This window comes from Labilibaculum antarcticum, from assembly GCF_002356295.1.
Taxonomy (GTDB): domain Bacteria; phylum Bacteroidota; class Bacteroidia; order Bacteroidales; family Marinifilaceae; genus Labilibaculum; species Labilibaculum antarcticum.
In genome coordinates this window covers 1,903,158-2,364,530 of sequence record NZ_AP018042.1, presented here as the reverse complement: position 1 = coordinate 2,364,530, position 461,373 = coordinate 1,903,158, and the positions used below count along the sequence as shown (strand labels likewise).

Genomic DNA, 461,373 nt, shown 5'->3' with positions numbered 1-461,373 from the left:
ATTTACCATGTTTCTTATTCCGTTTGTAAGCTGCCTCCGCAATTTTCACAGAATTATCATTCCAGGTTATCCAGGTTCCGTCCATTAAACCACTATCATAAGAACGAACTTCTTGAATTTTTTCATTCTCAAAGAAAAGCGTAATCTTTCCATTTCGTTTTCCTTCAAACAAATTCATTTCTATCCGCTTATTACCGCTGTCGTAAAATTCGGTATATGTTCCGGTATACAGATCTCCCGAGGTATTGTAATACAATCCTTCAACTTCCTTAATCACCTGGGAAATAGAGTGATTTGTAATCAGACAAAATAAAATGCCTAAAACAATTGTTAACTTTCTACTCATCTATAAAAATTAATCCTGTTTAAGAACCAGGCGAATAACATTGTTTACACCATTCACATTCACATTTTTTAATTTATTGTCCTTATAAGAAATGTAACTTGATAAGATGTTGTAATTTCCTGGAACCACATTAGTAATTTTAAAATTTCCATCAAAATCTGTGTAAACTGTTTCGTTTGATCCTTCGAAACGGATAGCAACTCCTGTTAAAGCTTCGCCGGTTTCAGTATCCAAAACAACACCAGATAAACTTGTTGTTGTTATTGTTGCCATCTCAGCAACTTCCATTTCTTTATCGCCCACAGGCGTAACTACTTTTACAGCCTGACTTTCAAGTCCTAAAACAAGTAGAGTAACAAAAAGGAATACTAATTTTTTCATTTTTTTTTGATTTCAGTTTAAGAAGAACATTTAATCTTCAATATTTTTAATTAACTTAATTTTCTAATTTTAGAAGGTAATTAATAACAATCTTATTTACCATTCTCTTACACCAACAAATGTATGGCAGTATCATCTAAAAGAGATTAGACTAAGCTTATTAGACTATTAAGTATGAGTTAAATTTTTATTGAGAAAATATTACAAACCAAACTGTATGACTTTAAAAGACTCTATATCAATATGGTTTAATGACTTCGTTAATTTATTTTATCCCAGACTGTGCGAGGCTTGTGGCAATTACCTGTTTAAAAATGAAGAGACAATATGTACCAGGTGTTTGTTTCATTTGCCAAAAACTGATTTTCATCTAAATAAAAATAATCCTGTTTCAATACTATTCTGGGGCAGGGTAACTATTAATTATGCCGCTTCATATTATACTTTCAGCAAAGGGAGTCAATTTCAGAAATTGATTCATAAATTGAAATATCACAATAAACAAGACATTGGAATTGCATTGGGAAAACACTTTGGAGAAAGCTTGAAAAAGACAGATTTTTTTAAGGATATTGATGTTATTATTCCTGTTCCTCTTCATCCAAAGAAAGAAAAAATCAGAGGATACAATCAAGCCAAATTAGTAGCTGTCGGACTTGGCCAATCGATGCAGAAACCTATTGTTTCCGATAACTTAATTCGAAAGATTCATACCGAATCACAAACTAAAAAGAACAAATTAGAAAGATGGGAAAATGTAGATAATATATTTGAACTAGTGGAGCCATCGAGTCTAATTAACAAACACATTCTATTGGTAGATGATGTTGTAACCACGGGTTCCACCTTAGAATCGTGTGCTCATGCCTTATTAAAAGCCGAGGGGGCAAAAGTTAGTATCGCCACCCTGGCATATGCCTAGAAGGTGTTTAAAAATTTATTCTTTGGATTTTTGAACAACTTCTTAATCTACATCAACAAATTTATATCCTACCCCTTTTATGGTTTGGATAAAACGATCGCCGATTTTCTCTCGTAGTTTTCGAATGTGTACATCTATTGTGCGATCTCCCACAATAATTTTTTCGCCCCAAATAGCAGCATAAATATCATCACGGGTAAATACTTTTTCCGGGCGCGATACCAATAACAGTAACAATTCAAATTCTTTTCTTGGCAATGAAAACTCTTTTCCGTTTTGAATAACAAGATAACGTTCCCTATCAATTGATAAATTGCCAATCGTAATCAATCTGGTTGATGGATTAGAAGTATCATCGGAAATTCGTCCTGATCTCTTCAAAAGAGCATTTACCCTGCTAATAAATACCTTCGGCTTAATTGGTTTATTGATATAGTCATCAGCTCCTGCATCAAAACCCGCAATTTGTGAATAATCTTCTCCACGTGCAGTTAAGAAAGAAATCAATACATCCTGAAAATCTGGTATGGATCGAATTTTTTCACAAGTTTCAATTCCATCCATTTCTGGCATCATCACATCTAAAATAATTAAATGGGGATGAAATTTTTTCGCTTTTTCGATGGCTTCAACACCATTTCCTGCTGTGGCAACCTGAAAACCTTCTTTCTTTAGGTTATAACTCAAAAACTCAAGAATATCAGATTCATCGTCAACCAATAAAATCTTGTAATTGCTACTTTCCATTATACTTTTGGTTATTTAGTTTTGTTTATTTCGCTTTATCCAGTGTAAACGTAAAACTGGTTCCTTCCCCATATGTACTGCTCACATTTATACTTTGATTGTGAGCATCGATAATGTGTTTGACTATAGCTAGGCCCAATCCTGAACCTCCCATATTTCGGGATCGGCTTTTGTCTACTCTAAAAAAGCGTTCAAAAATTCGGGGAAGATTATCTGCTTCAATCCCGATACCGTTATCCCGAATTTCAACCAGAAACGTTTTATCCATACTCATTACTTCAATATGAGTAGTTCCTTTAGGTCGGCTATATTTAATCGAATTTACGAGTAAATTATTTAGTACCTGAAAAATTTCCTTTTTGTCTGCATAAACAAATTTAGAATTATCGTTTTGTTGTGCAAAAACAAGCTTGATATTATTCTTTTTGGCTCTCATTTCCTGCATTTCCAAAACTTCATTTATTAAATCAATAATATTGAACCGTTCAAAACACAATTTCAGTTCACCTGATTCAAGTTTTGAAATTACCTCAAGATCCTTCACAATTGTAATCATACGATTGATACTTTTCTCGGTTCGCTCCAAATAAGTCCTGTTAATTGATTCATCTTCCAAGCCACCATCTAATAAAGTAAGAACATAGCCTTGAATATTAAAGATTGGTGTCTTTAATTCATGAGAAACATTACCAATAAATTCTTTTCGGTATTTTTCTTGTTTCGTTAATTGTGAAACCAAGGATCCTCTGTTTTCGCTCCATTCCATGACTTCCATTTCCACTGCATGCAAAGCATCGGTGTTTTTAACTTTATCAGCCAATTCCTTATCGATTATCTGAGTATCATGAATCGTCTTATAAAGCATTCTAATTTTTGAATATAAAAATCGATTTACGAGATACTTACTAAAATAGTATACCAGGAATCCACTCACAATTGCAAACAGGAACAGATACAGAAAGTTAAAGGATAGAAAATAAGTGAGGCAATATATGACTACAATTAGTGCTACTACAAATAAGCTTAGATATATATTAACCTTGTTTGATTCAATCAATTTCATATGATTACAATTTGTTTTTTAGTTGCCATATGGAACTTACCATGCTATGATAATCATCTCCCTGTGTATCAAAATCACTTTGGCATGGACGTTTCATATTTACTTAAAATCTTGATGTTATTCTTATTCAATATATCGTTTAAAGTGAGTCGTCAAACTTATAAATACTGTACTAAATCAGTTTGATTGCGCACTTAAATTCCGATTGACAAATATTTAAATAAAAGTAGGATAATAATGGATATCTATGTTAAGTTTTCATTAATCTTATTATGAGTCAGGAGTTTAAATTTTAACGAAATCTTAATAATTAAGACATAAAATCATTTAAGACTTAAAATGTAAACTCATAAAAAAGAGGATGAATCCGAACTAATTTTGAACCATTTTTTATCAGAAAAAAAATAAAATTTGGAAAAAACCACTCCTGAAAATTATCGTAATATTTCCGCAAACTCATTGTAATAATACCGCAACAATAAAAAATACAACACTCGCCCATAGCCCCTTATAGTAAATTTACCCCATCGATTAAAATCACTACTTAACGGTCTCTTCATGTTTGATTTACATACGAACCAATCCCTAACCTAAAATTAACACGGGTAGCTGAATTTGATAATTTTTACTTAAAACGCACTTGTCGTTCTGATCATACTTCTTTCCTAACATCGCATTGTGATTTAGAAAGAAAAACGTATTGACTTATTTTTTTAAAAATGATTAAACAAGTATTCCTAGTTTTAGTACTAAGCATTTTATCAATTGGCGCGTTTGCGCAAAAGGGAAGTGCAACAGGAAATGTGAAAGATGGAAAAACCGGAGAAACATTAATTGGAGCCTCGGTATATGTAGACGGCACTACTATAGGAACCGTAACCGATTTTGATGGTAATTATACACTATCCAATATTCCGACAGGTATCGTAACTCTTACGTGTTCTTTTATCTCCTATGAAACCTTACCGAAAGAAAACATCACCATTAATGAGGGAAACTCGGTGAGTATCGATTTTGTATTGGGATCTTCTACAGTAGAATTAAACGATGTAAAAGTTTTCGCGAAAGCAAAACGGGAATCGGAAGTTATATTGCTGTTGGATCAGAAAAAATCTGCAGTAATTAAACAATCTATTGGAGCGCAGGAATTAGCCAACCAAGGTGTTTCCGATGCTGCAACAGCTGCCACAAAAATTACAGGAGTTACAAAGCAGGAAGGAAGCAAAGGTTTAAATGTTCGTGGATTGGGGGATCGTTACAACACAACAACATTAAACGGCTTGCCATTACCTTCCAATAATGCAGAATTTAAAAATATTGATTTGGAACTTTTTTCAACCGATATTATTGAGTTTGTAGATGTTCAGAAAGTGTCCTTGGCAAAGCTTTCTGGTGATTTTGCCGGAGCGAATATTAATATTGTTTCGAAAGTTCATAGCGGTGATTCATTTCTAAAAGCAGGAATTAAATCGGGATTCAACACTAGTATTTCTGATGCCGACAAGTTCTATTTAGGCGATGGTCCTGGAATGCTTGGTTTCGATGATTTTAGTTATTCTGATGATTTAAGCACTTACAATTTCGAAAGCAAGTGGAATCCAGAAGAAAAAACGCTTTACCCAGATCTGGAATTATCCTTATCGGGAGGTAAAACTTTCGAATTCGAAAATTCAAAATTGAATGCTTTCGCAACTCTTTCTTTCAAGAACGAATACAGTTACAGTGAATTATTGCAGCGAAAAGTAAATGGCAGTGATTATGTGCGTGTCAATTTGAATGGAGAACAATTCAAATACGAAACACAATCGACCGCAATGGTCAACTTAAATTACAAGTGGAAATCAAACAATATCTTCTTCAATTCTTTTCTATTAAATACCTCCGAACAATCATTAAAAAATTTACGGGGAAATATTATTGATTTGGCCGATGAAGGCGCCTACGTAAGAAGAGCAGGATACGAAAGAAATACGGTTCTTGTAAATCAATTGTTAGGAGTGCACAAAATCAACTCAAAAAAGGATTTAAATTGGGGAATTGCTTATAATAATGTTAAAAATATTGTGCCCGACCGAAGACACAATACCCTCGAGAACGGAACTGATACGGAGAAATTCTTTGCAACTAACGATGACGGGAACAACAATCGCTATTTCCACAAACTAACAGAAGATGAAATCGCTGCAAATTTTGACTTTACTTTGAAATTTGGCGAAGGTTTTGAAGACGAAGAATACAAAGGAAAGTTAACCGTTGGCTACAACGGCAAATACAAAACAAGAGCATTTGAATCCACTCAGTTTAATCATAAAATAATTGATAACCGATTAACAGATATCAGCGATATTGATTCTTATTTTAATAATGAAAATCAGCAGAATAATCTTTTTGATCTGCGTGTTCTATCCAACAATTTCGTAACGCTTTCAACCTACGATGGAGAACAAATTATTAATGCTGGTTTTGCCAGTTTGGAGTATAATTTTAGTCCAAAATTTCTTGCTCTTCTTGGTGTTCGTGTTGAGAATGTATTTCAAAAAATTAAATGGAATACTTCTTTAGGGAAAGACAAACAAGATTTTACAGAACTAAACGTTCTTCCAAATATTTCATTAAAATACTCTCTTACCAAGAGAGCTAATTTGAGATTTGCTAGTGGAATTACCTATACCCTTCCACAATTTAAGGAAACAGCTTATTTCCTTTTCGAAGGAATTACAGATGTTACAGTAGGAAATCCATATTTAACTCCATCAACCAATTACAACGGAGAATTAAAATGGGAATTTTTTCCAAAACCAAGTGAATTATTTTCAGTTGCTGCCTTCGGAAAATACATCGTTGACCCAATCAATAAATTTGTAAGAGCTTCAGCAGGTAACGAATTTACTTATGCCAATACGGGCGATTGGGCTTATCTGTATGGAATAGAATTCGAGGCTAAAAAAGATATTTTCAATCTGAGATCTGAGAATTCAAACAAAAAGCTATACGCTACAGCTAATGTTACCCTCATGAAAACTAAGCAAGAATTAAATACAGATAAAATTGTTGAGCAGACAGAGGGAAATTTCAATGCCAATTTCAACAAAAAAGAAGAAGAATTACAAGGAGCTGCTCCCTTTATCGCCAATGCAAATTTAAGCTATAAATACAGCTGGAAAGAAGGTCAAAACACAATTACATCAAGCTTGGTTTACGGATATGTATCCGACCGTTTAAATCTGATAGGTTATTCGAGTTTAGGAAATCAGGTCGACAAGGAGATCCATAATTTAGACTTTGTTATCAAATCCAAATTCAACAAATGGGGATTGAGTTTATCTGCTAAAAATCTTCTTGACAACAACATAGAAAGAATTCAGGAGAATGAAACCCAGGACTGGGTTGTAAAATCATACAAAAAAGGCATCAAACTAAGTGTAGGCTTATCCTACACGTTTTAAATAGAAACAAATTCCATTTTATAATTAAATTAAAAACAAAATGAAAAAATTATTGTTAGCGATGTTGGCAATCTCAGCGATTACCTTCTCAAGTTGTTCTAATGACGATGATGTAACACCAACTCCAAATCCAGAACCAACAGGAATGTTCGATTCTGAAGATTTTAAAGGTGAAATTAAAGATGGCGAAACCTATACAATGGATGCCACCAAAACCTACAAATTATCAGGTGCTTTTCTTGTTCAAACAGGTGGTACTTTAACAATTCCAGCTGGAACAAGAATTGAAGCTACTGCCACTACTGCAGCCGATGCTGATGTTCGTTACATTGCTGTTGCTCAAGGGGCAAAAATAAACGTGAATGGTACTGCTACTGCTCCGGTTGTAATGACCTGTGTAAAAAAGGAAAGTGAAGCTTGGGGTGGATTGGTTATTTGTGGTTATGCTCCAACTAACAAATCTGATGCAAGTGCTGGTGCTGAAGTTTCCGGTTTAACTTATGGTGGAGACAAACCAAACGATAACTCAGGTGTAGTTGAGTATTTACGTTTGGAATACACTGGCTATAAATATACGGATACAAAAGAATTCAACGGTCTTTCTCTGTTCGGTGTAGGTGCTGGAACTGTAATCGACTATGTTGTTTCTTTCAAAGGTGGTGATGATGGTATGGAGTTCTTTGGTGGAACTGTTAATGCTTCTCACCTGGTTTCTGTTGACAGTGAAGATGACGGTATCGATTTTGCTGACGGATGGTCAGGTACTGGTGAATACTGGGTGTCTATCAATTCTGCAAAATCAGGTATCGAAGGATCTAACAACGGTGATAACGGAGGTGCTACACCAATGACTGATGCTACTTTAAATAACCTTACTGTTTATGGAATGGGCGAAAAACCATTTTACATGAAAGAAGGTGCTGGTAAAATGAACATCAACAATATCGTAATTGGTGGTTTAATTGAGGATAAAGCTCAGGCTTTCTTTTATACTTCTTCGGATGACGCTGATGCTGCTGCAAGAATTAATGCTGGTGATATTGTAATTACCAACGCAAATTTTGTAGATATGAAAGCGGGTCAAAGCAAAGGTGTTGCAGGCTTAACCATTGGCGAAAATGTGGAAGCTAATGGTGCTGGTAATGGCGTAAACAAGCCAGACTGGATGCCAAATGCATTGAATACTGTTGATGCTACAACCACTGTTTTTGGTGATGCTGTAGTTGCAAATGTATCTTTCAAAGGTGATATCACAACCGATCTTGTATTGGATGCAAATAACATCTACATTTTAGATGGTGCTGTAATCGTTAAAAATGGTGCCAGCTTAACGATTCCTGCAGGAACAGTTATTATCGCTTCTGAAGTAACTCCAGAAAACACAGATGTACGTTACATTGCAGTTGAACAAGGTGCTAAAATTAATGTGAATGGTACTGCTGATGCTCCTGTTGTTATGACTTGTGCTAAGCAGGAAGCTGAAGCTTGGGGTGGATTGGTTATTTGTGGATATGCTCCTACCAACAAAGCTGATGCAAGTGCTGGTGCTGAGGTTTCCGGTTTAACTTATGGTGGCGATCTTGCTGATGACAATTCAGGAAGCCTTACTTACCTGCGTTTAGAATATACTGGCTATAAATATACCGATACCAAAGAATTCAACGGTCTTTCTCTTTTCGGTGTTGGATCTGGTACTACTATCGATTATGTAGTCTCTTTTAAAGGTGGTGATGACGGAATGGAATTCTTCGGTGGAACAGTAAATGCTTCTCACTTGGTATCTGTTGATAGCGAAGACGATGGAATCGATTTTGCTGACGGATGGAATGGAACCGGTGAGTACTGGATCTCTATCAATTCTACCAAATCAGGTATTGAAGGATCTAACAACGGTGATAACGGTGCTGCGACTCCAATGACTAATGCTACTTTAAACAACCTTACTGTTTATGGAATGGGCGAAAAACCATTTTATATGAAAGAAGGAGCTGGAAAGATGACAATCACCAACATTGTAATTGGTGGATTGGCTGCTGATAAAGGCCAAGCTTATTTTTACACTTCTTCAAGCGATGCTGACGCTGCTGCAAGAATTAATGCTGGTGATATTACAATTACCGATGTTAAATTTGTAGAGATGGGAACTGGTAACGATACTAAAGCTGTTGCTGGATTAAGCATTACAGAAAGTGCTAATGCAACAGGTGCAGGTGCTGGTACAGCAAAACCGACTTGGTTGTCAGATGCTTTAAACAAATCTTATAACGGGACTACTATTGTTGAATAGTTCACTATAAATACAGATAATCAGGAAAGGCAGATCTTTGGGGGATCTGCCTTTTACTTTTTAAACATCGGAAAAGCATTTGGAGTCGTTAAGAATTCATTTTGAGGCATTAAGAAGCTGTTTTATCTGACAAAGAGTCACTTATAACCATCAAGAATTCACTTTGGGGGTCCAAGAATCCGCTTTGTCTGACAAAGAGTCGCTTTTTAGCATTGGGAAGGCGATTTATACCTATAAGAAGGCCCTTTTTAGCATCGAGAAGTGTTTTTTAGCTATCTGGAAGGCACTTATTCCATTCCAAAGCCACTTTGCAACCAGGCGTCTAATCCTCCTTCCAGAGAACAAACAGAGATCTTATACTTTTCGTAGATTATTTTCCCCGCATCAATGCTTCTCTCCCCATACTTGCAATAAAGCAAGTACACTTTCGATGTCCCGAGAGAATCAATTAATCGATACAAGTCTTCCGAATTCTGAGCCAAACGAGCTCCTTTAATGTGTCCTTTTTTAAATTCCTTTTTACTGCTTACATCAATTAATTCCACATCAGGATTTAGCTGTAAAACCTGATTAAAATGATTGGGTGATAAAATCTGAACCGTATCGGTTTGTGAAAATACCGACGTGGTTCCAATTGTAAGAAAAAGAGCTATAAAAGTCAGTAATGATTTCATATAAAAAAGGATTGTTTATATTCTAGTAACGCATGTTTTACTATTCTATTATTCATCTTCTACCCAAAAAAAGTCCGACATAATATCGTTGGATACAAAAACGCCTTTATCATTTAAAATAATTCTGTTGTCTTCTTTTCGCATGTGATCTGATAAAAGATATTTTTCAGATTTTGATACGCAGTGTTGATAAAGCTTTTCTCCAAAATGATTACGTACCAATTCTAAATCCATTCCCCAATAAGTTCTGAGCGAAGTCAAGACAAACTCGTTATACCGATCGAATTCACTAAGTTCTTCCTTTTCAGAAAAACTCCCGCCTTCTTTTATTGCTTTTATGTATTTATAATTGTGAGCAATATTCCACTCTCTTTCTTCCAAATTGTATGAATGAGCCGATGGTCCAATTCCCAGGTATTTTTTCTGTTTCCAATAACTCGAATTGTGTTTGGAAATAAACCCTTCTTTCGAAAAATTGGAAATTTCATAATGAATAAAACCATGTTTTCGGGCTGCCTCAATCAAATAAGTAAACTGCGCAAAACTCTCTTCTTCATCCATCTCGACCAGCTGTCCTTTTTCCAGTTTTTTCGTAAAAATAGTATTCGGATCATACATTAAATGATAGGAGGATATGTGCTGAACATTCAAGTCAAAAACCAGATCTAAATTCTCCTTCCATTTCTCCATACTCAAGCCAGGAACACCATAAATTTGATCCACTGATATATTATCAAAACCGAAATCCTGTGCCCTGCGAATAGCATCAAATGCCTCTTTACCGGTATGTCTTCTGTTCATTAGAATCAAATCTTCATCATGAAATGATTGAATACCCACACTAAGTCTGTTTACCCCGGTTTTACACAGCTCCTTCAGATAGCTTTCGGTGAGATCATCAGGATTTGCTTCCAAGGTAATTTCCGCATCCAAATCAATGGTGAAATACTTCGCCACTTCATCAATTAACGATTCAATTTCCTTGGGTTGATACACTGAAGGTGTTCCTCCTCCAAAATAAATGGTATTTAAAGATGTATCTCCTAAATATCCTTTTCTAAGTTTTAATTCCTGCTTTAAGCATTCCAACATATCATCTTTTGCCTGCAATGAAATACTCTTGTGAAAAGCACAATAATGGCAAAGTTGTTTACAAAATGGAATGTGAAAATATACTCCCGACATATCAATCTATTTTTCTGCAAGGTAGATTCATTTCATAAAAATTCCTCTACGATGAGAAAATAATTAAAAAACTCACTAACTTTTGTTACTTAAAATTAAAGACCTATTTCACAGAAATGCAACACTTGCAATCCTAACACGTCTTTATAGTAACAAAGCTAAATTGAACCAATACCAAAAAATTATAATTATGAATCTAATTAAAAGAATAGTTTCTCCGGTATTAATTTTATTCATCGGTTTTTTAGCCATTCTACCTGCTCAGGCTGATGGAATAAAAGGCAATGGTAATGTTCAAACCGAGGAAAGAGAAGTTGGCAATTTCGAAACCATTAAAGTGAGTGGAGCTTTTACCATTTACCTTTCGCAGGATGATGATTACAGTTTAAAGGTTGTCGCAGATGAAAATCTTCTGGATATTATTAAATCCAAAGTAAAGGGTGATGTACTTTATATCTCTACAGAAAAAAGTATCTACAAATCGAAAGAAATGAAATTATACATCGGTTTTAAACATCTTAGCGGATTAAAAGCCAATGGTGCAATTTCCTTAAAAAGCGATCAAATGCTTCGTTTCGACGAGTTGGATATTGAAATAAACGGAGCATCTTCTGCCGATTTAGAACTTACAGCAAACCGATTAAGGATTGATAATAGTGGTGCTTCAAGTATTAAATTAGCTGGTAAATGCGACGAGGTTTCCATTGATATTTCGGGGGCAGGAAGTGTTAGTGCCTACGATTTAATTGTAAAACGAGGCAGTATTGATATTAGCGGAGTTGGAAGTGGTAAAGTTTGTGTTGAAGATGATCTTCGGGTAAGTATTTCAGGAATTGGCTCAGTTAAATACAAAGGAGAACCTAAAGTCACCAGTGATATTTCCTTTTTAGGAAGCTTAAAAAAGTACTAATTAGTAAACCACATACATATTAAAAAGAGATCAAAATGGTCTCTTTTTTTTATCTATCTTCTTCTACAATAATAGAAAGTATTCCATGTAAAAAATAAAAATCTAAAAAATGCGTATTACCTTTGGACTAAAATCTAAATAACATTATGAATACTAAATTATTTTGGAGAAATATTATCTGGGCAATGGTAATTTTCATTCTTTGCTCTATTCCTGGAAATGATCTTCCCAAAACCTCATTAATAGCAATACCTCACTTCGATAAAATTGTTCATTTCGGAATGTTCTTTGTGATGGGAATCTTTCTATTTGCCGAACTTAGTATTCAAACGAAATTAAAACGGATAACTATAACCGGAATCATTCTTCTATTAATAGCAATTTACGGAGGCCTTATCGAATTTCTTCAGCAATATTATTTTATAAATAGAAGTGGCGATTATTGGGATTTAACCGCTGATGTTTTAGGAGGAGTTTTTGCCACAATAATGTATTCTTGGTTAAAAAAACAAAAGGACTTACTGCTAAACAGTAAGCCCTTGAATAAAATATCTTTTTTAAAGAAAATATTATAAACTAATAAATTCTTCTGCTGTTCCCATTTCATCTATTAATTGACCAATAGTTTTACCGTTAAATAATTCATAAATGGTTTTCCGAATACTTCCAAACTGGTTATGAACCGGACAAGGGGATTGATTATTTGTAGGCGTTTTACAAGGTCTCATACCAATTAAACAATTCTCAAACATATCTAACCCATCAACAATTTCCACAATATTCATCAAAGTAATTTCAGATGGTTTTTTTCCCATTCCAAAACCACCATGTGGTCCTTTTGTCGAAGTAAGTAATTTTTGTTTGGCTAAACTTTGCAATATTTTACCCAAAAATGGGGTAGGAATTTCTAAATCTTCAGAAATCTTTTTGATTCCAATTTTTTTTCCTTCTGTGCCGTTCAGGGACAAATAAATTACTGAACGTATTGCATATTTACAGGTATTCGATAACATCTTTTCTCTTTAATTTTACTCTCACATTCATCTAATAATCAGCACAAATATAATCATATTTACTACTAATTAAGCATCTTTAATTCTTTAATTCCTTATTTAGATTTTGTTTATTAAAAAGTATAATGGGCTATTTTAAAGGGATTTTATCAATTCTATTTTGATGCCTACCACCCTCAAATTCAGTGGATAAAAATATTTTCGCAATTTTCTCAACCTCCTCATAGGAAATAAAACGAGCAGGAATTCCACACACATTTGCATTGTTATGCAATCTTGCCAATTCAGCTATTTCAGAATTCCAACACAAAGCAGCACGTATCTTTTGATGCTTGTTCGCAGTCATTGTAATGCCATTACCACTTCCACAAAGAGTAAATCCAAAATCAAATTCTTCTGCCGCAACAGCAGCAGCCAATGGATGCGCTGTATCAGGATAATCCATACTTGCCTCTGAATTGGTTCCAAAATCAGTTACCAAATAACCATTTTCTTTTAAAAATTCGCCCAGTTTATTCTTGAACTGATATCCCGCATGATCGGCAGCAATCGCAACTTTTATTTTTTTCATTTCTCTAAAATTTTCAAAAAAGCAGATTAATAAATTTTGAATTTTTAATCTATTCTTTATAATATGCTACAAATTATTCGTTATTTAAGGCTACAAAACTAAGTAAAATTACTCATTTGATACATAAATTCAGATTTTAAAATATTCTTAAAAAACCCCCTTTCAAAAAGACACAATCACTCTGATTGTCTAACACTTACACCAACTCATACTTGCTATTAACAATTTTGTTCACATTCAGTTAACATACTGTTGATTTTTCCTTACTAAATTTTACAATCTTTTCTTAGGATGATCCAATTTCATGATTGTATAGAAAAAAAAATAACTCATTCCAACTTTACTTTTCATTTACAGATTAACATCTCCCAACAGGTTATCAACAGACTGTTAATATAAATAACTTACTTTTTTATCAATACACAAGGTTATCAACAACATGTTAATAACCTTATTACTTCACTGGTAATCACACCTCATAAAATTAACAATAGCTGTTAATTTCCTGTTACTAGGATCATTTAATTAAAAAAATCAATAAAATAACGAAACTCTTACCAACAGTATTAACAGGATATTATAATCATCATATTCTTTTAAGAAATTTTAAAAAACAAATAATAATAATAGACTTGTTGATAAGCGTTAATTACTCTCTCTATTCAAGATTAAGAATTCAGTGAATAGTTTATCGAATTCTTATTTCTACAATGATTTTATTATCTTGCATACTATTGAAAAATGCATGAACAGAGTATGAGCTGGGAAAAAAAAAACTATTCCATTTTATTAGTTGAGGATAATAAGCTAAATCAAACCGTTGTTAAATTTACTTTAAGACGATATGGTTACTTGCTTGATGTGGCCAATAATGGAATTGAAGCTATCCAGAAGTTCAAAGAAGGCAAATATGACTTTATCTTGATGGATATCATGATGCCGGAAATGGATGGATTAGAAGCGACGAAAATCATACGTAGTTTGGTGAATGGACAAGACATTCCAATTATTGCCCTAACAGCAGATATCATGATTGCCAATGAAGAAAAGTGTCTTCAAAATGGCATGAATGGACACATCGCAAAACCTTTTGAAATTGATAATTTGTTTAAAATGCTCGAAAGTCTGAATCTTTAAATAAATTTGCAACTTCAATTTTATCTAAAAGGCTTTAATTCTGATTTAGATAAATTTCAAATGAAATTCGTAACTCTTTTTTGTATAAATCACTGCATCATTTAAAATGATGTAGTCAAATCTTGCTTCTAATGGAAGATCACCTGGATATCAGAGAAAATAATTTTTCAGAAAACGAAAAAGAATATGAAAAGAAGTTAAGACCTCTTGAATTTAATGACTTTCGTGGTCAAAAAAAGACGGTTGAAAACCTAAGTATATTTGTTAAAGCTGCAAAAATGCGTGAAGAGGCCTTGGATCATGTATTGCTTCATGGACCTCCTGGATTGGGAAAAACTACACTTTCAAATATTTTAGCGAATGAATTGGGAGTAGGATTAAAAATTACTTCGGGTCCGGTAATGGATAAACCAGGAGATCTTGCAGGGCTTTTAACCAATCTTGAAGTGAATGATGTGTTGTTTATTGACGAAATTCATCGTTTAAGTCCGATTGTAGAGGAGTATTTATACTCTGCTATGGAAGACTTCAAGATAGATATAATGATTGATAAGGGGCCCGCTGCGCGTTCCATCCAACTTGAATTAAATCCTTTTACTTTAATTGGTGCTACAACTCGTTCAGGTTTATTAACGGCACCTTTACGTGCACGTTTTGGAATTAATTGTCACTTAGAGTATTACGACCTTCCTGTTTTAACTAAAATTGTAGAGCGTTCTGCTAAAATACTAGATGTTGAAATTACTCAAGAAGCAGCTGGTGAAATTGCCTCAAGAAGCAGAGGAACTCCTAGAATTGTAAACGCACTTTTGCGAAGAGTTCGCGATTTTGCACAGGTAAAAGGAAATGGAAATATTGATTTAAGTATAACTCAATTTTCTTTGGAAGCATTGAGTATTGATAAACATGGTTTGGATGAGATGGATAATCGAATTCTAAATACGATGATTGACAAGTTTAATGGAGGTCCCGTAGGAATTTCAACTATTGCTACTGCTGTTGGAGAAGATAGCGGTACGATAGAGGAGGTTTACGAACCTTTTTTAATAAAAGAAGGGTTTATTAAACGTACTCCTCGCGGAAGAGAAGTTACTCCTTTGGCGTATTCACATTTGGGTAAAAGTAAATATAGTGATCCTGAACGTCTGTTTTAATATTGAAAATAAATGAATAAAATTTTACCAATTGTTTATACCGTTGCAACAATACTAATTATTGTTGGCGCATTATTTATACTGCAAGGGGAAGCTTATGGATTGGCTGTTTTAAGTCTGGGACTTCTTTTAAACGTAGTTTACCGATTTAGTACGCTAAATTATGCCAGTGTAAAAATTTTCAAGATAATGGATGTTCTGCGTTTGGCAAATATCTTGTTTATGATTGTGGCTTGTTTTGGATTTCTTACCGACTGGGATCAAAAATTTAATTTATTGATACTAACAATCGTATTGGATCTCCTACTTAATCTGAAAGAAATATCTTTTAAAACAAAATAAAAAAAGGAGCTTGTGACCAGCAAGCTCCTTTTATATTACCTAGTAATTTTTCTAAATAGCAATATTCTTTTTTATAGTAGATAAAGAATATATATCGTTAATATTAAGCTTTAAAATAGCTTCTATTTTTTCTTTAAGTAAAATGTTAGATTCCGAAAATTTAAGAGGAATTGTAAAGTAAAAAATGGAACCTTGCCCGAGATGCGAATCAATAAATAATTTGCCACCTAAAAGATTTACAATTTCTTTGCATAAACTTAAACCTAATCCGGCACCAGAATAAATTCGAGTGTAGGAATTATCCACCTGAGTGAATTTTTTAAATATTGTTTTTTGTTCTTCTACGCTAATCCCAGGACCAGTATCTTTTACATAGAAAAGAATATTATTTCTGTCCTGAATTGCACAACCAAAATCAATTTCTCCTTTATCAGTAAATTTAACTGCATTTTCGAGGAGGTATGTTAGAACCTTTGTTAATTTGTCAAGGTCTGTAAATATTTTAATTTCTTGAACATCTTCAGTAAAATTTAGGATTAAATTTTTCTGAGATTCGCTAATGTTTTGTCCGAATATAGAATACAATTGAATGAACAAAGAGTGAATAGAAAGTTCCGATTCATGGAAATTCATAGAGCCACTTTCCAATTGGGAGAGTTCAAGTATTCGGTTGAATAAATCTAATAATTCTTTACTGCTGGAATTAAGAATGCAGGTAAATTCATTGCGCTCAATTTTAGAAAGGGAATCATCACGCAATAATTCTGAAGCACCGATAATTGCATTCATGGGTGTTCGAATTTCGTGCGACATGTTTGCCAAAAAAGAATTTTTAAGCTCTTCTGCCTTGGCAGTTTTCGCTTTTTCTTCTGCAAGCAACTGTTCCAGTTCTTTATATGTAGGACGTTTCTCCATGCAAATGAATTTGGTCTTAATATTAGAGTCAATTAGTTTTATGTTTTTACACTACTAAAAACAAAACGTACTAATTTTATGAATAAAATATTTTATGGGAAATTTGGATTTGGTCAATAAGTTTATTTAAACGATGCAGTCATCAAGAGTACATGTATCTGTCATTTCGTTATAACCACCTTTGATATTTTTTAATTCTTCCTGAGATACTACTTCAAAATTTTTCATGTTATTTTGTCTTATTGGTCAATACTAGGTTTACTTGGGAAATTTGGATTTGGTCAATAAGTTTATTTAAACGATGCAGTCATCAAGAGTACATGTATCTGTCATTTCGTTATAACCACCTTTAATATTTTGTAATTCTTCCTGAGATACTACTTCAAAATTTTTCATTGCTATTTTGTCTTATTGGTCAATACTAGGTTTACTTGGGAAATTTGGATTTGGTCAATAAGTTTATTTAAACGATGCAGTCATCAAGAGTACATGTATCTGTCATTTCGTTATAACCACCTTTGATATTTTGTAATTCTTCCTGAGATACTACTTCAAAATTTTTCATGTTATTTTGTCTTATTGGTCAATACTAGGTTTACTTGGGAAATTTGGATTTGGTCAAAATAGGTTATTAAACGATGCAATCATCAAGAGTACATGTATCTGTCATTTCGTTATAACCACCTTTAATATTTTGTAATTCTTCCTGAGATACTACTTCAAAATTTTTCATGCTATTTTGTCTTATTGGTCAATACTAGGTTTACTTGGGAAATTTGGATTTGGTCAATAAGTTTATTTAAACGATGCAGTCATCAAGAGTACATGTATCTGTCATTTCGTTATAACCACCTTTGATATTTTGTAATTCTTCTTGGGATACTATTTCAAAGTTTTTCATTACTATCTGTTTTTGTTAGATTTGGATTGTTTAAGTTTTTTTGATTACACCCCTTTATTCCCCTTTTTTGAAAAAGGTAACCCTGAAAACAGAATTTTTTTAATAAAAAATAAAAAAAAGGTCTATATTTGGACTTCTGTAATCCTGTGTTTTCCTTGTAATTAATTGTTAATAAGAATATTATAAAACTCTACGCTAGCGTGAAAAATTTTCTAAAAAAAATTCTTATTTATCCTCTTTTTCCTCTTTTTCTTCTCTTTCTCTTTAGTGGGAGCACTAATTCTAAGTCTAATTCAGACTTAGAAAAGCATTTCCCAGTTGAAAAAGTGAACCCTGATTCATTACTGCAAGTGCAGTTTGATAGAGCGGTTGGATTTTTAAAGAAGGGTGAATTTGATTTTTCAATTCAATCTTTCGAGAATGCGATACTTACTATTAATAAGGGAGGTTTGTCTGATAAAAATTTGATTTATAGAACTTACGTAAACTTTGGTGTTTTACTGAATCGAGTTGGAGATAGAAAAAGGGCTATAGAGTTTTATAATGAAGCAGAGATTTTTACTATTGCTGAGTATAGTCAAAATTCAAATAAATTAATTCCAATTTACATTAACAAAGGAAATATTTATAATGATTATGAAGATTTAATTAAGGCGGAAAATTATTATAAGAAATCATTATCTCTGATTGATATAGTAAATGGTTCAAAATGGGAATCGCAATTATATCATAACCTAGGAGTAATATATTATAAAAAGAAACTCTATTCTGAAGCTCTGACGTATTTATTGAAAACATTAAATATAAAAACAAAGCAAAAAACAGGAAATACTTCAACTACAAGAAATATTATTGCTAATTGTTATAAAAAGTTAGGAAATTACGAAGAAGCTGATAGTTACTATCAAAAAAGTATTTCTGAAGTAAAAGAAATAAATGGGTTTCATTTCTATTTATTAGGCGATTATTATTTGAATTATGCTGTTTTTCAGGATCAAATTGGAAATAGTGATAAAGTTCTTTCTTATCTAAACCTTGCATATGATGTATATGTAAAAAACTTTGGAGGAAAGCATCCGGATACTGCCCATTGCTTGAAGAATTTTGGGGATTATTATTCTAAAAGAAATGATCATTTAAATGCTTTAAAGTATTATCAAAAGGCCTTAATTGCTGAAACGGATAATTTTAACAACAGCACTGTTTATATCAATCCTAGCATGGATGAATTGGATCCGCAGCTTTCCATTTTAGAAATTTTAAAACCCAAAGCAAATACTTTACAGGAATTATATAGCAAGACTAATAGTATTCCTGATTTGGATTACAGTTTACAGACCTATGATCTTTGTTTGGATATAATTGATAACATTCGAATTGCCTATCAGGACGAAGAGAGCAAATTTGCTTTGTCTAAAAACGAAAAAGATACGTATACCGAAGCTATCGAAATCGCTGTTGAATTGTATCAACTTACTAAAGATGTAAAGTACAAAGAAAAAGCTTTTCGATACGCTGAGCGATCAAAGTCGGCTAGTTTACTATCTTCCTTGAATGATGTAAATGCTAAAAATTTTGGGGGTATTTCTATCGAATTGCAGGAGCAGGAAAGAGATTTAAAACTGAATATTGCTAAATACCGTGAATTCGTTCATGATGAAAAAAGAAAGCAAACTCCAAATCGTGATTCAATTAGTGGATGGCAAAATGTACTTTTCAATTTAAATGAGGAATACAATCAAATGGTTTTGAATTTTGAGGAAGATTATCCGGAGTATTATTCCTTAAAGTATGATACCAAAACCATTACTATTGAGGACTTACAAAGTAGATTAGATGATAATGATGTGCTTATTGAATATTCCATATCCGATTCTGCCTTATTTTCGTTTATTATTTCCAAATCAAGTTTTGAATTAGAGCGACAAAAAATAGTAAAAGATACATTCGATTATCATCTTGAGGAAGTTCGTAATTGTTTAAAAACGAATGATTTTTCTAATAATAGTGCTGATTATTATAAAAGATATACAAGATCGGCTTATCAATTGTATCAGTATTTATTGAGTGGAAAAGATAGTCTGCTTTCAGGTAAAAATCTTCTTATAGTTCCTGATGATAAAATGGCTTACATTCCGTTTGGTGTTCTTTTAACTAAGGAAGCCGATTCTACAACAATGAATTATAGAAACCTGGAATATTTAATAAAAGAGAATACAATTACATATCACAATTCGGCTACTTTGGGTTTTAAAAATCATTCTACTAGTTATGGTGTTTTTTCTTCCAAATCGGTTTTGGCTTTTGCTCCTTCTTACGAAGGTGTGAATGATTCAATATTATTTACTGAAAGATCTTACCGCGATAAATTATATCCATTGCCTGGTGTTAAGGAAGAGGTTAATAATATTTCAAATGTGATTCATGGAGATTTGTTTGTTGATGATTTGGCCACCGAAGCTAATTTTAAAGCAAATGCAAGTAATTACGATGTATTACATCTGGCAATGCATACCATAATTGATGATGAAAATCCGATGTATTCCAAATTGGTTTTTACGCAAAATTCAGATACAATTGAAGACGGTCTTTTAAATACGCATGAAATTTATAACATGAATTTTAATGCAAGAATGGTTGTTTTGAGTGCATGTAACACGGGAGATGGTAAGTTGTTGAAAGGAGAAGGAGTAATGAGTTTGGCGCGAGGTTTCTTTTATGCCGGCTGTCCAAGTGTAATCATGACTTTGTGGACTGTAGAGGACAAGACAGGATCAAATTTAATGAGTAACTTCTATACTTTTTTATCTCAAGGCTTGCACAAAGATGATGCGCTCCGTCAAGCAAAATTGGAGTATTTAAAAACTGCCGATTCATTAAAATCCCATCCTTATTTTTGGTCGGGATATGTGACATTAGGTGATGTGGATCCATTATACGATGATAGCCTGGTAAATAAACTAATGTATTTTGCATTTGGATCTGTTGGAATCATTTTTCTACTACTATTCCGAAAGAAGTTAAGACGTAAATCAGTCGCCTAATATTATTAAACCCATTTTTTGTACGATAAAAAACATAAGCTTAGTGTATTTAAATTTATTAAGACTGCTTTTGTTTCTTATGTATCTTCAATTCTACTTCAGTATATAGAAGTTACGGAATATGAATAAACACTCTGTAAGGTCATACTTATCAGTTTGTGTTGTGATATTTTCTCGATCCTACTAGCTTTTTGCTAAGCTTTTAACATCATAAAAAATGCCACCCAATTTAATTGGATGGCTTACTTTATTTGGATGAATGATGAAGTGATCTATTCCAGTCTGTTGATTATTTCTAAAGCTTTCGTCTTATAGAAACTATTTCCCTGGGCAATTACATGGAATTGCTTAAGAGCTTTTTCTTTCTCATTGGTCATGAGGTAACAAAAACCAAGATACCATTCAGATTGCTCTATAAACAGGTTATTCTTATGCTTTAGCACTCTGGTGAAGTTCTTATTCGCTTTTGAATATTCATTAATTTCAATATTCGAGATACCTGAATAAAAATTACCGGTGATGTTCGTACTGTCTTTATCCAGTATTTTCTTGAATAAAGTTAATGCAGTTCGATAATCTTTAGTTTCATAACTTTTTAAAGCCGTTACCAATAGATTATCAATCATGACATCTGACGAACGAGTGTTGACAACAACATTGTAAGGCTTATAGTAATTGCTAAAAACTTTATCGTTTGAATAAGTAGATGGATTGTTTAGTATATACATTAAACTTCCCAAACCAATTACTAAGGCCAGAGATGCCGCTGTAATATTCCACTTAGTCAAAAATTTCAGCTTTCGCTTTTCAGCAGGATTGTGAGGGGTTTCAATCGCCTCTAATTTACTTCTAAGATCCATAACGTCTTGTTCTATTATGGCCTCATTAACCTCCGTGTGAAGGTCAAGCTCCATTTGAAGATCCAAGTCTTCGAGTAAGTCTTTCTCGAACTCCTTTAATTGGTTTTCTGTCAGATCACCGTCAAGAAAATCCTCGATACGGTCAAAATTCATGTCATCCATCATATACTTCTTTAAATTCATTATCACTTTTAATGCTTTCTATCAATGTTTGTTTGCACTGATATTTTTTCTTTTTTGCATACTTCTCACTCTTATATCCCATAATTTCGGATATTTCCTTTAAGGAAACTTTTTCAAGAGTTAATTGAAGCAATTGCTTGCAATCAGGACCAAGAAGTTTGAAGTGTTTCTGATACAGCCTATACCTTTCGGTTTGATCATAGGTCTCTGTTGCTTCATCCAATCTATTGTCCAAAATAGCTTCTGAACTAATTTCATTGCTATTTTTTCTTTTTTCAAGTTGCTTCAACCATAAAAGTCTGCAAACAGAATAGATATAAGTTTTAAAATTACAATTCAGAACCAGCGGTTCTTTTTTCATTTTACGGTAGATTACGATAATGGCCTCTTGAAAAAGATCTCTTGCATCTTCTTCGTTGCCGTTATTGTTTTCTATATAATTTCGAATACTTGGGAAGAATTTGCTGTAGATGTAATTTAATACATCATTATTGCTCATGCTGATTCCCTCAAGTATCGCTTCCGTAGTGTAATCCATATTTCCTATCCCTTTATTCCCTTATTGACTAAAAGGTAACCCTCAAAAAGTAAAAAAAAGTAAAAAAAGTGCACTTTTCTGTGTAAGTGACTGATCAAGTGATTAATAAAATTAAAATAAAAATGATGATTTTAAATAAAAATGATGATTTTTTAACATAAATCGACGCAATATACAATTTTCTTAGAAACTTAAATGTTTCTAAAAGTTTGACTTTTTAATCAATTTGAATTTATATACGGTAGATGTCATAAAAAGATTTATGAATGGACAATTTATGGTAAAAAAAAAGATCAGATTTTCATTAGAAAATCTGATCTTTTCGTGGGCGATATAGGATTCGAACCTATGACCCCTTGGGTGTAAACCAAGTGCTCTGAACCAACTGAGCTAATCGCCCGAATATTGGGAATAGTTTGCTTTTTATAGTGGGCGATATAGGATTCGAACCTATGACCCCTTGGGTGTAAACCAAGTGCTCTGAACCAACTGAGCTAATCGCCCTTGCCCTTAAAAGCGATGCAAATATAGGATGGAATTATTTTATCTCCAAGTAGAATAATTAAAAATGTGAAAATATATTTTTTAGAGGTGCCATTATGAACAGAAATCTTTACTTTTAACACTCATAAAAAATTGATACTATGGATAATAATTTAGAAAGCGACTGGAACAAAATTTTATATAAAATTTCTGAAGATTTTAATGTGGATGCCGATTTAAATGGAACTTTACTACTTATTGGGATACAGGAGCGAGGAAAAGGCTTTCAGGAGAAGTATGAAAAGGACGAAAAGATGGATCATATCAATTTAGCAACTTGTACTTTGTTGATGAAGTGGAATTACTATCAAATTGATGGGTATGATGAAAATCAATGGCCGGTTTTCAAAAAGAATAAAATGGTTCCCCCTTTTTCCAAGGAAAAGGAAGAGTTATTACTTAAATCTTCGATTGTAGAATATTTCAAAGAGAACGATTATTTAGAAACTGAAAATAAACGCTAGATACAAACATTAAAAAAACTGATCATTACCTATGAAAAATCTCATTTACATCTTTATTGTTTTTCTTTTTATATCCTGCCAGAAAAAATTGGAGCTGGGTAAAAAAGATAGAGTTGTTGAAGTCGAAACGGAATATGGAAATCTGAAAATTCGTTTATATGATGAAACGCCTGTTCATCGAGATAATTTTGTAAAATTAACTCATGATAAATTCTTTGACGGTACTCTATTTCATCGGGTGATAGATGGATTCATGATTCAAGGTGGGGATCCTGATTCAAAAAGTGCAAAATCAGGTGAGCGATTGGGCGAAGGCGGTCCGGGCTATCAGATACCTGCAGAAATTAAAAACGGTTTATTTCACAAGCGGGGGGTTTTGGCTGCCGCACGAGAAGGTGATGATGTGAATCCGGAAAAGAAATCAGCGGGTTCCCAATTTTATATTGTACAAGGAAAGGTTTACACTGTTGGTGAATTGGATACTTTACAAACGAAGCTGAACGGAAAACTAAGGAGTTCTATTTTCAAGAAGGTGCAAATGGAAAAAGCTGAATTTCTTTCCAAATGTCAAATGGAAGGGGAGTTGGAGAAGTTGACAGAGGCAATTGATCACATTAAATTTGAAGTTGATTCAATGTTTAATTTGGAGAAAATTGTTTTAAGTAAACAGCAAATTGAAGCCTATACTACTGTTGGTGGAATTCCTCATTTGGATGGAAATTACACGGTTTTTGGTGAAGTTATCGAGGGAATGGATTTAATTGATTCCATAGCAAGAGTTGAGAAAGATGATTTCGATCGCCCATTGAAAGACATATCAATGAAAATTAAAATTTTAAAATAAACCTGCTGTTTTAATGATAGAAGAAAGAGCTTTGCAATGAATGCAAAGCTTTTTTTGGTTTCAATCGCATGATATTTATCTTAGTGCAAATTTTAAAAGAAGGAAATCAATGAATTTCAGTAAGAAAGTATTTTTAGCAATTGTAATTATTCTAATCACTAAGCTAACATTTGGGCAAGCTACGAATTCGATTATTTTGATTGAAACCAATATGGGGAATATCAAATTGATGCTTTACAAAGAAACCCCAAAGCATCGGCAGAATTTTCTTCAATTGATAGAAAACGGTCATTTCGATGGAACGCTGTTTTACCGGGTGATAAAGGGTTTTGTGGCTCAGGGTGGCTCGCAGGATTCCAGAAATGCACCGGCAGGAAAGATGATTGGTTATGGTAGTTCGAACAGAACCATTGAATCAGAGTTTAATAAAAAGTTTTTTCATAAAAAGGGAGCTATTGCTGCACCTCGAAAGCCCGATAATGTGAATATTTTTAAAGAATCGGATATTTCTCAATTTTATATTGCTCACGGCAGAGTTTTTTCTGATGAGGAATTGACACTGATGGAGAAAGAAGTGAATGTTCCTTTGCGAAAGCGAATCGTTAAACGGTATTTAACTTTAGATAAAAGGGCCGTTTTGGATTCTTTGAAAAAAGCTGATAAAGTTGACGAGTTTAGAGCCATTGCCAAGACGATTAAGGGGTCTATTGAATTTGCATACAATAGTTCCAATTTAAAACTGGAATTTTCGGAGGCACGTCGGAAAGCCTACACAACGATTGGCGGTGTTCCGCATCTTGATGGGAATTATACTGTTTTTGGGGAAGTAGTAGAAGGATTGGATGTTTTGGATAAGATTGTTGATTTGGAAACAGATGAAAATGACCGACCGTTTCAGGATGTAAAAATGAAAGTGAAAATTCTGGAATACTAAATAATTTAGGAATCTTCAGTCTAAAATAGAATCCTCAGTAACAAGGAGAAAAAACTTTTTGTAACTTTGCCGACTATCGGATTTCAAAAGATTAAAAATATGTTAGACAAAATAAAGAATTTATTGGAGGAGTTGAATGGATTTTCGGCAACTACACTAGAGGAAGTTGAACAATTTAGAATCAAGCACCTTAGTAAAAAAGGTAGTATTGCTGTTTTGTTTGCAGATTTTAAGGATGTTCCAAACGAGCAGAAAAAAGCTGTCGGACAGGCTCTTAACGAGTTGAAGACAACTGCTTTGGATATAGTAAATTCTCTTAAAGATAGTTTCACCAATCTTGATTTTGGAAAGTCAGGTTTGGATTTGACTTTATCGGGAGATGCGGTTAAGTTGGGTTCCCGCCATCCGCTTTCTTTGGTGAAAAATGAAATTACCGAAATATTTTCTCGCCTGGGATTCACCATTTCCGAAGGTCCGGAGATTGAAGATGATTGGCATAACTTTTCGGCATTAAATTTTCCTGATGAGCATCCTGCACGTGATATGCAAGATACTTTCTTCATCGAAAAAAATCCGGATGTAATTTTGCGTACACATACCTCTTCGGTTCAGGCGCATGATATGTCTGAAATGGAATTGCCAATTCGTTGCTTAACGCCAGGTCGTGTTTTTCGTAACGAAGCTATTTCGGCACGAGCACATTGTATCTTTCACCAAATTGAATGTTTGTATATCGACGAGAACGTATCATTTGCCGATTTGAAGCAAACATTGACTTATTTCGCGAAAGAATTTTTTGGAGAGAAAACAGAAATTAGATTGCGACCATCATACTTCCCGTTTACAGAGCCATCGGCCGAGGTTGATGTTACTTGTTCACTTTGTGGCGGAAAGGGCTGTAATGTGTGCAAAGGAACCGGTTGGTTAGAGATTTTGGGTTGCGGTATGGTTGATCCGAATGTTTTGGAATTAAATGGAATTGATAATAAAAAATATACAGGCTTTGCATTGGGAATGGGAATTGAAAGAATCACCATGCTGAAATACGGCATTAAAGATCTGCGTTTGTTCTTCGAGAACGACATTCGCTTCCTGGAACAATTTTCTGCCGCAGGATTCTAGAAAACGGATAGAGTTTTTAGACTTGAGATAATCTTACACGATAAAAATAAAAAGTGCCCTTCATTCGGAGAGGCACTTTTTTATTTTTTGGACTATTGGACTATTGGACTATTCGAGACTCTTTTGTCTAGATAATCCGGGCTAAAGCCACGGGCAAAGAATAAATGAGCTTTTCAATAGTATGCTGCGGACTGTTTGACCTTTTGACTGTTGGACTCTTCGACTTTTCAAGTTTTCTTTTTTTATTAATCCCCGGACTAAAGCCACGGAGCAAAGAATAAACGAGTTTTTCAATAGAATACTACGGACTGTCTGACCTTTAGATTGTTGAACTCTTCCACTTTTCAAGTTTTCCTTTTTTATTAATCCCCGGTCTAAAGCCAGGGGGAAAAGAATAAATGAGCTTTTCTTTTGCAATTACACCTTAATTAGAAAACTAAGGACTGTTTGACCTTTCGACTATTGGACGCTTCGACTTTCCCAGACCTTTCAAGATGTTTTTTACTCTTCATGATAAATAATCTCGGAAGTAACAGGAATTACCTGCTTGTACATTGCGCTTACGCCGCATTGCGATTCTTCGGAAATTTTAACGGCCCGCTCCAATTTTTTATGAGGTAGATCCTTGCCAAAGAATTCATAGGTAATGTGCATATTTTTATAGTAAGTGGGCTGACTTTCGGTTAACTCACCTTCTACCGATACTTTAATATCTGTAATATCCAGCCTCATTTTCTTTACAATTAACGCCGTATCGATGCCCGTACACCCTGCTAATGCGGTTAGCATCAGCTTTTTTGGCCGAAGACCTTTATCCTCACCGCCAAATTCAATTCCAGCGTCGGTAATCATTTTATGACCATCCATATTTGTTTCGAAGGCAAGGTTTCCCAGCCATGATAGTTCTACTTTGTGCTTCATAATTGCTGTATTTTTGTCCTTTTAACTGTGCTATATGTATAACTAAATTTGTATATTTGACCTTATTACAAATCGAAAACGATTTGTAATAAAAGTAGGAAAAAGCCTTCGAACCAAATAATTTTTTAAACATTTAGTTGTGTGTGGAAGTTCGAGAAAAGGAATTGTTATTGAATTAGTAGTATTGATTTCAGTTTTAATTTGAATTTAATGAAGCAGAATCCAATTCTTCCAAATTGCAATCAGTTAGCCGAGAAGTTCGGTGAAAGATTTCAAAATCTGAAGGTAGAAGATAAGAATCTATTGTTTTGGGATGAAGATGTTCATTTTTATAAAAGAGGTAGTATTATCTATTCGGAAGGTGATTCGGCCAAAGGATGTTATTTTCTTTTTTCGGGTGTTTTAAAAGTTTTTAAAACAGGTTTGGAAGGGAAGGAACAAATTATTCGGTTTGCAAAAGAATGCGATTTAATCGGTTTTCGTTCTGTGTTGAGTAAAGAGCGTGCTTGCACTTCAGCAAAAGTGATAGAAGATGCAGTGGTTTGTTTTATACCCGGAAATGTATTGACAAAGTTGATACGGGAAAATTCAGAGTTTGCGATGGAATTAATGCAAATCACTTGCAAAGAACTGGGTGAAGCAAACGACTATATTACTGATATTGCTCAAAAAACCGTACGCGAACGCTTAGCCGAGATTTTAATTCAATTGGAAGTAACCTTTGGATTAAGCGCGGAGGGTACGCTTAAAATAGCTCTAACCCGCGAAGAACTTGCCAATATGGTAGGAACGGCAACCGAATCGGTAATTCGTTTGTTGTCGGAGTTTAAATCCGACAAGTTAATTGAACTTAACGGGCGTAAAATTAAAATTATAAACAGTAAAGCACTTAAAAAAGTGGGCGGTATCGTTTAAGCTCTGTTTTTAAAAAATATTTCAACCCCATCTGGTTTCCTGGATGGGGTTTTTTGTATTGTTTTTTCCAAAGCAATTAGTAACTGATTTCGAGTTTACCAATTAATAACGAGTACGTTCGAAGAACCAGATCAATTGTATAGAGTCTTTAATTATCAAATAGGTACTATTCGAATTTAAAATATTATCTACGAATATTATTAACACTGATCTTTTTATTTCTGTTAACCCATAACACTGTGTTCAATTAACATTAATGTGCATTTTTAATTTGGGTGAATCTGGGAATATATTTACTTTCATGGGGCACTTTACCATTAGATAATTAAAATGAAAAAATTCCAAAACAAATACCGAATCCCCTCGGCTCGTGCTGTGTGGTGGAATTATTCCAACGAAGGCAGCTATTTCGTGACCATCTGTAGTCATAACAGGCAGTGGTTTTTTGGTTCTATTACTGATCAGAAAATGGAATTATCTGAAATTGGCAAGCTGGCCCATCAATTTTGGTTCGGGATTCCCAATCATTTCCCATTTGTAAAATTGCACGCCTTTGTAGTGATGCCTAATCATGTGCATGGCATTATCGAAATATCGAATATTGCAGAAGAGACGTTGCATGCAACGTCTGTGCTAGATGGATCGGATTCCAAAAATAAAAAAATTGCGGCCATATCCCCTAAAAAAGGATCATTGGCCAGCATCCTCCGATCCTATAAATCGGCCGTAACAAAAGAAGCGAGAAAAATAGATCCTGATTTTGAATGGCAGGAACGTTTTCACGATCACATCATTCGCGATGAGCCGGAATACCACCGAATCGAAAATTACATCAATAATAATCCCCGGAAATGGGACGATGATAAATTTAATGAATAATTGCAAAATGCGTGATAGAGACGTTGCATGCAACGTCTGTAAAGGATGGATCGGATTCCAAAAATAAAAAAATGGCGGCCATATCCCCTAAAAAAAGGATCATTGGCTAGCATCCTCCGATCCTATAAATCGGCCGTAAGAAAAGAGGCGCGAAAAATAGATTCTGATTTTGAATGGCCGGAACGATTTCACGATCACATCATTCGCGATGATCAGGAATACCTTCGAATCGCAAATTATATCAATAATAATCCCCGGAAACGGGGTGAGTATAAAAACAAATTTTTTGAATTTACATTTTAGTGACTAATATAAATTCACTGTTTAGTCCGTTCCAACATTTTTCCCTATTTTTAGCTTCACGATAATAAATTGACTAATTACCATTCTGCCTTGAAGAAAAAATTCCCCCATTTCCGCCAATTGGATGCCATGGATTGTGGCCCGACTTGCCTGCGTATGATTGCCGCTCACTTTGGTAAGAATTTCAGCCTTCAATCTTTACGCGATAAATCGCACATTACCCGCGAAGGAGTTTCGATGATGGGCATTGCCGATGCGGCGGAAAGCATTGGCCTGCGAACCATGGGGGTGCGCATCAGCTACGAGCAGCTCCAAAACGACGCTGCACTGCCAGCTATTTGCCATTGGGGACAAAATCACTTTGTGGTGGTTCACAAAATAGAGGTAAAAAAGAAAAAAACAACGGTTCATGTTGCCGATCCGGCTTCCGGATTGTTGAAATTTACCAAAGAGGAATTTATTAAGTCGTGGGCAAGTACACAAAGTCAGGGAGAGCTAAAAGGATTGTGTTTGTTGGTTGAAACCACACCCGATTTTTACGCTCAGGGCGACGAGGATCTTTCCCATAAAAAGAGTTTTACTTTTTTGCTTCAATATCTGAGACCTTACAAGAAATTTTTGGTGCAGTTGGTATTGGGAATGTTGTTTGGCAGTATGCTGCAATTAATTTTTCCATTCCTTACCCAATCCATTGTCGATGTAGGTATCAATACGCAGAACCTGAGTTTTATCTATTTGGTGCTGATTGCCCAATTGGTACTATTCATTTCGCGAATGTCTGTGGAATTCATTCGAAGCTGGATACTCTTACACATATCAACCCGAATTAATATTTCATTGATCTCCGATTTCCTAATCAAGTTAATGAAATTGCCAATTGGCTTTTTCGATATCAAGATGATTGGAGATTTGCTGCAGCGGATACAAGATCATACCCGAATCGAAAATTTCCTCACATCATCAACCTTAAGCATCCTGTTTTCGATGGTTAACTTGGTGATTTTTGGAATTGTTTTGGCCATTTACGACATGCAAATCTTTTTTGTTTTTGTAGTTGGATCGCTTTTGTATATCATTTGGGTGAATCTTTTTCTGCGAAAGCGCCGAGAATTGGATGGAAAACGATTTGCTCAACTTTCGAACAATCAGAATTCATTGGTGCAGTTAATCACCGGAATGCAGGAAATTAAGCTGAACAACTGCGAGAAACAAAAGCGTTGGGAGTGGGAGCAAATACAAGCTGAATTGTTTAAAGTGAGAACCAAAGGTCTGGCTTTGAATCAGTATCAGGTTTCAGGTTCCATTTTCTTCAACGAAACTAAGAATATCATCATCACCTTTTTAGCGGCCAAGTCGGTACTCGATGGCGGCATGACTTTGGGTATGATGTTGGCGGTGTCGTACATTTTGGGTCAATTGAATTCCCCGCTTGATAATTTGGTGCAGTTTATTCATTCGTGGCAGGATGCTAAAATATCGCTCGAGCGATTGGGTGAAATTCACGAGATGAAGGAGGAAGAAATGCCAAATGAGGATCGCTTAACAGAGATTCCCGAAGAAAAGGCCATTGACATCGAAAAGGTATTCTTCCAATACGAAGGTCCACATTCCGAAATGGTTCTCGATGATGTTAATTTGAAGATAGAAGATGGAAAAACCACTGCAATTGTTGGTGCATCGGGTAGCGGAAAAACTACTTTAATTAAGCTGATGTTGGGATTTTATCCAACTACAAAAGGAAGGATTTCCTTGGGTGGAGTCACTCTCGAAAATTACAGTTCATCGATGTGGCGGCAGAATTGCGGTGTGGTTATGCAGGATGGTTTTATCTTTTCGGATACCATCGCTAAAAACGTTGCCGTTGGAGTTGAGAATATTGATAAAAAGAGATTGTTGTATGCCGTTCAGGTTGCCTGTATCGATATGTTCATTGAAAGTCTGCCATTGCGGTACAACACAAGAATTGGTGCCAACGGTCATGGCTTAAGTCAGGGGCAAAAGCAACGGATTTTAATTGCCAGGGCAGTCTATAAAAACCCAAAATTTTTGTTCTTCGATGAAGCGACCAATGCCTTGGATGCAAACAACGAAAAGGCAATCATGAATAATTTGGATGAATTTAATAAAGGAAGAACCGTTGTTGTTGTTGCCCATCGATTGAGTACAGTTCGAAGTGCCGATAAAATTATCGTTTTGGATAAGGGAAAAATTGTTGAGGAGGGAACTCACGAGAATCTTACAAAATTAAAGGGAGCCTATTATCAATTGGTGAAGAATCAGCTTGAGCTGGGAAACTAGAAATTAATTAATAATTGGGAATTAATAATTAAAAATTTAATATGAAACCGAACCCTGTTAATGATAAATCTTATCAATTTAGTGTTCGTATTATTAATTTATATAAATTTTTAAAGAGTAATAAGCATGAATATGTTCTTTCAAAGCAAATTTTAAGATGTGGGACATCGGTTGGTGCAAATATTGAAGAAGCTTTAGGCGGAATATCTAAAAAAGATTTTATTGCCAAATTACATATCTCATTTAAGGAAGCACGAGAAACACATTATTGGTTAAGATTATTAAAAGATACCGAATATATTGACGATAAAATGTTTGAATCTTTAATTCTGGATTGCGAAGAGATTTTAAAGCTTTTGTCGAAAATTATAGAAACGAGTAAAAGTAATTTGAGTCAGGATAAATAGATGAGAGCTTGAGAGTTCTGTTTTAATTATTAATTACTCATTATTAATTATTAATTGATGGATAGTAACATAGAATTACGATCAGATGAAGTAAAAGAGATTTTGGAACGAATGCCCAATTGGATCATTCGCAGTGGAACAACTCTTTTCTTTGTCGTTATTTTTGCTTTGGTAATTGGGAGTTGGTTTTTCCGTTATCCGGATATTATACAGTCCAAATTGGTTCTTACAACCTTGAATCCACCTGCCGAATTGGTTGCCAGATCGTCGGGACAGATTCAAAACCTGTATGTTGCAGATAATCAGGAAGTGAAAAAAGGAGATCTTTTGGCTATTATTGAGAATCCGGCCGTTAATGATGATGTTTTTGTTTTGAAAACGAAAATGAGTGAATTTCATGAACATCTAACAGGTGTTGATGGCATTAAATCCAATTTATTGGAAGGTAATTTTCGTTTGGGTGAAATACAATCGTACTACAATGGTTTCTTAAAATCGTATGTTGACTACCAACGTTTTTTCGATTTGGATTATTACGATCGAAAAATTGCCTCTTACCGTGATCAAATTAGTAAATACAACCTTTACTACGATCGACAATACCAACAAAAAGTAATTTCTGAAAGTGAATTGGCAATTTCAAAAAAGCAGTTTACCCGGGATTCATCCTTATTTACGCGAGGTGTAATCTCGCAATCAGACCTTCAAAATGCCCGTAAAAAATACTTGGAACAGAGTTATGCTTTTCAGGGTACCCGTTCTTCATTGGCTTCTACTCAGATTAGTATTTCTGAAGTGGATCAACAAATTATAGATTTGGAATTGAATAAGGAAAATGAGCGAAAGGAATTGCAGAATTTGCTCATTCAATCCTTCGATAACCTAAAAGCTCAAATCAACATTTGGGAACAAAAGTATGTATTAATTACTCCCATTAATGGAAAGGTTAGTTTCAATCGTTTTTACAGCTCCAATCAAAATGTGAAGACAGGAGAGAGGGTTTTTACTGTATTGCCTTCAGACTCTACTAAAATTATTGCCAGAGTTGAATTGGGAGTGCAGGGAGCCGGCAAGGTCAAAATTGGACAGAGGGTGAATATAAAACTTGATAATTATCCTTATCTTGAATACGGGATGCTGGAAGGAACCATTCGCTCCATATCGAAAGTACCTGAAGATCAGAAATACAGTTTGGATGTTGATTTTCCAAACGGCCTAATGACCAATTATGGTATTGAGTTGGATTTTGCACAGCAAATTGAAGGTCAGGCCGAAATAATTACAGAAGACTATCGCTTGTTGCAACGTATTTTTAATCCAATTCGATCGTTGATTAAGGAACGTCTGTAGTTTTATTAAATCACTTTTTATGCAAAGACTTGCTGTTGGAATAGACATCGGAGGAACGAACACAGTTTTTGGTTTGGTTGATAAAAATGGAAGTATCCTTATCGAGGATTCTATTTTTACCAAGCGATACCAATTATTTGATGTGTTTATTGATGAGTTGTGCAACAGGATAAACGGACTTACCAATAAATTAAATTGCGAGTTGATTGGAATTGGAGTGGGAGCTCCGAATGCAAATTATTTTGACCAATGCATCCAAAATGCTCCCAACTTACCCTGGAAAGGTAAATTTGAATTGGGTAAACTTCTCAATCAAAAAATTAATGTCCCTGTTTTCGTTACAAATGATGCCAATGCATCGGCTATGGCCGAAATGATGTTTGGTGCTGCTGTAGGAATGAAAAATTTTATGGTTTTAACTTTAGGAACAGGATTAGGATCTGGAATAGTTGTAAATGGTGAATTAGTATATGGTCATACTGGTTTTGCCGGTGAGATGGGACATATGATTGTTCGTCCGGAAGGCAGGCATTGCGGATGTGGAAGATTGGGTTGTTTGGAAACTTATGTATCGGCTACCGGAATTAAAAGAACTGTAAGTAAGCTTTTTGCAAAATATTGTTGTGTAAGTGATTTGAGAAATATACCATTCAATAATTTGAGTGCTAGAAGATTGGCTGCCGCAGCTTATGCCGGGGATCAAATTGCATTGGAAGCTTTTGAGTTTACAGGTAAGATTTTGGGAATTGCATTGGCAAATGTTGTTGCATTAAATAATCCTGAAGCTATATTTCTGGCAGGAGGTTTATCGAGAGCAGGTGATTTAGTTTTAAAGCCAACACAATACCATATGGAAGAAAATCTACTCTCTGTCTTTCAGGGAAAAACACAATTAAAAATTTCTTCAGTAAAAGGAAATTCGGGTGTTATGGGAGCCGCGGCTTTGGTATGGAAAGTTGTGGAATAATTAATAGATTTGATACCTTTGATCAAATTAATCTGCCTAGAAACACACATGAGAAAGCCACAGGTACTTCTTTTTCTTGGATTTATATTACTCACTAATTACGCTCTTGGTCAGAAATTGGTGAAACCGTTTCAAACTCATAATCAAAGTCCTCTGGTTCATTTTTTTGGGATTCCAACCAATCCAGGAGGTTCAATTCTCGAGAAAAATGCATTCTGGTTCGGTAACTATTTTAGCATTGCTAATAATGCTACAAGTGCTCAAATAAATGAAGAAGCCATATACCTGGATGGAGAAATGTACAGAAATGAGCTATTTCTAAGTTACGGTCTGTTTTCGAAGTTGGAAATTGGTATAGCTATTCCAGTGGTTAAACATTCCAGTGGGGTTATGGATTCTTTTATTAGTAATTGGCACGATGCTTTTAATTTACCTGGGAAGTCAAGGGATTTGATGCCATATTATAGTTTAAATTACTTTTTTATGGAAGAAAAAGAGATCGTTTTCCAAATGAGTGAAAGTAAACTTAGTTTTGGAGATGTTAGTATTTCTTTGGGAACACCCATTGTACAAAATCCAAATCACGATGTTTCTTTTCGTTCTTTCTTGAAGTTGCCAACCGGAAATAAAACAAATTTAGTGGGTAGTGGAACCAGCGATTTTGGATTTCAGATTACAGGAATGATTAATTCAACTCCTGAAAGGAAAGAGTTTTCCTTTTACTATTCGGGAGGTTACTTACGAATTGGCACAGGAGCATTGCTAGCAAATAAAGTAACTCGTAACGTTGGTTTTGGAAGTATTGGTTTGGCTTTTAATGCGAACGATAATTGGTATTTAAAGTCACAACTCGATTTTCATACGAGTCTGTACGAAAAGTCATATACCAAACAATTAGGAAAGGCATCTGCACAATTGGTTCTCGGACTGGATTATTTTGTTGCAAAAGATTTAGCTATATCCTTTGCCTTTGTGGAGGACATCATTGTTAATACAGCACCTGATTTTGTTCTGCAGGTAGGAGTATCATATCAGTTTTAATATATATAAATAATATAGTTATGAGTTTAATTGGCAATATTATATGGATAATTTTTGGAGGAATATTCATTTTCTTAGAATATATTATCTGTGGTTTTTTAATGTGTTTAACTATCGTTGGTATTCCTTTCGGATTGAAAATCATTCAGCTGTCAGTACTTGGATTGGCTCCGTTTGGTCAAAAAGTTGAGTACAACGAACACGCAGGGGGATGCTTAAGTATCTTATTGAATGTGATATGGATTGTAATCGGAGGAATATGGATTGCGATAACCCATTTGTTATTTGCATTGGTATTTGCAATCACAATAATTGGGATTCCATTTGCAGTGCAGCATGTTAAGTTGGCGGGTTTCGCTTTAACACCTTTTGGTAAAAGTATCCGATAGTTGCTTTGGAAAACACAAACTTCTATAAAAAAAGAATCCTGACCCAAAGGCCAGGATTTTCACAAAATACTTAAACAACAAACACTAACATAAACGTTCCTTAACGCGTATGGCAACAAAAGTGAAAAAAATAATCGGTATAAAAAAGTGTTTGAGTCGGTTACAAGACTTTAATTATCAAACACAGCCACCGAAAACGTTTGTGTAGCCTTATTTAGTTTTGATATAAATACCGGTTGGTCTTTTTTTTGATCGAAAATTAAAAATTGCTCCACGTGGAACATCTATGTATTCATTTTCAGACACTTTCAAAAAATGGAAAATAAAATTATCATATATTTGCCAACCATTAACACAATAATTCGCTCGATTTGAATCCACTTAAAAAACTTGCCGGTGAAACCGTGATATATGGCGCCAGTTCTATAATCGGCCGATTACTAAATTGGTTATTGGTACCATTGTATACGAATCTGTTTATCCCGGAACAGTATGGTATTGTCACTAATTTAATGTCATATGTAGCAATACTGTTAGTTGTATTGACTTATGGTATGGAGACGGGCTATTTTCGATTTGCCAGCAAGGAGAAGGAGAGCGATCTGACTTTCTCGACAAGTTTTATTTCCTTAATAGTCACAAGTGTATTGTTTTTGATTGCAATTGCAAGCTTCTTAAATCCTCTGTCACTTTATTTGGATATTCCGGCAAACAAGAGTTATATTATTTTATTGGCATTAACCTTGGCTTTCGATGCCATCACATCTTTACCATTTGCAAAATTACGTCAGGAGAACCGGGCTGTTCGTTATGCCGGTTTAAAACTGATCAACATAGGAGTCAATTTGGGGATCAATCTGTTCTTCTTACTATTATGTCCGTGGATTTACAATAATTTTCCTGAATTCCCAATTACAAAAATATGGAATCCTGAATTTGGAATTGGATATATTTTTCTGGCAATATTTGTCTCAAGCTTCATTAATTTACTTTTATTACTTCCGGATATTTTAAAGGTTCAATTTAGGCTTGATCGTAAATTGCTTTTTAAGATACTTGGTTATTCTTCACCTATTTTAATCGTAAGTATCTGCGGCACTCTGAATATCAATTTGGATAAAATGATTATGCCTGAGTTAATTCCTGAAGCTCAAAATCCATTTTATCAGACCGGAATATATGGTGCAAATTACAAGCTTGCTGTTATTATGACACTGTTTATACAGGCTTTCCGATATTCTTTTGAGCCTTTTTTCTTCTCGCAGGCAAAAGAGAAAAATTCAAAACAGGTGTATGCAGATGTGTTAAAATATTTCGTAATATTTGGTTTAATTATTTTCCTTAGCGTAATGTTTTATCTGGATATTGTGAAAATTCTGATTGATTCCAGTTACCATGAGGGGCTTAAAATTGTTCCATATGTACTTCTGGCAAATTTATTTTTTGGGATATTCTTCTCTTTATCCTTATGGTACAAACTAACGGATAATACGCGTTTTGGTGCTTACATTGCAATTATTGGCACAATAATCACCGTTGTTTTAAATATTCTTCTGGTCCCCAAGTTTGGATATATGGGAGCTGCTTATTCTGTTCTCGCCTGTTTTTTCACAATAACTGTAATATCCTACCTTGCTGGGCAAAAGTATTATCCGGTACAGTACGATTTAAAGAGAATTCTGTTTTATTTATTTCTTGCTTTGGTCGTTTTTATCGCTAGCACTTATATAGGTATCGAAAATCAATGGCTAAAAATGGCCGCTAAAACCCCATTACTATTGCTGTTTGGTGTTGTGGTTATTCAAAAAGAGCGATTGTGGGGTTCTTTGGGAAAACTGATTGGAGTAAGCAAGAGTAGAAAATAATCAAGACCTTTTCTCAACCTTTTATAAGAGTTTTGAAAAATGTATCTTAGCCACTCGAAAAAAAGTGTAATATTCTTCAAGCAATTGTCATTCATATGAAACGTCCATGCCAAAGCGATTTTGACATAAAGGAGATGATTATCTCAGCATGGTAAGTTCCATATGGCAAAAACATACAATTATAAACATATGAAAGTGAAAATCGTTAATAAATCAAAACACGATCTGCCTAAATATAGCACAGAATTATCTGCAGGTATGGATCTTAGAGCAAATCTAAACGAACCGGTATTTTTAAAATCTTTGGAACGTAAATTAATTAAAACCGGATTATTTATAGAGTTACCGGCAGGATTCGAAGCTCAAATTCGTCCGCGTTCGGGCATGGCCCTAAAAGAAGGGGTGACAGTATTAAATACACCAGGCACCATTGATGCAGATTACCGTGGAGAAATTGGAGTGATTCTTGCTAATCTTTCAAATACCCTTGTAGAGATTAAAGATGGAGATAGAATTTGCCAAATGGTTGTTGCTGCTCATGAAACAGTAAGTTGGGAGCCGGTTGAAGACTTGGAAGCATCAGAAAGAGGCGCAGGAGGATTTGGACACACGGGAAAATCTTAATGCGTTAAAAATTATTAATTTGGATCAAAACAAATTGCAAAACTGTACATTTGATCTTGTTTTTAGTTATTTTACAATTCACTACTACAATATATTATAACAAATGAAAATAATTGTTCCAATGGCAGGAATGGGGAAACGCATGCGTCCTCACACTTTAACCGTACCAAAACCTTTAATTCCAATTGCAGGAAAACCTATTGTTCAGCGTCTTGTTGAGGAAATTGCAAAAGTTTCGGATGAAGCGATTGATGAAATCGCTTTTATTATTGGTGATTTTGGCAAGGATGTTGAAGATATATTACGTGGTATTGCTGAAAATATTGGGGCTAAAGCGAGCATTTATCATCAGGAAGAAGCATTGGGTACAGCTCATGCAATTTATTGCGCGGCACCATCTTTATCGGGTAAGGTAGTAGTTGCTTTCGCAGATACATTGTTTAAAGCCGATTTTGTTTTGGATGCTGAAGCGGATAGTGTGATTTGGGTGCAGAAAGTAGAAGATCCCTCGGCCTTTGGAGTTGTTAAAATTGATGGCAAAAACAACATCACTGACTTTATTGAAAAGCCAAAAGACTTTGTTTCTGATTTAGCAATTATAGGTATTTATTACTTTAAAGATGGTGATAACCTAAGAGATGAATTGAAATACCTGATGGATAATGAAGTGGTTGTAAATGGTGAATATCAGCTTACAGATGCCCTGGAGAACATGAAGAATAAAGGGCTTTCATTTAAACCGGGTCAAGTAATTGAATGGATGGATTGTGGAAATAAGGATGCAACTATTCATACAAATCAAAGAATATTGGAATACCACAAAGGTGATGAATTGGTTTGTTCCTCTTCAACAGCAGAAAATTCCATTATAATATCTCCATGTTACATCGGAGAAAATGTGAAAATTAAAAATTCGGTAATTGGGCCTCATGTTTCGGTTGGTGCCAATACGACAGTTAGTAATACTTTGGTTCGCAACTCTATTATTCAGCGAAATTCAAATCTTGAAAACTTGAATCTTGAAAACTCCATGATAGGTAATTATGTTGATATACAAGGTGAAGTTTCGGAGTGGAATGTTGGAGATTTTGCGACCTTCTCAAAATAAAGACGGATGAAGGTGGGATGTAAATTTTGGATAGCAATTCTTTTTGCTTGTATGGCAACAACTCCTGTGATAACAGAAGGAGCTGTTTTAGTGCCTAAAAAAGATAAAATACAGAAAGAAGTAAAGTTGACAGAAGCACAAAAATTAGAGTTTGATTTTGCTTTTACCGAGGCGACAAAGGCTATTTTGCTTCAAGAGTTGGATAAAGGACTTTCTTTGTATGCAACATGTCTTAAAATTGATCCAACCAGTGCTGTGGTTCGATACGAATTGGCAAATATCTATATGAGTCAGGACGATTTTAGCAGTGCATTGGAACTTTCAAGAGGAGCCGTTGCATTGCAACCATTAAATATTTGGTATCAGATTCAACTGGCAAATATTTATCAGAAAAAGGGCATGATGGATCAGGCTTGTGCTGTGTATGATGATTTAATAGAATTGCATCCGGAACGGAAGGACTTTTACTATTTGCAGGCGGCTATTTTTGCTTCAGTTGAAAAATTCGACAAAGCGATTGAGGTATATGATCGTTTGGAGAAAAAAGAAGGGATTCAAGAAGGAGTTTCTTTGGAAAAGCAACGCCTGTATCTGGCTGCTGGAAATAAAAAAATGGCTTATGCTGAGATTCAAAAACTGATAAAAAAACATCCATATCGTGCTGATTTTTATGGGATACTTGCAGATTTATACCTGGCCGATAAAGAAGAAGGTAAAGCATTTGACCAGTATGAAAAAATATTGAAAATTGATCCGGATAATGGGTTGGTTCACTTTTATTTGGCTGATTTCTACCGACGTAAAGGGGAAATAGAAAAGAGTAATGTTTCTCTTGCCAAAGCATTCGGAAATTCTGAAATAGAGGCTGATCAAAAAATCCAATTTCTCATTTCGATTCTTATGAATGGAGATCAGGAGAGTATGTCTGATGAATATTTAAAAGGATTACTGGATAAATTAGTTGAAATTCACCCAGGTCAGGTTAGAGTGCATGCTCTTTATGCTGATTTTCTTAGAAAGAGAAAAGACAATGAAGGTGCACGATATCACTTAAGGAAAGTTCTGGAAGAAGAAAAGACCAATTATGTGGTTTGGGAAGAATTACTTTTGATTGACAATGAATTGCTGGATTTTGAAAGCATGTTGAAAGAAAGTTCGGAAGCATTAAAATATTTTCCAGATCAGCCACTTCTTTATATTTTTAAAGGTGTTGCGGCAGCTCAAAAAGAAGATTATAAAACAGCAATTCAAACATTGGAAGAGGGTTTTTCCTATATTGGTGATAATGTAAAGTTACGAGTTCAGTTTCAAACTTATCTTGGAGATTCCTACTATCAAATGGGTGAGGCCAAAAAAGCATTCAAATCATATGATGAGGTATTGTCGTTTGAGCCACAAAATGTGATTGTATTGAATAACTACAGTTACTATTTATCAGTGAGAGGTGAAGAGCTTGAAAAAGCTAAAAAAATGAGCTCACTTTGTGTTGATCTGGAGGCCGAAAATTCAACATATCTTGATACTCATGGATGGGTATTGTATCGATTGGGAGAGTTTAAAGAAGCCAAGACAATATTGGAGAAAGCACTGGAGTTTGGTGGCGGAGAATCTGCTGTAATTGTTGAGCACTACGGAGATATTCTTTTTCGATTGGGTGATTCTGACAAGGCTCTTGAAGAGTGGAAAAAAGCAATTGAAATAGGAGAAGGCTCGGAGTATTTGGCTGAAAAAGTTAAAACAGGCATTATTCCTGATGAGATAGAACAAAATGAGCAATAGAATATATTTAAAAACTACTTTGAGGGTTCTGGTAATCATTATTGCCCTTTTTCAGTTTTCTTGTAAATCTTTTTATAAGTTAGGGGTTGAGAAGGCAAAGACAATGTCGGATAATAAACTTTATAGTGGATTAATAGATAGTAGCCTAAATTATCAAACTTTATACGTAAAGCGATTTGCTGCTAATTTTTCTGTAGATGGAATCTCAAAAAGTTTTAAAGGTTCCATTAAAATAGAAAAAGACAGTATCATTTGGATTGATATTTCGGCCACAGTTGGCATACCAGTAGCTCGCATACTGATTACCCCCGATTCGGTAAAAATGATTGATCGTCTTAAAAAGACCTATCTTATTGATGGTTTTGATTTCTTTTCGGAAAAGCTAAATTTGGATTTGGATTTTGATTCATTTCAGAGTATTCTTACCAATTCAATTTTTAAGCTTGATAATGAGGAGAAAGAGAAGGCTTTTATTAGATCTTTCAATGGGAAAATAATTGGGAATAAGTATGTTTTCATATCAGAAAAAGCGAGGAAAATTGATCGGAAATTAAAAAAGGATAAGCTGGATAAGCTAGATAAGTATAATTATCAAAGAATTGATATCGAGCCCTTACTAATGAGAATTACTGATATCTTTGTGAAAGAGTTCGATACTTCCAGAGAAATATCAATTAAGTATCGTGACTTTACCGTTTTTCAGAACAGGAAGTTTCCTCAACGATTGAATTTTGAAGTTAAGGATCCAAAACATTTATTATCTTGTAACATTAAATTTAATAAGATAACATTTGATGAAAAGCTGAGGTTTTCGTTTACAATTCCTGATAAATACGATCGAATTTATCCATAAAACCACTATGGGAATAAGCAAAATTACAAAGGGTAAAATATTTTATTTAGTGATTGGTCTTCTGTTTTTATTTTCAGTAGATGCCCTGTCTCAGAATAATATTTCTACACTCAAGAAAAGGAAAGAGCAGAATGCTAAAGATATTGCTTATACCAATACTCTTCTAACTAATACGTTAAAGAACAAAAATGTTAGTCTTGGGCAATTAAATCTTCTGAATCAAAGGATAAAGGCCCGTCAGGCTTTGATCCAATCCATAGAAAATGAAATTTCATATATGGGATCCCAAATCAGCAAAACTAATGCTGATGTAAAGGGCTTAGAGGAAGATTTGAAGAAACTAAAGCAACAATATGCGAAGGTAGTTCAGTATGCATACAAGCAAAGAAATTCACACGAAAAATTGATGTTTTTGCTGTCCTCAAAGGATTTCAATCAAGCATATAAACGCTACAAATACTTACAGCAATTCTCTGAATATACTAGGAAACAAGGGAAGATGATTGCTGTTAAAAAAGATACTCTGGATGCAACTTTATTGCATTTAAAAGCTGCCAAGAATGAAAAAGTTATTTTATTGTCAGAAAAAACAAAGGAGAATACGAGTTTAGCGCAAGAGAAGTCTCAGCAATCTGAGATTGTTTCAAAATTGAAACAGCGAGAGAGACAACTTCGAGATGACTTGAATAAACAACAGCGTTATACTAGGAAACTCGAAAATGAAATTCAGAAAATCATTGAAAATCAGGCAAAGTTAGCGTCGAAAAAGAATAATGGTGGAGGAAAATACGGTTTAACACCCGAAGAAAAAATTCTCTCTGATTCATTTGATAAAAATAAAGGCAAATTGCCTTGGCCTACAAAAACAGGTTTTATTTCAGAGAAGTTTGGACAACACAAGCATGCCGTACTTAAGCATGTTAATGTTCGAAACGATGGTGTTAATATTACCACCGATACAAAAGCGGAGTGTCGCTCTATTTTTAAAGGCGAAGTCACTCATATTCTATCGATGCCAGGACTAAACAATGTGATAATTATTCGCCATGGTGAGTTTTTCTCAGTCTATTCAAATCTCTCGACGGTAGCAGTTAAAAAAGGAGATACCGTTACTTCCAAAGAAAAAATTGGTGTGGTTTACACCGATCAGGCGCAAAGCCAAACAGTTCTTAAATTCCAACTATGGAAAGGGAGCACAAAATTAGATCCTTCCTTGTGGTTGTATCGTAATTAACTCTTTTACGTAGTAGTTGGTATGAATTCTAGTCAGGAAATTTTTATCGGGAAATTAGATCGATTTATTCGAAAATACTATCAAAATCAACTCCTAAGGGGCTCGATTTTAAGTATTGTTCTGATATTGACCTATTTTCTGATTGTTTCGTATACAGAATACCTGCTTTATTTTTCAGTTCCGGTTCGGACATTTTTAGCTGCCTTTTCCATCTTGGTTTTTTCAGTAATGCTGATAAAACTGATTATTTTACCAACCATTGGATTATTTCAGATTGGGAAAAGAATCAGCTACCGGCAAGCAATTGAAATTATTACTCGATACTTTCCGGATCTTCAGGATCGATTGGTAAATACGCTTGAACTTACAGAGCTTTCGGCTAAAAGTGAATCAACTAAGGATTCTCTTTTAATGGCTAGTATTAGTCAAAGAATGGAATCTATTCGATTAATTCCTTTTCGAAAAGCAATATCATTTAAATCAAACATTTCTTACTTAAAATACATGCTAATTGTTCTCACAGCAATTATCGGCACCTATATTTTCTTGCCGGATATGTATTCCAGCAGTGCGAATCGTTTGGTCCATTTTAGAAAGGAATTTATTGCACCAGCCGACTTTAAATTTGTTTTAGACCAACAACACATGAAAGTTGTTAGAGGCTCTAATTTTTTATTAAAAGTACATACAGAAGGTAAATATGTGCCTTCAGATGTCTACCTGGTTTCTGAAGGGAACGAGTTTCTTTTAAAAAAGGAAGGAAACAATGGCTTTAGTTATCTTTTCAGGAATGTAAATAACGATGTATCTTTCTATTTAAAAGCAGGAAAGGTTGTTTCGTTAACCTATCAATTGGAGCTCTTGCTAAAGCCTGGGATTAAGTCTTTTGAGCTTTCGGTTAACTCTCCGTCTTATACAAAAATAGCAGAAAGAAAGGAGCAAAATTTGGGTGATATTAGTGTTCCCGAAGGAGCATCTCTGCAATGGACAATTGAAGGTGAAGACACCAATGAAGTTCAACTTATTTTTAGTTATACACTCAATCATTTGGATACAAAAAAGGATGGTGATGCATTCTCTTTTTCCAAAAAATTTTTCAAAAAGAATGCCTACAAAATTCTCCTAAGCAATCAGCATTTTGATAAACAGCTTTTTGCCAATTACACAGTTGATGTTATTCCTGATCTTTATCCGCAAATTCAAGTTTCAAGCATACAAGATTCAGTATTGACTACTGGATACTATTTCAAAGGGATTTTGAAGGATGATTATGGCTTTTCAAAATTGCGTTTTTGTTACCTTATTAATGATCAGTTACCAATTTACATTCCAATTACGATTAGTCGTCAACTCAGTTCGCAAGAATTTTATTTTGCTTTCGATTTTGCAACAGTAGATATAAGTGAAGGAATTCAGGTTCAATATTATTTTGAAGTTTTTGATAACGATGAGGTAAATAAACCGAAGATGACTCGTTCCGAACATTTTTCATTATTAATACCAGATTCGAAACAATTATACGATTTAAATACAAACATTCAGGATAGTATTTCTAATCGAATTGAAAAAGGAATTGATTTGAGTCAATCCATTCAAGAAGATATAAAACGTCTTCAAAAAAACTTTTTGGATGGAACCGGAGACAAATGGCAGCAACAACAAATGTTTCAACAAATAGAATCTAAAAAGAAAGAATTAGATGAATTGCTGAATACCATCAAAAATGAAAATCTGAAGAAAAATCAATTGATGAATTCTTTAGGAGAGAAAGATGCTTTGCTACTCGAAAAGCAAAAACAAATTGAAAAGCTTCTTGAGAATGTAATGGATGATGAATTGCAGAAATTATTTGAAGAATTTAACAAATTAGCCGAAGATTTTAAATCTGATGATTTAAACAAGCTTGGGAACCAATTAAACATGTCGTTCGAAGATTTCCAGAAGCAAATGGATCGCAACCTGAGTTTGCTGGAACGTTATGATATTGAGACTCGTATGAGTAAAATAATTGAAAGGATCGATAAAATAGCCGACAATCAAGAGGATATTAGTACCCTAGGGCGCAAGCAGGATGAAAAAATGAATTCTCAGCAGCTTAAGGACACGCAAAAATGGAAGGATTTAGAAAAAGATCTTGAAAATCTTCTTGAGAAAAATTCGGGCATTAGTGATCCGTATCAATTTCAAAATCCATCGGAAGATCTTCAGGAGATTTCTGAGATGATGGAAGAATCCGAAAATTTATTAGAAGAAGGAAAAAATGCGAAGGCTTCAAAAAATATGAAAGCCACTTCGAAGAAACAAAAAGCACTTGCCCAAAAATTGAATAATAATTTGTCTCAAAGTGTAGGTGCTCAACTTACCGTTGATATTGATAATTTGATTCGCTTACTGAATAACTTGATGGAATTTTCATTTCAACAGGAAGCCTTACTAACTGATTACAAAACGGTAGATTATCGAAATCCGCTATTTGTTAAAGTGATTGAGGAACAGGGAGAACTAAAGGAAGAGTATCTTTTAATACAGGATTCCTTACTTTCTCTTTCAGCTCACTCACCTCAGGTTGCGGCATTAATTGGAAATAGAATTTTTGATATTAGTAATTATCTCGATCAGGTTCTTGAAGAAGCGAACAACCGTAGAAAAATTCAAGCCAACATTACACAACAAAAAGTCTTAACTGAAGTTAATGAATTGTCATTGTTTCTTTCCGAGGCATTGAAACAGCTAATGGAGCAAATGGCAAATGCCATGCCTGGAGATCAAATAGGCGATAAAAAAGGAGGCAAGCCATCCTTCTCAGGTATGCGATCAGAGCAGCAGTCATTAAAGAAGATGCTCGAGGAGATGATTAATGAAATGAAATCAGGAAATGGCAAAAAAAGTTCATCAGAGAAGCTCGGCAAATTCTTACAAAAGCAGGAAATGTTTAAACAAAGTTTAAGCGAAATGATGCAAAAAGGAGGTGTAGGAGATGAAACAGAGAATATATTACGTGAAATAATGAAAATGATTGATCAAACGGAATTGGATCTATCAAATTTTTCTATAAATTCGAATACCGTTAATAGACAGAATAGAATAATTTCACGTTTATTAGAAGCTGAAAACGCCCATAGAGAAAAAGATTTTGACAAAAAAAGGGAAAGTAATTCAGGAAATATTATCAAATTGAGTAACCCTATAGAAATATTTGAGTATAAAAGAGTACGAACAGATTTTGAGGGACTTTTTGATGACTCTTATGTAAAGATGCTCGATTACTATAATAAATTGTATTTGGATTACATGATCAAAATTAATAATGACTAAATCAGAAAAATTGCTAGTCTTTCCGTCCGAATTAGAAAATATAAGTAGAGTTGAAAAACTCATAGATGAAATTTCATCATCTCATAACCTTAGTTCTGAAATCTACGGGAAAATTTCGGTTGCCATTATCGAGGCAGTGAATAATGCAATCTTGCATGGCAACCAGTTAGATATTAATAAAAAGGTGAAAATTGAATACAATATCGATGATGAGTCGATAAGCTTTATTGTGGGGGATGAAGGAAAAGGATTTGACTTTTCGAATATACCTGATCCAACTCTACCTGAGAATTTGGAAAAAACACATGGAAGAGGAATCTTTTTAATGAATCATTTAGCGGATGATATTGAATTCGCTAAAAATGGTGCAATAGTAGAAATGAAATTTATTTTTGGATAAAAATGGTGATTACTTACGATTCGTGTGAAACTAATATTCCCGCGATTGATCAGGAGCGTTTAAGCGAATGGATCAATCGCGTTGTTGTTACTAATGGTTACGAAATAGGGGAGATAAATTACTATTTTTGCTCCGACAATTACTTGCTTGAAATGAATCGTGAACACCTGAATCACGATTATTTTACGGATATTATTACTTTTGATTATACCGTTTCTGATATTGTATCAGGAGATTTATTTATTAGTATAGATACAGTTCTGGATAACGCAAAAGAATATGGATGCGATTACTTTCAGGAATTGCATCGTGTAATGATTCATGGAATCCTTCATTTAATGGAAATTGACGATAAAACTGATGAGGATCAGGAAATAATGACTCAAAAGGAAGACGAATCATTAGCATTACTTTCCAATATTGATTAAATTTGTAAAATTTTTTGAGTTTATTAATCTGAATACTAGATTTTCAGCCAGGGTTTAATCTTTGTATGTTGCTGGTTATCAGCTGTGTAGGCGAATGATTATTTTCACGGAAGAATATTAAAGAATAACGAATACAAATATCTTATAATATATGTTGCCTAAGTACGATGTTATAGTGGTTGGTGCCGGTCATGCCGGATGTGAGGCGGCGGTAGCTGCGGCAAATCTGGGATCTTCGGTTCTTTTGATTACCATGGATATGAATAAAATTGCTCAAATGTCATGTAATCCAGCTATTGGAGGAATTGCAAAAGGGCAAATTGTTCGTGAATTAGATGCCTTGGGAGGGTTTACAGGAATAGTTGCCGACCGTTCGTCCATTCAATTCCGAATGCTAAATCGCTCCAAAGGGCCTGCTATGTGGAGCCCAAGATCACAATGCGATAGAATGATTTTTTCTTCAGAATGGAGAAAAATTGTTGAAAATACAGATAATCTTGACATGTGGCAGGATGCCGTTGTTGGGATACTTATTGAAGAGGGGAAAGCTGTTGGGGTGACAACCAAATTAGGAATTGATATTCCAGCCAAATCAGTAATTCTTACTAATGGAACCTTTCTTAATGGATTAATACATGTTGGCAGCAAGCAAGAAAAAGGGGGGCGAACTTCAGAACCAGCCTCAGTAGGTATTAGTGAACAATTGAAAAGTGTCGGTTTTGAGGTAGGCAGAATGAAAACAGGAACGCCGGCCCGTTTAGATGGTCGAAGTATCGATTTTTCTCTAATGAAGAGGCAAGATGGGGAAGAAGGATTTTATCAGTTTTCTTATTTAACCGACCATGTTGATAGAACTCTTACTCAGAGACCCTGTTATATTACGTATACAAATCCAAAAGTTCATGATGAATTACGCAAAGGATTTGAGGAATCACCAATGTACAATGGAACGATTCAGAGTACAGGACCAAGATATTGTCCGAGTATAGAGTCTAAACTGTCAACTTTTGCAGAGAAACAAGAGCATTTGCTTTTTTTGGAGCCTGAAGGAGAGTACACTCATGAGTATTATGTCAATGGATTTTCATCCAGTCTACCTTGGGATGTTCAGTTAAAAGCGCTTCAGCAAGTTCCGGGTTTGGAAAAGGTGAAAATGTATCGTCCGGGATATGCAATTGAATATGATTATTTCGATCCCACTCAACTTTATCATACACTGGAAACCAAATTAGTTTCTAATTTATTTTTTGCCGGCCAGATTAATGGAACAACCGGTTATGAGGAAGCTGCAGCTCAAGGAATGATGGCAGGTATAAATGCAGGCTTGTCGGTACAAGAAAAGGACGCTTTTACACTAAATAGAGATGAAGCTTACATTGGAGTTCTAATTGACGATTTGGTAACAAAAGGTGTTGATGAGCCTTACCGAATGTTTACCTCTCGAGCAGAATATCGTATTTTATTAAGACAGGATGATGCCGATTTACGACTAAGTCCGAAGGCTTTTGAGTTGGGATTGGTTGGAGAAAAACGAATGAATTTGCTAAAAGAGAAGATTGAGTTTAGAGATAAATTGGTTACCTTTTGTAAAGAGTTTAGTTGCAAACCAAAATTTTTAAACCCAGTACTCGCGAAATTAGGAACAGCTCCATTAAAGCAAGGGGTGAAATTATATGATATTATTCTAAGACCTCAAGTTCAAATTTTGGATTTAGTGGAAGATGTATTACCGTTAAAAGAATTGATAGATTCAATTCCAAGCAGGCGAGAAGAAGTTATTGAAGCGGCGGAGGTTCTTATAAAATATTCAGGCTATATCAACAGAGAAAAGTTGATAGCAGAAAAACTAACACGCTTGGAAAATATAAATATAAAAGGTCGTTTTGAATACACAAGTTTACAATCAATTTCGACTGAAGCCAGACAAAAATTGGATAAAATACAACCGCAAACCATCGGTCAGGCATCTCGTATATCGGGTGTTTCACCTAGCGACATAAACGTTCTTTTAGTGCTCATGGGACGATAACGTTCCACGTGGAACTAAGGAGTATTTTAAAATAGTTTACTCCTTAAAATGCCCGAAATCGGCTTTTCACACTTGAGAAGGCTTATTTCGGGCATTTTTGAAGGCAATATTGAGCTATTCTATGAATTTAATAAGATCATTAAAATTGATAATATACAAGACATGACAAGTAATACATTTTCAATATCAGGTAAAGTGATAGATGTAATTTCACGAGAAATAATCAAAGCTGAAGTTGTGGTTGAAGAGGGGCGAATTACTTCCGTTACGCAAAGAGATTCTGTTCCGGATCATTATATTTTACCAGGACTTGTTGATGCACATATGCACATTGAAAGTTCGCTCTTGATACCAAGTCGATTTGCAAATTTAGCAGTTCGACAGGGTACATTGGGATTGGTGACAGACCCACACGAAATAGCAAATGTGTTGGGCGAGATTGGTGTCGATTTCATGATTAATGATGCTAAAAAAGTTCCGTTGGAAATTCGCTTCGGTGTTCCTTCGTGTGTTCCTGCAACTCCTCACGAAACTTCAGGTTTTGTTTTGGACAGTAATATTGTGGAAAGTTTACTGAAGAGAGAAGAGGTGGTTTGTCTTGCAGAGGTTATGGATTTTGTAGGGGTAATAAACGATGATCTTGAGGTACTCAAAAAAATAGTTGCCTGTAAAAAACTTGGGAAAAAAATAGATGGTCATGCTCCTGGATTAAAAGGGCAGGATCTGAAAAAATATGTGGCATCAGGTATTTCTGCAGATCATGAATGTTCTACTTTAGAGGAAGCTCTTGAAAAAATTTCATTAGGGATGATGATTCAAATACGAGAGGGAAGCGCCGCTAAAGATTTTGATGCACTTTGTTCTTTATTAGAAACTCATCCAGAAAAAATCATGCTGTGTACTGACGATCTACACCCGGATGATTTAATTGAAAAAGGGCATATAAATTACCTGATTAAAAAAGGACTGAAAAAAGGACTTGATTTATTTTCATTACTTCGGGCAGCAAGTTACAATCCAATTCATCACTACGGTTTAGATTTGGGTTTGCTTCAAGTTGGTCATTCGGCAGATTTTATTGTGATTGATAATCCTGAATCATTTATTGTAGAGCAAGCATTTAGAAAAGGAGTTTGCATTTATAAAGACAATGAGGTTTTGTTTGATGTAAGCAATGAAATTATCTTGAATAATTTTAGTCGCAAACCAATTCAGTTATCCGATTTAATTGTAAAAGCGGAAAATGGTTCATTGCGTGCAATGGTGGTGAAGGATGGTGATCTAATAACGGATTCCGTTTTGTGCAAACCGAAGGTTGTGGATAAAAATGTTGTTTCGGATGTAGATAATGATTTGTTGAAAATGGTTGTGATGAGTCGATACGATAATGGTAATCCGGTAATGGGTTTTGCAAAAGGCTTTGGTTATAAAAAAGGAGCCATTGCAGAGAGTATTGCTCATGATAGTCACAATATTATTGCTGTTGGCACGAGCGATGAAGAATTGTTACATGCAATTAATACCTTAATTGAAATGAAGGGTGGGATTGTTGCTGTAAATAATGGGGAAAGTGAATCGGTTCGATTAGAGGTTGCTGGTTTGATGTCGAACAAGACCGGGGAAGACTTAGTTAGGGAGTATGCCAAATTAAATGATTTTGCTTCGGCTCTTGGTTCAAATTTTGAATCACCATTTATGACACTTGCATTTATGTCTTTACTCGTTATTCCAAAACTTAAATTATCGGATAAAGGTCTGTTTGATGTAAAAGAATTTAAGGTGATTAATCTTTTTAAAGAAGAGTAAGCTATATTAGAGGAAAATTAGAATAGGTGATAAAAAACAAAAATACAGATCATTTAAAATCCTTGGTTTCGGCATTGCCGGAAGAGCCGGGAGTGTATCAGTTCTTTGACGAGAGCAATACTATTATATATGTAGGAAAAGCTAAGCGACTCAAACGAAGAGTTGCTTCCTATTTTAATAAAGTTCACGATTCGGCAAAAACCAATATAATGGTTCGCAAGATTGTGGACATCCGACACATTGTGGTGGAGTCGGAAGCTGATGCTTTGTTATTGGAAAATAACTTAATTAAAAAATATCAGCCTCGTTACAACGTTCTCTTAAAAGACGATAAAACATTTCCTTGGATTTGCATTAAAAAAGAAGAATTTCCAAGAGTACTTGTCACCCGATACTTGCTAAAAGATGGAGCCGAATACTTTGGTCCATATACAAGTGTTAGAATGGTGAGAGTTCTAATGGACATGATTAGTTCTTTGTATCAATTGCGGACTTGTAATTTAAAATTGAGTGAGGAGGGTGTAAGGGATCAAAAGTTTAAGCTTTGTTTAGAATTTCATATGGGAAATTGTAAAGCACCATGTGAAGGGAAGGAAAATCAAGAAGAATACAATTTGAAAATTGCAGAAATACGAAATATTCTAAAAGGAAATATTGGTACGGTAACTTCACACTTGAAGGAAAAAATGCAGGAATTGTCTGTTGATTTTAAATTTGAGGAAGCTCATATCATTAAAGAAAAGCTTGATTTACTATCAAAATATCAAAGTAGATCTACTATTGTAAATCCATCAATTAATAATGTTGATGTTTATTCTATTGTCGATGATGAGAACTTTGCTTACGTAAATTTCATAAAGGTTGTTAATGGGGCAATTATTCAAGCCCATACCATTGAGATGAAGAAAAAGCTGGATGAGAGTAAAGAGGATTTACTTTTATTGGCTATTACCGACATTCGACAAAAGATTTTCAGTACAGCAAAGGAAATACTGGTACCTATCGAACTTGATTTGGTGATAGAAAATGTTCGGTTTATTGTTCCTCAGCGGGGAGACAAAAAGAAATTGCTGGATTTATCAGAACGTAACGTCAAATATTACCGTCTGGAGAAGTTAAAGAAGGGGGATAAGTCAATAAAACAATCTCATGCCGATCGAATTGTTGAAACAATGAGAACCGATTTGCGATTGAAAGATGCGCCGGTTCATATTGAATGTTTCGATAACTCGAACATACAAGGAACTATTCCCGTTGCTTCCTGTGTTGTATTTAGGAATGCAAGACCTTATAAAAAAGACTATCGTCATTTTAATATAAAAACGGTAGAAGGAGCAAATGACTTTGCTTCTATGGAAGAAATAATTTATAGACGTTACAGAAGATTGCTTGATGAAAACAAAAGTTTACCACAGCTAATTGTTATTGATGGAGGCAAAGGACAGTTGGGTGCAGCTTTGAATAGTTTGGATAAATTGGAATTGCGTGGAAAGATTTCAGTAATCGGAATCGCTAAAAAATTGGAAGAAATTTATTTTCCGGGTGATCCTTTCCCCTTGTATCTGGATAAGAATTCAGAGACTCTTAAAACCATTCAGCACTTGCGAAATGAATCGCATCGCTTTGCAATTACCTTTCATAGGCAGAAGCGATCAAAGGCATTTATTGTTTCTGAATTGGATAAAATTGAGGGAATCGGACCAAAATCAGTTCAAAAATTAATTCAAAAGTTCAAGTCTGTTGAAAATGTGAGGAAGGCCTCTGTTGCTGAACTGGAAACTGAACTGGGTAATGCAAAAGCTTTAACAGTCCATAAATATTTTAATTAGATGTTATTGATTGAGGTGTTCGTAGAAATTTTAATAGTGCTGTAATTTCAATTTTACTGAAATATGATTCTTAAAAAAGAGCTGATAGGAGTTCTTTATCAGTAATTTCATGAAAGAATAGATTTAAGTCAAGTTCTTTAAGTGTCTTTCTAATAGTGGTTTTATCATGATATTTACCAATTAATTTAGTTTTAAAATGGGAAATCTGATTTTCTACAAGACAATTGCCAAATAATTCAAGATTTTTAATGATTCCTTTCTCTACCTTCATGCTAAGTTCTAGAATGCCACCTCCAGGGAAATTACTAAGTTTTTCAAAAATGTAATTGGGAGAGTAGCCATAGTTCCATTCCCAGTTATTGTATTTTTCTGCCATTAACGCCTCTATCTTCTCAATATCAATTGCTGATAGTTCAAATTTTTTGGCATCCAGGAACTTCGTTTTTAAATCTTCTAAGATTAATTGACCAAACTTCTCTAAACTCATTGAATCGGAAAGGTATTCTGAGATGTTGGTAACCTTACTTCTAATGGATCTAATGCCTCGATCCTTAAACTTGAGAGGATTAACCTTTAGTAGTTGGTTTAGTTGCTTTAAATCGCTCGAAAACAGCATTGTGCCATGCTGCATGACCTTGTTTTTGTAGATGTGAGAAGCATTGCCTGAAAACTTCTTTCCATCAATGGTTAAATCACTTTTTCCTTCGAACTTTGCATCTACGTTTAGCGCCTGAAGAGTATCAACAATCGGCTGACTGTATTTCTGAAAGTCAACCAATTTGCCTTTTTCCCCATTCTTAATAAAGCAATAATTTAGATTTCCTTCATCGTGAAAAACAGTACCTCCTCCAGACATTCTTCTTACAACCGGAATGTTTTCCTGTTCGGCTTTTTCCAAATTTATCTCAGCCAAAGTATTCTGATGTTTCCCAACAATTAGGGCAGGAGTGTTGGTGTATAAAAAGAAGAAATCGTCCTCGTAGTTTTTTAGCAAATACTCTTCGGTGGCAATGTTAAAGGACGGATTAGTAGATGAACTGATAAAATACAGCATGTTTTGTTTGTTAATTTTTCGATCCTACAAATATGATTATTTATTGGGGAATATTTTAATTTAGACTTAATTTTAATAGTGAATTTGTAAGGAAAATCAGCTTTAGCTATTTCATTGCCCTTACTTTTGTTGTGTTATATTTGAAAAGGCTAATAAATTACAATCTTAATAAACATATTGATATGCGTATTGTGATTCAACGGGTTACGCAAGCTACGGTGAGTGTAGATTCTAAAATAATAGGACAAATTTCGAAAGGACTTATGGTTTTGGTAGGGATTGAGACTGCCGATACTGAAGAGGACTCGGAATGGTTAAGTAAAAAAATATGCAATCTTCGAATTTTCGATGATGAAGAGGGCGTAATGAATAAATCATTGATGGATGTTGATGGAAACATTCTGGCAATAAGTCAGTTTACCTTGCATGCTAAAACTAAAAAGGGGAATAGACCCTCTTATATTTTGGCTGCAAAACCGGATATTTCGGTTCCCTTGTATGAGAATTTTGTGGCTTGTCTGGAGAAAGAATCCGGAAAGAAAGTTGAAACAGGAGAATTCGGTGCCGAAATGCAAGTCTCATTGGTAAACGATGGTCCGGTTACCATTGTAATGGATACTAAAAACAAAGAATAGATCATGAATCAGATAGGAATTAAGGAAGCCCAGGAGAAAGTTGATTGGTGGATTAAAAAGTATGGAGTTCGCTATTTTAATGAATTGACCAATATGGCAATTTTGACCGAAGAGGTAGGAGAGGTAGCTCGAATTATCTCTCGGAAATATGGAGAGCAATCTTTTAAGGAAAGTGATAAAGCGGTTGATTTGGCAGATGAAATGGCCGATGTCTTATGGGTTCTGATGTGCTTGGCAAATCAGACAGGAGTCGATTTAAACGAAGCTTTCCAGAAGAATATTGCAAAAAAAACGGAGCGGGATAAGGATCGCCATAAAGGAAATGATAAATTGAAGTAGCTTGATTTGATTCTCCCAGTTGATGGGTGATTAATTAACCGGGCAGGAATAGGGGATGAGTAAAAAAATATCTTAATTTTGAGTTCTTAAAGACAATATCCTTACTTTTAGAAGTTTGGATAATTGATGGAAAAATCAGCGAATAAAGATTCGCAACTGGTTATTAATCACTTACATACATTATGAAGAAAGACATTTTAGAAATCTTAAGATCATACGATCTTAAGATTAGCGATGCAGAAGTTAAAGCAAATGTCAAATCAATTTTGGACAAAGACTTTGAAGCTTTGTACACAATTGAAAATTTAAAGAAGAATTTTTCTTTTATAGATTTAACGACACTGAACTCAACAGACACGCACGCAAAGGCTAAAAGTTTTGCTGACAATGTAAATAACTTCCAGAATGATTTTGACATGCCAAATGTGGCTGCTATTTGTGTATATCCATACCAAGTGCCTACATTGAATGAAAACTTAAAAGCTGAGGGCGTTAGAATTGCTTCCGTAGCAGGTGTTTTCCCATCTTCTCAATCATACGTTGAAGTTAAAGCATTGGAATGTAAAATGGCTGTTGAAAAGGGAGCTGACGATATTGATATTGTGATATCAATTGGCGCTTTTTTAGAAGGACATTATCAAACTGTATTCGATGAAATTGTTATTCAGAAAGAAGCTTGTGGTAAAGCACATTTAAAAGTTATTCTTGAAACGGGAGAACTTAAAACGTCAGAAAACATTCGTACGGCATCTATTATAGCCATGGAAGCTGGTGCTGATTTTATTAAGACATCAACCGGTAAGGTTCCTGTTAACGCAACTTTAGAAGCCGCTTATGTCATGACTCAGGCAATTAAAGAGTATTTTGACAGGACAGGAAAGATGATTGGCTTTAAGCCCGCAGGTGGAATTTCAACAGGTAAAGATGCAATTGAGTTTTTTGCAATTTCAAAAAGTAACCTAGATGAAAATTGGTTAACTAATAAATACCTAAGAATAGGAGCCTCCAGCCTGGCAAATAACCTATTGAAAGAAATCCATTTTATCGAAACGGGTGAGCAAAAAGAAATAAAGTATTTTTAAAATACTGCATTTAATAAATGAAAGTCGGATTATTTCCGACTTTTTTTATTTACTTGCGGTAAAAATATTTAACATCACCTTTAATTGTTTATTCCTTCATGTACAATGAATCCCATGATCCGTTGAAGAATAAAGTTCAAGAACTCGAAAATGAAATAAAAAGATTACGTAAGCTAATTCCTCAGGAGTATCTTACAGATGAATACTTTCAGTCTAAATCTTTAAATAGTAAAGATTCACTTTCGGTAATTGATACGAATTTCACTTTAATTGATGTAAATGCAAAACGGCTAATAGGAACAGGTTTAAAACGATCTGAATTAATTGGTGAAAAATGTCATAAGATTTTTTATGGTTTAGATAAACCTTGTGATGAATGTGTTGTTCCCCAGATTATAAAAAGCAAAGAAGCAAATAGTTTCCTAAAGTCAAACCTAGATAATAACAAGATTAGGTTTGAAGAAAAACATCTTTCCCCTGTTTTAAACAAGAAAGGAAATGTTGAAAGAATTATTGTCCAAAGCAAAGACATTTCCAGTTACTACCATCTGGTAGATCGAATAGGACAAAGAGAAGAATTCTACAAAAATATTTTTGAGTCAGCCGGAGATGCTTTTTTGGTTCATGATGAAACAGGAAGATTAATAGAATTCAGTTCCCGACTAAGTGATTTGTTGGAATACACCAAAGAGGAATTGAGTAACTTAAATGTTAGCGATATTGATGATCCTAGTTATTCTATGCATTTTGATCAACGTCAGAAGTATATAGAAACGGAAGGTTCGGCGCTATTTGAGACCAGTTTGATTAGTAAATCAGGAGAAAGAATTCCGGTTGAAGTAAGTGCTAATTTAATCAGCTTTTCAAATACAAATATTTCATTTGTTGCCATAAGGGATATCAGGAAAAGGAAACTAGCTGAAAAAAAATTGTTGGAAAGTGAAGAGCGATTCCGAACTTTAGTTGAAAATGCTCCGGATTTAATCATGCGATTTGATGTGGATTACAAACATCTTTTTGTGAATTCAGCTTCATTCAACATTCTAAAAATGCAGCCGGAGGAATTTATTGGGAAAACTCACTTCGAAATGGGCTTTCCAAAAGATAAGTGTGAGTTTTGGGAACGTGAAATTGATTTAGTTTTCCAATTGAAGAAGCCACATAGTGCCGATTTTAGTATTTCATTTGAGGGTGAAGTTCATCATTTTGAATGGCAATTAATCCCGGAATTAAATTTGGCTGGAGAATGCGAAACCATACTTGCGATTGCTCGTGATATCACCGTTCGAAAAAGAAGTGAAAATGCATTCAAAGAGGCTATCAAGACGAAAGATAAATTCTTTTCAATTATAGCCCATGATTTAAAAAATCCATTTAATGCTTTACTGCCAATAGCTAAAAATCTGTATCAAAACTGTAGGGAAATGTCAGAAGATCAAATCTTTGAGGCTTCCACGATTATTCATTCTGCGGCTAAACAAGAGTACAACTTACTGAAAAATTTACTGGAGTGGGGAAGGTCGCAAATGGGGAAAATTGTAAATGCACCCAAGCAGATTAATCTCTTAGAGCTGGTGGAGTCGAATATTCAGCTTCATAAGACCAAAGCAGATCGGAAAAATATCCACGTAAGAATAAGCAAGGGGGCAAATACCATGGCTTTTGCCGATGAATACATGCTGGATACAGTAATTCGGAATTTATATTCCAATGCAATAAAATTCACTAATCCAGGAGGGAATATCCAAATTAGGATAGGTAGAAGTGGTTCAAAATCAATAATCTCTGTTGAAGATGATGGATTAGGCATTAGTGAGGCAAATCAGAAAAGACTGTTTCGACTTGATACGAATTACACAAGAGTTGGAACCTGTGAAGAGTCCGGGACAGGTTTAGGTTTACTGCTTTGTTATGAATTTGTAATCCAAAATAATGGAACAATATCCTTGGAAAGTTCGTCTGGTAAAGGAAGTATTTTCACTGTAGAACTTCCTTCAAACTAGATAAACTATTTATTTCTGCTAATCGTGTAATCAACTATGTTGACTAAGGCTTCCTTCGCTTCAGAGGAAGGAAACGCATTTAAAACATCCAATGCTTTTTGCTTGTATTCGAGCATTTTATCTCTTGTGTATTCAATACCACCTTTTTCTTTAACGAAAGCGATTAATTCGTTCACTTTTTCAGAGTTTTTATTGTGTTTACGAACAATTTTAAGTGCCCATCGACGCTCTTTTTCAGAAACTTCCCTTAAAACGTAAATCAAAGGGAGGGTTAATTTTTTTTCTTTAATGTCATTGCCCGTTGGCTTTCCAATACTGCCTTGTTTTTCGTAATCAAATAAATCATCTTTCATTTGAAAAGCAATGCCAAGGTATTCTCCAAATTTCTTAAGCTTTTGCTGATCTTCGTAATTTGCTTTTGCCGAAATTGCTCCCAATTGAGTACAAGAAGCCATTAAACTTGCCGTTTTCTTATAAATGATATCAAAATAAACCTCTTCCGTAATGTTTAATTTTCTTGATTTTTCCAATTGAAGCAATTCGCCTTCACTCATCTCTCTAACTGCATTAGAAACAACTTTAAGCTGTTCAAATTCGTTATTATCAAGAGCAATAAGCAGACCTTTCGATAGCAGAAAATCTCCAACTAAAACGGCAGCTTTCGTTTTCCACAAAGCATTAATCGAAAAAAAGCCTCTTCTTTCATAGGCTTCATCAACAATATCATCATGTATTAAAGTGGCAGTATGCAGTAATTGGGTTAGGGCCGCCGCAGTATAGGTCGAATCATTAATTTCTCCGGTAAGCTTAGCACTTAAAAAAACAAGAATAGGTCTTATTTCTTTTCCTTTACGTTTTATAATGTAACGGTTAATGATGTCGAGTAAACGAATCTTTGACTTCATTGAATCCTTAAAAAAGGACTCGAATTGTTCCATTTCTTTCTTGACTGGGGATTTTATATCCTTGATTGTTATTTTTCTCAGATTCATAGCAATCAAAGTTAATAATTTATCCTTTCCATAAAACTAGATATAATGAAAATTAATGGATCTGAAGTTCTACTATTTTATTAAGATTTTAACTAAATTATATACAAATCGATAAATTTAACTGCTTCAATATGTTTTGTCTAGCCTATTTAAGAATATATTTATATATTTGCATTTGATATGTTACGTGAATAATATTTGTGTATGAAAATTAGAGAATTAGAACCTGAAAAGCTTGAGCAAGCAGCAAACATGCTTAAAGCGATTGCTCATCCAATGAGAATTGCAATTTTAGGATATCTGGAGGATGGAAAAAAGCTTACAGTAACTGAGATTCATGAATTATTAAAGATTGAGCAATCAACGACTTCTCATCATTTGGGAATTTTAAAGGATAAAGGAGTTCTTTCTTCAAAAAGAGAAGGTAAGAACACATATTATTATTTAAAACATTGTAGCCTAAGTAATATTGTGGATTGTATTAGCAATTGTACTCAAGGATAAGAAATTTAAGAACCAGTTTAGTGCTGGTTTTTTTTATAGGATGTAAACAAATGACGAAAGTAAGATTAACCAAAGAGTTCTGTTTTGAAATGGCTCATGCCTTGTGGAACTATGATGGACTTTGTAAGAATATTCATGGTCATTCCTATATTTTATTTGTAACTGTAATTGGTGAACCGATTACCGATGCAAATAATTCTAAATTGGGTATGGTAATGGATTTTGGAGATTTAAAAAAGATTGTTTCGGAAGAAGTTGTTGATAAGTTGGATCATTCACTTGTGCTGAGTAAGGCAACGCCTAATTTGGAAAAATTGAATATTGAGCAGATGTTCGATCGCTATTTTATTACTGATTATCAGCCAACTTGTGAAAATATGATTGTTGATTTTGCAGAAAAAATTGGCAGGCGTCTGCCTGTAGATGTGAAGCTTCATTCTTTAAAATTGCATGAAACAGCGACATCATTTGCGGAGTGGTATGCAGAAGACAATTAAAAAAAACAAAAAATATATTTGAAAAGTCTGGAAGTAATTTCAGGCTTTTTTGCGTTTATAAAAGTAAGGAGTAAATCGAGAATTAGATGGATTGAAAATTGTTCCAAAGCGATTATCTTGTACTTTTGTTTGAATTCAATTAATATTTGAAAACTTATGCACTCATCAAGTACCAACTCTGGTAAAAAACTTTTTTTACTCGATGCTTTTGCCCTGATATATAGATCTTACTACGCGTTTATTAAAAATCCAAGATTTACTTCTACAGGAATTAATTCATCTGCAATGCTCGGATTTACCAACACCTTGGTTGAGGTTCTGGAAAAAGAGAAACCATCGCACATCGCTGTAGTTTTCGATCCGGTAGGACCCACTTTTCGTCATGAGATGTTTAAGGAGTACAAAGCACAGCGTCCTCCAATGCCCGAAGATCTGCGTAAATCGATTCCTTATATCAAATCAATTATTCAAGGTTTTAATATTCCTGAATTTGATGTGGCAGGTTTTGAGGCTGATGATGTAATAGGTACACTGGCTAAAAAAGCGGAAAAGGAAGGCTTCACTGTTTATATGATGACTCCCGATAAGGATTATGCGCAGTTGGTTAGCGATAAAATATTTATGTATAAGCCGAAAAGTAACGGCAATGATGTTGAAATTTGGGGAGTTCCTGAAATCAAAGCGAAATTTGGAGTTGAACACCCAGATCAGATTGTTGATTATTTAGGTTTAATGGGTGATGTTTCAGATAACATCCCTGGCTGTCCGGGAGTTGGTCCTAAATCAGCACAAAAATTACTTGAGCTTTATAAAAGTATCGATGGCTTGTATGAAAATACTCATGAGCTAAAAGGAAAACAAAAGGAACGAATTATTGAATCGGAAGAACAAGTTCGTTTTTCGAAAGTGTTGGCAAAAATTTCTTTGGATGTTCCAATAGATTTTGATGAAGAGAATTTTAAATTGATCGATTATGATGAAGTTAAGTTGAGAGCCATTTTTAAGGAATTGGAGCTTTTCACCTTAGCCGAACGGGTTTTTAAAAATCAAGGGAATCTTTTTAGCGCTGAGAGTGGAGAATCTGCTGGCAAGGATACGGTTCCAGATAAAGACGTGATTCTAAGAGATTTAAAAGGCTTGGCTTGCGACTTCTTTGTGCTTGACAATCAGGCTTCAAGAGCTGATTTGAAAGCGGAATTATGTGTTCAGGAACAGTTCTCGTTTAGAACAATTATCTCCGATTCTGACCCAAATACATCAAATCTGCTTGGATTGGCTTTTTCGTACCAAAAAGACAAATCATTTTTTGTTCCTTTTCCTCAAAATTTCGAAGACGCAAAAAAAGTTGCTCAAGAATTCAAATTTATTTTTGAAGATGAAAATATTTTAAAAATCGCACACAATTGCAAACGCGACATTTTAATTTTACGTTGGCATGGAGTTGATGTGAAAGGGCCACTTTTTGATACCATGATTGCTCATTACTTAATTCAACCTGAATTTAAGCATGAATTTGCATTTGTTGCTCACACGATTCTAGATTATAAGGTAATTGAGACTGAAGATAAAACAAAAGGTAAAAAAGCTCAGTTGAGTTTGATGTTGGAGCCGGAAGTAGTTACGCACGATCCGTTTTGTGAAGAAACAGTATTGAATCTCGAGTTGAAAGAAGTGCTTGAGAGCCGTATGAAAGAAAATAACTTGCTTGATCTTTTCTATAATATTGAAATGCCATTGTTGAGCATTTTGGCTGATATGGAATTTACAGGCGTAAGTATAGATGTGCCTACTCTTAATGATTATGCTTTGGTGTTGAATGAAGAGGTAGATGGCATCGAAAAAGAAATAAAGGACTTGGCCGGGGTCGATTTTAATGTAGCTTCACCCAAACAGTTGGGCGAAGTGCTTTTTGAAAAAATGGAGCTCGACAGCAAGGCTAAAAAAACAAAATCGGGTCAGTTTTCAACCTCCGAGGCTGTTCTTTCTAAATTAAAAGGGAAGCACGAAATCATTCAAAAGATCTTGGATTTCAGGTCGCTTAAAAAACTGATTTCTACTTATGTAGAGGCACTTCCAACCTACGTAAATGAAAAATCGGGCAAGATACATACATCCTTTAATCAGGCGGAAGCCGCAACAGGGCGACTAAGTTCCACCAATCCTAACTTACAGAATATTCCTATTCGCACCGAGCAGGGAAGATACATCCGAAAAGCATTTGTGCCATCATCCGAAAATCACACTTTTTTGTCTGCCGATTATTCGCAGGTAGAATTAAGATTGATGGCTCACATGAGTCAGGATCAGAACATGATTGATGCCTTTATTAATTCGGAAGATTTCCACGCAGCCACCGCAGCAAAAATTTACAAACTACCCATAGAAGAAGTTAGCAAGGAAATGCGAAGCAGAGCTAAAACAGCAAATTTTGGAATTATTTATGGAATTTCGGCCTGGGGACTGGCGGAACGATTAGATATGAGCAGAACAGAGGGAAAAGAGTTGATTACAGGCTACTTTGAATCGTATCCGGGAGTTAAGTTGTTTATGGATCAATGTGTAGAGAAAGCTCGTGAGGATGAGTTTGTAACCACCTTACTTTCTCGCCGAAGATATTTAAAAGATATTAATTCGAGCAATGCGATAGTTCGAAGTGTTGCCGAACGAAATGCGATTAATGCCCCAATTCAGGGATCTGCTGCCGATGTAATTAAAATTGCGATGATTAACATTGCCAAAAGAATGAAGTTGGAAGGAATGCAATCTAAAATGATTATCCAGGTACATGATGAATTGAACTTCGATTGTTTGTTGTCTGAATTGGATCAAATGAAGGCGATTTTAAAAGAAGAAATGGAAAATGCCATTCAGCTTTCAGTTCCACTTACCGTGGATATGGGAGTAGGGGAGAACTGGTTACAGGCGCATTAATTCACAATAGATAGAAATTTAAAAAGCTCATTCTTGCTACAAGAATGAGCTTTTTTTGTTACAAAATTTACTGCTATTATAGGGTTCACTATAATGTGATTCTTTAATCTAACGAAGCCTGTAATAAATTGCAGACGCTCGCCTAAGCCTTTCGAGAAGCTATTATAAAATGATAATGGACGTTTTTTCATTTGGTGGAGCCATTAACAAATAATAATGGCTAGCCTAAGCCTTTAGTGGAGTCATTAACAAATAATAATGAACGTATTATCATTTAGTGGAGCCTTTAACAAATAATAATGCCTTGCCTAAGCCCTTGGTGGAGCCATTAACAAATAATAACGACCTCCCTTAATTTGGATATTTTTCTGTAAAATGCCTATTTCTGTTGGGTTTTAAGGGTTTTGTCGCGAAATTATTGTTAATAAGATGGCTGGTTTGAGAGAAGCGAAATGAATGCCTGTTGTGATTGTATATTTCATGGCAAATACCATCAGTTACCCCTAGCTAGGGTTTACTGAAAAAGGGAGTAAGTAAATTTTGTCCGTTTTTTACGGATTCATCGTTCCTTTATCATTAATAAAGAGATTTTATTACAATCAGGTTTAAGTAGATCATATCCAATTAAATATCGGACGAACTTATCGAAAACAAGTTAAAGACTCCTTGGGAGTACACTAAATATTTACTGTCATGCAAATAAAAAGCTCATTCTTGCAACAAGAATGAGCTTTTTTTGTTACAAAATCGCCTGCTTTTCTAGTTTTTTTTCAATTAAAATACTGGCAACAAACCACAATAGGATAGAGAGGAGGTAAATAATGATTCCATAAAATGTGGGGATCATTGAAACTTTTATTCCGCCATAAATCACACTTGGAGAAATATTGCCAGCTTGTTCTATTACCGAAAACGCATTGAATAATCCAAGCAGCTGTCCAAGTATGCCAATTATCAGGGCAAATAAACCGATTGATTTTCCATACCCTACTTTTCGAAGTGTTTGTTCCAATATTGTATTTTTGGAAAATAGAACACCAATAAAATGATAAGCAATCCACGATACCATAGCAATAAGAAGTAGGCTAAGGATACCCATAAAGATAGGACCACCCATAAAAAACATGTCTTTCATATTTTTACTTTTTAAGATTAATACTAATACCTCCAAAGTAAGGTGATCAGTAGTTTTCAGGCAAGGTCGAATAGGGTTCTATACCTGTCGTTTATCGACTTTGTTTAGATATCTTTATTTTCTATGCTAAATTAGTTGAAAATTTCTCGAGCAAGCAAGTTTTATCTTGCCCTAAGCGAAGCAGTACTTAGTTCTATAAACAATAATCAAGTATTTACAAATGATTAAAAAATCGTCAAATCCATACTATCATATTTTTTACTGGATTTTTGTTCTTCTTATTTTAACGCTGGTTTTTGGATTGTCATGGGGAAACAATGTAGCCGCATTTTTCTTCATAAGTATGTTGTTACCAATTGTCCTTGGCACCTCGTATTTCTTTAATTATTTTCTTGTTCCGCGATATTACATGCAAAAGAAATATGTGAGGTTTGGTTTGTATTCATTTTATACGGCGGTGGTATCTATGTATTTGGAGACTATCGTACTGATGTTTTCTTTTATATATTTGGGGAATTTTAACTTTGGAAATCTTGGGCCAAATGCCTCAAATACATTTCTCTTGGCCGCCCTACTTTATTTAATGGTATTTATTGGCTCCTTTCTCTTAATGAGTCGGCAGATTAGGGAAAAACAGCAAGTTATTCAAGAGTTTCTGTTTGAAAAAGAAAAATTGAAACAAGCCTACCTGGAGATTATATCCAATCGGAAAACAATTAAAATTAAGTTTTCAGATATCAAATATATTGAGAGTTTAGCCGACTATGTACATATTCATACCAGTACTGAGAAAATTAAAACGAAAGAAAAAATCAGTAGTTTGGAAGATATATTGCCTGATAGTTTTTTACGGATTCATCGTTCATTTATCATTAATAAAGATTGGCTTAAGAGTTTTTCTTACGATCATATTTTAGTGGATGATATCCAATTAAATATCGGACGAACCTACAGAAAACAAGTTAAAGAATCTTTGGTAGTACAATAAATATAAAATGTCATGCAAATAAAAAGCTCATTTCTTCATGCGAAGAAATGAGCTTTTCTAATATCAATTTAGTTGTGGATTTTAAGTGTATTGCTTTTACTTATTTAAAGCATGCAAGCCGATACTACCATCTAAAATACCTAAGTATTCCGTTTTATTTTCAAGAACTTCAATGGCTTTTAAAAGAGTTGGATCTTCTTGTAAACTGTATTCGATACCCCCTTTTTGGTAGTAATACCGTTTAATAATTTCGTGAGCTAATAAATCACTAATCTCGTCTTTAAAACGAGTTAAATCGCGATCCAAATCAGGTGTAAGCTTTAATGCAAGTGCCTCAAATTCATCCTCTGATATGTCAAAGTATTTTTCTTCTTTTGCTGCTTTTTTTAACGCATCAAGAATTTCGGTACTTTCCGATTCGTACTTAAATTTCTGTTCCTTAATGAATTTAGTAAACTTATCAAACTCTTGATCTGAGATTTTGAATTCCTTTGAACCAGATATGTTATCATTTGTATTTGCATACAGAGTAGCGTAATCGAAGACCATAAAATTACGAATCAAGTTGATCGTTAAGCTACTGTATCTTTCCGACTCAATTTTTAGATCGGGAAGAACTCCTCCGCCATCAAAAACCGAACGACCATTTTTTGTATGAAACTCGGTGATTAGAGAATCTGCAATTTTTCCAACGCTGCCATCTTCATTTCTGTTGCTGTAATCAAGAGCTTGAATACATCTTCCGCTAGGAATGTAATACTTCGCCGTAGTTACCTTTAATTTTGCGTTATAGGTAAGATTTCTGGTTGTTTGAACTAAGCCTTTACCAAAGGTTCTTTGTCCAATTACAACGCCTCTGTCGAGATCCTGAATTGCGCCCGAAACAATTTCCGATGCCGATGCCGACCCTCTGTTTACCAAAACAGCAATTGGAATTTGGGCATCAAAAGGTGTTTTAGTTGCTTTGTAAGACTTGTCCCATTGTGAAACTTTCCCTTTAGTATTTACAATAGCTTCACCTTTCTCTACAAAAAGGTTAACAATTTCAATTGCCTGATCTAATAATCCACCCGGATTACTTCTTAAATCCAATACAATCGACTTTGCATTTTGTTCTTTTAGATCTTTTAAAGCCACTTTAATTTCTCCGGCAGCTTTATCTGTAAACTGGTTTAAAAGAATGTAGCCAATAGAATCAGAAACCATTCCATAGTAAGGAACTGCTTTTAACTGAATGTTTTCGCGCACCAGTTTTTTCTCCATGGTTTTGTCAGTACCCGGTCGTTTTATTTTAATTGTAAGAGGAACATTAGGTTGTCCTTTTAGCAGACTACTTACATCATCAGTAGTCTTTTTCAATACCGATATACCATTAATTTCAAGTAATACATCTCCAGCTTTTAAACCAGCTTTAAATGCAGGAAATCCCTCGTAAGGTTCAGCAATAATAACTTCGTCTTTGTGTTTGCTGATTAATGAACCAATACCGGCATATTCACCTGTTGTCATTAACTTGAAGTCTTCAATTTCAGCTTCGGAAATGTAAGTTGTGTAAGGATCAAGTGTAGTCAACATGGCATCCATGCTCTTTTTCACCAAGTCACCAGGATCAATTTCGTCTACATAAAATAGATTCAGCTCTCTAAATAAAGTATAGTAAATATTTAAGTTTTTGCTGATTTCAAAATTTCTTTCATCCCTGCTAAACCCCCAGAAAGCTGCACTACAAAAAAGTAAAACAGCAAGTAACCAGATGGCTCCCGATTTTTTTCGAAGCTTCATATGTTTTTGTTTAAAATGATATGTTAAATTAATTCTCCCCGCAGCCTAGCTTTTGCTATCCCCAACCCCACGAATTTACAAATTCAAAGAAGAAAAATAATATGTAGGTTGAAACAAATATAATTATTCCCTTTTTAAAACAATTGACTTTAACATTTGTTAACCCTACAGCACTCGAATTCAATGAGAAGAGGAAATAATAAATGTACGAATATGATTATACGGCAATTTATTAAGAATAGTTCTAAATACAAGAGGGGAATTGATTTTTTTATGAAAGCGTATCTATGGAACAGGATCGTGACCATGTCCACCCCAGGGATTGCATGAAAAGATTCTTTTAATCGCAAGGTAGCTTCCTTTAAAAGGACCGTGTTTTTTTAGAGCCTGAATGGCATATGAGGAGCAGGTGGGAGTGTACCTGCAGGCAGAAGGCGTTAAAGGTGAAATTACATATTGATAAAACCTAATTGGAAGTATCATGATGAACAGAATCGTCTTTTTCAGAAAGTTGAGAATGCTTTTCATATTCTTTCGGTAATCTTTTAAGGGCTTTAATCAACTTGTCTTCCATTTCGGAAGTTTTGAGTATCGTTTTTGGCAAATATACGATCATAAAAGCAAGTCTTACATTTATGATCTCTAATTCACTATAGAATTCTGTTTTGTTGAGTCGGTAAATCTCACGAATTCGTCTTTTTAACAAATTCCGGGTAACTGCTTTTTTAAAACTTCGTTTTGATACTGTTATGGCAACTTGTGCAGGATATTCGGAATTGAGATTCGCTTCTTTCCAGACAATTCGAAACGGGTAACAAATAAATCCTTTACCTTCTGAAAAAAGCTTTCCGATAAGGATTTTGTGAGTCAGTCTTTCCGCCTTTTTAAATGTGAAGCGATTCAATTCTTCCATAATTACAAAAATCGACAAAAAAAGGGGAATAATTTCCCCTTTCCTTGTTCTATTATATTTTCAAAGATATAATTTATTTATTCTCCTTGTTATATTTCTTAATGAACTGATCAAGAGCCATTGTCATAGACGGAGCTTGAGGCATTGGAGCTAGAATATCAAGTCGTAAGTTATTTAATGTAACAGCCTCTGATGTTGAAGGTCCAAATGCTGCAATTAGAGTATTGTTTTGTTTAAATTCAGGAAAATTCTGAAGCAAAGATGCAATTCCAGAAGGGCTGAAAAAAGCTAAAACATCATAATTAACATGAGCCAAATCAGACAAGTCGCTACTAACGGTACGATATAAAATTGCTTTTGAATATTTGATTTTATTCTTAGTAAGCAATTCAGGAATGGATTGTTTGTGAATGTCTGAAAGAGGAACCAAATACGTTTCTCCTTTGTGCTTCAATATTATTTCTATTAAATCTTCAAATCGTTTCTCGCCAAAGAAGATTTTTCTTTTACGATAAACAATGTATTTCTGAAGATAGAAAGCAGTTGATTCAGAGACACAAAAGTACTTCATGTCATCAGGTACGGTTATTCTTAGTTCTTGACAAATTCTAAAGAAATGATCAATTGCCGTACGATTTGTAAATATTACAGCAGTGTGATCCAGTACATTAATTCTTTCTTGTCTAAACTCCTTGGCTGAAATTCCTTCAACTTGAATAAATGGACGAAAATCAATTTTTAAATTATATTTTTCGGCCAAATCAAAATACGGGGACTTTTCAGTTTGTGGTTTTGGTTGTGAAACCAGGATCGTCTTGATTTTCAAAATAGTAGAGTTTAGTTCAACAATTTGTTAACCGACCTATACTAATAAATACAACAGTTTGTAAATCATTAGCAAGGGCAAAATTTCCAGAGCACAAAGGTACAAAATCATATAAAATATTGAAACATGTTGGCGAAATAATATTTTAACTCCTCTAATTAGTCGAAAAACATAAAAAATAAGAGTTAGAATTAAGCCGCCATTTAGTAACAAAGGTGTAGCGTGTTGCGCCATATATGGTACACTAAGCGTAATAGGTAACAGAATTACGCCCAGGTTTTTATTGTAGATAGAAACAGTGTGTAAATACTCTTTACTCTCCTTAATTCCGTTAAAAACGTACCCAATAAACCTAATAAAGATTAATTTACTGCTATACAAGGTCACTAAACCGGCAAAGCAGTATAGGAAAAACACAATATTGTTGTGAGTTTTGTTTAATGAGAGAATATAAACAAAATACTGAACAATAAACAAGGCTAAATTCACATAAAACAAGAGGTTGAGGAATATTGAACCTCGTAAATTTCTCATGTTTTTTTCTAAGAAAAGATTGGAAGAGGTTTGATAGTTGATCATTGAATCGAATACACGAAAAAGAAACTTGCTAAATGAGAATCTTAGCACCGCCAATAAAATTAATGCAAATAATAGCACGCCAGCCATCCAATCGCTATTATATGAGGCGATTTTTATTCCTTTTTCACCTCGGATAACTTGAACTGTGCTGTTTTTTATAGGTGCGGGTATAGAATCAGGAAACAAGATGCAATCAGACCAAGTGGGAATTAGTGGACTGATAAAGGCTCTAGTATCTTTATTTACTGTGATTTGCTTAGTGATTTGCAAAGTGCTGGAATCCTTAAATTCATTGCCTGATATTATCAATGAATCATGTAAAGGAGTCTTGTTCACAAGTGCATCGTGTGAATTAAATTGCGCCATGTATATCAGGAACTTGTTCGGTTGAATTTTTTACAAAGATAATTTTATTTTTCGTGGAGATATATCTCCTGCCAAAAAGAAATCCCGAAATTTTATCGGGATTTCATCTTATTTCAATTCTTCATATCCAATTAATTGTTTCTTACGTAGATTTTCTTTTTCAGAGGGATTTAATTTTTCATCACTTTTCATCACTTCTTTTTCCCATGAACCGTACATCGGATTGGGAAGTACAATAAAGCGCTCACCGAATTGTGCCTTCATCTGATCTACTTTTGAAAATCCAAAATCAGTAGACCGATCTTGCAAAAATTCATCAAAATCACCTAAGTTATCTCCCGCAAGAATCAAAATATCATGAGTTTCAAGAACTTTATTTCTGCGAATTGTTTTTATTCCTGTTTCCGATTTTAACAATACATGATTCTTATCAGCAAAGGGGAAGCCCAAATTTTTAAGGTTCTCGATTGTTTTAAGCAAAGCAGATGTGTCGCGATTGGATATATAAAAGGTTTCAACACCTTTGGATTCGGCATATTTCAAAAACTCCAGAGATCCAGGTGTTGGGGAGGCTTTTGCCATATCGGTCCATTCTTTCCAGGCCTTACTGGTAAGGCTTTTGCCAGTACGAATCGAGTTGGTTTCAAAAGGACTGTTGTCTAAAACGGTTTCGTCAATATCAACAACAACAGCTTTTGGTTTGGATTTATCACTATCGGCAGATAATTGTTTATCCAATGAAAGTTTAGCCATATTAAATGCCTGATAATACAATGCTCGGCACTCCGAAGCTCTTTGAAACCATAGCGTTGCCATCACCAAATGTTCATTCGGATTGTTTTTCTGTTTTTTTGAATCCAAATTTTGAGAACAGGACGAAATCAGGATAGAAAATGCGGACAAAGCAAAAAATATTTTTCTCATGTCAATTGATATTTTAATTTTAGTCATTTATTAAGAATAGGGTTTTGAGCTCTCCGGAGAAAAATATTACTTGTAGATGGACTTTAAATGGTTTCAAAATCGAAGATAATAAAAAAATGGCTGTAACTTTTATTTAGGGCTAAGCGTCTTAAATTTGATTGCTACTATATATGAACCTGAACGAATACAACATAAGCGTAGATCAGCATGCTGATGGGATGTTTCGTTTTATCCTCAAAAACATTAGAGATGAGGATAAAGCGAGGGATATTGTGCAGGATAGTTTCGAGAAATTGTGGCGAAATGTTGATAACGTAAATTTTATGAAAGTAAAATCTTATCTGTACACAACGGCTTATCATACTATGATAGATTTGATCAGACGAGAGAAACGAAAAGAAGATTTTGAGAATGTGGATGTTATGGATTATTCACATTCGGAGCATTATTCAGATTTAAGTGAAATTCTTGATGAGGCATTGAAAAGATTATCTGATGTACAACGATCGGTCATTTTATTGCGTGATTATGAAGGGTACTCTTATACGGAAATTGCAAAAATTACTGATTTAACTGAGTCGCAGGTGAAAGTTTACATTTATCGGGCTCGTAAGCATTTGAAAAATTACATTGGTAGTATTGAATCAATAATATAAAGGATTAGGAAATGAAGGAAATAACCCGACATAACTACGAGGAATTCTTCCTTGATTACTTGGAAGGGACATTAAGTTCCCTTCAAGGCATCGTTCTGGAAGATTTTCTGACCAAAAATCCAGATCTTAAAGCAGAGCTGGAGGAGATGGAATGTCCTGTTCTTTCGAAAGATACTATTTTAGCGGATTCCGAATCTCTAAAAGAAATCCCTTTTCGTGAAAGTTTTGATGATTTCTGCATTGCTCGTTTGGAAGGTGATTTACTCGTGGGTGATGAAAGTGCTTTTGATGCATTTCTGGATAAAAACGAATCCTTCAAAAAAGAGAGTGAAGTCTATAATAAAACCATATTACTTGCAGATACTAATCTTGTTTTTAGGGATAAAAACAAGTTGAAAAGAAGTTCTCGTAAAGTTGCTTTTTGGTGGTATTTTTCCAGAGTGGGAGTGGCGGCGTTAATTATTTTGGTTTTTTCTCTTTGGAGTATCTTGTATCAATTCAAAGGTGATTATTCCAATGAAGAGAAGATAACGGCTAAAGTTGAAACAGTAATTACGGAACGTAAAGAGATACCTGAAGGCAGCCTTCCTGTTGGAGTGCTTATAAAACCCGAACAGAAAGTTGTTCAAACAGAGGCGAAAACTTCATTGAAGGATGGGCAAAAAGAAATAATTGATACACCGGTGAATGAAGCTAAAATCCAAGATCTAGATGAAGTTGTAGAGCGAATTACGCCTTTAGACATTTCATTAAGTACTGAATTCGTTGCCATCGCTAATTCTGCTAATCCGGCAATGGAAATAGACATTCCAAAAGATAAGAAGACAGAGGTTAACCTACAAAATAATGGATTGGCACAGTTAGGAATGTCTTGGAAATCAAGTATCCCTGAAAAGAAAGCTCAAACATCAGTTTTATTTGCCATTGCCAAATATGGCGTGGATAAACTGAGTGAAATTGCAGGGAAAGATGTTCAATTTGAGCAGAAATACGATTCGAAAACAGAGAAAACACGTTTAGATTTTAATACCGCAGGTATTGGTTTTTCAAAAACAATTAAATAAGCCTGTAACTATTCCTCAATCACTTCGTCTTACCCTTAGAAATAAGATAAATATACAGTTATGAAAAAGATATTTTTACTATGCATGTCCATTGTGCTTGTATTCGGAGTTAACGCTCAGGAAGCTGTTGATACCCTAAAAACAGATAGCCTTAAAAAGAAAGTTTTGATTGAAGATTCTTGGTCGAACAAAAAAAAGAAATCAGAAACTAAAGATAAATTCAACACTAAATCATGGGAAACCCAAGCTGATACCACAAAGGTAAAGTTTATGAAAAAAGACTTAGTGAAGGTTGTTGAGGACGATAAAGGCATAAAAGCTAAAATAGGTAAGATTGGTAAAGTAGGTTTTGAAGAGGACAGAGACACTACGAAAATCCGATTGGGAGGCAAGCAAATCAATATAATTGATGGTTGGCATGGCACCCGAATTCGAATTCAGAAAGTACATCCTTGGGATGCAAATCAGGATAAATTTTTTATGGAAGAGGAGGGGGACTTTCGTGGGCATTGGGCTGGTTTCGAAATGGGTGTAAATGGTTTTGCCGATGAGGATTATAGTGGATATGCGGATCCGAACCAAGAGGGCTTTATGGATTTGGATATGGCCAAGTCACTTGCCGTTAACGTAAATTTTCTACAGTACGATATTAGTTTGCAAAAGGAAAGAAATACAATTGGTTTGGTAACTGGTATGGGATTGGAATGGAATAATTATCGTTTCGATCAAAATATAACATTAGGGAATGATGGCTCCGGAATGGTTCAACCAATTTCCTTCGATCCCCACTGGAGCATTAAAAAAAGCAAATTAACAAGTTTGTACCTTACCGTTCCCTTGCTGTTGGAATTTCAAATTCCAGTGAAATATAAATCAAGAAGGGTGCACATGTCTGCCGGAGTAGTGGGTGGATTACGTGTTGGTTCTCATACAAAAGTGAAGTATAGGTTGAATGGGAATACACACAAAGATAAAGATCACGATGATTTCAACTTGAAAACTCTTCGTTACGCAGCACATGCACGTATAGGTTATCGTTCTTTAAACTTTTTTGCGACCTATGGTTTAACTGATTTTTTCGAGAAAAATGACGGTCCGGAATTAGTTCCTTTTACAGTTGGAATTACTCTAGTGAGTTTTTGAACCTTACTAATCGATAAATATTATTATGCCGGATTTTAAAAGAGTCCGGTATTTTTATTGTCCATGCATTAGATATTTTGACGAAGATTGAATTATGTAGTATAAAGTATTATATTTATGGCATGAAAATAAAGTTCCAGCTATTAATTTATTTTTTTCCAATATTGATCAGCCTGCCTGCTTTTGCTGACTTTCAGACAAATCTGGATAGCTTAAATAATCGCTATACAAAAGTGTCTGGTCAGGAAAAATTGGAGACTTTACTGGAGTTGAGTCGGGCTTACTGGGATACCGAACCTGCAAAATCGATTGAGATGGGAGGTCGGGCTTTGGCAACAGCTCAAAGTCTCGAATACGATAAGGAGGTTGTTAAAGCAATGTATTATTTGGGGACGGCTTACTATGTTGATAATCAGTATGATAACTCCTTGGATTATTTATTGAAAGCATATCGCTTTGCAAAAAATCATGACTACGAAAAAGAGCTTGCTGATATAAGCCAAAAATTGGCTACCGTTTACTACCAATCCGGAAAAATTGGCAAAACATACGACTACACTCAGGAAGCCAATAAAATTTATGAGAAATTAAATGATAAAGTAGGCCTTGCCAGATGTTTCAATTCCTTTGGGGTTTACTATCAGGCGATCAGAAATTATGATAAAGCTATTGAGTATTTACAAAAAGGATTGGATCTTGGCAAAGAGATTTCGCACAGAGCTGTGGTTGGGGAACTTTTAAATGATATTGGAAGTTTATATACTGAAATGGGAGATACTCTAAAGGCAATTCGAACTTATCGTGAGGCAGTAGATTATTACAAAACGAATGGCCCAAATCATAAGACTGGGGTTTTTGAGCTGAATATGTGCGAATTATATCTTCATCATAATGATCTTACCAAAGCCAGGCATCATCTTGACAAAGGATACCTTATAGCTAAGCAGTTAAAATCGAAAAGGTTACTTCGGGATTATTACAAATATCTTTCTCTATACTATACAAAGCTTGGCGATTATAGAAGTTCAGTAAATGCTTATGAGAATCTTCAGGCATATCAGGATTCTATTTCCTCGGAACAATTGTCAAATAAAATTGATGATTTGGATTCAAGACATATTGAAGATATTAAAAATCAGGAAAATCAGATACTTCGTGCGGAAAATCAAACACAGCAGTTGGAAATAAACCGTCAATATACAATTGGTTTACTCATATTGCTTCTTTTACTGGTTGTGATATTTCTTCTCACGTTTCGATACCGAAATAATCTGAAAGACAATGAACTTTTATACCTAAGAAATCGTCTGGTAAGTCAGCACCAGGAAGAATTGATTGGAGCTATGAAAAGACTTAAGGTAAGTGAAGATAAGCTTAGAACCGCCAATGAAACTAAGGATAAAATGTTCTCCCTAATTGCTCATGATTTACGTGGTGCAATTGGAAACATCAGTAATGGATTGCGAATGATGCTTACCGATGAAGAATTGGATCTATCGGAAGAAGATAAGACCGAGTTTCTTCAATCTTTGTTTCATTCTGCTGATAATTCATTTGAATTGCTTGAAAATTTACTGTTTTGGGCGAAAAATCAAACATCTACCATATCTGCTAACTTGCAAATGGTTGATGCAAGCTCGATAATCAGCTCAAATATAAATTTATCAGCAGAGTTAGCCAAAATCAAATCCATTAGTCTAATAGCGACCGTCAATCCTTCAGTCGAAGTGTATATCGATTGGAACATGATCAATACTGTTGTTCGTAATCTGCTCTCAAATGCCATTAAATTTACCAATAAGGGAGGACTTATTGAAGTTAAATCGGAAATAGGAGAATACTTTGTTAAAATTTCTGTAATCGATAACGGTATTGGAATGATGCCAGAACAGATTGAGAATATTTACGAAGGTAAAACAACTGATGGCACTGCTAATGAGAAAGGTACAGGCTTGGGCATCACTTTGTGTAGAGATTTTTTAGTGAAAAATCATGGAGAAATGATGGTTGAAAGCGAAGTAGATAAAGGAAGTACGTTTTCTTTTATAATTCCTAGAAGGCCAATGAGTGATAAGAAATTTAGCGAATTTGTGAACAAAGAGACTTTAATTTCAGTGGTAAATAGCTAAATTTAGGTCAGATAATTCACATCTACTTAAACTAAATTCTACATAAATGAGATTATTATTGATTAGTAACTCCACAATGGCGGGAGAGGAATACTTAGACTATCCAAAAAATAACATTAAAGATTTTTTAGGCGATAAGCCGGTTAAAGCGTTATTCATTCCTTATGCAGGAGTAACTTTTTCTTTCGCCGATTACGAAGCCAAGGTAAAGGCTAAGTTGAATGAAGTGGGACATGATGTTGTTTCGATTCATCATTTTGAAGATCCGGTTAAAGCTGTTGAAGAAGCAGAAGCAATTATTGTGGGTGGTGGAAGTACTTGGAACCTGCTTCATTGGATTCATAAAAATAACCTCACTGAGGTAATCCGTAAGAAAGTGATTGGTGATAACACACCATTTATAGGGTGGAGTGCAGGCTCAAATTTGGCATGTCCAACAATTAAAACCACTAATGATATGCCAATTATCGATCCTCTGGGATTTGATGCGCTAAATTTAATTCCATTTCAGATTAATCCTCACTATTTGGATAAAAATCCCGATGGTCACGGAGGAGAGACTAGAGAAGATCGGATCAATGAATTTATGGTCGTTAATCCAGACTTGTATGTTGCTGGCTTACGCGAGGGAAGCATGTTCCTGGTCGAAAATGGAGAAATTGATTTGATTGGAAAACACAACTGTCGAATATTCAAAAATGGTGTTGAAGCATACGAATTGAGGCCAAACGATGATTTTAATTTCTTGTTGAAATAAATTTCAGAAAATATATTTAAAGCGGTTGAAATACTTTCAATCGCTTTTTTTAAATTTGAATTTTTACCTTTGTGCTCTTATAAATAAAAGCGCATTTTTCACAAAACCATTGTTAATGGATTTATTATCATCTAGTTATTTTGTTCTATTCCTAATTGTTGCAATTGGTTTTATTGTCGGAAATATTAAAATAAAAGGGATATCTCTTGATGTTTCTGCAGTCATTTTCGTTGCTCTGGTATTCGGGCATTACGGGATCACAATTCCAATTGATATCCAGAAAATAGGCTTAACAATATTTATTTTTACTATTGGAATTCAGGCTGGACCTGGTTTTTTTGAATCGTTTAAAAAGAATGGGAGAGAGTTGATTATACTTGCCTTAATTTTGGTGGGAAGTGCTTCGCTTATTACACTTCTGGTGGTTGTGTTTTTTCAAATTGATATGAATATTGCGATAGGTCTGCTTACTGGGTCATTAACCAGCACACCAGGTTTGGCTGCGGCAATTGAAAGTACTCAATCACCATTAGCTTCCATAGGCTATGGTATCGCTTATCCTTTTGGTGTAATTGCTGTGATTTTATTTGTACGATTGTATCCTAAGTTAGTTGGAGTTGATATTCAAAAAGAAGCCGCGAAATTGGAAGAAGAGGTTTTGCAACAACATCCCGAAATAGTGAATAAGAATCTGCTTGTTGAGAATGAAAATATTGTTGGGAAAAGCATCAAAGAGTTGAAGATTCGTTCAATGACTCAAGCCAATATTTCAAGAATAATGCACAATGGGGAAACCATCGTTCCTTTGCCTACAACAATTCTTGAGAAGGGAGATATTGTTAGAATAATAGGTGGTGAACAGGCGATTGAAAAGGCCAGGATTCTAATTGGGGAAGAAACAAGCGTGGAAATCCCGCTTAGCAGTGATTATGTGATTGAGTCCATTCTGGTTACCAACAAACAGGTGGTTAATAAAACACTAGGTCAATTAAATGTTTTAGCGAATTACAATGCGCGGGTTACTAGAATTAGAAGAGCTGGAATTAATATTGTCGCAAGCGACAAATCAGAAATTCGATTTGGAGATAAGTTAGTTGTGGCATGTGGAAAGGGAAATATTAATAATATTCGTCACCTGTTTGGTAACGATAGTAAAAAGTTGTCAGATACAGATTTCTTGCCCATTGCAGCAGGAATTGTACTTGGTGTTTTAGTGGGAAAATTAAAAATATCCTTTACGGATGATTTTACATTTAGCTTGGGATTAACTGGTGGTGTTTTAATCGTTGCTTTAGTTTTGAGTAGAATTGGCAAGACCGGTCCAATTTTATGGACCATGTCCGGATCATCCAATCAATTGTTACGTCAGTTAGGATTGCTGATGTTTCTTGCAGTTGTAGGAACAAGCGCAGGCTCACACTTAGTAGAAACATTCAAAGAGTCTGGATTTACATTATTTTCGCTGGGGATAGGAATCACATTATTGCCTATGATCATTACCACACTAATAGGGCATTTTGTTCTGAAAATGAATGTCCTGAATTTATTGGGAACGCTTACCGGAAGCATGACGAGTACACCCGGTTTGGCTGCTGTTGATGGTATGACTGATTCTGCAGCACCATCAATTGCATATGCAACCGTTTATCCTATTGCAATGGTGCTGTTAATGGTTTGTGTTCAGCTCTTAAGTATGTGGTAAAAAATAAAAATCCCGAAAAGGTAGTCTTCTCGGGATGCTTATATTTTTTCAGGATATTAAAAATCCACTTCAACAACAATAGGACAGTGGTCTGAGTGAATAACATCAGCAAGAATAGATCCTCCTTTTAATTGGTTTCTAAGCGGTTCACTCACCATGTGATAATCCAGCCTCCAACCTAAATTCTTTCCTCGGGAACCTGCTCTGTAGCTCCACCAACTGTATTTATCTGGTGACAGATCAAACTCTCTAAAACTGTCTATAAATCCACTCTCTATAAATTGACTTACCCATTCTCTTTCTTCAGGCAGAAAACCAGAAACCCCTTTTTTCTTTTCTGGCTTACTGATATCGATTTCTTTGTGGCAGATGTTGTAATCGCCACCAATAATTAAATTAGGTCTTTCTTTTTTTAACTCAGTAATGTATTCCTGAAAATAGGCCAGCCATTCCATTTTGTAATCTTGTCTTGGGCCACCTACGGTTCCCGATGGATGATATGTGCTAAAAACTGAAACATCGCCAAAATCGGCTCTAATCGATCTTCCTTCAACATCATATTTTGGATTGTCAACACCAATAACCACCTTGTCTGGTTTTTCTTTAGTCAGGATGCCAACTCCACTATATCCCTTTTTTTCTGCCGAAAACCAGTAACAATGATAGCCTAATTCCTCAAAAAGGTGGGTTTCTATCTGCTCCGGTTGTGCCTTAGTTTCCTGAATTAAAAGAATATCTGGATCTTCCTGCTTTAACCAGCCAATAAAATCTTTTCCTAAGGCAGCTCGAATTCCATTTACATTGTAACTTATAATTTTTCGCATAGCGTATATTTTTATTTGAAGAGAATAAAGATAAAGAAAGAAAAAAGCGGAAAGTGTAATTTTAGATAAGAGATTTGTTAAAAAATCAGAAAATGCAATTGCATTGCCTAAAATTGCCTGAAATCAACTACTTTTGTAATAAAAAGAAGAACATTGAAAGAAGGATTAATAATCAAGTCGACAGGAAGTTGGTATACCGTTAAATCCAACGATGGTGTAATTCATAATTGCCGTATAAAAGGGCGGTTTAGAATGGATGGAATTCGCACAACCAATCCAATATCAGTTGGGGATAAAGTGGATTTTCAAGAGGAAAATGAGGCGAATGTAATTGTGAAGATACATGATCGGAAGAATTACATCATCCGAAAATCATCCAACTTATCAAAACACAGTCAGATAATTGCTGCGAATATCGATCAGGCATTTTTGATTGTCACGGTTAATTATCCTTTAACAACTACAACTTTTATCGATCGTTTTTTAGCTGCAGCAGAGGCATATCGAATACCGGTCAATCTTATTTTTAATAAAATTGACAGATACCGCCCAAATGATCTGACGCGCTTGGGTGAATTGAAATTCACTTACGAAAAAATAGGCTACAAATGTTTCGAAATTTCGGCCAAACAGGGCACTCATTTGGATATCATCAGAGAAGCCTTAAAAGGTAAAATAAATTTACTGTCGGGACATTCAGGTGTTGGGAAATCGACTTTAATAAATGCGATACAGCCTGGTTTGGACTTAAAAACCGGCGAAATTTCTGAAGCTCACTCTCAAGGAAAACATACTACAACTTTCTCTGAAATGTTTGAATTGGATTTCGGTGGTTATATTATTGATACTCCAGGGATTAGAGGTTTTGGAACTATTGATATGGAAAAGGAAGAGATGTCACACTTTTTTCCTGAAATATTCAAGACTTCAGCGAATTGTCAATTCAATAATTGTACTCATGTGCATGAACCAAAATGTGCTGTAAAAGCCGCAGTTGAAATAGGAGAAATTTGCATCACCAGGTATGAAAGTTATTTGGGGATGATCATGGAGGATGAGAATAGCAAATACAGAATATAGCAACTTACAGATTCAGAATTTAAATGATGATTGCAGGGAGCTTAAGTTGTTTTTGTAACTTGCTTGGATGTTGGTAGTGTAGCTATTCATCTAAATAATTCTTAATTAATAACTCATCATTGAAAAAATGAAATCACACGAAATTGACTACAAGATATTCGGGGACGACATTCAATTAGTTGAAATTGAATTGGATTCCAACGAAACAGTTATTGCGGAGGCTGGAGCCATGTCTTACATGGAAGAAGGCATCACTTTTGAAACTAAAATGGGTGATGGTTCCGAACCAGAGAAGGGCATGTTCAGTAAGCTTGTGTCGGCAGGATCTCGCATGATAACTGGTGAATCTTTGTTTCTAACTCATTTTACCCATAAAGGATCAGGAAAGTCCAGAGTTGGATTTGCAGCACCATATCCAGGAACAATTATGCCTATCGATTTGAGTAAATCAGGAGGTTCATTAATTGTTCAGAAAGATGGGTTTTTATGTGCTGCTTTGGGAACGAAAGTGAGTATTGCCTTTAATAAAAAATTAGGAGCGGCACTATTTGGTGGCGAAGGATTCATTCTTCAGAAACTTCAAGGAGATGGTAAAGCCTTTGTTCATGCTGGAGGAACGGTTATTGAAAAAGTATTAGTTAATCAAACACTTCGCGTGGATACTGGTTGTGTTGTTGCATTTGAAGAGGGAATCGATTTTTCAGTTGAAAAGGCCGGAGGACTAAAATCAATGATCTTTGGCGGGGAAGGGATATTCTTAGCAACATTAAGAGGTACTGGGAAAGTTTGGTTACAATCTATGCCAATTCGTAAATTAGTGAAGGCAATTGCTCCCAGAGGCGATAATCGAAGAAAAGGTGCCAGCTCAATTCTTGGAGATTTTCTTGAAGGATAGTTGGACTAATAATTTAAACATACAAGCACGTAACTTACTACGTGCTATTTTTATTGATATAAAACGAAGAAATGGCTACAATACTTGATCCTAAAGAATTTCTTGAAATGGGTAAAACTTTACCCATGGTTGATGTTCGAACTGCTGCAGAATTTGATGCCGGACATATTCCCGGAGCTCGTAATCTTCCAATTTTCTCGAATGAGGAAAGAGTTGTTGTTGGAACTAAATACAAGAGGGCAGGCAAGGATTCAGCCGTTTTATTGGGCTTAGAATTGGTAGGGCCAAAATTGGCTCGATTTGTAGGAAAAGCAAAAAAAATTGCTCCAGAGAAAGAAATACTGATACATTGCTGGAGAGGCGGAATGCGAAGTGGAAGTATGGCTTGGCTGTTCGAGACTGCAGGATTCACCGTTTATCTGTTAAAAGGAGGATATAAGGCCTACAGGACATACAACCGGGAACGATTTGCCGATAAAGCGGAAATAATCATTTTGGGTGGAATGACCGGCAGTGGTAAAACGGAGGTTTTGCATGAAATGATGGGAATGGGACATCAGGTTCTTGATTTGGAAGGTGTTGCCAACCATAAAGGATCAGTATTTGGCGCTTTGGGACAAGCTAATCAGCCAACAAGTGAGAATTTTGAAAATGAATTAGCTCAAAAATGGTCTGAATTTGATTATTCTCGTCCCATTTGGATTGAAGATGAAAGCAACTCGGTTGGATCCGTGCGGATTAATGAGGTTTTGTTTCTTCGAATGAGAAATGCTGATGTGGTTAGTATGGATATTCCCAAAGAGGAGCGAATCAAGAGGTTGGTCAAAGAATATGCCTGTTTTGATATCGCTGTTTTAAAAGAACTGGTTTTAAAAATAGAGAAACGATTGGGTGGTTTGAATGTTAAGAATGCAATTGAAAGTCTTGATAATGGTGATTTTCACACTGTGGCAGATATTACATTAACCTACTACGACAAAGCGTATCTTCACGGTCAGCAAAAGCGAAAAGGGCAAACAATTTATTCGATAGCACTTGAAAAGGACGATCCTAAGGAAAATGCAAAAGCCATCCTTGAATTCTACTCAAACTTAAAGAAGTAATTTTATTTGGATAAGAAATCAAAAGATTTGTCGTTATCTTTATGTTGAAACCTTAGAACTCGAAAATCTTGGATATCTATCTAAAAAACCGTCATTGGAAATTATATTTTTTACTGATCGCCATAATAATTGTTTTATGCTCTATTCTGTACACCAATAATCTGGTGGGTAAGTTGGCTAACGAAGAGGGAAAAAAAATTGAATTGTGGGCTGAGGGAATGCGTAGTCTGCAATTAAATCCTGATCAGGATGTATCACTTATTAATCGTATTCTGGAACAAAATGAGACCATTCCGGTCATTCTTGTCGATGATAACGGAAACGTTGTTGATTACAGAAACATACCACTCCCTAAAAGGAATCAAGATGAGGTTTTAAAGGAAAAACTTCAAGATATGAAGGATGATAATCACTCAATAGAGATAGAGCTTGTAAATGGTAAAAACTACATCTATTTTGATGATTCGAATCTCTTAAAGCGATTGGCTTGGTATCCTTTTGTGCAATTAGGGGCAATTATCACTTTTATTTTGATAGCCTATTTGGCTTTTTCGTATTCAAAATCGGCCGAACAGAATCAGGTTTGGGTTGGAATGTCGAAAGAAACAGCTCATCAGTTAGGAACCCCAATTAGCTCTTTAATGGCTTGGATGGAGCTCATTAAATCTGGCGAAATTGATTCACAATTAGCTAAAGAAATGGCAAAAGACGTCGATCGGTTAGAAGTAATTGCCGAACGTTTTTCAAAAATTGGATCGAAACCTGTTTTAAAATTCACTAACATTTTTGATGTACTTGACAGTAGTGTCGGATACTTAAAAAAGAGAACTTCCGATAAAGTTGAATACAGTATAGAGCTTACAGATACTGACAATGGAATGGTTCCATTAAATAAAGAGTTGTTTTCGTGGGTAATTGAGAATTTGGCGAAGAATGCGGTTGATGCGATGGAAGGGAAGGGGAAATTAAATTTTTTGGTTTCAAGTAAAGCAAATCAATTGATTATTGATATCAGTGATACAGGAAAAGGGATAGCCAGAAATCAATTTAAAACCATTTTTAAGCCCGGATTTACCTCAAAAAAAAGAGGATGGGGGCTTGGATTATCTCTTTCTAAAAGGATTATTGAAAATTATCACCGCGGAAAAATATTTGTTGCTAGCTCAGAATTGGGTAGTGGTGCGGTTTTTAGGATTATTTTACCATTAAATTGAACCATTTGATTTTCAAATAGCTGTTTTTTTTTTGATACCATCAAAGAACTACCTATTTTTGCACCCCCGTTTTCAACGGAATTTCATCATTGAAACTGTAATTCAGTTTAATAATTGATTCAAATTGCAGAAAAAAGATGTTGAGATTTATGAAAACGTATGATTAATTTTTATACTTTTGCAAAGTTTTATTAGAATATAGTGGATTATCTAACAAAATATACGATTCCTTTCAAAGGATTGAATGATGGTAAACATGAATTTAATTTCACCATTGATCAGGAATTCTTTGAGCATTTTCAAAAAGAAGATGCATATCAAGTTGATGCTTCAGTGAAAGTAACGCTGGAGAAGAAAAGCTTGGTTATGACATTGATTATTGAATTGGATGGTAAAATGAAAGTGCCCTGTGATCGTTGTCTCGAGGAATTTAACATGAAGGTGAATGGAGAAAGTTCTGTTTACGTGAAATTTGGAGAGGAAAATGAGGAGTTGGCTGATGATGTTATTGTGATTTCAGGATCGGTAAATAAACTTGAAACAGCACAATACATCTATGAGTTGTTTGTACTGAGCTTACCTTTAAGCTTTGTTCATCCCGAAGATGAAGATGGAAACAGCACTTGTAATGAAGAAATGATTCAAAAATTGAATGACCATTCGGTGAAAGATGTACAAGACATTGATCCAAGATGGAATGATTTAAGAAAATTGATTGATAATAATTAGTTAAATAGGTTGAAAAATGGCACATCCAAAACACAGAACGTCGAAGCAGAGAAGAAATAAGAGAAGAACTCATATTAAAGCAACTCCAGCTACTTTAGCATCTTGCTCAAATTGTGGAGCAACTGTTAAATATCACACTGTTTGCCCTGAGTGCGGTTATTATAGAGGCAAATTGGCTATCGAAAAACAAGTTACAGCATAATCTGAGTTGAATTATTTAGATTAGACGCAATATGTGAATTTGCTCCTCAGGTGTTACTTGGGAGCAATTTTGCTTATTATACAGTTTTTTCACAAATTATGGAGCATCTAATTGTTTCAATCAACTTGTTGATTGGCGTTTAATTGTGTCTTTATTTCATTTGTTGTGAATTTATGTCTGTGTAAATGTAGAACGCCGGATCTATCTGATAAACACTAAGTAAGCTAGAAGAATGTCGAAAATTAATGCAGTAATAACTGGTGTTGGAGCTTATGTCCCAGACTATGTTCTTACCAATGAGGAATTGAGCACCATGGTTAATACAACCGATGAGTGGATCATGACTCGTATTGGTATTAAGGAAAGAAGAATTCTAAAAGGCGAAGGAAAAGGATCTTCAGATTTGGGAGCTAAAGCAGTTGAAGAGCTGTTGAAAAAAACCAATACTTCTCCTGAGGACGTTGATTTGTTGATTTGTGCAACAGTAACTCCTGACATGCAATTTCCTGCTACAGCTAATATTATTAGCGATAAAGTAGGAATTAATGACGCATTTAGTTTCGATTTAAATGCAGGTTGTTCAGGATTCTTATTCGCATTGGCTACTGGCTCAAAGTACATTCAATCAGGAATGTATAAGAAGGTTATAATTGTTGGTGCCGAGAAAATGTCATCAATTGTTGATTATACAGATCGTCAGACTTGTCCAATATTTGGTGATGGAGCAGCTGCAGTAATGCTGGAGCCTACCACAGAAAATTTTGGGATAATTGATGAGATGTTACATACTCAAGGTTTTGGTAGAAAACATTTGCATCAAAAAGCAGGTGGATCGTGCAAACCGGCAAGTTATGAAACAATTGATGCTGGTGAGCATTTCATCTACCAGGAAGGACAGCATGTATTTAAACACGCAGTTTCTAATATGGCAGATGTTTCCGTTGAAATGATGGAAAAACACAACATAACACCAGATGATTTAGCATGGTTGGTTCCACATCAGGCAAACAATCGTATTATCGAAGCCACAGCAAGAAGAATGGGCTTAGCAAAAGAGAAAGTAATGATCAATATTGAAAGATATGGTAATACGACTTCTGCTACAATTCCATTGTGTTTATGGGAGTGGGAAGACCAATTGCATAAAGGAGATAAGCTTATTCTTTCAGGATTTGGTGCTGGCTTTACCTGGGGTTCCATACTTTTGAAGTGGGGTTATGATCCAAAATAAAACAATAATTAAGTAATATATAATTAGGCCTCCAATTTGGAGGCCTTTTTTTGTTGGAATCGTTTTAAATGAATGGTTTTTATCATTCAAATTTTTATATTTGTATAGCCTGCAGAACACTATTGCAAGTTCTTTTCCTTGAATGGAAATACTATTTTTAATAAAAATGAGTTGTTTTAGTACTACTGACTGAATAGATCTTAAGAAAAATTTAAATGAATTAAATAATTTCTTGCTATTTTGTTGGTTGTAATAAAGGATTTTTAATTTCAACTAGAGTTTAACATGTTTCGTAAAAAAGATAAAATGAGCAAAAACAATGAAGTACAGCCAACTGCGGTAAATCTTATCTGCGATGGAACATCATTAACAGGTGATATTCAAGCAACTAGAGATATCCGAATTGATGGTTTTCTTAACGGTAAAATGGTAGTGAATGGAAAAGTTGTAGTTGGACATACGGGTAAAATTGAAGGAGATGTACAATGCAAAACAATTGATGTTTCGGGAAGAGTCGAAGGTAATATTGTTGCTTCCGAAATGGTTAATTTGAAAAATACGGCGGTTATTCATGGAAATATTACAACTGATAAAATTACTGTTGAGCCAGGAGCCAAATTTACAGGTTCATGTAAAATGGGCGATGTACCTCCTAAGGTCGATGTAGCACATAAAAAAGATGAAAAAAAGGAAAAAGGACCTCAGTAATTCCTTCGAAAAACGGAAAAAGCAAACCACTAGTATTGCAAAATATTCTGGTCTGGCATTTCAAATGATTGCAATTATTCTACTGGTATTATATGCTGGAATGAAGTTGGATGATTATCTGGAAAATGAATTTCCATTATTCACCATAATTGGAGCATTTGGAGGTGTTGTTTTATCCCTTTATTTTGCGTTAAAAGATTTGTTTAATAATAATTAAGCGCATTTAAATTCAGACATGGAAAAATCTATTAAAAAGTACATTCAAAATCTTGGAATGATTTCCTTATCGCTGTTGGTTATCTCTGTTCTATTATATTTGACTCTGTTAAAACCATGGTTTAATTATTTTTTTCCTTTTGTTATTTTGTATTTTTTCCTGCTTAGTTCCTTTCAGCACTATAGATTAGTTAAAACAGTTAAGGATAATCCGCGGGCTTTCAATACAAATTACATGGCTTGGTTTGGAATAAAACTATTCTTGCACCTTAGTTTCGTAATCATTTACGTTTTGCTGGATCGTCCACGGGCATTGAGTTTTGTCCTGTTTTTCGGGTTTTGCTATGTGGTATATACAGCTTACGATGTTGTAACTTTATCTAATACCTTAAGGTCTGGGAATGTTAAATGATATTAAAAAGCCTCAAGCGATTGTTTTTTTATTAAATTTGGATGTCAAAATTAAAAAAGGACAAGGTTTTAGTTGGGAAAGATAAATACTAAATGAATGAGGAATCATTCTTAAAAATACAGTTAATTCAAAAAGTTTTTGGATTGGCATTTTAACCAAACAGATTTGATGAATCCCAAATCAGTGAATATGGGGTTTTTTAAGCCAAATTAATTGGTATCTGTTATAAAGTAAGTTGTTTACGTATGAAAAATATTCATCGATTTCTGTTGATTTTCTTCTTAGTGGTAAGTGTTACACCGGTTTTTGCTTCCGGTGACGAGCATACAGAACATGCCTCTCAAGAGACACACTCCAAAGAAAAGTTTGATCCAGGAAGTTTTATAATGGGGCATATTGGTGATTCTTACGAATGGCATGTTTTTAGTTATGGTGATTTTCATGCAACATTACCTCTGCCGGTAATTGTATACTCGCAAAACTCAGGATTTAATATCTTTCTGTCTAATAATTTTCATGGGGATTCCGCTTACAAAGGGTTTTCAATTGCTAAGGAGGGTGAATACAGAGGGAAGGTGGTAGAAATGCTTAATGGACATGAAGTACGTCCATTTGATATCTCGATGACTAAAAATGTTGTATCGATGCTAATAAGTATGGCAATTCTGCTTTGGGTATTTATTTCTGTCGCAAAATCATATACGAACAGTAAAGGTAAAGCACCTAAAGGCATGCAATCACTGGTTGAACCTATCATTATATTCGTTCGTGATGAAGTTGCTAAACCTGCAATCGGAGAAAAAAAATATGAAAAATACCTGCCTTATCTGCTGTCTATTTTCTTTTTTATTTGGTTGAACAATCTAATGGGCATGGTTCCATTTTTCCCTGGGGGGGCAAATGTGACTGGAAATATTACCATAACATTGGTATTGGCACTGTTCACCTTTGTAATCACTACAATTAATGGAAACAAAGCATACTGGAAAGATATTTTCAACACACCAGGAGTACCATGGTGGTTGAAATTCCCGATACCATTGATGCCTTTGGTTGAGGTAATGGGAGTTTTTACAAAACCATTTGTTTTAATGGTTCGACTCTTTGCCAACATTACTGCAGGTCATATGATTGTTTTGGCTTTTGTGAGTCTTATTTTTATATTTGGACAAATAAGTCCGGGCTTAGGATACGGAACGTCAGTTGTTTCTGTCGCTTTTATTGTATTTATGAATATGCTTGAACTGTTGGTAGGATTGATTCAGGCCTATGTATTTACGCTTCTTTCTGCTCTTTATTTCGGTATGGCAACAGAAGAACATCACTAAAAATTTTCTACTCCCAGTTGGGAGCTTTAATAGTTTTTAATCAATTAATAAAAACGCTATGATTACATTATCAATTCTTCTTCAGGCTGCAGCTAGTTTGGGTATTGCCAAAATGGGTGCTGCTTTTGGAGCAGGTTTAGCTGCTATTGGTGCTGGTATAGGTATCGGTAAAATTGGGGGTAGTGCTCTTGAGAGTATTGCTCGTCAACCAGAAGCTTCTGGAGATATTCGTTCAAACATGATTGTTGCCGCTGCGCTTATTGAAGGTGCTGCTTTTTTCGCGATTATCATTTGTTTGTTGGCTATCGTATTGTAATAGAATTATCCGCAATTTGCCGTAAGAGATTGTCTGAGGCAAATTGTGGTATCTATTTGGATGTTAATATCACTTTAAGTGACTTAAAATAGAATAACATGGACTTGGTAACACCTGAATTAGGAACCTTTATATGGATGCTTTTATCATTTGGCATTGTTTTGCTTATCCTGGCAAAGTATGCCTGGAAACCAATTCTAAACGCCTTAAAGGAAAGAGAACAATCCATTAAGGATGCACTTAGTTCCGCTGAGCGTGCAAAAGAAGAAATGTCTGAATTACAGGCCGACAACGAAAGAATTCTTCAGGAAGCAAGAAAAGAGCGTGCGGCAATGCTAAAGGAAGCAAAAGAGATGGGCAGTAAACTGGTTAGTGAAGCCAAACAAAAAGCTACTCTCGAGGCTGATAAGGTAATAGAATCGGCTCGAATTAATATAGAAGGTGAGAAATCGGCTGCTTTGAACGAAATCAAGGCTCAGGTTGCAATTCTTTCTGTTGAAATTGCAGAGAAAATTCTTCGTCAGCAATTTGCTGATGATCAGCAACAAAAAGATTACTTCAAAAAGTTAATGGATGAAGTAAAGTTGAATTAGTAAATGGGTTAATGAGAGTACGAGAGTCTTGTTTGATCTCTTTTCTTATATCTCACATCTAATAATCTAAAAGAATATGAACGAAAGTAAAATCTCGGTTCGTTATGCCAAAGCTCTTTTCGAATTAGGAAAAGAGGAGAACTTAATAGAGTCCGTAATTAAAGATATTCAGCTGGTAGATGAGGTTTGTAAAACGATACCTGAATTTTGGCTTATGGTTGAAAGTCCGGTTGTTCAAACCTCTCACAAACGAGCTTCGGTTAAGCTTATATTTGCTGATAAAGTAAATCCGGTCAGTCTTAATTTTTTAGATTTAGTGGTACAAAATCGTCGTGAAATTTACCTAAAGGATATTTCCCGAAATTTTTTGGCATTATGTCGTAAAGACAAGGGGATTTTATCTGCAACGCTTACATCTGCATCTGCTATTGAGAAAGACGTCAATAGTCAATTGAGTGAGTTGCTTTCAAAATCTTTCAATGCAAAAATTGAATTACAGGAAGTGGTTGATAAAGAGATTATTGGTGGATTTGTGCTTCGGATTGAAGATCAGCAACTGGATGCTAGTGTTAGCAATCAGCTGAATCTAATTAAGCGTGAATTGCTTTCAAATCATATGAAATAGAATTTCAAAATCGGATTAAACTCTGACTAAATAAAAATTAAATATGGCTAGTATTAAACCTGCAGAAGTTTCGGCAATCCTAAAGCAGCAATTAAAAGGATTAAAAACCGAGGCAGAACTGGAAGAAGTCGGAACCGTATTGCAAGTTGGGGATGGTATCGCCCGCATTTACGGTTTATCGCATGTTGAATCCAATGAGTTGATCGAATTCCAAAATGGCGTTTTAGGTATTGTTTTGAACCTCGAAGAGGACAATGTCGGAGCTGTACTTTTAGGAGAATCTCAAGGTATTAAAGAAGGTGATGTTGTAAAACGCACCAAGCGTATTGCCTCCATCAATGTTGGTGAGGGAATGTTAGGACGTGTAATCAATACCATTGGTGAACCTCTTGATGGAAAAGGTGAAATAAAAGGTGTGACATACGAAATGCCATTGGAACGTAAAGCTCCTGGTGTACTTTATCGTCAGCCGGTAACTGAGCCTTTACAAACAGGATTGAAGTCGATTGATGCGATGATTCCGATTGGACGCGGACAGCGTGAGTTAATCATTGGTGACCGTCAGACTGGTAAAACAGCAATTGCTATTGACACCATCATCAATCAAAAAGAATTTTACGATAAAGGAGAGCCGGTTTACTGTATTTATGTAGCTATAGGACAGAAAGGTTCTACTGTAGCAAATATAGCCAGAACACTGGAGGAGCATGGAGCAATGGCTTATACCGTTATTGTGATGGCAACAGCAGCCGATCCGGCAGCATTGCAGTTTTACGCCCCTTTCGCAGGAGCTTCTATTGGTGAGTTCTTTCGCGATACCGGTCGTCCTGCATTGATTATTTTTGATGATTTATCGAAACAAGCGGTTTCGTACCGTGAGGTTTCTCTACTACTTCGTCGTCCACCAGGACGTGAAGCATATCCAGGTGATGTATTTTATCTGCACTCAAGATTATTAGAGCGTGCAGCTAAAATTATTAATTCTGATGACATTGCCCGTCAGATGAATGATTTACCTGAAAGTTTGAAAAATGCCAAGGATGAGAAAGGTGAATCAATTATTAGAGGCGGTGGTTCTTTAACTGCACTTCCAATTATTGAAACACAGGCTGGTGACGTATCGGCTTACATTCCAACCAATGTAATTTCTATTACCGATGGTCAGATTTTCTTGGAATCGGATCTTTTTAATGCTGGTTTTCGTCCTGCAATTAACGTGGGTATCTCGGTATCTCGTGTGGGTGGTAATGCTCAGATTAAATCGATGAAAAAAGTAGCTGGTACTTTGAAGCTGGATCAGGCTCAGTATCGTGAACTGGAGGCATTTTCCAAGTTTGGTTCTGATATGGATGCTGCAACCCGTGCCGTTTTGGATAAGGGTTCTAAAAATGTGGAAATTTTAAAACAAGGACAATATTCACCTTATACTGTTGATAAGCAGGTAGCTATTTTGTATTGCGGATCGCAAGGATTATTGCGTAATGTTCCCGTTGATAAGGTGAAAGAATTTGAAATTGATTTCCTTGATTTTATGGCAATGAAACACAAAGATGTTTTAGCTGATCTAGGAGCAGGAAAATATACTGATGAGGCACAGGCTACTTTGAAATCTGTTGCTGCTGAAGTGTCTGCTAAATATAAAAAGTAATTCAAAGGGACGAAGAAATTCGTCCCAACTCAATAAAAGAGTTGTAAATGGCTAATTTAAAAGAAATTCGTACCCGTATTTCGTCGGTTCAGAAAACCAAACAGGTTACTGCAGCGATGAAAATGGTTTCTGCTGCCAAATTAAAAAAGGCTCAGGATGCTATCGTGCAAATTCGTCCATTCGCCGATAAACTTCATGAGATTTTATCGAACTTAACTGGTAGTTTGACTGATTCTGATGATAATTTATATGGTGTAGAGAGAAAGCCTGAAAAGGTTTTATTGGTTGCGATAACTTCTAACAAGGGCTTGTGTGGTGGCTTTAATTCAAATGTAATTAAGCAGGTTGCTATTTTGGCTGGGACTACCTACGCCGAACAAAATCAGCGAGGTTCATTGCACATATTGGCAATTGGGAAACAAGGTTTTGGAATTCTTAGGAAGACTTACAATGTTGTTGGAGAATACAACGATGTGTACGATAATTTGAATTTTGAAAATGTTTCTGCTATTGCTTCTTTTGTTATGGAGGAGTTTGTAAAAGGGACATATGACAGAGTAGAATTAGTGTACAATCAGTTTAAAAATGCGGGGGTACAAATTTTAACAAGCGAACAATTTTTGCCTGTGATTCAACCAGAAGAGGAGATGAGTACTCAAACGGAGTATATTTTTGAACCAAATCAGGAAGAAATTTTGCAAGAGTTAGTGCCAAAATCTTTGAAAACGCAATTTTTTAAGGCTTTACTGGATTCTTTTGCATCGGAACACGGAGCGAGAATGACTGCAATGCATAAGGCAACGGATAATGCTACTGATTTAATTCAGGATCTTAACCTTACCTATAATAAAGCTCGTCAGAGTGCGATTACCAACGAAATTTTGGAGATTGTATCCGGAGCTAATGCTTTGGCTGACTAATGCCATTTTAAAGACCATATTTAAACGATTTATAATTGCTGCAAGCTCACCTTAGGGTGAGCTTTTTTTGTGCTGTAAAGTTTGTAAAAGGAATAATATTGGAAATTTAAAATTATTTCCTAAATTCGTATGTTCAAACATATGCACAAGATGGAATTAAAAATAGATCATAACAGTCCGCTTCCCTTACACGCACAGGTAGAGTCTCTTCTAAGGAAGATGATAGAACTGGAGGAATACAAAAATGGTGGTTTTTTACCTAAAGAGGTTGATTTGGCAAAACGTCTCGGAATTTCAAGGAATACCCTACGGCAAGCCACAAATAAATTGGAATACGAGGGGCTGCTGATCAGAAAAAAAGGAATAGGCACTAAGGTTGCTGAAAAAGGAATCACAACAAATCTGGATAATTGGCAAAGCTTCACTCAGGAAATGTCTGATAAAGGAGTCGATTTTGTAAACTTCTTAAGTGAGGCAAAATGGGTGAAGGCAGATAAAAAAATTGCTTCCTTTTTTAATATTCAAGAAGGAGATGAAATCCTTTGTTTATCAAGGCTAAGAGGGCATTTTGATGGTCCTTTTGTTTATTTTGAGAGTTATTTTCATCCAAGAATAGGTCTGACTGGTAATGAGGATTTCAAGAAGCCTTTGTATAGTATTTTGGAAAATGACTACAATGTTGTGCCGTCCATTTCTAAAGAAGAGATTAAGGCAAGGCTTGCTACCAAGATTACAGCCGATCGTTTACAAATTAAGCAAGGAGATCCAGTATTGGTAAGAGAACGTTACGTTTCTGATCCTGGCGATCGTCCGTTAGAATACAACATTGGTTTTTATATTGCCGAGAAATTCACCTATTCAATAACCATTACAAGATAGATTGAACATGAAAAAGCAAATTTCTATTGGAGTGGATGTTGGTGGCAGTCACATTAGTTGTGCGGCTTATGATCTGACAAATAAAAAGCTGATTACGGAAAGTATTTCACATACTACACTAAACAATCAGGGTAGTAAAGAGGAAATTGTTACTGCTTTTGGAAGGCTTTTACGTTTGTGCATTGCTAAAATTGAAGCTGAGAATTTGGTTGGAATTGGTATTGCCATGCCAGGACCTTTTGATTACGTAAATGGAATTGGATTGTTTACAGGATCGAATGCCAAATTTCAAAGCATAAACGAAGTGAATTTAAGATCTGAAATTCAAGAAAACCTCGGGTTGAAGAATATACCAATTCGTTTTATAAATGATGCTACTGCTTTTGCGATTGGAGAGTATTTTTTGGGTAAGCTACAAGGAGGGAAACAAACACTGGCAATCACTTTAGGAACGGGTCTAGGCTCTGCTTTCCTCTCTGGGGGAATTCCGGTTATTATGGGGGATACAGTTCCTGAAAACGGCTGTATTTGGCATTTGCCATTCGAAAATGGTATTGCTGATGATTATTTTTCTACCCGAGGACTGATCAATCGGTTTTTTGAGCGTTCAGGCAAAAGAGTGAATGGGGTAAAGGAGATTGCGGATCTGGCAAAGGAGAATATTGATGCGGAAGAATTATTTTATGATTTTGGTGAAAAAATGGCTCACTTTCTTAGCTCCTGGATTAAGAAATTTAAAGTTGAAACCATCGTTTTTGGAGGTAATATTTCAAAAGCATCTTATTTGTTTGATAATGCTATGAATGAGCAATTTAAAGAAGCGGGTTTACGTGTAAGAATTGAATATTCTGACTTACAGGAATCAGCGGCATTTATTGGAGGAGCTCAGTTGTTGAGTGAAGAATTTTGGGAATCCGTTAAGGAGCAATTAAAATACATGTAGAATATAAAATCCAATGGATATGAAATCGCAGAAATCAAAAATAGTATTACCCGTTTTACTGTCGTTCTTTGTTATCAGTTTTGTTGATTTGGTGGGTACCGGTGTCGATGAATTGAAACAAAATTCGAATACACCAGAATATCTTTTACAGCTAATTCCTTTTGTTGCCTTCATTTGGTTCTTTTTACTTTCTGTGCCAGCAGGAATATGGCAGGCCAAAATTGGAAAGAAAAGAGTATTAAATGTAGCCATATTAATCACTACAGTAGGTCTTTTTGTTCCGGTTCTTGGAAATACTTTACCCGTAATACTAGTGGCTTTTTCCTTATTAGGAATTGGAAATACCATTATGCAGGTTGCAGCCAATCCGTTGTTGGTGGATGTTGTTTCAGATAAAAAGGCATCTAGTTTTTTAAGTCTGTCGCAGTTCATTAAATCAGTAGGATCCATGATTGGTCCCTTTGTAGCTGCCGTTGTTGGTCCATTCTTGGCTAATTTATTTAATTATGAAGGAGCTGGAACCTGGCGTTTTGGTTTGTATCTTTTTGGGATTATATCACTTTCATCATTCTTTTGGTTATCAGTAACTAAAATTGAAGAAAAGGCTGTAAGTGAAGAAAAGGTTTCAATTTCATCCTGTTTCAAACTACTATCTAATCGGTATATCGCCTTAATGGTTTTGGGAATTTTTGCGGTTGTTGGTATTGATGTAGCTCTGAATTCCAATATTGGCACATTTCTTCATCTTAAACTTGGTGTTGGCGAAGAGATGGCTAAATATGGCAAATCAGTTTACTTTTTTGCAAAAATGGTAGGCACGTTTGCGGGAGCAATTATTTTAATGAAGTGGGACCCAAGAAAAATATTGCGCATATCCAGTATTGTTGCAATCCTTGCTGTTGTGGCTTTGGCCTTTACATCTAACGAAATATCAGCATGGATTTTTGTGGGAGTAATAAGTTTAGGAGTCTCAAATATTTTTCCTTTAATTTATTCTATCACTGTAGGTGATTATCCTCAACGTTCCAATGAAATATCAGGCTTGATGATGATGGCGATTTCAGGTGGTGCAATTTTTCCATTTTTAGTTGGTCTTTCAATGAATTATCATCTGAATGGTGGCCTTTGGCTGATCTCCGCCTTACTGATTTTCATCTTCTTCTTGGCCAGATTAAGTCCTAGTAAATAGTAATTTAAACTAAAAAGGATAAGAATAAATGTGCAAATCTGTATGTTCAAACATATCTACAAGTAAACAAATTGTTTTTCTTTTGTTGATTTTACTTTCAGCTTCATGTTCTAGTGAAAGTGATTTGATAAAATATGTGAATCCAAATATTGGAACAGTTCACAGCAGGTGGTTTTTTTACACACCTGCCGCTCTTCCTTTCGGGATGGCGAAACCAGCACCAACAACCAATGCACATTACGGAAATAAATGGGGTTGGGAGGCTGTTGGTTACGATGACAGACATGAATCTATTGAAGGATTTGCCAATGTTCATGAATTTCAACTAGGCGGTATTGTGTTAATGCCAACAAATGGGCGATTGATTACAACACCCGGAGAACTTGAAAATCCAGATTTAGGATACCGATCCGGATTTCAGAAAGAATCAGAAATAGCACAACCAGGATATTATAAAGTTGAATTGGCAGATTATGGAATAAAAGCTGAATTGACATCAACCAAAAGGCTTGCAATTCATCAATATACTTACCCTGCTAACCAAAAGGCGAATCTGATTTTTGATATTGGGAATCAGCAAGGAGAAAGCGGGATAGTCGTAAATGCCGAGGTAAAAAGAATTGATGGGTATACCGTTGAAGGTTGGGTGGAGACAGCTCCTGAATATGTAAAAAAGTATCAGAAAGGCGCTACTGTTTCGATGTATTTTGTTGCCAAAATTAACAAGGCAATAAAAGAGTTTGGAACCTTTCGAGGCGATACAATTTATGCAAATAAAGATCAAATTTCCGGTAAGGGAGCGGGATTGTATTTTTCATTTACTCCAACAAAGCAAGAAATTGTAGAAATTCAGGTGGCTTTGTCTTACACCTCGGTCGAAAATGCATACGAAAATTTGAAAGCAGAAAGTAAATCTTTTGCCAAAGCCAAAAAGGATGCTCAGCAGATTTGGAACACAGAATTGAATAAAATTCAGGTGAAAGGAGAGTCTGAAACAGATAAAACAAAATTCTACACGGGGCTTTACCATGCTTTATTGGGAAGAGGATTGGCGAATGATGTGAACGGAGCCTATCCTAAAAATGATGGAACAGTTGGACAACTCCCTTTGAATGAAGATGGAACGCCTCAATTTAATTTTTACAATACGGATGCATTTTGGGGAGCATTTTGGAACCTAACTCAACTTTGGACTTTGGTCTGGCCAGAATATTACAATGATTTTGTTCGAACCCATTTACAGATTTACAAGGATACAGGTTGGTTTTGTGATGGTTTAGCTAATAGCAGATATGTTTCTGGTGTGGGAACTAATTATGTAGGACTGATAATTGCCTCCGCCTACAATTGTGGAATTAGAAATTACGATACTGAATTGGCTTTTGAAGCTTGCTTGAAAAATGAATTGGGTTGGGAAGACAGACCACTTGGCTCAGGAAAAATGGACGTGAAAAGTTTTCTGGAGAAAGGATTTGTACCACATCAAGAGGAGTGGGGAGAAATTCCGGAGGCTAGTGCTTTTTCTGCATCGCACGTGTTGGAATATTCCTTTTCGGCACATGCTGTTGCGCAATTTGCAAAACAGATGAACAAGACAAGAGAGTACAATCAGTTGATGCAACTCTCAGGAAATTGGGAGAACATTTTCGATCCTTCAATTGGTTTTATTCGTCCTAAAACGTCGGATGGTGAGTTTGTTTCAAAGTTTGATCCCTTGGAGCCCTGGAGAGGTTTTCAGGAAGGAAATTCGTGGCAATACAGCTTTTATGTACCTCATGAGCCTCGAAGATTAGTAGAGAAGATTGGAAAAGAAAGTTTCAATCAACGATTGGATTCAATATTTCTAGAATCGCGGAAAAATGCTTTTGGTGGAGGAAAAGAAATTGATGCTTTTGCAGGAGTAAAAACCATTTACAATCATGGAAATCAGCCTAGTTTACACATTCCTTGGTTGTATAACTTCTCAGGGCAACCTGAAAAAACGCAATATTGGACAAGAACAATTTGTAATGAGTTTTACGGATCCGATCCTATTCATGGATATGGTTATGGACAGGATGAAGATCAGGGACAATTGGGATCTTGGTATGTGATGGCTTCCATTGGCTTGTTTGATGTAGCCGGATTAACTGGCGAAAATCCACACATGCAAATTGGTAGTCCTGCATTCGATGAGATAAAAATCAAGCTAAACCCAGATTACTATTCAGGCAAAGATATTGAGATTAAAGTCAATAATAATTCTCCTGAAAAATTGTTGGTGAAATCAGTAAAATTAAATGCAAAAAAACTGAATGAAATGGAAGTTTCTTTTCACGATTTGGTGAATGGCGCCAAGCTTGAATTTGAAAAGAAAGATACAAATGAATTGTACTAAATGATATAATATGAGAAGCTTACTAATTGTGTTTATGGCTGTATGCTTTTTTACAAGCTGTGATACTACTTCAGAAAAGAAAGAAGAATTCAAAAAATCAGTAGTGGAGAACACTGATTTTCAATTTGTAAAAAAGAAAGCTCTGGAAGTTGTAAAAACAGGCTTTAATGCTGGTGATGGATATGGCGAAGTATGGATTCGCGACTACAATACCTTCATTGAACTTTCTGCAGAAGTGTTTCCAACAGAAGTCTTGAAGGAAAATTTGAGAGTGTTTTTCCGTCTCCAAGGAAAGGATGGAAATATTATTGATGGATTTATTCCGAAAGAAAAAGCAGTAGATGTTGAAGGTGGATATACTTACATCTACAACGATTTGGAACCAACTTATTGCGGACATAAAAATACGGTTGAGACCGATCATGAGGCATCATTGGTACAAGCTGTTTACAAATACGTTCAAAAAACGGGAGACAAAGCTTTCCTAAATGAAATAATTGGAGAAAAAACAATTGCTGATCGAATGGAATGGGCCATGGATTTTCTGTTGAATCACCGTTGGAGTAAAGAACATGGTATGATTTGGGGAGCAACGACCTCCGACTGGGGAGATGTTCAGCATTGTCACCCTTGGGGCGTTTACATTACCGAGGATACGAAGTATTGTGTTGATATTTATGACAATGCCATGTTTTTAATTGCCATTGATAACTTATTGGAACTGGATCCTTCGAAAGAAGGAAAATGGAGAACCATTCGAAATGATCTTGCAAAAAATACGATGAAACATCTTTGGGATGAGAAGAATCAGAAGTTTATTCCTCATGTCTATTTAGACGGCTCACCTTTCCCAGATACCTTTATTGAAAATGAGATTTTCTATCATGGTGGAACTGCTGTGGCGATTGAAGCAGGTTTGTTGAGTAAAGAGCAAATAAAAGTATCACTTGATAAGATGATTGCCAATGTGAAAGCATCTGGAGCCGGCTCGATTGGACTGACGATGTATCCTCCATATCCGGAAGGATATTATGAGAACAAAGGAATGTATCCATACGGTTACCAAAACGGTGGCGATTGGACCTGGTTTGGAGCCAGAATGATTCAACAGTTGGTGAAATATGGTTTTGTTCAGGAAGCTTATGAACAGTTGCAACCAATGACAAATCGAGTGGTTGTGAACGATGGTTTTTACGAATGGTACACTGAAAAAAACGAACCAAAAGGATCGGGAACTTTCCGAGGTTCGGCAGGAGTGTTATACAAGGCAATTGAAATGTTAGAAGATGCAGTTGAAAAATAATAAGGTGATGGAGAATAGAAGAAAAACAGAACAATATTTACTTCCGCTACAAAGAAGTGAATCAGCAGTTGGCAAATATGACTTGTATCCGTCTTTGCAGATGGAAGATGGGAAGATTCATGTTGGAGTAGAGAAATTGGCGCAAGACTTAATCAATGAGAAAACCATTGTTATTGATGGTTATATAGGTGTTTTTTACGATCAGATCAAAGAAAAGATGAATACACAATTTACTGCCTTGGGAAAGAAGGTGAATTGGGTGAATGTTGCTTTAGCGATGAAAACGGAATTTGAAATTGATCAGATGATCGAACCATTTTTAGGTGGAGATGATCCAATTTTTGGATCAAAAGCGAGCATTGATCTTGTCGATTTCTTTGATCAGAAAAAGCTGGAAAGTTTACAACAAAATGCTGACGCAGATATTAATATCATTTATGGTTTGGGTGCTACCTTAGCCAATTGGGAAGGCAAATTAATTTACATTGATTTACCAAAAAATGAGCTGCAATTTAGAGCTCGAGCCGGAAGTATCACAAATTTGGGAGCAAGTAGCGCACTGGAAAGCAAACCAATGTACAAACGCTTCTATTTTGTCGATTGGATTGTTTTGAACAAGCACAAACAAGCGCTTCTTTCTAAAATTGATTTTGTTGCAGATGAACAACGTTTGGATGTAATTACCTGGATGAGGGGAGATGACTTGCGTGAAGGTCTGCGAAAAATGGCAAATAATATTTTCCGCGTTCGTCCTTGGTTCGAACCTGGAGCTTGGGGAGGACAATGGATAATGGATAAAATTGATGGTTTAAACAAAGAAGTTGTCAATTATGCATGGTCTTTTGAGTTGATTGTACCAGAAAACGGATTGTTGTTCGAGAGTAGCGGAAATTTATTGGAAGTATCTTTTGATTGCATCATGTTTCAGGAGGCAGAAGCCGTAATGGGAAGACATACAGTACAATATGGTTTTGAATTCCCTCTTAGGTTCGATTTTTTGGATACTTTCGATGGAGGAAATCTTTCCATTCAATGTCATCCACAGCCAGAATATATCAAAGAACATTTTGGCGAAAGCTTTACTCAGGAAGAGACTTATTACATTTTGGATGCTGGTAAAGATGCCAAATGCTATTTAGGATTTCAGGAAGATATTGATCCGAAGGCTTTTGAAGCTGATTTACAAGAGAGTTATCAGAACAAAAAGGAAATTGATATTACCAAACACGTGCAGATTCACAATTCGAATAAGCACGATTTGTTTTTGATTCCTCCAGGAACCATTCATGGGTCAGGAACTGAAAATTTGGTACTTGAAATTAGCACAACACCTTACATTTTCACGTTTAAGATGTACGATTGGTTGCGTGTCGATTTCGATGGTAAACCTCGTCCGATAAATGTGGAAAGAGGAATGGAAAATCTGGATTTTGATCGGAAAGGACAATATGTGAAAGACCAATTGATAGCTCATCCTTATTTGTTGAAGGAAGGAGCTGATTGGAAGCAATATCATTTGCCAACACACGAAAAACATACTTACGATGTACATCGTTACCATTTTACTACTGAAGTAGATATCGAAACAGAAAATCGATGCAACGTACTTTCCCTTGTGGAAGGAACAAGTATCATTGTTGAAACTCAGAATGGAATGAGACAGCGATTCAATTATGCTGAAACTTTTGTAATTCCGGCTGCAGCAGGATCTTATAAAATTATCAATGAATCGGAAGGTGAAATAATGCTTGTTAAAGCATTCATGAAGTAAATTATATAGACCTGACTGGTCCCTAATTCTTGCATAAAATGAAAAAAACTACACTTCTATTCTTTTTAACCCTCTTTGCAATCACTTCTTGCACACAGAAAAGTAAAGTGATCTGGGAAATTGGGCAGAATGACAATTCAGGATCAGAGTTTGCTTTGTCAGACAACGCTTATCAGGAATACATAGCGAATGATTTTGGCTGGGAGGACAAATATTTTCTGATTGGCACATCTGACGAAAAGAAAGATTGGCCATACATTATTCCAGGTATTAGTGATACTTGGGGAGGAACTTGGGGAACTGCAGGATGGCGCTCAAGTACATTAAACATACTTTTTGGTGTCGATGATTTGCCTCGTGCTGATGATTGGAAATTAACTGTTGATATTTCTGATTATAATTCCAAAGATTTGCCACTGTTTAAGCTAAGTGTAAATGGTAAATCGTGGAAATACAGACTTCCGGAAACCGAAAAGCTAAGTTCAATTGATTCCGTACCAAGTATTGCGTCTGAATATTTAATTGAGATTCCATTGCCTAATGATCTTATTGTAGAGGGCGGGAATAAAATAAGTCTGAGTACAATTGAAGGTTCCTGGTTGAAATTCGATCAGGTAAAACTGGAAGGGCCTGAAAGTGTTAATCTAGTTGAAAATGAGAAGCTTTATGTAAGAAGTGTAGAAGCATCTGATTATGAATTGACGGAAGGACAGGCGCTTTTGGTGGATGTTGAGCATTTATCAGGGAAACCGAAATTAAAAGTGTTGCTTGATGGAGATGAGATATTTACCGCGACTGTTGAAAAAGGAAGATATCAGTTTGAAGCACCTATGCCAGCAGTGAATCATCGCAAATCAAGCAAATATGAAGTTTGGGTTGCAGACCGATTAATTCAATCTGGAAAAGTAAAACGAGAAGCCCAAAAAGTGATTACTCCTGCTGGATATGTAGATACTAAAATAGGAACCGGTCATTCCCGTTGGATGATTGCTCCCGGACCGTGGATGCCATTTAGTATGGTGAAACTAAGTCCTGATAATCAGAACCCGAGTTGGCAGGCTGGTTATGAGCCTAATTTTGAATCAATCGGATGTTTTAGCCATATTCATGAGTGGACGGTTTCCGGCTTGGGAATTATGCCAACAAATGGACCCTTAAAAACGATGGTGGGAGATGAGAAAGATCCGGATAGTGGTTATCGTTCAAGAATTGATAAGTCAACTGAAGAAGCACCATTGGGATATTACAGTGTTGATTTGACCGATTACAACATCAAAGCTGAGTTAACGTCAACTACACGATGTGGTTTTCAGAGGTATACGTTTCCAGATTCTACTGGGTCGAGAATACTGATTGACTTGCAGATTCCTTGTGAATATACTTATCAAAACAAGGAGATAGAGCTAGTCAAAGTAAATGATTTCCGAATTGAAGGTTACAGTCATCAATTGACAGAGAATACTTGGGCAGGAGGAATCGATCAGGAATACACCATCTATTTTGTTCTCGAATTTGACAACCCAATTAGTGGAGGTGGTATTTGGGTAAATGATGAAATTCGTAAGTTGACTCATATCAAGTATCGGGGAGCAGAAGACTTAGGATGTTTTGTTGAATTTGACACCGATGTTGGAAAAACAGTTCAAGTTCGTTCAGGAATTTCATATGTGAGTGTCGCAAATGCTGCCGAGAATCTGAAGAAGGAAATCAGTGATCCCTTCGATTGGAATTTTAATGCGATAAGAGCATATCATGTATCCGAATGGGACAAATTATTGGGACGAGTAAAAATATCCAGTAACAACAGGCTTGAAAAAGTACGTTTTTACAATAACATGTATCGCTCCTTATGTAGTCGAAATACTTTTAGTGATGTAAATGGAGAATGGAGAGATGCAGATGAAAAAATCCAGAAACTGGAAGATCCATCATCACCAGCATTAGGTTGTGATGCATTTTGGAACACCTTCTGGAATTTAAATCAATTTTGGAATTTAGTAACACCCGAGTGGAGCAATCGTTGGGTAAAATCTCAATTGGCTATGTATGATTGCAATGGTTGGTTGGCAAAAGGGCCTGCGGCCATGGAATATGTTCCGGTAATGGTTGCTGAACATGAAATACCATTGATTGTTGGGGCTTACCAGATGGGAATTCGCGATTACGATGTTGAAAAAGCTTATGAAGCTGTGCGAAAGATGCAAACAACACCTGCACAAAAAGTTGGTGGTGGATTTGCGGGTAATCGCGATTTGGTGACTTACTTAAAACATGGCTATGTGCCTTACGATGAAGGTCGTTTTTCAAATTCTTTGGAATATTCCTACGACGACTGGACAGTTTCTCAGTTTGCAAAAGCATTGGGTAAAGAATCGGATTATCAGAAATTTCTGAAACGAGGATATTACTGGAAAAATATCATTGATCCTGATATAGGGTATGCAAGAATGAAGGATTCAAAAGGAAAATGGTTTACTGATTTTGATCCGTATAAATCGGGTGCCAATCATCATTATGTAGAAGGAAATGCGTGGCAGTTGACCTATTTCGTACCGCAAGATGTTCCTGCTTTGGCTGAAATGATAGGGAAAGAACGTTTTATTGAACGTTTGGACTGGGGATTTGAAGAGAGCGATAAAACCCGTTTCAATGGAATGAATGACCAGTATTGGAATTATCCGGTTATTCAGGGAAATCAGCAATCGATGCATTTTTCATTTCTTTTTAATTGGGTAGGTCAGCCGTGGCTCACGCAAAAATGGAGTCGGGCAATAATGGATCGTTACTATGGCTGCGGAATCTCGAATGCCTATTTGGGCGATGAGGATCAAGGACAAATGAGTGCCTGGTTTATCATGGCATCAATAGGACTGTTTCAAACAGATGGCGGATGCAGAGTTGATCCGGTTTACGAGATTGGAAGTCCGTTGTACGAAAAGATAGAGATTGATTTAGGAAAACAATTTGGGAGAGGCGAAAAGTTCGTGATAGAAGCTAAAAATACGTCTCGATTGAATAAATATGTACAGTCCGCTAAGCTAAATGGCAAGCCACTAAATGACTTTAAATTTCCGGCAAGTGAATTACTCAAAGGAGGCAAGTTAGAGTTGGAAATGGGAGCAGAGCCTAATAAGAATTGGGGAATCACAGAAAACTAGAATGCAAAAAAACTATAAGATATGAAACTGATAAAAACTCTTGAAATATCCCTTATCGCGATATTATTAACAAGTTTAACAGGTTTTGCTCAACCAAAGATTAGTCCGGCAGACCCTGAGTATTATGCCATGGATCGAGAAGATATTCGCTTTGAAGATTCGCAGATTTTATTGGTGAATTATCGGGGATTTGTGTCTCCACGCCAATACAGCCTTACTCAGTTTACAAACGTTCAATTTGAGCCATTTGAGGCTCATAAATATAATTTCAACCTGAATTTCTACGATAAAGGAACCGAACGCTTAATTGAAGATGATGTACCAACTAAGTGGAAATCATGGATTGATGATGGGAAAAGTTACGATCCTTTAGGTTCTAATTTCCGTCCAAACTCACCTTCAATAATGGTAACTCAGGACGAAAAGTGGCAACCGAATCAGTATTCCCGTTCAGCCACCTTTCATAAAGAATATAATAATACTTGGGTGAGTTTTTCAGCAAAAAGCTGGACGAATGTGTCCTTTAACGATGATGAGGTTTTTATAAAACTGGTCTTAAACAACCGGAATTCAAAAAATCTGGAAATGACTATTATACCAAATCAAGTTGCCGAAAATATCTATTGTCAATTTAAAGAAGGCGATACGAAAGCGAAGCAAATTGACGCATTCACAATTGGAAGTGAAGTGGCGCATGCAAGGGTTTCTTCATCAATACAAGAAACAAGTGAAAAAGGCTTTGAAATAAACATTGCTCCGGGAAAAACGGCGACCTTCTATTTTGCCGTGAAATTTTATAAGCCTGAAAATGGAGCTCCTGAGATTGTACAAAGTGACATATCTGAGAGAATGCAAGCGGCAGATAAAAAGACAAGAGAAATGTTGGCTTGGGCTTACGATCAGCTTCCACAGTTCTCTAGTGAAAATATGCAATTAGAGGAGTATTATTATCGTTGCTTACTATCAGTTTTGATGTGTCGTTACGAAAATCCAAATTATATTTCGGATGTATTTTGGGCCGTTGGAACCTGGCCTTTTACAATTAGTTGGGATAATTCTTACTCTTCGGACGTAATTGCAATGCTAGACCCTGAAAGTTTGAAAGGTGCTTTATTAACTGATTTTGAAAATGTCAAGTTAAAGAGAACCTATGTGGGTTGGAATGGAGCCTATTGGGATAATTTGTACATTCAGGAACCTTTCGCCCTTCAGATAATGTTGGAAGCCTATTTGCGTCACACAAACGATTATACAATTTTTAAAGATAAAGCAGCCGAAGCAACTGTTTGGGAGTGGATGCAAGGTTGGGTAGATGAGCTTCAAACAAAATACACCAACGACTTAGGGCTGATTGATGTAGGTTCGAGCACTGAGAAAATCATTGAAATTCGCACTGACGGATATAGTCATGTTGTTCCGATTGTGAATACTTTGACTATTGATTTGCTTTATACCATGGCAGATTGGGCTGAAAAACTTGGAGAAAAGAAGATCCAAGAGCAGTATTTTGCTGATGCTGAAAAACTTAAACTGCTTGTGAATAAGCATCTTTGGAATGAAGAACTTGGGTGGTTTGATAACTTGTATCCAGATGGATCAAAAGAAACAATATGGACCTATCATTTGTTTGATCTTTTAGCAACAGATTATTTGCCAGACCATCAAATGTATCGCTTGGTAAGTCATTTGCAGGAAGGTGAATTTTTAGGAAAATTTGGTGTTTATTCTATTGCCCGAAGAGATTCTGTACACTGGGATTTAATTGACTCCGACTGGGGTGGCGGAGGCCAATATGCAGGAATGCCGGGTCGGATTTCGCGCAATCTTTATCAAAAAGGGTTTGCCGGAAAAGGTTGGGATGTGTTAAAACGTAACATCAGGTATGTAGATTATTTTCCATACCTACCGCAGAATCCACGAATTGATGCACCAGAACAAGATCTGTCTTCAATGCCAGTTCAGATAGCTGCGGGAGCAGGAATAGAAGCGATTGTTTTTGGAACCTTTGGAGTGCAAATAGAGAGTGATAAACTAACTATAAAGCCTTTTAATAATGAGGATATTGGGGAGGCTACACTTAAAAACATCAAGTTTAAAGGACGACGTTTTGGTATTCTGTTGAAGCAAAAAACATTCTCTGTGTATGAGGATGATCAGTTGATTGATTCAAAATTTTATGGAGAGTCGGTAGTAATTAAAAGGAATATAGGCTCTTTTAAAATAAAGAATTAATAAATCAGTGTTTGAAAATTCAAACATTAATAAAAATTCCATGAACAAAATTTATTTGATGCTATTGGTAGCACTATTGTTTTTCGGATGTAAGAAGAATGATACGATGCCTGCATACAAAAATGCAAAACTAGACATTGAAACGCGCGTTTCTGATTTAGTTTCGCGAATGACTCTAGAAGAAAAAGTGATGCAATTAGATATGTACTCAGCTGGTGATTTATGCTATAATGGCCGATTATCTGTTGATATAGCAGAGAAGGCTTTAAATGGGATGAGTGTTGGATCTGTTCATGATTATTATCCTGAAACAGCAGAGGCTGCAAATGAACTTCAAAAATATATCATCGAAAATACACGCTTAGGAATTCCTGCTTTATTTATTGAAGAAGCTTTGCATGGTTATCAAGGAAGTAAATCTACTGCATTTCCTGTTCCAATGGGAATGGGTAGTATGTGGGATGTTGAGTTGATGGAGAAGATTGGAAATGCTGTAGGAGCCGAAACGCGTTCGGTTGGTGTTCATATGGTATTATCACCTGTTCTAGGAATAGGTAGGGAACCTCGCTGGGGAAGAGTTCAGGAAACTTATGGTGAAGATGCCTATTTGGCCGCTCGAAATGGTGTGGCTTATATAAACGGTTTACAAGGTGATGATTTAACTCAAGATGACGCTGTTGCTGCAGAACCAAAGCATTTTGGGATTCATAGTATACCCGAAGGAGGAAAAAACACAGCTCCGGTTTATATCGGCGAACGCGAAGCACGAAGCAACTTTTTATATGTGTTCGAAAAGGCTTTTGTGGAAGCTGGAGCATTAGGAGCCATGGCTGCTTATCATGAGTGGGATGGAATTCCCGCAGTTGCAGATCATTGGTTGTTGACGGAGGTACTTCGTGATGAATGGGGTTTTAAAGGAATGGTTTTATCAGATTTGGGAGCTATTGCCAAACAGACTAATTCACACGGTACTGCGGAAACACCTAAGGAAGCTATTACCAATTCAATACATGCCGGTTTGGATATGCAATTCTACGATTACAAACATGAAGTCTTTCAGCAAGCTATCATTGATGCTGTTAGTGACAAAACCTTGCAAATTGAGGATGTTAACAGAGCTGTATCAAGTGTATTGTATGTGAAATTTCGCTTGGGACTATTTGAAAATCCATACACTAATGTGGATTTAAAGGCAAACAGATATCATTCTAAAGAGAATCAGGAATTAGCACTGGAAGCCGCTCATAAATCAATTACGCTGCTCTACAACAAGAATAATATTTTGCCTTTAGGAAAAGAGGTGAAAAAGATTGCTGTGATTGGAGAAATGGCAGGCGAAGTTCATTTAGGAGGTTACGCGCCTAAAAATGTCGAAGGAGTTTCTATTGTTGATGCTTTTAAAAACACCGATTATGATGTTGAGTTTGTAGATTTAAATGTTCCGGCATTTAATATGGAGGTGATAGGTGAAAAGTTTTTAAGGACAGAATCAGGAGAAAAAGGTTTGACAGCAGCCTATTTTAATAATACTAATTGTTCTGGAAAACCTGCATTTACTAAAGTTGAAACGAACTTAGTAAAGTATTGGCATAACCTTAGTCCTGAAGCCGGTATAACCGCTGATAATTTTTCTGTTAGTTATAGTGGTTATCTTATTCCTGAATTAACTGGTTCCTATAAATTTGGTTTAATAGCTGATGATGTTGCAAGACTAACAATTGATGGAGAAGTAATAATCGACAATTGGGACAGAAGCACTATAAATCAATGGGGGCATAAGAAGATACGTTTTGAAAAAGGAAAGAAATATGAGATTAAACTTGAGTTTGCAGAATTTGAAGACTACGCTGGTTTTCAGTTGAAATGGGAAATTGAAGCTGATGTAAATGATAAAAACAACATGTATGCAAAGGCTGTTAAGGCCGCAAAACAAGCTGATGTGACAATATTGGTTTTAGGTGAAACTGAAGATGATTGCGGAGAAGGAAAGGATAAACTAAAGCTGGAATTAAATGATAATAGTAAAAAGTTATTGAATGACGTGGCTGCTTCTGGAACTCCTATTATTCTTGTTCTTCAAAATGGTCGACCTTTGGTACTAACTGAAGAAATAGAAAAAGTTGACGCCATTTTAGAAACCTGGTATGCAGGAGAATTAGGAGGACAGGCTACTGTTGATATTTTAACGGGTAAGGTGAATCCTTCTGGTAAATTACCAATTACTTTTCCTCGTTATACCGAGCAATTGCCTATTTATTACAATCATAAAAAATCAGCTTCAAGTTCATATGTCGATGGAACCAATAAGCCATTATTTGCCTTTGGTCATGGTCTAAGTTACAGTCAGTTTGAGTATTCTAATTTAAGCATTGAAAAATCAGAAATAAGTAAAACGGAAGAACAAACGGTAAAAGTTAAGGTCAAGAATACTTCAAAAAGGAAAGGAACAGAAGTGGTTCAATTGTATATTACTGATACCTTTAGCTCTGTCGCAACTCCAGTAATGCAACTGAGAGGATTTAAACGAGTTGAACTTGTGCCTGGTGAAGAAAAAGAAGTCGTATTCATTTTACTACCAGATGATTTAGCACTATGGAACCGTGAAATGAAACGCGTTGTGGAAACAGGAGAAATTCAAGTGAAAGTTGGAGCCGCATCTGATGATATTCGACTTAATTCATCATTCAGAGTGAAATAGATTCGAATTGAACAGAAGTACATATTAAAAATAATGAAAGCTCACCTTCGGTTGGGCTTTTATCAATTAGGAATATACCTATCTTTGTTGTCAATCATATTCAATAGCAACAAATTGCATTTTATGAAAGAAATTGAAGAAAAAGCTGTCCATTCATTTTACAATGGGATGAATTGCGCCCAGTCAGTAGTAACGGCTTATGCAGATTATCTGAAATTCGATCCAGATATGGCTCTAGCTGTATCTAATGGTTTTGGTGGTGGAATGGGAAAAATGCAAAAGACTTGCGGAGCAGTTACTGGATCTTTTATGGTATTGGGAATTTATAATTCTAAGAAACATCCCGGAAATATTGATGCCCGAAACGCAACGAATGAAATGATACAAAAGTTTACTGCTAATTTTACTGCTTTGTATGATTCGCTGGACTGTAAGGCTCTTTTAAATTGTGATTTTACAACTCAGGAAGGAGAGAAGGAATTTCTAGACTTGGATCTGAAAAAGAATATTTGTTCGAAGTGTATTACTGATTCGATTAAGCTAATTGAAGTGTTAACAGAAGAGTAACTTTGCGAAATATTAGACCTGCACATCTCATCGTAAACACTGAGTTTTTGAGTCCCTTTTAGGGGATTTCGAGGTGTATTAATAGTACAAAAAAATCCTCACCCAATGGGTGAGGATTTTTTGTGTCTAAAAGCCAATGGCTTATTTATTCTTTTATTTCGTTAAGTGCTTCACTTACGTTGATACAGTAATCACCAATTTTTTCACATTCAGAGAACATATCATTGTAAATAATACCAGCTTGATATTTGTATTTATGTTCTTCCACATTGTTTAAATGTTCAGTTTTAAGAAGATTTCTGTAATCATTTATTTCACGCTCAGTTTCCCAAGCCTTTTTGATTTTCACTTCAGTAAATTCCATTTTGGTGTTATCATGCATAATTTCAAGAGCATCATCAACCAATTTGAACATATTGTTGATATTATCTCTCAAGTTCTGAGGGAACCACGCTTTTTGTTCACGTTTCCTCTTCATCGCTTTAGCAAGGTTAAGAATTGAATCACCAACACTTTCAATATCACTTACCATTTTAAAATAGGCACGGACTCTTTCCGAGTTTTCAGAACTCAGTCTGGTTTCAGATACTTTGGCCAGGAAATTAGCAATTTCCACTTCCATTTCATCACTCTCATCTTCTCTTTTGTCAATTTTTTCGAAAAGTTTATTGAAAGTTTTATCATTGGTTTCGTTAAATGCCTGCTTGGTATAGCTAAACATTTTTTTAGTGCTTTTTACGTAGGTACTTATTTCTTTTTTAGCCAAGAATAAGGATGCTTCAGGAGTTGAAAGAGTTCCTGTTTTAATGAACTGAAGTTTGAATTCCTCTTCTACATCCTCCCGAATAGGAACCAGTTTGGTAACTACTTTTACGATGAAATTGGCAAACCAGATTAGGAAAACAACATTCAGAATGTTGAATACGGTATGAAATAATGACAAAGAAATAGGCACGGCTGCTGTGCTTGTAAATGGATCGCCGCCACCAAGAAGAGTCATGTTAACCCAGGCAATTCCTTTTAAGAAATAAGGCAACGAAATCAGCACCCAAATAACACCAATGGTATTAAAGATCAGATGGGCTCTTGCAGCCCTTTTAGCAGAAGTGTTGGCAATCATTGCGGCAATATTCGCGGTAATGGTAGTCCCAATATTCTCTCCCAATACCATAGCTGCGGCCATTTCGAAACTAATCCATCCACTATTACACATTACTAAAGTAAGTGCCATGGTAGCCGACGATGATTGAATTAAAATAGTAAGAAGAGTTCCAATGGACAAAAACAGCAAGGTAGAAGCAAACCCCATGTCCGTATAACTGGTCAGGAAATTTAGAATCTCAGGATTGTTTTTGATATCAGGCATTGAAGTTTTAAGAAATTGCAAGCCAATAAAAAGCAAAGCAAATCCCATGATTAATTCACCCCAATTCTTTTTTGTACGATTTTTTGAAAACAGAAATGGAAGACCCAAACCAATTAAAGGCAAAGATATTGCGCTCATACTAACTTTAAACCCCAAAAGGGAGATTAACCAGGCAGTAACCGTAGTACCGATATTGGCACCCATAATCACTCCTATCGATTCTACAAGCGATAACAATCCAGCATTAACAAAGCTAACTACCATTACCGTTGTTGCGGATGAAGACTGAATGAGTGCTGTGATTAATACACCGGTCATTACGCCCTTCAATCGATTGGAAGTCATTGCCGCGAGAATGGTTCGCATCTTGTCTCCGGCAACTTGTTGAAGAGCTTCACTCATCAACTTCATTCCATATAGGAATAAACCTAAAGATCCTATAAGCGTTAAAATATCGGCCAATCCGTAATCCATAACTTGATTTATTTTATTTGTTTTTCAATAGATTAGTACAGGTTCAGTCGGCAAAAATAGAAGATATTTAGAGAATCTCTAATTTTTTAACGTGTTAATTTAGTATTAATAAATAGTAAAAATAAGCATAAGAAAATATTGTAAAATAATATCAAAGTAAATTTTTATATATTTTTAACTCTTACAGATTGGTTTGATAGTAAGTTGATTATATGGCTCATTGCGCCAGAAAAGTTGTGTTTAGTATTTTATTTTTAATGAAATGGGTGAATAATTGAGATATAATCATCTAAGATGTTCTTGTGTTTGGTAATTAATTTATTAAAAATCAGCTGTTTTCATTGAATTTGCGTAATTTTATTCCTTAATTTCGCCAAAATATATGTTTTCGGATTCTGTACAATCATCATCTTTTGAAAAAATGATTATATGTCGTATTTTCGCCGGAATCTAAAATAAATCAGAGATCTCTTTAGCAGGATAATAGTATGTGGAATAGAATTGCAGGAATAATTCTCAGGAATAGAATTTTACTTTTGGTGATAATTGGGCTAGTCACAATTTTTATGGGTTATAAAGCTCAATTTGTGGAGATGTCCTATGAGTATTCTATACTTTTGCCGGATGATGATCCCGCATCTGTTGAATACGAACGTTTTAAAAATACATTCGGACAAGAAGGAAATGTCATGTTCTTCGCCGTTCAGGATCCGGATTTTTATGAGTTTGAGAAGTTTAACGATTGGATTGCCTTAGGAGATAGCCTGAAAGCTTTGGATGGAATTGATGCTGTTGTCTCCATTGCACATACTTACAATATCAATAAAAACAATGAAGCGAAGAGATTCGAATTTCAAACAATTTTTCCGAAGAAACTAAGTTCGCAAGTAGAATTAGATAGTCTTGCGGCTATTGCTGAATCATTGCCATTTTATCAGGGTAGCCTAATTAATAAGGAGACCAATACGTTTTTAATGGGAATCACGGTAAACGCTAGAATTATTAATTCGAAAGAGCGTGAGCCAATGGTTGTTAAGGTTCGTGAAATTACCGACCGGTTTACGGCCAAGTACAAATTAGACATGAAATACTCGGGACTTCCTTACATTAGGGTAGTTACCGCGCAAATGATTAAAAAGGAGATGAATATGTTCATTTATCTTTCCCTTTTAGTAACTGCGATCATTTTATTCATGTTCTTCCGCTCGTTCAAGGTAGTGTTCTTTTGTATGTTGGTTGTTGTTTTGAGTGTCATATGGGCAGTTGGATCAATGGTATTGTTCGATTACAAAATAACCTTGCTTACTGCGATGTTACCGCCATTACTGGTGGTGATAGGGATTCCAAATTCCGTTTTTCTCATCAATAAATACCACGGAGAATACATTCGTCACAACAACAAGATAAAAGCCTTGCAACGTGTTGTTTCAAAAATTGGGAACGCAACCTTCTTAACCAATCTAACTACAGCATCAGGTTTTGCTACTTTTATTGTGACTTCAAGTCAGATATTGAAGGAGTTTGGTGTAATTGCCGCCTTAAATATTATGGTGGTTTTTGTTCTGTCTTTACTTTTAATTCCAATCATTTTCAGCTTTTTAAATCCTCCTGATCAAAAGGCGACACGTCATTTGGATAATAGGATGACAGTTTGGTTTATTGATAAATTAGAGAAGATTGTATTGAATCGTCGGACCATAGTTTATACAGTAAGCATTGCCTTGCTTGTCTTAGGAGTTATTGGGATCAGTAAAATGAAGAGTACTGGTTATATGGTTGATGATCTGCCACATGACAACGTTATTTTTCAGGATTTAAAATTCTTCGAGAAAAACATGGATGGAATTATGCCATTGGAAGTGATGGTTGAGACTAAGAAAAAGGCGGGGATTTTAAAACTATCAACCTTAAGACGATTAAATACTCTTAACGATACTTTAAAATCATATCCTGAAATTTCTTCCTCTGTTTCGATTGTTGAGGCGGCAAAATTTGCCAATCAGGCGTACTTCAATGGCAAAGAAAAATACTATAAATTGCCCAATAGTCAGACTCAAAATGTGATTATGTCTTATTTGGCTAAATCCGATACCGGTGACGATTCGAAGTTGTTCAGCACGTTCGTAGATTCTACTCAGTCAATTACCCGAATGAGTTTCAGAATTAAGGACATTGGAACTACCCGGATGGAAAAACTGGAGAAAAAAATCCTGACACATGTAAATAATATCTTTCCTGAGGATCAATACACGGTTCATGTAACAGGATCCAGTATCATCTTTTTTAAAGGGAATAAATATCTGGTCAAGAATCTATTCATAAGTCTTACTTTGGCAATTTTTCTGATTGCCTCATTTATGGCTTGGATGTTCTCTTCCAAAAGAATGGTGGTGGTTGCCTTATTGCCTAATCTGTTACCTTTGATAATTACAGCGGCTTTAATGGGTTTTTTCGGAATTCCGATAAAAGCATCAACAATTCTGGTATTTAGCATTGCATTTGGTATTTCTGTTGACGATACAATTCACTATTTGGCAAAATACCGTCAAGAGTTGAAAGCGACTAATTGGAGCATTCGTTCTTCAGTGGTGCTTGCACTTCGTGAATCTGGTCAGAGCATGATGTATACATCCATTATTTTATTTTTTGGATTTGGTATTTTTGTTTTATCTGATTTTGGAGGAACGGTTTCTTTGGGGATATTAGTGTCGGTAACTTTGCTTTCGGCAATGCTTTCCAACTTGATTTTATTGCCATCTTTATTACTTACTCTTGAGAAGTTTATCACCAATCGTTCATTCAAAGAACCATTGCTTCAAATTTTTGATGAAGAAGAGGATATTGAGTTGGGTGATCTTAGAATTGCACCGTTAGAAAACAAAGAGGAAAAAGAAAGCCTTGTGAATTGATTTTTTTATATTTTAGTAAGCTGTTTAAAATACGTATTAAAATAGTTTTTAAATGATGTATAGTTTTAATGAACTTCAGGGAATCATTGAAAAAGAGATAGATGGCTTGGAGCTTTCCGCTCCTCCAGAAGGACTTTTTGAACCAATGAAATATATTTTGGACATTGGAGGGAAGCGACTTCGTCCGATTCTGGTGCTTCTGGCTGCTAATTTGTACATAGACGATCTTTCAAAAGTTTGTTTGCCCGCTATTGGAATAGAAATATTTCACAATTTTACGCTCTTGCACGATGATGTAATGGACAATGCTCCAATTCGCAGAAGCATGAAAACTGTGCACGAAAAATGGAACAGTAATGTAGCCATCCTTTCCGGAGATGCTATGTCTATTAAGGCCTATCAATTCATTGGGTCTTGCGAAGATAAATACTTGCGCGATGTGCTTACCGTTTTTAATCAAACGGCATTAGAAGTTTGCGAAGGTCAGCAGTTCGACATGGAATTTGAAGATAGAAATGATGTTGAAATTGAAGAGTACCTGAATATGATTCGATTGAAAACAGCAGTTCTGTTAGGTGGAAGTCTTAAAATGGGTGCTGTCATGGGAAATGCTAGCTCAACAGATGCCCAATTACTATATCGTTTTGGTGTGAATCTTGGAATGGCATTTCAATTACAAGACGATTTGTTAGATGTTTTTGGCGATGAGGCTGTTTTTGGAAAGAAAATTGGTGGTGATATTCTATCCAATAAGAAAACCTTTCTTTTAATTAAAGCCTTGGAAACCGCTTCAGGAGAGGTTGAAAAAGAATTAAAATTCTGGATAACTGCAAAAGATTTTAATCCGGAAGAAAAAATAAAAGCTGTAAGAGATATTTATGAGCGATTAAATGTTCGTGAATATTCACAGAAAAAGATAGAGAACTATTTTGCTTTATGCTTGGAATACTTGGATAGAGTGGATGTTGAGGCTGAAAAGAAAAAAGAGCTCTATTTTTTAGTAAAGGGTTTAGTAAATCGTTCCGTTTAAGAATGTTAAAATTTCGGATTAGATTCTCCTTTATTGACAAAAAATTTTAAATTTGTTGTCACGCGAGATTAATGATCCAAAAAAAATAATGTAAATGTCACAAAATACAGGCAAAATTGTACAGGTTATTGGACCTGTTATCGATGTAAGTTTTGATAAAGAAGGAAGCAAGCTTCCTGAAATTTACGATTCTTTAGAGGTCGTGATTGAAAATGGTAAAAATTTGGTTCTTGAGTGTCAGCAACATATTGGTGAGAATACTGTTCGTACCATTGCAATGGATTCAACCGATGGATTACGTCGTGGAATGGATGTAATTGCAACCGGTTCGCCTATTATGATGCCTCCTGGAGATAAAATTAAAGGTAGATTGCTTAATGTGATTGGGGAAACCATTGATGGGATTGGACCTGTAAGTAAAGAAGGTGGTAATGCTATTCACAGAACTCCGCCGGCATTTGATGAGTTAAGTACTGAATCGGTAGTTTTCTTTACTGGAATTAAAGTAATTGACCTTATTGAGCCATATGCAAAAGGTGGTAAAATTGGTTTGTTTGGAGGTGCTGGTGTTGGTAAAACAGTATTGATTCAGGAATTAATAAATAACATTGCCATTGGTCAAGAAGGTTTATCTGTATTTGCTGGTGTTGGTGAGCGTACTCGTGAAGGAAATGATTTGCTTCGGGAAATGATCGAATCAAAGGTTATTCAGTATGGAGACGCATTTGAAAAAAATATGGAAAAGGGAGGATGGGACCTTTCTTTAGTAGATAAAGAAGCTCTCGATAAATCTCAGGTTTCACTTGTTTTTGGCCAGATGAATGAACCACCAGGGGCACGTGCCCGTGTTGCTCTTTCTGGATTAACTGTTGCGGAAAGTTTACGTGACGGTGATGAAAAAACAGGTGGACGTGATATTCTTTTCTTCGTAGATAATATTTTCCGATTTACTCAGGCTGGTTCTGAGGTTTCGGCATTGCTTGGGCGTATGCCTTCGGCAGTAGGTTACCAGCCAACACTATCATCAGAGATGGGTGTGATGCAGGAGAGAATTGCTTCGACAAAAAGAGGTTCGATTACATCGGTACAGGCGGTTTACGTTCCTGCGGATGACTTGACAGACCCGGCTCCGGCAACAACTTTTGCTCACTTGGATGCAACCACTGTATTGAATCGTAAGATTGCGGAGTTAGGTATTTATCCAGCGGTAGATCCTTTGGATTCTACTTCTCGTATTCTTACCGTAGACGTTGTTGGTGAGGCTCACTATAAGTGTGCGCAAGATGTAAAAGAAATGCTTCAGCGTTACAAAGAATTGCAGGATATCATTGCAATTTTGGGTATGGAAGAGCTTTCAGAAGAGGATAAATTGATTGTACATCGCGCTCGTCGTGTACAAAGATTTTTATCACAACCATTCTATGTTGCCGAGCAGTTTACTGGTTTAAAAGGATGTTTGGTTTCTATTGAGGATACCATTAAAGGCTTTAATATGATTATGGATGGAGAGGTTGATCAATATCCTGAATCAGCATTTAACCTTGTTGGTACAATTGAAGACGCTATCAAAAAAGGAGAAAAATTGTTAGCCCAAGCTGAAGAAGAATAAGCTTAAAAATGCTTTAAGTACTTGTAACTTAGAATTTTTAATTATGCATTTGGAAATTGTTACGCCCGAAAAGAGTCTGTATACCGGAGAAGTTGAATTGGTTCAGCTACCAGGAAAAGACGGATCTTTTGAAATATTGAAAAACCATGCTCCAATTGTTTCTTCTCTAGGGAAAGGAACGATTAAACTGAAACCAGTTGGAGGAGATGAAATTTTCTTTGAAGTCAACGGAGGTGTTGTTGAATGTAAGAAAAATGTAATTTCAGTATTGGCAGATAAGTAGAATATAATTGCTGGATATACATACCAGGAAATAGAATAATAAGAAGCTCGGAAATCATTCCTGGCTTTTTTTTTGCAGTCGTCAGAATCAAGATGTGAGGAACAAATTTTCATAGATTTGGAATCTTCAAAATAGAATTGCTTATTTTTGCCTGTTGTAATCTCAAATCAATTATCTCTCATCTCATATCCGAAATATAAAATGCCAAAAAAATTCCTGATTATTCGTTTTTCTTCCATAGGTGATATTATTCAATGCATGACAGCTGTTGATGGTATTTTAAACCATTATCCGGATGCTGAAATACATTGGATTGCAAGAAAGGATATGTCTTCTTTTTTGGCTATGGATCAGCGTATTTACAAAGTATGGGGATTTGACAGAGGACAGGGTTTTAAGGGTCTTTTAAGGCAGGCGCGAGAACTTAAAAAGGAAAAGTTTGACTTTGTTTACGATGCTCACAGCAATATCCGATCTATTGTTTTAAAAACAGTTTTGGTGCCCCGATGGAAAAGATGGTTTGGCATGGGAGCTAAGTATACCATGCGAAGCAAAGAGCGAATCAAAAGAATTTTGCTCTTTAAATTTGGTATTGATCGCTTTCCAATGCCTTTTAAAGGAATGCTTTCGTATCGAAAACCACTTGAGAAATGGGGTTTAACTGATTATTCAAAAGTGAATGCCAATTGGTATTTTCCTGAGGAATTAAAGCAGAAAATGGAAGCAAATGTCTTTTCAAATCTGAAGGGTGAACCCTCTAAATTGGTCACCTTGGTTCCTTCTGCAGCTTGGATAATGAAACGTTGGCCGGTCTCTCACTGGCAAAAATTAGTGCAACAACTGCCAGATTATCACTTTATGATTTTGGCTGGTCCTGATGATGTTTTTTGTAACGAAATTGAGGCTGTTGCAACAGGAAGAGTACTGAACCTCAGTGGAAAAACAAATTTGCTGGAGTCCTGTTATTTGGTGCAGAAATCGAACTTGGTCATTTCCGGTGACACAGGTTTTTTGCATGCAGCAGATAAATTCAGTATTCCTGCTTTATCCTTAATGGGACCAACAGCATTTGGATTTACAACGGGAGAGCACATTAAAACCCTCGAGGTGGATATGAAATGCCGACCTTGTACAAAAGATGGCTCTGGAAGATGTTCTCAAAGGGTTTACCAGCAATGCATGGTCGATATTACTCCTGAATGGGTTGCTCAAGAAGTGATTCAGCGAATGTCCTGAATTATTTTAATCAATTAACAGATATTTAACGAGCTTATTTAGATCAATTTAAAATAAAATTATATATTTGTATCGCACGCGATATAAAACGGAATGGATTTTTTCGAAATGCAAAACAAACACAAACAAAAAAAATCGGCGAAATGAAAAGAATTGCTTTACTACTAATATTTGCAGCAGGTCTGCTATCAACCCAGACTATGGCACAAACAGAAAAAAAGAAAGCTTGTAAGAAAGAATGTTGTTCAAAAGAGAAATGTATGAAAGAAAACTTATATGGCTATAAAGTAGCCTCTTTAACCGGTGATGAAGTTGATTTGGGTCAGTACAAGGGAAAAGTTGTTTTGATTGTTAATACGGCAAGTAAATGCGGTTTAACGCCACAATACAAAGGTTTGGAAGCAATGTACCAGAAATACAAAGATCAAGGATTAGTTATCTTAGGATTTCCAAGCAATCAGTTTATGGAACAAGAACCGGGAACATCGGAAGAAATTGCTGCTTTTTGTGAGAAAAACTACGGAGTGAGCTTTCCAATGTTCGCGAAAATTGAAGTTCGTGGGGAAAATGCTCATCCACTTTATAAAATGCTAACTGAGGAAAAACCGTTTTTAGGTTTTGATGATTCAGAATCAGGACAAAAATTCAATGGTTTTATCAGTGAAAAGTTTCCTGAAATTTATGCTGGGAATGGGATCAAATGGAATTTCACCAAATTCATTATCGATAGAAATGGAAAAGTGGTCAAACGAATTGAGCCGAATATCGCACCAGAAGCCTTTGAGGACGAAATTAAAGGAATGTTATAATCTCGGTACTAATCGAATAATATGAAACGTCCATGCCAAAGCGATTTTGACACACAGAGAGATGATTATCTCAGCATGCTAATCCCGAAAGCTTTCGGGACCATATGACAAAAATTTAAAATTATAATCATATAAAAAGAGGCTCCATTTTAGAGCCTCTTTTTTATGTTTTAATTCAGATATAGAATGGCTTTTACTTGTTATTGAACCAAGCAACAAAGCGTTCAATTCCTTCTTCGAATTTGACTTTTGGATTGTAACCAATAAGTGCTTTTGCTCGCGAAATATCAGCATAGGTTTGATCCACATCACCCGCTTGCATGGGCAAATGATTGATCTGCGGTTCGCATTTTGCTTTTTTTGCGATGATATCAATCATTTCGCTAAGGAGAATAGGATAACTATTGCCTAAATTGATGGTTTCAAAAACATTTTCGTGTTCGAAAAGATATTTGCAGCTTTTTACAACTCCTTCTACTGTATCGCTAACGTAGGTATAATCGCGAGCCATTGTACCATCTCCAAACATTGGAATTTCCTGATCGTTTTGCATGAGTTTCAGAAATTTATGAATGGCTAAATCGGGACGCTGACGGGGACCAAAAACAGTAAAAAATCTCATGTTAATGATGTCCAAATCATATAAATGATGGTAGCTGTGATTTAAAACTTCGCACGATTTTTTAGAAAAAGCATAAGGAGAAATGGCACGATCGACATTATGAGTCTCCGAGAAAGGAACTTCTTTGTTATTGCCATAAATGGATGAGGAGGAAGCAAATGCAAATTTTTTAATTCCTTTTTTCCGCATGAAATCCAATACATTGCGGGTTGCAGAAATATTGCTGTCGATGTATCCTTGTGGATCTTCAATCGAAGGTCGAACTCCTGCCTTACCGGCCAAATGCACTACCAAATCAATATGATCTTCGATACAGTCCAGACTCGAATCAATTCGTAAATCCAGTTCGTGAAATGTAAAAGAGGAATTATGAATAAAACCACTCAGATTTTCTTCTTTAGTTTTTTTTGGGTAAAATGGATCGAAATTATCGATTCCAATAACTTTATACCCTAATTGTAATAATTTTTCTGAAAGATGTGATCCAATAAATCCGGCACATCCAGTAACTACTATTGATCTCATTTGAAATTTCTTTTTTGATCGTTTTCTTAGCGTATTGTTCAGTATCTATTTTTACCGTTCGGAGGTATGAATAAATTTTTCTCTTACTTTAGAATAAGCAGTCAAAATTAACCGTTTTATTTGCATATAAAAAAAATGATTCACTTAAAACAATCCATATTTAAGTAGTTTCCTAACAACCAAACAGATCGTAAGGACTTCTACTGAAGCGACTCCAATTATCCACCAAACGCTTTTGTAACCGATACTTTTAAGATTTTGGCCTACTTCAGGGCCTGATAATTTGTATTTTGAAATCCCCCATTTTGTAAGATGATAAACACCATAACCTATCAATAGTCCTAATAGCATTCCACCCAATATGTCTCCTGGAAAATGAACACCTAAATATATGCGAGTATAGATGATAAGTAAAGACCAGGTGAAGATAAAAAAGGTGTAAAGTCTATTCTTAAACAAGAGTGAGGAAAATATTGCAAACCCAAAGGAATTTGTTGCGTGTGAAGATACAAAGCCATATTTGCCTCCTCGATAATCACCAACAAAATTAATCATCCCTTGCAAACTCGGATCATGACTTGGTCGAAAGCGTTCAAATACATTTTTGAATAGTTGCGTGGAAATCTGATCGCACAAAGTGACTAAAACGACCAAACCAATAATCCACCACAAAGCTTCTTTACCTCTGAATTTATAAATCTGGTAAAGTAATATCAAGTAAAATGGAATCCAGAATTCTTTCCTTGTAAAAATCATCATGATCACATCCCAGAAGGGGGTATGAAAGCTGTTTAACCACAGCAACAGTTCTTTATCAATTTGAATGAGAGTTTCCATATGTAAAAAATAATGTAATTTAAATTGATTTTTTGAATCGAAGTACTTCTAATTCTTGCTATAGAATAAAAGCTATTTACTTGCGGACAATTTGGTTTAACTCCACTTTTAAATAGTTATTCGAAGATTGATTCACTTGTTCATTGGACATTAACGGTTTCTGATTTAACTTTCTTAAGTTAAAAAAAGCTAGCTCACGCCTACACTTTTTAAGGGGCGATTTGCCCCCCTTAAGTTTGTCTAAATGACTTTCCCAATGAGTTAGACACCTGTTGCCTGAAACTGTTCTTATTTAGGACTGATGATCGAAACATATTTTTGAAAATAGGTCTTGTTCCGGTGCCTTCCTTTGCTGTATCGGTTGTAGTCATAAAAATCAAGAACTTCGATGTTTACCTTTTCTTGTAAGTTTTTAGGCAGAATTTCAATCGGCGGAGTAGTTGAGAACACAACAAATGGTTGATGTTCGGGTAAGCTTGGCGATTCGGTTAAATTCCACTCGTGAACTTCACGTCCCACTTCCCAAACCAATTCAATTCGGAAGCCTTCTTCACCAGCGCTGTATAAATTTAAATCCTTAATCGCTTCAATGCTTCTAACGCCACGAATATCTTTAAAATCAGGATTGTTGTTTAGTATCGATTGAGTATTTGGAATGATAAATATTTCGGCTAAAATCATTAGGAACACCATTCCTACAACTAGATTTAGGGCATTTCTGTTTTTCCAGGCTTGCAGTAAGAGCACAAGTACGCTTTCGGAAAGGATGCTAAACAGAATGAACACGGAAAGAGAAATCTGATTGTCCTGATAAAAAAAGAAGTATATGACAATGGGCAAAGCGAAAGCCACTAAGGCAATTAAACCCAGATTCACTCCAAATAAAATATGATCCCATTTTTGAGCGGTTTTCTTTTTAAAAACCTGATGCAAGTGCTGAATGAATTGACCCGCCAGCAGGGCACTTGGAAGCAGAACAGGAAGCAGATATCTGTCTTTTTTCTCAGGTATAAGAGATAAAAGAACGACCGCTGATAGCGTCCATATGAGAGCAAATTTGTATTCTTTTTTCGCTTCAAATTGTTTAAAAGCGTAAGGGAAAAGCAATGCTGTTGCAATTACAAGTGTCCATATTCCTGATTGTATTGGAAAATTCCAATAGTAGTAAAACGGACGAACGTGTCGGTTCATCCACGAACCCGATTCCAGTTTCGCAATGGCGGAAGCTGCATCGGCATGAGCCAAAGAGATAAAAATGGGCCACCAAAAGCTAATGAGAGCAAAAATAAATAGTGCCAAGACTAGCGGTTTCCACTTTTTCAGAATTACTTTGCCATCGTAGACCCAGGCATAGGCAATTAGAAATGGAATTAAAACGGCAAAAAATGCTACCGGTCCTTTGCTTAAAAACGATAGTCCCCACAATACACCAATGCCAGTAAAATATTTCCAGTTGTTAGATTCTGTTTGCCAGGCTTTGTACAAGAGCCATATGGCACCAAGCATAAAACTATGGCAGTAGATATCCCAGGTTCCATTTCGGCCCATGAAAAGCACATAGAAACTGGTAGCCAGAATCAAACTATTGGTTAGGGCTGAAATACGGTTCTTGCTTTGTTCAAGGGTGAATAAATACATGAATAGGACCATAACTGAGGCCATTATTGCTGATGGAAATCGAAGGATGCTAAGATTTTCCAGGCCAAACCAAGCTCCAAACATTGCTGTAATCCATGTTGGTAGTGGTGGTTTAGCGATTCGTAATTCGCCATTCATGGTTGGCACCAGCCAGTTTCCTTTTTCAATCATCTCACGGGCAGTCACAAAGTTTCGTGCTTCCATGATATTCACAAAAAAGCTACTGTTGGCAAAGAAAAATGCAAAGTAGCAAACCAGAAACAAGAAAATCAGGTGAACTGATGTTTTATTTTCAAATAGATGACGTTGAATCATTTGTGTTTGAGTTTAGTGATCTAACTTGTGAGATTGTTTTCGGATCAGAACGATGTTTCTGCTGTAAACCAACATACCAAAACCCTGACCAAAGAATAGTACGGGATCCTTTCTGTAAACGGCATAAGATAAGATCATGATGGATCCAATGATGCTAATGACCCAAAAACCCAAAGGAAGTATCGATTCTCCTTTGCGTTCGGAGTAGATCCATTGATATACAAATCGGAAAGTGAAGATAATTTGCCCAGCTACACCCCAAATTAGAAGGAGGGCAGGAATGTCTTCGTTTTTAAATAATTGCTGATAGTGGAACTCCCAGTTTTTCAGCATAAAAAGTAAAACAACAATTGGAGTTACTACAGCAATTAGTCTGGTTAGTATTGGAAGGGTTTTCCAATTGTTTTGAATGTGCAGATTTCTGATGTAAATAGAGTAAGCAATAACCTGTCCCATAATAATCGCAAAATCTTCGCGCAGCAATCCATAGATAAAAAGCATCCAGGAAGCCAAAATACTGAGTTGCCAAAACAATACCGGAGATAATGTTTTTCCGGCCTTTTCAGACTTTATCCACTGCACAATTAATCGGGCAGAGAATAAAGCTTGTGCAATAAATCCAATGGTGTAAATATAAAGGCTGTCCATTAGCTACGAGAAGTAATTTCGTAATTAATGTAGCGTTTTTTCATCCAGCGATAAGCGAAACAATCTTTAAATGGACCCGCCAAACGATTAAAAAGATGGTATTTGGCTTCGCCGGCAATTCGAGGAAAATGGCGAACCGGAACTTGCTTAATTTCTCCTTCCTGTAACATGATTAGAGCAGGAATAAAACGGTGCATTCCTGTAAAGAAAGGCATCTTTTTGGCGTACTCAGTTTTCATTATTTTCAACGGACAACCAGTATCTTCGGCAGTATCTTTGGTCATGTAACGACGAAAGCCATTTGCAATTTTAGAGCTCATGTTTTTCACAAAGGTATCTTTGCGGTTTTGGCGAACACCTGTCACCAAAGCAAACTCATTGCGATGTTCCATTAATAAATCAAAATCGAATGGAGTCGTTTGAAGATCAGAGTCGATGTAGCCAACAAAAGGAGTCGTTGTATTATCAAAACCAGCTTTAATAGCTGTGCTTAATCCATGATTTTTACTCAATTCCAGATAAGAAAACTGATCAGAACCCTTACAGATTTCCTCAATCATTTTTTGACTGCCATCAGAAGAACCATCGTTTACAAACAGAACTTTTGATTTGTATTTTGAGCTTGCAAAATAGGCTGTGAATTCCTCTTTTACACGCACCATATTGTCTTCCTCGTTAAAAACAGGAACAATGATTGTTAATTCGAATTCTATTGCTTGTTGGTTCATTAACTTAGCTTTACTAAATTTTTACAGTATATGGATCTGGTCAATTATATAACCTTACAACCAAAACACGATATCGTGCAAAGATATAAATTGAATGCAATTTTTTTGTTGGAAATATGTAAAAATATAACTCCTTTATGCTTATTCGCTGATTACATTGCTAATCTATTGACTAATAATTTCAAAAGCTAGACATGGCATCCTGATCGTTAGCCGATTCGAAGTATTATTTCCTGTCTATTTTGTTATGTTTTTTTACTCACTAAAAGAATATTTTTCATGGTGAAAAAGATAACTGGCTGTTTGATAGTAAGTAATTGCATCTTTCAGTTCGTCTGAATTTATTGGTTCCGCATTCTGTTGTTCTCCGGATATTTTATATGATTCTGTCTGCTTTATAGGTAACTGAACCAGCAATTGATCATCTTGTAACAGACCAATTTTTTGATACGTACCAATTAATGCGCGGTTTGGGTTTTCAAAAAGAATATCCTTACCAAAGAACTTCGAAGTGTAATCCATATTCAAAAGTCCCATAATGGTTGGCGCAAAATCAATTTGTGAGGCCAGTGTATTGTTTTCGGATGGCTGAATAATATGTGGAGCATAAATAATTAATGGGATATGATACTTATTTACCGGAAGAGATGTTTTTCCTGCGCTTGAAGCACAATGGTCGGCAACAATCACAAAAATAGTGTTGTTGAACCATTCGTGATCTTTTGCCTCCCGAAGAAATTTAGCAATGGCAAAATCGGTATACTTAACAGCACCGTTTCTTCCTGTGTGTGATGGGATATCAATTTTTGAATCAGGATAGGTATAGGGACGGTGATTGGATGTTGTCATGATGAAGTTATGAAAAGGCTTTCCCTCTTTATAGCTGCTGTCGGCCACCTGACTGGCTTTTGCAAAGAGATCTTCATCGCAAACGCCCCAGGCATTTTCAAATGTCACTTCATTATCTGTGAAATCTTTCCGGTCCACAACATTGTATCCATTGTTTCCAAAGAAGTAGTTCATGTTATCAAAATAACCATATCCGGCATAAATAAAATTGGAATTGTAGCCTTTTGATTTTAAAACGCTGCCAAGGGTAAACAGGCCTTCGTTTTTAGGGCGCTTAACAATAGAGAATCCGGGTGTTGGTGGTAAGGAAAGGGTCATGGCTTCCATGCCGCGCACGGTACGGGTGCCTGTTGCATAAAAATTGGTGAATAGAAGCGATTTTTGAGCAATCGTGTCCATGTTGGGAGTGACATTGTCTTTACCGCCAAATTGTGTGAAGAATGATGCACTCAGACTTTCTACGGTAATCAACATTACATTGTACTTTTTATCGTTGCCCGGATAAGTAATTTTGCGGGTTACATCGAAAATATCATCGCTTGTAAATTCGCTGTTTGATGTTTTTATCAATTTTCGAAGATTGGTAAAAGCTTCCTTGTCATCTATTGACTGATAGAAGGATTTGTAATTTAATTCGTTGTTTCTAAAAGCAGAGAATATTTGATAAATTCCATTGTGAGCCAATTGATTGGAGTAAGAATTTCCGGTTATTTGCGCAGAACTTTTATTGATTGTATAAAATGCAAGAAGAGGAAACATGCATAAAATTAGGAAAGTAGTAAGACGCGAAACAAATCGGGATTTGGAAGTAAAGGTAGCATCAAACCGTTTTTTAATAAGAGCAAAAATTCCTGCCGAAACCAATAGCATTCCGGCAATGATTATTGGCATTGGATAGGATTCGCGAATGTTGGAAATAACTTCGTGGGTATAAACCAGATAATCAACAGCAATAAAATTGTAGCGCACGCTAAATTCTTCCCAGAAAAACCATTCTCCAATTCCCGAAAAAACAAGAATTCCAATGCTGAAAACGAAAAATGCGTAAGAAATCCACCGATGAATTCGGGAGTTAAATATTTTATCGGGAACGAGTAGTAAATAAAAGGTGAAAGGGATGATAAAGTAGGAGATGGTCACCAAATCGTAAAACAATCCTATGCTGTAAATCTCAATAAACCGAAGAAAGTTAAGATCTGTGTTTTGGAAATCGGTAATTAGCAGAACTGTTCGGATCAGAATCGAAAGAGCTATGAATATGAAACTAAATATGATAAGGCCACCAAAGCGACTTTGCAGAATGTTTTTGAACTTCATTTTTTATGAATTAAATGATAGTTCAAAACAACAACCTGATTCTAACAAAAAGCTAACAATTCTTTAAGTTGAATGTGAATAAATGTTTAAAATCCTTAAATGTGTATTCAATTTCAATTTTATAGTGATCGGCGATCTTTTTTACGATGGCCAAACCTATTCCTGTTGACCCAATGTTAGGGCTCTCCGTGTAAAAACGATTGAAGATCATACCGGGTTGGAGAATGGCAACTTCGCCCATGTTCGCGATCGTAAAATAATCTTTTGCAAGAAAAATAGATATTTGATCTCCATTCCTGCTGTGTTTTATCGAATTCACAAAAATATTCTGAATCAATAAATTGGCTAATCGTTTGTCTATTAGTATTTGGCAGTTATCTACAGCCGAAATACTAACATCAAGCTTTCTATCTTGAATCACATCTTGGAATGAATTCATCCAGTATTTGAAAATTTCATTCAAGGAGACCATTTCTTTTTCGTTGAATTGGCCATTGTCAATTTTGGCGAGTATAAGTAAAGCTTTGGTTATGCCGGAAAGTTTATCGGCAGAAAGATATATTTCCCGTATTGTTTCGATTGTTTTCTTGTTTAAATCTGAGTCTGAAAATAAGTTCTCGCATTTATTTCGGATAATAGCAAGAGGAGTTTGAAGTTCGTGGGCAGCATTCGCCGAGAATTCCTTTGTTGCCGTATAATCCTTTTCCAAGCGGCCCGACATCATCGAAAGAACCTCATTTAATTCATCAAACTCATTAATTCCTGTCTCAGCCAGATCTAATTTAGAAGGAGGAGTAAAAGAGTAGGTTTTTATTTTTTCGATGTTCGTGTTAAATGTTTTCCACAAGGAGATGTTTAATCGTCGCGTAAAAAGTAAAAGACCAACAAAAATCAGCAGTAAAACCAATGAAATAAGAGTTGTGTACAGAAGAAAAAGATCATCAAATTCCATTAGCATTTGCCGGGTTGTTATTTTGTAATGCTCCCCTTCAATGGATTTGTAGGTCGTCAATTCCCGGTAAGGCAACATTTCATCTTCATTTACATCATATAGTAAAGTGTCTTTTAGGATATCTTTTTTCACATCTAAATAGCCGATAGAAGAGACCATATCGGTTGGGTAAATGTTCCGGAAATCTCCATGTTTCTTTACTGTTTCTGTAATCCCCTTTGATTCCAAATACAATTGTTGATCAATTTCTTCTTTAATAATAAAATTGCTCATTGCAATAATTACAAAATCTGCAATTAGAAATACCAACAGGCCGTATTTAATATAGGATCTGTTTACTCTTGTAAGGAATTTCATTTTTTTACTGATTATCAAGTTTGTAACCAAAGCCATGAACGGTTTTAATGTAATTTTCCCCGGTATGGATTTTTATTTTTTTTCGTAAGCGATTGATATGGGTGTAAATAAAATCTGAATTATCCATAAATATGGAATTTTCGCCCCAAACATGCTCAAAAAGACTTTCTTTGGTGAGTACTTTGTTCTTATTTTCAATAAAATAGAGCAGAAGATCAAATTCTTTTCGGCTAAAATCTACTTGCTTGTCTCCAATATGAACTTGATTTAATTGAGGATCAATTTTAATTTCACCAAAAGTCAAAATTTGATCTTCAGATTGAGAATTTCTTCGCAGCAATGCATTTATCCGGGCATTTAATTCCGAGAGATGGAATGGTTTCACCAAATAATCGTCAGCTCCTAAGTTGAGACCATCAACCCGATCTTCCAGTTGATCGCGGGCCGAAATAATGATAACACCCGTTTGATCCCAGATTGATTTGATGAAAGAAATGCAATCCAGACCATCACCATCCGGAAGGCCCAGATCAAGCAATACAATGTGGAAAAATTTTTTCTCGAAGAGAGATTTCCCTGCTGCTATTGTTTGAACACAGGTAGATTGGAAATCATAATTTTTGAGGTACTCAGAAACAGTTTTTTGCAGTGTGAGGTCGTCTTCAATAATTAAGATTTCTTTTTTCATGACGATGAGGTAAGTGTTTAGCTGATCTTATTACAAACTTAAAAAAAAGGGGCGGGGAATTCTTAATTGATTTCGTTTATTTACTTTGTTGAACTCGTGAAAAGGCAAGATTTTGAAATTATTGGTAAATGTTTGTCTTTTACGTAAATTCGACCTTGTAAAACAGCTAAAAAACTGATCCATGAAGAGCCTTCGTAGTTATTTTGATATCATAATGAATTTTTTGAGTCGCGGGGTGTGGAACATGCGCTTAAAACAATTATCAGGATCTCGGTATTTTTTTATTCGGCAATTGCGGATTTACCTTTTAGCGATAAAAGGCTTTTACGAAGATAAATGTCAGTTAAGAGCTTCAGCCTTAACTTTTTATTCCATTCTATCAGTTGTGCCTGTTTTGGCAATGGGCTTTGGAATTGCCAAAGGTTTTGGTTTGGATAAGAGGTTGCAAACCGAGCTTATCGCCAACCTTTCAGGTCAGGAGGAAGTTCTGAATTGGCTGATTGAATTTGCAAATAAGATGCTGCTCAATACAAAAGGGACATTAATAGCCGGATTGGGATTTATTGTCTTGTTTTGGTCGGTATTAAAAGTTTTAGCCAATATCGAGGAATCGTTTAACGATGTTTGGCGAATAAAAAAAGGAAGAACATGGGGACGCAGGTTCAGTGATTATACTGCGATCATGATTTTTGCTCCAATTTTATTGATTGGTTCCAGCGGAGTAACCGTTTTCTTAAAGACCATGATCAAACAGGTAACTGCAGGCAATACCTTACTGGATGTAGTGGGTCCGTATTTATCCTTTCTGATTAATCTGGCTCCTTACTTTATGGTTTGGACTTTATTTACCATGTTGTACACCTTCATGCCGAATACGCATGTGAAATTCAGGTCGGGTTTGCTGGCAGGGATCATTGCAGGTAGTATTTATCAAATTTTTCAGGTGTTGTACATCGAATTTCAGGGTATGGTAACCACCTACAATGCGATTTACGGTAGTTTTGCTGCTTTGCCATTGTTTTTAATGTGGCTGCAAATGAGTTGGTTGGTTGTTTTATTTGGTGCCGAGATATCTTTTGCCGAACAGAATGTGGAAAATTACGAGTACGAAACAGAAACAACAGACATATCATACGATTACAAACGCTTGCTTAGCTTATACGTTTTGCATCTGATTATTCACAATTTTAAAAAGGATCAAATTGCCTTGCATTCACAAATTATTTCGCATCGATTGCAGATGCCTATTCGTTTGGTGCGTGAAATTCTTTTTGACCTTACAAATGCCGGATTGGTTGCCGAATTGGTGACTGACACCGATAAGCAAATGGCCTATCAACCAGCTTTCGATATTAATGCCATGTCGATAAACAAGGTAATTGATATTTTAGAGAATACGGGTTCTGATAAGATTCCCGTTTTACAAACCAAGACTTATATCGACCTAAAATCGATTTTGGAAGACTACCGGAAGTCGATTTCATCAGATCATAAAGAAACCCTTTTGAAGGATATTGATTTAGTTAAGGAGTTTACCACCATGTGAACTAAAGGATATCCCAGAGGACAAGAAGATAATACATGTGATTCATAACAAAAGTTTAACCACAAAGGAAAACTAAGGACATCACGAAGAACACAAAGAAAAACACGACTCCTGTTTCGTTTCTTGGTTTCTCCCTTGCTTTAGAAAGATGAGTTTATGCATGCCACGAAATTGTATTACAATTAGAGAAATAAATGTTTTTAGCATTTATCTCAAGCCGATGGGCTCAAACTTTTCTCCTTAGATGAGAAAAGTATGCAAAAGAATCAAGCCTCTCGGAAGCTGTGTGGTATTCCAATCAATCCAATTAGTCCGAATCGCGCCCGATCGGCAACTCCCGCTCTAAAAGACAAAACAATATCAAAACAAATGCTTTACCCGCAAAGCACACTAAGAACATCACGAAGAACACAAAGAAAAACACGACCACTATTTCCTTTCGGGATTTCACTTTTACGGGAGACGACTGAGCCTGAAGGGCTCGAACATCATAGCCTGGGGTAAAAGGAGCGGAGCGAATGTCGCCCCAGGTATTGGAATAAAATGTAATTGTCGCAGGTAAAAATTTGGATTAAGGATGAGTGTTAACATGCGACGAAATTGCAATGCGATTCGTAAAAAAGTTTAACCGCAAAGCACACCAAGGACATCACGAAGAACACAAAGGAAAAACAGGACTACCTATTTCCTTTCTGGAATTATCCCTGAGGCGACTGAGCCTGAAGGGCTCGAACATCATAGCCTGGGGTAAAATGAGCGAAGCGAATGTCGCCCCAGGTATTGGTCGTAAAGAGTAATTGTCGCACGTAAAAATCTGGATTAAGGATGAATGTTAACATGCGACGAAATTGCAATGCGTTTCATAAAAAAGTGTAACCACAAAGGAAAACCAAGGACATCACGAAGACACAAAGAAAAACAGGACTATGATTTCCTTTCGGGATTTCACTTTTACCGGAGACGACTGAGCCTGAAGGGCTCAAACATAAAAGCCTGGGGTAAAATGAGCGGAGCGAATGTCGCCCCAGGTATTGGAAGTAAAGTGTAATTGTCGCACGTAAAAATCTGGATTAAGGATGAATGTTAACATGCGAAGAAATTGCAATGCGATTCATAAAAAAGTTCAACCACAAAGGAAAACCAAGGACATCACGAAGAACACAAAGAAAAACAGGACTACGATTTCCTTTATGGATTTCTTCCTTGCTTTAGAATGCTGAGCCTGAAGGGCTCAAACATCATAGCCTGGGGTAAAATGAGCGAAGCGAATGTCGCCCCAGGTATTGGAAGTAAAGTGTAATTGTCGCACGTGAAAATCTGGATTAAGGATGAATGTTAATATGCGACGAAATTGCAATGCGATTCATAAAAAAGTTTAACCACAAAGTACACCAAGGACATCACGAAGAACACAAAGAAAAATACGACTGCTATTTCCTTTTGGGATTTCACTTTTACCGGAGACGACTGAGCCTGAAGGGCTCGAACATCATAGCCTGGGGTAAAATGAGCGGAGCGAATGTCGCCCCAGGTATTGGACGTAAGATGTAATTGTCGCACGTAAAAATCTGGATTAAGGATGAGTGTTAACATGCGACGAAATTGCAATGCGATTCATAAAAAAGTTCAACCACAAAGTACACGAAGTACATCACGAAGAACACAAAGAAAAACACGACTGCTATTTCCTTTCGGGATTTCACTTTTACTTTTATCGGAGACTCCCGAGCCTGAAGGGCTCAAACATCATAGCCTGGGGTAAAATGAGCGAAGCGAATGTCGCCCCAGGTATTGGTCGTAAAGTGTAATTGTCGCAGTTAAAAATTTTAATTAAGGATGAATGTTAACATGCGACGAAATCGCAATGCGATTCATAAAAAAGTTCAACCACAAAGGAAAACCAAGTACATCACGAAGAACACAAAGAAAAAAGACTCCTATTTAATTTCTTGCTTTCTCCCTTTTCGAGGGGATCCCAAAAGCTTTTGGAAGCGACAGGCAGAGGGCTATTTTAAAATTAGTTCTTCAACTTGCTGTATTGTTTGTATCAAATATTATCTTGCGACGATCACCCCAAGCGCCTAAGGGAGCTTAAATAAAAAAACAAATATATGATCTTCATTTTCGGAGCTAAAGATAAAGTAGTAGAACAGCAACAATGCCATAATCAGGAGCATTGTTACCATTGCAACAACACCACAAAATGGATATTGGAAAAGAATGCCACTTATGCCAGTTTGTTTTTTATATCTGTATTTCCAATGAAAACCCGATACATTCATTATTGTCCCATTTGCAAAAACGGAAATCAAATGAATGAAGATGAGTACAATTGGAAAAAAAATGGCCATTGATTTTTAGGCAGGGTATTCTTACATTTAACCACTAGAGTTTTACAAACTAAACTTAAAGTTGATGAAAAATATTCCTTTCTTATTGCTTGTATGTAGCTTCGTATTTGCATCATGCAATCTCACTACAAAAAAAGCAGAAACGTCTGTTTCTGAATCATCGGCACAAGCCGAATATCCTGAACTTGTTGAGTTTGAATCTCTCGATTCTGTAATGATTAGTGCTCACTTGTATCAGATTGATGATATATCACCCTTTATTTTACTTTGCCATCAGGCTCGGTTCAACAAATTTGAATATGCCGGTATTGCCGAACGATTAAACGAGATGGGTTTTAACTGTCTGGCAATTGATCAACGTTCGGGCGGACCCATTGGCAATACTCAGAACGCAACCCATTTAAGAGCTCTTAAAATGGGAAAGGGAGTCGATTATTTGGATGCCGAAATTGATGTACTTGCAGCCATCGACTATTTGACCGAAAGATACACTTCAAAAGTGATTTTGTGGGGATCATCCTATTCCTCAACACTGGCATTGTATATTGCTGTCGAACGAGAAGATGTGAGAGCGGTAATCTCTTTTAGTCCGGGTAATTATATGGCCGAAACCAAAGGATCATTAGTCGATAAATTAGAAAATTTCACAAAGCCCATGTTTCTAACCAGCTCAAACAGAGAGGCGAAAAATGTTAGTGAACTGCTCGCAAAGCATAAATTACTCGAAAAGCAAGTACAGTTTGTGCCCAAAGAAGCAGGACATCATGGTTCCCGTGCTTTGTGGATCAATCAGCAAGGAGGCGAAGAGTATTGGCTGGCCATTACTGATTTCTTAAATCAATTGAAATAGAAAATACTTACAATAGAATAATTGGGGAGTGCATTTGCGCTCCCTTTTTTTTATAGTTAATAAAAAGTGGAATTTATCCACACATAATTGGGTAGTCCCCAATTTAATGTCGGTCTGTTTAATAGCTGTTATTTTTACTTTCGGATTGTAGTTGTCAGGTATATAGTGTTTTGCGCTACTTTACGGAGTCGCATTTCATTTATGGCATAGTATTCTCATACTAGATTGTATAATTGTTTATTAATATTTCAAATAAAAAGTTATTAGTTATGAAAAGAATTTTGTTAGTATCAGCAGTAGCATTAATGTGTAGTATGAGTATTTCAAATTCAGTTTCGGCTGCAAATATAATTTCAGAGACAAGCCTTGTACAGGAAGATGTGAAATATGCAGAAGTAAAAGCCGAAGAACTTCCAACAGCAGTTCAGACTGCAATTGCAGAATCATATTCTGATTATGCATTGCTTAAATCATTTATCGGAAATGATGGATCGTACATGATTACCTTGTCAAATCCAGAGGGAAATATTGCTGTTTATTTTAATGCAGAAGGAGAATTCGTTAAACAAGAAGATCTTGCGGTTTAAATAATAAAGCCAATTAAGTAATTTACCCGGACATGTAATGCTTAAACCTCTATTGATATTGAAAAACAATATCGGTAGGGGTTATTTTTTTGGATAGTAAGTAACCGAGGAATTAAATTTCACACAACAAAAAAGTTCAACCACAAAGGAAAACCAAGGACATCACGAAAAACACAAAGGAAAACACGACTCCTGTTTCGTTTCTTGGTTTCTCCCTTGCTTGAGACTCCCGAGCCTGAAGGGCTCGAACATCATAGCCTGGGGTAAAATGAGCGAAGCGAATGTCGCCCCAGGTATTGGAAGTAAAGAGTAATTGTCGCAGGTAAAAATCTGGATTAAGGATGAGTTCATGCATGCGACGAAATTGCAATGCGATTCATAAAAAAGTGTAACCACAAAGGAAAACTAAGGACATCACGAAGAACACAAAGAAAAACACGATTCCTATTTCCTTTCTGGATTTCATTTTTACCGGAAACGACTGAGCCTGAAGGGCTCGAACATCATAGACTGGGGTAAAAGGAGCGGAGCGAGTGTCGCCCCAGGTATTGGACGTAAGATGTAATTGTCGCAGGTAAAAATTTGGATTAAGGATGAATTCATACATGCGACGAAATTGCAATGCGATTCATAAAAAAGTTTAACCACAAAGTAAACCAAAGGATATCACGAAGAACACAAAGAAAAACAGGATTCCTATTTCTTTTCGGGATTTCATTTTTACCGGAGACGACTGAGCCTGAAGGGCTCAAACATAAAAGCCTGGGGTAAAATGAGCGAAGCGATTGCCGCCCCAGGTATTGGACGTAAAGAGTAATTGTCGCACGTAAAAATCTGGATTAAGGATGAGTTCATACATGCGACGAAATTGCAATGCGATTCATAAAAAAGTGTAACCACAAAGTACACCAAGGACATCACGAAGAACACAAAGAAACAGGACTCCTATTTCCTTTCTGTATTTGACTCTTGCTTGAGACTCCCGAGCCTGAAGGGCTCAAACATCAGAGCCTGGGGTAAAATGAGCGGAGCGAATGTCGCCCCAGGTATTGGTCGTAAAGAGTAATTGTCGCACGTAAAAATCTGGATTAAGGATGTGTTCATACATGCGACGAAATTGCAATGCGATTCATAAAAAAGTTTAACCACAAAGTACACCAAAGGACATCACGAAGAACACAAAGAAAAATACGATTCCTATTTCCTTTCTGGAATTCTCCCTTGCTTGAGACTCCCGAGCCTGAAGGGCTCGAACATCATAGCCTGGGGTAAAATGAGCGGAGCGAGTGTCACCCCAGGTATTGGCCGATGAGGAAATGGCGCAGGCCGATTTGCGTAAGCAATACGAATTCAATTATTTGGATGCAGTAAAAATATTTGGAAAATCCTTTTCCGTTAGATTGTTTCCGAAGGCAATAAGCAAAAAAAAGGAAGTAATAGCAGAGGCTGTTCCCGAATAGTTCACGTAAAATTGGAGCAGTGCCCGCTCAAGGCATAAAAAGCAGACTGCTCTGCAAGGCAAACAAGAATTGATGAGTAAAAACCATTCTGCCCGCTGTGGCAGAGTGGTTTTTTTGCTTTGGAAGCACACTGCCCGGCGAAGCAGTGCTTGTTTGTGGCCTAAAAAGTGATCTGCTCTGCAGGGCAGTGCACTATTGTTGCCTTAAAAGCAGACTGCCGCACAGAGCAATGTAGTTCCGATGCCTTAGAAGTAAACTGCAATGCAGAGCAGTGAGGTTTTGAGCATTGGAAGCATACCGAACCCGATTTCACCAAGCTTGCAGCTCCTAAATGTGTAAGAAGATAGCTGTCATGCTCTATTTGAGTTTCGTGAAGCTTAGGCCAACAGGTTTTAAAACCGTGTAAGACTTCCGAGTAAATAATATATTGTACTATGCTCTTCGGGCTAAGGAATACCTAAGCTGCAAAATTAAGCTAACAGTAATAGCGTTTAACTTCAAGATATTATGATTCTCCTAGTGGCATGCTTTTAAATCCCTAATAAGTTCGGGCTTTCCGCCGGATTATTTTTTTATTGATTTTTTGTTTAGGATATGGTAAAATAGAGTGCGTAAATGTGTTTAACTGCTGTTTCTGTATCGATCAGGGAACCATTCCTCCAATGGGATGACTAAATTTACATGCGAAGCCTGTTTTTACACCAAATGATTTGTCTTCGAATTGAAGGCCGCCGAAGAGAAACGCTCAATTCTGCAGCAAAATGCCCAGCTCCGATCGGAAATCCGCCAATTTATATTTCACTTGCCCAATGCCGAAGAGGAATGGCTTATTTTAGCACTCAGCTGTACAACTCCGATGAATGCTAGTAGGTGTAAAACTATTTATGGTTGAATATCCAATGGCGGTCCGTTCAATTGGTAATACAAACTACTGCTACTGTTCTGAATTTTATAAATAGCACGCCATTAGTGATGATAATTTGCTAAGTTTAGCCTTGCAAATTGGTTACGGGTACACAACACACACTTATACCCTATGTTTCGTGCACCTTTCAATTCGATATAGTAAAAAGATGTGTAGCGGTGCACATATAAAAGAAGTTAGTGGCAATACAATGATATCATTCAGTAAAATTGAATTATGGAATTAACAAGTATCACCCAGATTAGAGAGTTAAAAAACACTCTTAAAGAGCAGATAGCTAAAATTGATAAATCGGTGCATAAAGATTCTATGTTTGGAAAAGAATCTGAGTATTCCTATCGTGGTTTACTGGGAGGTTTAGATTGCTTGTTGACAGATTTGACAACATTAACTAAAGCACCTAATCAATTTTTAAAATTATCTACCTATCAAGAACGACAAAACATACTAAGTTCTTTAAAAAATGTTCAGTCTTACATAAACTCTCCTACCCAATTTTGGCAGTATCTTGATAATTTGAAAGTTGCGATTAGACCTTTCCATGTAAGATATACGCAACAACGACTTTTGGATTTCGATGAAGAATTGTCTAAAGTTATTGTGCATAAACAGACATTGGAATCTGAGATTGAACAGTTCAAGGAAACTAAATCTAAAAATGAGGAACTTTTATCTAGTTTAACCGAGAAAAATGAAGAGCTATCTGTCTTGTTGGAAAACTTGAATGAAAAGATTATTGACACAGATGATAAGAACAGCGTAATCCTAGATCAAATATCGACTTTGAGTGCGAAGGTTAGTAAAGGGGATGAACTTATTGCTACTGCAACTCAAATTGTTGAGACTACAGAAGAACAATTGGAAGAAGCAAAAGGAAGTAGAGCAAAGATTCAAAAATTTGAAGATAGAGTCGAAAAAAGACAAGAACAATTAGATAGTATTTATGATAAGACTGAAGAATATAGACAACATATCAACGATTTTGAAAAAGAGCGAGAGGACTTAAATCAGAAAGCAAAAAACACAATAATTGAAGCTCAAAAGGCTTTGCAGTATAATACAGCTAGAGGTTTAAGTGCATCTTTTCAAGCACAACTTGATAAAATAGAGAAAAGCAAGTATGATCGGTGGTTATGGGGAGCAGCCATCTTCTTAGCGCTTACATTAGGTATTGGAGTATGGATTGTTCTTTCTGGTCACAATGATATAACAGCAACTATAGGTAGAGTTGTTTTAACTTCATTCACAATCACAGGCGCTATATTTTGTGCAAACCAATTTATTCGTCAAAAGAATGTTATAGAAGATTATTCGTATAAACTAGTACTTGCGAAATCAATTGTAGGATTCTCAGAACAATTAAATAATGGTCAAAGTAATTCAGATGAATATAAAGCTTACATTCAATTAGCATTATCTGAAATCCACCAAGATCCTCTTCGAAAAAGATCAAAGAATGAAAAAGATGTTGATGGAGGAGTTAAATCAGGAGTCGAAATGGTGTTAGATGTGACTCAAAAAATAATTGGATTAACTAAAAAATAATAAAATACAGGCGGTAAAAAAAGCTAAATTATCATGGGTGTTGATGAGCAGTTTGAAAGTTTAGAGCAACTAATAAAAATCAGCAAGCTTTGTAAATTTGACTTGCTCAAAAATATAAACAATTTTACTAGGCTTGCTTACTTAGCGCATTGATAAGGCAATTACTTTAAATCGCCCACGAAACAAAGCAAGACCGTTAGCGATAATTGGGTATGGTAAAGGGACATGGTTTACACTTTTTAAGTGGTAATTTGAAGGTTAACAAATTTACCGTTAGTCAGAATAAAAATAAACAAGAATGAAGAATCAATTCAAAGGGTACTATACACCAAATTCAGAAGAGCTAAATAGTGCTTGGAAGAGCAATGAAACAATTTTTGTATTTGATACAAATATATTTTTAAACTTGTATAGTTATGCTGAAAAAACAAGAGAAGACTTTTTTGAGGTTTTAGAAGAAATTCAAGACCAAATCTGGATACCATATCATGTAGGATTAGAGTATCAAAGAAGGAGGTTAGCTGTTATCCGTAACGAAAAAGCTGTTTTCAATAAGGTTGATGATAGCTTAACAAAAATTGAAAAAGTATTTAGTGGGGATATAAAGCAATTAAGCCTTGAAAGAAGGTTTCCAAAACTTAGTGAGAACACAGACAAACTTCAAAAAGACATATCTAAGTTAATAGCTAACTATAAAAAATCATTGAATCATTGGGATGACAAACAGCCTTGTGTTAGGTCTCATGATAATATCAGAGAAAAACTTAATGAATTATTTGAGAATAAAGTTGGTTTAAAACCTAAAGACCAAGAAGAAATTAACTTAATACAAAGTGAGGGAGAAGACAGGTACAAAAATGAAATTCCTCCTGGATATAAAGATTCAATTAAAGAAAAAGATGAGCAATCCTCGTTTACATACGATAACATTAAGTATGAAAGAAAATTTGGTGATCTAATATTATGGAAGCAGATAATAAAAAAAGCTAAGGAGGATACTATTAAGAATGTTATTTTTATTACTGATGATGCCAAAGAAGATTGGTGGTATATTATTAATTCTCGTGGAAAAAAACGAGTCGGTCCTCATGCAAATCTTCAATCAGAAATTTATAATACTTCAGATATAAATTTATTTCATATGTATAATACTTCGTCATTTTTAGAGGAGGGTAAACGAACTCTTGAATTAGTGATTAGTGACAGTTCAATTAATGAAATTGACAAACTTTATAAGTTCAAATTGTCTGAAAGATTACAGAATGAATTAATGAAGAGTGAAGCAGAGCAACTTGATAATTATAACGATATTATTTCTAAATTTAAATTAGGTAATAAAATCAAAACTGATGAAAAGGATCCGTTTTTATCATGGTATAAGAAAGAAGATAACTCTGTTGATTTAGATGAAAGAATTAAATTAAATAAATGGGATGATGAATTGTGGCAGAAATCTTATAAAAACATAGACAGTATAGAAGATAAAATATCAGAATCTGATCTTTTAAAGAAATTCTATGGTGCTAGTGATGAGGAATCAGATATAGAAAGATTTCGCAGGATAATGGAAATCATGAAAAAGAAAGGTAAATAGTTACTATCGGTAACACGCTAGTATAGATAATGTGGCGGTGACACTGTTACACGAGTTTCGTCAGTTTCGCAGCTCCGCCAAATCAGAGATTTGACTCTGTGAGGATCAGGAAGAGAAATTGATTTCTAATGCCACACTATCCATCTAGCAATTGTCAGCCCCTCTAAAAGTAACTTGATCTTACCAGACCAACTCCCTTAGCCCTACTTATCATGAGTAAAGAAGAAGATAAGACTAAAATTGAAAAACTATTGGAGACTCCATCCCATGGATATACTGACAATTTCTCGAAAAGAGAAATGTGGAAAGAGATTGCAAAAACCTACCATGGGGAGTTTAAAATAAAATCGGATTCCAGTCACGCACTTGAAATTCATAACATCACGATTCCTTATAAAAAGTGGCAAATCAACATTTCGGTTTCCGACTCGCGCCCCTTAAAATTCCGGGTCACTTTCGCTTCAAGAATGGACTTTGATTTGATGCTTAGCTGGGAGGATTTTATGGAAAGGATTCTAAAGAAGTTTGGCAAGCCCGAAATAGAGGTAGGCTCGGATGAATTCGACAAGCGCTACTTAATTAAAAGCAGCCAACCCAGGTTGGCAAGGCAGTTATTGGAGCCCAAATTCCAAAAATCCCTTTTAGAGTACAATGTCTATTCTCTCTCTTATGAAACGATAGTGGAATCGAAAAAAGCAGAATTGCTCACTGTAATTCAGCGAAGAGCGGGTAGCAAAGACTTTATTGTTGGATTAATCAACATGCATATATTTCTGATTGATAGCCTGGTGAATCTGAAGATCATTTCATAACAAATTCTGCCAAAAGAAAGCGGCACACATCCCTCTGCCATTTCAAAATATAAGGCTGATAACCACTTGCTTCAAGTGGATTTTCAAGTTCTGTTTTCCTGCGTATTTATTTTAGACTTCAAGTGTTGTGCGTACTTAAAACTGCTACATTTAATATCAATTTAATTTCAAAATGATCTTTACTTAAAATGGAATAGTTTTTAGCTAGATCAAGGCAAAAAAGTAAGAGATAGCCGCGTTACCTTGCATTTTTTTAACGAAGATATAGCTAAAAAGAAACATTTTAGAAGATTGGTTTTGATGTTAATTTGATACAATACTCAACTAAGCAGTTTACTAAGTTGTAGGCAAACTGCCATTGAAAACAATTTAAAAAAGAGAAGATGAATTTTACAATCAGACTTGAAAAAATAAAATCTGTTGAAAAGATTGAGGGATACTGGACAAAAGTAGATTACATCAATTTGCTCGAACTGTTCGATTATGCGGATGCAGAAAGCCTTCCGGAAGCGGACTTGTTGGAAATGCTGACCATGGCCATTTCAGATTTTGAGCCAAATGAAGCGGCTGAAATTCTTTTGAGATACAAGCTAAGCGACTTCTTAAAGGAAGGTCAAATTCAAAATCTATCGCATGAAATGCTGGAAGATAAGGTTTCGGAGGAATATTCTGATATTTCCCTGCATTATCCGCTATTCAGCATTAACCAATTTCTATACGAGACTTACAATGGCAAGTTCCCTAAAATACTTGCATCTGTTATCGACATCGAACTTATTTTTAAGAGCAAAATCGACATTACAAAAGAGATTGTTTTACGAACCATCAGTGATTTGTTATCAGAAAGAAGTTTGTTGAAACGATTGTTTGATGAGCAACTCGATTCGGAGAATGAATTGAAAGATGCCAACAGCATTATCTGGGAGTTAAAGCCCATGGGAGAGAATAGGTATCAGCTAATCACCTCTGATTATTGGCTCAACAAAGAAGACTTTGAAAATGATGAGTTCTCGGGTGTGCTAAGTGATGAGGAAATTACCCATTAGAATTGATCTGTTGAGCAGGGGACTGATTTTAATAGGCGAAGGGGAGCCCTTATGCAAAGGCAATCATAAAATTTGTATCTTTTGTTTACAAAATTGCTTGCCATGAGATACCTATTAGCCATTAGCCTATTGTTAGGAGCCCTTTCCTGCTCAAACACTACCGAAAGGGAACAATTGATCGATTCCGCGAAATTGACTCATCTAATCTCCCAAAAGGACAAAACCCTGGTGTACATTTGGACAACCTGGTGCAGTGGCTGTCGCAAGACTTTGGCTGAAACGCTTCCCCGCCTGCAGGAAAGTATCGATACCTCTGAATATCAGATACTCCTAATCGCAGCAAGTAAAAACAAAGCAGAAGTCGATTCTTTACTTTCCGCCGCTGCTTTGCAAGAGAATTCCTACCTACTCAATTTCACAGGTCCCGATAAAGGCGTGTTTCAAAATTTAGGCATTCAGTTCCTCTTGGAAAAAAGTTTTCCGAAGGATGAGATATTTACCCGGGCCATTCCGGTGTTCTTTTTGGTCGACAGAAATGGAACAGTTCTGAATAAAAAGCTTCCCCATTCTTACGATGAGGCTATTCGCCTGTTAAGTAAATAGTTGTGTTTGAATTAAAATGTTTACCCTTTCTTAAACTCATTATAAACAGTATAATTTAGGCCTGTTAAGCTATGCTTGCAGGATAAATTGTTTTACATTAGTCAATGTTTTATTAAATAAGGCCTGTTCGAAAGAGTAGGCTTTTAACTTTCACAAAATACAGACTAATGAAAATAAAATTACTCTTATTGGTGTGCCTTGTAGGGGCGCTCAATTTTTCCTGTTCGGATAGTGATGATACTATTGAACTGGTAGCTGGGAAGCTTAGTGTTACAGAAGCCAAAGCTGGCGATGAGCTTACTATTTCGGGTGTAGGATTTAGTACAGTAAAAGAAGAAAATCGGGTAAAGTTAAATGAACTGGTAATTCCTGTTGCAGAAGCTACGGCTTCTCAGCTTACGCTGATTCTTCCCAAAGAAGCAAAAACAGGAAATCTGACTGTTGCAGTCGATGAAAAAAGTATTGATTTTGGTGTTTTAAAGGTGTTGGAAGAGAAGATGTTTCTTATGAAATGCATTTATTATGATGGTGGTGATTTTATCGTGACTATTGATCCGGTAACGGGAGAAGAAACACCTTTTATGGAGTTACCTAAGATTGCAAATGATGTAGACATGATGTATAGTTCGTTATGTTATTTGAGCAAGACGAAAGAATTGTTGGTTGCAGTTCGTCCTGAATGGCCTGTGGATCAATACAAAATTCTTAAAATCAATGTTGAAACAAAGGAACTTATAGAATATGACTTTGGGGAAATTGATGAGCTTGAGAATCTGGATTTAATCTCGGATGGTATTAGTGAAGTTTATCTTGTGAAGAAATATGAATCCTCAATGGATTTAGGCTCATATTCAACGATTAATAAGCTGAATATGGATACAAAGGAACTGGAATTACTAGCTACGGTTGAAGGATATATGCTTTATGGTACTGCAATTTATGATGGTGGAAAGAAGATGCTGTTTCTAAATGGGGAAAGTTATGATGATGATTATAAATTGATGAGTTTGGATTTTTCAGAGAAAACGGTGAAAATGATTTCTTTAAACTATCCTAAACACTTTTGTCGTATTATTACTGCTGGTGATGATCAGGTTTTTGGTGTTAGTTCTGATAATAACAAGGAAAGTCTTTTGAAAATTGATCTTGAAAAAGGAACAGATGAATTATTTATTCAATTTGAGGATGGTGAAGAGTGGTATGCTAATGCTTGCTATTGTAAAACTGGAAATGAAATTGTTTTCTTTTTAGAATATGAAGGTGATGATATCGGTGGAACAGAAAGAATGTTCAAAGTAAATTTGAATAATAAGACTACAAGTGAAGTAATGTTCAAGGATAATCAGAATATCTGGTTAGGCTATCCATTTGCAATATACAATTGAAATCCAGATATGAGCTAAAGATATTTATGAAAGTATCTTTGGCTAATTGTTATTTACAGTGCGAATTTTTTCAAAAAATGAAAAAGACATTATTCTTATTATTGATTCTAGGATTTGGAGTAACAGCATTCTCACAAACTACAAATTGGAGAGCAAGTTATTACAGTAAAAATGAATTGGGAGTTGCTGCATTTACCAGCAGTAAATTTTATCCTGAAATAAGACTACAATCAAATGATGACTATTATAGTGTATCAGAGTATTCTTTATTTTTGCGAAATGATATTCCTTTTAGAGAGGATTTAAATATGAATTTATCGTGGGGAATAGGAGCTTCAATGTCTGATAGGGAATTTGCTTATTTTCGTTTGCCTGTATACTTGTGTAAAAACAATATTATAAGCGAAAATATAACTTTACTATTAGGGGTGGAGCTTAAAACAGATTTGGAGGATGACACAAAACTACTTCCTAAAATAGGTTTCAGTATCAACTTTTAGAAACAATAGATTGTAAAAAATGCCTTCTCAAGCGAGAAGGCATTTTAAATAGTTTCAAATCTAATATTTCTTATTCCTCGTACATGAATTTATCCGCGAAAGCGGGTTTCAAATCATCCAGCCAAAGTGCTTTTGGATCGTATTTGGCAAAGAATGGTTTTCCTACCCAGTCAGTATTTCTTGCCTGAATAAATTTCAAAACAAATATCTTTTCTCCGTTAATTTCGGTAATCCCCGAAATTTGTACTTTTCCCGGATCTGCCGACATGCTTGGTCCGCGAACTGTTCGGCAAACACCGCTTACCTGAATGTATGCCTCTCTGAAAATATGATAGGCATCTTCTAAACTCACGGCAAAATATTCCCGTGCTCCGGTATCCCGTGCAATAAACATGTAGTAAGGAATCATTCCCATATCCACTTGTTTTCTCCACATGCGTGCCCACATATCAGCATCATCATTCAAATGCTTCATTAGTGGCGATTGCGTGCGGATTACCGCTCCGGTTTTGCGTATATTTTTAACTGCTTCAGCCACAACATCGGTTTTCAGCTCGTTAATGTGATTGAAATGTGCCATAATAGATAGGTTCAAACCTCTATCGGTGATCTTTTCGAACACTTTTAACAGTTGTTGTGCATCTTCGTCAGTAGTATAACGATAGGGCCAATAACCTAAAGTTTTGGTTCCAATTCTAATGGTTCTTAAGTTTGGGATGTCTGCCTCAAAAATCGCATCGATGTATCGCTCAAATATTTTTGTTTTCATCACCATCGGATCACCACCTGTAAACAACAAATCAGTAATTTGAGGATTGGCTTTCAGGTATTCAATGACCAACTCAATCTGGTTCATTGCGAACTTCAATTCATTAATACCGGTGAATTGCGGCCATCTAAAACAGAAAGTACAATAAGCATGACAGGTTTGTCCCTGAGTTGGGAAAAACAACATGGTCTCGTTGTATTTGTGTTGAATTCCAACCAATTTCGTCCCGTTTAATTCAGGTACATTGTAAACCTGTCCTGCTGGGTTGGGGTTCAGTTCCATTCGGATCTGATTGGCTGCTATAGCGATATCTCTTTTTGGTGCTTCTTCTCTAATTAATTTTGCTATCCTGTTGTAATGCTCTTTCGAAAGCATATCTTTTTGTGGAAAAGTAAGGATGAAAATTGGATCTGTTTCAAAATGATCCCAATCAATTAATTCATTAACAACATAATTGTTTACTTTAAAGGGAAGGACCTCTCCAACCACTTCAATATCAAAAATTTGTTCTTCGCTTAATCTCTTTATTTGATGGATATTTTTAAAGGTTTTCAGCGTGTAAGCTCTATAGTTCATAGGCAAATCTATTTTTGATGTTTATTGCGACAAGCGCATAATGAGAACGATTGCTTTAATTGAGATTTCCTCAATTTAAAATTAGGCTATTGGATAAGGTAGCTACTAAATAGTTATAACTCAAAAAGAGAACTAGGCTACAAATGATATTTCTTATTTTAATTTAAGAAAAAAGGAATAATTCCCGTGTAAACTGTTAATTGTCAGCTGTAAAAGGAGACTATTTATTCCGGTGTTTCAAATAGCAGTGCGGCAAAAGTATAGTAATTAAACTTCTATAACAAGAAGCACTTTACGGATTACCTGTATTACGCTTAGTGATTTAACAATTTTGGCGCTTAATTTGTATTAATAGGATCGCTAATAAAAAAAAACTTTTGCTGATTATCAGAAAGAAGATGTTTTTGGCTAGAGATATCTGTTTAACAGGCAAAATTCAGTCTAAATAACAACTATTTTTATTTACACTGTTTTAGTACTGCATTTGAATGATTTCTTTTTGTAATTTAAAACAATTATGGAAAGTGAGTTTTGGGATTGTATTTTATTGTGATCCAAGGGTAAAGCGAAGGTTTTTCTGTGAGAAGAAGGGGTAAATTTGATTGGTAATTTGATAAAAAGATAGTTATGAAAATAAGCTTGTTGTCGTTGTTTATTTTGGGAATGTGTTTTCTGGAAGTAGGAGTGCAGGCACAGCCTGTTTCCAATCTTGAAATCAGCAAGATGATTGAAAATTTTAAGAAGGATCCCAAAGGCCCTTATCAGCAAATCATGTGGTTTTGTCCTGATGGATCGATGGTGCCGCCCAAACAGCGTTGTCCCGAACCCGGTGGCGTGCAACGTGCAAAATACAAGGATGCAGTCGTTCGTTTGGCCCAAACAAATCATGTGTTTTTAGGTCAGATTTTGTCGACTACCCCAAATGAGGATTTTTGGGATGCGTCGAATCATCAATCGCGTTTGAAACAATATTTGTTGGAGAAATATTTGCAGACTGCCGATGATGCCTGGGTGCTTCGCAGGGGGCAGTTTTACAGGGGAGCCATTCAGGCAGAAGATGAGAGTGCCTGGGGAATCAATTTTTTCAATTGGTTGCTGGCAGATAGCGAGGCTGTTAAAAGTCACTATTATTTAGTGCGGGAAGCTGTTCGAAGCATTCCTCACCTGCAGGAAACCAAAAGCCTTCAGAACATTCGCTCCTTGTCTTTACTAATTGCAGATACGGATGAAGAGTTTATGGATGCACGGATTAAAATTCATGGTCAGCCCGATCGCACGGATTTGGATCGTGTAAAAGGGTATAAAGAAAGAAAGTACAGCAAGTTGGATGCAGCTACAAAAGAGCAGGTTGACAAATTGATTCGCGAATTGGAATTGTATTATCAGCCGATAAATTTAAAAGATCTGGAGCAATATCTGGTAAAAGTGTCTGCGAACTCGAAGCTAAAGCAAAGTTTGCTCAATTTCACAAAGCAGCAGGCCAATACAAAAGGAGAGCTGCGGGTGAAAGCCACCAGTGATCTATTGTATCAAATTCGGGAAAACCTCTTGCAGGAAAGTCCATCGAATCGATTGGCCTTTCTGGATGTCTCGATTCAGTTGGAACACATTTTGTTTTATGAGCTAACCAGCTGGAAACCGCAAAGTTTGAAAGGGGTAATTGACCTGAATGAGATGCTTGCTAAGGCAGCAACTGCTTGCGGATACATCGAAATGTGGGAATGGCAGCAGGTGAAAAGTCAATTGCAGCTAACTGAAACTTCGGATATTTCGTTTGAAGCCCTGCAGAAAGTTCACGACACTGCGCGGGGAATTATCGAGTGGGGAACAGGCATGAACAGTGCTGTTTTTGAGGAGACCATCAAGCTGTTTGGCGGTTTTGAGCCTCTCACTTACCATTTTACCGACGATCGCATTCGTTCTTCGGTGCTGCTTCCCTTGGGGGCTTCGGTAAGCCGTTTGGGCGATTTTATGAATGTGATGTCCAATCAATCCAACGAGGTGATGGGCATCGCTAACCAGAGTCATTTCAGGGGTTTGAATCCGGGTTTTGCCAAGGGCGAATTGCTTGTTGTTGATGGGAATGTGGAAGATGTTGACGTATCGAAAGATAAAATATACTTGTTTAGCAAACCACCTGCTGATTTAAAACCCGTAGCGGGGATTGCAACAGTTTCGGAGGGAAATATGGTTTCGCACGTTCAACTTTTGGCCCGTAATCTGGGGATACCCAATGCGGTGCTTTCACAGCAAAACCTTTCCGATCTGAAAAAATATTCGGGGACATCCGTTTTTTACGTGGTTTCGCCCAAAGGAAAGGTGATCATTAAGCCTGAAAGCAAAATGAGTGATGAGGAGAAAAAATTATTCACAGCCAAAAAGAGAAGTGAGGAAAAAATCAGAATTCCGGTAGAACGGATAGACTTGAATCAAACCCGTTTGGTAAACCTTCGGAAGGTAAATGCCACCAAATCGGGAAAATTGTGCGGACCTAAGGCTGCTAATTTAGGACAGTTGAAGCAATTGTTCCCAGATCAGGTGGTGGAAGGTCTGGTGGTTCCTTTCGGGATATTCCGCAAGCATATGGATCAGCCAATGCCCGGAACCAGTGTTTCGTATTGGCAGTTTTTGAATCAAACCTTCCAAAATGCAAGAGAAAAACAAAATTCGGGAGTTTCAAAAACCGAATTGGATGAGTCCGTTTTGGCACACTTGGCTGCTCTTCGCGAAGCCATTAAAAATATGCCTTTGCTGCCTGATTTTAGGGAAGATCTGAAACAACAGTTTTTGGCTGTATTTGAGAAGCCGATGGGGAAAACTCCTGTCTTCCTGCGCAGCGATACCAATATGGAGGATTTGAAGGATTTTACCGGAGCAGGCCTTAACCTAACTCTTTTTAATGTGCTCGACAGTGAAAAAATTGTGCAGGGGATTAAAGATGTTTGGGCTTCACCCTATTCCGAAAGAAGTTACAAGTGGCGACAAAGCTATTTGCTGAATCCCGAGAATGTTTTCCCGTCCATACTGATTATTCCAAGCGTGGATGTTGATTATTCGGGGGTGTTAATCACAAAAGGAGTGCAGTCGGGTAATTCTGATGAGCTGACCATTGCTTTTAGCAGGGGCGCTGGGGGCGCGGTAGATGGACAAGCGGCTCAATCCTATGTTTTGGAAGCCAGTGGGACCAACAAATTGTTATCTCCGGCACGTGAACCGCAATACAACAGTTTACCCGAAACGGGAGGAACTTTAAAGGTAGGCTGTACCTTCGAAAAGTCGATTCTTTCGGAAGGCAATCTTCAGGAGATCCGTCTTTTTGCTAAAAAACTACAGGAAAAATTGAAAACAAGCGAAGGAGTCAACAGCAATGGTCCCTGGGATGTTGAGCTGGGCTTCAAAAATAACAAACTTTGGTTGTTTCAGGTGCGGCCTTTTGTAGAGAACAAACAAGCAAAAGCTTCTGATTACCTGCAATCCATTTCTCCTGAAATTCAATTAACAGAGTCCATTTCATTAACTACAATTATAAAATGATGAATCGTAAAAACTCAATGGTAATCCTTTTCCTTTTTTCATTCTTCATGGTATTTGCGGAAGGGAATGACAATCCGTATCCAATTGATGGATACAAAACGACAGGGATAAGACGTTTGGTTCGTCTGCAAAAAATTATTGATGGACAAATTAAGGATACAAAACCGATTCCCGGGGCACTAAAGTCCATAAATGATATCAAACTGAATCTGTTGGGAGAGCGGGGCGATAGTTTGGCTGAATTTCCTCAGTCCGATAAAAAGTTGCAGCAAAAGTTGAATGGCTTGTTTCCGAACCTTGATGAAAGTTATTCCGTGGCATTGCTCGATATCACAAATGGGAAAAAAATAAGATATGCATCTCGGCAGGATGCAAAGAGGTTTCAGCCGGGCAGTGTTGGTAAATTGGCAATCATAACCGGGCTGTTTAATGAGTTGGAGCGCCTTTATCCCAATTCGTATGAGGATAGAGTGAATTTACTCCGAACCCGTTCCGTTAGAGCCGGAACCTGGGGAAATTACGATGAGCATACCGTTCCCTTTTTTGATACCATCACCAATGTTCTTGTTAAGAGAACGGTTAAGGAATACGATGTTTTCTCGCTTTACGAGTGGGTTGATCACATGCTTTCGGTAAGTAATAATGGTGCGGCAAGCATCGTTTGGCGGGAGGCTTTGCTGATGCGTGCTTTTGGACAAGCTTATCCTGCTTTGACAGAAGAACAGGCTTCGGAGTATTTTAAAAGCACTCCCAAGTCTGTGATGCAAAAATTGGCTACGGCTGTGGTCAACGAGCCTTTGCAAAAAATCGGCATTAGTGAAGAGGAATGGCGATTGGGAAGTATGTTCACTCAGGGTGCAAAAAGAATTGTTCCGGGCGAGGGGGGAAGCATCGGAAGTCCGCGAGGCTTGATGAAATTTTTAATTGCTTTGGAGCGTGGCAAAATTGTTGATGTGCAGTCAAGTTTGGAGATCAAAAGGATGATGTACATGACGGATCGACGCATTCGCTATGGGTCATCCCCTCGATTGACCAATGCCGCTATCTATTTTAAATCGGGCAGTTTGTACCAATGCAAACCCGAGGAGGGTTTTACCTGCAAAAAATACATGGGGAATGTTCAAAATTACATGAACTCGGTTGTGATTGTGGAACAGCCAGATGGATCAACCTATATGGTGGTGCTGATGACAAATGTGCTGAAAAAGAATTCGAACCTGGATCACATGGGCTTGGCCAGCAGCATCGATGATTTGATTCGGAAGAAGTAAATCATCAATTAATCAGCCAACATAGCCTGCTGTGCTTTTTCAGCAAATGTGCGGATCTTTTTGTTTTCAGCATTCAGATAAGTCTGAACAAGTGGTAAAAACGTTTGATCACCAAGTTGTTCGAGCAAGTAGAATACGGCCAGTTTTAATTTTACATCAACCCCTTCGAGCAGAAGGCGGTAGCATTCAAATTCATCAGGCTCTTTTTCAGCAAATAAACCAGAAACGGGTTCAGCCATTGTATTTAAAATGGCTGTTTCCAGTACGGGAATCAGCATTTTTTTCAAACGGGCTTCCAGTAAATTATCCAAAAACTCAACGGCATTCATCCGCAAATCGTCCTTATCGCTTTGAATTCCTTTGTAAACGCTTAGTATATCTTCGGGTGGATATCGCAGCTCTAGCAAACGGAAAATTCGTTCCAGGCTTCCATCCAACCTGCGCCCCAATATATCAATTAAGCTTTTTCGGGCTTCGGAGATGGAGCTATTGGCCGGTTGATCTTCTATTCGACTTACAAATTTGGAATTTAAAACAATCAGACTGTTTTGGTAAAGAGTTGTTTCTTCAACAATACGGCTCATCACCAGCTTTTTATCAAAATACAGATGAGGAAAGCTTAGTTTGATGTTGTTTAGAGCTTTCAAGCTTTCCAAATGAACTAGATAGTCCTCATAATTGAGCAGGAAGAATAAAAACTCAATTGATTTTTGGCTGTTCACTTTTTGGGCAATTACTGGGAGTTTCCGAACCAATTCTATGGATATTTTTTCATCTCTGATTAGTTTGTAAAATACAGGAAAAACCTGACTGCTATAATTCGCCAAAGCGGTTTGTGCAGTGTTTAAAAATGCTCCCTTGTTTAAAAAACCCACCAAAACACTAATGAATTGAGGATGTCCGGCAATACCGGCAGCTTCAATGGCTTTGCTGACAATTTCCTCGTTTTTATTGGTAAACGCATTTTGCAAATAACTAAAGTAGCCTGTTGCACACGAAGCACCAATTACTTTAAGAATGTGCATGTGCAATTCCTTTTTCTTGTTCGGATCTTTTGTATCCGTCATTTGCTGAATTCGCTCCTGTAAACGATCTCCAAAAGAAAACCAGTTTTGAAGTTCCAGATTCCCCCGGGTTTCAATGGCCAGAGCGATCAGCGCTGATTCCCGAATTTTGCTGTCTTCATGTTCTAGGTAGGACTCTATCAATTTCACCCTATTTCCTGGGGCTAAAGCGATGAGGTATTCAAAAGCGTTGACCCGAACTTGTTGGTCATTATCATTCACTAAAAGAATCATATCGCCCGAAAGATTGTGATTCAAATAGTACCTAAGGCTGTTAATTGTCTCTGCTCTTACTTTTCCGGATTCATTGGAGAGTAGGTTTTTAAGCCGTAAATAAAACTCTTCTCTGGGGATCTCACGGGTTTTTTGAATAATGTATAGTAATTGACTTTCTTTTGTGCTTTCCAATTGCCTTTGCAGATTACTAATAACCGATTCGGCAGATTCGGTTTGTTTGCTTGCTTCCTTTCGGGTGATTTTATTACTTATTTTTAGTTTAAACGATTTCAGATATTCTTTTCTTACCTGCAAGGCAAAGTAGATCCAAACAGTAAGCAGACCAATAATCATTAAACTGATCCAATTGGTAGAAAGCTGCAATCCATTTACCAGAAAAAACAGCAACAAACCACCAATTCCAGAGGCTACACTATCTACTGTAACATCAATAAAGGATTTTGTTTTGCTTTTAATTTCGAGAGGAATGGGTAAAGCCAATAATTCGGTTGCTGATTTATTTAATGATTGCTTCAAGCTGCCATCACATAGTTTGATGAAAATAGCGGCTCCAAGTATTGGAAAAAACAGCATGCCTAAGGCCCCCAGAAAAATCGCTCCGGGAAGAATAAGTAAGGAGCTTCCTACACCAAAAACACCAACTATTCGTCGGGTAAGAAACAATTGAATGAAAAGTGATAAAAGATTGAAGTTGGAAAACCAGAACCCAAAGAATGCAGTCAATTGATCCGGATCAAGGATGGACATCGAGGCTATTGCACTAAATTGGTAGTCAACTAGTTTTGCGACAATTACACTAACGCCAATGATCCCGGCCATTAAGGTTAAATGCCGCGATTTTTTAATGAGTTGATAAGGATTTTCAGGCAGGATTTCTTCCTGTACCTTTTGCTGTTGCACACGTTGCTGCTCGCTATTTCTTTGGGCCCAAATCTTTTTGGTAAGCCAAATGGTAGGCAAGAGAACCATCATGCTTAAAAAAATTAGATTCTCACTTCCAATTATCGGAGCCATAATGGATGTGAGATAACCGCCAAAAATGCCTCCTGCAATTGCTCCGGCACCAATGAAACCAAAAACCCGTTTGGCTTCTCTCGCATTAAAAACAATATTGGCTAAGACCCAAAACTGTGATGATGATACTACGGCAAAGAGGGCTACCCACACATAAAACAGCAAAAGAACAAGCTGTACCAGAATGTTTAAACGAAGAAGGATACCAAATAGGAACAGGGTAATAACCGAAATCAGAAGAGTTCGGGTCATGATTTTATTGAATGGGTATTTGGATAACAGTCGGGAATACAACCATGAAATCGCTACAGCAAAAACTGATACGATGATGAAGGCAGTAGGTAGATAAGAATAGCCGAAAGTGGAAAGGAAGAGCGAATTTACAATTGGTTTAATGATCAAAAGAGTGGAAATGATCAGGAATATATTGATCTGCATTAAGATCACTCTTCGATATTCACCTACTCGAATATCGAATGATTTATTTAAAAAGTATTGAAAAGCTTCCTGAAAAACATTTCTGACTGAACTTTCAAAATTTTTCATTAGGTAGGTTTGGTGGTATAGATTGTTAGGTATAAAAGGTTTGGCTTTCTAATGTTTCTGTAATAGTATTTATTTAAGATAACAAAATTGAGAAAAAATGTTAAGTCCTTTCTCAATTTTATAAAAATTTTCAAGTGGCTGCAATTTAATTGCTCTTGTCCAGAACATTTTCAATTTCAAGTACTAATTGTCGCAGAATCCTTTCTCCATCGTCATCTTGCAGCAAACCCACCAAAATAAAGCGATCTTCTTTTCCCCAGACTAAAATGGAATCGGCATGATAATTTTTCCAGGTTCCTGATTTTCGAAATAATTTGGCATTTGGACGGACTTTTTCAATGGTATTTACAAATTTGTGATGAAGTTCCGGATCGACCATCATTTCCAGCATTTGACTTGAACGTTCAGGACTAACCAATTCACCATTAATGAGCATGTAATAAAAACGACATACCTGATTTGCAGTAGCAGCATGACTGATTCCTTTAAGAGGTTCGGGATATCGCGCCCCCGTTTTGGCATAACGTTTACCAACCCACAAACCACCACCCTGTTCTTCATCATAGAGTTTGTAGGCAGGATCCATCAGCACGTCCTTTATTTTTTCGTATCCCAACAAGTCAATTAGGCGTGTAGTTGCCTGGTTGTTCGATCGGCTCATCATCAATCTCATGTCGCTCATAATAGCTGGACTTTCGTCTAATTCCCCTTTTTCCAATGCATCTGATATTGCCAAAAGAACGGCAATCTTTGGCAAGCTGGCGGCATACATGATATTTTCTCCGTTCACGCTGGCAAAACGAATGTTGTTTAAATCGCGCAAATCGACCAAGCCAACTGCCATTTTTTTATTATCAATCAGCCGTTTCCATTTACTGTTCTTCTTAAGGCTAACTTCAAGGTTATCTTGTAATTGACTATTCTTTAATTCTACCAGGGGTACAAGTTTTTGGTCATCCGATTTTAAAGGTAAACTCACCCTTTCTTTTAAAACTTGTGCCGTAAGCGATTTGTTAGCACAAGCAAAACACAATACAAGCAATAGAACTGTTAGTACTCCCAAACGCGTTTTCATAGGTTTATAATTTTATATTTTTGCCATATGGAACTTACCATATAATCATCTTCCTGTGTGTCGAAAGCTTTATACATGGACGTTTCATATATTCAACTTTCCTTAGTAAACTGTAAATTTGTTAACGTTTCCCTAATAGTGCACTCTTGGCACTCTGGCATTATCGTATAATGCACTGTCTTACTATTATTTGTATTTTCGCCAGCTTTAAAATATGTTAGTGAGAGATACTCAAATGTACAAACATTTTTGACTTAATTTCATTTTTGATAAATAATTACAGAGAGTGTTAATGTTCAGTATTTCAGGTATTAACGGTGCTTTTTAACTTCACTTAACCTGAATTAACTCAAATTAACAGCTTCCTTTTCGTTTTTCAAATTCCGGTGTTTACTGATTTGTTCTTTTTTTACGAAAATGCTGACTTTGAAATGGACTTTTTAAGACCCTGATTTATTTTTTTACAAAAATATTAGTTTGGCTGATTATTTTGCAGGAATGGCTCATAAAGAGTACTTTTGCTGAGCATCAGAAAGAAAATGATTTTGTGTTGAAGTATCTATTCGACAGACTGATTACATTTTAAATAACGATTTTTTAAATGAATAGAAGTGAAATTGAATTAATGGCACCGGTTGGTTCGTATGAATCATTAATGGCAGCCATACAGGGAGGAGCCAATTCTATCTATTTTGGCATTGAGCAGTTGAATATGAGGTCAAGATCTTCGAATAATTTCACCATCGAAGATTTACACAATATTGCTTCTATTTGTAAGGAGAACAATATGAAATCTTACTTAACGGTGAATACTGTTTTGTTCGACCAGGATATTGAAGTAATGCACAAAATTGTTGATGCCGTTAAAGAGGGCGGTGTAACTGCAATTATTGCTGCCGATGTTTCTGCGATCATGTATGCCCGTTCAATCGACGTGGAAGTGCACATTTCTACACAGTGCAACATTACCAACATCGAGGCAGTGAAGTTCTATGCTACGTTCGCCGATGTGGTGGTTTTAGCCCGGGAATTAAACCTGAATCAGGTGGCTGCAATCTACAAGCAAATTGTTGATGAGGAGATTCGTGGTCCCAAAGGAGAGTTGATTCAAATTGAGATGTTTGCACACGGAGCCTTGTGCATGGCAGTATCAGGGAAATGCTATTTGAGTCTGCACGAGAAAAATTCATCGGCCAATCGGGGCGCGTGCATGCAAACTTGCCGAAAAGCGTATACGGTTACCGAAAAGGAATCGGGGAATCAGTTGGAGATTGATAATGAATACATCATGTCGCCAAAAGACTTGTGCACCATCGGTTTTCTGAATAAAATGCTGGATGCAGGAGTTCGTGTCTTGAAATTTGAAGGACGGGCCCGACCTGCCGAATATGTGAAAACGGTGGTTACAAACTACAGTCAAGCTGTTGATGCTTATTTGGAAGGCGCTTATACCCGCGATAAAATTGACCAATGGACGAGTAATCTGGCAACGGTTTTTAACCGTGGCTTTTGGGATGGTTATTACCTCGGTCAAAAGATAGGTGAGTGGAGTGAAGACTATGGTAACAGAGCAACCAAACGCAAGATGCTCATTGGAAAGGGAACCAATTATTTTGCCAAGATTAAAGTGGCCGAATTCTTATTGGAATCACAGGAATTAAAGGTTGGCGATGAGATTTTGATAACCGGACCAACAACGGGTGTGATTGAAACAACAGTAAAAGAGATTCGTGTTGATATGAAATCGGTTGAGAAAGCCGTAAAAGGAGATAGTTTCTCTATTTCAATGGATACAATGATTCGTCGATCGGATAAATTGTATAAAATTGTCGAGGTCACCAATGATCTAATTCAGTAGAAAATTAAGAGTCCAAAGGTCTAAAAGTCTAAAAGTTCAAAGTCAAAAGTCTAAGGTCGAAAAATATTGACGGGTCTGAAGACTCGAAATAATATCAAACATGAAAAATATAATACTTACTCTATTTGCCATTGTTGCCGCAACAACTCTTTTTGCGCAGGATCATGAAGGTTCTTTAGTGAAAAACGGTGATCAGGTACCCAATTTTGCTGTTCTTACTTTAGATGGAAAAGAATTTGTTACTAATGATTTAAAGGGCAAGGTAGTTCTGATTAACTTTTTTGCGACCTGGTGCGGTCCCTGCATGAAGGAATTGCCAGAGGTTGAAAGTCAGTTATGGCCTAAATTTAAGAATGAAAATTTTGCAATGGTTTCTATTGGGCGAGAGCACACAAAGGAACAATTAAGTGCATTCAACGAGAAAAAAGGCTTTACATTTCCAATTGCTCCCGATGCGAAACGTGAAGTGTATGCAAAATTTGCAAGTCAGTACATTCCTCGTAACTTTATTGTTGATAAAACAGGGAAAATTATATGGCAGGGAGTTGGCTTTAGTCAGAAGGAACTCGAGCATATGATGAAGGTGATTCAAGAGAATTTATAAATCGATAATTGAATGCAAAAGCAGGGGAATATCAGTAAAATGCGAACTGATCTTAAGGATGTAGTTGAGTATCAGTTACCAATAGGCGAAGAGATGGTTAATGTGAATCCTTTGGTGGGTAAAAAGTTAAGCTTTACCTATTTAGGACAAATTAATTGTATTCATTGTGGAAAGATAACCAAGACATCTTTTGCACAAGGATACTGCTATTCCTGTTTTACCACACTTCCGCAGACTGATGAAAGCATACTTCGTCCGGAATTGGATCTTTCCTATTTGGGGATTGCGCGTGACATGGAATGGGCAAAAAAGCACACACTTCAGCCTCATTTTGTATACTTGGCCTATTCGGGAAATCTGAAAGTTGGAGTTACACGCGAATCACAAGTGCCAACCCGATGGATGGACCAGGGAGCGAGCAAAGCAATAAAATTGGCGAAAACGCCTAACCGACATATCGCTGGAGTAATTGAAGTTGCTCTGAAAAAGCATTTTTCGGATAAAACCAATTGGCGGGCAATGTTGAAGTTGACCGATACTGAAGGTGTTGATTTGTTATCCGAAAAGAAAAAAGCTTCTCAATTATTACACCCTGAGTTACAACAATACATTTCCGATGAAGATCAGGTATTTGAGATGATCTATCCCATGAATTCGCAACCGGAAAAGGTTGTTAGTTTTGGATTTGAAAAGGAGAAAGAATACTCGGGAATTTTGAAAGGAATTAAAGGACAATATCTTATCTTTGAAGATGGAAAAGTTCTCAATATCCGAAAGCATAACGGCTACCTGGTTAGCTTGAACGTTGAGGAGTAAACGAATCATTGGCGACTGATCCCTAAAATAAACATAAACACAAACACAATACATATTCTTTACTAATCGTAAAATTCTTAATTAAAGATGGAAAAAATAGACTGGAAACAATTTGGTTTCGGTTATACTAAAACCGATTACAATGTTCGTTGTCACTTTCGTGATGGAAAATGGGGAGAATTAGAAACTTCTTCTTCAGATCAGGTAAATGTTCATATTGCAGCAACTGGATTGCATTACGGACAACAAGCATTTGAAGGTTTAAAGGCTTTTAGAGGTCCTGATGGAAAAGTTAGAGTATTTCGTATGAATGAAAATGCGAAACGCATGCAATCTTCGTCTCATGGAATTATGATGGCCGAAATGCCAATTGATTTGTTTGAGGAAGCTGTAATTAAAACGATTAAATTGAACGAGAGATGGATTCCACCATACGAATCGGGAGCCTCTTTATACATTCGTCCGGTACTTTTCGGAAATGGCCCACAAGTAGGTGTGAACCCAGCTCCTGAATATACTTTTGCCATATTCGTAATGCCAGTTGGACCTTACTTTAAAGAAGGATTTAAACCAACCGATTACGTAATCTATCGTGAATACGATCGTGCAGCTCCGCAAGGAACAGGAACGATTAAGGTAGGTGGTAACTATGCTTCTTCCTTAAGAGGGGGAACCCGTGCTCACAAGGAGGGATTTTCTGCCGTATTATTTTTGGATGCAAAAGAAAAAAAATACATCGACGAATGTGGCCCTGCTAACTTCTTCGGAATTAAGGACAATACTTACGTAACTCCAAAATCAAACTCAATTTTGCCATCAATCACCAACAAAAGTTTGTGTCAGATTGCTGAAGATATGGGAATGACAGTTGAGCGCAGGAAAGTGACCGTTGAAGAATTAGCTGATTTTACCGAGGCTGGTGCTTGTGGTACTGCAGCGGTAATTTCTCCAATTCGTAAAATTGTTGATGCCGATAACAAGGTGGACTATTTTTATGGCGATGAGGCAGGAAAGACCAGCTTCAAATTGTATGAAACACTTCGTGGAATTCAGTACGGAACTGTTGAAGACAAACACAACTGGAATACAATTATTGAATTTTAAGAATACGATTGGCTTTTAGCCCTTTGTTTAAATATATAAAGAGGAAATTCTATTTTGAATTTCCTCTTTTTTATTGAAGGATTTATCAGTTTGCTTAGTGCTTGTTTTCATACTAAAGAAGTTTTTCTACCACAGAGAACACAGAGGAGCACAGAGAATTTATTCTACAATTCGAAATAAGAACAAGAAGATTACAGTAGTCTGAATTGAAATTCAATAAACATCATTGTCGTTTTGTTTTCTCTGTGTGTCTCAGTGGTGTTTTTTTTTAATACACAGGATTAGTCATGATTTATCTGTTTTCATACTAAAGAAGTTTTTCTACCACAGAGAACACAGAGGAGCACAGAGAATTTATGCTACAATTTGAAATAAGAATCAGGAAGATTACAGTAGTCTTAGTTGAAATTCAATAAACATCATTGTCGTTTTGTTTCGTTTTCTCTGTGTGTCTCCGTGCACTCAGTGGTATTTTTTTAATATCACAGGACTAGTCATGATTTATCTGTTTTCATGCTAAAGAAGTTTTCCACCACAAATAATACAGAGGATTTATTCTACAATTTGAAATAGAAATCAAGAAGATTACAGTAGACTTCATTGAAATTCAATAAATATCCTTGTCGTTTTGTTTCGTTTTCTCTGTGTGTCTCCGTGCACTCAGTGGTATTTTTTTAATATCACAGGACTAGTCATGATTTATCTGTTTTCATGCTAAAGAAGTTTTCCACCACAAATAATACAGAGGATTTATTCTACAATTTGAAATAGAAATCAAGAAGATTACAGTAGGCTTACTTGAAATTCGATAAATATCCTTGTCGTTTTGTTTCGTTTTCACTGTGTGCCTTCGTGCACTCAGTGGTAATTCTTTTAAATATTTCAGGATTAGTCATGATTTATCAGTTTGCTTAGTGCCTGTTTTCATGCTAAAGAAGTTTTCCACCACAAATAATACAGAGGATTTATTCTACAATTTGAAATAGAAATCAAGAAGATTACAGTAGGCTTACTTGAAATTCAATAAACATCATTGTCATTTTGTTTTTCTCTGTGTACCTCCGTGCACTCAGTGGTATTTTTTTTAATATCACAGGACTAGTCATGATAAAAATACAAAGAGGGAGTTCTAATTTAGAACTCCCTCTTTTCTCATTGTAAGGTGAGAGTTAGGATTTATAACGAATATAAAAATATGTTTGATCCTTTTTAAGAGATCAAACGCTTACGCATTTACTTTGCGGTTCATCAGTATTTTAATAGATTCAGCCAAGCGCTGCACGCCTATTCTGTTCTGCTCTTCATCTACAAACGAGAAGTTAATTCTCATGGTGTTTTTTCCGCTTCCATCGCAGTGGAAAACCGATCCCAATACAAATGCAACATTCTTCTGAATTGCGATCTCAAAAAGATCTTCGGCATCCAAATCTTCCGGTAAGTTAAGAAAAAGAAACAAACCACCCTCAGGTTTTGTCCAGCTAACACCTTTAGGCATAAATTCTTCGAAAGAAGTAAGCATAACATCCCGCTTGTGGTGATACATCTTAATAATGCCTTTTAAATTCTTATCGAACAGACCTTTCTCCAAATATTTAGCGGCTATTTTCTGAACAAAGGGAGAAGTACATAAATCAGTTGATTGTTTTGCTTTCACAAATTTGTCGATAATGGCTTCATGAGCGATTACCCAGCCAAGTCTAAATCCGGGCACGAATATTTTAGAGAAAGTTCCGAGTGCAATTACCTGTCCCGAATTGTCGAGCTCGTACATCATTTTTTGGGCTTCTCCCTCGAATCGTAGCTCTCTATACGGACTATCTTCAATGAGCAGGATATTGTATTTTTTAGCAATCGCAATAATTTCAAGTCTTCGGAATTCAGGCATGGTGATGCCCGCAGGGTTTTGAAAGTCAGGAATTACATAAATGAACTTCGGTAGGTTTTTATCTTCAAGCATTCTTGCCAAAGTCTCTTCTAATAAATCAGAACGCATCCCATATTTATCAAATTTGATTCCTATCGGAATGCCTCCATAGCTTGAAAAAGCACCTAAACCACCCAAATAGCTAGGCAGTCCACAAATAAATTTATCCCCTCGGTTCAGAAATATTTTTCCCGCTAAATCAAGTCCTTGTTGCGATGAGGTTAGAATCACCAGATTTTCAGTAGAGATGTTTAATCCTTGCTTTTGGTATCTCTCCGTTAGAATTTCACGAAGTCTGGGATCTCCTTCGGTTGCTCCATACTGCAAGGCAGCACTTCCATCTTCCTCTAAAACTTCATTGCTGATTTGTTTTAATTCTTCAATAGGAAAAGTGTTGGGAGCAGGTAGCCCACCAGCAAAAGAGATTATTTCTGGTTTTTGCGTCAACTTTAGTAACTCTCTGATAACAGATCGTTTCATGCTTTTCGCACTATCAGAAAGAATGTTTTCTAGATTTGTAATCATTATTCCCCCTTTTTAATAAATGTTTTATTTTATGAAATACCAGTTGAGTACTTCACTTATAAATTTACATTATTTCAAGAGTAAAACCATGAAATTGAAAATGGAATTTGACTTTAGCTTTTAATTTAAATCAATATGAGCGAAAATATAATCAGGAACTTAAATTAATTCCCGAAGCTTATCAAGCTGTTTAATTTTGTTTACATCTCTCATATAACGAGCAGTTTCAGTAAAATATTGGTGATTTTCAATAAATTTTATCTGAAGACGGTTCCAATCATCAATACTCTTGATTTGTCCATGCTCTTTTAGTTCTCGGTATAAATTACCTGAAACAGGAATAAAGTCGGTACGACCCAGGTAATCCAAATCAGCGTCGCAAATGATCTTTTCCAGGTTTGTTAATGGCTTAGGTGGAAATTTAGTGTGCATGATCAGGTTGGAAATTTCAGCGATTTGTTGTTCCGAATAGAAATATTTGGGGAGTATGTGTTTCGCCATTTTCACACTGCACTCTTCGTGTTCGTTGTAGGAAAGAATAAAACCGCTATCATGAAATAAGGCTGCAGTTTTTATGATTAGCATTTCAGCATCCGAAATATCTTCCTTTCTACCGATGATTTCCACTTCGGTAATTACATCAATGGTGTGTTTTAGGTTGTGATAGTATAGGTTTTTAGGCAACTCATTCTCGAGTTTTGTTAGAATGGCTTCTTCCAGATCATCATAGCGGAGGGTTTGGAACTGCGTTAAGAAATGTTGATTGGGCACTAATCCTTTTAAATCGGTCGACATATTGGGTTTAAATCCCCGCACAAAGTACATGTCGATATTTCCTTTGTATTTTACGGGCATTCTGCCTCTGTATTCACAAATAAAGAAATCTTTAATCAGCATATAGGTCATGCCCGAAATATTAATTTCGCTAACCGATCCTGATGACTCCATTCTACTGGCCGTATTTACAGTATCGCCCCAAATATCGTAACTCACCTTTTTAGTGCCTACAACACCAGCAATTACAGGGCCTGTATGAACACCAATTCGCAATCCCCAAATGCCTTTTTTTCCCGCTTTCGAGTTTATTTTCATGCTTTTCATGTACTGCTGAATTTCCATAGCAGCAAGAATAACTTCAATTGGGTTTGTTCTGTTTTTGTTGGGAATACCGCCGGCACACATGTACGCATCACCAACAGTTTTAATTTTTTCGATATTGAATTTATCAACGATTGAATCGAAATGCATAAAAAACTTATCCAGCTCATCAATCAAATCTTCAGGATTCATCTGTTCCACAATTTTTGTAAATCCATGAATATCAGAAAATAAAACGGTGACCATGCGAAATCTTCTGGAGCTTACTTTTCCTGTAGATTGTAATTCTTCGGCTGTTTGTTGAGGTAAAAGATTGGAAAGAAGTTTTTCAGCTTTGTCCTTTTGCAGAATGATTTCTTGATTTTTATCGTAAAAATCACTTTCAATTTTTAGTTTCTCTCTTTTTAATTTCAATTTAAACCATAAATACATCAAGGCAACAAGAAATAATTGCATAATACCCAATACAATCATATTCTCAGAAATAAAACTTAATGCGTTTTCTCCTAGGGATATAAGCAATACTGATGTGTAATCAGCTGAGTATAATAACATTAATAGCTGAGAGTAATGAGTCATTAGTAACGTGTTAAAATTCAAGCTAAATAATGGTAATAAAAATAGCCAAGAATTTTTTAATAACAGTCTTAAGTTTAAAATAATACAGAATATTAACCGACTCAGCTAAAATTTGCTAGTCTAGCATAAAATGGCTAAATTGTAGCACGGTTATGTTAATACTATTAATAACTATCCTCTTTTTACTTTAAACTATGGAAAACACTAAGAGATCAATACTCGTTGCATGGGATTTTTCGACTGTTGCAGAGTACGCATTGGAACATGCTTTGATATTTGCTGAAAATGTAGATGCGAATGTTATTTTACTGCACATTGTCAAGAAAGGTTCACAACTTGATGAGGCAAAAGCTAAGATGGCTGAAGCTGTTGCAAAAGTCCAAAAAGAAACTGGGGTTCTCACCGAGGTGATTGTTCGTGAGGGTAGTATTTTTACATCTATTAATGATATTGCTAAAGAGATGAATTCTATGCTGGTGCTTATGGGTACTCATGGAATTAAAGGAATGCAAAAATTGACTGGCAGCTGGGCGCTGAAGGTGATCATCGGATCACGTGTCCCTTTTGTTGTAGTTCAGGCTCCTCCTGTTCAAAAGAAATATTCATCGGTAGTATTGCCTGTTGATTTTAAAAAGGAAAATAAAGAGAAATTGAGCTGGGCTGAATTTTTGGGCAAATTCTTTAAAGCAAAAATGAGAATTATTACGCCTAAAATCCCTGAAGGTCAGATGCTGCAAAGAACAAAAGCAAATCTTGTTTTTGCGAAGAAATATCTGGAAAACAGAGGCATCGATTATGAAATTGATACAGCTGACGGAGGGAATGATTTTGCCATGGAAACAGTTGATTTTGCTAAAAAGATTGAGGCAGACATTATCTTAATCATGACCACAAAGAATATTTCGTTTCAGGATTACATGTTGGGAGCACATGAGCAATTTGTGATTGCCAATTCAGCTCATATTCCTGTTATGTGTGTGAATCCACGAACAGATCTGGCTAAATATGGCAGTTTTTATTAAAGCATAAATTTGAAATTTATATATTTGAACAACGGTTGTATGGCCGTTGTTTTTTTTATATCCATAAATTGATAAAAAAGTAAATATGAAGCTTGTTTTTGCGACCAATAACCGAAATAAACTAAAGGAGTTACAAAACCTTTTAGGAGAAGAGATTGAACTGTTATGTCTGGCAGATATCAATTGTGAGGATGAGATTCCGGAAGATTACGAAACACTGGAAGAAAATGCAAGTCAAAAAGCTCAGTATATCTTCGATAAATTTAATGTCAATTGCTTTGCGGATGATACTGGATTGGAAATAGAAGCCTTGAATAATGAACCTGGTGTTTATTCTGCCAGATATGCCGGAGAAGAAAAGGATGCAAAAGCCAATATGAAAAAGGTTCTTGAGAATCTAAATGGTGTTGAAAACAGAAAATCAAGGTTTCGAACCGTAATCTCTTTAATCATTGATGGTAAGGAGAATCAGTTTGAAGGTATCGTTGAAGGAAATATCCTTGAAAAGGAGCGTGGGATTGATGGTTTTGGCTACGATCCAATTTTTGAACCAAAAGGATATGATATTTCATTTGCAGAAATGGATATGACTGAAAAAAACAAGATCAGCCACAGAGGTTTGGCCGTTCGGAAATTGGTAAATTATTTGCTAAGCCTTAAAGAATAAAGTCTGATATTTCAATTAAAAATACAAGAATACTTCCCTGCTAATATAGTATTGTATGAAGCTACAAATCCGATGCATTTTCACTTTTTTACTTCTAACATTTGCTTTGACTACTCAAAGTCAGATAAAGATTGGTGAATGGAGGGAGCATTTGCCATATCAGAAGGCAAATGCCTTGCTTGCTGGTGGCGAAAAATTGTATTGCTTAACTGAATCAGGCTTGTTTTCTTACTCGTTGAACGATAATGAAATAGTTGCTTTCAGTAAAACAAAGGGCTTGTCGGAATCGGAAATTTCCGCCATTGGCTGGGAAGAGGCTTCACGCAGTCTTTTGATTGGGTATGCAAGCGGGAATTTGGATGTTATATCTGATGGAGTAATTCAAAATATTCCGGACATCAAGAAATTCTCCCTGATCGAGAACAAGTCCATCAATTCCATTACTTGTACAAGTGAGTTTGCCTATTTGGGTACGGATTTTGGAATTGTGGTCATTAATTTGGATAAAATGGAAGTTGCTGACACCTATTTTATTGGCGCTGAGGGTGAGAAATTGGTAGTGAATGACATCAAAATAAGCTCAACTACAATTTGGGCCGCTACCAATCAGGGAATTTATTCAGCAGATTTATCTTCAAGTAATTTGGCGGATTATAATAACTGGGATCATCAGCTAAACATTCCTGTTTTTCAAAGAGAATGTGAACATTTGGAACTGATTGATGGTAATGTAATTGTAAGCCGGATTTTGTCTGAAACATCAAGCGAATTGTATCGGAACAGGAATGCCGTTTGGGCTAAATTCGCCGGAAATTTTTCAAGAATCTATTCCATTAGAAACAGTGAAAATCAATTGTGGGTAGTGCAAACCGATAAAACTCAACTGTTTACTGCAACAGGAATTGAAGACTCAGTTTTGCAGTCTTCAGGAATTTCTGCAATGCGTGATGCTTTGGAAGTAGCTGGAAGAACATTTATTGCTGATTACCAGACATCCTTGCGGGAGATTAGTGGAAGTGGTACCGATCAAATTAAACCCGACGGACCTTTACGTAAAAATATATCAAATGTATTCTCAGTTGCGGATCAAACATGGGCTGTTGCTGGCGGTGTAACAGCTGCTTTTGAGGGAATGGGCGAAGATGCGGAATTGTTTTTGTTTGAAAATCAGCAATGGACCAACTATTCAAAAGAAAACACATCAGCTTTCGAGAATCAATTTGATTTGCTTTCGATCACAGGCAATAAAAGAGATCAATCCCTTGTTTATGCGGCTAGTTGGGGAGATGGACTATTTGTTTTTGAAAAGAATGAATTTACAACCAATTGGAATTTTGAAAATTCACCGCTTGGTACGAAAGGAATTAGTGGCATGGATTCGGATGAGGATGGAAATTTATGGATATTGGATGCGAATTCTTCTGCTCCGGTAAAAGTTCATTCTCTTGCCGGTGAATGGACTTCTTTAAGCTATTCAACCCTTGCAAACCGTGTAAATATGCAAAAGATTGTCTGCCTTCAAAATGGAGACAAATGGGTTTTAAATGCTCCGGGACAAGCTCTTTTTGCATTTAATGAAAATCAGACCCTTTCCAATCAGGATGATGATGCTGTCGCTTCTTTTTTAGTTCGTGATGAGAACAATTCAACAATCAGTTCGAATATTTACGATCTGATTGAAGATGACAATGGAGATGTATGGTGCGGAACATCAAGTGGAGTTGCGGTTTATTCCAACCCGGGAAATATTTTTAGGACAGGCAGCTTTTATGCCTATCAGCCTATAATTACTATCGAAGGTTCCACTCAGTATTTGCTGGGAACGGAAGTTGTAAATGCCATTGCTTTGAATGGAGCCAATCAAAAATGGCTGGGAACGGCAAATTCAGGTGTTTTCCTGATTTCTGAGAATGGTGATGAGCAATTGTCTCATTTTACAAGTGAAAACAGTCCTTTGCCTTCCAATACAGTTCAGAAAATATCAGTAAATCCGGAAAATGGGGAGGTGTTTTTTGTGACCGATAAAGGAATGGTTTCTTATAAAGGAGAGGTAACTGCAGGAACAGAATCTTATAATGATCTCTATGTGTATCCGAATCCCGTTCGGGAAACCTATCACGGTGATGTTGTTGTGAGTGGTTTAATGGCCAAATCGACTGTGAAAATCACTGATATTAGTGGTAATTTGGTGATGGAAGGAAAATCAGAGGGCGGCCAGTTTATCTGGGATGGGAAAAACTTCAACAGATCGAGAGTGCATACTGGTGTTTACCTGATATTTTGCTCCAATTCTGATGGTTCTAAATCGAAGGTGATTAAATTACTATTCATTCATTAATAAAGTTCTGATGATCCACAAGACCAAAGGAGTCGTTTTGAATCAGATTAAGTATGGTGACACCAGCTTGATTGTTCAGGTGTATACCGAAAAGTTTGGTCGTCAGTCGTACATGGTGAAAGGAGGAAGATCCAAGAAGTCAGCCATGAAGAGTAATTTGTTTCGGCCATTTTTTCTTCTTGAAATGGAAGTTTATCATCGGGAAGGAAAGAATATTCAGTCGATAAAAGAGGTTCGGCTTTGTGAGAATTTAAACAACTTAGTTTTTGATGTGTACAAAAGCACAATGGTTTTTTTTCTAACAGAAGTGTGTTCAAAAGTACTTCGCGAGGAAGAGCGAAACCAGGAACTATTTGTGTTTCTGTACAATAGCATCCGCTATCTCGATCTCACAGAAGAATCCATCGGACGATTTCATTTGTATTTTTTAAGCAAACTAGGCCGTTTTTTGGGTTTTTCCCCACAACTCAATTGGTCTGATACAAATGCTTTTTTCGATATGGACAATGGTTTTTTTGTAGACGAAGAAAGAACACATGCACATTGTCTGGAAAAGGGCGTAAGCGGAAGGCTTTATTCCTTATTTAATACTTCAATTGATCTTATCAACAGTTTAAAAATGAGCAATGAAGAGCGGGATTGTCTTTTGCGTGCCATTTTGAATTTTTATGCGCTGCAAATTGATGGTTTTACCAATTTAAAATCCTTATCGGTGCTTCACGAACTGTTTCAGGAAGAGGAATAGTCTTTCTTTTTTTTATTTATTTGAATCATTTCTGCATTTGTTTTGCTGATTAGCAAGATTTAGATATTTTTGCATGTCTTTTAGCCCCATAGTTCAAGGGATAGAACAAGCGTTTCCTAAACACTAGATACAGGTTCGAGTCCTGTTGGGGCTACTAATAATATCCGTAAAATGCTAATTTGATGCACTTTACGGATTTATTATTTGTGCTTGTCCCCATTGTATCCCCCAAAACAATCAATTTTTGTGATTTGACTACTTTTTATGACTTGTAAAAGGGGAAAGAAAAGTTGGGAAAAAGAAAGTCCTAGCTCAGTGGCAAAGAATAATGCTTTGTATACAAATGTTGTGACTCAGAATATTTTTGAGAACAGAATGAGAGTCGTTTCGGATTGCAAATTCTATTTTGATCATAAGTAAAAACTGGGAGCCTTGCATTTCGGAATCATTTTTCTTTTCTTGTAGTCTTACTAACCAAAGACTACAAAATGAACGAACAAATTCGTCAAATAGCGAAGCGTTTACAAGGCTTAAGAGAAGCGCTTGAGTTCACTCTCGATGAAGCTGCAGATGTTTGCCATACCACTGTCGATAATTATTTGAAGTATGAAAGTGGAGCTGTTGATATTCCAGTAGGTGTGCTTCATAATATTTCTAAGCATTATAACATAGAGCTTACTGCATTGATTGCCGGAGAGGAGCCTCACGTATTTGAATATTCCATTACCCGAAAAGGTAAGGGTGTTGGCGTTCATAGCCGAGGAGCTTATCAGTACGAGTCGCTCGGGTCTAGTTTTGTAGGAAGAAAAGCAGAACCTTTTATGGTTACTGTTGAGCCAAGTGAGAAAGAGCGGGAGCCTAGTGCGCATGTTGGGCAAGAATTCATTCTAGTGCTTGAAGGTGAAATGGAGCTTCGTTTAAATGATAAAAAGATTCTATTGCATCAAGGGGATACAATTTACTTTAACTCAGAACTCTCTCATAATATGAGGGCGGTTAATAATATAAGATGCAAGTTTCTTGCAGTTATTCTTAAATAAAAATAAACAATGCAGTTGTATAAAAAATACCTCGTTCAGTCGGAATTTAATTCGACGGACGATTTTGTGACAAATTTCAAGATCAAGGAACCTGAGAATTTTAATTTTGCCTACGATATTGTGGACGAATATGCGAAGTTGGAACCTAATAAAGTGGCTATTGTATGGACGAATGATGAGGGAATACACGTAGATGTTACCTATGCGGAGCTAAAAAGAAAAAGCGATGAGGCAGCCTCCTATTTGCAACAAACAGGGATTGGGCATGGAGATAAAGTGATGTTGATTTTGATGCGTCGCCTGGAGTTTTGGTATGCGATTATTGCACTGCATAAATTGGGTGCTGTGGCTATTCCTGCTACTCATTTGTTAACCAAGAAAGATATTGTTTACCGATGCTCAGCGGCAAGTATTAAAGCCATTGTGGCAGTCAACGAACAACAAGTGATCGATCATGTTGATGAGGCAAGAAACGATTGTGAAACGCTGGAGCATTGCATCGCAATTGGATCGGATGTGCCCCAAAATTGGAAGAGCTGGGAAAATGGAATCGCGAAAGCGCCTTTATTTGCCGGACCCCAAAAGGCAAGCGCAATTGAAGATACCTCTCTCTTGTATTTTACATCCGGAACCACGGGAGAACCTAAAATGGTGGCTCATAACTTTGCTTATCCGCTGGGGCATATCATCACCGCGTCGTTTTGGCACAATGTAAAAGAAGATGGTGTGCACCTTACTGTTGCTGACACAGGCTGGGGAAAAGCTGTCTGGGGAAAACTCTACGGACAAATGATGGCTGGTTGTTCGGTGTTTATCTACGATCATAAAAAATTCACGCCAAGTGATCTGTTGGCCGTGATTTCTAAATACAAAGTAACATCCTTTTGTGCGCCGCCAACGATTTATAGATTTTTGATCAAAGAAGACATAGCTGCCTATGATCTTTCGTCTTTGGAATATTGCACCACAGCTGGCGAAGCACTTAGCCCGAAGGTTTTCGATACCTTCAAAGAATTAACGGGCATCATGCTCATGGAGGCCTTCGGACAGACCGAAACAACGGTTCAAATTGGTAGTTATCCTTGGATGACACCAAAACCAGGATCCATGGGAATGCCATCGCCAATGTATAAAGTTGGGCTTCATAAATCCGACGGAACTTTTTGTGAGGTTGGTGAACAGGGCGAGATTGTGATTGATATCAAAGACGGAAAGCCCATTGGATTATTTACTGAATACTATCGTGATCCAGAAAAAACATCGGAAGTGCTTTACGGTGGTTTTTACCATACCGGAGACATTGCATGGTGCGACGAAGATGGTTACTATTGGTTCGTTGGGCGTGTTGACGATGTAATTAAAAGTTCAGGCTACAGAATTGGACCCTTCGAGGTAGAAAGTGCATTGATGACTCACCCATCAGTGGTTGAGTGCGCCATTACCGGTGTGCCGGATGATGTGCGGGGACAAGTAGTGAAGGCTACAATCGTACTGAGCAAAGAATACGCACCTGGAAGCGAGGAGTTAATTAAGGAGATTCAAAATCACATGAAAAAAGTAACCGCTCCTTACAAATATCCTCGTATCATAGAGTTTGTTGAGGCTCTTCCAAAAACCATCAGTGGTAAAATTAGAAGGGTAGAGTTAAGAAATAAAAAGGCGTAACTGATACTTGCAGAGAATCAACTAACATTAATTACGGGGACAAACAAAGGGATGTTAAAGTGTTTTTTTGTTTTGTAATTGTATGATGTTTAGAGAGTAATATCATGATATTTAGGTCCTGTTGGGGCTGCCGATAAAATCCTTGTAAGTTTATACTTACGAGGATTTTTTGTTTTTAGATCGTAACATATCTTCAGGATTTTGTCAGTTTATGGATCTCAATTGGAAAATGAAGCTTTATTATATCTGGAGTATTTCAGTATGAGGATTCATAAGTTCTTAGTCTAAATGGCAGGTACACACGTTTGAATTAGTAATTTGTGTTTGCCTTTCTGAAAGAAATAACTATATTTAGATGTCACCAACCACCACCTTTAGCGACACCTTAAAAATCGGATTGTAACATGATCATGTATTAATTAAGCAATTTGTATGTTTCAAATCGACTTCCCTACAATTTTTATTAGCTATTTAATAACGAATATCATAAGCTTAGCGGTAATTGTTCTGCTGTTTTTGCAAGTGAAAAAGAGATTTCCAGGTACAACTTTTATACTGCTTTGCTTTGTCTTTAATGCATTAGGAACCATTTTGATATTTATGAGGGGTGTTGTTCCTGACTGGATTTCGATGACGGTTGCAAATACCTTAATTTTTTCATCAGGAGTGGTGATGTTAACTGGACTTCAACAATTTTGCGGGAAAAAAGGACTTCAAAGTTATAACTACATTATAATTTTGGTCTATTTCATTGTTCATTTCTATTTTGCTTATTTCAATCCTTTGCTGTTTGCAAGAATCCTCCTTTCATCCTTTGCTTTATTCTATATTTTTTCCCAAACGGCATTGTTCATGCTAAAGAAGACTCCTGTTAATATGCGTCAGATGGTAAGGGGAGTTGGTCTGATTTTTCTCATCTATAGCTTGATCTATGTTTGGCGGATCATTTATCTTTTAGTTGGAGATCATTCAATAAGCTCCTATTTTAATTCAAATGACTCTGAGACATGGTTTATCATAGTCAATCAAATTACTTTTCTATTCCTTGCTTACAACCTCATATTGATGTTTAATAAGCGACTGCTAACTGAAATCTCAACACAGGAAGAATTGTTTAAAGGACTCATAAAAAATTCATTTGACATGATTACTCTTGTTGATTCAAATGGAATTCAACATTATGTGAGTGAATCATGTGAGAAAATACTGGGTTTCAAAACCGATGAACTGATAAATGTGCCAGTTATAGAAAGCATGATTCATCCGGAAGATCAGAAGTTAGCGGCAAAAGGCTTTCGTGATATGATTGAAAATAAAACAAGCGGAGGAACTCAATACCGACATCGTCATAAAAATGGGAACTGGGTCTATCTGGAAGCTTTTGGGAACAATCAATTAGATAATCCTGCAATTAAATCTGTTATTCTTAACGTTCGTGATATCACAGAACGAAAACAGACTGAGCAAAGTATTAAAATGAATGAAATCCGTCTGCGGGAGCTGAATGCTACCAAAGACCGTTTTTTCTCTATTATTGGGCACGACTTGAAGAGTCCCTTTAATAGTGTGATTGGCTTCAGTGATCTTATTTTAGATCGCATTCAAGAACGTGATTACGAAGGGGTTGCGCGATACGCAGCTATTATACAAGATTCCTCAGAACGAGCAATGAATCTGCTCAAAAACCTCTTAGATTGGTCACAAGCACAAACAGGAAAAATTAAATTTGATCCGCAATGTATTGAATTGGTCAGTGTAATTAATGAAGTGTTGGAATTATCCAATGATACAGCTCATCAAAAATCCATTGCAATTTTTAAAAAATCACCTCAACATATTCCTGTTGTAGCTGATAAGGCTATGATAACTACCGTTTTGAGAAATCTAGTTGCGAATGCGATAAAATTCACTAATTCGGGAGGCGAATTAACCATTAGCACGGAACAAATGGAGAAGCAATTGATTGTTTCTGTTGCTGATAATGGAGTTGGGATGACACAAGAATATATTGACAAATTGTTCCGGATCGATTATTGCCATTCAAAAGAGGGAACAAACAAGGAATCGGGAACTGGCCTGGGTTTGTTGCTTTGTAAGGAGTTTATCGAAATGCACAAGGGTGATATTTGGATAGAAAGTGAGATCGGGAAGGGCAGTACATTCAAATTTTCCATACCACATTGTTATTCAGATGAATAAACCGGTGCTAACATCTGGTACATAAATGATAGCTATCTTGTTGAGAGATCAAGACACGGCTGTTTTTATTCCGTAAGGTCTTAAAAAACAATGCTACAATCAATCTCTAATTGTTGATAATCCATTTTTATTTGATTGGCAGTTTGCCTAAAATATTCCCCTTACACGCTTATGGCCAGTAGGTATATAAAAGCCAATTTTGATGAATTGTTTTTAAAAGAAACAGTTAAATGATTGTGATTCAAGTAATGTTGGGAAACATTTTTGTAGTTTTAAGCATTGCAAGATATATCTTAAAATACCTATTAAATATTGCCTTATGACTAATTCAGTAAAAAATGCAGCCAGAAAACTTGCGTTAAAAACACAAAAAATTATTGAAAGTAATACAGGATTTAAAATTACATATAATAAGTTTAAAGATGATCTCAACCTATATGTTCAACAATATGGTGAAGACAGTGTAAAAAAAAGAGCCTTTTATAATATTTGTGCAGGTGGACATGGTGGGTTCGGAGGCTATTTTTATCATCCGTTTTGGACTAACATAGACGTAGAGGCTCCAATACTACTTGATGGGTGGGAAAGATACAATCCCGAAAAGGATATCATGCACGATTTGTTGGATAAAACGCCACTTCCACTTGAGAGTGATTCTGCTGAGATAATTCAATCGCAATACACAATAGAACATTTAGATGACGAAGCTGCAGCTTACTTCTTTAAAGAGGCATACCGCTCGCTTAAACCTGGAGGCGTTTTTAAAGTGGTTGCGCCAAATTCAGAATTAGATTATAATGCGTATTTAAATAATGATAAAACCTATTATTCATGGGTAGATATTCAGAGCTCCGATAGACACCATCCTGTATATGGATATAAAACACGCTTGAATCAAGCGTCTTTTGAACAGGTTGCCTTAGTTCATTTTGCAGCCAATGCTTCAACAATTCATTCCGAAGATAATCCCCAACAAATTCAGGACGAGGAGTTCAATCACATAATGAACACCATGAAAATGGAAGATGCCTTAGATTATTGCTCTTCTAGATGTTCTGTTGAGATACAAAGAAAGTACCGTTCCAATCACATCAACTGGTGGAATCATGATAAATTGATCAAGGCATTAAAAACAGCTGGATTCAGCAAAGTTCAGATCATGGCTCCAGGGCAAAGTTCAGCCCGTGTTCTTCGAAATCGAAAATACTTTGATAATTTGTGGAATTTCGTGGCATTATTTGTCGAAGCAGTTAAATAAAAGTAGAATTCAAAAATATATTGACCAACTATTCCGGATCGATTATTGCCATTCAAAAGAGGGAACAAACAAGGAATCAGGAACTGGCCTGGGTTTGCTACTTTGTAGGGAATTTATCGAAATGCACAAAGGTGAGATTTGGATAGAAAGTGAGATTGGGAAGGGCAGTACATTCAAATTTTCCATACCACATTGTTAATCTCACATGGGTAATCCGGTGCTAATAAATAAAACCCTGAGCGGTCTGTAAGACCTAGCGATGAGTTCTATTTGTTGTGAATAGTAATAATCTTTTGTGCAGAGACATTCTACTTCTGCCATCTTGTATCACAAAACGTTTTCTCACTTTACATTTCTTTCAAACTGGATCCTGATTGTATCTTTTGCACGGGATATGATTTGTCTTACTGTAAATATGATTTTTTTTCATCGGGTTCGAAAGAGTTCGTGTTATGACTAGTTATGCCTTAAAAATGACGCTTTGCGACAAAAAAACCATATTTATTTCCAACATTCACCCTGTTTATCTACTATTCAATACTGTAAATAGCATAAGCCTGCAACTGTATGATGGAAAGTAGTAACGATTGAATTTGGGCCAATAAGTAAAAGGAAAGCAGTGATTATTTCATTATTTAATGCCCATTTCAGCGGAATTTTTTTTACGATTGAATCAACTTTCTATCATTGAGTTAACCTGTATCTGTATTTTTAGGCAATAGATATCCAATAATAACGCTTTTAAATGTATAATATTGTAATGTTCATCTATGAATACAGCATTTTTGTCAAAATGAAAAAAAATTGCTTTCTGATCCGGAACGAAAAGCAAATCTTCAAGAAATCAATAATTAAAAAAAATAAAATGAAAAATTTAACTAAAGTTTTTGCTATTGCAATCATGATGTTTGGATTTGCAACCAGCTCTTTTGCACAAGCCGAAAGAAGTGCAGCAGCTACAGCTTCTGCAACTATTGTACAACCAATTAGCATTCTTCAAACAGACGATATGAATTTCGGTAATGTTGCTGTACAGTCTACCGCTGGAACTGTTATCTTATCACCGTCAGCTGTTCGCTCAACTACTGGAGGTGTAACAATACCTACAGTGGGTTCTGGAGCCGAACAAGCTGCTGCTTTTACTGTAACAGGGGAAGGCGCTTATACTTATGTAATTACTTTGCCAACTGCTGATTATACAATTTCTGATGGCGCGGAGAATAATATGACCGTAAATGCTTTTACATGTAATGGTGTTGATACTGAAGGTGTATGGACTGGTACATTGGCATCCGGTACATTTGCTTTGACAGTTGGTGCTACTTTGAATGTAGATGCATCACAGCTTGCTGGAGTTTATACAAATGAAACAGGTTTCGAAGTAACAGTGAATTATAACTAGTAATATAATCATTAGGGGGAAACGCAGTGTTTCCCCCTAATGATTTATTAAGTGTATCTCATCTTTATCAAAGTTTCTTTTTTTAGCCATAAAAACTGGCTTGTTTCCTCAATAATAAAATTATGAGAGTAGTCGGATTCTTACAGACACAAATCACCTTAAAAAAGGCAATGTTTTTTTCTTTTTTAGGTTGCATTGTATTGTCCCTTTTTTCTTCAGGACAAGCGATGGCGCAAGGAAACCTGCTCATTACCCCACGCAGGGTGGTTTTTGAGGGGAATAAAAGAATGCAGGAATTGAATCTGGCCAATACGGGAAAGGATACTGCCACTTACAATATTTCATTCAAAGAAATCAGGATGACGGAAGGTGGGGGTTTTGAGGAAATCACTCAGCCAGATCCGGGTCAGAATTTTGCCAGTGACAACCTGCGTTTTTTTCCACGCAGGGTGACTCTTGCTCCCAATGAAGCTCAGCTTGTGAAAATGCAGCTGAGCAAAACCAACCAGTTGGTCACAGGGGAATTCCGTTCTCATATCTATTTTCGAGCTGTACCTCAAAAAAAGGCGCTTGGCGAGAAAGAAGACAGCCATGTTGCTACAGGACTCTCTGTCAGTTTGAAGCCTGTTTTTGGCATTACCATTCCGGTGATTATCCGCAGGGGAGAATCTACGGCTCAGGTGAGTCTTTCGAATTTGGAACTTGTTAGGGACGAAGATCAGACTTTCAAGCTAAAATTAAAATTTGACCGTACCGGGAACATGTCGGTTTATGGGGATATTCGGGTTGATTATATTTCACCGGAAGGGAAGTTAATTCAGGTAGGGCTTGTAAAAGGATTAGCCGTTTATTCGCCGACTGCCTCCCGAACTTTTTCAATGAAACTTGACAATCAGGCCGGAATTGATTATACAAAAGGGAAATTACATTTGGTGTACAGCAGGCAAAAAGCTGATAAGGGAGCTATGCTTTGCGAAGCAGAACTGAACCTGCACTAATCATTCCACACAAGAAAATCTTCATGATACTTGCCTTCAAACGTAGTCGCTTACTTACATTTATTTGCGGAGGCTTACTTTTTCTATTGAGTCACTTGTCCTTAGTAGCTCAGGAGCCAGCTGTTCCGTTCTCTGTTGTAACCATTCAAGACATTAGTTTTGGAGCCTTCTTTCAGGGGAGTTCAGGAGGAACTGTCACAGTTTCACCAGATGGTACACGACTGCTTAGTGGCGACATGATAGTGGCCAATGTTTCAGGATTTTCGTATTATCCTGCTATTTACGAACTAGAGGCTGAGCCCGGAACGCTGGTATTTATCCTAAAAGGATCTGACACAGGCATGTCTCGCAGTAATGGTGGTTCTATAAGTCTTCAGGTAGGTGACTCTGAACCCGGTTTCCCGATTATCGTCCCCCCTTCAGGTCGGATACAGGTTCGTATGGGCGGCATTCTGACTATGGAAAATCCTCAAGCCAATTCTTCGGGAGATTACAGTGGCTCACTCGAAGTCACTTTTATACAGGAATAAACACCGGTTTAAGCAGATATAATTCCCATGACAGCTAAGATTTTTCAAGCTCATCTTATCGAACAAGAGGAAAATCCGGCTTTTGCTTTATGGAGGCTTATCTGCTGCTTCTTGCTGCTATTTCCGCTCACTTCTTTTGGTCAGGAAGAGGGAGGATACGACGAGATTTCGGTTTACTTTAGTGTGCAAGGCGTAGGTGGAGCTGAGATTCCTGCAGCTATTTACGGGCAACAAGCCTACCTGTCACTTCCTGATGTTTTCGATTTTCTTAAGATTAAAAACATTCCCGCACCTCGATTCGATTCGGTAGAAGGCTTTATCATTAAGGAAGAGGCAACTTACATTGTAGATGTAAAAAATTACCAGATTCGATATCAGGACAAACGCTTTGATCTGAAGCCCACAGATTTGATTCGGACTGCAGGCAATTTATACCTGAAACTCGACTATTTCGGGAAAGTATTTGGCTTGGACTGCAAATTTCATTTCCGAAGCCTCTCGGTAAAAATGAAAACCGAACTCGACCTGCCTTTAATTCGTCTGCTCCGTATGGAAGCCATGCGTAAAAACAGAGCTGGACTGAAAGGCGAAATTAGCCCGGATACAATTATTAAGCGGGATTGCCCCTTGTTTAAATTGGGCATGGCTGATTGGTCCATTGTTTCTAAACAGGAATTAGAGGGAGCGAGTAGTGAAAACTTACATCTGGCCCTTGGATCGATGATTGCGGGAGGAGAAGCAAATTTAAACCTCTCTTATACCCCAAATTCAAATTTCTCTTTGAGTAAGCAATATTACCAATGGCACTTTGTTAATAATAAGCTCAGGCTTATGAGGCAAGTGAGAGCCGGTAAAATATCTAGTCAATCAATTTCATCCATAAGCGCCTCTGTTGTGGGTGTGCAGTTGACCAATACACCTACAACGCAACGGCGGTCTTTTGGTTCCTACACCTTGAGTGATTTTACAGAGCCCAACTGGCTTGTTGAACTTTATGTGAATAATAGAATGGTTGATTATGCAAAAGCGGATGCTTCTGGTTTCTATTCTTTCGAAGTGCCCTTGCTGTATGGGAATACTGAATTAAATCTCCGTTTTTATGGTCCCTGGGGAGAAGAGCGTACCAAAGAGGAGACGATTAGTATTCCTTTAAATTTTCTGCCACAAAATGAATTTGAATATAGCCTGCAGGCTGGCGTGCTTCAGGATGGTGATCATAGCCGGTTTACAAGGGGTAAATTCAATTATGGTGTAAGTCGGTCTTTTACATTTGGTGGTGGGGTGGAATACCTGTCCTCTCCAACTTCAGCAGGAAGTATTCCTTTTGCGAATATGTCGCTTAGGTTTGGTTCGGGTTTATTGTTTTCGGGTGAATATAACCATGGGGTAAGTTCTGTGGGCAGACTGAGTTACCTGGGGACTTCTAATTTGAATTTGGTTTTGGATTATACGCGCTATGTAAAAGATCAGATTGCGATTAATACGAATACGCTCGAAGAGCGAAAATTGAGTCTGTCTTTCCCAATCCGAACTCCGAACTTCTCAGCCTACTCACGTCTCGCCTTAAACCAGATAATTCACCCCTCGGGTAAAAGTACCAGAGCTGAGATCATGTTTTCAGGATCTGTTTTTGGAGCCAATACGAATTTGAAAACCAATGCGATATTTACAGATGGTTCTCAAGTTGGTGTTTCCAGTAATCTTTCAATGACTTTCAGGTTGCCATCTGCTTATACTTTTTCACCCCGTTTGCAATACAATTATTCTCAGAATGAGTTGGTATCCGTGAGCGCTGCCCTTCGGAAAAAGGTATTTAAAAAGGCTTATCTCGATATTTCATACAATTACAATTTGTCAAGTGAGAGCAGTATGGCACAAATTGGCTTGCGTTATGATTTTTCTTTTGGGAGTGCGTCTGTTTCAGCCCGTCGTAGTAATAACAAAACCAGTTTTTCTCAATCGGCCCGGGGAAGCCTTATGTATGATCGTTCAACCAAGTATTTAGGGACAAATAACCGAAATATGGTTGGTAAGGGAGGTATCATCTTTCTGCCTTTTCTAGATTATAACTGCAATGGTCATCACGATAAGGGGGAGCCAAAGGCCTGGGGGTTAAAACTCAGGGTTAAGGGCTGTTCCAGGGTGAAAATGGATCGCGATAGCATTATTCGTGTCGTTAATATGGAACCCTATAGAAACTACACGGTTCAGATTGACCCCAATAGTTTCAATAATATTGGATGGAAAATTGAAAAGAAAATTCTTAAGATTGAAGTAACACCTAATCATTTTAAGCGGGTTGAAGTTCCTGTTTCTGTTGTTGGGGAAGTGGCAGGGACGGTCTATCATCGCGAAGGTGAAAGCCAGAAAGGGATTGGACGTATTATAGTCAATTTTTACAACAGCGGCTCTACGCGCATTGCCCGCACCCTTACCGAGGTTGATGGTTATTTTAGCTATCTGGGTTTGCCAGCCGGTTCTTATACTGCCCGAATCGACAGTGCTCAATTGCGAAAATTAGACATGATGGCAATGCCTGATATTTTGCCATTTACGATTAAGGGTACAGTATACGGCGATTATGTCGATGGGCTTGAGTTGGTGCTTCAAAACATTGATCGGGATACATCTGCAACTGTAATGGCAGTTAAAGAAGAAAAAATGCTTGCCTCCAAACATAAAGATGTCAAAGAAAAAGCGGCTTGTTTGATACAAGTTGCTGAATGTAAACTTAAGAGTAAGGCTATTGCTGTTAGGGATCACATACGAAGTAAGTTTGGTAGTTCCGTTGTGATTGTTCACGAAGGTCTGAATTTCAAGATTTTTATATCAGGATTTGAAGATTGTGAAGAATCACGATTATTCCTTCCAAAACTTGCTTTAGAGGGCTATTCTGATGCCTTGCTAGTTTCTGTTAAGGAGTATGTACAAGCAATTAATCCGGAATCTTTTCAAACATCCGGAGATGAACTTATTAATAGAGGATTGTTTGCAGTTCAAGTCGGTGCGTTTGGGAAGCGATCCAATGCTTTGGCCTTACAGGCTCATCTGGATGCAATTTATAATCAAACGACTGCTGTTGAGTTTGAAGATGGATTCTATAAAGTACGGTTCATCTATTTTAACGGGCGTAAAAATGCAAGGAATTTCTTGTATAACTTATTGGGTAAAGGTTTTACTGATATTTATATTGTGCCTGTTTTCCGTAAGCTTTCTTTTTAAGTTTTCCGAAATTACAATTCATAATCAGGAGCTGCAAGTCGTGAATTATGGGTTGCTGGAAGATAAAGGGAAGCATGGAAAATACTTGAAGCATCAGCATCTGCTATTTTAGCCATCTAAAATCAAGCAGGGACAAAAACTTGAAAGACCAGAAGTCACGGGTAGCCAACTCTCCGTGTATTTCTGTTTGGGTTCTGGCTGGGCTGCTAAAATAACTAAGGAATTGCAGTAGGTCCATGACATGAGTAAAAGAAAATCCTCCCAAACCACCGTTTGGGAGAATATTTTTAGCGCCATATTCATCAACAAGAATCTTTACCGATTAAATTAAAACTTCTTCCCGATATAGAATACGTAGCCATAGTACGCCTTGTACTTGCTGTATAATTGCTTTTCATGCCTCTGGTTAGCAATAAAAGCTTCAGCTGTTGCATTGCCGGCATACTTCTTCAAAAACGCCTCCTGTGCAGCCACCTGAGGTGCATAGAAATGTTCTGTCCAGCAGTTTTCGGGCAGAATAAAAGAAGCGATGGGTATGTATCCCGCGTTTTGCAATTGAGCAAGCTTATTGGGTATCGTATCTATTCCAGGGTAGGCATCCATCCAAAATTCTTCAATTTCAGCAGGCCGCTCTTCAGTAAACCACGATGCTTCCGAAACAGCTATAAAACCACCTGGTTTCAGAAAAGCTCGCCATTCTCTCAGTCCACGTTCAAAACCGATATTATAAATTGCTCCTTCCGACCAGATGAGGTTTAATTCTTCATTCTGAAAGGGGGGCTTATCCATCGAAGCAACAAGGCCTTTTAGTTTATCCTGAAGCCTAAGTTCCTTGGCTTTTGACTTGAACAGCTCGATAAAACCGGGAAACAAGTCGATACCCGTAATAGTTCCCTGGGAATGCTGTGCCAGCACTCTGGTTTGACCGCCTGTACCACAACCAATATCGGCAATACGCGATTCCTTGTTCAGATTATCGATAAAGCTTAGTGCTTTAATCGTTATTTCAGGACTACCGGGACCTTGTCGTTCCAGGCTTGAGAAATATTCGCAGATTAAATTAATGTCAAAATCGTGAATTGATGTATTTTCTTTGCTCATGATGTTAGAATTTTTGTGCTCGAAATCAGGGCATAAGTCAATTTAAATGCTTTTTGCCAAGTTTCAAACTTTTATTAACAGGTAGACATGAAAATAAGTCCAACAAGATTATGTCTGACTTATACTTAAGGATAAGCTTGGGTATAAAATCAAAGCTTGTTTACTTTACCAGATCATTCTTGCTTGATGACATCAATTGGTTTTAGATCATGAAATAATAAGATTTTTCTGTTTAATAATTTGCTTAAAACAATAAATAAGCCGATTTAATCGGCTTGCTTACTTGGCAGGTTGATAAGGCAATTTCTTAGCTCCCGATAGCTAAGAAACAAAGCAAGGTCCGTTAGACTTTTGTTGTAGCCGATGCCCCTGCAATGGGGAAAAGTTGAATTTTTTCATTAAATTTATGAGTATCCAGTAAAACACTAAACGATTGAATATCCATTGCAAAGATTTCCCTTTAGCCAGAATGCTAAAAAAGACTGCGATATATAAATAGTTAGAGTTTTAAAAGAAATATCGCATTGAAGAATTTTAAAAAAGCCAAATGAAAAATCTAAAATTCACTACCCGGCTACTAATAGGTTTCATCACAATTATCTTCTTTAGTTCAATAATTGTAGCTCTGGCATTTATACAAATTCACAAAATAAGTACTGATGTAAAAGAAATTTACGCTCATCCCTTTATTGTTAGTAATGCGGTAAAAGCAATTGAAATAAATGTTAATGCCATACATCGCAGCATGAAAGATGTTGTATTGTCAGAAAATACTGAAGAGATGAATAAATATATTGAGCTTGTAAATCATTGCGATAGCTTAATTCATCAGGCATTTAAATTAGTAGAAGAAAGATATCTTGGTAATAAAAATGATGTGATAGATGCACATATTACCTATACGGATTGGAGTAAAATAAGAAGTAAAGTGATTGAGCTGGAGATAGCTGGGAAAAATAGTGATGCAGTAAAAGTAACGAAAGGAGAAGGTGCCGTTCATGTTAAGCTTATTCTTGACAAGACAAAAGTACTGTTAGAATTCGCCCAAAATAAAGCGGACGAAATATATAGTGATCATTTAAAAGAAATACGAAAAGGCACTTTATTACTATTGGCAATTACTTTTTTTTTTATTACTACTAAGTATCCTTATCTCTATTTTTTTAGCTAAAAGCATTTCGAACCCCATACAAAAATTCATTAAAGATGTAGCACCAATATTTAAAAGTGAACAATCACTCGTTAATGAATTTCAAACAAAAAGTGATGAGGAAATATTATTATTTACAGCGAAAGGATTAACAGCTGCTTATCATGAATTAGAGAAAGTTAATGCAGAACTTACTTTAAATATTGAAGAAAAAGCAAAACGGACATCAGAGTTAGTTATTGCGAAATTTCAAAACGAAGAAAAAGCAAAACAGGTAGATGAATTATTAATTGCGAACCAGAAAAAGAAAGAGCGTGCAGATGAATTAGCCATGTTGAACAAAGAACTTTTACTAACAAATGCCACCAAAGACAAGTTTTTCTCCATCATTGCCCACGACCTGAAAAGCCCCTTTAATTCTATTTTAGGATTTAGCAATTTATTGATGGATCTTGCCAGCAGAAAAGACTATGATAACATTGAGGAATATGCAGGAATAATAATGCAATCATCAACCCGTGCAATGGATTTGCTGTTAAATTTAACGGAATGGTCACGTTCGCAAACCGGCAGAATGGAATTCAATCCCGAATATATCGAAATGAATAGTCTCATCAATGAAACAGCCCTTTTGTTTGATGATATTGCAGGTCAAAAAAAAATTACCATTGTCAGAAATTTACCTGCTAATGTACCTGTTTTTGCAGATAAAGCGATGATAAGCACCGTATTAAGAAACCTGATTTCGAATGGCGTAAAATTTACTCATCCCGGTGGAAAAATCATCATTTCAGTAGTGGAAAACCAAAGCGAGCTTAAAGTTTTGGTAAGTGATAACGGAGTTGGAATACCAAAAGACAAGGTCCAAAAAATCTTCCACATCAATCAAAACTATACAACATTAGGCACCAATAAAGAAAAAGGGACGGGTTTGGGTTTACTACTCTGTAAAGAATTTGTCGAAAAACATGAGGGGAATATTTGGGTTGAAAGTGAAGAAGGCAAAGGCTCAATATTTTATTTTACTTTGCCCAATAAGCTTGAAACGAAAGAAAATAAATGATATCGGAAAGATTTCTACAGAAGAATATATTTAAACTAAATCATTTTAGCTCCAGAAGCTAATGTAAAGCTAAAGGAGTAGACGGTTCGGTTGGTATTTAACCGATGGGATACGCCTCTCTCGTCACCAGATACTTTGCAGGTGGAGCATAAACCAAGCGCTCTCATGATCCATAGTGAATGATCTGCCTTACTTCCCGAATTTTGGGACTAATGCTTCCAGAAGTCATCTCAGTGAAGCACATAAGGGACTTACAGCCTCTAAACTTTCTTTTAATAAGAAAGTTTCACTAAATTTAAGACTTAAGGCACACACAATATGTAGAAGTAAAGGCAGGGAAATTGGCCAAAATTAACATCAGTGCTAAAGGGATCATAAAATGAAATCAACACTAAAGGACAGCGATAGAAATCAGAATAATTATGCCCGCAGTTTAATCGAAGCCAGTTTAGATCCACTGGTAACCATCAGTGCGGAAGGAAAGATAATGGATGTGAACGAGGCATCCGTAAAAGTTACCGGTATTCCGCGTAAAAAGCTCATAGATACCGACTTCTCCAATTATTTTACTGATCCCAAAAAAGCCCGGGAAGGATATCTTCAGGTTTTTGAAAAAGGCTTTGTGGCCGATTATCCCTTAAGCATAAAACACAAAGACGGGCACTTAACGGATGTGCTTTACAATGCTTCCGTTTACAAAGACGATAAAGGAAATGTGCTCGGTGTTTTTGCGGCTGCCCGTGATGTTACGCAACAAAAACAATCTTCACAATATGCCCGTAGTTTAATCGAAGCCAGTTTAGATCCACTGGTAACCATTAGTGCGGAAGGAAAGATAATGGATGTGAACGAGGCATCCGTAAAAGTTACCGGTATTCCGCGTAAAAAGCTTATAGATACCGACTTCTCGAATTATTTTACTGATCCGAAAAAAGCCAGGGAAGGATATCTTCAGGTTTTTGAAAAAGGTTTTGTGGCCGATTATCCCTTAAGCATAAAACACAAAGACGGGCACTTAACGGATGTGCTTTACAATGCTTCCGTTTACAAAGACGATAAAGGAAATGTGCTCGGTGTTTTTGCGGCTGCCCGTGATGTTACGCAACAAAAACAATCTTCACAATATGCCCGCAGTTTAATCGAAGCCAGTTTAGATCCACTGGTAACCATCAGTGCGGAAGGAAAAATCACGGATGTGAACGAGGCATCCGTAAAAGTTACCGGTATTCCGCGTAAAAAGCTTATAGATACCGACTTCTCGAATTATTTTACTGATCCGAAAAAAGCCAGGGAAGGATATCTTCAGGTTTTTGAAAAAGGTTTTGTAGCCGATTATCCCTTAAGCATAAAACACAAAGACGGGCATTTAACGGATGTGCTTTACAATGCTTCGGTTTACAAAGACGATAAAGGAAATGTGCTCGGTGTTTTTGCGGCGGCACGTGATGTTACGGAACAAAAATGGGCCATTGAGCTAAGAAATGTCAATAAAGAACTGGCCTTTCAAAACGAGGAGAAAGAAAAGCGCGCTGCAGAGCTCGCTGTTGCGAACAAGGAGCTTGCCTTTCAAAACCGTGAAAAAGAAAAACGGGCCGACGAGTTATTTATGGCGAATAAAGAACTTGCTTTTCAAAACAAAGAGAAAGAAAAAAGGGCTGCTGAATTAAGCATTGCCAATAAAGAACTTGCGTTTCAAAACAAAGAGAAAGAAAAAAGGGCCGGGGAATTATTCATCGCCAATCAAAAACTGGTCATTGAAAATAGGGAGAAAGAAAAACGGGCTGATGAATTATTCTTTGCAAACAAGGAACTTGTTTATCAAAATGAAGAGAAAGAAAAGCGTGCCGCTGAATTAAGCATTGCCAATAAGGAACTTGTATTTCAAAACAAAGAGAAAGAGAAAAGGGCGGCAGAATTGATCATTGCCGATAAAGAAGTTGTTTTTCAACACGAAGAGAAGGAAAAACGGGCGGCAGAGCTAGTTATTTCTCACAAAGAATTTACATTTCAACAAGAAGAGAGTGAAGTACGATTTAAAACTATTTTTAATGAGGCTCCTATTGGCATTGCGCTAATTGATTCTTTAAGCGGGAAACTTTATAATGTTAATCTTATGTTTGCTAAAATTGTAGGGCGGACAAATAAACAAATGGCTAATATCGACTGGATGAGCATTACTCATCCAGATGATCTTCAGTTAGACTTGGACAATATGGCTAAACTGCTTGCCGGGGAAATAAGTGGATTTGAGATGGAAAAACGTTATATTCTTCCTGATGGATCATTCGTTTGGGTTGATATGACTATATCACCTATTTTGCATGATGATAAATCACATCCCCTACATTTGTGTATGATTAATAATATAACCGAACTCAAGCGAAAAGCAGCAGACTTAAGCCTTGCCAACGAGGAGCGCCGGAAAGTCAACGAGTATTTGGAGAATTTGATCAACTCTGCAAGTGCCCCAATTATTGTCTGGGACAGGAATTATAAAATCACAAGTTTCAACAAAGCTTTCGAAAATATCACAGGAAGAATAGAAAAGGAAGTTATTGGTGAATCGCTGGAAATTCTCTTTCCACCTGCTTCTGTCGATAATTCGATGTATCTTATCAAGAAAACACTTGAGGGCGAGCAGATGGAGGTCGACGAAATGAATATCGCTCACATCGATGGCTCGGTAAGAATAATTCTTTGGAATTCGGCCAATATAATGTCATCGGACGGAAAAACACCGATTGCTACCATAGCTCAGGGCAATGATATCACGTTGAGAAAACAAGCAGAAGCAAAAATCACAAAAATGAATAAAAATTTAGAGCAGAGAGTCATCGAACGAACCTTTCAACTTGAATCTGCAAATAAAGAACTGGAGGCGTTCAGCTATTCTGTTTCTCACGATTTACGTGCTCCACTGAGGCATATTGGCGGTTTTGTTGATTTACTGATGAAAAACAATTCAGATCAGCTAAATGATAATGGGTTAAGGTATTTGAACATCATTTCAGAATCATCCAAAGAAATGGGAAATCTGATTGATGCCTTACTAAGCTTTTCAAGACTGGGAAGGTCTGAATTGAAAGGAACCAAACTGAACACAAAAACCATGGTCAAGCGTGTATTAAAAACTTTTACCAAGGAATTGGCAGGAAGAAATATTGAGATAAAAATAGCAGATCTTCCGGATTCGTGGGGCGACGAAAATTTACTCAATCAGGTATGGATGAATTTAATTTCAAACGCTCTTAAATATTCACGAAAGCTTGATAAAGCCGTCATTGAAATTGGTGGTAAAATGGAGGATGATAAAACAATATTTTACGTAAAAGACAATGGTGTAGGATTTGATATGAAGTATGCAGATAAACTATTTGGAGTTTTTCAGCGCCTGCATAAAGCCAAAGATTTTGAAGGAATTGGCATTGGCCTGGCCAATGTGAACAGAATTGTTCTAAAACATGGAGGAAAGTGCTGGGCAGAAAGTGAAATTGACAAAGGCGCCACATTTTTCTTCAGCAATCCAATAAATAATAGCTGATGAACAGGAATAATAAAACGGGTTCTGATGAATCAGAACTTCATACAATTACCGGATAATAAAAGTAAAATCAAAAATAGATGAAAACAGAAATAAAAAGAATCCTGATAGTTGACGATAGTCCCGAAGATGTTGAACTTACTATCGCAGCTCTTTCTGAAAATAATCTGGCCAACGAAATTATTGTTGCCGAAGACGGTGAAGAAGCTTTGGATTATCTGTATAAGCGCGGTAAATTCTTAAACGAGCCTGGCTATCCAGCAGTTATTCTTTTGGACATAAAAATGCCCAAAATGAATGGAATTGAAGTGCTTAAGCACATTCGTGATGATTCCCAATTTAAATTAATCCCTGTAATTATGGTAACTTCCTCGAAGGAAGAAAAAGATCTGGTTGAGAGTTATAAATTAGGGGCAAATTCGTATGTGGTAAAGCCCGTTGATTATACTCAGTTTATGGAAGCCATTAAAATTTTGGGGCAGTATTGGGCGATTGTGAATCAACCTCCACCAATTAATTTGTAATTCAATTTTTTTGCATAAAAATATTTATACTTCCAATATGGATCATAAAATAAAAATACTGCATCTTGAAGATTCAATAAATGATTCTGAATTAATACACTCCATTATTGAAAATAGTGGAATCGAAAAAGATTATTATTGGGTAGACAATGAAAATGATTTTATTCATTTTTTAAAGACGAAAAAGATCGATATTATCCTGTCTGATTACAGCATGCCCGGTTATCAGGGAAACGAAGCCTTGAAAATTGCAAGTCAAGATTACGGTCACATACCCTTCATTTTTGTTTCAGGAACGATAGGCGAAGATAAGGCCATTGAAGCAATGAAAAACGGGGCAACAGATTATGTTCTCAAAGACAAACTTGAACGCCTGGTTCCTGCAATTAAAAGAGCCGTACGCGAATATGAGCTTGAGACAAAGCGAAAAAATGATGAACTGGAACTAAAAGGAAAAACCGATCTCATCGAAACCCAAAACGAAGAGAAAGAAAAACGAGCCAATGAATTACTCATAGCCAACAAGGAACTCCTCTTCCAAAACGAAGAGAAAGAGAAGCGTGCGTCAGAATTAGTCTTGGCAAACAAGGAGCTTGCCTTTCAAAACGAAGAAAAGGAAAAACGTGCCTCAGAATTAGTCTTGGCGAACAAGGAGCTTGCCTTTCAAAATGAAGAAAAGGAGAAACGTGCCTCAGAATTAGCCATTGCAAACAAGGAACTCCTCTTCCAAAACGAAGAGAAAGAGAAGCGTGCGGCAGAATTAGTCTTGGCGAACAAAGAACTAGCCTTTCAAAATGAAGAGAAAGAAAAACGTGCGGCAGAGTTGGTTATTGCCAAAGATCACGCCGAAGAAAGCGACAGATTAAAATCTGCATTTTTAGCCAATATGAGTCACGAAATAAGGACTCCGATGAATGGCATTCTTGGCTTTGCCGAATTGTTGAAAGGTTCCGGTCTTAAAGACGAAAAGCAACAAGAATATGTGAAAATTATAAAGAACAGTGGTAATCGTTTGCTCAATATCATTAACGATATTCTTGATATTTCAAAAATAGAATCGGGTTTTATGACTGTTTCAATTTCAGAGGTAAACATTAACGAGCAAATGGAATACGTGTATAAGCTCTTTAAACATTTAGCGAAAGATAAAGGAATAAGTCTCTCTTGTAAAAACAGGTTTCCCAAAGAAAAAACCTTTATTAATTCAGACAAAGAAAAACTTTATGCGATTCTGACTAATCTTCTAAAGAATGCAATTAAATACACCGATAAAGGCACAGTACAATTTGGATATGAGAAAAAGGAAAATGACGTAGAGTTTTACGTAACAGACACCGGCATTGGAATTCCTACATCGAGGTGTGAAGCTATATTTCAACGATTTACACAGGCTGATATTTCTGACAAAGAAGCACGTCAGGGTGCGGGCTTGGGCCTAGCCATTGCGAAAGAATTTGTGGTAATGCTTGGCGGAAATATTTGGGTTGAAAGTGAAGAAGGGAAAGGTTCAACATTTTATTTTACCCTCCCTTGTAAAACTGAAATTGAAAAACATTCGCTGGAGGAAAATAATTTGACATTTGAAATGTCGCTTACTACAAAGAAAAAATTGAAAATATTAATTGCTGAAGACGATGAAGAATCGGAAAGACTTCTCTCGATACTAATCGAAGAATTAGGTGGTGAACTAATTGAAGCTAGAACAGGTTTGGAGGCAGTTGAAATGTTTCGTAATAACCCCGATATTGATTTAATTCTGATGGATATTAGAATGCCCGAAATGAACGGTTATGAAGCAACGCGCCAAATCCGGCTATTCAACAAAGAGGTTATTATTATAGCACAGACTGCATTTGGACTATTAGGCGACAGAGACAAAGCAATTGAAGCGGGTTGCAATGACTATATTTCAAAACCCATTGCCGTAAACAAATTGTTGTCGTTAATAAAAAAGTATTGTAATAAGATCAACTAAATTTTTAAGCAGCAATACATAAGGCATATGGCGCTTGCAATGCATATGGTTTGGTGAATTATAGTATGATATTGAACTTGATTACTGATAAACAGACCTAGGTGTTTATTGAACGATTTGTCTTTCAAAGTCAGCACAAATTACATTCAAACCGTTAAACCCTATTATCGATGAATATTTAATTGGGTTCAGTTAGGGCTGTTCTGGAAATCCGCGTAAGTGCATTTCTTGTTTTTTAGATCACAAGCTCTCTCTAGGCTTGTGTCATTGTAAAGATTAAAAACCGGTTTCGATTAAATCTTTTTCAGGATGTATTTATATCGAATTTGGAAAAGGGTAGAACAAACTAGCAAGCCCACAGGAAACCCGAACCAAATACCCACAGCTCCAAATCCCCATTTAAAAGCAGATAGGTAACTAAATGGAATGGATATAAGGAAATAGGAGATAAAGGTGATGAGGGCAGGGATTCTGGCATCGGCAAAACCTCTTAATGTTCCTGCAAGTATAATTTGTATTCCATCTAAAACTTGGAAGATACTGCAAACAATAAGCATTTGTGCTGCCAGATTTATTACTGTGATATCCCTGGTAAACAGGAGGGGCAGCAGATGACGACCGCCAATAAATAGAATAACAATTACAGCAGAATAGAGGTACATTAAATTCATGGCTGTTTTAGTAGCTCTACTAATTCCCTCCTTATTATCTGCCCCTTTATAATGGCTCACACGTATGGTTGTGCCTGCTCCTAAGCCTTGATATATCATGAATCCTAAAGTAGATAGGGTGATGGCTATTTGGTGAGCAGCCAGGTCGACTTCAGTAAGCCAGCCCATCATAATGGCACACAATCCAAATGCACTGGCTTCCATTACAATTTGCCCGCCCAAAGGGATTCCTAGTTTTACTATTTGCACAAATCTGTCCCAACAGAAAGCACTTTGCTGGTATAGTTTCACAAACAGCTTGTATTTCCGATTTTTATAGAAGAGAACTATAAAAGCGAGAGCCATAAATATTCTAGCCAATAAGGTTCCAATACCTGCGCCAGTCAATCCCATTTCGGGAGCCCCAAATTTGCCATACATAAACACATAGTTACCCAGCGTGTTTATTACATTCGCCCAAAGCATAATCTTCATGGCCGTTTTAGTATCGCCTACACCTTCGGCAAATTGTTTGTAGCCATAAAATACCATCATCGGAATAACCGAGGTGATAAGTATGGCCAAATAATTTCTCGACGAGTCAATTATAGATTCTGGTTGCCCCATATACGGAATAAGCACATACAGAATAAGCAATAGCAATGCTAATGCCACGCCCATAAAGGCATTGGCGAGTATTCCATTTTTAATCCAGGCCCCAATCGAATCATAATCTTTTTCGCCCCAACTTTTACCAATTAATGGAGTTAAAGCAAAAGAATAGCCCATCCCAAATATCAAAACCAGACTAAATAAGGTATTTGTAAAGGATGCTGCAGCAAAAGGGATTGTACCCAATTGGCCAATCATTATATTGTCGATTAGTACTACTGTAATTTGTCCTGCCTGTGCTATAATCACAGGAATACTCAGCGAAAGTGTTTTTTTGTATTCACCGGCCTCTTGCTTCCAAAATTTCATAATGAGTCTAAAATTGACATGCATATTCCAATAAAGAAGCTCAACCACCAGCAATATTTGTGCGCCGATAGTCTGATTTCTTAGTATTGAAATACAGATGTTGTTAATAAATGAAATGGGAATAAAACGAGACCTTTTCCTACTGCCTGCATCCTTTGTTTTGTACTCTTTTCGAAACTTTCGTTTCGGATTTCAAGGCGGGAAATGTGGCAAAACAAAAACCGGGTGCAAGTGAAGTCGTTATATTTCTATATTCTGATTTTCTGCCTGCAAATATATTTCAGTCTAATGGCATTTTGCTTTACATTTGTTAAGTCCGAATCAAAAAATATTTTTATGAGAAATGCATTGTCTGCCATCGATAGGTATTATAAGCTATCCAACCAAAGCAAAAATCTTATCATTGATGAGATGGAAGCATTCCGCATGAAGAAAGGAGAGGTTTTAATACAGGAACATAGCCCGTCGCCCTATTTGTTTTTTATTGAAAAAGGCGCTGTAAAGAATCATTATATCGACGAAAAAGGAAACAAACAGGTGGTCTGGTTTGGTTTCGAAGGTGATATCTGTTTTTCTTTAAATTCATATATCAATATGTCGTACATGCACGAAACCACCGAGTTGATTGAAGACAGTCTGTTTTACAGGGTGAAAATCAGCCATGTGAAAGCTTTGTATTCGGATTATTGCGATTGGGCAAACTGGGGTCGTTGCTTTATCGAGAATGTTTTTGTAAAAACCGTAAAGGAATTGGACGAATATAAGGCCCTAAGCGCTAAAGAAAAATACCTCAGCTTAATAGGGAATAACCTGAATGTGAAAAAAAGAGTCCCCTTAAAAGATATCGCATCCTACTTGGGCGTATCACCCGTTACCATCAGCCGACTAAGAAAAGAATTGGAAAATGAGGAGCCCATTTCCCATTAAGTCCGGCAATTAAGATTGTGCGATCGTGCAACTGCTGCTTGTTTATTCCCTAAAACAGGCAGCCCTTAAATTCACTATTCAGATTATCTCATTAGTAAGATATCGACCTTCTTAAAATGTATTTTACGTGCATAAAGTAAGTTGTAAGGTTTTTACTGCATGAATTTTAGTTTAGATTTAATACTTTAGTAAGAATAATACTGCCTCTTTATAGATGATACTTAAAATGATTATCATAATAGGTGCACATTACTGCCCCATATGGGCAGATAAAACTCTTTTAGGTTGAGTGCCATAGGTAATAAACAGACACACCTTTAATAGAATGGGAGATTTAACAGATTTTTTAGAGCATTTTAATTTTTCTCAATCAGATTTTGAATCAACTGGTTTGGATTGGGACAATCTTGTTAAGATTAAAGAAGATTATGAGTTATTTCAAAAAGAACTCTCACCACATGCGAATTCTTTAATTGAAGCATTTCATCATGTTAAAACAATTCATTCTGTAAGGTTTCGGATAAAAAACCCAACTCATTTAATTGAAAAAATAATTCGCAAGAAAATTGAAGAACCTGAACGTGTAATTGATATAAATAATTACAGAACAGAAATAACGGATTTAATTGGATTAAGAGCACTGCATTTATTTAAGGAAGACTGGGTAAACATCCATCACTTTATTACAGCCAACTGGAATTTACAAATAAAGCCTATTGCATATTATCGCAAGGGCGATTCTTCAGAACACATTGAAGTGTTTAAAAAGTTTGGCTGCGAAGTTAAAGAGCATCCATTTGGCTATCGATCGGTACATTACCTGGTTGAAACAAGTCCGGATAAAACAACATATATCTCTGAAGTTCAGGTAAGAACTATATTCGAAGAGGGCTGGAGTGAAATTGACCATAAAATCAGGTACCCTTACTACAAAGACAATCAGCTTTTAAGTCAATTTCTTGTAATGTTTAATAGACTATCAGGAAATGCAGATGAAATGGGTTCATATGTACAATATCTTAAAAAAGAACTTGATAGCAGAGATAAAGAGTCTAAAGAGGCTGTTGAAAAGCAGATTTTAATAATTAATGATTTAAAGGAGAAAATAAAGGAATTGGAATTAAAACCACAGATAGCTAAACAGTTGGAAACCAATCTTAATGAAATATTAAAACTTCCGACACATAACATCAGTAATTTTGAATTAAAACTTCCGGATTTTTCAAAAATGGAAATGCTTGACTATTCAAAAATTGACTTATCCGGTTTCTCAAAAACCCAACTTCCTGAAACAGAATCGAAAACAAAACCCGTTAATAAGAAGAAGGGTAAATAAAGGTACGATCTCAAACTGAACATGTCTGTTTATTTATTGAAATAGCGAAGAGTATTTAACATCCTCAATATTCTTGCAATAGTTAGTCTTTTCATCATTCTAACATTCACAGCTTTTGATGAGGGATTTGAAATAAATGAAATAAGGAAGGAATCATTCAATTTAGAAATGATTTTTACGACAGGGATACTGCAGTTAGCAAGGCTTTAAAAGCTGAAAAACAGTAGTAATTACCAGAAGTTATATTTCTAATCGAATAGCATTACTTTTACAGGTTTTAAACTTGGAAAATTAAAGAGCGAATATGATTTATTTTGAAGAATTGATGAAAAAGGCTGAGAATATAGAAAATCCATTACCAAAAGTCTTAGCCATAGGAGGAAGTCCAAGGAAAGGAGGCAACACCGATATCATAATAAAACAAATTGTAGCTGGTCTTACTGCAGAACAAATCGATTGTGAAAATATTAATCTAGGCAGTATCGATTTTAAAGGTTGCATTGGCTGTGAAAAGTGCAGAAAGGATAAAGTGTGCACCATGATAAATGATGGAATGTCATTATTGTACCCTAGCATTTTGGAATCACAAGGATTGATTTTGGCATCTCCGGTTCACAATTACAACATAACCTCATGGATGAAAGCTTTTATAGATAGATTATACTGCTTTTATGAATTTGACAACAACACAAGACCACGTGATTGGAGTTCAAGACTTGCAAATCAAAAAAGGAAAGTAGTTATTGCTGCTATTTGTGAACAAAAGGATTTGGCAGATATGGGATTCGCTATAGAAGCAATGAGTAGACCTATAGAAGCTTTGGGCTTCGAAATTGTTGGAGTATTGCCTGTTTTTAAAGCCTTTGAAAAAGGAGCTGTAAAAAAACAAGAAGAGATAATGGATAAAGCATTCGACCTTGGTATAAAACTAGCACAAAGTTTAAAATAAAAACAACAATGCCACAATAGATGGCACAAGAAATGGCTGTAAGGTTTTGGAAACGAAGCCTTACAGCCATTTCACGTTTACTGTAATTTGAAAGCTTCATAAGTCAAAAGATTGCGGAATTATACCTTAACTGTTTTAAAATTTAAATGGTATAATATAAGAAGTTTGAATGATGTAAATTATTTAAAGAATTATGTAACACCTTCCGGTATAACTTGTGTAATTTTGGGGTGTAATTAATTAAATTTCAAGATATCATGAAATACTACATTGCAAAAACCACAGATTACACCTTCGACAAAGCAGTTGAAAAAGTAACAGAAGAACTTAAAAAAGAAGGGTTTGGTGTATTATCAGAAATTGACATCCACGAAAAATTAAAAGAAAAATTGAATGTTGATTTCAGAAAGTATAAAATACTTGGGGCATGCAATCCATTAAAAGCCTACGAAGCCCTTCAAGCCGAAGATAAAATTGGAACCATGCTTCCTTGCAATGTAATTGTTCAGGAACTGGAAAATGGGAAAGCCGAAGTCGCTGCGGTTAATCCAATTGCGTCGATGCAAGCTGTCGAAAATGACGCCTTAGCCGGCCTTGCCAAAGAAATCACCCAAAAACTGGAAAGAGTAATAAACGCATTGTAAAAGGCTGTTCCGCTTGTAGGGTCACATAGTGGCCTGTTACACCCCCTTTGTTATCCCTAATTTGTTGCCGATTGGTTATTCCCCCCGAAAAGATATTGTATTATCGGGGCGGAATACATGATTGGTTGACACTCACCTTGCTGCTTACCAAAGGCAAATAGCAAAAGAAGACATATAAAAAAGCCACGCGAAATGGTGTTTCCATTGGACAGAAAGTTAAATGATGGAGTAAGCTGAAAATCTTTTTGAGCAGGCTTACTATTTATTGGCTGCTTATATATAAAGGAGAGATTTTAGATTTCACCTTTGATTTTAATTTGTTTTTGTCCTCAATTCCAGCACTTTTTGCTATCCTTTTATCTGTCCTTTTTTTTTTTGCTTTTATTGTCAAGAAATAAGCAGAAATCTTGGTGAATGGTAAATTTGCAGAAATAGCAGATACCATCAAAAGTGAGATGATGTATTCTGAATGAAGCTGGTAAGCATCAAACAATAAAAAATGGAGGGAAAATTAGAGATATACAATCAATAATTTTAGATCAAAGTAATATCTTAAAATCACAAGCCTTTACGAATGAATTAAATGCAAATCAAATTTTTTTAACAAATGGAAAATATTTTTAATATAAACGAAATTGAATCACCTCTTTTGAAAAAAATGGTGAAGCACAGGAATATTATCGTCATTGTATTTATTTCATTGATGACTTTATTCAGTGCATTTTTTCAGGTTGAACCCGAAGAAGTAGGTGTCGTTACCCGCTTTGGTAAATATGTGAAAAAAGTTGAACCAGGGCTTAACATGAAAATACCTTTTATGGAACAGGTGTATAAAGTACCTGTTGAAAGACAACAAAAGCTGGAGTTTGGTTTCCGAACAGCACAGTCTGGTATTAATTCCCGATACAGCAGGTCTCGCGCCGCAGATGAGTCTTTAATGCTTACCGGCGATCTTAACCTTGCAGATGTGGAATGGGTTGTACAATACCGTATTAATGATGCTTACAATTATTTATTTAAGGTAAGGAATCCTCAAAATACATTGCGTGATGTTTCGGAAGCTGTACTCAGACAAATTGTTGGAGATCGAACTGTGAATGAAGTGCTTACTGTAGGGCGTACCGAAATAGCCACTAAAATGGTAGAGCTTGCCAACGTAATATGCAAGGACTATTCACTTGGAATTAAAATCGATCAGGTTGTACTGCAAGATGTTAATCCGCCCGAACCTGTAAAAGCCGCTTTTAATGCAGTAAACCAGGCACAGCAGGAAAGGGCGACCTTGATTAACCGGGCAAAATCGGAGTATAATAAGGTGATACCCAAAGCAAGTGGACAGGCAGAGGAAACAATACAACAAGCAGAGGGATTTGCTACCGAACGGGTGAATAATGCACTCGGCGAAGTGGCCCGTTTTAGTGCTATTTATACAGAATACATTAAAGCACCCGAAGTCACTAAAAGAAGAATTTATCTCGAAACAATGAGTTCTGTGTTACCAAAGTTGGGCAGTAAAATCATTATCGATGAAAAAGGAAACAATGTATTGCCTTTATTACAAATGAAATTAAACAAATAACACGTTGACATTATGAAGAAGAATAAATTTATATTTTTACTCGTCGCCTCGATAATAGTGCTCATAGCAGTATCCCAAAGTGTATATATTGTAAAAGAAACAGAACAGGTAGTCATTACCCAATTTGGAAAACCTGTGGGAGAAGCTCAGGTAGAACCGGGACTAAAGTTTAAAACACCCTTTATACAAAAAACCAATTATTTTGAAAAACGCTATATGGAGTGGGATGGGGAGCCAAACCAAGTGCCAACAAAAGATAAAAAATTTATATTTGTTGATACCTATGCACGTTGGCAGATCACAGATCCATTGCAGTTCTTTAAAAGGATGACCAATGAAAGGGGAGCACAATCCCGTTTGGATGATATTCTGGATGGTGAAACCAGGGATTACATCGCAGCCCATGACCTGGAAGAAGCTGTACGTTCTCACAACAGGGTTCCAGCTTCCTCAGGCGCAACAGGTGAAATGATATCAGATACGCTTGCCCAGATATCTGTCGGACGTCAGGAATTACAGCGTATGATTCTTTTATCTGCCAATGAGAAAGCCCAGGATCTTGGGATTGTTATACTCGACTTTCGTTTCAAACGAATTAATTATGTGCAGGAAGTTAGTGCGCAGGTTTACGAGCGTATGAAAAGTGAAAGGTTTCGCATAGCTGATAAATTCAGGTCTGAAGGTCAAGGTGAAGCTTCACGTATTAATGGAGAGAAAGAAAGAGAACTAAAAACAATTCAATCCGAAGCTTTCAGAAAAGCTGAAGAAATAAAGGGAAAGGCCGATGCCAAAGCTGCTGGAATATATGCTTCAGCATATAACCAATCAACTTCTTCCCGCGAATTATACGGTTTTTTAAAATCGATGGAAACTTTCGAAACAACATTCGACACAACTACAACTGTGATCTTATCTACTGACAACGAGCTCTTCAAATATTTAAAAAGTATGAAGTAAAGAATTATCGTGCCGCCATTTAAACTTGTATTACTACCAATTTTGAATGGCGGCACGAAATTAATTCGTGTTGTTATTTATGTCTGATATTATTGAGTTTTCAGCTTTGAACAATCAATAACTGCCACAACATTTATTATTTCCGTTGATGAATAAACCGGAAATAAGTGACCGCGTGTGATAGAAATAGTAAGGGAATTCAATGAAAAACTTAACAAGAGAGTAATATCTTTCAAAAATTAGTGAATGGATAGATCAAAAAATAAAATTGGATTATGGTCGGCAGTTGGATTAGGAGTTGGCTCAATGATTGGAGCCGGAATATTTGCACTTATGGGGCAAGCTGGTGCTATTGCAGGAAAAGCGGTTTATATCTCTTTTATTCTGGGCGGAATTGTTGCCGCAATTAGTGGATATTCTCTGGCTAAGTTAGGAGCACGTTTTCCTGCGGCCGGAGGTATAGTAGAATATTTAGTTCAGTCGTTTGGTGTTAACGTTTTTACCGGCGGGATGAGTGTCATGTTGTATCTGGTATCATTAATTTCCTTAGCTCTTCTTGGAAAAGCTTTTGGAAGTTATTCCGCTGCCTTATTAAATTTAAAAGGTTCGCTGATATACACTAATATATTTGCATTATCAATAATCGCGTTGCTTGGAATTGTCCAATATTTCGGCGTTAAAAAAGTCGTTAAATTTCAGAATGTAGCAGTCATAATAACCATTATTATACTAGTTACTTTTGCCATTGTGGGTTTAATCTATATAAAGCCTGAACTGATGGCACCTGCATTGTATCCTTCTTCCAATAAAATATTGTTTAGCATTGCTCTAACTTTCTTTTCATACGAAGGATTTAGAGTAATTACGAATACTGCTGAGGATATTGTTAATCCGGAAAAAAACTTGACTAAAGCCATTTTCATTTCAATTGGTATAACTATGGTTATTTATACTGCGCTGGCATTTGCTGTTTTTGGCAATCTCGAAATTGATCAAGTTCTTGAAGCTAAAGATTATGCACTTGCAGAAGCTGCCAGACCCGCGTTTGGAGTATTTGGTTTTACAATAATCTCGATAGCAGCCTTATTTGCCACTTCTTCTTCTATAAATGCCGTATTATTTGCTACCAATAATATTGCTTATCAAATGGCAAGAAATGGACAACTTCCAGATTTTTTCGCTAACCCGATTGGAAAAACCAGAGAAGGCCTTGTAATTAGTATCGTTTTAACTGTATTTTTAATATTATTTTTAGATCTACTCCAAATTGCGGCAATCGGATCCATTACTGTGTTATTTATTCATGCAATAACACATCTGGGTCATCTAAAGTTGCTAAATAAGACTAAAGCATCGAAGTTACTTGTTGTTTTAGCTCTAATAACTACACTAGGTGTTATTGTTTTATTTTTAATATATTCAATAAAGGATTCATACACTATTTTGATACTATCGGGGGGAGTATTAGCCCTGTCATTTTTAATAGAATTCTTAATAAGAGCAATTACTAAAAGGAAAGTGGATAAAACTAGTGAGGGGATTTTTGGTGAAATTTTTAGATAAAAATAAGATTCTTCAAATTGACATTTAACTCGAAATCTCGGGGACTTTCTGGAGATGTGAAAGATACCTTACAGGCGCTCTTGCCTCTGTTAGGAACGAAGGAAGATGCCACTTTTCTTGATCAGCAATTGTAATTTTATAAGGAAGTCAAAAATAAGTTACAGTTCGCCGTAAAGAATATCGGGAAACCCAATGAAATTCATATTGAATTTGTTATTTCTGTGATTAATGACCTGGCTGCCAAAGATGCTATTTTCACGGTAAATACAGGAATGTGTTGCGTATGGGCTACAGGCTATATTGATGGAACAGGCGAGTTAAAAATACTGGTTTCGTTCAATAATGGGTTCATGGTCAATGCAATGCCACAGGACATTGTTCAACAATGCATCGATTTTACAGCCTAGCGTTACATTTTATAAACTTAATGTTGGGTAAAACCATGAAACCCTCATGCGAGGGAGATAATTATTTTCAGTCGAGCTCGCACAAGAGGACATGCTTAAAACACAACCCCTTATCCAAATTATTGCGGGTTAAACAGATGTACACAAGAATATGGACTCAAGCATGAACAAAACATTCAATTAATCTAGCAAATAATATTCAAATGAATAACACCATATAAAATACCGAAAGTGCTCAAGAATTACCATGCCCAATAAATGTATAACATCCAAAGTGATACTTCTTATCAATGGAGATTAAATTCTAAGCCTATTATGGCAACAATTTAAAACTCACTCCTACAATCATATTCTAAGTTATCTAATTTACAGTCAAATACATTTGTATTATTTTAGAATGAGAATTGTGTAACTAACACACAAAATTATGTAATGGTTTCTTTTGTATTTAGCCTGACCTTTATGAGGTGATACTTTATTCATAATTGTATTTCCAGCAGCGGCAATAACATCTTAAATTCTGAACACAACTGAATTAAGAAGAAATTGGAATGAACAGAAAGTAAGCTCAAGAAGAAATTGACAACAGAGATATGAATTGGGTAAAGCTTTTGTAGTTGTAAATGATAAACAGACTAAAAAACAAATTATGGGAAATTTTCTTTATGTCATCGCAGTATTCTTGCTTATAGCATGGGCCATAGGCTTTCTTGCTTATAATTTAGGTGGTATTATTCACATTCTTCTAGTAATAGCACTCATTTCAGTTATTCTAAGGATTATTAGTGGTAGAAAAATCTTATAATCTTATAATCTTATAATCTTATAATTGATAAGAACATAGTGCAATTGAGCTCCTATAATCGTGTTGTGAAAAATCACATAAAATACTGAGTGTCACAATCGGCATTTTTTATAATTTTTTTAATGTGCTTTTTCAACATTAATCCACAGTGTTTTTTTTTATTTAAAACACTTTCGCAATATGAAACGTTCATGCCAAAGTGATTTTGACACATTAGGACGATGATTATTCCTGCATGGTAATCCCGAAAGTTTTCGGGACCATATGACAAAAACTTAAAATTATAAACATATGAAAACTCTTAAAATGGAAAAGGTTATGATCGCACTTGATTATGATCCAACAGCACAAAAAGTAGCTGAAATGGGTTTTGCTTTAGCAACTGCAATGAAAGCTGAAGTTATTCTGATGCATTCAATTACTGATATAAAATATTATTCATCAATGGCTTCTTCTCCAATTCTAGGATATTCCGGTGTGATGGCCATGAATCAAGTAAAAAAGGATACTGTTGATAATTTAATTACTGCTTCAAATCATTTCCTTGATAAAATGAAAGATCACTTGGGTGATAAGACTATAAAAACCATTGTTCAGGAGGGTGATTTTTCCGAATCAATAATAAATTCAGCAAAAAAGGAACATGCAGATATTATTGTAATGGGATCGCACAGCAAAAAAATGTTGGAAAATATACTAATGGGAAGTGTAGCTGAAAAAGTGTTGCAAGAAAGCGATATTCCTTTATTTATTGTTCCTACTAAAAAGCGGTAATAACCTATTTTGGCTTAAATAGAGAAATAAAATAAGTAACAAATTAATATTCAAAAATATGAAAAATTCAATTTTATTCGTGGCGGGCATCCTTTTACTGACTGTAACACTATTTTCCAGCTGCCAATCAACAGCAAAAAAAGTGAAAAATGCAGAAGAGGAAGTACAGGATGCCAAAATGGATTTGGCCGATTCGAAGAATGACTTATACGATATCAGGCTGGATACTATTAGTAACTATGAGCAATTCAAAATAGAAGCTGAAAAGATAATTATTGTTCAGGAGAATAATATTAAGGAAATTAAGGTCAGACTGGCAAGTGAAAAAAAGGAAATTAATACTGACTATAATAAATCGTTGGTTGAGTTGGAAAATAAAAACAACGAATTAAAAAATAAACTGGCAGGATATAAAGATGACGGACAGGAGAAATGGAATGATTTTAAAAATGAGTTTAACCATGATATGAATGAATTGGGTAAAGCTTTTAAAGATTTAACAGTTGAAAATATAGAATAAACATTCGATATTATTTAAATAATTCAAAGATCATGAAAAATCTACTTTATGTAATTGCTGGATTATTAATTATAATCTGGATAATTCTTTTTAAACCTTCATCAATTGTTCATTTATGGCTTGCATTTGCAGGCTTAATTGTTCTAATCAGAATAGTGTTCGATAAAAAATTATCAAATAAAAAATAAATTCAAATTATTTAATATGAAACGTCCATGCCAAAGTGATTTTGACACACAGGAGATGATTATTCCAGCATGGTAAGTTCCATATGACAAATAAAAAACGAATAAAAAACGAATAAAAAAACATATGAAAATCTCTAAGAAAAAACTGGGTGTTTGGATGGATCATACCATAGCTCACATAATAGAAATAAATAAAAATACAATTACATCAAAAACAATTGAATCCTTATCCTTACAAGGCGAAAATCAAAACTTTGGTAAGGATGAAAGTCTGAAGCATAATACTGAGAAAGGTGAGCTTTCAGAATTTTTTAAAAGGTTAAGAGAAGTTATAAAGGACTATTCAGAAGTAATATTATTTGGGCCGACCAATGCCAAAATAGAATTGCATAACTTATTAAAAGAAGATAGTCATTTTAATAATATTAAGATTGACACTGAAACAGCTGACAATTTAACGGAAAATCAGATGCATGCTTTCGTAAAAGAACATTTTGAAAATAATATTAATTGCATCTAATTTTTAGATACTTAATCAGTCGGTAAAAAAGAGCAACTGGAATTGCTCTGATTTTTGCTAGGGAGAAATGATTTTTACATTGGAAAAAAATGAATAGAAAGAAAATTAAATAATGGAGTAAGCCGAAAATCCTTTAGAGTAGGCTTTTTTTAATCACTTAAAAATTTGAATTATGAACAAAGAAGATTTCAAAAATAAAGCGAAAAAAAGCATTGATGATATTTACGCAAAGATCAACGAATTGGAAGCTAAACAAGACAAGGTGAAGGGAGATGTTAAAGCAGAGTATGAAGAACAACTTAACAACCTGAAGACTAAAAAAGAAGAACTTCAGGCTAAGCATGAAGCGCTTTTTAATGCTTCTGATGAAAAGTGGGACGAGGTAAAAAGTGCTTTTTCCTCTGCCGCAGATTCGTTTAAAGAGGGGTTTTCTAAAATTGCATCTCTGCTATAATGCAAGGGAAACCTTGAGGCCTAAATCCGCCGCGATTTAGTGCTAGATTCAAAATATGATGTGCTAATCGTCCGATACCAGCCCATCAAATAGATATTCAAGCAATAAAAAAACTTTTTGGTAGTTCAAGTAAGATTGATTTTCAAACAATAAAATAACAGCATGAGAAAAATTATTATTCTAATCCTTACTTTACTACCTCTTATCTCTTCAGCTCAAATTTCCTTTAACACAGGTAATCTACAGTTCGATTCAGATCTGAATACGATTAATGCCAATGCAAATTTAGATTTTGGAGCCTTTCAAACAGATTTAAGCATAGGCTATAACGTACCCGAAAAGGAAATAGAACACATGCGGGGCACTTTGAATATGGCTCCCGGCGAAATATACTTAGCACTCGAAATTTCTAAAGTTTCGAACCGCTCGGTCGATGATGTAATCTGTAATTATAGAAAGCATAAAAGTAGAGGATGGGGTTATATCGCTAAAGAATCAGGTGTAAGGCCAGGCTCCGCCAAGTTTCACCGATTAAAAAATCACTCTCATCATAAAAAGAATAAAGGCCATAAGCATTCTAAAAATCACGGAAAGCATAAGAAGAAGCATAAGAAGAGATAGTTTCTGAAATTGTTCTGCCATCAGACTTTGTTTCCTGTTTAAAGAACGGGCTGTAATACCGATTGGTGTTTCATAGGAGCCCTAAATTCGCAAGATCATCTACAGCTCAATTCTGTTGAGTTTGCATGAAAAATCCACGCAAGTACACACTTACGTGGATTTTTCGTTTTTACATCACAAGCTCTCTCCAGTCTCATCTTGCCTTGTAAAAACCTGATAATCTATCCCTTAAAAGGGATGATGTGTTCAGAAAGTAAACGGGACTATTTGACAGTATGAATTAGAAGTGGCATTCTACAGTTTACTTAACATTAAATATTTTCTTGATCCGGATATGTGAGATAAGGCCGGAAATTTTGAGAGCATCAATTTAGAGAAGGATGCATGCGTCGGTTGAAATGCATCAGAAAAACACTACTAATGTTGTTGTAATGATAACTTTTAGGGAGAGTAACAGTATAATAGAGTTTACAGAAATAAGATTCAGACATTTCAAAAAGAATCAGAGCTAATTCATCATCCTAAATCGACTATTATGAAAAAACTACTACTCATTGCTGTTACTTCTTTATTGTGTTTTGCCTGTGATAAAGATCCACAAGAGCTTCTTATTAAAACAACAGAAGTTTCCTTATATCCCGAGGATATAATACAGATTGATGCCATATCAGATTTCGATATTGCTTATCTCTCGACCAATACCTATTTAGCCGATGTATCAGCAATAGGACTGCTAACTGCCAATAAGGTTGGGAAAACCCTTGTCGAAGTATCAAGTAACGACTTTGTTATCGAAGTTCCTGTTGAAATTATGGGAAGGTACAATGTCTATCCCGATCCAATTCTCGACTGGGGCATATCACAAAGCGATCTAATCGAAATTGCGGGTGAGCCTGATAAATCTTATACGAGTTCTATTGAGTATAGTGACTATTCCGATCAAGCTCCTGCCATTGCCTATCTTTTTACTCCGGGCGATTCCTTAATGTGTGCAATGGTAATCGTGCTTGAAACTTCTTCAGACGATTTAACTGCATATATGGATGAACGCTTTGTATTCGATTCAGAGGAAGATGGACTATCCGTTTATCGCAATGCACATGAAGAAAAAGACGTAACATTGCTTATAGGTATTTTTAATGGCGGTGGAGGTTCCCCGATGGTTCTTTACATGGAATATGAATATTCTGAAACAAAGTCGAGACAGTCTGTTTCCATGGCTTTAAAAAATATACGAAAACAGCTTTAAGACCCTTGCCATTGCAGAACAAAAGTAAGTGCTCTAAGGGCAATGCTAAATAAGAGCTACATAAAAAATCCACGCAAGTACACACACTTTCGTGGATTTTTTAATTACATCACAAGCTCTCTCCGGTCTTGTTTTCCTTTAGCAAGATAGTCACCTCCTTAAAATATATTTTATGTGAAAAAAGGCAAGTTGGCAGGTTTGACAGTATGAATCTCAGTTAAAATTTAATATCTTCATAAGTCTCTTACTGTCATCTCATAGCTAACAGTTAAGATTATCACCATAAGATGTTTGTATTCGAGTATTTTGAATAGTTAAGCCGCCGTGGCGAGCAGTAAAAACTCAGTATTACCAACCTATATGGGTCGATAAATACACTTTTTTTTTAATTAATGGATAAAACTGATAGGTCGGAATACACCGAAAAAAGACGTAAAACAGAAGTAGGTATAACAATAAAATTCAATTAAGATGGTAAGAAGAATTGCAAGTTTATTTTTAGTCGGAGGGTTCCTGCTCTTATCAAGTTGTGCGAGTATTGTGAGTAAAAGTAGTTACCCAATCTCTATTAACAGTTCACCTTCAGAGGCGAGAATTGTAATAACCGACAAGAAAGGTGTTGAAGTCTACGCAGGAAATACACCTGCAACCATCAAATTAAGAGCAGGTTCAGGTTTTTTTGGGAAAGCACAGTATCAAGTAAAATTTACAAAAGATGGATATGATATCAAAACTGTTCCTGTAAATTTCAAATTAGATGGTTGGTATTTTGGGAATATACTTCTTGGTGGAGTTATTGGTATGTTAATTATTGACCCTGCAACAGGAGCAATGTATAAATTAGATACTGAATTCTTGAATGAAACTTTATCTAAATCAACTGCCAGTATAGATAAAACAGAATTAAAAGTTTATGGAATTAATGTAATTCCTTCTGCATGGACTAAACATTTGGTAATCGTTAGCAAATAAAAGCCCGTAATAAATAGAACTCTGAGCGGTTTGCAAAAGCCAGCGATGAGTACCTATCTACAATTAAGTACATTTCATGACCTTACGCCATATACGAACCGCAACACCCTATAATCGATGAATATTTAATTGGGTTCTATTAGCGCTACATAAAAAATCCACGCAAGTACACACTTTCGTGGATTTTTTATTTACATCACAAGCACTCTCCAGCCTTGTTTTCCCTATTAAAATACCGCCTACCTATTCTCTAAAATGTCTTATCACAATTACAAACCGCCGTCTGGGATCTACGACCGCAAGGGCTATCATCCCTCCAAGCCCGTCAGCGGTTTTTTTTACCCTGACGGCGCTTTTCTTGAATACAGTCAACTGCTTTCAATCCAAAACCACCCAAAAATCAGTGCGCGATTGCATCCTGTTTGTTAAGGTTTGGTCATGCCCCTACTTTATAAATAAGCTGCAAATTTTTTAAGCCCCTTCAGAGGTTTGGGGTATAAGGGAATTTCAAGGGGGATACAGAGCGGTGTTTTTTTAAAGTCTCCCTTTCAGGGGAGATATAGAGGGGTGTTTGTAAATAAACTGTCAGGCTATGACTAGATGCTTGGCACTCCTTTTTTTAAGCCCCTTCAGAGGTTTGGGGTTTAATGGGATTTTTTATTTACATCACAAGCACTCTCCAGCCTTTCTTTCCCTTAGCAAGATAGCCATCTCCTTAAAATATATTTTATGTGAATAAAGGCAAGTTGGCAGGTTTGACAGTATGCATCTTAGTTTAGATTTAATACTTTAGTAAGAATTTTAGTGTCGTTTTATAAACGGCGCTTAAGATTGTTATCATAACATATAATTGAAACTAATATTAACTAAAATGAAATCAAAGTTAATTTGTGTAGCATCATTAATATTTTTATTTGCTACATCATGTGATAAAGAAACTGTTAAACCGGAATCTATTACAATTACAGATTCAAAAATAGAATTAAATGTTGGTAAAAGTGACACGCTTGAATACATTGTAAATCCAACACAAGCAGAGGATTATTCAGTTAGTTGGACAAGTGAAGATGAAAATGTCGCAGAAGTGCTGCAAAATGGAATAATAGAAGCAAAAAAAATAGGAAGTACAAAAATTATTATAAGTACATCAAATAATAAAACGGCTTTCTGTATGGTTACTGTTGTTGCTACAACTATAAAAGAAGTTACGTTATCCGAAAGTAATATCAATTTAAAGCTTGGAGAGGCTTCAACCTTGAAATACAAAATTTCTCCCGAAGATGCTACTGATAAAAGTGTTTCATGGAAATCAAGTGATTTAAATATTGCGACTATTACAGACGGAGGAGTTGTAAAAGCTATTGCGCCTGGTAAAGCTACAATAACAGTAACAACGAATGATGGTTCCTTTACGGCTACATGTGAAGTTACCGTTGATCCTGTACTAGTTAGTTCTATTGAAATTTCACAGACTGATTTAATGATATTCATTGATGAGTCTACTGAGTTATCAGCAATAGTATATCCTGACAATGCTACTGATAAAAGTGTTTTATGGGAATCAAGTGATATAAATATTGCAACTATAACAGACGAAGGAGTTGTAAAAGCTCTTGGTATAGGTGAAGCAGAAATAAAGGTCACTTCAAATGATGGAGATTTTTCTGCTATTTGTAAAATTGAAGTTAAACCAATTCTTGTATCTGGTATTGTCGTTACATCAACTACACAACGATTTAATATTGGGGAGGAATTTGAATTAAAAGCCGTAGTATATCCTGAAAATGCAACTTATAGAAATATAGATTGGTCTTCAGATAATATTGATGTGGCAACAATATCTGATGCTGGTATTATTACCACTAAGGCACAGGGTAGTGCAACAATTAGCGCAATTAGTGACGATGGTCTTGTGAAAGAAGAATATTATATCGAAGTTGGTTATAAAATGATTGTAACTGTCGTAAATATTGATGGTGAAACTATTGGTGATTGTAACGTAGTAGCTTGGGATACAGATGTAGAAGTTAATATTAGCACAAGTCCCATTACAGGTGGGCGTTTTGAAATATTCTCAAACAAAGAAAGAATTGTGAACATATTGGTAGCTTCTGCTAGCTATAATGGTGTAATAATTTACGACACATCAATTAATGAAAATAAATTAGTTAATGTAAAATTGACAGACAATACACACAGTTCCATTATTAGCACTTCAGAAATATGTTATATACCGGGCCTCACAGGACGCCTTAATCCAGTATGTGACAATCTTGGGAGAACATATTTATATGCTGATAACATATCAATAAATGATGAAACATTACAACCTGTCGATTTTAATTCAACAGATAGCTTAAAACTTGAAGATGCATATGGTGTGATTATGTATGTATGGATTCCATTCATACATGATAGTGTATTCTTACTGAATTACAAAAAAAATGAATAGTAAAAAATTGCATCATAAAGTCTAGCCCCGCTCGTGCGCGATTGCATCCTGTTTGTTAAGGTTTGGTCATGCCCCTACTTTATAAATAAGCTGTAAATCTTTTTAATCCCCTTCAGGTTTGGTGATTGTTTTTTGAAACCCGACAGGTTTCTTACATCATGTAAATTAACCTGTTCGGTTTAATAAGAGTAGAGTATGACTTGATACTTGGCACTTCTTTTTTAAGCCCCTTCGGGAGTTTGGGCTTGTAACATATCGATTTATTTTACTTGCTGGATGATTGCGTAAGTGTGATAAATACCCCTCAAACTTCCGGTCTGATTCGTAATTGATGTATTGTGAAAACTAGTTATTTAATGGATATTGATTTGCTAGGCTCATGAATCAAATTAAAGTATATTCGCGATTCGGGAGATAAGTATTTTAGGGCATCCTTATAGCCTGTCCTTATTTTTTCGAAACAGCAACTATCAATATCGAACTAAATGAATAATTTCCTTCTAATACTAGTCACAATTGTCTGGGGTTCAACCTTTTTTATTATTAAAGATACGGTGGGTACCGTAAACGAATATTTCATCGTTTTTGGGAGAATGCTGCTGGCTGCAATCCCTATGCTGTTCTTTGTAATCCTTAAAAACAAAAAAAGTTTGCTAAACAAGCAAGCCATCATCAAAGGAAGCATTTTAGGCTTTTTGCTCACCGCTACCTATTTATCTCAAACTATTGGATTGAAATTTACCAGCAGCGGACACAGTGCCTTTGTTACTGGAGTAGCAGTTATTTTCGTCCCGATAATTTTGTTTGTTTTCTACAAAGCCAAATTTCATAAATCCGATCTTTTCTCCATTTTGATTGTTGTTGTTGGCCTGTTCTTATTGACCTACGATTTTGATACGAAATTTAATAAAGGCGATATCATTACTTTGATTACCGCTGTTGCTGCGGCTTTCCATATTGTTCTTTCGGGTAGGTTTGTGAAAAACACCGAAACATTATCATTAATTACCTATCAGTTTATTTCCGGCTCTGTGTTCAGTTTAATTGGATTGTTGGTAGTCGGTTTCGATATGGGGAGTCTTTCCTCCGAATCGCTTACCGCCATTGTCTATTTAGGAATTATTGGAACCTTGTTCTGTTACTTTGTGTCGGTTTGGGTTCAGAAATATGTCAGCTCTGTAAAAGTGGCACTCATTTTTTCTTTAGAACCTGTCTTTGGTGCTTTATTTGGTTATTGGGCTTTAAGCGAATTATTAAATGGCAAGGAAGCATTTGGAATGCTTTTAATCTTATTTGGGGTAGTTCTCTATCAAATTCTAGTAAGCAACAAGGAAAAAAAGGAACAGCTTTGTGTGCAGGAATAAATTCCATATCCATGCGAACATGCAACAAAAAGTGAGCCCCTCACAGTTCTACATCCTCATGCTCATACTTCTAAACTAAGCTGTAAATCTTTTTAAGCCCCTTTAGGGGTTTGGGGTTCCTCCTCCTGCTTATTGTAATTCATGTAGGAGAGCTGGCCGCTTACCTCTATCCTTGCAATACCCAATGATATATCAGAAGCGTTTTGTTATGATGAAATTAACGGTGATGTTGATAAAAAGAACGAGTAGGAACCTCATGTCAAAACAGAAGAAGAAAAGTAAAAAGGATGAAGAGAAAAAATCAAATAAAAATTCTGCTTTATATCGTTTTAATCTATTTGTAAAAAGTTGAGATTCATCGATTTTATGACAACACTATTAATTTTTTTACTAGGTTTGCTGCGCAACAAAAAATACCAGTAACAAACACTAAAAGGGGAAATTAATATGAGTAGTAAAATCATTAAAAATTCAAGAAACACGGAAAATGCACCCAAAAGCTCTGTGTCTACACAGACGGTAGCTTTTTCTCATTACAATAACATTTCAGCTCAATTACCTATCGATCCCAAAACGGGTAAAATTATAGGTAATGATGTAAAAGAGCAGGCAAAGCGGTGCTTAAACAACATTAAAGCAATTGTAGAAAGTATCGACCATGTTATGGACGATGTTGTTAAAATCACTGTATTTCTTAAGAATATCTCAGATCTAGAGGCTGTAAACGAAGTTTATACAACATTTTTCCAAGGCTCTCGTCCTACACAGACAATAGTCGCAGTTGCTGCACTACCTATGACTGACGCTTTGGTACAAATGGATGCACTTATTTCAAACGGTGAAGGTACAGCTCCACAAGCTCCTTGCGCTTTGGTAAAAGTTTCAAGAAACACGAAAAATGCACCCAAAAGTTCTGTATCTAAACAAACTGTAGCTTTTTCTCATTACAACAATCTTTCAGCTCAATTACCTATCGATCCAAAAACGGGAGAACTGGTAACTGGTGGTGTAAAAGAGCAGACAGAACAGTGTTTAAACAACATTAAAGCAATTTTAGAGAGTATTGATCATGTTATGAACGATGTGGTTAAAACAACTATTTTCCTTAAAAACATTTCGGATGTTGAAGCCGTAAACGAAGTTTGTGCAAAATTTTTCCCAAACTATGTTCCTGCTCGTACAGTAGTTAACGCTTTAGCTTTACCTATGGATGCTTTGGTACAAATTGATACTGCAGTGTCGCACGGAGATGGTACTCCTCCACAACTTCCTGAAGACACAAGTCTACTTGTGATAGAAGCAAACAATACGGAAAATGCACCAAAAGCATCCTACTCACACACTGTAGCTTTTTCTCATTACAATCATATTTCAGGTCAATTACCTATCGATCCAAAAACGGGTAAGATGGTAGCTGGTGGAGTAAAAGAGCAGGCTGAACAATGCTTAAAAAATATCAGGGCAATTGTGGAAAGTGTTGATCACGATATGGACGATACCGTTAAAATAAATATCGCCCTTAAAAATATCGAGGATATTGATGCTGTTAACGAAGTTTACACAACATTCTTTAAAGGCGATCTTCCTGCAAGAACAGTAGTTGGTGTTTCAGCTATTTCTATGGATGCTTTGGTACAAATTGATGCCGTTCTTTCGAACTGTGAAGGGACACCTCCTGCAAAGTAACAAGATTTTTTAGTTATTGATTTCATGTCTTAAAAGACAGCATCTCATAAACTGTGTAAGTACAAAAATAGCTCGGGTTCTGTCCAAGCTATTTTTTTGTATCATTTTTTAACACAGGAGAAGAATACGGCTGTAAAAATATCCGTAAAGAAACCCAGCTAAGTAGTTTGTTCCTGCTTATTGTAATTCATGCAGGATAGCAGGTCGCTCACCTCTATAGTTGCAATACCCGATGATATATCCGACATGGCATAAGGAATAATTAATTTATTCTTGTGCAGTAATCCTCCACACGAATAGATAACATTCGGTACATAACCTTCGCGTTCCTCTTCGTTGGGGGTGAGTAACGGCTCATCAAGTTGTGCAATTACTTTTGTCGGATCATCCAAATCGAGCAGAATAGCACCTATGGAATATTGACGCATAGGCCCCACGCCATGCGTAAGCACAAGCCAGCCTTCATTAATTTCTATGGGCGATCCGCAATTTCCTATTTGTATAAACTCCCATGGTTTTTGGGGTTCTTGAATAATTTTTGATTCATGCCAAAAATGCAGATGATCCGAAAACATGATGTGATTGTTTTCTCCGTCCTGGCGGGATAGCATTACATATTTGCCTTTTATTTTTCGTGGAAATAATGCCATGCCTTTGTTTTGCACAGCCTTACCGTTTAAAGTAATAACATTAAAACTGAGAAAATCCTTTGTCTCTATTAACTGCGGAAGAATACTAACCCCATTGTAAGCCGTGTAGGTGGCATAGTATATGCTTTCGTCATTTTCATTGTAAAACTTAACAAAGCGGGCATCCTCAATCCCTCTGTTTTCATTTTCCGAATAGGGAAATATCACCCGCTCCGAAACGGGGCAACTTTCATTAAACTGTATGTTGTAGTTCGAATTGGCCAGCCAAAATAAAGTAGTAATTACTTTATCGTTGCAGCTAAAGTCCGGATCCATGTGAAGTACACCGATACTCACTTTTAACTCCTGAAAAGTAAACCGGTCGGGTATTTGTTCCATTACCCGGAGGCTTGTTTCATCCCATGCATTCAAATCTTCTAATTTACGTCGAAACAGGTGACTGTCATAAAACGGGTTGTGGCGCATTTTCGACGTCTCAACAAACTCGCTTATCGCATCAAAATAAATTGAATCGTCTTTATTAATTACACCACTGCGAAAAACGATTGATGAAATATGTCCTTCGCCTGTTGCACGCAAACTCATTATAAAACGCAGACTGTCTTCGGGTAAATTACTTTGGTCTGGGTGAGGAATCATCGAAGGATTAAAAAGTGCAGCCGATTCAATGGAGTACTCCATGGTAAAATAGGCTCCAATGAGCACTTTTTTTATTTTACTGATGGTGATGTCGTGTGGTAAAAACTCCGAAACATTATCAAAGTGTTCTGTTATTTGCCGCTCAATATCTTTGTGTCTGTCATTAAATTTATCACAAATAGTATGCATTACTTTATCGGCTTCCTCTTCGCTAAGCTTCAAAACCCGGTCAATTACGTGATCGACACGCGATAAGCCACCACCTGGTATATGGGCACGGGTAATTACCCGCGACGAATCACGCATTAATAGTATTGATTTCCGACTAATAAATGTGCTGATATCTACTGCCTTTTTCATCTGAATATTGCCTTATTGGTTAGTGATTTTAATAAAATACGACTACCTCTCTAAAATTTTCCGATAAACATTTAAATAAGCCTCTATCATTTTTTCCTGAGTGAATTTCGATTCGGCCCATTCCCTGCAATACGCCCTGCTTACCCATTTAATCGAATCAACAGCAAGTACTGCTTCATCAACGGTATTCACCAAAAAGCCCGATTTACCGGTCTGTATTAATTCCGGCATCGATCCTCTGTTAAACGCGATTACCGGTGTTCCGCACAACATCGATTCTGCAACACTCAAGCCAAATGGTTCGTTAAAGCTTATCGGATGCAACAGAGCAAAAGCCTCACCCAAAAGTTTATCCCTTTCTTTGGGATTTGAATTGCCTACATACACAACAGCATCATCATCAATAAAAGGTTTTACCATCTTGTTAAAATAGTCCTGGTCTTGTATTAAACCCGATATAATCAGTTTCCTTCCCGCTTTCTTCGCTATTTCAATGCATTCAGAAGTCCCTTTTTCAGGATGAATCCGGCCAAAAAAAAGTAAATATTCCTTCGGATTTAGATTAAAAGTAAAGTCAGAAGATTTTATGCCGTTGTAAACAGTCGCGATGTAATCGAGCTCGCAGCTGCGGTCGGAATTACTAATAGAGACGTAAAAATTATTCTTGTTGTACTGTTTGTAGACAGGAATAATTTTCGGCGACGAAAACCCATGTATCGTTGTTAGCATGGGTGTTTTAATGAGTTTCGAGTAAGTAAGAGGCAAAAAATCATAGTTATTGTGTATCAGATCAAACCGATCGGCCTGCTCCATTAAATTACTAATGTGCAGGCATTCCCAAACTTTTGGTTCAATAGTACTGTTTTCGGCATAAGCAGTCTCCGATATAAATTCCAATTTCCCTTTTGTACTCGAATTTCCTGTTGCAAATAGCGTCACATCAATGCCTTTTTCAGCAAGCCCTTCGGCGATATTCGAAGCTACTTGTTCCCACGGGCCATATTTTGTTGGCGGCGTTCTCCATGCAATAGGCGATAAAACAGCTATCTTCATGAGCTTATAAGTTTATTGTGGATTGCGTAAACAACAAGCCACTGGTTCGTCTAAAACAGCGGTGCCTGCGCACATTACTTTGTCAGCACGCTCTCAATTAATTAAATTCTCTCACATTTTTTGTGGATGATCTTTTTTGTGCGAATAGTTCCCTGTTGAAATCTTTATGTGCCTGCAGAACAATTAGGTGTGAAATCACATAAGCCAGTGTACTTTCGGCCCCCTGATTGCGGTTAACACCATAACTTTCCAATCCATCGCAGCAACCATTTGTTTCAGAATCATACAAGCTTATTCGCAAATCATTCTCTCCATGAAACCACATGTACGATTTGAATAATTTATTCAGATATTCTATGTCTTTTTTTATTTTAAAAGCTTGCTTAAATAGTAATATCATTGCCATAGCATCAAGCGGTTGCTGAGCAAAAGTGGCTCGTTTCCCATCTTTTTCGTACCAGCCATCACTTCCAATTATCGATAAATATCCATTGCTAAAAGTTTTACTGATTAAAAATTCCATGGAACGGAAAGCCGTTTTGCGAATTCTATCGTCATTATGTATTTCGGTAGAATGCAAGAGCGCAAGCGGCAACATGGCATTGTCGTAGGTTAAGAAGGGTTCAAACCATCTCCAGTTATCCGAACTGTTTTCCTCATAACTTTCAACCAGTTTAACTGATAAACGGCTTAGCAGTTCAGTCATTGAATCGTCGGAAGGATTTCTTTGCAGATAGTAGCTGATTCCTATTATCGTATTGGCAATGCTTCTTACTGATTTTAGTTTTTCAAAAATAGGAACTGCTTTTAAAAACATCGATCGGCCCGATTCATAGTAGGACGCATTGGGGGAATTAGCAAGTAAGTACCCAAGAGCCCAAATGGTTCTTCCAAACGAATCTTCCGATCCTACTTCATCAAGAAAACTACGGTCGAAACTGAGGAAATTCCTAAATGTTCCGTTTTCGTTTTGCATGTATTGGATATAGCTCAAATAGATCGGGCAAAATTCGAGAGCCTTGTAATTATTTTTCACTTTAAAGGCCAGTAAAGCCATTAACAATGCTCTGGCGTTATCATCCAGGCAATAGCCATGTTTTAAATTAGGGATACCAAATTTCGCATGTTGCATAATTCCCGTATTATCAGTTAATCGGTTGATGTGCTTGAGCGAAAATGGGGGCATAACCAGAATGTCAAAGTATTGCCCTTTGTTTTCTATTTCATCTTGCAGTGTATTAAATACCTGTTTGTTATATTTAGCTCCTATTTCAGGCCATGTAAATTTTCTTCCATACTCATATGCTTTTTTCCGCATCGCATTTAAAGTCTCCGGCTCATCCAGCAGCTCAATCAAAATATCGCTTAGTTGGTTCGAGTTGTGGAAATCAAATAGTCGGCCCACTCCGTTGGCTAATAATTCGGTGGCGTGCCAGTATGGGGTCGAGATTACAGCACAACCTGCACCAACTGCATACGATAAGGTACCACTCGTAATCTGAGCTTCGTTATTGTAGGGTGTTATATAAATATCCGAAGCATATAAATATTTAAACAAATCTTCCTGAGGAACATACTCGTTTGGTATTATTACGTGATCCTCAAGGCTAAGACTTTTAACAAGTTGCCTTAGATATTGCAAATACTCATCACCCGAAGCGCGCATAACACTGGGATGAATTTTCCCTAGTACCAGGTAGATAACATTTGGATGCTTTTTAACGAGCTTCGGCATTGCTTTTATGGCTACCTCAATGCCTTTGTTTCTGCTCAAAAAGCCAAATGTTAGTATGACTTTTTTCTTCTCGAGTTTAAACTCTTTCTTTATTGTTTTCTGATCAAAATGGAAGTCTGGAACCCCATGTTCAATAAATGCAATTTTTTCTCTGGGAACATCATATATATCATTCAGAAAATCAATTGCTTTTAAATTCATCACAATAACCACATTAGCCATTTTGCATATGTCCTTTAAAATGGCTTTTTCGGTGTACGAAGGATTATTACTAATGGTATGAAGGGTAACTACCAAATGTATTTTTAGGCGGTGCAGCAAGGAGAGGATGTAAACACCACTTCGTCCGCCAAAAATCCCAAATTCATGCTGAAGAATACAAACATCCGCTCCGCTCTTGTTGATGTGTTTTGCTGCGGCTATATATTCATTTCTATTTTCTTGCTGAATAGTTAGTTTTACTTCTCTCGGATACAAATGTTTTTCATCCGAATTATTCATGGCAACAATAAATCCTTCGTTCTTATTCTGATTAATATCGCCCACCATGGAATGATACAGGTCACTTGTGAAGCTACCAATTCCACACTCCCGCGGGGGATATGTTCCGATGTAGGCAAATTTCATGATTCGTATGTTTAAATGGAATATAAAAACTGCTTTGTTAATTCACAATATCATCCTGTTTCTACAGGCGTTTATAAGAGTAGGTCACGATCCTATTAAAGATAGTGAAATATCATGAATGTTGAGGTGTTTTAGGTGGGTAAAAGAACATGTAACACGCACAGTTTAAGCTATATTAAACCCTCCATCCTCCAAATTAAACTTGAATCTAAATCGTCTAATAAAACAAAGAAAATAATATGTTGGTATCTTTTTTTTGCCTTGCTGCCACTTTGCATCTTTGCCTTGCAATTATGTCCTTAAATAGCATATAAGTTCTACACAACAAATATATGTGGAGCAGAACTTATTTACAGTTTTTTAAAATATATGTTTATTTAATTGTCTGGTGTATGCTTTTGCTAATGAGTGATATGTAATATTCAAAAGGATTGTTTTTGTTGTGGATATAAACACGTAATTGTCTTTTAATTTTATTTCAAGTACTTTTGTTGTGTAGAAACAATATTTGTATCTTACAACGTTTTTATCTGATTAAAATAATTTTTTGGTAAAATACAACATCGTTAATGTTGGTGTAAATATTTGTTTTTTAGTAGTATATATGCATTTAAAGTAAATAAAAGGAATATGGTAAATTATAAAACGTACACTTCAATTGAAAAACCTGATAGTATAGAAATGGAAGCTATCGTGAGCTTTTTGCATAAGCATTTAGATGAGTATGGCGATGACAAGGCAGATATTAAAAAGGCAATTATTTATGCCATGAAGGATGAACCAGTAGGGGGCGGTTTTGTTTTGGTTGCTAAGGACAATGATGAAATAGTTGGTTCTGTAGTAATCAACCGAACCGGAATGGAAGGTTATATTCCTGAGAATATTTTGGTGTACATAGCTGTACATGAATCTCAAAGGGGAAAAGGCCTTGGTAAAGGCTTAATGAACGAAGTGATTAAAATTAGCAAAGGAGATATTGCTTTGCATGTTGAACCAGAAAATCCTGCCCGATTTTTATACGAAAAAGTAGGCTTTAGCAGCAAGTATGTAGAAATGCGATTGAAAAAGTAAAGCAAGCCTTTTCAGGCGATTGATCTTTTTTAATTGAACAGCATTCTATAATATCTGCGTACATGAACGAGAAAATTATTGCACTTCGAAGAGAATTACATAGATATCCTGAAGTTTCAAATTGTGAGTATAAGACTACTGACCGTATCATAAACTTCATCGATGAGTACAAACCCGATGAGGTGATCAGACTTGGAGATAAAGGCGTATTATTTGTTTTCAAAGGAGCTGAACAGGGGGAAACCATGATGTTTAGATGCGAGTTGGATGCTCTTCCCATCAAAGAAATTTCAGGACTCGAATATGCTTCTGTGAATGAGGGAGTGTCTCATGTATGCGGACACGATGGGCACATGGCTATCGTAGCTGGCTTGGCTCAGAAAATATCAACTGATCGTCCAACTAAAGGAAAAGTAATTCTACTTTTTCAGCCAGCCGAAGAGGTGGAGCAGGGTGCATGTGATGTTATGGAAAATGTGAATTTCAAAAACAATGAGCCTGATTATCTGTTTGCGCTGCACAATATACCTGGACTTACTAAAAATAGAATAGTTCTCAAAAATGGAAGTTTTGCTTCCGGATCAAAAGGCATGACGGTTCAGCTTACCGGAAAAACATCTCATGCGGCCGAACCTCAGGATGGAATCAGTCCTGCTGATGCCATCTCTCAAATAATCAGCAAACTTCATGTTCTAAGGACAGATAAAACGCTGTTCAGTGATTTTATTTTACTAACCATCATCCACATTCAATTGGGAGAAATATCTTTTGGGACTTCTCCAGGTTATGCCGAAATAAGAATTACTCTGCGTGCTTTTGAAAATGAAGATTTAACATTGCTTACTTCTTTGTGTGAGAAAATAGTAAAGGAAGTTGCGAACCAGGAAAAATTGGCTTGTGAAATAAGCTATACCGAAGTGTTTCCAGCAACAATGAATAATAATGCTTGTGTTGGCATAGTAGAACAAGCTGCAAAACAGAATGGTTTGGATGTTGAGTACATTAAAACTCCCTATAAGTGGTCGGAAGACTTTGGCTACTATACGGAAAAGTTCAATGCTTGTTATTTTGGATTAGGTTCAGGATACGAGCAGCCTCAACTTCATAATCCCGATTTCGATTTTCCTGATGATATCATTGAAACTGGAATAAATCTATTCTATACCATTTACAAAAGTACTTTGCAGTCATGATTGACAATACAATAATATCACTAAGTGAAAAATCAATCCAAAATAACATCTCTTTTCTAAGATCTAAACTTGGTGATCAAGTAAAAATATCAGCTGTTGTGAAAGCCAATGCCTATGGACATGGAATCGAACAAATTGTTCCCGTATTTCAGAAATATGGCATTGAACATTATTCGGTGTTCTATTACAGCGAAGCCATTCGTGTTTACAATAGCCTTCCCAAACCAGCTTCTATAATGGTTATGGGCTGGTTGAACGAAAAGGATATCAAAGATGCAATCGAAAAAAATATTGAATTCTTTGTATTTAATATTGAGCGTCTGGAATCGGCTGTGAAATTTGCCACTGAATTGGGTTTAAAAGCCAAAATTCATCTCGAAATTGAAACAGGAATGAATCGTTCAGGATTAAATGGGCCTGAATTGAATGCTGCCATTGCTATTATCAAAGAGAACATCGAGCATCTCGAGCTAACAGGCTTCTGTACGCATCTGGCTGGAGCCGAAAGTGTTTCCAATCATTTCAGAATACAGAATCAGTTGCAAAAATATCAGGAAATGGCAACTGAATTGGAAGCAAATGATTTGAAACCAAAGTACAAACATGTCGCTAATTCTGCCGCAAGCATTGTTTATCCTGAAACAAGAATGGATATGGTAAGAGTTGGAATTATGCTTTATGGTTTTTGGTCGAGTACCGAAGTGTTCGTTCAATACATTAACAGTCAGGATGACATGGTCGATCCATTAAAAAGAATACTTGGATGGCAAAGTCAGGTAATGGCTGTCAAAGAAATTAAACGTGGAGAATTCATTGGATATGGAATTTCATATCTCGCTCAATCCAACATTAAAACGGCATTGGTTCCTGTTGGATATTCTTTTGGTTATAGTCGTTCATTGAGTAATAAAGGTCGTGTTATTATTCGTGGTCATCAATGCAGTGTGATTGGTGTTGTAAACATGAATATGATAATAATTGATGTGACTCATCTTAAAACTGTGGAAGTAGGAGATAAAGTTGTTTTGATTGGCAAACAGGGCAAATCAGAAATAAAGGTGAGCGCTTTTAGTGAAATCAGTGATGAACTAAATTATGAAATATTGGCGCATTTATCAGAAAGTATAACCCGTAAAATAATCAAATAAAACTTAGAAATTATGGCTTTTGTAACTTTAGATACTAAGAAGTTAAAATCAAATTTTGATTATCTCGATTCTCTTTTTAAAGAAAATGATATTGAATGGTCAATAGTGTCAAAAATGTTGTGCGGGAATAAGGAATTTTTAACCGAATTATTAAAATTTGATTTTAATCAGATTTGTGATTCTAGGGTTTCCAACTTAAAAGTGATCAAATCGATCAATCCTAAAATAGAAACCATTTATATAAAGCCTCCGGCAAAACGCTCTCTTTCGAGTGTGGTTAAGTATGCTGATATTAGTGTGAATACAGAGTTTGAGACCATTAAACTTTTATCAGAAGAAGCTAAAAAGCAGAAAAAAACTCACAAAATCATAATAATGATTGAGTTGGGCGAACTTCGCGAAGGAGTTTTGGGTGAAGATTTCATCGATTTTTATGAAAGCGTTTTTAGATTGGATAATATTCAGGTAATCGGAATTGGAGCGAATCTGTCTTGTTTGTACGGGGTTTTACCAAATCACGATAAATTAATTCAGTTGAGCTTATATGAACAGTTGATTGAAGCAAAATTCGATAAGCAAATCCCTTATGTTTCCGGAGGTTCTTCGGTGACAATACCTCTTATTTTCCAAAATTTATTGCCGAAAGGAATCAATCATTTTAGGGTTGGAGAAACATTATTTTTGGGAACAGATGTTTACAACAATACAAAATTAGAAAAAATGAATTCTGATGTATTTCGGCTTTACTCAGAAATAATCGAATTGATTGAAAAGCGCACCGTACCCATGGGTGAGTTTGGAACAAACTTAGAGGGTGACAGTTATGAAATTGATAAATCGAGTATTGGAGAAACTTCGTATCGGGCAATAGTTGATTTGGGATTGCTTGACGTTGATGTGAATCATCTTGAATTGATTGATACAAATTTAAAAGTGTCAGGAGCAAGTTCCGATATGATTGTAATTGATTTGCACGATAACAAAGACAACTACAAAGTGGGCGATTTAATTGAGTTTGAAATGGATTATATGGGAATACTTAGGATTCTAAACTCAAGATATATTGAAAAAAGAGTGAAGCCGCTTGACAGCAAAAAGGGCTGGGTACTCTAAGGTCTTGGCAAGGCCTAATTCGTTATCTGATGAGCTTAAAGTGTTGCTGCATTATTTTGGAGATGCTGGATACGTTAGGCTTACATTAAATTCAAATTAATTATTATTGCATCGAAAATGAGTTCTGTTGATTAGATTTACAATGAATGGATTATAAGGATATTATTGTTAAAATTAGACGGATTATTCGATCTATTAACATAGAGTCAAAGAAAACCCAGAAGGATTATGGGGTAAGTATTCCGCAAATACTATGTTTGGAGTGTCTTAAGAATTCGCCTAATTATCAGGCGACTCAGAAATCCATTAGAGATCAGTTGAATCTTAATTCCAGTACTATAACAGGTATTATAGGTCGATTGGAAAAGAAAGGAATGCTGGCACGCCTGCCTAAAATCGGAGACCGAAGAACTACATTGATTGCCTTGACCTCTTTGGGTGATAATCTTTTACAGGCAACTCCTGATTTACTGCAACAAAGGCTGGCATTGAAACTGAAGAAAATATCAGATGAAGAACTGGAAGTGATAGGCAAGTCTTTGGATATATTGGTTACTATGCTCGAAATAGAAGATTTAGAAGCTTCTCCTTTGCTTATGTCAGAGGATGATATTCAGGAAGAAATTAAATCGGATGATTCTGAAAAATTGATTTAGGAATCAGAATCGAAAGTGAATGCTAAGTAGCTTTCTCATAGGATTGTGAGATTGCTGTTTTGTGAGAAGCCGAAGAATTCACATTGCGCCTTTGCCTTCGGTAATCTTGCTTCTTTTTCAACATCAAATCCCGAAAGGGTTTCGTAATGGGAAATTTGTTTCTTATAAGGAATTTGAAGAACCTTATGATGTAGATGTTGGTTATTCTTAAAAACAGATGAATCCTTTACTGCTTTTTTAGATGTTCGTTAAACACAGCAACCAAAGGAAGATATGGCTCAAATAATAGATTCTCTTTCGAAACAAGAAGCAAGAACACTTGTTTTGCTATCGCAGAAGCTGCCACCGGCAAAACAGAGTGGGAGAGCTCTCGACGATACACTATCAGTTATTGAACAGCTTGGTTATGTTCAGATAGATACTATTTCAGTGATTCAGCGTGCGCATCATCATACCTTATGGACACGGAATCCTTCTTACCAAAAATCGCATCTTGATCAACTGGTTGCTGAGAAAAAGGTTTTTGAATACTGGTCGCATGCTGCATCTTACTTGCCAATGTGTGATTACCGATACAGTTTAGTGCGAAAAAATGCGATTGCAAGTGGAGAGCAAAGCCATTGGTACGAGCGCGATGAAAAGATGATTAAATCGGTGTACGATAGAATAAAGGAAGAAGGTCCGTTAATGGCAAAAGACTTTGAATACACCGGAAATAAAACAATGGATTGGGCAAGTAAACCAGCAAAGCGAGCTCTGGAATATCTGTTTATGCAAGGTGATTTGATGATTCCATACAGGAACAGTTTTCACAAAGTTTATGATCTTACAAAACGAGTTTTACCAGGAGATATTGATACTTCATTGCCAAGTAAAGAGGAATATGCACGTTTTTTAATCACAAAATATCTGGATGCAAACGGACTTGGACAGGCTTCCGAAATTGCTTATTTACTAAAAAACACCAAAGCTCTGGTTTCTGCAAATCTGCAGGAAATGCTTTCAACGGGAGAACTCCTTCAGTTCAAACTTGGTGAGAAAATCTATCTTGCTTTACCCGATTCTTTAGATTTATTGAATAAGCCATTGTCTCGCAGTAAATTGAAAATACTTTCGCCCTTTGATAATTTGTTGATTCAACGAAAAAGAATGAAGGCAATTTTTGATTTTGATTATCAGATTGAATGCTATGTGCCTGAAGCAAAACGGAAATTTGGCTATTTTTCCTTGCCCATTTTATGGGATGGGAAGCTAGTCGCACGAATGGATTGTAAAGCCGATAGAAATAAATCGGTCTTACATATTAATCATCTCGCATTAGAACCAGAGCTTCGGGAAACGGATGCTTTCTTTTTGGCTTTAAGCAAAGAATTAGCTCCTTTTATGCAGTTTAATGAATGTACGACTATTGAAGTGCATAAAACGACTCCAAGGGATGTAAGGCAGGAGCTAGTTACAATAATAAAGAGTCTGGTAACTAATGATTAAAGCGATAAAGCAAAGCATTACTACTTGTTGGAATTCCAATTTGCAGTGATATATATTCATGATAAGCTTAGATGCTCTCAAGCTTGACAATTGAATCTTTGTATTCCTTCATTTTCTGCAACATCAAATCCCGGAAGGGTTCCAAATCTTCTTTTCGCTTGTGCAGATAGGAAAATCGGAAAGGAGCATATTTTTCCATTTTCAGGATAAAATCGCTGCTGAAGTCTTCCTGGTTTTCGAATATTGAGACCAGGAACAGCAAGCCAAAACTCTTTTGAATCAATCCCTGAAAAGAGATCTCGTTTGGATACAAATCTTTTAAGTTTTGATGAAATGCTTTGCCCATAAAATAAGTTTTGCAAAGTAATTTGTCCAAATTTCGGTAAGGTAATTTTCTCGAAAAACAGGTCCTGATTCCATCCAGATAATCTTGTCGGGCATCTTGCAAGTCGTCTAGAATCTGAAGGTAGGCGCCATATTCATACAAAAAATGAAATTGGGTTTCGTCTAAATTCCCCATCACCAAATAGCCATCAGCGATTACAGATGTTGCTCCTTTTTCGATGCAAATCTCGAAGGTTTCAGCTTCCGAAAGCAGAGCTTTGCTGCTAAGTAAAGCAATACTTTTTGTTTGCGCATCGTGAATTGCAAGCAGACTATGGTACACTTCCGGGTAAATTTCCCGATCGAACTCCGATTCTATCATTGCCACCAAATCGTAAATTCGGGATTCCGATCTGGATTTTGATTCTATGGGTTTCCCCGCCAATCGCAAAGCAAATCTGGTGCAGAAATTGATCTTTTCTTCCTTCCCGATGGATGCATTATCAATTAAATTATCCGTGTAAGGATACAAAAGGCTGTATGCTAAAAGCGATGGTGTAATTGCAATTTCTTTCCCGAAAAATGATTGCAAACCAAGCATGATCCATACATTTCGCAAAGCCTGAAAAATTTCATCATTTGCCAATTCCGGGTCGAACTGCCATGCTTTTTTTATGAAATCTTTTGTGGCCGTAATCATTTCATCAGAAAAAATGAGTTCAGTTTGGTCGGAGGTGTAGGACAAAGCTTCTTCGAAAAACAATTTAGATTGCCTTAGTATTTCTGCTTTGTTGGGCTGTTCAAGATTCGATTCAGTTTGAACGAACTGAATAAATCGATCGAATTTTGCTTCCCATATTCGTTTTTCAAGATAGGAAAACCGTTTTTTATCAAGGGGTAAATACTCAGGACAATTCGCCCAAGTTGTAATAAATTGTTTTTGAATTTTATGATAAAGTACTGAGTGATTGATCATGATAGAATTCAAATGATTGTTTATTATACCTACAAGTTCAAAAAAATACCTGAGATTGTAAATTAAAATCGTTTAATCGAACTTTTCGCTCGTTGTAACATACTTTTGCATTGATGTTGTAGAATACTTGCTAATGCATTGATAATGATACGCGATTTTTTTACTTTGCTTGTCTAAAATAATATTGACACTAAAAATAATTACATGAAATTTTCTATACTGGAACCAATTGGGATAACAGCTTGTAAATATGAACAGTTAAAACAGGAATTTGAAGCCTTGGGGCATGAGTTGATCTTTTTCACGGATAGAAATGAGGATGAACAGGAATTGATTAAGCGCGCCGAAGGAGCTGATGTTGTTGTTGTCAGCAACATTCCAATTACAAAGAATTTTTTAGATGCTTGTCCTAAACTTTCAATGATTTCTGTGGCATTTACCGGAGTCGATCATATCGATATGGAAACATGCCGGGAGAGAAAGATTTTGGTGAGTAATGCAGCAGGATTTTCAACAGAATCGGTGGCCGAATTGACCATTGGAATGATTTTATCGGTTTACCGAAAGATTGTTTCCGGAGATTCGATCACTCGCTTTGGAGGCGATAGAGCTGGTTTTTTAGGATCGGAACTGAATGGCAAGACAATCGGCATTGTAGGTGCTGGCGCAATAGGCCTTAGGGTGGCCGAGATTGCAAGAGTATTCAATTGTAGGGTAATTGCCTTCAATCGAAGTGAAAAGAGCGTAGAAGGCGTTGAATTTGTTTCTATGGATGTTTTATTGAAGGAAGCCGATGTTGTTTCGCTTCACGTTCCTTTAACAGCAGATACCAAAGGCCTTTTTGGTGGGGAAGAATTTAAAAAAATGAAGCCTTCGGCTATTTTAATAAATACGGCACGCGGACCGGTTGTGGATAACGCAGCTCTTTGTGAAGCATTGCAAAATGGTGAAATTGCAGGTGCTGCGGTTGATGTTTACGAAAAGGAGCCACCTTTAGAAAAAGAACACATCTTGTTTACTGCTCCAAATCTAATCATGTTACCTCATTTGGCTTTTGCCACCCAGGAATCGTTCAACAAACGAGTTGATATTGTGATGGAAAACATCCGTTTGTGGTTATCTGGAAAGCCCAGAAATATGATGAATTAGTATCAAGTATCCAGTAAAAAAGGAGAAAGTGAAAAGTATCAAGTGAAAAATAAAAAGGAGAAAGTGCCAAGTTGTTTGGATGCTTTCTCCTTTTGCCTTTTTATCGGTTTACCGAAGAATTTTTATCAATTCGGTTGTACTATTTAGTTTTCCTTTTTTGTCGAAGGATTCACTGCGAATGGTTCCAATGTCCTCAACGATCCAAGCAATATTGTGCAATTGTACATTTACAAAGCCTATTTTGCTTTGCACATCTTCAGCTATTTTGTAACATTTAAATGTACCTGCAGGCGTTGTGATGTTCTCGTGAGCTTCCACTTTTCGATTCACAATATTGGTGGTCATGTTCATATTCATCATTCCTGCTCCAATTTCCAGGCTAATAGAGCCATCGTTTAATTCTAGCCCAGGATACAATTTGGGAGGATAAATCAGATCTTCTGTAGTAATTTTAACCTCCATGTCTTTAAAGCCTTCCATCTGCTTCTGATTCAGGTATTTTTCCATATCGATGTAAAAAACATTGTCTTTACAGCGGAAACTAATTGTGTCTTGAAGAATTATTTTGTTCGAATTTTTAGGATCCATATGGATTTGCAACAATTCAAATGTTGTTTCTCCTCCGCTTTCCTTTACGGATATCATTTTTTGAGTGTAAATACCTGTCGTTTTTCCTTTGGCATTTTTCATCTCGTAATGGAGCTCGGCGCCAATATTACTGGGGATATAGAGGGTGCAATCTTGTGAGAAGGCCATGATACATGATGCACATATCAGTAATGCCAGGCTAAATAACTTTTTCATGAAATAATTATTTTGGCTATTGAAGTGGCTTAATAGCCATGTTTTAAAGTGAATAAGCAGAAATTGCCTGTTGGCAATTAAATAGAGAGCTGTGTTTCACATGAATATTGCTACTTGTTTCGTGACAATAGTTCAATTATCCTCAATTTTTAAAAGCAATGACTAAAGTATAGTCAATTTAATAATTATAGAAGGAATGAAAAAATTAAATTTTCTGGAGAAAGACAGAAGTACGGTTATTTTAAGCCCAATTTATGAATTAGAATCATTTAATTTCTCGATGCTGTGATGTTTTAATTTTCGATCTTTAACAATTAAGGGAGTAACAGGCGCTTTCGATTTTGCATTAAAAATCATATCATGCCCCAGGCATAATCCCATCATGATGTTCAGTTCGGTGTCTCTTTCTTCCAGATATTTTGCTTGTCCTGCCGGATTGCAAGTAATTCCTTTGTAATCGGGTATTAAATTGGAGAAAGGAAGCTTACCTAGTTTGCAATTTACATGTTCTATGGTGAACCCTTCAAATTCAAGTATGTTTTTGAGTTTACTGGCCTGTTTGTTAAGCGAAGTACAATATGCAATCCCAATTGTTTTGATATTGGATTTCTTAGCGTATTCTATAATTTCCTGAATCCGATCATTGTTGCGATTCAACGAATCTTCAGCATTTTTCATGATCGCAATATCTTCAGCAGTATATAAATCTTTAAAATCCATTTTTCTTATTTTATTGGGATTGCACATTTTAATTTTACCAGATAAACCTTAATCCTTTTTAGTCCATCGTTAAAATAAAGTGTATTTTAAATTGATAAAACGCATCATATTCCCAATTTTTTTCGGCTGTCTTCCTTTGAAATTCTCTTTGAATATGTAGCATGTCAGTATTTTATAGTTAGATGCGGAGCAACTTGAAAGGAATAAGAGTCTAATCTGAATAGTTGCACCGGCAAAATTTGTATTAATAAATATTAGTTGCCAGCAATACCAAAGTGCAGGATTCATCTGCAATTATTCCCTTTGATTCCAATTGCTTTGCAAAAACTAAGTTTTCCGTTCCGGGATTAAAGATTACCCTGCGTGGTTTCAATGAGAGGATATACTCGTAATAGCTTGTTTGATTTTTTGCTGATACATACATTGTAACTGTATCAACATCGGTGAAAGGAGTTTGATCTTTCACTATTTCATGATTGAATAGCGTTCCGGTTTTGTTCCCAATCATATAAATTTGATGACTGTTAGCTAATAATTTTTCAGCAGCTTTGTAAGAGTAACGTTCGGCATTGATACTAGCTCCAATGATTAATGTTTTATTTTTCATTTTGTTATTTTATTTGTTTAAGCTCAAAATTGCATTTATTTAATTGAGCTTTTTAAGACTCCGGTATTTATTGAGAAAAGTCTAAATTCAGGAGGATTAATCTCTAATTCGTCGATGATCCATTTCATGTTTTTTAACAAAATTTTAAAAATTTCTTCCGTATTGGGATCGTGAATGGCAACAGGGATAAAATGCTTATTAATCATTTTAATATTTTGTCCAAATTGAAGAGATACCAATACCTGAACTTTATGATCTGTTAAGAGTTTAACGATTGAATTGCCTTTCTCTATAGATTCATTAAGCTGTTTTTCATCCAAGTCTTTAGATGTATTTGTTTGATGAGATAACAGATTAAAGGATTCGTTGCAGTATTCATAGATTAAATATTTATCTACATCCCCAAAATGTTTAGCTTCAAATTTATTTGAGTCGCTGACAGCAAATGCGAATATTATTTTAGGATGATTCATAATTATGAAGGAATTGTTATTTTTGTTTATTCTAGATAAAAATACTGTTGCAAAAATATTCAGAGCCTGATACGAAGACAAGAAAAGTGGAATGTAGTTTTCTGTAGTTTTAACTGAAATTTGATAAGCTTTTTATGACGAGATGATAATTTGCGTTTTATTAAGAATGTTTTTTTACAAAACGATAAGTACATTAGTAGATGTTATACACTAAAAATTAATGATTTTGACTTTAATGGATAACAATAAAGGAGATACCGAAATAAACATGAACTGTTTTCAAAATCTTGGAATTGCCGATTTGGAAATTATTAATGAAAAGAAGAAACAGGTAACTTTTTTTAAAGATGAAACTGTATTTAAGCAAGGAGCATTTGCTCCGCACGTTTTGTTTGTAAATCAGGGATTAGTTAGAGTATATATCCAAACCAATAAAAACAAGCAGATCAATATTCGTTTAGCTAAAAAGGGGGATTTAATAGCTTTTTCTTCAATTTTCGGGAAAGATACTTATCTCTATTCTGCTATTGCCTTAAAAGACTCAGAAATATGTATGATTGACAAGGAGGCTTTAAAAGAGTTGTTGTGGAGGAATCCTGATTTTGCAATGCAAATATATTCTAAGAATTGTCACAACGAAAATAGATATATCGATATTATTCGAAATATCTCATACAAACAAATGAGAGGAAAATTAGCTTCTGCTCTATTGTATTTGTCTTCAGAGAAATTTACCGATGAAAATGTTTATGAGTGTCTAGCTCGTCAAAATATTGCTGATTTTGCTTCAATTAGTGTTGAAAGTGCGGTTAAATTTATCAAAGAGTTTGAGAAAGAAGGTATTATTTCATTGGATGGCAAAAAGATCTTGATTCAGGATAAGAAATCATTGGATGAAATTAATTTGAGAGGTTAATTTTACGAATGAGCATAAATGAATGCATTGATTTGAAATAAGACTTACTTGTCTTTTTTTATTGTGCTTATATCGAATGATTACCTATTTTTCTTTACTTTTATAAGTGTAAACTAGTACAGGAACTAATATGGAATTGACTATTAAAGAATATCCTTTTGGAGAAAGACCTGAGGTAACCCGACCAAACAGAGATTTTTTAAAGCATTTGGGAGAGAGTGGAATACGGAAATTGGTTGATGATCATTATGAATTGTTGAGAGAAAGTAAGTTTAATCCTTTATTTCCTCAGGACAAGGCTGAGTTCGAGGCGGCAAAACTTCGTTCATCAGATTTCTTTATTCAAGCTTTAGGTGGGCCTGAGTATTATAATCAGAACAGAGGAGCACCCATGTTGGTTAAACGACATGCAAATTTTAAAATTACACGAGAAGCACGTCAGGTTTGGATGCAATGTTACCAAAAACTCTTACCTGAGTTAAAAATACCCGAAGACTTGATTGTTTCTTATTGGAATTATCTGGATGTATTTTCAAGCTGGATGGTGAATTCGGAGGACTAAGGATTAACAACCAAGAAAAAAGTTTTAATCTGCATCTTAATGGTTCGTTTAGGCATATAAAAAAAGCTGTTGAAATTGAATTCAACAGCTTTTTTTGGATATATATTTTGATCTTATATTATCAGCATTGCATCACCATAGGTGCCAAAACGATATTTTTCTTTGATTGCTTCCTGATAAGCCGCCATTACTCTGTCGTATCCACCAAATGCACAAGCCATCATCAGTAAAGTAGAAAGTGGTAAATGGAAATTGGTAACCATACTAGTAGGAACACTGAATTCGAATGGAGGGAAAATAAATTTATTAGTCCATCCTTCAAATGGTTTTAATGTTCCCAAGGTAGAAACAGAGGTTTCTAAAGTACGAACAACAGTTGTGCCAACAGCACAAATCTGCTTCTTCTTTTTCTTACCACTATTTACTTGCTCAACTGCCAATTCGTTAATTTCGATTTGTTCAGAATCCATTTTGTGCTTGGTCAAATCTTCAACATCTACACTTCTGAAATTACCCAAACCAACATGCAAAGTAACCTCAGCAAAATCAATTCCTTTAATTTCTAAACGCTTCATTAGCTCACGGCTAAAGTGCATACCTGCAGTAGGTGCAGCAACAGCTCCTTCGTGTTTTGCGAAAATTGTTTGGTAACGCTCAGCATCTTCAGGCTCTACAGGACGTTCTATGAATTTAGGAAGAGGAGTTTCTCCTAATCCGTAAAGTGTCTTTTTAAAATCTTCGTAAGAACCATCGAATAAGAAACGAAGAGTTCTTCCTCTTGAAGTCGTGTTGTCGATTACTTCAGCAACCAATAAATCATCATCGCCAAAATACAATTTGTTACCGATTCTAATTTTACGGGCAGGATCAACTAACACATCCCACAATCTTTGCTCACGATTTAATTCTCTAAGCAAGAATACTTCGATTTCAGCACCGGTTTTTTCTTTGTTCCCATACAAACGAGCAGGGAAAACCTTGGTGTTGTTGAAAACCATAACGTCTTCATTATCAAAATAATCAATTAGATCTTTGAAAATTTTGTGTTCGATTTTACCTGTATCTTTGTGAAGCACCAATAAGCGAGATTCATCTCTATTGTAGGCTGGATGTAAAGCAATAAGTTCGCTTGGTAATTTGTACTTAAACTTTGATAACTTCATAATGCTGAATGACTTTATATGTTGGATTTTTGTTGATAGGCTAAGGCAAAGCTTTCGTTTGTACGAAAAGTTCGCAAGATAGTTATAAATTTTCTAAGAATTTTATAAAATCTTCAATTTCAAGGGCATCGTTGATATGAAAATCGCCGATTCTAGTTCTTCGCAGGGCCGTTAAATGAGCACCACTATTGAGTTTTCTACCAATATCTCGGGCAAGTGCTCGTATGTATGTTCCCTTGCTGCAAACAATTCTTAGCTTTAAGATGTTCTTTTCAAATTCCAGAACTTCTATTTCGTCTATAACAAGAGTTTTCATTTTAATTTCAACTTCCTGTCCTTTTCGAGCATATTCGTAAGCTCTTTTGCCCTTTATCTTTACTGCCGAATAGTTGGGCGGTCGTTGTTGTATTTCACCGATAAAACCTTTTAATGTTTCATCAATTAATTCTTTAGTGATGTGTTCGGTAGGGTGTGTTTCATCAATTTCAGTCTCCAAATCAAAAGAAGGAGTGGTTGCTCCTAGCTGTATTGCAGCAATGTATTCCTTAACCTGCGATTGGTAGCTGTCTATTTTTTTTGTGTATTTCCCAACGCAAACAATTAGTAAGCCTGTGGCTAAAGGATCAAGTGTTCCGGCATGTCCTACCTTTACTTTCTCGTAATGAAATTGATGCTTGATTTTATGCTTTATCTTGTTTACTAAATCAAACGAAGTCCATTCGTATGGTTTATTCAACAGAAGTAAAGCTCCTTCCTTAAAATCATTATCGGTTTCGAATTGAATCATTTAGAACAGATTAAACGGGAAAACCCTTTTTTATAATTAGGCTGCAAAAATAGCAATAAGTCCGATAATCAAGCAATAAATTGCAAAATAGATGAGTTTGCCCTTCTTCACCAACTTAATCATCCAGCTGCAAGCCAGTAATCCAGATAGGAAGGCGCCAATAAAACCAACTAGTAATGGCATTAACTCAACGGATCCTTGTGAGGTGTATGTTCCTTCAAAAGAACTTAAAATATTTTCACCAATTATCGGAACTAAAACCATTAGAAACGAGAATTTAGCAACTTCCGATTTTTTGTTTTTTAACAATAGTCCGGTTGCAATGGTTGCTCCCGATCTTGAAATTCCAGGAAGAATAGCAACTGTTTGAGCCATTCCTATGATAAAGGCATCCTTAAATGAGATTTCTTTCTCTTTTTGTTTTGCGTAGTAAGTAAATGCAAGAAATGTTGCTGTTATCAAGAGCATAAAACCTACTAGGAGCAATATTTTATCGGTATTGAAAAGTTCTTCTACTTGATCTTTAAAAAACACACCAACAATTGCGATGGGAATCATGGAAAGAGCAATTTTAGCGATGTATTGAGTCGATTCGTTCCATTGAAAGCTGAAAAGACCTTTTAAAAGTTCCAAAATATCTTTTCGAAATACAATTATGGTACTTAAAACAGTAGCACCATGCACAACTACTGTAAATGTTAAATTATTTTCGGCATTAATCCCTAATAAGGCTTTACCAATTTCTAAATGACCACTGCTACTTACTGGCAAAAATTCGGTTAATCCTTGCAGTAAGCCTAAAAGTAGGGCTTCAATCCAGTTCATATTGTAAATAGAAAAATCTCCGGTTAGTAAACCGGAAAGTAAATAAAAAGGAGATAATTATTATTCTTTAGGTTTCTTCATAATGGCATATATTTCAAAAGCGAATCCAAACAACACCACCATTGGAGCTAAAGTAATTCTTCTAAAACTAAATATGCTTTCGTCAAACACATTTGGATCATCCGATCCGCCACCCATCATTAGTAGGAATCCCACTATAATGATAACAAATCCGATAAGGATAAGTTTGTAGTTTTCTTTTGAAAGAGCAAAATCCAGTTTTTTATCTTGTTTGTTCATGTTCTCAAATTTTGTCGGTTTTGACAATTAGATGCCAAATTTACAATAAAATAGTATTTATGAGTGTACTAAGATGTTAAAAGTGCCTAAAGTACTTGAAGTTTATTATGCGTTTATGTTTTAAAGATAAAAGCTTATAACATGTAAGGGATTATTCCTTGAATGTATTTTATATATTTTTTCTCTAATACAAAGAACGGGATTCAAGTCGTAAATATTTGTTCACAGCAAATAAAGTCGATATCCAGGTAATGAAAAGCCCAATTAATAGGATCAGCAAAAACAAGACACCTATCATTTCAACATTGCTGAAATTAATTACCTGGCTCAATTCTCTTTGGGATAGATAAATAACTCCTGACAACATGACGTTTGCAATTAGCGCACCTATAATTCCTTGCATTAATGTTTTAGCCATAAATGGTCGGCGAATAAATCCTCTGGTAGCACCAACCAATTGCATGGTATTAATAATAAATCGCTGGGAGTAAATGGACAATCGAATGGTGTTATTAATCAAGGTAAACGAAATTGTGAATAGTAAAATACTAAAAGCCAGAATTATTAAACTGATTCTTTTAACATTCTTATTCACCAAATGCACCAATGATTTTTGGTAATCGACTTCCTGAACCTGAGATTGTTTTAACAAATTCTTTTCAATTACTGCAATACTATCGGGATTGGCGTATTGGGCATATAGTTTAACATCTATCGAGGCACGAAGTGGATTGTATCCCAAAAAGGAAATAAAATCTTCGCCGAGTTCTTTTTCAAATTCTTTGGCGGCAGTTTCTTTATCCACATATTCCGTTGCTTTCACATAATCACTAGCATCCAGTATTTTTTGTAGTCGACGAATTTCCACTTCTTTAATATTGTCTTTTAAGATCACCGAAACGCCAATGTTTTCTTTCACATAGTTGGAAATTTGCTTCGCATTTAAAATTAGCAAACCCATTAAGCCTAGCATGAAAAGAACCAATGAAATACTAATTACAGAAGTTATATAAGAGGAACGAAGTCTACGTTTTGTACCTTTTTCTTTGTATGCCATTTGAAACGAAATTAAAGAATTGAGCCTGATAAAATAATCAGGGGGTAACCAATTTTTGTTTGGTTTTATGCGAAAATACAATTTTTCATTCAAAGTATATCAACTACTTGTTCAAATTTGAAAGAGCTTCTACTTTTGAATTGTTTTCACAAGAGATCAATTTTGTTAAATTTGTGTACAAATCAAAACCTAACACATAATAACAGCGTGGGAATCATTCGTCAGCAAACCATTAAAGGAACTGTAGTTTCTTATATCGGAGCCATTTTAGGATTTATAAATACGGGGATTTTGTTTCCTCATATTTTGGGTGAAGACCAAATCGGATTGTTGAATTGGTTGGTGGCGATTGCAACCATTGCATCTCAGTTTTCTTCTTTCGGATTTAATAATGTTACAGCCAGATTATTCCCCTATTTCCGAAACGAAAATCGAAATCATAACGGGTATTTGTTCATTCTGTTTTGGGTAGGGATGATCGGTTTTGTTCTTTCTTTGATTGCTTATTTTCTATTGCAGCCTGTTGCTGTCAGTTTATATTCTAACGAATCTCCGCTTTATTTAAATTATCTGATTTATCTGATTCCTCTTGTGTTTTTCACAGTCTTTTTTAATTTATTCGAAGGATACAATAGGGTGATGTACGATGCCGTTTCGGGAACCATTTATCGGGATATCGTATTTAAGCTGATCAGTTTATGTGTTATTCTCCTTTTCTGGAAAGAGGTATTGGACTTTTCGCAGTTCGTATTCCTATATGTTGTAGCTTTTTGTTTACCAACGGTTTTACTATTTCTGCTTCTTTTAAAGCGAGGCCAAATTTCTTTCGCAGCTAATTTGAAGTTCGTTACTCCCAAGCTTCGAAAATCAATGGTTAATGTTTCCTTGTTTGGAATTTTGAATGGTTTAAACGATAAGTTAACGGCTAATATCGATAGAATAATGATCGTAAGTTTTATTGGTTTAGGAGCAAACGGTATTTATGCGACAATGGCGAATTTTGGTATGCTAATCTCAATGCCGTCACGTACATTAAAAAAGATTGCAAGCACTGTAATTGCTGAATCTTGGAAGCGGAATGATCTCGCAACCATTGGAAAAGTTTATTCGCAAAGTGGCTTGCATCAATTTATGTTGGGTGCTTTGATGTTTATTGGTGTATGGGTGAATGCCGATAATGTATTTGAGATAGTTCCTGATAAATACATTGCAGGAAAATTTGTAATGTTTTTTATTGGTATTTCACACGTTATTCAGATGTTATCGGGGATTAGTGGAGTCGTGATTCAATCTTCGCCCAAATACCGAATGCAAACATTCTTTATGGTTATTTATGGCGTTTTGGTAATTCTCACCAATTTTATTATGATCCCGATCTGGGGAATTGTTGGTGCGGCAATAGCATCGCTAACCGCTAGTTTTATCTTTAACTTGATGAAATACATCTTTCTTTGGAAAGCCTATGGATTTCAGCCAATCAACAGGAAATATGTGTATGTTTTAGGGATAGCTCTAGTTTCTTTCTATTTGGGATATTTATTGCCAAAAATGGATTGGTTTGTATTTGATATAATTGTACGAAGCACTCTGGTTGGAGGTATTTATTTGTTGCTCACCTTTTTCTTGAAAATATCGGATGATTTTAATGAATTTGTTCGTGAAAAATTAGGCTTGCATTAAGCGTTTTCTTTTAATATCAGCTGGTAAAAATTAAGCTACTCTTTTATGATCTCAATAATCTCTGTGGTAGAGATGGAAGGAGTTCTTTTCAGATAAACGACCTCGCAAATTGATTTAAATTCGTCAAAACGGCCTTCCCAGTCGTTTCCCATGACTAAAACGTCGGCGTTGTGCTGTTTGATGTAATCCCCTTTTAGTTCGAGAGATTCTTCGTAGAAAACTTCATCAACGACCTTTAGAGATTGAATAATTCGCATGCGGTCTTTTTCTGAATAGATCGGATTTTTCTGCTTTTTAGAATAGTTTAAAGCATCGGTTGAAATACCTACAATTAGATAATCACCTTCAGCTTTGGCACGTTCCAATATATTTAAATGTCCGATGTGAAATAGGTCGAATGTTCCAAAGGTGATAATTCTCTTCATAGTTTTTCGTTATTGATGCCTGCGAAGATAATGTTCCTGAATGAAATTAAAAATTCTTTGGGAGCTGTTATCATCAGTATTCAGATATGATTTCCTGATAATTTGGGTTCTAGCCTCCACAAAATCATCATTTTTAGTAAATGTATAGAGTAAATCTCTCTCTAATTTCTCCTGATCTTTAGAAACAGGTCCAATAATAAAATCGTTAAAGAAAGTGTGCAATTCACGATCTTTGGTTTCATATTTTTCACGATCATATAGTAAGAAAAAAACAGGTCTGTTCAGTAAAATATAGTCCATGTAAATGGAAGAGTAATCACTTACCATGCCATCAATTTCGGGAAGAAGAGGATATACATCTTTCACGTTATCGTACCAAATAATCCGTTCGAATTCGTTGCTGATAGATTTGTATTGTGGCAACGGATGTAGCTTGAAAACAAATACAAAATCATTAGTGAGTGCAAATTCATTCAATTGTTGCAGGTGCAGAATGCCATCAGAAATTCCATCTCCGCCAGTATCTCTGAAAGTTGGGGCATACAAAATTGATTTGATTCCTTTTTTACGCAATTCAATTACTTTTTGAATAGTTTTTTCATCTGAGTTGATTAAAGCATTTTTATACTTCGTTGGATTTACAATAATGTCGTTACGCGGATATCCTGTACCAATAAAGTGGTCTGAAATAAAAGCAGGCTTAAAAAATTGCTCGGTAAAGAATTCTCCTGTAGATATAAGAGCATTATAAACAGGTAGTTTGCCTACGAAATTCAATATGAATCTGCGATAAATTGAGCTGGTTTCCTGAATAAAGAATTTATTGTTGCGCTGAATCTTTTTAAAACCAATACCATGCCATATTTGAACAATTTTCGCCCGCCAGAACAATTGAAATCGGCAATTATCCATCCACGAAAAATTATCAACTACAAAAACCTTAGTCCTAAGAATTATCCAGTATGCTTTTACCGAAGGGTAATACAATATGTTGGAGTATTCAGATTTAAGAGTTTCGTAAGTCTCTTTGTTGGCAGTTAATAGATAGAATTCCTGATTTTCTTCCTTTTCCGATAAGTAAAGAAAAAAGAATTTCACATTATCGATAAAAAAACCATCTTTTGCTCCCATAAGTACCATCAGGTTCTTCTTTTTGGGAATAAGGTAAGTGATGGGAACTATAAAGATCCAACCTAAAAGGGTCGTAAGGAATATAACGGGTTTAGAATGTTTGTTTAAATTCATTTTTCAGCCTTAAACTCATGATTTATATGCGCAAATCTCATTCCGAATTCTTTCGGATAATATATTAATTCAATTTTCTAATTTCCTGAAAAACCCTCTCGCAGCTGTTTGCATCCTGATGAGTGTGATACATGTCGCGAATTTTCTTGCGGTACTTGGCATGAGTTTCAGGTTGTTCAAAATATCGTTTTAAATGCGTTATAAATTCCGTTTGCGTGTTTGATTTTGCTCCCGGAGTATTCTCCTCGAAATTGATAAAAAAGCCTTTGTATTGGCTGTATTCCTCTAAATCATAAGGTAGATATAAAATTGGACGGTCTAAAAGTAAATAATCAATCCATAGCGAGGAATAATCGGTTACCAAAATATCAACGAAAGGCAATAACTCATACACATCGGGGAATCGATCCTGATCGGCTTTTATTACTCTGTCAATTGAAAAGAAATCATGAGTTTTTTCAACAGTCTTTCGTTTAATATCCTCTTTATGACCACGAACCAAGATGTAGGCATCTTCTTTTTCCAGAAAATTAGAAAGTCGTTTTGCATCAAAATCATCAAAAGGGAAAAAGTGTGTTTTATGACCTTCTTCGCGCCATGTTGGAGCGTATAAAATTATTTTTCGGTCGAGAATCGGGTTCGCAACTAAAAGCTTGGAATTTAGGTTTGTGTCTTGAAGCAAATAATCATTTCGAGGCAAACCACTCACCCAAACATTGTTCATGTCAATATTAAATCCGGCAGCATGTATTATTTGTTCGAGAGGAGAACTGCCCGCCATATATGAATATTTCTGTAATTGGCGTTCTTTTCCATATTTTCGCCACACAGGAGTTTGTAAACCCATCTTTTTCATTGGCGTACCATGTCCTAAATAGATGATGTTTTTGCATTTTTCGTGCAGGTAGTATGGTTTAAAAGCCGCAGCACTAATTCCATAGGAAAGAATGACATGCTTCGTTCTTAGAAAGAGAAAAAAGCCTTTTAAGGACCAGGAAAAAACTACTTCTCCAGGAAACTTAGCATTTAATTCACGATACAAAGATTTGTAAGGTGTGAACAGAATGCTGTTGAAATCATTTTTTTCGCGCATGTGCTCAAACAAGTACTTCGAATTGTCGAAATACACCTTCTCGGTCAGAAAGAAAAGAGCGATCCGCTTGTCTTTGGATACCAATTTTTCCAGTAAATAGTAAAAATGGCGCATAAAAAACAGGACAATATGCAGAAAAACAATTTTTTGCATGAAGTTGACAAACTGCTGTGTTCGTGTGTACTGGCTGCTCATTTTAAATCTTTTCTTTTCGGATGTTTTTGAGACTAAAAATAACTCCACCAATCAAAAGCAGGAAGAATATAATCATGCTGGCTAAGGATATTTTTTCTCCTATGAAATAGCCCTTTGGCTCGAATTTAAATTCAATTTGGTGATTTCCTTCCGGTAATCGCATTCCTCTCAATACATAGTTAGCTCTGAAGTGTTTGGCTTCTTTTCCATCAATATAGGCATTCCAGCCAGGTTGATAATACATTTCAGAGAACACCGCTAATTGTTCCGATTTTGCATTGTAATTGTAAGTAATTGCATTTGGCGAATATTCCTGCATTTGAATGCCGGCAGTTGAATCTGAAACAATACTTAATCCTTGCAGTTGATCTTCAAAACGTTTATCAACAAGTACTTCTTTTGATGGATCGAAGGCATGTAATGCCATGATTTCCTCATTTGAATTGGCAACAATTTTGTATGAATCAACCAACCATGCAGCTCCTAGGGCATCGGGATTGTATACTGCCTGCGCACCTTTTTCTCCTTGGGTGATAAAGTAACGGGTGTTAAGCATATTCAATACTTTCGCATTGCCTTTTTCAATATGATAATCGTATAATTCCTGAATACGGCGCAGTTTGGCTCCATGGTAACCTCCAATTGATTTGTGGAAGTACGAAGTGCGCGCACTTTGGAAAGGAGATCCTGATTTTTCAAAAACCCGATAATCTGTTTGGTAAGTAACCGCCCAAAGTTGAGCGGCAACTTTTTCGTAATCACTTGCTTTTCGGTGCTTTTGTGTGTATTCACTTAATGCTTGTTTGGCAATATCCTGCAGTTCCGGCTTGTTTTTTAATTCAGCCTGAAGAATCTGGTAATCGGCCATTGTTGGCATAAATGCCAGATTTAAGTCTTTCTTCTCAACAAAATTATCATTGCTTGTGAATCGTTTGTTTATAGGATACAAATCAATTACAATAAGAATAATAAGAGCGGCAATAAATATTTCTGCTTTAATGTATTTTTTGAAGAAAACATACAACGCGATTAAAAGAAGACCGATGAAAATAATAGTTCGCAGGGCATCGGCTCTAAAAATAGCAATTCGTGCATCTGCCAAATCGTTTTGGATTTGGCTAATTAATCCCATGGCATTGGGATTGGCCTGACTGATTTGTTGGAAATAGCCTTGCTCGAATTTACTTAGGAAATCAAGGCCTAAGTTGGGAAGTAAATACAATAGTAAAGCAACACCTCCTGTTAGGACCGCAGGAATAACAATTACATTAAATTTAAGCGAGGAGATGGATACTTTACTTTTAAGAATTTCCGGTTTTTCCAAGATTTTTTTAACAGCCAGTATTGCCAATAAAGGAACACAAAGCTCTACAATAACCAGAATTGAGGAAACAGCCCTAAATTTGTTGTATAAAGGGACATAATCGTAGAAGATGCTTGTTAGGCTTTGGAAATTGTGCCCCCACGATAACATGATCGCCAGAATAACAGCAGTTAATAAGCCCCATTTTAATCGACCGGCTACAATGAGTAGTCCTAAAATAAATAGGAAAAGCATAATGGCTCCCAGGTAAACAGGTCCGGCTGTAAAAGGCTGATTTCCCCAGTAATGATGGTTGTCAACTTGTTCCAAAGCATAATAATCGGCAACACTTTCCATTTGGCCGCTGTTGATGTAATTCAACACTTGCATCCCTTCTTGCGGTGCCCCGGCACCGCCTTTAACATTCGGTATCAGCAAACTTAATGTTTCTTGAATGCCGTAACTCCATTGAGTGCCATAGTCTCTATCAAGGCCGGAAGTTTTATTATCCTTATCACCTAATGTAAGTTCTGATTTGCCTCGTATGGTAGATTTTGTGTAGTCGTATGAGTTGTACAGGTTGGTGAAATTAACCCCCATAGCAATAATAGAGGCGATGGACAGAACACCAATAGCCTTGAAAAAATGGCTTAGGTTTTTTTGTTTCAATTGATAATAGAATTCAAAAATCAGGATACAAATAACCATGATCACAAAGTAGTAGGTCATCTGAATGTGATTGGAATACAATTCCATGATCAGAAAGAATGCGGCCAGTAATCCACCCCAAAGATATCTGCCTCGGAATACCATCAATATCCCGGCAAGGGCAGGAGGGATAAACGCCAGTGCGTTTACTTTCCACAAATGACCTGCTCCAATAATAATGACCAAATAGGTTGAAAAGGCGTACGCAATTGCTCCGGCAATGGAAAGCCACGGATTGACCTTAAGACTTATAAGAAGAATGTAAAACCCAAGCATGTAGAGGATGAGGTACTTCACTGGATCCGGAGTATTCAGTTCCATCATTTGCTTAAAAACAGACATGTCTTTTGCTCGATAATCCACATTAATATGGAAGGAAGGCATTCCGCCAAACATGGAGTTGGTCCACAAGGCATTTTCCCCGGTTTGATTGCGGTAATCAATGATCTCCTTCTTTGCTCCCCAAGCATTTATTGAGTCCCCTTTTTTTAATACTTTCCCTTCCAATACGGGTTGGAAAAAAATAAAACTAATGAGTAGGAAAATGATGATGGCTGATAAATGGGGAATAAGGGACTTGATGATCGACTTACTGTTCATTTTATTGTGTTTTTCGAATGAGCGCTTCAATAATGATATTCTAACTAATATATTTCGGCCTCTAAAATACAAAAAGCACAGAACAATTATGCCTGTGCTTCACTTAATATTTTGCAATTCACAATGCAATTGTATTTTATGTGGTTTTAGTTTTCCAGTATTTTATAGCTGTTGTATGTGTAATCGTCCAGCCATTTATAATATTCTTCAATTTGTTTTGTAGTTGGTTGATTTTTACGCCATTTACTTAATGTTGCTGATGTGTTTTGGAAAATTTTAATTTCTGCCTTTTCCAGTTGTTGAATGATTCCTGTTTTGTCGGAGTTAATTAATTCAGAGACATTCAGGTACTTATAACCTGCCGATCGGCTGATTGGATAGCATTTGTTTTTCAGGTTTAATGCCATTTTATTCAGAGAACAATTTTCAGATCCTGCGGCTGTTAAAATAGCAGGTAAGTGTTCTCCACCTTTAACCCAAACAGGCAAAGCGATTGATGTATTTGGAAAACCAATCTGTGTCCAGATTGTACTCATGTCAACACATTCACCTTTTTTAATTCCTTCAACTAATATCATCGATGATGAACCGTGACGAGTGATTAAATCACCTGAGTTCACAAAGTTTTCTCCGTAGGGAAGATCTTCAAATTCTTTTCGGTAGTCTTTTTTCAGGACAGGATGTTTTAAACACCTCGAGAAATCCTGAATAATGGTTTGAGCATTTAACTTGCCACAAGCATCGGCTTGATAAAAGATATCCTGAGCCGTTTGAAAACGGATAAAACCATAGCCAATGTCTTTTTTTCCGGTAAAGGAGAAATTGGTTCTTAAAATATATCCATTGGGAGCCTGAGCCGGATCATTGGCATCAAACTTGGTGAAGCTTTGATTGTTAACTTCGTAAAAAGCCACGTTGCCGTCTGCATCCAAAACACCAAAATGAGCCGCCAAACCCATTGGTTTTGCTCTGTTTGTCAGCAATTGTTCAAACTCTTCCAAATTTGCACAAGTTTGCAAGGCAAGCTTCATAAAATAACCTTCCTGATCTTTAAAGGAAGTCGTATCTGTCAGGTTCACGTTGAACGATGCGCTGTTCATGATGGCGAATCCAACGGAATTGGAACCACCCCAAACTTGTTCGCCCTTTTCATCATTGGAATTGATCATTCCGATATATGGATATTTGCCATCAGTGAAATAGTTCAGTTTGTTTTCGAAACTTTCGGTGTCGCGAAGTTTCCAAATCATTGGACGGCCATCTTTCGTGTATTTGCCAGAAATTACGGCTGTTGTACATGCAATGCTTTGATAGCCGAATACGACTAAAATGAGTAGTAAGCTCAGTAAGTTTTTCATTGGTTAGTGTGTGATTTAGTGTTTAAGTGGCACTAAAATAATATTTAATTATGAGTTATGAATGAGAAACTAACAATTAGAATTTCCTACTGATGAATATTGAATTCCTAGGGGATTACATCAACTTATAATTCTGAATTCATCATTAATAATTGTTTTTCCTGTCCTCCCTAAATCGATATTCTTCACGTACTTTTTGAATTAAATCTGTATCAATTTCACCGGTAATCACCTCTTCTTTATTGGTGAGAATTGTAGGCGAGGTGCTGTAATCAATCCAAGGCGGACAAAACATGGAGTTGCCGTATTCTTCACCAGCCCGATTTAGACTAAGCAGATAAATTTGATTCTCAAGCGCTCTGGTGATTATAAAATGAGGCCAGCTGGGAAAACTGTTGTCTTTCGAAAAAGCAACCGGGTGAAGTAAGAAATCGATCTTGTGCTCAAGAGCCATTTCTCGTGTTAGTTCTGGAAAACGCATGTCGTAGCAAATCATGATACCGATCTTGATCCCTTTTATTTCGAAGCTGACCGTTTCATCACCACGCTCGAAGAAATCTTTTTCCATCGAGTTTCCGAACTGAGCCATATGCTGTTTGGAATAAATGACTTCCACTTTTCCTCTAGGATTGATTACGGCTTGTGAAATGTAATATTTGCCATTCTTTTTATCAGGAAAACCAAAACAGATGTGGCAATTTCTTTCCATTGCCAGTTTGGAAAAAATCACAAAACTCTTTCCTTTTTCATCTTCTGCCAAGTCTTTCAGATTCTCAAATGTTTCTCGGGAATAGCCGCAAGTAAAAAGTTCAGGCAATACAATTAAATCAACGGGTTCGAGCTCATTGATTAATTTAACAGCATGATTCAGGTTGCTGTCTTTGTCTTGTGTATTTTTTGCATCAATAGTATTGATTTGTATGCCTGCGAATTTGAGTTTTGCCATGGTTTTGGGTATTTGATGTTTAAAGATAATACAAATCAGAATACCTCATTTCTTAATAGGGTATTTGAAAAGTTCAATCTTATTTTCATTCTTAGCTGGTCGAAGAATCTGTTTCATTAAATTATAGATGTTTCGTCCTGAATGCTATCGGGACTAACATCTTATCGATCTATCTCAAAAGCCAAAATAATTTTAGCATGCTAACTTTGGAATCGGGACTTGTTAGTTTTCATCTTTTTATTTTTTTTCTCGTTAAAAATGAAAAGAAGGAATTCAGAATGATTACAAAAACAATAAAAAATACAAAGTTTATTAGTACATCATAAATGAAGTGATCAAATTTTAAATATTCATCAACGATCTCTTTATTAAAGTGATAGGAGGCTGTTAGTCCCGTGGCAATTGTTATCAGTTTTACAATGTTTGTTTTCAAATCGGATTGTTTGAATGTTAAATAAAAGGGGTTTAACTTCAGTCAATACAAATGAAAGCTAATTACATGTATAATGCAATTATTAATTAATAATATGTTGTTTACTGTTAGTATTTTAAATGCGGATAGAATAATTAATTAGGATCTATTCACAGTTTGATGATCAACAATATTAAAATAGTTAGGGGTGTCGTTGGTTAATAATAAGTGTGATAAGGCATTATCGTTTCAGCTATTCAGAAGTTTAAAATTAAAAGCTAAAAAATAGCTAATTTAAATCTCAGACTCAACTTTTGTAACTGATCCGTTATTGATTGTTAGGCTTTACTACAAAAAAATGGCCATCCTTATTAAAGAATGGCCATCGTATATCTGTAAGAAAATCCTATTTCAATTTCTTGAATAATTTTTTCATGCTTACTTCTGCTTCAATGATATCATACAATTTAGAGATCTCAACACGCTCTTGTGCCATGCTGTCGCGATGACGAATGGTAACCGTATTGTCTTCTAAAGATTGATGATCAACAGTTACACAGAAAGGAGTACCAATTGCATCCTGACGACGGTAACGCTTACCAATTGAGTCTTTCTCATCGTACTGACAATTGAAATCGAATTTCAGGTTGTTGAGGATTGTACGGGCTTTATCAGGTAGACCGTCTTTTTTCAACAATGGCATCACACAAAGCTTAACCGGAGCCAAAGCAAGAGGCAATCTAAGAACAATACGCTCGTCAACTTTACCATCTTCTTTTTCAATTTTTTCTTCCTGGTAGGCTTCCGACATGATCTGCAAAAACATACGATCTAATCCAATCGAAGTCTCAACTACATAAGGAACATAGCTCTTGTTCAATTCAGGATCGAAATATTGAATTTTCTTACCCGAAAATTCCTGATGCTGACTTAAATCAAAATCGGTACGGGAGTGAATTCCTTCTACCTCTTTAAATCCGAATGGAAATTTAAATTCAATATCGGTAGCCGCATTGGCATAATGAGCCAATTTATCATGATCGTGAAAACGGTATTTTTCTTTGCCAAAACCAAGGGACTTGTGCCAGCTCATGCGGGTTTTTTTCCAAGCATCGAACCATTTCATTTCATCACCTGGACGAACAAAGAACTGAAGCTCCATTTGTTCAAATTCACGCATGCGGAAAATAAACTGACGGGCAACAATCTCGTTACGGAAGGCTTTTCCGATTTGAGCAATTCCGAAAGGAATCTTCATGCGACCCGTTTTCTGAACGTTCAGGTAATTAACGAAAATACCTTGTGCAGTTTCCGGACGAAGATAAATTTTATTGCTTCCTTCGGCAGTAGAACCCATATCGGTTGAGAACATTAAGTTAAACTGACGAACATCAGTCCAATTTTTAGATCCCGAAACAGGACAGGCAATTTCATTATCAACAATGATTTGCTTCAATTCAGCCAAATCATTTTTATCTAAAGCAGCTACAAAACGAGCATGTACTGCATCCATTTTCTCTTTGTTGGCCAACACACGGGTATTGGTTGCACGAAACTGATCTTCGTCGAAATTATCTCCAAATTTCTTCTTCGCCTTCTCAACTTCCTTGTCCATTTTACCTTCGAACTTGGCCATCAAATCCTCAATTAAAACATCAGCTCTGTAGCGTTTTTTCGAATCTTTGTTATCAATCAACGGATCGTTAAAAGCATCAACGTGGCCCGAAGCTTTCCAAATGGTAGGATGCATAAAAATAGCAGAATCAATCCCCACTACATTTTCGTGTAGTTTTACCATTGAATCCCACCAGTATTTTTTAATGTTGTTTTTCAATTCAACTCCCAACTGTGCATAATCATATACGGCACTCAATCCATCGTAAATCTCCGATGATTGAAACACGAATCCGTATTCTTTACAATGAGCTACCAGTTTTTTGAAAACATCTTCCTGAGCCATAAAACTTATATTTTGAGGTTTGTTAAAAATTTTGGTTTTTGATATCCTGAGTGTTTCTCGTTAAAATCAAGAAGCACAAATGATAAGCAGGATGCAAAAGTACAAAAAAAAGCCAATTAACAGTTGAGCCAATTGGGTTTTTAACGATCAAGTAATTCAACCAATTTAGTCATCCACTTCTTCGTAATCAACATAGTCGCCCACATCTTTTTTGTGCGGATCACCTGTTTTTCCCGATGGTTTCTCGATGGTTACTTCACCTTCTTTTTTGCTTTGTTGCCCCTGTTGTTGATTCGCTTTTTCCTGCATTTTGTCGAAGGTTTTCTTCACCAAAAATGGAAAAATTGCTCTAATGGTCCACTTTAGTAGATAGTAGATCCCAACAGCTATGATTATAAATTTTATAAATGCCATATTCTTTTCTTTTGAAAGGCAAATATAAGCATTTCATTTTTTTTTTTACTGTTCTACGGCATTTGCTTTTTGGGCGTTCCCTTTGGGCGGGCTTTTCGTTGCAACTCCTCGCTCATTCTTCGCTGTGGGGTTTCCCCTGCAATCCCTAACGCAAGCTGCGGTTTTGTTAACTAAAATTTAGTTATTGTGCATCTTTATAATCTAATTGATAAATATTTTGTTTGTTGGTTGTGTTTTTCATAAATTTGGAACTATTAAATAGTTTTTGCTTAAGATATTAGATGAGTAGATAGTTTAGTGTAACATTTTATAACTAATGGATAACAAACTTCACAATACCATACAAGAGCTTGGCCGGAGCATACAGTCTGCTCAGGAAGCTGCCAAAAGGCAATGTACAAGCCCAAATGTAAACCCGCGAAACTTGTTTCAATCGGAGCTCAATTACAAAATGCAGCAGTATGTTCACCACATGCATTCCTATCTAAATATCGATCGGGTGCTGGGTTTTCCCATTCAACCAACCAATTACAGTAGCGAAACCAATGTTTCCGATCGGGGTGTAAGCGTACGAGTTGCCATTCACCATTATCCACCGGTAAAACCGATGATAATAGAAGCACCCGAAATGATTTTGGAATTACGGGCAACAGTAGATTCAAATGGCCGAATGGAATACCAATTTTCCAATTACTTTGCCAATCCGACAGACTTAGAGGCACTTGCTAAACATTTGCCGGAAGGTGCTTGTCTAATTTTATTGGAAGATGGTTCGTTAAGTGTTGAGGCTGAAGAGCCAAGTATTGGATTTCCAGAAGGGTTTTCTGATTCAAATTATTCTAGGACAGGAGAGGAAACCGATCTGAATGTAGATCCTTCTATTTTAGCAAATATAGCTATTGGTAGCGGTATGGTTAGCGGATTAGGGCAAAGTTATGAATACGGTGACCATATCGTTAAATATGGACAGAGGGTAAATGGAAAAGTACGAAGTGCAAAGGTACTGACGCGTGTAAGTCAGATGAATGCTACCAAAATGGCTACAGGTTTAAAAGTAGTTGGTAGGGGGATTACGGTACTTAGTGTTGCAACTGCAGGATATCAGTTTGCTAATAGTGATATGTCGGGTAATGATTATGCAAGATTAGCAGGTTCTGCTGTAATAACAGGTACTGCTTTTATACCATTTGTAGGGCCTCTTATTTCAATAGGTCTTGGTGTTGCAGATAGCTATGGAGTTTTTGATGATGTTTACAATTATTTTGATTAATAATGGATTATATTTTTATATTGGTGGGATTAAGTATTGCCTGGCTATTTATGTATAAAATTAAATGGTTATTTGGTTTTGGGGTTTCGTTTTTGGCTATACTTATTTATAGTATTTTGTTGTTTGGTCTTTCCTTTTTACTGATAGGAGTAAACTGCGGGAACCCTAAAATGCTTGTATTTTTAAGAATGCCTATTGTTTCTTTTGTTATTTTTAGGGTATTCTATCTTCTCTTCAAAAAAATTTATAAAAGAGACCCTGAAAACACAGCTTGGGTATTTGAGAAAAGGTCAATACAAGATGTGATATTTTCAATATTATTTTGGTTGCTAGGTGTAGCTTTACCATTTTTCTTAGTAATATAATTATCCGATGATACTAGCAAGAGCTTGGCCGGAGCATACAATCTGCTCAGGAAGCTACCAAAAGGTAGTGTACAAGACCTACTGTAAACCCGCGAAACTTGTTTCAATCGGAGCTCAATTACAAAATGCAGCAGTATGTTCACCATATGCATACCTATCTAAATATCGATCGGGTAATGGGTTTTCCTGTTCAGCCAATAAGTTACAGCAGCGAAACCAATGTTTCCGATCGAGGTGTAAGCGTACGAGTTGCCATTCACCATTATCCGCCGGTAAAACCGATGATAATAGAAGCACCCGAAATGATTTTGGAATTACGGGCAACTGTAGATTTTAATGGCAGAATGGAGTACCAACTTTCTAATTACTTTGCCAATCCTACAGATTTAAAAGCACTTGCTAAACATTTACCGGAAGGTTCCTGTCTTATTTTACAAGAGGATAGCTCTCTAACCGTGGAGTCTTTGGATGAACCAGGAATGGAATCTTCAGAGGAAAAGTCTTATAATACTTCTTCAACGATTGGTGCTGATGACCAAATGGTTGGGGGTGGTATTGGAACTTCAGATGTTGCAACAGGGCTTTCATTTATTACCGGAGGAGCTGAAATACAATTGAATCGTAAATTGAAAACATTTAGGCCAATTCGATATAATGACGCTAGTTTGATGCGTGAAGGTTCAATTGCAAAGAATTTGAGAAGTGGCTCGTTAATGAAAGGTAGTAAGTATCTTCAATCAGCAAGAGGTATCCTTTATTGGACTGGTTTTACTAGTGGCATTTTTAGTTTGGGCTTATCCACGTATAATTATATGAATGGAGATATTAGTGGAGCTAAATATGGTTCCGATATGTTTTTTGGTGTTGTTGGATTTATGGGAGCTCCAGGTCTTCTGGTTTCTGGAGTTTATTCCATTGTTACTAGTCCTGAGTTTGAGCAAGCTGTTAAGGATTATGAAATTCAAAAAAATAAAGATTTTGGATCAGGTGGTGATTGGGAACATGTAAATAGTGATTTCTTTTATCGAGGAGGACTTTGTTTTGCTGAAGGAACAAAGGTAACTATGGGAAATGATTCATTAAAAGCTATTGAATTAATTTCTGTTGGAGATATTGTTCTTTCATATGATTTTTTAAATGAGAAGGTTATTAAAGTGGAGGTTTTAAAAGTTGATGCACCAATGCATGATAATTTGATACAGATCACATTTTCAAATAAAACAAGAAATACCAACACACAAGATCACCCTTATTTTGTTAAAGATAAAGGATGGTGTTCTTTTAATCCGATACAGTCAAATAAGAGGTATGGCTTATCAACAGCAAAACTTGAAATTGGAGATGAATGTTTGGTTTATAAAAAAGGTAAGATTAATCGAGTTAAAATAATTTCTATTTTGCAACAAAAAGGAGTTGTTAAAACTTACAATTTAACAAGTTTGAAAGATGGGGATAGCTACTTTGTAAATGGAATTTTGGTTAATAATGAGAATCCAAAAGAGAACAAAGATTCGGAAAAAATAATTGAGGAAAATAAATAAAAACAAATAACCAATGTCAATTTATCGTTATATATACTTTACAATTTTATCAGTTTATAAAAGGTTTAGTAGAGACCCGCAGATTAATATTTTTGCGGTTGGATTTTTCTCCTTAATTATAATTTTCTTTATTCTATCCCTTGTTGGAACTTATCAATATTATATCTCTCACATATATAGGTTTAATCCTGTATTTATGATTGTTTTAGGAGGGACTATCATTTTATTTAACACCTTTTATTTTCTTTTTGGTAGTAAAAGACAGGAAAAATATTATGAAATATATTGTAGTCAAAAGAATAAAATGGCTTCAATACTAGTAGGTGTTTTTATAGTATTCGTATTTCTATTTATGGCTTGGGTAGCAACAAAAAGCCGTGAGAAGAATCTGTTAGAGAAGCAGAATAAAATAGAGCAGAGAATGAAGTAGTTGAAATTTTCCGAAAACAGAACAGAAAATGACGTTTTGAATGAAGCCTAAGCTATAGAAAATGATTTGGTACTATTATTTGAATTATAGAATTTATAAATTTCATGAAAGAAAAGGAGACAGCATGCCTTCTTTATTTTCTTTTTGGGATCGGTGGTATTGTTGTCTCTAAATATATTTTCAATTCTAGTGGTAGTTGATTTTTCCTATCCTTTTTTGCTTTTAGGAAACAAATACTACGTTCTCGTTTTAATGGGAATATTAGCAATTTTGAACTATCTAGTTTTATATAGAGGAGGATATTATAAAGAAGTATTTGAAGATTTCGATAGGGCAGGTGATAGCTATCAGCATTGGAATAAATATGTTTCTATTTATATTATAAGTTCAATTTTTCTGTTTTTGGTAGTTTTATTAATAGCAGATTATCGATTTGATGGGCATTTATAGATGCTTTTAGTTTTTGATATCCATTTTTATTATAAAAATGGAATCCCAATTATCGAACAATTTCATCAATCCTACAGATTTAAAAGCACTTGCTAATCATTTACCAAAAGGGACTTTTTTTTTGCTGTCCTTCTGTATTTGCTTTTTGGGGCTTTGTATTGGTAGCTGGCTTTTTTCCCTTGCAGGTCCATTTTTTCTGGCAAAAACGGACTGATCCATCGCCAGAGTGCAGTGATCCATGGCAGAAACGGACTGATCTACGTCGCGAGTGCAGTGATCCATGGCAGAAACGGACTGATCCACGCCGCGAGTGCCTTGTTCTACAGCAGAAACGGACTGATCCACGTCGTGAGTGCAGTGATCCATTTCAGAATCGGACTTTTCCATGCCGTGAGTGCCTTGCTCTACATCAAAAACGGACTGATCCATTGCAGAAACGAACTGATCCACCGCCAGAGTGCATTGATCCACGCTACAAACACACCAATCCATCATGCAAGTGGATCAAGATCAAAAAAAAAGACCGCCCCGCAAGGCAGTCTCGAATTCAAATTGATGTAAACTCTCCGTTATGGAGCTAAAAAATCGTTTTTATTACTTGTACAATGGCTTCTTCTTGTTATTAACTTGATCCACGAAAGAGCAAGAGTCTTTTTTCTTCGTTTTATCCTTACAACCAAACAAAAAGTTTATTCCGAAACGAATATTTGCTAGGTGAGCAGTGTTTGGTTTAATGGCCGCCATTACATTGTCGCTAACCACATAAAATTGGGTGGGTCCCAATTTGGTTGCCAAACCAAAGCCAATGTTGTTGTACGAATTGTTTACCACCGAGTAACTTAATGTAGTGCTTAGATTTTTGAAAAAACGGGCGTTGGCCGAAAAGGTTAATGAGGATTGAACTTTACCATTAAAAATTTCGGTACGGCTTAACGCTCCTACATTTACTCTTTTGTTAAGATCGTGTGTTCCTCCGAAATAAATTTTGGTAGGCAAAGCCACTTTGTAGGAACCTATTCTATTTTCTACACGAAATTCGTCAACAATTGAGTCTGTTAAATCTTCAAATACATCTTCAATTTCTCTGTAGTTTGGGTCATTTGAATTTCCCGATTGTGACCAATCAGCACCTGTCCAGGTAAATGAACCTTTTTGAGAAAATTCATGACCATCTGTTTTCCAGTTAATCGATCCAATATCCAATATACTGGCGTATAAGCGGGTTTTATCATCCATTTGATATGTCATACCTAAATCGACAGCAAAACCTTTGTTATCGGTATTAGCGAAGAAATCGGCATTGTAAGCATCACCATCCATGTTAATGTCATTAACATATCCATCAGAATCTAAACCAACCTGATCAATTGGCATGGAAACACGAAGGTGGTGTTCCGAATTTAAAACAATTTCGTTACCCGAAGCCGAAGTAAAAACAGACATATCGGAATCTTCCATGTGCATATTGGCAATACCGAAAAGCATTTTTCCTTTGATACCTACCGTCCATTTGTCGTTTATTTTTTTCGATACGCCCAAGGCTACTTCATGATAGTAACTGGCATCCAATCCTAGCCCGCCCCAATTCGCAGTTCTGCCTCTAAAAGGGTAGTTACCGTCTTTTAAAAATGTAACCATTTCCTGATCGAAACTGAATCGGGAATCTTCTTTTTCAATCACATCAAGAGTGAAAAAGTAATCTTTTGCACGTATTCCCAATGCGAAAAGAGTCAGTTCGAATTGCTGCGATACAAAATTGGTTGTTTGCAATGCATCGTGAAAGCTGTTGATGTTAACAACCAAAGAATCTTTTCTGATTCCTGTGCCATCTGTAATAATATCATTGTAGCCAAAGCTGCTGTTGCTGTAGTTCAGGTAAATAGAACTCAGCGCCGGAAAACCCACGAAAACTTTGCATTCGGGCTGAATAGCAGGATTCAACTGATTTGACTGAGGAACATTTTGCATTAAATACAAGGTGTTGTTCATTTTTTGGGCTGAAACCGAAAGAGATAGAAACAGGAATACCAATCCTGCCATAAATGTTTTGTATATCAATTTAATCATAGTGAAGTGTCTGATGGTGCTTAGTTATTAAGATCGATTTGAGCCTGAACAGAAATAGTGAATTTGAGTTCGTAATCACCCTTTAGTTTTACCGCAACGCCGCCATTTTCTGTACTCACGCCAGCATTTATAATTAGGTTTTTGGTCAGGTTTAAATTTTCAATCTGACTTTGCGTTAGTTGTATTTGATGCTCGACCTCTGTTACCAAGGCAGGATCAACTTCGCCCATTTGATCGCCGGAGGTAAACACTTCTGCCGCATCAATTACTTGATTGTCCGAAATGGAATCAATTACATTGTAAGCTGCATCAGTAAAGTAAATTTTATTAATGCTTACGTTAAGGGGATATCCATTTTCAGTAACGATAACAACGGCTGCATTCATAATTTTATCAGCATCGCTAATGTCAATATCGTTCACTGTATCTCTCAGCACCAGATTTGTAGCTGTAAAATCCAAAGGCACATCAATTTCAATATCTACATTAATAGCAGAACTGTTGCTGATGATATTTGGTGCTGTTGGGGTTGGAGCAATGGCTCCTACCGGATTTAAGGCTATGCTTCCAAAATATTCCAATCTGTCGGATGGTGGCAAAGCCATTAAGGCAACAATATCGGAGTTGTTTTTGTCGTAGGTAAGTGTGTCCTTAACTCCAATGTTTACTTCGGAAATGGTTGATGGTGGATTTTGGAATTGTGCCTCAGGTATAGGGTTTAAAGATGCCATAGTTCCATCTGTTGCATAACCGGTTATATCAGCATTAATTTGAAAGGGAATACCCACCGAGTTTTCCATGTAAAGATTAATACGCGGGTCAGCAAACAGGTAATCACCTTCAATATCATCCCAAAAGTCGACATTCATGTCAAAGTTTCCAGCATCCAAAGTAATGTTTTGATTCCCAAAATCGCCTTGAGCCAATAGGAAATCTATGTTTTGAAAGGTTAGCTCTATTCCCAAATCACCAGTACTGGTGATGAGACCTCCATTATCTAAAATGTTAACATCAAAAGTGATGTCCAGATCATTATTGGTGGTGTGTGGTGTATTGAAAAGTAAATTTAGATTTGCAAGATTTAAGGTTTCAACGTGATTTGTTTCATTGGCCGTTAGCGTAAACTTCTCACTAACAGGTGTTCCTCCTGCTGTTCCGTTAGGAATCGAAACAAAAAGTTCTACAGTTGTGTTTAGCGGATTCGATAAAACAAATCTGATGTCGGTATTTAGGTCTAGTTCGTAAAGCAGTACACCCGAATTGCCGGTGATGATTTGAATCTGATCTGTTTGTGGGTTTGTTTCAGGCAGCGAACCATGGGGAACACCAACACTAATGTTTGGAAGAGAATAAGATAGATCTATTGCGGATTGATCTGGAAAGTTTAGAACTTCATCAACATTGTAAGAAAAAATATCTTCTTCCATGTATTTGATGTGCAACATGCCTTCAGCATCCAAAACCAACGTCTGATCGGCAGGATTTGCCTCATGTTGATTCAGTAAATACCACAAAGAATAGGTTCCGTAACCAACCGGAACAATCATATTGGGTGTCCAATCAACCTTCTCCGAAAGTTTATCAAAATCGTAGTCGTCACCATCAAAACAGGATTGAGTAGAAATAACAAGAACGCATGAAAGGAATAAGGGAATAAGGGATTTTAATTTAAGCATCATATTTGAATTATTTAATAGACATTATTATACCGCTTGTACCGAAAAAAGCAGGTAAAACCCTACTGTTACAATGCTCTTTTATTTAAAATTAAAAAACAAATAGTTTTCGCAAGCTATTTGTCTTGGTACATAAACAAGCTTTTATTATAGGCCAAAGTGCTTATTGTACGGAATAGTTGAGCAGGAAGTTTCGGTTATCTCCAACGTAAAGATTAAATGACTTATCGCCGGTTTTGGAGAAACCAATTGAGAACTCCGTATTTCCTTTTAGTGGAAATCCTTCATGCTTATTGCCTTCTTTATCAATCAGGAAGATCTTATTCTCATCTTCAAGACAAATTCCAATTTCAATATCCCTTCGCGAGAAGCTGTAAATATTAGGGGGGAAGCTAATGTTGGAATCGAATTTTTTATCGAGGGTTTGTTGTCCCGAGGCATCAAAAACTCTAAGAATATTGTAATCCGCAAACAGATATTCATTTTTACCATCGCTATCAATATCCGCAGCTACAAAGAAGTGCTTATCGGAAAGTTCTGTAAATGTTTTCTTTTCAACTTTTCCGTCGAAATAGCAGTAGTAGATGATTCCGTTTACATCGGTGGTAACCAGTCTGGCTTCGGTGTTGCCAACAGCGTTTTCCAAATAGAAAGTATTGTTTGTCGATTTTGAAAACTGGTCTTTTAACCTGACTCTTTCTTCGCCACGACGGTTTAAGATATAAACCCGGTATTTATCTGCATAAACAAGATAGTCTCTGTTTTTTACCCTAAAATGCTGAATTTCACAGTTAATTTCGTTTTCAGATTTCGCAGGATTCCAACCCGTAAGTGTCTTGCCTTCTTTGGTGTAGGCATAAATATTTTTATCCTTGCAAGGAATAAAAAACCGATAATCTTTGTTGTTGTCGTAATCGAATATCGAAACTCCTTGTATGGCTTCGGCTTTTAATTTGATTGGATAATTCCCTACCTTATCACCATTCCTGTCAACCAAATGGAGTTTGTTTTTAGTGGCAAAAAGATATTGAAGCTTCCCGTTTCCATAAATATCAACCTGGTGAACTTTGCCAACAATTTGCGATTCCATAGGCTTTTTCCATAAAACACGTCCTGATGGATTCAAAAGATGCAGCTCATTGTTGATATCCTGAACCAAAATTTCATTCTCTTTTGTGTAATGATTTACAACCAGATATGGCTTGTGAGCAAAGCAGGTATCCAATCGTGATTCCCACTCTGTTCTGGGAGCCAGCTCTAATACCGGATCGTATTCGATAAACAAGTTGTTGTAAATCAGATTCCTATTTGCACTTAGCTGTAAACCCACTGCCTGAAATTTGTTTACACTTTGCTTGTGATCTTTAATTTGCTTTCGCAAATCAGAATTTAAAAATCCTGAAATAAAGGAATTTGCTCTTGGTGTTGATGCATAAAAATAAAAGTTCGCCTTGTTGGACAGGAATTCTTTATTTTCCATATAGGATTGATTCGTGTTTAGGGTTTTGCCTAAAACCGATTCTTCAATAAACTCGGACAGTGAGCTGATATCGGGGCCCAGAATCATGTAGTTGTCGATAAAAGTAAGATAAGCCGATGAGGCGCCGGCAAAGAAAGATCCAAAAAGCTTTTCCGGAAGTTGATCTTCAGGCATTTTGAAAATATCGAAGCTGGTTTCTTTATCGAGTTGATAAGTGTATGTGTAGTAGGAAAGGGTTCGTTGTTCTTTTTTTGCATTGCCAGTAATCATTTCCAGCATTTTTTCTTTGGCAATACTCGCACTTTTAGTACGTATTATCGTGAAACGTTTGCTTCTTAGGTCTTCGGTAAAAGCCAAGCCAACTTCGTTATGGATAATGGAATAGATTGCGTCTTCATAATTTACGCCAGTCTTTCTTTTTACCTCGCTAATGTTTTTAAGATATTCGGATAACAGCCCCATTTGATCGAGATACTTGCGGTATTTTCCTTTGTGCAAAAGGGCGTCATCAATACCAAGTATGGTTAAAATGCTGGTGCTCGATGGAATCATCGATTCCATTTCCATTTTTACTGGCTCTTGCTGAAGAAACAGGTTCAGCAGATTGCCTTGCTGCGGATCGCTGTAAGTAAATCCGTTTAGCAATACGATTCTATTCCTAAAACTAAGATCTAGCTCAGTCCAGTTTGCAAAATTTGTAAAGTTTCTAATAAATTTGCTGTGATCTTGATTCAGGTTTAGGGAAACCTGTTTGGGAAAGGTTTTTAGATTTAAGAAGATATTTGCATCAACATTTTTTCCTATGGTTCTGCGAATCTGTTCAAAACCCTTTGTTTTGGTAATGGAATTTTCGGTGCTCAGCTGAAGTAAGGAGTTTTCTACAAGCAGCATCGATCTGCTGGCAATAAACAGTCCATCTGAAAATACAAAATGAATTCCTTTTCCCTTCGGATTTTTAGGAGGAATGCTATAGAGTGTTGAGTTCTGGTATTCCCGTTCCGAAACTTCCGAGTCAAGCTCCACCCAATTAAAAATCGCATTTTTAATTTTCTTTTCTTCCAGATAATCAGTGATGGGAAGGATGTATAAATATTCAATTTCATTTTTACCTTGCAGGTGACTCGCCATGGTAAATGATCGATCCAAAGAAAAAGTGCCTTCAGAATCGAAATTACTGATCAGGCTATCTAAAAATTGAAGGTTTTTGTTGATGCTTGCAATTCCATCGAACTTACTTAGCTCTTTCCAGGCACCGGTATTGTTTTCCAATTTGGTGATTAAATCTTCTAAGCTCTCAAATTGTATAATCATTTCCGAATTAACCGGTACTGCTGAGAACGGATCAATTTCTTTGTATTCTTGCTGTTTTTGAAGAAACAGATAGCCTAAAACGATAATGGTCAGGAGCAAAAGAATTAGCAGAGAGGTTAATATTTTTTTCAGCATGGTCAGGAAATTGCGTGGAATTGTAATTGACCAAAAATAGCAATTTATCGATTGTTTAAAAAATTATGTGTTGGATATCTTTGCAACAATATTTAGGCCTTAATTGATCAAAAAAATACCCCAACTATTGTTGAGGTATTTACTTTGAAATAATTGTAAGTGTTTGGTGTGTTGTGTCTAAAATTCGAACTTAATTCCTTGTGCTAAAGGCAAGTCTACGCCATAGTTTATGGTGTTCGTTTGTCTTCTCATATATGTTTTCCATGAATCAGAACCCGATTCACGTCCGCCACCTGTTTCTTTTTCGCCACCAAAAGCACCGCCAATTTCGGCACCTGATGTTCCAATGTTAACATTGGCAATTCCACAATCGCTTCCAATTGCAGAAATAAAGGTTTGAGCCTCGCGCATGTTCATCGTAAAAATGGATGAGGATAAACCTTGCGGCACATCATTGTGCAAATGAATAGCTTCGTCGAGGGTTTTGTATTTCATGATATAAAGAACCGGAACAAAAGATTCGTCCTGAACAATTTGCCATTGATTTTCAACCTCGCAGAAGGTAGGAACCACAAAATTGCCATCCAGCACTTTATCGCCGTAAACAATTTTACCGCCTGCCTTTTTCACTTCAGCAATGGCATGTTTGTAAACCTCTACAGCACCGCTGTCAATAACAGGTCCAACCAAGGTTTTTTCATCCAGCGGATTCCCAATTTTTCCTTCCACCTGTTTGTAGGCATTCAGCAAACGGGTTTTAACATCCTCGTAAACACTTTCGTGGATAATCAAACGTCGGGTAGAGGTACATCTCTGTCCGGCAGTTCCTACTGATCCAAATACAATACCCGGAATGGCTATGTCCAATTCAGCAGAAGGAGCTATGACTATTGCGTTGTTTCCGCCCAATTCGGCAATTGTTCTGCCCAAGCGGGCACCCACCTTTTCGGCAACCCGTTTGCCTATGGCTGTCGATCCGGTAACCGAAATTAAAGGAACACGTTTGTCTTCTATAAAATTATCACCCATTACCGATGATTTTGCAACTACCAAGTTGAAAACACCTTCGGGCACATCGTTATCTTTTAGTACTTTTTTAATGATATTGTGACAAGCAACAGCACACAATGGCACTTTCGAGCTTGGTTTCCAGATAATCACATCGCCGCAAACCGCCGCCAGCATCGCATTCCATGCCCAAACAGCAACCGGAAAGTTGAAAGCAGAAATGACCCCTACAATTCCCAGCGGATGGTACTGATCCATCATTTTATGATCCGGACGTTCCGAATGCATGGTAAATCCGTAAAGCATTCTTGACTGGCCAACTGCAAAATCGCAGATGTCAATCATTTCCTGAACTTCGCCTAATCCTTCCTGATAAATTTTTCCCATTTCGAGGCTAACTAGCTTTCCCAAATCATCTTTGGCATCGCGAAGAGCATTCCCAATCTGACGAACAATTTCGCCTCGTTTGGGAGCAGGCATTTTCCGCCACACTTTAAAGGCTTCCTGTGCAGTTTCCAAAACTTTTTCGTAATCGGCTGTATCGGCATTTTTCACCTTTGCAATTACAGATCCATCTATGGGAGAAATCGATTCGGTTAGCGCACCATTGCAGTTAAGCCAATTGGTACCCGTCGAAACTCCTTGATTAATTGGTTCAATGCCTAAGCGTTTAAGTGTTTCCTTAACTCCAAAATCTTTCATGTCTTTCGTATGATTTGTCTTTTGGAGGAAGAGTAAATATCCACCAAAAAGGGGTTAGCATTCTCGTGTTTTTAGTACGAAACTACAATATAACACTTGTAAGTATTTATCCCTATGATTTATATCATATGTTTTTTCTAAATAAGGGCAAAAATAAACCCGAATCTGTTACGATTCGGGTTCTGATGATATTGATAATTGAAAATTTGAGACTTTTTAAATTGGCATTACATCACGAAGTTCCTGAAGTGTTTCATGAACTGAACTCTTTCGAAGGCGGCTGGGTCGTTCGATTTAGATTGACTCATTTTTCCTTTAAAATCGCTAATTTTATTGAAATCATGCTCTTCCATCCAGGCAAATATTTCTTTCGATAGAACGTCGATGTATTCAGGTCCGTTTTTGTACAATACCGAGGCCAATTGAACTGCATCGGCACCAGCAAGCAGGTGTTTAATGATGCTTTCGGATGTGTGAATTCCGGTTGTGCCGGCAATGGAGCATTTCACTCGTTCCGACATAATTCCGGTCCATCGCAACGAGTTTTTGTAATCGTCGGGACCTGATAATATTTGTCCGCTGGTTACGGTCAAATTATTGATGTCGAAATCGGGACTGTAAAAGCGATTGAACATCACAATTCCATCTACATGTATATCATCCAATCGTTTAATTAAATTCGACAAATTGGAATGATACGGACTTATTTTTAATGCGATAGGAATATCAATTTGTTCTTTTACTGCTTTCAATACATCGTAGTAAATCTGCTCGTTTTCAGCACTTGTTCTGTTCATATCTGTAGGAAGAACAAAAAGATTAATTTCCAGTGCATCGGCACCTGCTTTTTCAACCTCCTTCGCAAAATAGGTCCATTTTTGAGCGCTTACACAGTTAATACTGGCAATAATTGGAATTGAAACGGCGGCTTTGGCTTCCTGAATCAATCTTAGGTATTTGCGAACGGTATCTTCCTGAGGCTCTTCATCCATATAGTCGAAAGTTTCAGGATATACAAAGGGACGGCTGGTCATGGCGTGAATTTTCTCATCCATTTCCATGATGATTTCTTCCTCGAAAAGAGATTTGAGTACAATTGCCCCCGCACCGTGTACTTCCAATTCAATTAATTTTTCAATAGAATCGGTAAGTCCCGAACTGGCTGCTATAATTGGACTGTTTAATTCCAATCCAAGGTAATTGGTAGATAAGTTTGGCATGTTAGAAAAGTTTAGTTTATGTTTTGTGTTGATTTTGTCTACCCAAATGTAGTTTTGTAAGCAGATTATAACAAATCAATAATCTTGATGCTAATATAGAGAATCCTGATGTGAATTGCTAAGTTGTTTTTAGACGGAAAGGGAGGGGGAAGTTCGCTTTTTGATTGTTAAAGATGTTTTTGTGTCTGAAATGTGTCAATGGGCGAGGCTGTAATCGGTCAAGCTTTAAGTGAGATAATTAAATGAAGCTCAGTACATCCGATGTTTGTTGGCTTTGGTGTCGAGGCTTAGCATGAATATTTTTTCAAAAAAATATTGCTTTTGCTTTGCTGGATTGAAACAAACATCTATATTTGCATCGCATTCAAAAGCAATGCCCAGGTGGCGGAATTGGTAGACGCGCTGGTCTCAAACACCAGTGGGGCAACCCGTGCCGGTTCGATCCCGGCTCTGGGTACTTTAACATAATGTTAGAAAGAGCAAATAGCGCTTAAAACACTGGTTTTGAGCGCTATTGTTGTTTTTGGATGTCAATAATGATTAAATAAAACCAATTAAAAAGGGGCAAAAACGAGAACAACCGAGAACAAACCGAGAACAGATTTTGATGATTTTTCCGTTTTGAGTGTTTGTTTCAGTTGATTTTTTTCTGTTTCTGTATCTTTTTTTCATTTTGATTTGATGAAAAAGCAGTTGACTGCTTCCCAATTTTGACCTCGAAATTCCCTCCATTTCTAAATTCAGCACTATTTGTTGCTATTTGATGCAATTTGACACGAAAATAGTGTTGTTCAATTTGTTGAAATTCAGTAACTTAAACAAGTGTTGTTCAATTAAATTTAGGATTGATTCATTTAAAAATAGGAGTTATTGGTATGAGATTAAAAATTGGTTATCAGCTAAAGAAATCCCGTTCAAAAGGGGGGAAATGCCCGATTTATCTGCGTTTCACGTATAATTACAAACGTGTTGAACTCTCTACAGGGATATTTGTTCCTGCTGACTTGTGGGATGAAAAAACAATTTCGTGCACAGGACAAAGCTCGTTTGCTGAAAGTGTAAACAATCAGCTTACTAAGACTCAAACAAATTTACGGGATACATACAATCGTCTGGTGTCTTTGGGAGAGGATTTTGATGTGATTGACCTTAAAAACATTCTTCTGGGAAAGGATAAGAAACGAGGAGGCGTGCTGGAAATCTTTGACTACTATCTGGAGACAATAGAAAATAATATTGGAAAAGGCTACGCAAAAAGAACCTTAAAACATTACAAGGTCAGCCGAAAAAAGCTTATGCTGTATATTAAAAGTACTAAAAGGAATGATTATCCGATGGATAAGGTGAAATATGAGTTTCTGAATGGCTTTGATATGTTTTTAAAGGCAAATTACAATGTCCATCAAAACACTGCCTGGAATTATCACAAACATTTGAGAAGGGTGATGAACCTGGCCGTAGCCATGGAATACATAGATAAAAATCCTTATGCACGTTATCAGGTGAAGCTGGAACAGACCAGTCGTGAATTCATTAGTATGCATGAATTGAAAACTATTGAATCCAAAGAAATTAAGAAGAAGAGTTTGGATATTGTTCGTGATGCTTTTGTGTTTGCCTGTTACACCGGACTTTCCTATGCAGATATTTATAAATTAAGTGCAAAACATTTAGAGCTTGATGATTCCGGAAAGGAATGGATCATTATTCATCGGTCTAAAAACAGCAATCGCTGCATGATTCCATTGTTTCCAAATGCGAAAGCAATCCTTCAGAAATATTCAGATTTTCCTGAAGACCTGTTGAGAGGGAGATTATTACCCATTCTTTGCAATCAAAAAATGAATCAGTATCTAAAGGATCTGGCCAAGTTTTGTGGAATTGAAAAAAATATAACCATGCATGTGGCCCGGCATACTTTTGCTACAAGCGTAACTCTGTCCAATGGTGTGCCTATTGAAACTGTCTCTAAAATTTTGGGACATACCTCTTTGAAAACAACACAGATTTACGCCAAAGTATTGGCACATAAAATTTCTGCTGATATGGATGTTTTACAGAAAAAATTAAATCTGGAATAATTCAATATTCTAATCCTCTGCCAAGCCAATTGCAATAATGGTGTAAAACCGAATCGAATTGTAAGATACAGACCTTACTACATGCGTTAGCAAAGTTGGAATCGGTCGTGGATTGACAAAAGCGTTCGGCATAAACGCGCCCAATCATTTCAAAGCGTTTTTTTTCTTACGCACAGGCCAGGCCGCAAAGAACTTTGTATTTGCATTCTGCAAAATACAAAGCCCATTGCCAAGCCTGTTTAAAACACATTGAAATGATTTTCACAGCCGGCGCACAGGCCATTTATTCCGTTTCCTTTTGGCCATTCATGACCTGAAATTAAAAAGGGATGCTTACGCAAGTATGAAGGCCTCCTTGTATGAAAATAAGATGGTTGATTTACAAGTTAAGTTATCACTTTGAAGATGTACTAAGCAAGTTTATGTTTTGGTGCGACCCAAACCTTAATTACATCCCGTTGGTCTCAAATTTAAAGCTTAATTCAATGGCAAATTTCAATAAAGGAGGACGTCCCAGAAAAAGTACTGCTCAGAAAAAACGGTATAAAGTAGATGTTAAAATGGCTACCGAAGAGTACTACGTCCTAAAATCAAAAGCCCAAAAAGCAAACCTGACCATCAGTGAGTACATGAGACAGTGTATTGCCGGTAGTTCGGTAAGAGAGAGAATCACTCCCGAAGTTCAAATTTATATCCGGAAATTGTGTGGCATGGCCAATAATCTGAATCAGATTGCCAGGAAAGCAAATGCACAAGGATATACAAATGTACGTAAGGAATACATTCACCTGGCTGATCAAATTGATCAGTTGATAGATCGCTTGTGAAATGATAGCAAAGATTGTGAAAGGGCAGGATTTCAGGGGTGTCGTGAATTATATTTTCGATATCAAAAAGGGGACGGAATTGTTGGCCAGTGATGGTTTGCGGACCAAAAATAAGGAGACGATTATTCAAAGTTTTGTTGGACAAGCAGAATTGAATCCAAGACTTGGTAAATCGGTGTATCATATCTCTCTTTCGTTCTCGGCAAAAGACAAGGAACTTTTATCGAATGAATTGATGGCAGAGGTAGCCAAAGAATACTTGGGGAAAATGAATATCTGTGAAACACAGTTTTTGGTTGCCCGTCATTTTGACAAGGAACATCCACACCTGCACATGATCATCAACAGGGTAGATTATCATGGGAAAACCATATCGGATCGGAACGACAGACACAGAAGTGAAAAAATCTGTAAGGAGATTACACGAAAGTATGGTTTCTATTTTGCCAAAGGGAAGGAGCAGGTTAAAGTGGAGCGACTTCACGAACCCGATAAGACCAAATATGAAATCTACAATGCTTTGAAAAAATACATCCCTGAAAGCGGCGATTGGGCTGAATTAGCTATGAATTTGAAAGAGCAGGAGATCAGCATCGATTTTAAAACAAAAGGAACAACGACGGAGGTTCAAGGGGTTCGATTTATAAAAAATGGTTTGAGTTTTAATGGTTCGAAAATAGACCGGCAGTTCAGTTTTTCGAAGATTGATGCTCGATTAAAACAAAATGTACAGGAGCAAATATTTTCAGCTCGAAAAGGAGATAGTCTATCTACAGGATTCCTTCGGGAATTGCTTGTGCAATCTCAAAAGCAAAATTATAAGGATGAATTGCATTCCAAACAAAAACAAAAACTGCGAAAAAGATCTAAGAATAAAGGTCTAAGACGGTCATGAAAATTAGAAAGCATATGAAAAGGAATGATTTTGTACCAGCAATGTTCGAGGAAATTAAAGAAACAATGGCGGCTATCAATAAAAAGCTGCAACAAGAAAAGCCAGACGAAAAAGAGCCTCAAAAAGAGATCTCCAGACAGCTACTGGAATTTATTTACCAGTCAATTCATAAATCTGTTCGTGAGAATATCTCCGTTTCGGAGCAGTCTACAAGAAAACAGCTAAACCAATTGACTCAAGATACGAAGGATCTGGAACAAAGAATTACCGAAATGACCGGACAGTATAAAAAGCGCAGGTTGATATTTCGTAAGCTGGTGGTTTGGCAATCGGTTGCTGCAGTTTTGTTTTTGCTGGGAATTGGACTATTTGTAAATAATCGTCAGTTGAGGGACAATGATTTGAAATTTAAATTTATTCAGGCTCAAGGAGGCATTAATTCTAATGGGCTTTCTTACTTAGATACAGTTTTTCATGTGAACAGGAATGAACTGGTAATTGAAAAGATAAAGAAGAAGGTTGAGGTAGGAGAAAAGGAATCATTAAAAAAGGCTGATGATATTTCTTGTTTTCTCTTGGATTGATCAATTTAGTTTTTTTTTAATATTTTTTGTTGCATATATAATTTGATCCTCTCGAGTTTGATCTTAAATGGAAAATTCTATTTCCGAATAATTTAAATTGCACATAATAACTAATAGATTTGATTTTAATAGTATAAAGTAAGTGTTTGCAAACGATCAGCACGATTATTTTATTTTTTAAATTTTGGGCTAATGTTTTGAAAGTTCGCTATTCCTTTATACTATTGTTTGCCCTTTATTTAATCTAAATGCAGAATATCGAACAATCATATTATAAGAGACTAAAAGGTGGAGATAAATATGTAATTGATGAAATTTACAATAGGTTTCATTTTAAAATTTTTCGTTTTTCGTTTGCTTTTTTGAAAAATGAAGAGGATGCTTACGATATTGTCCAAGAAGTGTTTATTAAATTTTGGGAGAAGCGTTCTTCCTTAAAGGACGATACTAATCTCGAAGCATTTCTTTTTACTATTGCAAAAAACACAGTGCTGTCTGTATTTCGAAAACGAAGCACAGAGCAGAAATATTTAGACTATTTACAGAATACGGTTAATAGTAATAGTTCTGGAACAAAAGAGCAAGTTGATTATGTCTTTTTAAAGGGACAGTATGATAAGCTAGTGCCAGAACTGCCTCCCAAAAGAAGAGCAATTTTTTTATTGAGTCGTGAGAAAGGTCTTTCAAATAAAGAAATTGCTGAACTAAAAGGAATATCTGAAAAAACTGTTGAAGATCATATTACAAAATCTCTTGCTTTTCTTCGAAAACACATCTTGCTTTTCGGTATATGGGGAGAGTTATTTTATTTTGTTTTTGTCGATTGAAAATTTTGCAATCTGTTAAAGTTGCTACCTAAATATATTTATTGACATCCTTTTCTCTTATATAATTTGATATTTCACTACTTATTTTCGAAATACAGTATCTGATTTTAGCAAGTTCCTTCTGGGTGCTCTGCCATAATTTATTCCAGATGTTAAGATTGTGACTTGTAAATTTTGGAGGTAAGTTGTCTTTTTCTAATTCAATATCTATTTATGCAATCTTCAAACGAATATATCTATAAAGTTCGTTAGGTATTTTAATAGCTAAATCGTTTTCTTTTTTGAAACTTAACCGATTTTTTTTTGATTTCTATCCCTGTTCAAGCCGAAATAATTGATGGCGTTGATAATAATAAATCAGGATGGAAGAAGGGTTTATACGTTGAATTTATAACAGAATAATATATGTAAAAATGGGATTGTTGTGTAATTGTAGTACTGAATGTATCTATTTTAAATAAAAAAATAAAAATAAGCAGGGGGTAAGGTCAACTTGTGCGTTGTATATATAAGAGCGAAAGAAATGAAAGAAGAGATTGAAAAATATATTGAAGGAAATTATTCTAATAAGGAGTTGGAAGATGCTATTTCTATACTTAATGATAGATCAGCTCAACCAAAATTGGAAAAGGTTATGAATGGATTTTGGAGGAAATGTAGTAATGATACTGTTGGGAATCCTCAATTCTTTGATCAGATACTTAGTAATGTACACCACGAAATAAATTTGACACATAGGGATATATCTATTAGTCGAAAAGTGTATTTCATATTTTCGAAAGTCGCTGCAATTGTAATTGTCCCTTTGTTGATTGCTTTGATTTATTTTGCTAATGATAGCCTAAAGAGCAGTTATGTTGCTCAAAATACAATTACAGTCCCACTGGGTGCTGTCAGCCAATTTAAATTACCTGATGGCACCAAGGTTTGGCTTAATTCAGGAAGTAAATTTACTTATCCATCATCCTTTCAAGAAGCCAACCTGCGTTTAGTTCATCTTGAAGGAGAAGCATATTTTGATGTCCAAAAAAATCTGGATTTACCATTTGTTATCGATATGAAAAACCTTGATGTTAAAGTAACAGGAACTGCTTTTAATATTCGATCGTATGACGATGAAAATCAAATGACAGTAGCTTTAGTAGAGGGGTCTGTTAATTTAGGCCAATTAAATGAATTAGACGGAACATTTTCGAATGTAAACAGTTTGGTTCCTAATGAGGTTGCCACATTAAATAAGGTGAAGAATAAAATGGATATCCAAAAGTTAAAGGATATAAATAAATATATTTCATGGAAAGAAGGCAGAACTGTTTTTGACAATGATCCAATTGATGCAGTTATTGCACGTTTTGAGAAGATGTATAATGTTGATATTATTGTTGATAGTGATGAACTTAAACAGTATCGTTTTACGCTTACATTTATAAATGAAACTATGGAGAGAGCATTAAGAATTTTAGAATTATCGTCACCACTATCATACGAAATTGTCGAATGTAAGGGGAGTGAAGCAGGAGTTTTTGGAAAAAGAACAATTATTTTAAAAAAGGCAAAAATATAAGAATTTAGTGTTTGTTTAAAAAATAATAAATCTATGAAGGAAAATATACGAGTACCACCTTAGAATTGACTAGTGAATTAAATTAAAAGTTACTAAGTATCTAATCTAATAGTCAAACCAAATAAAAAAGGAGAGTGCTAGAACACCCTCCTAAACGATTTTCACCTGCTGAAAACAGGTAAAAGTATTATTAAAAAACGTCTAAATATATGAAAAAAATATTGAATTTTTGGAAAGGGAATTGTTTGCCTTTTTCAATACAATCCAGACGCGTTATGAGGATTACATTTATATTAATATTCGCAACAGTTTTTAGCTTACAAGCTTCTGATATATATTCCCAAAATGCACGTATTTCTATTAAGGAAAAAAGTTCATCTGTTCGTGATGTATTGAAAGCAATTGAAGATAAATCCGAATTTTATTTTGCTTATAACAATGAACTTGTGGATGTTGAACGACAAGTTGATGTTAAAGTGGAAGATGAGAAAATAAGCTCTGTTTTAGATCAAATATTTCAAGGAACAGATATTTCATATACTATACTTGACAGACAAATTATTCTTTCTTCGGCAGAAGCAATGGATGGTTTGAATAAAGAAGTTCAAGACAAATATACTGTTACGGGTAAAATAGTAGACATAAATGGACAGTCCTTACCAGGAGTATCGATAGTAGTCAAGGGAAGTATGCTAGGAACAATAACAGATATTGATGGGAATTTTGTATTTAAGGATGTTCTTAAGAATGGAACACTGGTATTTTCATTTATAGGTATGAAAACAAAAGAGATTGTCTTGGCGGGGGAATCAAAGTTGGATGTTATACTGGTTGAGGAAGCTTTTGGTTTGAGCGAAGTTGTTGCTATTGGGTATGGATCGGCTAAAAAATCAGATTTATCATCATCCATAGCAACCGTGACAGGTTTAGATAAAATCAATAGTCGTGCAATTACAAGTCCTTCGGACTTTTTACAAGGAAACACTGCAGGAGTAACAGTTATTCAACAAGGTGGTGATCCAACAAAAACAGCAAAAGTAGTAATACGTGGAGTTGGTTCAGTAAATGATGAATCGCCACTTTGGGTTGTTGATGGGATGCCATATTATGGTGGTGCGCTTAACCCGAATGACATTGAAAGCATGGTAATCTTAAAAGATGCCGCTTCTGCATCAATATATGGAGCTCAGGCTGCATCAGGAGTTATTGTGATTACTACAAAAAGCGGTAAATCAGGTAAACCGAAAATTAGTTTTGACTTTTTTACTGGAGTACAGCAAGCAATGAACAAACCAACACCGTTAAATGCCGAACAGCAAAGCTGGGCATATAATACTGCTACAGATAATGTTGGGGCGTCACGTTTGCCCGCTCATGATGCTGTTCAGAATCCATTTGGTGCTGTGACACGTACAAATTGGATCGATGCTATTTTTAGAAAAGCATACGTTAAAAATGCTAATTTTTCAATATCCGGTGGTGGTGAAAAAGTAAGATATATGTCTTCTTTTAATTATCAGGATAAGGATGGACTTTTGATAGGAACAAACTCAAAACGGTTTGCTTTTAGAATGAAGACCGAATATGATATTACTGATAATATTAAAATTGGAGAGAATATTTTTTTAGCAAGAACCGAAGCGGTTGGAGCTAATACTTCGTCTAGTTATTCTGGTGCTATTATTAATGCGATGTATATGCCATCGTCAGCTCCTGTATATGATGCAGAAGGTAATTATCATGGAGTGGCTCCTGCAGAATCTAAATTTGCTGGTGCTTATGGAGATGTATTTAATCCTGTAGCGATGTTGAATAGACCAACAGTAACTAATCCTATTACGAATTTAAATGCAAACGTTTACCTTGATTATAAAATTATTCAAGGGTTGAAATTTCGTTCTTCATTTTCTGTTGATTTAAGAGATGATGATTATAAAAAGTTCACCCCAAAAATACCAGAGTCTGGTCGTCGTACTGATATGAATTATTTGGATCAATCATGGTCTAATAGGAATAAATGGATTTGGGACAATCAGATTAATTATGAGAAGTCTTATGGAAAGCATAACTTAAATCTTACTGCGGTTTACTCAGCTCAGCATACAGATTATGAGTATAATGATGTTAATGCTCAGGATTTTTCACGTGAAGAAGACTGGTATCAATATTTAAAAAATGCAGGAGAGATTATTGAATGGGATAGTGATGTTTACGAAGATGCATTAACATCAGCCATTGGTCGGTTTCGTTATAATTTTGATAATCGTTACTTCTTTTCAGCAAGTATAAGGAATGATCGTTCTTCTCGTTTAGCAAAAGAAAATAATGATGATATGTTTTCTTCATTCTCTGCAGCTTGGAGATTGTCTGAAGAAGGTTTTATGAAAGATATAGATTGGATAACTTCTTTGAAGCTAAGAGGATCTTGGGGACAAATTGGTAATATTCAATCAGTTAATTATTATGCATATAATGTTCCAATGAGTTCTCATAGACCTTATCTTGGTGAGTCTCCATCTTACCTTCCAGGATACTATGTAGCTCAGCAGTCGAATCGTAATTTAAAGTGGGAGAAGTCAGAAACTTATGATTTTGGTATAGATGCTACTTTATTTAATGGACGTTTGGACTTGGTTGCCGATTATTTTGAGAAGACTACGAAAGACATGATTCTCACCAATGCTGCCAATCCACATACTGGTGTTGGCGATGGTCCAACTTCAAATGTTGGAAGTGTGAAGAATTGGGGATATGAAATGTCTGTAAACTATAGAAATAACGATAAGAAATTAAAATATTCTATAGGAGCTAATTTTTCAACCATAAAAAATGAACTATTGGATTTGGATGGATACACTAGCGATTATATTTATCATGATGATAATGTTCGTTCTTCTTTGTTTCCATATCGTTCGGAAGCAGGACAGCCATTATATTCATATCATTTAGTGCAGTGTGAAGGTCTTTTTAAAACACAAGCCGAAATCGATGCACATCAATCAAATGGGAATCTAATTCAACCCAATGCAAAACCTGGGGATCTGAAATTTAAAGATGCAAACAATGATGGAAAAATTTCTGATGATGATAGAGTTTTTCATGGTAATGCATTCCCTACATTTACTTATGCTATTAATCTTAATTTAGAGTATAAAGGGTTTGACTTATCGTGTATTCTGCAGGGAGTTGAAGGTGGAAAGGTGTTTAATGCATATAAGTATTCAACCTATAATATGTCAGAACAAACTTATAATCGTGATAATCGCATCCTAGGAGCTTGGTCCGTTGATAATCCGAATTCAAATATTCCTAGACTTCAGACGACAGATGATAATAGAAATTTTGCTACAAATTCTACGTGGTATTTGGAAGATGCATCATATCTACGTATGAAGAATATAACATTGGGATATTCATTTCCACATAAAATAATTGATAAAGTAGTTAAAGGTTCTTCTTTAAGAATTTATTTTACTGCTGAAAATTTATTCACCATAACGGATTATTCAGGAATGGATCCTGAAGTTGGTGGAATTGGACTTGATGTAGGATCATATCCTGTTGCACGTACAATATCTACAGGCTTATCATTTGCTTTTTAATTTATATTGGACATCAATACGTGAATGATTATTTTAAGAAGTCTAAAAAAAGGAAACAATTATGAAAAATATAAGATTAACGAATTTTGTTGTTGCAGCATTTATAGTTTTTATTGTCTGGGGATGTTCTGAGAGTTTTACCGATTTAACCCCAAAAGGAAGTGCAACGGAAGGAAATTATTGGCAAACAGAAGATGATGCTTTGGCAGGAGCAAATGCCATGTATTATTATATGAAAGACGAAGACATGTTTACTCGTGGCTTTATGTGGTATATTAATGCTTCGGATGATATGATAACAGGCCGTTCGAATGCAAAGGCTGATGCAGCGGTAAATTTTACTTTAAGTGGAGATGAGGGATATTTTAGTTGGATGTATCCACAGTCATATAAAATTGTCCGTCGAGCAAATGATGTAATATCTCATGTTCCAGATATTGAGATGGATGCTTCCTTAAGTAAGCGAGTTTTAGGAGAAGCTTATTTTATGCGTGCATTTCATTATTTTTGGTTAGCACATACTTATGGTGATAATGGTGAAAATGGTGGAGTTCCGATTGTTACGGAGGAAAACATGTTTGATGATCATTTCACACGTCCTGTAAGTGTTATTAACAACTATGAGCAAATAATTAGTGATTTAGAAAAGGCTGTTGATTTATTACCACTTTTCACAACTTACGCTTCTGCTGATTTAGGAAGAGCTCATAAAGATGCAGCATTAGCATATATTGCTAAGACTTATATGTATTGGGCTCAATATGATAATTCAAAATGGGATAATGTAATTGAGTACTGTGATAAGATTACAAATTCTGGTTCTGGCAGAAAACTTCTAAATTCGAATAACCCAGGAACAGATTATCATGATATTTTCACATATCAACAAAATTTTGGTTCCGAATATATTTGGTCAGTAATTTCAGGAGTAGATGCGGGAAGTAAATTACCTGGTGTTATGCTTGAGAATAAAGGCTGGGGTGATTACAATGGTTGGGGATATTATCAACCAACACTTGAATTGTATAATAGTTTTGAAGTTGGTGATGTAAGACGAAAAGAAACTATTTTAGAGTTTGGGCAAGAGTTTAAATGGTTTGGTGAGACCAGAAGGTATACTTCTCAAAATTCTCAATCAGGATTTCAGTTTAATAAATATATGGACGCTTATGGGTATGAAAACCCTGTTGGAACAACAATTAATGCAAATGGAGATGATCCAACTACAATTGCGAATGTTCCTCTTATTCGTTATACTGAAATTGTTTTAATGAAGGCCGAAGCTCTACTTATGAAAGGTCAAAATGCTGACAAGGAATTGAATGCAGTTCGTAGCCGAGCAGGATTAGCTTCTATAACCAATGCCACATTAAGTGATTTAAAACATGAACGCCGTGTTGAATTTGCTGGTGAATTTACAAATCGACATTTTGATTTAGTACGCTGGCATGATGCCGATTTGGCCTATAATAAAACATTACATGGTAGAGATTATTCTGATAAAACAAATCCAGATTCACCTTTTACCATAAAAGAGGTACGTGCTGCACGACCTCAATTTGACCCAAATATTCATCATGTTTGGATTATTCCTAATGATGATGTAGCTATCTCAGGTATTCGACAAAATAAAGGTTGGAATTAAAAAGTGTAGTAGAGAAAGCCTGTATTTTCAGGCTATCTCTACTCTTTTTTGTTTGAAAGAGTAGATTGTAGAATTTCTCTTTGAGAAATTGCTGTGCAATTTTTAAATTCGCCAAATCGAAAATTATGATAATAAAACATTTGAGGAATGGAGTAATTTTATTAATTACATTTTGTTTATTTGGGTGTAGTTCAAGAAATAGTACAGAAACCTCTATAATTCCGGTTCATTCACACAATGATTATAGCCACACAAATCCACTGTTTGATGCTTTGAAATATGGTTGTAAGAGCATCGAAGCTGATGTTTTTCCTATTGGAGATTCATTGTTCGTAGCACATGATCGAAACCAGATCAAATCAGGTAATACTCTGCGTAGGCTTTATCTTGATCCTATTTATCAAAAAGTTATTGAAAACAAAGGTTCTGTTTATGGAAATGAAGAAGAACTCTTTCTTTTCGTTGATATAAAGATTAATGGACTCAGCACTTATAAGTTACTCGAGGATATTTTAAAAGAATATAAACAAATACTTTCTGTGTATAATGACGGGATTGACCGGAGAGGGGCAGTAAGAATAATTGTTTCTGGGGAAAGGCCATTTGAATATATGGTTGGTCAAAGTAATCGTTTGGCATATTTTGATGGGCGATTAACTGATTTAAATAAAGGAATCTCAAATAAATTAATGCCGATAATTAGTGATGACTGGGGTGATTACTTTAATTGGGACGGAAATGGTGAGATTCCCGTTCTAGAAAAAAATAAACTACAAGATATCACTTCTGCCGTAAAGAAAAAAGGCTTCCTTATTCGCTTTTGGGGTACACCTAATACAACTGAAAAACAAAGAAGAGCAATCAGTACTGAATTGTTGAATGCACAAGTTGATCTTATTGGGACTGATGATTTGAATGAAATCAAATATATGTTCAATTAATACCTCCTTGAATATCCTACATTCAATTTTTATCACATTATCTAACTTAATCTAAATAGCAGATAACGAGAAGTTTATACTTGTATTTTGCTTCCCAGGCTTGTTCTGTCTATAAGATAATATATAAAATTAAATAATTATGAAACAATTAGCATTCCTATATATAAGTGTTTTTTTACTGATAATCAGTCAAATAATGCCCGTATGTGCTCAGGAGCAAAATGAGCTAAAGTTCAGAAAAAATCATTCATTTAAAATTGCGCAGTTTACTGATTTGCATTGGAATAATACTTCTGATAATTGCATAAAAACCATTGAGAATATGGAAACAGTTTTGAAAGCAGAAAATCCAGACTTGGTGGTTTTAACAGGCGATATTGTTACTTCCGATCCTGCTAAAGAAGGATGGTTAGCAATAGCAAAAATTTTTATTGATGCAAAAATACCCTGGGCTGTTACACTAGGAAATCATGATGCAGAACCAGATATAAATCGTAAAGAAATATTTAAGATTCTTCAGGACTTACCATATTTTGTGGGAACGGAGGGAAATGTGCATGGAGCTGGTAATTATGCATTACCTGTTGAAACTTCTAATGGGGATAAAACTGCAGCGGTTATATATTGTTTTGATTCTAATGATTATGCCAGTAATCCGAAGATTAGTGATTATGATTGGATTCGATTTGATCAAATTGAATGGTATCGTAATGAGAGCGATAAATTTACTGCTGAGAATAATCAATTGCCACTTCCTTCGTTGGCATTTTTTCATATTCCACTTCCAGAATTTAGAGAAATTGTAGGAGCATCAACCACCTTAGGTGATCAATTCGACGAGGGGGTAAGTTCATCCGATATAAATTCAGGAATATTTGCGTCAATGGTCGATAAAAACGATGTTATTGGGGTTTTTGTAGGACACGATCATGATAACAATTATGTGGGAATTCATCATGGAATTGGACTTGGTTATGGTCAAAAGACAGGTTATGAAGCCTATGGGCAACTTGAACCAGGTGCACGAATAATTGTTATGCAGGAAGGATATTTTAGTTATGATACATGGATTAGAACAGAAAATGGTGTGAAGTATAAGTATTATTTCCCTTCAGGTCTTTCAGATGCAGATGAGAATATCAAATTTTTGCCATCAAAAAAAGTAACTAAAGCACAATCAGGAATAAAGTATAAATATTTTGAAGGAGATTTTGATTCAACAGATGACTTATCTACTCAACCTATAAAAAAAACAGGTCTAATTCCGAATATATCTTTATCAGAGGCTGATTTAACAGATTACTTTGGTTTCGAATTTAATACTTTGATTAAAATTCCCAATAAAGGACTTTATCAGTTTTATACAAACTCCGATGATGGATCTAAATTACTAATTGATGGTATCACTGTTGTCGATAATAATGGTTCGCATAGCGCAAAATATGAAAAAGGAGTAATTGCATTGGACGAAGGGTATCATGAGTTTAAGTTACTGTATTTTGAAAGTTATATGGGCGATAATTTAGAAGTTGGCTTTTCAAGCAGAAAAATAAGGGAGTGTATCATTCCAGATTCATTTTTCTTTATCGAAGAATAGTTCATTTAAATAATGGCTTAATAATTATAATTTACCATTGAGTAATTAGTGTTCGCAATCATCTTAATTCTAGTGAGTTGTTTGAAAAGAGATTGTTTAAATTATTAGTGTAAATCAATTTATATGTCAACTAATAGAAGAAATTTCATTAAAGGTGGAGCACTTGCGAGTGCTTCACTCCTTTGTCTGCCTGCAATGGGTGTTACGGATAATAAAAAGCATATTTATAAGCTTCCATATAAAAACACCTACGTTAAAAATAGTTTCGTAGCCGAGAACGAGTACCGGAGGTTGCCATCGAACCAACTGGAGCCACCATCTTTCGCTGATGCTAAAAATATTCTTCCTTCGCCATTCTGGAAAGGAAACGATGTCGCCATTGAAATGTATTGGAAGGCCTGGGAAATAGGAATTGGTAATGTGCTAAAACCACAACCTGATTCAGGTTTTGTGGCTAGTTATCTGGATACCGCATACAATGGCAATATTTTTATGTGGGACTCTGCTTTTATTACTCTTTTTGCCAGGTATGGCGATAGGCTGTTTCCATTTCAGAAAACATTGGATAATTTTTATGCGCTTCAGCATCTCGATGGTTTTATCTGTCGCGAGATAAAGGCTTCGGGAGATGATTGTTTCCACCGTTACGATCCGGTAAGTACCGGGCCTAATATTATTCCGTGGAGCGAACTTGAATATTATAATCAATTTGGCGACAGGGAAAGGATTAACATGATATTTCCTGCTTTAGCAGCATATAGCCGTTGGTTAAGACTGAATAGAACTTGGCGTGATGGTTCTTATTGGTCCAGTGGTTGGGGAACAGGCATGGATAACCAACCTCGTGTTCCAAAAGGGTATAGCATGATTTACAGTCATGGGCATATGGTATGGTTAGATGCCTGCTTGCAGCAGCTTATGGTAGATAAAATTCTATTAAAATTTGGGTTTATTCTGGAGCGCTGGCAAGAGATAGAGGATATTGAGGATGAAATTAGTGTGTTGGAGAACTATATTAAGGAAAAGCTGTGGGACGACAAATCGGGCTTTTTATACGACCGGTTTGCAGACGGTAGTTTGAGTGATTTGAAAAGTATCGGTGCATACTGGGCACTTTTGGCTGATGTGCTGGATAAGGATCAATTAAATAAATTAGTTGCTCACCTTAGTGATGTGGATACATTCAACCGCAAATATCCCGTTCCTTCCCTTTCTGCCGATCACGAAAAATATCAAGAGGATGGTCGTTATTGGCAAGGCGGTATATGGGCGCCGGCCAACTATATGCTGATAAAAGGACTGCAGAAAAATAATTATAACGATCTGGCTTTTGATATTGCGAAAAGACATCACCAACAAATTCTTGAAGTATATAAAAATACGAATACATTTTGGGAATACTATGCACCTGAGTCTGCAAATCCGGGATTAATGGCACGTCCTGATTTTGTGGGATGGACCGGATTGGTTCCTATAGCTGTCCTTATCGAATCGATCTTTGGTATCCAAGCCGATTTTCAAAATAAATCTATTCATTGGAATATTAATTTAACGGAGGAACACGGTATCGACAAATATCCTTATGGGGTGAATGGATCCATTTCGTTTAAATGTGTCCAAAGGGATTCGCCTGTAAGCGAACCCAATATTGAGGTTACATCCAATGTGGCGTTTAAATTAAATGTGAGTTGGAGCGGAGGAAATAAGGAAGTTGAAATACAAAAAGGGACGACTAAAATATAATACGATGCAGCGCAGAAAATTTATTACCCGAACAATACTTGGTGCCGGAGCCGTAACATTGATGCCAAGCGTACTTATGGCCGGTTCAAAAGAAAAAGCAACATTGAGGCCTCCAATGTCTAAACGATTGTTTGTAAGCAAAGCTGTTGAAGAAGAGTTGAAAAAAGTAAAAAAGGATATTGCTGATCCCGAAATAGCTTGGCTTTTTGAGAATTGTTACCCCAATACTTTAGATACCACGGTTTATTACAATGAAGAAAACGGTACGCCCGATTCATTTATTATAACAGGCGATATTGATGCCATGTGGCTACGTGATTCAACCGCTCAGATATGGCCTTATCTTCCATTGGTAGGCACGGACCCAAAACTGGAAAATCTTTTTCTTGGATTGATCAATCGTCAAATGCGTTGCATACTTATTGACCCTTATGCCAATGCTTTTAACAAAAACAAGGAGGGCAGTTATTGGAAAACGGATTTAACTGATATGAAGCCCGAACTACACGAACGCAAATGGGAAATTGATTCGTTATGTTATCCTATTCGTCTTTCGTATCATTATTGGAAAAAGACAAATGACACAAAAGCTTTCGATGTTCAGTGGTTTAAAGCGGCCAAGGCCATTGTAAAAACTTTTAAAGATCAGCAACGCAAACTAAATAGGGGAGCTTATACCTTCCAACGAATATCTGAAAAACCAACGGATACAATGGCCGGTGGTGGCTATGGAAACCCCGTTAATCCGGTGGGTTTAATATGCTCCGCTTTTCGTCCGTCTGATGATGCCACTACGTTATTGTTTTTGGTGCCTTCTAATTTGTTTGCGGTAACCAGCTTACGCCAAATAGCTCAAATATCGGAGCAAGTTTATGGTGATAAGGAATTTGCAAGTGAATGTAATTCCTTAGCCCTTGAAGTGGAACAGGCGATACAAAAATATGCCATTTTTAACCACCCAAAACATGGCAATATATATGCATTCGAAGTCGACGGTTATGGTAACAGATTGTATATGGATGATTCAAATATTCCGAGTCTGTTGAGTTTGCCTTACCTGGGGGGTGTGGATAGAACAGATGAAGTTTATTGTAACACCAGAGATTTTGTGCTCAGCGACGATAATCCCTGGTTTTTTAGGGGAAAGGCCGCCGAAGGGATAGGAGGGCCTCATGTGGGGGTTGAAATGATTTGGCCGATGAGCATTATCATGCGTGCCCTGACATCCAACAACGACGAGGAGATTGTTCAGTGCTTGCTTTGGCTAAAGAACACTCATGCAGGAACGGGTTTCATGCACGAGACATTTCATATGGACGATCCGAAGAACTTTACCAGAAGTTGGTTTGCATGGGTAAATACCCTTTTTGGAGAGTTAGTAATTAAAATTCATAGTGAAAGGAAGTATTTATTGAAACAAGTTTTTTAAATTAAAAAATATCATGATAAATAAATTGTCATTATTAATTTTCATATTTTTAATAAATTGGAGTTGTAGTGAAAAACAACTCATCGAAAATGTTAATCCATTTATAGGAACAGATTTTCATGGACACACTTACCCTGGAGCTACAGTTCCTTTTGGTGCAGTACAGCTCAGCCCCGACACACGTAGGGGAAATTGGGATGCTTGTTCGGGTTATCATTACAGCGATTCAACTATTATCGGTTTTTCGCATACTCATTTGAGCGGCACAGGTTGTATCGATTTGGGCGATGTGTTGTTTCATCCCACAACGGATGAAATTATTTTTGGGAAGGACGGGTACATTTTCAAGCCCTTGTCTTTTTCGCATAAAAATGAACATGCCGAGCCTGGCTATTATCGGGTCAAGTCCGATGATGATATCCTGGTCGAACTCACAGCCACTTCACGTGTAGGTGTCCACAGGTATCACTTTCCTAAAAAAGAGGGTAAAATCGTTATCGACATGGCTCATCTGCTCGACAATGAAATGATTTATAAAGCCGAGCTTAATGTGAGCAATACCACTGAAATTACCGGAATGCGCTCTACGAAAGGATGGGTTGACAATCAGCATGTATATTTTGTTGCACAGTTCTCTCAACCCTTCGATCGTACCGAACTCATTTCTTCGGGTTCGGTAGTGCCCGATAGCAAAAGCATCAGTGGCGATAGTTTGCAGTCTGTGGCGTATTTTTCTGATACCAAAGGTAAATCCGTAGTTATCAAGGTTGGGATTTCGTCGGTTAGTATCGACAATGCACGCCTTAATTTAGAGAGCGAAACTGCCGACCTTTCTTTTGAACAGATAAAAGATAGGGCACAAAAAGAATGGAACAATGCGTTATCTACCTATAAAATTGAAGGTGGATCTGATGCTGAAAGAAGCATTTTTTATTCCTCGGTTTACCACACTATGGTGGCGCCTAACTTGATTAGCGATGTAAATGGTGATTATAGAGGAGCTGATTTAAAAATTTACAACAGTAAAGATAAACCGGTTTATTCCACTTTTTCGTTATGGGACACCTATAGGGCATGGAATCCTTTGATGACGATTACGGATACTGCGTTGGTAAATGATATGATTAATTCGATGCTTAATTTCTACGATCAAACGGGCGAATTGCCTATATGGCCGTTGGCATCGGGCGAAACGGGAACCATGATCGGTTACCATTCGGTATCGGTTATATGGGATGCCTATAACAACAATATCCGTGGTTATGATGCGCAAAAGGCATTGCAGGCAATGGTGGTGTCCGCAAATAAAAACAAAAAAGGGACCAGTGAATATCTCGACTTGGGCTTTATTCCTTCCGATTCCAAAAAGGAATCAGTATCACGTCTGTTAGAGAATGCATATGACGATTGGTGTATCGCACAAATGGCAAAAGCACTTGGGAATGTTGCTGTTTACGATGAGTTTTCGCAACGAGCTTTGCTGTATAAAAATGTTTTTGATGGTGACAGCTGTTTTTTTAGGCCTCGCCGAATGGATGGTTCATGGGAGCCGAACTTTAATACCTACGAGGTGGGCAGGGCTTATACCGAGGCCACGGCTTGGCAATATCGTTTTGCTGTTCCTCATGATATAAATGGATTGATTAATCTATTTGGAGGAGTGGATGAATTTGCTCAAGGACTTGATTCATTATTTCATACAAGTATTAAAACCGAAGGAGAACTTTCTGATATTACGGGTTTACATGGTCAATATGCTCATGGAAACGAACCTAGCCATCATATTGCTTATTTGTATACTTATGCAAATCAAGCATGGAAAACGCAACAAATGGTAAGAAAGTTGTTGAACAAAATGTATACTTCTTCTCCTGATGGGATTATAGGGAATGAGGATTGTGGGCAAATGTCAGCATGGTATATTATGAGTAGTTTAGGATTTTATCCTGTTTGTCCCGGGAGTGCCCAGTTCGTTTTAACGAGTCCCTTATTCCCGAAAGCTACCATAAGCTTGGCCAATGGCAATAAATTGGAGATTACGGCCAACAATCCTTCCGAAAATATATATATCAAGGATGTGCGTTTAAACGGTGAGTCTCTCGGTCAAAATTTTATTACATACAATCAAGTGATGGGCGGCGGGAAACTTGAATTTCTTTTAGGTTCAGATAAGGAGGTGGTTTGTGAAACTAATGTTTCTCCATTCTCCACGAGTACAATAAGGGAGGTGTCCATCCCGTATGTTTCGAGTGAGATATCATTTTTCGAAAACGAATTAGACATTGAGTGTAGAAGCGCCACACTGGGAGCCGAAATCAGATATACTTTGGATGGCAGTGAACCTACCGAAGCTTCCAATTTATATACAAATCCGTTTAAGATCGATAAGACAACAGATATTAAGCTAAGGGCTTTTAAAGTTGGACATGAGGCTAGTCCTATCTCAAAATATAGAGCTACAAAAGCTATTCCTCAGAATGCCAAATCGGTATACCCCCGAAAAAAAGGGGTGGCCTATACTTATTATGAGGGTTGTTTTTCGGAAACTGCAGATATGCTTAAAACAGGAATTATAAAAAAGACAGGTTTATGTGCTGAACCTACGCTTTCAATTGCTGAAATACCCGATCATTTTGGGCTTGTTTTTTCGGGTTTTATCAAAGTGGCACACGATGGCGTGTATTCGTTTTCTACAACAAGTGATGATGGAAGTAAACTTCTTATCAATGATCATTTAGTGGTCGATAACGACATGTCGCACGGTGCAATTACCGCCACCGGACGTGTAGCGCTAAAAAAGGGCTTTCACACCTACAGGTTGTCGTACTTTGAGGATTATGAAGGCGAGTCCTTAGCATGGAGTTGGATGCTTCCAGGCAGTGAAGTATATGAAAACATAAACCCTGAATTCCTTTTTGTTAAATAAAAACTGCAAGAAAACGCTACAATTCCCTTTGTATTTACTCTGATTCTCCCGAATTTAATTCAGGAGGTTAGGAGTAGTTGCGAAGAGGTAGTTAAGAAAAGGAGCGTTTTTTGGCAAGGACTAACTAACAGCTAACAACTAATAAAATTATATCATGAAACATATCTCTAAGTACCTTCTATTTATTTGTTTGTTTTTCACTATTGAATCGTTTGCCCAGAGCGTAAAAACAGAAAATGGTTTAAGGTCAAGCTATACGGGCAATTCCGATTATAAAATAGTTCAGGTAGATCCGGGAAAGGGCAAAAAAGTCAAGAATGTGATTTTGATGATTGCTGATGGTATGGGGTTAACTCATCTTTCAGCAGCTTGGGTTGCTAATAATGGAAAAATGAATATTCTTGATAATTGTATGCATACAGGATTGTCAAAGACTTATTGTGCTAATAAATTAATTACTGATTCAGGAGCCGCTGGCACAGCTATGGCAACTGGGCATAAAACAAATTACCATTGTATTGGAGTTAATCCAGAGGGAAATGTATTGCAGTCACTTACCGATTTGGCTAATAACAAGGGACTTTCTACAGGTATCGTTGTAACCTGTGGGTTAACGGATGCTACTCCAGCTACATTTTGCACCAACAATATTGATAGGGACAGGGAAGAAGAGATTGCACTCGACTATTTAAGTTGCAATGTCGATTTTATTTTTGGCGGAGGTAGAAACAAGTTCAATATGCGCAGTGACAACCGCGATCTGATGCAAGAGATGAAGGAGAGAGGATATCAGGTTTGCTATTCTTGGCAGGAGACTCAACTTGCCCAAGAGGGGAAAGTATTTGCGGTGCTCGAAGATGGACAACTCCCCCTTGCCGATGAAAGAGGCGATCTTTTTAACAGGGCCACTCAAAAAGCTCTTAAAAATTTAGCAGTAAACAAAAAGGGATTTTTTACCATGTTTGAGGGTTCACGTATTGATGATTGTGGACACGAAAATGATTTATTTAAGTTAATTCCTGAGATTTGGGATTTTGATAAAACTGTTGGGGAGGTATTGAAATGGGCCGAGAAGGACGGTAAAACCTTGGTGGTAATATTAGCCGATCACGAAACGGGAGCTTTAACACTTACCGACGGCAGCTTGCAAAAAGGTGAAGTGACCGTAAATTTTGCTAATAAGGGGCATTCAGGCATAATGGTTCCTGTTTATTCCTACGGCCCTCAATCTAATCTGTTTTCTGGTGTAATGGATAATACAGATGTTTTTAATAAAATAAAGTCGATTTTGAAACTTTAATCCGATGAAAACAAAACAAGCAATAAGCCTTGACCTTGGCGGAACAGCTATAAAATATGCCCTCGTGAACGAGGCGTTTGAATTAAGTAATTTTAATAGGATTCCTTCTCTGGCCAATCAGTCGGCGAAAAGTGTCATCAACCAGATAGTAATTGCCATTGAAGATTGTTATGTAAATGCGCAAAATATGGGGGCGGAGATAGTTGGAATTGGAATTGGAACCCCCGGTATAGTCGATGATAAATATCGGACAATTTTAGGTGGAGCGGACAATATTGTCGGGTGGAAAAATATTCCGCTTGCTGATATCGTCGAAAAAAAATACAATGTTCCAGTTGTTGTTGAAAACGATGCCAATATGATGGCATTAGGAGAGTTGGCTTCTGGTGCAGGAATTAATTGCAATAATGTTGTGTTTATAACAGTCGGAACGGGCATAGGTGGTGCTTTATTTATCAATGGATCTCTTTTTAGTGGACATGAGAATAGGGGGACAGAATTAGGACATATTCCTCTTTTTGTTGATGGAGAGGATTGCTCATGTGGATCAGTAGGTTGTTTGGAACATTACGCTTCCACATCTGCATTAATCAGGCGATTTACCCAAAGATGCAAAGATGCAAATCTTCAATTTGAATGCGATATTAGTGGAGAATTAATTATTGAGTTATTTAATCAAGAAAATTCGCTTGCAATCCAATGCATCGAAGAACATTGTTATTTTTTGGGGAGGGGGGTTGCCGCATTCATTAATATTTTTAGTCCACAAAAAGTAATAATAGGAGGCGGAATATCAGAAGTTGGAAACTTTTACATTTCTAAAATAACTCAAACGGCTCATCAATTTGCTATGCCGGATTGTTTAAAGAATACTTTAATAGAGAGCGCAATATTAGGGAATAAAGCGGCATGTATTGGTGCCGCCTCTTTAATTTTTAATTCAAAACATTAATCTTGAATACAATGAAAAAAAATAATTTAGTTGTTCTACTAATTCTATTCGTATTTTTCGTCATTTCGTTTCTTACAAATATACTCGGACCGATTATTCCTGATATCATTAAGGATTTTAAAGTAAGTTTATCAATGGCTGCACTATTGCCATTTTCTTTTTTTATTGCATATGGTGTATTCTCGATTCCTGCTGGAATGGCCGTTGAAAGAATAGGAGAGAAAAAAGTCATGGGAATGGCTTTTGTTGTTTCATTTATAGGTGCAATTTTATTTTCTGTATTTCCGTCATTTCCTGTAGCACTAGTGTCATTATTTTTTATAGGATCGGGTATGGCAATGCTTCAGGTAGCTATAAATCCTTTATTAAGGGCTGCAGGTGGAGAAGAACACTTTGCATTTAATTCTGTGGCTGGGCAATTAGCGTTCGGATTAGCATCTTTTATTAGTCCGCATTTGTTTTCTTATCTAGTAGTAAACCTTGAAAATTATTCAAAATTACAAGAGCCAAACATTGTACTTAATCTATTTCATCGACTTACCCCATTGGATCTACCTTGGGTTTCCTTGTATTGGATTTTTGCGATTATTTCTGCTCTTATGGTTGTGTTGATGTTGGTTGTTAAACTGCCAAAAGTTGAACTACAGGAAGAGGAAAAAGCGGGTTCTTGGGTTACTCATATCAGTCTATTTAAAAATAAAACAGTTATACTTTACTTCTTGGCCATATTTGCTTATGTGGGTACTGAACAGGGAATTGCTAATTGGGTTTCAAAGTTTTTAGCAGATTACCATGGATTAGACCCAAGATTAGAAGGAGCAAATACGATATCAATGTTTTGGGGTTTATTAACGGTTGGGTGCTTACTTGGCCTGGTTTTATTAAAGTTTTTAGATAGTAAACTTGTTTTGAAGTTATTCACAGGAGCGGCTATAATTTGTCTAATCCTAGGACTGTTTGGATCAGTCAGTATTGCATTGTATGCTTTTCCCATGGTAGGCTTTTTTGCATCAGTAATGTACTCAGTTATTTTTTCACTAGCCTTAAACTCATTAAAGCAAAATCATGGCGCTTTTTCCGGAATAATGTGTTCGGGAATTATTGGAGGTGCATGTGTTCCGTTGATTATTGGGATTATTGGAGATGTAATTGGGTTGAAAGGCGGGATGATGTTTTTATTTATACCATTAGGTTTCATATTTAGTATTGGTTTTTGGGCTAAACCATTAGTTAGTAATAAACTTATAAACTTTAATAAAGAATAAGAAGTGAAGTTGTTTTTATATACAACAAGTTTATAGAATTAAATTAGTGTTGAGAGCTTGTAAGTAATTTATTATAGTCTCTAGAGATTATTTTGTAGAGAATAACAGAATTTGAAATGAAAAAAATAAAATTTATTCCATTACTATTACTCTTATTATTAATGCAATGTAAAAGTGTTAATGATAACAGTAAATTGGAGAGTCATTCAATTGCTCCCACTGTGAGTGTAAACAAGAGTAACACACATAATATAGCAAAGGCATATAGAATTGCTTTGGGAGATATATTTGGTAATATTCAATTACATAAATCGGGAATGTTGCAAGAGGAGAAATCTTGTTTGTATGCAGGGCTTTCTTACCAAAAACCATGGACCAGAGATGCGGCAATAAACATATGGAATGGTTTCGGATTACTTTTTCCATCAGAAGCAAAAAATACATTACTTGCTCAGATAGATAAGAATAATGAAGGAAAGTTTGTTATTATTGGGCAATACTGGGATAAGGTTATATGGTCTATTGGGGCATGGAATTATTATTTATATACAGGAGATAAGGAGTTCTTGGACCTTTCTTATAGAGCCACTGTAAATACTATTAAGGATTTGGAACAAGAGGAATTCTCTCCTGAATTAAACCTATTCAGAGGTGCTGCTGTATATGGTGATGGAGTATCTGCTTACCCAAAAATTTACACAAAGGATCAAAATAAGACTGAAAATGAATCCTATTCTGGTATTTATGAGTGGCCAAATAGGAATCCAGATCTTAAGGTTAAAATAGGGTTTGGATTACCAATGCATGCCCTTTCAACAAATTGTGTGTATTATAAAGTATATAATGTACTGCACGATATGGAAAAAGAGCTTACTGATAAGATGGATGCCCAGTGGGAAGAAAAAGCTGAAAAACTAAAGGAATCGATTAATAAAAATTTCTGGGATAAAGACAGGAATACTTATAGATATTTGGTTGATCCATTTGGAAATTGTGAATCACAGGAAGGTTTAGGTTTATCTTATGCCGTATTGTTTGGTGTCGCTAATGCTGAACAAGCTAAATCTATTTTCGAAAATACTCATATAGAACCATCAGGAATACCTTGCCTCTATCCATCTTTTAAGAGATATGTTAATAAGAATCTAGATAGTTATGGAAGACATAGCGGAACGGTTTGGCCTCATGTGCAGGGTTTTTGGGCTGATGCTGCAATGAAGTATAATCAAGAAGAAATTTTCCTTTCTGAATTTAAAAATCTAACGGAGCATGCATTAAGAGATAAGCAGTTTGTGGAAATTTATCATCCTAAAACTGGTATGGCATACGGTGGAATTCAAGAACCTATTCACAAAAACTGGGAAGAATGGTTCTGTGCAGACAGGCAGAGTTGGAGTGCTACAGCATATATTAGAATGCTACTATTGGATATTATTGGAATGGAATTTAGTAAAGATGGTATTGGTTTTAAACCATACATGTCTGAAGATATTAATGATTTTCGTCTAATTAATCTTAAGTACAGAAACGTTACTTTAAATATAATACTAAAGGGGACAGGAAGTAATATTGTGAGTTGTAAAATAAATGGTAAGGAAGGTAAGCCCTTTATTCAGAGTAGCCTATTTGGAGTACAGCAGATCGAAATAGAATTGTCTGATAAATAGGCATTGTATTAATTCAAGCCTATCTATCATACTACGTTTCATTATAAACAGGCTATTAAAGAAAAAATAAAAAGACTTATGCAAGTTATCATTTTACCCGATTATAATACCATTTCTAAATGGACTGCAAATTATATTGTTCGCAGAATTGACCTGTTTAATCCCACAGCTGACCGACCTTTTGTTTTAGGTTTACCTACAGGTTCATCACCACTGGGAACATATAGGGAACTAATTAAATTACATGATGAAGGGAAAGTATCTTTCAAAAATGTAGTAACCTTTAATATGGATGAATACATGGGACTTACAGAAAATCATCCAGAGAGCTATAAAAGTTTTATGTGGAATAATTTCTTTTCATCAGTAGATATTCCAGAAGAGAATGTGAATATACTTAATGGAAATGTTTCAGATGCAAAAAAAGAATGCATACGGTATGAGGAAAAGATAAAAGCAATGGGAGGAATTGATCTCTTTTTGGGTGGAATTGGTTTTGACGGACATATTGCCTTTAATGAACCTGGATCATCTTTGGATTCTCGAACTCGAGTAAAGACACTAACTTATGATACACGAATAGCCAATTCTAGGTTTTTTGGAAACGATATTAATGCAGTGCCGAAATATGCATTAACAGTTGGGGTTCGTACAGTAATGGATGCCCGAGAGGTGATAATTATTGTGAATGGACACAACAAATCAAGAGCCTTGAAAAAAGCAATAGAAGATGGCGTAAATCATATGTGGACTATTAGTGCCTTGCAATTGCATGCTAATGGGAAAATTATTTGTGATGAAGATGCTACGCTCGATTTAAAAGTTAGCACCTACAAGTATTTTAAAAGTATAGGAAAGGAATATTCTGATCCAAGTTGTCTTTGGGGTTCTCATTTTGATCTATTATCGAATGTGTAGGGTATTGACCTGATACATTTGTTGGTACAATGGTTATGCTCGAAATTCTTATGCCATAAATTATGGCAAAACATTCTGAAACAGATTTTAAGTTGATTAGTAAAAATATTATTATGAATAGGAAAAGTTATATTTTAATTGTTGTCTTTTTATTTTTGACAACTTTCTTGTTTGGGAAATTGTGTTGTGCCCAAAATTCGAAGTTCGATGTTTCTTTCATTGTTACATCTGATCTGCACTTTGATGAGCCTCCTGAAGATCATGAGTTTTTGCATGTACAAGCAATAAATAGAGTGGATGGATATTTTAAATATCCTGATATGTTAGATGGAAAGGAAACCAATTTTGAAGGTGTCGATGATTTGATTTCAAATATACGGGGAGTGATTATTTCTGGTGATATTACCAATAAGGCACATCCCTTGGCATTAGATTTTTTTAAGATGCGTTATGAAAAAGGAAAGGGTAAAAAACAAATAAATTACGATTGCTATATCGGACTTGGTAATCATGATCTTCATCCATTGAATCCATTAATTGATGGAGAAGATCTAAAACGTCGTAATATGATGCTTCAATATGTGGATGCTCGACATAAAGGGAAAAAGGCCCCCGCTCCCGTAACTAATTATGATGAATTATCACGCAACTATTCATGGGACTGGGATGGGGTGCATTTGATTCAAGGTCAGCTCTATCCTGGAAATACCACCTTTGGACAGCATTCCAGTCTTCAGTGGTTGGAAAAAGATCTGGCTACTTATGCCTCTGATGGAAGACCTGTGGTTATTTTTCAGCATTATGGTTTTATCGAATCTGGTATTGAGGAATTTGATGGGAAGCAACTGGAGAAATATTATAATATCATCTCAAAATACAATATCGTTGGCATATTTGCTGGTCATCATCATGTGGCCGCAAATATTAAATGGAGAGGTATTGATGTCTTTCATGTTAATAATGTATGGCATGACTCGGATGGAGAGGCCTCTTTTGCCGTGGTGCGAATAACCAATAAGTTTGTGGATGTGGTTACTTGTAAACGAACAAAAGAAGATCGCAAATTATTTCTTACAGGGCCATTCTTTTCTAAAAAATTGTAGTTTGATGGAGTTGTAACTTTGGATTAGTTTTTAAAGAGGAAGAGCTAAAATAGCTAGATGATTAATTAGTCCATATTTTCCTAAAGGCTCTTCTTTTGAGGAAATAACAACTGATAAAGTCAAACGGGTGCAAGATAAATTAAAGAACAGATCTAGAAAACATCTACATTATCTTACGCCAAATGAAATGTATAATATTATTGTTAACAATTAAAAAGTTGCTTTGGTGGCTTGAATTCAGCTAAATTAAGTAATATGAAAAAAAATATTTTATGGATGATCTTTCTATGTTTGATGATCCAAATTGTAGGTTGTACAGTTGAAAAAAATGAGTACAATATTATTCCTTATCCTCAGGATTTAATTGAATTGGATGGGCAATTTATAATTAATAATACATGTAAAGTATTGTATTCCGGAAGTCAGAGTAGTTCATTTGTAGCACAGTCTTTTTGTGATTTTATTCAACCTGCAACGGGGATATCGATCGATCCTCAAGAAGTTGTAGGTGGAGACATACCTGAAGGGACTATTTGTTTTTATGAAGATTCAACAATAAAAGGAATTGAAGGTAGCTATCAATTAGAAATAACTCCTGAAAAGATTCTTGTTAAATCAAACAACTCTGTTGGCTTGTATTACGGTTTTCAGACGATTAGGCAATTATTGCCAGTGGTTGTCGAGAGTAATGAAAAGTGTAATAATATAGATTGGACAGTACCATGCGCTACAATCAATGATGCACCAGAATTATCATATAGAGGTTTGCATTTGGATGTTGGCCGTCATTTTTACCCTGTTGATTTTATTAAGAAGTACATAGATTTATTGGCTCTTCATAAAATGAATGTATTTCACTGGCATCTAACTGAAGATCAGGGATGGAGAATTGAGATTAAGAAATATCCGAAACTTGCGGAAATTGCAGCTTTTAGAGATGAAACTCTTATTGGTGATGGAGGAACTAGTAATCCGAAATATGATGGTAAGAGATATGGGGGATTTTATACTCAAGAGCAGGCACGTGAAATTGTAAAATATGCTGCAGATCGTTTTATTACAGTTATTCCAGAGATAGAATTGCCTGGACATGCTCAAGCAGCATTAGCAGCATATCCGGAATTCGGATGTGTTGGTGGTTCTTATGAGGTTGCAAAACGTTGGGGAGTTTCTAAGGAAGTTTATTGCGCAGGAAATGAAAAGAGTTTCGAGTTTTTGGAAGATGTACTTTTGGAAGTAATGGATATTTTTCCTTCCAAATATATACATATTGGAGGAGATGAATGTCCGAAAGATCGTTGGAATGAGTGCCCAAAGTGTAAAAATAGAATGTATGAGGAGAATTTCAAAGATGCTCATGAACTACAAAGCTATTTTATTGGAAGAATAGAGAAGTTTTTAAATAAACATGGCCGAAATATTATTGGTTGGGATGAGATTTTAGAGGGTGGATTAGCTCCCAATGCTACAGTGATGTCATGGAGAGGAATTAAAGGAGGAATTGAAGCGGCCAAACAAAAGCATAATGTTATAATGACCCCTAATTCTCATTTTTATTTGGATCATTATCAGAATAATCCTGAAAAGGAACCATTGGCAATAGGTGGTTTTCTTACTTTACAAAAAGTATACTCTTATAATCCATTTTCGGAAGAACTAACGAAAGATGAGATGAAATATATTATTGGAGTACAAGGAAATTTATGGACGGAATATATGCCAACTAGTGATCATGTTGAGTACATGGCATATCCTCGTGCTTGTGCTATTTCAGAGGTTGGATGGCTCCCTTTTGAGAAGCGTAATTTTGAGAAATTTTCAATAAGAATGAAAAGGCATTTTAAGAGATTGGATTTACTTGGAGTGAATTATTTTAATAAAGTATTAATGCCCAAAGCTTCAGTTTCAAAAGTAGAGTTTATTGAAAGTGAAACGCTTGAATTTTCTAATGTTTCATTCAATGCTAATTTATACTATACGCTTGATGGAACAATTCCAGATCAGACATCAAAACTATATAAGGAACCAATTGTGATTGATAAAGAGGGCGTCGTTAAAGCGATTGCTATTAATGAAGAGGGAGAAGAGAGTGAAGTTTTAGTGATTAAAGCAGTGAAGCTACAATTTATTGAAGGAAAATCTGCAGTTGGAAATTCTAAAGGCTTGAACAGCAAATTATGCCTAGGGAAATTTAGTTCATGTGATGAAGTCGATGTTGCTGAAGGAGATTATTATCCAGTATTAAATATTCAGATTCCAAATAATGCACCTCAATACAATTTTGGAATTGTATTGGAAGGGAAATTGAAGATTCATCAAAATGGTCTGTATAAGTTTCGCTTAGGTTCTGATGATGGATCTATGTTCTATTTAAACAATAATTTGGTAATTGATAATGATGGTGATCATGGCATGGAGTATAAGAATGCTAGACTGGCTCTCAACAAAGGGGTGTATCCTGTTAAGTTTGTTTATTTTCAGGGAACCGGAGGTGAAGGTCTAAAGTTTGAAGTTGAAACTCCAGATGGTAGCAAAATTGATGAATTTACTGAGTTCTTGAGTCATTAACAACAGATAAAGATTCGTCATATTGTGTAATATAGGACGAATCTATTATTTATTTATGATCAATAAGTATTTCTAAAATTGTATAGATAATTATAAGTAGACGAAATTATTGTTCAAAAATCATGAAATTAACTAATCATCTTAAAAGTAAGATACCAGTAATAATCTTACTGTTACTCTCATGTGCAAGCCTACTAGTCATGTCAGAGAAAAGTAGAGGAAAAGACCTAATGTCATCATTTACAATGAGTGATGATTATGCCTATCAAGCCATTAGTGCATATGGAAATATTGGAAAGAATAATTGAAGTAAGTCAACGACTTGAAAAAACTGAAAGGAATATAAAGCCAAACACAGAATGCAACTTAGCAGTCAAGTCGGTGATAAAGTAATATTATTGGAATATGCTTATTGCAGTATACGTGTTTAGCTTTCGGGATATTTTATTAAATAAAACAAGGGGTGTTGTTGGCATGCAAGATTATGTTCATTTTAATATTATTACCGTTAAGTAATTTAAAGACAGGCGTTTATGTGTTTTTTTGTTAATGCAAAAGAATTTGTTTTGAATTTTGCTGAAAATAGTGTATCTTATTGTAAGTCTGAAGGTTAATAAAATAAGTTGGAGGGACTAAATCGAGAACAAAGTTTTTTTGAGCGCGTAAATATCTGACTGTAAGATCATTGAGTAGAAACAAGGGAGTCCGGCTCTGGGTACACAAAAAAAGATCCTTTCGATTTTATCGGAAGGATCTTTTTTTATGGGGTAAATTTAGGGCAGGTTTGAAAGTGTTGAAATTTCAGTACTGATTTGCTGGGTAAGCTCAAAAGTGTGTTTTTTGATCCTTTTTTAATAACAGGCGTTAAATAAAAAGTCGGAACTCCAATTATTTTCGCAAATACTTTTAGTATAAGGCTTACTAATGCACTAATGTCGCCATTGCGGCTACTCGTTGAATTTTTTAGAATCAATGCCATTGGTCACATTTTGTAAAGGTTCGTATTTATTGATTATTCAAAATATCATTTTTTGCTTTACCTATTTAGGTATTGATCAAAAAACCATTTTTTCAAGCTTTACCTATTTAGGTATTGAGCAAAAAATCAGAATAGTAAACTTCTTTTATAGAATAAAACTCATAATGCTTCAACGGGGAGTATCGATATTGCAATTCCCTAATTTTATATCATTATCTTTAATTGCTCAGTTCGATTGCATATCTGTTATTGATTTCGCAAGTGCGATCAGTAAATAAAGCTCTCGAGCTACTTTTAAAATCAGACTCAACCCGATGAATTGAGAAGTTTTGAAAGGATCGAGAAAATTTAAAAATTAAAAAAAATGCCAAAAACATTCTTGTCAAATCATAAAACAAAAATAGTCGCAACCATTGGCCCGGCTTCCGACGCGCCTGAAATGCTCGAACGTTTAATGCGAGCCGGTATGAATATCGCCCGACTTAATTTTTCTCATGGTGATTTTTCAGATCATGCCGAACGAATAGCACGTATCCGGGCAGCTCAAGAAGCAACCGGCCGCAGGGTGGCCATCATGGCTGATTTACCGGGTCCAAAGATGCGCCTGGGTACGATAGCTGAGGAACCTATTCAATTGGCATCCGGCGATAGCTTTACACTAACCAGCGAAGACATTATTGGCAATCAACAGCGTGTTTCGGTAAGTTTTGAGCGCTTGCCTAAGGTTGTTAAGATTGGTGACAGGCTCTTCTTAAACGATGGATTGGTGCAACTCATTGTAGAAAATATTACTGATATCGATGTTCACTGCAAAGTGTCTGTGGGTGGTGAGTTGCGCTCCCGAAAAGGCCTCAATTTGCCGGGTATAAATCTTGGATTAAGTGCGTTTACTGATCATGACTATGCATGTCTTAAATTTGCCTTAGAAAATGGGGTGGATGCGGTCAGTCAATCGTTCGTAGAAACAGCTGCTGACATTGAAAATGTACGAAAAGCAGCTCGTAGTCTTGGCAAAGACCCATTTATTATCGCAAAAATAGAACGTGCTGATGCTCTGGATAATTTTGACGAAATACTCAAGGCTTCAGATGGCATCATGGTGGCCCGGGGTGATTTGGGTGTGGAGGTTCCGATTCAGAAAATGGCCATCATACAAAAAGAGCTGATTAATAAATGCAGGATGGCTGGTAAACCGGTTATTACTGCTACTCAAATGTTAGAATCGATGACCGTTAGCCGCTTACCGACTCGTGCTGAATCAACGGATGTCGCAAATGCTATTCTGGATGGAACAGATTGCATCATGCTTTCGGGGGAATCAGCAATGGGCAAATATCCCGAAGAGTCGGTTAAAATGCTGGCGGATATTGCTAATTACACAGAGGAACACCGCCTTGCACATAGACCAATTGACTTGAATGTTGTTTTCGATCCGCAAAATCCTACTGGAGCCGCAGCTCTTTCAAGCATGGTGGAGAATGCATTGCGAACTGTGCCTTGTGCAGGTGTATTTACACCTACCCGAACTGGTAAAACTGCCAGGATGATTTCGCGATTTGCTCCCGAAGTTTGGATTGTAGCTGTAAGCCAACATGTGAATGTTTGTCAAGGGCTCACCTTCTCGTACGGAGTGCATCCTGTTCTGCTTAGCCAAGACCCTGAAAACTGGAATGAATTTGCCCGAATATGGCTGCATGAACGAGAAATTAAGGGTGGAATTGCCATGTTAGTGGCAGGCCCATCCTCTCTTAATCCAAACGCCAATCCCCGAATGGAGTTTTTACGTATCTCGCAAAAATAAGAAGTAATAGAAACAAATCAAAAAACTGACGAAGACAATGGTTGAGCCTTTGCTCTCAGGAGAGGAATAAGTAATGAAAAGGGTAATGATAGGTGTTCATTGCCTCGGAAATAAGCCTTTGCGGAGAGTGAAGCCTGCAAATAGAGTTGTTGTAAGGGGGATTTAAGGGGTTTTTATCTGGATCTAATCTAAGTATTTCATCCCGATCGTCACTCGATCGCTTATCCGTTTAGGAGGGTGTGAAAAAAAAGCCAATTTATATTATAGTGGCTCAGGTCTTAATTGCCCTAGGTCAAAAATATCAGTTGGCTCGATTACAAACTGTAAAATACAGCAATCTAAAACACCCTTGCTTGGGTAATTTTTTTTCATCATTTCATTCATCTTAGTATTTTACAAAAAGGCTTTCAGCCGGAAACATATCTTCCGTTTAACTTAAGGACATTGTAGGCGCATACTGTTACTTTGTTGTTGCTTACGCCTATTTTTTGTTATATTACTGCCTACAAAAGTTATTGTTTTTTTATCCCAAAGATGATAGGTTTTTTTTTGTTTTAGATTTGAATTGTTAGAAATAAATTAGATGGATATGCATAATAAAGAAGACTTACCATTCCATTATTATTCAGAAACTTATAAAAAAGTTAATTTAATGGATGGTCATCCCATTCTTTCCATTGATCCGAATCTTCCATTTACAATGACTCAAATTGGAATAATGAATGATGATGCTCAAGCTGAATTTCCTCATCGGCATGATTATTATACAATCCTATTTATAGAAGATGGTTCGGGAAAACATATAATCGACTACGAAGCGTACGAAATAAAGCCACCTGCTTTTTATTTTATTTCGAAAGGGCAAATCCATTTTTGGAAGCTAAAAAAAGCATTAACCGGAAAGGTTATTCTTTTTCCAAGAGAATTTCTTATTCCTCCTGCAACCGGTTTTAACGATGAAGATGATTTGGTAATTTTTAATGGTTTAAGTAAAGCTCCAGACGTTTGCATTAATGATGATAATTTACCTAAAATACAGGAATTACTTGGTGCTCTTAGCGAAGAGTACGCGAGAGAATCAGAATGTTCTCTTTCAATATTTAGGGCTTATACTCATGTTTTACTAGTGAATCTGCTTCGTATTTATGCCAAGGAACAGCCAACGAATATTTTGGATACCACGAATACAATGGTTCGTAAATTCAGACAACTGGTTTCGGAAAATTATCTCACTGTTCGTTCTGTACAGGAATACGCTGATTTGATAGGAATAAGTGCAACTCATCTTAGAGATACCGTTAAAGACATTACCGGTTATTCGCCTGGGCAATTGATTCGACAAGAAATAATTTTTGAAGCAAAAAGAAGATTAGCCAATACGGAATCAACAACAGCGCAAATTGCTTACGCGCTTAATTTTGAAGACGCTTCCTATTTTAGCCGGTTTTTCAAACGTGAAACGGGGAAAAGTTCATCAAAGTACAGAGAAGAAATCAGAAAAAAATACCACATTAAACTCTAGTAATATTCTTTGGTTCGACACTACTATTTTTAATCGTTATCAGGTTAATTGTCACATCATCGAAAAGTACCACATTATCAGCAGTTAGTCTCTTGCCAATCATGAATTTAACGAATAATTTTGTTTCGTAAAAGTTGCAGTTTTTTAAAAGTTAGATTTAGAGAGAATTAAAATGATAAGAAAAATAGTTTCTACCACATTGCTTGTTTCGTTACTAGCCATAGCATCATCTGGAATAATGATGATACTTATAGACAGTTTCGAATTTCAATTAAGGATGCATCCTGTGCATAAAATATTCGGAATTGTTATGACAATAGCCGGAATCCTCCATGTTTATTACAATTTTAAATCAATAAAAAAATATTTAGACAGTAAAACTGTATTGGTGTTTGGGATTGTAATGATAGCAATTATGATGTTGCTATATGTTGTTGGATTTAATAAGCCACTAGACAAAAGCATTATAAAAGAAATTGAAATCAGCACTTCGATGCTTAAAGATTAATAAGATATAAAAGTGTAATTCAATGAGATATAAAATAACGGTAGAGGAAATTGTTGATGAAAACAAATTCTCTGATGAAAAATTAGAATTTGAAGCTGAAAGCCATGAAAATATTTTGGCAATTGTTGAGAAGTTGAAACAGCATCCCGATTTTGATAATAATGAGGCAGCTATATTGGGAGTTGGGTTGAAATTATTTACAGCTGTTATGCTAAAGCAAAAGGACAATTCACTATTTGAAAATTTGATGCCTCATTTTAAAGATTTTATGAAGAGATTAAAAAGTTCCGGGAAAGGAAAATAATATTATTTATACAATGAGATTAGCACTTGATATTTAAAGGGTATTATTTATGAATGCAGTTGATCCCGAATAGCTTTGCTATTCGGGTTCTTTGGATTATATTGGCTGCACAGAGCTTGTGAACTTAATTTCCCACCCTACAGGGCAAGATAAAAAGTAATAGCGTGGATACCCAACTACATGGGATGTGGAGCTTCACTCTAAAACTACATATTTTAAGTTCCCAGAGTATCTTTTCGAAAAATGAACATGAATATTTGTTATTGCTAATCAATCCCTTGTTTATTTTTGCTGGATAATCGAGAAATCTCCGAACCACATTAAGAGTTTCTAGTACTCAAAATGCAGATACAAATTAGTAGAGACTGACATTAAAAAGGACCATTACAAACGTTTTCGTTGAAAAGTACCATGAAATCCGCATTTAGTCTCTCATCATCACTAGCCTAATCTTTTATATTTGCCTAGAATACATTCAACAGAGAAATTAGGTGTCGAATATAAACTGAGTTCAAAATGGGAAAGTCAAAGGAAAAATGCCAGTCAACAGTAGGTCGAAGAGATTTTATGAAAAAAATAGGAGTAGGAGCTGGAGCTGTGGGATTAGGTTTCGTAGGATTCGGTGCTTCTGGATTGGGTGTTGATGGATCTAAAAATCTGGATGAAATGATGATTTCCCCTTTAGCTGAACGGAAATTACCGTTCTGGGTTAAAGAGGTGGATGAGCCTACAGTAGAAATTGATTGGGAGAATCTGGAAATATTCCATGGTCCCGAGAATACATTATTTAATCCTGCTTCCTGGGAAAATCCAAAAGAATACTTTGATATATACAATAAGAACATTGAATCTACCAAGAAAAATGTTCAAGATAATGTTCCTGGGCTGTCGCTAAAAGACAGAGCTTTAGCGGACGCTAACTGTTGGGGTTGGGGAGGACGTTCTGGTGCTGATTTAGCTGCGCCATGGGCAGGTGCTGACGTTAAGTCGAATCCTAAGTGGGAGCATCCTACTATGTATTATACTCCAGAAGATTATGGCGTAGAAAAACATCAAGGTACACCAGAGGAAAACTCCAAAATGTTAAGAACAGCTGGAAGAATTATAGGGGCTGCTGATATGGGCTTTGTAAAGCTTGACGAAAAAACAAAGAAATTACTTTGGGGTAAGATTCAATTTGAAGAGGTTGAGAGAGGATATGCAGAGCCAGAAAACAACAAATTTGTTCTACCAAATAAAGAGTTGTGGGCAATATGTTCTCTTGTACCTCAGTCGTTATGGATGCAGCAATACTCAGAGAGAATGAGCTGGGCTTCTAGTAATACAATGAGTTATTCTAGAGCTAATATTTTCGGAAATAGATTGAGTGTATTCTTAAGAGGTTTAGGATATCAAGCCTATGGAGGAGATACTGAATCTATGGGACGTTCGGTAGGTTTTGGAGTGATGGCGGGACTTGGAGAATATGGTAGAGCAGGAATACTGGTTAGTCCAAAATATGGAACCGATATAAGAACTGTAATGATAACAATTACAGACATGCCGTTGGCAGTAACAAAACCGATAGATGCCGGTATTACCAAATTTTGTGAGACCTGTAAGAAATGTGGCGAAATGTGTCCTTCTGGTGCCATTAGCATGGAAGATAAACCATTCTGGGGTGGTGATGCTGCCTGTCAAGCAAAAGGTATTAAAGGATGGTATATGGATGCCAAAAAGTGTTATACCTATATGTTGGGAGGCGAACCAGATTGTAGTCGCTGTCAAACTGTTTGTCCGTTTACAAAATTTGATGACGCCGTAATACATGACCTAATTAAATTATCAATCGGAACTACGCCTATGTTGAATTCAGCAATTCGAAAAATGGATGATGTGTTTGGCTATGGAGAAGAAGGGGATCTTACTGAAACACCATGGGATCTTGATCCAATGGATATTCCTCTATACGGTTTAGATAAATCACGTTCATAATAATATAAAGGGAAACCCCATGAAACGAGTCCCGACTATTCGGGATGAGTTCCATAGGGCAAATAAAATAAAATTATAATTATATGAAATTAATTAGTTGGATTTGGTTCTGGTATGTTTTGGTCGGTTTTTTAATGGGTGGAGGAGCTGTTATGATATGGCACATTCTAAAAAATGCTAATTTAAAATTAGTTTGGTACGAGTGGATTTTAGTGATTCTGAGCTTTGTTACTTTTATGTTTATGAGTCAAACCTTTATTGCATCTTTTCAAGAGTTTGAACCCCAGGCAGCATGGCTTTCTGTTGTGTTTATGGGAATGCCTATTCTAATAATGGCTGTCGTTGTATTCAGATCCTTAACGAAGAGAGCTGCTAAAAATAAAAAAATTAATTTATGATCTATATAATGATAAGTAGATCTATTTATTTGTAATTGATTTGTATGAGGAATAAGACTATAAACATTATATGTTTATAGTCTTACTTATTTAAGAGAATCCATATAGATTTGTGATTATATCGATTATAAATCAAAACATGTTAAACACTCAGGCTATCCAGAAACAAAAAAAGGTGGATAGTCGATATTCTAATGCAGTACAATGGCTAGTAGTAAAATAAATAGTAAGAAAATAGAATCATGGTTGGCTATTATTGCCATGCTGGTAGTAATAATAGCTTGGTTCGTTGGAAGGCAATTGGAGGGTGCAGATATCCTTTCCTCGGTTAAGGCAAAAATGCCTGAGATCGTCAAATTGGAAAAAATTGACGAAGCGACTTACAAAATTTACAATTCGGAAGAAGAACAGTTAGGGTATCTGACCATGGAATCATCAATGGGTTATGGTGGTCCACTACTAATGGCTGTTGCTGTTGATCAAAAAGGGAAAGTGTTTGATTTAGCAGTAGTTAACTCAAAAGAAACCCCTTCCTATCTAAAAAAAGTTCTCGATGCTAAGTTTTTAGATCGAATTATTGGCAAATCGTATCAAGAAGACTATTCACTGGGCAAAGAGGTAGATGGTATTTCAAGTGCTACTTATTCGTCTCGAGCTATATTGGAAGCCTCAAAAAAAGGGAACCGGTTTATTGCAGCCAATGTGCTTGGTTTTGATGTTCCGAAAGAAGAATCACCCACCATACAGTTTGGTACTGCTGAAATGGTTTTGCTCTTACTTTTTGCAGTGGGATATTTCGCTCATAAAAAAACCTTTAAACACACAAAAATAGCTAGGTGGGGAACCATGCTCGTCGGCCTATTTGTAATCGGATTTTATTACAATCAACCTTTTACACTTTCCATGATAAACCAGTTGCTTTTGGGGTATTTTCCTCCCTTACATTCGCATTTGTATTGGTATCTGCTTTTGGGGGGTATTTTTCTTGTACTTACCGTAGATAATAAAAACCCGTATTGTCAATGGTTTTGCCCATTTGGAGCCGCTCAAGAGTGCATGGGATTGGTGGGAGGAGCAAAACCAAGATCGGCTGGGAAATTTAAGATGGTGTTTAAGTGGACCTTACGAATAATAACTCTGTTTGCCATTGTTGTAGCATTATTAGTAAGAAATCCCGGTGTAACGAGCTACGAAATATTTGGGACTTTGTTTAAACTAACGGGAAGTAATTTCCAATTTGCGATATTGGGAATCATTTTAGTCTCATCAATGTTTGTTAAAAGACCGTGGTGTACTTATCTATGTCCGATAGGTGCTGTGGCAGATCATTTTACTCATGTAAGAAGATTGATAATGAACAAATGGAAAGCAAAAAGAGCAAACCCTTAACAAAAATGATTGTGACTAGTTGTCATCATTTACATTATGAGTTTTTAGCCATTCTTCCCCTTTTTTATCTAAAAAGAAATCCATCCAAACATAATACATAATTTCGTTTTTTTCAACGGAAACAGAATGACTTGAAGCTAATGGGATGTGAAGTACAGAATATTGCGAAAAATCTACTTTAGCATCATCAGCATAAACAACACAATTATTTTTTGATAAACCTAAAAATAATTGTTCTAACATTGGATGTTCATGAGCACCAACTTTATCGGGACCTTTTGTTTGAACTGTTCCCATCGCAATTCTAGGAATGTATTTGTTAGGGAGTATTGTACGACTTATTGTATTTGGACTTTTAATTGGTTCGGTATATGATTGGCAATCTGTGAATTTCGAATAATATACATTTTGAGTGTTGCTAGCTGGAAATTCTTTTAAATCTTTAAGGTCTTGATCACTTAATTTACTTGTTATTTTTAGGTAGTGCAGGGTATCGTTTTTTGCTGTTTTAATCGTGATATTTTTAACGATATTGGGTAATAAGATCGTTTCCGGAATAATCTCATAACTTGTATTCGCGGCAATTACATTTCCCTTACCTTTTACAAACAAGTATATTGTTTTGTAACCTTCTTTAGAATAATCTATTATTGGATTTTCGCCTGTAAGAGCTATGTGCGCAACATGAATACCTTTAATTTCATTTTCTAGAATTGATTTGGAATATTGTTGCGTATTTTCATGTAATTGTGTCTTTAGATTTTCAATTGGAATTTCTTGACTGTACAAGCTTACCACAAATGATAATAGAAATAGGATAGTTGTTATATGCTTTTTCATTTTAATAATTTAGATAAGATGTTTTTTAAATACGCTTAAATATAGGGCTGTTATTTTAAAAAATTTGCTTTTCGACTTTTTTTTCGCGTTTGGCTATTCGAATTTATTCCTTTGTTCTTGTATCAAACAATGAAGTCCATTCTTTTAAATCGTCGCTAACTAACCAATCATGGTACTTATCTTTAGTATTTTAGTTCCGTCTCTTTTTTATTCAGTATAGATTTTTCACCTCATGATGTTCGTCTAAAATAGTTGAGTTTCTTACTAATGAGTAGTAAGTCGAATCACAGGCCATAAAATAGAAGGTGTGTTCCATAGTCTCAAAATTAAAGATTTTCATGTAATGGTGAATGCAGTAATCAAATAAATACTTCGATTGTCAGTATTTATTTTTAGTACACTAGTATCGATGTGTTTACTATAGTTTCAATTCTGTATAGTATGTTCCCATTGTCTCCAATTAAAAGCTATTACACACATAAATGGAAGTATAGGTAACCTTTGGGAGTATGAAATGGTCGTTCTTTGTTGTAGAAAAAGAATAGAACTATGGATATCGCAAAGAGATTTGAGCAGAACCCCTTGCTCGCACCAAAAGACATCATGCCAAGTATGGTAGGGATGGAGATTGAATGTTTGTTAAACCCTGGTGTGTTTCGCTATAATAATAAAACTTGGTTATTGCTTCGGGTGGCAGAACGCCCTAAACAAGAGGAGGGGAAAGTTAGCTTTCCTGTATATAATAAGGATGGAGTAATTGAAATTTTAAGTTTCGACGAAAACGATGCCGATTTAGATTTATCCGATCCAAGGATTGTTATTTATAAAGGAGATTATTACCTAACCACTCTTTCTCATCTTCGATTGGTTTGCAGCGATGATAATATTGCTTTCGCAGAGCCTGATGGTTACGCTCCAATTATGGGAGTCGGTTCTCAGGAAACTTTCGGAATAGAAGATTGTCGGGTTGCAACAATGAATGATGGATATCATTTGACCTATACAAAGGTTTCTGCCCATGGGGTTGGAGTTGGTTATATCCAGACTAAAGATTGGAAACAGTTTGATCGTCGCGGAATGATTTTCCCACCACACAATAAGGATTGTGCCATTTTCGAAGAAAAGATTAACGGTAAATATTATGCACTTCATCGTCCGAGTAGTCCCGAATTAGGAGGGAATTACATTTGGATTGCTGAATCGCCCGATTGTATTCATTGGGGAAACCATCAATTGCTGGCAAAAACACGAGCCGGAAAATGGGATAGTGCTAGACTTGGTGCCGGTTCAGCGCCCATTAGAACCGAAAAGGGCTGGCTGGAAATTTACCACGGAGCAACAAAAGAAAACAGATATTGTTTGGGTGCTTTACTATTGGATTTAAATGATCCTTCGATAGTGCTTGCCCGCAGCGAGGAACCCATTATGGAACCCATTATGGAATATGAGAAAACCGGATTTTTCGGCAATGTGGTTTTTACCAATGGACATATCGTTACAGGCGATACGATTACAATTTACTACGGAGCTTCAGATGAAGTGATTTGTGGGGCTGAATTCTCTATAAGTGAAATTTTACAATCGTTAAACTATTAATTTATGGCTGCTATTTCTAAATTATTGAAAAAAATGCTCTCAGAGTATTATTTTTTTCTCAGCAACCCTCGCGATATGAGGGTTCTGTTGATTACCAATATGATTTATGCTTTTGTGCTTCCTGTGGTCGATATATTTGTGAGTGCCTATATCATGCGTTTCACCAATAACGATTTTACAATGGTAGCCTATTATCAGCTGGCTATTTATACCGGAATACCGCTTACATTCTTTATCAATGGTTTTCTCTTGAAAAAAATCAAAATCGCCAATTTATACAGTTTTGGAATGCTGTTAAGTGGTATATCCATGTTGTTTATGATGACGCTTGATCATCTTAATTTTGTAGGAGTTGTTTTTTCTGGATTAATAATGGGAGCATCTTTTGGTTTTTTCTGGGCCAACCGGGATTTTCTGGCTCTGGATACCACAAACGATAAGAATCGAAATTACTATTACGGACTGGAAACCTTTTTCTTTACGATTACATCCATTATCATCCCTTTATTTGTTGGGTGGTTTATCATATCTTCAAAAACAATGGGATGGTTTGGTGAGCATCGGGCTTATCAGTTCATTACGCTTGGTGTATTCATTCTAACAATTATTTCATCCATTGTAATCCATAAGGAAAAATTTAAAAATCCGAAACAAAAGAAATTTCTGCATTTCCACTTTGACAGATTATGGCACAAAATGCTGTTCCTGGCCGGATTAAAAGGACTTGCACAGGGATATTTGGTGACAGCACCGGCTATTCTAATTATGTATTTAATTGGTGACGAAGGATCCTTGGGAACCATTCAGGCTATAAGCGGAATCGTAACGGCAATTGTACTGTATTTGCTGGGACGATTTTCTAAACCGGAACATCGCATCTACATATTTACAGTGGGTTTACTCATTTTTGTTGCAGGTACAATGGCCAATGCAATCATGTTCTCGGCAACAGGTGCAATGGTGTTTATGTTGGCGATGGTTTTATTCAGACCCTTGCACGATATTGCCTATTTTCCGATTCAGATGAGAGTTATTGATGTGCTATCTAGAAAGGAGAAACGAAACGAATTTGCTTACATCTTTAATCATGAATTTGGACTTTTTGTAGGACGGGTATTCGGATTAGTGATGTTTTTGTTACTAACGCACTATGTTTCGGAAGTGTTCGCTCTTAAGTATTCTTTACTGATAATTGCACTACTGCAATTAATCTCTATTCCTGTAGCCAAGATGATTATCAGACATACGGATAAAGAGGAATTTAAATCAAATGACTTGAATGTAAAATTGGAAGATGTAAGTGATACATCTGCAGTAAAACCTGCAGTTTAATTGCTTTACAAGCTTTGAAATAAAAAAATAATTTAAGGTCAATTCTGAAAATATAAAAAACCTAAATCTATCAAGAGATGAATCGTAAATATTTATTTTGGTTACTATGTTGTTTCGTTCTTGCCTCGTGTACGACACAAACACATACAGCTGTAAAAGAGCTCAAGATTAGTCGTGTGGAAAGCATGCCTAATCAGCCACAGCCATATAAGATGCTCGACTGGCATGAAAAGGCCGTTAATTTCGATGAAGCAATATTCGATTTTGATGCCACAGGTGAATTCCGACCTTTTATTTGGTTGGATAGTGCAAAGAGAAACCTTCCACAGACAACATTTGGTTTGTACACTGTTATTGGTGATGTGAGACAAGGTCCTGATAAAAATAATGGGGAATTTCACGAAGCAATCAATTCATTGGGAGCTTTGATGAGTGCCGGATTAGTGGGAATCGATAAGCGCGATCAGAAGGGATTCAATTTTGTTAAAATGGTTCAGAATTATTTCAATACCGAAAATGGTTGGAATATCATGATGAACAATACTTGTCCGGAAGTTGCGCTTTTGGGTGGAGGATATGGCCGCGACTGGTGGTATGATGTTTTTCCAAATGTTCTGTATTATGCCGTTTCGGAGTTACAGCCAAATGTAGAAGGAGCAGAAGCGATTCAAAAAACCATTGCCGAGCAATTCTTTAAGGCCGATTCAACCTTGAACGGAAATTACGATTATTCCTATTTCGACTATGCCGAGATGAAAGGGAAACGAAATCAGATTCCTTACCAGCAAGATGCTGCGGCAGGACATGCTTATGTGCTTTACTCGGCTTATCAGAAATTTGGCGATCCTCGCTATCTGGAAGGTGCTAAATCGGCAACCGAGGCTTTGTTGAGCCAGAAAGAAAGTCGGTTTTACGAGGTACTAATGCCTTTTGGAGCCTATGTGGCAGCTCGTTTAAATGCCGAGCATGGAACCAACTACGACGTTTCAAAAATACTTGATTGGACTTTCGACGGGTGTACTGCAAAAAATGGTCGCACTGGCTGGGGAATTATTTCAGATCACTGGGGAGATTATGATGTTTCCGGTATACAGGGAAGCCTGACTCAGGATGGAGGATATGGTTTTTTAATGAACACCTTCGACATGGCTTGGCCTCTGGTACCAATGGTTCGTTACGAGCCAAAATATGCCCGCTCCATCGGGAAATGGATGCTAAATGCAGCAAATACCTCTCGTTTATTCTATCCTTACGAAATCCCGGATGGCAATCAGTATTTGCCTGAAAATAAAAGTATTACCCGTAATGTAATAGCCTATGAGGGATTAAAGAAAGTTGATGCATACGACACAGAGAAGTTTAAAGGAGTTACTCCGGTAGCATTGGGCGATGGCCCGAATTGGGTTGTTAGTCAACCTAAATTATCTATGTTTAGTATCTACGGATCGGCACATTCAGGAATCTTTGGTTCTATTATCAAGAAAACAAATGTGGAGAAGATTCTGCAACTGGACTGTCTTGCGACTGATTTTTATAAGAATGATTCCTATCCTACTTATTTATATTTCAACCCTTACGATGAGGATAAGAAAATCGATTATTCATCGGAAAGTTTAGTTGACCTATATGATATTGTCTCTGGCAAGATTGTGGCTGGAAAAATTGATGGCACAGGCAGTTTTTTAATTGAGGGCAACCAAGCAATGGTAGTGGTTGAAATTCCTGCCGGGTCAAAAATAGAACGAACAAAAGAGAAAGTGACGGCAAATGGAATTGTCATCTCCTTTTATTGAGGGCACATTTTTTGAAAATAAAAAGGTCTATTAATAAAAGAATAAAATGAACTATCTGGTTTTGGTGTGAGCATTTAAACTGGAAATAGTAAGATACTCTTAAGTAATTACGATATAAAATTCATCATTTAAGCGATTACGAAAACGATGGCAATTTCTTCACAGAACCTTCGGAATGAATTGTTACATATTAATAATTGCGCTTTTAATTCACTATTGTTAATTAAAATAAAACCTATGAAAACTATTTTTTCAAATTTCAAAAGAGGAATACTGGGCTTTGTATTTATCTTTTTGACAAGTGCTGTCTTTGGGCAGGTTCTTGTGTCAGGGAAAGTTACTGATGCAAGTGGGGAATCACTACCAGGTGTTAGTGTTTTTGTAAAAGGGACAAGCATTGGTTCTATTACAGATATTGACGGAGATTACAGTTTAGAAGTACCGAACGATACACAATTCTTGGTTTTTTCTTTTATTGGAATGAAAAATCAGGAAGTTGAAATCGCCGGACAAACAAGTATTGATGTCATTTTGCAAGAAGATGTAACTGGTTTAGATGAGGTTATTATTGTTGGTTATACGTCAAGAAAAAAATCTACTATTACTGGTGCTGTATCGGTTGTAAATCTCGCAGATATGGAGAAAACACGGGTGCCGAATGTTTCTCAGGCCCTGCAAGGTCAAATTGCCGGGGTATTGGTGACATCAAGTACAGGAGCGCCAGGTGATCCTATTGAAATACGTATTCGTGGAGAAGGAACGATTGGAAATAATAACCCATTATATGTAGTCGATGGTATTCCTTCACGTGATATTACCTTTTTAAATCAGGCTGACGTTAAAACAATGACTGTTTTGAAAGATGCGGCAGCTGCAGCAATTTATGGTTCCAGAGCTTCTGGTGGTGTGGTATTAATTACCACTAAAGGTGGATCGATAGGGAAAACAAGTTTTGATGTAAGCTATTTTACAGGACTTCATAAGGTAGCCAATCTTCCTGATATGTTAAATACTGATCAGTATATAAATACCCTTGAAAAAGCTTGGGATAATTCAGATAGAGCAGGAGAAAATCCTTATACGGCTGATAGAGGTAGGTCTGATTTTTCAGATACTGACTGGCTTGATGAATTGTTTGAAACAGGAAAATCACAAAATTTGCAAGTATCAGCTAGCGGAGGAACTGAAAAGATGCAATATTTAATGTCTTTAGCTTATTATGGACAAGATGGAATTGTTGTATTTGATAATGATAAATACCAAAGATTAAATTACAGAACCAATCTTAATATTGATGTATCGGATCGCATAAAAATTGGGACAAATCTACAGTTGTCGTATTCAACACAAGATAAAACAGCATCAAAAGGAGAAAGTCTAATTCGATACGCTTTATTAAGAGCTCCTGTTTTAGGAGTTCGTAAAGATGTTAATGATCCTACTTATTCTGAAGAAGATCCATTTACAGATATGCCATTTTTTACACCAACAGGATATGATCAGGGATTACAAAGATCGATGTATGAAATGGTGGGTAATCCAGTTGCCAAGGCTTATTTTACAGATGATCAGCGAAAGATTTATAAAACATTTGGAAATGTTTATGGTGAATTTGCCTTCTTGAGGAACAAAGAGCTGAAATTTAGAACAAATATTGGGATAGATTTATCATTATTTCACAACAAAGCTTTTAATGAGAATTATGGTGATGATGATGGTAGTGGAGCTGAAATTGATCAAGGATTGGGTAGACAGAACAAACCAAATAATTTGAGCGAGGAGAGAGGTGAAGCACGCACAATAACGTTTAATAATACATTAAGCTACGCGAAAATATTTAACGAAAAGCATGATTTTAGTGCAATGGTAGGTACCGAATATATTGACAACTATGAATCATCAATAGGAGCCAGCAGAGCTCGTTTCCCTTTTACAACTAATGAATATAGATATTTAGATTACGGTGGGTCTGATTTGGATGTTTGGAATAGCGGAACTGCTTCAGAGTGGGCACTATTCTCTTTATTTGGATCAACATCTTATGCGTATGATGATAAATATATGGTGACTGCTAATTTGAGAGCAGATGCATCATCAAGGTTTTCTGAAAGCAATCGTTGGGGATATTTCCCTTCTGTTTCAGCAGGATGGACAATTTCCAAGGAAGATTTTATGAAGGATGTCGACTGGTTGTCTAATTTAAAATTAAGAGCAAGTTGGGGAAAATTAGGAAATCAGGAGATTGATAATTATGCGTATTTAACACTGGTTAGTCAAGTAGATGGTATTGTTAAAACTAACCGTTTTGGTAATTCTGATTTGAAGTGGGAGAGTTCTACTCAATCAAATATTGGTGTTGATGTTGGTTTGTTGAATAGTAAATTGGTACTAACAGCAGAATATTTTGAAAAGAATACTACAGACATTTTATTGCCAATTGGATTACCATCTGTTGTTGGCGATGTATCTCCTACTATTGTAAATGCAGGTGAAGTGAGTAATAAAGGATTTGAATTTTCTGTAGATTATAGAAAATCAGACAAGGAATTCAAATACAATATAAACGCGAACATTGCGACATTAACTAATAATGTTGAAAAGCTGCATCCAAATGTACCTAATATCGTAACGGATGTAACAAAAACTGAAGTAGGTCAACCACTAAATTCCTATTATGGATATAAAATGGTCGGAATTTATCAAAATCAGGCTGAAATAGATAGCCATCTGTTTACTGAAGGAAATGCAAAACCAGGAGACATTAAATTCAAGGATGTAAATGGTGATGGTAAAATTAGTGCAGATAATGACAGAGAATTTATTGGGAGTCCAATTCCAGAATTTACTTACGGTTTTTCTTTTTCATCTAACTATAAAGGATTCGATTTTTCTATGCTTTTCCAAGGAGTAGAAGGAGTTGACAGATACAATCAAGGGAAACAAATCGTAGACTATGATACACGTCCATTTAATTATACCACAGCTATATTAGGCGCTTGGGATGGGGAAGGAAGTAGTAATAGTATACCAAGAGTTGCTTTCGAAGATAATGGAAGCAGTAAGGTATCCAGTATTTTTGTTGAAGATGCTTCTTATTTCCGTCTTAAGAATATTGAAATTGGCTACACCGTACATGAAATAAAAGGAGTGGATAATATTCGGTTTTATGTATCTGCGCAAAATTTATTTACAATAACTGACTATACTGGTTTAGATCCGGAATCTACCGATCTAATGGACTTAGGAACCTATCCTCAATCAACATCAGTTTTATTTGGCGTAAATGTAAAGTTTTAATCGTAAAAAGTATAAATTATGAAATACATACATAGTATAATCATTATTTTCTTCTTTGCAGGTCTTACGAGTTGTACAGATGAATTAAGCAATGACCCAATTGGCCTTCTAACCATAGATCAGGTTGATTCAGATCCTACAATTACTACAATTGAGTCCTCAGTGAGCTCATCGTACTTACCTCTTAAAAACACATTAAATGGTATTATTCCAGATTGGAGATGGGATCTGGGAACGGTATTTAGAAATGATATCGTTTTGCAGGATATTGCAGCTAATGATATGAATAAGAAATGGAATCCTGATGGAGATCAACCTTGGATGGATGAACTGGCAAGTTTTACTTTTACGCCGGAAAATCAGGCTTTTAATGGAATTTGGGTGTACGATTATGAAGGTATTAGTAGAGTAAATCTGGCCATTGATTTTTTAATCGATCCTGAGATTGCTCAGAAAACGGGATTAACTGATTCCCGTAAAAATCAATTATTAGCAGAAGCTTATTTTTTAAGAGCTTTCTACTATTTTGATTTAGTAAATAATTTTGGTGATGTGCCATTGGTCCTTAAATCTCCGGATTCATTTGAAGAAGCTTTTGCTGTTTCAGTTCGGGCTACTGCAGATGAAGTTAGAACACAGATAAATTTAGATTTAACAGCAGCGAAAGCAATAGCACCAGACGTAAAACATTCAGATATTGCTGAACCATGGAGAGCTTCAAAAGGAGCTGTTATTGCATTGCAGGCTAAAGCAGCCTTGTATGGCGGAGATTGGACTAAAGTACTTAGTTTAATTACAGAATTGGACGCTCTTGGCTTTTACAGTTTGAATGCTAATTATTTTGATAGTTTCGATGCAAGTAAGGAATTTAATGAAGATGAAGTGATTTTTGCGTACGATCATCGTTCAGGTGAAACTCCTAATAATACGAATGGCCTTGGCGATGTAATTGGGTGGGGATTCTTTTCTCCTACTGATGATTTTATTAATGCTTTTGAAGCCAATGATCCTAGATTGTTGTATACCATTGATGTTCCCAACAAGCGTGCATCAAAAATAGTGGGATCAACAACTGAGCTAATTGATTATGGCAATAAAGTATATATACGTTATGCTGATGTATTGCTTTGGAAGGCAGAAGCTCTTAACGAAACAGGAGACTATTCTGGCGCTGTTGCAATCATTAACCAAATAAGAACCAGAGCGAGAACCAGTCCTACGGCTGATGGCTCTGTAATACCTGTTGGAACTCTCGAAAATAGAGGAAGTTCAACAAATCCAGCTGAAATAAAGGCTTGGCTAATGTCTGAAAGAAGAGTTGAATTGGGTTTTGAATCACAAAGATTTAATGACTTGAAAAGATGGGGGACAGCTAAAACTGTATTAACAGCTCTTGGAAGAAATTACCAGGATCACAATGCTCTTTATCCAATTCCTCAAAGAGATATTGATAAGTCTGGTGGATCAATTACACAAAATCCAGGCTATTAAAAAGACTTTTTTTTAATGGGAATATTGTAAAATTGATTGATATTTAAAGAGAAGTAGCTGGTAATAAGACGCTACTTCTCTTTATTTTTTAAAGAAATGTTTAAGGCACTTCAACCTATGTTAAATATAAATGCCTTTCGTGCAATTCATTAAACAAACAAGAAATGTTGGGTAAAAATATAAAATTTACAATTTTCCTTTTGTTTTTTTTCATTGGAACAATTGGGTTCAGTCAAAATATCAATCTAAAAGTTGTTGGAAATACAGAACAAGGTTTTAGTGTAGATATCTACAATAACAATCAGTTGTTGGTTCATAATTCAGAAGAATTTTCATTAAAAGTAGCAAATCTGGATTTGAGTGAAACAAGCGAAATTGCTGCATGGAAAGGAACTGAATGGACAGGTAATGAAAGTCTAATAAAATTATCAAAAGAGACCTATTTGTCAGATTTTGATTTGAACTTATTAATCACAGTTACCTATGAAGTTATAAATCAACATGTGGTTAAAAAAACGGTTGATTTATTTCAATCAGGGATTCCAACCTTATATTTTACAATTGAAGAAACTTCAAAACCAGCAGAAGAACCTTCAAAATATGTAACTTTTGAGCACGATGATTTCCCCGGAGGTTTCTCCCATGAAATGAATCCATCAGCAGGTTTTGTAACTCCAAATAATATATTGGTAGGGTTTTTAATGGATGCCGGTTATAAAAATCATTATACGAGAACAACCAGGCGTCGTTTTAACGGTCACGGTGGTGGATTTGTTGGAATGAGAAGACTTCCAGATCCAGCGTTGGTGGAAGTAGCAACATTGTTAGACAGAGAAAAGAAACAGCATTTTATCAAACAAACATTTGGTGAAATGTACAATTTAGATGCCGGGAAAAAAACAGTTTTAAAACTTGAGGATACTTATAAAAAACTTGGTGATGTTACTATTAATAAAACCCACGATTTATTTACTCTTAGTGGGGAATCTTCTAATCGTTCCGGAATTGAATTAATAACACCCTTAAGAGACCAAAAAATATACACAATTTCTTTTTTGGCTAAAGGAAATTCTCCAATAGCCGTAAAACTTTTTAGGAATAAGAATGGTATAAAAACAGTGGAATTGGAACATGGTATTAAATACATTGACCAATTTCCAATACAAGAAAATGACTGGACGCTTTTTAAAGGAAGTATAATGGTCCCTTATATTCAGCATGATAGTGTTTCTATGTTTATTGGATCTCAATCTGGAGCAAAATATTCCATTCAAATTAAAGACTTGCAGATTGTAGAACATCAACCTTTAATACAACCCTACAATAAAATGAATATGGGAGAAAAGGTAACTAAAACCACCTATGTTTTTGTTGAGCCTTGGGTAAATCATCACGATTTTGTAATTTCTTCACAATCTCGTTTCGCAGAAGGGAAAGGATTTAAAGGAACTCTGATAGAGAAGATGTTGTACTCAAATTTCAACATGCTAACATGGATTACTTCTATAAATGATTTTACACCTTTGAATGTGCCTAATATGAATTATGCACCCGACATGTACAATAGAGATTCATTTTTTTCAATAGTTTCAAGTTATAATAAAGAATTGAATCTTGAAATATGGGAACAATGGGCAAAAACTCAAAACGAAAAAGGAGCCATAGCCACCATTATAACGCCTTATATGGGTACTGTTGAGTTTAAAGATAACGAAGCAACTATTCAATTCTTAATTTGGGCAATGATGAATAAAAGACGTTTTGGAGTAAGCCTTCCTAAAGAGAAAATTGATAAAGCGGTTTCTTATGTGTTAAATGAGTTTGATGAGAATAGAGATGGGATATGCGCTTCTCATTTTACATTAAGCCAAATTGATATTAATGAATACAATCCAAAAACAAGTGATTTAGCAGTAAATCAAGGAATGCTCGCTATTGCGCTTCGCACTATTAAAGAGTTGGGGTATGATATTTCAGATTCATATTTGGAAAAAGCTGAAAAAGCATATTTGGACTTTTATGATACAACAAGAAAGCATATGGTATTTGATAAAGAATATCCAGATATCATTACTTTCACCGACTTAGAACCAGAATTTTTTTCTTTGTGGTTGTTTAATAGACCCATGTTAACTGATGAGATGGTAATTAATCATCTTGAACAAACACCAATTCTTAATAAAGTTTCAAATTCACCTTATCCAGAATATGGAACAACAGCTCCGGTTTGTATTAGATTAACGGATGATGAAAAGGGGTATGCTTATTTAACTTCAGACTATCAGCCATTTAGAGAGTTTGGAGTGTCTAATTATAAAAATGGAGCTAGAGATGGGATGTATTACAACGGTGGAAGTTGGATGCGTGCGGAATATTGTGGATATGTTGTAGGTTTAAGGCACGGATGGAAAAAAGCAGAAGCACTTATGGAAAACAGAGCTTGGGCAGAAATCAATCTCAATCCGGAATGGCCTTATTCCAAAGAATTTATTCCGACAAAATGGGAGACAACAGATACTTGGTGGCCATCAACCCGAGGATTATGCTGGAACGTTTTTATTCTTATGGCTAATGAGGTTGCTGGACTTAGAACTCCAGAAATGGATCCTGATTTTAAAAAATAGAGAATCGTTATTAATAATTATTTAAACGAAATGTCCTCAATATCAAATGTGATATTGAGGACATCTTTTTGATACTATTGCCGATGGTCTTCAGGTGTTTTCCTTATTGGTATCGTTGAGGATATTTTTCTTGTAATCGGTAGGCGATTCACCATAAAGTTCTTTAAAACATCTGTAAAAATAGGTTCGGTTATTAAATCCTGTTTCATAGATTATCTCCGAGACAGTGTAAGAAGATTCCAGGAGAAGAGATGCCGCTTTCTTTAATCGGAAATTACGAATGAATCCATGAGGAGTGAATCCTGTAACAGCTTTAATCTTGCGGTATAATTGGGTTTTACTCATGGCAAGTTGATCAGCCAATAGGTCGGCGTTTAATTCGGTTTTATCAAGGTTATCGTCCACAAATTTTTGCAAATTATCCACAAATTTCACATCTCGTTTGTATAGTCCCGAAACATCTTTTACCGAAACAGTTTGAACCGATTGAAAAGCATCTCGAACCTGATTTCGCATTTCAATTAATTTTCGAATCCGAACCTTAAGATGGCGGGGATCAAATGGTTTTGGAATATAACTGTCCGCACCCGATTCTATTCCTTGAATTCGATGTTCCAGTTCTCCTTTTGCAGTCAATAAAATAACCGGAATATGACAGGTATTAATGTCCTCTTTAATCGTGTTGCATAATTCCAGTCCATCCATTTCCGGCATAATAATGTCACTAACAATAACCGAAACATCATTGGAATTTATTTTATCAAGTGCTTCAATGCCATTTTTTGCCAGTAAAACAGAATAGTCCTGATGCAAAATGTCGTAGATTAAATTTCGAAGCTGTTCATTATCATCTACAACCAGAATATTGTGTTTCTTGCTTTCGTCCGCAGAAGTTTCAGTTGCTTTGTTTGAAAATGAGACCACTTCCAACCCCATTATCTCTTCAATCGCTCTATCTTTTATTCTACTCTCATCAATTACAATTTCAGTTTGTTTTTCGCTGTCTGAGTATTGACTTTTCGAGATGGGAATTGAAATTGTAAAGCAACTGCCAATATTGGGCTTGCTCTCCAATTGAATACTTCCTTTGTGAAGTTCAATCAGGCTTTTGGTTAATGACAATCCAACTCCGGCACTTTCTGAAAATCTTTTTTCTTTAGGTAAAGAGTTTGCATTTTGAAAGAACCGGTCAAATATTTTATCCTGATATTTTGTTGGGATTCCAATTCCGTTATCTGTTATTTTTATGATTGCATTTTTTTGTTGATGTATTAATTCGATACTAACACTTCCTTTTTGTGGTGTATATTTTAATGCGTTTGAAATAAGGTTCAGTAATATCTTTTCCAGAATATTATTATCGAACCAGCCAATGATATCTTTTGAGTTGTCGATCAATTTTAACTGAATTTCTTTTTCGAGAGCATATTGAGTAAATGCCTCAGTAATTGTTCTTGTGAAATCAGTAAGGTCGTAATTTTGAACTCGCAATTTAAAATGGCCGGTTTCCACTTTCCTAAAATCGATCAATTCACGAATAAGATGCAATAAACGAGTTGAGTTGTTGTAAATGGATTTTACGTAAGGAGAAATTTCTTTGTCGTTTGGGTGCAGATCCATAAGTTGAGCTGCAGGTGCCATAATTAAGGTAAGGGGAGTTCTAAATTCATGAGCAATATTAGTAAAGAATTGAAATTTGTAATTGTTTATTTCTTTGGTTTTTTGAATTTCCAACCTCTCAATTGCTAATTTATTCCTCATTTTTGTTCTGCGAAGAAGAAAAAAGATGAATAAAAATATAGCCATAAATGTAATGATGACATAGGAAAAATAGGCCCATGTTGTTTTCCAGAAAGGAGGATGAATTGTCAGTTTTATTTCACGGGTCTCTGGGTTCCAAATAGCATCTTCATTTGTACATTTAACTTTGAATATATAATCTCCAGGTGGAACATTGGTGTAAGTTGCTTCACCTTCTTTTTTAATTAAGGTATAATCATTATTGAAATTTTCCAGCTTAAAGGCATACATGCACTTTTGTTTGTTATGGAAGTTTAGTGTGGTAAATTCAAATTTAAAAAAGTTTTGGTTGTAGTTTAAGTGTAATGAATCCGACATGTCGATGTAGAAGGGAATAGGATTCTTCTCTTTCTGCGTTTCATTAAATACAGAAAACCTTGTAATGGCGAGCCTTGGGAAATATTCTGTATCCGTAACTTTATTCGGATCAAAATAAGTAAGGCCGTTTACACCACCAAAATATAATTTCCCTGTTAATGTGCCAAAACACGATGCCCCATCAGTAAATTCATTGCTTTGCAATCCATCTGAATAAAAATAGCTGCGTATTTGATTGCCCTTGTAGTCTAGTTTTGTCAATCCATTATTTGTGCTTACCCAAATATTATCGTTTTGATCTGTTTGAATCGCGTGGATTGTATTGTTTGGCAATCCATTTTGTTCTGTGTAGTGAGTAAACTGATAAGGAAAAGTGGATAGGTTTAATCTGTCAAGTCCTCCGCTGGTGCCAATCCACAGGGTCTCATTATTCGATTTGCACAGGCTTAAAACATCGTCGTTTATTAAGGATTTAAGATTATTTGAGCTGCTTCTGAAAGCCTCGAATTTTTCTGAAATTGTATTTAAGCGGTAAAGGCCACCACCACGAGTACCAATCCAAAGGATATTGGGTTCTCCCTCTACTATGGAATAGATTATATTGCTGTTTAGTCCGTTTTTATTGAGAGGATTACTTTTATAGTGACTAAAATTGGATACTTGGTATTTTCCATCCTTTTTTCGTTCAATATTCAAACGAAACAAACCATAACCACTCGTGCCTATCCATAAATCGTTAAAGGTATCCAGGCAAATGGAATAAACAGATCCTAATTTAATGCCTGACGTATTTTTAAAATCATCTGGAAAGTGTAAAATCTTTCCAGTTTTGGATTCAAACATGTCAATTCCTTCACCATCAACACCAATCCAGATATTTTTGTAAGAATCATTGCCTAAGGACAACACGGCATTGTTCGAAAGTCCGTTTTGGGTATCGAAAACTTTTGTAGGAGCTTCAGTTACTGGAATAAAATTTAATCCATTTCCCCGGGTTCCAACCCATAAATTTCCGCTTTCATCTTCATGTGTAGCTCTAACAATACTATGGTTTAATTTACCTTCCGAAAGGTTCCCTTTTTTTATCGATTCAAAGAAATTTCCCTCTGTGATATATTTGTGAACTCCATCTCCGTCGGTACCAATCCACAATAGATCTGGTTTCGTTTGAGTAATCGACCAAATCTTAACTTTTTTGTTTTCAGATATTTCCAATGGTGATATATGGCTTTGTTCGGCCAGATCCAATTTGAATACTTTGCCTTCATCGGTACCACCCCATAAAAATTCACCACTTAAGCTTGTCGATAGAGAGGTGACAGCAAAGGGAGTGAGATGTGACTTAATTTCTTGAATTGTTCCGTCTTCTAGATTAATAGATAGAAGTCCTCCGTTGTTTAAGCTCACAAAAAGAAAGAGTTTGTTGTGGTAGCTGTAAAACCAGTTTTTATCAGAATCGAATTGGTATTTACTGCTTAAATGAATTGTTTTTGTGATTTCCCATGTGTCTCTGTGTTCCAATTCATAGGCATTTCCTTCTTCTGATAAGCACCATAGTTGTTCATTGGATGTAAATGCAAAACCAACTGTTTTTTTGGTAATATCTTCCTGATTAGAAATTTGAATGGGGGCAGAGAATTGTTTCTTCTCGTAGTCAAATTTACAGATGCCATAATTGTATTTACTGCACCAAATCACCGAGTCGGCATCGAGACTGGCCCGATAGCTTTCTTCCCGATATTCTATACAATCAATATTATCAAGATAGGAAGTAAACGTATTTTGCACGTAATCATAGGTGTTGAGGCCGGCTTCAGTAACGATCCATAAATTATTGAATCGATCTTCGAGAATACTTCTGATGATATTGTTGTTGATTGTATTTTTGCGAAAGGTATTGGGTTTGAATACTTTTATATTGCTTCCATCGAATCGATTTAATCCATCCCATGTTCCAAACCACATGTATCCTTTCGAATCCAGATAAGATGAAGTTACGGCACTATTGGATAGTCCTTCAATACTTCCTATTTGATTGTGCCTCCAGTTGCTGGCTTTAAAACCAGTAAGAAATAGAATCAGTATTAATCCCCAAGTAAAAACCCTTAGCATGTTTTTTTAGGAAAAGTAATAAATTACCGATAGGCTGACAAGGTGAAGTCATTCTATTTTAGAGGTTATACTCTTTTTCACTAAATTAGGGAGTAAAGTATACAGATATGGTAGTAGTGTATACTTGCGAGTGAGCTATTAGGATTTTATTTGTAGGACAATAAATATGGATTGAGCCATTAAAAAAGATAGACTTATGGAAATTTGCAAGAGGAATTTACACATTATTGACTGGGAAACGGAAGTTGATTTAAACAAACCCGTTTCCAGATATCCTGGCAACCCAATTATTAGCTGTGACGATGTTAATCGTGTTTGGAAAGATCCAAAATACCAGGTTATCACGGTACACAATGCAGGCATTACATTCTATAACGATGAGGTGATTATGTTGTTTCGATCACACCTTCGAAATGGAATTTCGGTGATTGGTACTGCTCGCAGTCGCAATGGAATAAACAATTGGGCGATTGATCCTGAACCAAGTATAAAACCCTGTAACGATAAGGATGTATTTGCTGAAGGAACAAATAAGAATAACTTGATTGAAAATGAAGGCGGAGGAGCAGAGGATCCAAGGATTTCTTGTATCGGAGACACTTATTTTATTACGTATAGCGCCTATCACGCAATGGAAAAAGATAAGGTTCGGGTTTCGTTGATTACAACTCAGGATTTTAAATCATTTGTAAGGCATGGTCCGTTAATGGATGTGGATATGCGGAATGTCGTAATTTTTCCTGAGAAAATTAATGACCAGTATTATGCTCTTTTTCGTCCGAATGATCATACTGAAGATCATACTGGCGGTGTTTTTAAAGAGATTCAAATTGGGTGCAATAAAGATCTGTTCAGTAATAATTGGATTCTAACAAAGGAGCCAATAATGAGACAGGCTGGAGGGCCAAGTACATTTGGGAGCAAAATAGGACCGGGTGCAACTCCCATTAAAACAAAATATGGATGGATTAATATTTTTCATGGGGTGCGAGGTACCATGGATGGTAATCCCTATACTTTGGGTGTTGCTCTTCATGATCTGAAAAATCCGGAAAAAGTTCAGGTGTCCAATATTCCGATTCTTTTCCCCACTAAAGCTGACTGTAAAACGAAAGAAGAAGAGTATGTACATGTTCCTAATGTCGTATTTTGTTGTGGTGCCCATCGTAATGAGGATGGTACAATATTTATTTATTATGGCGGAAATGACACGGTAATGAACGTTGGTGTAACACATGAAGATGTGTTAGTTGAACTTTGTCTGAAATACCCTCAAAATCCTTTAGATGGAGTTCCTATGTATCCATTTTAGAATTATAAAGGTGAATAGGTGATCCATCTTTTTTTTACGGATTTTACTTTTAGTATTCTTTAACACTTGTTCCAATCTGTTAACTTCATTTTGAATTATATTTGTTTGTAGAGAGTAAAGATTAAATTTTCATAGATTAGTAGATTAGATTTAGGATTTTAGATAAATCGATACCCGGCCGAACACCGGGTTTCTTTTTTTTTACCCACCGTTCGTCTTACCAGACAAATTGCGCAAGAGCTTTTTAAGCTTCTTTAACTTCTTTTTCAAGCTCTTAACACTTCTTTTTTTTATCTTTAAAGAGAATAAAGCTAGTAAGTAGTTTTTTCATAGATTAAAGATTTAGGTTAGTAATTAGTGGTTAGTGAAAAAGTCTGGTGTGATGCCCAGACTTTTTTCATTTTAAATAGTGTGTTATAGTTTTTGTGTACCTATTTAATTTGATGGCATTTGGCATTTTGATACTAAACAGATTAAGTTTTATTAATCTGTTATTATGGGAATAGTATACATATTTAGTAGATTTGTAAGTAAATTTCATCAAATTAAATTTGAAAAATTAGACCATGAAGAAATCTATTTTTATATTTTTTGTCTTGTTTGGCTTTGCTTTAAGCGCTCAGAATACCAAAGTTGAAGTGCTAAAAGAATTTCTAAAAGGAACCATTCAATTGGATACTGGTGATGTTGATGTAAGGCAACCAATTTTCTCAATTAATAAGCTGGCTTCTAAGAAGGCTGATAAGGCAATTGATCTAACTAAGGAGAATGTTGCTGAAGTTCTGGCTGAGGCTAAAAATTATTCAACATGCATTATCACTGTAGGTGTTCATACACTTGTTAAGGTTACCGATTTTGAGGATTGTAGTCCGAGTGGAGCATGGGGAGTATGTATGCCAATGGGAAAAGGATACATACAGAAAGGCGGAAATTTAAATGAGGCTCATGATTATCTTAAAAATATCATAGGACGACCAGGTTCTCAGGAAATAAAAGTGTTTCTCTTCAAGTAGAAATTTTCAATACAATATATAAGAAAGCCCTGTTGATGTAAAATAACAGGGCTTTTATTGTGGTGTAAAGTATCGTGTTATTGATAATTGAATATTTCAAAAGAAACTCTTCGGTTATTTGCACGACTCTTGCTGTCGGTATTTGCCACAATTGGTAAACTTTCACCATGAGGAACCACGATTATTTGATTGTCGGGAATACCGTTTAGTACCAAATAGTTCTTGACTGTTAAAAGGCGTTTGTAGGCCAATTCTACATTTGATCTATTGGAACCAATATCATCGGTATGTCCATGCATTTTAAGTGTGTAGTGCTTGTTCTTTTGCAGGATGGTAATTAGTACAGCAAGTTTTTTTCTTGAATATTGGGTAATTGTAAAATTACTAAAGGAGAAATATATATTTTCCAAATGTGTCTCCATTTCAATTTTCTCCTCTTTTTGTTCCGGGCATCCTTTGTTTTCAAAACTTCCTGGTATTTCCGGACAAAGATCTTCACTGTCCACGATTCCATCTTCGTCAGAATCTACTGGGCAACCAGTTTCATCAACAATGTAGTAGGAAGGAGTATTAGGACATTGATCAATATCGTCAGCCACTCCATCTCTGTCTTGGTCTAACTGTTTGTCCCTCTTTTCCATTTCTTCCAATGCCTTTCTTAAATAATCAATCTTTCTGTATTTCTCGGCCAGTAAGGTTTTTAATATATTGCTATCATTGTTTAGAATCCGATTGGGTTTTTTGTCTGAAGATAAGGGCAGGTTGTATCCAAGTAAGAATTCATGATTGTTGGATGAGTATCTGCCAGAATTTTGAATGCCAATATCATAAGAATATCCAATCGTGAAATTTTTAAGAACTCTTACGCCCAAGTTAAGACCTACCGAGAATTCATCACGATAGTTGACAGCAAACCAGCCTTTATTTTTTAAATCAGCAATAACATTAACATCGTATTGAATTGGCGTGTTATTGGCGTATCTAAGCAGCAGGAATGGAGATATGCTAAGGTTTTTAACCGCTTTAAGCGGGAATTTATATCCGCCTGTTATCAGTAACTGTCTGTTTAATTTGTACGAGCTTTGTTTTTCGTCTGTTGATTCTGATATGGAATTGTTGAGTAGTTGAGGAACAGTGATTCCAAGTAGTAGTTTATTGTAGCTGTAGTAAACACCCAAATTAGCAATAAACTTGGTGCTTTTAATGTTGTTGTTTAGTAAGTAAGGGTCATTCGAATTTGCTACAATTCCAGACATATCCATTCGGAAATCTGAAACTCCGGCAGAGATACCAAATCGGAGATTGTGATTGTCTGCAAATTTTAAGCGATATGCATAGCTGAGTAAAGCTTGGGTATTATTAAAAATCCCCACACCATCGCTGGTGAGATTAAGGCCTACGCCATATTTACCATCCTTTAATGCTGCATCAGCTGTAAATACATGGGTTACCTGACCACCGTCAAAGCCCATGAATTTTTGATTTCGAATAAGGTAGGAATTGAACAATCCATTTGCTCCTGAAGCTGCAGGATTGTACACAACAGGATTGATGTAGTACTGATCAAGTAAAGGCACTTGTTGAGCTTTTGCAGAAAAATCAGCAATGGCTAGTAGGATAATAATTAGTGTTATAAGCTTTACTTGGGTTCTCATAAACAGTTTTCTTTTTACAAGGATATATTCGTTTACTAATTGCCAAGAATTGATAATGTACCTCTAATTGGTTTTATTGCTTCCGATTCAAAATCAATTAAATAGTAGTAGGCACCATTGGCCAAAACCGATCCATTATAACTTCCTTTCCAATTGTTTTGGTAAGATTTAGAATGATAAATTTCTTGTCCGTAAATGTTGAAAATAAATACTTCGGGTGCCGTTAAATCAGGCTCGAATTGAATAAGCCATTCGTCATTTATCCCATCTCCGTTAGGTGTAAGTGCATTACCTACAATGACTTTTTTGCCATCTTCCAGATGTATTTCTACCAGTTGACCAGCATCCGATGACCGGCAATAATTTCCATCAACAAGAAGTATTTGGTAAGTCCCAATCGCTAAATTATTTAATTCCAATAACTCAGCTTCGGTTGAATAGGTTTCTCCGGGATCAATAATGTATTTGTAAGGAGCTGTTCCATCGGAAGTGCTAATTGTGAGCTGTCCATCATTCCCGTATCGTGCATCTTTGCTAAGAATTTGTAATTTTGGATTTCTATGAACCACAATTTCTGGTTTTGAGCCAATAAATTCATCTACACAATTGCCAATTGTTATTTTGTAACTGGATTGTTCGCTGGGCAGAATTTTCTCAAAAACAACAGCTTTTCCCGAACTTGTTATGCTGCCAATCTCTTCATTTCCATCATGTAAAATATATTCAATTCCTGTAATTGAAGTTGGAAGTTCAATATCCACAAGTTCTCCTAAGCAAATTTCTGATGGGGTAACGAAATTTTCTAGTGATAAAGGTTGAATATCAAATATGTCTATTTGTTGACTGTTGTTTAAGCTTATTTTATCTATGCAAACAGTTTCATGTGCATAAACCTGATATTGTGAACGTTTTAATGGAGCAATGGATGGGAAATCAATCGTGTTTCCATTGCCAATGATGTTTGGTTCCAGAAAATTACTTCCATCATGTAGTTGATAAAAAATGCCATTTTCACTATTTTTAATAGACAGGATTGCTTCTTCTCCAATGCAAATTTTCTCACGATCGACAAGAAGTTCACGATTCGTTTGAGGAGGATTGTGTACATCAATATTTACCGTATATCTAATATCTACCGGGTTTAAACATTTGTTCCCCAGAGCCTCAATTCTGTAGGTTGTTGATGCTATGGGAGTGGTTGGTTCAAAATTCAAGTCTTCACTATTACCATATAAAGGTGCACCAATAGGAGTGTCTCCATCATATAGTTGGTAGCTAACCGTTGGATCCGTAGGTGTTAACGAAATTACAACCTCCTCGTTTTTACAAATAGTGTGCTTATCGATGGTTGGGTGTAAATGATCTTCTGGTGAGAGACCAACTAAAACCATGGCAGTTTGGTTAAGTGTGGAGGTCGAAGCGCAAATGTTATTGGTTGCAACGATGTGATAAGGTACAGAGCGAAAAGGAGAGAATTCAGGAAAAGAAATGGCGGAATTGGTTCCTTGAATGCAATCTCCTTGCATAGATGTTTTGTCGTACAACTGGTAGCTAACACCCGTTTCGCTTGTGCTTAAAGAAATAGTAGTATTTTCCCCAATGCAAATTTGCTTTTCGGATATGCTAACCGCGATGTCATTGATGGGTGCGCTTATCACTTCAATACTTGTAGTTTGCGATAAAGTAGTGCTTTCTAAAGTTGAATCATCGGTGGCAACTATTTGATAGTTGGTTGATTTGCTTGGCGTAATGGTAAAGTGGATCTCAGAACCATTTCCAGCTTGAGGAATTCCAATAGTTGTTTCTTCTGATTGGAGTTGGTAGTTTACCCCAATTTCAGTTGGTGTTACATGAATTTGAGTAAGTTCTCCCTCGCAAATTATCTCTTTATCGATGGTAACTGTTTGCGAATTGTTGGGAATAGCTGTTAATACATTTTGATTGCTGATGAGTTCTGAATATCCCGACATGGGAGTGATGATCAGTAAGACGCAGATTATAAGTAATATATATCTATGTTGTTCGTAAATCTGGCTCATTTATTTGTGTGGATTACAGTATTCCTCTGTTGTATTTGTAGTTTTGTTCGTTTTGAAATTGGGTGATGCAAAATATGTTCTTTTAATAAATATTAACAATTCAATTGTTCGCTTTTTGATATCTTGATAAAATGAATAGAAATACTTGGTTTTCAGTACGTATCTTTATCTGACTGAAAATCTATAGGAAATGCATGTAATTCTATATATTGTTGATGTTTTAAAATTGTTAACAGCTCTTGATTAGGTGTTAGTGTACTGGTTTAGTGGACTTTGGGAGCTAGTTCTGGGTGTATGTGTGGATTTTGACCAACGGCTTCTATTTGGCCATGAAAGCTTGTATTTTCAATGTCAGGGGAGTGTTGCCAAATTTACTTGATTCTGTGCTGAGCAAGAGGAGTTCTCCCAATATATTTTTATACATTTGTTTGAACCATTTTAAATAAGAGAGTTTGTATGCAAAATGCGAAACCGTTGGACTTAGACCTAAAGCAAGATAAATTAGATAGACGATATGTAAGAATGGCGTTGATTTGGGCTGAAAATTCTTACTGTGTAAGAAGGCAGGTTGGTGCATTAATTGTGAAAAATCAGATGATCATTTCGGATGGCTACAACGGAACACCTTCTGGCTTCGAGAATGTTTGTGAGGATGAAAACTTCAAAACGAAACCTTACGTGCTACATGCAGAGGCCAATGCAATTACCAAAGTTGCAAAATCAAGCAATAGCAGTGAAAATGCCACGCTCTATGTAACGGCTACACCTTGTATCGAGTGCGCAAAACTAATTATTCAGGCGGGTATCGTTCGGGTTGTTTATTCGGAAGAGTATCATAGTACTGAAGGGAAGGAATTGTTGGAAAGAGCAGGGATTGAAGTGAAGTATGTAAATATAATAGAATAGATATAAAATATTTTCCATGGGAATTAAGAATAGTAAAAATACAGTATTATTTCCAATACTTTTGGCTTGTGCCGTGGTGTTGGGGATGATGTTGAACTCGGTTTTTCAAAAAGGAACAGGTGTTGATCCTGGAATTTTTCAATTGCAGAATTCAGGTAATAAATTGGATATCGTATTGGATATGATTGAGGAAGATTATGTAGATACAGTATCTTCCGTGGACCTGGTTGAAAAGGCCATTCCGGCTATATTGAAAGATTTGGATCCGCATACCGTATATATTCCAGCCAAAGATCTACAACGTGTAAACGAAGATTTGAAAGGGAATTTTGGAGGAATTGGAGTTCAATTTATTAGGTATCAGGACACTGTTGCAATTGTAAAAGTTATTCCTGGTGGGCCATCAGAAATTGCCGGTATAAAGGCGGGTGATAGAATCGTTATGGTTGATGATTCACTTGTTGCCGGGGTAAAAATGACTGATAGCGATATTATTGATCGTTTAAAAGGGCCCAAAGGAACTCCGGTGAAAATTGGAATTTATCGCAGAGGCGAAAAGGCGATCATAGATAAGGAGCTGCTAAGAGGATCTATTCCTGTGGCTAGTGTTGATGTTGCCTATATGATTTCCGATACAACAGGATACATTAAGGTAAGTCGATTTGCGGCAACAACTTATTTCGAATTTTCCGAAGGTCTTCAAAAATTATCGGACTTAGGGATGAAGCAATTAATTGTGGATTTAAGAGGTAATACTGGCGGATATCTTTCCGAGGCTACAAATATGATCAATGAATTTTTGCATGAAGGTAAAATGATTGTTTACACGCATGGGAAATCTCAGCCTAAAACGGATTACATGTCAAATGGAAAAGGACAGTTTAAGGATCTTCCGATAATGGTTTTAATTGATGAGGCTTCTGCTTCGGCTAGTGAAATTTTTGCTGGTGCGATTCAAGATAACGACAGAGGTAAAATTGTTGGTCGCAGATCATTTGGTAAAGGATTGGTGCAGGAGCAGAGACGTCTTCCTGATGGATCGGCACTGAGATTAACTGTTGCCAGATATTACACTCCAACAGGCAGATGTATTCAGAAATCATACGCGAATGGGAAAGAAGATTATTACAATGATCTGAATCATCGTTTTTTGAATGGGGAATTTGAAAAGAGAGACTCAATTCATTTTAATGATTCCTTAAAATATGTAACACCTGGGGGCAATATTGTTTATGGTGGTGGTGGAATTATGCCCGATGTGTTTATTCCCGTTGATACTTCAGGTTATTCAGATTATTATAGAGAATTAAGAGGTAAAGGTGTCATCTATCAGTATGCCTTCTCTTTTGTTGATGATCATCGCAAAGAAATGCTGGAATTGAAAGATTACAAGTCGGTGCTTGCATTTATTAATCATCAGCCTATTGTAAAAGAATTGGTTGCTTATGCCAAAGATAAAGGAGTAAAGCCTGACTCTCATGGTTTGGCTCAGTCTTTAAATGTAATTGAAATTCAGTTGAAGGCATATATTGCAAGAGACGCGATTGACGATGAAGGGTTTTACCCAATCATTAAAGATCTGGACAGAACATTACTGGAAGCAGAAGGATTGTTTAAGTAATTTCAGCTTAAAATATTTTAGGAAAAGACTCGCATTTGGCGGGTCTTTTTCTATTTGTGAAAATATGAATTAAACCTTTTTAAAAAGATGAAGTCTAAAATCCGTAATCGATTTACAAAAAGTACCGAAGAGAATGTAATGTTCTTATAAATGAATTAGAACTACAAAATTAAAAAACATGAAAAATATAAAGACAAAGGTCGCAGTAATTGGAGTTGCAGGTTTAATGATTTGTATGGGAGCTCCAGATTTGCAGGCACAAAGAAATATGCGTTCTAAAAAGGATTGTCCAAAAGGGATCGAGTTTAGCGATCAGCAAAAAGAGCAAATAAAAGAATCTAAAATTGAATTTGCCAAAGCAACCAAGGATTTGAAAAATGAATTGAACGAGTTACGTGCTCACCAAAAGACATTGATGTCGGCCGAGAAGCCCGATCTCAAGGCTATTTATTCTAATATTGACAAAGCATCGGCTTTAAAAAGTCAACTAAGAAAAGAACAGATTGCCATGAAATTGGATGTAAAATCAGTTCTTACTGATGATCAGAAAGTGATGATGGCAAATCGCCCAGCGAGAAACAAGGGAATGAGACAGGGTGGAAAAGACCGGATGACAAAAGGACAAGGTCGAATGAATAGAGATGCTGTGTGCGATAAAGGTGGTATGGCACAAGGGCAAAGATTTGGAAATGGAAATGGGAACGGAAAAGGTTCCGGTGCCAAGGGAATGAAGCAAGGCCGACAAAATAACAATTGGATGAATTTTTCGGATGAACAGAAGGGACAAATGAAAGAATTTCGCACTGCTCATATGAAAGAGTCAAAAAGTTTAAGAGATGAGGCGGAAGAATTGCAGCTAAAGCAAGAACACCTGATGACTTCTGAAAACATTGATAAGAAGTTGATCATGGAAAATGTTGATCGCTTATCTGGAATTCAGAATAAATTGGACAAAATGAAAGTTGATCAAAAAATGGAGATGCGTAAGATACTTACAGAAGATCAATTAACTCTTTTTTTAAGTCATTCGGGAATGGGACGTGGTTTCGGCAATGGAAAAGGACACAGGCATTTTAACAATTAGTTTTTATACATTAGTGATAGGGCTTCCAAATAATTTGGAGCCCTTTTTTTTTGTGAAATAGATTTTTAAGTATATCCGTATTTATTTTAGTAGTATCTTATCAGCCCTTTAAAAAAAGAAAGATGAAAAGAAATTATATATATATACTTTGTGTTGCAGTAATTGTAATCTGCTCGTGTGCAGTTCCGAAGGCAGATCATGTTACACTAAAAGTCTTTGGGACCTCGGATGTTCACGGGGCACTGTTTCAGTATGATTTGGTTGAAGAAAGAGAAACTTCTTCTTCTTTGGCACAGGTTTATTCTTACGTTGATCAGGAGCGGAAAAAAGGGGATGCTGAAGTTGTTTTGCTTGATAATGGTGATATTCTTCAGGGAGATCCTTTGGTTTACTATTCGAATTTTGAAAAACCCGAGACAAAACATATATGTGCCGAAATAATGAATTTTATGCAGTACGATGCTGCAACGGTTGGGAATCATGATATTGAACCCGGTCATGAGGTGTACGATAAATTGGTTACAGAATTTCAATTTCCCTGGATGGCTGCAAATGCAGTTCGTAACTCCGATGGAAAGCCTTACTTTCAGCCTTATTCGGTAATTGAGAAAAAAGGTGTTAAGATTGTTGTTTTAGGTCTGATTACTCCAGCCATTCCGAAATGGTTGCCTGAAAAAATATGGTCGGGAATGCATTTTGAACCTATGATTGAATCGGCTCAGAAATGGATGAAGATTATTCAAGAGAAGGAGAACCCAGATTTTGTGATTGGTTTGTTGCATTCCGGAGCAGGTGAAGAGCATGAAAAAACGGAAGTAAATCCTGAAAATGCGTCTTTGCTTGTGGCAGAAAAAGTTTCGGGTATTGATATGGTGATCTGCGGACACGATCATCAGGAGAATATTATTTGGGTGGAAAATCCGGATAAGGAGAAAGTCTTGGTGATAAATCCTCAAAGCAGAGCTCATTTTTTAGCAGAAGTGACTGTCGATTTCACATGGGATCAGGCAACTAAAAGATATACGAAAATTCTTGAGCCTAAATTGATTGAAGTTAAGAATTTGCAACCATCAAAGGAATATATTGAACATTTTCAGCCTTTGTTTGATGAGGTGAGCAGTTATGTTTCGCGTCCGGTTGGGACTTTTAAAAGAAGTATTTCGACAAAAGATGCCATGTTTGGCGATTCTCCTTTTATCGATTTAATACATAACATACAATTGGATTTAGCTGATGCCGATATTTCTTTTGCCTCACCACTCTCTTTTAATGCGATTATTGATTCGGGAGAACTTCAGGTGCGCGATTTGTTTAAATTGTATCGATTTGAGAATTTATTATACACGATGAGTTTAACAGGAAAAGAGATTCATGGATATTTGGAATTCAGTTATAACGACTGGTTTCAGCAGATGGGAAAATCAAGTGACCCGATGCTGTTTATTAAGACAACAGAAAAGGGCAGTAGGCTAAGTACGATGTTCTTTAATTACAGCTCAGCCGAAGGAATCGATTATACAGTAGATTTGAGAAAGCCTTATGGGGAAAGAGTAAGTATCTTAAAGATGACAAATGGTGATGCATTCGATGAGGCAAAAATGTATCGCGTTGCACTTAATTCCTATAGGGGAAATGGCGGGGGAAATCACCTAACCGAAGGTGCTGGGCTAACTAAAAAAGAATTGTCAACTCGTATCATAAACTCAACCACCAAAGATTTACGTTACTATTTAATGAAGTGGATTGAAGAAGAAGGAATTGTTGATATTCAGAGCAATAACAACTGGACAGTGATACCGGAAGAATGGCATGCAGAAGCTACAAAAAGAGAATATGAGTTGCTTTATGGGGAAAAATAAATTTAAACCACAAAGTAAACTCAAAGGATAACACAAAGTCTCACAAAGGAATTTTCGATTCAATTGTGAGATTTTTACTTTTTGTAATAAGGGTATGTTGGTTAGTGATACATGCCAATTTACTTTCAAAAGCATCTTCAATAAGGGCAGACATAATCCCTGATATTGGTTCGCCGTTGGAGGAATCTGTTCGATTCCCCTTTATTAATGCTTTACTACCACACTTGACTATTTCCTGACCCAAAGGGAGTTCTGGATTTCTGTCCGGGAAGATCTGAGGTCTGTCCCTGAAGCCTTACTTCCTGTCCGGGAAAGACTCACCCCTTGTCCGGGAAACCCTGGTTTGTGTCCGTGAAGCTCTTTTTCTTGTCCGGGAGATACTCACCCTTGTCCGGGAATAACCTCCTGTTGTCCGGGGTGCTATCATTCAGGATGTTACTGTCTTATCCTGAAATAGTTTGACAGATTATTACTTAATTTTAAAGACCAAATGATTGAGTCAACTTAAACTTAAGATACTTTGTGTTCTTCGTGAAAATACTTTGTGTATCCTTTGTGGTTAAATTTTTATGGATCAAGTTTAACCATATCTTTCAGTGCAATCACCGTCAATTCCTAGCACTCATAAATAATCCGAAACACCTCCCGCAAACATTCCTGTCGTTGTTCAATAAAGCCCATGTGGCCAGATGTTTGCAGTACAAAAGGTGTCAACCCATTTTCCCTGGCAATTTCTCCGGCGACTTTCAAAGGAATAAAATTATCTTCCTTGCCCATAATGCTTACTTTGGGCATGTCCAGAGCCTTTAATATATGATTCCGGTCTGGTCGGTTTATCATGGCTTCCAATGCGGCAATCATTCCATGATCGGAAGTTTTACATGCAATTTCAGTTATCCGCTCAATTTCATGGGCAAATTTATCCAGGTTCTTATTCGAAAACGTATTTGGGATGCTGGCCTTACAAATACGTTCTTTTTTGCCTTTTATTACAAGCTCAATTTCTTTTTTTCGATTAGTCTTTTTTTCTTCCGTATCCGCATTTGGCGAGGAATGAAACAGGCAGAAACTTTCAAGCTGATCTTTAAATTTATCGGCGAAAGCCAAAGCCACGTAGCCACCCATCGAGTGACCAATGATATTGATCTTTTTGAGTTGCAGATGCAGAGCTAAGTTATTCACAGCTTCAGCCATCTCTTCCACGCTGCACGATTTCACTTTTAAGTCGGATAATCCGTGGCCAGGTAAATCAAGAGTAATTACACGCGCTAATCTGGAAAGGTCAGTAGCAAAGGATTGGAATGTTTCCAGAGACTCTAAATATCCATGCAATAATAGAACGGTATTTCCTTTTCCCTGATCTCTGTATCGTAAGTTGTAGTTTTTAAATTGTAAAAATTGATCCATGTTTTTTGAAAGTATATTTTAAATTCTTTTGTTTAAGTCCACTTTAGGGGTTTGGGGTTCCAAACAGAAATTTCAGTTCGGTTTTTAGCCATACTGTAAATATAAGTGTGTTTTACAGCTAAAATTTAAGCTTCGATACAATTTGTTGATTCTAAATTAAAACAATATCTCAAAACCTTGTTCTATAACATACAAATATTTGATAACTTGCGGACTTTAGGGGAAAGTAAATAAGGAATTTATTCTGTAATTGATTTTAAATTAGAATTATACCTAGATTTAAATTGGTAAATATCCAGTAAGATTAAGAACTTGATTCGGTGTAGAATCAGTCTAAATAATTTATACATGTTCCTAAATATCGTTTCGTCAATAAGGAGCATTTACATTTGCGAATTAATATAGTAAAGTTTATAAAAAACAGTCTAATTAAATCTTTAAACTTATGAGCAGTTTTTTAAGTTCATCTATTGGGAAGAAGTTGATAATGAGTTTATCAGGGCTTTTTCTTGTACTATTTATTTTAGTACATCTGATATTGAACTCCTTTTTGATGTTTGACAGCACAGGTGAGCTGTTTAATGCCGGAGCACATTTCATGTCTATCCCGGTTATTCGTTTTGGTTTACAGCCTGTATTGGCTGGTGGTTTTATTATCCATATTATTTATGCGATAATTTTAACCATTCAAAACATGAAAGCCCGTCCACAGAAGTATGCTTCTCAAAATTTGGGAGAAAGCAGTACCTGGTCGTCTCGAAACATGTTTGTTTTGGGTGGTCTTGTTTTGGTTTTCATCGCAATGCACTTACTGCATTTCTTTATTCCTATTCAGATCGAAGGAAATGTTCATGATGATTATCAGTTGGTGAAAAATCTATTTACGAATGGCTCTTTGGGACTGGTTTATACCGGACTTTATATTGTAGGTGCTATTTTGTTAGGACTGCACTTGGCTCATGGATTTTGGTCAGCTTTTCAGTCAGTTGGTTTAAGTAATAAGTTATGGAGATCAAGATTGGAAAAAGTTGGTTACATCTATGCAATTTTTGTTGCTGCCGGATTCACAATCATTCCTTTGTATTTACACTTTTTTGCTTAATTGCTACTAATAAAAAACGGTTATGACAGTATTAAATTCAAAAATTCCAGCCGGACCAATAGCTGAAAAGTGGTCAAGCCATAAAGCTGCCATTAAGGTGGTTAGTCCTGCGAATAAGAGAAAATTAGATATTATCGTTGTAGGAACCGGATTGGCCGGTGGATCTGCTGCCGCTTCTATGGCAGAGATGGGGTACAACGTAAAAGCATTTTGCTATCAGGATTCAGGTCGTAGAGCTCACTCTATTGCTGCTCAGGGGGGTATTAACGCTGCAAAAAATTATCAGAACGATAACGATTCAGTTCATCGTTTATTTTACGATACAGTTAAAGGTGGTGATTACCGCGCACGTGAAGCTAACGTTCATCGTTTGTCTGAGGTAAGTGGAGAGATCATTGACCAATGTGTTGCTCAAGGTGTCCCTTTTGCACGTGAGTATGGCGGAACATTATCTAACCGTTCATTCGGTGGTGTGTTGGTAAGTCGTACTTTCTATGCTCGTGGTCAAACCGGACAGCAGTTGTTGTTAGGTTGTTACGCTTCTATGAATCGTATGATCGGACAAGGAAAAATTGAAATGCACGAACGTAGCGAGTTATTGGATATCGTAATTATCGAAGGAAAAGCTCGTGGTATCATTACTCGTAACTTGGTTACTGGTGAGATCGAACGTCACAGTGCTCATGCTGTAGTACTTGCAACTGGTGGATACAGTAATGTATTCTTCTTGTCGACAAATGCTATGGGATGTAACGCTGGAGCTGCTTGGCAAGCCTACAAAAACGGTGCTTGTTTCGCGAATCCTTGCTACGTGCAAATTCACCCAACCTGTATTCCAATTCATGGCGAACAACAATCGAAACTGACTTTAATGTCGGAATCATTGCGTAATGATGGTCGTGTTTGGACTCCAAAGAAAAAAGAAGATGCAGTTAAATTGCAAAAAGGTCAAATCACAGCGAATGATATTGCTGAAGAAGATCGTGATTTCTACTTGGAAAGAAGATACCCATCATATGGTAACTTGGTTCCTCGTGACGTTGCATCTCGTGCAGCAAAAGAAAGATGTGATGAAGGTTTCGGTGTAAACGAAACAGGTAAAGCAGTTTATCTTGATTTTAAATATTCTATCGAAAGATTGGGTAAGGATGTTATTGAAGCTCGTTATGGTAACTTGTTTCAGATGTATGAGAAAATTACAGCAGCAAATCCTTATGAATTACCAATGCAAATTTACCCTGCTATTCACTATACAATGGGTGGTATTTGGGTTGATTATAACTTGATGACTAACGTTCCTGGTTTATACGCAATTGGTGAAGCTAACTTTTCTGATCACGGAGCGAACCGTTTAGGTGCTTCTGCTTTGATGCAAGGTTTGGCTGATGGATATTTCGTATTGCCTTATACAATTGGTGATTATCTTGCTGATGAGATACAGGTTCCACGTATCGATGTAAATCATCAGGAGTTTGTGAAGAAAGAAAAGGCAGTTACCGATCGTATGACTCGTTTATACAATATAAAAGGGACTAAGACCGTAGATTCTTTTCACAAGCGTTTGGGTAATGTGATGTGGGAAAACATTGGAATGGCTCGTAATGAAGAGGGGCTAAAACTAGCGATCAAAGAGATTCAAGCAATTCGTAAAGATTTCTATAAAGATCTTCGTATTCCTGGTGATTACGATGCAATGAATATTGAATTGGAAAAAGCGGGTCGTGTTGAAGATTTCCTTGATTTAGGTGAATTAATGGCTTACGATGCTTTGGATCGTAAAGAATCTTGTGGTGGTCACTATCGTGAGGAATCAACTACTGAAGATGGTGAAGCTAAACGTGATGATGAGAACTTTGCATATGTTTCGGCTTGGGAATACCAGGGCGAAGGTAAGGCTCCTAAATTAAACAAGGAAGAATTAGTATTCGAGAATGTGAAATTAACTCAACGTTCATACAAGTAAGCTATGGCAGATAAAATTTTAAAGGAACTAACGATAAAGGTTTGGCGTCAGAAGAACGCTAAAGCCCAAGGTAAGTTCGAGACTTACAAAATCAATAATATATCAACAGGAACTTCATTTTTAGAGATGCTTGACATCTTGAATGAGGAGTTGATTAACGGAGGTACAGAACCAATTGCATTCGATCATGACTGTAGAGAAGGTATCTGTGGAATGTGTAGCTTGTTCATCAACGGACGTGCTCATGGACCAGATGATGATATCACTACTTGTCAGTTGCACATGCGTATGTTCTCCGAAGGAGAAACTATTACTATTGAGCCTTGGAGAGCTGGAGCATTTCCAGTAATCAAAGATTTAATTGTAGATCGTACTGCATTTGAGAAAATTCTTCAGGCAGGTGGATACATCTCGGTAAACACTGGTGGTGTACCTGATGGTAATGCAATCCTAATTTCTCAGGATGATGCTGAGGAAGCAATGGATGCTGCAGCTTGTATTGGTTGTGGTGCTTGTGTTGCAACTTGTAAAAACTCATCGGCAATGTTGTTCGTTTCAGCTAAGGTGTCTCACCTTGCAAAACTTCCTCAAGGGAAAGTTGAAGCTGCTCGTCGTGCAAAAAGCATGGTTGCAAAAATGGACGAAATGGGATTTGGTAACTGTACCAATACCGGAGCTTGTGAAGTAGAATGTCCTAAGGGAATTTCTATTGGAAACATTGCTCGTTTGAACCGTGAGTTCTTAGTAGCAAAAATTAAGGATTAATTTAGACTGTAATCCAAATATAGAGAGCGTTACCTAAGGGTGACGCTCTTTTTTTCTTCTCATTTTGCGAGTGGTTTTTTTGTCTTTTTTATAAACTTTAACAGAAACAGAAAATACTCCTTTATTAAGATTGCCAATTTTTTTTGCTGCCGATTTTGAAAGATCGATGATTCGCCCCCTGGTAAATGGCCCACGATCATTAATACGAACGATTACAGACTTCTTATTGTCCAGATTAACCACTTTAACCCAAGTGCCAAAAGGAAGGCTCTTATGCGATGCGGTTAAGTTTCTGTGATGATATATTTCACCACTTGCAGTTTGTTTTCCTTCAAACCTATCGGCATAGAAGCTGGCTTTCCCTTTTTCGATGCTTGCTTGCTTTTTTTGAGCCTGCAAATTGAATTGTAATAGGGTGAAGAAAATTAGTATAGACAATCTAAACATCATATTTGAAAATTTATTGAGTTGAGACAAAAAAATCCGGTCGTTAGACCGGATTCAAATATTGTTTAAACAGATATTAGCTTCCTGCCTGATTCATGTAATGTGCTTCGTGAGCAACTTTATTAACTACATGATTTACAAAATACATGTCGTACATCGAGCTGAATATTTCGGCCATTTTGTCAAGAGTATCTTGTCCTAATAGTTCCGAAAGAACAACTACAGATTCATCAGCAAAAGTGATTTTTAAATCGAGTCCTTTTCTACAAAATGCAAAATCAGCTTCGGTAGAAGATCCGTTATTATTGATTACCTCAATAACAGCACCTTCTTCCATTGTACCATCGCGGTACACCACATAAGAATCACTATTTGAATTCTTAACAATCTCGATAACTCCAACAGCCAATTTATATTCGTAAGAAGCTTGATTTACACTATCGCCTTTAGCGAATTCCATCTCTTCTTTAAAAAGAACATCTTCACCATTTTTTAGGTTGTAAGCATACTGAATGTTATCGCCCATTTTAAACTCAACACCAACAGAATAATCATCGGGAAATGAAAACTTCGATTCGTAATTGAAATTCTGGTTTGCAGTAATATTCCAATTCATGTATAGTTCTCCAGCATCTTCACCTTCAACAGTAATGGCTGAATTTACCAAGTTGTTAAACTGGAAATCTTCATCCATAGAGAAAGAGTAGTTGTACTCGGTTGTAGTAATTACAAAATCATTTACCAATGTGCTGTCAGTATCTTCAGTCATGTACAATTTCCAAGGATTACCGGCTTTTTCTTTAGGCAATTTAACAATGAATTCTTCGCTTTCTCCTGTTTTTGAAAACATATTCATCATCCAGTAGCCCACTTTTGTTTCGGTAGTTGCAGCAGGTATAGCAGGACTGTATTCATAAACACCTTTTACATCATCAAGAGTGATACTGGCTGAGAATCGAGTATCGTCTTCTCCTTCAACACCAGTTTTGGTAGTTGGATCGTTCATAGTAACGATCTCAAATCCTTTAGAACTTGTAATTTCATTCACAGCAGTACTTAAACTTGCGGTCTTCTCTTTCAACGATTGTTCTAAAGAAAGATCTTTCTCTGGATTATTGTCTGAACTTTCTGAACAGCTAAAAAGAACAGCAGAAAAAAATAACAATACGCCAACGGCAACAATGTTTCGTTTCATATCAAAAAAATTAAATTATAAAGTTTCAAAATTAGATTGCAGCTTATTTACCTCGGCTGCAAAATATTGTTTTAAAATTAACTTTAGTTATTCTTGCAAATAGGATACCAATCGACTTTATTAGGCATGTGAATTTAATCACAGGTAATGTAAATCGCTGTAAAAGAGGGCTTAATAAATCATGTGGCTAGCGGAGTGAAACTATTCGCAAGAAAAAAAGGACTTCTTTTTGTGGAGCATTGTGGACCGTTGTGTAGAATAAGTCTACACAAGGAGTAGGGGAAAACAAAAAAATACGCTCCGAAAAAATGATTTTAGGCACATTTCCAGAGAAATGAGTCCCGTTTAATTCTATTAGCTGAGCTTCCTTGCAAAAAAAAAACAGATCTATTTAAGTTTCAAGTCAGTAGTAGATAAGGACCTCTTTTGCGGATTAAAAATCCTTTTACTCCATAAGCCCTGATTTCAGATCAAGGCTGGCTTGCGTGTTTTATGTAGCTCTGGAATTTGACAGCTTAGCGTAAATTAAAATTAACCGGAACAATTGAGTAAACTTTCACAGGTTTGCCAGCCTTAAAGGCAGGAGTCCAGTCTTTACAGCTTTTAACTGCAGTTGCAGCAGCTAGATTAAGGTATTGATCTTCACCTTTCAGAATCTGAATTTCAGATGGAGATCCATTCTCATCAACGGCAAATAAAACCAAAACACGGCCGGTTATTCCATTTTCCTGACTTATTCGGGGATACTCAAGACTTCTGGCAAGATCTTTCGAATATCCTTCCTCGCCATCTTTGTAAATCGCCAGACTGTCGGCATTCGCATAGGTGTTGGTTGGTAAGTGTTTGTCATCAGCAATAATGTATGATTTTGTCATTGTTTCTTCCTTGTAAACGCTAATGCCAACAACTTTATCATCATGCAAATTTTGCCATTGTCCAACCCGATGCAGTGGAAACATGCTGCGGCTTAAACCTTTGTGTATTAGTTTGCCTTCGTGGTTAAATTCCTGTACCTCATAACCATCTTTTATTTTTTTATAAGACCATTCGTAATGAGAGGTGCTGTTACTTATTTTATAGCGACCGTCTTTTTTCAACTTAATGATTTCCGTTTTATCTACTTTCCATTTATTATCATTCCACGAACAAGACATCATAACAGATGATTTCTTGTTTTTTTGTTGAATTACGATTTGTTGATCGGCTGCTTCCGATGCCGCAATTGGGGAGTGCTTTTTGTAATATACAATCGTATCTCTTTGCGAAAATGAAAATTGAACACTAAGCAATACTAGTAGAAATGTAAGTGGGGTTTTTATGAGTTTGTGTTTAGTATAATAAACGATTAGGAAGATAGTATTAATTTACATATGTCAAATTATTTGAGGAAAGTAGCTCCTCTATAAATGAACGTTGGTATCAGTTAAATAGGATTTGGTAAAAAACAACTTCTCCAATGTGCGAATGCCGTTTTTCGATTTCTTATTTTTTGTATCTTCGCATTAACCACAGCTACATTATTTGTTATATATAGATTAGATGCCATACAGAAGACTTCCAAATACGGATTTAGCACGCGTTCGTGCTTTAAAATCGGCTCTTGATATTAGCTACAGAACAAATCGTTTTAAATTGGCATTTTCATTTGTTCTTTTGCAGAAAGTAGAGACATTTTTACCTCATTACGAATTGGCAATTCGTAATCATCGTCAGGCACTTAGTCAGCAATCCATCAAAAGCAAACAGTACAATGAGAAGTTGCGTAAGGCGCGTTTGTATGTCTCTCACTTTATTCAGGTGCTAAATTTCACAATAATAAGAGGTGAAATGAAACCTGAAATCCGGGAATTTTATGGATTGAAAACCAGCTCGAAAGCGGCACCGTCCTTATTGCAGGATGCAAAAGTTATTGAGTGGGGAGAGAAATTGATGAAAGGAGAACAGGAGCGAATGAGAACGGGAGGGAATCCAATTTACAGTCCTTCGATTGCTTTGGTAAGGGTGAATTGTGAGAATTTTAAGGAGGCATTTAACGATCAGAAAATATTGCAAAACAATACACATCGATTTTCGGAAAAGGTGGCTGAGTATCGTGCTGAGGCAGATAGTTTAATTCTTACCCTTTGGAACGAAGTAGAGGCAAAATTTGCCGATTTGTCGGATGAGGAGAAAAGAGGGAAAGCTTCGGATTATGGAATTGTTTACGTTTGGCGCAAGGGTGAAAAGGAGAAGTTAGAGCAAGTAAAACAAGCTGAAGAAGACTCACTCATTTTGCCTTTCTCGCGATCCGTAAAGGCTGAATAGCAGAATTGAAAGAAGTATCATTGAGATAAATCCACTAATCCATACGCTTGTATTATCACCACCAAAATTTTCAATGTCTTCGGGCAACTTGCCTTTATAGATGAAATAGGACATGCAAACTGCCATTCCGTTATTAATCAAATGCGCTAAAATTGGAACCCACAAGCTTTTTGTCCAAACGAGTAAATATCCAAAAAGAATACCCATTGCCATTCTTGGCAAAAGACCAAAAAATTGCATGTGAAGAGCTGCAAAAAGAAAGGCGGTGATAATGATTCCCCAATGCACATTTTTTGTCATGTTCGAGAAGATGCGCTGAATAACTCCCCGAAACAAAAGTTCTTCTCCCAATGCAGGAATCACAGCAATCAGAATCAAATTCACCAGTAGATCGAAAGGTGTTTCCATCACCAAAAATTTCTTTGTGATGATTTCGGCCTGATCTTCGCTGTTTCTCATCCATTCTTCTACTCCCGAAAGAAATTCAGGCAGTTGCAAATGAGAGTTGATATCAGCAAGCAGATTAATCGCCGGTAAGGCAACAACAATGATAAGAATTGCAAATATGTATTGCGAAGCAGAAGATTTTTTGTCTAAAAACAGATAGCTTAAAATTTTATTATGCACAAAATAGGCGATAATAAAAGGTGGAATGATAAACATTCCGGTAGAGTAGATGACTTGATAAAATTTTAGAACAGAAAGGTTTACTGAATCTCCATTTATATCCAGACTTGTTGCGTCGGTGAAGATATTAACATCAAAAATAAGATAAGCTAAAACACTGCCGGCAAACATGCACAACATAAAAGAACCAACCACAACAAGTAAACTCATCATTAATTGTGATAGTGGGGAGTAATGACTCAACGATCCTTTTAGCATATACCTTTTGTTTTTATTTGAAGAACAAAAATAGTAAATAGTATTAAGATTCAAGTATAAAGGATCAAGTACAAAGTGTCAAGTTTAAAGGAACAAGTGTAAAGGATGAAGTATCAAGTGTTAAGGATTGCTTACAAATAGGGAAAGAGCCAACAGATTGCATTTTAAGAATTCATTATTTAAGCTTTTTGCTGTATGTGAAACTATTTGGCTTTTCGACTTTTTACTTTTCAAAACTATTAAGACTTTCTATTATCTTTGCAATCTGATAAAAAAAGAAAGAAAGTGAAGATAGGAAATCTGGATTTAGGAGAACGGCCGGTATTGTTGGCGCCAATGGAGGATGTTACCAATCCGCCATTTAGAGTTTTGTGCAAGCGCTATGGAGCGGATTTGATGTTTACCGAATTTATTTCGGCTGATGCATTGGTGCGATCGGTTAATAGGACAATGAAAAAGTTGACCATATTAGACGAGGAACGTCCTGTTGCCATTCAAATTTATGGAAAGGAAGTTGATCCAATGGCTGAGGCTGCTAAAATTGTTGAGGCAGCTAATCCTGAATTCATAGATTTAAACTTTGGTTGTCCGGTTCGTAAGGTGGCCACTAAAGGAGCGGGTTCTGGAATGATGAGAAATGTACCGCAAATGCTCAAGATTACCGAAGCTGTTGTTAAGGCAGTGAATATCCCGGTAACGGTAAAAACCCGTTTGGGCTGGGATGAAGATTCAAAAATAATTGTTGAGTTGGCAGAACAACTGCAGGATGTAGGAATTCAAGGATTAACCATTCATGGGCGAACACGATGCCAGATGTACAAAGGCGAAGCCGATTGGACCTTGATTGGAGAAGTCAAAAATAATCAGCGCATGCACATTCCGATTATTGGTAACGGGGATATCACAAATCCTGTAAAAGCAAAGGAAGCTTTCGATAGGTATGGAGTTGATGCAATCATGATTGGTCGTGCAGCAGTTGGAAAACCCTGGATTTTTAGAGATGTAAAACACTACTTAACCACAGGAGAGTTGTTACCGCCGGCGACCGTTGCACAGCAAGTTGAGATGTTAAAAGAGCAAATTGACGCAGCTATTCTGTGGATTGATGAGCCACGTGGAATTTTGCACATGAGAAGACATATGGCAGGTATGTTTAAAGGGTTGGTGAATTTTAAGCACACCAGAATTGAAATGCTTAGAGCCAATCATTATGCCGATTTAATGCCAATATTAGATAGAATAGCTATGGAATGGGGCAATCTCCATATAGACAATGATTAATTGAAAGACGCTGATTAGCGTCTTTTTTTATGCCAATTTGTTTCTGAAAGGTGAAAATTGAACTTTACGCACCCTATTTATGACAAAATAACCCTCCTGATTATCAATAGAAAGTAATATTTTTAGATATCCTTTTGAAGTACATGAAAAAGTGCTTACTCAAAATGGATTCAGAAAGTAAATTTTTCGAATATGTGGAAGAACAAAATAGGAATACTAGTTGCTTGCTTACTTCTTGTAAGCTGCAAAATGGCAAAAGAACCTGTTCAGGAAAAGCCGAATGTTTTATTCATATTGGCAGATGATTTTGGTTATCACGATATGAGTTGCATGGGAAGTAAGTTTTATGAGACTCCTAATATTGATGGAATCGCCAAAGAAGGAATGGTTTTCTCAAATGGATATGCGGCATGTCAGGTTTGCAGTCCATCGCGTGCAAGTATCATGTCGGGTAAATTTCCGGCACGCCATGGTATTACCGACTGGATTGGAGCTCCAAGTGGAGAAAAATGGCGGGATCATGGCAGACATAGCAAATTACTGCCTGCCGAATACCGCCACAAGTTGCCTTTGGAATATGTTACTTTGCCCGAAGCCTTAAAAGAGGAAGGCTATAAAACCTTTTTCGCCGGAAAATGGCATTTGGGAGAGAAAGGTTCATGGCCCGAAGATCATGGTTTTGATATCAATAAAGGTGGATGGGATGCAGGCGGTCCAAGAGGCGGTTATTTTTCACCCTATCAAAACCCAAAGCTTACCGATGGAAAAGATGGAGAGAATCTGTCGATGCGATTGGCTCAGGAAACAGTTAATTTTTTAAACGAGAACAACCCAAAAAAATCAGGACAACCGGTATTTGCCTACTTGTCGTTTTATGCAGTTCATGGTGCTATTGAAACAAGTCAGGAGAAATGGGGAAAATACCGAGATAAAGCAGAAGCCAATGGGATTGGGGAATCTGGATATAAAATGGGTCATTTTTTACCCATTCGTCAGGTTCAAGATAATCCGGTTTATGCCGGATTGGTAGAACAAATGGATGATGCAGTTGGCTTGGTGTTAAATTCGCTGAAAGAACTGGGATTAGATGAGAATACCATCGTCATATTTACTTCAGATAATGGAGGTGTTTCTGCAGGGGACTCATTTTCAACCTCGAATCTTCCTTTGCGGGGAGGAAAAGGCTATCAGTTCGAAGGAGGAATTCGCGAGCCGTATTTTATCAAAGTTCCTGGTTTGACCAAAGGGGGCGAAACTTGCGATGTTCCGGTTTCCGGCACCGATTTTTATCCAACCATACTCGATTTGGTTGGCGCAAAACTAAGGCCTGAGGAGCATTCGGATGGTATAAGCTTACTTCCATTACTAAACGGGAAAACTTGCGGGGAGCGTGCTTTAATTTGGCATTATCCGCATTACGGGAATCAGGGTGGAGATCCATCGTCGGTGATTCGCAGAGGAAATTGGAAATTGATTCATTACTATGAAGATAATCACGAAGAGTTATACAATTTGGATAGCGATTTGGAAGAACAGAATGATTTGGCAAGTTTGCAAACGGAGAAAGTAAAAGAACTTCATACCGAGCTATTCAATTATTTAGATGGTGTTGGGGCCAAATATCCTGAGAAAGATCCAATTTATAAGGAAGAGATAGAGCGAGAATATCTAAAGAGTGTTGAGCAGAAGAAATTGCCAGGATTGGAAAGGCAACGAAAAGAATTTTTAAAGAAAGATTTCGATCCGAAAAATAACTGGTGGGGAAGTATGACTACCGTTGATTAAAATCGGAATAGAATAATAGTAAAAAAGACGCTTTCAAAGCGTCTTTTTTGTTATTCGATTATTTTAGCTAGTTCTTTCACGAAATAGTCGGGGTTGAAAACCGCATAGCTTTCTGTTCGTCTGCTCCAGTACATTTCCATTTTTTGCAGATATGTATTTTGCAATTTTCGGATTTGATCTTCATTCAATTCAAGTTCGGCCGTAAAGATTGTGAATTTGTATTTTGGATATTCTTTAGGTGCAAAATCGGTTGCATAATGAAGTTCAATGTTCTCTCCATTTGAAAGGGTGAACACCATTTTTGATTTCTTGGTAATGTATCCGAAAAAGCGAAATCCTTCGGCATCCATAATTTTCCAATTGGTTTTTAGAATTACTTTTCCATCTTTGGAAATAAGCTGAAATTCCGATTTAACCTGATTATTTGTTGCAGAGAATTTATTTAATTTTTCGCTGATGCCTTTAATTACGGTTTTTGATTCCAATTCAGCATCAATAATTACTATTGGCTTGGCAATTTCTTTTGCTGATATGATTTTTACAACAGGTTCTTCTGCCTTCTTAATTTCCTCGTATTTCCAGCTTCCATTATCAAATAACAGAACCACTTTTCCTTCAGGAGTAATTAGTTTTAATTGCGCATTTAACTGGCTGATTGTACCTAAAAGCAGAAGAGTCAGAATCAATATATTTTTCATGCGATCGAATTATTCTGTAATTTGAGGAATTGTTTTAATAAAATAGGAAGGATCAACAACCTGATACTCTTCAGCTCTTCGGCTCCAGTTCATGGTGGCTTTCAATACGATCTTGTTTTGAAGCAATTCAAGCTGATCTTCGGTTAATTCGAGTTCGGCAGAATAGGTGGAAAATCCATATTTTTTAAATTCCTTTGGCTCAAATTCATTGTTGTAAGCCAAATCAACAGTTTCCCCTCCAAGTAATTCCAAGCTTAGTTTAGCTTCCTTTTTAATATAGCCAAAGTACGAATAGGCTTCCCCGTTCATAATTTTCCATTCGGTTGTAATCGTTGCTTTTCCCTCTTTTGAGCTAAGAGTAAAATCGCATCGAACAATATTTTTATCCTTGAAATATTTTTGAAGTTTTTCGCTTGCACCTTCAATAAAAGTGATTTTTTCAACTTCAGCATCTTTAAGTACAAGTGGTTCATTTGAAATCGCAGTTTCCTGAATTGCAGTTAGTACGGTGTTTTCGGTTTGCTGAGCTTGGGTTTCCCCTGAAACACTTACGTCAGCATACTTCCAGGTGCCGTTTTCATAAAGAATCACAACTTTTCCTTTCGAAGTAAGAGCCGTTTCCTGAGCGTTGCCAAATAGGCAAAATCCAAATGCAAAAAAGCAAATAACAATAATCTTTCTCATTTTAATTGAATTTAATAAGTTCTTATTGAAATGGACAATTTGTCCACTCAGAAATTTAAACGGGATAGTAGATAGTTTGGTATCCTTAACAATTCAAATTAATTGAATTGCAGAAAACGTTTGGTGATGTAGCGAACCGGATAGCGCGATGCAGCATATCCAATCGATACAACAGTTGTAAAGATGATAAAAATATCGGTAAAATGAACATCCACAGGATAGGAATCCATAATGAAAGCTCCGTTCCCCGAAAGGGTAATAAGGCCATATTTTATTTGTAGAAAGCAGATTGTAAGGCCCAAGCCAACACCTATTGTTGCACCTAGCAGGGAGATAAGCCAACCTTCCAGTAAAAATATTTTCTGAATTGTTTTTTCTTCAGCACCCATGCTTCGTAAAGTTGCAATATCCTTTTTTTTATCCAAAATAAGCATGGTTAGCGAACCAATCACATTGAACGAGGCGATGACTAGTATAAAAGCTAGAATAAAGAAAATCGCCATTTTTTCCGATTGCATCATTTTAAATAAAACATCGTGGAGTTCGAATCGGGTTTTAACCTGAAAATCAGCTCCTAAAAGAGTTTGGATTTGTTCCTTTACATTTTCTACTTCATCCTGATTAATAATGGAGAGCTCAATACCACTCACCTCATTGGTGTAGGAGAATAATTTTCTGGCAAAATCGAGGGGAACCAATACGTATTGAGAATCGAAATCCTGCTGAATGGTAAAATACCCCGAAGGATATAGATATTCGGTAGTGAAAGCATCCATTGGGTTGAGGCCCAATTTTGCATTTCTTTTTGGCACGTAAAATTTAATGTAATCCGTAAAGGTAAGTCCAACGCCAAGATCCAAAGCAACACCATAGCCAAGTACTGCGAATTGATGTTTTCCACTATTTAGCAGAAATTTACCCTCAACCATCATGGTATCGATACCAGTCATTAAGGTAAACTCTTCGTCAACACCTTTTATAATTGCGGGTCGTTGTCTGTTTCCATATTTAAGCAGTGCATTTTCCTCCAGTACCTCGGAGTAGAAAACCACATTTTCCATTTTCCTGATCTGTTCAAAAGTAGAATCGGGAACAAAAGTTTTGCCGGTGCTTGGGAGAATTGTTAAATCAGGATCGAAGCTTCCAAACAGGTCACGAATCAATCCATCAAAACCATTAAATACCGAAAGAACAATTACCAGAGCCATCGTTCCAATTGCAACACCAATAACCGATATCATCGAGATGACATTGATTACGTTCTGTTTCTTTTTCGAAAACAGATATCGTTTTGCAATATGGAAGGGAAGGTTCAAGTATGCTTACAATAATGTATGAGAAGTAATATTTGCAGTGCGCAAATTGATATTTAAGAAAGCAAATTGCTGATGTTTTCGATATAATCTAACGAATCATCCACAAAAAATGCCAATTCAGGAACAATTCTAAGTTGTTTCCCAACCTTATTACCAAGAATTCTACGAATATTTTTCGTGTTTATCTTAATTGTCTTAAGAGTCTCTTCTGTTGCATTCGAAGGAAAAATACTAAGGTATACTTTGGCAAGTGCTAAATCAGGACTAATTCGAACAGTTGTAACCGAAATCATTTTACCACCAAAAAGGTTTCTCGATTCCATTTGAAATATTTCACTTAAATCCTTTAGCAACAATCTTGAAACTTTGCTTTGTCTTGTAGTTTCCATATATAATCTTCTATTTTTTTTACAAAGATATAATAAAAGTCTGGAAGAGTGGGAAAGTGGTTTGAGTCTTGAAAAGTAAAATGGAAATAAATTCAGATTTTGCTTTGTACCTTTCCCTTTCTCCTTTAAACTTGAATCTTTTTTTATCTTTGTGCCCTATGGCAGATTTGTTTGAATATGGATATTGGGGATTGTTTTTTGCAAGCTTTTTAGCTGCCACAATATTGCCATTTAGCTCCGAAGCGATCCTAAGTCTTTTTGTATATTCGGGTTACGATATTTCAGTAACAGTAGCAATTGCAAGTCTGGGAAACTGGTTGGGAGGCATGCTAACCTACTATTTAGGGTATTTGGGCAAGTGGACGTGGATCGAGAAATTTCTTCGCATAAATCAGGCGAAGGCCGAAAAAACAAAACTATTTCTTCAGAACAAAGGAAGTGCACTGGCCTTTTTTGCTTTTTTGCCTGTTGTTGGAGATATTATTCCTTTGGGATTGGGTTTATTGAGGAGCAAGCCTATTTGGGTAGCCCTTTTTATGGCTGCAGGAAAATTGTGCAGGTATATTGTTTGGGCATGGATTACACTGCAAATAATTAATGCCTAAGCAAGACAAATAAGAACAAATCTTTTTAATATTAGCAGATTACCGCTATTTCGGGCCCTCAATATTTTTTTTGTTCGATTCGTTTCATAATTTTGCGAGATAATTTTTTAAGAAGCTGTTTAAAACAGTTTTTAAGTATAAACGGCTCAATACTTGAGCTATTAATAAAATCAGATCATGGATACAGTAGTTAGTGGAATTCGATCTACAGGAAATTTACACCTGGGGAACTATTTCGGAGCGATAAAGAATTTTGTTCAAATGCAGAACGATAACAATTGCTTTTTCTTTATAGCTGACTGGCATTCCTTGACTACACATCCGACTCCTGCTGATCTTCACGCAAATGTGAGAAGTGTTTTGGCCGAATATTTAGCATGCGGTATCGATCCTGAAAAGGCATCGATTTATGTGCAAAGTGATGTTCCTGAAATTCCTGAATTGTATTTGTTGATGAACATGAATGCTTATTTGGGAGAGTTGGAGCGAACTACTTCTTTTAAAGATAAAGCACGTAAAAGTCCCGAGAATGTGAATGCCGGTTTGTTAACCTATCCGGTTTTAATGGCTGTAGATATTTTAATTCACAAAGCACAAAGAGTCCCGGTAGGGAAAGATCAGGAGCAGAATTTAGAGATGGCTCGGAAATTTGCAAAACGATTTAACAACACATACGGCGAAGAAACCTTCCCGATTCCTCAGCCATACTCATTCACCGGCGAATTTGTAAAAATACCTGGTTTGGATGGTTCTGGGAAAATGGGAAAATCGGAAGGTAATGCAATCGGCTTGGTCGAAGATCCAAAAGAGATTCGTAAAAAGGTAATGAAAGCAGTTTCGGATAGTGGTCCAACTCAAATGAACCAGGAAAAGCCCGAAGCCATACAAAACTTATTTACCTTAATGGATGTGGTTTCGACCAAAGATACTTATGATTTCTTTAGTGGTAAATACAACAATTGCGAAGTACGCTATGGCGATTTAAAAAAGCAGTTGGCCGAAGATATCATCAACTTTACAGCACCAATCAGAGAGCGTTTTCTTGATATCTCTAAGGATGATGCTTACCTAAGAAAAGTAACTCAGGATGGAGCAGAGAAAGCTCGTGAGAGTGCCGCTAAAACTCTTGAGGAAGTTCGTCGATTAATTGGTTTCCGTAAATTCTAAGAATTACAATTTTGTAAGTATAAAAAATGCCATCCGATTGAGATGGCATTTTCTTTTCAGGGCGTTTCCCTTCGGGGCGGGCTTTCCGTTTTTACTCCTCGCTAATTTTATTGCTTCGTAAACAAAAAGCTGTGGGGTAATCACTTCTATCCCTAACGCAATTGCATATACATCCGCATCCTAGTTTTTGCCACCTCCAAAATGGAATCCAAGTTTAACAGATGTGTGGTTGAAATCGTTAAAACGTTCGTTCTGGTCAAAAATCATATTGTACTGCAGAGTCAAATCCAAATGTCCAATACTGACACCAACCTTTGGTGCAATCCCGAACTTCGACCCCAACTCTATTTCTACGGTATTGTTCATTATTGTGTTGCTAATGGATCCAAGTTCATAAATTCCAATGTCTACACCCGCAAAAGGCCGTAAATTATTAGTACTTACGTAGTAATCTATTGTCGATGCGTAACAAACAATTTTTGATACATCCAAAAAATCATCATTGGCAGCACCAATTGCTGTCGTTTCATATTTTACACCTAAAAGCAGATTGTCATTCATGTGGAATTTTGGATTCACATAAAACCCGATACCAGCATCCAGTTCGTCGCCACTCGGATTTGCATAACTTGCTCCCATATCAATACGAAAAGATCTAAAAGAGCCATAGCTATATTGAGCCTGGGCTATTCCAATAAACAGGGTGCAAATGGTTATAAAGCTTAGTATTTTTTTTATCATGAATAAGTTAATTAGTTATTTTTTTATTTTTAATAAGCCTAATATTTGTTCGTGTTCATTAAAATTAATATGTCGTTTATTATTGTTTCAACATATCATTTAAATCTCCTGTTACGGGCTTTGTTGAATTATGTTTTAAATAAGGCCTGGTTTTTATGTGCACTATCCATATGTGTAATTTCAAAATCTGGCACAAGTGTAAATTAATATGATGATTAGGTTATTGTTTATCGGACTAAGTGCTTGTTATGCGTTTGTGCATGCCTTAAATTTTACAGCCTCCATTCGCCTTTCAAATACGCACATCATGGTAAATTGTAGACTTTTGGAAATTTTGATTCATAAGAGCAGAATCGTAAATGTAAATAATAGGTGTATTGCCCAACCGAAATAGGACTGGAAGTTAACTGGTTAAGAACTTATATTTCTTTAAAAATGTGGGAAATAACTTAGAATTTAATACTGTTTTAGTGAATCATGATAATAAATCTTAATTTTGATTCATTAAACAATAGGGCGAATCAATTAATCCATGCAATTTGCCCTGATAATGCAAATAATTACAATCAAACTACGGTTCAAAATGAATGTTTTACTATTTCCAATCCGATTCTTATACAAGCTCTACTTCTTCCTTTATTTCGTTTTAAGCTTGATGTTGTTCTATCCAATACTTAAATTCTTTTTAGCAAAGAAGGAGCGATTTCCAATGGCTTTTAAGGTGACTAAAGTATATGCGAAGGTATGGCTTTATGGTTCAGGAATATTTCTACGTGTTAAGGGAAGAGAGAATATACTTACTGATCAACCCTTCTTAATTTGCTCAAATCACAGCTCCTTTATCGATCCGGCAACTCTGTATATCATTTTCGATCAATATTTTGTTTTTACAGGCAAACAAGAAATTGAAAAATGGCCTTTGTTCCACATTTTTTATACTTCAGGAATGAATATTTTGGTGGATAGATACAATCGAATTGGAGCATTAAAAAGTTTCAAGAAAATGATGGAGGTAATTTCTGAAGGAAAACCTCTCGTGATTCTTCCTGAGGGAACGATTCCTCAAAATGCCCCGAATTTGGGAGAGTTTAAGCCAGGTGCGGTAGCCATTGCCATTCAAATGGGAATTCCTATATTGCCAATAACACAAACAACCAATTGGAAAAGATTACAAAGGGGAACCATGTTTAAAGGCAATGCAAGTCCAGGTATTGCAGAGGTAATCATTCATCCACTTATTCCTACTACAGGACTTACAAAAAAGGATGCCGAAGCTCTGTCAGCACAACTTAAGGATGTTATCAATCAGCCTTTGAAAGAAAAATATGGAATTTAGCTTTTAATTGGAAGGGTAAAAAAGAATTTAGAACCAATACCTTCTTCCGATTCCATCCATATTTTACCTCCGAGTAATTCCACATAAGATTTGGTAATTGATAAGCCAAGTCCCGAACCTTCGATGGCTTTCGTATTTTCCTGGTCGACTCGTGTGAATCGATCAAATATGTTGTGCTGTACGTTTTTAGGGATTCCAATTCCTGTATCTTTTACAAAAAATTCCAGCAAATCGTTTCTTTTTGTGCAGCCAAATACGATAGAGCCGGAATTTGTATATTTTATGGCATTATTAATCAGGTTGGTGAAAATGGAATTTAACAATGTTAAATCTGTTGAGAAAATGAATTTTTTATCTGTTAATGGTTTGCAATAAAGGGTAATATCTTTTTTATTTGCCTCTGGAGTAAAAAAGGCATGTTGATTTTGGATAAGTTCGGCAAGGTTAATTTCAGTTATGAATGGAACTATTTGTTTGGTTTCTATTTTTGAAATTTCAATAATAGCATTGATTGTAGTAAGCATTCTCTCACCACTTTGTAAAATTATTCGAATGTATTTTTCACGCTTTTCAGAACTAAGTTCTGGTGTTTGCAATAGGTCTGCAAAACCCATAATTCCATTCATAGGAGTTCTTATTTCGTGACTCATATTGGCCAAAAATGCAGTCTTCAATTTCTCATTTTCTTCCGCTTTTTCTTTTGCTGTTATTAATTCCTGTTCAATTTTTTTCTGAGCCGTTAAATCTACCAGCATCGATAAAAAATCATCACCAAGAGTAATTCCTGACACTAATATTTGCTTAACACTTCCATCTTTACATGATATATTATATATTTCAGGAATTATATCTGTTTTGTTTTTTGTTGCTACTTCTACAGCTTTCCCCCAATTTTCAATTACAAATTTCCGATACTCAGGATCTGGATATGCAAGTTGCCACCATTTCTCCATGGTAGAAACATCATCATGAGTATATCCAAATACATCTAAAAATCGCTTATTGATATATTTCACCTCTCCTGTTATATTGCTTACATGACTAAGTGGGAGTGGAGCTTGTTGAATAAATATTTTAAATTGATCTTGACTTTTTATTAATGCCTTTCGTGCTTCTTTCTGATCGGTAATGTCTGTGTGAACTACAACAATGTGAGTGACTGCATCAAGTTCGTCTTTTATGGGATACACACGTGTTCTTAACCAACGACTCCGGGCTTCGTAATTTGAATCAGCCTCAATTTCTGATTTATATAAATGGTCTGGTAAATCTAAGGATTCACCTGCGTATGCACGCTTTAGATAATCTATAAATCCATTTACGTGGACTTGAGGACTTTTGAGTATGTTGAACTTGAAAATAGTAAGTTCTTTTGGGATTTGCCAAAGTTCTTCGTAAGCTTTGTTAACTGATATTTGTACGCCATCTAAATCATATACCTCAACAACAAAAGGAGATTGTTCCATCAATAATCTATACTTCTCTTCACTTTCCTTTAGTTTGTCTTCGGCTTTCTTTTTTGCTGTAATGTCTTGAAATACACAATAGGTTTGTTTAAAAGTGCCATCGGGATGGCAACCAGTACAACCCTGAAGCGAGATGTATTTGTAATGCCCTTTTTGGTGTCTAATCTTAAAATGAACGTCATTTACATAGCCCAGAGTCTTAAATTTCTGAAAATTTGTATCAAAAACCTGTTGCCAATCAGGATGAAGGAAATCACCGTAATTCTTGCCAAGTACGTCCTCTTTATTGTAGCCAAGAAAACTTAGCCATGTATTATTGACATCAATTATATCGCCATCTCTATTTAAAGAGTGATAGGACAGAGGAGCATTGTCGAAAAGAGTTTTGTATTTTTTCTCACTTTGCTTTAAGTTGTGATAAGTTATTAATTGTTTAATTGCATTACCTAATCGTCTACTAATCTCAATAAATAATTTTTCCTCAAGTTTAGTCCATTCCCGTAATTTGAAACATTGATGAACTCCTAATAAAAAATTTGTGTTATTTACGTTAGGTATCGCAACTATCATTTCCGATTTAATAAGAAGCTCTTTTGCAAAGGATTCATTTTTTTCTGATTGTGAAAAATTTGATGTGAAAACTTCATTGTCGTCACACTTTCTTTTCTCGAAGAGTTCTTTCTGATAAGTGTGTGCTATTTCGCTTTTGTCAAGTATCGAGATGCATGATACACCGGATTTAATAAGTTCAACAGGGGGAAATTGAAAACGATCTTTTGTATTGGGAGCTGAAAGAAGAAAAGTTCGATCTGTTTTAAAGACTTCCTGTACAACATTCAGTACATCCCAAATCATTTTCTCTACATCATTAGAGTTCTGAATTATTGGGTTTATTTTTTCTAAAGTATCTATGTACGAGAATAGATTTTGTTTAGCCTCAACATGATCAGTAATGTCACGGGAAATGCCAAGTATGAGTTTACTGCCATTTTCATTTAGTAACGAGACACTAATTTCAACAGGGAATATTGAACCATCTTTTCGTTTGTGATGTGTGGTTATCTTACAATATTTCTCATGTTCCAGAATAGTGAAAAAATTACCAATCTGTTCTTCGGTCTTATATTCGTTGTCAATATCAGAAAGTGAAAGAGAAAGAAGCTCCTCTCTTGAGTATCCCAAATTAGCACAAGCCTGTTTGTTGACTTCTATTAATTTCCCGTTAAAATTTGATAAATACATCGCATCTCCTGAATTAAGGACTAATGATTTGTATAAATCGGTGTGCTTTTGGTTTGGGGTGGTCATTGCACAAAAAAAGTTAGTTGAGTGAATTCTTACTAAGTTAATAAAATTAACCTGCGATACCGTGCAGTTTTTAGCTATTTCTTTGCATTTTACCTAATATTTGTTATCAAGATGTCCGTTTGTGAGTAAAGAAATTAAATAAGTTAAAGGGATATCCTTACTTAATATTCCAAAGCCATCTCTTTTCCATCGATCACCCGAAACGCACCTTCGGCAAGCGCTTCCATCTCGTTTTCACCCGGATATACAAAGAAGTTTGTCAGTTTTTCAACATAGGTTTTTAAATCAGAAATGAAGCGCTCCGAATAGGCTATGCCACCAGTTATGATGATTCCATTCGCCTTGCATTTAAGGGCAACATGATAAGCTCCAATTTCCTTCGCGATTTGATAGACAAATGCATCGTAAATGAGTTGTGCCTTTTCATTGCCTGAGTCGATTAATTTGAAAACATCCCGAAGATCATCTACACCCAGATAAGCTTTTAAACCACTGTTTTTACTGAGTAGTGCTTCAACTTCATTTCTTGGCATGGAGTAACACAAATCCATTACTCCTCGGCTTGGCAAAGCGCCGGCTCGGTTGGGAGAGAATGGTCCCATTCCCATTAGTGCATCGTTTACATCAACAATTTTGCCACCATCAACCGAAGCAATCGAAATTCCACCACCCAAATGTGCAATCACGTATTTTGCTTCTTCGAAAGTAATGTTTTGTTGTTTGGCAGTTTTACGGGCAGTCATTTTCATGTTTAAAGGATGCCCTCTTCGGTTTCGTTCGATTCCTGGTACGCCCGAAATACGTGCTTTTTCCCAAATATTGCCGGCAGATACTGGATCTACGGTAAAACTTTCATCCAAATTAAAGTGTTTGGCTAGCTTATTAGCCAGCATACTGCCTAAATTAGACGCATGATCACCGTATTTTCCCGTTTTGGCATCTTCAAGAAAACTGTTGTTAATTCTGTAAGTTCCTCCTTCAAGAGGTTTTACAATTCCTCCGCGTCCAACGATACCGACTACATGCAGATCCTCTTTTGATAGCATTTCATCCAATCCATCTTCTACCATTTGGTATCGGTATTCGAATTGATCGGTAACTTTTTGAAATTGATCAAGATCAACTTGCGAATGACGAACAATAAGTTCATTAATTAGTTCCGTTCTGTTGTATAAGGCGATTTTAGTAGATGTTGATCCTGGGTTGATAACAATGACAATTTCGTTCGAATTCATAAAAATGATTGTTGTGTTTAAGATGTAATTTGAGAAGATAGCTTGATGGTAAGACGTATTATACATTTGAATTAGATGCGCTTTTTTACTTTTTCCCAATCTTCAGTAGTTAAAAAACTGTCGTCCATGTTTTGAATCATTTGTTCAAATTTTTTCATCGGAATGGCATAGCTCAATGTATTTTCTGGAACATAGGGTCTTGCCGAAACATCAAACATCCCTAAAATAGCTCTAGGGTTTTCCTTTTTGCATTCCTGAAAAGGGTAGGAGATTATTGATCCACAACCCGATGAAAAAGGCGCAATGTTGGTAAAAGGATCAGTCTGGTCGAAATTGGCAAGGGTAAACAAGCCGGAAAGAACATCGGGAGTAGCAAAGAAAATGACAACCTCGGGTTCGTCAGTTTCGTTCAGCTGATCCCAAGTTTTAAAAGTAATGTATTTTGCAGGACTAGTAAACACAGGAAACAGATCGATGGCTTTTTGTGCTATTTCTGGGGTCTTTAAATATTTCTCCTTACCTGTGGACAGAAACATGTTTAGTCCGGCAGGACGGCCTGCAAAACCAGAATAACATTTGCCTTCCATGCATCCAATTGAATCGGCTGAAAAGCTGGCTGAAAATCCTTTGCGAATTTTATGCAACAAACCAATGATGCAGTTCCACGATTTGGCTACAATTTCCTGATCCTGAACTCTATCATTACCATACCAGAAACAAATAGGTAATTCGGTATCCTTTCCGAAATATTTCCCCCACTTTGCTATAAATTCTTGTTGAAGTTCTTTTTTCATCGCTTTAGCAGATTGGTACCTATACAAATATCAGATATGTTTGATTGAATGCCAACTTAGAAACTGTTTAAAATTTATCCTTTCGTTTTTTTATAGGTAGCAATAAAGCCTAACTGTATTAAATTCCATTTAAATAGAACCACTATTCGTATAAGATTTGCCTTGTCATTCTTCATTTTTACCGATAATTAATACTAAAAACAAATTTAAATAGTTTCTGAAATCATCTGAACTTATTGGGTGCTTATTACTTTCAGTGAGATATACGATAAAAGTCGACGAACTCGCATATTTACAAAGCTTTCATGCAATTGTAAAGTCCTCGAAGATCGTTATCTTATAAAAAAAGATATCTTTGTACGGTATTAATCCGATAAGATGATTTAGTTATGGACAGAGAATCTTTAATAGAAAAATATAATGTGCCGGTACCTCGGTACACAAGTTACCCAACCGTTCCTTTTTGGGGGAATGAACGGCCAGAAGTGGAAGATTGGTTGAAGGTGGTGAAACGCACTTTTGATGAATCGAATGTTTCGAATGGAATTAGTGTTTATGTGCACTTGCCTTACTGCGAAAAGCTTTGTACTTACTGTGCATGCACAAAAGTGATTACCCGTAATCATGGCGTAGAAGATCAATATATTGATGCTTTGTTGAAGGAATGGCAAATTTATTTGGATACTTTTCAAGAAAAGCCAATTATTCGTGAGCTTCATTTAGGAGGTGGAACACCAACTTTTTTCAAGCCTGAAAATCTGCAAAGATTAATCAATGGCTTGAAGCAGAATTCAAAATTGCATCCTGAACATGAATTTAGTTTCGAAGGACATCCGAATAATACCACTCGTGAGCATTTACAAGCATTGTACGACGTAGGATTTCGCAGAGTGAGCTATGGAGTTCAGGATTTCGATCCGGAGGTACAAAGAGTAATTAACCGCCCGCAAAGTTTCGAAACCGTTAAGGAAGTAACTTTAGCTGCTCGTGAGATTGGATATCATTCGGTAAACTTCGATTTAATTTACGGACTGCCAAAACAGCAATTGAGTTCTGTTAGTGATACTTTCGATAAAGTTTCGGAGTTAATGCCAGACCGAATTGCTTACTATTCATACGCTCATGTACCTTGGAAAACCAAAGGTCAGCGGATATTTACCGATGCTGATATTCCTGATAGTGCCGGGAAACGTGCTTTGTACGACTTGGGAAACGAAAAACTGGCAGAACTTGGCTACAGCGATGTGGGAATGGATCATTTTTCCTTGCCTCACGACGAATTGTATATTGCCCGCGAGGCGAAGCGACTGCACCGTAATTTCATGGGATACAACACTTCGCACACCGAATTGTTAGTCGGTTTGGGAGCATCTTCTATTTCTGATGCAAAGTATGCCTACGCACAAAATATTAAGCTGATTAAGGCTTACGAAGAGGCTTCGATGAACGATAAGCTTAATTTGGAGAAAGGCTACTTCTTAAGCGATGAGGATGTGATTGTGAAACGAGCGATACTGGATATTACCTGTCGTCGCGAATTGAGTTTTACAGACGATTTAAAGGCTTATTTGCCGGCAACAATCAAGGAAGAACTGCAGGTATTGGCTGATGAGAAAATTATTACTGTTGACAATGAAAAATTGATCGTAACCGATTTGGGTATGATCTTCCTGAGAAATATAGCCAAGTTATTCGATAACAAACTTCGATACGCAAAAAGCGGGGAAGACAATATGTTCTCGAAGTCGATTTAAGGCAAGAATAAAATCAAAAAATCCGGTAGTCAGAAATGACTACCGGATTTTTTATGCGTTTTATTTTGAACAAACCAATTCTAGTAGCTCGCTGGTGTTTGTTAAAGTTGTGAGAGAGCTTATCCGCTAGGCTAATAACCTAGTGGCAGCCTATTACACTATACACCATTCAATATCACTCTTTTTAAAAAGAGCATTGAGAAAATCAAAATTTGCTTTTAGTTTTTTTCTAAGTTTACATATCAAGTTGTGTATACAGAATTAAACAACACATAATCGGTTGTTAAATCGGTTCCCCATCCTTTCGATTTGGCTTTTCCATCGTGAAGATCCAGCAAAATTTTAAGATGTGATTCCCTCAATAATTTTTTAATATAGTTATAGTCGAATTCTAAAGGAGTGCCCTTTTCAAGAACCTTTTCCAATTTTTTATCCGAACCAATAAAAAGATCCATTTTTTCATAATCAAAAGGAAGACCTGCATTCCCTGCAGCACTGATAATTCTACCCCAATTTGGATCGCGGCCATACATGGCTGTTTTAACAAGGGCAGAATCTGAAATTTTTCGAATCATTGTTCTTGCATAATCCTCCGATGGTGCATTCACTATTTCATATTCGATAAACTTTGAGGCTCCTTCCCCATCTGAAACGATAAGCTGAGCCAAATGGATCATCATTTCTTCAAGATGTTTTTTGAAAATGGCGTAATCTTTGTCTTTTGTTGATTTGATCATCTCATTTTGAGCCAAACCATTAGCCAATACAATAACCATATCATTGGTTGAAGTATCGCCATCCACCGTAATCATATTAAATGATTTATCAACCGTCTCCTTTACTGCAGTTTTTAAAAGTTTAGGTTCAATGGCGATATCCGTAACAATAAACGCCAACATCGTGGCCATATTGGGATGAATCATTCCAGAGCCTTTCGCAATTCCGCCCATATTAATTTCACGTCCATCAACTTCATACTCCATGAAGCCTTCTTTGGCAAATGTATCGGTGGTTAAAATCGCATTTGCAACAAATGATCCTGCGTTGGATCTGTTGGTTATATTTTTTGCATTTTCCCGAATACCTTCAACAATTTCTGTAGTTGGAAATTTTACGCCTATAATACCAGTAGATGCTACTAATACTAAATTCTCGTCAATACCCAACTCTTCAGCCAATGCATTTGTCATTGCTTTTGCGCCTTCCATTCCTTGTTTTCCTGTGGCTGCATTGGCATTTCCTGCATTTATTACAATTGCCTGCGCTTTACCATCAGCAATATTATTTCTCGATACGGTAACTGGTGCCGCCACTACCTGGTTCTGCGTAAATACCGCAGCGGCACTTGCCGGAACACTCGAATAAATGATGGCTAAATCCCTACGCATAGATTTGACACCTGTATGTGCTCCCCAGCAGGATATTCCTCTTACGTTTGTTATATTTTTAATCATATCCATAAATATTGTAGATGTTTATTTTTTTTAATTAAAAAATTAAGGGTTTAGTGGAATTAGATTTAATCCTTTGGTTTCTTCCAGACCAAACATGATATTCATATTTTGAACTGCTTGTCCTGCAGCTCCTTTAATAAGGTTGTCAATAACACTAATAATAATCACCATATTAGTGCGCTCATCATACGTTACATATAAATCACAATAATTGGTTCCCCTCACATCTTTAATAGCTGGTTCCTGCTTTCTCAATCTGACAAAAGGCGCATTTGCGTAAAAGTCAGCATAAAGTTCTTTTAGTTTGATTTCATCCAGTTTTTCAGTTGGGCGCACATAAATTGATGTCAGGATTCCCCTGTCAACCGGCAATAAATGCGGTGTAAATTGAATGCAGGTATTTTTTCCTGAAACTTTATCCAACACTCCTTGTATTTCAATCGTATGGCGATGATTTTTTAATCCGTATGCCTTAAAATTATCATTTACGTTCGAATAAAGGTTTACTGTTTTAGCTTTTATTCCTGCTCCTGTAACACCCGTTTTTGAATCCACAATAATTCGATCTGTTTCAATCAGGTTGGCTTTTAGTAGAGGCGCCAGACCTAAAATTGCACTTGTGGGAAAACAGCCTGGATTCGCAATTAAATGTGCTTGTTTAATTTCATCAAAATACAATTCAGGACTCCCGAAAACAGCTTTTTCAATGCCTTTTGGATAGATATGCGGAATTTTATACCATTCTTCATAAACCTCTTGTGTACTCAAACGGAAATCCCCGGAAAGATCAATAATTTTAAAAGATTTGTCTTTAAAACGTTTCACAAAATCCATGGAAACGCCGTGTGGCAAAGCAAGAAAAACAAGATCAAGTTCGTATTCATCTATTTGATTAACCGATACCAATTTTTGATCCGCAATTCCCTGTAAAAAAGGATGCACATCAGAAAATAATTCTCCTGTCCGGCTTTCAGAAGTAATCATGCTAATCTCAACATCGGGGTGATTGGTAAGAATACGCACCAGTTCTGATCCGGTATAACCAGTTGCGCCGATAATTCCTATTTTCTTTTTAGTCATTGCCTTTTATTTCTTTTAATGATTTTTTTAATACGTCCATTGCCTTTCCCAAATCTTCATAACTTATATTTAAAGGCGGTACCAAGCGTAAAACAGTATCGGAAGTAGAATTTGCCAACACGCCATTTTCAAGCATTTTCTGTACTAAAGGCTTTGTTTCAAAATTAAATTCTATGCCAATCATCAATCCTAGTCCTCGGATTTTTTTGATATCCGGATTTTCCATTGCTGCAATTTCCGATTTTAACCAATTGCCTTTTTCCTCCGACTGTTTCAATAATTTTTCTGTTTCAATAACTTCTAATGTTGCCAATGAAGCTGCGCACACCAAAGGGTTTCCTCCGAAGGTAGTTCCATGATCACCAAAATCAATCGCTGCACTTATTTTTTGATTCGAAAGAATGGCGCCAATTGGAACACCTCCGCCCAATGCTTTGGCTAAAGTCATAATATCAGGTTGTACCCCAAAATGTTCTTTGGCAAACATTTTTCCTGTCCGTCCAATACCACACTGAATTTCATCGAAAATCAACACAATATCCTGTTCATCACAAAAAGTTCTCAATTGATTTAAGAAAGTTTTATTGGCAACATTTACACCTCCTTCTCCCTGAATAGGCTCTATAATGATGGCTGCAGTATTCTTATCGACTGCTTTTTTTATGGCTTCAATATTATTAAAAGGCACTTGAGAAAATCCTTGTGGAATAGGATCAAATCCTTTTTGATATGCCTTTTTACCAGTTGCAATAGTTGCCAATGTGCGTCCGTGAAATGAGTTTTCAAAAGAAATAACATTTCCTCCCCGTCCAATACTATGTGCATATTTACGTGCTATTTTAATAGCTCCTTCAACAGATTCGGCTCCGCTATTCGCAAAAAACACCCGATCTAAACCTGATAATTCCACTAGCTTTTTAGAAAGCATCACCTGTGGCTCACTCAAATAAAAGTTTGAAATGTGAATTAGTTTGGCTGCCTGATTCTGAATTGCTTTTACCACTTTTGGATGACTATGTCCAACACTATTAACAGCGATACCTCCCAACATATCAATGTATTCGTTGCCTTCCACATCCCAGATATGGGAGCCTTTCCCATGATCGAAAGTTAAAGGGTAACGTTTAAAAGTTTGTAAATAATACTTTTTATCAAGATCATCGTATGTTCTATTCAATTTCTGTATCATTATTTTTGTTTTAAAATTTGGTACTGATTGCTGTTCCAACTTCTTTATTTTCAAAAAGACTTGCAATTTGTTCTGGAACTGTTCCATTGATGATTCTTGCAAGTTTAGCTCCTTTTTCCAAGGCAATTTTACAAGAATCTATTTTTGGGATCATCCCTCCTTGGATACATTCTATTTCTTTAAGTCGATCTATTTCAGTTACCTTAAGTTCATGGATAATGGAAGCTGGATCGTTCTTCTCGAGCCTTAATCCGTCAACATCTGTTAAAATAACATATTGTTCTGCTGAAAGTGCACCAGCTAAATGACCTGCAAACAAATCGCCGTTAATATTATAATCAAGTCCCTTTTTATCAGAAGCAATGCAAGTGATTACAGGAATGAAATTATTTTCTAATAACAATTCGATTAAGGAAGTGTCAACGCTTGCGACATCTCCCACCTGTCCTAAATCAACAAGTTCAACTTTTCCGTTTGTTTTGTGCTCATGCATATGTTTTTTAGCAAGAACGCTTTGTCCATCTTTACCCGACAAGCCAACAGCTTTATGGCCCATTTCATTTATTATTGAAACCAGACTTCCATTGACCTTTCCTTTCAATGCCATTTCGACATATTCCATTGCTTCAGGTGTTGTTTTTCGTAATCCATCAACGAATTCTGATTCGATATTGGCAATTTTAAGTGTTTCTTTAATAAAAGGGCCACCACCGTGAACAATCACAACTTGATATCCTTTGTCTTTCAAAGAGCAAATATTTGCTAATATCTTCGATTTAAGATTTTGATTCGTCATGGCATTGCCGCCATATTTAAATAATATTATATTTTCTATCATTATTCGTTTTATAGATTATAAAAGTTATGATTATTTATATTACTATTCTTTTAATGGACTCTGATAAATGAACCAACACTTCATAATTAAGTTGATCACTAAAATAGCCAAAATCTTCCGATCCTTTAAAGGCGTTTTCAAGTGCTCGACTTGCAAACCTATTTGTTCTGCTTATTGTTCAATTACATCAACACATTTATAATTTGAGAAATGGCATAAGCAGGACCGATTCCATTTTGATGTTCGGCGACATGGGCTATTTTTCCTCTAAGCTTATTTGGCATCCCTTTTGATCCAAACGCAAAACTTTCTTTTTAAAGGATTATTTTATTAAAGTTGATGATCCGCCCTGAAGGATTCAACTCATTATTGGAAAGTTCGGGATATTTTTGCAATTCCCTCATATGCAAAGTTAAGAACATTTTTATAAATGTTCTCTCTTAGGGGATATTTGGATAAAGACAAAAACAAAGCATGAAAATAAAATGCCAAATAAATTAGCATGTAAGCCCAAAGGCAATGCCATTTTGATTGAAATTATTTATGAATAAACCCGATTGGTTTGTACCTGATTTTCGAGGTATCTGTTGGTGTGAGCGGTTTTCGGCAAGGCTAATAGCCTAGTGGGAGCCTACTTCTTTAGCTGGTTCGATTAATCCTGTTTTTTTAATATAGTGATTGGGGTTTCTTTAATTCCCGCGTAAAAAACAATTATCTCCACAGGCTTATTGCTATCATTTCGCCCAAAATGCCATGTGTTTACTAATTCTACGATTGGTTCACCCGCTTTAAGATAAAGTGTATCATTCGTTTCACTAATTACAGTTAATTCACCCTTTAGTACAAGGCCAGCGTTAATTTCCGGATGTTTATGTAATTCCAATTTTGTTTTTGGAGGAATAATTATTTTCAAAATGGTTATTTCGGGATTACCATCAAGATATTTTGGAAGTGGTGTGCCATTCCAACTTTTAGTCGTCTTGACTAGTGTGATCACTTCTGTATTCGTTATTTTATTTGATTTGCATCCAAGCAAACAAATTTGAGCCACACAAAATAAGATAAATATTTTCTTCATATTAAATAAGTAGTAATTTAAGTTGGTTGCGATTTATTTGTTGAATAGCCAATAAGGGCAGTCTCTCTAAGAACTTATTAAACGGCTCAATTAAGTTTTAAATATAGCGGTTTTAAGGATACATAGAAATAGAATTAAGGTTCTTATTTGTGTATGATCTTCCTGAGAAATATAGCCAAGCTCTTCGATAACAAACTTTGATACGCAAAAAACGGGGAAGAGCAAATGTTCTCGAAGCGATTTGACGCAAAAATAAAAGCAAAAAATCCGATAGTCAGAGATGATTCATGGATATTTTATGCGTTGCATTTAAATGGTTTATTGTGCAACGAACAAATGGGAGCCATTTTTTACTCGATTGGGCGGTCGTATTTTTTATTAGCAATCAATTTCTATTGATTGTCCCTTTTTTAGTTCAATTTCTTTTTGTTTACTTCTACTAATTAGCTTCGTTTCAACACATTTTGCAGCAATCAATACACCCAAAACCTTAAAAGATGAATTTAAATTCGACCAAATAATTACAAGTGTGATTCACGTTAAAAGCAAGTAATAATCCAACCAATTTCTACAACAATAAATGATTACATTTACCTCCAAATCAGTAAACATCTACTTATGTGCACCAAAACGGGACTAACTTTTAAGTCTTAAACTGTAATTGTATTTTAACGTGGCAAAGTTACTGATAAGGATATGTGGTAAGCAAAGGCATTTTGTATGCAATAGCCTCAACTACAATGAGAAGAAAATTTTATGAGCTCTCAGCAAAGGCTCGGCAAAATGCTCTAAAACAATGACTATGAATTATGAAAATTATGCAAAGAACGTTCTCCTTTTTGGTCTATTCCTATTTATCTGTACCCAGTTCCAAAAAGTGAACGCACAAGAACTGACGAAAGAGACATTCAAGGATTCGATTGGTAAAATGCCCTATTTTTCCATTTATAAGGATAATTATTTTATTTCGGGCGTTCCCACCAATGGGAGCATCAACAGAAATTCGGCCAACGCAAAATACCAGATCAGTTTTAAGCAGATGATCTCAAGACGTATCATGCCTTGGGACACTTATCTTTTTATGACCTACAGTCAAACGGCTTTTTGGGATATTTATGCGGAATCGTTACCTTTTAAAGCGATAGATTTTAACCCTACGATAAGCATAGGCAGGGCTTTTTTTGATAAAAACCATAACCTGAATGGCTTGGGTGTTTTGAGCTTAGAGCACGAATCAAATGGAAGAGACAGTACCTTTTCCAGAAGTTGGAATAGAATTAGTGCGGAATACACAACCAAATTCAGTCGTACGATTTTGGGAAAGATAAAAGTTTGGATGCCATTTGGCTATAAATCAGGTAATCCGGACATTCTGGATTATCGGGGGCTCGGGGAACTATCGCTTTCCTACGAGGCCGTTCCGAAACAGCTTTACTTTGAAATTATGATGAGAAAAGGATTGAAATGGGAGTGGACCGGTACTCTTCGCCCCCGAATTTATTACAATCCTTTCAAGAACAGGTCAAACCAGTATTTGATGCTGGAATGGTATGTTGGACAAGGAGAAGGTCTGGGTAATTACCAGGAATCTATTAGTATGCTTCGATTAGGCTATGTAATAAAGAGCAGCGAACTGAATTTTTTGAAACGGAAAAGGTCGAAATAACTGATCGTCAAAAGACAGCTTCGTTCCAATTTTTACAGGATCTTGAAGGCTTAGTTGTTCAGCAAGGCAAGCCTATGCATGGTCTTGTTCATGCAATGAGGAACGAATTCCCCTGAAAATATGTGTTTTATGAATCATGGGCTCCGGTGAAGCCCATCTGGATTCCTTATCGCAAAAAATATTTATGAATAAATCCGCTTGGTTTGCGTTGAGCTTGCGAAGTTTATGGTGGCATGAGATGTTTACCGCGAGACTAATAGTCTGGTGGTAGCTTACTTATATGTTTGCCGTGAGTTTTTTTCATATTCAATATATTGCCAGTCAACAGTATTAAATAATCAAGAGTAATTAATTGTGTTTTAGTTCATTCCTGTGCGGATATACATCCAGATATTCTTCTTTTGTTATGTTGTTTTGCCATTTGCCTGATAATATAGCGATAAAGGTGATGCTTAGAAAGATGACAATAACTGATATTGCAACCCATTTTTTTGAAATTGTTTTATTGGAAGCTACTGGTTTAATCGTTAGTGTGTTTTTAACAGGGCAAATATCCAGACACTTCATGCACGATGAGCATTCATCTGAAACAACAGTTTTAAGGGTGGCAACTTTTATGAACGAAGGACAAACCTGCGAACACTTATTGCAATTGATACACGATTCACTATTTCTTCTTATTTTATTAGGACTTAAAAGACCCATTATATTCATAATAGCTCCGAAAGGACATAAATATCTACACCAAAAGCCTCTGAAAACAACTGATAGAAGGATTAAAATAGAAAAAATCACAATAGACAAACTGCTAATATCAGCAAAGAAATCGTACATCCTAATGTCGCAGATCATATTAAAATCTCCATCGAGAAAATTCTTTAATACTGGTGTTGTCATTCCTAAAAAGGCAACAGCCATAAATAGTAACAATAGATATTTTAGAGATCTAAGAATTATGTCCATAATTTTGGGCATTTCTATTTTTCTTCCAAAAACGAATTCGCCAAAATCAGCCAGTTTTTCAGATAGGGTTCCAAACACACATATCCAACTACAAAATGACTTGGGAAAAACAAAAGACATTAGTAAGAAGCTGATTAAGAGGATTAAGCCTGCAGGGTGAGCCAAATGAATAAGGCCGGTTTTTAAAAAAAAGATCAAGCTTAACAATGAACTAATAGGCAGAAAGGCATCCACACCTGGAGGCCGGCTATGAAAGGCAGTCAAACCATCTGTTGCCAGATATTGGTTGAAAAAATAAAAATCAAGCCCAATCCATACACATAGAAGCACAAAAATTACTTGTATCAAAAGCCGCCATTTTTGTAAGGCTCCCTTTTTTTTAATCAATGCTATCATCTGTTGTGTAATTTAAGCTTAATTGGTTTTCTAATTTTAGACTATTCTTTTCTAAAATAAAATTTGTACTTCGGCTATATACTCAAGTTATTTTAGGGTGAAAACCAAAAAAAAGTATGTGTCTCAACAAAGTTGGCAACATCATATTTTTGGGTTCAAAATAAGCACATCCGATAATTTTATAAAATAGGATACCATCTTCACATCCTCTTATATACTTATTAGTGGGAATAACTTTTGGTGCAAAAATAAAGAAGAATAGAGTAGGGATGTTAGAACAAAAAGGGGGGATGACAGGACAAATCAATCATTCATTGAAAGTGGAGAAATATTTTATCAGTGCAGAGTATAAATGTAAAATTTCTTACTCATTAGCGATAAATCTAGACTTACTTCTATACTCAACTGGTGATATGCCTTCATGTTTTTTGAAAAAACGACTAAAATACGATGAATCATCAAAACCCAACTTATCTGCTATATCAGCAATGGTGAGTTCAGCCATAAACAACAAGTACTTTGCTTCGGTTAGCTTAATTTTGCTAAGTAGAGAGCTTGTTGATTCTCCTGTTACAAGCTTAATAGATTTGTTAAGGTGGTTAGGTGTTACCGAAAGATGTTTTGCATATTCAGAAATAGGTAAATTAATCTCCAGTCGATTATAGACTTCTTTTTTAAACCTATGTGTGAGATCTATTGCAGCACTATTGAATTTTGATAGATTTTTACTGATTCCATTTAACTCAAGTATCAACGTGATAGCGTATGCGTTTACCAGCATAAGGTTGTTTATTCCGCCACAATACTCCAGATATATTCTTTCAAATATATTTTCAATAAAATGGGACAATTTCTTGTCAATACTATATTTGGATCGGCTCCATGTTTCTAAAATATCGAGATTGAATATTAGAGAGTGACTTCCCATGGTGCCAATCATTCCATCTGCCGTAATTTGCAAGATAATTCCTTTTGCATTGGAAGATTCTTTTTCGATTGAGTATGGTTTGAAGGGCTGGATGATAAGTAACTCACTTTGACATATGGTATAATCACTATATCCAACCTTAATATTTAAAACTCCTTCTGTAATATAGATTAGCGAAACACTATTTTCTTTTATTGGGGGAACAGGTATCTTTAGATTTGGAAGAAATTCCTCTACTCGAATGCAGGAATAATCTCTAACGCCTCTATTAAAATGGTCAATTCTTTTTTTTGTAGAATATTTCGAATTAGCTTCATTTTTAATCATGCTATCTTTTTTTAGTAAGCCATACATCGAAAATATGCTTCTAATTAATCTGAAGCCAAAGATATGTTATTCATTCTACAAAAAAATAAAGATCGTCCTATATGACCCTATTTCATTTACTAAAAGCACATGATTTGTATTTCGTTAGTACAAATAATTATTGATTTATTTCAATGGGGTGTAACGAGTGTATGAGTTGCTCGTTGTTTTATTTATTAGAACGACAGTCATAATCGTTTGCCGGATTTTTTTTATGTGGTTTATTTTAATTTTGGGGGAATGGGGGAATGGGGGAAGATAACAAGAGTTGAAACGGTGTGCACCTGTCTTTGCAACCAGCCAATGTGTTTGCATGAGAAGGGGTGACAATTTATCATGTCTAAGCCTGATTCAATCATGAATCAAACAACCTGTAAGTAACTCCTTTACAGCATCTCTATTGCTTTTAATTCTTTATCAATAAGAGTTTCGTTGTCAAAAGAATTTTTTATTACCGTGGCATTACTATGCTGTTCTTAATTTAAGTCTTCTTTTTTTTAGCAAAGCTTTGCTGTATCAACGACATTAATTTATTTTTATTAATTGGTTTTGAAAGATATTCATCACATCCAGCTTCTATTGCTTTTTTTCTGTCATAAGTAAGACCTTGAGATGTTTGAGCAATTATAATTACATCTTTATTAAATTGTCGTATTTGCTGGGTCGTTTCATATCCGTTCATTGCCGGCATTTTAATATCCATCAATATCAAATCCAAATCAGGATTATGACGACAAAGTTCAACGGCTTCAAGTCCGTTTTTTGCATGAATGAGTTCTCTACTTATTTCTGAGAGCATAATACTAATGAGCAAATCCGATGTTTCGTCGTCTTCAGCAATTAGTATTTTCAGGTTTTCATTTCGAACGCTCTTCTCTTTGTTGTTATTACGAGTTGTCATTTCCACTGTTTTCTGCGGTGTAATGGTGTAGGGAATCGTAAAGTAAAAGGTTGAGCCTTTTCCCTTTTCGCTTTTCACCCACAATTTACCCCCAAGCATTTCCACGTAAGCATTGGAAATCGTCAAACCCAAGCCTGCGCCCTGTAGTGCCTGCAAGTCATTAATGTCAGCTTGAACAAATCGTTCAAAAATTGCTGTTTGCCGATCTTCTGGAATCCCAATTCCGTTGTCTGTTACATAAAATTCAAGGAAATCTCCTTTTTTTAAATAGCCAAATTCTATTTCGCCTTTTTTGCTGTACTTAATGGCATTTTTAACAAGGTTAGTGAGAATTGCGTAAATTTTTTCAGGGTCTGTATTAATAGTGGATTGTTCTTTGGGCAGGTGATTTTTGAAAGACAGCAACATTCCCTGAGCTTCCACTTCAGGCTTGAAAAAGGTATAAATGTATTCGATTTGTTCGTTTATAATTGATTCCTTAATTTCAAGTCCCATCAGACCAGCTTCAATTTTCGAAATGTCAATAATATCATTGATGATATTAAGCATACGAGCTCCACTTTTTTCAATGATTCGAATATACTTAAGTTGCTTGTCGTATGTCAGTTCCGGGTTATCCAACAGGTGAGCAAAGCCTAAAATACCATTCATCGGAGTTCTGATCTCGTGGCTCATGTTGGCCAGAAAAGCGGATTTCAGAAGGTCGTTTTTTTCAGCTTCTTCCTTAGCTTTTATTAGTTCCTGATGTTTTTGAATTTTTTCAGTTATATCTGTTGTTATCCCGGCACTCCTGATAATTACGCCATTATTATCCATTACAGGAAAAATCTTTGCATTTATCCAGCGGGTTTCTTTATCTTCTCTTATAATTCGGTAGTTGTAGTCAAGAAATCCATTTTTTATAAAATCATTCGACTGAAGAAATTCCATAACCACAGGCTTGTCTTCAGGATGAGCTGTCTTGGTAAATAACTGAGGATCGTCGTATAAAGATTGGCAAGGTAATCCCCATATTTTTTCAAATCCAGGACTTACATATAACATTTTACTGTCATCACGAAGCCAAAAACACTCATCTATATTTGCAGCAAGTTGTTGAAATCTATTTTCGCTTTCTTCAATTTTTATAGTGGATTCCAATAAATCTATTTCAGCCAGTTTTCTCTTTGTAATATCTACCAATGTTAAAAAACAAAAGTTGCCGCAGGGACTGATCGTGCCGTTAAGTATCACATAAATTGGCGAATTTTCTCCGATTGAAATGATTACTTCACAGGTCTGTTTTTCCTTGCTTGTATATACTTCCCTGAAAAAATGATTAAAAGTCGTTAGCGTATTAGAAGATATAAAAAGACCAAATCGATTATCTATTAAGCGTGAACGTTCTTTGCCAAGCATGCGGGCGGCAGCAAAATTAAGTTCTGTAATTTCGCCTATTTCCGAAAGAGTAAGATAACCTGAAGGTGCGAAATCATACAATTCGGAATATCGTTTTTCTGCAAGTTCCGATTTCTTCTTTGCAATCAAAAGTTCTTCGTTTTGCATTTCCAATTCAATCTGATGCACTTGTAATTCATGCAAAAGTTTTAAGATATCGGCATCAGATGCAGTCAATTTTGTTTTTTTCGATTGCTCTACCAGCTGCTTTTCCGCCTTTTGCCGAAGAATTTCAGCATCGGCTAAATTTTCTTTTCGTTTTTTCATGACTTCCTTAGCTTATGTTCATGAATTATGGCTTTGGCTTTGCTTAATTCATCCTCCATTTTTTTTGTTTCGGTGACATCAATAAATGTGATCACAATCCCGTCGATGCGGTCGTCTAAAGTTCGATAGGGCATAATACGTACAGTGAACCATTTTTGTCCTTTTGCAGGGATGGCAATTTCTTTATATATAAGGGTTCGCAGAACTTCATTGGCGTCATTAGTCATTTCAGGATATTCCAAATCAGTCACCATGTCGGTAAATGGCCGGCCAATATCAATTGGCCTTAATTTGAAAAGTTTTGTTAATTTATCGGTGAAGCGGCGAATATTTAAATCTCTGTCGAGAAACAGTGTTGCAATATTGGTGCTGTTTAAAAGATTTTTCATATCGCTATTTACCAAAATCAAATCGCTTACCTTATTTTGCAACTCAACGTTAACCGTTTGCAGTTCTTCATTCAGACTTTGCATTTCTTCTTTCGATGTGGTAAGTTCTTCGTTGGTTGATTGTAATTCTTCGTTGGTTGATTGTATTTCTTCGTTGGTAGATTTTAACTCTTCCTGGGTTGTTTGCATCTCTTCACGAGTACTTTGAAGCTCGTCACTTTTGCGCAGCAGTTCATTTTCTAATTCCTGTTCCCTAATTGTTGAATTTGGATTTTCTTTTTTTGATTTTCTGATTATTGGTTTTGGATTGTCGGCAACATCGTCAAAAACAATCATGATTGTCCCTTTAATTGTTTCGGGTTTTTCAATCTGTTGAAGTGTGATATCTACAATTTGAGTTCCACCATTTGTCCCAACTTTAACTTTACGCAATCTTATCTTAGAGTAATTTTGCTTTGCCTTTCGAATAGCACTGGGAAGTTCGTTCTGTAATCCTTCGCGTGCCATGGCGAAGATATTCCAGTTTGCTTTTCCTGCTGCCGGTTCTAAATATTTACCAGTACGCCCTGTAATATACAATACATCGCCATCCTGATTTACCAACACACTGGAAGGTGCAAATTGTTGCAGTAAAATTTGGTCGGCAAGTACCTGAATGTTTTCGCTAACTTTCACGCTTTTAATTTCGTTTGATACTTGTTCTATTTTAGATGAAAAAGAAGCCGGGAAATCCAGTGGCGCTGTGTATGTGGTTTTTACAGCGTGTGCGTATATTTTCAATTTGGCATCTAGCGGTACAAATTGCATGTTTTGAGAATTGTCATTCTCAGCGCTGCCAAGTACCATTATACCGTTTTTATTCAGACTGTAATGGAACACATTCATTAGTTTCTTTTGCAATTCGGGTTCCATATAAATTAATAAATTCCGGCATAAAAGAAGTTCTAATTTAGTGAATGGCGGGTCCTTAGTTACATTATGCGGTGCAAAAACCACCATTTCGCGAATGGAACTGTTCACTCGAAAATAGTCTCCTTCTTTTATGAAAAAGCGGTTGATTCGCTCTGGCGAAACATCGCTTACAATATTATGAGTATAGATACCTTTTCGGGCCTTCTCAATGGCATTGGTATCAATATCAGTAGCAAATATCTGAAGTGTAAAATTTTTGTCCGGTTTAATTTTTTCATAGGCTTCCCTAAATATAATTGCCAGGGAATATGCCTCTTCTCCAGTGGATACACCTGTAATCCATGCCCGCAGCGAATAACCGTTTGGCAATTCATTAAATAAGCGCGGCAATACACTTTCTTTTAGTTTATCCCATACCATGGCATCACGGAAAAAACTGGTCACACCAATTAACAATTCCTTGAAAAGGATATCCAGCTCAGTTGGATTTTCCTGTATAAAATGGATGTAATTGGCAATCTTATCAATTTGGTGAACGCTCATTCTCCTTTCGATACGTCGGTATAACGTGTTTTTTTTGTATAATGAAAAGTCGTGTCCGGTTTGCGTTCTAAGCAGAATAATGATTTTCTCGAGATTACTTTTGTTTTTGTCGTTAATTTCGGGTTTCGGCATAATGGCCGGACTCGTTTTAAGAAATTCAATCAATTTAGCCGGAAGTTCATTGGCTGAATCTAGAATGTCAACATTCACGGCATCGACAGCACTTTGTGGCATACTGTCAAATTTTGCAGTCAAGGGGTCTTGCACCACAACAATTCCGCCCTTTTCTTTTATCGCTTTCACACCTGAACTACCATCCGATCCCATCCCCGAAAGAATAACACCAATACTTTTATCTTCTCGATCATCGGCTAATGAACGTAAAAAGAAATCGATGGGTAGCTTCAAACCACGCAATTCAACAGGCTTAAACAAATGCAAATATCCGTTTAAAAGTGAAGTGCTTTTATTTGGAGGAATTATATATATATGATTTGGCAACACCTTTATATGGTCAGTTATCTGAATAACTTTCATTGGGGTTGTTCTTTGCAAAATTTCCGGCATCATGCCTACATGGTTTGGGTCGAGATGTTGAATTACCACAAATGCAAAACCACAATTTTTCGGAACATTGCCAAAAAATTGCTCCAGGGCTTCCAATCCTCCCGCCGATGCTCCAATACCAACAATTGGGAAACCAATTTGATTGGAAATCTTCGGTTCTGTTGGTTTTGCAGATGGATTTTCTTTTTTGGTCTTTTCAGTTTTCATTTTTAGTAAAAGTTAGTAATTTATTTACTACCCTCAAAAGGCAGTTTGTTCTCTTTGCATGGGTTATTCCGTATGTAATCCTCGCTGGATTATGATATTTACCGTATGTGTTTCGTTGATTTATTACGACAAAATGAGTTCTTTGTTTGCAAAAACCATAATATAATGCCTCCTAAATTTACCAAATAATCGTAAACATCTTAGCCCGAGCCTTTGATATTTTTGTTCTAATTACCTGTTTTACTATTCATTCTATTTTGCAGGCAGAATAATAGTTGAAATGGATACACCTGGCGATTGATCGTTTATCCTTTGACTATCAATATTTAGTTTTGATTGTTTTTTTGCAGTTCTCATTTGCGTTGGTGCTGTATTAGTTCAGTGCTGTTAGTAATTGTCTGAAAAGCAGTCAAATCGAATTGCAAATTTTTCTGTTTGTCTGAATTGTTTATTGCAACATTCTTTACAAGCACATTTTAAATTATCTAATTAACAGTCAAAAATATTTCCATTACGCAAAAGTGGGAATAATGTAACTCATCCCCAAAGTTATGTAATGGTTTGTTGGGTGTTTAGCCTGACCTTTATAGGGTGAAACTTTATTCACAACTGTATCTCCATTTGCGTCAATAAAATCTGAACTAAAAAAAATGGATGAATACAAAGAAGAGGAAAAAATCAGTGGATATCGTTTAAGATTGGATAAAAATTTATAGTTATAAATGATAAACAGATTAAAAATTAAATTATGGGAAATTTTCTTTATGTCATCGCAGTATTCTTGCTTATAGCATGGGCCATAGGCTTTATTGGTTATAATTTAGGTGGTATTATTCACATACTTTTGGTAATAGCACTTGTCTCTGTTATTCTGAGGATTATTAGAGGGAAAAAAATATTTTAATCATTAATTTAAAAGAACATAATGCAGTTGAACTCTTTTAATTGCATTGTAAAAAATCACCTGAAATTCGAAGTGTCACCATCGGCATTTTTAACTTTAATACACAATAATTAAATTTTATTTAAAACTCTTTTGTAACATGCAAACACTTAAAATGGAAAAGGTTATGATCGCACTTGATTATGATCCAACAGCACAAAAAGTAGCTGAAATTGGTTTTGCTTTAGCAGCAGCAATGAAAGCCGAAGTTATTCTGGTGCATGTAATTACTGATATAAAATATTATTCATCATTGGCCTATTCTCCAATTGTAGGATATACCGGTATGATGGCCTTGAATCAAGTAAAAAAGGACAGTATTGGAAGTTTAATTCATGCTTCAAATCATTTTCTTGATACAATGAAAGATCACTTGGGTGATAAGGCTATAAAAACCATTGTTCTGGAGGGCGATTTTGCCGAATCAATAATAAATACGGCAAAAAAACAAAATGCAGATATTATTGTAATGGGATCGCACAGCAAAAAAATGTTGGAAAATATACTATTGGGAAGTGTAACTGAAAAAGTGTTGCACGAAAGCGATATTCCCTTATTTATTGTTCCTACTAAAAAGCAATAATAAGCTCTCTTGGGGTAAACAGAGAAATAAAATAAGTAACAAATTAATATTCAAAAATATGAAAAATTCAATTTTAGTCCTAATGAGTATCCTTTTACTAAGTGCAACATTACTTTCCAGTTGCCAATCATCAGCAAAAAAAGAGAAAAAGGCGGAAGAGAAAGTACAGGATGCTAAAATGGATTTGGCCGATATCAGGCTGGATACTATTAGTAAGTATGAGCAATTCAAAATAGAAGCTGAAAAGGTAATTATTGCTCAGGAGAATAACATCAAGGAACTTAAGGATAAAATGGCAAGTGAAAAAAAGGAAATCAATGGCGACTATAGTAAAAAGTTGGTTGAGTTGGAAAGTAAGAACAACGAATTAAAAAAGAAATTGGCAGACTTTAAAAATGATGGACAAGACAAATGGGATAGCTTTAAAAATGAGTTTAACCACGACATGAATAAATTGGGTAAGGCTTTTAAAGACTTAACCGTTGAAAATAAAAAATAAATATTTGTTGTTTTAAAGTCAATTCAAAAATGATGAAAAACTTATATCTGCCAGTTTCAGGCTTCAGCCTGAAACTGTTATGTATGGGTCGAAGTAAGAATCTTTTGCAGGACAGAAAACAGGAAAAAGATTTTAATAATTTTGTTTAAGGGCAGATGGATAAAAAAATCAAGTAATAATCTGTCATGCTATTTTAAGGTAAGATAACTCCCCTTGCTCGATTTAGGACTTCGGTAGGCCCGAAGATGCTCCTTTGCAAAACAAGTGAACAGATATAGTGTGTTCAGTAATTTTCACTGGTGTGCACTCTCAATTTTTACGATTTAAATGGGTTGAATTTGTATTTCTTACTGCAATTAAAATTACCGTACCGTTACATGAATGCATTTTGTTTGCCCTTCCAAAAGAACGTAACATCTACCTTCATCCTGCATTTTAATTAATTCACGCACTAATAAATTTCGAAGGCGGTACGTATAAACAGGTTTGCTATTACCTCTCTCAAAAAAACGTGTCTGCGAAATATCAAAGGTTCGTCCATAATAATGCGATGATTTATTTGGCGTAGCGTTAACATTTTTCTTGCGCAGCGATTTTTGATCTTCGAGGGTTCGTAATACTGAAGTAACTGAAAACCGATATTTTGTCATGCCTAATTCTTCGAGTCGATCGCAAAATTTTTCGCCAAGCAGGTCTAAAAATTCTACTGCTGGTTCTTGCAGGTAAGGCAGAGAATTCGTTAAATGGGGTATTTCATAGTACTTGTTATCGGTTATTTTGTCAAGCTGATAACGGGAAGCAAACTCTTTGGCGTTTGCTTTATATTCGTCTTTTGAAAGCAAAGGCTTTTGCAAGCCTTTTTTTCGGGCTACTTTAAGATGATAATTATTGTTATAGCGGCGCAGCGCTCTACTTTCATCTTTTGTTAGTACCGAAACGGAGACCTGATCTACAGTTTTGCCTTTTGGTGTTAGGGTTTTAAAAATAAATAGTAAAAATAGAATACCAGCGAATAGTGCCGCTGCAATTAGAAATTTACGAACCTTAGGTTTTAATTTTCTTTTAGTCATGTCAATCTTTTAGGAACGCAAAGGTAAAAAAAACCAAATTTGAATCATTTACACCCTTTCCTTTATTTTGTTGGATGAATACTATAAGTTGGCTATTCTTTCAAATGATGGTTTATACAACAGGTTGTGTTTTCGAAGTAGATATAGATATTGAATTCTGATAAAATAGAAAATACCGGTAATTGTAAATGATTACCGGTATTTTATCTTCTATTTCAGACTATTTTTTTCTCTAAAAGAGTTACAGTTATTTCAACTGGCCTGATAAATTGGCTAAAGCTAAATCGTAGTTGGGCTCTTCAGTCGTTTCTGCTACTTGTTCAGTATAAATAATTTTACCTTCAGTATTAATTACTACAATACATCTTGAATTTAAACCTGCTAAAGGACCATCTATAATCTCTAAGCCATAGTCTTTCCCAAATTTTCCACTATTAAAATCAGATAACATTACCACGTTTTCAATTCCTTCAGCACCACAGAATCTAGCTTGTGCAAAAGGTAAATCTCTAGAAATACACAAAACACTTGTATTTGTATAATTTGCTGCAGCTTTGTTAAAATTGCGAACAGATGCCGCACACGTTCCTGTATCGATACTTGGAAAAATATTTAACACTAAATTCTTTCCACTAAAGTTATTCAGTGTTTTGATAGATAAATCGGTAGCAGTCAAACTGAAGTCCTTTGCCAGATTTCCAATTTTTGGTAATTCGCCACTTGTATTAATTTCGTTTCCTTTTAATGTAATTTTTGCCATTTTTATTTTTTTATTTAATTTCCTAAAAGCCGTTTTGGATTCATCCCAGGCCATTATTACTTATACATATTACTAATTGCTGCTTTCTTTTGCTAACTATTCAAAAACAGTTACCAGATCTTCCTTACTTTTTCGAACTTTAGTAAGATTGACTAACCAGTCATTTTCTGTGTCTCTGTAACCCAGAGGTAGAATCACACAGCTTCGAAGTCCTTTTTCTCTTAGATTTAAAATTTCGTCCAATGCATCGGCGTCAAAACCTTCCATAGGAGTACTGTCTACTTCCTCAAAGGCTGCAGCAGCTATAGCTTGCGAAAATGCGATATAAGCTTGTCTTGCTGCATGATTAAAATTCACTTCAGCATCTCGTTGTGGATAAGAGCTCAATAACATTTGACGATAGTTTTCCCATCCTTCATTTTTAAAACCCCGAATCGTATTGGTCAGGTCAAACATTTTATTGATTCGCTCAGGAGTGTATGTATCCCAGGCTGCGAATACCAATAAATGAGAACAATCTGTAATTACTGATTGATCCCAACCAATAGCTCTTATTTTTTCTTTTAACTCTTGATTGGTGATCACCATAATTTCAAAAGGTTGTAAGCCACTTGATGTTGGAGCCATTGAAGCGGCTTCAATAATTGTATCTATTTTATTTTGTGCCACTTTTGTGCCATTCATGGCCTTGGTTGCATAACGCCAATTTAATTTTTCTAATAATACCATTTTCTCTATTTTAATATGTGTTAAGCTCTAATTATCAATTTTCATTGATTAGAAATCCGCATTCCGTTTATGCTTTATCTGATGATCCACTCTTATTGGTGAGCAAAAAAATCAATTTACTAAGTATATCTTTCAATTTCAACATCTCCTCAATTTTTATATTGTCTGATAGCAATTCCATTACTAATTTCTCAGGAATAGGAAGTGCCTTCATTTTTAATTGCTTTCCTTTTTCGGTTAATTGAACGATAACACTTCTTTCATCTTCATGGGAGCGATTGCGTTCCAAAAGTTCCATTTTCCCCATGCGTTTAAGCAAAGGTGAAAGGGTATTTGTGTTCAGGAGCAACTTTTCTGAAATTTGATTTACAGTTAATTCATCGTTTTCCCACAATACCAGAAGTACCAAATATTGAGGATAAGTAAGACCTATTTCGTCTAAGTAAGGCTTGTAAGCTTTCGTAATAAGGCGAGAAGCGGAATAGATAGGGAAGCAAATCTGACTACTTAATCGCAATTGTTTATCATCCATTAGTCCTTCGTTTTATTGGTTCTCCATGCTTTCCACGAGCCTGTAGACCATAAGGCCCAAATGATGAGTACAGGTTGAAAAAATAGACGTATTAAACGTGCTCCATCTGAATTTAAAACACCAAAGGCATCTTTGCTATCAAGGTATTGCGCAATGTTGCCCGGAAAGATCAAGACAAAAAATAAGGCCAATGCCCAACCAAATCTTGCGCGTTTATTTTTCCAAAAAGCCACACCAAGGCCTAGTCCTATTTCAACGATACCTGATAATATTACAATTAAGTCTTTGCTTAAGGGAATCCAATCAGGAACTTGTGCCTGAAATTCTATTCGGTTAAAAGTAAGGTGGCTAAATCCGGCATAGACCATAAAAAGGGCCAATAGAATTCTAAAAATATTTTGTATCAATGTCGTTTTAACTTGTTTTTGCATATCTCTTTATTTTAATCGTGTACGTTTATGTCGTGTGCGATATAAATATAGGTAATTTTTATTATTATCTGAACTTTTTAGTTAACTATTAATTTCGTTGGAATAAAAATATGAATTGGAATAGTCGCACAATCACTATTCGACTTATCTGTTTGCTTTATGCTCGTCTTTTGAAACCAAAGGTTTTTTGCAATCCTTTTTTTCTTTTATTCAGGTCGATATTTTAGCAACACAAATGAAAAAAAAACAATTTCCATTGTTCGCATTGGTATTCCTGTTGTCCATTTTTAACGCCTGTAGGATAAAGTATGACTTCCGTAGCCAAAAATGAACGCCTGTAGCATAAATTAGGGCTCCTGTAGCTAAAATGGAACGCCTGTAGCATAAATTAGGCTTCTGTAGCCAAAAACACCCTCCTGTAGCAAAACGAGTCAACAGATATAGGCTGTTCAGTCATTATTGCTCGCGGGTAAGTGAAGATTTATGACTCAAATTGGTCGAATTTGCAATCCTTACTGTAATTAATAATGCCTTACAGGTAAATGGATATTGCTTACAATTGATTTGATCCCCTTACAGCTAAATACAGATACCTTACATGTTTTGGTATTCCTTACAAAAACATGCTCTTTAGAGGTAAGAGGTTGCCCTACACGTGGCTTCCATGTGGTTTTCCAGTTTTTAATTTTGTTTTTTTTATCTGAAAAAAGTTCCTGTTTCTGTATCGGGAGCATTTCTTCGGTCGGCAGCTTTTTTAATGACAGCTTCTTTTTCGGGATTGGTATAAAGCGACCAGTTTCCAATTTCTTCAGTTGTTCTTCGGCATCCAAAACAAACGCCGTTGCTATCTTGTCGGCAAATGCTAATGCATGGTGATTGTATATCTTCCATAATAGTTTTGTGTTATTTAAATTGAATACAAATAAAGAAAAAAGAATCTGAAATTACAAGGAGATTATACATGCTTTTACCAATTAGCAGGAGCAGTAGATATTTTAAATAGAAAAATCCCAGACTGCGAAGTCTGGGATTTTCTCTAACCTAAATCTAACCTATGAAAATATTTTCTTGTCTTTGTACCTTCCAAATGTAGTGCATTGAAGTGCTAAAAGGATTGAATTAAAGTTAAGGAAACTTAAAAGATCATCAGATGAACTCATCTATGTGATGAAGTTCGTATTGGTATTATTTTGGATCACCGGTAAAAGTTGGGCCTGAGATTTGAATTAGCTATAATTTTAAGTTCATGAATATGCAAAATCGCAATCTTTCGAGGATGTAGATTCGACATTGAGTCCGGAGATCGGGACCCGTTTAGTGAAGAGAGCGTTAAGAACAAAAAGTTGTTTGAGCGTAGCGAGTTCTTTTTGTTTAGCAATCGAACTAGTAACGGGTGATTGAGGACGTTGTCAATGATTTTTTGTTTCGTTTTTTATCCTAGAAAAAATGAAAAGCCCGTCCGGCTAAAGGACAAGCAAGAAATAATGAGGTTCACTCCTTTTATTGAAAATTGGTAACATTCAAAACCATCCTAAAATCAAGCTTTGACTCACGAATTATCGGAACTGTCCTAAGGTCTAGATTCCAACTTTTCAAGCTTTGAGAATAAGTTTTTTGCTATTCCGACGCAAATGTGAATTGCTTTCCAAATGTTTTTTTTCCTTGCGTCTGGACTTACTATCACATTAATATCCCAGGGTGGCATTCGCTGTGCTCATTTACCCTGGGCTATTATATATGAGCCCTTCAGGCTCGAGAAAAAATGATAACAAAAGGATGAATGTAAAATACTTCCCTTTTCGCTTGACTGCAATTTATGCCTGATTAGTAAGGAGACCCAAAATTATCTCCTGATCCATTATTTTATATTCGCATTTTTCAGATAAACCTGAATAAATCTTATTTTAGAGTAGGAGGGATCAGAATCAAGTTGAATAGAATATACATAAAATGATTTCCAATAAATAGAAAAATCCCAGACTGTGAAGCCTGGGATTTTCTCTAACCTAAATTACTAACCTAAATCTAATCTATGAAAAAACGCTACCGTTTCTACCTTACAAATGTAGTGCATAGTAGTGCTAAAAGGATTGAATTAAAGTTAAGGAAACTTAAAAGTTCATTGGCTTTTGTAGAAATAGGTTGTTGTTTAAATTGAACGAATAGCATAATTGCTTAAAGCTTGAAAACTATCTGGTTAATTGGGTTGATTCAAGATTGAACTAAGATATTTTCTTGTTTGATTTCCAAGGTTTAAATACGGATAAGAAAATGGTGAAAATTAGTGTGCCATTCATGCAGATTCCCATTACTGTTTGCCATTTGTCATACCATTGGTATTCGGTATTGCTAAGTGCAGCCATGCCCAGTTCACCTGATATTTTAACCATTTCGGCTATCCAGGGTCCTGAATATATGGAACCAAGTATAATTATCAGTAAAGTAATGATCCATTTAAATGTGATCCAGCCATGTTGAAAGTATCCCCATTTTGTAAATTGCGAATAAATCCATCCGGTGAGTAAGCTTACTACTGCTGATGGAACCAGGATTTTCATATCAATAAAATGGATGATTTTATTTAGCAGATGCAATTGATCTCCAGTTTGTACTTCGTTGTGCATAAAGTGCAAAAGGAACATGATTAAGCCTGTTGTTATCCATATTCCAGCGGCTAAAAGATGGATTGATTTAAGCCATTTCTTTTGGGTGATCGACAGTTGTTTCATGTATTTTATTTTAGAAATGTTTCGGTGTTGACAATGACTTGTTTAAGACTTTTAAGCAGTATTTCTTTGCTTGCTTCATCAGTTCCTTCTAAAGCAATATTTGTTGATTCGAAAGCACATTGCTGAACTTGTTCATTTATCTCTTTGCCTTTGGGGCTAATAAATAATTTGAATATTCTTTTGTCAGTTTCATCTCTTTTTTTTTCTATAAAACCGGCAATTTCAAGCTTTTGAGTCATTCTACTCATGTTTGCAAAATCTTTGTAGGTAAGTCCGCTTAATTCACCTATTGTCATGCCATCCGATTCTGTTAAGTGATATAAAACATTCCATTGCTCGGGTGTAATGTTGAGTTTGTTTCTGCTTAATATTTTAAAGAAGACTCGTTTTATCATGATTGCACTTATTGCAATATGGTGGTTTACTGATGTTTCTAAGTTTACTTTGTTCATACTGTAAGTATTTGTCATGACAAATATATGGTTTTAATTGTCATGACAAGTATTTTGCATGTGATTTTGTGGCATTTTAAATTTTAGAATGGAGGGAATCGAGTAGGGGGAATCAAAAAATCCCGAGCTGTGAAGCCCGGGATTTTCTCTAAACCTAATTACTAACCTAAATCTAATCTATGAAAAATCTATCTCTTTTTGTCTGATATAAATATAGTGCATTGGAGTGCTAAAAGGATTGAATTAAAGTTAAGGAAACTTAAAAGATCATCAACTGAACCCATTTATGTGATGAAGCGAGTATTGGTATTATTTTGTATTTGCATTTTTCAGATAAGCCTGAACAAAACTTATTTTAGAGTAGGAGGGATCAGAACTAGGTTGAATAGAATATACATAAAATGATTTCCAATAAATAGAAAAATCCCAGACTGTGAAGCCTGGGATTTTCTCTAACCTAAATTACTAACCTAAATCTAATCTATGAAAAAACTATCTCTTATTGTCTGATATAAATCTAGTGTATTGGAGTGCTAAATTGATTGAATTAAAGTTAAGGAAACTTAAAAGATCATCAGCTGAACCCATTTATGTTTTGACGTTCGTATTGGTATTGTTTTATATTCTAATTTTTCAGATAAGCCTGAACAAAACTTATTTTAGAGTAGGAGGGATCAGAACTAGGTTGAATAGAATACACATAAAATGATTTCCAATAAATAGAAAAATCCCAGACTGTGAAGCCTGGGATTTTCTCTAATCCTAATTACTAACCTAAACCTAATCTATGAAAAAACTCTACAGTTTCTACCTTCCAAATGTAGTGCATTGGAGTGCTAAAAGGATTGAATTAAAGTTAAGGAAACTTAAAATATCATGTTTTTCTCTACGATTTTGCATTTTTCAAAAAAGCCTGAACATATCTAATTTCAGAGTAGGAGTAATCAGAACCAAGTTCTTTTTTGCACTCATTTAGGCTTTCAATGCCTTCTTTTTCAAGCTGCTTTTTAATTTTTTTGATCTTCTTTTTTTCTACAAATTTATCGAGAGACAGCATGCCCAAGCCAACGTAATGGGCTAAATGTTTTTCGATGGTAGCCACAGTAAGATCCCGAAAGGCCGCAATCTCCCTTACATTTCTTCCATCCTGATACATTTCCAAACTCACCTCTTTCGTATCTTGTTTGGTGGCTGGTTTTTTTGTTGGTGTTTTTGCCGCAGATGGTGCTGCAGCCGTAAAATTCAACAAACCCAAATTTTGTCCCTGGCGATATTCCGAAACCATTCGGATCACATCAGCCCCGTATCGCTCAATTTTTTTCTTTCCAAAGCCTTTCACATCTTTCAGCTGTTCGGCAGTGTAGGGCAGATTGTTGGCAATATCAACCAGACTTTGCTGCGAAGCAATGTAATAAACCGGCGCATTTATTTTATCGGCCAGATTCTTTCTCCATTTCTTTAGTATTCGAAATAAATTCGGATGTTTTACATTCTCATCAACGACATCTTTGGGGCTCTTTAAATGGAAAGCTTGCTTCTCGAAATGAGCTTTGGCCCGCACAGTTTGATAAGCCGCAGTATCGAATTTTTTCAAACACGATTTTAAACTAACAAGCTTAACACTTAGCTTTTCATTCAACTGTTTCAAATGACCCTCAATTACTTTTTTTATACCCTGATTATCGCTGTCGAAACTAAAATCTTTTAGAACTGATTGCAGATGTTCCTCTAGTTTACCCACAAAGTAGGCCGATGCTTTACTGATTCTTTCCTGCGCCTCTTTGTGTTCATGAATGCCCTCACTATCGGTACAATACCGTTTTAAGGATGGAATAAATTTTTCTCCCATCACCAAAATTTCCGGTCCCAGAAATGGAAAGGCCGCATTCATCTTATCGGGCAAATTTCCCTGAATACTGTTCCTGTTTTCCTGTAAATGCTTGTTGCAATAGTTGCAGATTCGGTAGATATCATGAAAAGAAAACAGTTCTTCGAGAAGCTGAAACTGATACTTGCGAATGGAATTATCCAGATTTGCTTCCCCCGGAGGATTTGCTTCAATATTTTGTGTGAATTTTGATACGGCAGTATCGCAAATAATGCCCGATTTACTTAAGGTTGATTTAAGAACCAATCCTTCCAGTGATTTACAGCGACTCAAGGCCACGTAAACTTGTCCGTGGGCAAAGGCTGCATTGGCATCGATCACTGCTCTTTCGAAAGTCAATCCCTGACTTTTATGAATGGTAATTGCCCAGGCCAGCTTTAATGGGAACTGTGAAAAACCGCCCGAAATTGTTTCTTCAATTTCTTTACTTGCCTCGTTGATACTGTATTTAACGTTGTGCCAATCCTCCGGATACACATCAATTTCGAAATTATCGGTTTCACATTTCACATGAATTACGTCATCGCCAAAACTGCTAACCGTTCCTATTTTGCCGTTAAAGAATAGTTTTTCAGGCGAACTGTCATTTTTCACGAACATTACCTGTGCACCTACTTTAAGTTGCAATTGCTCTTCGGTGGGAAAGGAGTATTCGGGAAATATTCCTGTAATATTAGCTTTAAACTGTTGCGACTTTCCCTTTATTTGCTTCAGTTTTTCTTCATTTATTTTTTGAGCTCTGGCATTGTGTGTTGTTAGGGTAATGTAGCCATCCTTATCGGTCGGATTAAAATTGGGTAAATATCTCTTTTCCAATTCCTGATAAGATGCTTGGGAGAGCTTATTGTTTCGTATTTCGTTCAGAATATTAATAAACTTCTCATCGTTTTGACGATATACATGTTGCAGTTCGATACTGATGTGTTGTGATTGCAGAAATGCACGACTGCTAAAAAAGAAAGGGGTTTCGTAATGATTCCGAAGCAAACTCCATTCTTCATTTTTCACTACCGGAGGCAATTGTTGTAAATCGCCAATCATCAAAATCTGAACACCACCAAAAGGCAGGTTTCTGTTTTTAAATTTGCGCAGAACTTCGTCAATTCCATCCAGCAAATCGGCCCTAACCATACTAATTTCATCAATAATCAGAAGGTCGAGAGATTTTATAATATCGATTTTTTCTTTTCGGTATTTCCGGATTGGTGAATTGGATTCCTTTTTGGGGTTTTTCTCCTCATTAAGAATTTGTCCCGGTAATATGGGGCCAAAAGGCAACTGGAAAAAGGAATGAATAGTTACACCACCTGCATTAATGGCCGCCACACCAGTTGGTGCAACAACAACCATTCGCTTGGGCAGTTCCCCTTTTAACTGACGTAAAAAGGTAGTTTTTCCGGTACCGGCCTTACCCGTTAAGAAAATTGTGGTGTTTGTGAATCGTACAAACTTGTGAGCCAGATCCAGTTGTAAATTACTTTCCATTTTATAAACATCAGTTTTTGAAAAACTAAAAATACAAAATGTTAATGGGATTCAAATGGAAATTTATGTAAGATTAATTGAATTTGATTTAAAAAAGAACAGATCAGAATTTCTGAGAACCCTGATCTGTTTGTACTTGATTATTTTTGTTTTACTGCTCTTGCAGCTGAAGTTTGGTATGGACTTTTTTTACAGGCCACTTATAAAAAAATACGTTTGTATATTTGAAGCTTAATTTTCGTGATGACTAAAATATAGTCTGCAAGTTAGTCAATTTCAATAATCTTATTTTTCACTGCATACATAACCAGGGAGGTTGAGTTTTTACAAGCGGTTTTGCTCAGTAAATTGGAGCGGTGACGGTCAACTGTTCTTTGGCTGATAAACAATTCCTCTGCAATTTCAGCATTACTGTATCCATCACAAATCAGCCTTAAAACTTCCAATTCCCTTTGCGACAATTTTACGGTTTCGGTTCTAAATTTATGCAGTCTTTTTTGATCGAGAATATTAACCAAAAGTTCCTGTGAGAAGTAGCTTTTTCCTGCCATAACAGCTTCCAAAGCCGATATTAATTCATCCGCATCGGAGTTTTTAAGCAGAAAACCTTTAACGCCCGCATCCAACATCTGATCATAGTATTCCTCTTCTCCATGCATGGATAGAACAATCACTTTCAGGTCTGGATATTTCTCAAGAGCTAGTCGTGTGGCTTCAATTCCATTCATTTCGGGCATGTTAATGTCCATCAGAACAATATCCATCTGAATATTTTCAGCTATTTCCAGAAATTCTTTACCATTCGAAGCTTCCCCAACTATTTCAATTGTGGGAACATTATTCAAAAGAAAGCGCAATCCACTTCTAAACATTTTGTGGTCATCCACAATCATTACCCTGCATTCACTCATGCTCTTTATTTTTACAGATTAATCTCAACTACTGCCATCATTCCGCCACGTTTTGGGTGACTTTTAATTTTGTGCGATCCATTTAACGACCGAATTCGGCTAAATACATTATACAATCCCATCCCTGTTGATGTTCCGGCATTAATTGCTTTTGCATCAAAACCAATTCCGTTGTCAATATAAATAAGAGAAACTAAATTACCTTCTCTCGAGAGGTTTATTTCAATATTTGTGGCTTGTGCATGCTTAATTGTATTGTTAATTAATTCACTTACAACCCTAAATATCACAACTTCAACCTGCTGGTTAATCCGCTCCTCCATGTTTTCGGCGTAAAAGCTAATACTGATGGTTTGCGATAGATTAATTTTATTGGTGAAGGAACGAATGGCTTTATCCAGTCCAAAATCATTTAAAATGTGCGGACTCAGATTATTCGAAATTTCTTTAATACTCACCAAAGCCTCATTTACTGCATCAACCGAAGCTTTAATAATGTTCCCTTTCTCTTCTTCCGAATCAAATTTGTCTAATGAGGACAGGTACAGGTTGATGCTCGAAAGTAAAGGGCCAATAGAATCATGCAAATCGGTTGCGAATCGCTTGCGTTCACTCTCTTCAGTATTAATTACAGCATTCAATATTTTACGCTCAGTTTCCTGGCGCAGGCTGATATCATTCACCAAAGATAGAATTAGTTTGCTATCCTGCAGTTCAATTAAGCTCAAATGAATTTCTACAGGGAAACTGCTTCCGTTTTTTCTTTTTTGTACCGATTCAAAGGTAAGAGAAGGATTGGATGCATTTAATTTTCGCCAATAATTATGCAATTCCGAACTGCTGTGTCTCGAGTCTATTTCGCTGTAATTAAGTGAAAGAATTTCATCGGTTGAATAGCCCAGCCAATTGCATGCCGCTGAATTGGCATCCAGAATATTCCCATCGGTATTGTAAATTAATATTCCATCGGATGCTTGTTCAATTAAAGAGCGCCATCTTTTTTCTGAGACTCTCAATTTTTGTTCTTCACTTCGAATCTTTTTTTCGGCTTCTTTTCGCTGTGTAATATTGGTTAGTGTGCCAACAATGTTTAATGGTTTATCACTTGCATCATAATCAAGAATTAGGCCTTTGGCTTTAAACCACATCCAGTCCTTGTTTTTTGTGAATATTCTAAATTCTACAATAAATAATGCGCTGTAACCCAGTTTGTTTTGTCGGTGTTTTTGTTTGATGATAATTAAATCTTCAGGATGAATCAATTTGCAGAGAAGATCTTTTGTGTTGGAAATGGTTACAGATTCATAGCCCAATTTATCCCAGATGATTTTACTAATGTAGGTTTGATCGTTGGCAAAATTATGCTCCCAAACTCCGTCTGAATTTGCATCAAGCATTCGTAGAAGCCTGTTTCTGCTGCTTTTCAGTTCCAGATTTGCCTCTTCCAAATTTTCAGTCCGAATCTTAACAAGTTCCAGCAGATTGTATCTATGATCTTCCAGTTCCTTATTTTGTTTGATGATTTGTTCCGTCTGCAGTTCCAGCTTTTCGTTGGCGAATACAACTTCTTTTGTCCTGTTGGCTACTCTTCGGTCTAATTCTTCATTCTCCTGAATCAGTTTTTCCTCATTCTGCTCCCTTTTCAATTTTGAGTATCGTAAAATGATTGCAATGATTAAACCAAATATGATTATTACGAATAATGACGTTTGGTATTGGGGAACAATTGGAGGTGGCTGATTTCTTATGATGCTACCCTTTGGAAGTTGTTTGGGGAGAATTCCAAAACGTTTCATTTGTTCGAAATCGAATTTGAAACTGTTGTATCCCGATCGAACAATAGGAATTTCGTTAATTTCTTTTCCATTTAGCACTTGAAGAGCAATTTTCGCCGCAAGTTCTCCCTCTTTGTAACCACTAGTGAGCATTCCTCCAACAATACCTTCGTTAAAATAGAATTCCCAGCTACTATATATTGGTAATTTGGTCGCTTTCCTGATAATTTCAATGTTTTCCTTGTAAGAGATAAAATTACCTTCTTTATCACGACTAAAATTGATGAGGTAGATAATGCTGTTGGGATCAAGATTTTTAACCTGATCAACTAATTCATCAATGAGTAAATTCTCTATAAAAACAAGTTCAACATCAGTTTTTAAATTAGGCCAAAAAGATTTAATGTTATTTCTATTTAATATTGCCGATTGAGTTTGATTGTCATTGATAACAACCAATTTTGTTGCTTTCGGGTGCAAGCCTAAGGCTACTTCTATGGTTTTTTGGGAGTCTATTTCTTCGGTAACACCCGAAACATGCGCAATTCCTTCTATTAAATTATCAGAAAATTTATCGATCGAACAAAAAATTATTGGAGTTGCTTTAAAGAATTCGGAGTAATATTTTCTTACGAAATCCAAGGCATTGTTATCGGAGACAATAATGGCTTCAAATTTATTTTTTAAGTGTTTGAGACCATAAAGCTTAGCGAATTCTTGTAAATATTCAGGATTTGAGTTTCGCTTGGTATCCATGTACTCAAACATCAGCTCAACATTGTCTTCACTTCCTAAAACCGATTGAATACCCGCACTCACATTATCTGTCCAATTCAATCCCTGATGGTAGGAATGCAGAACGAGTACTCTTTGTTTCCGGGCAGAAGCCTGGAATCCAAAAAGGAAAATGAAAAAAAGCAGGATGCTGGTTTTCCAAAAAATGTGATTAATATTACTCATACGTAATTTATACTTTGCCATCGTAAAATAGGTTCACCGGATCGATTCTGATGGATGGGTAAGATACAAAGGCTAACCATGATATGCTATGCTGTAAAATACCCATTTTTCTCAGCTTCGCTTAATTTAGTTTGTACTTTTTTCTGTGGGTTTTTTTCCGGGCAGAATTACATTGAATTAACTTTTTTCTATCGATCCAAGCATTACTTCAAAAGCGTACAAAACGCACAAATAATTGTTATAGTAAAGATTCAGATTTCATGGCTACTAACAGCAATACTACGGATATGATTGATAGTAGGTTACTGTGGATTATATTATTTCACCAAAGAGGAGGTCGTAAACTTTTAACTCGCGTAATTCCTTCAATAGTTCCTGAGATAAAAGCCAAAGCCAAAGGAAAAGTGTGATCATAAATCCTGTAACAAGCTTTAATTGATCTGTATGAAATTCAGGAAATAGCCCAATAATTTCTAAAAGGAAATGAACAAATGCAATAAAACATTGCGAGATGTAAATCCAGGTTTAGGATGAATAAACGATTTGGTGATCCTTTTTCACGATTGGCTTTAAGACTTTATTGAGTACTCCACAGGCCTGACAAAATCCGTTTAATTTATCTTTTTTCATTACATATCCGCAAGGACGACAGCGTACGAGTTCTTCCAGGGGCGTTTTGTTATTTTAAACTGATGTATAAATGTCCTGCGTTAATTGTGTGCTGTTTATATATTACTTCTGAGTTTCGAACATTGATGATGTGAAAGCCCTTTTTCTTAAGCTTCAAAAAAAAAGTAAGGATAATGGTTCTAAATTAAAAAAAGGCGATACCTTTGTTCGTAAATTAACGAACGATAATTACAGCCATGACAATCAAAAAAATCATGACAGAAGAACAGCAAAAAGTTGCGCGCTATGCTAAAGCAATGGGGCATCCCGTGAGAATGTATGTTTTGGAATTGCTTTCAAAACAAAGCTGCTGTTACAGTGGAGATTTAAGTGATGAGCTTCCGATAGCAAAATCTACTTTGTCTCAGCATCTTAAAGAGTTGAAAGATGCAGGATTGATTCAGGGTGAGATTGAATCGCCACGAATTAAGTATTGTATCAATAAAGAAAACTGGAAAGAAGCACAACAGCTTTTTAAACAATTTTTAGGACTTTAAAAAATTTATCAAAATCATTCGTTGTTTTGCGAATAGCGAACAATTTTTGAATCAGTAAAATTTAAAAAAATGAAAAATATAATCGTAGAAATTCCCGAATGGGCTTATGAATTTCATGGACATAAATGTCCGGCAATGCCAATAGGATATCGCGCAGGTTTAACGGCAATGGCAAAACTTGGAGTTGAAAAGGCGAGTAATAAAGAACTTTATTTAATTTGTGAAAATGGACCAGCACATGCTGCGGCTTGCTTTCTAGATGGTGTAATGTCATCTACCGGATGTACTTACGGAAAGGGCAATGTTGAAAAGCTAAACTATGGTAAAAATGCAATTACTTTAGTTGATTTAAAAACTAAAAAGGCGGTTAGGGTTTCCATGAGGCCTGAGTTTTTCGAAAAAGCACTAAACTCGGAATTTGTGCAGTTGCGCAAACAAAATGTGCATCCAAATGATATTAAACCAGAGATACTTACTCCACTCATTGAAAATGTAAAAAAAGCAGATGAAAATATGATTTTTACAGTGAGTGAAATTTTCGAAAATAATGTACAATTACCAAAAGGGACTTTTGATTGGCACAATTGTTCTAAGTGTAACGAAATTGTGTTCGACAATGCCTCTAAAATTATTGATGGTAAAGTGATGTGTCAGCCTTGTGCGGCAAAAATAATTTAATAGACATTATGGATTATCTGTTGTTTGGGATTTCTTTTGTTGCGGCATTTATTTTTGCTTTGGGTGGTGTTGGAGCGGCTATTATATTAATTCCGGCGATGGTATCGCTTGGAATTCCTATATCAGCAGCAAAACCAATCGGATTGTTTTATAATACGGTTAGTCTAACAGGGGCAAGTATTTCGAATATAAAAAATAAACGTTTAGATTTTAGATTGGGGATACCTCTGATCATTTTCTCATTCATTTTTGCTGCGGTTGGTGCTTATGCAAGCAAGTTTATTCCAAATCGTCAAATCGTAATATTATTTATCTGTTTCCTGATATTTTCGGGTCTTATGTTTTTGTTCTTCAAATCAAAAGGCTTGGGTAATTATAGGGAAGACAGACCAATAATTAAGCTTTCGTTAATAGGAGCTATTGCTGGTTTGCTGTCTGGGGTATTGGGTATTGGCGGAGGAGGCATTATTTCTCCATTAATGCTCATGCTTGGTTTTAACCCGAAAAAAACAGCGGCCATAACAGCATTTGTAGTTCCTTTTTCTGCCTTTTCTGCTTTTTTAACTTATTGGTCAATGGGTGCAATAAACTGGTCAATACTTGCTGTTGTATCTGTTGGAGGAATAGGAGGAGCAACTTTGGGAACCATTTTTATGCAAAAGAAATTAAATCCTAGTTTGGTAAAAAAGATTCTTGCAGTTATTCTGTTATTAATGGCTGCTAAAATGTCTTTGAAATTATTCTAAAATCATTAGGATAGGTTCTTTGAGATTTTCTTTTTTATTGAAGACGGAAGGATTATCTCGTAAGTCGGCGAACAAATTAGTCGGCCTACTGTCAACTTATTACAGGACGAGACAGAACAAATAAAAAGGTCGCAAAGCTTATTAGCTTGTGACCTTTTTTTATTTTAAACAGATATATAACTGTTCTTAATTAACTTTCTGTGTTAAAACTGCTTCTCCATTAAGAATCTTTTTTGCCAGAGTTTGAATTGTTTTTTCTTTAACAAGAGCCGCGTAATTATTTCTTAGCTCCGAAAAATCATCGTGTAACGGACATTTATTATTCTCATCACAACTTTTCAAACCAAAACTGCATCGTGTAAACGATTTTTCACCATCAATTGCAACAATAATTCGATGCAATTGTAATTCCTCGCTATCCTGATCGAAGAAAAATCCGCCATTTCTACCTTTAAAACTTTTAATAAGTTCGAAACGCGTTAGTATCTGCAGTATTTTAGCCGTAAAGTGTTCTGGAGATTCAATATTTTTAGCTATTTCTTTAAAGCCTGGACGTTTTCCTTCCCAGTTTTGCAATTGGATGTAAACCAATGCACGAATAGCATATTCAGCAGTTTTTGAGAGCATATCTGTATCTTGAAATGCTAAATTAATTATTTTTCCTGATATCCTGTTCTAATATAATTGCCTTTGGAAATAGGATGTTATTTTCCAAATGAACATGTCTGTGCAAATCTTTTTCAAAAGCCTGCAAGTTTTGGTAAGCCGCACGAAATGTATTACAGGCTCCTTGTGGCGGTTGATAGCCAAGTGTTAATCGCGAAATTTCTTCGAATCGATCTCCTTCCTTCTCATGCTCCTGTATTAATGAATAAATTGTTTCTTCTGCACTAATCTCTACTGATAAGGAATCAAAAAGCTCGCCTGATGTTAATTTCACTAATTTTTCAATGAATGGAAATAGTTCAGTTTCCTCTTTATCCATGTGCACGCTTAATTGTTTCGCTGATTCTTTAAAATGCAAATTTATCATTTCAATTTCAGGGTGTTTACTTCCGTGAACTTCTTCAATTTTGTTCAGAAATTTAGAAATCATTGGTATTTGTTCGCGAACATAGGAATGATGATTCTCTTTAATGTATTGAATCAACTCTCCAAGTGGCATTTTATCGAATTCGGGTGCATCTGCTGGGCTTTTAATTGCTGCTTCCAGCTTTTCAATTACTTCATTTGGATCAAGAGATTGTTTCTCACATGCCTCACGTACACTCTGTTTTCCCCCGCAGCAAAAATCGATCTGATGATCATCAAATATCTTAACTGTTTGAAAATGACTTCTCACAATATCTCCAACATGTGTTTCCTGACTAATCATGGTATAATTCTTTATTTGTAAATAACTGACTCCTCTAAAAGAAGATAAAAGGATCTTCTGATCGTCAAAAGTAGAATTTTATTTCTACATTTGCAACAAAATAATAAAAGAGTAGAATATCCATTAAATTGAAAATGTATGAAAACCAAGAGATTATGGTACGGATTTATTGCGGTGATGGTTTTATCATTTGCAGTTCTTCTTTATTTTGGACGGGAGATTTATCGTGAAAAGCCTCCAATTCCAGATCAAATTGTTACTTCTTCGGGAGAAGTGATTGTAAGTGGTCAGGATATTAGGGATGGACAAAATGTTTGGCAATCCATAGGAGGGCAGGAAGTCGGCTCTATCTGGGGACACGGAGCTTACCAAGCTCCCGATTGGACAGCCGACTGGTTGCATCGTGAAGCAATGTTTTTGTTGGACTTCTGGGGAAATGCTGATTTTGGCACTAACTACGAAGGTTTAAATAACGAACAGAAAGCAGCCTTAGAGGCTCGTGTGCAGAAAGAAATGCGTACGAATACTTATGATGTTACGTCAAGGAATCTGGTGATTTCAGACTTAAGAGCAAAAGGAATTAAAGCCATTGGCGATCATTTCACCGGCGTTTTTATGGATGGCGAAGCGCAGGCAAAATTGCGTGATGCTTATGCTATTCCTGCAAATACCGTTAAAGATCTGGCGCGAATGGAAAAGATGAATGCTTTTTTCTTTTGGGCAACATGGGCTACGGTTACTGAGAGGCCCGGACAGGAAATTACCTATACGAATAACTGGCCACCCGAAAAATTGGTTGGCAACAGACCTACCAGTGCATTACTACTCTGGACAGGCTTTAGTATCATTATACTTTTGGCAGGAATTGGCTGGATGGGCTGGTTTTATGCAACAAATAGAGATAAAGAGGAACACATTGATATGCCGCTGGAAAATCCAATAATGGGCACAAAGATGTTTCCATCGATGAAAGCAACTTTAAAATATTTTTGGGTTGTGACTTTACTGATGCTGGTGCAAATAACGGCCGGGGTAATAACGGCACACTACGGAGTAGAGGGCAGTGCTTTTTACGGAATTCCTCTGGATCAATGGTTACCTTATTCCGTAACCCGAACCTGGCATGTACAAATTGGAATTTTCTGGATTGCGACATCGTGGTTGGCAACAGGTTTATTCTTTGCCCCGGCAATTGCAGGTAAAGACCCTAAATATCAGAAACTGGGAGTGAATATTCTTTTTATCTCCTTATTGGTTATTGTTGTTGGTTCCCTTGCCGGACAGTGGATGGGAATTATGCAAAAATTAGGTTATACTGAAAACTTTTGGTTCGGGCACCAAGGATATGAATACGTTGATTTGGGTCGTTTCTGGCAAATATTCCTTTTTGCAGGATTATTTATCTGGCTTGGCTTAATGGCTAGAGCTTTACTTCCAGCACTAAGACAACGTACTGAAAACAGAAATCTTCTAATCATGTTTTTGATCGCCTCATTGGCAATCGCTTCTTTTTACGGAGCTGGATTAATGTGGGGACAACAAACTCACCTAGCTATTGCAGAATACTGGAGATGGTGGGTTGTTCACCTATGGGTTGAGGGCTTTTTTGAGGTATTTGCGACTGTAATTATTGCATTCTTATTTGTTCGAATGAAGTTAATTGGTGCTAAAGTTGCAACCACAACGGTGTTATTCACGACCATTATATTTTTAAGTGGAGGTATTCTTGGAACTTTCCATCATTTATACTTCTCGGGAACACCGGTAGCTGTTTTGGCATTAGGAGCCAGTTTTAGTGCTCTTGAAGTTGTACCTCTTGTTTTCATGGGTTTTGAGGCTTACCATAACATCAAGCTTACTCGTTCAGGGAATTGGATAGATGCTTACAAATGGCCAATCTATTGTTTCGTGGCAGTAGCCTTTTGGAATTTTCTGGGAGCAGGAATCTTTGGATTCTTAATTAATCCTCCCGTTGCATTGTACTACATGCAAGGATTGAACACAACTGCGGTTCACGGTCACACAGCTCTCTTTGGAGTTTATGGATTTCTGGGAATTGGTTTGATGTTGTTCGTATTGCGTGACATGGATTTGACTGTGAAATGGAAAGAAGGGCCAATTAAATTTGCCTTCTGGGCGATTAATATTGGTCTCCTGCTAATGGTTTTGATTAGTGTGTTACCAATAGGATTGGCACAAACATGGGCAAGTGTAGAAGTCGGTTTGTGGTATGCACGTTCGGCAGAATTCATGCAACAAGATTATATGTCTACACTAAAATGGATGCGGGTTTTTGGTGATACCATATTTGCCGCGGGTATGTTTGCTTTGGCTTATCATATCTTTGGATTAAAATTTGGTTGGACAATAGAAAAGAAAAAATAATAAATAGTTTACTAATAAGGATTAATACACCTTAAATCGCCTCTTCGGGGGCGATTTTTTTTACTCAATTCAAAAATGAAACGTTTTAGTTTAGGTCTGGTGAAAAGCAAAAGAGGCTGAATCAAAATCGATTCAGCCTCCCTTTTTTATTTTTGCAGCTGTAAAAAGTCTCACGATCAATTACTCACCACTTATACTTTATTTTTACAATCCTAAAACTGTAACTCCTTGCTTGTAAACGATATCTTTAGGGATACCAGCATTGTTTACACGATCCAAATCTTTTTGAAGATCTTCACGAATAAAACCTCTGTCAGCAATCATTTGCTTCGCAGCTTCGTAGTTACCATCACCTTGGATAATTAGGATTTGTTTTCCCAATTCGTTCATCGCTGCTTTCATTTTTTCGAAATTTACTTTGTAAGTTCCGGTTTCAGCATTTCGGGTAAAAGCACCTTGCTCTTCGAAGAAATAGAAACGAATCATATTCGCTTTTCCGTGAGCACTGGAAGCTCCGAAACGTACAGAACGGAAAATTCCGGCCATGAAGGTCACATAATTGTCCATCAACTTGTCGGCATCCAATTCGCCCCATTCAGCCATTTGAGTAATCATATATAAACCAAGAATGTCAGCTTTCCCTTCTTCAATAGAGGTGTAAGTATCTTTCAATACTTTACGAACACTTTCCTGATCTTTCAATGTGTATTTAATTCCCAAACCGTGAGCCACTTCATGAAACATTACATTCTCGAAGAAAGCATCAAAAGTTATGTTTTTACGTTGGCTCTCATCCATCAGTAAATCAGAAATAGGAACTAAGATCTTATCGAATTTAGCCTTCATTACATTTTTCAATTGCAATTTTCTTGACCCTTTTTGTGCGTGAACACGAGGATCGTTAGGAAGGTTAATCGCAATATTCTTGCTACCCGCATTACAGTCACCTGCAGAATAAATTTCATCGTAAACATTCATGTCCGCATTAGCGTTCGCTTTTTCGGCTTTGTACTCGGCAGGAACAGGAAGACCTTCCTGAAGACGAGGTAGTAAAGAAGCAAATTTTGATAGTTTTTCACTCCAAACTTTATCTTTTACTAAAATCTGACCTGAATGTGAAGCTTTGTATCCGTAAAGAGCGTCTTCGTAAGTTTCGATAGGACCAACAACAAAATCGATTGTGTTGTTTTTCATGTCCATCCAAGCTAAATCAGAAGCAAGGTAATTATCAGTAAGAAGGGCGTCAGCACGCAATTCCAGATAATTTTTTAAACCGGCATCTTCAGCTAATTCAGAAGCTTGTATTAATAATTTGGAAGCTTTTTTAAGTTGTTCCTGGTAAGCTACATGGTAAGGAACTACTTTTAGTTCCCCATTTTCATCGCGCTGAATTTTGGTGTACCAATCGGTTTTCATCTCGTTATCAATTGCATCAAACTCCTCTTGAGTCATGTCGGCAGGATAAAAGTTAGCACCTTTAGGTTTTGCCTCAAATCCGGAAAGGAAAGCTTCGTTATTATTCAAACGATCCCAAGGACCATAGTTTATTTTTGAATATTCAATTGCAGCAGGATCGGTAAGCTTAGCCAAAAAATCAGCTTTATTGCCAACTGCATCCATCCAGAATAATTCTTCCATGATATCAGCAACGTCCATTAGAATAGGAAGCATCTGCTTTTCATTTTCGCTTAGTATACTTATGTCAGTTGTTAATTCAACTTCGGCATATTGATTCACTAATTTTTGTGTTGGGGTAACCTCAGCTTGTTTGGCTGGTTTTTCATTACATGCTACAAAGCCTAAAGTCATGGCCAGCAATAATGCAATAGATGCGGTTTTTTTCATTTGAGTATGAAATTTAAGTTAGAATATGTTGTTGGTTCTTATTGTTTCATCGATTAAATTGTAGAATTGTTTTTTACATTGCATGATCTTCTGTCAGTAATCAAAAATACAGCAAAGAATTGTTTTATCAAGATTTACCTGGCAATAATTAACTTAAACAACCTAACAATTATAAAATGAAGAACAGATTTTTAATTGCAATCATCCTTGTTTTTGCACTATTACAAACATCTTCGGCCCAAAAAAAGAAAGATGTAAAGAAAAGCTATCAATTTACTATCGACAAACAATTGAAGGCAACGCCTGTTAAAAATCAGAACCGTTCGGGAACTTGCTGGTCTTATGCAACAATTTCATTTCTGGAATCGGAAATCATTCGTTTGGGAAAAGAGGAGATGGATCTTTCGGAGATGTTTATCGTGAACCGGAACTATCATTTACGCGCAACAGATTATGTCCGTTTTCACGGGATGAAAAGTTTTTCTGCCGGAGCAGAAGGCTGGGATGTTCTGAATGTGGTAAAGGATTTTGGTTTGATACCGCAGTCGGCTTATTCAGGAAATACTTTCGATGAAACAATGCCTGTGCATGGTGAGATGGATGAGGTTTTGAAAGCCTATGTTGATGCTGTTGTAAAAAATAAGAACAAGAAGATTACTCCGGTTTGGATGAAAGGATTTGATGGCATTCTGGACGCTTATTTAGGAGAGATTCCTGAGACTTTCACTGTTGAAGGAAAAGAATATACGCCTAAATCGTTTCGCGATAACCTGGGCTTGAATATGGACGATTACATTACAATTACCTCTTATACTCACCATCCGTTTTACGAAAGCTTTATTTTCGAAGGACCGGACAACTGGTCGTTAGGAGAGGTTTACAACTTGCCGATGGACGAAATGATGCAGGTTGTTGATAACGCCATCGAGAATGGATACAGTCTTGCCTGGGGAAGTGATGTGAGCGAAAAAGGATTCTCTCATCGAAAAGGTGTTGCTGTAGTTCCCGAAACCGAAACCAAGAGCATGGATGACGCTGAAATTTCGAAATGGGAGACCATGAGCAAAGATGAAAAATCGGCTTACGGCTTGGATTTTCCTGTCGAGGAAAAAGTGATTACTCAGGCAATGCGCCAAAAGGCTTTCGACAACTACGAATCAACCGAGGATCATTTGATGCACATGGTAGGAACTGCGAAAGATCAAAACGGCAGTAAGTACTACTTAATTAAGAACTCGTGGGGAACAGATAACAATTCTCACGGAGGGTATTTTTATGCATCGAAAGCATTTGTGCAGTACAAAACTATAGGCTTGTTGCTTCATAAAGATGCTATTCCTGCTGAGATCGCCAAGAAATTGGGGTTGAAATAAAATTTAAATAAGTAGGAAATGGGCTTGGATGAAAATTCAAGCCCATTTTTTAGGTCTGAATTAATGATTTCCCCATGAATAGCAAATGAATTATGGAGTCGTGGTGTTACATAGAAACTTCAGGCTTGATGAGCTAACAAAAATAACATAGCCAGTTTATAATTTTAGTGTAATTGGATTCAGTAAGCTTTACTTACAAAACAGGAAGTTTGGCCTTAGTTTATATGGCTCGAGTAGAAACAAAAACACCTCCTCCCGCGTGGGAAGGAGGTGAAAAAAAGCAATGGAAACGAATTTCCATCACAGATATCTTTAGAGCTTAGCCAATTTTAGCTTTATCGGTAACAACATAGTATCTAGGATCATCTATATCTCGTAAGATCACAGTTTTGAAATGATCATCAGCACGTTGCAGTAAGATAATACAGTCATGACTTAAGTGTTTCAATTTAATAGTTTTTCCTGCACTTTCATACTTTTGAACCAAATTACTAATTGCTTCTATTCCCGAATGGTCAGCCACACGCGATTCTATAAAATCAATTTCGACAGACTCTGGATCGTTTTCCACATCAAATTTGTTATTGAAAGTAGTGATGGATCCGAAGAACAAAGGACCCCAGATTTCATACACTTTAGTTCCATTTTCTCGAATCGATTTTCTTGCACGAATTTTACGGGCATTGTCCCATGAAAAGGCAAGTGCGCTAACAATAACACCAACCAATACAGCAATAGCAAGGTCGAAGACAACGGTTAAGCCAGTTACCAAAATCAGTACAAAGGCATCGGCTTTTGGTATTTTTCCCAGTACGTTAAAGGTAGCCCAGGCAAATGTTCCGATTACAACCATAAACATTACACCTACAAGTGCTGCGATTGGCACCATTTCGATATAAGGAGAGGCAAAAAGAATAAATATTAATAAGGTCGAGGCAGCAACAATACCCGATAATCTTCCTCGTCCACCTGATTTTACATTAATCAGCGATTGACCAATCATGGCACATCCACCCATACCACCGAAAAATCCGGTTACTATATTCGCAGCACCTTGAGCCATACATTCGCGGTTTCCATTTCCACGAGTGTTGGTAATTTCATCTAGTAAATTCAAGGTCATTAAAGATTCAATTAATCCAATTGCGGCCAGAATTGCGGCATAAGGCAATATAAATGTAATCGTGGTCCAGTTTAAAGGTACCATAGCAAATAACTGACTTTGGAAAGTTGGCAAACCACCTTTTAGACCAGTACCGCCTCCATCTCTAATAAATGATCCAACAGTACTAACATCTAATCCACCAAATATAGCAATGGCTGAAACGCTTAATATAGCAATTAGAGCTGCAGGTATTTTAGTTGTGATTTTTGGAAGAAAATACATGATACCCATGGTTAAGACAACCAAACCAATCATAGTATACAGATCTATGCCTTGTAACCAAGTTGGTTCTCCGCCCGAAACATCTTTAAACATGCCTAGTTGTGACATGAAAATTACGATTGCCAAACCATTCACAAATCCCATCATAACAGGGTGGGGAATGAGTCTGACGAATTTACCAAACTTAAAAGTACCCGCTAAAAACTGAAGAACACCAGCCAGTACAACCGTAGCAAACAAGTAGTTCAATCCCATATCTTGAATTGGGTTAGCCATTGCCATTCCCATATCGTTTCCTTCTTTTACAAGGCTTACTAAAACAACTGCCATGGCTCCTGTAGCACCGGAAATCATTCCTGGACGACCACCAAAAACGGAAGTAATTAAACCAACCATAAAGGCTGCGTATAGTCCAACCAAAGGATCTACTCCCGCAACAAAAGAAAAGGCAACCGCTTCTGGCACCAGTGCAAGAGCTACAGTTAATCCCGATAAAATATCATCTTTTGAATTTGCTGCTTTCTTTCTAAAAAAATCTACCATCTTTTCACATCAAAATTTTGATTAAGGCGGCAAAACTAGGCTTTTAATTTTTAGCAACACTTACATTGTATTAAAGAATTATTTTTTATTTGACCGGAAACGATATATATGCTGCGTAACATGTTTCGGAGAGTGGGTTACAGGGCAAATCATTATTCTATTTAATGATTTGCGCGTATTTAAATAGTGGCTAATTGTCAAGAATATTTTTTTTCATACTCTCAAATTCCTTAAATTGAGAGTAGTAAACGAAGATAAGTGATCTTGTATTGAAACTCTTATTTACCCTGATTCGTTTCCGGGAGTGCGAAAAAGATTGATAGAAGTTATTAATCAGTGAGTGATGAAAAGAGTAATTAAGGACTACAAAAGTATTGGGCCGGAGTTAATTCAACGTTTAATAAGAACCTTCCCCGATGGTATTTATGAAGATGATTTAATTAGTGTTACCAAACCAAATGGCGATAAAATTAATGTCGTTGAGTTGCGTACTGAAGATACTGTTTATCTGATTAAGATGAATCAAGAGTTACAAGCTAGAATAGACTCTTTTACAGGAGACTTTGAAGACCTTGATCCGTATTCTGATGGATATAGAGAGAGCCCTTAGCCTTCGGTTTTAGCTAAAATCTCAGTTACCGTTTCAGTAATTCCTAATTTGTCGTATCCACACTCACGGTATAATTCCTGCTGTGTGCCTTGTTCAACCCATTTATCAGGTACTCCCAAACGTGTTACCTTAGCTCGATAATTATTGTCATTTACGAACTCGATTACTGCAGAACCTAATCCACCAATAATACAAGCATCTTCAACAGTGATAATTTGATTGTGTTTTCCAAACACTTCATGCAGTATGTCGGTATCTATGGGTTTCAAATATCTCATGTCGTAATGGGCTACAGAATAACCGTCCTTTTCTAATTCTTCAATGGCATCCATGGCTTCTACTCCTATTGGTCCTATTGAAAGAATCGCAAGATCATTACCATCCTTTAGTTTTTGACCTTTTCCAACTGGAAGAATTTTGAAAGGTTTATGCCAGTCTATAATTCGTCCTTTTCCTCTTGGATAACGGATAGAGAAAGGTCCCATGTTTTCTTGCTGAGCAGTAAACATCAAATTCCTCAGTTCGATGGCGTCTAGCGGAGAAGCAATGGTCATGTTCGGAACACATCGCATAAAGGCAAGGTCGTAAACACCATGATGAGTTGCACCATCGGCACCAACCACACCACCACGATCCAAGCAAAAAACAACATTTACATTTTGTATAGCCACATCATGAATCATCTGATCGTAAGCGCGTTGCATGAATGAAGAGTAGATGGCACAGAAAGGCAATTTTCCTTTTGCAGCCAATCCACCCGAGAAAGTAACTGCATGTTGTTCGGCAATACCCACATCAAATGCACGATCGGGCATTTTTTCCATCATGATATTTAATGAACTGCCTGTTGGCATTGCTGGTGTAATTCCAACAATTTTGTCATTCATTTCAGCTAGCTCAACCAAAGTGTTGCCAAAAACATCTTGAAATTTAGGAGCTTGCGGACTTGTAGATTTTGTTTGTAAAATCTCACCGGTTACTTTGTCAAAGATCCCAGGAGCATGCCAGTAGGTCTGATCCTGTTCAGCCAGTTTAAAACCTTTTCCTTTTTGTGTAATAACATGCAGCAGTTTTGGTCCGGGGATTTTTTGTAAATCACTTAAAATCTTTACCATGTGATTCACATCATGACCATCAACAGGTCCAAAATATCTGAAGTTAAAAGCTTCGAAAATATTACTTTGTTTCAGCAGAATGGTTTTTATTCCTTGTTCTACCTTTTGAAAAATCTTTTGAGTATTTGGATTCAGCCGGTTCAATTTACCAAGAAATCTCCAAACATCATTTCTTACCTTGTTATAGGTTTGAGAAGTAGTGATATCCAGCAAGTAGTTATTTAAGCCACCTACATTTGGGTCAATAGCCATATTGTTGTCATTCAGAATCACCAATAAATCTGCATTGTTATTCGCAGCATTGTTTAATCCTTCAAATGCCAATCCGGCAGTCATCGATCCATCACCTATTACAGCAACCGTTTTTCGATCTATTTCATTATTTAAATGTGCTGCGGTAGCCATTCCTAGTGCCGCAGAAATAGAAGTAGAGGAGTGTCCAACAGTAAAAGCATCGTATTCGCTTTCGCTTCTGTTTGGAAAACCACTTATTCCTTTGTATTTTCTATTGGTATGAAAAATATCTTTTCTTCCGGTAAGGATTTTATGTCCGTAGGCCTGATGACCCACATCCCAAATAAGATTATCGTAAGGAGTATTTAGCACATAATGAAGAGCAACAGTAAGTTCTACTACACCCAAACTGGCACCAAAATGTCCGGGATTACAGGAAACCTCTTCAATAATTTCTTGGCGCAACTCTTCACAAACCTGAATAAGATCGTCTTCAGACACCTTTTTCAGATCAGATGGAAAATTGATTTTATCTAAAAATTGTTTTTTAGACTTAGCCATGTACGAAATCCCCCTTTTAGTCGTTTAACAGAATAAGAATTTGTTTGTCAGTCATCCATTTTACTGATCGTATTAGAGCAGATTATTCTGGAAGAAAAATAATGCACGAAGATAATAATAAAAACCAAAGTATTCTTGCATTCATTGATGGCGATACCATGTCAGATTCTTATATTTGCCTGTAGAAGTACATGTTTTATTACTAACGAAAGTACAATTTAAAATGTTTAAAAAAGCGAGTGTCCTGGTATTTATCTTAGCATCTATTTTTCTATGCTTTTCTTGTGTGCCTACAAGACAATTTCAAGAACTTCAAAGTAAGCAACAAAACTGTCAGGATGAATTGGAGATGGAAAAGGAAAAAACCCTTAACCTAAGTGAGTTGAATAACGAATTGAGTGGGAAATTGGAGGTTTTAGATGAGAAATATAAAAGTATTCTTGCTGATACTATGCAAATTTCAAGAAGACTTCAGTCAGCACGAGAACGATTAAACAGAATTGAAAAGAGCAATCAGAATTTACTGAATCAGTTGGCTGGAATGCAAGCCGGAAATGCGAAAGAAACAAAAGTATTGTTAGAGCAGATTAAAAAAGCTCAAAATGAATTGAGATTACGTGAAGATGAAGTTTTTGCTTTGGAAAAAGAGATGGATGCCCGCAAACGAACTCTGGATACCTTACAAGCAGAATTGAATAAGAGGGATCAACGTTTGCAGGAGTTGGAATCAGCCTTGAATCGGAAAGATGAGGCTGTTCGGGCTTTAAAACAAAAGGTAATGAATGCCCTTACAGGATTTGACGGAAATGGTTTGTCTATCGCCACAAAAAATGGAAAGGTTTATGTTTCCATGGATGAGAAACTTCTTTTCAAGTCAGGAAGTTATCAAGTTGATCAAAGAGGAGTGGAGGCGTTAGGTCAATTAGCCGGCGTATTAGCTCAAAGCAAAGATATTAATGTGATGATAGAAGGACATACGGATAATGTTCCCTACAACGGTAGTGGTGAGTTAAAAGACAATTGGGATTTAAGTGTGAAGAGAGCCACATCGATTGTTCGAATATTGATATTAAATACTGGAATTAATGCCGAAAGATTGACTGTTGCTGGTCGCAGTAAATATGTGCCAATTGGTACTAACGCCACAGCAGATGGTCGTAGTAAGAATCGTAGAACCGAAATAATTCTAACTCCAAAATTGGATGAATTGTTTAAAATACTGGAATCAAATTAATACAAGGCTTCAAGGGGTAAGCTACAAGTCACAAGTATTTCCAATTAGAACTAGAATTTAGCGTGATGAAAAATTTCAAAAAGCTTACCGTTTGGCAGAAAAGTATGGTGTTGGTGAAAGACCTTTATATAATTGCAAAGCAATTACCTGTCGAAGAAAGATACGGTTTGCGAAGTCAGGTTACTAGAGCTGCAATTTCGATTCCTAGTAATATAGCTGAAGGGTGTAGTAGACATTCAGAGAAAGATTTCAGGAGGTTTTTAGAGATTGCATTAGGTTCTTCTTTTGAATTAGAAACCCAATTATTGATAATGCAAAAGTTGAAGCTAGTTGAAAGTGAGCTTGAAATGATTATTGATCAAACTTGTGAAATTCAGAAAATGTTACAAGGATTGATGAATAAATTGATATAATGATTATAAAAATTGAGTTTCATTCTATCGGCGGAATTCTTGATGCTTGTGACTTGAAGCTTGTAGCTTAATGATATGATGAACTTAAACAAATCAATAATAGGAATGGTGCATGTTCAGGCATTGCCAGGAACACCGAGAAACAAATTTTCCATCGCTGAGATTTGTGAGATTGCTGCTCAAGAAGCCAAGCAATATGAATCTGCCGGATTGGATGGCATCATAATTGAGAATATGCATGATGTTCCATACCTAAAAGGTTCCGTTGGTCCTGAAATTACAGCAGCTATGGCAGTTGTTGCAAAAGCAGTGCGAGATGCTGTGAAATTACCATTAGGAATACAAATACTTGCTGGAGCCAATAAAGAAGCCTTGGCAGTCGCAAAAGCAGCAAATTTTCAATTTATTCGTGCCGAAGGGTTTGTTTTTGGACACGTTGCCGATGAAGGATATTTTGATGCCTGTGCAGGAGAATTAATGCGCTACCGAAAATCAATTGGAGCTGAGGATATTCTCGTTTTCACGGATATAAAAAAGAAGCATAGCTCGCATGCAATTACTTCGGATGTTGATATTGCCGAAACGGCTCACGCGGCTGAGTTCTTTCTAAGCGATGGTGTTATTGTTACAGGCTCTTCTACAGGGAAAGCAGTTTATTTGCACGAGCTTAAGAGTTTGAAAGATATTGTTCATGGTCCAGTTTTAATTGGATCGGGTATCACTGCTGAGAATCTTTCGGAGTACTGGGATTATTCTTCTGCCTTTATTGTTGGTTCGCACTTCAAGGAAGATGGATATTGGGAGAATCCGGTTTCAGAAGAACGTTTGAGGAGATTTATGGAAACCGTTGCTCAGTTACGAAACTGATACAAACAAAAAAAGCTGCCAATCGGCAGCTTTTTTCAATTATTATATGGTCATTATAGTTTTCTCTTTCTCAGCAAATAAGTCATCCACTTTTTTACCGTGAATATCAGTAAGTTTTTGAACTTCTGCTTCAGCATCTTTTTCAAGATCTTCAGACAGACCTTCTTTCACCAATTTCTTTAACTCAACATTGGTGTCTCTTCTTACGTTTCGAATGCTCACTTTTGCATGTTCACATTCACTTTTAGCTTGTTTTACCAATTCGCTTCTACGCTCTTCAGTTAAAGCTGGGATGTTGATACGGATATATTCTCCATTGTTATCAGGGTTAAATCCTAAATTTGAATTCATAATTGCCTTTTCAATAGGGGCAATCATTGCTCTTTCCCAAGGCTGAATTGCAATAGTTCTAGGGTCGGGCACACTAAGATTGGCAATCTGAGATAGTGCAGTCATGCTACCATAATAATCTACCATTATACCATTCAACATGCTTGGATTTGCTTTTCCAGCACGAATTTTCAATAATTCGTTTTCAAGATGGTCAACAGCAGCTTCCATCTTTTCCTTTGTATCCTCAAGATACATTTGAACTTCTTCAGTCATCGGAGAAAGATTTTAATATGTTTTTATTGATCAATGTATAGTACTTGTAAAAATAACAAAAATCTACAATGAAATAAAGATACTTCTTTTTTATTTAAACAAAAATGTGACGGCAGTAAAGAGCTGATGGCTGTTAATTGTGAACCAATGTTCCAATATTTTCACCTTCAATTACTTGCTTTAAATTTCCTTTAGTATCCATATCAAAAACAATTATAGGTAAATTGTTTTCTTTACACATTGTAGTAGCTGTTAAATCCATAACTCTCAAATCTTTGTGATAGATTTCATCGAAAGTAATCGTTTCAAATTTTGTAGCACTACTATCTTTTTCCGGATCAGCTGTATATATTCCGTCAACGCGAGTTCCTTTGAGCATTACATCAGCTTCAATTTCGATTCCACGAAGGGAAGAACCTGTGTCTGTTGTAAAATAAGGATTTCCTGTTCCTGCCGAGAAAATAGTAACATGTCCATTTTCAAGGTAGTCTACCGCTTTTTGCTTGGAGTAGAATTCACCAATTGGCTCCATTCTAATAGCTGTTAAAACACGTGATTTGCATTGAATAGCTTCTAAAGCTGAGTTAAGTGCTAAGCTATTAATTACTGTTGCAAGCATTCCCATCGAATCTCCTTTAACGCGATCGAAACCTTTAGCAGCACCGCTTAATCCACGGAAAATATTACCGCCACCAATTACAATTCCGACCTGCACGCCAAGATCAGTTATTTCCTTTATTTGTTCGGCATAGTCACTTAATCGTTGTGAATCAATTCCATATTGTTGATCACCCATTAACGATTCACCACTTAATTTTAGCAGTACGCGTTTGTATTTAACCATTCTTTCAGATTTTGTACCTAAAGTTGAGAAAATTATACGAAAAGATAAAAAAAAAGAGTTCCTTTTGGGAACTCTTTTTAATATATAATAGTAATTGTATTAAGCATTTAATGTGAAACGCATCATTTTTGTAACCGTTAAATCTTTGTTAGCTTCAGCAAGGTACTGTTTTATAGTTTGCTTGTTGTTCTTCACAAAGTCCTGATTCAATAATGTTGATTCCTTAAAGAATTTAGCCAATCGGCCTGCTGCTATTTTGTCAAGCATAGCTTCAGGTTTTCCTTCAATACGAGCTTTTTCTTTTGCAATTTCAAGTTCTTTTGCAACTACATCAGCTTCAACATCATCCTTGTCGATACTAATAGGAGCCATAGCTGCAGCTTGCATTGCTACGTCTCTAGCCATTTGCTCTTCAAGAGTATTGTTGAAACCGATCATGGTAGATAATTTGTTCCCCGCGTGGATATAGGCAACAGCATATTCTGCTTCCATTTTACCAAAGAAACTTAAATCGATTTTTTCACCGATAATACCGGTTTGCTCTGTAACGTGCTCTTCAACTTTTCTTCCTTCAAGATCTAAAGCTTTCAAAGCTTCAAGGTCAGCAGGCATGTTAGTCAAAGCCAAATCAAGAATTTTGGTGGCAAATTCTACGAAACTATCATTCTTCGCAACGAAGTCAGTTTCACAGTTTAAAGTAATCATTGCACCACTTTTCTTATCTTCAGAAACTTTAGCTAGTACTACACCTTCAGTTGCACTTCTGTCAGCACGTTTGTTAGCAATCGACATTCCTTTTTTACGAATAATCGTTACTGCTGCGTCAAAATCACCTTCAGCCTCAACAAGAGCATTTTTACAATCCATCATTCCTGCGCCAGTTGCTTTACGCAATTTGGCTACGTCTGCTGCTTTAATAGACATGATATATCAAATTTTTTGTTAGTTAATTATTCCTTATCATTCTTTTCGTCCTCAGTAGCTGGAGCTTCTGGAGCAATTTCTGCAACTGGAGAATCCTCTACAACAGGAGCAGCTTCTACAACAGGAGCTTCTTCTACAGCAGGAGCTGCTTCTACAGCAGGCTCAGCTTTAGCTGGAGCTTCTTCTTTTTTAGCCTTTTTAGGCTTAGCAACTTTTTTATCAGATGCTTCAGTTTCTTTTTCTACTTTTCTTTCTGATAAACCTTCCTTAACGGCAGCGGTTACAATATCAAGAATAGTAGTAACCGAGCTAGATGCATCATCATTACAAGGAATTACGAAATCAATACCTTCTGGGTTTGAGTTAGTATCAACCATTGCAAAAACTGGAATATCCAAACGGTTCGCTTCTTTAACAGCGATATATTCTTTCATTACATCAACTACAAATAGAGCTGCCGGTAATCTGGTCAGATCAGCAATACTACCTAAGTTTTTTTCCATCTTAGCTCTTTGACGAGATACTTGTAGTCTTTCTCTTTTAGATAGGTGATTAAGAGTTCCGTCAGCTTCCATTTTATCAATGGTAGACATTTTCTTAATAGCCTTTCTGATAGTAGGGAAGTTAGTTAACATTCCACCTGGCCAACGCTCAGTTACATATGGCATGTTTACTGCTGCTACTTTTTCAGCAACAATTAATTTTGCTTGCTTTTTAGTAGCAACAAAAAGAATTTTTCTTCCTGATTTAGCGATTTGTTTCATTGCTGCGGCAGCAACATCTAGTTTTACGGCAGTTTTATGCAAGTCAATAATGTGAATTCCATTACGTTCCATAAAAATATACGGAGCCATTTTTGGATTCCATTTTCTGGTCAAGTGACCAAAGTGACAACCTGCCTCTAATAATTCTTCAAATGTTGTATTTGACATTTTTGTTTTTTTAATCGTTTACATTCGTTTTATGGCAATTGCTAAGTAGTCCGAAAATCGAAGTCTTACCAATTTAGATACTAAACCTGCCACAAAAATTTTAACGCTTGCTAAATTGAAATTTCTTACGTGCTTTAGGCTGACCTGGTTTCTTACGTTCAACTTCACGTGGATCACGGGTCATGAAACCTGCAGTTCTTAGCGCTGGTTTTGCTTCCGCATCAATTTTTACAAGTGCTCTGGATATTGCCAAACGAAGAGCTTCCGCTTGACCTGTAACTCCACCACCATCAAGATTTACTTTGATGTCGTACTTTTCAGCTACCTCTAAAAGGTTTAAAGGTTGTCTTACGATATACTGAAGAGTTCCGGTAGTAAAGTACTCGTTAAGCTCTTTTTTGTTGATGGTAATCTGACCCTTACCTTCGCTAACGTATATGCGAGCAACAGCTGCTTTTCTACGTCCAATAGCATTAATCACTTCCATACCTACTTATTTAATTGTGTTTAAATCTAATTTCTTTGGCTTTTGAGCTTCGTGCTTGTGCTCTGGTCCTACATTTACATATAGGTTTGTGAAAAGAGTTCTTCCTAAGCGATTCTTTGGAAGCATACCTCTAACAGCGTGCTCAATTAATCTTTCTGGATATTTCTCCATAAGATCAGCTGGAGTTTTAACTTTTTGTCCACCTGGGTGTCCAGTGTAAGAAAAATACTTTCTGTCTGTCATTTTATTTCCAGTCATACGTATTTTCTCTGCATTGATAATGATCACGTTGTCTCCACAGTCAACATGAGGAGTGAAATTAGGCTTATATTTACCTCTAATTAGCTTTGCTACTTTAGAGCTAAGTCTACCTAACACTTGGTCTGCTGCATCAATAACAATCCACTCTTTTTGAGCAGTTGCGTTGTTTGCAGAAACTGTTTTGTAACTTAATGTATCCACGTTAAAACTTTTTAATAATTATTACTTTTTAATACAATTATTCCAATTTGGCTTGCAAAAGTACAAGAATCCTATAAATACACCAACCTTTTTAATGATTTATTGATGAATAACTTAACCTGATGTGGATAATCGGGGTAATGTGGAGTAGTTAAGTCTGTCAAAAAATCAAATTGATACATTTCCCAATGTTGAATTCCGTACTTGCTAAGGGTAGTAGAATCAAGTTGTTGGGGTTGGGAGTCTTCACTAATAAGCCCATCGTCACAATTTCTCTGCAAAAGTATGAAATAAATTTATTTTTGGACTTACTTTTTGCTATTTTTTTAGAAAGAATTGCAATTGGAGGATTTGATATGCAGGAACTAAGGATTTTTTTTGATTAATAATCGTAAATATATGAAAGCAATGAATGAACGATTGAAAAATGATTTTTACATAAGAGATATTACTATTGTAGCCGAACAACTACTGGGGAAAATCATTGTAAGAAAGTATGAAACGGGGATCGAAAAGCGATTTCGAATAACAGAGATTGAAATGTATGTGGGAGAAGAGGATTTGGCGTGTCATGCGGCAAAAGGTCGAACCAAAAGAACAGAGGTGATGTATTCTAAGGGTGGTAGTGTCTATATTTATCTGATTTATGGGGTTTATTGGCTGCTAAATATTGTAACTGGGAAAAAGGACGATCCTCAGGCTATATTAATTCGAAGCTTAGACGGGATTGAGGGTCCAGGTAAAGTCGGAAAGAAGTTGAGGTTGGATAAGAGTTTTTATGGAGAGGATCTAGGAAGTTCAACCCGTTTATGGATTGAAGATGAGGGGCAATTATATAATTACACTGCTCATCCAAGAATTAATATTGAATATTCAGGTGAAATCTGGAGAAATAAATTGTATCGATATAAAATTGAAAAAGCTTTGTTCTAATTCCAGTTCACTTTTTTCAGAAAGAAATCTCCATTGATTCTAAGGTAAATTGCTGTGGCATGACTCGCATTTGAATTTACTAGATCATAATAAAGATCTACTTTTCCTCCTAAATGGATGCCTTTACTTATCTTTTTCTCATAAAAATACTTAAACGTAACAAGTTCTCTTCTGTTTTGATAAGAATTGGGTATGCTATAGGATATTGATTGAAATAATTCAGACCCCCTTGAGGCTATGAAATGATATGCATTCCAATATCCTACTTTAAATTGAGAATGTTTTGTATTAACTCCAATTTGTGGGTAAAAAGCATGTCCTTTAGTAAAGAAGAATTCGCTAGTAGAGGAGTTGTCGCTTACGTAATAAGCTAAAGCTTGGATATTCCAGGAGGTAATACCTGAATTCTCAACTTTTCGCGAAAAATTAAGTCCTGAAGAAAAGTTGCCAATGGTTTGGACCGATCCGTCAGAAGAGTCGATTTCACCTCCCCTATGTGTGAAAAGGATTTGAACTGGTATGGATAGGTTGTTTTGAGAGCTTGGATTATTTAATTGATACTTGTTCGAAATTCCAAAAGTAAATTTTTCCTGAAACGGGTCTCCTTTTAATATGAATTGTTCCCAATTAATCCATGTGTCAAGGTTTAATCGCTTTGTGCGATACAAAAATTGAATTCCACTTTCTGCTTTATCGGTAAAGAACTTTTCTGGTTCGAACATGGGTTCCGAAAGCATATGGTTGTTGTTTTGGTTCAAGCTTCCTAAAATTAAATTCGCGTTACTCGAGGCTTGATAGTTTGCCGAGAATACGGCTTGTGTCTTAGTGTAGCTGGTCCGTCCCGAATATTGATGTAAGCGCACTCCAGCTTCAATTCGAATTTTAGAAGAAGGGTAATACACCAGTTTTGGTGTTGCAACATAACCAATCCACGTTGTTCCATTAGAGAAATCGCCAGAATACTCGTTGTTTTTTACAAAATTGAAATTTTCAAATCGTAAAAATAATTTATTACTGTCAGCCTTTTGGAATTCTTTGTAGTGCAAAAATGGAGTATTGGAATCTTGTGCCAATATAGGATACTCGCTTGTAAACAGGAATAATAATATAATGAGTAATTGTACTGATGATCTTTTCATATTTTGTTTTTACGCTTGCCAATGTACAATTATCTTAAGAAATATCTTAATTGGTATTGGTTAAATTTTAATTTTTCAACCAAAAAAAAAGGTTTCTCTAATGGAAGAGAAACCCTAATCTGATGAATGCTTTAGTTGTATATTAATGAAAAAGACTAAATACCTTTAGAACCAAATTTGGGGTAAAAATAGCATTCAAATCAGACTGTTTTATATTTGTATTATACTGTTTCGTATGGAGAGTCCGGCAAAACCAGTGCTAATATAAAGTAGGCAAGAAGCATTAGCGGATTAAATAACGTAAGTATCAGCCATGCGGCTCTTACGATTATGGGGTCGAGTTCAGGATTGATGTATTGAGAAATACCTCCGCAAACCCCTGCTATTTTTTTCTCCTTCGATCTAATTAAACGTTTCATATTTTAAAATTTTAGAGGTTATTGATATTGCTCTTCGTCTTCATCATCAAAAGTGAAATGCGATAATGTTTTTAACTCCTCAACTTCAAAATCACCAAAAAAGGAAACCAATGAGGTTCTGTTTTCATTGTGGTGCAGAACATGAAATTCGCTGAATCTTTTTCCTTTTCCTTTAGCGAAGAAATGAACTTCGTCAGAATCTTTATCATCTCTATCTGTTAACACTTCTTTGTAGGCATCTCCTTTCGAAAGTTCCGAAGAAACGATCTTCATAAATTTAGTTTCATTCCCGGTTTCGTGTTTGAAAGTAAGAAATTTGATGTTTTTACAATCTCCGGTAATGTTTTTTTCCAATTCGTCTTCGTCAACATCAAAATCAAGGTTTTTCAAGAAACTTCCAGCAAAACTAAAGCTGCTAAATCCATCTAAATTGGAATACTTAGCATGTAGTTTCTCGCCTTTTGTTTGTGCTTGTGCAAGTATCGGAAATACGATAGCTGCAATTATTATTACAAATTTTTTCATGTCGTTATTTTTTATGTTTTACCATCTTTGCACCGGCAAAGTGTGTGTTGAAAAGGAACCGGTGCAAAACATGGATTTAATTACAACTATTTTTCTAGTTTGCTTAAACCTTCTTTTTGCATGATCCACATCTCATCAAGCATGTCATAGTCCCATGTATTGCTTATGTTGTCAATATCATGAATAATTTTTTTCATTGACTTGTCAAGATAGATAACCTTTCCTTCTGGAACTTTTACTGTGATGTGTAGTTTTTGGTTCCTCCATTTGCTGCTTGCAGGCAGAGAGAAGTATTGGTTGAAGGTGATCACCGAATCAGTTTGCGTCCATTTGTATTCAATGTTTTCCGCATTTTCACTGGCTTGTTCATTGGATCTTCCCCGGGATTTCTTTTTTAGTTTAATTTCAAATTTACCGGTATTGCTTTTCTCGATATCAAGAGTGGGTTCTCCAATTATAATTTCCTTGTCATCTTTAACAATGATTTTAATATTGTCTAAGCCGATGTGTCCGTCATGCCAGTCAAAATCGATATTGTCAGTTGTTTTCAAATAAAGAGTGTCTGTTTGAGTAGCTTGTAATTCGATATTTTCCGAGTAACGGGTACTGCTTTGCATGTATCCTTTTATTTGAGAGAAGCTTAAACTTACCAAAAGAATAATCCCAAGTATCCATAAAGCAAGAGCTGAAAATCCAATTATTTTATTGTTGGTTTTAAAGTTGAAAAGGAGTTTTAGACCTGCGAAAATCAAAAGTAGCAAAGGAATGCCTATCACTACAATCACTCCAATTGTGAATAGGGTGATGCTGCTTCCGTCAAGAAACATGTGTGGTAATACTGTACCAGGGAAGTGAAAGTCTGAAAATGGACCAAAGAAACTATTGACGAAAATCATTGAGCCAATAAAGCTAATTAGGGTAACGAAACCTGCAAATACGAATCCGATTCCAAGTAGAATGATAAAAACTTTAAGGATGAGACGAAGTGCGGTGCCAAGAAAATCAATTACACTGTCGAAACCGTCACGAACTTGCGGTCCGCTTTTGTCTCTAATATTCTCGAAACTTTCTTTAACCTCTTTGTATTCATCTTTAATTGTTTCTTCGATATTCGAAATATTGACTTTCTTTCCCTTCATTTCCAATTTTTGAGTTGTAGTAACCGCTTTGGGTACTGCAATCCATAAAATCACGTAAAGTAGAAATGAAAATCCATATCCGAGGAAGAAGAATAATGCAAATAGGAGGCGAATTACAACTACGTCAATTCCGAAATATGCAGCTAATCCACTTGCAACACCGCCAAGAACTCTGTGGTCGGGGTCGCGGAATAATCTTCTTTTCTTCTTTCCATTAGTGTCTTTTGTGTCGCTTTCTTGATTCGACTCGTCCTCAATACTGTCTTCGTCGATAGCAAATATCTCTTCAGGTTTTCCCATGATGGATATGGTTTCTTCTATCATATCAACATTTACCACCTGATCTTTAGTGCTCAGTTTTTCCTGAAAAATTTCCGAAATTCTGGCTTCAATATCAGCTATTATTTCGCGACCTTCTTCGCTAGATCCATAATGAGCATTGATAGTCCGCAGATAAGCCTGTAGTTTTTCAAAAGCATCCTCATCGATATGGAATATGCTTCCACTGATATTAATTGTTAATGTCTTTTTCATTTGTATATCGGTTTATGGGTCTTACTTTTTAATTGTATTTACTGCAGTAACTAAATCTTGCCACGATTGATCTAATTCTTTAAGGAAATTACTTCCCAATTCAGCAATCGTATAATATTTACGGGGTGGACCTTGAGTTGATTCCTCCCAGCGGTAGCTAAGTAATCCGTCGTTTTTCAAACGAGTTAGTAGTGGATATAACGTTCCTTCTACAACAATCATTTTTGCCTCTTTTAGCTCTTTAATAATATCTGAAGCGTAAGCATCATTTCTTGATAAAATGGATAGGATACAATATTCCAGCACTCCTTTTCGCATTTGGGCTTTAGTATTCTCGATCTTCATGGTTGGAATAAATTAAATTCTTGATTTCGTGTTTCCCGGGTTATTCCAGATGCTTTTGTGCTTTTTTTTCTCAACTACTTCAGTGTCCTTCTTCGTTAGCACAGAATCTTTTTTAATAATAATTTGTTCTTGTGGTTGCAATGAATTATTTGTTGCACCAATGCTGTCTTTATTGCCGGTTAAAATATCTTTACATACTTGTACGTTTTCTTCAAAAAAGAATAGGCTTGAGTTTAAATAGCTTTTTTCTATATCTACCTCTTGTTCCATATTTGGAATTTTCGACTCACCTCCTAAAATAATATCAGATACAATTTTTACAATTGGCGATAGTATTTTTGATTGTTTCGCAAGCGTAGAAGCAAACTGAGCATTTGACTCTGTTGTCCAGGAAAATAGAACAATTATAATCAGGCATATTTTCCAGAGTGAATTGTTTCTTTTGTTCATGGCATTTGAATTTATATCGTATAGTACTGTTTGAAGCATGCAAGCTGGTTATACAAATATACGTATAAAAGAAGGTAGTATGCAAGACCTAGTACTAAAATAATTTAGTTAAAAAGCATAACAGGCCAATAATGAGCTATATGCAGATGAAAAAAAATATGCTATTTTTTGTTTTCTTAATGAAAATCCGGAAGGGAAATGAAAATAATCACCTTGAGATGGCGAAAATTTAGCATTTTAGGGATAAGTGTATCGGATTTGCTATTGTAGTGAATTTGCGCCTGAATTTTCGAAAATGACAGATGCGATTTGATTGGTTCATTCAGTCGGAACAAGTGTTATCAATTAGTAATCTTCGATGATAAGATTTATTGAAATCAGAGAGCTGCTACTATTTGTCCGGGTAAATGTATACGTATTGAAGTATAGTAGATGGGGTGTCTTTTGTATTTCTTTTGAAAAATCCACTTGATGTTTAAATAAAAAAAGCGACTTCCAATTAGGAAATCGCTCATTTAAATATATTTATTTTTTATATCTCTATTGAAATTTAAAAAATTATTTGCCAGATCTTTTACGATCAGTTTCTTTAAGGAATATTTTTCTTAAACGGATAGAGTTTGGTGTAACTTCAACATACTCGTCACCTTGAATGTATTCCAGAGCCTCTTCAAGAGAGTGAAGAATTGGAGGTGATAATCTCACCTTTTCATCAGTACCTGAAGTACGCATATTGGTTAGTTTCTTCGTTTTGGTAACATTTATAACTAAGTCACCAGCACGATTATTCTCTCCAATTACCTGGCCTTCATAAATCTCAACCGTTGGGGCAACGAAAAATGTGCCTCGGTCTTGTAGTTTATTTAAAGCATAAGCAAAAGTTAATCCTGTTTCCATCGCAATTAAGGATCCGTTAATACGGCCTGGGATATTCCCTTTGTGTGGTTGGTATTCAAGAAAGCGATGAGAAATTACTGCTTCTCCGGCAGTAGCAGTCAACAGCTGATTTCTTAAACCAATAATACCTCTTGATGGAATATGGAATTCAAGGTGAATACGATCAGCCTTACGTTCCATAGTTAACATTTCTCCTTTACGTTGAGTTACGATCTCTATTGCTCTTCCTGAAACATCTTCCGGAAGATCAATAAACAAGAATTCGACTGGCTCACATTTTTCACCACCAATTTGTTTGATGATAACTTGTGGCTGACCAACTTGGATTTCGTATCCTTCACGACGCATTGTTTCAATAAGTACAGATAAGTGAAGAACACCACGTCCGTATACAATATATGAATCTGCCGAATCAGTTTTCTCAACTCTAAGAGCTAAGTTCTTTTCAAGTTCTTTATATAGTCGGTCCATCAAGTGACGGGAAGTAACGAATTTACCATCTTTTCCATAAAATGGAGAGTTGTTGATGGTGAATAACATACTCATTGTAGGCTCATCAATAGCAATTGGAGCAAGAGGTTCCGGGTCTTCGACACTACAAATAGAATCTCCAATATCGAATCCTTCAATACCAACTAAAGCACAAATTTCTCCTGACGAAACAGATTTAACTCTTTCTTTACCTAATCCAGTGAATATATGTAATTCTTTAACACGTTGTTTTTTGATGCTGCCATCAGGCTTAACCAAACTAACATCCGTTCCTTCACGAATCTCTCCTCGGTGAACACGTCCAATGGCAATTCGTCCTACGTAAGATGAGAAGTCAAGAGATGTAATAAGCATCTGTGTTGTGCCATCAATAATTTTTGGCGCTGGAATGTGCTCAATTACCGCATCAAGAATTGCAGTAATGTCAGTTGTTGGTTTTAGCCAGTCTTTTGACATCCAGCCTTGCTTAGCCGAACCGTAAATGGTTGGGAAGTCTAACTGGTCTTCTGTAGCATCCAGATTAAACATCAGCTCAAAAACTTGTTCTTGAACTTCTTCTGGTCTGCAGTTTGGTTTGTCAACTTTATTAACAACTACAATTGGCTTAAGACCCAAAGCTAAAGCTTTCTGCAATACAAAACGAGTTTGAGGCATAGTTCCTTCAAAGGCATCTACCAGTAGTAGAACCCCATCAGCCATATTCAAAACACGTTCAACTTCTCCACCAAAATCCGAGTGACCAGGAGTATCAATAATATTGATCTTTACCCCGTTGTACTCAAGGGAAACGTTCTTCGATAAGATGGTGATTCCCCTCTCTCTTTCCAGGTCGTTGTTATCAAGAATTAAATCACCTGGGTTCTCATTTTTTCTAAAAATATTGCTGTGCATTATCATTTTGTCAACCAAAGTGGTCTTACCATGATCAACGTGGGCGATAATCGCAATGTTTCTCAATTTCCTCATCTTGTATTTTATTAATTTGAGAATAAATATCCGCTGTAAGCTAGTGAAATGGGATACTACATCCTCTTTCTTTGTATTGTATTAGTCGAGTTGAACATTTCAATTGATCGTCACATTCATTGAAAATGTTGTGACTGAATCGATTGGGCTACTCAAAATGCGGGTGCAAAAGTACGCTTTTTTTTCGTTAAATGTTCTTTTACTGCAGAATTAATTCGTTTTAGCAGTAAGTTTAATTCTTTCCTTTTTTTTAATGTTAAATTAACAGTTGGTTCTTACTGGAATCGTTTCTTTGTCCTGTCAATGAAATTTTAGTGATTATCTAATTTAGATTAAAAATAAGTAAGAGGCTTGGTGTTTAAAATTAAACTTGAGATTCCTTGTCTATTCTAATATTTGATTAATTACTCTTTTATCGTGATGTTAAAATGAGTTGAGAACTAAGTTCTTGGTTGATTTAGTGATTATGGATTTCGAAAGAAAAATATTACCTTCCATACCCATTTTTAAATTACTCATTTAATTTAGAGGATACGTTCTTTGTATTTACGTTGAAAATGAAAAATTGTCCCAATTACAAGTTTGAAATTTATTTTTTCGATGAATCGCTAAATAAAAGCGATGAACATTGAAAATTAATTTGCTTAATTTTTGTTAAAAAGTTAAAAAGCAACCATTTTTGTGATCCTTTTCTTCGCGAAAAGCTAAGATGATTTTGTGGCAACAATGCCACACAATTTACTAACCTAACAAATTGTTTTATGAAAAATGCTATGAGAAGTATTTTGACAATGGTAGCAATCATGATGTTGTCCATTGCAGCTATTGCTCAAACCACCGTAAAAGGTGTAGTCGTAGATGGTAGTACCAACGAGAGTTTGCCGGGTGCATCTATCGTTGTAGCTGGAACAACCTCCGGTACAGTTTCAGGTTTTGATGGTTCTTTTACTTTTGAGTTATCTCAGGGAGCCACCAAAGTTATTGTAAGTTTCGTTGGATTTCTTGACAAAGAAGTTGTCTTAAAGGGATCGCAAGATTTAGGCGTTATTAAATTAGAATCTGACGCTATTGGCTTGAATGAAATTAATGTTATGGCTTCTGTTGCTATTCAACGCCAGACTCCAGTTGCCGTTTCTACCATTTCTCAATCTTTAATAGCTGAGAAATTGGGTACTCAGGAATTCCCTGAAATGTTGAAATCAACACCAGGTGTTTATGCAACCAAAGCAGGTGGAGGATATGGTGATTCTCGTATTAATTTACGTGGATTTGATTCCAGTAACATTGGGGTAATGATTAATGGAGTTCCGGTTAATGGAATGGAGAATGGTAAAGTTTACTGGTCTAACTGGGCCGGTCTTTCTGACGTGACTCGTAGCCAGCAAGTGCAGCGTGGTTTAGGTGCGTCTAAAGTTGCGACACCTGCTGTGGGTGGGACCATTAATATCATAACTAAATCAACTGATGCTGAAAAAGGAGGTTCTTTTGCTTATGGTATCGGAAATAGTGGAATGGAGAAACAAATGTTGACTTTATCAACAGGCTTAATGGATAACGGTTGGGCTGTTACTTTTTCTGGATCTCATACAAAGGGTGATGGATGGGTTAAAAGTACAGATTATAACGGTTGGTCTTATTTTCTTTCAGTTGCAAAGCAAATTAATGATGATCACCGATTAACTTTTACTGTATTTGGTGCACCACAAAAGCATAATCAAAGATACACAAGAGGTACTATTGAGGATTATAAAAATCATCAAGACGGTACCAGACGTAATCTTGATTATGGATTTAAAAATGGAGAGCGTTATAATACTGCTTATAATTTTTATCATAAGCCTCAGGCTTCTTTGAATCACTATTGGCAAATTAACGAAAAATCAACATTGTCAACTTCTGTTTATGCTTCTATTTCAGAAGGTGGAGGACGAGGAACAGATGGTGCCGATAAATATTGGTTACGTTACGATAATAATGGGAAAGTAGGTTCTAGTACGAGAGTAACTGCTGATGGATATATTGACTATGATTCTGTAATTGCTGATAATGCATCTTCATTATCTGGTTCGAGAGCTATTATTACTAACTCTGTAAATTCTCATGAGTGGTACGGAGTATTGTCTAATTATACCAGAGACTTAAATGATAATTTAAAATTGTCGGGTGGTGTTGATGCTAGATATTATATCGGTCAGCACAGCTCTAAAATCGATGATTTATTAGGAGGTGATTATTTTGTTGATGTTGATAATAATGGGATTAGTAAAAATATCAATAGAGAAGGTAATAAGAAATTGAAAAAAGGAGATAAAATATACTACGATAATCCAGGTGAGATCATGTGGGGAGGATTATTTTCTCAATTGGAGTATCAAAAGGACGCTTTAAGCGCATTTGTTTCTGCTTCTGTTACTGAAAGTAGATATCGTCGTACAGATAATTTTCAATATCTTCCAGGCAATCAGAAAACTGCTTGGCAAAATTTCCTAGGTTATAGCGCTAAAGCTGGTGCTAACTACAATCTTAACGAACAGCATAATGTTTTTGTTAATGCAGGTTACTTCGAGAAAGCACCATTCTTCAATAGTGTGTTTTTGAATTATGCCAATGATATAAATCCTGATGCTGAAAATGAAAAAGTGTATTCTGCTGAAATCGGATACGGATTTCGTTCTAACAAGTTATCAGTAAATGTGAATGGTTACTATACCAAATGGATGGATAAATCTATTGCAACTACAACAACAATACGAAATGAAGATTGGCGTTTTAACGTACTTGGTTTAGATGCTCTTCATATGGGTGTTGAAATGGATATGAAATACCAAGTTACTGATGATCTTACATTAACAGGTATGGCTTCAGTTGGAGATTGGCAGTGGGTAAGCAATGGTACTGCAAATGGTGTAAACATGGATAATAAAGATGATAAGACTTTAGAGACCATGACCATTTATAGCGATGGATTAAAAGTTGGTGATGCAGCTCAAACTACTGCGGCTTTGGGTCTTGATTATCAAATTTTCGATGATTTAAAAGTGGGTATGAATTATAATTACTATGGTAATTTGTATGCCTATTTTAATGTTGCTGATAGGGATAATGCAAATGATTCTGCTCAAGCATGGGAAATGCCTGATTATGGTTTGTTTGATCTAAATGTGAAATACAACTTTATGCTTGGTAATTTAAATGCTACACTGTATGGAAATGTACAAAATGTATTCGATACTGAGTATTTTTCTGATGCGACTGATGGTGGTGATCATGACTGGAAAACATCTTATGGTTTCTATGGTTTTGGTCGTACAGCTTCTATGCGTTTAAAAATTAAGTTTTAATCAATAGTCTTTAAACTATTAAATTAATTAAAATGAAAAAAATATTATATATAGTATCACTATTTGCGTTGGTATTTGCAGGTTGTGATCCGATGGAAGATATTTACAAGGATGTTGATGCGTTGGGTATTGATAATAATGTTCGAAGCTTGGATTATGCATTAACTGATGACGATTATAGCGATATTGGTGGAGATCCAGAAAAATATGGAAGTTTTAGCATTTATGATGCGGCGGCTAACTATTTACCTGATTTTTTAGCTAAAAAGTATCCAACCTTAGATTTGACTTCTTCTGTTAGAGTTACCTATGCTTTCTATCAGGGAGGACTTAATTACATAGGTGATTACCTTGATTATTTAGAAAACGTAGCCGCTATTTCTTACGAACTAGAACCTTCGGATTACGCGTTGTTAGGGTATGGGGAACATGATAACTTCGATTATAAAACTCCAATTGCAACAGTTCTGGCTGATTTTTTATTAGGCAAGTATCCTGATGCTGTAGATGGCGATGAGAAAGCGATAATTTATGCGTATTATGATTATGGTGTCACATCTAATATTACTGAATTTTGGGTATTTGATGGTTCTGTTTGGGCTGAGTCAAATAAAGTTGCACCAGCAATTCCAGATGATGTTCAATTGTATGAATTAACTTCAGCTGATTATGGATCTATGGGAGCTCCAGGAAATTACAATAACTTTTCAGAATCTGACGCTCCTGAAAGCTATTTGTCAACTTTCTTAGCTGTTAAGTTCCCTTATTCTGTTGATGGTGATAAGTATATTGTGGTGTATAAATATTATGCAGATCGTGTTACTGAAACTAAAGCAAAAGAATACACTTTAACTGATGGTGTTTGGCTAGAGTACTCTTCAACTGTTGCTAAAACAGATCAGTATCTTAAAACTGCAAATGGTTGGTTGTTTGATCCTACAATATTGTATACTATGGTAGCGGATGATTATCAAATGATTGTTGACTATGTAGGTGCTAATGTAGGTGCTGACTATCTTGATACTTATGGTACGGCTGAAGCATATTTTGGAGCTAATTCATACTATGTTGAGTTTAATATTGCTGCTGGAAATTACGATGCAAGTTTTGCTACTTGGCAGGATGCTGTTAAAGCAGGTGTTAATGCTTACCTTCCTTTAAAGTTTCCAAATGCGGTTGCACAGGTTGATGGAGTAGATGTGAATTATGTTGTAACTTTTGCTGGATATGCATCGGGAATGGTTGATTACACAATTACCTTTAAGTGCACCAAATCTGGACCAAGTCCTGAATTTGAGTATGTTGAAGGACCGACTCAAAAGTAAATATTGAATTTAAATATTAAATTTAAAGCCCGAATCCAATGGATTCGGGCTTTTTTTGTTTTAACAAGTTTGACTTGCAGGAATATGAGGGATGCTTATTTACTTGCGTAGTGCTTTACTTCTGTGGGGAATTGATGGCTGAGGCAGTATTTATGCTGATTAGAGATGATTATGAGGTATAAACGAAGATTATGACTTAGTTATAAGAAGAAGTTGTTCAAATCTTTCCGGGTTTTGATTTTGTCGGACTTTTCTCACTGTAAAGTAAGCTTGTTAAGGTGTGCTTTGTTGATTTGAAAGGGAGATAATATAATATTGAAAAAAATGGCTGAATTCCATTTGGAATCAGCCATTTTTATTTGTTTACATGAAGTTTTAGCGCTTCATTAGTTTTTTTGTTATTCTACTTCCGTCTGCTGAGATAAAGGTTACAAAATACATCCCTTTTGGTAATTTACTAATGGATATTCTTGTATCAGGCGATTTTATTTCCATGATATTTCGCCCGGTTAAGTTCGAGATGTACATCGATTCTACATCCTTCATATTTTTCAGTTGAATTTCATTCACAGCCGGGTTAGGATAGAAATATGGAATTCCATCAGTATATAAGTCTTCAATTCCTGTTGGGATTTCTGTTGTGAAATTCCACTTGGCGTCTGAATCAATTCCAGCAAAAGCTGAACCGTTTGCACTTACAAATGCATTGTTATCAATAGTAATGTAATATTCGGTGCCCGATTCCAAATCATTTGGAATATCAATGATAATTTGTGTTCCATTATAGGTTATCAAAGCATTAGAAGCAAACATTTCCTCTACTACTGTACCACTAGTTTTAATGTATATTTTACCATTTCCAGCTTGAACATTTTTGTCAAAAGTAATTTCCAAATCAGTATCCATCGATACATTTTCACTATTATCTTCTGGAGAAACGTCAACTATTAAAGGAGGTGTATATCCAGAAGTGAAATACCATTCATCTTTACTGCTAATTCCGTCAAAAGTATTAAAGGAAGCATCTGTGAGTACTCCACTTGCAATGCTCACGTAATATTTAATCCCTTCTTCAAACTGTTTTTCTGGATTAATTAGAATTGTATTGTTTGTAATAGTAACTCTAGGGTTGTCTATAACGTTTAGACTTTCAAATTCACTTTCATCGAAGTATCTCTTAATAAGAATATTTCCTGTTCCTTCAGAAATCTCTTCATTAAATGTTAAAATAAGATTGGCTGTAAGAGAAATAGCTTCAGTTCCATTTTCTGGAGAATAATTAGTAACGGAAGGACTATTGCTATCGGTGTCAACCCATATAGTGTTTACCCACTCGGGATAATCAATAAATGGATTTCTGTTTCCTTGAATTGCATAAACCTTTTCGTTTCTTGCTTTTTCGGTATCATCAACCGGATCTTGTGTATTCCATTCAATTAAAGTGGAGAGTTTTCCAAAATAAGGAGCCGAATAATTAACCGTACTATAACTCATATCGTCGGTCATCTCTAAATCGGGATCACCGTTTTCGCCTTCGTAACAAACGGCCATGTACAATATCATTCTTGCAATATCTCCTTTCACCGAATCTCGGGGTTCCCAGGAATCATCATCATAGAAACATTCGGTAGCTTCGGAATTAGCGACTCCTCCATTATCAAAGAATAAATTGTAGCGGTCAGAATTCACACTCGCATCGCAAGGACGAAGATGATGTATATCTGTTCCTGCTCCAGGATCTGTTCCAAAATCACCATGTGATTTGGCCCAGATGTGTTCTCTGTTCCATAAATCACCTCCTGAACCATCGTCTTGATTGGCTTTTGCTTCACTTCTTCCCGTATAGATTAGGAGTACGTTGTCTGGATTATTTGGATCTTCATCTGTTTCTTTAAGCGCATCCCAAACATCATATTCACCCGAAGTATAGGGCAGTTCTATGTGCTCATGAATGATGAAATGCAATGCAGTCTTCAATTCACCACCCGTTTTTCCGGTCGTGTTTTGGTAGTATTCTTCAATGGAAGTTTGAGCCATTGCCGATAGTGCAAAAGCAACAAAAACAGAGAGGAAAAATAAAATTTTTACGTGTAGAGTTTTTATCATATAATATGCCTTAACATGTTATTAATTGGGTTGAGTAGCATAAAAATGGTCGAGTGGTTTCTTTAGTACGAGTAAATCAGTAAAAGGTGACCTTTATATTGATTTATTTCGTGTGCAAATTATGAAATATAATGCAGAAGACCTTGATAATCTATCTTGTTTTGATGAAAATAACAAAAAAATCCCACCGGAGTGGGATTAGAAGTTGTGTGATAAGTCTTATGGAGACCATAATTTCTAGTGTATTATGCTTTTTTATTTAGTAAGAGCCTATCGTAAAAATAAAGAGCTACAACTGAAAAAAGGCCAATCGCTAAAATAATATACCATATTTTCGATGGGTTATATGAAGTCCACAGATAATTTGTCAATTCCATTGGATTCATGTTCATTGATTCTGCAGCTTTATTGAAATATTCGTTTTGCGAAAGGTTTTCGGAAATTTCGAGGCCTCTTTTAGCGACTTCTTGTTTCACGAATAAGGTTTTGTCTGACATATTCTGATAAACGTTACCTGAAATAAAACCAGCAAATACATTTCCAAGGAATACGGGAATGAATGAATAGCCCATGTAAAGAGCTTTTTTATCAGCAGGAGCAATTCTTCCAATGTATTCGGTGATTTTTGGCGATCCGGCCATTTCTCCAATTGCAAAAATGTAGATAGCAGCAAAGGTAAAAAGTACATTTTGTGTAAAAAGAGTAAGCGACATTCCTATTGCACAAACCAGAAATCCTGTCATCATGGTACGTAGAGGTTTCCATTTCATGACAAGGGTAGAAACAATGATTTGGAAGATAATAATGAATAGTGCATCGAAATTAGTAATAAACTCCGCCTCCATTTGTCCGTTATGGGTACTGTAATTTTCACTAAAGAATGGCAGGTAGTGGTTAAAAAAGTCATAAACAATCGATGTGTCAACCCACTGCGCAATAAATACTGGAAGAGTAAAAAATAATTGATTGTACATGGTCCAGAAACCAGCAATAATCAGTAAAAAAATCATGAATTTAAAATCGACAACTACCAAACCGATATTTTTAAAAACATTAGAGATTGAAGTCCCTAAAGAGTCATTGTTAGGTTTACGATCGGGTTCTTTATAGAATAATAGTAGTATAAAGTTGATTGATACAATACCTGCGGATATGTAAAAAACCAAGTCGTATGAAGAATTTTTGAATAGTAGCGTAACCATTGGCCCAAAGAAAGCTCCAATATTTACCATCATATAAAAAATACCAAATCCAATAGATGCAGTATCGTCTGTTGTTGTTTTGGCGATTGTTGCAGATATAACTGGCTTAAATAAGGCGGCTCCTACCGCAAGGTATAGATACATGATAAATACTCCTGTAAATGTATCGAACATTGGAAGGAGGATGAAAGCCGAGGCGTATATGATAAATGCAATGAATAGAACTTTTTTGTATCCATATCTATCTGCAATCGATCCGGTAATCACAGGAAGAAAATAGAGAATTCCTGTTCCAATTCCCATCAGCATACCCTTTTGTGCTTGGGTAAATTCAAGTCCTCCTGCATCAGAAGATCCGGTAAGGTAATTTGCAAAAAGCATGAAAAAGCCATACCATGCCCATCGCTCGAATAATTCGATGGTGTTTGCAACCCAAAAGGTTTTTGGGAATTTTTTAAAGACACTTGTTAAGCTCATGATATTGGTTTTGGGTTGTAGTTAGGTTGTTTAAAATTTTATGATGATTCCGTTTCCATCGAAAATGACAGATTGGTTTTTTCTTTTGTGAAAATAAAGACCTGCAAAATAGCCAATTCCTCCTCCTAAAACAACATCAGAAAACCAATGTCGGTTTTTATACATTCGGGCAAAGCTCACGGATGCTGGAATAACGTATATCCATTTGCTGTATTCTTCGGCGAAGGGAGTAAATACTGCCCATGATACAAAAGCATGACCTGAAGGGAATGATTTTGTATCGTTGTTTTTACCACCAAAGGCATCAAAATGCATATTTCCTCTATTCATGTCGGGCCGTGAACGACCAGCTATGATTTTTGTGCCTTCAGTTAAGATTGCGGCAGTGATTAGAGCTTTACCTGAGTTGAGTGCAGTCGTTGACAGTCTTTCATCCTTAATGGCTGTGCCGATCACCCAGGCTGCGAAGGTGGCGGGGGCAATGTATTTTTTCTCACCAAATTCATTAAATATATTGGTGTAGGAATCCAAAAAGGAATTTTGATTTAATTTTAAGCGCTTGTTCGACCATTCGTCGAGTAGAAAAGAAGTTCCTAATAATCCACCAAACACCAGAAGATTTTCTTTAGTAAAAACTTTTTTTCCTAAGCCGGGGTTTAGTCTTTCCTTTTGAAATGTGGCAGTTGTGTCGATTTTAACCTGAGAATATCCAGAAATAGGGATAATCAGAAATGCGATTAGATAAAGAAATAAAGATATTGAGTAGTGTTTCACGGCTTATAATTTTTCAATTGCAACAAAAATAGAAGAAAATTTTGGATAGGAGGGGCTTTACAATAAAAAAAGACTTCCGCAATGGATGGCTTTTAGCTCCCTCTCTTGGGCTTGAACCAATCCTTATTCGTCGGGACTGATTAACAGTCAATATTTATTGTATTTAGAAGATCACAAAAGGTTTATTCGCCTTTTAGAGGATCCAATAATTGTTCCAGATATTTTCGACTTTTCATTTTCTTTATTTTCCGTTCCACTTTTAAAGTAAGCGTTTTTTTGTCGCTAACTTTAAATGCTCTTTTGAGAATCCAGGGTCTGTGTTTTGAAGTGTAGCTAGATCGTATTGGATTATTGTGCATGAAAATTCGTTTAGAAACATCTTCAGTATATCCTATATAGTATTTGTCTGATGATGGAGAGTATAAAATATATATGAAAAACATATATCTAAATTAGGGAAATATTGGAACTGGAAGTTTTTTTGCAGAAAAGAAAAATTCAGTGCACAAAAAAAGCCATCCGCAATGGATGGCTTTCAGCTCCCTCTCTTGGACTCGAGCCATCCCGACTCGTCGGGACTGATTAACAGTCAGTATTTATTGTATTTAGAAGATCATAAGTATCTAAATTAGGGGAGTGATTCGTGAACCGTTTTGAACCTGTAAGTCAATATTGTATGAAAGAAAAATTCAGTGCACAAAAAAAGCCATCCGCAATGAATGGCTTTTAGCTCCCTCTCTTGGACTCGAACCAAGGACCCTCTGATTAACAGTCAGATGCTCTAACCAGCTGAGCTAAGAAGGAATGCTGTCCTAAATTATTTTGAAAGCAAATAGGCTGCTTTTGTTGCTCCCTCTCTTGGACTCGAACCAAGGACCCTCTGATTAACAGTCAGATGCTCTAACCAGCTGAGCTAAGAAGGAATGCTGTCCTAAATTATTTTGAAAGCAATTAGGCTGCTTTTTGTTGCTCCCTCTCTTGGACTCGAACCAAGGACCCTCTGATTAACAGTCAGATGCTCTAACCAACTGAGCTAAGAAGGAATGTTACTCTTAATTTTCTTCTGTGTGGTACGATTGACGTACATTCTGGATGAAAATTGCGATGCAAAACTAATAGGATTTGTTCAATAATACAACATCTTACAAGAATTTTTTTCAAAAAAGCATTTTTTTAATGAGAAGTGGAAGCGGGACAATCCATGATTGGCTTCTATCTAATTGTATTCCAAGCTTCGAGTTTTGAATCGTAAAGGTGAAGTGTGTTAGAAGAAATGATAAAATTTAATCCGTGATTTTATTATTACACGAACAAGGAGTGTCAAAAAACAGTTTAGGAAGTCTTTTCAAGAGAAATTTTATTGTAATTTTGGCTTAAAATTTAGAAAAATCTCAAACAACTAACACATATAAACAACAAACACTCATGTACGGAAAATTTAAAGATTATTTGGCAGAGGAAATTCAGTCCATAAAAGATGCCGGCTTGTATAAAAACGAACGAATTATAACAACTCCTCAAGGTGCAGAAATTAAAGTTAATACTGGGGAAACAGTTCTGAATTTTTGTGCGAATAACTATTTAGGCTTGTCTTCAAATCCTCGTGTTATGGAGGGCGCTTCGAAAGCGTTAAAATCACATGGGTATGGTATGTCATCTGTTCGTTTTATTTGTGGAACAACGGATATTCATAAAGAGTTAGAAGAAAAGATTGCAAGCTTTTTTGGAACCGAAGACACCATATTGTACGCTGCTGCTTTTGATGCAAATGGTGGCGTTTTTGAGCCATTATTCGACAAGGGTGATGCAATTATTTCTGATGAATTGAATCATGCATCAATTATTGATGGTGTTCGTTTGTGTAAAGCGGCCAGATATCGTTACAAGCATGCTGATATGGCTGATTTGGAAGAGCAATTAAAAATATCGCAGGCACAACGTTTTCGTATTATCGTAACAGATGGTGTGTTTTCTATGGATGGTGATATTGCCAGATTGAATGAAATTTGTGATTTGGCTGATAAGTACAATGCTTTGGTAATGGTTGATGACAGTCATGCTTCTGGTTTTATTGGTAATACTGGTCGTGGAACTCACGAATACCATAACTGTATGGATCGTGTTGATATTATTACAAGTACATTGGGAAAAGCATTAGGTGGTGCTTTGGGTGGATTTACAACCGGTAAAGCTGAAGTAATCGAAATGTTGCGTCAAAGATCACGTCCTTATTTGTTTTCAAACTCACTTTCTCCGGTAATTGTTGGAGCTTCTTTGGCTGTGTTCGAAATGCTGACTGAATCGACTGAATTGCGTGATAAGGTAATTTCAAATTCAAAATATTTCAAAGAAAGATTATTGGCTGCAGGATTTGATGTGAAGCCTTCGGATTCGGCGATTAATGCTTTGATGTTGTATGATGCAGTTTTATCGCAACAATTTGCAGCTAAATTGCTTGAAGAAGGTATTTATGTAATTGGATTTTATTATCCTGTAGTAGCAAAAGGACAAGCACGAATCAGAATTCAACTTTCTGCAGCACATACAAAAGAGCATTTGGATAAAGCTCTTGCAGCTTTCATCAAGGTTGGAAAAGAATTAAAAGTAATTGAATAAATTTATTCAAGCTATATATGAAATGGGAGCCGGTTCGGTTTCCATTTTTTTGTATTTTAGTAATTGATAAATTCAAAAAGAGAATTGATGAAGTTTAAATCTGTTATATTTTTGCTGATCGCAATGTATTTCTGTTCTGTAGGGAATGCTCAATATCATAAGGATAAAAATTTATTAGTTGGGGCTTCTGTGGGATATCAGTATCCTATGGGTGATTTGGGCGATCAGGCAAAAGCAGGACCTTCTATTCGGTTGACTGGGCAAAAAATGCTGAATAAGAAATTAAGTGTTGGAGCAGAACTGTCGTATAGTTTATTAGGGCAGAATAAGTTTTGGGATGGTGATAATCGTGGCAGTTACGATGTGGATTACAATATTGGTTCTGCACTGTTGCGAGCTTCTTACTATTTTGATGCTTGGGACAGGGATTTTCATCCATATGTTTCATTGGCTTTTGGGTACTTTTATTACCGAAACAAGGTTAACTTTATAGCAACCTCAGGAGGAGTCGACGATTTTAAATATACGATGTCTGAAAATAAAGTCGGATTAGCTCCTAATATTGGTTTTTTGTACGATCTTTCCGAGGATTGGAGTTTTGATATGAATTTACGATATATCTATATTCCAAATCTTTCAGATTCAACTACAGCATATTCTGGTTTTGATAAGATTTCTCTGCCAGAATTATCAATAGGATTATTTTTTCGCTTTTAAAACAATCCGTGAATTTGAGCCTCTACTTTATCAACAATACCATTTAAGTCTTCAGGATTATCAAGGAAATTGAGATTGTCGGCATCAATAATCAGCAATTTACCACGATTGTAATTTTGAATCCAACTTTCGTATCGGGTATTCAAATTTTTCAAATAATCCAAACGAATGGTTTCTTCGTAATTGCGACCTCTTTTCTGAATATTATTCACTAATGTAGGAACGGATGAACGCAAATAAATTAACAAATCAGGAGCTTGAACCATCGATCCCATTAATTCGAACAGGTTGTTATAGTTTTTAAAATCGCGTTGCGACATCAGTTTCATATCAAATAAGTTCGGGGCAAAAATCATGGCATCTTCATAAATCGTACGATCCTGAATTACATTTTTTCCGGCTTTACGGATTTCCATAATTTGGTTGAATCTACTTTTTAGAAAATATATTTGAAGATTGAACGACCATCGTTTCATATCATCGTAAAAATCATTTAAATATGGGTTTTCGTCAACATCTTCATAATGAGCTTCCCAGTCATATTGTTTTGCAAGTAGTTCGGTAAGAGTGGTTTTACCAGAGCCAATGTTTCCAGCGATTGCGATATGCATAATTTGAAAGAATTATCAGTTTTGAATTATAAATTCGAATTTGTAATTATCAGTTAGGTAGCTTTAACTCATAATTAAAAAATCACAGCTCATTTTTAGAAGAGTCCGTTTAGTTGAGCATCAATTTTGTTGATTACTTCACTCAAGTCTTTAGGGTTTTTCAGAAAATTAATGTTGTCCACATCAATAATCAGTAATTTCCCATTTTTATAGCCCGAAATCCACGCTTCATATCGCTCGTTTAAACGCTTTAGGTAATCCAAACGAATGGTTTCTTCGTAATCACGACCACGTTCCTGTATATGATCTACTAGTGTTGGAACCGAGGCTCTTAAATAGATTAAAAGATCAGGTGGCTGAACTAAAGCACTCATTATATTGAAAAGGGACAGATAGTTGTCAAAATCTCTTCGTGGCATTAAATTCATCGACTCCAAATTCGGCGCAAAAATGTAAGCATCCTCGTATATAGTCCTATCCTGAATGATGTCTTTTTTGGATTTGCGCAATGACAAAACCTGATTGAAACGACTATTCAAAAAATGAATTTGTAAGGCGAATGACCAACGTTTCATGTCATCGTAAAAGTCATTCAAATATGGATTTTCATCAACATCTTCGAAATGGGCTTCCCATCCGTAGTGTTTTGCTAATAATCCCGCTAGTGTAGTTTTACCAGCTCCAATATTTCCTGCAACTGCAATGTGCATATTTATGTTTACTTTGTGTAAAAAAGGCAACTAAAATTAAGAATATTTTTGAGGAATTCAATTGGGTAAATCGTCCATAAACTGCAGGTTGTTTTTAATCAAAGAGTTAGTGTTTTTATTGATATTGATTTTTTATTGGAAATGTACAAATTGTTGTTTTGAATGATGTATTCTCCCTCAAGTAAATTCTTTGATTTATAGATTAGTTTGTCTTCTTGTTCAAAAGATTGTAACAAGAAAACACCGGTATCAATAGTATAATAAAGATTGTTTTTAGATATCTGAAAATCTTTAATGCCAGTTACAGTAGTTTTTTTCTTGAATTGACCGTTGCGATCTAAATTCAGAATCCCCAAATCAGGATAAAGAAGGTATAAATTATTGTTGTATTCTAAAATTTTAGATGGAATTCGGTCTTCGTAGAAAGAGTTCAGCAAAATGCTCTCATTTATTTTCTTGCCATATTCAGAAATGTGAATTGCTTGATTGCTATTGCGGTTATAAATCCAAAATCCGCCATTGGGCGAAACGCAAACTAATTCAGTTTCGTTATCCGAGAATTCATATAAATCAATTTCATTTCCGATTTCAGCAAGATTACGGTCAAGGAATAAAATCTGATTGAAATCATTATAAAATACAAGAACTTGAAGAGGGTTTGTTACATCAATATAAGATATAGTACCCAGCATAGAATTTGAAAAAACAGTTAGCTTTTCCCCTTGAGAATTGAATTTGATAAGTTCAGAATTATTCACGACAAATATATTCCCCAGATTATCAATCGAAATAAAATCATGAATCTGATTGATCTGAACAATATTTTGAGGTGGAAACAAAAGAAAGAGCCAAAGAAGGAATTGCAGCATAAACGATTAGTTGTTTTTTTGAAGTAATTCCTCAATTAGATTGCGATTATTTGATAGGCGAGGCACTTTGTTTTGTCCGCCTAATTTCCCTTTTTCTTTCAGCCATTGGTAAAATAAACCTGGTTTTGCAATGGTAATATGTGGTTTTTCAAGTGTAATGTTCTTGTATCTTTTCGCCTCATAATCAGAGTTTACACTCATCAAGGCATTGTCAAGAACAAAATTGAACTCATCCATATTATCAGGCATTTTTTCGAATTCGATCAGCCATTGGTGAGTCCCTTTCTGATTTGAAGCCATAAATATCGGAGCTGCAGTATACTCTTTAATGATAGAATTAGTTTTTTCGCAGGCTATTTGCATTGCTTTTTCGGCATTATCAATAATTAATTCTTCTCCAAAGGCATTAATAAATAGTTTTGTTCTGCCCGATATTTTAAATTTAAAGGGTTCTTTTGATGTAAACTGAATGGTATCACCAATTTGGTAACGCCATAAGCCACCGTTAGTTGTAATAATTATTGCGTAGTTTGTGTGAAGGTTAACATCTTCCAAGCTAATGGCTTTTGGATGATCATCATCTAAATTTTCAACTGGAATAAATTCATAATAAATACCATAATCCAGCATTAAAAGCATCGAATCATCAAAAGGATCATCCTGAATTCCAAAAAATCCTTCAGAAGCATTGTAGGTCTCCAGATAGTTCATGTTAGTTGAAGGAAGTATTTCCTTAAACTGTTCGCGATAGGGATTGAAGCTAACACCTCCATGAACAAATAGTTCCAGATTGGGCCAAATTTCGTGGATGTTATTTTTTCCCGAAACGCTTAAAATATGTTTTAACAGAACCAGAAACCAGGAGGGAACACCAGATAAGCTGGTCACATTCTCGTTTAATGTGGCTTCTGTCATTCTGTTCAGTTTTTCTTCCCACTCATCCATTAGCACAATAGAGGTATCGGGTGTTCTTATAAAATCAGCCCAAAAAGGAAGATTTTGAATGAGAATTGCTGACAAATCACCGTAGTAAGAGTCATTGTTGATGTTATTAATCTGATGACTTCCTCCAAGCGTTAATCCTTTTCCTTTAAAGATTCCCGTTTCGGGGAAACGCGAAGTGTAAATGGCTAAAATATCTTTACCGCCTCTAAAGTGACAATCCTCTAGAGCTTCTTTGCTTACAGGAATAAATTTACTTTTCGAATTGGTTGTGCCCGATGATTTAGCGAACCATTTTATTTCAGATGGCCAGAAAATATTTTGTTCACCGTTCCTAAGTCGATTGATATAAGGTTCAATATCTTCATAGGTCTGCACCGGAAGTCTTTCTTTGAATTCAGAAAGAGTGTGAATACTTTTAAAATCATACTTTTTTCCCCATTCAGTATTCGTAGCCTGTTCAAGTAATTGCGTGAGGGTTTCTTTCTGAGTTTCAATCGGATGATTTTTAAAAAAATCGATCTGAGAGAGTCTTTTCATATTCAACCAGCTAACAAGAGAATTTATTAAAGCCATATTTTAAAAGTTTAACTTATTTAAATATAAATAAATTTTAGGTTAGGTTTTCTTTCTTATCCATTTATTATACTTCAGTTATGTTGGTTTTTCGTTATATTTGGTGATCATTGTTAAACATAGAAACGCATCACAAATGAGTATAATTGATATATTAATAGGTATTCCGTTGCTTTGGGCAATGGTTAAGGGGTTTAAGAATGGTTTTATCTTTGAAGTAGCCACTCTGATCGCTTTAATTTTAGGTATTTATGGAGCGATCCATTTTTCCGATTTTACGGCTCAATTCATAAGGGATCGTTTTAACTACAATTCTGAATACATGGGCTACATCTCATTTGGAGTCACTTTTGTTGTCATCGTAATTATTGTGAATATTATTGGCAAGCTACTTAATTCTTTTATTGAAGCAATTGCTTTAGGAATGTTTAATCGAATTTTAGGCCTGGTATTTGGCCTGATTAAGGGGATTCTAATCATTGGTATTGTTGTTTATTTTGTTGATTACGTAGATAAAAAATTCAAATTCATTTCAGATGAAAAAAAGGAGGATAGCTACCTGTACAAACCAATGACAACTGTTTCTGAGACTATGTTTGATTTATTTAATTCAGATTTTAGTGAAACCAAAGATAAGATTAGAGAAAAAGTGAAAAAAGAACTTCCGCTTGAAGTGTAATGAAGGAAACCATTAAGAAATACATCCAACGACTTCCCAAGCGGAAAGTTGTTCATTTCGAAGGCTTTTGTGCTAATTGCCAACATCCTGTAAGTGGAAGTTACTGCTCAAATTGTGGTCAATCAGTTAAAGATTTTCACCGTCCTTTTTTTAGTGTTCTTTCCGATTCGTTGGGAGATGCTTTATCTATTGATAGTAAATTTCTGCATACTCTTTTGCCTTTATTTATCCGGCCAGGATACCTAACTAAAGAGTTTATGAAGGGGAAAAGGGCCAGATATACTCCGCCCTTTCGTTTGTATTTATTTCTTACTTTTTTTGCTTTTTTATTGCTTTCACACAACCATAAGCCGGAAACCGATTCAGAAAAAAACTTAACATTTAAGAATGATAAAGGAAAGGAAGTTCAATTCTTGTCTTATTTTGATAAGATATTAGATAAGGACTTAATTGAAGGTGATAGTTTGGGCATGGATAGTCTGACCAAAGACTTAGATCAGGAAAACAAGATTACTATATTTAATACAGATATTGATTCAGTTTCTGAAGTAGATACAATACCTTCACCAATATACGTAAAGAGTGGAGGCAAAATTATAAATAAAGAACTGAAGAATCTGATTAATATGTGGCGTTTGAATCCAGCAATGATGCTGGATAATGTTTTCAAGAAACTTTCGCAAACGCTGCTAATTGTATTTCCTGTATTTGCCTTGTTTTTGGCTCTTTTTTACATCCGCAGGAAACATTATTTATTGGAACATTTACTGATATCACTAAATCTCCATTCTTTTATTTTTGTGATTGTAATACTTAGCGAGTTGTTGATAATGACCAATATCGAGTTTGTACAACCCATGGCTTTTTATGTCTATTTATTGATTCCCTTACAACTGTTTTTGGCCTTGAAATTTTATTATCAGCAATCCTGGATAAAAACGATTGTGAAATTTTTCATGCTTTCGTTTATTTATAATATTTTATTGATCTCAGGGATTTTATATAGTTTGATTTCATTAGCTCTTGAATAGAAAAAAATAGAGCAGTAATAAAATGGTAAAATTCTTATCTTTGCCATTCAAATAGAAAATTGATAATTAGATTCCTATTTAGGAAATTAAATACAGAACAAATGAATTTTATTGAGGAACTCCAGTGGCGGGGCATGATTCACGATATGATGCCTGGAATAGAAGAACAACTTGCAAAAGAATTAACGTCAGCTTACGTAGGTATTGATCCAACGGCAGATTCTCTGCACATTGGACACCTTGTTGGTGTGATGATGTTAAAACATTTTCAGGTAGCAGGACACAAGCCGATTGTTTTGGTAGGTGGTGCAACGGGTATGATCGGAGATCCTTCGGGAAAATCGCAGGAAAGAAATTTGTTGGATGAAAAAACTCTTCGTCACAATCAGGATTGCCTGCGTGCGCAACTTTCAAAGTTCATGGATTTTGATTCAGATGCTGTAAATGCCGCCGAAATGGTAAACAATTACGATTGGATGAAGGATTTTACCTTTCTTGATTTTATTCGTGATATTGGAAAGCATCTTACCGTAAATTACATGATGAGTAAGGATTCTGTAAAGAAAAGATTAAGTGCAGATTCTAAATCGGGAATGTCTTTTACTGAATTTACCTACCAATTGGTACAAGGAACCGATTTTTTAGAGTTGTACCGAACTAAGAATTGCAAATTGCAAATGGGTGGTTCCGATCAGTGGGGAAACATTACCACAGGAACGGAATTGATTAGAAGGAAAGAAAGTGGAACAGCCTTTGCAATCACTTGTCCGTTAATTACAAAAGCAGACGGAGGAAAGTTTGGGAAAACAGAATCAGGCAATATTTGGTTGGATCCTAAACGTACTTCTCCTTATAAATTCTATCAGTTTTGGTTGAATACTTCCGATGAGGATGCCGCTAAATATTTGAAGATATTCACCTTGCTACCTAAAGATGAGGTCTTTGCTTTGATTGAAGAGCATCAGGAAGCTCCTCATATGAGAAAATTGCAACAGCGACTTGCTAAAGAGGTAACAATAATGATTCACTCTGAAGAAGATTACAATACAGCTGTTGAAGCATCTCAAATTTTATTTGGAAAAGCGACTGCTGATGTATTGAGAAAATTGGATGAGGAGACCTTCTTATCTGTTTTTGAAGGAGTGCCTCAATTTTCTGTTAGTAAGTCTGAATTTGACAATGGTATTGATGTTTTGGAACTTTTGGCAGTAAAAACGGATGTTTTCCCATCGAAAGGTGAATTAAGAAGACTTTTTCAGGGAAATGCGATCAGTATTAATAAAGAAAAAGTGCAGAATTCTGAAATGATAATCACAAAAGAACATCTGATTGCAGATAAATATTTTCTGGTTCAAAAAGGTAAAAAGAATTATTTCCTTGTAGTTGCTTGCTAGTTTGCTATCTATCAACTATTTTTAGTACATAAAACTAAATCACGAATTTAAATTAAATTATATGAAATTCTTAAAGTATGCTCTTATCGTTCTGTTCTCAGTTGGAATAATGAGTTGTGGTAGTAGTGGTGGCGATGATGAAGAAAAGGAAGATACGGTTGCTCCTACACTTACAATTACTAGTCCTACAACAAGTACAAAAGTTGCTGCTGGTGCAAATTTAAGTGTCAACTTTACAGCAGCAGATAATGTGGCATTGGCATCTTATACTGTTACAGTATCATATACCGGTGCTAAATCAGTAAAAACAGTTCAAGAGTTTAGTTTCAACAGTATTTCGGATACTGACGCAGCTGGTAATGCTCTGCCTTCAATTTCTGGAGCTTCCAAAATAATAAGCTTTAATATTGCAGTTACTGATATTGCTAAGCCTGGAGCCTATAAATTATCTGTTACAGTTAAAGATACTGCAGGTAAGTCAACTACAAAAGATATATCGTTTGAAATAGAATAATAAGAACTTATTCAAATTTGAAAAGGATCGGCATTAGCCGATCCTTTTTACATTTGTGGAGATTTAAATTCTATGCCGAATAGCGATATGTCATCAATTACGGCTTTGTTCTTTTTCCCAATATCAATATGATGTTTCAAATCGGTAAAGGTATCCTCGATACTTTTTTGTGTGGCAAACATATTTGTTAAGAACTGAACACCGACTTCCATTTGATCATTTCGTTCCAATTCTATTAATCCATCGGTATAACAAAGTAATTTTGAATGCTCATTTATGGTGATTTCGCCAACTGATATGGCTGGAATTTCATCAAGCATCCCCAAACCAATACATCCTATTTTTAAAAGTGTAGTTTCCCCTTTTTCAAAATTGTAAAGAAGTGGTGGGTGATGGCTGGCATTCACATATTTTAATTTTCTGGTGGTGTAATTGTAAATCCCAATAAAAAAGGTTAGGAATTTTTCACTGCTGGAATTGTCACACACTTTTTGATTCAATTGAACCATGAGTTCGTCGAGTGGAGTTTCAGGACGGAAAAGAGCTCTCAATGTAGCCTGGAAATTAGACATGATTAGAGCCGCAGGAATTCCTTTTCCCGAAACGTCACCAATGCAAAAGCCCAATTCCTGATCGTTAAAGTTGATGAAATCGTAATAATCACCACCAATTTCAAAATGTGGCTGATAATATCCGCAAGTAGAAACATATTGATTTTGTGGCAGAGAACTTTGATTTGGAATTAGTAGGCTCTGAATTTTTGAAGCCAATTCCATTTCCTTCTTAAAAGCCTCTTGAATCAGTAATTTTTTGTAGAGGCGTTTGTTCTCCATTGCCACAATAATAATGTTAGAAATGGTTTGAATGAAGCTAAGGTGACGAATTGCAGGACTCATTCCCTCCATTTCTTCATCAATATCACCAATTAGAATGTAAGCAAGTACAGAATTCTTATGGAATACCGGAATAATAAAATCAAAAGACCAAAACACTTCTGGCAATTCCCTTGATATATAAGTTATCTCAGAAAAGTTACTGAGATGTTTCTCAATCTTGATTTTATCAATACATTCTTTGCTTATTCCTGATACGAGTAATTTTTCCCAGCGCCTATTAAATTTATAAACAGCAATTTTCCCAATCTTTAGTTCATTAAACAGAATATTCTTGTACTGCTCTAAAAGTTCATCAATCGATAAGTTCTCATTAATCGCTTGAGTTATTTTGAGAATAAGGTTGAGCTTAAATTTACTATTTACAGATTGTTGCTTAATCACGATATAGGATTTATGTTCTATGCTAATTTAGGAATTATCAAATCACCAGCCAATGAGAAAACTAAAAAAAAAAAAGGATTCCATAAAGAATCCTTTTTTGATGATGAGTTTATGAAAAACTATGCTTTTACGCGTTCAGAATAAGAACGGTCACGTGTGTCAATTTTAATTAAATCGCCAGTGTTAATAAATAATGGAACCATAATAGTAGCACCAGTTTCAACAGTTGCAGGTTTCAAAGAAGAAGTCGATGAACTATCTCCGCGCAAGCCTGGTTCTGTATAAGTAACTTCCATTACTACATGAGCAGGAAGATCAACATACAATGGTGTTTCCGTATCTGCATGAAAAACAGCTTCAACAGTATCACCTTCTTTTAAAAGATCAGGTGAATTAAACAATTCTTCAGCTAAAGCAATTTGCTCATATGTTTCTGTATGCATTAAATTGTACCCCATGTCATCTTTGTAAAGAAATTGATGAGGGCGTCTTTCAATACGAGCGATGTCAATTTTCACACCAGAGTTAAACGTATTATCAATAACCTTACCTGTTTTAACATTTTTCAGTTTTGTTCTAACGAAGGCAGGACCTTTACCTGGTTTTACATGTTGGAATTGTGTAATGGTATATAAATCTCCTTTGTACTGAATACACATTCCATTTTTAAAATCTGTGGTAGATGCCATGATATAATATTAATTTTTAAAAATCATTTTTAACGAAAGAAAAAGTTTTCCCTATTGAGATTTGCAAAAATAGGCTAAACAATTAATATACTGAAATATTACGAGGCTTTGTTTGAAATAGATACCGCAAAAGCAGAAGTAAATTAGTCGTTATCGATGATTGAATCATACGAGAAATCCGAAAAGTTTGTCAAGTCGCAACGCAAAGAGCCAATGAAAAGATCGAATTGTACACGAACAGGAATTCGGTTTGCATCGGCTGATACCCAAATCGTCATGTCATCTTCGTCTTTAAATGCTCTGCCTGTTGCCACAATCGGAATAAACTTGTAGCATTTTATGTCTCCAATTTTACTGTTAATTGTTTCGTATCCCATAAATCGAAACTGAAGAAGAAATAATTCATCTGAAAAGTGAGTTTGAATTTTTACAACTTGACCAACTTTTAAATTTGAATTGAAATGATTGGCTCTGGCAAAGTAAAAAGCTGATAATATATCATGTATTCCTTCCGGGACTTTATGAATTCCAGAACGTGTAGAGTTTACCTCGTTCTTTTCCCTATCAAATACGATCTCGGTATATCTTTTGTAATTGCCTTCCCGGATATCCCGAATGGCTTTTACAGGAAGCAAGGTTTCAGGAGAAATAAAGCTCTCGTATGTGTCTTTGACCTTATAAAGCGTATTAAATAGTCCTACAGTTTTACCCGTTAGAGTAGCATGATACAGATCTTGACCATCTATGTTTTCAATTCTTACTTTTAAGCTCGCCTTTCCGCCTCGAATAATTCCATAATGTATAATATATCTTAAATTTTCTCCTTTTTCGCTATCCTTAATAGGAAAATCGGCCAACGAAATTGTGTGGCTTACAAAAATCAGAAGAATACTAAGAGAGAATTTATACATATTTATTATTGTTAGTTCTTATTTAAAGATATTCTTTTTAGAAGTAGTAGCTACAAAATCTTTCAAATAAAAAGGCTCAAAATAGGCTACATCTTCAAATTCCTTATTTTGAAATTTTATTTCAGCCAGCTTTATCATTCCTATCGCTGATGTTGTTATACTATCAATAAAGATGCCATTTTTACTTTTGATCACTTCTTTACATTTGGATGAACCATCTCCGAAGAAAACAATTTCCCGTTCAGAAAGTTCATTCGAATAGGAATTTTCATCAATGATATCAGCAGAAATATCTCTAATTAATTCATTTTTGTTATTGAAAAATGCAGTGTAAACTTCCATTCTTCGCGCATCAATCATAGGACAGTAATAAGCCTTTTCGGGATTGTTTATTTGAGCAAGCACATCAGTATTGTCAAGCAATGGTTTTGTCATTGCCTGCAAGGTGTTAATTGCGATAAGAGGCAGGTTTGCACCGTAACAAATTCCTTTGGCTGTTGAAACGCCAATTCGTAAGCCTGTATAAGAGCCGGGTCCCATGCTAATAGCAACTCCGTCTAAATCGGCTGGTGTAAAATTATTTTCCTTTAAAATGTTTCCAATAAAAACGGTGAGGTGACTTGCGTGTTTCATTCCTTCTTTGGTCTCCTTAAGAGCCAATAAATCACCATCTTTTCCTAATGCAACAGAACAAACTGCTGTTGATGTCTCGATATGTAAGAGTAATGCCATTTGATATATTTTTAAATCAATGCAAAATAAAGGATAAAATAGGAATTGTGAACGATAACAATTGAAATATATGCAATTGCAGGCTTCAAATTAATTAAAATTGAATAATACCATCCTATTTCTAAGACAATTAACTAATAGGGAACACGTACGGTGTAAAAAAAGCCCCCAACCATTAATTGGTTGAGAGCTTTCTCGAATTTGAAACTTGACTATAAATTTATTTCGATACCATTATAGAAATCTAGAATTTTGGTTCGGAATATGTATTCGTATTTCGCTTGCAGTAAATCTGATTTTGATTTAAAAAGATTGTTTTTTTCCTGATTGTAATCTACAGAATTAACCAAGCCTAAGTTGAATTTTTCTTCGGTATAACGGAAGGCTTCTTCGGTTGAAGAAACTGCTGTTTCACTAGAGAAAAACTTTTTCATAGCAGCCTTTGCATTAGCATGTGCCTGTTGAATATCTTTTCGAAGAGTGTTTTTAGAGTTCTCCATATACAATTTGGAACGATCGATGTTTATCTTTGCATTGCTAATGTTTCGATTTACAATACCACCATTAAAAATGGGAATACTCAAGTTGAAACCAAAGCTTTTTGATTCAAATAATTTAAGTTGATCGTTAAGCTTCATTTCTTTTCGGATAATCAGTGGACTTCCGTCTAAAGCAATGCCATATTCAGGTTGGTTTCTTCGATAGCCTGAATTCCATGATCCATACATAGATAAAGTTGGAGTACGTTGACCTTTTGCAATAATCAAACCTTTCTCAGAACTTTCCAAACGGTATTGTGCGGCTTTCATCTCAGGTCGGAAAGTTAAAGCATTAACGAAAACAGATTCGGGGTCAGCCATCGATCTGGTTGCATTTAAAACCGGAAGTTCAGGAGTTGCAATATCAAACGCTTGAGTGTCTTTTAAATCTAATAGCTGTGCAAGGTCAAGTAAAGCAATATCAAGCCCATTTTGTGCATTCACAACCGCAAGGTCTTCCCGTGCAGCCTGTGCTTTCTGTTCCATTAAAGTGCCTTTAGGTAAGGTTCCTGCTTCTACCAATACTTCTGTTCTGTTAATTTGAAGCTCAGTAACCTTTAGTTGCTCATGTGCAACCTGAAGAAGCTCTTTTTTGAATAAGATATCCAAAAAGTAGGATGTGATATTCAGGGCTAAATCTTCTTTTGCCTTTTCAACATCTTGTAAATTGGCTTTAAGATCCAATTCGTTTTGCTTTACTGAATTCCACTTTTGAAAGCCACTAAATAGAGTAACATTCGATGAAATTCCAAGAGAACCGGTTTGACTGTTTGCGTTCTCATAAGTATTGTCAGCTCTTAATGACCGTCCATAGTTAAAGTTGTAGCTTGTGCTACCATTTAAAATTGGTAACAAATCAAGTTTGGATTGTTTGGTATTGTTTGCCTGAACATCAGCATCCAGTTTTTGCAACTTAAGATTGATGTTGTGTTCCTTTGCATGAGTAATGCATTTTTCCAAATTCCATAATTCCTGCGCATAAATGCCGGAAAAGGAAAAGGCAAAAACAAGGACAAGTAATAATATCTTTTTCATGTGTCTATTTATTTTTTGATCCGATAGAACTAGTTTTTCGTCATTAAACTAATAATGAAAGCTTGAAGATGGCCAAATTGCTTTTGTAATGTAAAGCCAATCAAAAGAAACTTTATTTTACTCTTCTTTTTTCTCTTCTTTTATTTTGTCAATTTTTTTCTTTTTGGCTCCTTTAAGCTTATCGTCTTTGGTGATACCGTCTAAAACTTCAATGTTGATACCATCCGAAAGACCCGTTTTAATAAATCTCTTTTCGAATATTTGTTCAGAAGTTTCTACTTCAACAAAAGTTGAATCATTTTTAAACTCCAAAAGACTTTCGTTCACAGTCAATACTTTTTCTCTTTTATCCAAAACAATTTCGGCATTTGCGCTGTATCCCGAACGGATAAAGAAATCTTTACGAAGCTTAACCGAGGCTTTGATTTCGAATTGAATGGCACCATTCTCTTCCACACCTTTTGGTGAAATATATTCCAAATGAGCATCAAATTTCATATCTTCAATAGCTCCAATGGTTAATTTAAGGTTCATTCCCTGAACAATTTTTCCAACTTCAGTCTCGTCAACTTTACCTTGAAAAATCATTTCGCCCATATCAGCAACAATAGCAACCGTGGTACCATCATTAAAAGTATTACTCTGAATAACCGAATTACCTTCTTTTACAGGAATATCCAGTATCATTCCTTCAATTGTTGAACGAATGATTGTATTTGTTTCTTTGGTGGAACTTTGGGTTACACCTTTCTTAATTAATTGAAGATTATCTTTAGCTGATTGTAATTCTTCTTTAGAATTCCGGAAAGACAATTGAGTTTTTTGGAAATCAGATTCTGAAATAACTTTTTTATCAAACAAAGCTTTGTCACGCTGATAATTAATCTCTTTGTCCTCGTAATTAATTTGGGCCACTTTAACTCTGGACTCAGCACTATTTAAATTAATCATATCAGGAATGATCTTTATTTTCGCAATAGGATCACCTTTTTTAATCATGTCCCCAGCCTCTACATACAAGGTTTCAATAATTCCGGAAACTCCCTGAGGTTTAATTGCGATTTCTTTTCTTGGAACAACAGATCCGGTTGCAACGGTCTTTTTAATAATATCTGTTATCTCAGGTGATTTTGTGTTGTAAATCACAGGCTTATCTTGCGACTTTTGGTATAGGAATACAATGGTTCCTACAAAAAGAAGGATAAAAAACACAACCAATACAATTCTAAAAACTTTTTTCATGACTAGTATTATTTTCGGATTATGAACTATTTTTTTTATTCGTATCTCAATGCATCAACGGGTTTAATTCTGATGGCTTTTAGTGCTGGTAATAAACCGGCTAATACGCCAAAGAAAGCTAAAACACCAAGTGCTATAAATGCAACATTAATATCAACATAAGGGTTTAATATCGGAATGTCTGAAACCCCTTCGGTCATTTTACCAATACCTTCAACGATAAGAACACCCAAAACCAGTCCCCAGAATCCCGCAAAAGAGGTTAGGAAAACCGCTTCATTTATGATTTGACCAACAACTTCAACGGGACGTGCACCAAGGGCGCGTTTAATCCCAAGTTCTCGGGTACGTTCTTTTACTACCACGTGCATAATATTGCTAACTCCAATTATGCCTGTTAGTAAAACACCAAAGCCAATTACCCAAAACAGGAATCCAATGCTGTCAAAAAGGCCGAATATTTTGTTGAACATCTTGGCAATATTAAAATTACCAATGGCTTGCCTGTCATCAGGATCAATGCTGTGTCGCCGAGCTAATATTGAAAAAATACTATTTTGAAGCTCATCAACCGACTCACCAACTTTAGCTGTTGCTATAAAAGAGTAAAATTTATCTCCTCTGTTGTACAGGCGTTGAAGTGTTGTAAATGGCATTTGAATAAAATCATCTTGATTACCCATACTTTGGCTTAATGGTTTAACCGTTCCAACAATTTTTAAATAGATGCCGTTTACTTTTAGATATTGACCAATTGGTTCTTCATCTTTTTCGAACATTAATTCTTGAACTCTTGGACCAATGGTGATTACCTTTCGGTATTCTTTCAAATCATTTTCATTGATAAAGCGACCCGCTGTAACATCAACAGGATTTACCATATTCATCTCTGGAGAGGTTCCTCTGATTCTAAAGTTTCCTTTTTTGTCTGTTCTAAACGTATTATTTGTAGCATTGCCACTCCATCCTTCAATTTGTGGTGCAATATTTTTTAATTCAGGAACATCTCTTTTAATTGCGACTATATCTGTATTTGTAAACTGATAAAATCGATTTCGGGGCAATCCTTTATAGGCTTTTGTTGTTCGTTGCACCCAAAAAACAGTTGAATTGGTTGCGAAATTTCCTAAAGAAGATTGAATATTATTTTGAAAACCTCTACCAATTCCTAGTAGTGTTACGAGAATTAAAATCCCGAACATTACTCCCAAACTGGTAAGTATGGTTCTTAGTTTATTTTTTTTAAGTGCGGCGGTAATCTCCTGCCATTTATCCAAATCGAACATTTGCTGATCGTTTTATTAGTCTGGTTAATTATTCGTCTCTTAATGCTTCTATTGGTCTAATTCTAGCCGCTTTTCTGGCCGGGAAAAATCCTGCCAAAGCACCGGTTATAACCAATACAATGGTTGCTCCAACTGCGACCCCCAAATCTACTTGTGGATTTATGAAATAGATTGCTGCAGGAGGATATATTTTGTAAATAAGATCAAATTTGGTGATCATTTCAAGCAGTCCAACACCAGCAATTAATCCGATATAGCCAGAGGCCGCTGTTATAAATATTGCCTCCATTAATATTAGCCCAACTACTGATTTTGGGGATGCCCCAATTGCTTTTCTTACTCCAATTTCTTTGGTTCTTTCTTTCACAACAATCATCATAATGTTGAATACTCCGATTGCTCCGAGTACAATGGTGAAAGTTCCAATAATCCATACAAACATTTCTATAGCTGTAAAAATGGACGCAAAGGATTGAGAGCCTTCAATGTTATTTCGAATCCATAAAGCACTTTTGTCCTCTTTGCTAAATCCGTGTTTGGCAGCCATTTGGTAGGTGACTTGTTGTACCACATTTTTGCTTTCTTCTACGGAAATATCGTTTAAAGTGAAGGAGATTCTTTGAAGATGATCGTTGTTATTGAAAACCTTTTGAGCAACCGTTATAGGAATGTAAATTTCTCTTGAATTATCATCAAAGCTAGGCTGATGAAAAACACCAACGACTTTAAATTTAATGCCGTTAATTGTGATCAATTTGCTGATTGCTGTTTCCTTTGGGAAAAGTACTTCCTTAACAACATCTTGAATTGCAACAACTTTTCTATTTTCTTTAATGTCTTTCTGGTTTAAAAAACGACCTTTCAGAATATCAAAGTTTTTAATTTCTTTATAGGTATCGTGAACAGGAGAAACATTAAAGTTTCCGAAATTGCTTTTATAGGATATGGTTTCGGCACCCGGAATGTAAGACATGGCCGAAATAACATCTAGTTTTTCGATAGATTTTTTTATGTTCAGATAGTCGTCATTCACCATCTGAATTCTTTTCCCTTCAGGAGTACCTTTGTATGCTTTAGTTGTTCTTCCACCATAAATTTGCATACTGTTGGTCGCATCTTGAGCAAAAATATCAGTCATTCCATTTCTAAGACCTCTTCCGGCACCCAAAAGAAAAATCAACATGAAAATACCTGTTGCCACCGAAAATCCGGTCAGAACAGTTCTGGTTTTATTTTTACTAATGGTACTAAATATTTCTTGCCATTTATCTCTGTCGAACATAGCTTTATTCTAGGCGTTTAGGTTTAGGTTGTATTATTGCTGAGGAACTTTTATAGACTCCATACTATTGATTTTTTTATTCTCAATAATTGATTCAATTCTACCATCTTTTAGATTAATAATCCGATCGGTCATATGGGCAATGTCATTTTCGTGTGTAACAATAATAACGGTGATTCCCGATTGATTAATTTCTTTTAAAAGATCCATCACTTCAATTGATGTTTTTGAATCTAAGGCACCGGTAGGTTCATCGGCTAAAATAATCTTTGGTTGGGTGATCATCGAACGGGCAATGGCAACTCTTTGCTTTTGACCACCAGAAAGTTCATTTGGCATGTGTTCCGCCCAATCTTTCAGTCCCATTTTATCCAGATACTCCAAGGCTATTTTATTTCTCTTTTTTCTTGCAACTTTTTGGTAATACAATGGGAGGGCAACATTTTCCATTGCATTTTTAAAAGAGATCAGGTTAAAAGATTGAAACACAAATCCGAGGAGATTATTTCGAAGCTTAGCAGCTTTGGTTTCACTCATTGATTTTATTTCCTGCTGATTTAAAATATACACTCCTTCATCATGATTATCTAAAAGACCAAGTATATTAAGAAGCGTAGATTTTCCAGACCCGGATGAACCCATGATAGAAACTAATTCGCCTTCCTTTATATGCAAATCAATCCCCTTTAAAACATGTAGTTTATTAGTACCGGTAATATACGATTTGTGAATGTTTTGTAATCGAATCATAATAGTCAGTCGTGTTAAAAATAAATCTCTATACAATATTAATATTAAATTATGTTACTGCAAACAAAATTAGATAAACGTGTTTATTAATCGACAAACCAGCAATTATTACTGATAATGTCGTATTGTAAACGATAAAATAAATAAAGATAATATTCACCTCAAATTAGTGCTATTTAATCAATTGGTATGCCATAGAGTTAATCACTCTGATAATTAAAGCGTTGCGATTTTAATGATTTGTGCGGAATGCTTGATTGTGTCCACTTATATTACATTAAGTGTACGATAATGTACGGTTATTCATGTACTGAATGGATGATTACGGGTCTATAATCTTAATAAATGTGAATAAATACTAAGGGATTAGAGCAAAGTGAAAATTTAATGTAATTTTAGATTCTTTAAATGGAAAAAATGAAGTGGAATAGTTTACTCTCAGCAAAACGCTTTGGTCAGGAAGACCAATTTTCTTCTGTTCAGCAGAAAGATATTAGATCTCAATTTCAACGCGATTACGATCGATTGATATTTTCATCTCCTTTTCGACGCTTGCAAAATAAAACACAAGTATTTCCTTTGCCCGGGAGTATTTTTGTGCACAATAGATTAACGCATAGTCTTGAGGTTTCCAGTGTTGGGCGGTCTTTAGGGAATGCACTTGCGGATAGGCTTATTCAATTAAATTTAGTTGATGATACTCTTTTAATTAAAGAAATTGGGAGCATTGTTGCAGGAGCCTGTTTGGCTCACGATTTGGGTAATCCTCCATTTGGTCATTCGGGAGAGAAGGCGTTATCTCATTTTTTCTCTGATGGGAAAGGAAAAGAATTGCAAGACAGATTTACTTCGGATGAGTGGTGTGATTTGACCAATTTTGAAGGAAATGCGAATGCTTTGCGATTGTTAACTCATGCATTTAACGGCAGAAGAAAAGGTGGCTTTGCCTTAACCTATTCGAGCATTGCTTCTGTTGTGAAATATCCTTGGGAAAGCAATAAAATAGAGATTGTTAAGAAACGAAAGTATGGCTTCTTCCAGGCAGAAAAGGCCGACTATATTAAAATTGCTGAGGAGCTGGGAATTCCTGAATTGTCATCGGGAATATTTGCACGTTTCCCATTGGTTTATTTAGTTGAGGCCGCAGATGATATTTGTTATCAGATTATGGATATTGAGGATGCTCACAAACTAAAAATACTAAGTACCGATGAAACGATGGAATTACTTCGGAGTTTTTATCATCCCCATAAGGATAAAGATATTCTGAACCGAATTGAAGAAACTTGCCTGGAGGTTACTGACATTAATGAGCAAATCGCATACATGCGAGCAGGAGTTATTGGAAAACTAATTTCGGAATGTGTAAATGTATTTGTTGATAATTATGACTTGATTATGGAGGGGAAATTTCAATCAAGCTTAATTAAAGAGATCGATGAAATTTCTTTATCGGCTTATAAAAGATGTACGAAAGTTGCTGTTTCGCGAATCTATCGTCATCGATCGGTTGTTGAAATAGAATTAGCTGGGTATAAAATATTGGGCACTCTTTTGGATGAGTTCGTTACTGCGGTTTTGGAACCTGAAAATTTTTATTCTAAGAATCTGCTTTTCCTAATTCCTGAGCAGTATCGAGTAAATGGAGAATCTGAATATGAGAAAATCATGTCGATACTAGATTTTGTTTCTGGAATGACCGATGTTTTTGCTTTGGATTTGTATCGAACCATAAAGGGGATAGAATTACCTGGAATCAATTAATTTTTTTTGTAAAAGGGTATTCTAAAATTGACTTTAAATGTATAAAATGAGAAAAATATTTACTTTATTAGTCTTGCTTATTTTTGTTTCACCAGTTGCATTCGCGCAAAGCGATTGGGTGAAATCCGGATCTGTAAAATCGAAGATTAGCTTCGAATGTCCTGAAAATCCAATTGTTCAGAATAAGGAGTTGAATGGAATAAAAATTGAGGTTTTTAGTTATAAAGATGCGGCAACTGTGTATGGTGTTGTTGCTTCAGATTTTTCGGGTGTTGGTTTGGATTTTACTTATTCCGATCCGACCGAATATTATCAGGAAATGAAGGAGGGGAGTCTTCTAACAGGGAATGCTGTTTTAATTTCAGAAACCTCGGTTGCTTATCAGAAAATGTTAGGGAAGGAAATTGTTTACACCGTGTTGGTTGGAGAGCACGAGTATACCTACTACAAACGATTCTTCTTTCGGGGGAAATTCATTTATCAGATTGCTATTGGTGGTCCATCGAGGATGAAACAATTTTTAAATGATAAAAGGAACTTGTTTTTTAATGCTGTAGAGTTCACAGATTAGTAATAATCACCTCAATTATTCATTAACATTACGTGAATGTAAACTGAAAATACGCTTTTAAAAACCCATATTACGTAATTATTAAATCGTACCCAAACCCCTTGATTTTATCCATTAATCCTCTTAAATTTATGTTGTTATAAAAACAATAAAACAATAAGGGCATGAAGATTTTAAAAATGATTAAAGCGATGTTCTCCTTTTCGAGAGATGAGGATTTTGTGGTGGTTGATTTAACTACAAAAATGATTCAGTCGATGAATTCCAAGGACTGGGGTAGATTATCGGATAAAAAGAATTTTATGGTGATAAAATAAGCATTGTTCCGCATTGACTTATTTTAAATTGCGACCAATCGAATATTAATTTCTTTTGGTTTTATTATGCGTGCTTTAGCTTTTCCTTTTTTTTTATAATTTCGGTTGCAACCGAATTTTTTTTTGCCCAATAAATTCTATCTAGAGAATTTTCAAATCGGTCTTAATTTTCATTCCACAGTCGATCAATACTTCTTGAGTATAACAACTTTGTGATTTTAGTATTTTCAGAAATTATATTTTAAGACCTCCTTTTTTCTTTATCTACAGGGAACCTTTTATCTTGCTTATCGTCTTTAAAGGGAGGATGAAACTCTTGTTTTATTCAAATCAGGTAAGCAGGATTTTTACAAATGGGGTGTTTTTTTATTTCATAGTGCATTCTTTTTGAAACAAATAGTAGCCTGCAACATTAGGATTATTAAGGTGTTGGAGGATTTCGAACCTTCTTTGGAAGATTTTAAACGTCGGACTAAGGTGCTGGAGTTAAACTTGTAGAAGAAGAAAAATCGCTTGCTACGCAAAGGTTTGAAATTATTGTTCTGGCCAGATCATTAAAACAAATCTAAGTAAAAGGTATTTCTTCTGCTTTCACTAGTTGATGTTGAAATGATTTCAATAATCCTATTCTAATCTAATTACTAAAAGATGAAAAGAAAACTTAATTTATTACTCTTAATGCTTGTTCTGAGCATTACTGCTTATTCACAGCAGATGGTAGTATCGGGTAAAGTAGTAGTCAAAGAATCCCGGGAGCCTCTACCAGGTGTTACAGTTATTGAGAAAGGGACTACAAATGGTACAACTACCGATATGGATGGTAATTATTCCATTAACGTATCAGGAAATGGTGTTTTACTTTATTCGTTCATTGGTTTCGAAACCGTAAGCCAAGAGGTTAAAGGACAATCTTTAATTAATATTGATCTTAGCGAATCTTCAATTGGATTGAATGAAGTTGTAGCAGTTGGTTATGGTGTAATGAAGAAGAGTGACGTTACTGGTTCGGTTGTTTCCATTAAAGGAGAAACAATGGAGGACCAGCCATTTGCTGGTATCGATCAGGCTCTTCAAGGTCGTGTTTCTGGAGTAACAGTTACCCAAAACTCCGGTGCTCCAGGTGGAGGTGTTTCTTTGCGTGTGCGTGGTATTACTTCATTAACCGGAAACAATGAACCATTGTATGTTATTGATGGGGTGCCTTTACAAGGTAATTCAAATAATACTTCTTATTCATTCTCTTCTTTAGGAGGGGGTAGTGGACAGACAAAAGTAAGTGCTTTGTCTAGTATTAACCCTTCAGATATTGAATCGATTGAAGTATTGAAAGATGCTTCGGCTTCGGCAATTTACGGATCTCGTGGTGCTAATGGAGTTGTTTTGATTACAACCAAGAGTGGTAAGAAAGGAAAATCAAAAATATCATATGAAGGTTATTACGGTGTTCAGCAAGTTGGAAAATATGTTGACGTAATGAATTTAAAAGAATACGCTGAATACTATGCGGATGTATTAACAACACAAGGTAAAGATGTTCCTTATGAATTTCAAAATCCTGAGTTGTTGGGAGAAGGAACTGATTGGCAAAAAGAAATTTTTCGTGCGGCTCCAATTCAAAACCATCAGGTTTCTGTTTCAGGAGGAAGTGAGAAAACTAAATTTTATACTTCATTAAGTTATTTTGATCAGCAAGGTATTGTAATCAATTCAGATTTTCGCAGGTTTTCAACTCGCTTGAATTTAGATCATCAGGTGAACGATTGGATTAAAGTTGGAAACAATGTTTCGATGAGTAATTCTAAAGAACACATTACTTTGAATGATGATGAAGCTGGTGTAATTAGTTCTGCATTAAGACAATCTCCAAATATTCCGGTTACTTATTCTGACGGAAGCTGGGGTGGACCAACCGATGGAATTGGTGTTGGAAATGGTAGAAATCCGGTAGCTTGGTCGGCGATCAGAAATAGTGAATTAGAGCGTTATAAAATTAATGGAAACTTTTTTCTTGATTTAACTTTAGCCGAAGGCTTAACATTAAGAAGTGAAATCGGTTACGACTTCAATTTAAATAAGACAAGTGTATTCAATCCTACTTACGAAATTGGTAGAGAAACCAATGAAATCAGTACTTCTTCAAAATCCAGCAGTGATAGTTTCTTTTGGGTGTTGAAGAACTATTTAAACTACCTAAAATCTTTTGGTGATCATTCAATCAATGCAATGGTTGGTCATGAGTCTCAAAAGTCAACTTGGGAGAATTTAAGTGGTGCAAGAACAGGATTTCTAACCAATGATATCACAGCATTAAATGCGGGTGATGCCTTAACAGCAACCAATGGGAACTCAATGGGAACTCATAGTATCGAATCTTATTTTGGTCGTTTTAACTATGGTTTCAACGGAAAATACTTAATGACAGCAACACTTCGTGCTGATGCGTCATCAAATTTTGGATCAAATAATAAATGGGGATATTTCCCATCATTTTCCGGAGCTTGGGTCCTTAGTAAGGAGTCTTTTATGGATAATGCTTCTGATGTGTTGAACTATGCAAAGTTACGTGTAGGTTACGGTGAAGTAGGAAATCAGGACATTGGAGGATATGCTTATGGCGCAAGTCTAAGAAGTATCACTACTGTTTACGGTACTGGTTTCTCACAAGCTAACATTGCAAATCCTGATGTGAAATGGGAGTCAACAAGATCAACCAATATTGGTATAGAACTTGGATTCTTGAATAACAAAATCAAATTGGATCTTGATGTTTACAAAAAGACTTCGAAAGATTTCTTGTTTCCTCAGCCACTTCCAAGTTATTTAGGAGCAATGAATTCAGCTTCTTATATGGGACTAACACCTCCAATGGTGAATTTGGGTGAAATGGAAAATAAAGGAATAGATATTTCTTTAACAACCAGAAACATAACTAAACCTAACTTTACCTGGTCATCAACATTTGTTTTCTCTACTTATAAAAATGAGTTGATTAGCATGAACAGTGACGAAGGAGCAATATTTCAAACTTTTGAATTCAATAACACATTGACTAAAACAGCAGAAGGAGAAGCTGTTGGCCAGTTTTACGGATATCAGGTTGATGGAATTTTTAAAGATGAGGCTGACGTAAATTCAAGTCCGTCACAAGGCGATATAGGCGAAGTAAATGGTGTTTGGGTTGGAGATATCAAATTTAAAGATATCAACGAAGATGGTAAAATTGATGATGCCGATCGTACTTTTATCGGTAATCCTCACCCAGATTTTACGTACAGTATCTCGAATGAAATGTCATACAAAAACTTCGATTTCTCCTTCACATTACAAGGATCTGAAGGAAATGATATTTACAACTGGACTCGTAAGTTAACCGAAGGAATGAAAGAGGTTACCGGTAATCAGGCTCAAACGGTAGCTAATCGCTTTGTTGCAGGAGTAAATGAAGATACCAACATTCCTCGTTTCGCATTTGGCGATCCTAATAACAACAGTAGAGTTTCTGATCGTTTTGTTGAGGATGGTTCATTCTTGAAAATTCAGAACGTAACACTAGCTTATTCTTTTAACAAGAAACAATTGGCAAGATTCTCTTATATCAACAAGTTAAGAATTTACGCTACTGTTCAGAACCTATACACATTCACTAACTACTCGGGTTACGATCCTGAAATTGGTGCTTACAACCAAAACTCACTGTTAATGGGAGTTGATAATGGTCGTTATCCTGTTCCACGTACATTTATGATGGGTGTTAATGTTGAATTCTAAATCTACTTGTTTACGTCAAAAAATTACAATCATGAAAAATAAAATAATTATAATATTTCTCCTTTTTCTTTCGGCGTCATGTTCAGAAAGCTTTCTGGACAATGCACCTGAAGATTCATTGGTAGTTGATAATTACTACAATACCAATGAGCAGGTAATGAGTGCGGGATCACCCCTATACGGATATCCTTGGTTTTACTTTAACGAGAAATTCTTGATTTGCGTTGGAGATAATTACAGCGGAAATTCAACAGGAACCTATTCTGACATTGCTCAGTTTACTTTGTTCTCTGTAAATCAGGGAAATCAATTTGCAACCGAAGGATGGGATGCTCTTTACAATGTAATTGGAACAGCTAACACATTACTTCACAATTTGGATACTAAAGTTTCGGCTGATGTTGATGAAGAGGTAATTGAAGCCGTTCGTGGTGAAGCTTATTTTATGAGAGCAACAGCCTATTTCTACTTGGTAAGAACTTGGGGTGCTGTGCCTATTATTCACGATATGAGTCAGTATAACGCCGAAGCAGATGTGTACAGAAACACTGTTGAGGATATCTATACTTTTATCTTGAACGATTACAACAATGCAGTAAGCAGAGTTCCTGTACAAAGAGCAGATAGCGATGCTGGTAGAGTGATTCAGTCGGCATGTAATGCTATGATGGCTAAGGTGTATTTGACTTTAAAAGATTATACCAATGCAAAAGCAAAAGCCGAATTGGTAATTAATTCTGGAATTCATGGTTTGTTGGATAATTATGGTGATGTTTTTCATCCTCGTAACAATAACAGCCGTGAGTCTATTTTCGCTTTACAGTGGGTTGCTAACCAAGGTTGGGGAACTCAAAATGTAAGTCAAGCCTATTTAGCCGCTTCGCCAAAATTAACCAATGCCGGTGACGGTTGGGGAACTTTTCAGCCAAGTATCGATTTTCAAAATGCATACGAAGCTGGTGACTTAAGAAGACACGAAACCATTATGGAACCAGGCGATTTCTATCCTGATTTGGTAACTTCTGAAGGTGGATATACAGTTCCTTCTGCTGGAATGACAAGTACTATTGCCGGTTGGAGAAAATATGTTGTTGGATCTAAAGATGAGTGGGCAGATGTTGGTTTCATGTCAACAAACTTGAACACTAATATCATGCGATATGCAGAAGTATTGTTAATTCATGCTGAAGCGATTTTGGGAAGCAGTGCTTCAACTACCGATTCAAAAGCATTAGAATCATTCAATGCAGTGAGAAAAAGAGCAGGTTTAGCAAATAAAGCTTCTTTGACATTCGATGATATTCTTCAGGAAAGAAGAATGGAATTAGCTGTTGAAGGTAAGTATTGGTACGATTTAGCTCGTATGGATAGAACAAAAGCTTTGGCTATCCTTTCAAATCAGGAAAGAGGAGATTATAATGATGGAGATTACAATGACATCATTACTCGAAAAGTGACTCCTTCTGCAGGTGATTTCTTATTGCCAATTCCAGGTTCCGAAGCAGATTTGAACCCACTATTGTTAGAAGAACCAGTTCCTTTTGATTTTAACAACTAAAAGTCTCCAATTATGAAATTTAAATATAAAATGAACAATATCATTAGCGCGGTAGTCGTGCTAATGGTAAGTGTCTTGAGTTATTCTTGTGATGATGACTCAAGCTTAAGTCCTGTTGTTGATGTGATGGTTTCGGAGGATACCGATTTAAATATAAATTCGGGTTTGCCAAACGATTTGATCATTGCTGAAGGAAACGATCTTCAAAATGTGAAAACGGTTACATTTAAGGCGCTTAGTGCGCCCGAAGAAAGCATTGTTGATGTAGTATTCAATCCAGTATTGAATTCAAATTTAGCGATCATGTTCAAGGTTCCTTTTGACGAAACGAAAGGTTCTGAGTTTGGAACACAGCTAGTTACTATTACCAACAAGGATGGTGCTGTAATTACTCATGATTTTACAATTATTCAACCGGAACCAACAATTGGTGTTTTCTCACCAGAGCGACCTAAAGCTAACGAAACGGTAAGTATTTCAGGAGAGTGGTTTCAGAATGTAGTTTCTGTATCATTCGCAGGAAGTCAGGTAGAATTTACAATGGTTTCTTCAACTGAGATTTCGATGGTAGTGCCTGATGGAACAGTTCTGGGAGCTGACGTGACTATCGTGACTGCTGCGGGTGAAGTTTCTGCTTTTCTTGATGTAGACATAGGATACAATGTGTATTTGGTTGCCGATTTTGATGGAGGCGGATTGCGTCCAAGTAACAATTGGGTTGCCTACGGTGATGCAGGTTCTTTAGATTATATCACTGGAGGTCCAACAGGAACATTCGCTGAATTTAAGTGGTTAGGCGATACTTCTAATGGATACAATGGTTGTCAGTCGGATGCTGCTGAAACAATGGTGGTAGAGTCCAATCCTGAAACAGTTAGATTTCTAATCGATGTTAACTGTAATGGTGCGATTGGAACAGTAGCTGAATTTCTACTTGTTGACCGCGATGGTGGCAACTGGGCATTCCGTCACACATTTACAGAGGATGGATGGCAAACAGTAGAAACTCCGGTTTCAGCATTCGGTGCAAGTTACGATCCGGATAACCAGAGTAGTGGTGATGTAGATCCAACACAAATTAATCAAGTTAAAGTTACTATAGCAGAATGGGGAGCCAATCCTTCAACTGTACAGTTTGATAATATTCGTTTTCACGGATACTATTAGAGATTAGTTTTTCAGGCTTGCGTCATGGGTTGCAAGCCTGATTTTCTTTTTATTAATTTTTTAAAGATCATGAAAATGAAAACAGCCTGGTTTGGTTTTAAGGAGACTTTTGCCAAAGTGGGAAAGCAAGGATCTTAAGAAGAATCAGCTATTAAAACCAAAAAAATAATACGAAAACAGTATGAACAATTCCAGACTTAGATACTTGTCAATTTTACTTGGAGTTTTGATTTTTGCCACTAGCTGTTCCAGCGGTGGAGGATCTGAACCGGAAATTGAATTGGGTGCTCCAATTGCCAATCAGGCGGCAAATGTTACTTCTTCAAGTTTTAAAGCCAGTTGGTCGAGGGTATATCGTGCAGATAGTTATCTGTTAGATGTGTCTGAGGATTCAGGTTTTGCTTCATCTCTAACAGGATACAATGAGAAATCATTGATTGCTTTGAACGAAGAAATTACAAATTTGGAAAGCAAGAAGGTTTATTATTACAGACTTAGAGCTGTGAATGGAACTGTTGTTTCCAGCTACTCGAATACAGTAGAGGTTACGACAACATTTGTTCCGGATCCCAATCTAAGCTTGAAAAAGGCGGCTGATACATTCTTAGTTGGAGTCTCAGTTCAATCGGGAAAATTGAATGGACAGTACGATGAAATTTACCGAAGAGAATTTAGCAGTATTACAGCCGAATGGGAAATGAAGATGAATGTGATGCATCCATCTGCTGGTACTTATGATTTTGGACCTGCCGATGCGATTGTTAAATATGGTGAGGATAATGGAATTAATGTTCATGGTCATTCTCTGATTTGGCACAATTCAACTCCTGATTGGGTGAAGAATTTTGCAGGAACAGATCAGGAGTTCGAAGACATGATTGAAGATTATATCACGACAGTGGTTACCCGATATAAAGGAAAAGTTACTTCGTGGGATGTGGTGAATGAAGGGCTGGAAGATGGTTCAGGAAATTTAAGGAACACAATTTACCGCCAAAAAATGGGCGACGATTACATTGCTAAATGTTACCAGTTTGTTCGTGCTGCCGACGCTGATGTATTGATTTTTTATAACGATTATAACATGATAACCGACCAAACAAAACAGGATGCTGTTTTTACTATGGTTGATGATTTTATTGCACGGGGAATTCCAATTGATGGAGTAGGATTTCAAATGCACATTTCTCACGATTATCCTGCCAAAGCAGATATTCAGAAAGCTACCGACCGAATTGTTGAAAGAGATCTATTGGTACATTTCTCTGAATTGGATGTAAGAGCAAATCCGAATAAGGATTTAACAAGTTTATCACCAGAACGATCGTTGTCGCAGAAAGCAAAAGTGAAAGAGGTTGTACAGGTATTCAACGGAATTCCGAACGGAAATAAGTATGCTTTAACCGTTTGGGGATTGAAAGATTCAGAAACCTGGTTGTTGGATTTTTATGGACATGTTGATTGGCCATTGCTTTTTGATGGAAATTACAATAAAAAGGATGCTTACTACGGATTTTTAGAAGGCTTGCAGTAAAAAGTAGAGTACTGAATTTTAATTACCGATTACTATGATTTTGAATAAGATATTTCCACTTTGTATTTTTCTCACCCTCTTATCCTGTTCCCAGGATGGGAAAAAAAATGAAAATATGAATTTGTCAATGGAAAAGCGTGCTGAATCTTTGGTTTCGCAAATGACTTTGGATGAAAAGGTTTCTCAAATGAGTTACGAATCTCCTGCAATAGAACATTTGGGAATTCCGGCTCATAATTGGTGGAATGAGTGTTTACATGGAGTTGCACGTGCCGGTTTGGCTACGGTTTTCCCTCAGGCAATTGGAATGGCCGCCATGTGGGACCGCGATCAGATGTTCGAAGTGGCAAATGCCATTTCCGATGAGGCAAGAGCGAAACATCATCAGTTTGCAAAAAATGGCAAGCGTGGAATTTATCAGGGATTAACTTTTTGGACACCCAATGTAAATATTTTTAGAGATCCGAGGTGGGGAAGAGGAATGGAGACTTATGGTGAGGATCCATACCTTACCGGAGAGCTTGGTGTTCAGTTTATAAAAGGCTTACAGGGCGACGATGAGAATTATTACAAAGTAATTGCAACAGCAAAACACTTTGTCGTTCACAGCGGACCAGAAGCAGAAAGACATAGTTTTAATGCAACTCCCAGTCAATACGACATGTTGAATACGTACAGTCCTCAATTCAAAAAAGTGATTCAGGAAGGTGGAGTGTATTCCGTAATGTGTGCCTATAATAGTTACAACGGACTGCCATGTTGTGGAAATAAGTCTTTAAGCAATCTTTTGCGCGAAGAGTGGGGATTCAAAGGATATATTGTGTCCGATTGTTGGGCCATTAACGATTTCTTTATGCCTGAAGCGCATGCAGTTACTACTTCGAAACAAGAGGCAGCGGCTATGGCGGTAAAAGCGGGAACAGATTTGAATTGTGGTGATTCCTACGTTGCTTTGGTTGAGGCTGTAAAAAATGGTTTAATTTCTGAAGCTGAATTGGATGTATCCGTTCAAAGATTATTGCTTGCCCGTTTAAAGTTGGGATTACTTGCACCTGAAGGAGTTGTGAAATATGAAAAGATACCCTATGATGTAGTTGATTCTGAAATGCATCGTTTACTGGCATTGCAAACAGCTCGAAAATCAATAGTCCTATTAAAGAATGAAGGCAAACTACTGCCTCTTGATAAATCGATTCAAAAAATTGCGGTTATTGGTTCAAATGCCAATGATTTGGAAGTTTTGTTGGGGAATTACAATGGCTATCCATCTTCACCGGTAACTCCACTCGAAGGAATTAAGCAAAAATTGCCAAATGCTGAAGTAAAATATGCGATTGGGTGCAAATTGGCTGAAGGTTTGCCAATTTTTGAAGCCATTCCTGCATCTGTTTTGTTTACCGATAAAACTTGCGCAACAAACGGATTAAGTGCTGAATATTTCAACAACAGCAAGTGTGAAGGCACTCCAATACATTCCCGTATCGATTTAAATGTTGATTTTGTGTGGCACACCAAGGCTCCTTATGAAGACTTGGCCTACGATAGTTTTTCTGTGAGATGGAATGGTGTCCTTAAAGTTCAGGAATCTGGAGAATACGCATTAGGTGGCGAGGGTTTCTTAGGTATGAAATTATTCTTTGAAGATTCTCTGCTGGTGGAAAGAAGCAATGTTCACCATCCACGAAAAGAATATGAATATGTGCATTTGGAGGCCAACAAGCCTTATCCAATTAAATTGGAATACATTCAAGATAATGTGGAGCATGCAATGATGCGCTTGTTATGGGAAAAGCCAAATAAGAATTTAGCTGAAGAGGCGATCGCAATTGCAAAAGAATCTGATGTTGTCATTTTCTGCATGGGAATTAGTCCGTTGTTGGAAGGAGAGGAGATGAAAGTGAAAGTGGAAGGGTTTGCTCATGGTGATCGATTGGATATCAAGCTGCCAAAAACACAAACAGCCTTAATGAAGGAAATCAAAAAGTTGGGGAAACCGATGGTTTTGGTTTTGCTGAATGGAAGTGCTTTGGCAATTAATTGGGAAAATGAAAACATACCTGCAATAGTGGAAGCATGGTATCCTGGTCAGGCAGGAGGAACTGCAATTGCGGATGTTTTATTCGGAGATTACAATCCGGCAGGACGTTTGCCATTAACTTTTTACAAAAGTGTTGATGATATTCCAGCCTACAGCGATTATGACATGCGAGGCAAAACTTACCGCTATTTTAATGGCGAAGCATTATATGATTTTGGATTTGGATTGTCTTATTCCGATTTCACTTACTCAAAACTTACAATTGTGGATCAAATTGCTCCGGGCGATTGTCTTGAAGTTTCTGTTTTGCTAACTAACAACAGTGATGTTGATGGAGAAGAAGTTGTTCAATGTTATGCGTCGAATCCTCAGGCAGGTGGTGTAAATCCGAATCGGTCATTGGTCGAATTTCAACGGGTAATGCTAAAAGCCGGAGAAAGCAAAACCATCAATTTCAGCATTGATGCAGATCAATTAACCGTAGTTGATGAGCAATTCAGAGAAATTGTGATGGCCGGAGAATTAAAAATATCTGTAGGAGGTGCACAAGCATCCGCCGAACGAATTAAGGAAAGAAAAGTACTAACGAAAACCATACATGTAGAAGGTGCTGCCTGCGTAATGGACAAATAAATAACCAAGCTTTTTAGTCGTAAAAAAATAGAACATTCAGGCTTTTAAAAAGAGTGTTACGGCCAATTTCATGTCCTTTTTTTTAAGAGGAGGAATGGTACTTCACAAATTCGAATTAACAAAAACAAACTATGAGTAAGTCCAATAAAATATCGATAAAAGAAAAGATTGGTTACAGTTTGGGAGATTTGGCTGCCAACCTAATTTTTCAAACCTTAATGACTTTCTTGGCATTCTTTTATACCGATGTGTATAAAATTCCGCCAGCGACAGCCTCTGCAATTATATTCGCAGGAGGAATGATTGGCGCATTTTTCAATCCAATAATGGGTGTAATAGCCGATAGAACCAAGACCAGATGGGGAAAGTTTCGCCCTTGGATTTTATGGACTGCTGTACCCTTTGGGGGAATGGCTATGCTAGCTTTTAGCACACCTGATTTTGGACCATCAGGTAAAGTTATTTATGCTTTGGGAACCTACATTTTACTGGTATTGGTATATTCAGCTAGTAACTTGCCTTATTCGGCTCTAAGTGGGGTGATTACAGGCGATATGAAAGAGAGAAATAGTATCTCATCTTATCGTTTTGTTGCCGTAATGATTGCTCAATTTATTGTACAGGCCTTGCTTTTACCATTGGTTTTAATTCTTGGCGATGGCGATAAAACAGTTGGATTTGAAAATACAATTGGAATATTTGCAGTAGTAGGAGTTGTATTTCTTTTAATCACTTTTCTCACAACCAAAGAACGTATAACACCTAATTCCGATCAAAATACTAGTGTAAAACAAGATTTTGCTGATTTATTTAAAAACAGACCTTGGATTGCAATGTTGGTTTTAACCATCTTTATTTTTATCACATTGTCCTTAAAAGGAGGAATGTATGTGTACTATTTCGAAAACTATATAGATGAACAGGCTTTGGCCGCGTTCTTAAATAATATTGGTTTTAATAGTTTCATCGATGGATTGAATAATCTTCTTACCAATATGGGATTGGTTGGTTTTCATTGGCCCGAAGATGTTTCTACATCTGGTTTTAGTTTGTTCAATGCCAGTGGAATTATTTGCATGATTATTGGAATTGGATTTTCTAAATTCTTTGCGGATAAATTTGGAAAGCGTGACGCTTTTGGAACAAGTTTATTTCTATCTGCATTATGCCTGCTAGCCTTTTACTTTTATTCACCACAATCCATCGCATTGGTATTCATAACTCAAATGGTTCATGGTTTATTCTACGGAGTATCTACACCACTGCTTTGGGCGATGATTGCTGATGTTGCTGATTATTCCGAATGGAAAAATAATCGTAGAGCTACAGCTATTATTTTCTCTGCAATGATCTTCGGATTAAAAGCCGGATTAAGTATTGGTGGCGCTTTGGTTGCTGGAATTTTGGCCATGTATGGATATAACGAACAATTGCTGACTCAATCACCAGAAACAATTGGTGGAATTAAAATGGCAATGAGTGTTTTGCCTACTCTTACCTTTTGTGTGAGTGTGGCCTGCTTGTTCTTTTACGATATCGATAAGAAAAAGGAAATACTGATTGAAAAAGAATTAACACTACGCAGACAAAATTCATAACCCTTTAAATAAACAAATTATGAAACTAAGAAATTATACGAAAGGACTTTTATTGATTTGCGCAACGACTGCAATCATGAGTGCTTGTTCAGAAAATAAATGCACATCCGAAGAGGGGATGAAAGATGCGATGAAAGATGCTTATTTAATAGGAACGGCACTAAATACACCGCAAATTCTGGGTGAAGATAGTTTAGCGCTTCAAGTGGTAACAAAGCATTTTAACGCTGTTGTTGCCGAAAATTGCATGAAAAGCGAGGTAATACAACCTGAAGAAGGAAAGTTTGATTTTAACTTATCGGATAAATTTGTTGAATTCGGTGAAAAAAACAACATGTTCATCACTGGTCATACCTTAATTTGGCATTCACAAGCTCCGGCTTGGTTCTTTGTCGATAGTTTAGGAAACGATGTTAGTCGCGACGTGATGATCGAGCGCATGAGAACACACATTTCAACAGTAGTAGGTCGTTACAAAGGTCGCGTAAAAGGTTGGGATGTTGTGAACGAAACCATTATGGAAGATGGAACCTTTCGCGATAGCAAGTTGGTTCAGATTATTGGAGAAGACTTCGTAAAGTTGGCTTTTCAATTTGCACACGAAGCCGATCCTGAAGCTGAATTGTATTACAACGATTACTCCATGTCTATTCCTGAAAAACGCGATGGCGTTATTCGCATGGTCAAAAAAATGCAGGAAGCCGGAGTACGAATTGATGGAATTGGAATGCAAGCGCATAGCTCAATTACTCTTCCAGATATGAATGAGTTTGAAAAGAGCATTGAAGCCTTTGCAAGTTTAGGCGTGAAGGTGATGATTACCGAATTGGATATTACGGTATTGCCTTTTCCCGATTTAAATGTTGGAGCAGATGTGGCAAAGAGTTACGAATTTAAACCTGAATTAAATCCATACCCAACGGAACTTACTGATTCAGTTTCTGTTCAGTTGAATAACAGATATGTTGAATTTTTCGAATTGTTCAACAAACATCAGGATAAAATTAGTAGGGTTACTTTTTGGGGAGTTAACGATTCACAAACTTGGCGTAACAATTGGCCCGTAGCCGGAAGAACTGATTATCCTTTGCTTTTTGATCGAAACAACAAGGCAAAAGGTGCAGTTCAAGCAATCATTAATTTGAAAAAAGAATCATAGCATAATTCAATAAATTGGGATTGTAAATCAGATTTTCGATACCATTCACGTGCTTAAAAAGGCTTGGCTGGCCAAAGCCGTGATTGGTTTCAAGAATAATTCAGATTGATTTTAGATTAACATAATTAGAATGAAAGAACCAAAGTACTTAGTAGAAGATTTGTATACTGCCGATCCAGCAGCACATGTATTTAATGGAAAATTGTACATCTATCCATCTCACGATATTGTAACAGGTATGCCAGAGAATGATAATGGCGATCATTTTGCGATGAGAGATTACCATGTTTATTCTATGGAGGAGATTGATGGAAAAGTAACTGATCATGGTGTAATTCTGGATGTAGATGATGTGCCTTGGTCGGGAAGACAAATGTGGGCTCCTGCAGCGGCAAGTAAAGATGGAAAATACTATTTCTACTTTCCTTTGAAGGATAAAAACGATATTTTTAGAATTGGTGCAGCGGTAAGCGATAAACCTGAAGGACCATTTATTGCAGAGAAAAACCCGATTATGGGTTCTTACAGCATCGATCCTGGAATGTTTGAGGACGAAGATGGCGAGCACTACATGTATTTTGGAGGTATTTGGGGTGGTCAACTACAGCGTTACCGCGATAACAAGGCAATTGAGCTAGGTGCAGAACCTGCCGATGAAGATCCTGCATTGTGTGCTAAAGTGGTAAGAATGTCTGACGATATGCTTGAGTTTGCCGAAGAACCAAAAGATGTAGTGATTGTGGATGAGGACGGCAATCCTCTGAAATCAGGCGATCATGATCGTAGATTTTTCGAGGCCGCAAAAATGCACAAGTACAAAGGGAAATATTACTTCTCTTACTCTACGGGCAACACGCATTTATTGTGTTATGCCATTGGAGATAACCCATACGGACCATTTAAATACATGGGAGAGATTTTATCACCAGTAGTTGGCTGGACTACTCATCATTCCATCTGTGAGTTTAAGGGCAAATGGTATCTTTTTTATCATGACTGTAAACCATCAGGGGGCAAGACCTGGTTGCGAAGCGTAAAGTTTGTAGAATTGGAGTACAATGAAGATGGTACTATTAAACCCATGGATGGAATGGCTTAATGAGCTTTATTTTTTCATAGAAGGTTAGTGAAGGTGTGTTGGGGAAATTCTTCAATACACCTTTCTTATTTTTAGAAGTTTGGTGCAATAAGTGAAGACCTTATTTAATATGAAACGACCATGTAAAAAGTATTACACACAGGAGAATTAGTGTAATTGGGGAATTCCATATGGCAAAAACTTAAAATTATAATCATATGAAATGTATGAACATGAAAAAGAAAATAATGAATAAATGGAAACAGGTAGTTGTATGTGTGATTCTATTAAATATGCAATCAGTGAATGTAATTGCACAGAATTCGTATTCTATTTCCGAACAACAAGATCGTTTATACCAGTATGCCGGAAATTGGGTAAGTACTATAAATGCAGATACAGATAGCATAGCAAAATTTCCAAATTTGAGAATGATTAATACCGCTAAGCTTGGGAAACAATCATTACAGGTAGAGGTGCAGCAGTATCGAAATGGGGAATATCATCCTATACTTGTTGAATTAATTGGTTACGATCATAAAACAGACAGAATTTTTGCTGCTGGTCATAACGAAAGTGGAGCATTTTTTACCGGTACAGGTGCATTCTCGTCTGAAAATACCTGGCTTATGCAGGATTCAGATTTGAATGGAAAGAAAACCATGAGCGTTGCATTTGAGTTTTTGAATTGCACTGAAGTAATTGTTGAAGGTTTCGATAATGCCAACAAGAGCTTATGGAAAACCAGGTATGTTAAAGCCAATTCGAAAGAGAAGAATATTGGTGTTCAACTGGTATCGGTGCACGATGAAATGTTGAAAGATCCAATTGGTACGTTGAAACTTCTTGGAAGAATGGGATACGCTTTTGTAGAGACTTTTGTATACGATAATGGTTTGTTTTATGGCATGAGTCCGACTCTGTTTAAAGAAGAAGTGGAAAAGGCAGGAATGAAGTTCCTTGGGTCGATGACCTTTCATAATCTTCCGGTAAAAGGAAAGTGGGATGAGTCATTGAAATGGTGGGGAAAATGCATAAACGATCATAAAAGAGCGGGAGTTGCTTACCTATCCACTTCTAACAATCAAATTAAGGGAATAAAAACGATGGCTGATTTGCAAAACTTCTGCGATTATTACAATGCCATTGGGAAACTTTGTGCTGATAATGGGCTGCAATTTGTATTTCATAACCATGCTGATGAGTTTTTATTTGTTGACGGAGTTTGTGTTTACGATTATTTTTTACAAAACACAGATCCTGATCTTGTTTTCTTTCAAACAGATTTTTACTGGATGAATAGAGCAGGAGTAAATCCTGTAGATTACTTTAAGAAATATCCCAAACGATTTATAAGTTGGCATGTGAAAGATGATCAGGAATTAGGCGAAAGTGGTAAGATCGATTTTGCTGAAATATTTGAATATCAAAATAAAATAGCACTTAAATATATTCTTACAGAAGTGGAGGATTATAATTTTCCACCTTTATATAGCGTGAGTTTAGCATGGGACTATATTAATACTTACTATC

375 protein-coding genes and 7 tRNA genes (2 of these 382 running past the window's edge) are annotated in these 461,373 nt (G+C 36.1%); 235 read left to right on the top strand and 147 right to left on the bottom strand.

Annotated elements, in window-relative coordinates; all coding sequences use genetic code 11:
• Positions 1-346, bottom strand: the 5' portion of a protein-coding gene (locus ALGA_RS09335; protein WP_145957606.1) for a toxin-antitoxin system YwqK family antitoxin. The gene continues 122 nt to the left of window position 1, outside the view; only the first 346 of its 468 coding nucleotides appear in the window; its start codon is at positions 344-346; its stop codon lies off the left edge, out of view.
• A 9-nt stretch (positions 347-355) separates the two neighbouring features.
• Positions 356-727 carry a carboxypeptidase-like regulatory domain-containing protein gene (locus ALGA_RS09330; protein ID WP_096429065.1) on the bottom strand — a complete coding sequence of 124 codons (372 nt, stop codon included), beginning with the start codon at positions 725-727 and terminating at the stop codon, positions 356-358.
• A 217-nt stretch (positions 728-944) separates the two neighbouring features.
• Here ALGA_RS09330 and ALGA_RS09325 point away from each other — a divergent pair, with 217 nt between their 5' ends.
• A complete protein-coding gene (locus ALGA_RS09325) occupies positions 945-1,649 on the top strand; it encodes a ComF family protein (protein ID WP_096429064.1) in 705 nt (234 codons plus the stop codon).
• Positions 1,650-1,691: 42 nt separating this feature from the next.
• Here ALGA_RS09325 and ALGA_RS09320 read toward each other — a convergent pair whose 3' ends face one another.
• Positions 1,692-2,396, bottom strand: coding sequence for a response regulator transcription factor (locus ALGA_RS09320; protein WP_096429063.1), 705 nt, complete (start codon positions 2,394-2,396; stop codon positions 1,692-1,694).
• A 25-nt stretch (positions 2,397-2,421) separates the two neighbouring features.
• The gene (locus ALGA_RS09315) at positions 2,422-3,261 is read right to left on the bottom strand and encodes a sensor histidine kinase (protein WP_231706095.1); all 840 of its coding nucleotides are present in this window, start codon (positions 3,259-3,261) and stop codon (positions 2,422-2,424) included.
• Between the two features lie 917 nt (positions 3,262-4,178).
• Between ALGA_RS09315 and ALGA_RS09310 the strand changes: the two genes are divergently transcribed.
• Together ALGA_RS09310 and ALGA_RS23110 are read left to right on the top strand one after the other, a co-directional pair.
• Positions 4,179-6,905: a TonB-dependent receptor gene (locus tag ALGA_RS09310; RefSeq protein WP_096429061.1), complete on the top strand. Its 2,727-nt coding sequence runs from the start codon at positions 4,179-4,181 to the stop codon at positions 6,903-6,905.
• A gap of 40 nt (positions 6,906-6,945) precedes the next feature.
• Complete coding sequence (locus ALGA_RS23110) at positions 6,946-9,192, top strand: autotransporter outer membrane beta-barrel domain-containing protein (protein ID WP_188115971.1); 2,247 nt, start codon at positions 6,946-6,948, stop codon at positions 9,190-9,192.
• Positions 9,193-9,479: 287 nt separating this feature from the next.
• On the opposite strand, the gene ALGA_RS09300 is transcribed toward ALGA_RS23110, so the two are convergent.
• Both ALGA_RS09300 and hemW read right to left on the bottom strand, forming a co-directional pair.
• Complete coding sequence (locus tag ALGA_RS09300) at positions 9,480-9,866, bottom strand: rhodanese-like domain-containing protein (protein ID WP_096429060.1); 387 nt, start codon at positions 9,864-9,866, stop codon at positions 9,480-9,482.
• Between the two features lie 48 nt (positions 9,867-9,914).
• Positions 9,915-11,051 (bottom strand): radical SAM family heme chaperone HemW, encoded by a 1,137-nt coding sequence (gene hemW / locus ALGA_RS09295; RefSeq protein ID WP_096429059.1) that lies wholly within the window; start codon positions 11,049-11,051, stop codon positions 9,915-9,917.
• A 190-nt stretch (positions 11,052-11,241) separates the two neighbouring features.
• Here hemW and ALGA_RS09290 point away from each other — a divergent pair, with 190 nt between their 5' ends.
• A complete protein-coding gene (locus tag ALGA_RS09290; RefSeq protein WP_096429058.1) occupies positions 11,242-11,961 on the top strand; it encodes a head GIN domain-containing protein in 720 nt (239 codons plus the stop codon).
• 146 nt (positions 11,962-12,107) lie between these two features.
• The gene (locus ALGA_RS09285) at positions 12,108-12,536 is read left to right on the top strand and encodes a VanZ family protein (RefSeq protein ID WP_096429057.1); all 429 of its coding nucleotides are present in this window, start codon (positions 12,108-12,110) and stop codon (positions 12,534-12,536) included.
• On the opposite strand, the gene ALGA_RS09280 is transcribed toward ALGA_RS09285, so the two are convergent.
• Together ALGA_RS09280 and rpiB are read right to left on the bottom strand one after the other, a co-directional pair.
• Complete coding sequence (locus tag ALGA_RS09280; RefSeq protein WP_096429056.1) at positions 12,531-12,974, bottom strand: RrF2 family transcriptional regulator; 444 nt, start codon at positions 12,972-12,974, stop codon at positions 12,531-12,533. The two genes, ALGA_RS09285 and ALGA_RS09280, sit on opposite strands and share 6 nt — an antisense overlap.
• A 130-nt stretch (positions 12,975-13,104) precedes the next feature.
• The gene (rpiB, locus tag ALGA_RS09275; protein WP_096429055.1) at positions 13,105-13,545 is read right to left on the bottom strand and encodes a ribose 5-phosphate isomerase B; all 441 of its coding nucleotides are present in this window, start codon (positions 13,543-13,545) and stop codon (positions 13,105-13,107) included.
• A 756-nt stretch (positions 13,546-14,301) separates the two neighbouring features.
• Between rpiB and ALGA_RS09270 the strand changes: the two genes are divergently transcribed.
• The 3 genes from ALGA_RS09270 (at position 14,302) to ALGA_RS09260 (ending at position 16,178) form a co-directional block, all read left to right on the top strand.
• Positions 14,302-14,682, top strand: coding sequence for a response regulator (locus tag ALGA_RS09270; protein WP_162845419.1), 381 nt, complete (start codon positions 14,302-14,304; stop codon positions 14,680-14,682).
• A gap of 131 nt (positions 14,683-14,813) precedes the next feature.
• A complete protein-coding gene (gene ruvB / locus ALGA_RS09265) occupies positions 14,814-15,836 on the top strand; it encodes a Holliday junction branch migration DNA helicase RuvB (protein ID WP_096429053.1) in 1,023 nt (340 codons plus the stop codon).
• 12 nt (positions 15,837-15,848) lie between these two features.
• Positions 15,849-16,178 (top strand): hypothetical protein, encoded by a 330-nt coding sequence (locus ALGA_RS09260; RefSeq protein ID WP_096429052.1) that lies wholly within the window; start codon positions 15,849-15,851, stop codon positions 16,176-16,178.
• Between the two features lie 51 nt (positions 16,179-16,229).
• Here the strand turns inward: ALGA_RS09260 and ALGA_RS09255 are convergent, their stop codons facing one another.
• The 6 genes from ALGA_RS09255 to ALGA_RS23560 form a co-directional block, all read right to left on the bottom strand.
• Positions 16,230-17,093 carry a sensor histidine kinase gene (locus ALGA_RS09255; protein WP_096429051.1) on the bottom strand — a complete coding sequence of 288 codons (864 nt, stop codon included), beginning with the start codon at positions 17,091-17,093 and terminating at the stop codon, positions 16,230-16,232.
• 126 nt (positions 17,094-17,219) lie between these two features.
• Positions 17,220-17,321, bottom strand: a complete 102-nt coding sequence (locus tag ALGA_RS23580) for a bacteriocin (protein WP_145957605.1) — start codon at positions 17,319-17,321, stop codon at positions 17,220-17,222.
• A 66-nt stretch (positions 17,322-17,387) separates the two neighbouring features.
• Complete coding sequence (locus tag ALGA_RS23575; RefSeq protein ID WP_145957604.1) at positions 17,388-17,489, bottom strand: bacteriocin class II family protein; 102 nt, start codon at positions 17,487-17,489, stop codon at positions 17,388-17,390.
• Positions 17,490-17,556: 67 nt separating this feature from the next.
• On the bottom strand, positions 17,557-17,658 hold the full coding sequence (locus ALGA_RS23570; protein ID WP_145957604.1) for a bacteriocin class II family protein: 102 nt from the start codon (positions 17,656-17,658) through the stop codon (positions 17,557-17,559).
• Positions 17,659-17,724: 66 nt separating this feature from the next.
• Positions 17,725-17,826: a bacteriocin class II family protein gene (locus ALGA_RS23565; RefSeq protein ID WP_145957604.1), complete on the bottom strand. Its 102-nt coding sequence runs from the start codon at positions 17,824-17,826 to the stop codon at positions 17,725-17,727.
• 66 nt (positions 17,827-17,892) lie between these two features.
• Positions 17,893-17,994, bottom strand: coding sequence for a bacteriocin (locus ALGA_RS23560; RefSeq protein ID WP_145957603.1), 102 nt, complete (start codon positions 17,992-17,994; stop codon positions 17,893-17,895).
• A 200-nt stretch (positions 17,995-18,194) separates the two neighbouring features.
• On the opposite strand from ALGA_RS23560, the gene ALGA_RS09250 reads away from it, so the two are divergent.
• Positions 18,195-21,038 (top strand): CHAT domain-containing protein, encoded by a 2,844-nt coding sequence (locus ALGA_RS09250; protein WP_096429050.1) that lies wholly within the window; start codon positions 18,195-18,197, stop codon positions 21,036-21,038.
• Positions 21,039-21,310: 272 nt separating this feature from the next.
• On the opposite strand, the gene ALGA_RS09245 is transcribed toward ALGA_RS09250, so the two are convergent.
• The 4 genes from ALGA_RS09245 to ALGA_RS09230 all read right to left on the bottom strand — a co-directional run bounded on the left by ALGA_RS09245 (position 21,311) and on the right by ALGA_RS09230 (position 23,123).
• A complete protein-coding gene (locus ALGA_RS09245; RefSeq protein ID WP_096429049.1) occupies positions 21,311-22,081 on the bottom strand; it encodes a tetratricopeptide repeat protein in 771 nt (256 codons plus the stop codon).
• Positions 22,053-22,619: an RNA polymerase sigma factor gene (locus tag ALGA_RS09240; protein WP_096429048.1), complete on the bottom strand. Its 567-nt coding sequence runs from the start codon at positions 22,617-22,619 to the stop codon at positions 22,053-22,055. Before ALGA_RS09240 ends, ALGA_RS09245 begins: the two co-directional genes overlap by 29 nt.
• A gap of 325 nt (positions 22,620-22,944) precedes the next feature.
• Positions 22,945-23,019 (bottom strand) — tRNA-Val (locus ALGA_RS09235).
• A 29-nt stretch (positions 23,020-23,048) separates the two neighbouring features.
• A tRNA-Val gene (locus tag ALGA_RS09230) sits at positions 23,049-23,123 on the bottom strand.
• Positions 23,124-23,263: 140 nt separating this feature from the next.
• Between ALGA_RS09230 and ALGA_RS09225 the strand changes: the two genes are divergently transcribed.
• From ALGA_RS09225 to pheS, 4 genes are all read left to right on the top strand, one after another.
• Positions 23,264-23,626 carry a hypothetical protein gene (locus tag ALGA_RS09225; protein ID WP_096429047.1) on the top strand — a complete coding sequence of 121 codons (363 nt, stop codon included), beginning with the start codon at positions 23,264-23,266 and terminating at the stop codon, positions 23,624-23,626.
• 31 nt (positions 23,627-23,657) lie between these two features.
• Entirely contained in the window at positions 23,658-24,470 is an 813-nt protein-coding gene (locus ALGA_RS09220) for a peptidylprolyl isomerase (protein WP_096429046.1), read from the top strand.
• 109 nt (positions 24,471-24,579) lie between these two features.
• Positions 24,580-25,404, top strand: a complete 825-nt coding sequence (locus ALGA_RS09215; RefSeq protein WP_162845418.1) for a peptidylprolyl isomerase — start codon at positions 24,580-24,582, stop codon at positions 25,402-25,404.
• A gap of 99 nt (positions 25,405-25,503) precedes the next feature.
• Positions 25,504-26,526: a phenylalanine--tRNA ligase subunit alpha gene (pheS, locus tag ALGA_RS09210; protein ID WP_096429044.1), complete on the top strand. Its 1,023-nt coding sequence runs from the start codon at positions 25,504-25,506 to the stop codon at positions 26,524-26,526.
• A gap of 501 nt (positions 26,527-27,027) precedes the next feature.
• On the opposite strand, the gene ALGA_RS09205 is transcribed toward pheS, so the two are convergent.
• Entirely contained in the window at positions 27,028-27,447 is a 420-nt protein-coding gene (locus tag ALGA_RS09205; protein WP_096429043.1) for an OsmC family protein, read from the bottom strand.
• Positions 27,448-27,657: 210 nt separating this feature from the next.
• Here ALGA_RS09205 and ALGA_RS09200 point away from each other — a divergent pair, with 210 nt between their 5' ends.
• The 21 genes from ALGA_RS09200 (at position 27,658) to uvrC (ending at position 53,266) form a co-directional block, all read left to right on the top strand.
• Positions 27,658-28,362, top strand: coding sequence for a Crp/Fnr family transcriptional regulator (locus tag ALGA_RS09200; protein ID WP_096429042.1), 705 nt, complete (start codon positions 27,658-27,660; stop codon positions 28,360-28,362).
• 330 nt (positions 28,363-28,692) lie between these two features.
• On the top strand, positions 28,693-29,241 hold the full coding sequence (locus tag ALGA_RS09195; protein WP_096429041.1) for a transposase: 549 nt from the start codon (positions 28,693-28,695) through the stop codon (positions 29,239-29,241).
• A 102-nt stretch (positions 29,242-29,343) separates the two neighbouring features.
• Positions 29,344-29,544, top strand: a complete 201-nt coding sequence (locus ALGA_RS09190; protein ID WP_145957602.1) for a hypothetical protein — start codon at positions 29,344-29,346, stop codon at positions 29,542-29,544.
• A gap of 90 nt (positions 29,545-29,634) precedes the next feature.
• Entirely contained in the window at positions 29,635-31,842 is a 2,208-nt protein-coding gene (locus tag ALGA_RS09185) for a peptidase domain-containing ABC transporter (RefSeq protein WP_096433554.1), read from the top strand.
• A gap of 41 nt (positions 31,843-31,883) precedes the next feature.
• Positions 31,884-32,249 (top strand): four helix bundle protein, encoded by a 366-nt coding sequence (locus ALGA_RS09180; protein ID WP_096429039.1) that lies wholly within the window; start codon positions 31,884-31,886, stop codon positions 32,247-32,249.
• Between the two features lie 57 nt (positions 32,250-32,306).
• Positions 32,307-33,599, top strand: coding sequence for an HlyD family secretion protein (locus ALGA_RS09175; RefSeq protein ID WP_096429038.1), 1,293 nt, complete (start codon positions 32,307-32,309; stop codon positions 33,597-33,599).
• Positions 33,600-33,618: 19 nt separating this feature from the next.
• The gene (locus ALGA_RS09170) at positions 33,619-34,566 is read left to right on the top strand and encodes an ROK family protein (RefSeq protein WP_096429037.1); all 948 of its coding nucleotides are present in this window, start codon (positions 33,619-33,621) and stop codon (positions 34,564-34,566) included.
• A gap of 48 nt (positions 34,567-34,614) precedes the next feature.
• The gene (locus ALGA_RS09165; protein WP_096429036.1) at positions 34,615-35,607 is read left to right on the top strand and encodes a DUF3187 family protein; all 993 of its coding nucleotides are present in this window, start codon (positions 34,615-34,617) and stop codon (positions 35,605-35,607) included.
• 20 nt (positions 35,608-35,627) lie between these two features.
• Positions 35,628-35,996, top strand: coding sequence for a YccF domain-containing protein (locus ALGA_RS09160; protein WP_096429035.1), 369 nt, complete (start codon positions 35,628-35,630; stop codon positions 35,994-35,996).
• Between the two features lie 371 nt (positions 35,997-36,367).
• Positions 36,368-37,861 carry an oligosaccharide flippase family protein gene (locus tag ALGA_RS09155; RefSeq protein ID WP_096429034.1) on the top strand — a complete coding sequence of 498 codons (1,494 nt, stop codon included), beginning with the start codon at positions 36,368-36,370 and terminating at the stop codon, positions 37,859-37,861.
• A gap of 189 nt (positions 37,862-38,050) precedes the next feature.
• Entirely contained in the window at positions 38,051-38,485 is a 435-nt protein-coding gene (dut, locus tag ALGA_RS09150) for a dUTP diphosphatase (protein ID WP_096433552.1), read from the top strand.
• A 103-nt stretch (positions 38,486-38,588) separates the two neighbouring features.
• The gene (locus tag ALGA_RS09145) at positions 38,589-39,593 is read left to right on the top strand and encodes a sugar phosphate nucleotidyltransferase (protein WP_096429033.1); all 1,005 of its coding nucleotides are present in this window, start codon (positions 38,589-38,591) and stop codon (positions 39,591-39,593) included.
• A gap of 6 nt (positions 39,594-39,599) precedes the next feature.
• Positions 39,600-41,372, top strand: a complete 1,773-nt coding sequence (locus ALGA_RS09140; RefSeq protein ID WP_096429032.1) for a tetratricopeptide repeat protein — start codon at positions 39,600-39,602, stop codon at positions 41,370-41,372.
• Positions 41,362-42,225 carry a DUF4292 domain-containing protein gene (locus ALGA_RS09135; protein ID WP_096429031.1) on the top strand — a complete coding sequence of 288 codons (864 nt, stop codon included), beginning with the start codon at positions 41,362-41,364 and terminating at the stop codon, positions 42,223-42,225. The genes ALGA_RS09140 and ALGA_RS09135 overlap by 11 nt, the downstream gene beginning before the upstream one ends.
• Positions 42,226-42,232: 7 nt before the next feature.
• Positions 42,233-43,459 carry a murein hydrolase activator EnvC family protein gene (locus ALGA_RS09130; RefSeq protein ID WP_096429030.1) on the top strand — a complete coding sequence of 409 codons (1,227 nt, stop codon included), beginning with the start codon at positions 42,233-42,235 and terminating at the stop codon, positions 43,457-43,459.
• Between the two features lie 21 nt (positions 43,460-43,480).
• Entirely contained in the window at positions 43,481-46,774 is a 3,294-nt protein-coding gene (locus tag ALGA_RS09125) for a hypothetical protein (protein WP_096429029.1), read from the top strand.
• Positions 46,767-47,174, top strand: coding sequence for an ATP-binding protein (locus ALGA_RS09120; RefSeq protein ID WP_096429028.1), 408 nt, complete (start codon positions 46,767-46,769; stop codon positions 47,172-47,174). The genes ALGA_RS09125 and ALGA_RS09120 overlap by 8 nt, the downstream gene beginning before the upstream one ends.
• A gap of 2 nt (positions 47,175-47,176) precedes the next feature.
• Positions 47,177-47,602, top strand: a complete 426-nt coding sequence (ybeY, locus tag ALGA_RS09115) for an rRNA maturation RNase YbeY (protein WP_096429027.1) — start codon at positions 47,177-47,179, stop codon at positions 47,600-47,602.
• Positions 47,603-47,753: 151 nt separating this feature from the next.
• On the top strand, positions 47,754-49,631 hold the full coding sequence (gene mnmG, locus ALGA_RS09110) for a tRNA uridine-5-carboxymethylaminomethyl(34) synthesis enzyme MnmG (RefSeq protein WP_096429026.1): 1,878 nt from the start codon (positions 47,754-47,756) through the stop codon (positions 49,629-49,631).
• Positions 49,632-49,793: 162 nt separating this feature from the next.
• On the top strand, positions 49,794-51,437 hold the full coding sequence (ade, locus tag ALGA_RS09105) for an adenine deaminase (protein ID WP_096433550.1): 1,644 nt from the start codon (positions 49,794-49,796) through the stop codon (positions 51,435-51,437).
• Between the two features lie 26 nt (positions 51,438-51,463).
• Positions 51,464-53,266: an excinuclease ABC subunit UvrC gene (gene uvrC, locus ALGA_RS09100; RefSeq protein ID WP_096429025.1), complete on the top strand. Its 1,803-nt coding sequence runs from the start codon at positions 51,464-51,466 to the stop codon at positions 53,264-53,266.
• Positions 53,267-53,336: 70 nt separating this feature from the next.
• On the opposite strand, the gene ALGA_RS09095 is transcribed toward uvrC, so the two are convergent.
• A complete protein-coding gene (locus tag ALGA_RS09095; RefSeq protein WP_096429024.1) occupies positions 53,337-54,320 on the bottom strand; it encodes a lipoate--protein ligase in 984 nt (327 codons plus the stop codon).
• Between the two features lie 182 nt (positions 54,321-54,502).
• Between ALGA_RS09095 and dtd the strand changes: the two genes are divergently transcribed.
• The 4 genes from dtd to ALGA_RS09075 all read left to right on the top strand — a co-directional run bounded on the left by dtd (position 54,503) and on the right by ALGA_RS09075 (position 58,379).
• A complete protein-coding gene (gene dtd / locus ALGA_RS09090; RefSeq protein WP_096429023.1) occupies positions 54,503-54,955 on the top strand; it encodes a D-aminoacyl-tRNA deacylase in 453 nt (150 codons plus the stop codon).
• Between the two features lie 3 nt (positions 54,956-54,958).
• A complete protein-coding gene (locus ALGA_RS09085) occupies positions 54,959-55,294 on the top strand; it encodes a nucleotide pyrophosphohydrolase (RefSeq protein ID WP_096429022.1) in 336 nt (111 codons plus the stop codon).
• 182 nt (positions 55,295-55,476) lie between these two features.
• Positions 55,477-56,376: a deoxyribose-phosphate aldolase gene (gene deoC / locus ALGA_RS09080; protein ID WP_096429021.1), complete on the top strand. Its 900-nt coding sequence runs from the start codon at positions 55,477-55,479 to the stop codon at positions 56,374-56,376.
• Positions 56,377-56,474: 98 nt separating this feature from the next.
• Positions 56,475-58,379 (top strand): PAS domain-containing protein, encoded by a 1,905-nt coding sequence (locus ALGA_RS09075; RefSeq protein ID WP_096429020.1) that lies wholly within the window; start codon positions 56,475-56,477, stop codon positions 58,377-58,379.
• A gap of 5 nt (positions 58,380-58,384) precedes the next feature.
• Here the strand turns inward: ALGA_RS09075 and ALGA_RS09070 are convergent, their stop codons facing one another.
• Complete coding sequence (locus tag ALGA_RS09070; protein WP_096429019.1) at positions 58,385-59,371, bottom strand: polyprenyl synthetase family protein; 987 nt, start codon at positions 59,369-59,371, stop codon at positions 58,385-58,387.
• A 204-nt stretch (positions 59,372-59,575) separates the two neighbouring features.
• Between ALGA_RS09070 and ALGA_RS09065 the strand changes: the two genes are divergently transcribed.
• The 3 genes from ALGA_RS09065 (at position 59,576) to polA (ending at position 63,303) form a co-directional block, all read left to right on the top strand.
• The gene (locus ALGA_RS09065) at positions 59,576-59,875 is read left to right on the top strand and encodes an ArsR/SmtB family transcription factor (protein ID WP_096429018.1); all 300 of its coding nucleotides are present in this window, start codon (positions 59,576-59,578) and stop codon (positions 59,873-59,875) included.
• A 50-nt stretch (positions 59,876-59,925) separates the two neighbouring features.
• Positions 59,926-60,372 (top strand): 6-pyruvoyl trahydropterin synthase family protein, encoded by a 447-nt coding sequence (locus tag ALGA_RS09060; protein ID WP_096429017.1) that lies wholly within the window; start codon positions 59,926-59,928, stop codon positions 60,370-60,372.
• A 156-nt stretch (positions 60,373-60,528) separates the two neighbouring features.
• A complete protein-coding gene (gene polA, locus ALGA_RS09055) occupies positions 60,529-63,303 on the top strand; it encodes a DNA polymerase I (RefSeq protein WP_096429016.1) in 2,775 nt (924 codons plus the stop codon).
• A gap of 739 nt (positions 63,304-64,042) precedes the next feature.
• Here the strand turns inward: polA and ALGA_RS09050 are convergent.
• Positions 64,043-64,438, bottom strand: coding sequence for a MotA/TolQ/ExbB proton channel family protein (locus tag ALGA_RS09050; RefSeq protein WP_096429015.1), 396 nt, complete (start codon positions 64,436-64,438; stop codon positions 64,043-64,045).
• A gap of 220 nt (positions 64,439-64,658) precedes the next feature.
• Here ALGA_RS09050 and ALGA_RS09045 point away from each other — a divergent pair, with 220 nt between their 5' ends.
• A complete protein-coding gene (locus ALGA_RS09045; RefSeq protein ID WP_096429014.1) occupies positions 64,659-65,426 on the top strand; it encodes a LytR/AlgR family response regulator transcription factor in 768 nt (255 codons plus the stop codon).
• Between the two features lie 96 nt (positions 65,427-65,522).
• On the opposite strand, the gene ALGA_RS09040 is transcribed toward ALGA_RS09045, so the two are convergent.
• The 6 genes from ALGA_RS09040 to ALGA_RS09015 form a co-directional block, all read right to left on the bottom strand.
• Entirely contained in the window at positions 65,523-67,208 is a 1,686-nt protein-coding gene (locus ALGA_RS09040) for a S41 family peptidase (RefSeq protein ID WP_096429013.1), read from the bottom strand.
• A gap of 285 nt (positions 67,209-67,493) precedes the next feature.
• Positions 67,494-67,691, bottom strand: a complete 198-nt coding sequence (yidD, locus tag ALGA_RS09035) for a membrane protein insertion efficiency factor YidD (RefSeq protein WP_231706093.1) — start codon at positions 67,689-67,691, stop codon at positions 67,494-67,496.
• Complete coding sequence (rnpA, locus tag ALGA_RS09030; RefSeq protein WP_197705736.1) at positions 67,675-68,121, bottom strand: ribonuclease P protein component; 447 nt, start codon at positions 68,119-68,121, stop codon at positions 67,675-67,677. Before rnpA ends, yidD begins: the two co-directional genes overlap by 17 nt.
• Positions 68,122-68,194: 73 nt before the next feature.
• On the bottom strand, positions 68,195-68,947 hold the full coding sequence (locus ALGA_RS09025; protein WP_096429011.1) for a uroporphyrinogen-III synthase: 753 nt from the start codon (positions 68,945-68,947) through the stop codon (positions 68,195-68,197).
• A 36-nt stretch (positions 68,948-68,983) separates the two neighbouring features.
• Positions 68,984-69,892, bottom strand: coding sequence for a DUF4271 domain-containing protein (locus ALGA_RS09020; protein WP_096429010.1), 909 nt, complete (start codon positions 69,890-69,892; stop codon positions 68,984-68,986).
• Between the two features lie 108 nt (positions 69,893-70,000).
• On the bottom strand, positions 70,001-70,816 hold the full coding sequence (locus tag ALGA_RS09015; RefSeq protein WP_162845417.1) for a 5'-nucleotidase, lipoprotein e(P4) family: 816 nt from the start codon (positions 70,814-70,816) through the stop codon (positions 70,001-70,003).
• A gap of 170 nt (positions 70,817-70,986) precedes the next feature.
• On the opposite strand from ALGA_RS09015, the gene ALGA_RS09010 reads away from it, so the two are divergent.
• The 6 genes from ALGA_RS09010 to ALGA_RS08985 all read left to right on the top strand — a co-directional run bounded on the left by ALGA_RS09010 (position 70,987) and on the right by ALGA_RS08985 (position 78,267).
• On the top strand, positions 70,987-71,472 hold the full coding sequence (locus ALGA_RS09010) for an RNA polymerase sigma factor (RefSeq protein WP_096429008.1): 486 nt from the start codon (positions 70,987-70,989) through the stop codon (positions 71,470-71,472).
• Between the two features lie 11 nt (positions 71,473-71,483).
• The gene (locus tag ALGA_RS09005) at positions 71,484-72,536 is read left to right on the top strand and encodes a hypothetical protein (protein WP_096429007.1); all 1,053 of its coding nucleotides are present in this window, start codon (positions 71,484-71,486) and stop codon (positions 72,534-72,536) included.
• 60 nt (positions 72,537-72,596) lie between these two features.
• Positions 72,597-73,679, top strand: a complete 1,083-nt coding sequence (locus ALGA_RS09000; RefSeq protein WP_096429006.1) for a porin family protein — start codon at positions 72,597-72,599, stop codon at positions 73,677-73,679.
• A 122-nt stretch (positions 73,680-73,801) separates the two neighbouring features.
• Positions 73,802-75,808 (top strand): tetratricopeptide repeat-containing sensor histidine kinase, encoded by a 2,007-nt coding sequence (locus tag ALGA_RS08995; protein ID WP_096429005.1) that lies wholly within the window; start codon positions 73,802-73,804, stop codon positions 75,806-75,808.
• 46 nt (positions 75,809-75,854) lie between these two features.
• Entirely contained in the window at positions 75,855-76,565 is a 711-nt protein-coding gene (pepE, locus tag ALGA_RS08990) for a dipeptidase PepE (RefSeq protein WP_096429004.1), read from the top strand.
• Positions 76,566-76,680: 115 nt separating this feature from the next.
• Positions 76,681-78,267, top strand: coding sequence for an aspartate:alanine exchanger family transporter (locus ALGA_RS08985; protein ID WP_173804004.1), 1,587 nt, complete (start codon positions 76,681-76,683; stop codon positions 78,265-78,267).
• Positions 78,268-78,323: 56 nt separating this feature from the next.
• Here ALGA_RS08985 and ALGA_RS08980 read toward each other — a convergent pair whose 3' ends face one another.
• The gene (locus ALGA_RS08980; RefSeq protein ID WP_096429003.1) at positions 78,324-79,091 is read right to left on the bottom strand and encodes an exodeoxyribonuclease III; all 768 of its coding nucleotides are present in this window, start codon (positions 79,089-79,091) and stop codon (positions 78,324-78,326) included.
• Positions 79,092-79,244: 153 nt separating this feature from the next.
• On the opposite strand from ALGA_RS08980, the gene rsgA reads away from it, so the two are divergent.
• The 25 genes from rsgA to ALGA_RS08850 all read left to right on the top strand — a co-directional run bounded on the left by rsgA (position 79,245) and on the right by ALGA_RS08850 (position 109,428).
• A complete protein-coding gene (rsgA, locus tag ALGA_RS08975; protein WP_096429002.1) occupies positions 79,245-80,171 on the top strand; it encodes a ribosome small subunit-dependent GTPase A in 927 nt (308 codons plus the stop codon).
• 127 nt (positions 80,172-80,298) lie between these two features.
• Positions 80,299-81,066, top strand: a complete 768-nt coding sequence (locus ALGA_RS08970) for a TIGR00266 family protein (RefSeq protein WP_096429001.1) — start codon at positions 80,299-80,301, stop codon at positions 81,064-81,066.
• 71 nt (positions 81,067-81,137) lie between these two features.
• Positions 81,138-82,169 carry a tRNA 2-selenouridine(34) synthase MnmH gene (mnmH, locus tag ALGA_RS08965; RefSeq protein ID WP_096429000.1) on the top strand — a complete coding sequence of 344 codons (1,032 nt, stop codon included), beginning with the start codon at positions 81,138-81,140 and terminating at the stop codon, positions 82,167-82,169.
• Positions 82,170-82,237: 68 nt separating this feature from the next.
• Positions 82,238-83,383 carry a sensor histidine kinase gene (locus ALGA_RS08960; protein WP_197705735.1) on the top strand — a complete coding sequence of 382 codons (1,146 nt, stop codon included), beginning with the start codon at positions 82,238-82,240 and terminating at the stop codon, positions 83,381-83,383.
• 201 nt (positions 83,384-83,584) lie between these two features.
• Positions 83,585-84,112, top strand: coding sequence for a YceD family protein (locus ALGA_RS08955; protein ID WP_096428998.1), 528 nt, complete (start codon positions 83,585-83,587; stop codon positions 84,110-84,112).
• A gap of 16 nt (positions 84,113-84,128) precedes the next feature.
• Positions 84,129-84,314: a 50S ribosomal protein L32 gene (gene rpmF / locus ALGA_RS08950; RefSeq protein ID WP_096428997.1), complete on the top strand. Its 186-nt coding sequence runs from the start codon at positions 84,129-84,131 to the stop codon at positions 84,312-84,314.
• Positions 84,315-84,546: 232 nt separating this feature from the next.
• A complete protein-coding gene (locus ALGA_RS08945; protein ID WP_096428996.1) occupies positions 84,547-85,545 on the top strand; it encodes a beta-ketoacyl-ACP synthase III in 999 nt (332 codons plus the stop codon).
• 306 nt (positions 85,546-85,851) lie between these two features.
• Positions 85,852-86,253 (top strand): bactofilin family protein, encoded by a 402-nt coding sequence (locus ALGA_RS08940; protein WP_096433544.1) that lies wholly within the window; start codon positions 85,852-85,854, stop codon positions 86,251-86,253.
• The gene (locus tag ALGA_RS08935) at positions 86,225-86,470 is read left to right on the top strand and encodes an AtpZ/AtpI family protein (RefSeq protein WP_096428995.1); all 246 of its coding nucleotides are present in this window, start codon (positions 86,225-86,227) and stop codon (positions 86,468-86,470) included. Before ALGA_RS08940 ends, ALGA_RS08935 begins: the two co-directional genes overlap by 29 nt.
• A gap of 656 nt (positions 86,471-87,126) precedes the next feature.
• On the top strand, positions 87,127-88,209 hold the full coding sequence (gene atpB, locus ALGA_RS08925) for a F0F1 ATP synthase subunit A (protein WP_096428993.1): 1,083 nt from the start codon (positions 87,127-87,129) through the stop codon (positions 88,207-88,209).
• Positions 88,210-88,267: 58 nt separating this feature from the next.
• Positions 88,268-88,525 (top strand): ATP synthase F0 subunit C, encoded by a 258-nt coding sequence (atpE, locus tag ALGA_RS08920; RefSeq protein ID WP_394339910.1) that lies wholly within the window; start codon positions 88,268-88,270, stop codon positions 88,523-88,525.
• 98 nt (positions 88,526-88,623) lie between these two features.
• Complete coding sequence (locus tag ALGA_RS08915) at positions 88,624-89,118, top strand: F0F1 ATP synthase subunit B (protein ID WP_096428992.1); 495 nt, start codon at positions 88,624-88,626, stop codon at positions 89,116-89,118.
• 76 nt (positions 89,119-89,194) lie between these two features.
• Positions 89,195-89,743, top strand: a complete 549-nt coding sequence (gene atpH, locus ALGA_RS08910) for an ATP synthase F1 subunit delta (RefSeq protein WP_096428991.1) — start codon at positions 89,195-89,197, stop codon at positions 89,741-89,743.
• Positions 89,744-89,786: 43 nt separating this feature from the next.
• Positions 89,787-91,391 (top strand): F0F1 ATP synthase subunit alpha, encoded by a 1,605-nt coding sequence (atpA, locus tag ALGA_RS08905; RefSeq protein WP_096428990.1) that lies wholly within the window; start codon positions 89,787-89,789, stop codon positions 91,389-91,391.
• A gap of 47 nt (positions 91,392-91,438) precedes the next feature.
• Positions 91,439-92,311 carry an ATP synthase F1 subunit gamma gene (atpG, locus tag ALGA_RS08900; RefSeq protein ID WP_096428989.1) on the top strand — a complete coding sequence of 291 codons (873 nt, stop codon included), beginning with the start codon at positions 91,439-91,441 and terminating at the stop codon, positions 92,309-92,311.
• 150 nt (positions 92,312-92,461) lie between these two features.
• Entirely contained in the window at positions 92,462-93,190 is a 729-nt protein-coding gene (locus ALGA_RS08895) for a GntR family transcriptional regulator (RefSeq protein ID WP_096433540.1), read from the top strand.
• A gap of 7 nt (positions 93,191-93,197) precedes the next feature.
• Positions 93,198-94,133 carry an ROK family protein gene (locus tag ALGA_RS08890; RefSeq protein WP_096428988.1) on the top strand — a complete coding sequence of 312 codons (936 nt, stop codon included), beginning with the start codon at positions 93,198-93,200 and terminating at the stop codon, positions 94,131-94,133.
• A 19-nt stretch (positions 94,134-94,152) separates the two neighbouring features.
• Entirely contained in the window at positions 94,153-95,322 is a 1,170-nt protein-coding gene (locus ALGA_RS08885; RefSeq protein ID WP_162845416.1) for an MFS transporter, read from the top strand.
• 28 nt (positions 95,323-95,350) lie between these two features.
• Positions 95,351-97,699, top strand: a complete 2,349-nt coding sequence (locus ALGA_RS08880) for a GH92 family glycosyl hydrolase (protein ID WP_096428986.1) — start codon at positions 95,351-95,353, stop codon at positions 97,697-97,699.
• A gap of 10 nt (positions 97,700-97,709) precedes the next feature.
• A complete protein-coding gene (locus ALGA_RS08875) occupies positions 97,710-99,002 on the top strand; it encodes a GH36-type glycosyl hydrolase domain-containing protein (protein WP_096428985.1) in 1,293 nt (430 codons plus the stop codon).
• Between the two features lie 7 nt (positions 99,003-99,009).
• Positions 99,010-100,773, top strand: a complete 1,764-nt coding sequence (locus ALGA_RS08870; RefSeq protein WP_096433538.1) for a class I mannose-6-phosphate isomerase — start codon at positions 99,010-99,012, stop codon at positions 100,771-100,773.
• Between the two features lie 38 nt (positions 100,774-100,811).
• Positions 100,812-103,931, top strand: coding sequence for a GH92 family glycosyl hydrolase (locus ALGA_RS08865; RefSeq protein ID WP_096428984.1), 3,120 nt, complete (start codon positions 100,812-100,814; stop codon positions 103,929-103,931).
• Positions 103,932-103,952: 21 nt separating this feature from the next.
• Positions 103,953-106,163, top strand: a complete 2,211-nt coding sequence (locus ALGA_RS08860; protein ID WP_096428983.1) for an MGH1-like glycoside hydrolase domain-containing protein — start codon at positions 103,953-103,955, stop codon at positions 106,161-106,163.
• Between the two features lie 40 nt (positions 106,164-106,203).
• Positions 106,204-108,861, top strand: a complete 2,658-nt coding sequence (locus ALGA_RS08855) for a glycoside hydrolase family 3 N-terminal domain-containing protein (protein ID WP_145957601.1) — start codon at positions 106,204-106,206, stop codon at positions 108,859-108,861.
• A gap of 123 nt (positions 108,862-108,984) precedes the next feature.
• Positions 108,985-109,428 (top strand): C-GCAxxG-C-C family protein, encoded by a 444-nt coding sequence (locus tag ALGA_RS08850; protein ID WP_162845415.1) that lies wholly within the window; start codon positions 108,985-108,987, stop codon positions 109,426-109,428.
• A gap of 145 nt (positions 109,429-109,573) precedes the next feature.
• Here the strand turns inward: ALGA_RS08850 and ALGA_RS08845 are convergent, their stop codons facing one another.
• The gene (locus ALGA_RS08845; protein WP_096428980.1) at positions 109,574-111,268 is read right to left on the bottom strand and encodes a Na/Pi cotransporter family protein; all 1,695 of its coding nucleotides are present in this window, start codon (positions 111,266-111,268) and stop codon (positions 109,574-109,576) included.
• Positions 111,269-111,756: 488 nt separating this feature from the next.
• Between ALGA_RS08845 and ALGA_RS08840 the strand changes: the two genes are divergently transcribed.
• The 6 genes from ALGA_RS08840 (at position 111,757) to ALGA_RS08815 (ending at position 119,144) form a co-directional block, all read left to right on the top strand.
• Positions 111,757-114,177 (top strand): efflux RND transporter permease subunit, encoded by a 2,421-nt coding sequence (locus ALGA_RS08840; protein ID WP_096428979.1) that lies wholly within the window; start codon positions 111,757-111,759, stop codon positions 114,175-114,177.
• A 52-nt stretch (positions 114,178-114,229) separates the two neighbouring features.
• A complete protein-coding gene (locus ALGA_RS08835; protein ID WP_231706091.1) occupies positions 114,230-115,207 on the top strand; it encodes a polyprenyl synthetase family protein in 978 nt (325 codons plus the stop codon).
• Positions 115,208-115,301: 94 nt separating this feature from the next.
• Positions 115,302-116,816, top strand: coding sequence for a F0F1 ATP synthase subunit beta (gene atpD, locus ALGA_RS08830; protein ID WP_096428978.1), 1,515 nt, complete (start codon positions 115,302-115,304; stop codon positions 116,814-116,816).
• 43 nt (positions 116,817-116,859) lie between these two features.
• Positions 116,860-117,099 (top strand): ATP synthase F1 subunit epsilon, encoded by a 240-nt coding sequence (gene atpC, locus ALGA_RS08825; RefSeq protein WP_096428977.1) that lies wholly within the window; start codon positions 116,860-116,862, stop codon positions 117,097-117,099.
• A 201-nt stretch (positions 117,100-117,300) separates the two neighbouring features.
• Entirely contained in the window at positions 117,301-118,335 is a 1,035-nt protein-coding gene (locus ALGA_RS08820) for a glycosyltransferase family 9 protein (RefSeq protein WP_096428976.1), read from the top strand.
• 143 nt (positions 118,336-118,478) lie between these two features.
• A complete protein-coding gene (locus tag ALGA_RS08815; RefSeq protein WP_173804001.1) occupies positions 118,479-119,144 on the top strand; it encodes a redoxin domain-containing protein in 666 nt (221 codons plus the stop codon).
• A gap of 193 nt (positions 119,145-119,337) precedes the next feature.
• On the opposite strand, the gene ALGA_RS08810 is transcribed toward ALGA_RS08815, so the two are convergent.
• The 8 genes from ALGA_RS08810 to ALGA_RS08775 form a co-directional block, all read right to left on the bottom strand.
• Positions 119,338-120,291 (bottom strand): GDP-mannose 4,6-dehydratase, encoded by a 954-nt coding sequence (locus tag ALGA_RS08810; protein ID WP_096428975.1) that lies wholly within the window; start codon positions 120,289-120,291, stop codon positions 119,338-119,340.
• A 144-nt stretch (positions 120,292-120,435) separates the two neighbouring features.
• Entirely contained in the window at positions 120,436-121,128 is a 693-nt protein-coding gene (locus ALGA_RS08805; RefSeq protein ID WP_096428974.1) for a phosphatase PAP2 family protein, read from the bottom strand.
• A 288-nt stretch (positions 121,129-121,416) separates the two neighbouring features.
• The gene (locus ALGA_RS08800) at positions 121,417-123,081 is read right to left on the bottom strand and encodes an ArnT family glycosyltransferase (protein ID WP_096428973.1); all 1,665 of its coding nucleotides are present in this window, start codon (positions 123,079-123,081) and stop codon (positions 121,417-121,419) included.
• Between the two features lie 12 nt (positions 123,082-123,093).
• On the bottom strand, positions 123,094-123,729 hold the full coding sequence (locus ALGA_RS08795) for a lipid-A-disaccharide synthase N-terminal domain-containing protein (protein ID WP_096428972.1): 636 nt from the start codon (positions 123,727-123,729) through the stop codon (positions 123,094-123,096).
• The gene (locus ALGA_RS08790; protein ID WP_197705733.1) at positions 123,729-124,457 is read right to left on the bottom strand and encodes a glycosyltransferase; all 729 of its coding nucleotides are present in this window, start codon (positions 124,455-124,457) and stop codon (positions 123,729-123,731) included. The genes ALGA_RS08795 and ALGA_RS08790 overlap by 1 nt, the downstream gene beginning before the upstream one ends.
• A 255-nt stretch (positions 124,458-124,712) precedes the next feature.
• A complete protein-coding gene (locus tag ALGA_RS08785) occupies positions 124,713-126,623 on the bottom strand; it encodes an LTA synthase family protein (protein WP_096428971.1) in 1,911 nt (636 codons plus the stop codon).
• Positions 126,624-126,675: 52 nt separating this feature from the next.
• Positions 126,676-127,932, bottom strand: a complete 1,257-nt coding sequence (locus tag ALGA_RS08780; protein ID WP_162845414.1) for a sensor histidine kinase — start codon at positions 127,930-127,932, stop codon at positions 126,676-126,678.
• Positions 127,933-127,936: 4 nt separating this feature from the next.
• Positions 127,937-128,620, bottom strand: a complete 684-nt coding sequence (locus ALGA_RS08775; RefSeq protein ID WP_096428969.1) for a response regulator transcription factor — start codon at positions 128,618-128,620, stop codon at positions 127,937-127,939.
• A 181-nt stretch (positions 128,621-128,801) separates the two neighbouring features.
• Between ALGA_RS08775 and ALGA_RS08770 the strand changes: the two genes are divergently transcribed.
• The 13 genes from ALGA_RS08770 to ALGA_RS08705 all read left to right on the top strand — a co-directional run bounded on the left by ALGA_RS08770 (position 128,802) and on the right by ALGA_RS08705 (position 143,824).
• The gene (locus tag ALGA_RS08770; RefSeq protein WP_096428968.1) at positions 128,802-130,166 is read left to right on the top strand and encodes a YihY/virulence factor BrkB family protein; all 1,365 of its coding nucleotides are present in this window, start codon (positions 128,802-128,804) and stop codon (positions 130,164-130,166) included.
• Positions 130,167-130,421: 255 nt separating this feature from the next.
• Positions 130,422-130,670: a hypothetical protein gene (locus tag ALGA_RS22760; protein WP_145957600.1), complete on the top strand. Its 249-nt coding sequence runs from the start codon at positions 130,422-130,424 to the stop codon at positions 130,668-130,670.
• A 1,607-nt stretch (positions 130,671-132,277) separates the two neighbouring features.
• Positions 132,278-132,520, top strand: coding sequence for a zinc-ribbon domain-containing protein (locus ALGA_RS08750; RefSeq protein WP_096428964.1), 243 nt, complete (start codon positions 132,278-132,280; stop codon positions 132,518-132,520).
• A 61-nt stretch (positions 132,521-132,581) separates the two neighbouring features.
• Positions 132,582-133,367 carry an alpha/beta hydrolase gene (locus ALGA_RS08745; protein WP_096428963.1) on the top strand — a complete coding sequence of 262 codons (786 nt, stop codon included), beginning with the start codon at positions 132,582-132,584 and terminating at the stop codon, positions 133,365-133,367.
• Between the two features lie 269 nt (positions 133,368-133,636).
• Positions 133,637-133,954: a hypothetical protein gene (locus tag ALGA_RS08740; protein ID WP_096428962.1), complete on the top strand. Its 318-nt coding sequence runs from the start codon at positions 133,637-133,639 to the stop codon at positions 133,952-133,954.
• A 1,286-nt stretch (positions 133,955-135,240) separates the two neighbouring features.
• Complete coding sequence (locus ALGA_RS22940) at positions 135,241-135,414, top strand: hypothetical protein (RefSeq protein ID WP_153244843.1); 174 nt, start codon at positions 135,241-135,243, stop codon at positions 135,412-135,414.
• 1,141 nt (positions 135,415-136,555) lie between these two features.
• The gene (locus ALGA_RS08735; RefSeq protein ID WP_096428961.1) at positions 136,556-137,884 is read left to right on the top strand and encodes a hypothetical protein; all 1,329 of its coding nucleotides are present in this window, start codon (positions 136,556-136,558) and stop codon (positions 137,882-137,884) included.
• Positions 137,885-138,182: 298 nt separating this feature from the next.
• Positions 138,183-139,478, top strand: coding sequence for a PIN-like domain-containing protein (locus tag ALGA_RS08730; protein ID WP_096428960.1), 1,296 nt, complete (start codon positions 138,183-138,185; stop codon positions 139,476-139,478).
• 212 nt (positions 139,479-139,690) lie between these two features.
• Positions 139,691-140,290, top strand: a complete 600-nt coding sequence (locus ALGA_RS08725; protein WP_096428959.1) for a hypothetical protein — start codon at positions 139,691-139,693, stop codon at positions 140,288-140,290.
• A 383-nt stretch (positions 140,291-140,673) separates the two neighbouring features.
• Entirely contained in the window at positions 140,674-141,336 is a 663-nt protein-coding gene (locus tag ALGA_RS08720) for a hypothetical protein (RefSeq protein ID WP_096428958.1), read from the top strand.
• Positions 141,337-141,438: 102 nt separating this feature from the next.
• On the top strand, positions 141,439-141,939 hold the full coding sequence (locus ALGA_RS08715) for a redoxin family protein (protein ID WP_096428957.1): 501 nt from the start codon (positions 141,439-141,441) through the stop codon (positions 141,937-141,939).
• Between the two features lie 167 nt (positions 141,940-142,106).
• Positions 142,107-143,324: an IPT/TIG domain-containing protein gene (locus tag ALGA_RS08710; protein WP_096428956.1), complete on the top strand. Its 1,218-nt coding sequence runs from the start codon at positions 142,107-142,109 to the stop codon at positions 143,322-143,324.
• Between the two features lie 77 nt (positions 143,325-143,401).
• Positions 143,402-143,824 (top strand): hypothetical protein, encoded by a 423-nt coding sequence (locus ALGA_RS08705; protein WP_145957599.1) that lies wholly within the window; start codon positions 143,402-143,404, stop codon positions 143,822-143,824.
• A gap of 70 nt (positions 143,825-143,894) precedes the next feature.
• Here the strand turns inward: ALGA_RS08705 and ALGA_RS08700 are convergent, their stop codons facing one another.
• On the bottom strand, positions 143,895-145,169 hold the full coding sequence (locus ALGA_RS08700) for a KamA family radical SAM protein (protein ID WP_096428954.1): 1,275 nt from the start codon (positions 145,167-145,169) through the stop codon (positions 143,895-143,897).
• Positions 145,170-145,796: 627 nt separating this feature from the next.
• Here ALGA_RS08700 and ALGA_RS08695 point away from each other — a divergent pair.
• Both ALGA_RS08695 and ALGA_RS08690 read left to right on the top strand, forming a co-directional pair.
• Complete coding sequence (locus tag ALGA_RS08695; protein ID WP_197705732.1) at positions 145,797-148,703, top strand: PEP/pyruvate-binding domain-containing protein; 2,907 nt, start codon at positions 145,797-145,799, stop codon at positions 148,701-148,703.
• Complete coding sequence (locus ALGA_RS08690; RefSeq protein ID WP_197705731.1) at positions 148,700-149,974, top strand: serine hydrolase; 1,275 nt, start codon at positions 148,700-148,702, stop codon at positions 149,972-149,974. The genes ALGA_RS08695 and ALGA_RS08690 overlap by 4 nt, the downstream gene beginning before the upstream one ends.
• A gap of 8 nt (positions 149,975-149,982) precedes the next feature.
• On the opposite strand, the gene ALGA_RS08685 is transcribed toward ALGA_RS08690, so the two are convergent.
• Positions 149,983-152,835, bottom strand: a complete 2,853-nt coding sequence (locus ALGA_RS08685; protein ID WP_096428953.1) for an MFS transporter — start codon at positions 152,833-152,835, stop codon at positions 149,983-149,985.
• A 145-nt stretch (positions 152,836-152,980) separates the two neighbouring features.
• Positions 152,981-153,910 carry a serine hydrolase gene (locus ALGA_RS08680; RefSeq protein WP_096428952.1) on the bottom strand — a complete coding sequence of 310 codons (930 nt, stop codon included), beginning with the start codon at positions 153,908-153,910 and terminating at the stop codon, positions 152,981-152,983.
• Between the two features lie 601 nt (positions 153,911-154,511).
• Here ALGA_RS08680 and ALGA_RS08675 point away from each other — a divergent pair.
• From ALGA_RS08675 to ALGA_RS08660, 4 genes are all read left to right on the top strand, one after another.
• Positions 154,512-155,768, top strand: coding sequence for a peptidase U32 family protein (locus ALGA_RS08675; RefSeq protein WP_096428951.1), 1,257 nt, complete (start codon positions 154,512-154,514; stop codon positions 155,766-155,768).
• Between the two features lie 100 nt (positions 155,769-155,868).
• Positions 155,869-156,372, top strand: a complete 504-nt coding sequence (locus ALGA_RS08670) for a peroxiredoxin family protein (RefSeq protein ID WP_096428950.1) — start codon at positions 155,869-155,871, stop codon at positions 156,370-156,372.
• Between the two features lie 12 nt (positions 156,373-156,384).
• Entirely contained in the window at positions 156,385-157,188 is an 804-nt protein-coding gene (locus ALGA_RS08665; RefSeq protein ID WP_096428949.1) for a DUF2797 domain-containing protein, read from the top strand.
• 87 nt (positions 157,189-157,275) lie between these two features.
• A complete protein-coding gene (locus tag ALGA_RS08660) occupies positions 157,276-158,292 on the top strand; it encodes a branched-chain amino acid aminotransferase (protein ID WP_096428948.1) in 1,017 nt (338 codons plus the stop codon).
• A 1,225-nt stretch (positions 158,293-159,517) separates the two neighbouring features.
• On the opposite strand, the gene ALGA_RS08655 is transcribed toward ALGA_RS08660, so the two are convergent.
• Positions 159,518-160,741, bottom strand: coding sequence for an aminotransferase-like domain-containing protein (locus tag ALGA_RS08655; protein ID WP_096428947.1), 1,224 nt, complete (start codon positions 160,739-160,741; stop codon positions 159,518-159,520).
• Positions 160,742-160,900: 159 nt separating this feature from the next.
• A complete protein-coding gene (locus ALGA_RS08650; RefSeq protein WP_162845413.1) occupies positions 160,901-162,394 on the bottom strand; it encodes an adenylate/guanylate cyclase domain-containing protein in 1,494 nt (497 codons plus the stop codon).
• Positions 162,395-162,612: 218 nt separating this feature from the next.
• Between ALGA_RS08650 and ALGA_RS08645 the strand changes: the two genes are divergently transcribed.
• The 14 genes from ALGA_RS08645 to ALGA_RS08580 all read left to right on the top strand — a co-directional run bounded on the left by ALGA_RS08645 (position 162,613) and on the right by ALGA_RS08580 (position 179,504).
• Positions 162,613-163,440 carry a universal stress protein gene (locus tag ALGA_RS08645; RefSeq protein WP_096428945.1) on the top strand — a complete coding sequence of 276 codons (828 nt, stop codon included), beginning with the start codon at positions 162,613-162,615 and terminating at the stop codon, positions 163,438-163,440.
• A gap of 85 nt (positions 163,441-163,525) precedes the next feature.
• Entirely contained in the window at positions 163,526-164,107 is a 582-nt protein-coding gene (locus tag ALGA_RS08640; protein WP_096428944.1) for a non-canonical purine NTP diphosphatase, read from the top strand.
• Positions 164,108-164,162: 55 nt separating this feature from the next.
• Complete coding sequence (gene porZ / locus ALGA_RS08635; RefSeq protein WP_096428943.1) at positions 164,163-166,445, top strand: type IX secretion system anionic LPS delivery protein PorZ; 2,283 nt, start codon at positions 164,163-164,165, stop codon at positions 166,443-166,445.
• A 10-nt stretch (positions 166,446-166,455) separates the two neighbouring features.
• Positions 166,456-167,190: a DNA repair protein RecO gene (gene recO / locus ALGA_RS08630; protein ID WP_096428942.1), complete on the top strand. Its 735-nt coding sequence runs from the start codon at positions 166,456-166,458 to the stop codon at positions 167,188-167,190.
• Between the two features lie 82 nt (positions 167,191-167,272).
• Positions 167,273-167,344, top strand: a tRNA-Arg gene (locus ALGA_RS08625).
• A gap of 334 nt (positions 167,345-167,678) precedes the next feature.
• Positions 167,679-168,230, top strand: a complete 552-nt coding sequence (locus tag ALGA_RS08620) for a helix-turn-helix domain-containing protein (RefSeq protein ID WP_096428941.1) — start codon at positions 167,679-167,681, stop codon at positions 168,228-168,230.
• A gap of 9 nt (positions 168,231-168,239) precedes the next feature.
• On the top strand, positions 168,240-169,895 hold the full coding sequence (locus tag ALGA_RS08615) for an AMP-binding protein (protein ID WP_197705730.1): 1,656 nt from the start codon (positions 168,240-168,242) through the stop codon (positions 169,893-169,895).
• Positions 169,896-170,327: 432 nt separating this feature from the next.
• The gene (locus tag ALGA_RS08610; RefSeq protein ID WP_096428940.1) at positions 170,328-172,094 is read left to right on the top strand and encodes a sensor histidine kinase; all 1,767 of its coding nucleotides are present in this window, start codon (positions 170,328-170,330) and stop codon (positions 172,092-172,094) included.
• A 319-nt stretch (positions 172,095-172,413) separates the two neighbouring features.
• Positions 172,414-173,352 carry a methyltransferase domain-containing protein gene (locus tag ALGA_RS23365; protein ID WP_096428939.1) on the top strand — a complete coding sequence of 313 codons (939 nt, stop codon included), beginning with the start codon at positions 172,414-172,416 and terminating at the stop codon, positions 173,350-173,352.
• Entirely contained in the window at positions 173,279-173,551 is a 273-nt protein-coding gene (locus ALGA_RS08600) for an ATP-binding protein (protein ID WP_231706089.1), read from the top strand. The genes ALGA_RS23365 and ALGA_RS08600 overlap by 74 nt, the downstream gene beginning before the upstream one ends.
• Before the next feature lie 666 nt (positions 173,552-174,217).
• Positions 174,218-174,754, top strand: coding sequence for a DUF4402 domain-containing protein (locus tag ALGA_RS08595; protein ID WP_096433524.1), 537 nt, complete (start codon positions 174,218-174,220; stop codon positions 174,752-174,754).
• Positions 174,755-174,876: 122 nt separating this feature from the next.
• The gene (locus ALGA_RS08590) at positions 174,877-175,752 is read left to right on the top strand and encodes a fimbrial biogenesis chaperone (protein ID WP_145957598.1); all 876 of its coding nucleotides are present in this window, start codon (positions 174,877-174,879) and stop codon (positions 175,750-175,752) included.
• Between the two features lie 23 nt (positions 175,753-175,775).
• On the top strand, positions 175,776-176,282 hold the full coding sequence (locus tag ALGA_RS08585) for a DUF4402 domain-containing protein (protein ID WP_096428936.1): 507 nt from the start codon (positions 175,776-175,778) through the stop codon (positions 176,280-176,282).
• 27 nt (positions 176,283-176,309) lie between these two features.
• Positions 176,310-179,504, top strand: a complete 3,195-nt coding sequence (locus ALGA_RS08580; protein WP_096428935.1) for an SPOR domain-containing protein — start codon at positions 176,310-176,312, stop codon at positions 179,502-179,504.
• A gap of 327 nt (positions 179,505-179,831) precedes the next feature.
• Here ALGA_RS08580 and ALGA_RS08575 read toward each other — a convergent pair whose 3' ends face one another.
• The gene (locus tag ALGA_RS08575) at positions 179,832-180,605 is read right to left on the bottom strand and encodes a class I SAM-dependent methyltransferase (RefSeq protein WP_096428934.1); all 774 of its coding nucleotides are present in this window, start codon (positions 180,603-180,605) and stop codon (positions 179,832-179,834) included.
• A gap of 547 nt (positions 180,606-181,152) precedes the next feature.
• On the opposite strand from ALGA_RS08575, the gene ALGA_RS08570 reads away from it, so the two are divergent.
• From ALGA_RS08570 to ALGA_RS08550, 5 genes are all read left to right on the top strand, one after another.
• The gene (locus ALGA_RS08570) at positions 181,153-181,776 is read left to right on the top strand and encodes an MCP four helix bundle domain-containing protein (RefSeq protein WP_096428933.1); all 624 of its coding nucleotides are present in this window, start codon (positions 181,153-181,155) and stop codon (positions 181,774-181,776) included.
• A 310-nt stretch (positions 181,777-182,086) separates the two neighbouring features.
• The gene (locus ALGA_RS08565) at positions 182,087-182,818 is read left to right on the top strand and encodes a sensor histidine kinase (RefSeq protein ID WP_096428932.1); all 732 of its coding nucleotides are present in this window, start codon (positions 182,087-182,089) and stop codon (positions 182,816-182,818) included.
• A 379-nt stretch (positions 182,819-183,197) separates the two neighbouring features.
• Positions 183,198-186,359: a PAS domain S-box protein gene (locus ALGA_RS08560; RefSeq protein WP_096428931.1), complete on the top strand. Its 3,162-nt coding sequence runs from the start codon at positions 183,198-183,200 to the stop codon at positions 186,357-186,359.
• Positions 186,360-186,439: 80 nt separating this feature from the next.
• Positions 186,440-186,883: a response regulator gene (locus ALGA_RS08555; RefSeq protein WP_096428930.1), complete on the top strand. Its 444-nt coding sequence runs from the start codon at positions 186,440-186,442 to the stop codon at positions 186,881-186,883.
• A 37-nt stretch (positions 186,884-186,920) separates the two neighbouring features.
• Entirely contained in the window at positions 186,921-188,858 is a 1,938-nt protein-coding gene (locus ALGA_RS08550) for a response regulator (RefSeq protein WP_197705729.1), read from the top strand.
• A gap of 293 nt (positions 188,859-189,151) precedes the next feature.
• Here the strand turns inward: ALGA_RS08550 and ALGA_RS08545 are convergent, their stop codons facing one another.
• Positions 189,152-190,489 (bottom strand): MATE family efflux transporter, encoded by a 1,338-nt coding sequence (locus ALGA_RS08545; protein ID WP_162845412.1) that lies wholly within the window; start codon positions 190,487-190,489, stop codon positions 189,152-189,154.
• Between the two features lie 336 nt (positions 190,490-190,825).
• Here ALGA_RS08545 and ALGA_RS08540 point away from each other — a divergent pair, with 336 nt between their 5' ends.
• The 19 genes from ALGA_RS08540 to ALGA_RS08445 all read left to right on the top strand — a co-directional run bounded on the left by ALGA_RS08540 (position 190,826) and on the right by ALGA_RS08445 (position 210,456).
• Positions 190,826-191,416 (top strand): Crp/Fnr family transcriptional regulator, encoded by a 591-nt coding sequence (locus ALGA_RS08540; protein WP_162845411.1) that lies wholly within the window; start codon positions 190,826-190,828, stop codon positions 191,414-191,416.
• Between the two features lie 325 nt (positions 191,417-191,741).
• Positions 191,742-192,752 carry a RelA/SpoT domain-containing protein gene (locus ALGA_RS08535; RefSeq protein WP_096428927.1) on the top strand — a complete coding sequence of 337 codons (1,011 nt, stop codon included), beginning with the start codon at positions 191,742-191,744 and terminating at the stop codon, positions 192,750-192,752.
• A 304-nt stretch (positions 192,753-193,056) separates the two neighbouring features.
• Positions 193,057-193,701 (top strand): flavodoxin family protein, encoded by a 645-nt coding sequence (locus ALGA_RS08530; RefSeq protein WP_096428926.1) that lies wholly within the window; start codon positions 193,057-193,059, stop codon positions 193,699-193,701.
• Between the two features lie 257 nt (positions 193,702-193,958).
• Positions 193,959-194,345 (top strand): DUF302 domain-containing protein, encoded by a 387-nt coding sequence (locus ALGA_RS08525; protein WP_096428925.1) that lies wholly within the window; start codon positions 193,959-193,961, stop codon positions 194,343-194,345.
• A 607-nt stretch (positions 194,346-194,952) separates the two neighbouring features.
• Entirely contained in the window at positions 194,953-195,924 is a 972-nt protein-coding gene (gene hflK, locus ALGA_RS08515; RefSeq protein ID WP_096428923.1) for an FtsH protease activity modulator HflK, read from the top strand.
• 12 nt (positions 195,925-195,936) lie between these two features.
• Positions 195,937-196,881 carry a protease modulator HflC gene (hflC, locus tag ALGA_RS08510; RefSeq protein WP_096428922.1) on the top strand — a complete coding sequence of 315 codons (945 nt, stop codon included), beginning with the start codon at positions 195,937-195,939 and terminating at the stop codon, positions 196,879-196,881.
• Between the two features lie 246 nt (positions 196,882-197,127).
• A complete protein-coding gene (locus ALGA_RS08505) occupies positions 197,128-198,444 on the top strand; it encodes an APC family permease (RefSeq protein WP_096428921.1) in 1,317 nt (438 codons plus the stop codon).
• A gap of 221 nt (positions 198,445-198,665) precedes the next feature.
• Positions 198,666-198,851: a hypothetical protein gene (locus tag ALGA_RS08500; RefSeq protein ID WP_096428920.1), complete on the top strand. Its 186-nt coding sequence runs from the start codon at positions 198,666-198,668 to the stop codon at positions 198,849-198,851.
• Positions 198,852-199,500: 649 nt separating this feature from the next.
• A complete protein-coding gene (locus ALGA_RS08495; RefSeq protein WP_145957595.1) occupies positions 199,501-199,656 on the top strand; it encodes a lmo0937 family membrane protein in 156 nt (51 codons plus the stop codon).
• A gap of 291 nt (positions 199,657-199,947) precedes the next feature.
• Positions 199,948-200,430 (top strand): universal stress protein, encoded by a 483-nt coding sequence (locus ALGA_RS08490; protein ID WP_096428918.1) that lies wholly within the window; start codon positions 199,948-199,950, stop codon positions 200,428-200,430.
• 58 nt (positions 200,431-200,488) lie between these two features.
• Positions 200,489-200,950, top strand: coding sequence for a sll1863 family stress response protein (locus ALGA_RS08485; RefSeq protein ID WP_096428917.1), 462 nt, complete (start codon positions 200,489-200,491; stop codon positions 200,948-200,950).
• Positions 200,951-201,262: 312 nt separating this feature from the next.
• The gene (locus tag ALGA_RS08480) at positions 201,263-201,658 is read left to right on the top strand and encodes a hypothetical protein (protein ID WP_096428916.1); all 396 of its coding nucleotides are present in this window, start codon (positions 201,263-201,265) and stop codon (positions 201,656-201,658) included.
• A gap of 172 nt (positions 201,659-201,830) precedes the next feature.
• On the top strand, positions 201,831-202,112 hold the full coding sequence (locus ALGA_RS08475) for a sll1863 family stress response protein (RefSeq protein ID WP_096428915.1): 282 nt from the start codon (positions 201,831-201,833) through the stop codon (positions 202,110-202,112).
• Between the two features lie 162 nt (positions 202,113-202,274).
• Positions 202,275-202,733: a hypothetical protein gene (locus tag ALGA_RS08470; protein ID WP_096428914.1), complete on the top strand. Its 459-nt coding sequence runs from the start codon at positions 202,275-202,277 to the stop codon at positions 202,731-202,733.
• 535 nt (positions 202,734-203,268) lie between these two features.
• Positions 203,269-203,982 carry an Ig-like domain-containing protein gene (locus tag ALGA_RS08465; protein ID WP_096428913.1) on the top strand — a complete coding sequence of 238 codons (714 nt, stop codon included), beginning with the start codon at positions 203,269-203,271 and terminating at the stop codon, positions 203,980-203,982.
• Positions 203,983-204,453: 471 nt separating this feature from the next.
• Complete coding sequence (locus ALGA_RS08460; RefSeq protein WP_197705727.1) at positions 204,454-204,954, top strand: peptidase associated/transthyretin-like domain-containing protein; 501 nt, start codon at positions 204,454-204,456, stop codon at positions 204,952-204,954.
• An 871-nt stretch (positions 204,955-205,825) separates the two neighbouring features.
• Positions 205,826-207,406, top strand: coding sequence for an Ig-like domain-containing protein (locus ALGA_RS08455; RefSeq protein ID WP_096428911.1), 1,581 nt, complete (start codon positions 205,826-205,828; stop codon positions 207,404-207,406).
• Positions 207,407-207,891: 485 nt separating this feature from the next.
• The gene (locus ALGA_RS08450) at positions 207,892-208,770 is read left to right on the top strand and encodes a DMT family transporter (RefSeq protein WP_096428910.1); all 879 of its coding nucleotides are present in this window, start codon (positions 207,892-207,894) and stop codon (positions 208,768-208,770) included.
• Positions 208,771-209,217: 447 nt separating this feature from the next.
• Positions 209,218-210,456: a RidA family protein gene (locus ALGA_RS08445; RefSeq protein WP_096428909.1), complete on the top strand. Its 1,239-nt coding sequence runs from the start codon at positions 209,218-209,220 to the stop codon at positions 210,454-210,456.
• Between the two features lie 158 nt (positions 210,457-210,614).
• On the opposite strand, the gene ALGA_RS08440 is transcribed toward ALGA_RS08445, so the two are convergent.
• From ALGA_RS08440 to ALGA_RS08430, 3 genes are all read right to left on the bottom strand, one after another.
• Positions 210,615-212,105, bottom strand: a complete 1,491-nt coding sequence (locus ALGA_RS08440; protein WP_096428908.1) for a glycoside hydrolase family 130 protein — start codon at positions 212,103-212,105, stop codon at positions 210,615-210,617.
• Positions 212,106-212,147: 42 nt separating this feature from the next.
• Entirely contained in the window at positions 212,148-213,158 is a 1,011-nt protein-coding gene (locus ALGA_RS08435) for a glycosyltransferase family 4 protein (RefSeq protein ID WP_096428907.1), read from the bottom strand.
• Positions 213,159-213,255: 97 nt separating this feature from the next.
• Entirely contained in the window at positions 213,256-215,520 is a 2,265-nt protein-coding gene (locus ALGA_RS08430) for a glycosyltransferase family 4 protein (RefSeq protein WP_096428906.1), read from the bottom strand.
• Positions 215,521-216,150: 630 nt separating this feature from the next.
• On the opposite strand from ALGA_RS08430, the gene ALGA_RS08425 reads away from it, so the two are divergent.
• The 6 genes from ALGA_RS08425 (at position 216,151) to ALGA_RS08400 (ending at position 222,189) form a co-directional block, all read left to right on the top strand.
• Complete coding sequence (locus ALGA_RS08425) at positions 216,151-216,591, top strand: GNAT family N-acetyltransferase (RefSeq protein ID WP_096428905.1); 441 nt, start codon at positions 216,151-216,153, stop codon at positions 216,589-216,591.
• A 62-nt stretch (positions 216,592-216,653) separates the two neighbouring features.
• A complete protein-coding gene (locus tag ALGA_RS08420; protein ID WP_096428904.1) occupies positions 216,654-217,784 on the top strand; it encodes an amidohydrolase in 1,131 nt (376 codons plus the stop codon).
• Entirely contained in the window at positions 217,781-218,932 is a 1,152-nt protein-coding gene (alr, locus tag ALGA_RS08415; RefSeq protein ID WP_096428903.1) for an alanine racemase, read from the top strand. The genes ALGA_RS08420 and alr overlap by 4 nt, the downstream gene beginning before the upstream one ends.
• Before the next feature lie 12 nt (positions 218,933-218,944).
• Positions 218,945-220,045 carry an alanine racemase gene (locus ALGA_RS08410; protein WP_096428902.1) on the top strand — a complete coding sequence of 367 codons (1,101 nt, stop codon included), beginning with the start codon at positions 218,945-218,947 and terminating at the stop codon, positions 220,043-220,045.
• A gap of 146 nt (positions 220,046-220,191) precedes the next feature.
• Positions 220,192-220,701, top strand: coding sequence for a MarR family transcriptional regulator (locus ALGA_RS08405; RefSeq protein ID WP_096428901.1), 510 nt, complete (start codon positions 220,192-220,194; stop codon positions 220,699-220,701).
• Positions 220,702-220,974: 273 nt separating this feature from the next.
• Positions 220,975-222,189 (top strand): winged helix-turn-helix domain-containing protein, encoded by a 1,215-nt coding sequence (locus ALGA_RS08400; protein ID WP_197705726.1) that lies wholly within the window; start codon positions 220,975-220,977, stop codon positions 222,187-222,189.
• Positions 222,190-222,256: 67 nt separating this feature from the next.
• On the opposite strand, the gene ALGA_RS08395 is transcribed toward ALGA_RS08400, so the two are convergent.
• Positions 222,257-223,489 (bottom strand): hypothetical protein, encoded by a 1,233-nt coding sequence (locus ALGA_RS08395; RefSeq protein WP_096428900.1) that lies wholly within the window; start codon positions 223,487-223,489, stop codon positions 222,257-222,259.
• Between the two features lie 204 nt (positions 223,490-223,693).
• On the opposite strand from ALGA_RS08395, the gene ALGA_RS08390 reads away from it, so the two are divergent.
• A complete protein-coding gene (locus ALGA_RS08390) occupies positions 223,694-224,638 on the top strand; it encodes an NAD(P)-dependent oxidoreductase (RefSeq protein WP_096428899.1) in 945 nt (314 codons plus the stop codon).
• A 108-nt stretch (positions 224,639-224,746) separates the two neighbouring features.
• Here ALGA_RS08390 and ALGA_RS08385 read toward each other — a convergent pair whose 3' ends face one another.
• From ALGA_RS08385 to ALGA_RS08370, 4 genes are all read right to left on the bottom strand, one after another.
• Positions 224,747-225,442: a TapB family protein gene (locus ALGA_RS08385; RefSeq protein WP_145957594.1), complete on the bottom strand. Its 696-nt coding sequence runs from the start codon at positions 225,440-225,442 to the stop codon at positions 224,747-224,749.
• A 252-nt stretch (positions 225,443-225,694) separates the two neighbouring features.
• On the bottom strand, positions 225,695-226,162 hold the full coding sequence (locus ALGA_RS08380; RefSeq protein WP_162845410.1) for a DUF1847 domain-containing protein: 468 nt from the start codon (positions 226,160-226,162) through the stop codon (positions 225,695-225,697).
• 244 nt (positions 226,163-226,406) lie between these two features.
• Positions 226,407-226,769 carry a CoA-binding protein gene (locus ALGA_RS08375; protein WP_096428896.1) on the bottom strand — a complete coding sequence of 121 codons (363 nt, stop codon included), beginning with the start codon at positions 226,767-226,769 and terminating at the stop codon, positions 226,407-226,409.
• A gap of 35 nt (positions 226,770-226,804) precedes the next feature.
• Positions 226,805-227,242 carry a NifB/NifX family molybdenum-iron cluster-binding protein gene (locus ALGA_RS08370; RefSeq protein WP_096428895.1) on the bottom strand — a complete coding sequence of 146 codons (438 nt, stop codon included), beginning with the start codon at positions 227,240-227,242 and terminating at the stop codon, positions 226,805-226,807.
• Positions 227,243-227,477: 235 nt separating this feature from the next.
• On the opposite strand from ALGA_RS08370, the gene ALGA_RS08365 reads away from it, so the two are divergent.
• On the top strand, positions 227,478-228,158 hold the full coding sequence (locus tag ALGA_RS08365) for a Crp/Fnr family transcriptional regulator (protein ID WP_096433518.1): 681 nt from the start codon (positions 227,478-227,480) through the stop codon (positions 228,156-228,158).
• Between the two features lie 130 nt (positions 228,159-228,288).
• A complete protein-coding gene (locus ALGA_RS08360) occupies positions 228,289-228,720 on the top strand; it encodes a globin domain-containing protein (protein ID WP_096428894.1) in 432 nt (143 codons plus the stop codon).
• Positions 228,721-228,833: 113 nt separating this feature from the next.
• Here ALGA_RS08360 and queA read toward each other — a convergent pair whose 3' ends face one another.
• From queA to ALGA_RS08335, 5 genes are all read right to left on the bottom strand, one after another.
• Entirely contained in the window at positions 228,834-229,883 is a 1,050-nt protein-coding gene (queA, locus tag ALGA_RS08355) for a tRNA preQ1(34) S-adenosylmethionine ribosyltransferase-isomerase QueA (protein WP_096428893.1), read from the bottom strand.
• Between the two features lie 82 nt (positions 229,884-229,965).
• A complete protein-coding gene (truB, locus tag ALGA_RS08350; RefSeq protein ID WP_096428892.1) occupies positions 229,966-230,670 on the bottom strand; it encodes a tRNA pseudouridine(55) synthase TruB in 705 nt (234 codons plus the stop codon).
• A gap of 36 nt (positions 230,671-230,706) precedes the next feature.
• Entirely contained in the window at positions 230,707-231,495 is a 789-nt protein-coding gene (locus ALGA_RS08345; RefSeq protein ID WP_096428891.1) for an undecaprenyl-diphosphate phosphatase, read from the bottom strand.
• Positions 231,496-231,555: 60 nt separating this feature from the next.
• A complete protein-coding gene (locus tag ALGA_RS08340; protein WP_096428890.1) occupies positions 231,556-231,795 on the bottom strand; it encodes a DUF3098 domain-containing protein in 240 nt (79 codons plus the stop codon).
• A 184-nt stretch (positions 231,796-231,979) separates the two neighbouring features.
• The gene (locus tag ALGA_RS08335; protein ID WP_096428889.1) at positions 231,980-232,852 is read right to left on the bottom strand and encodes a cell division protein FtsX; all 873 of its coding nucleotides are present in this window, start codon (positions 232,850-232,852) and stop codon (positions 231,980-231,982) included.
• A gap of 171 nt (positions 232,853-233,023) precedes the next feature.
• On the opposite strand from ALGA_RS08335, the gene ALGA_RS08330 reads away from it, so the two are divergent.
• On the top strand, positions 233,024-234,532 hold the full coding sequence (locus ALGA_RS08330; RefSeq protein ID WP_145957593.1) for a lipopolysaccharide biosynthesis protein: 1,509 nt from the start codon (positions 233,024-233,026) through the stop codon (positions 234,530-234,532).
• A gap of 35 nt (positions 234,533-234,567) precedes the next feature.
• Here ALGA_RS08330 and ALGA_RS08325 read toward each other — a convergent pair whose 3' ends face one another.
• From ALGA_RS08325 to ALGA_RS08285, 8 genes are all read right to left on the bottom strand, one after another.
• Positions 234,568-234,957 (bottom strand): adenylyltransferase/cytidyltransferase family protein, encoded by a 390-nt coding sequence (locus tag ALGA_RS08325; protein ID WP_096428887.1) that lies wholly within the window; start codon positions 234,955-234,957, stop codon positions 234,568-234,570.
• A 9-nt stretch (positions 234,958-234,966) separates the two neighbouring features.
• Positions 234,967-236,202, bottom strand: coding sequence for a CDP-glycerol glycerophosphotransferase family protein (locus tag ALGA_RS08320; protein ID WP_096428886.1), 1,236 nt, complete (start codon positions 236,200-236,202; stop codon positions 234,967-234,969).
• A 64-nt stretch (positions 236,203-236,266) separates the two neighbouring features.
• Positions 236,267-237,490 (bottom strand): CDP-glycerol glycerophosphotransferase family protein, encoded by a 1,224-nt coding sequence (locus ALGA_RS08315; RefSeq protein WP_096428885.1) that lies wholly within the window; start codon positions 237,488-237,490, stop codon positions 236,267-236,269.
• Between the two features lies 1 nt (position 237,491).
• Positions 237,492-240,101, bottom strand: coding sequence for a YfhO family protein (locus tag ALGA_RS08310; RefSeq protein WP_096428884.1), 2,610 nt, complete (start codon positions 240,099-240,101; stop codon positions 237,492-237,494).
• 146 nt (positions 240,102-240,247) lie between these two features.
• Positions 240,248-241,459, bottom strand: coding sequence for a C45 family peptidase (locus tag ALGA_RS08305; protein ID WP_096428883.1), 1,212 nt, complete (start codon positions 241,457-241,459; stop codon positions 240,248-240,250).
• A gap of 145 nt (positions 241,460-241,604) precedes the next feature.
• On the bottom strand, positions 241,605-242,405 hold the full coding sequence (locus tag ALGA_RS08300; protein ID WP_096428882.1) for a carbon-nitrogen hydrolase family protein: 801 nt from the start codon (positions 242,403-242,405) through the stop codon (positions 241,605-241,607).
• 818 nt (positions 242,406-243,223) lie between these two features.
• Positions 243,224-244,777, bottom strand: coding sequence for a glycine--tRNA ligase (locus ALGA_RS08290; protein WP_096428880.1), 1,554 nt, complete (start codon positions 244,775-244,777; stop codon positions 243,224-243,226).
• Between the two features lie 165 nt (positions 244,778-244,942).
• Complete coding sequence (locus ALGA_RS08285) at positions 244,943-245,191, bottom strand: DUF4834 family protein (RefSeq protein WP_096428879.1); 249 nt, start codon at positions 245,189-245,191, stop codon at positions 244,943-244,945.
• Between the two features lie 316 nt (positions 245,192-245,507).
• Here ALGA_RS08285 and ALGA_RS08280 point away from each other — a divergent pair, with 316 nt between their 5' ends.
• The 4 genes from ALGA_RS08280 to ALGA_RS23460 all read left to right on the top strand — a co-directional run bounded on the left by ALGA_RS08280 (position 245,508) and on the right by ALGA_RS23460 (position 248,797).
• Positions 245,508-246,461, top strand: coding sequence for a hypothetical protein (locus ALGA_RS08280; RefSeq protein WP_096428878.1), 954 nt, complete (start codon positions 245,508-245,510; stop codon positions 246,459-246,461).
• A 2-nt stretch (positions 246,462-246,463) separates the two neighbouring features.
• On the top strand, positions 246,464-246,826 hold the full coding sequence (locus ALGA_RS08275) for a hypothetical protein (protein ID WP_096428877.1): 363 nt from the start codon (positions 246,464-246,466) through the stop codon (positions 246,824-246,826).
• Positions 246,827-246,972: 146 nt separating this feature from the next.
• Positions 246,973-248,367 (top strand): hypothetical protein, encoded by a 1,395-nt coding sequence (locus tag ALGA_RS08270; protein ID WP_162845409.1) that lies wholly within the window; start codon positions 246,973-246,975, stop codon positions 248,365-248,367.
• 304 nt (positions 248,368-248,671) lie between these two features.
• Positions 248,672-248,797 carry a hypothetical protein gene (locus ALGA_RS23460; RefSeq protein ID WP_262496472.1) on the top strand — a complete coding sequence of 42 codons (126 nt, stop codon included), beginning with the start codon at positions 248,672-248,674 and terminating at the stop codon, positions 248,795-248,797.
• A 546-nt stretch (positions 248,798-249,343) separates the two neighbouring features.
• On the opposite strand, the gene ALGA_RS08255 is transcribed toward ALGA_RS23460, so the two are convergent.
• The 6 genes from ALGA_RS08255 to ALGA_RS08230 form a co-directional block, all read right to left on the bottom strand.
• Positions 249,344-249,742 (bottom strand): hypothetical protein, encoded by a 399-nt coding sequence (locus ALGA_RS08255; protein WP_145957591.1) that lies wholly within the window; start codon positions 249,740-249,742, stop codon positions 249,344-249,346.
• A gap of 99 nt (positions 249,743-249,841) precedes the next feature.
• Positions 249,842-251,314, bottom strand: coding sequence for a DUF5723 family protein (locus ALGA_RS08250; RefSeq protein ID WP_145957590.1), 1,473 nt, complete (start codon positions 251,312-251,314; stop codon positions 249,842-249,844).
• Between the two features lie 20 nt (positions 251,315-251,334).
• Positions 251,335-252,993: a hypothetical protein gene (locus ALGA_RS08245; RefSeq protein ID WP_096428871.1), complete on the bottom strand. Its 1,659-nt coding sequence runs from the start codon at positions 252,991-252,993 to the stop codon at positions 251,335-251,337.
• A 160-nt stretch (positions 252,994-253,153) separates the two neighbouring features.
• A complete protein-coding gene (locus ALGA_RS08240; RefSeq protein WP_096428870.1) occupies positions 253,154-255,916 on the bottom strand; it encodes a DUF3352 domain-containing protein in 2,763 nt (920 codons plus the stop codon).
• A 177-nt stretch (positions 255,917-256,093) separates the two neighbouring features.
• Positions 256,094-257,626: an L-piperidine-6-carboxylate dehydrogenase gene (amaB, locus tag ALGA_RS08235; protein ID WP_096428869.1), complete on the bottom strand. Its 1,533-nt coding sequence runs from the start codon at positions 257,624-257,626 to the stop codon at positions 256,094-256,096.
• Between the two features lie 227 nt (positions 257,627-257,853).
• Positions 257,854-258,846: a dihydroorotate dehydrogenase-like protein gene (locus tag ALGA_RS08230; protein WP_096428868.1), complete on the bottom strand. Its 993-nt coding sequence runs from the start codon at positions 258,844-258,846 to the stop codon at positions 257,854-257,856.
• A gap of 375 nt (positions 258,847-259,221) precedes the next feature.
• Here ALGA_RS08230 and ALGA_RS08225 point away from each other — a divergent pair.
• The 28 genes from ALGA_RS08225 (at position 259,222) to ALGA_RS08070 (ending at position 298,155) form a co-directional block, all read left to right on the top strand.
• Positions 259,222-259,303: transfer RNA gene (locus tag ALGA_RS08225), tRNA-Leu, on the top strand.
• 418 nt (positions 259,304-259,721) lie between these two features.
• Positions 259,722-260,927 carry a site-specific integrase gene (locus tag ALGA_RS08215; RefSeq protein ID WP_096428866.1) on the top strand — a complete coding sequence of 402 codons (1,206 nt, stop codon included), beginning with the start codon at positions 259,722-259,724 and terminating at the stop codon, positions 260,925-260,927.
• A gap of 485 nt (positions 260,928-261,412) precedes the next feature.
• A complete protein-coding gene (locus ALGA_RS08210) occupies positions 261,413-261,754 on the top strand; it encodes a MobC family plasmid mobilization relaxosome protein (RefSeq protein ID WP_173803999.1) in 342 nt (113 codons plus the stop codon).
• Position 261,755: 1 nt separating this feature from the next.
• Positions 261,756-262,649 (top strand): relaxase/mobilization nuclease domain-containing protein, encoded by an 894-nt coding sequence (locus ALGA_RS08205; RefSeq protein WP_096428865.1) that lies wholly within the window; start codon positions 261,756-261,758, stop codon positions 262,647-262,649.
• Between the two features lie 14 nt (positions 262,650-262,663).
• Positions 262,664-263,233, top strand: coding sequence for a hypothetical protein (locus ALGA_RS08200; protein ID WP_145957589.1), 570 nt, complete (start codon positions 262,664-262,666; stop codon positions 263,231-263,233).
• A gap of 248 nt (positions 263,234-263,481) precedes the next feature.
• Positions 263,482-264,060, top strand: coding sequence for an RNA polymerase sigma-70 factor (locus tag ALGA_RS08195; protein WP_096428863.1), 579 nt, complete (start codon positions 263,482-263,484; stop codon positions 264,058-264,060).
• Between the two features lie 523 nt (positions 264,061-264,583).
• Positions 264,584-265,624 (top strand): FecR family protein, encoded by a 1,041-nt coding sequence (locus ALGA_RS08190; RefSeq protein WP_096428862.1) that lies wholly within the window; start codon positions 264,584-264,586, stop codon positions 265,622-265,624.
• A 209-nt stretch (positions 265,625-265,833) separates the two neighbouring features.
• Positions 265,834-269,226 (top strand): TonB-dependent receptor, encoded by a 3,393-nt coding sequence (locus tag ALGA_RS08185; protein WP_145957588.1) that lies wholly within the window; start codon positions 265,834-265,836, stop codon positions 269,224-269,226.
• A gap of 61 nt (positions 269,227-269,287) precedes the next feature.
• A complete protein-coding gene (locus ALGA_RS08180; RefSeq protein ID WP_096428861.1) occupies positions 269,288-270,871 on the top strand; it encodes a RagB/SusD family nutrient uptake outer membrane protein in 1,584 nt (527 codons plus the stop codon).
• 125 nt (positions 270,872-270,996) lie between these two features.
• Positions 270,997-271,812: a phosphatidylinositol-specific phospholipase C/glycerophosphodiester phosphodiesterase family protein gene (locus tag ALGA_RS08175; protein ID WP_096428860.1), complete on the top strand. Its 816-nt coding sequence runs from the start codon at positions 270,997-270,999 to the stop codon at positions 271,810-271,812.
• A gap of 139 nt (positions 271,813-271,951) precedes the next feature.
• On the top strand, positions 271,952-273,409 hold the full coding sequence (locus tag ALGA_RS08170) for a metallophosphoesterase (RefSeq protein ID WP_096428859.1): 1,458 nt from the start codon (positions 271,952-271,954) through the stop codon (positions 273,407-273,409).
• A 123-nt stretch (positions 273,410-273,532) separates the two neighbouring features.
• Positions 273,533-275,152 (top strand): MGH1-like glycoside hydrolase domain-containing protein, encoded by a 1,620-nt coding sequence (locus ALGA_RS08165; RefSeq protein WP_096428858.1) that lies wholly within the window; start codon positions 273,533-273,535, stop codon positions 275,150-275,152.
• A gap of 4 nt (positions 275,153-275,156) precedes the next feature.
• Positions 275,157-276,581: a glycoside hydrolase family 125 protein gene (locus ALGA_RS08160; protein WP_096428857.1), complete on the top strand. Its 1,425-nt coding sequence runs from the start codon at positions 275,157-275,159 to the stop codon at positions 276,579-276,581.
• 13 nt (positions 276,582-276,594) lie between these two features.
• Positions 276,595-279,507 carry a GH92 family glycosyl hydrolase gene (locus ALGA_RS08155; protein WP_096428856.1) on the top strand — a complete coding sequence of 971 codons (2,913 nt, stop codon included), beginning with the start codon at positions 276,595-276,597 and terminating at the stop codon, positions 279,505-279,507.
• A 154-nt stretch (positions 279,508-279,661) separates the two neighbouring features.
• Positions 279,662-280,807 carry an alkaline phosphatase gene (locus ALGA_RS08150; RefSeq protein ID WP_096428855.1) on the top strand — a complete coding sequence of 382 codons (1,146 nt, stop codon included), beginning with the start codon at positions 279,662-279,664 and terminating at the stop codon, positions 280,805-280,807.
• Positions 280,808-280,811: 4 nt separating this feature from the next.
• Complete coding sequence (locus ALGA_RS08145; RefSeq protein ID WP_096428854.1) at positions 280,812-281,759, top strand: ROK family protein; 948 nt, start codon at positions 280,812-280,814, stop codon at positions 281,757-281,759.
• An 11-nt stretch (positions 281,760-281,770) separates the two neighbouring features.
• Positions 281,771-283,024: an MFS transporter gene (locus tag ALGA_RS08140; protein WP_096428853.1), complete on the top strand. Its 1,254-nt coding sequence runs from the start codon at positions 281,771-281,773 to the stop codon at positions 283,022-283,024.
• Positions 283,025-283,140: 116 nt separating this feature from the next.
• The gene (locus ALGA_RS08135) at positions 283,141-284,691 is read left to right on the top strand and encodes an MGH1-like glycoside hydrolase domain-containing protein (RefSeq protein ID WP_096428852.1); all 1,551 of its coding nucleotides are present in this window, start codon (positions 283,141-283,143) and stop codon (positions 284,689-284,691) included.
• A gap of 78 nt (positions 284,692-284,769) precedes the next feature.
• Positions 284,770-285,609, top strand: coding sequence for a glucosamine-6-phosphate deaminase (nagB, locus tag ALGA_RS08130; RefSeq protein ID WP_096428851.1), 840 nt, complete (start codon positions 284,770-284,772; stop codon positions 285,607-285,609).
• Positions 285,610-285,722: 113 nt separating this feature from the next.
• Complete coding sequence (locus ALGA_RS08125; RefSeq protein ID WP_162845408.1) at positions 285,723-286,712, top strand: metallophosphoesterase; 990 nt, start codon at positions 285,723-285,725, stop codon at positions 286,710-286,712.
• Positions 286,713-286,967: 255 nt separating this feature from the next.
• Positions 286,968-289,280: a family 20 glycosylhydrolase gene (locus ALGA_RS08120; RefSeq protein WP_096428849.1), complete on the top strand. Its 2,313-nt coding sequence runs from the start codon at positions 286,968-286,970 to the stop codon at positions 289,278-289,280.
• Between the two features lie 1,343 nt (positions 289,281-290,623).
• Entirely contained in the window at positions 290,624-292,060 is a 1,437-nt protein-coding gene (gene pyk, locus ALGA_RS08100; RefSeq protein WP_096428845.1) for a pyruvate kinase, read from the top strand.
• 589 nt (positions 292,061-292,649) lie between these two features.
• Complete coding sequence (locus ALGA_RS08095; protein ID WP_162845407.1) at positions 292,650-293,582, top strand: helix-turn-helix domain-containing protein; 933 nt, start codon at positions 292,650-292,652, stop codon at positions 293,580-293,582.
• 172 nt (positions 293,583-293,754) lie between these two features.
• Complete coding sequence (locus tag ALGA_RS08090; protein ID WP_096428843.1) at positions 293,755-294,090, top strand: DUF4405 domain-containing protein; 336 nt, start codon at positions 293,755-293,757, stop codon at positions 294,088-294,090.
• A gap of 22 nt (positions 294,091-294,112) precedes the next feature.
• Positions 294,113-294,394, top strand: coding sequence for a DUF3861 domain-containing protein (locus ALGA_RS08085; RefSeq protein ID WP_096428842.1), 282 nt, complete (start codon positions 294,113-294,115; stop codon positions 294,392-294,394).
• 516 nt (positions 294,395-294,910) lie between these two features.
• Positions 294,911-296,368 carry a reductive dehalogenase gene (locus ALGA_RS08080; protein ID WP_096428841.1) on the top strand — a complete coding sequence of 486 codons (1,458 nt, stop codon included), beginning with the start codon at positions 294,911-294,913 and terminating at the stop codon, positions 296,366-296,368.
• 83 nt (positions 296,369-296,451) lie between these two features.
• On the top strand, positions 296,452-296,766 hold the full coding sequence (locus tag ALGA_RS08075; RefSeq protein WP_096428840.1) for a dehalogenase: 315 nt from the start codon (positions 296,452-296,454) through the stop codon (positions 296,764-296,766).
• Positions 296,767-296,970: 204 nt separating this feature from the next.
• Positions 296,971-298,155, top strand: coding sequence for a 4Fe-4S binding protein (locus tag ALGA_RS08070; RefSeq protein WP_096428839.1), 1,185 nt, complete (start codon positions 296,971-296,973; stop codon positions 298,153-298,155).
• Between the two features lie 15 nt (positions 298,156-298,170).
• Here the strand turns inward: ALGA_RS08070 and ALGA_RS08065 are convergent, their stop codons facing one another.
• Positions 298,171-298,995, bottom strand: coding sequence for a hypothetical protein (locus tag ALGA_RS08065; protein WP_096428838.1), 825 nt, complete (start codon positions 298,993-298,995; stop codon positions 298,171-298,173).
• Between the two features lie 549 nt (positions 298,996-299,544).
• Here ALGA_RS08065 and ALGA_RS08060 point away from each other — a divergent pair.
• The 6 genes from ALGA_RS08060 (at position 299,545) to ALGA_RS08035 (ending at position 311,128) form a co-directional block, all read left to right on the top strand.
• Complete coding sequence (locus tag ALGA_RS08060; protein ID WP_096428837.1) at positions 299,545-300,591, top strand: glycoside hydrolase family 130 protein; 1,047 nt, start codon at positions 299,545-299,547, stop codon at positions 300,589-300,591.
• 3 nt (positions 300,592-300,594) lie between these two features.
• The gene (locus tag ALGA_RS08055; RefSeq protein ID WP_197705725.1) at positions 300,595-301,923 is read left to right on the top strand and encodes an MFS transporter; all 1,329 of its coding nucleotides are present in this window, start codon (positions 300,595-300,597) and stop codon (positions 301,921-301,923) included.
• A 77-nt stretch (positions 301,924-302,000) separates the two neighbouring features.
• Positions 302,001-303,716: a hypothetical protein gene (locus tag ALGA_RS08050; RefSeq protein WP_096428836.1), complete on the top strand. Its 1,716-nt coding sequence runs from the start codon at positions 302,001-302,003 to the stop codon at positions 303,714-303,716.
• Between the two features lie 237 nt (positions 303,717-303,953).
• Positions 303,954-307,013 (top strand): SusC/RagA family TonB-linked outer membrane protein, encoded by a 3,060-nt coding sequence (locus ALGA_RS08045; protein WP_096433510.1) that lies wholly within the window; start codon positions 303,954-303,956, stop codon positions 307,011-307,013.
• Positions 307,014-307,031: 18 nt separating this feature from the next.
• Complete coding sequence (locus ALGA_RS08040) at positions 307,032-308,504, top strand: RagB/SusD family nutrient uptake outer membrane protein (protein ID WP_096428835.1); 1,473 nt, start codon at positions 307,032-307,034, stop codon at positions 308,502-308,504.
• A gap of 164 nt (positions 308,505-308,668) precedes the next feature.
• Entirely contained in the window at positions 308,669-311,128 is a 2,460-nt protein-coding gene (locus tag ALGA_RS08035; RefSeq protein WP_197705723.1) for a hypothetical protein, read from the top strand.
• Between the two features lie 90 nt (positions 311,129-311,218).
• Here the strand turns inward: ALGA_RS08035 and ALGA_RS08030 are convergent, their stop codons facing one another.
• Positions 311,219-315,358: a hybrid sensor histidine kinase/response regulator transcription factor gene (locus ALGA_RS08030; protein WP_096428834.1), complete on the bottom strand. Its 4,140-nt coding sequence runs from the start codon at positions 315,356-315,358 to the stop codon at positions 311,219-311,221.
• Between the two features lie 196 nt (positions 315,359-315,554).
• Here ALGA_RS08030 and ALGA_RS08025 point away from each other — a divergent pair, with 196 nt between their 5' ends.
• Positions 315,555-316,670 carry a glycoside hydrolase family 130 protein gene (locus tag ALGA_RS08025; protein ID WP_096428833.1) on the top strand — a complete coding sequence of 372 codons (1,116 nt, stop codon included), beginning with the start codon at positions 315,555-315,557 and terminating at the stop codon, positions 316,668-316,670.
• 566 nt (positions 316,671-317,236) lie between these two features.
• Positions 317,237-317,683, top strand: coding sequence for a hypothetical protein (locus ALGA_RS08020; RefSeq protein WP_096428832.1), 447 nt, complete (start codon positions 317,237-317,239; stop codon positions 317,681-317,683).
• Between the two features lie 77 nt (positions 317,684-317,760).
• Here ALGA_RS08020 and ALGA_RS08015 read toward each other — a convergent pair whose 3' ends face one another.
• Together ALGA_RS08015 and ALGA_RS08010 are read right to left on the bottom strand one after the other, a co-directional pair.
• Complete coding sequence (locus ALGA_RS08015; protein WP_096428831.1) at positions 317,761-319,338, bottom strand: PorP/SprF family type IX secretion system membrane protein; 1,578 nt, start codon at positions 319,336-319,338, stop codon at positions 317,761-317,763.
• Between the two features lie 35 nt (positions 319,339-319,373).
• Positions 319,374-321,308 (bottom strand): gliding motility-associated C-terminal domain-containing protein, encoded by a 1,935-nt coding sequence (locus ALGA_RS08010; protein ID WP_162845406.1) that lies wholly within the window; start codon positions 321,306-321,308, stop codon positions 319,374-319,376.
• 525 nt (positions 321,309-321,833) lie between these two features.
• Between ALGA_RS08010 and ALGA_RS08005 the strand changes: the two genes are divergently transcribed.
• From ALGA_RS08005 to ALGA_RS07990, 4 genes are all read left to right on the top strand, one after another.
• Positions 321,834-322,283 (top strand): dCMP deaminase family protein, encoded by a 450-nt coding sequence (locus ALGA_RS08005; protein ID WP_197705722.1) that lies wholly within the window; start codon positions 321,834-321,836, stop codon positions 322,281-322,283.
• A gap of 16 nt (positions 322,284-322,299) precedes the next feature.
• Positions 322,300-323,904 (top strand): S41 family peptidase, encoded by a 1,605-nt coding sequence (locus ALGA_RS08000; protein WP_096428829.1) that lies wholly within the window; start codon positions 322,300-322,302, stop codon positions 323,902-323,904.
• Positions 323,905-324,082: 178 nt separating this feature from the next.
• A complete protein-coding gene (locus tag ALGA_RS07995; protein WP_096428828.1) occupies positions 324,083-324,988 on the top strand; it encodes a periplasmic heavy metal sensor in 906 nt (301 codons plus the stop codon).
• A 122-nt stretch (positions 324,989-325,110) separates the two neighbouring features.
• The gene (locus ALGA_RS07990; protein WP_096428827.1) at positions 325,111-326,847 is read left to right on the top strand and encodes a bifunctional metallophosphatase/5'-nucleotidase; all 1,737 of its coding nucleotides are present in this window, start codon (positions 325,111-325,113) and stop codon (positions 326,845-326,847) included.
• Positions 326,848-327,462: 615 nt separating this feature from the next.
• Here ALGA_RS07990 and ALGA_RS07980 read toward each other — a convergent pair.
• Entirely contained in the window at positions 327,463-328,254 is a 792-nt protein-coding gene (locus ALGA_RS07980; RefSeq protein WP_096428825.1) for an alpha/beta fold hydrolase, read from the bottom strand.
• A gap of 445 nt (positions 328,255-328,699) precedes the next feature.
• Between ALGA_RS07980 and ALGA_RS07975 the strand changes: the two genes are divergently transcribed.
• From ALGA_RS07975 to ALGA_RS07965, 3 genes are read left to right on the top strand one after another with little or no spacing between them, the layout of a single operon-like run.
• A complete protein-coding gene (locus tag ALGA_RS07975; protein ID WP_096428824.1) occupies positions 328,700-329,356 on the top strand; it encodes a succinate dehydrogenase cytochrome b subunit in 657 nt (218 codons plus the stop codon).
• 22 nt (positions 329,357-329,378) lie between these two features.
• Positions 329,379-331,319: a fumarate reductase/succinate dehydrogenase flavoprotein subunit gene (locus ALGA_RS07970; protein ID WP_096428823.1), complete on the top strand. Its 1,941-nt coding sequence runs from the start codon at positions 329,379-329,381 to the stop codon at positions 331,317-331,319.
• Positions 331,320-331,322: 3 nt separating this feature from the next.
• Entirely contained in the window at positions 331,323-332,084 is a 762-nt protein-coding gene (locus tag ALGA_RS07965; protein WP_096428822.1) for a succinate dehydrogenase/fumarate reductase iron-sulfur subunit, read from the top strand.
• A 33-nt stretch (positions 332,085-332,117) separates the two neighbouring features.
• Here ALGA_RS07965 and ALGA_RS07960 read toward each other — a convergent pair whose 3' ends face one another.
• The 3 genes from ALGA_RS07960 to ALGA_RS07950 form a co-directional block, all read right to left on the bottom strand.
• Positions 332,118-332,534, bottom strand: coding sequence for a septal ring lytic transglycosylase RlpA family protein (locus ALGA_RS07960; RefSeq protein WP_096428821.1), 417 nt, complete (start codon positions 332,532-332,534; stop codon positions 332,118-332,120).
• Between the two features lie 73 nt (positions 332,535-332,607).
• Positions 332,608-333,726 carry a hypothetical protein gene (locus ALGA_RS07955; protein WP_096428820.1) on the bottom strand — a complete coding sequence of 373 codons (1,119 nt, stop codon included), beginning with the start codon at positions 333,724-333,726 and terminating at the stop codon, positions 332,608-332,610.
• 515 nt (positions 333,727-334,241) lie between these two features.
• Positions 334,242-335,015, bottom strand: a complete 774-nt coding sequence (locus ALGA_RS07950; protein ID WP_096428819.1) for an energy transducer TonB — start codon at positions 335,013-335,015, stop codon at positions 334,242-334,244.
• 250 nt (positions 335,016-335,265) lie between these two features.
• Here ALGA_RS07950 and ALGA_RS07945 point away from each other — a divergent pair, with 250 nt between their 5' ends.
• Positions 335,266-336,030 carry a hypothetical protein gene (locus tag ALGA_RS07945; RefSeq protein WP_096428818.1) on the top strand — a complete coding sequence of 255 codons (765 nt, stop codon included), beginning with the start codon at positions 335,266-335,268 and terminating at the stop codon, positions 336,028-336,030.
• Here ALGA_RS07945 and ALGA_RS07940 read toward each other — a convergent pair.
• Positions 335,989-336,915, bottom strand: a complete 927-nt coding sequence (locus ALGA_RS07940; protein WP_096428817.1) for a CPBP family intramembrane glutamic endopeptidase — start codon at positions 336,913-336,915, stop codon at positions 335,989-335,991. The two genes, ALGA_RS07945 and ALGA_RS07940, sit on opposite strands and share 42 nt — an antisense overlap.
• A gap of 285 nt (positions 336,916-337,200) precedes the next feature.
• On the opposite strand from ALGA_RS07940, the gene dusB reads away from it, so the two are divergent.
• Entirely contained in the window at positions 337,201-338,196 is a 996-nt protein-coding gene (dusB, locus tag ALGA_RS07935) for a tRNA dihydrouridine synthase DusB (RefSeq protein WP_096433504.1), read from the top strand.
• A 192-nt stretch (positions 338,197-338,388) separates the two neighbouring features.
• Entirely contained in the window at positions 338,389-339,981 is a 1,593-nt protein-coding gene (locus ALGA_RS07930) for a sulfatase (RefSeq protein ID WP_096428816.1), read from the top strand.
• 50 nt (positions 339,982-340,031) lie between these two features.
• On the opposite strand, the gene ALGA_RS07925 is transcribed toward ALGA_RS07930, so the two are convergent.
• From ALGA_RS07925 to rbfA, 4 genes are all read right to left on the bottom strand, one after another.
• Positions 340,032-340,679 (bottom strand): hypothetical protein, encoded by a 648-nt coding sequence (locus tag ALGA_RS07925; protein ID WP_096428815.1) that lies wholly within the window; start codon positions 340,677-340,679, stop codon positions 340,032-340,034.
• A gap of 9 nt (positions 340,680-340,688) precedes the next feature.
• Positions 340,689-341,363, bottom strand: a complete 675-nt coding sequence (locus tag ALGA_RS07920) for a hypothetical protein (protein WP_096428814.1) — start codon at positions 341,361-341,363, stop codon at positions 340,689-340,691.
• 98 nt (positions 341,364-341,461) lie between these two features.
• Positions 341,462-342,604 (bottom strand): ABC transporter permease, encoded by a 1,143-nt coding sequence (locus ALGA_RS07915; protein WP_096428813.1) that lies wholly within the window; start codon positions 342,602-342,604, stop codon positions 341,462-341,464.
• Between the two features lie 128 nt (positions 342,605-342,732).
• Positions 342,733-343,068 carry a 30S ribosome-binding factor RbfA gene (gene rbfA / locus ALGA_RS07910; protein ID WP_096428812.1) on the bottom strand — a complete coding sequence of 112 codons (336 nt, stop codon included), beginning with the start codon at positions 343,066-343,068 and terminating at the stop codon, positions 342,733-342,735.
• Positions 343,069-343,226: 158 nt separating this feature from the next.
• Here rbfA and ALGA_RS07905 point away from each other — a divergent pair, with 158 nt between their 5' ends.
• Both ALGA_RS07905 and trpS read left to right on the top strand, forming a co-directional pair.
• A complete protein-coding gene (locus ALGA_RS07905) occupies positions 343,227-343,673 on the top strand; it encodes a YqaA family protein (protein WP_096433502.1) in 447 nt (148 codons plus the stop codon).
• 177 nt (positions 343,674-343,850) lie between these two features.
• On the top strand, positions 343,851-344,840 hold the full coding sequence (trpS, locus tag ALGA_RS07900; RefSeq protein ID WP_096428811.1) for a tryptophan--tRNA ligase: 990 nt from the start codon (positions 343,851-343,853) through the stop codon (positions 344,838-344,840).
• 180 nt (positions 344,841-345,020) lie between these two features.
• On the opposite strand, the gene ALGA_RS07895 is transcribed toward trpS, so the two are convergent.
• Positions 345,021-345,581 (bottom strand): outer membrane beta-barrel protein, encoded by a 561-nt coding sequence (locus ALGA_RS07895; protein WP_096428810.1) that lies wholly within the window; start codon positions 345,579-345,581, stop codon positions 345,021-345,023.
• Positions 345,582-346,164: 583 nt separating this feature from the next.
• Here ALGA_RS07895 and ALGA_RS07890 point away from each other — a divergent pair.
• Positions 346,165-346,917 (top strand): lysophospholipid acyltransferase family protein, encoded by a 753-nt coding sequence (locus ALGA_RS07890; RefSeq protein WP_162845405.1) that lies wholly within the window; start codon positions 346,165-346,167, stop codon positions 346,915-346,917.
• Here ALGA_RS07890 and ALGA_RS07885 read toward each other — a convergent pair.
• The 3 genes from ALGA_RS07885 to ALGA_RS07875 form a co-directional block, all read right to left on the bottom strand.
• Positions 346,914-349,691 (bottom strand): PAS domain S-box protein, encoded by a 2,778-nt coding sequence (locus tag ALGA_RS07885; RefSeq protein ID WP_096428808.1) that lies wholly within the window; start codon positions 349,689-349,691, stop codon positions 346,914-346,916. The genes ALGA_RS07890 and ALGA_RS07885 overlap by 4 nt on opposite strands.
• A gap of 161 nt (positions 349,692-349,852) precedes the next feature.
• Positions 349,853-350,926 carry a butyrate kinase gene (buk, locus tag ALGA_RS07880; protein WP_162845404.1) on the bottom strand — a complete coding sequence of 358 codons (1,074 nt, stop codon included), beginning with the start codon at positions 350,924-350,926 and terminating at the stop codon, positions 349,853-349,855.
• 71 nt (positions 350,927-350,997) lie between these two features.
• Positions 350,998-351,720, bottom strand: a complete 723-nt coding sequence (locus ALGA_RS07875; RefSeq protein WP_096428806.1) for a DUF169 domain-containing protein — start codon at positions 351,718-351,720, stop codon at positions 350,998-351,000.
• Between the two features lie 389 nt (positions 351,721-352,109).
• Here ALGA_RS07875 and hemN point away from each other — a divergent pair, with 389 nt between their 5' ends.
• Positions 352,110-353,474, top strand: coding sequence for an oxygen-independent coproporphyrinogen III oxidase (hemN, locus tag ALGA_RS07870; protein WP_096428805.1), 1,365 nt, complete (start codon positions 352,110-352,112; stop codon positions 353,472-353,474).
• Between the two features lie 242 nt (positions 353,475-353,716).
• On the opposite strand, the gene argJ is transcribed toward hemN, so the two are convergent.
• From argJ to ALGA_RS07845, 5 genes are all read right to left on the bottom strand, one after another.
• The gene (gene argJ / locus ALGA_RS07865; protein WP_096433500.1) at positions 353,717-354,928 is read right to left on the bottom strand and encodes a bifunctional glutamate N-acetyltransferase/amino-acid acetyltransferase ArgJ; all 1,212 of its coding nucleotides are present in this window, start codon (positions 354,926-354,928) and stop codon (positions 353,717-353,719) included.
• A 42-nt stretch (positions 354,929-354,970) separates the two neighbouring features.
• Positions 354,971-356,008 (bottom strand): N-acetyl-gamma-glutamyl-phosphate reductase, encoded by a 1,038-nt coding sequence (gene argC, locus ALGA_RS07860; protein ID WP_096428804.1) that lies wholly within the window; start codon positions 356,006-356,008, stop codon positions 354,971-354,973.
• The gene (locus tag ALGA_RS07855) at positions 356,001-357,197 is read right to left on the bottom strand and encodes an aspartate aminotransferase family protein (protein WP_096428803.1); all 1,197 of its coding nucleotides are present in this window, start codon (positions 357,195-357,197) and stop codon (positions 356,001-356,003) included. Before ALGA_RS07855 ends, argC begins: the two co-directional genes overlap by 8 nt.
• Positions 357,198-357,207: 10 nt before the next feature.
• On the bottom strand, positions 357,208-358,035 hold the full coding sequence (gene argB, locus ALGA_RS07850) for an acetylglutamate kinase (RefSeq protein WP_096428802.1): 828 nt from the start codon (positions 358,033-358,035) through the stop codon (positions 357,208-357,210).
• A 652-nt stretch (positions 358,036-358,687) separates the two neighbouring features.
• The gene (locus ALGA_RS07845; RefSeq protein WP_096428801.1) at positions 358,688-359,113 is read right to left on the bottom strand and encodes a cupin domain-containing protein; all 426 of its coding nucleotides are present in this window, start codon (positions 359,111-359,113) and stop codon (positions 358,688-358,690) included.
• Positions 359,114-359,915: 802 nt separating this feature from the next.
• On the opposite strand from ALGA_RS07845, the gene ALGA_RS07840 reads away from it, so the two are divergent.
• Positions 359,916-360,779, top strand: coding sequence for a phospholipase A (locus ALGA_RS07840; RefSeq protein ID WP_162845403.1), 864 nt, complete (start codon positions 359,916-359,918; stop codon positions 360,777-360,779).
• Positions 360,780-361,127: 348 nt separating this feature from the next.
• Here the strand turns inward: ALGA_RS07840 and ALGA_RS07835 are convergent, their stop codons facing one another.
• The 4 genes from ALGA_RS07835 to ALGA_RS07820 all read right to left on the bottom strand — a co-directional run bounded on the left by ALGA_RS07835 (position 361,128) and on the right by ALGA_RS07820 (position 368,655).
• A complete protein-coding gene (locus tag ALGA_RS07835; RefSeq protein ID WP_096428799.1) occupies positions 361,128-362,138 on the bottom strand; it encodes a 4Fe-4S binding protein in 1,011 nt (336 codons plus the stop codon).
• A 364-nt stretch (positions 362,139-362,502) separates the two neighbouring features.
• Positions 362,503-363,393 (bottom strand): helix-turn-helix domain-containing protein, encoded by an 891-nt coding sequence (locus tag ALGA_RS07830; protein WP_162845402.1) that lies wholly within the window; start codon positions 363,391-363,393, stop codon positions 362,503-362,505.
• A gap of 520 nt (positions 363,394-363,913) precedes the next feature.
• The gene (locus ALGA_RS07825; RefSeq protein WP_096428797.1) at positions 363,914-366,037 is read right to left on the bottom strand and encodes a PAS domain-containing hybrid sensor histidine kinase/response regulator; all 2,124 of its coding nucleotides are present in this window, start codon (positions 366,035-366,037) and stop codon (positions 363,914-363,916) included.
• Positions 366,034-368,655 (bottom strand): chemotaxis protein CheB, encoded by a 2,622-nt coding sequence (locus ALGA_RS07820; RefSeq protein ID WP_096428796.1) that lies wholly within the window; start codon positions 368,653-368,655, stop codon positions 366,034-366,036. Before ALGA_RS07820 ends, ALGA_RS07825 begins: the two co-directional genes overlap by 4 nt.
• A 748-nt stretch (positions 368,656-369,403) precedes the next feature.
• Between ALGA_RS07820 and ALGA_RS22755 the strand changes: the two genes are divergently transcribed.
• The 3 genes from ALGA_RS22755 to ALGA_RS07810 all read left to right on the top strand — a co-directional run bounded on the left by ALGA_RS22755 (position 369,404) and on the right by ALGA_RS07810 (position 370,680).
• Entirely contained in the window at positions 369,404-369,559 is a 156-nt protein-coding gene (locus ALGA_RS22755) for a lmo0937 family membrane protein (RefSeq protein ID WP_145957587.1), read from the top strand.
• 139 nt (positions 369,560-369,698) lie between these two features.
• Complete coding sequence (locus ALGA_RS07815) at positions 369,699-370,181, top strand: universal stress protein (RefSeq protein ID WP_096428795.1); 483 nt, start codon at positions 369,699-369,701, stop codon at positions 370,179-370,181.
• Positions 370,182-370,239: 58 nt separating this feature from the next.
• Positions 370,240-370,680, top strand: coding sequence for a sll1863 family stress response protein (locus ALGA_RS07810; RefSeq protein ID WP_145957586.1), 441 nt, complete (start codon positions 370,240-370,242; stop codon positions 370,678-370,680).
• A 362-nt stretch (positions 370,681-371,042) separates the two neighbouring features.
• Here ALGA_RS07810 and ALGA_RS07805 read toward each other — a convergent pair whose 3' ends face one another.
• The 11 genes from ALGA_RS07805 to ALGA_RS07750 form a co-directional block, all read right to left on the bottom strand.
• Positions 371,043-371,750 (bottom strand): DUF5715 family protein, encoded by a 708-nt coding sequence (locus ALGA_RS07805; protein ID WP_096428793.1) that lies wholly within the window; start codon positions 371,748-371,750, stop codon positions 371,043-371,045.
• 247 nt (positions 371,751-371,997) lie between these two features.
• Complete coding sequence (tpx, locus tag ALGA_RS07800) at positions 371,998-372,510, bottom strand: thiol peroxidase (protein WP_096433498.1); 513 nt, start codon at positions 372,508-372,510, stop codon at positions 371,998-372,000.
• A gap of 96 nt (positions 372,511-372,606) precedes the next feature.
• Positions 372,607-373,239: a nitroreductase family protein gene (locus ALGA_RS07795; RefSeq protein WP_096428792.1), complete on the bottom strand. Its 633-nt coding sequence runs from the start codon at positions 373,237-373,239 to the stop codon at positions 372,607-372,609.
• Positions 373,240-373,306: 67 nt separating this feature from the next.
• Positions 373,307-373,771: a MarR family winged helix-turn-helix transcriptional regulator gene (locus tag ALGA_RS07790; protein WP_096428791.1), complete on the bottom strand. Its 465-nt coding sequence runs from the start codon at positions 373,769-373,771 to the stop codon at positions 373,307-373,309.
• Complete coding sequence (locus tag ALGA_RS07785) at positions 373,771-374,202, bottom strand: DoxX family protein (protein ID WP_096428790.1); 432 nt, start codon at positions 374,200-374,202, stop codon at positions 373,771-373,773. Before ALGA_RS07785 ends, ALGA_RS07790 begins: the two co-directional genes overlap by 1 nt.
• A 696-nt stretch (positions 374,203-374,898) precedes the next feature.
• On the bottom strand, positions 374,899-375,093 hold the full coding sequence (locus ALGA_RS07780) for a DUF1289 domain-containing protein (protein WP_096428789.1): 195 nt from the start codon (positions 375,091-375,093) through the stop codon (positions 374,899-374,901).
• Positions 375,094-376,424: 1,331 nt separating this feature from the next.
• Positions 376,425-376,931, bottom strand: a complete 507-nt coding sequence (locus ALGA_RS07775) for a DUF2269 family protein (RefSeq protein ID WP_096428788.1) — start codon at positions 376,929-376,931, stop codon at positions 376,425-376,427.
• Positions 376,932-376,936: 5 nt separating this feature from the next.
• A complete protein-coding gene (locus ALGA_RS07770; protein ID WP_162845401.1) occupies positions 376,937-377,383 on the bottom strand; it encodes a MarR family winged helix-turn-helix transcriptional regulator in 447 nt (148 codons plus the stop codon).
• Positions 377,384-378,269: 886 nt separating this feature from the next.
• On the bottom strand, positions 378,270-380,756 hold the full coding sequence (locus ALGA_RS23500) for a helix-turn-helix domain-containing protein (RefSeq protein WP_096428786.1): 2,487 nt from the start codon (positions 380,754-380,756) through the stop codon (positions 378,270-378,272).
• A gap of 266 nt (positions 380,757-381,022) precedes the next feature.
• A complete protein-coding gene (locus ALGA_RS07755; RefSeq protein ID WP_096428784.1) occupies positions 381,023-381,667 on the bottom strand; it encodes a response regulator transcription factor in 645 nt (214 codons plus the stop codon).
• Positions 381,668-381,678: 11 nt separating this feature from the next.
• Positions 381,679-384,423 carry a sensor histidine kinase gene (locus ALGA_RS07750; protein WP_096428783.1) on the bottom strand — a complete coding sequence of 915 codons (2,745 nt, stop codon included), beginning with the start codon at positions 384,421-384,423 and terminating at the stop codon, positions 381,679-381,681.
• Positions 384,424-384,662: 239 nt separating this feature from the next.
• On the opposite strand from ALGA_RS07750, the gene ALGA_RS22935 reads away from it, so the two are divergent.
• From ALGA_RS22935 to ALGA_RS07735, 4 genes are all read left to right on the top strand, one after another.
• Entirely contained in the window at positions 384,663-384,812 is a 150-nt protein-coding gene (locus ALGA_RS22935; RefSeq protein ID WP_153244842.1) for a hypothetical protein, read from the top strand.
• A gap of 456 nt (positions 384,813-385,268) precedes the next feature.
• The gene (locus ALGA_RS07745; RefSeq protein ID WP_096428782.1) at positions 385,269-385,568 is read left to right on the top strand and encodes an ArsR/SmtB family transcription factor; all 300 of its coding nucleotides are present in this window, start codon (positions 385,269-385,271) and stop codon (positions 385,566-385,568) included.
• Between the two features lie 69 nt (positions 385,569-385,637).
• The gene (locus ALGA_RS07740; protein ID WP_096428781.1) at positions 385,638-386,246 is read left to right on the top strand and encodes an FmdE family protein; all 609 of its coding nucleotides are present in this window, start codon (positions 385,638-385,640) and stop codon (positions 386,244-386,246) included.
• A gap of 8 nt (positions 386,247-386,254) precedes the next feature.
• Positions 386,255-386,992 (top strand): sulfite exporter TauE/SafE family protein, encoded by a 738-nt coding sequence (locus ALGA_RS07735; RefSeq protein WP_096433496.1) that lies wholly within the window; start codon positions 386,255-386,257, stop codon positions 386,990-386,992.
• A gap of 186 nt (positions 386,993-387,178) precedes the next feature.
• Here the strand turns inward: ALGA_RS07735 and ALGA_RS07730 are convergent, their stop codons facing one another.
• Positions 387,179-387,619, bottom strand: coding sequence for an RrF2 family transcriptional regulator (locus ALGA_RS07730; RefSeq protein ID WP_096428780.1), 441 nt, complete (start codon positions 387,617-387,619; stop codon positions 387,179-387,181).
• Between the two features lie 22 nt (positions 387,620-387,641).
• The gene (gene ric, locus ALGA_RS07725) at positions 387,642-388,367 is read right to left on the bottom strand and encodes an iron-sulfur cluster repair di-iron protein (protein ID WP_096428779.1); all 726 of its coding nucleotides are present in this window, start codon (positions 388,365-388,367) and stop codon (positions 387,642-387,644) included.
• Between the two features lie 138 nt (positions 388,368-388,505).
• Between ric and ALGA_RS07720 the strand changes: the two genes are divergently transcribed.
• Positions 388,506-390,752: a nitric-oxide reductase large subunit gene (locus ALGA_RS07720; RefSeq protein ID WP_096428778.1), complete on the top strand. Its 2,247-nt coding sequence runs from the start codon at positions 388,506-388,508 to the stop codon at positions 390,750-390,752.
• A 204-nt stretch (positions 390,753-390,956) separates the two neighbouring features.
• Here the strand turns inward: ALGA_RS07720 and ALGA_RS07715 are convergent, their stop codons facing one another.
• The gene (locus tag ALGA_RS07715) at positions 390,957-392,597 is read right to left on the bottom strand and encodes a dipeptidyl-peptidase 3 family protein (RefSeq protein WP_096428777.1); all 1,641 of its coding nucleotides are present in this window, start codon (positions 392,595-392,597) and stop codon (positions 390,957-390,959) included.
• Between the two features lie 176 nt (positions 392,598-392,773).
• Here ALGA_RS07715 and ALGA_RS07710 point away from each other — a divergent pair, with 176 nt between their 5' ends.
• Positions 392,774-393,970 carry a C1 family peptidase gene (locus ALGA_RS07710; RefSeq protein WP_096428776.1) on the top strand — a complete coding sequence of 399 codons (1,197 nt, stop codon included), beginning with the start codon at positions 392,774-392,776 and terminating at the stop codon, positions 393,968-393,970.
• Positions 393,971-394,289: 319 nt separating this feature from the next.
• On the opposite strand, the gene ALGA_RS07705 is transcribed toward ALGA_RS07710, so the two are convergent.
• A complete protein-coding gene (locus ALGA_RS07705; protein WP_096428775.1) occupies positions 394,290-395,900 on the bottom strand; it encodes a SulP family inorganic anion transporter in 1,611 nt (536 codons plus the stop codon).
• 340 nt (positions 395,901-396,240) lie between these two features.
• On the opposite strand from ALGA_RS07705, the gene ALGA_RS07700 reads away from it, so the two are divergent.
• Complete coding sequence (locus ALGA_RS07700) at positions 396,241-396,510, top strand: hypothetical protein (protein WP_145957585.1); 270 nt, start codon at positions 396,241-396,243, stop codon at positions 396,508-396,510.
• Here ALGA_RS07700 and dxs read toward each other — a convergent pair.
• Positions 396,507-398,420, bottom strand: a complete 1,914-nt coding sequence (dxs, locus tag ALGA_RS07695; RefSeq protein ID WP_096428773.1) for a 1-deoxy-D-xylulose-5-phosphate synthase — start codon at positions 398,418-398,420, stop codon at positions 396,507-396,509. The genes ALGA_RS07700 and dxs overlap by 4 nt on opposite strands.
• Positions 398,421-398,706: 286 nt before the next feature.
• Here dxs and ALGA_RS07690 point away from each other — a divergent pair, with 286 nt between their 5' ends.
• The 3 genes from ALGA_RS07690 (at position 398,707) to ALGA_RS07680 (ending at position 400,934) form a co-directional block, all read left to right on the top strand.
• Positions 398,707-399,654 carry an OmpA family protein gene (locus ALGA_RS07690; protein WP_162845400.1) on the top strand — a complete coding sequence of 316 codons (948 nt, stop codon included), beginning with the start codon at positions 398,707-398,709 and terminating at the stop codon, positions 399,652-399,654.
• Between the two features lie 65 nt (positions 399,655-399,719).
• A complete protein-coding gene (locus ALGA_RS07685; protein WP_096428771.1) occupies positions 399,720-400,067 on the top strand; it encodes a four helix bundle protein in 348 nt (115 codons plus the stop codon).
• A gap of 75 nt (positions 400,068-400,142) precedes the next feature.
• Complete coding sequence (locus ALGA_RS07680) at positions 400,143-400,934, top strand: BtpA/SgcQ family protein (RefSeq protein WP_096428770.1); 792 nt, start codon at positions 400,143-400,145, stop codon at positions 400,932-400,934.
• 42 nt (positions 400,935-400,976) lie between these two features.
• On the opposite strand, the gene frr is transcribed toward ALGA_RS07680, so the two are convergent.
• The 6 genes from frr to rplM all read right to left on the bottom strand — a co-directional run bounded on the left by frr (position 400,977) and on the right by rplM (position 405,189).
• On the bottom strand, positions 400,977-401,540 hold the full coding sequence (gene frr, locus ALGA_RS07675) for a ribosome recycling factor (RefSeq protein ID WP_096428769.1): 564 nt from the start codon (positions 401,538-401,540) through the stop codon (positions 400,977-400,979).
• 133 nt (positions 401,541-401,673) lie between these two features.
• Positions 401,674-402,384, bottom strand: coding sequence for a UMP kinase (gene pyrH, locus ALGA_RS07670; RefSeq protein WP_096428768.1), 711 nt, complete (start codon positions 402,382-402,384; stop codon positions 401,674-401,676).
• 99 nt (positions 402,385-402,483) lie between these two features.
• On the bottom strand, positions 402,484-403,308 hold the full coding sequence (gene tsf, locus ALGA_RS07665) for a translation elongation factor Ts (protein WP_096428767.1): 825 nt from the start codon (positions 403,306-403,308) through the stop codon (positions 402,484-402,486).
• Between the two features lie 26 nt (positions 403,309-403,334).
• Positions 403,335-404,240 carry a 30S ribosomal protein S2 gene (rpsB, locus tag ALGA_RS07660; protein WP_096428766.1) on the bottom strand — a complete coding sequence of 302 codons (906 nt, stop codon included), beginning with the start codon at positions 404,238-404,240 and terminating at the stop codon, positions 403,335-403,337.
• A 100-nt stretch (positions 404,241-404,340) separates the two neighbouring features.
• Complete coding sequence (rpsI, locus tag ALGA_RS07655; protein WP_096428765.1) at positions 404,341-404,727, bottom strand: 30S ribosomal protein S9; 387 nt, start codon at positions 404,725-404,727, stop codon at positions 404,341-404,343.
• 6 nt (positions 404,728-404,733) lie between these two features.
• Complete coding sequence (gene rplM / locus ALGA_RS07650; protein WP_096428764.1) at positions 404,734-405,189, bottom strand: 50S ribosomal protein L13; 456 nt, start codon at positions 405,187-405,189, stop codon at positions 404,734-404,736.
• A 399-nt stretch (positions 405,190-405,588) separates the two neighbouring features.
• Between rplM and ALGA_RS07640 the strand changes: the two genes are divergently transcribed.
• A complete protein-coding gene (locus tag ALGA_RS07640; protein ID WP_231706087.1) occupies positions 405,589-406,122 on the top strand; it encodes a DNA-3-methyladenine glycosylase in 534 nt (177 codons plus the stop codon).
• Here ALGA_RS07640 and ALGA_RS07635 read toward each other — a convergent pair.
• The 7 genes from ALGA_RS07635 to typA form a co-directional block, all read right to left on the bottom strand.
• Positions 406,119-407,261: a hypothetical protein gene (locus ALGA_RS07635; RefSeq protein ID WP_096428762.1), complete on the bottom strand. Its 1,143-nt coding sequence runs from the start codon at positions 407,259-407,261 to the stop codon at positions 406,119-406,121. The two genes, ALGA_RS07640 and ALGA_RS07635, sit on opposite strands and share 4 nt — an antisense overlap.
• A 221-nt stretch (positions 407,262-407,482) precedes the next feature.
• Entirely contained in the window at positions 407,483-407,680 is a 198-nt protein-coding gene (locus ALGA_RS07630; RefSeq protein ID WP_096428761.1) for a PspC domain-containing protein, read from the bottom strand.
• Positions 407,681-407,698: 18 nt separating this feature from the next.
• Positions 407,699-408,205, bottom strand: coding sequence for a DUF4252 domain-containing protein (locus ALGA_RS07625; protein WP_096428760.1), 507 nt, complete (start codon positions 408,203-408,205; stop codon positions 407,699-407,701).
• 86 nt (positions 408,206-408,291) lie between these two features.
• On the bottom strand, positions 408,292-409,878 hold the full coding sequence (locus tag ALGA_RS07620; protein WP_096428759.1) for a PspC domain-containing protein: 1,587 nt from the start codon (positions 409,876-409,878) through the stop codon (positions 408,292-408,294).
• A gap of 21 nt (positions 409,879-409,899) precedes the next feature.
• Positions 409,900-410,223 carry a PadR family transcriptional regulator gene (locus tag ALGA_RS07615; protein ID WP_096428758.1) on the bottom strand — a complete coding sequence of 108 codons (324 nt, stop codon included), beginning with the start codon at positions 410,221-410,223 and terminating at the stop codon, positions 409,900-409,902.
• Between the two features lie 12 nt (positions 410,224-410,235).
• Positions 410,236-410,673, bottom strand: a complete 438-nt coding sequence (locus ALGA_RS07610; protein WP_145957584.1) for a hypothetical protein — start codon at positions 410,671-410,673, stop codon at positions 410,236-410,238.
• Between the two features lie 558 nt (positions 410,674-411,231).
• Positions 411,232-413,028 (bottom strand): translational GTPase TypA, encoded by a 1,797-nt coding sequence (gene typA, locus ALGA_RS07605; protein ID WP_096428756.1) that lies wholly within the window; start codon positions 413,026-413,028, stop codon positions 411,232-411,234.
• Between the two features lie 761 nt (positions 413,029-413,789).
• Here typA and ALGA_RS07600 point away from each other — a divergent pair.
• Positions 413,790-416,369: a TonB-dependent receptor gene (locus ALGA_RS07600; RefSeq protein ID WP_096428755.1), complete on the top strand. Its 2,580-nt coding sequence runs from the start codon at positions 413,790-413,792 to the stop codon at positions 416,367-416,369.
• A 32-nt stretch (positions 416,370-416,401) separates the two neighbouring features.
• Positions 416,402-417,694 carry a hypothetical protein gene (locus tag ALGA_RS07595; RefSeq protein ID WP_096428754.1) on the top strand — a complete coding sequence of 431 codons (1,293 nt, stop codon included), beginning with the start codon at positions 416,402-416,404 and terminating at the stop codon, positions 417,692-417,694.
• Positions 417,695-418,069: 375 nt separating this feature from the next.
• Here ALGA_RS07595 and ALGA_RS07590 read toward each other — a convergent pair whose 3' ends face one another.
• The 7 genes from ALGA_RS07590 to ALGA_RS07560 all read right to left on the bottom strand — a co-directional run bounded on the left by ALGA_RS07590 (position 418,070) and on the right by ALGA_RS07560 (position 423,296).
• Positions 418,070-419,800 (bottom strand): endonuclease, encoded by a 1,731-nt coding sequence (locus ALGA_RS07590; RefSeq protein WP_096428753.1) that lies wholly within the window; start codon positions 419,798-419,800, stop codon positions 418,070-418,072.
• A gap of 245 nt (positions 419,801-420,045) precedes the next feature.
• Complete coding sequence (locus ALGA_RS07585) at positions 420,046-421,479, bottom strand: MFS transporter (RefSeq protein ID WP_096428752.1); 1,434 nt, start codon at positions 421,477-421,479, stop codon at positions 420,046-420,048.
• A 30-nt stretch (positions 421,480-421,509) separates the two neighbouring features.
• Positions 421,510-422,253 (bottom strand): phosphatase PAP2 family protein, encoded by a 744-nt coding sequence (locus ALGA_RS07580; RefSeq protein WP_096428751.1) that lies wholly within the window; start codon positions 422,251-422,253, stop codon positions 421,510-421,512.
• A gap of 182 nt (positions 422,254-422,435) precedes the next feature.
• Positions 422,436-422,696: a GIY-YIG nuclease family protein gene (locus tag ALGA_RS07575; RefSeq protein WP_096428750.1), complete on the bottom strand. Its 261-nt coding sequence runs from the start codon at positions 422,694-422,696 to the stop codon at positions 422,436-422,438.
• A 287-nt stretch (positions 422,697-422,983) separates the two neighbouring features.
• A tRNA-Asn gene (locus tag ALGA_RS07570) sits at positions 422,984-423,057 on the bottom strand.
• Between the two features lie 45 nt (positions 423,058-423,102).
• A tRNA-Asn gene (locus ALGA_RS07565) sits at positions 423,103-423,176 on the bottom strand.
• Positions 423,177-423,222: 46 nt separating this feature from the next.
• Positions 423,223-423,296: transfer RNA gene (locus ALGA_RS07560), tRNA-Asn, on the bottom strand.
• A 382-nt stretch (positions 423,297-423,678) separates the two neighbouring features.
• Here ALGA_RS07560 and kbl point away from each other — a divergent pair.
• Positions 423,679-424,869, top strand: coding sequence for a glycine C-acetyltransferase (gene kbl, locus ALGA_RS07555; RefSeq protein WP_096428749.1), 1,191 nt, complete (start codon positions 423,679-423,681; stop codon positions 424,867-424,869).
• A gap of 87 nt (positions 424,870-424,956) precedes the next feature.
• The gene (locus tag ALGA_RS07550) at positions 424,957-425,586 is read left to right on the top strand and encodes an OmpW family outer membrane protein (protein WP_096428748.1); all 630 of its coding nucleotides are present in this window, start codon (positions 424,957-424,959) and stop codon (positions 425,584-425,586) included.
• Here ALGA_RS07550 and ALGA_RS07545 read toward each other — a convergent pair.
• The 4 genes from ALGA_RS07545 to ALGA_RS07530 all read right to left on the bottom strand — a co-directional run bounded on the left by ALGA_RS07545 (position 425,583) and on the right by ALGA_RS07530 (position 429,294).
• Complete coding sequence (locus ALGA_RS07545; RefSeq protein WP_096428747.1) at positions 425,583-426,197, bottom strand: deoxynucleoside kinase; 615 nt, start codon at positions 426,195-426,197, stop codon at positions 425,583-425,585. The genes ALGA_RS07550 and ALGA_RS07545 overlap by 4 nt on opposite strands.
• A 95-nt stretch (positions 426,198-426,292) precedes the next feature.
• A complete protein-coding gene (locus ALGA_RS07540; protein WP_096428746.1) occupies positions 426,293-426,907 on the bottom strand; it encodes a deoxynucleoside kinase in 615 nt (204 codons plus the stop codon).
• 98 nt (positions 426,908-427,005) lie between these two features.
• Positions 427,006-427,776, bottom strand: a complete 771-nt coding sequence (locus ALGA_RS07535; RefSeq protein WP_096428745.1) for a hypothetical protein — start codon at positions 427,774-427,776, stop codon at positions 427,006-427,008.
• A gap of 6 nt (positions 427,777-427,782) precedes the next feature.
• Positions 427,783-429,294, bottom strand: a complete 1,512-nt coding sequence (locus tag ALGA_RS07530; RefSeq protein WP_096428744.1) for a GH3 auxin-responsive promoter family protein — start codon at positions 429,292-429,294, stop codon at positions 427,783-427,785.
• Positions 429,295-429,430: 136 nt separating this feature from the next.
• Between ALGA_RS07530 and ALGA_RS07525 the strand changes: the two genes are divergently transcribed.
• The 4 genes from ALGA_RS07525 to ALGA_RS07510 all read left to right on the top strand — a co-directional run bounded on the left by ALGA_RS07525 (position 429,431) and on the right by ALGA_RS07510 (position 432,912).
• Positions 429,431-429,973, top strand: coding sequence for a CvpA family protein (locus tag ALGA_RS07525; protein ID WP_096428743.1), 543 nt, complete (start codon positions 429,431-429,433; stop codon positions 429,971-429,973).
• A complete protein-coding gene (locus ALGA_RS07520) occupies positions 429,973-431,004 on the top strand; it encodes a DUF3667 domain-containing protein (RefSeq protein ID WP_096428742.1) in 1,032 nt (343 codons plus the stop codon). The genes ALGA_RS07525 and ALGA_RS07520 overlap by 1 nt, the downstream gene beginning before the upstream one ends.
• 101 nt (positions 431,005-431,105) lie before the next feature.
• Positions 431,106-432,398 (top strand): tyrosine--tRNA ligase, encoded by a 1,293-nt coding sequence (tyrS, locus tag ALGA_RS07515; protein ID WP_096428741.1) that lies wholly within the window; start codon positions 431,106-431,108, stop codon positions 432,396-432,398.
• A gap of 61 nt (positions 432,399-432,459) precedes the next feature.
• Positions 432,460-432,912: a DUF4625 domain-containing protein gene (locus tag ALGA_RS07510; RefSeq protein WP_096428740.1), complete on the top strand. Its 453-nt coding sequence runs from the start codon at positions 432,460-432,462 to the stop codon at positions 432,910-432,912.
• A gap of 47 nt (positions 432,913-432,959) precedes the next feature.
• Here the strand turns inward: ALGA_RS07510 and ALGA_RS07505 are convergent, their stop codons facing one another.
• The 9 genes from ALGA_RS07505 to ALGA_RS07465 form a co-directional block, all read right to left on the bottom strand.
• A complete protein-coding gene (locus tag ALGA_RS07505; protein ID WP_096428739.1) occupies positions 432,960-434,189 on the bottom strand; it encodes a PP2C family protein-serine/threonine phosphatase in 1,230 nt (409 codons plus the stop codon).
• A 119-nt stretch (positions 434,190-434,308) separates the two neighbouring features.
• On the bottom strand, positions 434,309-434,878 hold the full coding sequence (gene efp / locus ALGA_RS07500; protein WP_096428738.1) for an elongation factor P: 570 nt from the start codon (positions 434,876-434,878) through the stop codon (positions 434,309-434,311).
• 143 nt (positions 434,879-435,021) lie between these two features.
• Positions 435,022-435,789 (bottom strand): DUF3108 domain-containing protein, encoded by a 768-nt coding sequence (locus ALGA_RS07495; protein ID WP_096428737.1) that lies wholly within the window; start codon positions 435,787-435,789, stop codon positions 435,022-435,024.
• Between the two features lie 18 nt (positions 435,790-435,807).
• Positions 435,808-436,521 (bottom strand): tRNA (adenosine(37)-N6)-threonylcarbamoyltransferase complex dimerization subunit type 1 TsaB, encoded by a 714-nt coding sequence (gene tsaB / locus ALGA_RS07490; protein WP_096428736.1) that lies wholly within the window; start codon positions 436,519-436,521, stop codon positions 435,808-435,810.
• Between the two features lie 212 nt (positions 436,522-436,733).
• Positions 436,734-438,095 (bottom strand): TolC family protein, encoded by a 1,362-nt coding sequence (locus ALGA_RS07485; protein ID WP_096428735.1) that lies wholly within the window; start codon positions 438,093-438,095, stop codon positions 436,734-436,736.
• A gap of 117 nt (positions 438,096-438,212) precedes the next feature.
• Positions 438,213-439,337: an efflux RND transporter periplasmic adaptor subunit gene (locus ALGA_RS07480; protein WP_096428734.1), complete on the bottom strand. Its 1,125-nt coding sequence runs from the start codon at positions 439,335-439,337 to the stop codon at positions 438,213-438,215.
• 35 nt (positions 439,338-439,372) lie between these two features.
• Positions 439,373-440,623 carry an ABC transporter permease gene (locus ALGA_RS07475; protein WP_096428733.1) on the bottom strand — a complete coding sequence of 417 codons (1,251 nt, stop codon included), beginning with the start codon at positions 440,621-440,623 and terminating at the stop codon, positions 439,373-439,375.
• Positions 440,624-440,651: 28 nt separating this feature from the next.
• Positions 440,652-441,905 (bottom strand): ABC transporter permease, encoded by a 1,254-nt coding sequence (locus ALGA_RS07470; RefSeq protein ID WP_096428732.1) that lies wholly within the window; start codon positions 441,903-441,905, stop codon positions 440,652-440,654.
• 33 nt (positions 441,906-441,938) lie between these two features.
• The gene (locus ALGA_RS07465) at positions 441,939-442,655 is read right to left on the bottom strand and encodes an ABC transporter ATP-binding protein (RefSeq protein ID WP_096428731.1); all 717 of its coding nucleotides are present in this window, start codon (positions 442,653-442,655) and stop codon (positions 441,939-441,941) included.
• Positions 442,656-443,072: 417 nt separating this feature from the next.
• Between ALGA_RS07465 and ALGA_RS07460 the strand changes: the two genes are divergently transcribed.
• The 12 genes from ALGA_RS07460 to ALGA_RS07410 all read left to right on the top strand — a co-directional run.
• Positions 443,073-444,419, top strand: coding sequence for a deoxyguanosinetriphosphate triphosphohydrolase (locus ALGA_RS07460; RefSeq protein WP_096433492.1), 1,347 nt, complete (start codon positions 443,073-443,075; stop codon positions 444,417-444,419).
• A 46-nt stretch (positions 444,420-444,465) separates the two neighbouring features.
• Positions 444,466-444,990, top strand: a complete 525-nt coding sequence (locus ALGA_RS07455; protein ID WP_145957583.1) for a hypothetical protein — start codon at positions 444,466-444,468, stop codon at positions 444,988-444,990.
• Between the two features lie 164 nt (positions 444,991-445,154).
• Positions 445,155-445,307: a hypothetical protein gene (locus tag ALGA_RS22930; RefSeq protein WP_153244841.1), complete on the top strand. Its 153-nt coding sequence runs from the start codon at positions 445,155-445,157 to the stop codon at positions 445,305-445,307.
• Positions 445,308-445,955: 648 nt separating this feature from the next.
• Positions 445,956-449,075, top strand: a complete 3,120-nt coding sequence (locus ALGA_RS07450; RefSeq protein WP_096428729.1) for a SusC/RagA family TonB-linked outer membrane protein — start codon at positions 445,956-445,958, stop codon at positions 449,073-449,075.
• Between the two features lie 31 nt (positions 449,076-449,106).
• Positions 449,107-450,633 (top strand): RagB/SusD family nutrient uptake outer membrane protein, encoded by a 1,527-nt coding sequence (locus ALGA_RS07445; RefSeq protein ID WP_162845399.1) that lies wholly within the window; start codon positions 449,107-449,109, stop codon positions 450,631-450,633.
• A 12-nt stretch (positions 450,634-450,645) separates the two neighbouring features.
• Entirely contained in the window at positions 450,646-451,800 is a 1,155-nt protein-coding gene (locus ALGA_RS07440) for an IPT/TIG domain-containing protein (RefSeq protein WP_096428727.1), read from the top strand.
• A 181-nt stretch (positions 451,801-451,981) separates the two neighbouring features.
• Positions 451,982-453,334, top strand: coding sequence for an endo-1,4-beta-xylanase (locus tag ALGA_RS07435; RefSeq protein WP_096428726.1), 1,353 nt, complete (start codon positions 451,982-451,984; stop codon positions 453,332-453,334).
• 115 nt (positions 453,335-453,449) lie between these two features.
• Entirely contained in the window at positions 453,450-456,005 is a 2,556-nt protein-coding gene (locus tag ALGA_RS07430; protein WP_231706085.1) for a glycoside hydrolase family 3 protein, read from the top strand.
• Between the two features lie 131 nt (positions 456,006-456,136).
• Positions 456,137-457,603 (top strand): MFS transporter, encoded by a 1,467-nt coding sequence (locus tag ALGA_RS07425; protein WP_096428724.1) that lies wholly within the window; start codon positions 456,137-456,139, stop codon positions 457,601-457,603.
• A gap of 19 nt (positions 457,604-457,622) precedes the next feature.
• The gene (locus ALGA_RS07420; protein ID WP_096428723.1) at positions 457,623-458,762 is read left to right on the top strand and encodes an endo-1,4-beta-xylanase; all 1,140 of its coding nucleotides are present in this window, start codon (positions 457,623-457,625) and stop codon (positions 458,760-458,762) included.
• A 130-nt stretch (positions 458,763-458,892) separates the two neighbouring features.
• Complete coding sequence (locus tag ALGA_RS07415; RefSeq protein WP_096428722.1) at positions 458,893-459,861, top strand: glycoside hydrolase family 43 protein; 969 nt, start codon at positions 458,893-458,895, stop codon at positions 459,859-459,861.
• A gap of 212 nt (positions 459,862-460,073) precedes the next feature.
• Positions 460,074-461,373: the 5' portion of a sugar phosphate isomerase/epimerase family protein gene (locus ALGA_RS07410; RefSeq protein ID WP_162845398.1), read on the top strand. 11 nt of this gene lie beyond the right edge of the window; 1,300 of the gene's 1,311 nt are visible here — the first part of the coding sequence; the start codon lies at positions 460,074-460,076; the stop codon falls past the right edge of the window.

Excerpts from the sequence above, each read along its gene's own strand:
- ALGA_RS09330 (WP_096429065.1), bottom strand. The coding sequence starts at position 727 with ATGAAAAAATTAGTATTCCTTTTTGTTACTCTACTTGTTTTAGGACTT.
- ALGA_RS09325 (WP_096429064.1), top strand. The coding sequence starts at position 945 with ATGACTTTAAAAGACTCTATATCAATATGGTTTAATGACTTCGTTAAT.
- ALGA_RS09320 (WP_096429063.1), bottom strand. The coding sequence starts at position 2,396 with ATGGAAAGTAGCAATTACAAGATTTTATTGGTTGACGATGAATCTGAT.
- ALGA_RS09315 (WP_231706095.1), bottom strand. The coding sequence starts at position 3,261 with ATGCTTTATAAGACGATTCATGATACTCAGATAATCGATAAGGAATTG.
- ALGA_RS09310 (WP_096429061.1), top strand. The coding sequence starts at position 4,179 with ATGATTAAACAAGTATTCCTAGTTTTAGTACTAAGCATTTTATCAATT.
- ALGA_RS23110 (WP_188115971.1), top strand. The coding sequence starts at position 6,946 with ATGAAAAAATTATTGTTAGCGATGTTGGCAATCTCAGCGATTACCTTC.
- ALGA_RS09300 (WP_096429060.1), bottom strand. The coding sequence starts at position 9,866 with ATGAAATCATTACTGACTTTTATAGCTCTTTTTCTTACAATTGGAACC.
- hemW (WP_096429059.1), bottom strand. The coding sequence starts at position 11,051 with ATGTCGGGAGTATATTTTCACATTCCATTTTGTAAACAACTTTGCCAT.
- ALGA_RS09290 (WP_096429058.1), top strand. The coding sequence starts at position 11,242 with ATGAATCTAATTAAAAGAATAGTTTCTCCGGTATTAATTTTATTCATC.
- ALGA_RS09285 (WP_096429057.1), top strand. The coding sequence starts at position 12,108 with ATGAATACTAAATTATTTTGGAGAAATATTATCTGGGCAATGGTAATT.
- ALGA_RS09280 (WP_096429056.1), bottom strand. The coding sequence starts at position 12,974 with ATGTTATCGAATACCTGTAAATATGCAATACGTTCAGTAATTTATTTG.
- rpiB (WP_096429055.1), bottom strand. The coding sequence starts at position 13,545 with ATGAAAAAAATAAAAGTTGCGATTGCTGCCGATCATGCGGGATATCAG.
- ALGA_RS09270 (WP_162845419.1), top strand. The coding sequence starts at position 14,302 with ATGAGCTGGGAAAAAAAAAACTATTCCATTTTATTAGTTGAGGATAAT.
- ruvB (WP_096429053.1), top strand. The coding sequence starts at position 14,814 with ATGGAAGATCACCTGGATATCAGAGAAAATAATTTTTCAGAAAACGAA.
- ALGA_RS09260 (WP_096429052.1), top strand. The coding sequence starts at position 15,849 with ATGAATAAAATTTTACCAATTGTTTATACCGTTGCAACAATACTAATT.
- ALGA_RS09255 (WP_096429051.1), bottom strand. The coding sequence starts at position 17,093 with ATGGAGAAACGTCCTACATATAAAGAACTGGAACAGTTGCTTGCAGAA.
- ALGA_RS23580 (WP_145957605.1), bottom strand. The coding sequence starts at position 17,321 with ATGAAAAATTTTGAAGTAGTATCTCAGGAAGAATTAAAAAATATCAAA.
- ALGA_RS23575 (WP_145957604.1), bottom strand. The coding sequence starts at position 17,489 with ATGAAAAATTTTGAAGTAGTATCTCAGGAAGAATTACAAAATATTAAA.
- ALGA_RS23570 (WP_145957604.1), bottom strand. The coding sequence starts at position 17,658 with ATGAAAAATTTTGAAGTAGTATCTCAGGAAGAATTACAAAATATCAAA.
- ALGA_RS23565 (WP_145957604.1), bottom strand. The coding sequence starts at position 17,826 with ATGAAAAATTTTGAAGTAGTATCTCAGGAAGAATTACAAAATATTAAA.
- ALGA_RS23560 (WP_145957603.1), bottom strand. The coding sequence starts at position 17,994 with ATGAAAAACTTTGAAATAGTATCCCAAGAAGAATTACAAAATATCAAA.
- ALGA_RS09245 (WP_096429049.1), bottom strand. The coding sequence starts at position 22,081 with ATGAATTTAAAGAAGTATATGATGGATGACATGAATTTTGACCGTATC.
- ALGA_RS09240 (WP_096429048.1), bottom strand. The coding sequence starts at position 22,619 with ATGGATTACACTACGGAAGCGATACTTGAGGGAATCAGCATGAGCAAT.
- ALGA_RS09225 (WP_096429047.1), top strand. The coding sequence starts at position 23,264 with ATGGATAATAATTTAGAAAGCGACTGGAACAAAATTTTATATAAAATT.
- ALGA_RS09220 (WP_096429046.1), top strand. The coding sequence starts at position 23,658 with ATGAAAAATCTCATTTACATCTTTATTGTTTTTCTTTTTATATCCTGC.
- ALGA_RS09215 (WP_162845418.1), top strand. The coding sequence starts at position 24,580 with ATGAATTTCAGTAAGAAAGTATTTTTAGCAATTGTAATTATTCTAATC.
- pheS (WP_096429044.1), top strand. The coding sequence starts at position 25,504 with ATGTTAGACAAAATAAAGAATTTATTGGAGGAGTTGAATGGATTTTCG.
- ALGA_RS09205 (WP_096429043.1), bottom strand. The coding sequence starts at position 27,447 with ATGAAGCACAAAGTAGAACTATCATGGCTGGGAAACCTTGCCTTCGAA.
- ALGA_RS09200 (WP_096429042.1), top strand. The coding sequence starts at position 27,658 with ATGAAGCAGAATCCAATTCTTCCAAATTGCAATCAGTTAGCCGAGAAG.
- ALGA_RS09195 (WP_096429041.1), top strand. The coding sequence starts at position 28,693 with ATGAAAAAATTCCAAAACAAATACCGAATCCCCTCGGCTCGTGCTGTG.
- ALGA_RS09180 (WP_096429039.1), top strand. The coding sequence starts at position 31,884 with ATGAAACCGAACCCTGTTAATGATAAATCTTATCAATTTAGTGTTCGT.
- ALGA_RS09175 (WP_096429038.1), top strand. The coding sequence starts at position 32,307 with ATGGATAGTAACATAGAATTACGATCAGATGAAGTAAAAGAGATTTTG.
- ALGA_RS09170 (WP_096429037.1), top strand. The coding sequence starts at position 33,619 with ATGCAAAGACTTGCTGTTGGAATAGACATCGGAGGAACGAACACAGTT.
- ALGA_RS09165 (WP_096429036.1), top strand. The coding sequence starts at position 34,615 with ATGAGAAAGCCACAGGTACTTCTTTTTCTTGGATTTATATTACTCACT.
- ALGA_RS09160 (WP_096429035.1), top strand. The coding sequence starts at position 35,628 with ATGAGTTTAATTGGCAATATTATATGGATAATTTTTGGAGGAATATTC.
- dut (WP_096433552.1), top strand. The coding sequence starts at position 38,051 with ATGAAAGTGAAAATCGTTAATAAATCAAAACACGATCTGCCTAAATAT.
- ALGA_RS09145 (WP_096429033.1), top strand. The coding sequence starts at position 38,589 with ATGAAAATAATTGTTCCAATGGCAGGAATGGGGAAACGCATGCGTCCT.
- ALGA_RS09140 (WP_096429032.1), top strand. The coding sequence starts at position 39,600 with ATGAAGGTGGGATGTAAATTTTGGATAGCAATTCTTTTTGCTTGTATG.
- ALGA_RS09135 (WP_096429031.1), top strand. The coding sequence starts at position 41,362 with ATGAGCAATAGAATATATTTAAAAACTACTTTGAGGGTTCTGGTAATC.
- ALGA_RS09130 (WP_096429030.1), top strand. The coding sequence starts at position 42,233 with ATGGGAATAAGCAAAATTACAAAGGGTAAAATATTTTATTTAGTGATT.
- ALGA_RS09125 (WP_096429029.1), top strand. The coding sequence starts at position 43,481 with ATGAATTCTAGTCAGGAAATTTTTATCGGGAAATTAGATCGATTTATT.
- ALGA_RS09120 (WP_096429028.1), top strand. The coding sequence starts at position 46,767 with ATGACTAAATCAGAAAAATTGCTAGTCTTTCCGTCCGAATTAGAAAAT.
- ybeY (WP_096429027.1), top strand. The coding sequence starts at position 47,177 with ATGGTGATTACTTACGATTCGTGTGAAACTAATATTCCCGCGATTGAT.
- mnmG (WP_096429026.1), top strand. The coding sequence starts at position 47,754 with ATGTTGCCTAAGTACGATGTTATAGTGGTTGGTGCCGGTCATGCCGGA.
- ade (WP_096433550.1), top strand. The coding sequence starts at position 49,794 with ATGACAAGTAATACATTTTCAATATCAGGTAAAGTGATAGATGTAATT.
- ALGA_RS09095 (WP_096429024.1), bottom strand. The coding sequence starts at position 54,320 with ATGCTGTATTTTATCAGTTCATCTACTAATCCGTCCTTTAACATTGCC.
- dtd (WP_096429023.1), top strand. The coding sequence starts at position 54,503 with ATGCGTATTGTGATTCAACGGGTTACGCAAGCTACGGTGAGTGTAGAT.
- ALGA_RS09085 (WP_096429022.1), top strand. The coding sequence starts at position 54,959 with ATGAATCAGATAGGAATTAAGGAAGCCCAGGAGAAAGTTGATTGGTGG.
- deoC (WP_096429021.1), top strand. The coding sequence starts at position 55,477 with ATGAAGAAAGACATTTTAGAAATCTTAAGATCATACGATCTTAAGATT.
- ALGA_RS09075 (WP_096429020.1), top strand. The coding sequence starts at position 56,475 with ATGTACAATGAATCCCATGATCCGTTGAAGAATAAAGTTCAAGAACTC.
- ALGA_RS09070 (WP_096429019.1), bottom strand. The coding sequence starts at position 59,371 with ATGAATCTGAGAAAAATAACAATCAAGGATATAAAATCCCCAGTCAAG.
- ALGA_RS09065 (WP_096429018.1), top strand. The coding sequence starts at position 59,576 with ATGAAAATTAGAGAATTAGAACCTGAAAAGCTTGAGCAAGCAGCAAAC.
- ALGA_RS09060 (WP_096429017.1), top strand. The coding sequence starts at position 59,926 with ATGACGAAAGTAAGATTAACCAAAGAGTTCTGTTTTGAAATGGCTCAT.
- polA (WP_096429016.1), top strand. The coding sequence starts at position 60,529 with ATGCACTCATCAAGTACCAACTCTGGTAAAAAACTTTTTTTACTCGAT.
- ALGA_RS09050 (WP_096429015.1), bottom strand. The coding sequence starts at position 64,438 with ATGAAAGACATGTTTTTTATGGGTGGTCCTATCTTTATGGGTATCCTT.
- ALGA_RS09045 (WP_096429014.1), top strand. The coding sequence starts at position 64,659 with ATGATTAAAAAATCGTCAAATCCATACTATCATATTTTTTACTGGATT.
- ALGA_RS09040 (WP_096429013.1), bottom strand. The coding sequence starts at position 67,208 with ATGAAGCTTCGAAAAAAATCGGGAGCCATCTGGTTACTTGCTGTTTTA.
- yidD (WP_231706093.1), bottom strand. The coding sequence starts at position 67,691 with ATGATACTTCCAATTAGGTTTTATCAATATGTAATTTCACCTTTAACG.
- rnpA (WP_197705736.1), bottom strand. The coding sequence starts at position 68,121 with ATGGAAGAATTGAATCGCTTCACATTTAAAAAGGCGGAAAGACTGACT.
- ALGA_RS09020 (WP_096429010.1), bottom strand. The coding sequence starts at position 69,892 with ATGGCGCAATTTAATTCACACGATGCACTTGTGAACAAGACTCCTTTA.
- ALGA_RS09015 (WP_162845417.1), bottom strand. The coding sequence starts at position 70,816 with ATGAGAAAAATATTTTTTGCTTTGTCCGCATTTTCTATCCTGATTTCG.
- ALGA_RS09010 (WP_096429008.1), top strand. The coding sequence starts at position 70,987 with ATGAACCTGAACGAATACAACATAAGCGTAGATCAGCATGCTGATGGG.
- ALGA_RS09005 (WP_096429007.1), top strand. The coding sequence starts at position 71,484 with ATGAAGGAAATAACCCGACATAACTACGAGGAATTCTTCCTTGATTAC.
- ALGA_RS09000 (WP_096429006.1), top strand. The coding sequence starts at position 72,597 with ATGAAAAAGATATTTTTACTATGCATGTCCATTGTGCTTGTATTCGGA.
- ALGA_RS08995 (WP_096429005.1), top strand. The coding sequence starts at position 73,802 with ATGAAAATAAAGTTCCAGCTATTAATTTATTTTTTTCCAATATTGATC.
- pepE (WP_096429004.1), top strand. The coding sequence starts at position 75,855 with ATGAGATTATTATTGATTAGTAACTCCACAATGGCGGGAGAGGAATAC.
- ALGA_RS08985 (WP_173804004.1), top strand. The coding sequence starts at position 76,681 with ATGGATTTATTATCATCTAGTTATTTTGTTCTATTCCTAATTGTTGCA.
- ALGA_RS08980 (WP_096429003.1), bottom strand. The coding sequence starts at position 79,091 with ATGCGAAAAATTATAAGTTACAATGTAAATGGAATTCGAGCTGCCTTA.
- ALGA_RS08970 (WP_096429001.1), top strand. The coding sequence starts at position 80,299 with ATGAAATCACACGAAATTGACTACAAGATATTCGGGGACGACATTCAA.
- mnmH (WP_096429000.1), top strand. The coding sequence starts at position 81,138 with ATGGCTACAATACTTGATCCTAAAGAATTTCTTGAAATGGGTAAAACT.
- rpmF (WP_096428997.1), top strand. The coding sequence starts at position 84,129 with ATGGCACATCCAAAACACAGAACGTCGAAGCAGAGAAGAAATAAGAGA.
- ALGA_RS08945 (WP_096428996.1), top strand. The coding sequence starts at position 84,547 with ATGTCGAAAATTAATGCAGTAATAACTGGTGTTGGAGCTTATGTCCCA.
- ALGA_RS08940 (WP_096433544.1), top strand. The coding sequence starts at position 85,852 with ATGAGCAAAAACAATGAAGTACAGCCAACTGCGGTAAATCTTATCTGC.
- ALGA_RS08935 (WP_096428995.1), top strand. The coding sequence starts at position 86,225 with ATGAAAAAAAGGAAAAAGGACCTCAGTAATTCCTTCGAAAAACGGAAA.
- atpB (WP_096428993.1), top strand. The coding sequence starts at position 87,127 with ATGAAAAATATTCATCGATTTCTGTTGATTTTCTTCTTAGTGGTAAGT.
- atpE (WP_394339910.1), top strand. The coding sequence starts at position 88,268 with ATGATTACATTATCAATTCTTCTTCAGGCTGCAGCTAGTTTGGGTATT.
- ALGA_RS08915 (WP_096428992.1), top strand. The coding sequence starts at position 88,624 with ATGGACTTGGTAACACCTGAATTAGGAACCTTTATATGGATGCTTTTA.
- atpH (WP_096428991.1), top strand. The coding sequence starts at position 89,195 with ATGAACGAAAGTAAAATCTCGGTTCGTTATGCCAAAGCTCTTTTCGAA.
- atpA (WP_096428990.1), top strand. The coding sequence starts at position 89,787 with ATGGCTAGTATTAAACCTGCAGAAGTTTCGGCAATCCTAAAGCAGCAA.
- atpG (WP_096428989.1), top strand. The coding sequence starts at position 91,439 with ATGGCTAATTTAAAAGAAATTCGTACCCGTATTTCGTCGGTTCAGAAA.
- ALGA_RS08895 (WP_096433540.1), top strand. The coding sequence starts at position 92,462 with ATGGAATTAAAAATAGATCATAACAGTCCGCTTCCCTTACACGCACAG.
- ALGA_RS08890 (WP_096428988.1), top strand. The coding sequence starts at position 93,198 with ATGAAAAAGCAAATTTCTATTGGAGTGGATGTTGGTGGCAGTCACATT.
- ALGA_RS08885 (WP_162845416.1), top strand. The coding sequence starts at position 94,153 with ATGAAATCGCAGAAATCAAAAATAGTATTACCCGTTTTACTGTCGTTC.
- ALGA_RS08880 (WP_096428986.1), top strand. The coding sequence starts at position 95,351 with ATGTGCAAATCTGTATGTTCAAACATATCTACAAGTAAACAAATTGTT.
- ALGA_RS08875 (WP_096428985.1), top strand. The coding sequence starts at position 97,710 with ATGAGAAGCTTACTAATTGTGTTTATGGCTGTATGCTTTTTTACAAGC.
- ALGA_RS08870 (WP_096433538.1), top strand. The coding sequence starts at position 99,010 with ATGGAGAATAGAAGAAAAACAGAACAATATTTACTTCCGCTACAAAGA.
- ALGA_RS08865 (WP_096428984.1), top strand. The coding sequence starts at position 100,812 with ATGAAAAAAACTACACTTCTATTCTTTTTAACCCTCTTTGCAATCACT.
- ALGA_RS08860 (WP_096428983.1), top strand. The coding sequence starts at position 103,953 with ATGAAACTGATAAAAACTCTTGAAATATCCCTTATCGCGATATTATTA.
- ALGA_RS08855 (WP_145957601.1), top strand. The coding sequence starts at position 106,204 with ATGAACAAAATTTATTTGATGCTATTGGTAGCACTATTGTTTTTCGGA.
- ALGA_RS08850 (WP_162845415.1), top strand. The coding sequence starts at position 108,985 with ATGAAAGAAATTGAAGAAAAAGCTGTCCATTCATTTTACAATGGGATG.
- ALGA_RS08845 (WP_096428980.1), bottom strand. The coding sequence starts at position 111,268 with ATGGATTACGGATTGGCCGATATTTTAACGCTTATAGGATCTTTAGGT.
- ALGA_RS08840 (WP_096428979.1), top strand. The coding sequence starts at position 111,757 with ATGTGGAATAGAATTGCAGGAATAATTCTCAGGAATAGAATTTTACTT.
- ALGA_RS08835 (WP_231706091.1), top strand. The coding sequence starts at position 114,230 with ATGATGTATAGTTTTAATGAACTTCAGGGAATCATTGAAAAAGAGATA.
- atpD (WP_096428978.1), top strand. The coding sequence starts at position 115,302 with ATGTCACAAAATACAGGCAAAATTGTACAGGTTATTGGACCTGTTATC.
- atpC (WP_096428977.1), top strand. The coding sequence starts at position 116,860 with ATGCATTTGGAAATTGTTACGCCCGAAAAGAGTCTGTATACCGGAGAA.
- ALGA_RS08820 (WP_096428976.1), top strand. The coding sequence starts at position 117,301 with ATGCCAAAAAAATTCCTGATTATTCGTTTTTCTTCCATAGGTGATATT.
- ALGA_RS08815 (WP_173804001.1), top strand. The coding sequence starts at position 118,479 with ATGAAAAGAATTGCTTTACTACTAATATTTGCAGCAGGTCTGCTATCA.
- ALGA_RS08810 (WP_096428975.1), bottom strand. The coding sequence starts at position 120,291 with ATGAGATCAATAGTAGTTACTGGATGTGCCGGATTTATTGGATCACAT.
- ALGA_RS08805 (WP_096428974.1), bottom strand. The coding sequence starts at position 121,128 with ATGGAAACTCTCATTCAAATTGATAAAGAACTGTTGCTGTGGTTAAAC.
- ALGA_RS08800 (WP_096428973.1), bottom strand. The coding sequence starts at position 123,081 with ATGATTCAACGTCATCTATTTGAAAATAAAACATCAGTTCACCTGATT.
- ALGA_RS08795 (WP_096428972.1), bottom strand. The coding sequence starts at position 123,729 with ATGGACAGCCTTTATATTTACACCATTGGATTTATTGCACAAGCTTTA.
- ALGA_RS08790 (WP_197705733.1), bottom strand. The coding sequence starts at position 124,457 with ATGAACCAACAAGCAATAGAATTCGAATTAACAATCATTGTTCCTGTT.
- ALGA_RS08785 (WP_096428971.1), bottom strand. The coding sequence starts at position 126,623 with ATGAAGTTCAAAAACATTCTGCAAAGTCGCTTTGGTGGCCTTATCATA.
- ALGA_RS08780 (WP_162845414.1), bottom strand. The coding sequence starts at position 127,932 with ATGAAATTCCTTACAAGAGTAAACAGATCCTATATTAAATACGGCCTG.
- ALGA_RS08775 (WP_096428969.1), bottom strand. The coding sequence starts at position 128,620 with ATGAAAAAAGAAATCTTAATTATTGAAGACGACCTCACACTGCAAAAA.
- ALGA_RS08770 (WP_096428968.1), top strand. The coding sequence starts at position 128,802 with ATGAAGAGCCTTCGTAGTTATTTTGATATCATAATGAATTTTTTGAGT.
- ALGA_RS22760 (WP_145957600.1), top strand. The coding sequence starts at position 130,422 with ATGCAAAAGAATCAAGCCTCTCGGAAGCTGTGTGGTATTCCAATCAAT.
- ALGA_RS08750 (WP_096428964.1), top strand. The coding sequence starts at position 132,278 with ATGATCTTCATTTTCGGAGCTAAAGATAAAGTAGTAGAACAGCAACAA.
- ALGA_RS08745 (WP_096428963.1), top strand. The coding sequence starts at position 132,582 with ATGAAAAATATTCCTTTCTTATTGCTTGTATGTAGCTTCGTATTTGCA.
- ALGA_RS08740 (WP_096428962.1), top strand. The coding sequence starts at position 133,637 with ATGAAAAGAATTTTGTTAGTATCAGCAGTAGCATTAATGTGTAGTATG.
- ALGA_RS08735 (WP_096428961.1), top strand. The coding sequence starts at position 136,556 with ATGGAATTAACAAGTATCACCCAGATTAGAGAGTTAAAAAACACTCTT.
- ALGA_RS08730 (WP_096428960.1), top strand. The coding sequence starts at position 138,183 with ATGAAGAATCAATTCAAAGGGTACTATACACCAAATTCAGAAGAGCTA.
- ALGA_RS08725 (WP_096428959.1), top strand. The coding sequence starts at position 139,691 with ATGAGTAAAGAAGAAGATAAGACTAAAATTGAAAAACTATTGGAGACT.
- ALGA_RS08720 (WP_096428958.1), top strand. The coding sequence starts at position 140,674 with ATGAATTTTACAATCAGACTTGAAAAAATAAAATCTGTTGAAAAGATT.
- ALGA_RS08715 (WP_096428957.1), top strand. The coding sequence starts at position 141,439 with ATGAGATACCTATTAGCCATTAGCCTATTGTTAGGAGCCCTTTCCTGC.
- ALGA_RS08710 (WP_096428956.1), top strand. The coding sequence starts at position 142,107 with ATGAAAATAAAATTACTCTTATTGGTGTGCCTTGTAGGGGCGCTCAAT.
- ALGA_RS08705 (WP_145957599.1), top strand. The coding sequence starts at position 143,402 with ATGAAAAAGACATTATTCTTATTATTGATTCTAGGATTTGGAGTAACA.
- ALGA_RS08700 (WP_096428954.1), bottom strand. The coding sequence starts at position 145,169 with ATGAACTATAGAGCTTACACGCTGAAAACCTTTAAAAATATCCATCAA.
- ALGA_RS08695 (WP_197705732.1), top strand. The coding sequence starts at position 145,797 with ATGAAAATAAGCTTGTTGTCGTTGTTTATTTTGGGAATGTGTTTTCTG.
- ALGA_RS08690 (WP_197705731.1), top strand. The coding sequence starts at position 148,700 with ATGATGAATCGTAAAAACTCAATGGTAATCCTTTTCCTTTTTTCATTC.
- ALGA_RS08685 (WP_096428953.1), bottom strand. The coding sequence starts at position 152,835 with ATGAAAAATTTTGAAAGTTCAGTCAGAAATGTTTTTCAGGAAGCTTTT.
- ALGA_RS08680 (WP_096428952.1), bottom strand. The coding sequence starts at position 153,910 with ATGAAAACGCGTTTGGGAGTACTAACAGTTCTATTGCTTGTATTGTGT.
- ALGA_RS08675 (WP_096428951.1), top strand. The coding sequence starts at position 154,512 with ATGAATAGAAGTGAAATTGAATTAATGGCACCGGTTGGTTCGTATGAA.
- ALGA_RS08670 (WP_096428950.1), top strand. The coding sequence starts at position 155,869 with ATGAAAAATATAATACTTACTCTATTTGCCATTGTTGCCGCAACAACT.
- ALGA_RS08665 (WP_096428949.1), top strand. The coding sequence starts at position 156,385 with ATGCAAAAGCAGGGGAATATCAGTAAAATGCGAACTGATCTTAAGGAT.
- ALGA_RS08660 (WP_096428948.1), top strand. The coding sequence starts at position 157,276 with ATGGAAAAAATAGACTGGAAACAATTTGGTTTCGGTTATACTAAAACC.
- ALGA_RS08655 (WP_096428947.1), bottom strand. The coding sequence starts at position 160,741 with ATGATTACAAATCTAGAAAACATTCTTTCTGATAGTGCGAAAAGCATG.
- ALGA_RS08650 (WP_162845413.1), bottom strand. The coding sequence starts at position 162,394 with ATGTTATTATACTCAGCTGATTACACATCAGTATTGCTTATATCCCTA.
- ALGA_RS08645 (WP_096428945.1), top strand. The coding sequence starts at position 162,613 with ATGGAAAACACTAAGAGATCAATACTCGTTGCATGGGATTTTTCGACT.
- ALGA_RS08640 (WP_096428944.1), top strand. The coding sequence starts at position 163,526 with ATGAAGCTTGTTTTTGCGACCAATAACCGAAATAAACTAAAGGAGTTA.
- porZ (WP_096428943.1), top strand. The coding sequence starts at position 164,163 with ATGAAGCTACAAATCCGATGCATTTTCACTTTTTTACTTCTAACATTT.
- recO (WP_096428942.1), top strand. The coding sequence starts at position 166,456 with ATGATCCACAAGACCAAAGGAGTCGTTTTGAATCAGATTAAGTATGGT.
- ALGA_RS08620 (WP_096428941.1), top strand. The coding sequence starts at position 167,679 with ATGAACGAACAAATTCGTCAAATAGCGAAGCGTTTACAAGGCTTAAGA.
- ALGA_RS08615 (WP_197705730.1), top strand. The coding sequence starts at position 168,240 with ATGCAGTTGTATAAAAAATACCTCGTTCAGTCGGAATTTAATTCGACG.
- ALGA_RS08610 (WP_096428940.1), top strand. The coding sequence starts at position 170,328 with ATGTTTCAAATCGACTTCCCTACAATTTTTATTAGCTATTTAATAACG.
- ALGA_RS23365 (WP_096428939.1), top strand. The coding sequence starts at position 172,414 with ATGACTAATTCAGTAAAAAATGCAGCCAGAAAACTTGCGTTAAAAACA.
- ALGA_RS08595 (WP_096433524.1), top strand. The coding sequence starts at position 174,218 with ATGAAAAATTTAACTAAAGTTTTTGCTATTGCAATCATGATGTTTGGA.
- ALGA_RS08590 (WP_145957598.1), top strand. The coding sequence starts at position 174,877 with ATGAGAGTAGTCGGATTCTTACAGACACAAATCACCTTAAAAAAGGCA.
- ALGA_RS08585 (WP_096428936.1), top strand. The coding sequence starts at position 175,776 with ATGATACTTGCCTTCAAACGTAGTCGCTTACTTACATTTATTTGCGGA.
- ALGA_RS08580 (WP_096428935.1), top strand. The coding sequence starts at position 176,310 with ATGACAGCTAAGATTTTTCAAGCTCATCTTATCGAACAAGAGGAAAAT.
- ALGA_RS08575 (WP_096428934.1), bottom strand. The coding sequence starts at position 180,605 with ATGAGCAAAGAAAATACATCAATTCACGATTTTGACATTAATTTAATC.
- ALGA_RS08570 (WP_096428933.1), top strand. The coding sequence starts at position 181,153 with ATGAAAAATCTAAAATTCACTACCCGGCTACTAATAGGTTTCATCACA.
- ALGA_RS08565 (WP_096428932.1), top strand. The coding sequence starts at position 182,087 with ATGTTGAACAAAGAACTTTTACTAACAAATGCCACCAAAGACAAGTTT.
- ALGA_RS08560 (WP_096428931.1), top strand. The coding sequence starts at position 183,198 with ATGAAATCAACACTAAAGGACAGCGATAGAAATCAGAATAATTATGCC.
- ALGA_RS08555 (WP_096428930.1), top strand. The coding sequence starts at position 186,440 with ATGAAAACAGAAATAAAAAGAATCCTGATAGTTGACGATAGTCCCGAA.
- ALGA_RS08550 (WP_197705729.1), top strand. The coding sequence starts at position 186,921 with ATGGATCATAAAATAAAAATACTGCATCTTGAAGATTCAATAAATGAT.
- ALGA_RS08545 (WP_162845412.1), bottom strand. The coding sequence starts at position 190,489 with ATGAAATTTTGGAAGCAAGAGGCCGGTGAATACAAAAAAACACTTTCG.
- ALGA_RS08540 (WP_162845411.1), top strand. The coding sequence starts at position 190,826 with ATGAGAAATGCATTGTCTGCCATCGATAGGTATTATAAGCTATCCAAC.
- ALGA_RS08535 (WP_096428927.1), top strand. The coding sequence starts at position 191,742 with ATGGGAGATTTAACAGATTTTTTAGAGCATTTTAATTTTTCTCAATCA.
- ALGA_RS08530 (WP_096428926.1), top strand. The coding sequence starts at position 193,057 with ATGATTTATTTTGAAGAATTGATGAAAAAGGCTGAGAATATAGAAAAT.
- ALGA_RS08525 (WP_096428925.1), top strand. The coding sequence starts at position 193,959 with ATGAAATACTACATTGCAAAAACCACAGATTACACCTTCGACAAAGCA.
- hflK (WP_096428923.1), top strand. The coding sequence starts at position 194,953 with ATGGAAAATATTTTTAATATAAACGAAATTGAATCACCTCTTTTGAAA.
- hflC (WP_096428922.1), top strand. The coding sequence starts at position 195,937 with ATGAAGAAGAATAAATTTATATTTTTACTCGTCGCCTCGATAATAGTG.
- ALGA_RS08505 (WP_096428921.1), top strand. The coding sequence starts at position 197,128 with ATGGATAGATCAAAAAATAAAATTGGATTATGGTCGGCAGTTGGATTA.
- ALGA_RS08495 (WP_145957595.1), top strand. The coding sequence starts at position 199,501 with ATGGGAAATTTTCTTTATGTCATCGCAGTATTCTTGCTTATAGCATGG.
- ALGA_RS08490 (WP_096428918.1), top strand. The coding sequence starts at position 199,948 with ATGAAAACTCTTAAAATGGAAAAGGTTATGATCGCACTTGATTATGAT.
- ALGA_RS08485 (WP_096428917.1), top strand. The coding sequence starts at position 200,489 with ATGAAAAATTCAATTTTATTCGTGGCGGGCATCCTTTTACTGACTGTA.
- ALGA_RS08480 (WP_096428916.1), top strand. The coding sequence starts at position 201,263 with ATGAAAATCTCTAAGAAAAAACTGGGTGTTTGGATGGATCATACCATA.
- ALGA_RS08475 (WP_096428915.1), top strand. The coding sequence starts at position 201,831 with ATGAACAAAGAAGATTTCAAAAATAAAGCGAAAAAAAGCATTGATGAT.
- ALGA_RS08470 (WP_096428914.1), top strand. The coding sequence starts at position 202,275 with ATGAGAAAAATTATTATTCTAATCCTTACTTTACTACCTCTTATCTCT.
- ALGA_RS08465 (WP_096428913.1), top strand. The coding sequence starts at position 203,269 with ATGAAAAAACTACTACTCATTGCTGTTACTTCTTTATTGTGTTTTGCC.
- ALGA_RS08460 (WP_197705727.1), top strand. The coding sequence starts at position 204,454 with ATGGTAAGAAGAATTGCAAGTTTATTTTTAGTCGGAGGGTTCCTGCTC.
- ALGA_RS08455 (WP_096428911.1), top strand. The coding sequence starts at position 205,826 with ATGAAATCAAAGTTAATTTGTGTAGCATCATTAATATTTTTATTTGCT.
- ALGA_RS08450 (WP_096428910.1), top strand. The coding sequence starts at position 207,892 with ATGAATAATTTCCTTCTAATACTAGTCACAATTGTCTGGGGTTCAACC.
- ALGA_RS08445 (WP_096428909.1), top strand. The coding sequence starts at position 209,218 with ATGAGTAGTAAAATCATTAAAAATTCAAGAAACACGGAAAATGCACCC.
- ALGA_RS08440 (WP_096428908.1), bottom strand. The coding sequence starts at position 212,105 with ATGAAAAAGGCAGTAGATATCAGCACATTTATTAGTCGGAAATCAATA.
- ALGA_RS08435 (WP_096428907.1), bottom strand. The coding sequence starts at position 213,158 with ATGAAGATAGCTGTTTTATCGCCTATTGCATGGAGAACGCCGCCAACA.
- ALGA_RS08430 (WP_096428906.1), bottom strand. The coding sequence starts at position 215,520 with ATGAAATTTGCCTACATCGGAACATATCCCCCGCGGGAGTGTGGAATT.
- ALGA_RS08425 (WP_096428905.1), top strand. The coding sequence starts at position 216,151 with ATGGTAAATTATAAAACGTACACTTCAATTGAAAAACCTGATAGTATA.
- ALGA_RS08420 (WP_096428904.1), top strand. The coding sequence starts at position 216,654 with ATGAACGAGAAAATTATTGCACTTCGAAGAGAATTACATAGATATCCT.
- alr (WP_096428903.1), top strand. The coding sequence starts at position 217,781 with ATGATTGACAATACAATAATATCACTAAGTGAAAAATCAATCCAAAAT.
- ALGA_RS08410 (WP_096428902.1), top strand. The coding sequence starts at position 218,945 with ATGGCTTTTGTAACTTTAGATACTAAGAAGTTAAAATCAAATTTTGAT.
- ALGA_RS08405 (WP_096428901.1), top strand. The coding sequence starts at position 220,192 with ATGGATTATAAGGATATTATTGTTAAAATTAGACGGATTATTCGATCT.
- ALGA_RS08400 (WP_197705726.1), top strand. The coding sequence starts at position 220,975 with ATGGCTCAAATAATAGATTCTCTTTCGAAACAAGAAGCAAGAACACTT.
- ALGA_RS08395 (WP_096428900.1), bottom strand. The coding sequence starts at position 223,489 with ATGATCAATCACTCAGTACTTTATCATAAAATTCAAAAACAATTTATT.
- ALGA_RS08390 (WP_096428899.1), top strand. The coding sequence starts at position 223,694 with ATGAAATTTTCTATACTGGAACCAATTGGGATAACAGCTTGTAAATAT.
- ALGA_RS08385 (WP_145957594.1), bottom strand. The coding sequence starts at position 225,442 with ATGAAAAAGTTATTTAGCCTGGCATTACTGATATGTGCATCATGTATC.
- ALGA_RS08380 (WP_162845410.1), bottom strand. The coding sequence starts at position 226,162 with ATGGATTTTAAAGATTTATATACTGCTGAAGATATTGCGATCATGAAA.
- ALGA_RS08375 (WP_096428896.1), bottom strand. The coding sequence starts at position 226,769 with ATGAAAAATAAAACATTAATCATTGGAGCTAGTATCAATGCCGAACGT.
- ALGA_RS08370 (WP_096428895.1), bottom strand. The coding sequence starts at position 227,242 with ATGAATCATCCTAAAATAATATTCGCATTTGCTGTCAGCGACTCAAAT.
- ALGA_RS08365 (WP_096433518.1), top strand. The coding sequence starts at position 227,478 with ATGGATAACAATAAAGGAGATACCGAAATAAACATGAACTGTTTTCAA.
- ALGA_RS08360 (WP_096428894.1), top strand. The coding sequence starts at position 228,289 with ATGGAATTGACTATTAAAGAATATCCTTTTGGAGAAAGACCTGAGGTA.
- queA (WP_096428893.1), bottom strand. The coding sequence starts at position 229,883 with ATGAAGTTATCAAAGTTTAAGTACAAATTACCAAGCGAACTTATTGCT.
- truB (WP_096428892.1), bottom strand. The coding sequence starts at position 230,670 with ATGATTCAATTCGAAACCGATAATGATTTTAAGGAAGGAGCTTTACTT.
- ALGA_RS08345 (WP_096428891.1), bottom strand. The coding sequence starts at position 231,495 with ATGAACTGGATTGAAGCCCTACTTTTAGGCTTACTGCAAGGATTAACC.
- ALGA_RS08340 (WP_096428890.1), bottom strand. The coding sequence starts at position 231,795 with ATGAACAAACAAGATAAAAAACTGGATTTTGCTCTTTCAAAAGAAAAC.
- ALGA_RS08335 (WP_096428889.1), bottom strand. The coding sequence starts at position 232,852 with ATGGCATACAAAGAAAAAGGTACAAAACGTAGACTTCGTTCCTCTTAT.
- ALGA_RS08325 (WP_096428887.1), bottom strand. The coding sequence starts at position 234,957 with ATGAAGAGAATTATCACCTTTGGAACATTCGACCTATTTCACATCGGA.
- ALGA_RS08320 (WP_096428886.1), bottom strand. The coding sequence starts at position 236,202 with ATGAATTTAAACAAACATTCTAAACCCGTTATATTCCTTACGACCCTT.
- ALGA_RS08315 (WP_096428885.1), bottom strand. The coding sequence starts at position 237,490 with ATGAGCAGCCAGTACACACGAACACAGCAGTTTGTCAACTTCATGCAA.
- ALGA_RS08310 (WP_096428884.1), bottom strand. The coding sequence starts at position 240,101 with ATGAACAGTAAGTCGATCATCAAGTCCCTTATTCCCCATTTATCAGCC.
- ALGA_RS08305 (WP_096428883.1), bottom strand. The coding sequence starts at position 241,459 with ATGAAAAACTTACTGAGCTTACTACTCATTTTAGTCGTATTCGGCTAT.
- ALGA_RS08300 (WP_096428882.1), bottom strand. The coding sequence starts at position 242,405 with ATGGCAAAACTCAAATTCGCAGGCATACAAATCAATACTATTGATGCA.
- ALGA_RS08290 (WP_096428880.1), bottom strand. The coding sequence starts at position 244,777 with ATGGCTCAGGAAGATGTTTTCAAAAAACTGGTAGCTCATTGTAAAGAA.
- ALGA_RS08285 (WP_096428879.1), bottom strand. The coding sequence starts at position 245,191 with ATGGCATTTATAAAATTTATAATCATAGCTGTTGGGATCTACTATCTA.
- ALGA_RS08280 (WP_096428878.1), top strand. The coding sequence starts at position 245,508 with ATGGATAACAAACTTCACAATACCATACAAGAGCTTGGCCGGAGCATA.
- ALGA_RS08275 (WP_096428877.1), top strand. The coding sequence starts at position 246,464 with ATGGATTATATTTTTATATTGGTGGGATTAAGTATTGCCTGGCTATTT.
- ALGA_RS08270 (WP_162845409.1), top strand. The coding sequence starts at position 246,973 with ATGCATACCTATCTAAATATCGATCGGGTAATGGGTTTTCCTGTTCAG.
- ALGA_RS23460 (WP_262496472.1), top strand. The coding sequence starts at position 248,672 with ATGGCTTCAATACTAGTAGGTGTTTTTATAGTATTCGTATTTCTATTT.
- ALGA_RS08255 (WP_145957591.1), bottom strand. The coding sequence starts at position 249,742 with ATGATGGATTGGTGTGTTTGTAGCGTGGATCAATGCACTCTGGCGGTG.
- ALGA_RS08250 (WP_145957590.1), bottom strand. The coding sequence starts at position 251,314 with ATGATTAAATTGATATACAAAACATTTATGGCAGGATTGGTATTCCTG.
- ALGA_RS08245 (WP_096428871.1), bottom strand. The coding sequence starts at position 252,993 with ATGATGCTTAAATTAAAATCCCTTATTCCCTTATTCCTTTCATGCGTT.
- ALGA_RS08240 (WP_096428870.1), bottom strand. The coding sequence starts at position 255,916 with ATGCTGAAAAAAATATTAACCTCTCTGCTAATTCTTTTGCTCCTGACC.
- amaB (WP_096428869.1), bottom strand. The coding sequence starts at position 257,626 with ATGAAAGATTTTGGAGTTAAGGAAACACTTAAACGCTTAGGCATTGAA.
- ALGA_RS08230 (WP_096428868.1), bottom strand. The coding sequence starts at position 258,846 with ATGCCAAACTTATCTACCAATTACCTTGGATTGGAATTAAACAGTCCA.
- ALGA_RS08215 (WP_096428866.1), top strand. The coding sequence starts at position 259,722 with ATGAGATTAAAAATTGGTTATCAGCTAAAGAAATCCCGTTCAAAAGGG.
- ALGA_RS08210 (WP_173803999.1), top strand. The coding sequence starts at position 261,413 with ATGGCAAATTTCAATAAAGGAGGACGTCCCAGAAAAAGTACTGCTCAG.
- ALGA_RS08205 (WP_096428865.1), top strand. The coding sequence starts at position 261,756 with ATGATAGCAAAGATTGTGAAAGGGCAGGATTTCAGGGGTGTCGTGAAT.
- ALGA_RS08200 (WP_145957589.1), top strand. The coding sequence starts at position 262,664 with ATGAAAAGGAATGATTTTGTACCAGCAATGTTCGAGGAAATTAAAGAA.
- ALGA_RS08195 (WP_096428863.1), top strand. The coding sequence starts at position 263,482 with ATGCAGAATATCGAACAATCATATTATAAGAGACTAAAAGGTGGAGAT.
- ALGA_RS08190 (WP_096428862.1), top strand. The coding sequence starts at position 264,584 with ATGAAAGAAGAGATTGAAAAATATATTGAAGGAAATTATTCTAATAAG.
- ALGA_RS08185 (WP_145957588.1), top strand. The coding sequence starts at position 265,834 with ATGAAAAAAATATTGAATTTTTGGAAAGGGAATTGTTTGCCTTTTTCA.
- ALGA_RS08180 (WP_096428861.1), top strand. The coding sequence starts at position 269,288 with ATGAAAAATATAAGATTAACGAATTTTGTTGTTGCAGCATTTATAGTT.
- ALGA_RS08175 (WP_096428860.1), top strand. The coding sequence starts at position 270,997 with ATGATAATAAAACATTTGAGGAATGGAGTAATTTTATTAATTACATTT.
- ALGA_RS08170 (WP_096428859.1), top strand. The coding sequence starts at position 271,952 with ATGAAACAATTAGCATTCCTATATATAAGTGTTTTTTTACTGATAATC.
- ALGA_RS08165 (WP_096428858.1), top strand. The coding sequence starts at position 273,533 with ATGTCAACTAATAGAAGAAATTTCATTAAAGGTGGAGCACTTGCGAGT.
- ALGA_RS08160 (WP_096428857.1), top strand. The coding sequence starts at position 275,157 with ATGCAGCGCAGAAAATTTATTACCCGAACAATACTTGGTGCCGGAGCC.
- ALGA_RS08155 (WP_096428856.1), top strand. The coding sequence starts at position 276,595 with ATGATAAATAAATTGTCATTATTAATTTTCATATTTTTAATAAATTGG.
- ALGA_RS08150 (WP_096428855.1), top strand. The coding sequence starts at position 279,662 with ATGAAACATATCTCTAAGTACCTTCTATTTATTTGTTTGTTTTTCACT.
- ALGA_RS08145 (WP_096428854.1), top strand. The coding sequence starts at position 280,812 with ATGAAAACAAAACAAGCAATAAGCCTTGACCTTGGCGGAACAGCTATA.
- ALGA_RS08140 (WP_096428853.1), top strand. The coding sequence starts at position 281,771 with ATGAAAAAAAATAATTTAGTTGTTCTACTAATTCTATTCGTATTTTTC.
- ALGA_RS08135 (WP_096428852.1), top strand. The coding sequence starts at position 283,141 with ATGAAAAAAATAAAATTTATTCCATTACTATTACTCTTATTATTAATG.
- nagB (WP_096428851.1), top strand. The coding sequence starts at position 284,770 with ATGCAAGTTATCATTTTACCCGATTATAATACCATTTCTAAATGGACT.
- ALGA_RS08125 (WP_162845408.1), top strand. The coding sequence starts at position 285,723 with ATGAATAGGAAAAGTTATATTTTAATTGTTGTCTTTTTATTTTTGACA.
- ALGA_RS08120 (WP_096428849.1), top strand. The coding sequence starts at position 286,968 with ATGAAAAAAAATATTTTATGGATGATCTTTCTATGTTTGATGATCCAA.
- pyk (WP_096428845.1), top strand. The coding sequence starts at position 290,624 with ATGCCAAAAACATTCTTGTCAAATCATAAAACAAAAATAGTCGCAACC.
- ALGA_RS08095 (WP_162845407.1), top strand. The coding sequence starts at position 292,650 with ATGCATAATAAAGAAGACTTACCATTCCATTATTATTCAGAAACTTAT.
- ALGA_RS08090 (WP_096428843.1), top strand. The coding sequence starts at position 293,755 with ATGATAAGAAAAATAGTTTCTACCACATTGCTTGTTTCGTTACTAGCC.
- ALGA_RS08085 (WP_096428842.1), top strand. The coding sequence starts at position 294,113 with ATGAGATATAAAATAACGGTAGAGGAAATTGTTGATGAAAACAAATTC.
- ALGA_RS08080 (WP_096428841.1), top strand. The coding sequence starts at position 294,911 with ATGGGAAAGTCAAAGGAAAAATGCCAGTCAACAGTAGGTCGAAGAGAT.
- ALGA_RS08075 (WP_096428840.1), top strand. The coding sequence starts at position 296,452 with ATGAAATTAATTAGTTGGATTTGGTTCTGGTATGTTTTGGTCGGTTTT.
- ALGA_RS08070 (WP_096428839.1), top strand. The coding sequence starts at position 296,971 with ATGGCTAGTAGTAAAATAAATAGTAAGAAAATAGAATCATGGTTGGCT.
- ALGA_RS08065 (WP_096428838.1), bottom strand. The coding sequence starts at position 298,995 with ATGAAAAAGCATATAACAACTATCCTATTTCTATTATCATTTGTGGTA.
- ALGA_RS08060 (WP_096428837.1), top strand. The coding sequence starts at position 299,545 with ATGGATATCGCAAAGAGATTTGAGCAGAACCCCTTGCTCGCACCAAAA.
- ALGA_RS08055 (WP_197705725.1), top strand. The coding sequence starts at position 300,595 with ATGGCTGCTATTTCTAAATTATTGAAAAAAATGCTCTCAGAGTATTAT.
- ALGA_RS08050 (WP_096428836.1), top strand. The coding sequence starts at position 302,001 with ATGAATCGTAAATATTTATTTTGGTTACTATGTTGTTTCGTTCTTGCC.
- ALGA_RS08045 (WP_096433510.1), top strand. The coding sequence starts at position 303,954 with ATGAAAACTATTTTTTCAAATTTCAAAAGAGGAATACTGGGCTTTGTA.
- ALGA_RS08040 (WP_096428835.1), top strand. The coding sequence starts at position 307,032 with ATGAAATACATACATAGTATAATCATTATTTTCTTCTTTGCAGGTCTT.
- ALGA_RS08035 (WP_197705723.1), top strand. The coding sequence starts at position 308,669 with ATGTTGGGTAAAAATATAAAATTTACAATTTTCCTTTTGTTTTTTTTC.
- ALGA_RS08030 (WP_096428834.1), bottom strand. The coding sequence starts at position 315,358 with ATGCTAAGGGTTTTTACTTGGGGATTAATACTGATTCTATTTCTTACT.
- ALGA_RS08025 (WP_096428833.1), top strand. The coding sequence starts at position 315,555 with ATGGAAATTTGCAAGAGGAATTTACACATTATTGACTGGGAAACGGAA.
- ALGA_RS08020 (WP_096428832.1), top strand. The coding sequence starts at position 317,237 with ATGAAGAAATCTATTTTTATATTTTTTGTCTTGTTTGGCTTTGCTTTA.
- ALGA_RS08015 (WP_096428831.1), bottom strand. The coding sequence starts at position 319,338 with ATGAGAACCCAAGTAAAGCTTATAACACTAATTATTATCCTACTAGCC.
- ALGA_RS08010 (WP_162845406.1), bottom strand. The coding sequence starts at position 321,308 with ATGTCGGGATATTCAGAACTCATCAGCAATCAAAATGTATTAACAGCT.
- ALGA_RS08005 (WP_197705722.1), top strand. The coding sequence starts at position 321,834 with ATGCAAAATGCGAAACCGTTGGACTTAGACCTAAAGCAAGATAAATTA.
- ALGA_RS08000 (WP_096428829.1), top strand. The coding sequence starts at position 322,300 with ATGGGAATTAAGAATAGTAAAAATACAGTATTATTTCCAATACTTTTG.
- ALGA_RS07995 (WP_096428828.1), top strand. The coding sequence starts at position 324,083 with ATGAAAAATATAAAGACAAAGGTCGCAGTAATTGGAGTTGCAGGTTTA.
- ALGA_RS07990 (WP_096428827.1), top strand. The coding sequence starts at position 325,111 with ATGAAAAGAAATTATATATATATACTTTGTGTTGCAGTAATTGTAATC.
- ALGA_RS07980 (WP_096428825.1), bottom strand. The coding sequence starts at position 328,254 with ATGGATCAATTTTTACAATTTAAAAACTACAACTTACGATACAGAGAT.
- ALGA_RS07975 (WP_096428824.1), top strand. The coding sequence starts at position 328,700 with ATGAGCAGTTTTTTAAGTTCATCTATTGGGAAGAAGTTGATAATGAGT.
- ALGA_RS07970 (WP_096428823.1), top strand. The coding sequence starts at position 329,379 with ATGACAGTATTAAATTCAAAAATTCCAGCCGGACCAATAGCTGAAAAG.
- ALGA_RS07965 (WP_096428822.1), top strand. The coding sequence starts at position 331,323 with ATGGCAGATAAAATTTTAAAGGAACTAACGATAAAGGTTTGGCGTCAG.
- ALGA_RS07960 (WP_096428821.1), bottom strand. The coding sequence starts at position 332,534 with ATGATGTTTAGATTGTCTATACTAATTTTCTTCACCCTATTACAATTC.
- ALGA_RS07955 (WP_096428820.1), bottom strand. The coding sequence starts at position 333,726 with ATGAAACGAAACATTGTTGCCGTTGGCGTATTGTTATTTTTTTCTGCT.
- ALGA_RS07945 (WP_096428818.1), top strand. The coding sequence starts at position 335,266 with ATGCCATACAGAAGACTTCCAAATACGGATTTAGCACGCGTTCGTGCT.
- ALGA_RS07940 (WP_096428817.1), bottom strand. The coding sequence starts at position 336,915 with ATGCTAAAAGGATCGTTGAGTCATTACTCCCCACTATCACAATTAATG.
- ALGA_RS07930 (WP_096428816.1), top strand. The coding sequence starts at position 338,389 with ATGTGGAAGAACAAAATAGGAATACTAGTTGCTTGCTTACTTCTTGTA.
- ALGA_RS07925 (WP_096428815.1), bottom strand. The coding sequence starts at position 340,679 with ATGAAAAATATATTGATTCTGACTCTTCTGCTTTTAGGTACAATCAGC.
- ALGA_RS07920 (WP_096428814.1), bottom strand. The coding sequence starts at position 341,363 with ATGAGAAAGATTATTGTTATTTGCTTTTTTGCATTTGGATTTTGCCTA.
- ALGA_RS07915 (WP_096428813.1), bottom strand. The coding sequence starts at position 342,604 with ATGATATCGGTTATTGGTGTTGCAATTGGAACGATGGCTCTGGTAATT.
- rbfA (WP_096428812.1), bottom strand. The coding sequence starts at position 343,068 with ATGGAAACTACAAGACAAAGCAAAGTTTCAAGATTGTTGCTAAAGGAT.
- ALGA_RS07905 (WP_096433502.1), top strand. The coding sequence starts at position 343,227 with ATGGCAGATTTGTTTGAATATGGATATTGGGGATTGTTTTTTGCAAGC.
- trpS (WP_096428811.1), top strand. The coding sequence starts at position 343,851 with ATGGATACAGTAGTTAGTGGAATTCGATCTACAGGAAATTTACACCTG.
- ALGA_RS07895 (WP_096428810.1), bottom strand. The coding sequence starts at position 345,581 with ATGATAAAAAAAATACTAAGCTTTATAACCATTTGCACCCTGTTTATT.
- ALGA_RS07890 (WP_162845405.1), top strand. The coding sequence starts at position 346,165 with ATGAATGTTTTACTATTTCCAATCCGATTCTTATACAAGCTCTACTTC.
- ALGA_RS07885 (WP_096428808.1), bottom strand. The coding sequence starts at position 349,691 with ATGACCACCCCAAACCAAAAGCACACCGATTTATACAAATCATTAGTC.
- buk (WP_162845404.1), bottom strand. The coding sequence starts at position 350,926 with ATGAATTCGAACGAAATTGTCATTGTTATCAACCCAGGATCAACATCT.
- ALGA_RS07875 (WP_096428806.1), bottom strand. The coding sequence starts at position 351,720 with ATGAAAAAAGAACTTCAACAAGAATTTATAGCAAAGTGGGGGAAATAT.
- hemN (WP_096428805.1), top strand. The coding sequence starts at position 352,110 with ATGGACAGAGAATCTTTAATAGAAAAATATAATGTGCCGGTACCTCGG.
- argJ (WP_096433500.1), bottom strand. The coding sequence starts at position 354,928 with ATGATTAAAAATATAACAAACGTAAGAGGAATATCCTGCTGGGGAGCA.
- argC (WP_096428804.1), bottom strand. The coding sequence starts at position 356,008 with ATGACTAAAAAGAAAATAGGAATTATCGGCGCAACTGGTTATACCGGA.
- ALGA_RS07855 (WP_096428803.1), bottom strand. The coding sequence starts at position 357,197 with ATGATACAGAAATTGAATAGAACATACGATGATCTTGATAAAAAGTAT.
- argB (WP_096428802.1), bottom strand. The coding sequence starts at position 358,035 with ATGATAGAAAATATAATATTATTTAAATATGGCGGCAATGCCATGACG.
- ALGA_RS07845 (WP_096428801.1), bottom strand. The coding sequence starts at position 359,113 with ATGAAGAAAATATTTATCTTATTTTGTGTGGCTCAAATTTGTTTGCTT.
- ALGA_RS07840 (WP_162845403.1), top strand. The coding sequence starts at position 359,916 with ATGAATTATGAAAATTATGCAAAGAACGTTCTCCTTTTTGGTCTATTC.
- ALGA_RS07835 (WP_096428799.1), bottom strand. The coding sequence starts at position 362,138 with ATGATAGCATTGATTAAAAAAAAGGGAGCCTTACAAAAATGGCGGCTT.
- ALGA_RS07830 (WP_162845402.1), bottom strand. The coding sequence starts at position 363,393 with ATGATTAAAAATGAAGCTAATTCGAAATATTCTACAAAAAAAAGAATT.
- ALGA_RS07825 (WP_096428797.1), bottom strand. The coding sequence starts at position 366,037 with ATGAAAAAACGAAAAGAAAATTTAGCCGATGCTGAAATTCTTCGGCAA.
- ALGA_RS07820 (WP_096428796.1), bottom strand. The coding sequence starts at position 368,655 with ATGAAAACTGAAAAGACCAAAAAAGAAAATCCATCTGCAAAACCAACA.
- ALGA_RS22755 (WP_145957587.1), top strand. The coding sequence starts at position 369,404 with ATGGGAAATTTTCTTTATGTCATCGCAGTATTCTTGCTTATAGCATGG.
- ALGA_RS07815 (WP_096428795.1), top strand. The coding sequence starts at position 369,699 with ATGCAAACACTTAAAATGGAAAAGGTTATGATCGCACTTGATTATGAT.
- ALGA_RS07810 (WP_145957586.1), top strand. The coding sequence starts at position 370,240 with ATGAAAAATTCAATTTTAGTCCTAATGAGTATCCTTTTACTAAGTGCA.
- ALGA_RS07805 (WP_096428793.1), bottom strand. The coding sequence starts at position 371,750 with ATGACTAAAAGAAAATTAAAACCTAAGGTTCGTAAATTTCTAATTGCA.
- tpx (WP_096433498.1), bottom strand. The coding sequence starts at position 372,510 with ATGGCAAAAATTACATTAAAAGGAAACGAAATTAATACAAGTGGCGAA.
- ALGA_RS07795 (WP_096428792.1), bottom strand. The coding sequence starts at position 373,239 with ATGGTATTATTAGAAAAATTAAATTGGCGTTATGCAACCAAGGCCATG.
- ALGA_RS07790 (WP_096428791.1), bottom strand. The coding sequence starts at position 373,771 with ATGGATGATAAACAATTGCGATTAAGTAGTCAGATTTGCTTCCCTATC.
- ALGA_RS07785 (WP_096428790.1), bottom strand. The coding sequence starts at position 374,202 with ATGCAAAAACAAGTTAAAACGACATTGATACAAAATATTTTTAGAATT.
- ALGA_RS07780 (WP_096428789.1), bottom strand. The coding sequence starts at position 375,093 with ATGGAAGATATACAATCACCATGCATTAGCATTTGCCGACAAGATAGC.
- ALGA_RS07775 (WP_096428788.1), bottom strand. The coding sequence starts at position 376,931 with ATGAAACAACTGTCGATCACCCAAAAGAAATGGCTTAAATCAATCCAT.
- ALGA_RS07770 (WP_162845401.1), bottom strand. The coding sequence starts at position 377,383 with ATGAACAAAGTAAACTTAGAAACATCAGTAAACCACCATATTGCAATA.
- ALGA_RS23500 (WP_096428786.1), bottom strand. The coding sequence starts at position 380,756 with ATGGAAAGTAATTTACAACTGGATCTGGCTCACAAGTTTGTACGATTC.
- ALGA_RS07755 (WP_096428784.1), bottom strand. The coding sequence starts at position 381,667 with ATGAGTGAATGCAGGGTAATGATTGTGGATGACCACAAAATGTTTAGA.
- ALGA_RS07750 (WP_096428783.1), bottom strand. The coding sequence starts at position 384,423 with ATGGCAAAGTATAAATTACGTATGAGTAATATTAATCACATTTTTTGG.
- ALGA_RS22935 (WP_153244842.1), top strand. The coding sequence starts at position 384,663 with ATGGCTACTAACAGCAATACTACGGATATGATTGATAGTAGGTTACTG.
- ALGA_RS07745 (WP_096428782.1), top strand. The coding sequence starts at position 385,269 with ATGACAATCAAAAAAATCATGACAGAAGAACAGCAAAAAGTTGCGCGC.
- ALGA_RS07740 (WP_096428781.1), top strand. The coding sequence starts at position 385,638 with ATGAAAAATATAATCGTAGAAATTCCCGAATGGGCTTATGAATTTCAT.
- ALGA_RS07735 (WP_096433496.1), top strand. The coding sequence starts at position 386,255 with ATGGATTATCTGTTGTTTGGGATTTCTTTTGTTGCGGCATTTATTTTT.
- ALGA_RS07730 (WP_096428780.1), bottom strand. The coding sequence starts at position 387,619 with ATGCTCTCAAAAACTGCTGAATATGCTATTCGTGCATTGGTTTACATC.
- ric (WP_096428779.1), bottom strand. The coding sequence starts at position 388,367 with ATGATTAGTCAGGAAACACATGTTGGAGATATTGTGAGAAGTCATTTT.
- ALGA_RS07720 (WP_096428778.1), top strand. The coding sequence starts at position 388,506 with ATGAAAACCAAGAGATTATGGTACGGATTTATTGCGGTGATGGTTTTA.
- ALGA_RS07715 (WP_096428777.1), bottom strand. The coding sequence starts at position 392,597 with ATGAAAAAAACCGCATCTATTGCATTATTGCTGGCCATGACTTTAGGC.
- ALGA_RS07710 (WP_096428776.1), top strand. The coding sequence starts at position 392,774 with ATGAAGAACAGATTTTTAATTGCAATCATCCTTGTTTTTGCACTATTA.
- ALGA_RS07705 (WP_096428775.1), bottom strand. The coding sequence starts at position 395,900 with ATGGTAGATTTTTTTAGAAAGAAAGCAGCAAATTCAAAAGATGATATT.
- dxs (WP_096428773.1), bottom strand. The coding sequence starts at position 398,420 with ATGGCTAAGTCTAAAAAACAATTTTTAGATAAAATCAATTTTCCATCT.
- ALGA_RS07685 (WP_096428771.1), top strand. The coding sequence starts at position 399,720 with ATGAAAAATTTCAAAAAGCTTACCGTTTGGCAGAAAAGTATGGTGTTG.
- ALGA_RS07680 (WP_096428770.1), top strand. The coding sequence starts at position 400,143 with ATGATGAACTTAAACAAATCAATAATAGGAATGGTGCATGTTCAGGCA.
- frr (WP_096428769.1), bottom strand. The coding sequence starts at position 401,540 with ATGACTGAAGAAGTTCAAATGTATCTTGAGGATACAAAGGAAAAGATG.
- pyrH (WP_096428768.1), bottom strand. The coding sequence starts at position 402,384 with ATGGTTAAATACAAACGCGTACTGCTAAAATTAAGTGGTGAATCGTTA.
- tsf (WP_096428767.1), bottom strand. The coding sequence starts at position 403,308 with ATGTCTATTAAAGCAGCAGACGTAGCCAAATTGCGTAAAGCAACTGGC.
- rpsB (WP_096428766.1), bottom strand. The coding sequence starts at position 404,240 with ATGTCAAATACAACATTTGAAGAATTATTAGAGGCAGGTTGTCACTTT.
- rpsI (WP_096428765.1), bottom strand. The coding sequence starts at position 404,727 with ATGGAAGTGATTAATGCTATTGGACGTAGAAAAGCAGCTGTTGCTCGC.
- ALGA_RS07640 (WP_231706087.1), top strand. The coding sequence starts at position 405,589 with ATGAAAGCAATGAATGAACGATTGAAAAATGATTTTTACATAAGAGAT.
- ALGA_RS07635 (WP_096428762.1), bottom strand. The coding sequence starts at position 407,261 with ATGAAAAGATCATCAGTACAATTACTCATTATATTATTATTCCTGTTT.
- ALGA_RS07630 (WP_096428761.1), bottom strand. The coding sequence starts at position 407,680 with ATGAAACGTTTAATTAGATCGAAGGAGAAAAAAATAGCAGGGGTTTGC.
- ALGA_RS07625 (WP_096428760.1), bottom strand. The coding sequence starts at position 408,205 with ATGAAAAAATTTGTAATAATAATTGCAGCTATCGTATTTCCGATACTT.
- ALGA_RS07620 (WP_096428759.1), bottom strand. The coding sequence starts at position 409,878 with ATGAAAAAGACATTAACAATTAATATCAGTGGAAGCATATTCCATATC.
- ALGA_RS07615 (WP_096428758.1), bottom strand. The coding sequence starts at position 410,223 with ATGAAGATCGAGAATACTAAAGCCCAAATGCGAAAAGGAGTGCTGGAA.
- ALGA_RS07610 (WP_145957584.1), bottom strand. The coding sequence starts at position 410,673 with ATGAACAAAAGAAACAATTCACTCTGGAAAATATGCCTGATTATAATT.
- typA (WP_096428756.1), bottom strand. The coding sequence starts at position 413,028 with ATGAGGAAATTGAGAAACATTGCGATTATCGCCCACGTTGATCATGGT.
- ALGA_RS07600 (WP_096428755.1), top strand. The coding sequence starts at position 413,790 with ATGAAAAATGCTATGAGAAGTATTTTGACAATGGTAGCAATCATGATG.
- ALGA_RS07595 (WP_096428754.1), top strand. The coding sequence starts at position 416,402 with ATGAAAAAAATATTATATATAGTATCACTATTTGCGTTGGTATTTGCA.
- ALGA_RS07590 (WP_096428753.1), bottom strand. The coding sequence starts at position 419,800 with ATGATAAAAACTCTACACGTAAAAATTTTATTTTTCCTCTCTGTTTTT.
- ALGA_RS07585 (WP_096428752.1), bottom strand. The coding sequence starts at position 421,479 with ATGAGCTTAACAAGTGTCTTTAAAAAATTCCCAAAAACCTTTTGGGTT.
- ALGA_RS07575 (WP_096428750.1), bottom strand. The coding sequence starts at position 422,696 with ATGTTTTTCATATATATTTTATACTCTCCATCATCAGACAAATACTAT.
- kbl (WP_096428749.1), top strand. The coding sequence starts at position 423,679 with ATGTACGGAAAATTTAAAGATTATTTGGCAGAGGAAATTCAGTCCATA.
- ALGA_RS07550 (WP_096428748.1), top strand. The coding sequence starts at position 424,957 with ATGAAGTTTAAATCTGTTATATTTTTGCTGATCGCAATGTATTTCTGT.
- ALGA_RS07545 (WP_096428747.1), bottom strand. The coding sequence starts at position 426,197 with ATGCATATCGCAATCGCTGGAAACATTGGCTCTGGTAAAACCACTCTT.
- ALGA_RS07540 (WP_096428746.1), bottom strand. The coding sequence starts at position 426,907 with ATGCACATTGCAGTTGCAGGAAATATTGGAGCTGGTAAAACTACACTA.
- ALGA_RS07535 (WP_096428745.1), bottom strand. The coding sequence starts at position 427,776 with ATGCTGCAATTCCTTCTTTGGCTCTTTCTTTTGTTTCCACCTCAAAAT.
- ALGA_RS07530 (WP_096428744.1), bottom strand. The coding sequence starts at position 429,294 with ATGGCTTTAATAAATTCTCTTGTTAGCTGGTTGAATATGAAAAGACTC.
- ALGA_RS07525 (WP_096428743.1), top strand. The coding sequence starts at position 429,431 with ATGAGTATAATTGATATATTAATAGGTATTCCGTTGCTTTGGGCAATG.
- ALGA_RS07520 (WP_096428742.1), top strand. The coding sequence starts at position 429,973 with ATGAAGGAAACCATTAAGAAATACATCCAACGACTTCCCAAGCGGAAA.
- tyrS (WP_096428741.1), top strand. The coding sequence starts at position 431,106 with ATGAATTTTATTGAGGAACTCCAGTGGCGGGGCATGATTCACGATATG.
- ALGA_RS07510 (WP_096428740.1), top strand. The coding sequence starts at position 432,460 with ATGAAATTCTTAAAGTATGCTCTTATCGTTCTGTTCTCAGTTGGAATA.
- efp (WP_096428738.1), bottom strand. The coding sequence starts at position 434,878 with ATGGCATCTACCACAGATTTTAAAAATGGAATGTGTATTCAGTACAAA.
- ALGA_RS07495 (WP_096428737.1), bottom strand. The coding sequence starts at position 435,789 with ATGTATAAATTCTCTCTTAGTATTCTTCTGATTTTTGTAAGCCACACA.
- tsaB (WP_096428736.1), bottom strand. The coding sequence starts at position 436,521 with ATGGCATTACTCTTACATATCGAGACATCAACAGCAGTTTGTTCTGTT.
- ALGA_RS07485 (WP_096428735.1), bottom strand. The coding sequence starts at position 438,095 with ATGAAAAAGATATTATTACTTGTCCTTGTTTTTGCCTTTTCCTTTTCC.
- ALGA_RS07480 (WP_096428734.1), bottom strand. The coding sequence starts at position 439,337 with ATGAAAAAAGTTTTTAGAATTGTATTGGTTGTGTTTTTTATCCTTCTT.
- ALGA_RS07475 (WP_096428733.1), bottom strand. The coding sequence starts at position 440,623 with ATGTTCGATTTGGATAAATGGCAGGAGATTACCGCCGCACTTAAAAAA.
- ALGA_RS07470 (WP_096428732.1), bottom strand. The coding sequence starts at position 441,905 with ATGTTCGACAGAGATAAATGGCAAGAAATATTTAGTACCATTAGTAAA.
- ALGA_RS07465 (WP_096428731.1), bottom strand. The coding sequence starts at position 442,655 with ATGATTCGATTACAAAACATTCACAAATCGTATATTACCGGTACTAAT.
- ALGA_RS07460 (WP_096433492.1), top strand. The coding sequence starts at position 443,073 with ATGAAGTGGAATAGTTTACTCTCAGCAAAACGCTTTGGTCAGGAAGAC.
- ALGA_RS07455 (WP_145957583.1), top strand. The coding sequence starts at position 444,466 with ATGAGAAAAATATTTACTTTATTAGTCTTGCTTATTTTTGTTTCACCA.
- ALGA_RS22930 (WP_153244841.1), top strand. The coding sequence starts at position 445,155 with ATGAAGATTTTAAAAATGATTAAAGCGATGTTCTCCTTTTCGAGAGAT.
- ALGA_RS07450 (WP_096428729.1), top strand. The coding sequence starts at position 445,956 with ATGAAAAGAAAACTTAATTTATTACTCTTAATGCTTGTTCTGAGCATT.
- ALGA_RS07445 (WP_162845399.1), top strand. The coding sequence starts at position 449,107 with ATGAAAAATAAAATAATTATAATATTTCTCCTTTTTCTTTCGGCGTCA.
- ALGA_RS07440 (WP_096428727.1), top strand. The coding sequence starts at position 450,646 with ATGAAATTTAAATATAAAATGAACAATATCATTAGCGCGGTAGTCGTG.
- ALGA_RS07435 (WP_096428726.1), top strand. The coding sequence starts at position 451,982 with ATGAACAATTCCAGACTTAGATACTTGTCAATTTTACTTGGAGTTTTG.
- ALGA_RS07430 (WP_231706085.1), top strand. The coding sequence starts at position 453,450 with ATGAATTTGTCAATGGAAAAGCGTGCTGAATCTTTGGTTTCGCAAATG.
- ALGA_RS07425 (WP_096428724.1), top strand. The coding sequence starts at position 456,137 with ATGAGTAAGTCCAATAAAATATCGATAAAAGAAAAGATTGGTTACAGT.
- ALGA_RS07420 (WP_096428723.1), top strand. The coding sequence starts at position 457,623 with ATGAAACTAAGAAATTATACGAAAGGACTTTTATTGATTTGCGCAACG.
- ALGA_RS07415 (WP_096428722.1), top strand. The coding sequence starts at position 458,893 with ATGAAAGAACCAAAGTACTTAGTAGAAGATTTGTATACTGCCGATCCA.